General features: G+C 54.4%; 454 protein-coding genes, 4 tRNA genes, 10 pseudogenes and 1 riboswitch (2 of these 469 running past the window's edge). Of the genes and pseudogenes, 278 read left to right on the forward strand and 190 right to left on the reverse strand.

Annotated features, from left to right (window positions below):
• Positions 1-628: the start of an aspartate:alanine antiporter gene (locus AAER43_RS07110; RefSeq protein WP_014169303.1), read on the reverse strand. 1,058 nt of this gene lie to the left of the window's left edge; the window shows 628 of its 1,686 coding nt (coding positions 1-628); it begins with the start codon at positions 626-628; its stop codon lies off the left edge, out of view.
• A gap of 279 nt (positions 629-907) precedes the next feature.
• Between AAER43_RS07110 and AAER43_RS07115 the strand changes: the two genes are divergently transcribed.
• The gene (locus AAER43_RS07115) at positions 908-1,276 is read left to right on the forward strand and encodes an inner membrane protein YbjM (protein WP_014883148.1); all 369 of its coding nucleotides are present in this window, start codon (positions 908-910) and stop codon (positions 1,274-1,276) included.
• Between the two features lie 30 nt (positions 1,277-1,306).
• Here the strand turns inward: AAER43_RS07115 and AAER43_RS07120 are convergent, their stop codons facing one another.
• Positions 1,307-1,576, reverse strand: coding sequence for a GrxA family glutaredoxin (locus tag AAER43_RS07120; protein ID WP_014883149.1), 270 nt, complete (start codon positions 1,574-1,576; stop codon positions 1,307-1,309).
• Between the two features lie 183 nt (positions 1,577-1,759).
• On the opposite strand from AAER43_RS07120, the gene nfsA reads away from it, so the two are divergent.
• From nfsA to AAER43_RS07175, 11 genes are all read left to right on the forward strand, one after another.
• Positions 1,760-2,482 (forward strand): nitroreductase NfsA, encoded by a 723-nt coding sequence (nfsA, locus tag AAER43_RS07125; RefSeq protein ID WP_014883150.1) that lies wholly within the window; start codon positions 1,760-1,762, stop codon positions 2,480-2,482.
• A gap of 51 nt (positions 2,483-2,533) precedes the next feature.
• Positions 2,534-3,436, forward strand: coding sequence for a 30S ribosomal protein S6--L-glutamate ligase (gene rimK / locus AAER43_RS07130; RefSeq protein WP_032628797.1), 903 nt, complete (start codon positions 2,534-2,536; stop codon positions 3,434-3,436).
• Between the two features lie 63 nt (positions 3,437-3,499).
• Complete coding sequence (locus AAER43_RS07135) at positions 3,500-3,976, forward strand: YbjN domain-containing protein (protein WP_050861588.1); 477 nt, start codon at positions 3,500-3,502, stop codon at positions 3,974-3,976.
• A 351-nt stretch (positions 3,977-4,327) separates the two neighbouring features.
• The gene (gene potF / locus AAER43_RS07140; protein ID WP_050861589.1) at positions 4,328-5,440 is read left to right on the forward strand and encodes a spermidine/putrescine ABC transporter substrate-binding protein PotF; all 1,113 of its coding nucleotides are present in this window, start codon (positions 4,328-4,330) and stop codon (positions 5,438-5,440) included.
• Between the two features lie 98 nt (positions 5,441-5,538).
• Positions 5,539-6,672 (forward strand): putrescine ABC transporter ATP-binding subunit PotG, encoded by a 1,134-nt coding sequence (gene potG / locus AAER43_RS07145; protein WP_023332502.1) that lies wholly within the window; start codon positions 5,539-5,541, stop codon positions 6,670-6,672.
• Positions 6,673-6,682: 10 nt separating this feature from the next.
• Positions 6,683-7,618, forward strand: coding sequence for a putrescine ABC transporter permease PotH (gene potH / locus AAER43_RS07150; protein ID WP_014883154.1), 936 nt, complete (start codon positions 6,683-6,685; stop codon positions 7,616-7,618).
• Entirely contained in the window at positions 7,615-8,460 is an 846-nt protein-coding gene (gene potI, locus AAER43_RS07155; protein WP_014883155.1) for a putrescine ABC transporter permease PotI, read from the forward strand. Before potH ends, potI begins: the two co-directional genes overlap by 4 nt.
• A gap of 20 nt (positions 8,461-8,480) precedes the next feature.
• Positions 8,481-8,999, forward strand: a complete 519-nt coding sequence (locus AAER43_RS07160; protein ID WP_045134203.1) for a YbjO family protein — start codon at positions 8,481-8,483, stop codon at positions 8,997-8,999.
• A 40-nt stretch (positions 9,000-9,039) separates the two neighbouring features.
• Entirely contained in the window at positions 9,040-10,179 is a 1,140-nt protein-coding gene (gene rlmC, locus AAER43_RS07165; protein WP_050861590.1) for a 23S rRNA (uracil(747)-C(5))-methyltransferase RlmC, read from the forward strand.
• 105 nt (positions 10,180-10,284) lie between these two features.
• Entirely contained in the window at positions 10,285-10,992 is a 708-nt protein-coding gene (locus AAER43_RS07170) for a response regulator transcription factor (protein ID WP_014883158.1), read from the forward strand.
• On the forward strand, positions 10,976-12,445 hold the full coding sequence (locus AAER43_RS07175; protein ID WP_045281115.1) for a HAMP domain-containing sensor histidine kinase: 1,470 nt from the start codon (positions 10,976-10,978) through the stop codon (positions 12,443-12,445). The genes AAER43_RS07170 and AAER43_RS07175 overlap by 17 nt, the downstream gene beginning before the upstream one ends.
• A gap of 87 nt (positions 12,446-12,532) precedes the next feature.
• Here AAER43_RS07175 and artJ read toward each other — a convergent pair whose 3' ends face one another.
• The 6 genes from artJ to AAER43_RS07205 form a co-directional block, all read right to left on the reverse strand.
• Positions 12,533-13,264, reverse strand: coding sequence for an arginine ABC transporter substrate-binding protein ArtJ (gene artJ / locus AAER43_RS07180; protein WP_014883160.1), 732 nt, complete (start codon positions 13,262-13,264; stop codon positions 12,533-12,535).
• 195 nt (positions 13,265-13,459) lie between these two features.
• Positions 13,460-14,128, reverse strand: a complete 669-nt coding sequence (gene artM / locus AAER43_RS07185; protein ID WP_014883161.1) for an arginine ABC transporter permease ArtM — start codon at positions 14,126-14,128, stop codon at positions 13,460-13,462.
• Positions 14,128-14,844: an arginine ABC transporter permease ArtQ gene (gene artQ, locus AAER43_RS07190; RefSeq protein ID WP_014883162.1), complete on the reverse strand. Its 717-nt coding sequence runs from the start codon at positions 14,842-14,844 to the stop codon at positions 14,128-14,130. The genes artM and artQ overlap by 1 nt, the downstream gene beginning before the upstream one ends.
• Before the next feature lie 6 nt (positions 14,845-14,850).
• Positions 14,851-15,582 carry an arginine ABC transporter substrate-binding protein ArtI gene (gene artI / locus AAER43_RS07195; RefSeq protein ID WP_008500032.1) on the reverse strand — a complete coding sequence of 244 codons (732 nt, stop codon included), beginning with the start codon at positions 15,580-15,582 and terminating at the stop codon, positions 14,851-14,853.
• A 19-nt stretch (positions 15,583-15,601) separates the two neighbouring features.
• A complete protein-coding gene (gene artP / locus AAER43_RS07200; protein WP_014883163.1) occupies positions 15,602-16,330 on the reverse strand; it encodes an arginine ABC transporter ATP-binding protein ArtP in 729 nt (242 codons plus the stop codon).
• A gap of 226 nt (positions 16,331-16,556) precedes the next feature.
• Entirely contained in the window at positions 16,557-17,075 is a 519-nt protein-coding gene (locus AAER43_RS07205; RefSeq protein ID WP_014883164.1) for a lipoprotein, read from the reverse strand.
• Positions 17,076-17,172: 97 nt separating this feature from the next.
• Here AAER43_RS07205 and AAER43_RS07210 point away from each other — a divergent pair, with 97 nt between their 5' ends.
• From AAER43_RS07210 to AAER43_RS07220, 3 genes are all read left to right on the forward strand, one after another.
• The gene (locus AAER43_RS07210; protein ID WP_023332507.1) at positions 17,173-17,496 is read left to right on the forward strand and encodes a heavy metal-binding domain-containing protein; all 324 of its coding nucleotides are present in this window, start codon (positions 17,173-17,175) and stop codon (positions 17,494-17,496) included.
• Positions 17,493-18,323, forward strand: coding sequence for an N-acetylmuramoyl-L-alanine amidase (locus AAER43_RS07215; protein WP_023338189.1), 831 nt, complete (start codon positions 17,493-17,495; stop codon positions 18,321-18,323). The genes AAER43_RS07210 and AAER43_RS07215 overlap by 4 nt, the downstream gene beginning before the upstream one ends.
• Before the next feature lie 269 nt (positions 18,324-18,592).
• The gene (locus AAER43_RS07220; RefSeq protein WP_014883167.1) at positions 18,593-19,216 is read left to right on the forward strand and encodes a helix-turn-helix domain-containing protein; all 624 of its coding nucleotides are present in this window, start codon (positions 18,593-18,595) and stop codon (positions 19,214-19,216) included.
• Here the strand turns inward: AAER43_RS07220 and AAER43_RS07225 are convergent, their stop codons facing one another.
• Complete coding sequence (locus tag AAER43_RS07225; RefSeq protein ID WP_050861591.1) at positions 19,217-19,855, reverse strand: hypothetical protein; 639 nt, start codon at positions 19,853-19,855, stop codon at positions 19,217-19,219.
• Positions 19,855-21,420, reverse strand: coding sequence for an ExeA family protein (locus AAER43_RS07230; RefSeq protein WP_050861592.1), 1,566 nt, complete (start codon positions 21,418-21,420; stop codon positions 19,855-19,857). The genes AAER43_RS07225 and AAER43_RS07230 overlap by 1 nt, the downstream gene beginning before the upstream one ends.
• Positions 21,421-21,720: 300 nt before the next feature.
• Between AAER43_RS07230 and gspC the strand changes: the two genes are divergently transcribed.
• From gspC to AAER43_RS07305, 15 genes are all read left to right on the forward strand, one after another.
• Positions 21,721-22,452, forward strand: a complete 732-nt coding sequence (gene gspC / locus AAER43_RS07235; protein WP_050861593.1) for a type II secretion system protein GspC — start codon at positions 21,721-21,723, stop codon at positions 22,450-22,452.
• A 13-nt stretch (positions 22,453-22,465) separates the two neighbouring features.
• Positions 22,466-24,397 carry a type II secretion system secretin GspD gene (gene gspD, locus AAER43_RS07240; protein WP_014883171.1) on the forward strand — a complete coding sequence of 644 codons (1,932 nt, stop codon included), beginning with the start codon at positions 22,466-22,468 and terminating at the stop codon, positions 24,395-24,397.
• Positions 24,398-24,410: 13 nt separating this feature from the next.
• A complete protein-coding gene (gene gspE, locus AAER43_RS07245; protein WP_050861594.1) occupies positions 24,411-25,889 on the forward strand; it encodes a type II secretion system ATPase GspE in 1,479 nt (492 codons plus the stop codon).
• Positions 25,889-27,097: a type II secretion system inner membrane protein GspF gene (gene gspF / locus AAER43_RS07250; RefSeq protein WP_050861595.1), complete on the forward strand. Its 1,209-nt coding sequence runs from the start codon at positions 25,889-25,891 to the stop codon at positions 27,095-27,097. The genes gspE and gspF overlap by 1 nt, the downstream gene beginning before the upstream one ends.
• Before the next feature lie 3 nt (positions 27,098-27,100).
• On the forward strand, positions 27,101-27,550 hold the full coding sequence (gspG, locus tag AAER43_RS07255; protein WP_014883174.1) for a type II secretion system major pseudopilin GspG: 450 nt from the start codon (positions 27,101-27,103) through the stop codon (positions 27,548-27,550).
• On the forward strand, positions 27,550-28,035 hold the full coding sequence (gene gspH, locus AAER43_RS07260; RefSeq protein WP_050861596.1) for a type II secretion system minor pseudopilin GspH: 486 nt from the start codon (positions 27,550-27,552) through the stop codon (positions 28,033-28,035). Before gspG ends, gspH begins: the two co-directional genes overlap by 1 nt.
• Positions 28,028-28,408, forward strand: coding sequence for a type II secretion system minor pseudopilin GspI (gspI, locus tag AAER43_RS07265; RefSeq protein WP_023332514.1), 381 nt, complete (start codon positions 28,028-28,030; stop codon positions 28,406-28,408). Before gspH ends, gspI begins: the two co-directional genes overlap by 8 nt.
• Positions 28,405-29,064 carry a type II secretion system minor pseudopilin GspJ gene (gspJ, locus tag AAER43_RS07270; RefSeq protein WP_050861597.1) on the forward strand — a complete coding sequence of 220 codons (660 nt, stop codon included), beginning with the start codon at positions 28,405-28,407 and terminating at the stop codon, positions 29,062-29,064. The genes gspI and gspJ overlap by 4 nt, the downstream gene beginning before the upstream one ends.
• The gene (gene gspK / locus AAER43_RS07275) at positions 29,061-30,071 is read left to right on the forward strand and encodes a type II secretion system minor pseudopilin GspK (RefSeq protein ID WP_023338196.1); all 1,011 of its coding nucleotides are present in this window, start codon (positions 29,061-29,063) and stop codon (positions 30,069-30,071) included. Before gspJ ends, gspK begins: the two co-directional genes overlap by 4 nt.
• A 15-nt stretch (positions 30,072-30,086) precedes the next feature.
• Entirely contained in the window at positions 30,087-31,220 is a 1,134-nt protein-coding gene (gspL, locus tag AAER43_RS07280; protein WP_050861598.1) for a type II secretion system protein GspL, read from the forward strand.
• A complete protein-coding gene (locus AAER43_RS07285) occupies positions 31,217-31,702 on the forward strand; it encodes a type II secretion system protein M (RefSeq protein ID WP_014883180.1) in 486 nt (161 codons plus the stop codon). The genes gspL and AAER43_RS07285 overlap by 4 nt, the downstream gene beginning before the upstream one ends.
• Positions 31,699-32,496, forward strand: coding sequence for an A24 family peptidase (locus AAER43_RS07290; RefSeq protein ID WP_057057798.1), 798 nt, complete (start codon positions 31,699-31,701; stop codon positions 32,494-32,496). The genes AAER43_RS07285 and AAER43_RS07290 overlap by 4 nt, the downstream gene beginning before the upstream one ends.
• A gap of 253 nt (positions 32,497-32,749) precedes the next feature.
• Positions 32,750-35,464 carry a glycosyl hydrolase family 18 protein gene (locus tag AAER43_RS07295; RefSeq protein WP_050861600.1) on the forward strand — a complete coding sequence of 905 codons (2,715 nt, stop codon included), beginning with the start codon at positions 32,750-32,752 and terminating at the stop codon, positions 35,462-35,464.
• Between the two features lie 103 nt (positions 35,465-35,567).
• Positions 35,568-36,008 carry a type III secretion system invasion protein IagB gene (gene iagB, locus AAER43_RS07300; protein WP_014883183.1) on the forward strand — a complete coding sequence of 147 codons (441 nt, stop codon included), beginning with the start codon at positions 35,568-35,570 and terminating at the stop codon, positions 36,006-36,008.
• A 133-nt stretch (positions 36,009-36,141) separates the two neighbouring features.
• Positions 36,142-37,965, forward strand: coding sequence for a glycoside hydrolase family 19 protein (locus tag AAER43_RS07305; protein WP_023336996.1), 1,824 nt, complete (start codon positions 36,142-36,144; stop codon positions 37,963-37,965).
• 104 nt (positions 37,966-38,069) lie between these two features.
• On the opposite strand, the gene AAER43_RS07310 is transcribed toward AAER43_RS07305, so the two are convergent.
• The 4 genes from AAER43_RS07310 to poxB all read right to left on the reverse strand — a co-directional run bounded on the left by AAER43_RS07310 (position 38,070) and on the right by poxB (position 43,381).
• Positions 38,070-39,083 carry an NAD(P)-dependent oxidoreductase gene (locus AAER43_RS07310; protein ID WP_023336997.1) on the reverse strand — a complete coding sequence of 338 codons (1,014 nt, stop codon included), beginning with the start codon at positions 39,081-39,083 and terminating at the stop codon, positions 38,070-38,072.
• An 89-nt stretch (positions 39,084-39,172) separates the two neighbouring features.
• A complete protein-coding gene (locus AAER43_RS07315) occupies positions 39,173-40,612 on the reverse strand; it encodes an SDR family oxidoreductase (protein WP_050861601.1) in 1,440 nt (479 codons plus the stop codon).
• A gap of 10 nt (positions 40,613-40,622) precedes the next feature.
• On the reverse strand, positions 40,623-41,624 hold the full coding sequence (gene ltaE / locus AAER43_RS07320) for a low-specificity L-threonine aldolase (protein ID WP_045268543.1): 1,002 nt from the start codon (positions 41,622-41,624) through the stop codon (positions 40,623-40,625).
• Positions 41,625-41,662: 38 nt separating this feature from the next.
• Positions 41,663-43,381 carry a ubiquinone-dependent pyruvate dehydrogenase gene (gene poxB, locus AAER43_RS07325; RefSeq protein WP_050861602.1) on the reverse strand — a complete coding sequence of 573 codons (1,719 nt, stop codon included), beginning with the start codon at positions 43,379-43,381 and terminating at the stop codon, positions 41,663-41,665.
• A gap of 151 nt (positions 43,382-43,532) precedes the next feature.
• Between poxB and AAER43_RS07330 the strand changes: the two genes are divergently transcribed.
• A complete protein-coding gene (locus AAER43_RS07330) occupies positions 43,533-43,967 on the forward strand; it encodes a DoxX family protein (RefSeq protein WP_023338201.1) in 435 nt (144 codons plus the stop codon).
• A 146-nt stretch (positions 43,968-44,113) separates the two neighbouring features.
• Here the strand turns inward: AAER43_RS07330 and hcr are convergent, their stop codons facing one another.
• The 4 genes from hcr to aqpZ form a co-directional block, all read right to left on the reverse strand.
• Positions 44,114-45,082, reverse strand: coding sequence for an NADH oxidoreductase (hcr, locus tag AAER43_RS07335; RefSeq protein WP_050861603.1), 969 nt, complete (start codon positions 45,080-45,082; stop codon positions 44,114-44,116).
• 10 nt (positions 45,083-45,092) lie between these two features.
• Complete coding sequence (gene hcp / locus AAER43_RS07340; RefSeq protein ID WP_050861604.1) at positions 45,093-46,745, reverse strand: hydroxylamine reductase; 1,653 nt, start codon at positions 46,743-46,745, stop codon at positions 45,093-45,095.
• Between the two features lie 144 nt (positions 46,746-46,889).
• On the reverse strand, positions 46,890-47,789 hold the full coding sequence (locus AAER43_RS07345; RefSeq protein ID WP_032637084.1) for a lysine exporter LysO family protein: 900 nt from the start codon (positions 47,787-47,789) through the stop codon (positions 46,890-46,892).
• A gap of 170 nt (positions 47,790-47,959) precedes the next feature.
• Positions 47,960-48,655 carry an aquaporin Z gene (gene aqpZ, locus AAER43_RS07350; RefSeq protein ID WP_014883193.1) on the reverse strand — a complete coding sequence of 232 codons (696 nt, stop codon included), beginning with the start codon at positions 48,653-48,655 and terminating at the stop codon, positions 47,960-47,962.
• 289 nt (positions 48,656-48,944) lie between these two features.
• Here aqpZ and AAER43_RS07355 point away from each other — a divergent pair, with 289 nt between their 5' ends.
• The gene (locus tag AAER43_RS07355; protein WP_050861605.1) at positions 48,945-50,603 is read left to right on the forward strand and encodes an ATP-dependent endonuclease; all 1,659 of its coding nucleotides are present in this window, start codon (positions 48,945-48,947) and stop codon (positions 50,601-50,603) included.
• Here the strand turns inward: AAER43_RS07355 and AAER43_RS07360 are convergent.
• Positions 50,600-51,556, reverse strand: a complete 957-nt coding sequence (locus AAER43_RS07360; RefSeq protein WP_050861606.1) for a VirK/YbjX family protein — start codon at positions 51,554-51,556, stop codon at positions 50,600-50,602. The two genes, AAER43_RS07355 and AAER43_RS07360, sit on opposite strands and share 4 nt — an antisense overlap.
• 159 nt (positions 51,557-51,715) lie before the next feature.
• On the opposite strand from AAER43_RS07360, the gene macA reads away from it, so the two are divergent.
• Both macA and macB read left to right on the forward strand, forming a co-directional pair.
• The gene (gene macA / locus AAER43_RS07365) at positions 51,716-52,831 is read left to right on the forward strand and encodes a macrolide transporter subunit MacA (RefSeq protein WP_050861607.1); all 1,116 of its coding nucleotides are present in this window, start codon (positions 51,716-51,718) and stop codon (positions 52,829-52,831) included.
• Positions 52,828-54,768, forward strand: coding sequence for a macrolide ABC transporter ATP-binding protein/permease MacB (macB, locus tag AAER43_RS07370; RefSeq protein ID WP_023332529.1), 1,941 nt, complete (start codon positions 52,828-52,830; stop codon positions 54,766-54,768). Before macA ends, macB begins: the two co-directional genes overlap by 4 nt.
• 70 nt (positions 54,769-54,838) lie before the next feature.
• Here macB and cspD read toward each other — a convergent pair whose 3' ends face one another.
• Positions 54,839-55,060: a cold shock-like protein CspD gene (cspD, locus tag AAER43_RS07375; RefSeq protein WP_008499993.1), complete on the reverse strand. Its 222-nt coding sequence runs from the start codon at positions 55,058-55,060 to the stop codon at positions 54,839-54,841.
• A gap of 267 nt (positions 55,061-55,327) precedes the next feature.
• On the opposite strand from cspD, the gene clpS reads away from it, so the two are divergent.
• The 3 genes from clpS to AAER43_RS07390 all read left to right on the forward strand — a co-directional run bounded on the left by clpS (position 55,328) and on the right by AAER43_RS07390 (position 58,837).
• Entirely contained in the window at positions 55,328-55,648 is a 321-nt protein-coding gene (gene clpS / locus AAER43_RS07380; RefSeq protein ID WP_006174393.1) for an ATP-dependent Clp protease adapter ClpS, read from the forward strand.
• Between the two features lie 27 nt (positions 55,649-55,675).
• A complete protein-coding gene (gene clpA / locus AAER43_RS07385; protein WP_014831269.1) occupies positions 55,676-57,955 on the forward strand; it encodes an ATP-dependent Clp protease ATP-binding subunit ClpA in 2,280 nt (759 codons plus the stop codon).
• A gap of 435 nt (positions 57,956-58,390) precedes the next feature.
• On the forward strand, positions 58,391-58,837 hold the full coding sequence (locus tag AAER43_RS07390; RefSeq protein WP_050861608.1) for a hypothetical protein: 447 nt from the start codon (positions 58,391-58,393) through the stop codon (positions 58,835-58,837).
• A gap of 71 nt (positions 58,838-58,908) precedes the next feature.
• On the opposite strand, the gene infA is transcribed toward AAER43_RS07390, so the two are convergent.
• From infA to trxB, 5 genes are all read right to left on the reverse strand, one after another.
• Positions 58,909-59,127: a translation initiation factor IF-1 gene (infA, locus tag AAER43_RS07395; protein WP_002211347.1), complete on the reverse strand. Its 219-nt coding sequence runs from the start codon at positions 59,125-59,127 to the stop codon at positions 58,909-58,911.
• Positions 59,128-59,411: 284 nt separating this feature from the next.
• Positions 59,412-60,116, reverse strand: a complete 705-nt coding sequence (gene aat, locus AAER43_RS07400; protein ID WP_032637078.1) for a leucyl/phenylalanyl-tRNA--protein transferase — start codon at positions 60,114-60,116, stop codon at positions 59,412-59,414.
• Positions 60,117-60,161: 45 nt separating this feature from the next.
• Positions 60,162-61,883 carry a cysteine/glutathione ABC transporter ATP-binding protein/permease CydC gene (cydC, locus tag AAER43_RS07405; RefSeq protein WP_050861609.1) on the reverse strand — a complete coding sequence of 574 codons (1,722 nt, stop codon included), beginning with the start codon at positions 61,881-61,883 and terminating at the stop codon, positions 60,162-60,164.
• Entirely contained in the window at positions 61,883-63,649 is a 1,767-nt protein-coding gene (gene cydD, locus AAER43_RS07410) for a cysteine/glutathione ABC transporter permease/ATP-binding protein CydD (RefSeq protein WP_050861610.1), read from the reverse strand. Before cydD ends, cydC begins: the two co-directional genes overlap by 1 nt.
• A 114-nt stretch (positions 63,650-63,763) precedes the next feature.
• On the reverse strand, positions 63,764-64,732 hold the full coding sequence (trxB, locus tag AAER43_RS07415) for a thioredoxin-disulfide reductase (protein ID WP_023332535.1): 969 nt from the start codon (positions 64,730-64,732) through the stop codon (positions 63,764-63,766).
• 544 nt (positions 64,733-65,276) lie between these two features.
• Between trxB and lrp the strand changes: the two genes are divergently transcribed.
• The 10 genes from lrp (at position 65,277) to AAER43_RS07465 (ending at position 79,295) form a co-directional block, all read left to right on the forward strand.
• Complete coding sequence (gene lrp / locus AAER43_RS07420; protein WP_000228469.1) at positions 65,277-65,771, forward strand: leucine-responsive transcriptional regulator Lrp; 495 nt, start codon at positions 65,277-65,279, stop codon at positions 65,769-65,771.
• A 135-nt stretch (positions 65,772-65,906) separates the two neighbouring features.
• On the forward strand, positions 65,907-69,596 hold the full coding sequence (locus AAER43_RS07425; RefSeq protein WP_023338206.1) for a DNA translocase FtsK 4TM domain-containing protein: 3,690 nt from the start codon (positions 65,907-65,909) through the stop codon (positions 69,594-69,596).
• 128 nt (positions 69,597-69,724) lie between these two features.
• Positions 69,725-70,339: an outer membrane lipoprotein chaperone LolA gene (lolA, locus tag AAER43_RS07430; protein ID WP_014883204.1), complete on the forward strand. Its 615-nt coding sequence runs from the start codon at positions 69,725-69,727 to the stop codon at positions 70,337-70,339.
• Between the two features lie 9 nt (positions 70,340-70,348).
• Entirely contained in the window at positions 70,349-71,692 is a 1,344-nt protein-coding gene (gene rarA, locus AAER43_RS07435) for a replication-associated recombination protein RarA (protein WP_023338207.1), read from the forward strand.
• Between the two features lie 92 nt (positions 71,693-71,784).
• Positions 71,785-73,077 carry a serine--tRNA ligase gene (gene serS, locus AAER43_RS07440; protein ID WP_023332538.1) on the forward strand — a complete coding sequence of 431 codons (1,293 nt, stop codon included), beginning with the start codon at positions 71,785-71,787 and terminating at the stop codon, positions 73,075-73,077.
• Between the two features lie 212 nt (positions 73,078-73,289).
• On the forward strand, positions 73,290-75,734 hold the full coding sequence (dmsA, locus tag AAER43_RS07445; RefSeq protein WP_023338208.1) for a dimethylsulfoxide reductase subunit A: 2,445 nt from the start codon (positions 73,290-73,292) through the stop codon (positions 75,732-75,734).
• A 10-nt stretch (positions 75,735-75,744) separates the two neighbouring features.
• Positions 75,745-76,362 carry a DMSO/selenate family reductase complex B subunit gene (locus AAER43_RS07450; protein ID WP_057057795.1) on the forward strand — a complete coding sequence of 206 codons (618 nt, stop codon included), beginning with the start codon at positions 75,745-75,747 and terminating at the stop codon, positions 76,360-76,362.
• Between the two features lies 1 nt (position 76,363).
• The gene (locus AAER43_RS07455; protein ID WP_014883209.1) at positions 76,364-77,227 is read left to right on the forward strand and encodes a dimethyl sulfoxide reductase anchor subunit family protein; all 864 of its coding nucleotides are present in this window, start codon (positions 76,364-76,366) and stop codon (positions 77,225-77,227) included.
• Positions 77,228-77,501: 274 nt separating this feature from the next.
• Complete coding sequence (locus AAER43_RS07460) at positions 77,502-78,650, forward strand: MFS transporter (RefSeq protein WP_047343753.1); 1,149 nt, start codon at positions 77,502-77,504, stop codon at positions 78,648-78,650.
• Between the two features lie 123 nt (positions 78,651-78,773).
• Positions 78,774-79,295, forward strand: a complete 522-nt coding sequence (locus AAER43_RS07465) for an anti-virulence regulator CigR family protein (protein ID WP_050861611.1) — start codon at positions 78,774-78,776, stop codon at positions 79,293-79,295.
• Positions 79,296-79,331: 36 nt separating this feature from the next.
• Here AAER43_RS07465 and pflA read toward each other — a convergent pair whose 3' ends face one another.
• The 4 genes from pflA to ycaO form a co-directional block, all read right to left on the reverse strand.
• On the reverse strand, positions 79,332-80,072 hold the full coding sequence (gene pflA, locus AAER43_RS07470) for a pyruvate formate lyase 1-activating protein (protein ID WP_014883212.1): 741 nt from the start codon (positions 80,070-80,072) through the stop codon (positions 79,332-79,334).
• Positions 80,073-80,275: 203 nt separating this feature from the next.
• Positions 80,276-82,558, reverse strand: coding sequence for a formate C-acetyltransferase (gene pflB, locus AAER43_RS07475; RefSeq protein ID WP_023332542.1), 2,283 nt, complete (start codon positions 82,556-82,558; stop codon positions 80,276-80,278).
• Between the two features lie 51 nt (positions 82,559-82,609).
• Complete coding sequence (gene focA / locus AAER43_RS07480) at positions 82,610-83,467, reverse strand: formate transporter FocA (protein WP_032637072.1); 858 nt, start codon at positions 83,465-83,467, stop codon at positions 82,610-82,612.
• A 406-nt stretch (positions 83,468-83,873) separates the two neighbouring features.
• The gene (ycaO, locus tag AAER43_RS07485) at positions 83,874-85,634 is read right to left on the reverse strand and encodes a 30S ribosomal protein S12 methylthiotransferase accessory factor YcaO (protein ID WP_050861612.1); all 1,761 of its coding nucleotides are present in this window, start codon (positions 85,632-85,634) and stop codon (positions 83,874-83,876) included.
• 127 nt (positions 85,635-85,761) lie between these two features.
• Between ycaO and AAER43_RS07490 the strand changes: the two genes are divergently transcribed.
• From AAER43_RS07490 to AAER43_RS07550, 13 genes are all read left to right on the forward strand, one after another.
• Positions 85,762-86,454, forward strand: a complete 693-nt coding sequence (locus tag AAER43_RS07490; protein ID WP_023332544.1) for a DUF421 domain-containing protein — start codon at positions 85,762-85,764, stop codon at positions 86,452-86,454.
• Positions 86,455-86,616: 162 nt separating this feature from the next.
• Complete coding sequence (serC, locus tag AAER43_RS07495) at positions 86,617-87,705, forward strand: 3-phosphoserine/phosphohydroxythreonine transaminase (protein WP_023332545.1); 1,089 nt, start codon at positions 86,617-86,619, stop codon at positions 87,703-87,705.
• 68 nt (positions 87,706-87,773) lie between these two features.
• Positions 87,774-89,057: a 3-phosphoshikimate 1-carboxyvinyltransferase gene (aroA, locus tag AAER43_RS07500; RefSeq protein ID WP_050861613.1), complete on the forward strand. Its 1,284-nt coding sequence runs from the start codon at positions 87,774-87,776 to the stop codon at positions 89,055-89,057.
• A 185-nt stretch (positions 89,058-89,242) separates the two neighbouring features.
• Positions 89,243-89,926 (forward strand): (d)CMP kinase, encoded by a 684-nt coding sequence (gene cmk / locus AAER43_RS07505; RefSeq protein WP_013097305.1) that lies wholly within the window; start codon positions 89,243-89,245, stop codon positions 89,924-89,926.
• Positions 89,927-90,038: 112 nt separating this feature from the next.
• Complete coding sequence (rpsA, locus tag AAER43_RS07510) at positions 90,039-91,712, forward strand: 30S ribosomal protein S1 (protein ID WP_008499966.1); 1,674 nt, start codon at positions 90,039-90,041, stop codon at positions 91,710-91,712.
• Between the two features lie 170 nt (positions 91,713-91,882).
• Positions 91,883-92,170 (forward strand): integration host factor subunit beta, encoded by a 288-nt coding sequence (gene ihfB, locus AAER43_RS07515; protein ID WP_008499965.1) that lies wholly within the window; start codon positions 91,883-91,885, stop codon positions 92,168-92,170.
• A gap of 214 nt (positions 92,171-92,384) precedes the next feature.
• A complete protein-coding gene (locus tag AAER43_RS07520) occupies positions 92,385-94,649 on the forward strand; it encodes a ComEC family protein (RefSeq protein ID WP_050861614.1) in 2,265 nt (754 codons plus the stop codon).
• Between the two features lie 36 nt (positions 94,650-94,685).
• Positions 94,686-96,434, forward strand: a complete 1,749-nt coding sequence (gene msbA / locus AAER43_RS07525; protein WP_014883220.1) for a lipid A ABC transporter ATP-binding protein/permease MsbA — start codon at positions 94,686-94,688, stop codon at positions 96,432-96,434.
• Complete coding sequence (lpxK, locus tag AAER43_RS07530; RefSeq protein WP_050861615.1) at positions 96,431-97,408, forward strand: tetraacyldisaccharide 4'-kinase; 978 nt, start codon at positions 96,431-96,433, stop codon at positions 97,406-97,408. Before msbA ends, lpxK begins: the two co-directional genes overlap by 4 nt.
• A 44-nt stretch (positions 97,409-97,452) precedes the next feature.
• Positions 97,453-98,682, forward strand: a complete 1,230-nt coding sequence (locus AAER43_RS07535) for a winged helix-turn-helix domain-containing protein (protein WP_050861616.1) — start codon at positions 97,453-97,455, stop codon at positions 98,680-98,682.
• Positions 98,683-98,727: 45 nt separating this feature from the next.
• A complete protein-coding gene (ycaR, locus tag AAER43_RS07540; protein WP_006174474.1) occupies positions 98,728-98,910 on the forward strand; it encodes a protein YcaR in 183 nt (60 codons plus the stop codon).
• Entirely contained in the window at positions 98,907-99,653 is a 747-nt protein-coding gene (gene kdsB, locus AAER43_RS07545) for a 3-deoxy-manno-octulosonate cytidylyltransferase (RefSeq protein ID WP_050861617.1), read from the forward strand. The genes ycaR and kdsB overlap by 4 nt, the downstream gene beginning before the upstream one ends.
• 142 nt (positions 99,654-99,795) lie before the next feature.
• A complete protein-coding gene (locus AAER43_RS07550; protein WP_032637067.1) occupies positions 99,796-100,689 on the forward strand; it encodes a YcbJ family phosphotransferase in 894 nt (297 codons plus the stop codon).
• Here AAER43_RS07550 and elyC read toward each other — a convergent pair.
• Positions 100,666-101,445, reverse strand: coding sequence for an envelope biogenesis factor ElyC (elyC, locus tag AAER43_RS07555; RefSeq protein ID WP_014883225.1), 780 nt, complete (start codon positions 101,443-101,445; stop codon positions 100,666-100,668). The genes AAER43_RS07550 and elyC overlap by 24 nt on opposite strands.
• 124 nt (positions 101,446-101,569) lie before the next feature.
• Here elyC and cmoM point away from each other — a divergent pair, with 124 nt between their 5' ends.
• The 7 genes from cmoM (at position 101,570) to AAER43_RS07590 (ending at position 112,208) form a co-directional block, all read left to right on the forward strand.
• A complete protein-coding gene (cmoM, locus tag AAER43_RS07560; RefSeq protein WP_014883226.1) occupies positions 101,570-102,349 on the forward strand; it encodes a tRNA uridine 5-oxyacetic acid(34) methyltransferase CmoM in 780 nt (259 codons plus the stop codon).
• Positions 102,350-102,352: 3 nt separating this feature from the next.
• A complete protein-coding gene (gene mukF / locus AAER43_RS07565) occupies positions 102,353-103,675 on the forward strand; it encodes a chromosome partition protein MukF (protein ID WP_014883227.1) in 1,323 nt (440 codons plus the stop codon).
• Positions 103,656-104,360 (forward strand): chromosome partition protein MukE, encoded by a 705-nt coding sequence (gene mukE, locus AAER43_RS07570; protein WP_008499954.1) that lies wholly within the window; start codon positions 103,656-103,658, stop codon positions 104,358-104,360. The genes mukF and mukE overlap by 20 nt, the downstream gene beginning before the upstream one ends.
• Positions 104,360-108,811: a chromosome partition protein MukB gene (mukB, locus tag AAER43_RS07575; RefSeq protein ID WP_057057635.1), complete on the forward strand. Its 4,452-nt coding sequence runs from the start codon at positions 104,360-104,362 to the stop codon at positions 108,809-108,811. The genes mukE and mukB overlap by 1 nt, the downstream gene beginning before the upstream one ends.
• Before the next feature lie 178 nt (positions 108,812-108,989).
• The gene (gene ldtD, locus AAER43_RS07580; RefSeq protein WP_057057636.1) at positions 108,990-110,813 is read left to right on the forward strand and encodes a L,D-transpeptidase; all 1,824 of its coding nucleotides are present in this window, start codon (positions 108,990-108,992) and stop codon (positions 110,811-110,813) included.
• 175 nt (positions 110,814-110,988) lie between these two features.
• Positions 110,989-111,540 (forward strand): YcbK family protein, encoded by a 552-nt coding sequence (locus tag AAER43_RS07585; protein WP_014883230.1) that lies wholly within the window; start codon positions 110,989-110,991, stop codon positions 111,538-111,540.
• Between the two features lie 20 nt (positions 111,541-111,560).
• Positions 111,561-112,208 carry an MBL fold metallo-hydrolase gene (locus AAER43_RS07590; RefSeq protein WP_047027823.1) on the forward strand — a complete coding sequence of 216 codons (648 nt, stop codon included), beginning with the start codon at positions 111,561-111,563 and terminating at the stop codon, positions 112,206-112,208.
• A 52-nt stretch (positions 112,209-112,260) separates the two neighbouring features.
• On the opposite strand, the gene aspC is transcribed toward AAER43_RS07590, so the two are convergent.
• From aspC to pncB, 4 genes and pseudogenes are all read right to left on the reverse strand, one after another.
• Positions 112,261-113,451: an aspartate transaminase gene (aspC, locus tag AAER43_RS07595; protein ID WP_014883232.1), complete on the reverse strand. Its 1,191-nt coding sequence runs from the start codon at positions 113,449-113,451 to the stop codon at positions 112,261-112,263.
• A gap of 184 nt (positions 113,452-113,635) precedes the next feature.
• Positions 113,636-114,743: pseudogene (locus tag AAER43_RS07600) on the reverse strand (porin).
• 607 nt (positions 114,744-115,350) lie between these two features.
• Positions 115,351-116,751, reverse strand: coding sequence for an asparagine--tRNA ligase (asnS, locus tag AAER43_RS07605; protein WP_014883234.1), 1,401 nt, complete (start codon positions 116,749-116,751; stop codon positions 115,351-115,353).
• A 165-nt stretch (positions 116,752-116,916) separates the two neighbouring features.
• Positions 116,917-118,119: a nicotinate phosphoribosyltransferase gene (pncB, locus tag AAER43_RS07610; protein ID WP_050861621.1), complete on the reverse strand. Its 1,203-nt coding sequence runs from the start codon at positions 118,117-118,119 to the stop codon at positions 116,917-116,919.
• Between the two features lie 254 nt (positions 118,120-118,373).
• On the opposite strand from pncB, the gene pepN reads away from it, so the two are divergent.
• A complete protein-coding gene (gene pepN, locus AAER43_RS07615; protein WP_045134656.1) occupies positions 118,374-120,986 on the forward strand; it encodes an aminopeptidase N in 2,613 nt (870 codons plus the stop codon).
• 102 nt (positions 120,987-121,088) lie between these two features.
• Here the strand turns inward: pepN and ssuB are convergent, their stop codons facing one another.
• Genes ssuB through ssuE form a run of 5 tightly spaced genes read right to left on the reverse strand, consistent with a single transcriptional unit; the run spans position 121,089 to position 125,329 of the window.
• Entirely contained in the window at positions 121,089-121,859 is a 771-nt protein-coding gene (gene ssuB, locus AAER43_RS07620; RefSeq protein ID WP_014883237.1) for an aliphatic sulfonates ABC transporter ATP-binding protein, read from the reverse strand.
• The gene (gene ssuC, locus AAER43_RS07625; protein ID WP_032637062.1) at positions 121,856-122,647 is read right to left on the reverse strand and encodes an aliphatic sulfonate ABC transporter permease SsuC; all 792 of its coding nucleotides are present in this window, start codon (positions 122,645-122,647) and stop codon (positions 121,856-121,858) included. The genes ssuB and ssuC overlap by 4 nt, the downstream gene beginning before the upstream one ends.
• Before the next feature lie 9 nt (positions 122,648-122,656).
• Positions 122,657-123,802, reverse strand: coding sequence for an FMNH2-dependent alkanesulfonate monooxygenase (gene ssuD / locus AAER43_RS07630; RefSeq protein ID WP_050862061.1), 1,146 nt, complete (start codon positions 123,800-123,802; stop codon positions 122,657-122,659).
• Positions 123,799-124,761: a sulfonate ABC transporter substrate-binding protein gene (locus AAER43_RS07635; protein ID WP_014883240.1), complete on the reverse strand. Its 963-nt coding sequence runs from the start codon at positions 124,759-124,761 to the stop codon at positions 123,799-123,801. The genes ssuD and AAER43_RS07635 overlap by 4 nt, the downstream gene beginning before the upstream one ends.
• Positions 124,754-125,329 carry an NADPH-dependent FMN reductase gene (ssuE, locus tag AAER43_RS07640; RefSeq protein WP_014883241.1) on the reverse strand — a complete coding sequence of 192 codons (576 nt, stop codon included), beginning with the start codon at positions 125,327-125,329 and terminating at the stop codon, positions 124,754-124,756. Before ssuE ends, AAER43_RS07635 begins: the two co-directional genes overlap by 8 nt.
• Positions 125,330-125,578: 249 nt before the next feature.
• Here ssuE and pyrD point away from each other — a divergent pair, with 249 nt between their 5' ends.
• Together pyrD and zapC are read left to right on the forward strand one after the other, a co-directional pair.
• Positions 125,579-126,589 (forward strand): quinone-dependent dihydroorotate dehydrogenase, encoded by a 1,011-nt coding sequence (pyrD, locus tag AAER43_RS07645; RefSeq protein WP_014883242.1) that lies wholly within the window; start codon positions 125,579-125,581, stop codon positions 126,587-126,589.
• A 165-nt stretch (positions 126,590-126,754) separates the two neighbouring features.
• Complete coding sequence (gene zapC / locus AAER43_RS07650; RefSeq protein WP_050862060.1) at positions 126,755-127,297, forward strand: cell division protein ZapC; 543 nt, start codon at positions 126,755-126,757, stop codon at positions 127,295-127,297.
• On the opposite strand, the gene AAER43_RS07655 is transcribed toward zapC, so the two are convergent.
• Entirely contained in the window at positions 127,294-128,403 is a 1,110-nt protein-coding gene (locus tag AAER43_RS07655; protein WP_050862059.1) for a YcbX family protein, read from the reverse strand. The genes zapC and AAER43_RS07655 overlap by 4 nt on opposite strands.
• 98 nt (positions 128,404-128,501) lie before the next feature.
• Between AAER43_RS07655 and rlmKL the strand changes: the two genes are divergently transcribed.
• The 6 genes from rlmKL to rmf all read left to right on the forward strand — a co-directional run bounded on the left by rlmKL (position 128,502) and on the right by rmf (position 136,428).
• Positions 128,502-130,610, forward strand: a complete 2,109-nt coding sequence (gene rlmKL / locus AAER43_RS07660) for a bifunctional 23S rRNA (guanine(2069)-N(7))-methyltransferase RlmK/23S rRNA (guanine(2445)-N(2))-methyltransferase RlmL (RefSeq protein WP_023332608.1) — start codon at positions 128,502-128,504, stop codon at positions 130,608-130,610.
• 12 nt (positions 130,611-130,622) lie between these two features.
• Complete coding sequence (locus AAER43_RS07665) at positions 130,623-132,530, forward strand: ABC transporter ATP-binding protein (protein WP_014883246.1); 1,908 nt, start codon at positions 130,623-130,625, stop codon at positions 132,528-132,530.
• A 13-nt stretch (positions 132,531-132,543) separates the two neighbouring features.
• Entirely contained in the window at positions 132,544-133,797 is a 1,254-nt protein-coding gene (gene pqiA / locus AAER43_RS07670) for a membrane integrity-associated transporter subunit PqiA (RefSeq protein ID WP_014883247.1), read from the forward strand.
• Positions 133,798-133,801: 4 nt separating this feature from the next.
• On the forward strand, positions 133,802-135,442 hold the full coding sequence (pqiB, locus tag AAER43_RS07675; RefSeq protein ID WP_014883248.1) for an intermembrane transport protein PqiB: 1,641 nt from the start codon (positions 133,802-133,804) through the stop codon (positions 135,440-135,442).
• The gene (gene pqiC / locus AAER43_RS07680) at positions 135,439-136,005 is read left to right on the forward strand and encodes a membrane integrity-associated transporter subunit PqiC (protein WP_014883249.1); all 567 of its coding nucleotides are present in this window, start codon (positions 135,439-135,441) and stop codon (positions 136,003-136,005) included. The genes pqiB and pqiC overlap by 4 nt, the downstream gene beginning before the upstream one ends.
• 255 nt (positions 136,006-136,260) lie before the next feature.
• Positions 136,261-136,428 (forward strand): ribosome modulation factor, encoded by a 168-nt coding sequence (gene rmf, locus AAER43_RS07685; RefSeq protein WP_013097261.1) that lies wholly within the window; start codon positions 136,261-136,263, stop codon positions 136,426-136,428.
• Positions 136,429-136,499: 71 nt separating this feature from the next.
• On the opposite strand, the gene fabA is transcribed toward rmf, so the two are convergent.
• Positions 136,500-137,018 (reverse strand): bifunctional 3-hydroxydecanoyl-ACP dehydratase/trans-2-decenoyl-ACP isomerase, encoded by a 519-nt coding sequence (gene fabA / locus AAER43_RS07690; RefSeq protein WP_000227926.1) that lies wholly within the window; start codon positions 137,016-137,018, stop codon positions 136,500-136,502.
• 68 nt (positions 137,019-137,086) lie between these two features.
• Positions 137,087-138,847 (reverse strand): Lon protease family protein, encoded by a 1,761-nt coding sequence (locus tag AAER43_RS07695; protein ID WP_014883250.1) that lies wholly within the window; start codon positions 138,845-138,847, stop codon positions 137,087-137,089.
• Between the two features lie 186 nt (positions 138,848-139,033).
• Here AAER43_RS07695 and matP point away from each other — a divergent pair, with 186 nt between their 5' ends.
• Positions 139,034-139,486 carry a macrodomain Ter protein MatP gene (gene matP / locus AAER43_RS07700; RefSeq protein WP_023332611.1) on the forward strand — a complete coding sequence of 151 codons (453 nt, stop codon included), beginning with the start codon at positions 139,034-139,036 and terminating at the stop codon, positions 139,484-139,486.
• Positions 139,487-139,550: 64 nt separating this feature from the next.
• Here matP and ompA read toward each other — a convergent pair whose 3' ends face one another.
• The gene (ompA, locus tag AAER43_RS07705; RefSeq protein WP_014883252.1) at positions 139,551-140,606 is read right to left on the reverse strand and encodes a porin OmpA; all 1,056 of its coding nucleotides are present in this window, start codon (positions 140,604-140,606) and stop codon (positions 139,551-139,553) included.
• Positions 140,607-140,961: 355 nt separating this feature from the next.
• Positions 140,962-141,471 carry an SOS-induced cell division inhibitor SulA gene (gene sulA, locus AAER43_RS07710; protein ID WP_014883253.1) on the reverse strand — a complete coding sequence of 170 codons (510 nt, stop codon included), beginning with the start codon at positions 141,469-141,471 and terminating at the stop codon, positions 140,962-140,964.
• 217 nt (positions 141,472-141,688) lie between these two features.
• Between sulA and AAER43_RS07715 the strand changes: the two genes are divergently transcribed.
• Positions 141,689-142,315: a TfoX/Sxy family DNA transformation protein gene (locus AAER43_RS07715; RefSeq protein ID WP_014883254.1), complete on the forward strand. Its 627-nt coding sequence runs from the start codon at positions 141,689-141,691 to the stop codon at positions 142,313-142,315.
• Here AAER43_RS07715 and yccS read toward each other — a convergent pair.
• Together yccS and AAER43_RS07725 are read right to left on the reverse strand one after the other, a co-directional pair.
• Positions 142,272-144,434, reverse strand: a complete 2,163-nt coding sequence (gene yccS / locus AAER43_RS07720; protein ID WP_050862058.1) for a YccS family putative transporter — start codon at positions 144,432-144,434, stop codon at positions 142,272-142,274. The genes AAER43_RS07715 and yccS overlap by 44 nt on opposite strands.
• A 19-nt stretch (positions 144,435-144,453) precedes the next feature.
• Positions 144,454-144,900 (reverse strand): YccF domain-containing protein, encoded by a 447-nt coding sequence (locus tag AAER43_RS07725; protein ID WP_014883256.1) that lies wholly within the window; start codon positions 144,898-144,900, stop codon positions 144,454-144,456.
• A 123-nt stretch (positions 144,901-145,023) separates the two neighbouring features.
• On the opposite strand from AAER43_RS07725, the gene helD reads away from it, so the two are divergent.
• Entirely contained in the window at positions 145,024-147,078 is a 2,055-nt protein-coding gene (gene helD / locus AAER43_RS07730) for a DNA helicase IV (protein WP_050862057.1), read from the forward strand.
• Between the two features lie 58 nt (positions 147,079-147,136).
• Here the strand turns inward: helD and mgsA are convergent, their stop codons facing one another.
• Both mgsA and AAER43_RS07740 read right to left on the reverse strand, forming a co-directional pair.
• A complete protein-coding gene (gene mgsA / locus AAER43_RS07735) occupies positions 147,137-147,595 on the reverse strand; it encodes a methylglyoxal synthase (protein ID WP_050862070.1) in 459 nt (152 codons plus the stop codon).
• Between the two features lie 80 nt (positions 147,596-147,675).
• Complete coding sequence (locus tag AAER43_RS07740) at positions 147,676-148,338, reverse strand: DUF2057 family protein (protein WP_023332617.1); 663 nt, start codon at positions 148,336-148,338, stop codon at positions 147,676-147,678.
• A gap of 173 nt (positions 148,339-148,511) precedes the next feature.
• On the opposite strand from AAER43_RS07740, the gene AAER43_RS07745 reads away from it, so the two are divergent.
• Positions 148,512-148,925 (forward strand): CoA-binding protein, encoded by a 414-nt coding sequence (locus tag AAER43_RS07745; protein ID WP_014883259.1) that lies wholly within the window; start codon positions 148,512-148,514, stop codon positions 148,923-148,925.
• A gap of 36 nt (positions 148,926-148,961) precedes the next feature.
• Here AAER43_RS07745 and hspQ read toward each other — a convergent pair whose 3' ends face one another.
• Both hspQ and rlmI read right to left on the reverse strand, forming a co-directional pair.
• The gene (gene hspQ / locus AAER43_RS07750; RefSeq protein WP_008499919.1) at positions 148,962-149,279 is read right to left on the reverse strand and encodes a heat shock protein HspQ; all 318 of its coding nucleotides are present in this window, start codon (positions 149,277-149,279) and stop codon (positions 148,962-148,964) included.
• 60 nt (positions 149,280-149,339) lie between these two features.
• Entirely contained in the window at positions 149,340-150,530 is a 1,191-nt protein-coding gene (rlmI, locus tag AAER43_RS07755; RefSeq protein WP_050862056.1) for a 23S rRNA (cytosine(1962)-C(5))-methyltransferase RlmI, read from the reverse strand.
• 174 nt (positions 150,531-150,704) lie between these two features.
• Here rlmI and AAER43_RS07760 point away from each other — a divergent pair, with 174 nt between their 5' ends.
• The 3 genes from AAER43_RS07760 to yccX are packed head-to-tail and all read left to right on the forward strand — an operon-like array spanning position 150,705 to position 152,354.
• Entirely contained in the window at positions 150,705-151,262 is a 558-nt protein-coding gene (locus AAER43_RS07760) for a kinase inhibitor (RefSeq protein ID WP_050862055.1), read from the forward strand.
• 10 nt (positions 151,263-151,272) lie between these two features.
• Positions 151,273-152,061 carry an AraC family transcriptional regulator gene (locus AAER43_RS07765; protein WP_032637047.1) on the forward strand — a complete coding sequence of 263 codons (789 nt, stop codon included), beginning with the start codon at positions 151,273-151,275 and terminating at the stop codon, positions 152,059-152,061.
• Between the two features lie 11 nt (positions 152,062-152,072).
• Positions 152,073-152,354: an acylphosphatase gene (gene yccX / locus AAER43_RS07770; RefSeq protein WP_023332620.1), complete on the forward strand. Its 282-nt coding sequence runs from the start codon at positions 152,073-152,075 to the stop codon at positions 152,352-152,354.
• Here yccX and tusE read toward each other — a convergent pair.
• From tusE to AAER43_RS07800, 6 genes are all read right to left on the reverse strand, one after another.
• The gene (tusE, locus tag AAER43_RS07775) at positions 152,351-152,680 is read right to left on the reverse strand and encodes a sulfurtransferase TusE (RefSeq protein WP_008499913.1); all 330 of its coding nucleotides are present in this window, start codon (positions 152,678-152,680) and stop codon (positions 152,351-152,353) included. The two genes, yccX and tusE, sit on opposite strands and share 4 nt — an antisense overlap.
• A 69-nt stretch (positions 152,681-152,749) precedes the next feature.
• Positions 152,750-153,301 (reverse strand): LuxR C-terminal-related transcriptional regulator, encoded by a 552-nt coding sequence (locus AAER43_RS07780; RefSeq protein ID WP_023332622.1) that lies wholly within the window; start codon positions 153,299-153,301, stop codon positions 152,750-152,752.
• A 10-nt stretch (positions 153,302-153,311) separates the two neighbouring features.
• On the reverse strand, positions 153,312-154,469 hold the full coding sequence (locus AAER43_RS07785; RefSeq protein ID WP_032637046.1) for a CfaE/CblD family pilus tip adhesin: 1,158 nt from the start codon (positions 154,467-154,469) through the stop codon (positions 153,312-153,314).
• A gap of 1 nt (position 154,470) precedes the next feature.
• Complete coding sequence (locus AAER43_RS07790; RefSeq protein WP_050862054.1) at positions 154,471-157,188, reverse strand: TcfC E-set like domain-containing protein; 2,718 nt, start codon at positions 157,186-157,188, stop codon at positions 154,471-154,473.
• 72 nt (positions 157,189-157,260) lie between these two features.
• On the reverse strand, positions 157,261-157,767 hold the full coding sequence (locus AAER43_RS07795) for a CS1 type fimbrial major subunit (protein WP_050862053.1): 507 nt from the start codon (positions 157,765-157,767) through the stop codon (positions 157,261-157,263).
• 75 nt (positions 157,768-157,842) lie between these two features.
• Positions 157,843-158,586, reverse strand: coding sequence for a fimbrial protein (locus AAER43_RS07800; RefSeq protein ID WP_032637044.1), 744 nt, complete (start codon positions 158,584-158,586; stop codon positions 157,843-157,845).
• Positions 158,587-158,894: 308 nt separating this feature from the next.
• Here AAER43_RS07800 and AAER43_RS07805 point away from each other — a divergent pair, with 308 nt between their 5' ends.
• Positions 158,895-159,650, forward strand: coding sequence for a winged helix-turn-helix domain-containing protein (locus tag AAER43_RS07805; RefSeq protein WP_032637043.1), 756 nt, complete (start codon positions 158,895-158,897; stop codon positions 159,648-159,650).
• Entirely contained in the window at positions 159,647-160,123 is a 477-nt protein-coding gene (locus AAER43_RS07810; RefSeq protein WP_032637041.1) for a hypothetical protein, read from the forward strand. Before AAER43_RS07805 ends, AAER43_RS07810 begins: the two co-directional genes overlap by 4 nt.
• Positions 160,124-160,178: 55 nt before the next feature.
• Here AAER43_RS07810 and yccA read toward each other — a convergent pair whose 3' ends face one another.
• The gene (gene yccA, locus AAER43_RS07815; RefSeq protein WP_013097244.1) at positions 160,179-160,838 is read right to left on the reverse strand and encodes an FtsH protease modulator YccA; all 660 of its coding nucleotides are present in this window, start codon (positions 160,836-160,838) and stop codon (positions 160,179-160,181) included.
• Between the two features lie 269 nt (positions 160,839-161,107).
• On the opposite strand from yccA, the gene AAER43_RS07820 reads away from it, so the two are divergent.
• Both AAER43_RS07820 and AAER43_RS07825 read left to right on the forward strand, forming a co-directional pair.
• On the forward strand, positions 161,108-162,736 hold the full coding sequence (locus AAER43_RS07820) for an ABC transporter substrate-binding protein (RefSeq protein ID WP_014883267.1): 1,629 nt from the start codon (positions 161,108-161,110) through the stop codon (positions 162,734-162,736).
• Between the two features lie 144 nt (positions 162,737-162,880).
• Positions 162,881-162,968 (forward strand) — tRNA-Ser (locus tag AAER43_RS07825).
• A 66-nt stretch (positions 162,969-163,034) separates the two neighbouring features.
• Here the strand turns inward: AAER43_RS07825 and AAER43_RS07830 are convergent.
• The 5 genes from AAER43_RS07830 to AAER43_RS07850 form a co-directional block, all read right to left on the reverse strand.
• Entirely contained in the window at positions 163,035-163,871 is an 837-nt protein-coding gene (locus AAER43_RS07830; protein ID WP_014883268.1) for an alpha/beta hydrolase, read from the reverse strand.
• A 154-nt stretch (positions 163,872-164,025) separates the two neighbouring features.
• Complete coding sequence (locus tag AAER43_RS07835; protein WP_023332630.1) at positions 164,026-164,244, reverse strand: acyl carrier protein; 219 nt, start codon at positions 164,242-164,244, stop codon at positions 164,026-164,028.
• A gap of 17 nt (positions 164,245-164,261) precedes the next feature.
• Positions 164,262-165,695, reverse strand: a complete 1,434-nt coding sequence (locus AAER43_RS07840) for an AMP-binding protein (RefSeq protein ID WP_045134642.1) — start codon at positions 165,693-165,695, stop codon at positions 164,262-164,264.
• Positions 165,692-166,810, reverse strand: a complete 1,119-nt coding sequence (locus tag AAER43_RS07845) for an MBOAT family O-acyltransferase (RefSeq protein ID WP_023332632.1) — start codon at positions 166,808-166,810, stop codon at positions 165,692-165,694. Before AAER43_RS07845 ends, AAER43_RS07840 begins: the two co-directional genes overlap by 4 nt.
• Positions 166,811-166,938: 128 nt before the next feature.
• Entirely contained in the window at positions 166,939-168,075 is a 1,137-nt protein-coding gene (locus AAER43_RS07850) for a D-alanyl-lipoteichoic acid biosynthesis protein DltD (protein WP_057057640.1), read from the reverse strand.
• A gap of 278 nt (positions 168,076-168,353) precedes the next feature.
• On the opposite strand from AAER43_RS07850, the gene AAER43_RS07855 reads away from it, so the two are divergent.
• Positions 168,354-168,441: transfer RNA gene (locus tag AAER43_RS07855), tRNA-Ser, on the forward strand.
• Between the two features lie 54 nt (positions 168,442-168,495).
• Here AAER43_RS07855 and AAER43_RS07860 read toward each other — a convergent pair.
• Entirely contained in the window at positions 168,496-169,353 is an 858-nt protein-coding gene (locus tag AAER43_RS07860) for an AraC family transcriptional regulator (protein ID WP_050862051.1), read from the reverse strand.
• Between the two features lie 228 nt (positions 169,354-169,581).
• On the opposite strand from AAER43_RS07860, the gene AAER43_RS07865 reads away from it, so the two are divergent.
• The 4 genes from AAER43_RS07865 to AAER43_RS07880 are packed head-to-tail and all read left to right on the forward strand — an operon-like array spanning position 169,582 to position 174,499.
• Entirely contained in the window at positions 169,582-171,420 is a 1,839-nt protein-coding gene (locus AAER43_RS07865) for a DUF2264 domain-containing protein (protein ID WP_050862050.1), read from the forward strand.
• On the forward strand, positions 171,417-172,697 hold the full coding sequence (locus AAER43_RS07870; RefSeq protein ID WP_050862049.1) for an oligosaccharide MFS transporter: 1,281 nt from the start codon (positions 171,417-171,419) through the stop codon (positions 172,695-172,697). Before AAER43_RS07865 ends, AAER43_RS07870 begins: the two co-directional genes overlap by 4 nt.
• Positions 172,698-172,710: 13 nt before the next feature.
• A complete protein-coding gene (locus tag AAER43_RS07875; protein ID WP_023332637.1) occupies positions 172,711-173,901 on the forward strand; it encodes a glycoside hydrolase family 88 protein in 1,191 nt (396 codons plus the stop codon).
• Between the two features lie 22 nt (positions 173,902-173,923).
• Entirely contained in the window at positions 173,924-174,499 is a 576-nt protein-coding gene (locus tag AAER43_RS07880) for a DJ-1/PfpI family protein (protein ID WP_050862048.1), read from the forward strand.
• Positions 174,500-174,631: 132 nt separating this feature from the next.
• Here AAER43_RS07880 and AAER43_RS07885 read toward each other — a convergent pair whose 3' ends face one another.
• From AAER43_RS07885 to hpxO, 3 genes are read right to left on the reverse strand one after another with little or no spacing between them, the layout of a single operon-like run.
• Positions 174,632-175,567, reverse strand: a complete 936-nt coding sequence (locus AAER43_RS07885; RefSeq protein WP_047028029.1) for a PDR/VanB family oxidoreductase — start codon at positions 175,565-175,567, stop codon at positions 174,632-174,634.
• A gap of 11 nt (positions 175,568-175,578) precedes the next feature.
• The gene (gene hpxD / locus AAER43_RS07890) at positions 175,579-176,613 is read right to left on the reverse strand and encodes a molybdenum cofactor-independent xanthine hydroxylase subunit HpxD (RefSeq protein WP_014883280.1); all 1,035 of its coding nucleotides are present in this window, start codon (positions 176,611-176,613) and stop codon (positions 175,579-175,581) included.
• 15 nt (positions 176,614-176,628) lie between these two features.
• A complete protein-coding gene (gene hpxO, locus AAER43_RS07895; RefSeq protein WP_023332640.1) occupies positions 176,629-177,783 on the reverse strand; it encodes an FAD-dependent urate hydroxylase HpxO in 1,155 nt (384 codons plus the stop codon).
• 240 nt (positions 177,784-178,023) lie between these two features.
• Between hpxO and uraD the strand changes: the two genes are divergently transcribed.
• Both uraD and uraH read left to right on the forward strand, forming a co-directional pair.
• Positions 178,024-178,524 (forward strand): 2-oxo-4-hydroxy-4-carboxy-5-ureidoimidazoline decarboxylase, encoded by a 501-nt coding sequence (gene uraD, locus AAER43_RS07900; protein WP_050862047.1) that lies wholly within the window; start codon positions 178,024-178,026, stop codon positions 178,522-178,524.
• Positions 178,521-178,844, forward strand: a complete 324-nt coding sequence (gene uraH, locus AAER43_RS07905; RefSeq protein ID WP_050862046.1) for a hydroxyisourate hydrolase — start codon at positions 178,521-178,523, stop codon at positions 178,842-178,844. Before uraD ends, uraH begins: the two co-directional genes overlap by 4 nt.
• On the opposite strand, the gene guaD is transcribed toward uraH, so the two are convergent.
• Positions 178,824-180,140: a guanine deaminase gene (gene guaD / locus AAER43_RS07910; protein ID WP_050862045.1), complete on the reverse strand. Its 1,317-nt coding sequence runs from the start codon at positions 180,138-180,140 to the stop codon at positions 178,824-178,826. The genes uraH and guaD overlap by 21 nt on opposite strands.
• Positions 180,141-180,247: 107 nt before the next feature.
• Entirely contained in the window at positions 180,248-181,744 is a 1,497-nt protein-coding gene (locus AAER43_RS07915) for an NCS1 family nucleobase:cation symporter-1 (RefSeq protein ID WP_023332644.1), read from the reverse strand.
• A 144-nt stretch (positions 181,745-181,888) separates the two neighbouring features.
• On the opposite strand from AAER43_RS07915, the gene AAER43_RS07920 reads away from it, so the two are divergent.
• The 3 genes and pseudogenes from AAER43_RS07920 (at position 181,889) to puuE (ending at position 184,296) form a co-directional block, all read left to right on the forward strand.
• Positions 181,889-182,605 carry a GntR family transcriptional regulator gene (locus tag AAER43_RS07920; RefSeq protein WP_014883286.1) on the forward strand — a complete coding sequence of 239 codons (717 nt, stop codon included), beginning with the start codon at positions 181,889-181,891 and terminating at the stop codon, positions 182,603-182,605.
• Positions 182,605-183,476 (forward strand): annotated as a pseudogene (locus AAER43_RS07925) (aspartate/glutamate racemase family protein); the annotation flags it as partial. The gene AAER43_RS07920 and the pseudogene AAER43_RS07925, both read left to right, overlap by 1 nt.
• Positions 183,397-184,296, forward strand: a complete 900-nt coding sequence (gene puuE, locus AAER43_RS07930; RefSeq protein ID WP_224955212.1) for an allantoinase PuuE — start codon at positions 183,397-183,399, stop codon at positions 184,294-184,296. The pseudogene AAER43_RS07925 and the gene puuE, both read left to right, overlap by 80 nt.
• Before the next feature lie 69 nt (positions 184,297-184,365).
• Here puuE and hpxZ read toward each other — a convergent pair whose 3' ends face one another.
• From hpxZ to hpxW, 4 genes are read right to left on the reverse strand one after another with little or no spacing between them, the layout of a single operon-like run.
• Positions 184,366-184,752 carry an oxalurate catabolism protein HpxZ gene (gene hpxZ, locus AAER43_RS07935; RefSeq protein WP_032637027.1) on the reverse strand — a complete coding sequence of 129 codons (387 nt, stop codon included), beginning with the start codon at positions 184,750-184,752 and terminating at the stop codon, positions 184,366-184,368.
• On the reverse strand, positions 184,749-186,146 hold the full coding sequence (locus AAER43_RS07940) for an AtzE family amidohydrolase (protein WP_047366069.1): 1,398 nt from the start codon (positions 186,144-186,146) through the stop codon (positions 184,749-184,751). The genes hpxZ and AAER43_RS07940 overlap by 4 nt, the downstream gene beginning before the upstream one ends.
• The gene (hpxX, locus tag AAER43_RS07945; RefSeq protein WP_023332649.1) at positions 186,143-186,331 is read right to left on the reverse strand and encodes an oxalurate catabolism protein HpxX; all 189 of its coding nucleotides are present in this window, start codon (positions 186,329-186,331) and stop codon (positions 186,143-186,145) included. The genes AAER43_RS07940 and hpxX overlap by 4 nt, the downstream gene beginning before the upstream one ends.
• 10 nt (positions 186,332-186,341) lie before the next feature.
• On the reverse strand, positions 186,342-187,925 hold the full coding sequence (gene hpxW, locus AAER43_RS07950) for an oxamate amidohydrolase (RefSeq protein WP_057057641.1): 1,584 nt from the start codon (positions 187,923-187,925) through the stop codon (positions 186,342-186,344).
• 144 nt (positions 187,926-188,069) lie between these two features.
• Between hpxW and hpxU the strand changes: the two genes are divergently transcribed.
• From hpxU to hpxK, 7 genes are all read left to right on the forward strand, one after another.
• Positions 188,070-188,909 carry a MurR/RpiR family transcriptional regulator HpxU gene (hpxU, locus tag AAER43_RS07955; RefSeq protein ID WP_014883293.1) on the forward strand — a complete coding sequence of 280 codons (840 nt, stop codon included), beginning with the start codon at positions 188,070-188,072 and terminating at the stop codon, positions 188,907-188,909.
• Between the two features lie 192 nt (positions 188,910-189,101).
• Positions 189,102-189,884, forward strand: coding sequence for a transporter substrate-binding domain-containing protein (locus AAER43_RS07960; RefSeq protein ID WP_057057642.1), 783 nt, complete (start codon positions 189,102-189,104; stop codon positions 189,882-189,884).
• 4 nt (positions 189,885-189,888) lie between these two features.
• A complete protein-coding gene (locus AAER43_RS07965) occupies positions 189,889-190,554 on the forward strand; it encodes an amino acid ABC transporter permease (RefSeq protein WP_342701867.1) in 666 nt (221 codons plus the stop codon).
• The gene (locus AAER43_RS07970; RefSeq protein ID WP_014883296.1) at positions 190,554-191,210 is read left to right on the forward strand and encodes an amino acid ABC transporter permease; all 657 of its coding nucleotides are present in this window, start codon (positions 190,554-190,556) and stop codon (positions 191,208-191,210) included. The genes AAER43_RS07965 and AAER43_RS07970 overlap by 1 nt, the downstream gene beginning before the upstream one ends.
• Positions 191,191-191,928, forward strand: coding sequence for an amino acid ABC transporter ATP-binding protein (locus AAER43_RS07975; RefSeq protein WP_008499843.1), 738 nt, complete (start codon positions 191,191-191,193; stop codon positions 191,926-191,928). The genes AAER43_RS07970 and AAER43_RS07975 overlap by 20 nt, the downstream gene beginning before the upstream one ends.
• A gap of 13 nt (positions 191,929-191,941) precedes the next feature.
• On the forward strand, positions 191,942-193,183 hold the full coding sequence (locus AAER43_RS07980; RefSeq protein ID WP_032637023.1) for an alanine--glyoxylate aminotransferase family protein: 1,242 nt from the start codon (positions 191,942-191,944) through the stop codon (positions 193,181-193,183).
• Positions 193,180-194,442 (forward strand): allantoate amidohydrolase, encoded by a 1,263-nt coding sequence (gene hpxK, locus AAER43_RS07985; RefSeq protein WP_050862043.1) that lies wholly within the window; start codon positions 193,180-193,182, stop codon positions 194,440-194,442. The genes AAER43_RS07980 and hpxK overlap by 4 nt, the downstream gene beginning before the upstream one ends.
• Here the strand turns inward: hpxK and AAER43_RS07990 are convergent.
• On the reverse strand, positions 194,408-195,409 hold the full coding sequence (locus tag AAER43_RS07990) for a magnesium transporter (RefSeq protein WP_050862042.1): 1,002 nt from the start codon (positions 195,407-195,409) through the stop codon (positions 194,408-194,410). The two genes, hpxK and AAER43_RS07990, sit on opposite strands and share 35 nt — an antisense overlap.
• A 60-nt stretch (positions 195,410-195,469) precedes the next feature.
• Positions 195,470-195,639: riboswitch (M-box (ykoK) riboswitch) on the reverse strand.
• Positions 195,640-195,797: 158 nt separating this feature from the next.
• On the opposite strand from AAER43_RS07990, the gene AAER43_RS07995 reads away from it, so the two are divergent.
• Both AAER43_RS07995 and agp read left to right on the forward strand, forming a co-directional pair.
• Positions 195,798-196,298, forward strand: a complete 501-nt coding sequence (locus tag AAER43_RS07995) for a DedA family protein (RefSeq protein WP_014883299.1) — start codon at positions 195,798-195,800, stop codon at positions 196,296-196,298.
• A 103-nt stretch (positions 196,299-196,401) separates the two neighbouring features.
• Positions 196,402-197,643 (forward strand): bifunctional glucose-1-phosphatase/inositol phosphatase, encoded by a 1,242-nt coding sequence (agp, locus tag AAER43_RS08000; RefSeq protein WP_023337066.1) that lies wholly within the window; start codon positions 196,402-196,404, stop codon positions 197,641-197,643.
• A gap of 34 nt (positions 197,644-197,677) precedes the next feature.
• Here the strand turns inward: agp and AAER43_RS08005 are convergent, their stop codons facing one another.
• Together AAER43_RS08005 and wrbA are read right to left on the reverse strand one after the other, a co-directional pair.
• Positions 197,678-197,905 (reverse strand): YccJ family protein, encoded by a 228-nt coding sequence (locus AAER43_RS08005; protein ID WP_014883300.1) that lies wholly within the window; start codon positions 197,903-197,905, stop codon positions 197,678-197,680.
• A gap of 18 nt (positions 197,906-197,923) precedes the next feature.
• Complete coding sequence (wrbA, locus tag AAER43_RS08010) at positions 197,924-198,520, reverse strand: NAD(P)H:quinone oxidoreductase (RefSeq protein ID WP_014883301.1); 597 nt, start codon at positions 198,518-198,520, stop codon at positions 197,924-197,926.
• Between the two features lie 391 nt (positions 198,521-198,911).
• Here wrbA and AAER43_RS08015 point away from each other — a divergent pair, with 391 nt between their 5' ends.
• The 4 genes from AAER43_RS08015 to AAER43_RS08030 all read left to right on the forward strand — a co-directional run bounded on the left by AAER43_RS08015 (position 198,912) and on the right by AAER43_RS08030 (position 200,975).
• Entirely contained in the window at positions 198,912-199,082 is a 171-nt protein-coding gene (locus tag AAER43_RS08015; RefSeq protein WP_023332656.1) for a general stress protein, read from the forward strand.
• A gap of 116 nt (positions 199,083-199,198) precedes the next feature.
• Positions 199,199-200,116 carry a DMT family transporter gene (locus AAER43_RS08020; RefSeq protein ID WP_047028038.1) on the forward strand — a complete coding sequence of 306 codons (918 nt, stop codon included), beginning with the start codon at positions 199,199-199,201 and terminating at the stop codon, positions 200,114-200,116.
• A 61-nt stretch (positions 200,117-200,177) separates the two neighbouring features.
• A complete protein-coding gene (locus AAER43_RS08025) occupies positions 200,178-200,447 on the forward strand; it encodes a DUF1778 domain-containing protein (RefSeq protein ID WP_014883303.1) in 270 nt (89 codons plus the stop codon).
• Positions 200,448-200,450: 3 nt separating this feature from the next.
• Complete coding sequence (locus AAER43_RS08030) at positions 200,451-200,975, forward strand: GNAT family N-acetyltransferase (protein WP_173674980.1); 525 nt, start codon at positions 200,451-200,453, stop codon at positions 200,973-200,975.
• Between the two features lie 73 nt (positions 200,976-201,048).
• Here AAER43_RS08030 and rutG read toward each other — a convergent pair whose 3' ends face one another.
• Genes rutG through rutA form a run of 7 tightly spaced genes read right to left on the reverse strand, consistent with a single transcriptional unit; the run spans position 201,049 to position 206,483 of the window.
• Positions 201,049-202,371 carry a pyrimidine utilization transport protein G gene (rutG, locus tag AAER43_RS08035; RefSeq protein WP_014883305.1) on the reverse strand — a complete coding sequence of 441 codons (1,323 nt, stop codon included), beginning with the start codon at positions 202,369-202,371 and terminating at the stop codon, positions 201,049-201,051.
• Between the two features lie 21 nt (positions 202,372-202,392).
• Entirely contained in the window at positions 202,393-202,887 is a 495-nt protein-coding gene (gene rutF / locus AAER43_RS08040; RefSeq protein WP_023332659.1) for an NADH-dependent FMN reductase RutF, read from the reverse strand.
• 9 nt (positions 202,888-202,896) lie between these two features.
• Entirely contained in the window at positions 202,897-203,487 is a 591-nt protein-coding gene (locus AAER43_RS08045; RefSeq protein ID WP_014883307.1) for a malonic semialdehyde reductase, read from the reverse strand.
• Between the two features lie 9 nt (positions 203,488-203,496).
• Positions 203,497-204,297 (reverse strand): pyrimidine utilization protein D, encoded by an 801-nt coding sequence (rutD, locus tag AAER43_RS08050; protein ID WP_014883308.1) that lies wholly within the window; start codon positions 204,295-204,297, stop codon positions 203,497-203,499.
• A gap of 7 nt (positions 204,298-204,304) precedes the next feature.
• Positions 204,305-204,691, reverse strand: coding sequence for a pyrimidine utilization protein C (gene rutC / locus AAER43_RS08055; protein ID WP_014883309.1), 387 nt, complete (start codon positions 204,689-204,691; stop codon positions 204,305-204,307).
• Positions 204,692-204,702: 11 nt separating this feature from the next.
• Positions 204,703-205,392 carry a pyrimidine utilization protein B gene (rutB, locus tag AAER43_RS08060; protein ID WP_057057643.1) on the reverse strand — a complete coding sequence of 230 codons (690 nt, stop codon included), beginning with the start codon at positions 205,390-205,392 and terminating at the stop codon, positions 204,703-204,705.
• Entirely contained in the window at positions 205,392-206,483 is a 1,092-nt protein-coding gene (rutA, locus tag AAER43_RS08065) for a pyrimidine utilization protein A (protein ID WP_014883311.1), read from the reverse strand. The genes rutB and rutA overlap by 1 nt, the downstream gene beginning before the upstream one ends.
• Before the next feature lie 243 nt (positions 206,484-206,726).
• On the opposite strand from rutA, the gene rutR reads away from it, so the two are divergent.
• Complete coding sequence (gene rutR, locus AAER43_RS08070; protein ID WP_014883312.1) at positions 206,727-207,365, forward strand: HTH-type transcriptional regulator RutR; 639 nt, start codon at positions 206,727-206,729, stop codon at positions 207,363-207,365.
• On the opposite strand, the gene AAER43_RS08075 is transcribed toward rutR, so the two are convergent.
• Together AAER43_RS08075 and putA are read right to left on the reverse strand one after the other, a co-directional pair.
• Complete coding sequence (locus AAER43_RS08075; protein ID WP_014883313.1) at positions 207,362-207,757, reverse strand: lysozyme inhibitor LprI family protein; 396 nt, start codon at positions 207,755-207,757, stop codon at positions 207,362-207,364. The genes rutR and AAER43_RS08075 overlap by 4 nt on opposite strands.
• Positions 207,758-207,859: 102 nt before the next feature.
• On the reverse strand, positions 207,860-211,822 hold the full coding sequence (gene putA, locus AAER43_RS08080; RefSeq protein WP_014883314.1) for a trifunctional transcriptional regulator/proline dehydrogenase/L-glutamate gamma-semialdehyde dehydrogenase: 3,963 nt from the start codon (positions 211,820-211,822) through the stop codon (positions 207,860-207,862).
• A gap of 422 nt (positions 211,823-212,244) precedes the next feature.
• Between putA and putP the strand changes: the two genes are divergently transcribed.
• Both putP and AAER43_RS08090 read left to right on the forward strand, forming a co-directional pair.
• Positions 212,245-213,753, forward strand: a complete 1,509-nt coding sequence (putP, locus tag AAER43_RS08085) for a sodium/proline symporter PutP (protein WP_057057644.1) — start codon at positions 212,245-212,247, stop codon at positions 213,751-213,753.
• A 117-nt stretch (positions 213,754-213,870) separates the two neighbouring features.
• The gene (locus AAER43_RS08090; protein ID WP_014883316.1) at positions 213,871-214,290 is read left to right on the forward strand and encodes a DUF3574 domain-containing protein; all 420 of its coding nucleotides are present in this window, start codon (positions 213,871-213,873) and stop codon (positions 214,288-214,290) included.
• A 69-nt stretch (positions 214,291-214,359) separates the two neighbouring features.
• Here the strand turns inward: AAER43_RS08090 and AAER43_RS08095 are convergent, their stop codons facing one another.
• Positions 214,360-215,544 carry a nucleoside transporter C-terminal domain-containing protein gene (locus tag AAER43_RS08095; protein WP_014883317.1) on the reverse strand — a complete coding sequence of 395 codons (1,185 nt, stop codon included), beginning with the start codon at positions 215,542-215,544 and terminating at the stop codon, positions 214,360-214,362.
• Between the two features lie 251 nt (positions 215,545-215,795).
• On the opposite strand from AAER43_RS08095, the gene efeU reads away from it, so the two are divergent.
• From efeU to AAER43_RS08120, 5 genes are all read left to right on the forward strand, one after another.
• Positions 215,796-216,629, forward strand: coding sequence for an iron uptake transporter permease EfeU (efeU, locus tag AAER43_RS08100; protein WP_014883318.1), 834 nt, complete (start codon positions 215,796-215,798; stop codon positions 216,627-216,629).
• A gap of 40 nt (positions 216,630-216,669) precedes the next feature.
• The gene (gene efeO, locus AAER43_RS08105; RefSeq protein ID WP_057057645.1) at positions 216,670-217,797 is read left to right on the forward strand and encodes an iron uptake system protein EfeO; all 1,128 of its coding nucleotides are present in this window, start codon (positions 216,670-216,672) and stop codon (positions 217,795-217,797) included.
• A 5-nt stretch (positions 217,798-217,802) separates the two neighbouring features.
• Positions 217,803-219,086, forward strand: coding sequence for an iron uptake transporter deferrochelatase/peroxidase subunit (gene efeB, locus AAER43_RS08110; protein WP_050862543.1), 1,284 nt, complete (start codon positions 217,803-217,805; stop codon positions 219,084-219,086).
• 499 nt (positions 219,087-219,585) lie between these two features.
• Positions 219,586-220,377 carry a phosphate starvation-inducible protein PhoH gene (gene phoH, locus AAER43_RS08115; protein ID WP_057057646.1) on the forward strand — a complete coding sequence of 264 codons (792 nt, stop codon included), beginning with the start codon at positions 219,586-219,588 and terminating at the stop codon, positions 220,375-220,377.
• Between the two features lie 406 nt (positions 220,378-220,783).
• Positions 220,784-222,289: an alanine/glycine:cation symporter family protein gene (locus tag AAER43_RS08120; RefSeq protein WP_014883323.1), complete on the forward strand. Its 1,506-nt coding sequence runs from the start codon at positions 220,784-220,786 to the stop codon at positions 222,287-222,289.
• Positions 222,290-222,467: 178 nt separating this feature from the next.
• Here the strand turns inward: AAER43_RS08120 and AAER43_RS08125 are convergent.
• The 3 genes from AAER43_RS08125 to AAER43_RS08135 all read right to left on the reverse strand — a co-directional run bounded on the left by AAER43_RS08125 (position 222,468) and on the right by AAER43_RS08135 (position 224,250).
• Positions 222,468-222,555: transfer RNA gene (locus AAER43_RS08125), tRNA-Ser, on the reverse strand.
• Between the two features lie 137 nt (positions 222,556-222,692).
• Positions 222,693-223,370 (reverse strand): isochorismatase family protein, encoded by a 678-nt coding sequence (locus AAER43_RS08130; RefSeq protein ID WP_014883324.1) that lies wholly within the window; start codon positions 223,368-223,370, stop codon positions 222,693-222,695.
• Positions 223,371-223,389: 19 nt separating this feature from the next.
• A complete protein-coding gene (locus tag AAER43_RS08135) occupies positions 223,390-224,250 on the reverse strand; it encodes a pirin family protein (RefSeq protein WP_014883325.1) in 861 nt (286 codons plus the stop codon).
• A 109-nt stretch (positions 224,251-224,359) separates the two neighbouring features.
• Here AAER43_RS08135 and AAER43_RS08140 point away from each other — a divergent pair, with 109 nt between their 5' ends.
• Entirely contained in the window at positions 224,360-225,265 is a 906-nt protein-coding gene (locus AAER43_RS08140) for a LysR family transcriptional regulator (RefSeq protein ID WP_014883326.1), read from the forward strand.
• A 132-nt stretch (positions 225,266-225,397) separates the two neighbouring features.
• Here the strand turns inward: AAER43_RS08140 and AAER43_RS08145 are convergent.
• Positions 225,398-225,485 (reverse strand) — tRNA-Ser (locus AAER43_RS08145).
• Positions 225,486-225,717: 232 nt separating this feature from the next.
• On the opposite strand from AAER43_RS08145, the gene ghrA reads away from it, so the two are divergent.
• The 4 genes from ghrA to AAER43_RS08165 all read left to right on the forward strand — a co-directional run bounded on the left by ghrA (position 225,718) and on the right by AAER43_RS08165 (position 228,632).
• Positions 225,718-226,656 (forward strand): glyoxylate/hydroxypyruvate reductase GhrA, encoded by a 939-nt coding sequence (ghrA, locus tag AAER43_RS08150; RefSeq protein WP_023332669.1) that lies wholly within the window; start codon positions 225,718-225,720, stop codon positions 226,654-226,656.
• Between the two features lie 84 nt (positions 226,657-226,740).
• Positions 226,741-227,478: a phosphatase gene (locus tag AAER43_RS08155; RefSeq protein ID WP_014883328.1), complete on the forward strand. Its 738-nt coding sequence runs from the start codon at positions 226,741-226,743 to the stop codon at positions 227,476-227,478.
• Positions 227,479-227,498: 20 nt separating this feature from the next.
• Positions 227,499-228,053 carry a molecular chaperone gene (locus AAER43_RS08160; RefSeq protein ID WP_047624973.1) on the forward strand — a complete coding sequence of 185 codons (555 nt, stop codon included), beginning with the start codon at positions 227,499-227,501 and terminating at the stop codon, positions 228,051-228,053.
• A gap of 96 nt (positions 228,054-228,149) precedes the next feature.
• Positions 228,150-228,632 carry a DUF1097 domain-containing protein gene (locus AAER43_RS08165; RefSeq protein ID WP_072093713.1) on the forward strand — a complete coding sequence of 161 codons (483 nt, stop codon included), beginning with the start codon at positions 228,150-228,152 and terminating at the stop codon, positions 228,630-228,632.
• Positions 228,633-228,675: 43 nt separating this feature from the next.
• Here AAER43_RS08165 and csgG read toward each other — a convergent pair whose 3' ends face one another.
• From csgG to csgD, 4 genes are read right to left on the reverse strand one after another with little or no spacing between them, the layout of a single operon-like run.
• Entirely contained in the window at positions 228,676-229,509 is an 834-nt protein-coding gene (gene csgG / locus AAER43_RS08170; protein WP_014883331.1) for a curli production assembly/transport protein CsgG, read from the reverse strand.
• A 26-nt stretch (positions 229,510-229,535) separates the two neighbouring features.
• Entirely contained in the window at positions 229,536-229,949 is a 414-nt protein-coding gene (gene csgF, locus AAER43_RS08175; protein WP_014883332.1) for a curli production assembly/transport protein CsgF, read from the reverse strand.
• A 23-nt stretch (positions 229,950-229,972) separates the two neighbouring features.
• Complete coding sequence (csgE, locus tag AAER43_RS08180) at positions 229,973-230,362, reverse strand: curli production assembly/transport protein CsgE (protein WP_014883333.1); 390 nt, start codon at positions 230,360-230,362, stop codon at positions 229,973-229,975.
• Positions 230,363-230,366: 4 nt separating this feature from the next.
• A complete protein-coding gene (gene csgD, locus AAER43_RS08185) occupies positions 230,367-231,017 on the reverse strand; it encodes a biofilm master transcriptional regulator CsgD (protein WP_014883334.1) in 651 nt (216 codons plus the stop codon).
• 756 nt (positions 231,018-231,773) lie between these two features.
• On the opposite strand from csgD, the gene csgB reads away from it, so the two are divergent.
• The 5 genes from csgB to ymdB all read left to right on the forward strand — a co-directional run bounded on the left by csgB (position 231,774) and on the right by ymdB (position 234,220).
• Entirely contained in the window at positions 231,774-232,229 is a 456-nt protein-coding gene (gene csgB / locus AAER43_RS08190; RefSeq protein ID WP_014883335.1) for a curli minor subunit CsgB, read from the forward strand.
• A gap of 41 nt (positions 232,230-232,270) precedes the next feature.
• Complete coding sequence (gene csgA, locus AAER43_RS08195) at positions 232,271-232,723, forward strand: curli major subunit CsgA (RefSeq protein WP_014883336.1); 453 nt, start codon at positions 232,271-232,273, stop codon at positions 232,721-232,723.
• A 60-nt stretch (positions 232,724-232,783) separates the two neighbouring features.
• Entirely contained in the window at positions 232,784-233,116 is a 333-nt protein-coding gene (gene csgC / locus AAER43_RS08200; RefSeq protein ID WP_023337081.1) for a curli assembly chaperone CsgC, read from the forward strand.
• Positions 233,117-233,275: 159 nt separating this feature from the next.
• Entirely contained in the window at positions 233,276-233,596 is a 321-nt protein-coding gene (locus AAER43_RS08205; RefSeq protein WP_014883338.1) for a hypothetical protein, read from the forward strand.
• Positions 233,597-233,677: 81 nt separating this feature from the next.
• A complete protein-coding gene (ymdB, locus tag AAER43_RS08210) occupies positions 233,678-234,220 on the forward strand; it encodes an O-acetyl-ADP-ribose deacetylase (RefSeq protein ID WP_014883339.1) in 543 nt (180 codons plus the stop codon).
• A gap of 35 nt (positions 234,221-234,255) precedes the next feature.
• Here ymdB and mdoC read toward each other — a convergent pair whose 3' ends face one another.
• On the reverse strand, positions 234,256-235,395 hold the full coding sequence (mdoC, locus tag AAER43_RS08215; RefSeq protein WP_023337083.1) for a glucans biosynthesis protein MdoC: 1,140 nt from the start codon (positions 235,393-235,395) through the stop codon (positions 234,256-234,258).
• Positions 235,396-235,649: 254 nt separating this feature from the next.
• On the opposite strand from mdoC, the gene mdoG reads away from it, so the two are divergent.
• The 3 genes from mdoG (at position 235,650) to AAER43_RS08230 (ending at position 240,037) form a co-directional block, all read left to right on the forward strand.
• The gene (gene mdoG, locus AAER43_RS08220; protein WP_032628846.1) at positions 235,650-237,203 is read left to right on the forward strand and encodes a glucans biosynthesis protein MdoG; all 1,554 of its coding nucleotides are present in this window, start codon (positions 235,650-235,652) and stop codon (positions 237,201-237,203) included.
• Positions 237,196-239,724, forward strand: a complete 2,529-nt coding sequence (gene mdoH / locus AAER43_RS08225; RefSeq protein ID WP_023338244.1) for a glucans biosynthesis glucosyltransferase MdoH — start codon at positions 237,196-237,198, stop codon at positions 239,722-239,724. Before mdoG ends, mdoH begins: the two co-directional genes overlap by 8 nt.
• Before the next feature lie 85 nt (positions 239,725-239,809).
• Positions 239,810-240,037, forward strand: a complete 228-nt coding sequence (locus AAER43_RS08230; RefSeq protein WP_014883343.1) for a YceK/YidQ family lipoprotein — start codon at positions 239,810-239,812, stop codon at positions 240,035-240,037.
• Positions 240,038-240,043: 6 nt separating this feature from the next.
• Here AAER43_RS08230 and AAER43_RS08235 read toward each other — a convergent pair whose 3' ends face one another.
• From AAER43_RS08235 to AAER43_RS08245, 3 genes are all read right to left on the reverse strand, one after another.
• Positions 240,044-240,418 (reverse strand): MysB family protein, encoded by a 375-nt coding sequence (locus AAER43_RS08235; protein ID WP_008500834.1) that lies wholly within the window; start codon positions 240,416-240,418, stop codon positions 240,044-240,046.
• A gap of 97 nt (positions 240,419-240,515) precedes the next feature.
• Positions 240,516-241,733, reverse strand: a complete 1,218-nt coding sequence (mdtG, locus tag AAER43_RS08240) for a multidrug efflux MFS transporter MdtG (protein ID WP_050862544.1) — start codon at positions 241,731-241,733, stop codon at positions 240,516-240,518.
• A gap of 142 nt (positions 241,734-241,875) precedes the next feature.
• On the reverse strand, positions 241,876-242,802 hold the full coding sequence (locus AAER43_RS08245) for a Kdo(2)-lipid IV(A) acyltransferase (protein WP_023332678.1): 927 nt from the start codon (positions 242,800-242,802) through the stop codon (positions 241,876-241,878).
• A gap of 221 nt (positions 242,803-243,023) precedes the next feature.
• Between AAER43_RS08245 and AAER43_RS08250 the strand changes: the two genes are divergently transcribed.
• The gene (locus AAER43_RS08250; RefSeq protein WP_014883346.1) at positions 243,024-244,073 is read left to right on the forward strand and encodes a rhodanese-related sulfurtransferase; all 1,050 of its coding nucleotides are present in this window, start codon (positions 243,024-243,026) and stop codon (positions 244,071-244,073) included.
• A 40-nt stretch (positions 244,074-244,113) separates the two neighbouring features.
• Here the strand turns inward: AAER43_RS08250 and AAER43_RS08255 are convergent, their stop codons facing one another.
• From AAER43_RS08255 to mdtH, 9 genes are all read right to left on the reverse strand, one after another.
• Complete coding sequence (locus AAER43_RS08255; protein WP_014883347.1) at positions 244,114-244,692, reverse strand: YceI family protein; 579 nt, start codon at positions 244,690-244,692, stop codon at positions 244,114-244,116.
• A 1-nt stretch (position 244,693) separates the two neighbouring features.
• Positions 244,694-245,260, reverse strand: coding sequence for a cytochrome b (locus tag AAER43_RS08260; RefSeq protein ID WP_045135501.1), 567 nt, complete (start codon positions 245,258-245,260; stop codon positions 244,694-244,696).
• A gap of 218 nt (positions 245,261-245,478) precedes the next feature.
• Positions 245,479-245,592, reverse strand: coding sequence for a YceO family protein (locus AAER43_RS08265; protein ID WP_014883349.1), 114 nt, complete (start codon positions 245,590-245,592; stop codon positions 245,479-245,481).
• Positions 245,593-245,651: 59 nt separating this feature from the next.
• Positions 245,652-246,770 (reverse strand): N-methyl-L-tryptophan oxidase, encoded by a 1,119-nt coding sequence (solA, locus tag AAER43_RS08270; RefSeq protein ID WP_342701868.1) that lies wholly within the window; start codon positions 246,768-246,770, stop codon positions 245,652-245,654.
• A gap of 116 nt (positions 246,771-246,886) precedes the next feature.
• The gene (bssS, locus tag AAER43_RS08275) at positions 246,887-247,141 is read right to left on the reverse strand and encodes a biofilm formation regulator BssS (RefSeq protein WP_008500827.1); all 255 of its coding nucleotides are present in this window, start codon (positions 247,139-247,141) and stop codon (positions 246,887-246,889) included.
• A gap of 272 nt (positions 247,142-247,413) precedes the next feature.
• Complete coding sequence (gene dinI / locus AAER43_RS08280; protein ID WP_014883351.1) at positions 247,414-247,659, reverse strand: DNA damage-inducible protein I; 246 nt, start codon at positions 247,657-247,659, stop codon at positions 247,414-247,416.
• A 74-nt stretch (positions 247,660-247,733) separates the two neighbouring features.
• Positions 247,734-248,780: a dihydroorotase gene (pyrC, locus tag AAER43_RS08285; protein WP_047027497.1), complete on the reverse strand. Its 1,047-nt coding sequence runs from the start codon at positions 248,778-248,780 to the stop codon at positions 247,734-247,736.
• Between the two features lie 126 nt (positions 248,781-248,906).
• Positions 248,907-249,467 (reverse strand): lipoprotein, encoded by a 561-nt coding sequence (locus AAER43_RS08290; protein ID WP_014883353.1) that lies wholly within the window; start codon positions 249,465-249,467, stop codon positions 248,907-248,909.
• 124 nt (positions 249,468-249,591) lie between these two features.
• A complete protein-coding gene (mdtH, locus tag AAER43_RS08295) occupies positions 249,592-250,800 on the reverse strand; it encodes a multidrug efflux MFS transporter MdtH (protein WP_014883354.1) in 1,209 nt (402 codons plus the stop codon).
• Positions 250,801-251,036: 236 nt separating this feature from the next.
• Here mdtH and rimJ point away from each other — a divergent pair, with 236 nt between their 5' ends.
• The 4 genes from rimJ to murJ all read left to right on the forward strand — a co-directional run bounded on the left by rimJ (position 251,037) and on the right by murJ (position 254,872).
• Complete coding sequence (gene rimJ, locus AAER43_RS08300) at positions 251,037-251,621, forward strand: ribosomal protein S5-alanine N-acetyltransferase (protein ID WP_014883355.1); 585 nt, start codon at positions 251,037-251,039, stop codon at positions 251,619-251,621.
• Positions 251,622-251,630: 9 nt separating this feature from the next.
• On the forward strand, positions 251,631-252,281 hold the full coding sequence (locus AAER43_RS08305; RefSeq protein ID WP_050862950.1) for a YceH family protein: 651 nt from the start codon (positions 251,631-251,633) through the stop codon (positions 252,279-252,281).
• A gap of 2 nt (positions 252,282-252,283) precedes the next feature.
• Positions 252,284-253,207, forward strand: a complete 924-nt coding sequence (locus tag AAER43_RS08310; protein WP_047626778.1) for a Gfo/Idh/MocA family oxidoreductase — start codon at positions 252,284-252,286, stop codon at positions 253,205-253,207.
• A gap of 129 nt (positions 253,208-253,336) precedes the next feature.
• Positions 253,337-254,872, forward strand: coding sequence for a murein biosynthesis integral membrane protein MurJ (gene murJ / locus AAER43_RS08315; RefSeq protein ID WP_045269404.1), 1,536 nt, complete (start codon positions 253,337-253,339; stop codon positions 254,870-254,872).
• A 59-nt stretch (positions 254,873-254,931) separates the two neighbouring features.
• On the opposite strand, the gene flgN is transcribed toward murJ, so the two are convergent.
• The 3 genes from flgN to flgA form a co-directional block, all read right to left on the reverse strand.
• Positions 254,932-255,357 carry a flagella biosynthesis chaperone FlgN gene (gene flgN / locus AAER43_RS08320; protein WP_050862952.1) on the reverse strand — a complete coding sequence of 142 codons (426 nt, stop codon included), beginning with the start codon at positions 255,355-255,357 and terminating at the stop codon, positions 254,932-254,934.
• Between the two features lie 4 nt (positions 255,358-255,361).
• Positions 255,362-255,655 (reverse strand): flagellar biosynthesis anti-sigma factor FlgM, encoded by a 294-nt coding sequence (gene flgM, locus AAER43_RS08325; protein WP_014883360.1) that lies wholly within the window; start codon positions 255,653-255,655, stop codon positions 255,362-255,364.
• A 93-nt stretch (positions 255,656-255,748) separates the two neighbouring features.
• A complete protein-coding gene (gene flgA / locus AAER43_RS08330) occupies positions 255,749-256,408 on the reverse strand; it encodes a flagellar basal body P-ring formation chaperone FlgA (RefSeq protein ID WP_045269405.1) in 660 nt (219 codons plus the stop codon).
• 157 nt (positions 256,409-256,565) lie between these two features.
• Between flgA and flgB the strand changes: the two genes are divergently transcribed.
• The 11 genes from flgB to flgL all read left to right on the forward strand — a co-directional run bounded on the left by flgB (position 256,566) and on the right by flgL (position 266,422).
• Complete coding sequence (gene flgB, locus AAER43_RS08335; protein ID WP_014883362.1) at positions 256,566-256,982, forward strand: flagellar basal body rod protein FlgB; 417 nt, start codon at positions 256,566-256,568, stop codon at positions 256,980-256,982.
• A gap of 3 nt (positions 256,983-256,985) precedes the next feature.
• Positions 256,986-257,390, forward strand: coding sequence for a flagellar basal body rod protein FlgC (flgC, locus tag AAER43_RS08340; RefSeq protein ID WP_013097138.1), 405 nt, complete (start codon positions 256,986-256,988; stop codon positions 257,388-257,390).
• Between the two features lie 11 nt (positions 257,391-257,401).
• Positions 257,402-258,112, forward strand: a complete 711-nt coding sequence (flgD, locus tag AAER43_RS08345) for a flagellar hook assembly protein FlgD (RefSeq protein WP_014883363.1) — start codon at positions 257,402-257,404, stop codon at positions 258,110-258,112.
• 26 nt (positions 258,113-258,138) lie between these two features.
• The gene (flgE, locus tag AAER43_RS08350; RefSeq protein ID WP_047027495.1) at positions 258,139-259,347 is read left to right on the forward strand and encodes a flagellar hook protein FlgE; all 1,209 of its coding nucleotides are present in this window, start codon (positions 258,139-258,141) and stop codon (positions 259,345-259,347) included.
• Between the two features lie 20 nt (positions 259,348-259,367).
• Entirely contained in the window at positions 259,368-260,123 is a 756-nt protein-coding gene (locus tag AAER43_RS08355) for a flagellar basal body rod protein FlgF (RefSeq protein ID WP_050862953.1), read from the forward strand.
• Positions 260,124-260,134: 11 nt separating this feature from the next.
• Positions 260,135-260,917, forward strand: coding sequence for a flagellar basal-body rod protein FlgG (gene flgG, locus AAER43_RS08360; protein ID WP_008500810.1), 783 nt, complete (start codon positions 260,135-260,137; stop codon positions 260,915-260,917).
• Positions 260,918-260,974: 57 nt separating this feature from the next.
• Positions 260,975-261,673: a flagellar basal body L-ring protein FlgH gene (gene flgH, locus AAER43_RS08365; protein WP_057057647.1), complete on the forward strand. Its 699-nt coding sequence runs from the start codon at positions 260,975-260,977 to the stop codon at positions 261,671-261,673.
• Positions 261,674-261,685: 12 nt separating this feature from the next.
• The gene (locus AAER43_RS08370) at positions 261,686-262,783 is read left to right on the forward strand and encodes a flagellar basal body P-ring protein FlgI (protein WP_014883366.1); all 1,098 of its coding nucleotides are present in this window, start codon (positions 261,686-261,688) and stop codon (positions 262,781-262,783) included.
• Positions 262,783-263,736: a flagellar assembly peptidoglycan hydrolase FlgJ gene (flgJ, locus tag AAER43_RS08375; RefSeq protein WP_045135545.1), complete on the forward strand. Its 954-nt coding sequence runs from the start codon at positions 262,783-262,785 to the stop codon at positions 263,734-263,736. Before AAER43_RS08370 ends, flgJ begins: the two co-directional genes overlap by 1 nt.
• A 75-nt stretch (positions 263,737-263,811) precedes the next feature.
• On the forward strand, positions 263,812-265,452 hold the full coding sequence (gene flgK, locus AAER43_RS08380) for a flagellar hook-associated protein FlgK (RefSeq protein ID WP_050862955.1): 1,641 nt from the start codon (positions 263,812-263,814) through the stop codon (positions 265,450-265,452).
• A gap of 16 nt (positions 265,453-265,468) precedes the next feature.
• The gene (gene flgL, locus AAER43_RS08385; RefSeq protein ID WP_014883369.1) at positions 265,469-266,422 is read left to right on the forward strand and encodes a flagellar hook-associated protein FlgL; all 954 of its coding nucleotides are present in this window, start codon (positions 265,469-265,471) and stop codon (positions 266,420-266,422) included.
• Between the two features lie 74 nt (positions 266,423-266,496).
• Here the strand turns inward: flgL and AAER43_RS08390 are convergent, their stop codons facing one another.
• Positions 266,497-267,711: an MFS transporter gene (locus AAER43_RS08390; RefSeq protein WP_050862956.1), complete on the reverse strand. Its 1,215-nt coding sequence runs from the start codon at positions 267,709-267,711 to the stop codon at positions 266,497-266,499.
• Between the two features lie 109 nt (positions 267,712-267,820).
• Here AAER43_RS08390 and AAER43_RS08395 point away from each other — a divergent pair, with 109 nt between their 5' ends.
• Positions 267,821-268,759, forward strand: a complete 939-nt coding sequence (locus tag AAER43_RS08395; RefSeq protein WP_057057648.1) for a LysR family transcriptional regulator — start codon at positions 267,821-267,823, stop codon at positions 268,757-268,759.
• Positions 268,760-268,799: 40 nt separating this feature from the next.
• Here the strand turns inward: AAER43_RS08395 and rne are convergent, their stop codons facing one another.
• Positions 268,800-271,916 carry a ribonuclease E gene (gene rne / locus AAER43_RS08400; RefSeq protein WP_050862958.1) on the reverse strand — a complete coding sequence of 1,039 codons (3,117 nt, stop codon included), beginning with the start codon at positions 271,914-271,916 and terminating at the stop codon, positions 268,800-268,802.
• Between the two features lie 572 nt (positions 271,917-272,488).
• Between rne and rluC the strand changes: the two genes are divergently transcribed.
• On the forward strand, positions 272,489-273,436 hold the full coding sequence (gene rluC / locus AAER43_RS08405) for a 23S rRNA pseudouridine(955/2504/2580) synthase RluC (protein ID WP_050862959.1): 948 nt from the start codon (positions 272,489-272,491) through the stop codon (positions 273,434-273,436).
• Between the two features lie 79 nt (positions 273,437-273,515).
• Here the strand turns inward: rluC and AAER43_RS08410 are convergent, their stop codons facing one another.
• Complete coding sequence (locus AAER43_RS08410) at positions 273,516-274,100, reverse strand: nucleoside triphosphate pyrophosphatase (protein WP_057057649.1); 585 nt, start codon at positions 274,098-274,100, stop codon at positions 273,516-273,518.
• A 140-nt stretch (positions 274,101-274,240) separates the two neighbouring features.
• Between AAER43_RS08410 and yceD the strand changes: the two genes are divergently transcribed.
• The 8 genes from yceD (at position 274,241) to fabF (ending at position 280,444) form a co-directional block, all read left to right on the forward strand.
• Positions 274,241-274,762 (forward strand): 23S rRNA accumulation protein YceD, encoded by a 522-nt coding sequence (gene yceD / locus AAER43_RS08415; RefSeq protein ID WP_014883375.1) that lies wholly within the window; start codon positions 274,241-274,243, stop codon positions 274,760-274,762.
• A 16-nt stretch (positions 274,763-274,778) separates the two neighbouring features.
• A complete protein-coding gene (rpmF, locus tag AAER43_RS08420; RefSeq protein ID WP_003857964.1) occupies positions 274,779-274,952 on the forward strand; it encodes a 50S ribosomal protein L32 in 174 nt (57 codons plus the stop codon).
• Positions 274,953-275,032: 80 nt separating this feature from the next.
• Positions 275,033-276,067 carry a phosphate acyltransferase PlsX gene (gene plsX, locus AAER43_RS08425; protein WP_069683670.1) on the forward strand — a complete coding sequence of 345 codons (1,035 nt, stop codon included), beginning with the start codon at positions 275,033-275,035 and terminating at the stop codon, positions 276,065-276,067.
• 6 nt (positions 276,068-276,073) lie between these two features.
• The gene (locus tag AAER43_RS08430; RefSeq protein ID WP_023332696.1) at positions 276,074-277,027 is read left to right on the forward strand and encodes a beta-ketoacyl-ACP synthase III; all 954 of its coding nucleotides are present in this window, start codon (positions 276,074-276,076) and stop codon (positions 277,025-277,027) included.
• Positions 277,028-277,043: 16 nt separating this feature from the next.
• Positions 277,044-277,973 carry an ACP S-malonyltransferase gene (gene fabD / locus AAER43_RS08435; RefSeq protein WP_014883378.1) on the forward strand — a complete coding sequence of 310 codons (930 nt, stop codon included), beginning with the start codon at positions 277,044-277,046 and terminating at the stop codon, positions 277,971-277,973.
• Positions 277,974-277,985: 12 nt separating this feature from the next.
• The gene (gene fabG / locus AAER43_RS08440; protein WP_008500795.1) at positions 277,986-278,720 is read left to right on the forward strand and encodes a 3-oxoacyl-ACP reductase FabG; all 735 of its coding nucleotides are present in this window, start codon (positions 277,986-277,988) and stop codon (positions 278,718-278,720) included.
• Positions 278,721-278,874: 154 nt separating this feature from the next.
• Positions 278,875-279,111, forward strand: coding sequence for an acyl carrier protein (gene acpP / locus AAER43_RS08445; RefSeq protein WP_003857954.1), 237 nt, complete (start codon positions 278,875-278,877; stop codon positions 279,109-279,111).
• A 91-nt stretch (positions 279,112-279,202) separates the two neighbouring features.
• Positions 279,203-280,444: a beta-ketoacyl-ACP synthase II gene (fabF, locus tag AAER43_RS08450; RefSeq protein ID WP_014883379.1), complete on the forward strand. Its 1,242-nt coding sequence runs from the start codon at positions 279,203-279,205 to the stop codon at positions 280,442-280,444.
• 61 nt (positions 280,445-280,505) lie between these two features.
• On the opposite strand, the gene AAER43_RS08455 is transcribed toward fabF, so the two are convergent.
• The 6 genes from AAER43_RS08455 to AAER43_RS08480 all read right to left on the reverse strand — a co-directional run bounded on the left by AAER43_RS08455 (position 280,506) and on the right by AAER43_RS08480 (position 286,441).
• Positions 280,506-281,027 (reverse strand): fimbrial protein, encoded by a 522-nt coding sequence (locus AAER43_RS08455; RefSeq protein ID WP_045135023.1) that lies wholly within the window; start codon positions 281,025-281,027, stop codon positions 280,506-280,508.
• Between the two features lie 6 nt (positions 281,028-281,033).
• A complete protein-coding gene (locus AAER43_RS08460) occupies positions 281,034-281,561 on the reverse strand; it encodes a fimbrial protein (protein ID WP_023332699.1) in 528 nt (175 codons plus the stop codon).
• A gap of 16 nt (positions 281,562-281,577) precedes the next feature.
• A complete protein-coding gene (locus AAER43_RS08465) occupies positions 281,578-282,579 on the reverse strand; it encodes a fimbrial protein (RefSeq protein ID WP_100246805.1) in 1,002 nt (333 codons plus the stop codon).
• The gene (locus AAER43_RS08470) at positions 282,570-285,113 is read right to left on the reverse strand and encodes a fimbria/pilus outer membrane usher protein (protein WP_057057650.1); all 2,544 of its coding nucleotides are present in this window, start codon (positions 285,111-285,113) and stop codon (positions 282,570-282,572) included. Before AAER43_RS08470 ends, AAER43_RS08465 begins: the two co-directional genes overlap by 10 nt.
• Positions 285,114-285,151: 38 nt before the next feature.
• Positions 285,152-285,823: a molecular chaperone gene (locus AAER43_RS08475; protein ID WP_014883384.1), complete on the reverse strand. Its 672-nt coding sequence runs from the start codon at positions 285,821-285,823 to the stop codon at positions 285,152-285,154.
• A gap of 78 nt (positions 285,824-285,901) precedes the next feature.
• Positions 285,902-286,441: a fimbrial protein gene (locus tag AAER43_RS08480; protein ID WP_014883385.1), complete on the reverse strand. Its 540-nt coding sequence runs from the start codon at positions 286,439-286,441 to the stop codon at positions 285,902-285,904.
• A gap of 392 nt (positions 286,442-286,833) precedes the next feature.
• On the opposite strand from AAER43_RS08480, the gene pabC reads away from it, so the two are divergent.
• The 6 genes from pabC (at position 286,834) to ptsG (ending at position 292,836) form a co-directional block, all read left to right on the forward strand.
• Positions 286,834-287,643, forward strand: a complete 810-nt coding sequence (gene pabC, locus AAER43_RS08485) for an aminodeoxychorismate lyase (protein WP_014883386.1) — start codon at positions 286,834-286,836, stop codon at positions 287,641-287,643.
• A 1-nt stretch (position 287,644) separates the two neighbouring features.
• Positions 287,645-288,667: a cell division protein YceG gene (gene yceG / locus AAER43_RS08490; protein ID WP_023332704.1), complete on the forward strand. Its 1,023-nt coding sequence runs from the start codon at positions 287,645-287,647 to the stop codon at positions 288,665-288,667.
• The gene (gene tmk / locus AAER43_RS08495; protein ID WP_014883388.1) at positions 288,657-289,298 is read left to right on the forward strand and encodes a dTMP kinase; all 642 of its coding nucleotides are present in this window, start codon (positions 288,657-288,659) and stop codon (positions 289,296-289,298) included. The genes yceG and tmk overlap by 11 nt, the downstream gene beginning before the upstream one ends.
• Positions 289,295-290,299, forward strand: a complete 1,005-nt coding sequence (holB, locus tag AAER43_RS08500) for a DNA polymerase III subunit delta' (RefSeq protein WP_014883389.1) — start codon at positions 289,295-289,297, stop codon at positions 290,297-290,299. Before tmk ends, holB begins: the two co-directional genes overlap by 4 nt.
• 10 nt (positions 290,300-290,309) lie before the next feature.
• Positions 290,310-291,104 (forward strand): metal-dependent hydrolase, encoded by a 795-nt coding sequence (locus tag AAER43_RS08505; protein WP_023332705.1) that lies wholly within the window; start codon positions 290,310-290,312, stop codon positions 291,102-291,104.
• A 298-nt stretch (positions 291,105-291,402) separates the two neighbouring features.
• On the forward strand, positions 291,403-292,836 hold the full coding sequence (ptsG, locus tag AAER43_RS08510) for a PTS glucose transporter subunit IIBC (RefSeq protein ID WP_014883391.1): 1,434 nt from the start codon (positions 291,403-291,405) through the stop codon (positions 292,834-292,836).
• A gap of 98 nt (positions 292,837-292,934) precedes the next feature.
• On the opposite strand, the gene fhuE is transcribed toward ptsG, so the two are convergent.
• Positions 292,935-295,124: a ferric-rhodotorulic acid/ferric-coprogen receptor FhuE gene (gene fhuE / locus AAER43_RS08515; protein WP_023337093.1), complete on the reverse strand. Its 2,190-nt coding sequence runs from the start codon at positions 295,122-295,124 to the stop codon at positions 292,935-292,937.
• 350 nt (positions 295,125-295,474) lie between these two features.
• Between fhuE and hinT the strand changes: the two genes are divergently transcribed.
• The 8 genes from hinT (at position 295,475) to AAER43_RS08555 (ending at position 301,562) form a co-directional block, all read left to right on the forward strand.
• A complete protein-coding gene (hinT, locus tag AAER43_RS08520; protein WP_008500786.1) occupies positions 295,475-295,834 on the forward strand; it encodes a purine nucleoside phosphoramidase in 360 nt (119 codons plus the stop codon).
• A gap of 1 nt (position 295,835) precedes the next feature.
• On the forward strand, positions 295,836-296,210 hold the full coding sequence (locus AAER43_RS08525; protein WP_023332707.1) for a YcfL family protein: 375 nt from the start codon (positions 295,836-295,838) through the stop codon (positions 296,208-296,210).
• Positions 296,211-296,220: 10 nt separating this feature from the next.
• Positions 296,221-296,868, forward strand: coding sequence for a penicillin-binding protein activator LpoB (lpoB, locus tag AAER43_RS08530; protein WP_023337094.1), 648 nt, complete (start codon positions 296,221-296,223; stop codon positions 296,866-296,868).
• The gene (gene thiK, locus AAER43_RS08535; protein ID WP_050862962.1) at positions 296,849-297,673 is read left to right on the forward strand and encodes a thiamine kinase; all 825 of its coding nucleotides are present in this window, start codon (positions 296,849-296,851) and stop codon (positions 297,671-297,673) included. Before lpoB ends, thiK begins: the two co-directional genes overlap by 20 nt.
• Positions 297,674-297,684: 11 nt before the next feature.
• Complete coding sequence (nagZ, locus tag AAER43_RS08540; RefSeq protein ID WP_045282245.1) at positions 297,685-298,710, forward strand: beta-N-acetylhexosaminidase; 1,026 nt, start codon at positions 297,685-297,687, stop codon at positions 298,708-298,710.
• A 34-nt stretch (positions 298,711-298,744) separates the two neighbouring features.
• Positions 298,745-299,287 (forward strand): alpha/beta hydrolase YcfP, encoded by a 543-nt coding sequence (ycfP, locus tag AAER43_RS08545; RefSeq protein ID WP_014883398.1) that lies wholly within the window; start codon positions 298,745-298,747, stop codon positions 299,285-299,287.
• 237 nt (positions 299,288-299,524) lie between these two features.
• Complete coding sequence (locus AAER43_RS08550; RefSeq protein ID WP_023337096.1) at positions 299,525-300,829, forward strand: NAD(P)/FAD-dependent oxidoreductase; 1,305 nt, start codon at positions 299,525-299,527, stop codon at positions 300,827-300,829.
• Between the two features lie 193 nt (positions 300,830-301,022).
• Positions 301,023-301,562, forward strand: coding sequence for a glycine zipper 2TM domain-containing protein (locus AAER43_RS08555; protein WP_008500779.1), 540 nt, complete (start codon positions 301,023-301,025; stop codon positions 301,560-301,562).
• Between the two features lie 59 nt (positions 301,563-301,621).
• Here AAER43_RS08555 and comR read toward each other — a convergent pair whose 3' ends face one another.
• On the reverse strand, positions 301,622-302,257 hold the full coding sequence (gene comR, locus AAER43_RS08560; protein WP_014883400.1) for a TetR family copper-responsive transcriptional repressor ComR: 636 nt from the start codon (positions 302,255-302,257) through the stop codon (positions 301,622-301,624).
• Positions 302,258-302,501: 244 nt separating this feature from the next.
• Between comR and bhsA the strand changes: the two genes are divergently transcribed.
• Positions 302,502-302,759 carry a multiple stress resistance protein BhsA gene (gene bhsA / locus AAER43_RS08565; protein WP_014883401.1) on the forward strand — a complete coding sequence of 86 codons (258 nt, stop codon included), beginning with the start codon at positions 302,502-302,504 and terminating at the stop codon, positions 302,757-302,759.
• A 75-nt stretch (positions 302,760-302,834) separates the two neighbouring features.
• On the opposite strand, the gene AAER43_RS08570 is transcribed toward bhsA, so the two are convergent.
• The 3 genes from AAER43_RS08570 to AAER43_RS08580 all read right to left on the reverse strand — a co-directional run bounded on the left by AAER43_RS08570 (position 302,835) and on the right by AAER43_RS08580 (position 308,618).
• Positions 302,835-303,800 carry a L,D-transpeptidase family protein gene (locus tag AAER43_RS08570; protein ID WP_023332712.1) on the reverse strand — a complete coding sequence of 322 codons (966 nt, stop codon included), beginning with the start codon at positions 303,798-303,800 and terminating at the stop codon, positions 302,835-302,837.
• A 148-nt stretch (positions 303,801-303,948) separates the two neighbouring features.
• Positions 303,949-307,395 carry a transcription-repair coupling factor gene (mfd, locus tag AAER43_RS08575; RefSeq protein WP_050862963.1) on the reverse strand — a complete coding sequence of 1,149 codons (3,447 nt, stop codon included), beginning with the start codon at positions 307,393-307,395 and terminating at the stop codon, positions 303,949-303,951.
• A gap of 149 nt (positions 307,396-307,544) precedes the next feature.
• Positions 307,545-308,618, reverse strand: a complete 1,074-nt coding sequence (locus AAER43_RS08580) for an acyltransferase family protein (protein ID WP_050862964.1) — start codon at positions 308,616-308,618, stop codon at positions 307,545-307,547.
• Positions 308,619-308,876: 258 nt separating this feature from the next.
• Here AAER43_RS08580 and lolC point away from each other — a divergent pair, with 258 nt between their 5' ends.
• Genes lolC through cobB form a run of 5 tightly spaced genes read left to right on the forward strand, consistent with a single transcriptional unit; the run spans position 308,877 to position 313,815 of the window.
• A complete protein-coding gene (gene lolC, locus AAER43_RS08585; RefSeq protein ID WP_014883405.1) occupies positions 308,877-310,076 on the forward strand; it encodes a lipoprotein-releasing ABC transporter permease subunit LolC in 1,200 nt (399 codons plus the stop codon).
• Positions 310,069-310,770, forward strand: coding sequence for a lipoprotein-releasing ABC transporter ATP-binding protein LolD (gene lolD, locus AAER43_RS08590; RefSeq protein WP_023332716.1), 702 nt, complete (start codon positions 310,069-310,071; stop codon positions 310,768-310,770). Before lolC ends, lolD begins: the two co-directional genes overlap by 8 nt.
• On the forward strand, positions 310,770-312,014 hold the full coding sequence (gene lolE, locus AAER43_RS08595; protein ID WP_050862965.1) for a lipoprotein-releasing ABC transporter permease subunit LolE: 1,245 nt from the start codon (positions 310,770-310,772) through the stop codon (positions 312,012-312,014). The genes lolD and lolE overlap by 1 nt, the downstream gene beginning before the upstream one ends.
• A 53-nt stretch (positions 312,015-312,067) precedes the next feature.
• Positions 312,068-312,979, forward strand: a complete 912-nt coding sequence (nagK, locus tag AAER43_RS08600; protein ID WP_023332717.1) for an N-acetylglucosamine kinase — start codon at positions 312,068-312,070, stop codon at positions 312,977-312,979.
• A gap of 14 nt (positions 312,980-312,993) precedes the next feature.
• Positions 312,994-313,815 carry a Sir2 family NAD+-dependent deacetylase gene (gene cobB / locus AAER43_RS08605; protein WP_032636980.1) on the forward strand — a complete coding sequence of 274 codons (822 nt, stop codon included), beginning with the start codon at positions 312,994-312,996 and terminating at the stop codon, positions 313,813-313,815.
• A gap of 45 nt (positions 313,816-313,860) precedes the next feature.
• On the opposite strand, the gene AAER43_RS08610 is transcribed toward cobB, so the two are convergent.
• The gene (locus AAER43_RS08610; RefSeq protein WP_050862966.1) at positions 313,861-315,792 is read right to left on the reverse strand and encodes a methyl-accepting chemotaxis protein; all 1,932 of its coding nucleotides are present in this window, start codon (positions 315,790-315,792) and stop codon (positions 313,861-313,863) included.
• A gap of 237 nt (positions 315,793-316,029) precedes the next feature.
• On the opposite strand from AAER43_RS08610, the gene AAER43_RS08615 reads away from it, so the two are divergent.
• Positions 316,030-317,259: an HDOD domain-containing protein gene (locus AAER43_RS08615; protein ID WP_050862967.1), complete on the forward strand. Its 1,230-nt coding sequence runs from the start codon at positions 316,030-316,032 to the stop codon at positions 317,257-317,259.
• 47 nt (positions 317,260-317,306) lie between these two features.
• Here the strand turns inward: AAER43_RS08615 and potD are convergent, their stop codons facing one another.
• From potD to AAER43_RS08640, 5 genes are all read right to left on the reverse strand, one after another.
• Positions 317,307-318,341, reverse strand: coding sequence for a spermidine/putrescine ABC transporter substrate-binding protein PotD (gene potD, locus AAER43_RS08620; protein WP_050862968.1), 1,035 nt, complete (start codon positions 318,339-318,341; stop codon positions 317,307-317,309).
• Entirely contained in the window at positions 318,338-319,129 is a 792-nt protein-coding gene (potC, locus tag AAER43_RS08625) for a spermidine/putrescine ABC transporter permease PotC (protein WP_014883413.1), read from the reverse strand. The genes potD and potC overlap by 4 nt, the downstream gene beginning before the upstream one ends.
• Positions 319,126-319,983 carry a spermidine/putrescine ABC transporter permease PotB gene (potB, locus tag AAER43_RS08630; protein ID WP_014883414.1) on the reverse strand — a complete coding sequence of 286 codons (858 nt, stop codon included), beginning with the start codon at positions 319,981-319,983 and terminating at the stop codon, positions 319,126-319,128. The genes potC and potB overlap by 4 nt, the downstream gene beginning before the upstream one ends.
• The gene (gene potA, locus AAER43_RS08635) at positions 319,967-321,094 is read right to left on the reverse strand and encodes a spermidine/putrescine ABC transporter ATP-binding protein PotA (protein ID WP_342701875.1); all 1,128 of its coding nucleotides are present in this window, start codon (positions 321,092-321,094) and stop codon (positions 319,967-319,969) included. Before potA ends, potB begins: the two co-directional genes overlap by 17 nt.
• A gap of 420 nt (positions 321,095-321,514) precedes the next feature.
• Positions 321,515-322,519, reverse strand: a complete 1,005-nt coding sequence (locus AAER43_RS08640) for an IS110-like element IS4321 family transposase (protein WP_000427620.1) — start codon at positions 322,517-322,519, stop codon at positions 321,515-321,517.
• A 160-nt stretch (positions 322,520-322,679) separates the two neighbouring features.
• On the opposite strand from AAER43_RS08640, the gene pepT reads away from it, so the two are divergent.
• On the forward strand, positions 322,680-323,903 hold the full coding sequence (gene pepT, locus AAER43_RS08645; RefSeq protein ID WP_023337108.1) for a peptidase T: 1,224 nt from the start codon (positions 322,680-322,682) through the stop codon (positions 323,901-323,903).
• A gap of 117 nt (positions 323,904-324,020) precedes the next feature.
• Entirely contained in the window at positions 324,021-324,488 is a 468-nt protein-coding gene (locus AAER43_RS08650) for a transposase (protein ID WP_032645233.1), read from the forward strand.
• 87 nt (positions 324,489-324,575) lie between these two features.
• Here AAER43_RS08650 and AAER43_RS08655 read toward each other — a convergent pair whose 3' ends face one another.
• The 8 genes from AAER43_RS08655 to rluE form a co-directional block, all read right to left on the reverse strand.
• Complete coding sequence (locus AAER43_RS08655) at positions 324,576-325,697, reverse strand: cupin domain-containing protein (protein WP_014883418.1); 1,122 nt, start codon at positions 325,695-325,697, stop codon at positions 324,576-324,578.
• Positions 325,698-325,788: 91 nt separating this feature from the next.
• A complete protein-coding gene (gene phoQ, locus AAER43_RS08660; RefSeq protein ID WP_014883419.1) occupies positions 325,789-327,252 on the reverse strand; it encodes a two-component system sensor histidine kinase PhoQ in 1,464 nt (487 codons plus the stop codon).
• Positions 327,253-327,924, reverse strand: a complete 672-nt coding sequence (phoP, locus tag AAER43_RS08665; RefSeq protein WP_014883420.1) for a two-component system response regulator PhoP — start codon at positions 327,922-327,924, stop codon at positions 327,253-327,255.
• A 123-nt stretch (positions 327,925-328,047) separates the two neighbouring features.
• Complete coding sequence (gene purB, locus AAER43_RS08670) at positions 328,048-329,418, reverse strand: adenylosuccinate lyase (protein WP_014883421.1); 1,371 nt, start codon at positions 329,416-329,418, stop codon at positions 328,048-328,050.
• 19 nt (positions 329,419-329,437) lie between these two features.
• Entirely contained in the window at positions 329,438-330,067 is a 630-nt protein-coding gene (hflD, locus tag AAER43_RS08675) for a high frequency lysogenization protein HflD (RefSeq protein WP_014883422.1), read from the reverse strand.
• A 26-nt stretch (positions 330,068-330,093) separates the two neighbouring features.
• Positions 330,094-331,206: a tRNA 2-thiouridine(34) synthase MnmA gene (mnmA, locus tag AAER43_RS08680; protein ID WP_014883423.1), complete on the reverse strand. Its 1,113-nt coding sequence runs from the start codon at positions 331,204-331,206 to the stop codon at positions 330,094-330,096.
• Positions 331,207-331,246: 40 nt separating this feature from the next.
• A complete protein-coding gene (locus AAER43_RS08685; protein ID WP_014883424.1) occupies positions 331,247-331,720 on the reverse strand; it encodes an NUDIX hydrolase in 474 nt (157 codons plus the stop codon).
• 9 nt (positions 331,721-331,729) lie between these two features.
• The gene (gene rluE / locus AAER43_RS08690) at positions 331,730-332,383 is read right to left on the reverse strand and encodes a 23S rRNA pseudouridine(2457) synthase RluE (protein ID WP_023337110.1); all 654 of its coding nucleotides are present in this window, start codon (positions 332,381-332,383) and stop codon (positions 331,730-331,732) included.
• Positions 332,384-332,500: 117 nt separating this feature from the next.
• Here rluE and icd point away from each other — a divergent pair, with 117 nt between their 5' ends.
• A complete protein-coding gene (icd, locus tag AAER43_RS08695; protein ID WP_047027466.1) occupies positions 332,501-333,751 on the forward strand; it encodes an NADP-dependent isocitrate dehydrogenase in 1,251 nt (416 codons plus the stop codon).
• Positions 333,752-333,908: 157 nt separating this feature from the next.
• Positions 333,909-334,373, forward strand: a complete 465-nt coding sequence (locus tag AAER43_RS08700; protein WP_231070129.1) for a DUF6650 family protein — start codon at positions 333,909-333,911, stop codon at positions 334,371-334,373.
• A 21-nt stretch (positions 334,374-334,394) separates the two neighbouring features.
• Here the strand turns inward: AAER43_RS08700 and AAER43_RS08705 are convergent, their stop codons facing one another.
• The 7 genes and pseudogenes from AAER43_RS08705 to AAER43_RS08735 all read right to left on the reverse strand — a co-directional run bounded on the left by AAER43_RS08705 (position 334,395) and on the right by AAER43_RS08735 (position 339,426).
• A complete protein-coding gene (locus AAER43_RS08705) occupies positions 334,395-335,522 on the reverse strand; it encodes a site-specific integrase (RefSeq protein ID WP_057058025.1) in 1,128 nt (375 codons plus the stop codon).
• Complete coding sequence (locus AAER43_RS08710) at positions 335,503-335,748, reverse strand: excisionase (protein WP_071785721.1); 246 nt, start codon at positions 335,746-335,748, stop codon at positions 335,503-335,505. The genes AAER43_RS08705 and AAER43_RS08710 overlap by 20 nt, the downstream gene beginning before the upstream one ends.
• Before the next feature lie 52 nt (positions 335,749-335,800).
• Positions 335,801-336,520, reverse strand: a complete 720-nt coding sequence (locus tag AAER43_RS08715) for a 3'-5' exonuclease (protein WP_192856928.1) — start codon at positions 336,518-336,520, stop codon at positions 335,801-335,803.
• Positions 336,515-338,284: pseudogene (locus tag AAER43_RS08720) on the reverse strand (RecE family exodeoxyribonuclease); the annotation flags it as partial. The gene AAER43_RS08715 and the pseudogene AAER43_RS08720, both read right to left, overlap by 6 nt.
• 176 nt (positions 338,285-338,460) lie before the next feature.
• Entirely contained in the window at positions 338,461-338,625 is a 165-nt protein-coding gene (locus AAER43_RS08725; RefSeq protein WP_231070136.1) for a DUF1482 family protein, read from the reverse strand.
• Positions 338,626-338,639: 14 nt separating this feature from the next.
• Positions 338,640-338,762 (reverse strand): hypothetical protein, encoded by a 123-nt coding sequence (locus tag AAER43_RS08730; protein WP_257393914.1) that lies wholly within the window; start codon positions 338,760-338,762, stop codon positions 338,640-338,642.
• A 253-nt stretch (positions 338,763-339,015) separates the two neighbouring features.
• The gene (locus AAER43_RS08735; protein WP_057058024.1) at positions 339,016-339,426 is read right to left on the reverse strand and encodes a helix-turn-helix transcriptional regulator; all 411 of its coding nucleotides are present in this window, start codon (positions 339,424-339,426) and stop codon (positions 339,016-339,018) included.
• A gap of 131 nt (positions 339,427-339,557) precedes the next feature.
• Here AAER43_RS08735 and AAER43_RS08740 point away from each other — a divergent pair, with 131 nt between their 5' ends.
• The 4 genes from AAER43_RS08740 to AAER43_RS08755 are packed head-to-tail and all read left to right on the forward strand — an operon-like array spanning position 339,558 to position 341,936.
• A complete protein-coding gene (locus AAER43_RS08740) occupies positions 339,558-339,785 on the forward strand; it encodes a YdaS family helix-turn-helix protein (RefSeq protein WP_029485136.1) in 228 nt (75 codons plus the stop codon).
• Positions 339,786-339,787: 2 nt separating this feature from the next.
• Complete coding sequence (locus tag AAER43_RS08745) at positions 339,788-340,342, forward strand: toxin YdaT family protein (RefSeq protein WP_057058023.1); 555 nt, start codon at positions 339,788-339,790, stop codon at positions 340,340-340,342.
• A gap of 54 nt (positions 340,343-340,396) precedes the next feature.
• The gene (locus AAER43_RS08750) at positions 340,397-341,455 is read left to right on the forward strand and encodes a DUF1376 domain-containing protein (RefSeq protein WP_342701876.1); all 1,059 of its coding nucleotides are present in this window, start codon (positions 340,397-340,399) and stop codon (positions 341,453-341,455) included.
• A gap of 19 nt (positions 341,456-341,474) precedes the next feature.
• Entirely contained in the window at positions 341,475-341,936 is a 462-nt protein-coding gene (locus AAER43_RS08755; RefSeq protein ID WP_057058020.1) for a PerC family transcriptional regulator, read from the forward strand.
• A gap of 209 nt (positions 341,937-342,145) precedes the next feature.
• Here AAER43_RS08755 and AAER43_RS08760 read toward each other — a convergent pair whose 3' ends face one another.
• The 4 genes from AAER43_RS08760 to AAER43_RS08775 form a co-directional block, all read right to left on the reverse strand.
• On the reverse strand, positions 342,146-344,269 hold the full coding sequence (locus AAER43_RS08760; RefSeq protein WP_231070133.1) for a P-loop NTPase fold protein: 2,124 nt from the start codon (positions 344,267-344,269) through the stop codon (positions 342,146-342,148).
• Between the two features lie 206 nt (positions 344,270-344,475).
• The gene (locus AAER43_RS08765) at positions 344,476-344,622 is read right to left on the reverse strand and encodes a hypothetical protein (protein ID WP_157845156.1); all 147 of its coding nucleotides are present in this window, start codon (positions 344,620-344,622) and stop codon (positions 344,476-344,478) included.
• A gap of 27 nt (positions 344,623-344,649) precedes the next feature.
• A complete protein-coding gene (locus AAER43_RS08770) occupies positions 344,650-344,790 on the reverse strand; it encodes a hypothetical protein (protein WP_157845155.1) in 141 nt (46 codons plus the stop codon).
• On the reverse strand, positions 344,783-345,412 hold the full coding sequence (locus tag AAER43_RS08775; protein ID WP_048962517.1) for a DUF6338 family protein: 630 nt from the start codon (positions 345,410-345,412) through the stop codon (positions 344,783-344,785). Before AAER43_RS08775 ends, AAER43_RS08770 begins: the two co-directional genes overlap by 8 nt.
• 224 nt (positions 345,413-345,636) lie before the next feature.
• On the opposite strand from AAER43_RS08775, the gene AAER43_RS08780 reads away from it, so the two are divergent.
• From AAER43_RS08780 to AAER43_RS08845, 14 genes and pseudogenes are all read left to right on the forward strand, one after another.
• Positions 345,637-345,870: a DinI-like family protein gene (locus AAER43_RS08780; protein ID WP_050863256.1), complete on the forward strand. Its 234-nt coding sequence runs from the start codon at positions 345,637-345,639 to the stop codon at positions 345,868-345,870.
• 6 nt (positions 345,871-345,876) lie between these two features.
• Positions 345,877-346,155: a hypothetical protein gene (locus AAER43_RS08785; RefSeq protein ID WP_071978108.1), complete on the forward strand. Its 279-nt coding sequence runs from the start codon at positions 345,877-345,879 to the stop codon at positions 346,153-346,155.
• 130 nt (positions 346,156-346,285) lie between these two features.
• Positions 346,286-346,486 (forward strand): hypothetical protein, encoded by a 201-nt coding sequence (locus tag AAER43_RS08790; RefSeq protein ID WP_050863255.1) that lies wholly within the window; start codon positions 346,286-346,288, stop codon positions 346,484-346,486.
• Positions 346,477-346,845: a RusA family crossover junction endodeoxyribonuclease gene (locus tag AAER43_RS08795; RefSeq protein WP_050863254.1), complete on the forward strand. Its 369-nt coding sequence runs from the start codon at positions 346,477-346,479 to the stop codon at positions 346,843-346,845. The genes AAER43_RS08790 and AAER43_RS08795 overlap by 10 nt, the downstream gene beginning before the upstream one ends.
• Positions 346,845-347,864, forward strand: a complete 1,020-nt coding sequence (locus AAER43_RS08800; RefSeq protein ID WP_231070134.1) for a DUF968 domain-containing protein — start codon at positions 346,845-346,847, stop codon at positions 347,862-347,864. The genes AAER43_RS08795 and AAER43_RS08800 overlap by 1 nt, the downstream gene beginning before the upstream one ends.
• A gap of 12 nt (positions 347,865-347,876) precedes the next feature.
• Positions 347,877-348,482, forward strand: a complete 606-nt coding sequence (locus AAER43_RS08805) for a hypothetical protein (RefSeq protein WP_050863253.1) — start codon at positions 347,877-347,879, stop codon at positions 348,480-348,482.
• Between the two features lie 308 nt (positions 348,483-348,790).
• On the forward strand, positions 348,791-348,979 hold the full coding sequence (locus tag AAER43_RS08810) for a hypothetical protein (protein WP_050863252.1): 189 nt from the start codon (positions 348,791-348,793) through the stop codon (positions 348,977-348,979).
• A gap of 83 nt (positions 348,980-349,062) precedes the next feature.
• Positions 349,063-349,278 (forward strand): class II holin family protein, encoded by a 216-nt coding sequence (locus tag AAER43_RS08815; RefSeq protein ID WP_032634292.1) that lies wholly within the window; start codon positions 349,063-349,065, stop codon positions 349,276-349,278.
• Complete coding sequence (locus AAER43_RS08820) at positions 349,278-349,814, forward strand: lysozyme (RefSeq protein ID WP_050863251.1); 537 nt, start codon at positions 349,278-349,280, stop codon at positions 349,812-349,814. The genes AAER43_RS08815 and AAER43_RS08820 overlap by 1 nt, the downstream gene beginning before the upstream one ends.
• The gene (locus AAER43_RS08825; RefSeq protein WP_057058045.1) at positions 349,811-350,332 is read left to right on the forward strand and encodes a hypothetical protein; all 522 of its coding nucleotides are present in this window, start codon (positions 349,811-349,813) and stop codon (positions 350,330-350,332) included. Before AAER43_RS08820 ends, AAER43_RS08825 begins: the two co-directional genes overlap by 4 nt.
• Before the next feature lie 273 nt (positions 350,333-350,605).
• Positions 350,606-351,469 carry a DUF6236 family protein gene (locus AAER43_RS08830; protein ID WP_128450465.1) on the forward strand — a complete coding sequence of 288 codons (864 nt, stop codon included), beginning with the start codon at positions 350,606-350,608 and terminating at the stop codon, positions 351,467-351,469.
• Positions 351,470-351,953: 484 nt separating this feature from the next.
• Positions 351,954-352,499, forward strand: coding sequence for a terminase small subunit (locus AAER43_RS08835; RefSeq protein WP_050863247.1), 546 nt, complete (start codon positions 351,954-351,956; stop codon positions 352,497-352,499).
• Positions 352,474-353,049: pseudogene (locus AAER43_RS08840) on the forward strand (phage terminase large subunit family protein); the annotation flags it as partial. The gene AAER43_RS08835 and the pseudogene AAER43_RS08840, both read left to right, overlap by 26 nt.
• Positions 353,046-354,320: pseudogene (locus tag AAER43_RS08845) on the forward strand (DUF1983 domain-containing protein); the annotation flags it as partial. The pseudogenes AAER43_RS08840 and AAER43_RS08845, both read left to right, overlap by 4 nt.
• Positions 354,321-354,354: 34 nt before the next feature.
• On the opposite strand, the gene AAER43_RS08850 reads toward AAER43_RS08845, so the two are convergent.
• Positions 354,355-354,624, reverse strand: coding sequence for a hypothetical protein (locus tag AAER43_RS08850; protein ID WP_127353130.1), 270 nt, complete (start codon positions 354,622-354,624; stop codon positions 354,355-354,357).
• Between the two features lie 128 nt (positions 354,625-354,752).
• Between AAER43_RS08850 and AAER43_RS08855 the strand changes: the two genes are divergently transcribed.
• Positions 354,753-355,859, forward strand: coding sequence for a tail fiber domain-containing protein (locus AAER43_RS08855; RefSeq protein ID WP_231082187.1), 1,107 nt, complete (start codon positions 354,753-354,755; stop codon positions 355,857-355,859).
• Here AAER43_RS08855 and AAER43_RS08860 read toward each other — a convergent pair.
• Positions 355,825-356,505, reverse strand: a complete 681-nt coding sequence (locus tag AAER43_RS08860; protein WP_231082188.1) for a phage tail protein — start codon at positions 356,503-356,505, stop codon at positions 355,825-355,827. The genes AAER43_RS08855 and AAER43_RS08860 overlap by 35 nt on opposite strands.
• A gap of 190 nt (positions 356,506-356,695) precedes the next feature.
• Between AAER43_RS08860 and AAER43_RS08865 the strand changes: the two genes are divergently transcribed.
• The 6 genes and pseudogenes from AAER43_RS08865 (at position 356,696) to AAER43_RS08890 (ending at position 361,893) form a co-directional block, all read left to right on the forward strand.
• On the forward strand, positions 356,696-357,253 hold the full coding sequence (locus AAER43_RS08865) for a recombinase family protein (RefSeq protein WP_050862229.1): 558 nt from the start codon (positions 356,696-356,698) through the stop codon (positions 357,251-357,253).
• A gap of 202 nt (positions 357,254-357,455) precedes the next feature.
• A complete protein-coding gene (betT, locus tag AAER43_RS08870; RefSeq protein WP_057057772.1) occupies positions 357,456-359,453 on the forward strand; it encodes a choline BCCT transporter BetT in 1,998 nt (665 codons plus the stop codon).
• Positions 359,454-359,518: 65 nt separating this feature from the next.
• Positions 359,519-360,817, forward strand: a complete 1,299-nt coding sequence (locus AAER43_RS08875) for a DUF2254 domain-containing protein (protein WP_050862228.1) — start codon at positions 359,519-359,521, stop codon at positions 360,815-360,817.
• Positions 360,818-360,982: 165 nt separating this feature from the next.
• Positions 360,983-361,153: pseudogene (locus tag AAER43_RS08880) on the forward strand (NADP-dependent isocitrate dehydrogenase); the annotation flags it as partial.
• A 77-nt stretch (positions 361,154-361,230) separates the two neighbouring features.
• Complete coding sequence (locus tag AAER43_RS08885; RefSeq protein WP_014883427.1) at positions 361,231-361,578, forward strand: DUF1304 domain-containing protein; 348 nt, start codon at positions 361,231-361,233, stop codon at positions 361,576-361,578.
• A 69-nt stretch (positions 361,579-361,647) separates the two neighbouring features.
• The gene (locus AAER43_RS08890) at positions 361,648-361,893 is read left to right on the forward strand and encodes a DUF2543 family protein (RefSeq protein WP_014883428.1); all 246 of its coding nucleotides are present in this window, start codon (positions 361,648-361,650) and stop codon (positions 361,891-361,893) included.
• A gap of 1 nt (position 361,894) precedes the next feature.
• On the opposite strand, the pseudogene AAER43_RS08895 reads toward AAER43_RS08890, so the two are convergent.
• Positions 361,895-363,394, reverse strand: a pseudogene (locus AAER43_RS08895) (EAL domain-containing protein).
• A 192-nt stretch (positions 363,395-363,586) separates the two neighbouring features.
• Here AAER43_RS08895 and AAER43_RS08900 point away from each other — a divergent pair.
• Both AAER43_RS08900 and AAER43_RS08905 read left to right on the forward strand, forming a co-directional pair.
• Positions 363,587-365,071, forward strand: coding sequence for a sensor domain-containing diguanylate cyclase (locus AAER43_RS08900; protein ID WP_224955213.1), 1,485 nt, complete (start codon positions 363,587-363,589; stop codon positions 365,069-365,071).
• Positions 365,072-365,351: 280 nt separating this feature from the next.
• The gene (locus tag AAER43_RS08905; RefSeq protein ID WP_008500746.1) at positions 365,352-365,600 is read left to right on the forward strand and encodes a GlsB/YeaQ/YmgE family stress response membrane protein; all 249 of its coding nucleotides are present in this window, start codon (positions 365,352-365,354) and stop codon (positions 365,598-365,600) included.
• Positions 365,601-365,727: 127 nt separating this feature from the next.
• Here AAER43_RS08905 and AAER43_RS08910 read toward each other — a convergent pair whose 3' ends face one another.
• Positions 365,728-365,826 carry a YoaK family small membrane protein gene (locus AAER43_RS08910; RefSeq protein WP_014883431.1) on the reverse strand — a complete coding sequence of 33 codons (99 nt, stop codon included), beginning with the start codon at positions 365,824-365,826 and terminating at the stop codon, positions 365,728-365,730.
• A gap of 43 nt (positions 365,827-365,869) precedes the next feature.
• A complete protein-coding gene (locus AAER43_RS08915) occupies positions 365,870-366,889 on the reverse strand; it encodes a sensor domain-containing diguanylate cyclase (RefSeq protein WP_050862230.1) in 1,020 nt (339 codons plus the stop codon).
• Between the two features lie 163 nt (positions 366,890-367,052).
• Between AAER43_RS08915 and AAER43_RS08920 the strand changes: the two genes are divergently transcribed.
• Together AAER43_RS08920 and AAER43_RS08925 are read left to right on the forward strand one after the other, a co-directional pair.
• Positions 367,053-367,307 carry a DUF333 domain-containing protein gene (locus AAER43_RS08920; RefSeq protein WP_014883433.1) on the forward strand — a complete coding sequence of 85 codons (255 nt, stop codon included), beginning with the start codon at positions 367,053-367,055 and terminating at the stop codon, positions 367,305-367,307.
• Positions 367,308-367,387: 80 nt separating this feature from the next.
• Positions 367,388-367,693 (forward strand): hypothetical protein, encoded by a 306-nt coding sequence (locus AAER43_RS08925; RefSeq protein WP_014883434.1) that lies wholly within the window; start codon positions 367,388-367,390, stop codon positions 367,691-367,693.
• Here the strand turns inward: AAER43_RS08925 and AAER43_RS08930 are convergent, their stop codons facing one another.
• Positions 367,694-368,038 carry a DUF488 domain-containing protein gene (locus AAER43_RS08930; RefSeq protein ID WP_014883435.1) on the reverse strand — a complete coding sequence of 115 codons (345 nt, stop codon included), beginning with the start codon at positions 368,036-368,038 and terminating at the stop codon, positions 367,694-367,696.
• A gap of 101 nt (positions 368,039-368,139) precedes the next feature.
• Here AAER43_RS08930 and AAER43_RS08935 point away from each other — a divergent pair, with 101 nt between their 5' ends.
• Entirely contained in the window at positions 368,140-368,847 is a 708-nt protein-coding gene (locus tag AAER43_RS08935) for a CTP synthase (protein ID WP_023332733.1), read from the forward strand.
• Positions 368,848-368,879: 32 nt separating this feature from the next.
• On the opposite strand, the gene AAER43_RS08940 is transcribed toward AAER43_RS08935, so the two are convergent.
• Entirely contained in the window at positions 368,880-370,067 is a 1,188-nt protein-coding gene (locus tag AAER43_RS08940) for a CynX/NimT family MFS transporter (RefSeq protein WP_014883437.1), read from the reverse strand.
• Between the two features lie 99 nt (positions 370,068-370,166).
• On the opposite strand from AAER43_RS08940, the gene AAER43_RS08945 reads away from it, so the two are divergent.
• On the forward strand, positions 370,167-370,958 hold the full coding sequence (locus tag AAER43_RS08945) for a helix-turn-helix transcriptional regulator (protein ID WP_014883438.1): 792 nt from the start codon (positions 370,167-370,169) through the stop codon (positions 370,956-370,958).
• Here AAER43_RS08945 and AAER43_RS08950 read toward each other — a convergent pair.
• Positions 370,942-371,388, reverse strand: coding sequence for a DUF441 domain-containing protein (locus AAER43_RS08950; RefSeq protein WP_014883439.1), 447 nt, complete (start codon positions 371,386-371,388; stop codon positions 370,942-370,944). The two genes, AAER43_RS08945 and AAER43_RS08950, sit on opposite strands and share 17 nt — an antisense overlap.
• A gap of 144 nt (positions 371,389-371,532) precedes the next feature.
• Here AAER43_RS08950 and yoaI point away from each other — a divergent pair, with 144 nt between their 5' ends.
• A complete protein-coding gene (gene yoaI, locus AAER43_RS08955; protein ID WP_014883440.1) occupies positions 371,533-371,637 on the forward strand; it encodes a small membrane protein YoaI in 105 nt (34 codons plus the stop codon).
• A 16-nt stretch (positions 371,638-371,653) separates the two neighbouring features.
• Here yoaI and AAER43_RS08960 read toward each other — a convergent pair whose 3' ends face one another.
• The 3 genes from AAER43_RS08960 to AAER43_RS08970 all read right to left on the reverse strand — a co-directional run bounded on the left by AAER43_RS08960 (position 371,654) and on the right by AAER43_RS08970 (position 373,798).
• Entirely contained in the window at positions 371,654-372,154 is a 501-nt protein-coding gene (locus tag AAER43_RS08960) for a YbaK/prolyl-tRNA synthetase associated domain-containing protein (protein ID WP_023332738.1), read from the reverse strand.
• A 263-nt stretch (positions 372,155-372,417) separates the two neighbouring features.
• Positions 372,418-373,560 carry a phage integrase Arm DNA-binding domain-containing protein gene (locus tag AAER43_RS08965; RefSeq protein WP_049015341.1) on the reverse strand — a complete coding sequence of 381 codons (1,143 nt, stop codon included), beginning with the start codon at positions 373,558-373,560 and terminating at the stop codon, positions 372,418-372,420.
• Positions 373,535-373,798, reverse strand: coding sequence for an excisionase (locus AAER43_RS08970; protein WP_008500733.1), 264 nt, complete (start codon positions 373,796-373,798; stop codon positions 373,535-373,537). Before AAER43_RS08970 ends, AAER43_RS08965 begins: the two co-directional genes overlap by 26 nt.
• A 166-nt stretch (positions 373,799-373,964) precedes the next feature.
• Between AAER43_RS08970 and AAER43_RS08975 the strand changes: the two are divergent.
• The 10 genes and pseudogenes from AAER43_RS08975 to AAER43_RS09020 all read left to right on the forward strand — a co-directional run.
• Positions 373,965-374,483: pseudogene (locus AAER43_RS08975) on the forward strand (antitermination protein); the annotation flags it as partial.
• A 628-nt stretch (positions 374,484-375,111) separates the two neighbouring features.
• Positions 375,112-375,507 carry a phage holin family protein gene (locus tag AAER43_RS08980; protein WP_022648767.1) on the forward strand — a complete coding sequence of 132 codons (396 nt, stop codon included), beginning with the start codon at positions 375,112-375,114 and terminating at the stop codon, positions 375,505-375,507.
• Positions 375,494-375,775: a phage holin family protein gene (locus AAER43_RS08985; protein ID WP_022648766.1), complete on the forward strand. Its 282-nt coding sequence runs from the start codon at positions 375,494-375,496 to the stop codon at positions 375,773-375,775. Before AAER43_RS08980 ends, AAER43_RS08985 begins: the two co-directional genes overlap by 14 nt.
• The gene (locus AAER43_RS08990) at positions 375,775-376,401 is read left to right on the forward strand and encodes a glycoside hydrolase family 19 protein (protein ID WP_049015383.1); all 627 of its coding nucleotides are present in this window, start codon (positions 375,775-375,777) and stop codon (positions 376,399-376,401) included. The genes AAER43_RS08985 and AAER43_RS08990 overlap by 1 nt, the downstream gene beginning before the upstream one ends.
• The gene (locus AAER43_RS08995; RefSeq protein WP_049015387.1) at positions 376,398-376,622 is read left to right on the forward strand and encodes a hypothetical protein; all 225 of its coding nucleotides are present in this window, start codon (positions 376,398-376,400) and stop codon (positions 376,620-376,622) included. The genes AAER43_RS08990 and AAER43_RS08995 overlap by 4 nt, the downstream gene beginning before the upstream one ends.
• Positions 376,619-376,891, forward strand: a complete 273-nt coding sequence (locus AAER43_RS09000) for a hypothetical protein (RefSeq protein WP_049015390.1) — start codon at positions 376,619-376,621, stop codon at positions 376,889-376,891. Before AAER43_RS08995 ends, AAER43_RS09000 begins: the two co-directional genes overlap by 4 nt.
• A 108-nt stretch (positions 376,892-376,999) precedes the next feature.
• Positions 377,000-377,155, forward strand: a complete 156-nt coding sequence (locus tag AAER43_RS09005) for a hypothetical protein (protein ID WP_158002600.1) — start codon at positions 377,000-377,002, stop codon at positions 377,153-377,155.
• Between the two features lie 106 nt (positions 377,156-377,261).
• Entirely contained in the window at positions 377,262-377,489 is a 228-nt protein-coding gene (locus AAER43_RS09010) for a hypothetical protein (RefSeq protein ID WP_045888911.1), read from the forward strand.
• Between the two features lie 176 nt (positions 377,490-377,665).
• Positions 377,666-378,025 carry a cell envelope integrity TolA C-terminal domain-containing protein gene (locus AAER43_RS09015; RefSeq protein WP_045888909.1) on the forward strand — a complete coding sequence of 120 codons (360 nt, stop codon included), beginning with the start codon at positions 377,666-377,668 and terminating at the stop codon, positions 378,023-378,025.
• A gap of 242 nt (positions 378,026-378,267) precedes the next feature.
• Positions 378,268-378,906, forward strand: coding sequence for a hypothetical protein (locus AAER43_RS09020; RefSeq protein WP_045888937.1), 639 nt, complete (start codon positions 378,268-378,270; stop codon positions 378,904-378,906).
• Between the two features lie 10 nt (positions 378,907-378,916).
• Here AAER43_RS09020 and AAER43_RS09025 read toward each other — a convergent pair whose 3' ends face one another.
• Positions 378,917-379,420 carry a hypothetical protein gene (locus tag AAER43_RS09025; protein ID WP_001472855.1) on the reverse strand — a complete coding sequence of 168 codons (504 nt, stop codon included), beginning with the start codon at positions 379,418-379,420 and terminating at the stop codon, positions 378,917-378,919.
• A gap of 290 nt (positions 379,421-379,710) precedes the next feature.
• Between AAER43_RS09025 and AAER43_RS09030 the strand changes: the two genes are divergently transcribed.
• The 24 genes and pseudogenes from AAER43_RS09030 (at position 379,711) to AAER43_RS09145 (ending at position 399,413) form a co-directional block, all read left to right on the forward strand.
• Positions 379,711-380,280, forward strand: a complete 570-nt coding sequence (locus tag AAER43_RS09030; RefSeq protein ID WP_342701878.1) for a hypothetical protein — start codon at positions 379,711-379,713, stop codon at positions 380,278-380,280.
• Positions 380,222-382,345 (forward strand): terminase gpA endonuclease subunit, encoded by a 2,124-nt coding sequence (locus AAER43_RS09035; RefSeq protein ID WP_053087500.1) that lies wholly within the window; start codon positions 380,222-380,224, stop codon positions 382,343-382,345. The genes AAER43_RS09030 and AAER43_RS09035 overlap by 59 nt, the downstream gene beginning before the upstream one ends.
• Before the next feature lie 8 nt (positions 382,346-382,353).
• On the forward strand, positions 382,354-382,617 hold the full coding sequence (gene gpW, locus AAER43_RS09040) for a gpW family head-tail joining protein (RefSeq protein WP_000483309.1): 264 nt from the start codon (positions 382,354-382,356) through the stop codon (positions 382,615-382,617).
• A complete protein-coding gene (locus AAER43_RS09045) occupies positions 382,617-384,254 on the forward strand; it encodes a phage portal protein (protein ID WP_001045359.1) in 1,638 nt (545 codons plus the stop codon). The genes gpW and AAER43_RS09045 overlap by 1 nt, the downstream gene beginning before the upstream one ends.
• Positions 384,251-385,117 (forward strand): S49 family peptidase, encoded by an 867-nt coding sequence (locus AAER43_RS09050; RefSeq protein WP_049015398.1) that lies wholly within the window; start codon positions 384,251-384,253, stop codon positions 385,115-385,117. Before AAER43_RS09045 ends, AAER43_RS09050 begins: the two co-directional genes overlap by 4 nt.
• A gap of 1 nt (position 385,118) precedes the next feature.
• On the forward strand, positions 385,119-385,688 hold the full coding sequence (locus AAER43_RS09055) for a hypothetical protein (protein ID WP_049015400.1): 570 nt from the start codon (positions 385,119-385,121) through the stop codon (positions 385,686-385,688).
• Positions 385,688-386,092 (forward strand): head decoration protein, encoded by a 405-nt coding sequence (locus AAER43_RS09060; protein WP_049015402.1) that lies wholly within the window; start codon positions 385,688-385,690, stop codon positions 386,090-386,092. Before AAER43_RS09055 ends, AAER43_RS09060 begins: the two co-directional genes overlap by 1 nt.
• A 97-nt stretch (positions 386,093-386,189) precedes the next feature.
• The gene (locus AAER43_RS09065; protein WP_023157311.1) at positions 386,190-387,239 is read left to right on the forward strand and encodes a major capsid protein; all 1,050 of its coding nucleotides are present in this window, start codon (positions 386,190-386,192) and stop codon (positions 387,237-387,239) included.
• A 1-nt stretch (position 387,240) separates the two neighbouring features.
• The gene (locus AAER43_RS09070; protein ID WP_223825720.1) at positions 387,241-387,621 is read left to right on the forward strand and encodes a hypothetical protein; all 381 of its coding nucleotides are present in this window, start codon (positions 387,241-387,243) and stop codon (positions 387,619-387,621) included.
• Positions 387,622-387,625: 4 nt separating this feature from the next.
• Positions 387,626-387,985, forward strand: coding sequence for a hypothetical protein (locus tag AAER43_RS09075; protein WP_000537794.1), 360 nt, complete (start codon positions 387,626-387,628; stop codon positions 387,983-387,985).
• The gene (locus tag AAER43_RS09080; protein WP_342701882.1) at positions 387,982-388,536 is read left to right on the forward strand and encodes an ATP-binding protein; all 555 of its coding nucleotides are present in this window, start codon (positions 387,982-387,984) and stop codon (positions 388,534-388,536) included. Before AAER43_RS09075 ends, AAER43_RS09080 begins: the two co-directional genes overlap by 4 nt.
• Positions 388,502-389,665: pseudogene (locus AAER43_RS09085) on the forward strand (phage tail sheath subtilisin-like domain-containing protein); the annotation flags it as partial. The gene AAER43_RS09080 and the pseudogene AAER43_RS09085, both read left to right, overlap by 35 nt.
• A 3-nt stretch (positions 389,666-389,668) precedes the next feature.
• A complete protein-coding gene (locus AAER43_RS09090; RefSeq protein WP_000896638.1) occupies positions 389,669-390,040 on the forward strand; it encodes a phage tail tube protein in 372 nt (123 codons plus the stop codon).
• A gap of 1 nt (position 390,041) precedes the next feature.
• Entirely contained in the window at positions 390,042-390,320 is a 279-nt protein-coding gene (locus AAER43_RS09095; protein ID WP_000807719.1) for a phage tail assembly protein, read from the forward strand.
• Positions 390,321-390,461: 141 nt separating this feature from the next.
• Entirely contained in the window at positions 390,462-392,345 is a 1,884-nt protein-coding gene (locus AAER43_RS09100; protein WP_200922097.1) for a lytic transglycosylase domain-containing protein, read from the forward strand.
• A 47-nt stretch (positions 392,346-392,392) separates the two neighbouring features.
• A complete protein-coding gene (locus tag AAER43_RS09105) occupies positions 392,393-392,959 on the forward strand; it encodes a hypothetical protein (protein ID WP_049015419.1) in 567 nt (188 codons plus the stop codon).
• Positions 392,960-393,030: 71 nt separating this feature from the next.
• On the forward strand, positions 393,031-394,434 hold the full coding sequence (locus AAER43_RS09110) for a DNA circularization N-terminal domain-containing protein (protein ID WP_049015421.1): 1,404 nt from the start codon (positions 393,031-393,033) through the stop codon (positions 394,432-394,434).
• Entirely contained in the window at positions 394,431-395,516 is a 1,086-nt protein-coding gene (locus tag AAER43_RS09115) for a phage baseplate assembly protein (protein WP_001515585.1), read from the forward strand. The genes AAER43_RS09110 and AAER43_RS09115 overlap by 4 nt, the downstream gene beginning before the upstream one ends.
• A complete protein-coding gene (locus AAER43_RS09120; RefSeq protein ID WP_023568807.1) occupies positions 395,513-396,097 on the forward strand; it encodes a phage baseplate assembly protein in 585 nt (194 codons plus the stop codon). The genes AAER43_RS09115 and AAER43_RS09120 overlap by 4 nt, the downstream gene beginning before the upstream one ends.
• Positions 396,094-396,531, forward strand: coding sequence for a phage GP46 family protein (locus tag AAER43_RS09125; protein WP_001279799.1), 438 nt, complete (start codon positions 396,094-396,096; stop codon positions 396,529-396,531). The genes AAER43_RS09120 and AAER43_RS09125 overlap by 4 nt, the downstream gene beginning before the upstream one ends.
• A gap of 1 nt (position 396,532) precedes the next feature.
• Complete coding sequence (locus AAER43_RS09130; protein ID WP_049015430.1) at positions 396,533-397,675, forward strand: baseplate J/gp47 family protein; 1,143 nt, start codon at positions 396,533-396,535, stop codon at positions 397,673-397,675.
• A complete protein-coding gene (locus AAER43_RS09135) occupies positions 397,672-398,265 on the forward strand; it encodes a YmfQ family protein (protein ID WP_000051911.1) in 594 nt (197 codons plus the stop codon). Before AAER43_RS09130 ends, AAER43_RS09135 begins: the two co-directional genes overlap by 4 nt.
• Before the next feature lie 51 nt (positions 398,266-398,316).
• Positions 398,317-398,991: a hypothetical protein gene (locus AAER43_RS09140; RefSeq protein ID WP_236249499.1), complete on the forward strand. Its 675-nt coding sequence runs from the start codon at positions 398,317-398,319 to the stop codon at positions 398,989-398,991.
• Positions 398,992-398,993: 2 nt separating this feature from the next.
• Positions 398,994-399,413, forward strand: coding sequence for a tail fiber assembly protein (locus tag AAER43_RS09145; protein ID WP_049015096.1), 420 nt, complete (start codon positions 398,994-398,996; stop codon positions 399,411-399,413).
• Here the strand turns inward: AAER43_RS09145 and AAER43_RS09150 are convergent.
• Both AAER43_RS09150 and AAER43_RS09155 read right to left on the reverse strand, forming a co-directional pair.
• Entirely contained in the window at positions 399,394-399,852 is a 459-nt protein-coding gene (locus AAER43_RS09150; RefSeq protein WP_233424115.1) for a tail fiber assembly protein, read from the reverse strand. The two genes, AAER43_RS09145 and AAER43_RS09150, sit on opposite strands and share 20 nt — an antisense overlap.
• A complete protein-coding gene (locus tag AAER43_RS09155) occupies positions 399,812-400,198 on the reverse strand; it encodes a hypothetical protein (protein ID WP_053089805.1) in 387 nt (128 codons plus the stop codon). The genes AAER43_RS09150 and AAER43_RS09155 overlap by 41 nt, the downstream gene beginning before the upstream one ends.
• A gap of 47 nt (positions 400,199-400,245) precedes the next feature.
• Here AAER43_RS09155 and AAER43_RS09160 point away from each other — a divergent pair, with 47 nt between their 5' ends.
• A complete protein-coding gene (locus AAER43_RS09160; RefSeq protein ID WP_049015047.1) occupies positions 400,246-400,806 on the forward strand; it encodes a recombinase family protein in 561 nt (186 codons plus the stop codon).
• A 43-nt stretch (positions 400,807-400,849) separates the two neighbouring features.
• Here the strand turns inward: AAER43_RS09160 and AAER43_RS09165 are convergent, their stop codons facing one another.
• Positions 400,850-401,116 carry a DinI family protein gene (locus AAER43_RS09165; protein WP_038977185.1) on the reverse strand — a complete coding sequence of 89 codons (267 nt, stop codon included), beginning with the start codon at positions 401,114-401,116 and terminating at the stop codon, positions 400,850-400,852.
• A 99-nt stretch (positions 401,117-401,215) separates the two neighbouring features.
• On the opposite strand from AAER43_RS09165, the gene AAER43_RS09170 reads away from it, so the two are divergent.
• The 3 genes and pseudogenes from AAER43_RS09170 to AAER43_RS09180 all read left to right on the forward strand — a co-directional run.
• Positions 401,216-401,455 carry a hypothetical protein gene (locus AAER43_RS09170; RefSeq protein ID WP_023325685.1) on the forward strand — a complete coding sequence of 80 codons (240 nt, stop codon included), beginning with the start codon at positions 401,216-401,218 and terminating at the stop codon, positions 401,453-401,455.
• A complete protein-coding gene (locus AAER43_RS09175; protein ID WP_049015053.1) occupies positions 401,455-401,775 on the forward strand; it encodes a hypothetical protein in 321 nt (106 codons plus the stop codon). The genes AAER43_RS09170 and AAER43_RS09175 overlap by 1 nt, the downstream gene beginning before the upstream one ends.
• Before the next feature lie 252 nt (positions 401,776-402,027).
• Positions 402,028-402,144: pseudogene (locus AAER43_RS09180) on the forward strand (S24 family peptidase); the annotation flags it as partial.
• An 80-nt stretch (positions 402,145-402,224) separates the two neighbouring features.
• On the opposite strand, the gene AAER43_RS09185 reads toward AAER43_RS09180, so the two are convergent.
• Both AAER43_RS09185 and AAER43_RS09190 read right to left on the reverse strand, forming a co-directional pair.
• A complete protein-coding gene (locus AAER43_RS09185; RefSeq protein ID WP_045889599.1) occupies positions 402,225-402,827 on the reverse strand; it encodes a hypothetical protein in 603 nt (200 codons plus the stop codon).
• Positions 402,828-402,909: 82 nt separating this feature from the next.
• Positions 402,910-403,209: a DinI-like family protein gene (locus AAER43_RS09190; protein WP_049015967.1), complete on the reverse strand. Its 300-nt coding sequence runs from the start codon at positions 403,207-403,209 to the stop codon at positions 402,910-402,912.
• A 119-nt stretch (positions 403,210-403,328) separates the two neighbouring features.
• On the opposite strand from AAER43_RS09190, the gene AAER43_RS09195 reads away from it, so the two are divergent.
• Positions 403,329-403,649, forward strand: coding sequence for a hypothetical protein (locus AAER43_RS09195; protein WP_045406334.1), 321 nt, complete (start codon positions 403,329-403,331; stop codon positions 403,647-403,649).
• Positions 403,650-403,776: 127 nt separating this feature from the next.
• Here the strand turns inward: AAER43_RS09195 and AAER43_RS09200 are convergent, their stop codons facing one another.
• Complete coding sequence (locus AAER43_RS09200; RefSeq protein WP_214599823.1) at positions 403,777-405,060, reverse strand: YeaH/YhbH family protein; 1,284 nt, start codon at positions 405,058-405,060, stop codon at positions 403,777-403,779.
• Between the two features lie 74 nt (positions 405,061-405,134).
• Complete coding sequence (gene yeaG / locus AAER43_RS09205) at positions 405,135-407,069, reverse strand: protein kinase YeaG (RefSeq protein WP_014883443.1); 1,935 nt, start codon at positions 407,067-407,069, stop codon at positions 405,135-405,137.
• A gap of 431 nt (positions 407,070-407,500) precedes the next feature.
• Between yeaG and AAER43_RS09210 the strand changes: the two genes are divergently transcribed.
• Positions 407,501-408,247, forward strand: a complete 747-nt coding sequence (locus AAER43_RS09210) for a MipA/OmpV family protein (protein ID WP_014883444.1) — start codon at positions 407,501-407,503, stop codon at positions 408,245-408,247.
• 78 nt (positions 408,248-408,325) lie between these two features.
• On the opposite strand, the gene AAER43_RS09215 is transcribed toward AAER43_RS09210, so the two are convergent.
• Both AAER43_RS09215 and gapA read right to left on the reverse strand, forming a co-directional pair.
• Positions 408,326-409,210 carry a D-hexose-6-phosphate mutarotase gene (locus AAER43_RS09215; protein WP_050862227.1) on the reverse strand — a complete coding sequence of 295 codons (885 nt, stop codon included), beginning with the start codon at positions 409,208-409,210 and terminating at the stop codon, positions 408,326-408,328.
• Positions 409,211-409,284: 74 nt separating this feature from the next.
• On the reverse strand, positions 409,285-410,280 hold the full coding sequence (gapA, locus tag AAER43_RS09220) for a glyceraldehyde-3-phosphate dehydrogenase (protein ID WP_014831506.1): 996 nt from the start codon (positions 410,278-410,280) through the stop codon (positions 409,285-409,287).
• Between the two features lie 341 nt (positions 410,281-410,621).
• On the opposite strand from gapA, the gene msrB reads away from it, so the two are divergent.
• Both msrB and AAER43_RS09230 read left to right on the forward strand, forming a co-directional pair.
• Entirely contained in the window at positions 410,622-411,035 is a 414-nt protein-coding gene (gene msrB, locus AAER43_RS09225) for a peptide-methionine (R)-S-oxide reductase MsrB (protein WP_023332742.1), read from the forward strand.
• Between the two features lie 41 nt (positions 411,036-411,076).
• A complete protein-coding gene (locus AAER43_RS09230; protein WP_045135041.1) occupies positions 411,077-411,355 on the forward strand; it encodes a YeaC family protein in 279 nt (92 codons plus the stop codon).
• A gap of 60 nt (positions 411,356-411,415) precedes the next feature.
• Here AAER43_RS09230 and AAER43_RS09235 read toward each other — a convergent pair whose 3' ends face one another.
• The 4 genes from AAER43_RS09235 to sppA form a co-directional block, all read right to left on the reverse strand.
• The gene (locus AAER43_RS09235) at positions 411,416-412,672 is read right to left on the reverse strand and encodes a glycoside hydrolase family 18 protein (RefSeq protein WP_050862226.1); all 1,257 of its coding nucleotides are present in this window, start codon (positions 412,670-412,672) and stop codon (positions 411,416-411,418) included.
• A gap of 202 nt (positions 412,673-412,874) precedes the next feature.
• Positions 412,875-413,516, reverse strand: a complete 642-nt coding sequence (gene pncA / locus AAER43_RS09240; RefSeq protein ID WP_050862225.1) for a bifunctional nicotinamidase/pyrazinamidase — start codon at positions 413,514-413,516, stop codon at positions 412,875-412,877.
• A 9-nt stretch (positions 413,517-413,525) separates the two neighbouring features.
• On the reverse strand, positions 413,526-414,542 hold the full coding sequence (gene ansA, locus AAER43_RS09245; protein WP_057057773.1) for an asparaginase: 1,017 nt from the start codon (positions 414,540-414,542) through the stop codon (positions 413,526-413,528).
• A 63-nt stretch (positions 414,543-414,605) separates the two neighbouring features.
• Positions 414,606-416,462, reverse strand: a complete 1,857-nt coding sequence (sppA, locus tag AAER43_RS09250) for a signal peptide peptidase SppA (RefSeq protein WP_023332746.1) — start codon at positions 416,460-416,462, stop codon at positions 414,606-414,608.
• A gap of 167 nt (positions 416,463-416,629) precedes the next feature.
• Here sppA and AAER43_RS09255 point away from each other — a divergent pair, with 167 nt between their 5' ends.
• From AAER43_RS09255 to AAER43_RS09265, 3 genes are all read left to right on the forward strand, one after another.
• Complete coding sequence (locus AAER43_RS09255) at positions 416,630-417,181, forward strand: NAD(P)H nitroreductase (RefSeq protein ID WP_050862224.1); 552 nt, start codon at positions 416,630-416,632, stop codon at positions 417,179-417,181.
• 116 nt (positions 417,182-417,297) lie between these two features.
• Positions 417,298-418,341, forward strand: a complete 1,044-nt coding sequence (gene selD / locus AAER43_RS09260) for a selenide, water dikinase SelD (protein ID WP_014883453.1) — start codon at positions 417,298-417,300, stop codon at positions 418,339-418,341.
• Between the two features lie 4 nt (positions 418,342-418,345).
• The gene (locus AAER43_RS09265; RefSeq protein WP_014883454.1) at positions 418,346-420,259 is read left to right on the forward strand and encodes a DNA topoisomerase III; all 1,914 of its coding nucleotides are present in this window, start codon (positions 418,346-418,348) and stop codon (positions 420,257-420,259) included.
• 117 nt (positions 420,260-420,376) lie between these two features.
• Here AAER43_RS09265 and gdhA read toward each other — a convergent pair whose 3' ends face one another.
• The gene (gdhA, locus tag AAER43_RS09270; RefSeq protein ID WP_014883455.1) at positions 420,377-421,720 is read right to left on the reverse strand and encodes an NADP-specific glutamate dehydrogenase; all 1,344 of its coding nucleotides are present in this window, start codon (positions 421,718-421,720) and stop codon (positions 420,377-420,379) included.
• Between the two features lie 227 nt (positions 421,721-421,947).
• Here gdhA and AAER43_RS09275 point away from each other — a divergent pair, with 227 nt between their 5' ends.
• The gene (locus AAER43_RS09275) at positions 421,948-422,220 is read left to right on the forward strand and encodes a YnjH family protein (RefSeq protein ID WP_014883456.1); all 273 of its coding nucleotides are present in this window, start codon (positions 421,948-421,950) and stop codon (positions 422,218-422,220) included.
• On the opposite strand, the gene AAER43_RS09280 is transcribed toward AAER43_RS09275, so the two are convergent.
• On the reverse strand, positions 422,180-422,596 hold the full coding sequence (locus AAER43_RS09280; RefSeq protein ID WP_014883457.1) for a pyrimidine (deoxy)nucleoside triphosphate diphosphatase: 417 nt from the start codon (positions 422,594-422,596) through the stop codon (positions 422,180-422,182). The two genes, AAER43_RS09275 and AAER43_RS09280, sit on opposite strands and share 41 nt — an antisense overlap.
• Positions 422,597-422,671: 75 nt before the next feature.
• On the opposite strand from AAER43_RS09280, the gene AAER43_RS09285 reads away from it, so the two are divergent.
• Positions 422,672-423,241, forward strand: a complete 570-nt coding sequence (locus AAER43_RS09285; RefSeq protein ID WP_014883458.1) for a carboxymuconolactone decarboxylase family protein — start codon at positions 422,672-422,674, stop codon at positions 423,239-423,241.
• On the forward strand, positions 423,234-423,851 hold the full coding sequence (locus AAER43_RS09290) for a CDP-alcohol phosphatidyltransferase family protein (protein WP_050862223.1): 618 nt from the start codon (positions 423,234-423,236) through the stop codon (positions 423,849-423,851). Before AAER43_RS09285 ends, AAER43_RS09290 begins: the two co-directional genes overlap by 8 nt.
• On the opposite strand, the gene AAER43_RS09295 is transcribed toward AAER43_RS09290, so the two are convergent.
• The 6 genes from AAER43_RS09295 to xthA form a co-directional block, all read right to left on the reverse strand.
• Positions 423,848-425,155 carry a sulfurtransferase gene (locus AAER43_RS09295; protein WP_045135048.1) on the reverse strand — a complete coding sequence of 436 codons (1,308 nt, stop codon included), beginning with the start codon at positions 425,153-425,155 and terminating at the stop codon, positions 423,848-423,850. The genes AAER43_RS09290 and AAER43_RS09295 overlap by 4 nt on opposite strands.
• Positions 425,156-425,228: 73 nt before the next feature.
• Positions 425,229-425,849, reverse strand: coding sequence for an ATP-binding cassette domain-containing protein (locus AAER43_RS09300; protein WP_023332753.1), 621 nt, complete (start codon positions 425,847-425,849; stop codon positions 425,229-425,231).
• Positions 425,849-427,378, reverse strand: coding sequence for a thiamine ABC transporter permease (locus AAER43_RS09305; protein ID WP_050862222.1), 1,530 nt, complete (start codon positions 427,376-427,378; stop codon positions 425,849-425,851). The genes AAER43_RS09300 and AAER43_RS09305 overlap by 1 nt, the downstream gene beginning before the upstream one ends.
• Complete coding sequence (locus tag AAER43_RS09310; RefSeq protein WP_100246816.1) at positions 427,351-428,511, reverse strand: ABC transporter substrate-binding protein; 1,161 nt, start codon at positions 428,509-428,511, stop codon at positions 427,351-427,353. The genes AAER43_RS09305 and AAER43_RS09310 overlap by 28 nt, the downstream gene beginning before the upstream one ends.
• Positions 428,512-428,526: 15 nt before the next feature.
• Positions 428,527-429,210: a TVP38/TMEM64 family protein gene (locus tag AAER43_RS09315; RefSeq protein WP_050862220.1), complete on the reverse strand. Its 684-nt coding sequence runs from the start codon at positions 429,208-429,210 to the stop codon at positions 428,527-428,529.
• Positions 429,211-429,216: 6 nt separating this feature from the next.
• Complete coding sequence (gene xthA / locus AAER43_RS09320; protein WP_014883464.1) at positions 429,217-430,023, reverse strand: exodeoxyribonuclease III; 807 nt, start codon at positions 430,021-430,023, stop codon at positions 429,217-429,219.
• Between the two features lie 433 nt (positions 430,024-430,456).
• Here xthA and AAER43_RS09325 point away from each other — a divergent pair, with 433 nt between their 5' ends.
• The 7 genes from AAER43_RS09325 to ves all read left to right on the forward strand — a co-directional run bounded on the left by AAER43_RS09325 (position 430,457) and on the right by ves (position 438,164).
• A complete protein-coding gene (locus AAER43_RS09325; protein ID WP_023332757.1) occupies positions 430,457-431,677 on the forward strand; it encodes an aspartate aminotransferase family protein in 1,221 nt (406 codons plus the stop codon).
• Positions 431,674-432,708, forward strand: a complete 1,035-nt coding sequence (gene astA, locus AAER43_RS09330) for an arginine N-succinyltransferase (RefSeq protein ID WP_023332758.1) — start codon at positions 431,674-431,676, stop codon at positions 432,706-432,708. The genes AAER43_RS09325 and astA overlap by 4 nt, the downstream gene beginning before the upstream one ends.
• Positions 432,705-434,192, forward strand: coding sequence for a succinylglutamate-semialdehyde dehydrogenase (astD, locus tag AAER43_RS09335; protein WP_050862219.1), 1,488 nt, complete (start codon positions 432,705-432,707; stop codon positions 434,190-434,192). Before astA ends, astD begins: the two co-directional genes overlap by 4 nt.
• Positions 434,179-435,504 (forward strand): N-succinylarginine dihydrolase, encoded by a 1,326-nt coding sequence (gene astB / locus AAER43_RS09340; RefSeq protein ID WP_050862218.1) that lies wholly within the window; start codon positions 434,179-434,181, stop codon positions 435,502-435,504. Before astD ends, astB begins: the two co-directional genes overlap by 14 nt.
• Positions 435,505-435,514: 10 nt before the next feature.
• Positions 435,515-436,480 carry a succinylglutamate desuccinylase gene (gene astE, locus AAER43_RS09345; protein WP_032636902.1) on the forward strand — a complete coding sequence of 322 codons (966 nt, stop codon included), beginning with the start codon at positions 435,515-435,517 and terminating at the stop codon, positions 436,478-436,480.
• A gap of 337 nt (positions 436,481-436,817) precedes the next feature.
• Positions 436,818-437,309 (forward strand): ATP-independent periplasmic protein-refolding chaperone Spy, encoded by a 492-nt coding sequence (gene spy, locus AAER43_RS09350; protein WP_014883470.1) that lies wholly within the window; start codon positions 436,818-436,820, stop codon positions 437,307-437,309.
• 297 nt (positions 437,310-437,606) lie between these two features.
• Positions 437,607-438,164, forward strand: coding sequence for an environmental stress-induced protein Ves (ves, locus tag AAER43_RS09355; RefSeq protein ID WP_014883471.1), 558 nt, complete (start codon positions 437,607-437,609; stop codon positions 438,162-438,164).
• On the opposite strand, the gene cho is transcribed toward ves, so the two are convergent.
• Both cho and nadE read right to left on the reverse strand, forming a co-directional pair.
• Complete coding sequence (cho, locus tag AAER43_RS09360; protein WP_014883472.1) at positions 438,142-439,020, reverse strand: excinuclease Cho; 879 nt, start codon at positions 439,018-439,020, stop codon at positions 438,142-438,144. The two genes, ves and cho, sit on opposite strands and share 23 nt — an antisense overlap.
• A 179-nt stretch (positions 439,021-439,199) precedes the next feature.
• Entirely contained in the window at positions 439,200-440,024 is an 825-nt protein-coding gene (nadE, locus tag AAER43_RS09365) for an ammonia-dependent NAD(+) synthetase (protein ID WP_023332763.1), read from the reverse strand.
• 232 nt (positions 440,025-440,256) lie between these two features.
• Between nadE and osmE the strand changes: the two genes are divergently transcribed.
• The 7 genes from osmE (at position 440,257) to chbG (ending at position 446,108) form a co-directional block, all read left to right on the forward strand.
• Entirely contained in the window at positions 440,257-440,601 is a 345-nt protein-coding gene (osmE, locus tag AAER43_RS09370; protein ID WP_010430142.1) for an osmotically-inducible lipoprotein OsmE, read from the forward strand.
• A gap of 281 nt (positions 440,602-440,882) precedes the next feature.
• Positions 440,883-441,200 (forward strand): PTS N,N'-diacetylchitobiose transporter subunit IIB, encoded by a 318-nt coding sequence (chbB, locus tag AAER43_RS09375; RefSeq protein ID WP_014883474.1) that lies wholly within the window; start codon positions 440,883-440,885, stop codon positions 441,198-441,200.
• A gap of 79 nt (positions 441,201-441,279) precedes the next feature.
• Positions 441,280-442,638 (forward strand): PTS N,N'-diacetylchitobiose transporter subunit IIC, encoded by a 1,359-nt coding sequence (gene chbC / locus AAER43_RS09380; RefSeq protein ID WP_014883475.1) that lies wholly within the window; start codon positions 441,280-441,282, stop codon positions 442,636-442,638.
• 47 nt (positions 442,639-442,685) lie between these two features.
• Positions 442,686-443,033 (forward strand): PTS N,N'-diacetylchitobiose transporter subunit IIA, encoded by a 348-nt coding sequence (gene chbA / locus AAER43_RS09385; protein ID WP_014883476.1) that lies wholly within the window; start codon positions 442,686-442,688, stop codon positions 443,031-443,033.
• A gap of 5 nt (positions 443,034-443,038) precedes the next feature.
• Positions 443,039-443,881 carry a transcriptional regulator ChbR gene (gene chbR / locus AAER43_RS09390; protein ID WP_071819744.1) on the forward strand — a complete coding sequence of 281 codons (843 nt, stop codon included), beginning with the start codon at positions 443,039-443,041 and terminating at the stop codon, positions 443,879-443,881.
• Positions 443,882-443,991: 110 nt separating this feature from the next.
• On the forward strand, positions 443,992-445,347 hold the full coding sequence (locus tag AAER43_RS09395; protein WP_050863153.1) for a 6-phospho-beta-glucosidase: 1,356 nt from the start codon (positions 443,992-443,994) through the stop codon (positions 445,345-445,347).
• An 11-nt stretch (positions 445,348-445,358) separates the two neighbouring features.
• Positions 445,359-446,108: a chitin disaccharide deacetylase gene (chbG, locus tag AAER43_RS09400; protein WP_050863154.1), complete on the forward strand. Its 750-nt coding sequence runs from the start codon at positions 445,359-445,361 to the stop codon at positions 446,106-446,108.
• A gap of 92 nt (positions 446,109-446,200) precedes the next feature.
• Here chbG and katE read toward each other — a convergent pair whose 3' ends face one another.
• Positions 446,201-448,450, reverse strand: coding sequence for a catalase HPII (gene katE / locus AAER43_RS09405; protein ID WP_023332767.1), 2,250 nt, complete (start codon positions 448,448-448,450; stop codon positions 446,201-446,203).
• Between the two features lie 203 nt (positions 448,451-448,653).
• On the opposite strand from katE, the gene cedA reads away from it, so the two are divergent.
• Complete coding sequence (gene cedA / locus AAER43_RS09410) at positions 448,654-448,893, forward strand: cell division activator CedA (protein WP_014883481.1); 240 nt, start codon at positions 448,654-448,656, stop codon at positions 448,891-448,893.
• Between the two features lie 47 nt (positions 448,894-448,940).
• Here the strand turns inward: cedA and tcyP are convergent, their stop codons facing one another.
• The 3 genes from tcyP to hxpB all read right to left on the reverse strand — a co-directional run bounded on the left by tcyP (position 448,941) and on the right by hxpB (position 451,822).
• Positions 448,941-450,332: a cystine/sulfocysteine:cation symporter gene (gene tcyP, locus AAER43_RS09415; protein ID WP_014883482.1), complete on the reverse strand. Its 1,392-nt coding sequence runs from the start codon at positions 450,330-450,332 to the stop codon at positions 448,941-448,943.
• 127 nt (positions 450,333-450,459) lie between these two features.
• Positions 450,460-451,050 carry a metal-dependent hydrolase gene (locus tag AAER43_RS09420; RefSeq protein WP_014883483.1) on the reverse strand — a complete coding sequence of 197 codons (591 nt, stop codon included), beginning with the start codon at positions 451,048-451,050 and terminating at the stop codon, positions 450,460-450,462.
• A 100-nt stretch (positions 451,051-451,150) separates the two neighbouring features.
• Complete coding sequence (gene hxpB, locus AAER43_RS09425) at positions 451,151-451,822, reverse strand: hexitol phosphatase HxpB (RefSeq protein ID WP_023332770.1); 672 nt, start codon at positions 451,820-451,822, stop codon at positions 451,151-451,153.
• Positions 451,823-451,970: 148 nt separating this feature from the next.
• Between hxpB and AAER43_RS09430 the strand changes: the two genes are divergently transcribed.
• Positions 451,971-452,507: a YniB family protein gene (locus AAER43_RS09430; RefSeq protein ID WP_023332771.1), complete on the forward strand. Its 537-nt coding sequence runs from the start codon at positions 451,971-451,973 to the stop codon at positions 452,505-452,507.
• Positions 452,508-452,543: 36 nt separating this feature from the next.
• On the opposite strand, the gene AAER43_RS09435 is transcribed toward AAER43_RS09430, so the two are convergent.
• From AAER43_RS09435 to pfkB, 3 genes are all read right to left on the reverse strand, one after another.
• Positions 452,544-453,404, reverse strand: coding sequence for a fructosamine kinase family protein (locus tag AAER43_RS09435; protein ID WP_014883486.1), 861 nt, complete (start codon positions 453,402-453,404; stop codon positions 452,544-452,546).
• Positions 453,405-453,509: 105 nt separating this feature from the next.
• Positions 453,510-453,800: a type V toxin-antitoxin system endoribonuclease antitoxin GhoS gene (ghoS, locus tag AAER43_RS09440; protein WP_014883487.1), complete on the reverse strand. Its 291-nt coding sequence runs from the start codon at positions 453,798-453,800 to the stop codon at positions 453,510-453,512.
• 103 nt (positions 453,801-453,903) lie between these two features.
• Positions 453,904-454,734, reverse strand: the 3' portion of a protein-coding gene (gene pfkB, locus AAER43_RS09445) for a 6-phosphofructokinase II (RefSeq protein WP_050863155.1). Its footprint extends 102 nt past the window's final position; 831 of the gene's 933 nt are visible here — the last part of the coding sequence; the start codon falls outside the window, past its right edge; the stop codon is at positions 453,904-453,906.

Here is a 454,734-nt window from a genome sequence, read left to right on the forward strand (position 1 = left end):
CTTTACGTTTGCTGTCGGTATCCAGCCCGCGCTCACGGGCGATTTGCTGGGCACTGGTCTGCAGATCCTGATGCTGCAGTTTTGGCAGATAGCGCGCCCCGACAATCAGGCTCACCAGACCAATCAGATAGGTCAGGGCATAGCCCAGGCTCAGGTGGTCGAGCGCGGTCGAAAGCTGTGCGCCAGCCATGCCCGAATGGCGCAGGGTATCGCCTGCACCCACCAGCACTGGCGTAGAGGTCATGGAGCCTGCCAGCATACCGGCCGTTAACCCGATATCCCAGCCAAACAGCTTACCCAGTCCTAAGGCGATCAGCAGTGCGCTGCCGACCATCACCAGCGCCAGCATCAGATAATTTTTGCCGTCGCGGAAGAAAATCGAAAAAAAGTTCGGTCCTGCTTCCACGCCAACACAAAAAATAAACAACATAAAACCTAAGTTGAGCGCATCCGTGTTAATGCTGAAGTGCTGCTGGCCTAATAATAAGGAGACGACTAAAACGCCAATGGAATTACCAAGTTGAACCGATCCCAGGCGCAATTTACCCAGGCAAAGACCCAGCGCCAGTACCACAAATAATAACAGGATGTAATTCCCATTTAACAAGTCTGCGACGTTTATATTCACGGAGGCTAACTTCTTGTTTACCAGTAAGTTGTTGAATGAAAGGACTTTTTGGGCTACTGTTTTCTGGGGCAGGGAAAGGCGTTAACGCTCCCTGTTTCCTGCTTTATTCCCTAAAACATTAGCTGGCGTGTAGTTTAATCGCATTAGCTACTGACAGCTACTGATTATCGCATCACCCTGTGCGTACTTTGGCAAGGATTGCCGCATTGCTTTATCTGACTGGGCGTCTACCCGACGAAAGTGTATTTGATAGAGATAAGTCAGGAGGATTGTTTGAATATGAAACGAAACTGGGCGGGGGTGATCAGCTGCTTTTTGCTGTTCACGGTCGTATGCATGTCGCTCGCATTTAATGTGAAGGGCGCATTCAGGGCGTCCGGGCATCCGGAGCTGGGGTTGCTCTTCTTCACGCTACCGGGAGCCGCCGCCAGTTTTCTCTCCCGTAAAGGGGAAGTGGTGAAACCGTTACTGGGGGCGATACTTGCAGCGCCATTATGTCTGCTGCTAATGCGCCTGCTGTATGTTTCAACGCGAAGTTTCTGGCAGGAGCTGGCGTGGTTGCTAAGTGCCATATTCTGGTGCGCCCTTGGCGCGCTCTGCTACCTATTTGTGCGCAGCCTGATTCAGCACCGACGGCACCACAAATAAAAACGCCCTCAGGGTGAGGGCGTCCTTTCATTACTGCTCGGCAAACAGGCCAAGATGTTCTTTGGCGTAGGCTTCAAAGTCGGTGCAACCGCCGATGTGTTTCTGATCGAGGAAGATCTGTGGGACGGTTTCAACCGGCTTACCGACTGTTTTTTCCAGATCGGCTTTGGTGATGCCTTCCGCGTGGATGTCCACATAGCGGAAATTGAAGTCATCGCGTTCTGCGGTCAGTTTCTCTGCCAGCTCTTTTGCGCGCACACAGTAAGGGCACCCTGGACGACCAAAAATTACTGCAAACATTTCTCTCTCCTCAAAAAACAAGCCTGACGGCGAATGAGACGTATAGTGCCCCATAACCTGTCGTCATTAAAGAAGGTTTCGCCTGTCGTTATAATACCTATGAGCTATGTTTCGCCAATTACACCGCGCAGATCATTGCCTATACTGGCTGCCATACGTTTTAAGCAAGCAAAGAGAGAGAAGATGACACCCACGATTGACCTGCTCCTTTCCCATCGTTCCATTCGCCACTTCACCGATGAGCCGATCACCGAGGCGCAGCGTACCGCCATTATTAACAGCGCAAGGGCGACCTCCAGCTCCAGTTTCCTGCAGTGCAGCTCCATTATTCGCATTACCGACCCGGCGATGCGTGAACAGCTGGTGACGCTGACCGGCGGGCAGAAGCATGTGGCCCAGGCCGCCGAGTTCTGGGTATTTTGTGCCGACTTTAACCGCCATCTGCAGATTTGCCCTGAAGCGCAACTGGGGCTCGCCGAACAGCTGCTGCTGGGTGTCGTGGATACCGCGCTGATGGCGCAAAACGCCTTTACGGCGGCGGAATCGTTGGGACTAGGCGGGGTCTATATCGGCGGGTTGCGTAACAACATTGAAAGCGTCACCGAACTGCTGAAGCTGCCAAAACATGTACTGCCGCTGTTTGGCCTCTGCCTCGGCTGGCCGGCGGATAATCCGGACCTGAAACCGCGTATTCCTGCGGCAATGCTGGTGCACGAGAACCACTACCAGCCGGTCGATCGTGACGTCCTGAATCACTATGATGAAGAGCTGGCGAATTACTATCTGACGCGTGACAGCAATAACCGCCGCGATACCTGGAGCGACCACATTCGCCGCACCATCATTAAAGAAAATCGCCCGTTTATTCTCGATTATCTGCATAAACAGGGCTGGGCGACGCGATAGTCCATTCTGTATGATATGAAGGCTTTTTCCATGTCTTCAGAGAGGTGCAGGGTGAAAATTGCCATATTGTCCCGGGATGGAACGCTCTATTCATGTAAACGCCTGCGAGAAGCGGCGGCAAAACGCGGACATCAGGTTGAGATCCTTGACCCGATGTCCTGCTATATGAACATCGACCCCGCCGCTTCATCTATACACTACAAAGGCCGCAAGCTGCCGCATTTTGATGCGGTGATCCCGCGTATCGGCTCCCAGATCACCTATTACGGCACCGCCGCGCTGCGCCAGTTTGAGATGCTGGGCAGCTATCCGCTCAATGAATCCGTGGCCATTTCCCGCGCCCGCGACAAGTTGCGCTCGCTGCAGCTGCTCGCCCGTCAGGGGATCGATCTCCCCGTCACCGGAATAGCCCATTCGCCGGACGACACCAGCGATCTGATCGACATGGTGGGCGGCGCGCCTTTAGTGATCAAGCTGGTAGAAGGCACGCAGGGTATCGGCGTGGTGCTGGCGGAGACGCGTCAGGCTGCAGAAAGTGTGGTCGACGCCTTTCGGGGACTGAATGCGCACATTCTGGTGCAGGAGTATATCGAAGAGGCGAAAGGGCGTGATATTCGCTGCTTCGTGGTCGGAAATGAAGTGGTGGCGGCCATTGAGCGTCAGGCCAAAGAGGGCGATTTCCGCTCTAATCTTCACCGCGGCGGCATAGCGAGAGTCGCTGATATTAGCGATCGCGAGCGGGACATTGCCGTAAAAGCCGCGCAAACGTTGGGGCTGGACGTGGCGGGCGTTGATCTCCTGCGGGCGACGCGCGGGCCGCTGGTCATGGAGGTGAATGCCTCACCGGGGCTGGAAGGCGTGGAAAAAACCACGGGGGTCGATATTGCAGGTAAAATGATCACATGGATCGAGCGTCATGCCACGCCGGGCTACTGTCTGAAAACGGGCGGTTAAATGGCATTGAACGCACTTTTTGCGTAATCTATGCGAAGTTTTTATTAGAGAGGCTGCACCGCGATGGATTTACAGCTCGTACCAACACTGGATACGTTACGTCAATGGCTCGATGATGCCGGTATTACGTTCTTTGAATGTGATTCCTGCCAGGCGCTGCATCTGCCTCATATGCAAAATTTCGACGGTATTTTTGATGCCAAAATCGATCTGATTAACGACGTGATCCTTTTCTCCGCGCTGGCCGAAGTGAAGCCGTCTGCGCTACTGGCGCTGGCCTCCGACCTGTCGGCCATCAATGCCAGTTCTTTGACGGTGAAAGCATTTCTCGATATACAGGATGATAATCTGCCAAAACTGGTCGTTTGCCAGTCTTTATTCTCCGGGGCAGGGCTCTCCTTCAAGCAGTTCGCCTGGTTTATGCGCTTGAGTGAAGAGCAAATTTCCATGGTCATGATGGAAGCCAATGCACACCATCTGCTGTATAGCGCGGAAGATGATGCAGAGAATAATGATGCATCTCCCAATTTTCTTCACTAAGGCTGCCTGACTTTTGCGCAGTCGCTGCCATGGCGGCTGCATTAGGCCATTTTTTCTGCTGCTTTTAACCTTTCTTTAAAGAATTTTTCACCTCCCCAAAGGCCGTTTCGGCTTATCACGTAGACTAAACCTGCATAAAAAATTGATAAAAGGCGTTTTTTCGTCTGGGCTATAGCCGGAGACACGGGCTACAGTTATTCTTGCGATGCTTCAAAAAGCGAGCGGATCCTGCCGGGTAAAGAGGTTTCTTTTTATTTTGAGCAGAGCGACAAACTATGCATGATTTTTGCATATATCCAGATTGCACAGTTTTAGTTCGTTTGTTAACGAGCTTTCAGAAGGAATAACACTATGATCGCCTTGAATAAAAAATGGTTATCGGGTCTGGTTGCGGGTGCTCTGATGGCCGTCTCTGCCGGCACGCTCGCTGCGGAACAAAAAACGCTGCACGTTTATAACTGGTCTGACTATATTGCGCCGGACACCGTGGCCAATTTTGAGAAAGAGACCGGCATTAAAGTAGTCTACGACGTTTTCGATTCCAACGAAGTGCTGGAAGGAAAACTGATGGCAGGCAGCACCGGGTTTGACCTGGTCGTGCCTTCCGCGAGCTTCCTGGAGCGTCAGCTGACGGCGGGTGTCTTCCAGCCACTGGACAAGAGCAAATTACCGAACTGGAAAAACCTCGATCCAGAAGTCCTGAAGCTGGTGGCTAAGCATGACCCGGATAACAAATACGCCATGCCTTACCTGTGGGCGACCACCGGTATCGGCTACAACGTGGATAAAGTTAAAGCGGCGCTGGGCCCGGACGTCAAGCTGGACAGCTGGGACGTGGTGCTGAAGCCGGAAAACCTTGAGAAGCTGAAAAGCTGTGGCGTCTCTTTCCTGGACGCGCCAGAAGAGATTTTTGCCACCGTGCTGAACTACCTGGGCAAAGATCCGAACAGCAACAAGGCGGATGACTACACCGGTCCGGCTACCGATCTGCTGATGAAGCTGCGTCCAAACATTCGCTATTTCCACTCTTCCCAGTACATCAACGACCTGGCGAACGGTGACATCTGCGTTGCGATTGGCTGGGCAGGGGACGTGTGGCAGGCGGCGAACCGCGCGAAAGAGGCGAAAAACGGCGTGAATGTGTCCTACTACATCCCGAAAGAGGGGGCGCTGGCCTTCTTCGACGTCTTCGCGATGCCAGCTGATGCGAAAAACAAAGACGAAGCGTATCAGTTCCTTAACTACCTGATGCGTCCGGACGTGATCGCACACATCAGTGACCACGTTTATTATGCCAACGGTAACAAGGCTTCCGTGCCGCTGGTGAGTGAAGCGATCCGCAGTAATCCGGCAATTTATCCGCCAGCGGACGTGTTCGCCAAGCTCTTCACCCTGAAAGTACAGGATCCAAAAATTGACCGCGTACGTACCCGTGCGTGGACCAAGGTGAAAAGCGGTAAGTAACCCTTTGTCACAGGCCGGGCAAGCGAAGCGCCCCCGGCAACAGGCGCACCGTGCTGGTGCGCCTGCACCATGATTTGATTTCTGCCGGAGAGCACCCCGTGAATGACGCGATCCCCCGCCCGCAGGCGAAAGTCCGTAAAGCGCTGACCCCGCTTCTTGAAATTCGTAACCTCACCAAATCTTTCGATGGCCAGCATGCCGTGGACGACGTCAGCCTGACTATCTATAAAGGCGAAATATTCGCGCTACTGGGCGCATCGGGCTGTGGCAAATCAACCCTGCTGCGTATGTTAGCCGGTTTTGAACAACCCACGGCCGGGCAAATCATGCTTGATGGCGTGGATCTCTCCAGCGTGCCGCCGTACCAGCGCCCGATTAACATGATGTTCCAGTCCTACGCACTGTTCCCGCACATGACGGTGGAGCAGAACATCGCCTTTGGCCTGAAGCAGGATAAATTGCCAAAAGCCGAAATCACCGCGCGCGTGGCCGAGATGCTGAGTCTGGTCCACATGCAGGAGTTCGCGAAGCGTAAACCGCACCAGCTTTCAGGCGGCCAGCGCCAGCGCGTGGCGCTCGCCAGAAGCCTGGCAAAACGCCCGAAACTGCTGCTGCTCGACGAGCCGATGGGGGCCCTGGATAAAAAACTGCGTGACCGTATGCAGCTGGAAGTGGTGGATATTCTTGAGCGCGTCGGCGTGACCTGCGTGATGGTGACCCACGACCAGGAAGAAGCCATGACCATGGCCGGACGTATTGCGATCATGAACCGCGGGAAGTTTGTGCAAATTGGCGAGCCGGAGGAGATTTATGAGCATCCAACCACCCGCTACAGCGCCGAGTTCATCGGTTCGGTCAACGTCTTCGAAGGGCTACTGAAAGATCGTCAGGAGGATGGCCTGGTCATTGAATCGCCGGGTCTGCAGCATCCGCTCAAGGTCGATCCTGACAGCGCCGTGGTGGACAACGTGCCGGTCTACGTCGCGCTGCGTCCGGAGAAGATCATGCTCTGTGACGATCCGCCAGCCGATGGCTATAACTTCGCCGTGGGTGAAGTGGTGCACATTGCTTACCTGGGCGATCTGTCTATCTATCATGTGCGTCTGAAAAGCGGTCAGATGCTGAGCGCCCAGCTGCAAAACGAACATCGCTACCGCAAAGGTCAGCCGACCTGGGGCGACGAAGTGCGCCTGTGCTGGGATGCTGACAGTTGTGTCGTGCTGACGGTATAAGGAGCGGCCAATGAGTACACTTGAACCTCCAGCCCGCGCAGCCAGCTGGCTGACGCGCCTTAAGATGAAGCACGGCCGCAAGCTGGTGATTGCCATGCCTTACGTGTGGCTGATCCTGCTGTTCCTGCTGCCATTCCTGATCGTTTTCAAGATCAGCCTGGCGGAGATGGCGCGGGCGATCCCGCCGTATACCGACCTGTGGGAGTGGGCAGACGGGCAGCTGACGCTGACCTTAAACCTCGGTAACTACCTGCAGCTCACCGAGGACCCGCTCTATATTGAAGCCTATCTGCAGTCGCTGCAGGTGGCGGCGATCTCGACGCTCTGCTGTCTGGTGATGGGCTATCCGCTGGCGTGGGCCGTGGCGCACAGTAAACCCTCGACGCGTAATATCCTCCTGCTGCTGGTGATTTTGCCGTCGTGGACCTCATTCCTGATCCGCGTTTACGCCTGGATGGGGATCCTGAAAAACAACGGCGTGCTGAATAACGTCCTGATGTGGCTTGGGGTTATCGATCAGCCGCTGACGATCCTGCACACCAACCTCGCGGTCTATATTGGCATTGTGTATGCCTATCTGCCGTTTATGGTTCTGCCGATCTATACGGCGCTGACGCGGATAGATTACTCGCTGGTGGAAGCCTCGCTTGACCTCGGTGCGCGTCCGCTGAAAACCTTCTTCAGCGTCATTGTCCCGTTGACCAAAGGCGGGATTATCGCCGGGTCGATGCTGGTCTTTATTCCGGCGGTAGGGGAGTTTGTGATCCCGGAACTGCTCGGCGGGCCGGACAGCATTATGATTGGCCGCGTGCTGTGGCAGGAGTTCTTCAATAACCGCGACTGGCCGGTGGCGTCTGCGGTGGCGATTATAATGCTGCTGCTGTTGATCGTGCCGATCATGTGGTTCCACAAACATCAGCAGAAACAGATGGGAGACCACGGATGAATAACTTACCGGTAGTGCGCTCCCCGTGGCGAATTGCGATCCTGGCGATCGGCTTTACCTTCCTGTATGCGCCGATGCTGATGCTGGTGATCTACTCGTTCAACAGTTCCAAACTGGTGACGGTCTGGGCGGGCTGGTCGACGCGCTGGTACAGTGAGCTGTTCCACGACGATGCAATGATGAGCGCGGTAGGGCTGAGCCTGACCATCGCCGCACTGGCGGCAACGATGGCCTCTGTTCTGGGCACCATCGCCGCGCTGGTGATGGTGCGTTTCGGCCGTTTTCGCGGTTCGAACGGCTTCGCCTTTATGATCACCGCGCCGTTGGTCATGCCGGACGTGATTACCGGCCTTGCGCTGCTGCTGCTGTTCGTGGCGCTGGCGCATGCCATTGGCTGGCCGGCGGATCGCGGCATGCTCACCATCTGGCTGGCGCACGTCACGTTCTGTACCGCCTATGTCGCCGTGGTGATCTCCTCGCGTCTGCGCGAGCTGGATCGCTCGATAGAAGAGGCGGCGATGGATCTCGGCGCGACCCCGCTGAAGGTCTTTTTCATCATTACCCTGCCGATGATCATGCCGGCGGTGATCTCCGGCTGGCTGCTGGCATTTACCCTGTCGCTCGACGATCTGGTGATCGCCAGCTTTGTCTCCGGCCCGGGGGCGACAACGCTGCCGATGCTGGTCTTCTCCAGCGTGCGCATGGGGGTTAACCCGGAGATCAACGCCCTGGCCTCTATCATCCTCGGCGTGGTCGGAATTGTCGGATTTATCGCCTGGTATTTGATGGCGCGCGCGGAAAAACAGCGCGTGCGTGATATCCAGCGTGCAAGACGCGGCTGAAGCATTTAAAATTTCCAGTGATGTGCCGCGTATCACGCGGCACTGTTTTTCAGGGAAGTAAAACATTGGGATTATTAAAAAAATCACGGCTTACGCACGCTCGTCCTAACGTTCCTGCGCTGGTACAGGTGGCGGCGCTCGCCATTATTATGATCCGCTGCCTGGACGTGCTGATGATTCTGAATACCCTGGGCGTGCGCGGTATCGGTGAATTCATTCACCGCAGCGTGCAGACGTGGAATCTGACGCTGGTTTTTCTGAGCAGCCTGGTGCTGGTGTTCATTGAGATCTACTGTGCGTTTTCGCTGGTCAAAGGGCGCAACTGGGCGCGCTGGGTCTATCTGCTGACGCAGGTGACCGCCGCCAGCTACCTGTGGGCCGCCTCGCTGGGGTATGGCTATCCCGAACTGTTCAGCATTGCGGGCGGATCAAAACGCGAGATTTTGCACGCGCTGTTTTTGCAAAAACTGCCGGATATGCTGGTGCTGTTCTTCCTGTTCGTGCCTGCGTCCAGTCGACGGTTCTTCCAGTTGCAATAATGTGTATAATCGCAGCCCCCGTTATTCTTAAGGTTTTCATATGCAGTGCGCACTCTATGACGCCGGACGCTGCCGCTCCTGTCAGTGGATAGAACAGCCGGTCTCTCAACAACTCACCGCCAAAATGGCCGACCTGCAACAGCTGCTGGCTGGACACGCGGTGGGGGAGTGGTGCGCACCCATCAGCGGACCGGAGCAGGGCTTTCGCAACAAAGCCAAAATGGTGGTCAGCGGCAGCGTCGAAAAACCGCTGCTGGGGATGCTGCACCGCGACGGCACGCCGGAAGATTTAACCGACTGCCCGCTGTATCCCGCGTCGTTTGAACCCGTCTTTGCCGCACTCAAACCGTTTATTGCGCGGGCAGGGTTAACGCCCTACCACGTCGCCCGCAAGCGCGGCGAGCTGAAATATCTCCTGCTGACGGAAAGCCAGATAGACGGCGGCATGATGCTGCGTTTTGTGCTGCGCTCGGAAGCGAAGCTGGCGCAGCTTCGTGCGGCGCTGCCGTGGCTGCAGGCGCAACTGCCGCAGCTTAAGGTCATTACGGCAAACATACAGCCGGTGCACATGGCGATTATGGAAGGGGAGAAAGAGGTCTTCTTCACCGAACAGCCTGCGCTGGCCGAAAATTTCAACGGCGTACCGCTGTGGATCCGCCCGCAAAGCTTCTTCCAGACCAACCCGACCGTGGCGAGTGCGTTGTATGCCACCGCCCGTGACTGGGTTCGGGCGTTAAACATTCATCATATGTGGGATCTGTTCTGCGGCGTGGGCGGTTTCGGCCTGCACTGCGCCACGCCTGAAATGCAGCTGACCGGGATTGAGATCTCGGCCGAAGCGATTGCCTGCGCGAAACAGTCCGCCGCCGGGCTGGGGTTAACGAATCTCCACTTCCAGGCGCTTGACTCTACCCAGTTCGCCACCGGCCAGGGCAATGTGCCGGAACTGGTGCTGGTCAACCCGCCGCGACGGGGCATCGGAAACGCACTCTGCGATTACCTGAGCCAGATGGCACCGGATTACATCGTCTACTCCAGCTGCAATGCGCAGACCATGGCTAAAGATATCGCCAGCCTGCCGGGCTACCGCATTGAACGCGTTCAGCTTTTCGATATGTTCCCGCATACCGCGCATTACGAAGTGTTGACGTTGTTAACCCGTAGGCCGGGTAAGGCGTAGCCGCCACCCGGCATGAACCCCGCACAATGTTCAACAAAATGTGAACTCTTCCCCCGCTCGAAATCAGGTAAGCTTACGTCATAAGAAATGATTGAAGGCTGACCCATGAAGCACATCCTGCTGGTGGAAGACGACCACGATATCGCGGCGCTTCTGCGACTCAATTTAGAAGACGAAGGCTACGCCATCACCCACGAGCCCGACGGGGGCAGCGCCCTGCAGCGCCTGGAAAAACAGCCGTGGGATGCGGTGATCCTCGACCTGATGCTCCCGAACGTTGACGGGCTGGAGATTTGCCGACGCATCCGTCAGATGACGCGCTACCTGCCGGTCATCATCATCAGCGCCCGCAGCAGCGAAACCGACCGCATTACCGGGCTGGAAACCGGTGCCGATGACTATCTGGCTAAGCCGTTTTCGGTGCAGGAGCTGATTGCCCGCATCAAAGCGCTGTTCCGCCGTCAGCAGGCGATGGGGCAGGCACAAACGGACGGGCAAATTCAGGCGCACGGTTTGACGATCGACCCGCTGGCGCGCAGCGTCCTGCTCCACGGACAGGTGGTGGATCTCACCCCGCGCGAATTCGAACTGCTTTACTTCTTTGCCCGCCATCCTGGCGAGGTGTTTTCCCGTCTGGCGCTGCTGGAGCAGGTCTGGGGTTATCAGCACGAAGGCTATGAGCATACCGTCAACACCCATATCAACCGCCTGCGCATCAAGATTGAGAAGGACGCTGCCGAGCCGGAAATCGTTCGCACCGTCTGGGGTAAGGGATACAAATTTGCGGAGCCAACGCCTGATGCGTCGCTTTAGCCTCAGCCAGCGCCTGACGCTGCTGTTCATTCTGCTGATGATGCTCTGCGCCACCGTCGCCTGCGCGGTACAGCTCTACACCAGTACGCAATACGGCAACGCGATGGTGCAGCGGTTGTCGGGCGGACTGGCGCAGCAGATCGTCCAGCGGGAACCGATTCTCGACGCGCAGGGCAGGGTTGACCGCAGTTCGCTGAAACCGCTCTTTGACCGTCTGATGACCTTTAATCCGAGCGTGGAGCTCTATGTTGTCTCACCCGACGGCGACATCCTGGCCGATGCTGCCCCGCCGGGCCATATTCAGCGGCAAAAAATCGATCTGGCACCGGTTCAGACCTTCCTGAGCGGCACCGCCATCCCGGTACTGGGCGACGATCCGCGCAGCCAGAACAAAAAAGTCTTCAGCGCCACGCCGCTGCGTCAGGACGGCGAGCTTAAGGGCTACCTGTACATTATTTTGCAGGGCGAGGAGTCGAATGCGCTGGCGGACATGGCCTGGCATAAGGCGCTGTGGAGCACGGTGCTCTGGTCATTGCTGTGGGTTGCACTGTTCGGCCTGCTGGCGGGATTACTGGTCTGGTACTGGGTCACGCGTCCGGTTAAACGCCTGACGGAAGAGGTCACCGGGCTTGAGCAGGACAGCATTAGCGCAATCAGGCTGCTGGCAGCAGAGCCGCCGGACGTCGCGGCCAATGACGAAGTGGCACGCCTGCGCAACAGTTTTATCGAGCTGGCGCGCAAAATCACCCGCCAGTGGGATCAGCTGGCCGACAGCGATCGCCAGCGCCGGGAGTTTATCGCCAATATTTCGCACGATCTCCGCACGCCGCTGACCTCTCTGCTGGGTTATCTGGAAACGCTGTCGCTGAAATCCACCACGCTGACGCCTCAGGAGCACCAGCAATATCTCGCAACCGCTCTGCGTCAGGGGCAAAAGGTACGCCATCTTTCCCAGCAGTTGTTTGAGCTGGCGCGTCTTGAACATGGCGGCATTAAACCGCAGCGCGAGCGTTTCGCGATGGCGGAGCTGATTTCCGACGTGGCGCAGAAGTTTGAGCTCACTGCCCGCACGCGAGAGGTCAATCTGCATATTGACGTGCCTGGGCCGTTGCCGCTGGTCAATGCCGATGTATCAATGATCGAGCGCGTGGTGACCAATTTGCTGGATAACGCAATGCGTCATACGCCGACCGGCGGGGAAATTCGTCTGGCGGTCTGGCAGGAGAATGAACAGCTTCAGGTCGAAGTGGCTGACAGCGGTACGGGCGTGGATGCGTCGCTGCGCGACGATCTGTTCCAGCGGCCTTCGGCGTTGAACACTCAGGCCTCGCGGGAGAACCGCGGCGGGTTAGGGCTGTTAATCGTCAAACGGATGCTGGAGCTGCACGGCGGTGGAATACGGCTGATGGAGTCGGTGAGTGGGGCACGATTCAGGTTCTTTGTGCCGTTGTGAGAATTGCCGGGTGGCGCTGTGCTTACCCGGCCTACAAAACCCCCCTCGTAGGCCGGGTAAGGCGAAGCCGTCACCCGGCAAAACACCTTACTGCGGGAACCACTGCTCGCTGATTTTCTGGTACGTACCGTCAGCTTTAATCGCTTTCAGCGCGCCGTTCAGTTTTGCAAGCAAGGCTTTGTTATCCGGACGTACCGCGATGCCGAGGCCGGTACCGAAGTACTGTGGATCGGTCACTTTCTCGGTCGCCGTGCCCAGCTGCGGGTTGGTTTTCAGCCACTCGTTGACCACGGCGGTATCGCCGAAGACGCCATCAATACGGCCATTTTTCAGGTCGATAATCGCATTCTGATAGCTGTCATAGGCCACGGTTTTCACTTCAGGATGTTTGTCCTGCAGGTATTTCTGGTGCGTGGTGCCGTTTTCCATCCCGATGCGTTTGCCTTTCAGCTCGTCGAAGGACTTATACGCCCCTTTCTTCGCAATCACTACCGCCGAGTTGGCGTAGTACGGGTCGGTGAACGCTACCTGCTTGCTGCGCTCTGGGGTGATGTCCATTCCGGAGATTACCGCATCGTATTTTTTGAACTTCAGCGACGGGATCAGGCTGTCAAAGGCGTGGTTGGTAAAGGTGCAGTCGGCCTGCATCTGTTTGCACAGCGCTTTCGCCAGGTCGATATCGAAACCGACGATCTGGTTGCTGGCATCCAGCGATTCAAACGGCGGATAGGTGGCGGACACGCCAAAATTGATTTTATCCGCTGCGGATGCGCCTGCGGCGAACGTTGCCAGTAATGCGGCCAGAACTAACTTTTTCATGGTAATGCTCCCGTCTGTCTTATTGATGCGCCGTGTCTGCGGCCTGGATGTACAATGCCAGTTAATGAATTTATATGCAATAAAAATGATTAAATATTATCTTTATGGCAAAAAAAAGCGGATAACCAGAAAGTTATCCGCATTGATTAATCACATTTATGCACTTCTTGCCGGGTGGCGCTGCGCTTACCTGGCCTACGATCTGCGCTCAAACGCTAAAGCTTTACGCTCAATCAGGCGCATCATCAGCGTCAACAGGCCGTTCACGACCAGATACACCACGCCCGCCGCGCCGAAGACCATCACGTCATAGGTGCGTCCATACAGCAGCTGTCCGTGGCCCATCACTTCCATCAGGGTGATGGTATAGGCCAGAGAGGTACTCTTGAACACCAGCACCACTTCGTTGGAGTAAGAGGAGAGCGCACGCTTAAAGGCATACGGCAGCAGGATCGCCAGCGTGTCTTTCTTGCTCATGCCGAGCGCCCCACAGGACTGCCATTGCCCTTCCGGGATTGCACGAATCGCGCCGTAGAACAGCTGGGTGGTATAGGCCGCGCTGTTCAGGGAAAGGGCTATCAGGGCGCACAGCCACGGCTCAGAGAGCAGATGCCAGATAACAGGATATTCCTGCAGCGACGGGAACTGTCCCGGGCCGTAGTAAATCAGGAAGATCTGCACCAGCAGCGGCGTACCGGTAAACAGGGTGATGTAGCCGCGCACAATCCATACCAGTACCGGCGTTTTCAGCGTCAGGACGATGGTGAAGATGAGCGCCAGGATCAGCGCCACGATAATGGACGCCACGGTCAGCGTCAGGCTGGTGTGCAGCCCTTTCATGAGCTCCGGGAAATATTCAAGCATCAGCCTGGTCTCCGTTCAAAGCGCGTCGCCCGCAGGTCAATACGCTTGAGGATGTACTGACTGAGCAACGTGATCACCAGGTAGATCGCCGCCGCCACAATGTACCAGGTAAAGGGCTCCTGAGTACGGGTGGCGATGCTTTTGGTTTGCAGCATCAAATCGTTAACGCTGATCAGGCTCACCAGCGCGGTATCTTTCAGCAGCACCAGCCACTGGTTACCAAGGCCCGGCAGGGCATGGCGCCACATCTGCGGCATGACCAGACGGAAGAAGATCGCTGATTTCGACATACCCAACGCCTGACCCGACTCCCACTGCCCCTGCGGCACGGCTTTCAGCGCACCACGCAGGGTTTGCGACGCGTACGCCGAGTAGAGCAGGGAGAGGGCTATCACGCCGCACAGGAACGGGCTGACGTCGAAGTTTTCAATCTGCATCTGCACCGGGATCTGCGCAAAGCCAAGATTGACAGTGAAGCCATCCGACAGCGTAAGCAGCAGCTGCGAGGAGCCGAAATAGATAAACAGGACCACCAGAATTTCCGGTAGTCCACGCAGCACAGTGACCAGCGCGGAGCCTGTCCAGGCGACGGGGAACCATTTCGCGGACTCCCACACCGCAAAGAACATCGCCAGCACCAGGCCGATAATCAGTGCGCAAACGGCAAGGCCGACGGTCATCCCGGCGGCGCTTGCTAAAGGAAAAATTTCATTCATCAGGAATTACTTCTGGAACCATTTTTTGTAGATGGTTTCGTAGGTGCCGTCTTTCTTCACTTTTTCCAGCGCAGCGTTGAACTTCTGCTGCAGCTCAGTGTTGCCCTGACGAACGGCAATCCCCAGACCGGTACCGAAGTAGTCCTTATCGGTCACTTTGTCGCCTACTGGCGCCAGTTTATCGTTCGCTTTCAGCCACTCGGTCACGACCGCGGTGTCGCCAAAGACGCCGTCAATACGACCATTTTGCAGATCCAGCTTCGCGTTCTGGTAGCTGTCATACGGAACGGTGGTGATTTCCGGATGCTTATCCATGATGAATTTCTGGTGCGTGGTGCCGTTCTGCACGCCCACTTTTTTGCCTTTCAGCTGATCAACAGAGGTGAATTTCCCTTTCTGACCAATGAACAGCGCCGAGTTGTCGTAGTAAGGGGTCGTAAACAGCACCTGCTTTTCACGCTCAGGGGTGATGTCCATACCGGCCATGACGGCATCGATACGGCGGAACTTCAGGCTTGGGATCAGGCTGTCAAACGCCTGGTTACTGAAAGTGCAGGTCGCATCGATCTCTTTACACAGGGCGTTTGCCAGGTCTACGTCAAAGCCAACAATTTTATTGTTTGCATCAATGGACTCAAACGGAGGGTAAGACGCTTCCGTGGCAAAACGAATGGTCTGGGCTGCGGTAGCGGAAAGGGTAACGCCAGCAAGCAGCACGGCAAGTAATACTTTTTTCATTATATTTCCCCTGACACAATCAATGAGATAAATAGTTTTTGAAGGCATCGGTTTGCGGGTTAGCGAAGCAGCTCGCATCACCTTGCTCAACGATATACCCATTTTCCATGTAGACCACACGGCTGGCGGTTTTACGCGCCACTTCCACTTCGTGGGTAACGATGACTTGCGTGATATTGGTTTCCGCCAGCTCACGAATAATGCTGACGATCTGAGCGGTGATTTCCGGGTCCAGCGCCGCGGTCGGTTCATCAAACAGCAAAACCGCCGGTTCCATCATCAACGCACGGGCAATCGCCACACGCTGCTGCTGACCACCCGAAAGATGCAGCGGATAACGGTCACTGTAAGGCTTAAGGCGCAGACGCTCGAGCAGCTTTTCGGCACGGCCGATGGCCTGATCCTTACTTAACCCCAGCACGCGGCACGGGGCTTCAATCAGGTTTTGCAGCACCGTCAGATGCGGCCAGAGATTGTATTGCTGGAAGACCATGCCGACGTTTTGACGCAGCTCGCGAATCGCTTTATCAGACGGCGTTTTCGCGAAATCAAAATGGTTACCGGCAATCGCCAGCGTACCTGAACGGGGCATTTCAAGCAGATTAAGGACACGCAGAAGGGAGCTTTTACCTGCACCGCTTGGGCCAAGCAAAACCAGCGTTTCGCCTTCCGGGCAGTTCAGCGTGATGTCAAACAGCGCCTGGTGTGCGCCGTAGAAGCAGTTAATGCCGTTTAGTTTAATACTCATCGGGGCAGTCTTTACTCATCCAGGCAATCTATAGCAATTGAGGCCGCAGATAGTACCGTTGACAGAATAGTTATGCAATATTTCTGCGTTAAAAGTTAAATATAACCCGTATTTCCTCTTAAACATAGCACAAAATAGCGAAGGGCAAAGGCGGCGAGTATAAATGTCGGCATTCCGCGAGAAATGCCGGACATTTTACGGGGGTAACATTTTTATAACTGATGGTTTAGCGGTTCTCAATCGACTGGCGCAGCGTGCCTGCCGGGGCATGAACGCTGCCGCCAATGTAGCGTACGTCGTCGACAGCCCAGCACTGACCTTCACGGATCATCAGTACCTCATCCTGCCAAGACTGGGTCCCTTGGGTCAGCTTGACGCGCAGCGGAATGTTTCGCGCATCGGTGTTGGGAATGGTAGAAGCGCTGGCCACTTCCGCACTGTCCGGCAGCGTGGTACGGCTGGAGAACGGATCGGATTTAAGCAGGGTATTATGCTGCGGATCGCGGGTGGCGTCGTTGAGCAGTTTTGCCAGACCGTCGCTCAGGTAAGGGCGCAGGCCGGTGAGATCGTTGCTGCGGTGCTGAATGCGGTAATCATAGAACTGCTGCGCCACGGTGTCCGGGCCGCCGTCAATGCAGGGGCCGCTGCGGGTACCAATATCCTTAAAGGCTGGCGTGACCGTGGTGGTACAGGCGCTGAGCACCAGCGCGCAGGGCACCAAAAGTGTTAAAGCAGAGTAGCGCATGTTGATTTCCTTATTTATTAACTATCCTTTCAATCATAGCGTAACGAACCGATAATGCTGTGCCTAAGGCATTGAACGCTAAAGAAGGAGAGAAACTATGCAGTTTTCAACAACGCCAACCCTGGAAGGGCAAACAATAACCGAGTATTGCGGCGTGGTGACCGGGGAAGCAATTCTCGGTGCCAATATCTTCCGCGACTTTTTTGCTGGCATCCGTGACATCGTGGGTGGACGATCCGGTGCCTACGAAAAAGAGCTGCGTAAAGCGCGAGAAATTGCTTTTAAGGAGCTGGGTGAGCAGGCCAAGGCGCTGGGTGCGGATGCGGTAGTCGGCATTGATATCGACTACGAAACGGTCGGGAAAGATGCCAGCATGCTGATGGTGAGCGTCAGTGGAACGGCGGTGAAAACCCGTCGATGAAGCGTTCGCTCTCCACTCTCCTGCTGGCGCTGTTGCTGGCAGGATGTACCTCGGAAAAGGGCATTGTTGATAAAGGCGCGTACGAGCTGGATACCCGTCATCAGGCGCAGGCGGCCTACCCGCGAATAAAGGTGCTGGTGATCCACTACACCGCCGATGATTTTGACACGTCGCTGGCGACCCTAACCGATAAAAACGTCAGCTCTCATTATTTGATCCCCGCAAAGCCGCCAGCACCGGACGGCAAGCCGCGTATCTGGCAACTGGTACCCGAGAGCGAACTGGCCTGGCATGCAGGTATCAGCTTCTGGCGCGGTACCAACCGAATTAATGATACGTCTGTGGGCATTGAACTTGAAAATCGTGGCTGGCAAACGTCTGCTGGCGTAAAGCGTTTTACACCTTTCGAACCCGCGCAGATTGCGGCGCTGGTGCCACTCGCCAAAGACATCATTGCCCGCTACAACATCAGACCTGAGAACGTGGTGGCCCATTCGGACATTGCGCCGCAGCGCAAAGACGATCCCGGTCCGTTGTTCCCATGGCGACAGTTGGCTCAGCAGGGGATAGGCGCATGGCCCGATCCCGCGCGCGTCGCATTTTATATCAACGGACGACCACGCTTTCAGGCGGTGGATACCGCAGCGTTACTCGATTTGCTTGCGCGCTACGGCTATGACGTGCCGGCCAACAGCACCCCAGCGCAGCAAAAACGTATCATCATGGTATTCCAGATGCACTTCAGGCCTGACCTGTGGAACGGCGTCGCAGATGTCGAAACGATGGCCATTGCTGAAGCGCTTTTAGAGAAATACGGGCAGGGGTAATCCTTCGGATACCCCCGAAAGCGCCAATTACTCCTGATTTACTTGAGATTAATCTTAGGTACAAACTCAATTCATTTTTAGTTAATTGACTTAAAATTATCCGCATTTAAGATAGACACATAGCTTGCTAATTAATGCAGCAAATAAATATATCTCATTCATCTTTTATTTTTCTCCTTGAGCGTATCATCAGGAAAAATATTCTTAGGCTAAGGTTTTTGTACTTTGGTCTGCATACTAAAAATTAACATCTTAAATCGGGTATAACAATGTTAAGTATTTACGGTAAAAAGTTACGTCCACAGGACGAAATGAATAGTATTATTTCTGCAACCTCAGGTTTTGAAGAGAAAACCTTAAAGAAATGGCAGAAAATATCCACCTCTGATTCACAATATATTCATATTATCGTCAGCGGCGAAGTTGAATTCCGACGTGAATCCGACGAACTGTGTATGTTCACGGTTACCGGCCAGTGCATTTTTGGTCTCTCTTCGATGTACTACGACGCGACCCATATGTACGGCCTCGTTCGGGCCAATACCGTGGTGCGCTCAATTAAAAAAGAGACCTTCGCGCAGCTCATGACGGATAACAATTTGTGGCCTCAACTGACCAAAGTTCTCTCCTGGTATATTTGTATGTTGAGCAAACGTGACGATGTTCTGGTTGCCCGCAGTGCGTATTCAGTCGTACGTGAGTTTTTATACGAGATCAATGACCTGATTGTTCATCAGCAACGCGATATTAACGTTTATGATTATATTCAGGAGTACACCAACCTGGCTCGTAGCACCATCATTAAAATTCTTTCCGATCTGAAAAAAGGTCAATATATTGTTGTGGAAAAGGGAAGACTCCTTAACCTGACAGCCTTGCCTGAAAAATATTAACTACTCCAGCCGGTCTCCTTTCTCACTCAAAGGGGACCGGGCATCCACTTTATGATTCACATCCCTCTGCGAATTATCCTGCGTTTCGTCAACCGGCGGCTCGGGAATTTTGCCTTGCGAATAATCTTGCTCTTGTTCTTTTAACGCCTGCTTAAGTAACTCGCTTATAGAGGCGTCATCACTGCCTGTGCTGGCGGAGGCGGCTTCGTGTGCTTCGGTTCCGGGTAACGTATCCCGGGAAGTATCATGGGGCACGTCACCATCAGGTGCCTGCTGCCAGTCGGCATCATCGCTGTTGATGGGCAGATCCTGCATGGCAGGAACATCCGACTGCACCGGAGCCGGTTTTGGCTGCGGATGCGGATGGGGATGCGGGAACGGCTTGCTCACATACACATAGTGCATATCTGAAAGCTGCGTTTCCGGTTTCGCGGCGCTTGCTTTGACCGGTTCCGGCGCCGGATGGCGCAGGTTCCAGTAAACATGCGCGTACAGCCCTGCCATGATCATGGCGCACAGAGCCACCATCCCTAAAAAGGCATGGCTAACGATGTTTCTCAGACGGGGGAGGCGGTATGAAAACCAGACCGCCTCGCCGGTGGTGTAACTGCGCTGAGCCGCAAGACAGATGGTAGACATTAGGAATGCTTCTCCTGCGTGTTGGCGTCGGGTGTGGCATGCGTGGTCTGGAGCAGTACGCTCGGCGCGGTATGGGTTTCACGCATCAACTGCATCAACGTATCTTCGCCAGGAATGCCATCCACATGCAGATGCATTTTTTGCTGGAATTCGCGGGTGCGTTTCATCATCTCCGCCGTCCAGATCTGCGAATGGGTTTCTGGCTGGCCAAGCGCCAGGCTCAACTGCTGGTCAAGCCAGCCCATGTCTTTCGTGTCGCTGGCGGCACTGATAGCGTCTTTACCTTCCGGCGTCAGGCGGTGCAACTGGGTAAAGTTGCCGGTCGCATGCTGGTTAAACCAGCGGCGGCTTACCTGCCAGGTACGGTTATTCATCAGCAGGTCGAGTGACGTATCTCCGACGCGGGCGACCACGGCATAGTTAAGATGATCGCCGGTTTTCAGCTCGCTCACCCACGGATACCCCTCCTGTGCCAGCGCATCAGGTGAGGCATTCCCCTGTTTACACATCAGGTTCACCTTCGCGGCGTTCTGGCACAGGGCATCATCCGCCGAGGCGTCATACCCCCACATCAGGTAGAGCTGATGCATGGCATCCGGCTGATTAACCATTTCGTTGTCGATGACCGGCACCACCGGTGCCTCAACTTTTGGCGCCTGCTGTTTCCAACTGACGGGTACCGGGAGTTGAACCGGAAGTTTTCCGGCGATCGACGACGTTAAATACCAGCCGCAGGCGGCGAACAGCACTGAGGCAAAAAGCCCCACGGTTGCCAGGCGCTTACCGTGTTTTTTCGCCGGGAGGATCTCACCTGCCGCCAGCCGTAAATGACGCGGGCTGACCTGGGCTGCACGTTCGGTCCAGGCAGCCAGCATCGACAGATGCGACAGTTCATTCAGTTTGCTGATATTCCCTTTGGTCAGCGCATGCATTTTACGCACGCGTGCCGGGGATAACGGTGCGCTCTCGCACCCGTGTTCTTCACACTGCGCCTGTACATAGCTGAGATATTCCCGGCAGGTAAGGGGACGCAAAGTGTGGCGGGTGTGCGCATATTCACGCAGCTCAGATTGCTGCATCAGAACAACGTCCCGATCCGCCGCGCCCGTCAGCACCACCGACAGGCGAAACGCCAGCTCCTGGGCACGGGTGAGTAGCATCGCCAGCACCTCGTGACAGCTCTCTTTCATCGCCTCGCAATGGCTAACGATCAGTATCTTCGCCCGGTTTTTTTCCGCCTGCCACTGGTGCAGTACGGCATCCACCGCCTGAATCCGGTTCTTGTTCTCTTTGGTTCCCGGGCTGAGCTTGTACAGCAGGCTACTGGCACTCAGTTTTGGAAACGCATTAATAGCAAGCACGTCGGGGTGGGCAGATTTGAGGGCGTCACTGAACTGCCCCAGCAGAGGGGCATCGTCGGAAAAGAGCCCGATAATTCCCGCCTGTTGGGTTTTCTCCTTCAGCAGGTTGAAAACATCCTGATGATAAGGCACCAGAAAATCGCCGTTTGAGCGGACGATCTTCCGAAAGGGCGGATTTTTAAAATTAAAGTGCTTCTGATACATAACGACTTACCGTCTCTGATTGGGAATAGCAACAGGACGAGAAAGTAAAGCAACGCCAGGGTGTGGTCAATTTACACACAGGGTAAAAATATCCACTGGACGATGCCTAACATCTGGATTTTATACGGTCAATAGTTTTCTGTATGAAAGTTAGTGGCAAAGTCAGTGGTCGAATTTACAGCAGCTCATTACTATTTCCTCACATGTTAGCGCAGCACGACGCTGCTTATTTTCGCTTTGCTATAGGCCAGATGAAAAATGAGGTTCTCATTTCTGTCACGGTGGATAACCCCCTGTATTATGTTTGCGCTGTTGCTATTTTGCGGCCAACAAGGGTATCTGACGTTTAAAGATTATAAAAAAGTTACAAATAAGTTGGCTAATTCTGATGTGCAGCCGCTGAAAAAACGTCGCGAAGAAAAAGCCTTCACGCTTTTCACGGCTGCTGTTCGCCAGGATAACGTCGAGATAGCGGCAAAAGCGCCGCTGGCAGCGGAGATCGAAGGTATCGTGCGCAGTGATGATGCCTGGCTCTCCTTCGCCGTCATTAAAACCCCCGGAGGGGCGAGAAGCTACCGCGAGGGCGAGCCGTTGACCGGTTTTACCGACGCGTTTGTTCAGGAAATTAATAAAGATAATGTGGTGGTTAATTATGAAGGTGCTACGCAGGTACTTGCATTAAATAAGCCGGATTATTTTAAGGGCGGCGTTGACAGCGGCCCGGTGACGAAATCGACGAAGGATGCAGGCGCGGAAAGCGTGCATCTGGATGATTATCTGGTGTTAAAACCTCTGATCGAAAAAGGCCAGCTGGAAGGCTACAACATTAATCCAAGGAACTCCTCCGCCTTCTTCAGTCATTCAGGACTGGAAAAGGGGGATGTGGCGGTAAAAGTAAACTCTGTCGATATGACCGATGAAGCAAAGGCAAAAAATATTATTGCCAACTGGTCGAAAATGAAAGAAGCGGAGGTCGTCGTCAGACGTCACGCTCACCTTGAAAATATTCGGATTAATGTTCTAAACAATTAACAAGTTTACAGCCATGAAGAAATTTCCTTGGGCGTGCGTGGCGCTGACCGCATTGTCGTTATATTCAGGTTCGCTGTTCGCGGCGAATTTTAGCGCGAGCTTTAAAAATACCGATATTCGGGAGTTTATCGATACGGTAGGCCGCAATCTTAATAAAACCATTCTTGTCGATCCGTCCGTTCAGGGCACGGTATCCGTAAGAACCTATAACGTGCTGACGGAAGATGAGTATTACCAGTTCTTCCTGAGCGTGCTGGACCTGTACGGCCTGTCGGTGATCCCGATGGACAACGGCATGGTCAAAGTGGTGCGTTCAAGCGTCGCCCGCACCGCCGGGGCGCCGCTGGCGGACAGCAGCAACCCGGGCAAAGGGGATGAAATCATCACCCGCGTCGTGCGCATGGAAAATGTGCCAGTACGCGAGCTTGCTCCGCTGTTGCGCCAGCTCAACGACGCAACCGGCATCGGTAACGTGGTTCACTTTGAGCCGTCCAACGTACTGCTGTTAACCGGTAAAGCCTCGGTGGTGAACCGCCTGGTGGATCTGGTTCAGCGCGTGGATAAAGACGGTGTTCAGCGCCGTGAAATTGTGCCGCTGCGCTTTGCCTCTGCCAAAGAGCTCTCAGACATGTTGAACAACCTCAACAACGAAGAGCAGAAAGGGCAGAACGCACCGCAGCTGGCCACGAAAGTGGTTGCGGATGACGAGACCAACAGCCTGGTGATCAGCGGCTCGGAAGCGGCGCGCACCCGCACCCGCTCTCTGATTCATGAGCTGGATCGCGAGCAGAACAACGAAGGGAATACCCGCGTGTTCTATCTCAAATACGCCAGCGCCACCAAGGTGGTGCCGGTGCTGACCGGGATTGGCGAACAGCTGAAAGACAAAGCGGGCGCGCCAAAGGCGAAAACCGCCGCCGCGTCCAGCGATCTGAATATTACCGCCGACGAGTCAACCAACTCTCTGGTGATCACCGCGCAGCCTAACGTGATGAACTCCCTGGAGAAGGTCATCGATAAGCTCGATATCCGCCGTCCGCAGGTGCTGGTGGAAGCCATCATTGCGGAAGTACAGGATGGTAACGGCATGGATCTGGGCGTGCAGTGGACCAGCAAGCACGGCGGCGTCCAGTTCGGATCCACCGGCCTGCCAATCGGGCAGGTCAAAAATGGCACGATGAAAGGGTTGTCGTATACCGGTCTGGCAACCGGCTTCTTTAACGGTGATTTTGGTGCGCTGATGACTGCGCTCTCCACCGGGTCCAAGAACGACATTCTTTCTACGCCAAGCGTGGTGACGCTGGATAACAAAGAAGCGTCGTTCAACGTCGGTCAGGATGTGCCGGTACTGTCCGGTTCGCAAACGACCAGTGGCGACAACGTCTTTAACTCCGTTGAGCGTAAGACGGTGGGGACCAAGCTGAAAATCGTGCCGCAGATTAACGACGGCGACATGATTCATCTGAAGATTGAACAGGAAGTCTCCAGCGTTGACGCTAACGCGACTGAAGACGCCAGCCTCGGCCCAACCTTCAACACCCGTACCATCAACAACGAAGTGATGGTACACAGCGGCCAGACCGTGGTGTTGGGCGGTCTGATGGAAAACGTCACCAAAGAGACCGTCTCCAAGGTGCCGCTGCTGGGCGATATTCCGCTGGTGGGCCAGCTGTTCCGCTACACCTCTGAGGATACCTCTAAACGTAACCTGATGGTGTTCATCCACACCACGGTGCTGCGCGACGACGACAACTACAGTGCGGCGTCGAAAGAGAAATATGACCAGATCCGTGCTCGCCAGCAGCAGCGCATGGAGGAGAAAAAGCTGGGCATCGTAACGAACAGCAATAACCCGGTGATGCCAGCATATCCGTCCGCGCCTTCTGCCGACGCGGTGCCGGTGAAAACCAGCGCAGCCGCAACGCGCAACCCGTTTAAACAGTAAGGCGGAGGGCAACGTGGACGAACTGAGTAAAACCCTGTGTAGCAGCAGCTATGCAAAAGATAATGGCGTTTTATTTTACAACAATGACGTCTATATCCGTGAAGACACCCCGGCATTTGCGCTGCTGGAAGTGCGCCGGGTGCTGGGACGCACGTTCGTCCCGGTGACTCTGACGCCAGAGGCCTTTGACGAGCTGCTGGCGAAAATCTGGCAGCAGAGCAGCGGCGTCTCTCAGCAGCTGGTGGACGATATGGACGCGGATATCGATTTGATGGCGTTAACTGAGGAGATCCCGGATAACGAGGATTTGCTCGACAACGACGAAAACTCGCCGGTGATCCGCCTGATTAACGCCATTCTTGGCGAGGCGGTCAAAGATGGCGCGTCGGATATTCATATCGAAACCTTTGAGCGCACGCTGAGCATTCGTTTTCGCGTCGACGGCGTGCTGCGCCCGGTGCTCCAGCCAGCGCGCAAGCTCGCGCCGCTGCTGGTGTCGCGCATCAAGGTGATGTCAAAACTCGACATCGCCGAGAAGCGTTTGCCACAGGATGGACGTATCTCCCTGCGCATCGGCCGTAAGGCAATCGACGTGCGTGTATCGACCATTCCTTCACAGTACGGCGAGCGTGTGGTAATGCGTCTGCTCGATAAAAGCAATCTGAAGCCCGACATCAACAAGCTTGGCCTGATTGATGAAGAGCTGGAAAAGTTGAAAGGGCTGATTGACCGCCCGCACGGCATCATCCTGGTCACCGGGCCGACTGGCTCCGGTAAAAGTACCACCCTGTACGCCATTCTTTCGGCGCTGAACGGTCACGAACGCAACATTCTGACCGTAGAAGACCCGATTGAATACGAACTGGAAGGGGTGGGGCAGACGCAGGTTAACCCGCGCGTGGACATGACCTTTGCCCGCGGACTGCGCGCCATTCTGCGTCAGGATCCGGATGTGGTGATGATCGGGGAAATTCGTGACGGTGAAACCGCGCAAATTGCGGTGCAGGCGTCGCTCACCGGTCACCTGGTCATGTCTACGCTGCACACCAACAGCGCCGCGGGGGCGATCACCCGTCTGCGGGATATGGGGCTGGAGTCCTTTTTAATTGGTTCATCGTTGCTCGGTGTCATTGCCCAGCGTCTGGTGCGTCGGCTGTGTACGCACTGCCGGACCACCAGTCCGCTGGACGACAATGAGAAAGCGCTGTTCAGCTTTATGGATACGCCGCCGAAGGCGATCTACCGCGCGGTGGGCTGCGAGCACTGCCGCCAGAGCGGCTACCAGGGGCGCGCCGGTATTCATGAGTTTCTGGTGGTGGACAGCACCATGCGCCGCGCCATTCATGAAGATAAAGACGAAATGTCCATTGAAACGCAGCTCTTTAAGCAGGCCTACAGCCTGCGTGAGAACGGCCTGCTGAAGGTCATTAGCGGCGTGACCTCTCTCGAAGAGGTGATGCGCGTTACCGCTGAGCGTGGAGGAGATGCGTAATGGCCTTCTACGCCTGGACGGCAACGGATGCGGCGGGGAAAACCCAGCGCGGTACGCTGCAGGCCGAGGGGCAAAAGCAGGTTCGCCAGATGTTGCGCGAGCAAAAGCTGATGCCCGTCAGCATCAACGAAACCCGTGAGACTGCATCTGCCGGAAAAGCGAAAACCGGTGCAAAACTTTCTACCCCGGTGCTGTCGATGTTTACCCGCCAGCTTTCCACGCTGGTCAACGCGGCGCTGCCGCTGGAGAGCGCGCTCAAAGCGATATCCAAACAGACGGAAGATAAAAAGCTGGCGGCGATGGTGGTAGAAATTCGCGAGAAAGTGGTGGAAGGGCACACGCTGTTTGACGCCTTCAGCCAGTTTCCGCGCACCTTCGACAAGCTCTACTGCACGCTGGTGATGGCCGGTGAAAAGACCGGCCACCTGGGCGACGTGCTGGAGAAGCTGGCCGAGTACAACGAGCAGCGTCAGAAGATGAAAAGCAAGCTGACGCAGGCGATGGTCTACCCGATTACCCTGACGGTGGTGGCCATTGCGGTCATCAGCATTCTGCTGGTCGCGGTGGTGCCGCAGGTGATCGAACAGTTCACCCACATGAAGCAGCAACTGCCGATCACCACCCGCACGCTGATTGCAGTGAGTGATTTCCTGCAGGCTTACGGGATTTATATCGCGGGCGGCATCGGCGGGGGGATTGTCGGTTTCAAAGCCTGGGTCAGAAACGTCAAAAACCGCTTTCGCTGGCACAGCTGGCTGGTGAACGGTTCGCCGATAAAAAAACTGGTGTGCGCCATCAACAGCGCCCGCTATATCCGCACCCTGAGTATTCTGCAGGCCAGTAGCGTGCCGCTGCTGGAGGGGATGTATATCGCGATGGACGGTATCGAAAACCTCTACGCCCGGCAGGTGCTGGAGCAGGCGGCGGATACCGTCCGCCAGGGGGCATCGCTGTATGCCGCACTGGAGCAGGCGAGACTCTTCCCGCCGACCATGCTGTATATGATTGCCTCCGGGGAAGAGAGCGGCGAATTAGGTAATTTAATGGACCGCGCGGCGGAAAACCAGGAATCGGCATTACAGCATCGCATTACGTTAACGCTGTCGGTATTTGAACCGGCGCTGGTGGTATCCATGGCAACGATTGTTTTATTCATCGTGCTGTCAATATTACAACCGCTTCTGCAACTTAATAATATGGTAGGTTAAATCATGGCTTTAAAACGTAAAAACCTGGCTCGCCAGGCGGGCTTCACATTGCTCGAATTAATGGTGGTCATTGTTATTCTCGGCGTACTGGCGAGCATGGTAGTGCCCAATTTAATGGGTAATAAAGAAAAAGCGGATGCCCAAAAGGCGACCAGCGATATTGTCGCGCTCGAAGGTTCGCTGGATATGTATAAGCTGGATAACCACCGTTATCCGACAACCGAACAAGGCCTGCAGGCGCTGGTGACCAAGCCGGAAATCGCGCCAATCCCGAACGGCTACCGCGCGGATGGCTATATTCGCCGTCTGCCGCAGGACCCATGGGGCAATGATTATCTCCTCGTAAGCCCGGGTGAGCACGGTGCGGTTGACGTCTTCTCGTCTGGCCCGGACGGTGAAGCCAATACCGCCGATGATATTACGAACTGGTCTCTGGATAAGAAAGAGAAATAATGAAAAATCAACGCGGCTTTACGTTGCTGGAAATTATTCTGGCGCTGGTGATATTTGCCAGCTGCGCCATGATGGTGGTGTCAACAATACCTTCGCGCAGCGGTGCGGATATATTTGGCCAGCAATTAAAAGCCCTCGTTGATTATGGTTCAGACCGTGCGGTGATGGACGGAAATATCGTCGGACTGGTGATCACCACGGATAACTATCAGCTGGTGACTCTTGAAGATAAAGGGGGCGAGCGTCGCTGGGTACCATTATCTGCGGGCCGTATCTCCACCAAAGGTGATTTCCCGGAGGAGATGCACGTATCGCTCTCGCCGCAGCGCCTGGCCGCGACGCTGACGTCCGATCCGCAGGTGCTTTTTTTGCCGGACGGCGAAATCAGCCGCTTCACGCTGACGCTGCAAAGCTATGACAAAGAGCACCATTTCCGCGTGGTGTCGCAAGGCGCGGCGCCCGTATCGGTAGAAAACGATGGCTAACGGTAAGAAAAAGCAAACGGGGATGACGCTGCTGGAGGTCATGGTGGCGCTGGTCATCTTCTCCACCGCCGCGCTGGCGCTGATGAACTCGGTGTCTCTGAACGTGCGTTTCACCCACGGCCTGGCCGATACGCTGCAGGCCAGCTGGGTGGCGGAAAACCAGCTGGCGGAAGTGCAACTGACTAAAAGCGACTTTCCCGATGCCGAAGAACGGGGAAGCGAAACCATGGGCGGGCGCGGCTGGACGTGGCGTAAACAGCGCATCAAAACGGCGGACAACCGCTGGGCAAACGCCATCAGCGTTTATGCGGAAGGCGACGACAGCCAGCCCGTGATATCGCTGCAGATTGTGCCGCCGGGAGAGATCAAGTGAACAAAGCCCGACGCCAGCGCGGATTTACCCTGCTGGAGATCATGATTGCGCTGACCATTTTTGCGGTGATCAGCACCCTGGCCTGGCAGATTCTGGACGGCGCGATGCGCACCAGTTCGGCAACCGACGCCAGCGCGGCGAAGCTCAATCAGCTTCAGCGCGCCTGGAGCCTGATGGAGCGCGATTTTTACCAGCTTCAGGCGCGCGCGCCGCGCAACGAGCCGGACCTGTTCCGTCAGGTCGATGATGCGCTGGAACTGACCACGCTCAACGGCGTGAGCGGTACGGTGCAACTCGAACGCGTGCGCTGGCGGCTGGAAGAGGGGCGTCTTTACCGCGATGTCTGGCCGGTCATTGACAGCCCGGCGGACGTTAAACCGGACGAAGTGCCGATCGTCAGCGAGGTGAAATCCCTGGCGTGGCGTTTTTACCGTCAGGGCTGGCAGAAAAGCTGGAGCGACCCAGCGCACCTGCCGGACGGGGTTGAGCTGACGCTGACGATGGAAAACGGTGATACCTGGCGCTGGGTCTTCACGACCCCGGGCGATCTGCCTGCTGTGGCTGCACCGGCACCTGCCACCGGGGCAGACGCCGCGCCAGAGGCAGGGACTGCGCCGCAACCCGCGCCACAACCTGCACCGGAGGCGAAACTATGAGTGCCTTACGCAAACAGAAAGGGGTGGCGCTGCTGGTGGTGTTGATCCTGCTAGTGATGATGTCGGCCCTTGCCGCCAAAATCAGCCAGCAGTTCTGCCGCAACCTGCAGAAAACGCATTACCAGGTCAGCCAGCAGCAGCTGCGCTGGGCGATGCAGGCCCAGGAAAAAGTGGTCAAAGACCGTCTGCAGAGTGACGCCAGCGGCGAGAGCAACGCGCTGTCACCGGAAGGGGACTGGCAGCAGCCGCTGGAAACGCAGGGGGAAGATTACACGGTGGTAAGCCAGGTCGAAGATGCCCAGGACTGCTTCAACGTTAATAACCTGCTGGCAGCAGAAAAGCCTGCCCAGGGGCAAGCGCAGACTGCCGTGCCGGAAAAGCCGCGCAACGAGCGAATTGTTGAGCAGATCCTGACGCAGAGCGGGCTAAGCCAGTCCACGGCGGAAGAGGTTTACCTCCAGCTGGTGGACTACCTCGATGGCGACACGACGACGGCCAAAGAAGGCGCCGAGAGTGATGCCTGGGCAGGCGTCGTGCCTGCCCGTCAGCCGGCTAACCAGATGATGCGCACCATTGCGGAGATCAAACTGCTGCCTGCGTTCCCGGCGGCGGCATATCCGAAGGTAAGCAAACTGCTGTGCGCGTTACCGGACACCGCCAGCAAGGTGGATGTGAATACCCTGAAACCGGAGCAGGCCGCCTTACTGGCCGCCCTGTTCCCGGAGAAATTAACTGAAGATGACGCCCTTCGCCTGATTGAATCGCGTCCTGAAAGCGGCTGGGAAAATATGGAGACCTTCAGCAAAGCGCTGGAGCAAACTTTCCCGCAGCTGAAAGATGACCTTCCGCAGGTGGCAGAGCTTCTCTCAATAAATAGCCGGTATTTCCGCGTTAACTACACCGGCAATACCGATGAATTAACGCTTCGTGTGGTAAGCCAGCTTCAGGTTAATAACGAAGCCGGTGAGATCGTGACGTGGCAGCGTCGTTACCGAATGATTGAATAAGAAAAGTAGATCGCTATGAAACAGGTACTTTTTGTTCGTCCCGACAGCTTCGAGGGCGGGAAAATAATGTGGTGTGTCTCCGGCACTCAGCAGGTGGAAACCGTGGCTAGCCTGGAGGCACTGGCGGATCATCCGCTGGCGACGCGCGTATGTCTGCTGTTGCCGGCCAGCAGCATGATCTTCCGCCATTTTACGTTGCCGAAAAAGGTCGCTTCTCTGGCGACGGCGTTCTCGTGGATGGCCGAAGAGACGCTGATTGGTGACGTGGACTCGCTTCACTGGACCGTACTTAGCAAAAAGGGCGCAGAGGTCGACGCGGTGGCGATCGATGCCGACAGTCTTCAGGCGTGGTTAACCCGCTGTCAGGAGGCGGGTCTGACGGTGGTGCAGGCGCTACCGGATGCCTGGCTGCTGCCCGTGACGGCGGGCGGCAGCACGCTGGTTGCCGAAGGTGAAACCTGGTGGCTGCGGTTATCCCCGCACGTCGCGGGTGAAATGGAGGCCAACCTGCTGCCGCTGCTGATGCAGAAAGCCGGAGAGGGTGAGATCTGCTGCTACGGTGATGCACCTGCCGGTGTGGATGTCGATGTTGTGCTGCCCTGGCAGCATCCGCTGGTGCTAATTCAGCCCCAGTGGCAGGCCTGCCGCGTCACGCTTCTGCACGGGGCGTTCAGCGCCAAAGCCAGCAATGGCAAAGCCGCCAGACGGTTAAATGTGGCGATGGCCGCCGTAGGGTTGCTCTCCCTTAGCCTGCTACTGGGGCCGCGCATTGCGATGGCCTGGATGCTGGTACAGCAGGAAAATCAGATCCAGCAGGAGATCCAGCAGGTCTACGAACACCATTTCCCGAGCATGCGTCACAAGACCAATATTAAGTACCACTTTGGTCAAAACATGAAGAAGCAGGGTAAAGGGATCTTTCTTCAGTTTGACGATCTGGAGAAAGCCCGACAGGCCGTTCCGGCAATGGAAATCGACCTGCTGGAATACGATGCGCGGCAGAATACGTTGACGCTGAGCGTCAGCGCACAAAACCAGACCGCATTACAGACGTTTGTGAACCAGGCCAGTGAGAAATTTGATTTCACCCTGCAGCCCGTGTCCACGTCAGCACCTTATACCGCCATGATCGCAGGGAAATATAAATGAAACAGCGAATTGCGCAGCTTAAGTCTCGTTACCAGAATTACAGCGCCAGGGAAAAAGTCATTTTAAAAATATGTGCCGCCGCCCTGCTGGGGGCCGCGGTCTATTACGCCGGGGTTATGCCGCTGGATAATATGATTCAAAATAGTGCTTCGACCCTGGCCAGACAAAAAGAAACCCTGAACTGGATGCGCAGTGAAATAGATAAAAACCATTTGCAGGTTCAGGTAACCAAAACAAATAACCCGCGTGCGCTGGTGGAAAATAGCGCCCAGGAGATCCATCTTCCCCTGACGGATGTGCATCAGGATGGACAAACGTTATCGTTCGTGGTCAGCCGCGTGAACGTTTATGAATTAAAGAACTGGCTGCGGGAAATTAACCAGACCTCCGGCGTCAGGCTGCAGAAAATGAACCTTACGCCGGTGGATCATCTCAGCGACGTGAAGGCTGAAGTGCAACTCACGTGGGGTAAAACCGCATGAACAGCGTTGCGCTGATGCGGGACGTCTACCCGGTGGGGTTCGCGATCGCGAGCGCGGTGTTAGGCGGCATGGTGGGCAGTTTTCTCGGCGTTGTCGCCGAACGCGTGCCGGCCATGGTAAGGGAAGAGGAGGGATGCGGAAACCTGCTCTTTCCGTCCTCGCACTGCCCGGTGTGCCAGCACGCGCTGGCGGCCTGGGAGAATATTCCGCTGGTGAGCTGGCTGCTTCTGCGCGGGCGATGCAGCCAGTGCAAAACCGCTATCCCGCTGCGAATCTTTCTGGTTGAGCTGGTTTCCGCCCTGTTTTTTGGCCTGACGGCGTGGTGTATGCCCGACGTTCAGGCGCTGTTTTCTCTGTGGCTGCTGGCCGGCTTTTTACTCCCGCTGACGATGATCGACTGGCGGCATCAATTGCTTCCGGATTGCCTGACCCAGCCGCTGCTCTGGGCGGGACTGTTGCTTCATGCGTTCGATCACCAACTGCCGCTACGCGACGCGCTGCTCGGCGCGGTGGCGGGCTATATGTCTCTTTGGTTGCTTTACTGGGCGTTTCGTCTGGTTACCGGGCGGGAAGGTCTGGGATACGGTGATTTCAAGCTGCTGGCGGCATTAGGTGCCTGGTACGGCTGGCAGGCTCTGCCCACGATTGAACTCGCAGCCGCACTGAGCGGTATCGTTGGGTATTTTGCTTTAAATAATTCAAATAAAAATAACCTCACTATTTCTTTCGGACCTTACCTTTCTTTTGCTGGAATAGTTGTGTTTATTGGGCAGCAGTTTGCTTTCATATTTTAAATATACAGGTCAAGCTTTTTTATAAATTTTTTCAGCGGTGGAAGAGAAGGACGTCTCTTTGCGCTCAGTGTATCGTAAAGGATATAAGCTACACGGAATTTGGGCTTGTATCTTTTTATGGAGGAATACAAAGCAGCAAAACGTTTTTTGTCTCGGTTGTCAGGTTAGTTAAATACGCATTACGCGAAACACGCCATGTTCTCAAGGAAGGCATGGGTATTAACGTTACGAATAAATTTATCAGGAAATAAAAATGAATTTTATGAAGCCTAAATATCTGGCGCTCTTTATTGCGGCGGCAACCAGCTCCGCATTCGCAGCGGCACCAGGCGCACCGTCCATTGGTTCCGGCAATGACAAATTTGCCCTGGTTGAAGTGGATCAGGCCGCTCAGGATTATAACAGTCTGGTTAAAGTCCATAATGACGGCGTAGATGTCAAAGTCGAGTGGAACGTCTGGAGCGGCGATGCGCCAACTTCAGCCAAAGTGCTGTTGGACGGTAAAACCGTGTGGACCGGTGCCGGCGGCGCGGCGGGCTCTGCAACGTTCAAAGTGAAAAAAGGCGGACGTTATCAGGAGCAGGTTGAAGTCTGTAACAACAGCGGCTGTACGAAAAGCGCCAGCAAGCTGATCATCGTTGCGGATACCGACGGTAGCCACCTGCTGCCGCTGAACACGACAATGCACGAGAACAACAAATCCTTCGCGCAGCATACCGATAAAGTGGTTGCGGCCTACTTCCCTGAGTGGGGCGTTTATGACCGTAACTTCCCGGTTGACAAAATTCCTGCTGCGAACCTCAACCACATTCTGTATGGCTTCATTCCAATCTGTGGCGGTGACGGCATCAACGACGGCCTGAAAACCGTAGAAGGCGGCAACAGCTACGGCGTTCTGCAGCGCGACTGCCAGGGACGTCCTGACTTTACCGTGGCGATCCACGACCCGTGGGCTGCCCTGCAAAAACCGCAGGCTGGCGTGTCCAACTGGGACGACCCGTACAAAGGTAACTTTGGTCAGCTGATGGCGCTGAAAAAAGCGCATCCGGACCTGAAAGTACTGCCATCTATCGGTGGCTGGACCCTGTCCGATCCGTTCTTCCACATGGGCGATCCGGCTATCCGCGCACGCTTTGTCTCCTCTGTTAAAGATTTCCTGCAGACCTGGAAATTCTTCGACGGTGTGGATATCGACTGGGAATTCCCGGGCGGCGGCGGTGTGACCGAGACGAAAGGCAACCCGCAGCAGGATAAAGCGACCTATACGGCGCTGATGCACGATCTGCGCGCGATGCTGAACGAGCTGTCTGCCCAGACTGGCCGTACCTATGAGCTGACCAGCGCAATCGGTGCGGGTAAAGATAAGATTGAAGACGTGGACTACACCACTGCTCAGCAGTACCTCGACCACATCTTCCTGATGAGCTACGACTTCTACGGCGGCTGGAGCAACACCGAGCTGGGCCACCAGGCTGCGCTGCATGCGCCAGCATGGCGACCAGACACCAACTACACCACGGAAAACGGAGTTGATGCCCTGCTGCAGCAAGGCGTACAGCCTGGCAAGATCGTGGTCGGTGCGGGCATGTATGGCCGTGGCTGGACGGGTGTACACGGCTACACCGGTAACAATCCATTCACCGGTACCGCGACCGGTATGGTGAGAGGAACCTGGGAACCGGGCGTGGTTGACTATCGTCAGATCGTTAACGAGTACAAAGGCAAACCAGGCTGGGAATACGGCTACGACGCGGATGCAGAAGCGCCATACGTGTTCAACAAAACGACGGGTGACCTGATCACCTATGAAGACGCGCGTTCTACTGCTGCAAAAGGCAAATACGTGCTTCAGAAAAACCTGGGTGGTCTGTTCGCATGGTCTATTGACTCCGATACCGGCGACATCCTGAACGCCATGAACGAAAGCCTGCTGGGTGGCGGCTTTACGCCGGTTGATCCTGTTGTGACCAACCATGCGCCAATCGCCTCTTCTGCAGACCAGAACGTTTCTGGCCCGGCAACCGTTACGCTCGATGGTTCCGCGTCCAGCGATCCAGACGGCGATGCAATTACCTACAAATGGACTCAGGTTTCTGGCCCATCGGTCACCCTGACCAACAGCACCAAAGCGAAAGCGACCTTCAACGTCGCAGCTGCGACCAGCGATCAGACCATGGTGTTCCGCCTGACGGTTACCGACGCCAAAGGCCTGAGCAACGCGATTGACGTGCAGGTTGTTAACAAGGCGCCGAAGGCTAACCAGGCACCGGTTGTGAACCCAATGGAAGCGGTGACGCTGCAGGCGGGTGAAACCTATGTTGTGCATGCGCAGGCTGCGGATCCAGACGGTGATAACCTGACCTATACCTGGAGCGTTCCGGCAGATATGCACGCGACCGGTACTGACACCGCGAACGTGACCATCACTGCGCCAGAAGTGGCTTCTACCTCTTCCTACACCCTGAGTGTGGTGGTAGGCGATGGTAAAACCAGCGTGCAGTCTAACGTCCAGGTAACGGTTAATCCGAAACCAGCCGACGTGACGCCGCCAGCTGATGACGTGACTCCGCCGTCTGACGAAGTTACACCACCTGCTGATGACGTGACTCCGCCATCTGACGAAGGCACTGCAACCGGCAGCTGCGACGCACCGGTTGACGCCAACGCCGGCAACTACGCCGCGTGGGATTCCAGCAAAATCTACAACACTGGCGATACCGTAAGCTTCGACCATCTGGTGTGGAAAGCGAAGTACTGGACTCAGGGCAACCAGCCTGGCTTCGGCGTGGACGCATGGGAACTTGCGAGCAACGTGAAGATGAACTGGCGTTCTGATCTGGTGTACAACGGCGGCGAAACCACTACTTACCAGGGCAACGTTTACCGTGCCAAATGGTGGACCCGTGGTGACAACCCAGCGAACAGCGATGTATGGGTCAAAGAAGGCCCAGCGACAGATTGCCAATAATCTGAGCTGATAAAGACTCCCCCCGTATAAGGGGGGAGTAAATCAAAAATGATTTTACAGGATGTTGTTAAGGAGAAATAAACGAAACGGTCAGCAGGTAAAAATGAAAAAGTTAATTTTTTTATTATTGATTATCAGCCAAAGCGCGCTGGCAAACTGTTGGGATAAAGCGGCACATTATTATCACGTCGATCCTTATTTACTGTACGCCATTGCCAATGTGGAGTCGGGAATGAATCCGTATGCGGTCGGCAGAAACCATGACGGTACGCGTGACGTGGGGTTGATGCAAATTAACAGCTCACATTTTTCGGCACTGGAGAGCAGGGGGATAGATGAATATCGGCTAATAACCGAACCCTGTACCTCGATTATGGTTGGCGCATCGATTTTATCCAGCATGATTAAAGTGTATGGCTATAACTGGGAGGCGGTCGGCGCCTATAACGCCGGATTAAAGAAAGAAAATTATCCGCAACGCATGATATACGCCCACAAAGTGTGGAAAAAATATCAGGAACTGAAAGCGACAGCAAACGAATGAGTTTTTTGTTTTTGAAGAATTCCTGAGGGTGTTCTTCGAAAAGAGAAAACAGCTGTCTGCGGTTTATTTATTAACGGATTAATACATAAGCCTGGATTGTTATTATTTAACTTAAATAAACAGGAATAGTGAAATGAACAAAAGGACGTTACTGAGTGTTCTCGTTGCCGGCGCATGCGTAGCACCGTTTATGGCGCAGGCTGCCTCGCTGCAAGCGACCACCAGTGAACCATACACCATGAACGCCAGCGATCTGGCGAAGAAAGAGAAAGAGCTGACCAGCTTCCCGCTGATGGATGCCGTAAAGGAAACCATTAAGACGCTGGACAACGCCCAGGTTGAACTGATTGAACCTGGTCGTGCGGCGAACCCGGAGAACGTGAAACGCGTGGAAGGGATCGTGAAAGCCAGCGACTGGGAATATCTCTTCCCGCTGCGCGCGCAGGCGTACACCTACAGCAACTTCCTGAAAGCGGTTGGTAAATTCCCGGCGCTGTGTAAGACCTACAATGACGGTCGCGACAGTGACGCTATCTGCCGTAAAGAGCTGGCAACCATGTTTGCGCACTTTGCTCAGGAAACGGGCGGTCACGAAAGCTGGCGTCCGGAAGCCGAATGGCGTCAGGCCCTGGTTCACGTGCGTGAGATGGGCTGGAGCGAAGGCCAGAAGGGCGGCTATAACGGCGAATGTAACCCGGACGTCTGGCAGGGTCAGACCTGGCCGTGCGGTAAAGATAAAGACGGCGACTTCCTGAGCTACTTCGGTCGCGGTGCGAAGCAGTTGTCCTACAACTACAACTACGGCCCGTTCTCTGAAGCGATGTACGGTGACGTGCGTACGCTGCTCGACAAACCTGAGCTGGTGGCGGATACCTGGCTGAACCTGGCAAGCGCGATCTTCTTCTTCGCCTATCCACAGCCGCCTAAACCAAGCATGCTGCAGGTTATCGACGGTACATGGCAGCCGAACGATCACGATAAAGCCAACGGTCTGGTCCCTGGCTTCGGCGTGACCACCCAGATCATCAACGGTGGTGTTGAGTGCGGCGGTCCAACTGAAATTGCACAGTCTGAAAACCGTATCAAGTACTACAAAGAGTTCGCGAACTACCTGAAGGTCCCTGTTCCGGCGAACGAAGTGCTGGGCTGCGCGAACATGAAGCAGTTCGACGAAGGCGGTGCTGGCGCGCTGAAGATTTACTGGGAGCAGGACTGGGGATGGAGCGCGGATACGCCAAGCGGCGAAACCTACTCTTGCCAGCTCGTCGGCTACCAGACGCCGTTCAGCGCGTTCAAAGAGGGTGATTACAGCAAGTGCGTGCAGAAGTTCTTTAACGTGAACATCGTTAACGACGACGGTTCCGTTACGCCGGATGAAACCCCGGTAACGCCAACGCCTACGCCGTCAGAAGACGAAACGCCGGCGCCAGCGCCAGTTCCGGATGAAACCCCGGCTGAACCTGCTGTGGTGAATCACGCGCCGGTGGCGCATATCGCGGGTCCAATCGGCGCCGTTGAGGCGGGTGCACATGTCTCTCTGAGCGCGGAAGGTTCTACCGATGCAGACGGCAACGCGCTGACCTACACCTGGCGTTCACAGGACGGTCAGACCGTAACCGGTCAGGATAAAGCGGTTGTCACCTTTACTGCTCCAGAGTCTGCAACGGCTCAGCAGATTGAAATCAGCCTGACCGTGAGCGACGGTGAGTTGAGCAGCACGACCTCTTATCTGCTGAACGTGAAAGCCAAAGCGGCACCGTCTCAGGACGAAGGCACGTCTGGCGATTACGCGGCGTGGAGCGCGAACAGCAAGTACAAGGCAGGCGATATCGTGAACAACCACGGTAAACTGTTCCAGTGCAAACCGTTCCCGTACAGCGGCTGGTGTAACAACGCCCCGGCATACTATGAACCGGGCGCTGGTCTGGCATGGTCTGATGCCTGGACCGCTCTGTAAAAGCAAACGGCAACCGAAAGGTTGCCGTTTTAGTTTTTGCACCCTTTCCAGCGGTACGGTGCAGTTGTAGACCCGGTAAGGCGAAGCCGCCACCGGGCAACAGGCTAGCGGTGCAGTTTCCCGTGATCCCGTAACCACGCCGCCGTGCGCACAATCCCTTCATCCAGCGTCACCACTGGCCGATACCCCAGTTCGTTCTCTGCGCGTGAAATATCCAGCGTGAAATCAAAGTTGAGTTTTGAGACACCGTAATGCGTCAGCGCAGGTTCTTTGGCCGCTTTACTGCCAAATCGCTCCATGCTGCGGGCAATCATGTCAAGCATGGGGTAGGGGACAGAACGGATGCGGCAGTCGATCTGCAGTTCATCAATCAGCCGCTGCACAATGCTGCGTAGCGTACAGGGTTCGCCGTTGGTGATGTTATAGGCGCGACCAGAGATCAGCTTATCGCAGTCCGACTGGCTGGCCAGCCACATGGCGTGGACGGCGTTTTCGTAATAGGTCATATCCACCAGCGCATCGCCACCGCGTGGCAGCAGCACGCTGCCGTAGTGATGCATCATCTGCGCCAGGCGCGGAATAAACACTTTGTCGTGCGGTCCGAACAGGCTCTGCGGACGCAGTACCGTAAAACGGGTGTGCGGGTTCGACTGCGCCAGCAGGTCGATCACCTCTTCACTGGCCGCCTTGCTGCGCGCAAATTCACAGGCAAAGCGTGCCGGACGGAAATCTTCCTGCACATCGCGATGGTGGTGATAGTCGAAATAGAGCGATGGGGAGGAGATATGAATAAAGTTACGTACCCCCCAGGCAACGGCCCATTCGCCCAGACGGCGGGTGGCCCGCACGTTGGCGAGATCGAAGGCTTCCTGGGTCCCCCACGGAGAGGTAAAACTGGAGCAGTGCCACAGCGTATCGATTCCGGCGAGCATCACCTTCGCCTGCGAGGAGACCAGCTCCGTCAGGTCGGCATGGACGAACTCTGCGCCCATTTTTTGCAGCAGTTTTCCCATCGCCTCGTTGCGACCGGTAGCCCTGACGCTAATGCCCTTGTTGCGCAGAAATTCGACCGCATTTCGGCCTAAGCCGCTGGTCGCCCCGGTAACCAGTACCTTCATATCAATCCACTGTGTTGAAAAAGAATTTCGTGCGCATTCTTTCGTGAATTACGGCGCTATGCAATGGGAAAGGTGAAAGAAAAAGCGTTTTAATGAGTTATTTTCGTTTTTTGTTCTGCCAGTTGCGCAATTCGTTTCGCCATTCCCCGGAAGATAAAAAGATGGGCGGGGATCATGAACAGCCAGTAAAAAAGGCCCGGCATCCCGTGCGGGTGCCACCAGGCGCGGACGTCCAGTTCCCGGCGATCGCCTTTATCCTTGAGGGTGAAGCAGAGTCGCCCCAGCCCCGGCGCTTTCATACCGAACAACAACGCCAGCTGCTTTTCCGGCTCGACGATGATCACTTTCCAGCTGTCCACCGCGTCGCCCACCTCAAGATACGGGCGCGCCGGTCGACCTTTCGCCAGCCTGTGCCCCACCAGCAGATCCATTGTCCCCCGCGTTTGCCAGAGGAGATTGCCGAAGAAATAACGTTCTTTGCCGCCAATTTGGTTCACCACTTCCCACAGCGCCTCAAGGCTGGCAGAGGTTTTTACCGTGCAGCCCGCCTGTTTAGGGTAATAACCGTACTCCGGCCGCCAGCGGGCAAAGGCCTGCGCGTCATAACCCCAGTCGCTGGAGTTCACCAGCTGCTCTTCTTCTTTCAGCGTATTGCGTACCGCGTCGTCAAACCGGATCAGATCCTGAGGGATTAAGGCGCGCAGCTCGCGATCGTCCGCCAGCAGATCGTGTTTCAGCCCCTGAATCAGCGCTTTGGCGGTGGTCGGCGGCACGGAGGTGATCACATTTAAAAACCAGACTGAGATCCAGCGGGTCGGGAAGGGGATGGGGATCAGCCAGCGGCGGCGTCCGCTGACGCGCATGAAATGTTCGAACTGCTGCTGATAGCTCAGCACTTCAGGGCCTGCTGCTTCAAGCACCCGGTGTTGCTCCGCCGGGTGATCGAGCAATGCCACCAGATAGTGGAGCAAGTTCTCCAGCGCAATCGGCGTGGTGCGCGAGCGGACCCAGCGCGGCGGCGTCAGTACCGGCAGGTTGTAGACCATATCGCGCATCACTTCAAAAGCGGCTGAGCCCGCGCCGACGATGATCCCTGCGCGCAGTTCGGTGACGGGGATATTCGCCCCGCGCAGGGTGTCCGCCGTCAGCTGGCGCGCGCGCAGGTGATCGGACTGCTCGCTCTCAGGCGCCTGGAGCGAACTTAAAAAAATCACCTGCTTCACCGGCGTTTGCAGCAGGGCATCGCGGACGTTCATCGCCACCTGTCGCTCGTGGGCGATAAAATCGCCGCCTTCGCCCATGCTGTGGACCAGGTAGTAAAGCGTGTCGACCCCTTCCAGCAGCGCGGGAAGCGTCTTCGGCCAGTTGAGGTCAACGTTGTGGCAGGTGACGCCCGGCAACGCCAGCTTTTGCAGGCGGTCGGTGTTGCGTGCCGCTGCCAGCACCTGATGTCCCCGCTGGCTCAACGCCGTGGTGAGATGCTGACCGATATACCCGCTGGCGCCAAGCACCAGAATGCGTTGCGGCACGTGAGGCTCCTTAGCGCTGTAAAAACGCCTGCCAGTGTTTCACCACCTCTGCCAGCTGTTCGCGGTTCACGTCGAGGTGCATGACCAGACGCACCACCGGAGAGGCGTTGATCAGCACGCCGCGCGCTTTCATAAATTCGCCCAGCGCAGCGGCATGCTCATCGCCCACGCGAATGAACAGCATGTTGGTGTCGTGGCGCATCACGTCTGCTCCGATCTCGCGTAGCTGTGTGGCCATCCATGCGGCGTTATCGTGATCGTCTTTCAGGCGCGCAACGTTATTTTTGAGAGCATACAGACCCGCCGCCGCCAGAATACCGGCCTGGCGCATGCCGCCGCCGGTCATCTTACGCCAGCGGTTGGCGCGCTTGATGTAATCCGCATTGCCGACCAGCAGGGAACCCACCGGCGTACCCAGCCCTTTGGAGAGGCAAATGGTGAACGAGTCGCAATATTGCGTAATCTCTTTCAGCTCGCAGCCGTACGCCACTACGGCGTTAAAAATGCGCGCACCGTCAACGTGCAGGCCGAGCTTGCGCTCGCGGGTGAAGTCCCATGCCGCTTTCAGGTACTCGCGCGGCAGCACTTTACCGTTGTGGGTATTTTCCAGACTGAGCAGTTTCGTGCGGGCGAAATGAATATCGTCGGCTTTGATTTTTGCCGCGACCTTATCGAGCGGGAGTGTACCGTCCGGCGCGGCGTCAATCGGCTGCGGCTGGATGCTGCCGAGCACCGCCGCACCGCCGGCTTCGTAGAGATAGTTATGCGCGCCCTGGCCGACAATATACTCTTCGCCGCGCTCGCAGTGGCTGAGCAGCGCCACGAGGTTCGCCTGCGTGCCGGTCGGCAGGAACAGCGCGGCCTCCTTGCCACTCAGCTCTGCCGCATAGCGCTGTAACGCGTTGACCGTCGGGTCATCGCCGTAGACGTCGTCCCCGACCGGGGCGGCCATCATCTCTTCGAGCATGGCACGGCTCGGGCGGGTAACGGTATCACTACGCAAATCAATCATTTCACATCCCTTTATTTTAAGAGGTCACGTGAAATGTTTTACCTGAGCCAGTTGGTTTTTGCCAGTTCGATCACTTCATCACCGCGGCCGCTGATGATGGCGCGCAGCATATAGAGGCTAAAACCTTTCGCCTGTTCCAGCTTGATTTGCGGTGGAATAGCCAGCTCTTCTTTGGCGACTACCACATCCACCAGCACCGGACCGTCGATAGAGAAGGCGCGCTGCAGGGCTTCATCCACGTCAGACGCTTTTTCCACGCGAATACCGGTGATGCCGCACGCCTCGGCAATGCGCGCGAAGTTGGTGTCATGCAGTTCGGTACCGTCCGTCAGATAACCACCGGCCTTCATCTCCATCGCCACAAAGCCCAGTACGCTGTTGTTGAAGACCACGATTTTGAGCGGCAGCTTCATCTGTACCACGGAGAGGAAATCACCCATGAGCATGCTAAACCCGCCGTCGCCGCACATGGCCACCACCTGACGTTCCGGTGCCGTCGCTTTTGCGCCCAGCGCCTGCGGCATGGCGTTGGCCATCGAGCCGTGGTTGAACGAACCCAGCAGGCGGCGTTTGCCGTTCATCTTCAGGTAGCGTGCTGCCCAGACGGTTGGCGTGCCGACGTCGCAGGTAAAAATGGCGTCGTCGTCAGCGAAATGACTGATCTGCTGTGCCAGGTACTGCGGGTGGATGGCTTTGTCGCTTGGTTTGGCGAGATCGTCCAGCCCCTTACGGGCATCGCGGTAGTCACTGAGGGCTTTATCAAGAAACGCGCGATCCGTTTTCTCCTCGAGCAGCGGCAGCAGGGCGGCCAGGGTGGATTTGATATCGCCCACCAGCGCCATATCCACCTTGCTGTGCGCGCCGATGCTGGCCGGATTGATATCGATCTGAATGATTTTGGCATCCGTCGGGTAAAACGCGCGGTAAGGGAACTGGGTACCGAGTAAAATCAGCGTGTCGGCGTTCATCATGGTGTGGAACCCGCTGGAGAAACCGATCAGCCCGGTCATTCCCACATCGTAGGGGTTGTCGTACTCGACGTGCTCTTTGCCGCGCAGGGCGTGAACAATGGGGGCTTTTAGCTTACCCGCGAATTCAAGTAGCTCCTTGTGCGCGCCCGCGCAGCCGCTACCGCACATCAGGGCAATATTGCTGGAGTAACGCAGCAGCTGCGCCAGCTTTTTCAGCTCTTCTTCCGCAGGCGTCACCACAGGCTGCGGGGCGTGATACCAGTGGGTGCTGGCCCCTTCTGGTGCGGCCTTGAGGGCCACATCACCCGGGATAACGACCACCGACACGCCGCGGTTCAGCACCGCCTTGCGCATGGCGATTGCCAGAACCTGTGGGATCTGCTCCGGGGATGAAACCAGTTCGCAATAGTGGCTGCATTCACGGAACAGCTCCTGCGGATGCGTCTCCTGAAAATAGCCGCTACCGATTTCGGAAGAGGGGATATGGGCGGCAATCGCCAGCACCGGCACGTGGTTACGGTGGCAGTCAAACAGACCGTTGATCAGATGCAGGTTACCTGGCCCGCACGAGCCTGCACACACGGCCAGTTCACCGGTGAGCTGCGCTTCGGCTCCCGCGGCAAATGCAGCGACCTCTTCATGGCGGGTCGGCATCCATTCAATGGTTTTCATTTTGTTAAGGCTGTCGCTCAATCCGTTCAGGGAATCGCCGGTTACGCCCCAGATACGTTTCACGCCAGCCTGTTCCAGGGTTTTCGCTATATATGCAGCCACGGTTTGTTTCATGGGTGTCCTTCTCCTTTTTGTGATATCGCTTACAAGCTTAGAAGAAAGTCGCTGTATTGCCTGCTCAATCCCCCTCAATTAACAGGGTTTCCTTGCGCGATAATTCGGCATAATCTGGTGCTGACTCAGGTGAAAACAGGAATCATTTCAAATGGTTAAATCATTGTTAATTGCTGTTAATGAAAAGCTATCGTGCGACGATCTTGGCAAACTCTTGTTACGACTTGCCGTCGGTGGGTTGATGCTCTTTCACGGTTTGCACAAGTTATTCGGCGGCGTGGGCTTTATCAGCGGCATGCTGGTGGAAAAAGGGTTGCCGGGGTTTATCGCTTATGGCGTGTTGATTGGCGAAGTGGTGGCACCGATGTTGATTATTGTCGGGCTCTTTACGCGCCCGGCCGCGCTGATGCTGGCGTTTACGATGATTGTGGCATGGCTTATGGTAGGAATGGGTGAAACGTTCGCCCTCGATAAGGTTGGAGCATGGGCGATTGAAAGCCTGGTGTACTTCTTTATTGGCTCGCTGGCGGTGGCATTTTTAGGGGCAGGGCGGTTTGCGCTGGGGAAAGCACCGGCGTGGCGTTGAGGCTGTTGTCGATCGGGTAAACGCAGTGCCGCCCGACAAAAAGCCCGGTGGCGCTAGCGCTTACCGGGCCTACAAAGATCCAGCCCCTACAGGGTAGGCCGGGTAAACGCAGTGCCACCCGGCAAAAACGGGGGCACCGCGTCAGATTATGCGAGGACCAGATCCCTCTGCGGATGGCATGAGCACGCCAGCACGTAACCCTCAGCAATTTCCGCGTCGGAGAGCGTCATGGTGCTGGTGACAGTGTACTCACCTGAAACCACTTTCGTCTTACAGCAACCGCATACGCCCGCACGGCAGGCGGCCACTACCGGCACCTTATTGCTTTCGAGTGCCTCCAGCAACGTCGTTCCTACCCGGCCAAAGAAGGTCTGCGCAGGCTGTAGCTTAGTAAACTGAATCCCGCTGGTTGCCGCCTCCGCTACCGGCGTGAAGAACTGCTCCTTGAAGAAGCGGGTCACACCAAGTGCCTTCACTTCTTCTTCCACGATAGCCATATACGGCGCCGGGCCGCAGGTCATCACGGTACGGTGCGCAATATCCGGCACGCTTTGCAGCAGCTCGCGGCTCAGACGACCGGGCACAAAACCGTGGACCGCATTGTGTTCTGCCACCAGTGTTACCGGATAATTACGCCACTCCTCGGCAAAAATGACATCTTCCGGAGAGCGAACGCTAAAGATCACCTGCACGTCGGCATGCGGACGGTTTTTCGCCAGCCAGCGGCGCATGGACATAATCGGCGTGACGCCACAGCCCGCCGCCAGCAGGAGGAATTTATCTTCCGCCTTGTCGTCACAGGTGAAATCGCCCTGGGCGTCTGACAGCCAGATATAGTCTCCGCGCTTCACGTCACGGGTCAGCCACTGCGAGCCGGCACCGTCATCAATACGGCGAATGGTAAGCGTGATGTATTCGCTCACGCCCGGCGTTGAGGAGATCGTGTAGGCACGCAGGGTGTCCGCCGAATGGCGGACACTGACCAGCGCATACTGACCGGCACGGTACGGATAGTAATCGTGGCAAATCAGTGAGAGCGTCCACACATCCGGCGTCTCCTGGTGGATGTGATGAACCTGCATCCGCCACGGACATTGTGAGGTTGGCATGGTCATGAATAACTCCTTACGCGCTCAGCAGCTGCTTCATATCATCTTCAACGTTGGTGACGGAGCGCAGGCCGAATTTTTCGTTCAGCACGGCCAGCAGGTCCGGCGTCAGGAAGCCTGGCGCGGTCGGGCCGGTCACGATGTTAGTCACGCCCAGAGAGAGCAGGGTCAGCAGGATGACGATCGCTTTCTGCTCAAACCACGAAAGCACCAGCGACAGCGGCAGGTCGTTCACGCCACAGCCCAGTTTCTCCGCCAGGGTAACCGCCAGAATAATGGCCGAGTAAGCATCGTTACACTGGCCCGCATCGATCAGGCGCGGCAGACCTTCGATATTGCCGAAGTCCAGCTTGTTGAAACGGTATTTACCGCACGCCAGGGTCAGGATCAGGCAATCGTCCGGTACGCTGGTGGCGAAATCGGTGAAGTAGTTACGCTCACCGCGCGCGCCGTCGCAGCCGCCGACGAGGAAGATGTGGCGCAGCTTTTCACGGCTGACGAGATCGATCAGCGAATCTGCGGCGCCGAGCAGGGTTTCTCGGCCGAAGCCGACGGTGATCAGATGCGGAATTTCGCTGTACGGGAAGCCCGCCATTTGCTGCGCCTGGGCAATAACCGGACCGAAATCGTCGCCTTCGAGGTGGCTCACGCCCGGCCAGCCGACGATGCTGCGGGTCCAGATGCGGTCGTCATACGCGCCCACGGTAGGGTCGATGATGCAGTTAGAGGTCATCACGATAGGGCCAGGGAAGCGGGCGAACTCCACCTGCTGGTTCTGCCAGCCGCTGCCGTAGTTACCGATCAGATGTTTGAATTTACGCAGCTCCGGGTAGCCGTGCGCAGGCAGCATTTCGCCGTGGGTATAAACGTTGACGCCAGTGCCTTCAGTCTGCTTCAGCAGGTTGTAAAGATCTTTCAGGTCATGACCGGAGATCAGGATACATTTACCCTCGGTCGCCTTCACGTTGACCTGCGTTGGCGTCGGGTGGCCGTAGGTGCTGGTTTCACCGGCATCCAGAATGCTCATCACGCGGAAGTTCATCTGGCCGATTTCCATTGAGCACTCAAGCAGGGCGTTCATATCGGCAGGCCAGGTACCCAGCCACGCCATGATTTTGTGGTACTGCGCGTAGATATCGTTGTCGTACTGACCGAGAACGTGCGCGTGCTCCATATACGCCGCTGCGCCTTTCAGACCGTACAGGCACAGCAGGCGCAGGCCGAGAATGTTCTCGCCAATCGCCGCTTTGTCTTTATTCGGGGTAAAGTCTGCCGCCTGACGCTGGAGGTCGCCCAGGTCATCACTCGCCAGCTGGAGTTCTGACATCGGATTGTTCACGCGAGCGTTAGCATCAGCGTTCAGGCACTGCGTTTTCAGCGCTTCACGCAGGGCGATAGCTTCACGGGCATAGCCGACGATGCGAGGGGAATCAAAGTTAACGTTGGTCAGCGTAGAAAAGAATGCGCGCGGCGCGAAGCTGTCGACGTAGTGGTCGACGATGCCGTATTCGCGGGCTTTGAATGCCCATGCGGAAAGGCCTTGCAGGGCAGCAATCAGCAGGTCCTGCAGGTCTGATGTTTCTGCGGTTTTGCCGCACATACCCTGCGCGTAAGAACAGCCATTGCCTGCCGGGGTACGGATGGTTTGTTCACATTGCACACAAAACATAATCACACCTGTTAAAGTTATATTTGATATACATGTTTAAGGTTATGCCTGTGCCAGAACGGTGAAAAGCGCTTTCTGCTACAAAATAGAGGGAGATTGATTTAGCGCAATTTTGGCGGCAGGCACCCTACCGCCAAAGAAGTATCAGGCAGAAAAGAACGCCATCAGAATGGGAACCAGCAAACTCAAAATAAAGCCGTGCACGATGGCTGCCGGCACCATTTCCAGCCCGCCTGAGCGCTGAAGTACCGGCAGGGTAAAGTCCATCGACGTCGCGCCGCACAGACCCAGTGCGGTAGAGCGACTGCGGCGAACCAGCCCCGGGATCAGCATAATGGCAATCAGCTCACGCGCCAGATCGTTAAAGAAGGCGGCGCTGCCGATCACCGGGCCGAATGATTCAGTCAGCAGAATACCGGAAAGGGAGTACCAGCCAAATCCGGAGGCCATTGCCAGGCCGGTTTTCAGCGGCAGATCGAGAATAAAAGCATTAATCACACCCGCCACCATTGAGCTGGCGACAACCATTACGGCAATAATCATTCCCCGACGGTTGAGGACAATCTGTTTCAGGGTCATGCCGTTATTTCGCAGCTGGATACCAATCAGGAACAGCAGGAAGATCAGGGTATATTCACTGGCTTCTGTCGCGTGCTGTAAAAATGCCCATCCGGTGAGACCCAGAAGAAAACCGAGCACCACGACGCCGCAGAGTTTTAATGACTCAAGTGCCATCGCAATACGGGAGGGCAGCTTTTCCTGGTGGTGATGATTTTTCCAGGGAATGGTGCGTTCCAGCCACAGCAGTGCGGCAATATTGCACAGCAAAATAACCGTAACCGTGACGGCTGAATAATGCAAAATGGAGAGTAAATTCGCGGACAGGTTATCCAGGAAGGCCAGGCTGATCCCCATAAAGAAAAGAATGAGGTAAACAATCCCGCTGAGAAAACGGTTGATAAGCCGTAATGCAGATTCCTGACGCAGCGGAATAAGGTAGCCCGCAATCAGGGGCAGCAGAATAATGAGGAGTCCTGAAAACATGAACAGCCGGTCCTTTTGAGTGTCTGTTGAGCGCCAGAGACACTACCCAATAAAGGCTATTCAGTAAAGCGGCAAAAGAAAGCCGGGGGGCGGCTACGCCTTACCCGGCTTGTATGTGCGGCCTGTTGCCCTCACCCCGGCCCTCTCCCACGGGGAGAGGGAGGGAAAGATTAATCGCGTTTTTCCAGCAGGGTGCGATACAGCACACCGCCCAGAATACCGCCGATAATTGGCATCACCCAGAACAGCCACAGCTGCTCAAGCGCCCAGCCGCCCTGGAAGATGGCGACGGCGGTACTGCGTGCCGGGTTAACGGAGGTGTTGGTGACCGGAATTGAAATCAGGTGGATAAGCGTCAGCGCCAGACCAATAGCAATCGGGGCAAAGCCAGCAGGCGCGTGTTTGTCGGTGGCGCCGTGGATCACCAGCAGGAAGCCCGCGGTCAGCACAATTTCAATCACGATGGCAGACAGCATGGAGTAACCGCCCGGCGAGTGTTCGCCAAAGCCGTTTGAGGCGAAGCCGCTGGCGGCCGCGTCAAAGCCGGCCTTACCGCTGGCAATAACGTACAGAACGCCAGCCGCAATAATACCGCCCACCACCTGCGCCACGATGTAGCCAATGACGTCTTTAGCAGGGAAACGACCGCCCGCCCATAAACCTAACGTCACAGCCGGGTTAAAATGACCACCGGAAATATGCCCCACGGCGAAGGCCATGGTTAATACGGTTAAGCCAAACGCCAGCGCGACGCCGACAAAACCAATGCCTAATTCCGGGAACGCTGCTGCCAGAACGGCGCTACCGCAGCCACCAAATACCAGCCAGAATGTACCAAAACATTCTGCAGCCAATTTTCTAAACATAACCACCTCAAATAATTTCCGCGCGCTTTCCCGCGGGCGGGATATATCGCCATAAAGGGATGACGACTCAAAGAGCCCGTATTTTAGAAACCAACAACATCCCTTCGCCACTTAAATAAATTCGATAAATTTGATTTAAGGCAATGTGATGTCATTCCTTGTTCAAATGAGCGGTAAATAGAGCATAGACCAATTCTTGTCAGCGTGAATGTTGTGCTGTCGTGACAAGATTCCTCCCGCTATACTGCTGATAACTTAAAGGAAAAAGTGTTCATTTCGCGGGGGATTTATGCTTCTCGAACGTGTGGAAATTGTCGGGTTTCGCGGTATTAACCGCCTGTCGCTGCAGCTTGAGCAGAACAACGTCCTGATCGGCGAGAACGCGTGGGGTAAGTCCAGCCTGCTCGATGCGCTGACGTTACTGCTATCCCCCGAAGACAATCTGTATCACTTTGTCCACGACGATTTCTGGTTCCCGCCCGGGGACGTGACGGGACGCGAGAAGCACCTGCATATTATCCTGACGTTCCGTGAATCCGAGCCAGGCCGTCACCGCGTGCGTCGCTTCCGACCGCTGTCACCCTGTTGGGTGCCCTGTGACGATGATTTCCACCGGATTTTCTATCGCCTGGAAGGCGAGATGGCGGAAAACGAAGGGGTCCTGACCCTGCGCGAGTTTCTTGATGAAAAAGCCAACCCGATCCCACTGGACAACATCGACGATTTGGCTCGCCACCTGACCCGCCTGACGCCGGTATTACGGTTGCGTGATGCGCGATTTATGCGGCGTATCCGTAACGGCACGGTACCGAATATGCCGGAGGTGGAAGTCACCGCCCGCGAGCTGGATTTTCTGGCGCGTGAGCTGGTGTCGCGTCCGCAAAACCTGACCGATGGTCAGATTCGCCAGGGGTTATCCGCGATGGTACAACTGCTGGAGCACTATTTTTCCGAGCAGGGGACATCGGAGTCGCGCCACCGGCTGATGCGCCGTCGCTCTCATGATGAACAACGCAGCTGGCGCTATCTCGACATCATCAACCGGATGATCGACCGGCCCGGCGGTCGTACCCATCGGGTGATTCTGCTGGGGCTGTTTTCAACACTTTTGCAGGCTAAAGGCACCGTGCGTCTTGACCGGGATGCCCGCCCGTTGCTGCTGGTGGAAGACCCTGAAACACGCCTTCACCCCATCATGCTCTCGGTCGCGTGGCATCTGCTGAATTTGCTGCCGCTCCAGCGGATTACGACCACCAATTCTGGTGAGCTATTATCCATGACGCCGGTTGAGCATATCTGCCGTCTGGTGCGCGAGTCTTCGCGGGTCTCCGCGTACCGTCTCGGGCCTGGCGGTTTAAATGCTGAAGACGGGCGGCGCATCGCGTTTCATATTCGTTTTAATCGCGCGTCGTCACTTTTTGCCCGCTGTTGGCTGCTGGTGGAAGGGGAAACGGAGACCTGGGTCATCAACGAACTGGCGCGTCAGTGTGGGCACCATTTTGATGCGGAAGGCATTAAGGTGATCGAATTTGCCCAGTCGGGATTAAAACCGCTGATAAAATTTGCCCGCCGGATGGGTATTGAATGGCATGTGCTGGTGGACGGTGACGAGGCGGGTAAAAAGTATGCCTCGACCGTGCGTAGCCTGCTGAATAATGAACGGGAAGAAGAGCGCGACCATTTAACCATGCTCCCCGCGATGGACATGGAGCACTTTATGTATCGTCAGGGGTTTGACGATGTGTTCCACCGCATTGCGATGGTGCCGGTCGATGTTCCGATGAACATGCGCCGCGTGATCGCCAAAGCGATACACCGTTCGTCAAAACCGGATCTCGCCATTGAAGTGGCGACGGAAGCGGGAAGGCGGGGCGTGGAGGCGGTGCCCACTCTGCTGAGGAAGATGTTCTCCCGCGTGCTGTGGCTGGCACGCGGGAGGGCGGATTAACCCCGGGTCGCCTGATTCACCTGCTGAATCAGGCTGTCCAGCAGTTCGTAGCGACGGCGATATTCGGAACGTTTTTTGCTCGCGATCTCTTCCATCGGTTTACGCGGCATGACAAGCGGCAGCATAAAGTTACCGCTTTCCTGCTTTTCACCGCCGAGGGAGAGCCAGAAGCTGTCATAATCAGCCAGCAGTTTTCCCTCTTTTTTCTTGCGGTAGCGCCAGCTGCGATAAATATGGGTGTCGTTACTGACGGCAACAATCTGTTCGACCGGGAAAGCGGCGCCGAGCGTCATGGCGGTTTCAACCAGCAGACGTTTCGGGAACAGCCCATGACAGGCCTTCGTCGCTTTCTGGATCCGCTCATGGGGAACATGCGCTTTTGCGCCTTGCAAACCGCCAATGAACAGCGTCGATTGTCCGGCAAACGGGCAGAGCGTGAAGGTCATCTCCGCCAGGACTGTATTTTGATCGTCACAGAAGACGAGGGTGGCTTCTCCCTCTTTATCCATAAACGCATCAGCACACAGGCGAACGGTAAAGTGCTGTTCATCTTTACCGGTTAAGGTCAGCAGCGTGGCACCCTGCTTCGAAAGATAGCCCTGCAGCAGCGTCGCCGGAAGCTGGCGGATCATGGTCTGATAGTGCCAGTTAAGAGACTCCAGCGCGTGCTGACGTTCCATATTCACCGTCAGCCACGGGCGATGCATCCGGCAGGGCAGCCCCGGCTGAGCTTGTAATAACTGCATCAGACACGGCTGCTTTGCCAGGTGCGTCAACAGGCGAGAGGTGGTGACGGGAGCTGCAAGCGACCGTAACACGAACTTGCGCCGATAAGCCGGATTCTGCCATGCCAGTCCTGGGGTAAGCTTACCCAAAGCCAGGTTTTTGAAAAGCTGCCAGCCGGAGGTAGGCTGTGTAAGGGTGGAATAAGGCGTATCGACGATGGAAGACATGATAAATCCTGAATCTTTTGGAATATCGCTATTTCAGCAGGAGGAATATCAACATCTCGTCAACAAATTAGGACGATTTCGGAGAACAGGGGTTTCGTTAAGGAGTCGTTTAGATAGAATCAACATTTATTATTGCCAGAACATTTATTTGGAATATTTATGAACCTCAAGGGAAAACGCAGAACGCTATTTCTGCTGCTGGCGGTCGTGATTTTAGTCGGTGGATTCTGGTTATGGCAGGTGCTTAACGCACCGGTGCCGCAGTACCGGACACTGATCGTTCGCCCCGGCGAACTGCAGCAAAACGTCCTGGCGACGGGCAAGCTTGATGCGTTGCGCAAGGTTGACGTTGGCGCTCAGGTCAGCGGCCAGCTGAAAACGCTGTCGGTAGAGATCGGTGATAAGGTAAAAAAAGGCCAGCTGCTGGGTGTTATCGATCCTGAACAGGCCGAGAACCAGATCCGCGAGGTGGAAGCCACGCTGATGGAGCTGCGCGCCCAGCGTGCTCAGGCGCTGGCTGAACGTAATCTGGCCCAGGTCACGCTCACCCGTCAGCAGGCGCTGGCAAAAACCCAGGCCATTTCGAAGCAGGATTTAGATACTGCCACGACGGAGCTGGCGGTCAAGCAGGCGCAGATTGGCACCATCGACGCACAAATCAAACGCAATCAGGCCTCGCTGGACACGGCGAAAACCAACCTCGACTACACGCAAATCGTTGCGCCGATGGCCGGTGAAGTCACCCAGATCACTACGCTGCAGGGGCAGACGGTAATTGCCGCCCAGCAGGCGCCTAACATTCTGACGCTGGCGGATATGAGCACTATGCTGGTCAAAGCGCAGGTTTCCGAGGCGGATGTGATCCATCTGAAACCGGGGCAGAACGCCTGGTTTACCGTGCTTGGCGACCCGCAGACGCGCTATGAAGGCGTGCTGAAAGACATTCTGCCGACGCCGGAAAAGGTTAACGACGCTATCTTTTACTACGCCCGTTTTGAGGTGCCAAACCCACAGGGCGTGCTGCGTCTGGATATGACTGCCCAGGTGCATATCCAGTTGACCGGCGTGAAGAACGTGCTGACCATTCCGCTCTCCGCGCTGGGCGAATCCGCCGGGGACAATCGCTATAAAGTGAAAGTGCTGCGCAACGGCGAGACGCGCGATCGCGAAGTGGTGATTGGCGCGCGTAATGATACCGATGTGGTGGTGGTGAAAGGGCTGGAAGAGGGTGAGGAGGTGGTTGTCAGTGAAAGCCTGCCCGGAGCCGTGAAATGACCGCGTTGCTTGAGCTGAAGGATATCCGTCGCAGCTATCCGTCGGGCGACGGTCCGGTGGAGGTGCTGAAAGGCATCTCCCTGCGCGTGGAAGCGGGCGAGATGGTGGCGATTGTCGGCGCGTCAGGCTCCGGTAAATCGACGCTGATGAACATTCTCGGCTGCCTGGATAAACCCACCAGCGGGACCTATCGCGTGGCCGGGACGGATGTCTCCACGCTCGACGGCGACGCGCTGGCGAAGCTGCGCCGGGAACACTTTGGTTTTATCTTCCAGCGTTACCATCTGCTCTCACACCTGAACGCGGCGCAAAACGTCGAAGTGCCAGCCGTCTATGCAGGCGTGGAGCGGAAGAAACGTCTTGAGCGTGCGAAGACGCTGTTAACGCGTCTCGGGCTGGCTGAACGCGTGGAGTACCAGCCGTCGCAGCTGTCCGGTGGCCAGCAGCAGCGCGTGAGTATTGCCCGCGCGCTGATGAATGGCGGGCAGGTGATCCTCGCGGATGAACCCACCGGGGCGCTCGACAGCCATTCCGGTGAAGAGGTGATGGCGATCCTCCACCAGCTTCGCGATCAGGGGCATACGGTGATCATCGTTACCCACGATCCGCAGGTGGCGGCGCAGGCGGAACGCATTATTGAGATCCACGACGGCGAGCTGGTCAGCAACCCGCCGCCGCGTGCGTCCAGAGCGGCAGCTCCGAAAGAAGCGCTGCCGGCCTCAACCGGCTGGGGACAATTTTCCAGCGGCTTTCGTGAAGCGCTGAACATGGCCTGGCTGGCGATGGCGGCCAACAAAATGCGCACCCTGCTGACCATGCTCGGGATTATCATCGGTATTGCTTCGGTGGTCTCGATTGTGGTGGTGGGCGACGCCGCCAAGCAGCTGGTGCTGGCCGATATTCGCGCCATCGGTACCAATACCATTGATGTCTATCCCGGCAAGGACTTTGGCGACGACGAACCGCAGTATCAGCAGGCGCTAAAGTATGACGATCTGGCAGCGATTCAGAAGCAGCCGTGGGTAAACTCCGCCACGCCAGCCGTTTCGCAAAACCTGCGTCTGCGGGTAGGGAATGTTGACGTTGCCGCCAGCGCCAACGGCGTCAGCGGGGACTACTTCAACGTCTACGGCATGACCTTCAGCGAAGGGGCGACCTTTAATGCCGAACAGCTGGCGGGCAGGGCGCAGGTGGTGGTGCTGGACGCGAACTCGCGCAGGCAACTCTTCCCTAATAAAGCCAGTGTGGTCGGTGAAGTGATCCTGGTCGGCAACATGCCTGCCACGGTCATTGGTGTGGCGGAAGAGAAACAGTCGATGTTTGGCAGCAGCAAGATCCTGCGCGTCTGGTTGCCCTACACAACGATTTCCGGGCGGATCATGGGGCAGTCATGGCTCAACTCCATCACCGTGCGTGTGAAGGAGGGCTACGACAGCGCGCTGGCCGAACAGCAGCTTGAGCGGTTGCTCACGTTGCGCCACGGGAAGAAGGATTTCTTCACCTGGAACATGGACGGCCTCTTGAAAACGGCGGAAAAGACCACACGTACTCTTCAGCTGTTCCTCACGCTGGTGGCGGTGATCTCGCTGGTCGTCGGCGGTATCGGGGTGATGAATATCATGCTGGTGTCGGTCACGGAACGTACCCGGGAGATTGGCATCCGCATGGCGGTCGGGGCCAGAGCCAGCGACGTGCTGCAACAGTTTCTGATTGAGGCTGTGCTGGTGTGCCTGGTCGGCGGGGCGATGGGGATTGCGCTCTCGATGATGATTGCGTTCGCGCTCCAGCTCTTTTTACCCGGGTGGGAGATTGGTTTCTCGCCGGTCGCCATTATTACCGCATTTTTATGTTCGACCTTTACCGGCATTTTGTTTGGCTGGCTCCCCGCCCGCAACGCGGCGCGGCTGGATCCGGTGGATGCGCTGGCTCGGGAATAACCCGAAAATAAAAATGCCAGCCGATCGGGCTGGCATTTTGACTGCGGGATGTACACAATAAAACAGAGCGCTATGCAACCGTCTCTGCTTCAATGGGTACGATAAGGCTTGCATGATTGCCTTTTGGTCCCTGGTGTACATCGAACCGGACGGACTGCCCGGCTTTGAGCGTTCTGTAACCATCCATCTGAATGGTGGAATAGTGAGCGAAGATATCCTCGCCGCCGCCTTCGGGGCAGATGAAGCCAAACCCTTTGGCGTTGTTGAACCACTTAACAGTACCCATTTCCATGCTTCGACATCCTTCGTAAATCTTATAAGTTAAGATGGAATGAACCGGTGGTGGAGTGGGGGCTGTTCAAAACCTCGCCATCTCACGCTTGTACAATTTAGAGAAACGAAAGACGTCGTCAAGCGTTTGGCGCTGGAGATGGGACAATAATCAACCAAAGTTTGAAGCAGTTAACGCTATTGCAACGGTTTGTGACAGACATCGCGGATGACAGTAATAGATGATTGTTATCTAACATCTGAGGTAGATTCAAAGTGGTTATGCAAAATGGGTAAGACCAACGACTGGCTGGATTTTGACCAGCTGGCGGAAGATAAAGTGCGTGACGCGCTAAAACCGCCATCTATGTATAAAGTTATGTTAATGAACGATGATTACACGCCGATGGAATTTGTTATTGACGTGCTACAAAAGTTCTTTTCTTATGATGTAGAACGTGCAACGCAACTGATGCTTACCGTTCATTATCGAGGCAAAGCCATCTGCGGCATCTTTACGGCAGAAGTGGCGGAAACCAAAGTGGCGATGGTGAACGACTATGCGAGGGAGAACGAGCATCCGTTGCTGTGTACGCTGGAAAAGGCCTGATAAGGCATAAAATTGGGGGAGGTGCCTATGCTCAATCAAGAACTGGAACTCAGTTTAAACATGGCTTTCGCCAGAGCGCGTGAGCACCGACATGAGTTTATGACCGTCGAGCATTTACTGCTCGCACTGCTTAGCAACCCATCTGCCCGCGAAGCGCTGGAAGCCTGCTCCGTGGATCTGGTGGCGCTACGTCAGGAACTCGAAGCCTTCATCGAACAAACCACACCGGTGCTGCCAGCCAGTGAAGAGGAGCGCGACACGCAGCCGACGCTCAGCTTCCAGCGCGTGTTGCAGCGCGCGGTATTCCACGTCCAGTCTTCCGGACGTAGCGAAGTGACTGGTGCAAACGTCCTGGTCGCCATCTTCAGCGAGCAGGAGTCACAGGCGGCCTACCTGCTGCGCAAACACGAAGTCAGCCGACTCGACGTGGTGAACTTTATTTCTCACGGAACGCGCAAAGACGAGCCTAACCAGGCATCGGATTCCAGCAATCAGGTCAATAACAATGAAGAGCAAGCAGGCGGGGAGGATCGTATGGAAAACTTCACCACCAATCTTAACCAGCTTGCTCGCGTTGGCGGTATCGACCCGCTGATTGGTCGCGATAAAGAGCTGGAGCGCGCGATCCAGGTGCTGTGCCGTCGCCGCAAAAACAACCCGCTGCTGGTGGGTGAGTCAGGCGTGGGGAAAACCGCGATTGCGGAAGGTCTGGCCTGGCGCATTGTGCAGGGCGACGTGCCGGAAGTGATTGCCGATTGCACCATCTACTCGCTGGATATTGGCTCGCTGCTGGCGGGCACCAAATACCGCGGCGATTTTGAAAAACGCTTCAAGGCGCTGTTAAAACAGCTGGAGCAGGACACCAACAGCATTCTGTTTATCGATGAGATCCACACCATCATCGGCGCAGGTGCGGCGTCCGGTGGCCAGGTGGATGCCGCTAACCTGATCAAACCGCTGCTCTCCAGCGGCAAGATCCGCGTGATTGGCTCCACTACCTACCAGGAGTTCAGCAACATCTTCGAAAAAGACCGTGCGCTGGCGCGCCGCTTCCAGAAAATTGACGTGACCGAACCGTCCGTTGAGGAAACGGTGCAGATCATCAACGGTCTGAAGCCGAAGTATGAAGCGCACCACGACGTGCGTTACACCGCGAAAGCGGTCCGTGCGGCGGTGGAGCTGGCGGTGAAATACATCAACGATCGTCATCTGCCGGATAAGGCGATTGACGTGATTGATGAGGCAGGGGCGCGAGCGCGCCTGATGCCGGCCAGCAAGCGTAAGAAAACGGTTAACGTGGCGGACATTGAGTCCGTGGTGGCCCGCATCGCACGTATTCCTGAGAAGAGCGTCTCTCAGAGTGACCGCGACACGCTGCGCACCCTCGGCAATCGCCTGAAAATGCTGGTCTTTGGTCAGGATAAAGCCATTGAGGCCTTAACCGAAGCGATCAAGATGGCCCGCGCCGGGCTGGGGCATGAGCACAAGCCTGTCGGGTCCTTCCTGTTCGCTGGCCCAACCGGCGTCGGGAAAACCGAGGTGACGGTTCAGCTCTCCAAAGCGCTGGGCATTGAGCTGCTGCGCTTTGATATGTCCGAGTATATGGAGCGCCACACCGTCAGCCGTTTGATTGGTGCGCCTCCGGGCTACGTCGGCTTTGACCAGGGCGGCCTGCTCACCGACGCGGTGATCAAGCATCCGCACGCTGTACTGCTGCTCGATGAAATCGAGAAAGCGCACCCGGATGTGTTCAACATCCTGCTGCAGGTGATGGACAACGGGACGCTGACCGACAACAACGGGCGCAAGGCGGACTTCCGCAACGTGGTGCTGGTGATGACCACTAACGCCGGGGTACGTGAAACCGAGCGTAAATCCATCGGCCTGATCCATCAGGACAACAGCACCGATGCGATGGAAGAGATCAAGAAGATCTTTACGCCGGAGTTTCGTAACCGTCTGGACAACATTATCTGGTTCGATCACCTGTCTACCGAGGTGATCCATCAGGTGGTGGACAAGTTCATCGTCGAGTTGCAGGTACAGCTTGACCAGAAAGGCGTATCGCTGGAAGTGAGCCAGGAGGCCCGCAACTGGCTGGCTGAAAAAGGCTACGACCGTGCGATGGGTGCCCGTCCGATGGCGCGTGTGATTCAGGACAACCTGAAAAAACCGCTGGCGAACGAGCTGCTGTTTGGCTCGCTGGTGGACGGCGGTCAGGTGACCGTGGCGCTGGATCAGGCGAAGAACGAGCTGACGTACGACTTCCAGAGTGCGGCGAAGCACAAGCCGGAAGCGGCTCACTGAGTAGTAAGGTAAAAGCAAAACGGCAACTTCGGTTGCCGTTTTTTATTGTTTGCTCCCTCTCCCTGTGGGAGAGGGCCGGGGTGAGGGCAACAGGCAGCAGAGGAATTTTGCGAGGCGCTTTCCAGTTTCTTTCGATGTCTGTTGCTGGATGAATCCACAGTAATAAAATGGCGGCGCACCTGCAAAATCAGGTGTCGGGATTGGCGTCCTGATTACACACGAGAAATGATGTTGATACGTCAATTATCATCAGGTTCGTTCACACTTTTGAAAGCTAGCGATATAATCCGCAGATTCAATTATGGTGGGCTGAACCGGGGCTTCTTTTGAAGCGCCGATTTTCCCGTGTGGGTCGGTACGCCAAACCGGTTCAGTCTGCCACCTGAGTTGGCGTTCGGGTGGAGATCTCATAATTTCACACGGAGTCATAATCAAATGGAACATAACAATCTTTCACTGCTTTATAGCGAACTCTCCCTCAATCCCGATCTCCCAACCCTTGCCGAGCGCTGCAAACTGCTCTCCGAAATCCTCCTTGACTGCAAATCACTCCCTCAAACGCAGCCCGTATGCCGTTGCCTTGGTGCATACCTTGAAGAAATGAAAACCGGCCTCACAGAATCAATGCGTGACTTTCAGGTGGTGGAATTTGAGAACGAAGCGGAAGAACCGCGACAAAAAGAGTGGTTGCTGGAAGATACCGAGACGAAATGCGACTACTGGCGGGCATTAAACCATGTGCTGCTGGTATCGCATTTTGACCGCGATATGTTGCCGTACCTGACGGGATTACTGCATGATATGGTTCATTCTATGGCGGTGGATTTAATCTCTACTGTACAGCCGTGGATGACAATACATCTTCCGGTACAGCAACACTAGAGCCATAAATAAAAAAGGCCGGGATGATCCCGACCTTTTAAATATTCATCTGCCATTACAGGCGAAAACAATTAGCGACTACGGAAGACAATGCGGCCTTTGCTCAGGTCGTACGGGGTCAGTTCAACAGTCACTTTGTCGCCCGTTAAAATGCGGATATAGTTTTTGCGCATTTTACCGGAGATGTGCGCAGTTACCACGTGACCGTTTTCCAGCTCTACGCGAAACATGGTGTTAGGCAACGTATCAAGTACGGTACCCTGCATTTCAATATTGTCTTCTTTGGCCATCTAATCCTCTGGGGTATCACTACCAAGTTTTGAACCGGCAAGATAATGCCGAAATTCATCAATTAAGTAAAGAATTGCGCGTTTAAAACGCAGCAAAACAGTTTCGGCGCATTGCCCAAGCGTCACGGTTCAACCGAACGGAAAGCGCATTCGTAAAGGGGATACAACAGGATTAACGTCAGGACGTTATCTGAAGCGAAGGTCCCAAACGGCGGCGGGGCAACAGGCAGAAGCTACTCTGCGGCATAATTATAACACCCTCACAAAAAATATGCGGAAAACATTTAGGCATTGGGCATAAAGAGCGTTCTCGGTATCCAGAAGTCGCGCGGGAGCTTCTGCTGGCGGCTGGCATCCAGATGTTCGATGTACTGGCGTCGCGGGATCTCAACGGCGCCGAGGGAGGCCGTATGCTCATTGAGGACCTGACAATCGATCAGGTTTCCGCCGCGTTGCGCGAATTCCTGGCAGAAAATGAGCAGCGCGGTTTTCGAGGCGTTCACCGCGCAAGAGAACATCGACTCGCCGCAAAACAGCGTCCCTTGCGCCACGCCGTACATGCCGCCGACGAGTATGCCGTCTTCCCATACTTCGATGGAGTGAGCGTAGCCAAGCTCATGAAGCTGGTGGTAGGCGGTAATAATATCGCGGGTTATCCACGTCCCTTCATGGCGGTCTTGCGCACAGCCTTCAATGACCTGACCAAACGCGTGATTGAGGGTGACGCGGTATGGAGATTTGGCATGGAAACGCTTCATGCTGCGGCTGAGGTGAAACTGCGCTGGCCACAGCACGGCGCGCGGATCGGGCGACCACCATAAAATCGGGTCGCCGGGCGAAAACCACGGGAAGATGCCGCGCTGGTAAGCCATCAAGAGCCGTGCAGGGCTGAGGTCCCCACCCAGGGCCAGCAGCCCATTGGGCTCACGTAGCGCTCCCTCCGGCGACGGGAACGCAATGTTATGACGAGAAAGCTGGACCAGGCGCATGACAGCAAAACTCCAGTACGCGAGTGAGGACGCTACAAATATAGTCTACAGACGCTGTTTAAACTGGTAGTAGCGACCCTGTTTCGTCAACAGCTCTACGTGACTACCTTGCTCAATAATGTGTCCGTTGTCCATCACAATTATCCGATCAAAACTTGCCAGTCCACGCAGGCGGTGTGTGACCATCAGCACGGTTTTCCCTGCCATCACATTCGCAAGTAAATCAAGGATTTGACTCTCAGTCGTCGCATCCAGTCCTTCAGTCGGTTCGTCGAGCAGCATCAGCGGTGCATCATGCAGCAGCGCACGCGCAATCGCCAGACGACGCAGTTCTCCACCGGAGAGCTGACGACCGCCTTCACCCAGCCAGCTGTTCAGCCCGTCGTCCTCAAGCAGTTTTTGCAGCCCGACCTGTTCCAGCGTGGCGCGAAGCGCGTCGTCCGAAGCCTCCGGCGCGGCCAGTAACAGGTTATCGCGCAGGGTGGCGCTAAACAGATGCACACGCTGTGGAACGACGCTGACGGTCTTACGTAGCGCCTGCTCGCTGAAATCTGTCAGCAACGTATTATTGAAGCGAATCTGGCCGCGCTGCGGATCCCAGGCGCGGGTCAACAACTGTAGCAGCGTCGATTTACCGCAGCCGGTGCGGCCAAGGATCGCAATCCGCTGCCCCGCATCAACTGACAGAGTGATACCTTCCAGCGCATTCTGCGCCTGTTTGTCATAGGCGAAGGTCACGTCATCAAGCGTCAGCGTCACCTGCTCAGGCACCGCGGTCTGCGCTGCGCTGAACGTTACCTCAGGCTCCTGCTCGGCAATCTGGGTGATGCGCAGGGCAGAGGCGATCACCTGACCAAGATGCTGGAAAGCGCCCGTTACCGGTGCCAGCGCTTCAAAAGCGGCCAGTGCGCAGAAAACGAAGAGGGCAATAAGCGGACCTGGCTGAGGATTACCGCCAACTCCGCCGGAAGCCAGCCACAGCATGGCGATCACCGCCACGCCGCCGATCAACATCATTAGCGCCTGAGAGAAGGCCGTCAGTTCCGACTGACGGCGCTGGGCTTCGTGCCAGTTCAGCTCCGTACTTTCCATCCGGGCGCGATAGCGCTTGCTTGCGCCAAAAATGGTCAGCTCTGCCTGCCCCTGAAGCCAGGAGGTCAGCTGCTGGCGGTAATCGCCGCGCAGACGCGTCAGGTTTTCCCCCGTGGATTTTCCGGCGCGGTAAAACAGCGGCGGCAGAATAATGAGCGTTAACAGCATGATCCCGCCGAGCGTTAGCGCAACGGGAACATCCAGAATAGCCAGTCCCAGCGTGACCACCACAATCACCACAAACGCGCCCACGATCGGGGAGATCACGCGCAGGTAAAGGTGATCCAGCGTATCGACATCCGCAACGACACGGTTCAGTAATTCACCCTGACGAAAACGCGCCAGCCCGGCAGGGGAGAGGGGCAGCAGTTTGCTGAAGGTGTAGATACGCAGATGCTGCAGGACGCGGAACGTGGCGTCGTGGCTGACTAAGCGCTCGAAATAGCGTCCGGCCGTGCGGGTAATGGCGGTACCGCGAACACCTGCCGCCGGAAGCATATAGTTGAAGCTGTATAATCCGGCGAACCCCGCCACGGCCGAGGCCGACAGGAACCAGCCGGAAAGCGTGAGCAGGCCGATACTGGCGAGCAGCGTCACAATGGCCAGCACAATCCCCAGCGTCAGCATCCATTTATGGCGTTTATAGAGTGCAAGATAAGGCAGCAGAGCACGCATCAGATGTCCTCCTGACGGTTTGCCAGCAGGGCGGCAAACGGCCCCTGCGCGGCAATGAGTGAGGCGTAATCGCCTTGTTCAACAATACGTCCGTTTTCCATCACCCAGATCTCGTCCCAGTCAGCAATTCCTTCCAGCTGATGGGTAACCATCAGCGTGGTTTGTTGCAAGGAGGCGGCGTTCAGCGCCGCCATAACGCGCTGCTCACTGTGTGCGTCCAGACTGGCTGCGGGTTCATCCAGCAGCATCAGCTGGCACGGGTTAAGCAGTGCGCGGGCGACGGCCACGCGCTGCGCCTGTCCAACCGACAGTCCGGCAGACTGGTCGCCAACCACGGTATCTACACCTTGCGGGAGCATCGGCAGAAACTCGCTGACCCAGGCGCGGTCGAGAACCGATTGCAGTTCATCTTCACGCGCATCCGGGCGCGCCAGCAGAACGTTTTCACGCAGCGTAGAGGCAGGCAGTTGCGGATTTTGCCCCACCCAACTGAGCTGTTGACGCCAGGCGTCAGGATCGAGATGACGCAGTTCGGTTTTGTTGATCCGCAGTGAACCGGTGTAGGCCATAAAACCGGATAACGCATTCAGCAGAGAACTTTTCCCGGAACCGCTGGTGCCAACCAGCACCACGCGCTTTCCGGCCGGCAGGGTGAAGTTCAGCGGGCCTGCCAGCACTTTCCCTTCCGGCGAGAGGATGCAGAAATCGCTCGCGTCGAGGGTTACCGACTCTTTGCTGTTCAGCGTCACGTCACCCCGATCCGGATGCGCCAGCGGCGTCTCCAGGAATGTTTTCAGGCTATCAGCTGCGCCAACTGCCTGCGCTTTGGCGTGATAGAACGTCCCCAGGTCGCGAAGCGGCTGGAAAAATTCCGGGGCCAGGATCAGCGCCAGGAAACCGGCGGAAAGGGTCACTGCCGTGCCGTAATGACCGAAATCCAGCGCGCCCAGATAGGAGAAGCCAAAGTAGACCGCCACGAGGGCAATAGACAGCGAGGTAAAGAACTCCAGTACGCCGGACGACAGGAATGCCAGGCGTAACACCTCCATGGTGCGCTGACGGAAGTCCTGCGATGCCCGACGAATGTTTTCGGTTTCCGCTTCACCACGACCAAAAATGCGCAATGTTTCCATGCCGCGAAGACGGTCCAGGAAATGGCCGCTTAAGCGCCCCAATGCCAGGAAGTTACGGCGGTTGGCATCCGCAGCACCCATTCCGACCAGCGCCATAAAGAGGGGAATCAGCGGCGCGGTGCCCATCAGGATCAGCGCAGCCATCCAGTTCACCGGGAAGATGGCGATCACAATCAGCAGCGGAACGAAGACGGCAAGCGCCATTTGTGGCAGATAGCGTGCGTAGTAGTCGTGCATATCGTCAATCTGTTCAAGGATCAACGTCGCCCAGCTTCCGGCCGGTTTACCCTGGATCCACGCGGGCCCGGCTTCCTGCAGACGATCGAGCACCTGACGGCGGATCTCGTAGCGGATATGCTGTCCGGCATGGAAACCGACGCGCTCGCGCAGCCACACCACCCATGCGCGCAGGATAAAAATCAGGACCAGGACGATAAAAGGCATCAGGAGCGCTTCGCGCGGAATGTTCTCCATGATCATGTGGTTAAGAATGCGGGCCAGCAGCCATGCCTGGGCAACAATCAACAGACCACTGACAAACCCCAGAACACGGGAGATCGTAAGCCAGCGGCGGGAAATAACGCTTTGCTGTTTCAGCCAGCGTGTTAACTCTTGTTGACGGGTTTTTTCCATTGCGTATTTTGCAGGTGACGTTATAAGAAATTAGACATCTGCATGTTACACGCGAGCAAAAATAAAGGCGACCTGTGGCCGCCTTTATTTACGTTTGTTACTGACTTGTAAAGATTATTTACCTTGTTCAGCCAGTCCATCAAGATAGCGTTCTGCGTCCAGCGCGGCCATACAGCCGGTGCCCGCAGAGGTGATCGCCTGACGGTAAATATGGTCCATCACGTCACCAGCAGCGAACACGCCAGGGACGCTGGTTTGAGTTGCATTACCGTGAATACCAGACTGCACCTTGATGTAGCCGTTTTCCAGTTCCAGCTGACCTTCGAAGATAGCGGTATTCGGGCTGTGACCGATTGCCACAAACAGGCCAGCCACGTCCAGCGTTTCGACGTTATCGGTGTTCTGGGTGTCACGAATGCGCAGTCCGGCAACGCCCATCTGATCGCCCGTTACTTCTTCCAGGGTGCGATTGGTGTGCAGCACGATGTTGCCGCTCGCCACTTTATCCATCAGACGTTTGATCAGGATCTTCTCGGCGCGGAAAGTGTCACGACGGTGGATCAGGTGCACTTCAGAGGCGATGTTTGCCAGGTAGAGCGCTTCTTCCACCGCGGTGTTGCCGCCGCCGATAACCGCGACTTTCTGGTTGCGATAGAAGAAACCATCGCAGGTTGCGCAGGCAGAGACGCCGCGGCCTTTAAACGCTTCTTCAGACGGCAGACCGAGGTAGCGGGCAGAGGCGCCGGTGGCGATAATCAGCGCGTCACAGGTGTACTCGCCGCTGTCACCCGTCAGGCGGAACGGACGGTTCTGCAGATCGACCTTGTTGATATGGTCGAACAGGATTTCAGTTTCGAATTTCGCGGCATGCTCGTGCATGCGCTCCATCAGCAGCGGCCCGGTCAGGTCGTTCGGGTCGCCCGGCCAGTTTTCCACTTCTGTGGTGGTGGTCAGCTGACCGCCTTTTTCCATACCGGTGATCAGTACCGGTTGCAGGTTAGCGCGTGCAGCATAGACCGCCGCGGTATATCCCGCAGGTCCGGAACCAAGGATTAGCAACTTACTGTGTTTGGTCGTGCCCATGAGATCCCCATTGTTGTTGGCAGGCAATGGGCTGGATTGTAGGGAATTTGTTGCCGTAAAAAAAGAGCACTGGAGTTTTGCTTTCGATATATGCAATAGCTACGCCCGATGGATATGACGCAGTGTTATCACGTCTGCTTCTGAAAATCGCGCGTTTATAAGGCAGTAAAATGAGGATTAATACCCCTCCGTAATGAATATCCGGCATCTTGTACTAAAAATCGATGTTTTGCTTTGACAATCCCCTGCGCTTTTGCGAAAACATTCAAGGAAGAAAAAAAACCGCGTTAACCGTATGCCGCATAGGCATGCACGTAAATGCCATTTTTACCGTGTCAGTGAAATCTACGCATGGCGTGGACAGACGCCATACGTGATGTCGGTGACGGCCTTCGGGCAACGGTCTTCTTACCAATAGAACCCGAATCCGCATCGCGTCAAATACATAACCAGGCGATGTGATGACTAACGGGTACAGGCTCTGAACAGTGATGTGCACAGGGTCCAGGCAGGAGTAGGGAAGGAATACAGAGAGACAATAATAATGGTAGATAGCAAGAAGCGCCCTGGCAAAGATCTCGACCGTATCGATCGTAACATTCTTAATGAATTGCAAAAGGATGGGCGTATTTCCAACGTCGAGCTTTCAAAACGTGTGGGTCTTTCCCCGACGCCGTGCCTTGAGCGTGTGCGCCGACTGGAAAGACAGGGTTTTATTCAGGGCTATACGGCTCTGCTGAACCCGCATTATCTGGATGCCTCACTTCTGGTATTTGTTGAGATTACTCTGAATCGTGGTGCACCGGATGTGTTTGAGCAATTTAACGCCGCTGTACAAAAACTTGAAGAAATTCAAGAGTGTCACCTGGTGTCCGGTGATTTCGACTACCTGTTGAAAACCCGTGTGCCTGATATGTCCGCCTACCGTAAGCTGCTGGGGGAAACTCTGCTGCGTCTGCCAGGCGTGAACGACACCCGTACTTATGTGGTGATGGAAGAGGTCAAACAGAGCAATCGTCTGGTTATTAAGACGCGCTAACACGGAACAGGTGCAAAATCAGCGTAGTTTGATTACACTCCTGTTAATCCATACAGCAACAGTGCCGGGGAGTCCCGGCGCTGTTGTCCGTTTTAGCAAACAGGCAGGATATGCCTGATACCTGGAGAGCCTTTCTTGAGCCAGGAATACACTGAAGACAAAGAAGTCACACTATCGAAGCTAAGCAGCGGACGTCGTCTCCTCGAGGCTTTGCTGATTGTTATTGCCCTTTTTGCCGTCTGGCTGATGGCAGCCTTACTCAGTTTCAACCCTTCCGATCCCAGCTGGTCACAAACCGCATGGCATGAACCTATCCATAATTTAGGTGGTGTACCCGGTGCCTGGCTTGCGGACACGCTCTTTTTCATATTCGGTGTGATGGCCTACACCATTCCCGTCATTATCATCGGCGGATGCTGGTTTGCATGGCGTCATCGTCAGAACGATGATTACATCGACTATTTTGCGGTTTCCCTGCGCCTGATTGGCGCGCTGGCACTGATCCTCACCTCCTGCGGGCTGGCGGCGATTAACGCCGATGACATCTGGTACTTCGCCTCCGGCGGGGTCATTGGTAGCCTGCTCAGTTCTGCGTTACAGCCCATGCTGCACAGCAGCGGTGGCACGCTGGCGCTGCTGTGCATCTGGGCGGCAGGATTGACGCTGTTTACCGGCTGGTCATGGGTGAGCATTGCCGAAAAAATCGGCAGCTTTATTCTCACGATCCTGACGTTCGCCAGCAACCGGACCCGCCGCGACGATACGTGGGTCGATGATGACGACTATGAAGAAGAGTACGAAGAGGAAGACGAGGCCCCGGTACAGCGTCGTGAATCTCGTCGTGCCCGTATTCTGCGCGGTGCCCTGGCGCGTCGCCAGCGCGTCGCGGAAAAATTTGCCAACCCGCTTGGACGCAAAACGGATGCCGCGCTCTTCTCCGGTAAACGTATGGATGAAGATGAGCAGGTTGAGTACCGTGCCGCGGGTGCCGCTGTCGATCCTGATGATGTGCTGTTCTCCGGCAGCCGTGCTACCCCGGGTGAATTTGACGAATACGATCCGCTGCTGAACGGCCATTCGGTCACCGCACCGGTTGCGGCAGCCGCAGCCGCCACGACGGCCGCGCAGGCGTATGCCGCGCCTGTCGAAGCCGTGATGCCCTCCGCGCCGGTTCCACCACCAGAATCCGTTATTCAGCAGCCACACGTTGCGTGGCAGACCGCGCCCGGTGTTCATACGCCGGAGCCCGTTATCGCGCCTGAACCTGAAAGCTATATTCCTGTGCAGCAGGAGCCGTGGCAGCAGCCTTACCAGCCGCCGCAGCCTGAGTATGAACCGCAGCACTATGAGCAGCCTGTGGCCCAGCCGTATCAGGAATATGTGCCTGAACCGGTTGAACCTGCGCAGCCATATGCAGAGCCTCAGCCTGAACCTGAGGTGATGGAAGAGGTGAAACCGTCTCGTCCGCCAATGTACTATTTTGAAGAAGTTGAAGAACGCCGCGCCCGTGAACGCGAGCAGCTGGCGGCCTGGTATCAGCCTGTGCCTGAACCCGCGCAGGAGCCCGTTACGAAGGCACCTTCAGTTTCGGTTCCGCCGGTCGACGCGACGCCTGCGGTTGCACCTGTCGCCGAAAGCGTGAAGCAGGCCACCGTGGCCGCTGCTGCTGCCGCACCTGTCTTCAGCCTGGCTACGGGTGGCGCACCGCGTCCTCAGGTGAAAGAGGGGATTGGTCCACAGTTGCCACGCCCTAACCGCGTTCGCGTTCCTACCCGTCGTGAACTTGCCTCTTACGGCATCAAGCTGCCATCCCAGCGTATGGCCGAAGAAAAAGCACGTGAGTCGGACTACGAAGATGACGCAGATGACATGCAGCAGGACGAACTGGCTCGCCAGTTCGCGGCACAGCAGAATCAACGCTACGGTGAAGAATACCAGCACGATGAGCCCGCTCTGGACGATGAAGATGAAGCTGCAGAGGCAGAGTTAGCGCGTCAGTTCGCGGCAACGCAACAGCAGCGCTACTCCGGGGAACAGCCAACGGGTGCCAACCCGTTCTCATTGTCTGATTTCGAGTTCTCACCAATGAAAGACCTGGTGGATGATGGTCCGAGTGAGCCTTTATTTACCCCGAGCGTGATGCCTGAAGCTGAACCTGTGCGTCAGCAGCCTGCCCCGCAGGCCTATGCGCAGCCGCAACAACCGGTTCAGCAGCCGTATGCTCAACCGCAGCAGCCACAACACCAGCCGCCGCAGTTCCAGCAGCCAGCGCCACAGCCGCAGGAGAGCCTGATTCACCCGCTGCTGATGCGTAACGGTGACAGCCGTCCGCTGCAGCGTCCAAGCACGCCGCTGCCGTCACTGGATCTGCTGACGCCACCTCCTGCTGAAGTCGAGCCGGTTGATACTTTTGCTCTGGAGCAGATGGCCCGTCTGGTGGAAGCCCGTCTGGCTGACTTCCGCATTAAGGCGGATGTGGTGAACTACTCCCCGGGTCCGGTCATCACCCGTTTCGAACTGAACCTGGCGCCGGGCGTAAAAGCCGCGCGTATTTCTAACCTGTCTCGTGACCTGGCGCGTTCTCTGTCGACCGTGGCGGTGCGTGTGGTGGAAGTGATTCCGGGTAAACCGTACGTGGGTCTTGAACTGCCGAACAAAAAACGTCAGACCGTCTACCTGCGTGAAGTGCTGGACAACACCAAGTTCCGTGATAACCCCTCTCCGCTGACCGTGGTGCTGGGTAAAGATATCGCTGGCGATCCGGTGGTGGCAGACCTCGCGAAAATGCCTCACCTGCTGGTGGCCGGTACGACCGGTTCCGGTAAGTCCGTCGGCGTGAACGCCATGATCCTCAGCATGCTCTACAAAGCGCAGCCGGAAGATGTGCGTTTCATCATGATCGACCCGAAAATGCTCGAACTGTCCGTCTACGAAGGTATCCCGCATCTGCTGACGGAAGTGGTCACCGACATGAAAGACGCTGCCAACGCCCTGCGCTGGAGCGTCAACGAGATGGAACGCCGCTACAAGTTGATGTCTGCATTGGGCGTGCGTAACCTGGCCGGTTATAACGAGAAAATCGCCCAGGCGATGCGCATGGGGCGTCCGATTCCGGATCCTTACTGGAAGCCGGGCGATAGCATGGATGCCCAGCATCCGGTGCTGGAAAAACTGCCTTATATCGTCGTGCTGGTGGATGAGTTTGCTGACCTGATGATGACCGTCGGTAAGAAGGTAGAAGAGTTGATTGCTCGTCTGGCGCAGAAAGCGCGTGCGGCCGGTATTCACCTCGTGCTGGCCACCCAGCGTCCTTCGGTGGACGTTATTACGGGTCTTATCAAAGCGAACATTCCGACGCGTATCGCCTTTACCGTATCAAGTAAAATCGACTCCCGTACCATTCTTGACCAGGGCGGCGCAGAGTCGCTGCTGGGTATGGGTGACATGCTTTATTCCGGCCCGAACTCCACCTCTCCGGTGCGTGTCCACGGTGCGTTCGTCCGCGATGAAGAAGTTCACGCCGTCGTGCAGGACTGGAAAGCACGCGGTCGCCCACAATATGTGGACGGTATTACCAGCGATACGGAAAGCGAAGGCGGCGGCGGTGGCTTTGACGGCGGCGAAGAGCTGGATCCGTTATTCGATCAGGCGGTTAATTTCGTCACCGAAAAACGTAAAGCCTCGATCTCTGGCGTCCAGCGTCAGTTCCGCATTGGCTATAACCGCGCGGCGCGTATCATCGAACAGATGGAAGCCCAGGGCATCGTGAGCGAGCAGGGGCATAACGGTAACCGCGAGGTGCTGGCGCCGCCGCCGTTTGATTAACCTTCAGCGATTGCAAAGAAGGGTAAATCAGCCAAAATTAAGCATTTTCTTCTGTCGCCTGCCTTCGGGCAGGTCCAGAATAGATGACGGAAACCCCATTTCGGGAAGACGTATTTTAAGGAATAACAATGAAAAAAATCGCCATTGCCTGTGCATTACTCACCAGTTTTGTAGCCAGCAGCGTCTGGGCTGATGCGGCCAGCGACCTTAAAAGCCGACTGGATAAAGTGAGCAGCTTCCACGCCAGCTTCACGCAGAAAGTGACTGACGGCAGCGGCAACGCGGTGCAGGAAGGTCAGGGAGATTTGTGGGTAAAACGCCCGAATCTGTTTAACTGGCACATGACTCAGCCGGATGAGAGCATCCTGGTCTCTGACGGTAAAACACTGTGGTTCTTCAACCCGTTCGTTGAGCAGGCCACGGCAACCTGGTTGAAAGATGCCACCAGCAATACGCCCTTTATGCTGATCGCCCGCAACCAGGCCAGCGACTGGCAGCAGTACAATATTAAGCAGAACGGTGATGAGTTTGTCCTGACGCCGAAAGGCAGCAACGGCAACCTGAAGCAGTTCACCATTAACGTCAGCACCAACGGGACCATCAATCAGTTCGGCGCGGTTGAGCAGGACGATCAGCGCAGCAGCTACCAGCTCAAGTCTCAGCAGAACGGCGCCGTGGATGCATCGAAATTCACCTTTACCCCGCCGCAGGGCGTAACGGTGGACGACCAACGCAATAAATAAGAGGCATGGGTGAGCAATCTGTCGCTCGATTTTTCAGATAATGCGTTTCAACCTCTGGCCGCTCGTATGCGGCCAGAAAATTTAGCGCAGTACATCGGCCAGCAGCACTTGCTGGCTGCGGGGAAACCCTTGCCGCGGGCCATTGAGGCCGGGCATTTGCACTCCATGATCCTCTGGGGACCACCCGGGACCGGTAAAACGACCCTCGCTGAAGTGATTGCCCGCTATGCCAACGCTGACGTAGAACGTATCTCGGCGGTCACGTCCGGCGTGAAGGAGATCCGCGAGGCAATCGAGCGCGCGCGTCAGAACCGTAATGCCGGGCGCCGCACCATCCTCTTTGTCGACGAAGTTCACCGCTTCAACAAGAGCCAGCAGGATGCTTTTCTGCCGCATATTGAAGACGGCACAATTTTCTTCATCGGCGCGACCACCGAAAACCCCTCGTTTGAACTGAATTCGGCGCTGCTCTCTCGCGCCCGCGTTTACCTGCTCAAATCCCTGACCACCGAGGATATCGAAAAGGTTCTGACCCAGGCGATGGACGACAAAGCACGCGGCTACGGCGGGCAGGATATCGTTCTGCCTGACGAAACGCGCAGGGCGATTGCGGAGCTGGTTAATGGCGATGCGCGCCGCGCGCTGAACACCCTGGAAATGATGGCCGATATGGCCGAAGTGGATGATGCCGGAAAGCGGGTGCTGAAGCCGGAACTCCTGACCGAAATTGCCGGTGAGCGCAGCGCGCGTTTTGATAATAAAGGCGATCGTTTCTACGACCTGATCTCGGCGTTGCATAAGTCCGTCCGCGGCAGCGCCCCGGATGCGGCGCTTTACTGGTACGCACGCATAATCACCGCGGGTGGCGATCCGCTGTACGTGGCGCGCCGCTGTCTGGCCATTGCCTCAGAAGATGTCGGCAATGCTGACCCGCGCGCCATGCAGGTTGCCCTTTCTGCCTGGGACTGCTTTACCCGCGTGGGCCCAGCAGAAGGCGAGCGTGCGATTGCGCAGGCGATTGTCTATCTGGCCTGCGCGCCGAAAAGCAATGCTGTCTATACCGCGTTTAAGGCCGCGATGTCGGACGCACGTGAACGCCCGGATTACGATGTGCCGGTTCATCTGCGCAACGCGCCAACCAAACTGATGAAGGAGATGGGCTACGGGCAGGAGTATCGCTATGCGCATGACGAGCCCAACGCCTATGCCGCCGGGGAGGAGTATTTCCCGCAGGAAATGGCACAAACCCGCTATTATCACCCTACAAACAGAGGTCTTGAGGGCAAGATTGGTGAAAAGCTCACCTGGCTCGCCGGACAGGATCAAAATAGCCCTATAAAACGCTACCGTTAGTTCGATCGTTGCGGTAATGTTGGCATAGTATCCTTGTGACCGCAGGCTGTGGTCACATTTTCCTATTTTAATTCGATAAGCACAGGATAAGCATGCTCGATCCCAATCTGCTGCGTAATGAGCCAGACGCAGTCGCTGAAAAACTGGCACGCCGGGGCTTTAAGCTGGATGTAGATAAGCTGCGCGCTCTTGAAGAGCGTCGTAAAGTTCTGCAGGTACAAACTGAAAATCTGCAGGCAGAGCGTAATTCTCGATCGAAATCCATTGGCCAGGCGAAAGCGCGCGGGGAAGATATTGAGCCATTACGCCTGGAAGTGAACAAACTGGGTGAAGAGCTGGATCAGGCGAAAGCCGAGCTGGACGTTCTTCAGGCCGAAATTCGCGATATTGCGCTGGCGATCCCGAACATTCCTGACGACAGCGTGCCTGTCGGCAAAGACGAGAACGATAACGTTGAAGTGAAACGCTGGGGTACGCCTCGCGAGTTCGACTTCGAGGTGCGCGATCACGTCACGCTGGGCGAAATGCACGCGGGTCTGGACTTTGCGGCCGCGGTTAAGCTGACCGGTTCTCGCTTCGTGGTGATGAAAGGCCAGATTGCCCATCTGCACCGTGCGCTGGCCCAGTTCATGTTGGATCTGCACACCGAGCAGCACGGTTACAGCGAAACCTACGTCCCGTATCTGGTCAACCACGATACGCTGTACGGTACGGGTCAGCTGCCGAAATTTGCCGGCGACCTGTTCCATACCCGTCCGCTGGATGAAGAAGCAGACAGCAGCAACTATGCGCTGATCCCTACCGCAGAAGTGCCGCTGACTAACCTCGTGCGTGATGAGATCATCGACGAAGACGAACTGCCGATCAAACTGACCGCACACTCTCCGTGCTTCCGTTCTGAAGCGGGATCTTATGGCCGCGACACCCGTGGTCTGATCCGTATGCACCAGTTCGATAAAGTCGAGATGGTGCAGATTGTTCGTCCGGAAGACTCCATGGACGCGCTGGAAGAGATGACGGGTCACGCCGAGAAAGTCCTCGAGCTGCTGGGCCTGCCGTATCGTCGTATGGCGCTGTGTACCGGTGATATGGGCTTTGGTGCCTGCAAAACCTTCGACCTGGAAGTGTGGGTACCTGCGCAGAACACCTACCGTGAAATCTCCTCCTGCTCTAACGTCTGGGATTTCCAGGCGCGCCGCATGCAGGCACGCTGCCGCAGTAAATCTGACAAGAAAACCCGTCTGGTGCATACCCTGAACGGCTCTGGTCTGGCTGTGGGTCGTACGCTGGTTGCCGTGCTGGAAAACTATCAGCAGGCAGATGGCCGTATTGAGATCCCTGAAGTGCTGCGCCCATACATGAAAGGTCAGCAGTACATCGGCTAAATATGTGCCTCAAAACAAAAAAAGCGCCTTCGGGCGCTTTTTTTATGCCTGTGAATTGATACGACGCAATACCCCCTGCCTCTAAAGTAGTAATACTCCTCCGAATGAAAGTCAGCAGAAAAAGCTGATAACGAATAATTTCGTTATATATAAAACTACATAGCGGTTTGTGCCGCCTCTCTTTTCTTTGTGAGCAACCAAAGTGAGTCTCTATGAAAATCAACGCGCCTGAAGAATTGCTGGCTGCCGAGGTCACTCGCCGTGGTTTGATGAAAACCACGGCAATAGGCGGCCTGGCTGTAGCCAGCAGCGCTTTCACGCTCCCTTTTACCCGACTGGCGTCAGCGGCGGATGCACTATCCCCGGCCTCAGTCCCGGAAAAAGTGGTGTGGAGTGCCTGTACGGTAAACTGCGGTAGCCGTTGCCCGCTGCGTATGCACGTAGTGGATGGCGAAATAAAATATGTCGAAACCGACAATACCGGGGACGATAACTACGAAGGGTTACACCAGGTTCGCGCCTGTCTGCGTGGCCGCTCCATGCGTCGTCGCGTCTATAATCCGGATCGTCTTAAGTACCCAATGAAGCGCGTGGGTAAACGTGGGGAAGGGAAGTTCGAGCGCATTAGCTGGGATGAAGCCTACGATATTATCGCCACCAATATGCAGCGGCTGATCAAAGAGTATGGCAACGAATCCATCTACCTGAACTACGGTACCGGCACGCTGGGCGGCACGCTAACCCGCTCCTGGCCACCAGGAAAAACGCTGGTGGCGCGTCTGATGAACTGCTGCGGCGGTTATCTTAACCACTATGGTGACTACTCCTCTGCACAAATCGCCGCAGGACTGAATTACACCTACGGTGGCTGGGCAGACGGCAACAGCCCGTCTGATATCGAAAACAGCAAGCTGGTCGTTCTGTTCGGGAACAATCCGGGTGAAACGCGTATGAGCGGCGGCGGGGTGACCTACTACCTCGAACAGGCGCGTGCTAAATCCAATGCCCGCATGATCATTATCGATCCGCGCTATACCGACACCGGTGCAGGACGCGAAGATGAGTGGATCCCAATCCGCCCAGGTACCGATGCCGCGCTGGTCTCCGCGCTGGCGTGGGTGATGATCACTGAAAATCTCGTCGATCAGCCGTTCCTGGATAAATACTGCGTCGGTTATGACGAGAAAACCCTGCCAGCCAGTGCCCCAGCTAATGGCCACTACAAGGCGTATATTCTCGGTCAGGGCAGCGACGGCGTGGCGAAAACGCCGGAGTGGGCGTCCACCATCACCGGTATTCCGGTCGAGCGTATTGTTCAACTGGCGCGTGAGATTGGCTCAGCCAAACCGGCCTATATCAGCCAGGGGTGGGGACCGCAGCGTCATGCGAACGGTGAAATTGCCACCCGCGCAATCTCCATGCTCTCCATTCTGACCGGCAACGTGGGTATTCATGGCGGTAACACTGGTGCGCGTGAAGGCTCATATGAAGTCCCGTTTGAACGTATGCCAACGCTGGACAACCCGGTGCAAACCAGCATTTCCATGTTTATGTGGACCGATGCGATTGAACGTGGCCCGGAAATGACCGCCTTGCGCGACGGCGTGCGCGGTAAGGACAAGCTGGACGTGCCGATCAAGATGATCTGGAACTACGCCGGTAACTGTCTTATCAACCAGCATTCGGAAATCAACCGCACTCATGAAATCCTGCAGGACGACAAGAAGTGCGAGATGATTGTGGTGATCGACTGCCACATGACCTCCTCGGCAAAATACGCCGACATTCTGCTGCCGGACTGCACCGCGTCTGAGCAGATGGACTTCGCGCTGGATGCCTCCTGCGGCAACATGTCTTACGTGATCTTCACCGATCAGGCGATCAAACCGCGCTTCGAGTGCAAAACCATCTATGAGATGACCTCCGAGCTGGCGAAGCGTCTGGGCGTTGAGCAGCAGTTTACCGAGGGACGTACTCAGGAAGGCTGGATGCGCCATCTGCATGAACTCTCCCGCAAAGCCATCCCAGACCTGCCGGATTTCGATACCTTCCGCAAGCAGGGCATGTACAAACAGCGCGATCCTGAAGGGCATCACGTTGCCTACAAAGCGTTCCGCGAAGATCCGCAGGCGAACCCGCTGACTACGCCGTCGGGCAAAATTGAAATCTACTCCGAAGAACTGGCAAAAATTGCGTCTACCTGGGAGCTGCCGGAGGGGGACGTTATCGATCCGCTGCCGATCTATACGCCAGGATTCGAAAACTATAACGATCCGCTCACGGCGAAATTCCCGCTGCAGTTGACCGGTTTCCACTATAAAGCGCGCGTTCACTCCACCTACGGTAACGTCGACGTACTGAAAGCCGCCTGCCGCCAGGAGATGTGGATCAACCCGATGGATGCGAAAGCGCGTGGCATTAACAATGGCGATCGCGTGCGCATCTTCAACGGCCGCGGTGAGGTACACATTGAAGCCAAAGTCACGCCACGCATGATGCCAGGCGTCGTGGCGCTGGGAGAAGGGGCATGGTACAGCCCTGATGCCAACCGCATCGATCAGGCAGGCAGCATTAACGTACTGACCACGCAGCGTCCGTCACCGCTGGCGAAAGGCAACCCGTCTCACACAAACCTTGTTCAGGTTGAAAAGGTTTAAGGAGTAACCGATGACAACCCAGTATGGATTTTTCATTGATTCCAGCCGTTGCACCGGGTGCAAAACCTGCGAGCTGGCCTGTAAAGATTACAAAGATCTCACCCCAGACGTGAGTTTCCGTCGCATCTACGAATACGCCGGAGGCGACTGGCAGGAAGATAACGGTGTCTGGCATCAGAACGTGTTTGCCTATTACCTGTCGATTGCCTGTAACCACTGCGAAGACCCGGCCTGTACGAAGGTCTGTCCGAGCGGGGCGATGCACAAGCGTGAAGACGGTTTCGTGGTCGTGGATGAAGATGTTTGTATCGGCTGCCGCTACTGCCATATGGCCTGCCCGTACGGCGCGCCTCAGTACAATGCCGCCAAAGGGCATATGACCAAGTGCGACGGCTGCCACTCTCGCGTCGCGGATGGCAAAAAACCGATCTACGTCGAGTCCTGTCCGCTGCGCGCGCTGGACTTTGGCCCTATTGAAGAACTGCGTCAAAAACATGGTCAGCTTGCTGCGGTAGCACCGCTGCCGTCTGCGCACTTCACGAAGCCAAGTATTGTGATTAAACCTAACGCCAACAGCCGTCCTACAGGTGATACCACCGGCTACCTGGCAAACCCGAAGGAGGTGTGAGATGGGAAGTGGATGGCATGAATGGCCGCTGATGATCTTCACGGTCTTTGGTCAGTGCGTGGCGGGTGGCTTCATCGTGCTCGCGCTGGCACTGCTGAAAGGTCAACTCACTGCTGAACAGCAGCAGCGTTTAGTATTGAGCATGTTTGGCCTGTGGGTGCTGATGGGGATTGGTTTTATCGCCTCTACGCTGCACCTGGGCTCACCGATGCGCGCGTTTAACTCGCTTAACCGCGTGGGGGCATCGTCCCTCAGTAACGAGATTGCCAGCGGGGCGATTTTCTTCGCCATCGGCGGGCTGGGCTGGTTGCTGGCAGCGCTTAAAAAATTGCCTGCAGGTCTGCGTAGCCTCTGGCTGATCGTGACCATGGTGCTGGGCGTGGTATTTGTATGGATGATGGTGCGTGTCTATAACACCATTGATACCGTCCCTACCTGGTACAGCGTCTGGACGCCAATGAGCTTCTTCCTGACGATGTTTATCGGCGGGCCGCTGCTCGGCTATCTGCTTTTGCGCGTGGCGGGGGTAGACGGCTGGGCAATGCGTTTGCTGCCAGCCGTATCGCTGCTGGCGCTGGTAGTGAGTGCAATCGTTGCTCTGATGCAGGGTGCTGAGCTGGCCACCATTCATAGCTCCATTCAGCAGGCCTCTGCGCTGGTGCCGGATTACGGTTCTCTGATGGCCTGGCGTATCGTGCTGCTGGTAGCGGCGTTGGTATTCTGGATCGCGCCTCAGCTAAAAGGCTACCAGCCTGCTCTGCCGTTGTTATCACTGGCCTTTGTGCTGGTGCTGGCAGGGGAGTTGATTGGTCGTGGCGTCTTTTATGGTCTGCATATGACGGTCGGTATGGCCATCGCCAGCTAATCTTATTTTTTGTTATAAAAAGCCGGGACATAGCGCCCGGCTTTTCTTTTTTCATTCATGAAATTTTTCGACTGTCGTTTTGTTTTAATTTCTACCATTAATAAATAAAAACAGAGACATAATTAATATCTATAGCAGGCACTGCATTAGCAGGATAAGTTTTTTAAATCGACAGAGAACATATCGTGCGAGCCGGCTAAATCAGTGGATTGACTTTGCTTTTGCCAGTGGCATGATGCGCACGAAATCTGAACTTCCTCACGGTTTTTAATCCATGACCACCTATACCCGGCCAGTGCTACTGTTGCTCTGTGGCCTGCTTCTGCTGACCCTGGCGATCGCAGTGTTGAATACGCTCGTCCCGCTGTGGCTCGCCCATGAAAACTTACCGACCTGGCAGGTGGGTATGGTTAGCTCGTCCTTTTTCACCGGGAACCTGCTGGGCACATTATTAACCGGTAGCCTGATTAAACGCTTTGGCTTTAATCGCAGCTATTATCTGGCTTCGCTGATTTTCGCCGCCGGGTGTGCCGGGTTGGGCCTGATGGTCGGCTTCTGGAGCTGGATGGCGTGGCGCTTTATCGCCGGTGTCGGTTGCGCGATGATTTGGGTGGTTGTTGAAAGTGCGCTGATGTGCAGCGGCACGTCACGTAACCGCGGGCGCCTGCTGGCAGCCTATATGATGGTTTACTATGTGGGCACCGTGCTGGGACAACTGATGGTCAGCAAACTGCCAACGGACCTGATGAGCGTGCTGCCATGGGTAACCGGTATGGTGCTGGCGGCGATCCTGCCGCTGCTCTTTACGCGTATCGTTAACCAGAAAAGTGAGCATCAGGAAGCGACCCACATCTGGCCGATGCTGAGGCTGCGCCAGGCGCGTCTGGGAGTTAATGGCTGTATTATCTCGGGGATTGTTCTGGGCTCGCTCTATGGTCTTATGCCGCTCTACCTGAACCATCAGGGCGTCAGCGATGCCGGGATTGGTTTCTGGATGGCGGTCATGGTGAGCGCGGGGATTGTCGGACAGTGGCCGATTGGCCGCCTGGCCGATCGCTTCGGTCGCCTGCTGGTGCTGCGCGTTCAGGTCTTTGTGGTGATCATGGGCTGTCTTGCTATGCTCAGCAACGCCGCGATGGCCCCAGCGCTGTTTATCCTTGGGGCAGCGGGGTTCACGCTTTATCCGGTCGCGATGGCGTGGGCCTGTGAGAAAGTTGAACATCACCAGCTGGTGGCGATGAACCAGGCGCTGTTATTAAGCTATACCATCGGCAGCCTGCTGGGACCAACATTTACCGCGATGCTGATGCAGAATTATTCTGACAATTTGCTGTTTATCATGATCGCCAGCGTGTCGTTTATTTATCTCTTAATGCTGCTGCGCAAAGCAGGCGAGCATCCAACGCCGGTGGCTCACGCCTGATTAAATAAAAGCCTGTCAATGACAGGCTTTTTTGTCCCTGTCATATATAAGACTTTTACGTATTGTTTGTTTTCCCCGCCCGGCGATAATTCAAATGAGTTCTACCACTAAAAGGCAACAATCATGTCTAAACGTCGTTTTTCCACTACCGCACTTGCCGTAGTGTTGTCTTTAACGTTTGCAGCGGCTCCGGTCATGGCTAATCCAGGAAACGGGAATGGCGGTGGTCACGGCAACGGTGGCGGACAAGATAATGGCGGCAATCATGGTAACGGGAACTCTGGTAACCATGGTAATAAGCAAAATAGCGGTCAGGATAACCCAGGGAAATCAGATAAGAGCTTTAAAAGCAGCAAAGATGTCGGCAATGATGTTGACGCTCGCGTAAGCTTCGATCATGCCCGTCACCTGGCACTGAATTACGGCTTAACGGGCTATGAGTCTCTGCCTCCGGGTATTGCGAAAAACCTGGCCCGCGGTAAACCGCTTCCTCCGGGTATTGCGAAGAAAACCGTGCCAGCCTCTATGCTCGGCCAGCTTCCATCCTACCCAGGTTATGAATGGCGCGTGGTGGGTGACGATCTGGTCTTAATTGCGCTGAGTACGGCGATTGTGACTTCCGTTATTAACGGCGTCTTTAAATAGAATTTAAAAAGGCCCGGTTCTCACCGGGCCTTTTCTTTAATACATGACCTTGTGGCCATACTGCTCAAGAATACCTTTCACGCGCTCCATCGTCTCTTTTTTCGGTGGCTTCACGCCATCAAGTTTGTACTCTTCACCCATCGCCACCCATTTGTGTTTGCCAAGTTCGTGATAGGGCAGAAGCTCAATTTTCTCGACGTTGCCCATGTCGCGGGTAAATTCCCCCAGGCGGTGCGCAGAGTCGTCGTCATCTGACCAGCCGGGAACAACAACATAGCGGATCCAGGTTTTGATGCCTTTGTCGGCAATATACTTCGCAAATTCCAGCGTACGGTGGTTGGAAACGCCAACCAGATTCTGGTGGATCTCATCATTCATCTGTTTGAGATCGAGCATCACCAGATCGGTCACTTCGAGCAGTTCATCAATAACCGGATCGTAGCGGCGCACGAAGCCGTTGGTATCGAGACAGGTGTGAATGCCTTCCTTGCGGCAGGCGCGGAACCAGTCGCGGACAAATTCAGCCTGAAGAATGGCTTCGCCGCCGGATGCGGTCACGCCGCCGCCGGACGCGTTCATAAAGTGGCGATAGGTCACCACCTCTTTCATCAGATCTTCCACGGTGACTTCTTTCCCACCATGAGTGTCCCACGTGTCGCGGTTGTGGCAGTACAGGCAGCGCATCAGGCAGCCCTGGAAGAAGGTAATAAAGCGGATACCCGGGCCATCGACGGTGCCACAGGATTCAAAGGAGTGAATGCGACCAATAGTTGACATTGCGGTGAGATCTCCGAATTTGGCCCATCCGGGGGCCTATGTAGTTGCACAGCTCAAAGGCTATGTCGAGTCTGTTTTGGCTGTTATCCATTCAGTATAGATAGCGGACAAAAGAGACTGATGAAGCGAGGGTGTTAAAAAGGCCCCACTTGCGTGGAGCCTTTATTGTACGCCTTTTAACGCGTGATTTCAGTCAATTCCACTTACATGGACTGAGTGAAAGTACGGGTGATAACGTCCTGCTGCTGTTCTTTAGTCAGGGAGTTAAAACGTACTGCGTAGCCAGATACACGGATGGTCAGCTGAGGATATTTCTCAGGGTGTTCCATCGCATCGAGCAGCATTTCACGGTTCATTACGTTCACGTTCAGGTGCTGACCACCTTCGATGGACGCTTCGTGGTGGAAGTAACCATCCATCAGACCCGCGAGGTTAGTTTTACGCACTTCGTCGTCTTTACCCAGCGCGTTTGGCACGATGGAGAAGGTATAAGAGATACCATCTTTCGCGTAGGCAAACGGCAGTTTAGCAACGGAGGTCAGAGAGGCTACTGCACCTTTCTGGTCACGACCGTGCATTGGGTTAGCCCCTGGTCCGAATGGCGCGCCAGCACGACGACCGTCTGGGGTGTTACCTGTTTTCTTACCATACACAACGTTAGAAGTGATGGTCAGAACAGACTGAGTCGGGATAGCGTTACGGTAGGTAGTCAGTTTCTGAATTTTCTTCATGAAACGTTCTACCAGGTCAACCGCCATGTCATCAACGCGAGAGTCGTTGTTACCAAACTGCGGATACTCGCCTTCGATTTCGAAGTCTACAGCCAGGCCGTCTTCGTCACGAATTGGTTTAACTTTCGCGTATTTGATTGCAGACAGGGAGTCAGCAGCAACGGACAGACCTGCGATACCACACGCCATGGTGCGGATAACGTCACGGTCGTGCAGCGCCATCAGAGAGGCTTCGTAGCTGTACTTGTCGTGCATGTAGTGGATAACGTTCAGTGCAGTCACGTACTGCTTCGCCAGCCAGTCCATGAAGTGGTCCATGCGCTCCATGACTTCGTCATAGTTCAGCACGTCGCCTTTGATAGGTTCAGACTTAGGACCCACCTGCATTTTCAGTTTTTCATCAACGCCGCCGTTGATGGCGTACAGCATGGTTTTCGCCAGGTTTGCACGCGCACCGAAGAACTGCATTTGCTTACCAACAACCATTGGGCTTACGCAGCAAGCGATAGCGTAATCGTCGTTGTTGAAGTCCGGACGCATCAGGTCATCGTTCTCGTACTGCAGAGAAGAGGTGTCGATGGACACTTTAGCGGCGAATTTCTTGAAGTTCAGAGGCAGTTTTTCAGACCACAGAACGGTGATGTTCGGCTCCGGAGAAGGACCCATGGTGTACAGGGTGTTCAGGAAGCGGAAGCTGTTTTTGGTGACCAGCGTACGGCCGTCAACGCCCATACCACCGATAGATTCGGTTGCCCAGATTGGGTCACCAGAGAACAGTTCATCGTATTCTGGGGTACGCAGGAAGCGAACCATACGCAGTTTCATGACCAGGTGGTCAATCATTTCCTGAGCGTCTTGCTCGGTGATTTTACCTGCTTTCAGGTCACGTTCGATGTACGCATCCAGGAAGGTGGATACGCGGCCGAAGGACATTGCTGCACCATTCTGAGACTTAACAGCGGCCAGGTAGCCGAAGTAGGTCCACTGGATAGCTTCCTGGGCGTTGGTTGCAGGACCAGAGATATCGCAGCCGTATTTAGCCGCCATCTCTTTGATCTGACCCAGCGCACGGTGCTGTTCAGCAATCTCTTCACGCAGACGGATAGTTGCTTCCAGGTTTACGCCGTTTTCCAGGTCAGACTGCAGGGAAACAAACTGCGCGTATTTGTCTTTCATCAGGAAGTCGATACCGTACAGCGCAACGCGACGGTAGTCACCAATGATACGGCCACGGCCATACGCATCTGGCAGACCAGTCAGAACGCCAGATTTACGGCAGTTCAGAATGTCTTTGGTGTAAACATCGAATACACCCTGGTTGTGGGTTTTACGGTATTCGGTGAAGATTTTTTTCAGCATTGGGTCCAGCTCGCGGTTATACGCTTTGCAGGAACCTTCAACCATTTTGATACCACCGAACGGGATGATTGCGCGTTTCAGTGGTGCTTCAGTCTGCAGACCAACGATTTTCTCAAGGGCTTTGTTGATATAGCCAGCATCGTGAGAAGTGATGGTGGAAGCAACGGAGGTGTCAAAATCAACTGGCGCGTGAGTGCGGTTTTCCAGTTTAACGCCTTCCATTACGCTGTCCCACAGCTTGGTGGTCGCGTCAGTTGCGCCAGCCAGGAAGGATTCGTCACCTTCATACGGGGTATAGTTTTTCTGAATGAAGTCACGGACGTTGACTTCATTCTGCCAGTCACCTTTCGCAAAACCTTCCCAGGCTGTGGCTAACTTTTCATTAAGCTCGGACATGTAACACCTACCTTCTTAAGTGGATTTTTTATTTACTGCCTGAGATAACCATCAATGATGGTCGTCGCCACGCAGGTAAATGACCCAGTATGTCAACCCAACTAACAGACCCCCACCGATAATGTTCCCGATAGTGACGGGGATCAGGTTATCAGTAATGAAATTCATAATAGTCAGGTGAGAGAAACTTTCCGGGGATGAACCAATTGCGGTCCAGAACTCCGGGCTTGCAAAGTTGCGGATAACAATCCCCATCGGGATCATGAACATATTCGCAATACTGTGCTCAAAGCCGCTGGCAACAAACATCGCAACCGGCAGAACCATAATCATGGCTTTATCCATCAGGCTACGACCAGAATAGCTCATCCAGACCGCCAGGCAGACCATCAGGTTTGCAAGGATGCCGAGAGCAACGGCTTCGATAAATGTGTGGTGCATTTTGTGGTCGGCGGTTTGCAGGACGTTAAGCCCCCAGCCGCCGTTGGCGGTCATGTACTCGCCAGAAAGCCACATCAACAGAACAAAGAGCAGACAGCCAATCAGGTTGCCAACGTAGACGTTAAGCCAGTTGCGCGCCAGTTGACCCCAGGTAATTCTTCCGCTGGCTTTTGCCACGACAATCAGCACCGTTGAGGTGAAGAGGTCGGCACCACAGATGACGCAAAGAATCAGACCCAGTGAGAAGCAAATGCCGCCAATCAGTTTGGCCATGCCGAAAGGCATTCCGGCAGTACCGGTGGTTGCGGTGATGTAGAAGACGAAAGCGATTGAGATGAACACACCAGCAGTAATCGCCAGATAGAACGTCTTCATCGGGTGTTTCGTTGCTTTATAGACACCCGCTTCTTCGGCAACTTTTGCCATCGCGGCGGGGAGTAAAAGATCAAAAGGGTTGTCAGCTTTCACACTAACTCTCTCTTTATTAAGTCGGCGACGAGATACTAACAAAGCATTATAGAAGAGAAATTGATATAGATCATATCTCGCCTGGCTTATAGGCCCGCAGTGTGTATGGTTTTACAGCAATTGCGGAGTAAGTAATTGATTATCCGTATAAAAATAAATTTTAAAAGTTATGAAAAGAGTTGAATTATTTCGTTCGGCCCCCTCCGAAACAGTTAATTAATATGGAGTATTTACCATAAAAAGTAACAATAAAGCCCGGGTAAAGATTATTATATTTACCCATGTTTAACTTTATTATTACAATCAGCAATCATTACCGAAAAAAATAAAAAACGGGGCAATGAAATTGCCCCGTAATATAGCCCAGACGATTGAATACGCCTACTGCTGCTAATGTTATATGCGCTTATTTTGACCAGTAAGCGGCTTTTGCTTTCTGCAGCTTTTCATAGGCCTTGAGCAGCGACTGATGCGCCGGGAAGGCTTTCAGATCGCTGTCCACGGCCTGCAGACCGTAGAATGGCTCTTCACCGCTGAGCGCCGCGCTGGCGGCTTCAACCGCTTCAGCACCGTACATACGCACGAAAGCGTTCAGGTACTGCAGTGGCTCGCGATCCTCTTCCTGCGAAAGCAGTAGCAGGGTTTGCAGGCAACGGTAATAGTTGGTGCGCTCGGCAGAGAAGACCGACTGGTTGAATTCCATCGTCCATTCCGTCCAGGCCAGGGCCTGATCCAGATCGCCGCCAGCCAGCGCCAGCATCGCTTTCAGCTCCCCGATACGCAGGGTATACCAGCCGTTGTCTTTACCCGTCGCCAGGCCCAGCAGTTCACGCACGCGAGTGAAATCATCGTGACCTTCTTCGTCCAGTTGGGCGATCAGGTTCAGATAATCTTCTTTTTCCCACTCGCTGCCTGGCAGAGCAAGCAGGGTTTCGCGCAGGTGCGCGCCCATGCTGTTGTTCGCCAGCCACAGATCTTCAGCAGGGTAGATGTCGGACATGCCCGGCACAATGATGCGGCATGCGTAAACGCCCAGGTGTTCGTAGTCGGCAATGTAGACTTCCTGATCTTCGGCGTTAAAGATGGCCATCAGCGTGGTGAACTCTTCTTCCGTGGTGCCGGCAAAGCTCCAGTCTACGAACGGATAGTCTGCGTCCTGCTTAAACATATCCCAGGAGATCAGGCCGCTGGAATCGATGAAGTGGGTTTCGAGGTTGGTATGCTCCGCCACTTCTTCATCGTCAAAGGTTGGCGGTGTGAAGACGTCGAGATCTTTCAGGCTACGGCCCTGCAGCAGTTCGGTGACGGTACGCTCCAGCGCCACGCCGAAGTCAGGGTGCGCGCCGAAGGAGGCGAAGCAGGTGCCGTTTTCTGGGTTAAACAGCACCACGCAGATCACCGGATATTTACCGCCCAGTGAGCCATCGTAGGCGAAGATTGGGAAACCTTCCGCTTCGAGTTTGGCGATGGACTCCACCACGCCCGGATAACGCGCCAGCACGTCGGCCGGAATTTCAGGCAGGCTGATAGATTCGGCAATAATGCGGTTTTTAATGTGACGCTCGAACACTTCTGACAAGCCCTGAACGCGCGCTTCGTTGCGGGTGTTACCGGCGGACATGCCGTTAGACACATACAGGTTGCCGACGATGTTCATCGGAATATACACGGTCTGCTCGTCAGACTGGCGGGTGAACGGCAGGGCGCAGATACCACGATCTTCGTTACCAGACTGCAGATCGATCAGCATGCTGGCGGTCAGTTCGTTTTCTGGATCGTAGAACGCACGCAGGCGGGCGTCGAGAATACCTTCCGGCAGTTCATCGTCTTCGGTCAGCGGGAACCATTTTTCGTTCGGATAGTGAACGAATGGGCCGTTAGCGATGGTTTCGCCCAACCAGAAGTCAGCGAAGAAATAGTTGGTGGACAGACGCTCAAAATACTCACCCAGCGCGGAGGCCAGTGCCGCTTTTTTAGTCGCGCCTTTCCCGTTGGTAAAGCACAGGGCACACTCTTTGTCGCGAATATGGACGGACCAGACATGGGGCACCGGATTGAGCCAGGAGGCTTCTTCGATGTTAAAACCCAGGTCGGTCAGTTTCTGCTGGAAGCGAGCGATGGAATCTTCCAGAGCGGCGTCTTTGCCGGGGATAAACGTTTGAGTCATGGCGTTCACTTTTATCGTACGTAAAGCGCGCAATGATACGGGTTTTGCGTGACGGGTGCTATCTTCGGCGAAAATAAAAGGCTGGGCTATGCTTAGTGGCAGTAACTGACTGTTAAGGCATAGAAAAATGAAAGCATTTGATCTCCAGCGGATGGCGTTTGACAAAGTTCCCCCCGAGTTTTTAGGCGAAGTGGCTTTGCGGAGCCTGTATACCTTCGTTCTTGTCTTTCTGTTTCTCAAGATTACGGGCCGTCGCGGTGTGCGGCAGATGTCGCTTTTTGAGGTGTTAATCATCCTCACGCTGGGGTCAGCGGCGGGGGATGTCGCCTTTTATGACGATGTGCCGATGGTGCCGGTCTTTATCGTCTTTGTCTCGCTGGCGCTGCTGTACCGCCTTGTGATGTGGCTGATGTCGAAGAGCGAAAAGCTGGAAGATCTGCTGGAAGGGAAGCCTGTGGTGATTGTCGAAGACGGACAGTTGGCCTGGGAAAATGTGCAAAGTGCCAATATGACCGAGTTCGAATTTTTTATGGAATTGCGTCTGAACAGCGTCGAACAACTCGGACAGGTGCGTCTGGCCATTATGGAAACGAACGGTCAAATCAGCGTGTATTACTATCATGATGACGAGGTGAAGCCGGGGTTATGCATCCTGCCGGATATGCTCATTGAGCGATACAAAACCGTCCCCGATACGGGCGAGTATGCCTGTATAAAATGCAGCCATGTGGTGGTTATGAAGGCAGGCGATCATCAATTATGCCCTCGCTGTACGAATCCAGAATGGACGAAGGTTAGCCGGGCTAAACGGATCACCTGACAGCCATTTTGTCGGTTTTGTCCTGGCGAGGCGGCAGATTGTTTTGTGTGATGTGAGCCACATTTCACGTGTCATAAGTTTTAGACATTGCGGCGCGTGTCACTGAATGATAAAACCGATATCCACAGTTATAACTTATGGCTTTTAGCGTGGTGAGGGGAAATGGCTCAAGTCTTTAATTTCAGTTCAGGTCCGGCGATGTTACCGGCAGACGTGCTTAAACAGGCTCAACAGGAACTTTGTGACTGGAACGGTCTCGGTACGTCGGTGATGGAAATCAGCCACCGTGGTAAAGAGTTTATTCAGGTGGCGGAAGAGGCAGAAAAGGATTTTCGCGATCTGCTGAATATTCCCTCGAACTACAAAGTATTGTTCTGTCACGGCGGCGGACGCGGCCAGTTTGCTGGCGTACCGCTGAATATCCTTGGCGATAAAACGACGGCTGACTACGTTGATGCGGGCTACTGGGCGGCAAGTGCCGTTAAAGAAGCGCACAAATACTGCACGCCGAACGTTATCGACGCCAAAGTGACCGTTGACGGTCTGCGCGCCGTGAAGCCCATGAGCGAATGGCAGCTTTCTGATAACGCAGCCTATCTCCACTACTGCCCGAACGAAACTATCGACGGGATTGCCATCGACGAGACGCCAAACTTCGCCAGCGATGTTGTGGTTGCCGCCGACTTCTCCTCCACCATTCTTTCTGCCCCGATTGATGTCAGCCGCTACGGCGTTATCTATGCAGGCGCACAGAAAAATATCGGTCCTGCGGGCCTGACAATCGTCATTGTACGTGAAGATCTGCTGGGTAAAGCGCATAAGTCTTGCCCGTCGATTCTCGACTACACCGTGCTGAACGATAACGACTCCATGTTCAACACGCCACCGACGTTTGCCTGGTACCTCTCGGGCCTGGTCTTCAAATGGCTGAAGCAAAACGGCGGTGTGGCGCAGATGGACAAGGTCAATCAGCAAAAAGCTGAACTGCTGTACGGCGTGATCGACAAAAGCGATTTCTACCGTAACGATGTGGCGAAAGCTAACCGCTCCCGCATGAACGTGCCGTTCCAGCTGGCAGACAGCAACCTGGACAACGTGTTCCTGAAAGAGTCCTTCGCGGCAGGTCTGCATGCGCTGAAAGGCCACCGTGTGGTGGGGGGGATGCGCGCCTCTATTTATAACGCGATGCCGCTGGAAGGGGTTAAAGCTCTGACCGATTTCATGATCGACTTCGAACGTCGCCACGGTTAATCGCGCTGTTTCCACCCCCGTAGCCCTGCTGCGGGGTTTTTATTATGTTGAGTTGAGAGTTAAGTTTCATGGAATCCCTGACGTTACAACCTATCGCGCGGGTAGATGGCACCATCAATCTGCCTGGTTCAAAAAGTGTCTCGAACCGCGCTCTGCTGCTGGCAGCTCTGGCAAACGGCACCACCGTCCTTACAAACCTGCTGGACAGCGATGACGTACGCCACATGCTCAATGCGCTGAAAGCGTTGGGTGTTCATTACACTCTCTCTGACGATCGTACCCGCTGTGAAATGACCGGCAACGGCGGCGCGCTGCGTTCGGGTGAAGAGCTCGAGCTATTTCTGGGCAACGCGGGTACCGCGATGCGTCCATTGGCGGCGGCGCTGTGTCTGGGCAGCAATAACATCGTGCTGACCGGCGAGCCGCGCATGAAAGAGCGTCCGATCGGCCATCTGGTCGATGCCCTGCGTCAGGGTGGCGCGCAGATTGAGTATCTTGAGCAGGAAAATTATCCGCCACTGCGTCTGCGCGGGGGCTTTAGCGGCGGTGACGTCGAGGTGGACGGTAGCGTTTCCAGCCAGTTCCTGACGGCCCTGCTGATGACCGCGCCGCTGGCACCGCAGGATACGGTTATCTCGATTAAAGGTGAGCTGGTCTCCAGACCGTACATTGATATCACGCTGCACCTGATGAAAACCTTCGGCGTCGAGGTGGAAAACCAGTCTTATCAGCGTTTTGTGGTGCGTGGGGCGCAGCAGTATCAGTCTCCGGGCAATTACCTGGTTGAAGGCGATGCATCATCGGCCTCTTACTTCCTGGCTGCGGGCGCGATCAAAGGCGGCACCGTGAAGGTGACCGGGATTGGCCGCAACAGCGTGCAGGGCGACATCCGTTTTGCCGACGTGCTGGAGAAAATGGGCGCCACTGTCACATGGGGCGATGATTTCATCTCCTGTACCCGCGGCGAGCTGAATGCCATTGATATGGACATGAACCACATTCCGGATGCGGCGATGACCATTGCCACGGCTGCGCTGTTTGCCAAAGGCACCACCACGCTGCGTAACATCTACAACTGGCGCGTGAAAGAGACTGACCGTCTGTACGCGATGGCGACCGAGCTGCGTAAAGTGGGCGCTGAGGTGGAAGAGGGCGAAGACTACATTCGCGTCACCCCTCCGGCAAAACTGCAGTTCGCAGAAATTGGCACCTACAACGATCACCGTATGGCGATGTGCTTCTCGCTGGTGGCGCTGTCCGACACGCCTGTGACCATTCTTGACCCGAAATGTACGGCGAAAACCTTCCCGGACTACTTCGAGCAGCTGGCGCGCATCAGTACGCTGGCCTGATAGCGTTATGCCGCATCCTTCGATGCGGCATTTCCTTACGCTTCCTGACGAACACTTCCGCTCATTTCTTCTACACTCTGCTTCAATCATTCCGTAATTTGCACGCAAAGGTAACAGTTGCGCACGTTGGCGCGTATAATGCGCGGCGTTTATGTTAACGGTATGCCTTATTTAAGGAGAAAAAGATGACGGCAGTTGCCCCGGTAATCACCATTGATGGGCCGAGTGGCGCAGGGAAAGGTACCCTGTGCAAAGCGATGGCGGAAGCATTGCAATGGCATCTTTTAGATTCGGGCGCAATCTATCGCGTGCTGGCGCTGGCTGCGCTGCATCATCATGTCGATGTCGCCTCTGAAGAAGCGCTGGTACCGCTGGCTGCGCACCTGGATGTCCGTTTTGTGTCTACCGATGGCAACCTGGAAGTGATCCTTGAAGGGGAAGACGTGAGCGGTGAAATCCGTACGCAGGAAGTGGCGAATGCGGCCTCCCAGGTTGCGGCCTTCCCGCGTGTGCGCGAGGCGCTGTTACGTCGCCAGCGTGCGTTCCGCGAAGCCCCGGGGTTGATCGCCGACGGACGCGATATGGGCACCGTGGTATTCCCTGATGCGCCTGTAAAAATTTTCCTTGACGCCTCTTCAGAAGAACGTGCTCAACGCCGCATGCTTCAGTTGCAGGAGAAGGGGTTTAGTGTTAACTTTGATCGCCTTTTATCCGAGATAAAAGAGCGCGATGATCGCGATCGTAACCGCGCTGTCGCGCCACTTGTTCCTGCAGAAGATGCATTAGTTCTGGATTCAACCAGTTTAACTATTGAGCAAGTGATTGAAAAAGCGCTACAATATGCGCGCCAAAAACTGGCACTCGCGTAAACGCGACCGATTTAGCAGTACCCCCCGCTGCAATGGATTGACGGCGGGTATGTGAAACAACCCCATCCGGCACGGAGCCAGGTGGACGTTAATATTAACCTGAAGATTAAACATGACTGAATCTTTTGCTCAACTGTTTGAAGAATCCTTAAAAGAAATCGAAACCCGTCCGGGTTCCATCGTTCGTGGTGTTGTTGTTGCTATCGACAAAGACGTAGTACTGGTTGACGCCGGTCTGAAATCTGAGTCCGCCATCCCGGCAGAGCAGTTCAAAAACGCCCAGGGCGAGCTGGAAATCCAGGTTGGTGACGAAGTTGACGTTGCGCTGGACGCAGTAGAAGACGGCTTCGGTGAAACCCTGCTTTCTCGTGAGAAAGCTAAACGTCACGAAGCATGGATCACCCTGGAAAAAGCTTACGAAGAAGCTGAAACTGTGGTCGGTGTTATCAACGGCAAAGTTAAAGGTGGCTTCACTGTTGAGCTGAATGGTATTCGTGCGTTCCTGCCAGGTTCTCTGGTAGACGTTCGTCCAGTCCGTGACACCCTGCACCTGGAAGGCAAAGAGCTTGAGTTCAAAGTCATCAAGCTGGACCAGAAGCGTAACAACGTTGTTGTATCCCGTCGTGCCGTTATCGAATCCGAAAACAGCGCAGAACGCGATCAGCTGCTGGAAAACCTGCAGGAAGGCATGGAAGTCAAAGGTATCGTTAAGAACCTCACTGACTACGGCGCATTCGTTGACCTGGGCGGCGTTGATGGCCTGCTGCACATCACCGACATGGCGTGGAAACGCGTTAAGCACCCAAGCGAAATCGTGAACGTGGGCGACGAAATCACTGTTAAAGTGCTGAAGTTCGACCGCGAGCGTACTCGTGTATCCCTCGGCCTGAAACAGCTGGGCGAAGATCCATGGGTAGCTATCGCTAAGCGTTACCCAGAAGGTACTAAACTGACTGGTCGCGTAACCAACCTGACCGACTACGGCTGCTTCGTTGAAATCGAAGAAGGCGTTGAAGGCCTGGTGCACGTTTCCGAAATGGACTGGACCAACAAAAACATCCACCCATCCAAAGTTGTTAACGTTGGTGATGTAGTGGAAGTGATGGTTCTGGATATCGACGAAGAACGTCGTCGTATCTCCTTGGGCCTGAAACAGTGCAAAAACAACCCATGGCAGCAGTTCGCGGAAACCCACAACAAGGGCGACCGTGTTGAAGGTAAAATCAAGTCTATCACTGACTTCGGTATCTTCATCGGCCTGGACGGCGGCATCGATGGCCTGGTTCACCTGTCTGACATCTCCTGGAACGTTGCAGGCGAAGAAGCAGTTCGTGAATACAAAAAAGGCGACGAAATCGCTGCAGTTGTTCTGCAGGTTGACGCAGAGCGTGAGCGTATCTCTCTGGGCGTTAAACAGCTCGCAGAAGATCCGTTCAACAACTGGGTTGCACTGAACAAGAAAGGCGCAATCGTAAACGGTAAAGTAACTGCAGTTGACGCTAAAGGCGCAACCGTAGAGCTGGCTGACGGCGTTGAAGGTTACCTGCGCGCTTCTGAAGCTTCCCGTGACCGCGTTGAAGATGCCACTCTGGTTCTGAACGTAGGCGACGACGTTGAAGCTAAGTTCACCGGTGTTGACCGTAAGAACCGTGCAATCAGCCTGTCTGTTCGTGCTAAAGACGAAGCTGATGAGAAAGATGCAATCGCAACTGTTAACAAACAGGAAGATGCAAACTTCTCTAACAACGCAATGGCTGAAGCTTTCAAAGCAGCTAAAGGCGAGTAATATCAGGTTCTCAGCATCATTTGAGCTGTAACGCATTTACAGCGCGAAGGATGAAGAGCAAACTTGACAGATTACAGGATCCGTCCTGTAATCAATAACAAAGGGCGGCTACGGCCGCCCTTGTTTAATGAGCTGTTCAGCTAATTGGTTTGAAAGGAACCGGAGGAATCATGACCAAGTCAGAATTGATTGAAAGACTTGCCAGTCAGCAACCGCATATCCCTGCCAAGGCAGTGGAAGATGCCGTAAAAGAGATGCTGGAGCATATGGCCTCCACTCTTGCCCAGGGCGAGCGCATTGAAATCCGCGGTTTCGGTAGTTTTTCTCTGCACTATCGTGCTCCACGCACCGGGCGTAACCCGAAAACGGGTGATAAAGTCGAGCTGGAAGGTAAGTACGTTCCACACTTTAAACCGGGTAAAGAACTGCGCGATCGCGCCAATATTTACGGCAACTGAGTTTAGCCAGCCGGTTAAACTGGGTTCGAAAGAAAGCACCTGCGGGTGCTTTTTTTGTTCCTGTCGTTTTCTTCTGGAAGGCATCCCTCATTTCCCGCTGCGTTTTCTGCAACCTGTTAAAAACCTTGCTGCGCTTGCTGTAAATCCAATTCTTCACAACTGACGAGCCGCATCACTCACGAGCATACTGCCACCCTGAAACAGGGAGGTAGCAATGGGAATTCCCGCTTTATGTATCTGCGCCATTCTGGCGATAGCCCCGTTACTCTGGTTACCTGAACTGCCATCACGCTATACCGTCTGGATAATGCTGGCGGGCGGGGTGGTGCTGGGCACATGCCAAAACGTGCGCCTGAAGTATGTGGGGACCGCGCTGTTATTTTGCGCGTGGGGCCTTCTGGCCGCGCAGGAGAGCGTCTGGCCGATGCAGCATTTAACCACGAGAGCCGTGCAGGCCGAGGTAGAGATCACCGCCACTGATGGTGCAACTCAGCATCAGGGAAAGATTCGTACCGTAAACGGCCGGCGCTGGTGGGCGTCCACCGGCGTAACGCTGTATGGCAATTATTTGCCACAGAGAGCATGTGCTGGCCAGCGTTGGGCGATGATGCTCAGGCTAAGACCTGCACACGGCGAGCTGAACGACGGAGGCTATGATCCCCAACGCAGCGCCATTGCCCGACACCAAACGCTGAGCGGGCGCTTCACCCATGCGGAACTTGTTGATGGACACTGCAGCCTGCGAGCGCAATACCTGATGTCGCTGCAAAACCGACTTTCTGATTATCGCTGGGGAGCGGTTATCCTCGGGCTGGGGATGGGAGAGCGTCTGGATGTCCCCCGAGAAATAAAAGACCTGATGCGTGAAACCGGCACACTGCATCTGATGGCGATTTCGGGCCTGCATATCACGCTGGCGGCATCCCTCGTCTGGTTACTCGCGCGTGCGATCCAGTTTATATTCCCCAGCCACCGGGTCCACTGGCAAATGCCACTCCTGGCCGGGTTGTTCTTCGCCGCTTTCTATGCCTGGCTTACCGGTCTGCAACCTCCTGCACTACGAACGGTCATCGCACTTGCCGTGCTGGCGGCGCTGCGAATCGGTTCCCGCCAATGGTCGCCGTGGCAGGTATGGTGTTGCTGTGTCGCGGTAATCCTGATAAGCGATCCCTTAGCCATACTTTCTGAGAGTCTGCTCCTGTCCGCATTTGCCGTCGCGGCGCTGATTTTCTGGTTTCAGTGGCTGCCTCTTCCTCGCTGGCAGTGGGCCCGACGCATACGGCCACTACTTAATCTGATCTATCTGCAGGTCGGCATGCTGGTGTTGCTCATGCCGTTACAGGTGCTGATTTTCCACGGCTTCAGTATCTCCTCTCTGGTCGCTAATCTCTTTGCCGTGCCGATAGTGACGTTTGTCAGCGTACCGCTGATTTTACTCGGTATGTTGCTCCATCTGTTACCGCTGGGAGGAATGGAAAGTGCCATCTGGTTTGCAGCCGATAAGTCCCTTGCCGGGTTGTTCTGGCTACTGATGCGCTTGCCAGACGGCTGGCAGAGTGTGGATCAGCGCTGGCAGTACATGACGCTACTGCCCTGGCTTATCATCATCGGCTGGCGTTTGCGAGCCTGGAAAACCGTTCCAGCCGTGTGTCTGGCTGGGAGTCTGTTACTGGCATTTCCCCTCTGGCGAACGGCTAAAAGTGATGCCTGGACGCTACATATGCTGGATGTGGGGCAGGGGCTGGCCATGGTCATCGAACGGCAGGGAAAAGCGATTCTCTATGATACCGGGCTCGCCTGGCCAGGGGGCGATAGCGCACAGCGGTTAATTATCCCCTGGCTGCGCTGGCACCATCTGCGGCCAGATGGCGTGATTCTCAGCCATGAACATCTTGACCATGCAGGAGGTCTCGCATCGCTGCAAAAAGCATGGCCGAAGATGTGGGTAAGAAGTCCATTACGTCTGGCGGGGCACCGGCCCTGCTTTCGAGGGCAGAGCTGGAGATGGCAGGGATTAACCTTCACCGTCCACTGGCCCCTGGAAAATGACCCGGCTCGGGGAAACAACCGCTCCTGCGTGGTGAAAGTGGACGATGGTGAGCAGAGTATTCTGCTGACGGGAGACATTGAAGCGCCAGCAGAACAGGCTATGCTTAGCCATTACTGGCAACATCTGACGTCGACGTTAATCCAGGTTCCCCATCATGGCAGCAATACCTCATCGTCAGTGGCGCTGGTACAACGGGTGGAGGGAAAGATTGCGCTGGATTCAGCAGCCCGCTATAACGCCTGGCGGTTTCCGTCGGCGAATGTGGTCCGACGTTATCGAAAAGAGGGGTATATCTGGCAAGATACCCCCCATTCCGGGCAAATATCGGTGACATTCTCGCAACATCGCTGGCAAATCCGGCGCTTGCGGGATCAATTTTTACCACGTTGGTATCATCAGTGGTTTGGCGCGCCCGTAGATAACGGGTAGAATATGCGGCTATTTCAACAAATGCTGGTTTTTTGAATGCATAACGACAAAGATCTCTCCACGTGGCAAACCTTCCGCCGACTCTGGCCGATGATTGCACCTTTTAAAGCAGGCTTGATCGTGGCGGGTGTAGCGTTAATCCTCAACGCAGCCAGCGATACTTTTATGTTATCGCTCCTTAAACCGTTACTGGACGACGGTTTTGGTAAAACGGATCGCTCAGTGTTGCTATGGATGCCGCTGGTGGTTATCGGGCTGATGATCTTACGTGGTATCACCAGCTATATCTCCAGCTACTGCATCTCCTGGGTATCCGGGAAAGTGGTTATGACCATGCGCCGTCGTCTGTTCAGCCACATGATGGGCATGCCGGTCTCATTCTTTGACAAGCAGTCTACGGGGACACTGCTGTCCCGTATTACCTACGATTCAGAGCAGGTTGCGTCCTCCTCCTCAAGCGCGTTGATTACCGTCGTGCGTGAAGGGGCGTCGATCATCGGCCTGTTTATCATGATGTTCTATTACAGCTGGCAGCTGTCGCTCATCCTGATCGTTTTGGCTCCGGTTGTCTCCATTGCCATCCGCGTTGTGTCCAAGCGTTTCCGCAATATCAGTAAAAATATGCAGAATACGATGGGGCAGGTAACAACCAGCGCCGAACAGATGCTGAAAGGACACAAAGAGGTGTTAATTTTCGGTGGCCAGGACGTCGAAACCAAACGCTTTGACAAAGTCAGCAACAAAATGCGTCTGCAGGGGATGAAAATGGTCTCGGCCTCTTCCATCTCTGACCCGATCATTCAGCTGATTGCCTCGCTGGCGCTGGCGTTTGTCCTTTATGCGGCAAGCTTCCCAAGCGTGATGGAGACGCTGACGGCGGGTACCATCACCGTGGTCTTCTCCTCGATGATCGCCCTGATGCGTCCCCTGAAATCTCTGACTAACGTGAATGCCCAGTTCCAGCGCGGGATGGCGGCTTGTCAGACATTGTTTAGCATTCTGGATTCCGAGCAGGAAAAAGACGAAGGTACACGCGAGATTGAGCGCGCCCGTGGCGATGTTGAATTCCACAACGTGACCTTCACCTATCCGGGCCGCGATACGCCCGCTCTGCGCAATATCAACCTGACGATTCCGGCGGGTAAAACGGTGGCGCTGGTAGGCCGTTCTGGCTCAGGTAAATCCACCATTGCCAGCCTCATCACCCGTTTCTACGACATCAACGAAGGTGAAATTCTCCTGGACGGTCACGACCTGCGGGAGTACACCCTGCAGTCGCTGCGTAACCAGGTTGCGCTGGTTTCTCAGAACGTGCATCTGTTTAACGATACGGTCGCCAACAACATCGCTTATGCGCGCACTGACGAGTACAGCCGCGAGCAGATCGAGAATGCCGCACGCATGGCCTATGCGATGGACTTTATCAACAAGATGGATAACGGTCTGGATACCATCATTGGTGAAAATGGCGTGCTCCTGTCCGGTGGTCAGCGTCAGCGTATTGCGATTGCGCGCGCGCTGCTGCGTGACAGCCCAATCCTGATTCTGGATGAAGCGACGTCCGCACTGGATACCGAATCTGAACGCGCTATTCAGTCGGCGCTGGACGAACTGCAAAAGAACCGTACCTCACTGGTGATTGCACACCGTCTGTCGACTATCGAGCAGGCGGATGAGATCGTGGTGGTTGAGGATGGCGTCATTGTTGAACGCGGAAGCCACGCAGCTTTGCTGGAACACCGCGGCGTATACGCCCAGCTTCATAAGATGCAGTTCGGCGAATGATTGCACGCATCTGGTCCGGTGAATCCCCGCTGTGGCTGCTGCTTTTGCCGCTCTCCTGGCTTTACGGCCTAGTGAGCGGCATCATTCGTCTGCTTTACCGTCTGGGGATCAAGCGGGCCTGGCGTGCGCCAGTGCCGGTTGTGGTTGTGGGCAATCTTACGGCGGGCGGCAACGGTAAAACGCCGGTGGTGATCTGGCTCGTGGAACAGCTGCAAAAACGCGGTATCCGCTCGGGTGTGGTCTCGCGTGGGTATGGCGGTAAAGCGGCGCAGTACCCACTGCTGCTGGCAGAGAAAACCACCACTGCCGAAGCGGGTGATGAACCGGTATTGATTTTCCAGCGTACTGGCGCGCCGGTGGCAGTCTCCCCGGTTCGCAGCGACGCCGTGCAGGCGCTGCTTGCCGAACACGCGGTACAAATTATCATCACTGACGATGGTCTGCAGCATTACGCGCTGGCGCGTGATAAAGAGATTGTGGTCATCGACGGGGTTCGCCGTTTCGGTAACGGATGGTGGCTGCCAGCCGGCCCTATGCGTGAACGCGCTTCACGTCTGAAGTCCGTTGATGCGGTGATTGTAAACGGTGGTGAGGCAAAAGCGGGTGAAATCCCTATGCACCTGTTGCCGGGACTGGCGGTAAACCTGGTGACAGGTGAACGCCGGGCGGTTGCTGAGCTGCCTTCGCTGGTGGCAATGGCAGGGATTGGTCATCCTCCGCGCTTCTTCGCAACGCTTGAGCAGTGTGGTGCCAGGCTTGAAAAACGCATTCCACTGGCTGACCATCAGGCGCTGGTGGCAGAGCAGGTTGATGCGCTCACGGCGTCGGGACAGACGCTCATTATGACCGAAAAAGATGCGGTGAAATGCCGTGCCTTTGCGAAAGAAAACTGGTGGTATCTGCCGGTTGACGCTGAACTCAGCGGCGAGCAGCCGGAACACTTGCTCAAGGAACTGATTGCGTTAGTGCAGTGAGGGCTTACGCGGTTCTGGTGGCGCTTTGACTGACAGGAAAACGCATGTCTTTACCGCAACTCTCGCTTACAGCTGCACGTCATTTACACCTCGCCGCGCAGGGGCTGCTCAAAAAGCCCCGTCGCCGCGCACAGCCTGCCGATATCCTCTCTGCCATCCAGCGCATGTCGCTGCTGCAAATCGACACCATTAATATTGTTGCCCGTAGCCCTTACCTGGTGCTGTTCAGCCGCCTGGGCCACTATCCCTCTCACTGGCTTGATGAGGCGCTCAGCAAAGGGGAGCTCATGGAGTACTGGGCGCACGAAGCCTGTTTCCTGCCCCGCAGCGATTTTGCCCTGGTGCGTCACCGCATGCTTGCCCCAGAAAAGATGGGCTGGAAATACCGACAGGCGTGGATGCAGGAGCACGCGGCCGAAATAGAGCAACTGATCGGCCATATTCAGGAAAAGGGGCCAGTGCGTTCCGCTGATTTTGAACATCCGCGAAAAGGCACAAGCGGCTGGTGGGAGTGGAAACCGCACAAACGTCATCTTGAAGGGTTATTCACCTCCGGCCAGGTCATGGTGATTGAACGGCGTAATTTTCAGCGCGTCTATGACCTGACCCAGCGCGTGATGCCACACTGGGACGACGAACGTGACCTGCTTACCCAGGAGGCTGCCGAGGCCATCATGCTGGAAAACAGCGCCCGCAGTCTGGGCATTTTCCGGCCGCAATGGCTGGCAGATTATTACCGCCTGCGCCAGCCCGCGCTGAAGCCGCTGCTGGAGATGTGGCAACGCGAACAGTGCGTCATTCCCGTCACGGTAGAAACGCTGGGAGAGATGTGGCTGCATGCGGATCTCCTTCCTTTGCTGCCCAAGGCGCTGGACGGAAATCTCCAGGCAACCCACAGCGCAGTGTTGTCGCCTTTCGACCCGGTGGTCTGGGACCGAAAACGCGCCGAACAGTTGTTCGATTTCAGCTACCGGCTGGAGTGTTATACCCCGGCACCAAAGCGTCAGTACGGCTATTTTGTTTTACCCCTGCTGCATAAGGGGCGGCTGGTCGGGCGCATGGATGCCAAAATGCACCGCAAAACCGGCACGCTTGAAGTCATTGCGCTCTATCTGGAAGAGGGGGTCAGGGTGACGGCGAGTCTGGAGAAGGGCTTAACGTCCGCCATTAGCGAGTTCGCCCTCTGGCAGGGGGCTCACGACGTCACGCTGGGACGCGTTCCCGAAGGGTTATTTATATCCTGTCGAAGTGGCTGGGAAACAGACACGCCCTGAAAAAGGAATGTGTTAAGCTTTAGCGATTACCCATACGGAGGAACTATGGATCACCGTTTACTTGAAATTATTGCCTGCCCGGTGTGCAACGGCAAACTCTACTACAGCCAGGACAAACAGGAGCTGATTTGCAAGCTGGACAGTCTGGCTTTCCCGCTGCGTGACGGCATTCCGGTGTTGCTGGAAAACGAAGCCCGTTCCCTGGTGGCAGAAGAGAGCAAACCATGAGTTTTGTTGTCATTATTCCTGCGCGTTATGCCTCAACGCGTCTGCCGGGTAAACCGCTGGTGGATATCAACGGCAAGCCAATGATTGTGCACGTCCTTGAACGCGCCCGTGAATCCGGTGCCGATCGCGTGATTGTTGCCACCGATCATCCGGACGTCGCCCGTGCGGTTGAAGCCGCAGGTGGTGAAGTGTGCATGACCCGCGTCGATCACCAGTCCGGCACCGAGCGTCTCGCCGAAGTCGTTGAGAAATGTGGTTTCAGCGATGATACGATCATTGTGAACGTGCAGGGCGACGAGCCGATGATCCCGGCCGTTATTATCCGTCAGGTGGCAGAAAACCTGGCGCAGCGTCAGGTGGGTATGGCGACGCTTGCGGTGCCTGTTCACCACGCTGAAGAGGCATTTAACCCGAATGCGGTGAAAGTGGTGATGGATGCCGAAGGCTATGCGCTCTATTTCTCCCGCGCCACCATTCCATGGGATCGCGACCGCTTTGCACTCTCGAAAGAGACCATCGGGGATTCCTTCCTGCGCCACCTGGGGATTTACGGCTATCGTGCCGGTTTCATTCGCCGCTATGTCACCTGGGCACCCAGCCCGCTGGAGCATATCGAAATGCTGGAGCAGCTTCGTGTGCTCTGGTATGGCGAGAAAATTCACGTTGCTGTTGCCAAAGAAGTACCAGGAACGGGCGTTGATACGCCGGAAGATCTTGAGCGCGTTCGCGCCGAATTACGTTAATACCGTCTGCATCCCTCCTTTCGGAGGGATGTCCTCTCGCCACAATTTTCGCTTTTCTTTTCCCTGATTGATCTCTACCGGGTGACATCTTCATTCTGCGCGCTCATTATAAAAGCAGTAGCATTAATGAGGGTAATCTCATATGGAACAGCTGCGTGCCGAACTTAGCCATCTGCTGGGTGAGAAATTAAGCCGGGTCGAGTGTGTGAGTGAAAAGGCCGATACCGCGCTCTGGTCGTTGTATGACAGTCAGGGAAACCCAATGCCGCTGATGGCGCGAAGTTTCACGTCGCCGGGTGTTGCCAGGCAGCTCGCCTGGAAAATGTCGATGCTAGCGCGGGAGGGTACCGTCCGAATGCCGACCGTGTACGGCGTCATGACGCACGAGGAACACCCCGGCCCCGATGTCCTGTTGATAGAGCGTTTACGCGGCGTGCCTGTTGAAGCACCCGCGCGCACGCCGGAACGCTGGGAGCAGCTGAAAGACCAGATTGTCGAGGCGCTGCTGGCCTGGCATCGCCAGGATAGCCGTGGGCTCGTGGGGCCGGTCGACAGCACCCAGGAGAACCTGTGGCCGCTGTGGTATCGCCAGCGGGTGGAAGTGCTGTGGGGAACGCTCAACCAGTTCAATAACACCGGTTTGACCATGCAGGACAAACGTATTCTTTTTCGCACTCGTGAATGCTTGCCAGCGCTGTTCGACGGTTTTAATGATAACTGCGTGCTGATCCACGGCAATTTTACCCTGCGGAGTATGCTGAAAGACTCCCGCAGCGATCAGCTGCTGGCGATGTTGGGGCCTGGAATAATGCTGTGGGCCCCACGTGAATATGAGTTGTTCAGGCTCAGCGACAGCGCGGCGGCAGAAGGGTTACTGTGGCACTACCTTCAGCGTGCGCCCGTTGCCGAAGCGTTTCTCTGGCGGCGCTGGTTGTACCTGCTCTGGGATGAAGTCGCGCAACTGGTCAATACCGGGCGTTTCAATCGCGCAAACTTCGATCTCGCGGCTAAGTCACTCTTGCCCTGGCTCGTCTGAGGAACCTTTCAGCCACTGCCAGAGACGGCCGAGCGTCTCGTAGCCGACGCGATCGCTATGCATCAGCCACATCGGGGAGGGGATCACGCGTTCCCATGGGTTAAGTGGCGCGTTGATTGCCATCTGGTTTGCCGGTGCGGGAAGCGGGTGCAGGCCCTGCTTTTCAAAGAAAATCATCGCCCGTGGCAGGTGTGAGGCGGAGGTGACCAGCAAGAATGGAACATCGCCAATCGCCTGCTTCACCGCAGCGGCTTCTTCTTCGGTATCTTTTGGACTGTCCAGGGTGATGATAGCGGAACGCGGTACGCCGAGGGATTCCGCAACTCTGGCACCCGCTTCAGCCGTACTCACCGGGTTCGTTTTTGCTGCGGCGCCGGTGAAGATCATTTTTGATCCCGGATTCGCCAGCCACAGGCGAATCCCTTCGTTTAGCCGTGGCAGGCTGTTGTTGATCAGATTCGAGCTGGGGGCCCAGTCAGGATCCCAGGTATATCCACCGCCCAGCACCACGATGTATTCCACTTTCTGATTTCCCTGCCATGTCGGGTACTTATCTTCAATGGGGCGTAACAGGCCATCCGCGACCGGCTGCAGGCTCAGCAGCAGTAAGACAAGCCAGCCGAACGTGATGAGCGTTTTGCCACTTTTCTGAAAGCGGCTGAACCACACCAGCGCCAGCCCCAGCGCGATGATGATGAGCAGCAGCGGAAGGGGAAGCATCATCCCTCCAATGTATTTCTTAAGGGTAAAAAGCATCCTTTTTGGTTCCTTTTTTGACCATATAGCAGGTGATTACCGGTGATATTACACCAGAGAGGTTCATTCTCCGCGCGGGTGTGACAAAATAGCGGTTTTGCAGTTAGCGAGTGGAACTCTCCCAATGCGGGATCGCAATTTTGATGACATCGCGGAAAAGTTTTCGCGCAACATTTATGGCACCACAAAGGGGCAGCTCCGTCAGACGATCCTCTGGCAGGATCTGGACACCATTCTGGCCACTTTTGGCGACCAGACGTTGCGCGTGCTGGACGCCGGTGGCGGCGAAGGACAAACAGCGATAAAAATGGCCGAGCGCGGTCATCACGTCACGCTTTGCGATCTTTCGGCTGAAATGGTCGCCCGTGCGACGCGTGCTGCAGATGAGAAAGGTGTGAGCGACAACATGCATTTTATACAATGCGCCGCTCAGGACATCGCACAGCATTTGGAAACCCAGGTTGATCTGATATTGTTTCATGCGGTGCTGGAGTGGGTGGCCGATCCGCAAAGCGTGTTACAAACCCTGTGGTCGATGTTGCGCCCGGGCGGCACGCTGTCGCTGATGTTCTACAATGCTAACGGCTTCCTGATGCACAACATGGTTGCAGGTAACTTTGACTATGTGCAGGTCGGGATGCCTAAAAAGAAAAAGCGCACGCTTTCCCCGGACTATCCGCGCGATCCGCAGCAGGTTTACGGCTGGCTGGAAGAGATTGGCTGGCAGATTGTCGGGAAAACGGGCGTCAGGGTGTTTCATGATTATCTGCGTGAAAAACACAAACAGCGTGACTGTTTTGACACCTTAACAGAATTAGAAACGCGGTATTGCCGTCAGGAGCCATTTGTCAGCCTTGGCCGCTATATTCACGTCACCGCGCACAAGCCGCAGATGCAAGGATAACCTATGAGTGAATTTTCCCAGACAGTCCCCGAACTGGTTGCCTGGGCCAGGAAAAACGATTTCTCCATCTCGCTGCCGGTAGACAGACTCTCTTTCCTGCTGGCGGTTGCCACGCTGAACGGCGAACGGCTGGATGGCGAAATGAGCGAGGGTGAACTGGTGGATGCGTTCCGCCATGTCAGTGATGCGTTTGAGCAAACCAGCGAAACCATTAGCGTGCGTGCCAACAACGCAATCAACGATATGGTGCGTCAACGTCTGCTGAACCGCTTTACCAGCGAGCAGGCGGAAGGAAACGCCATCTATCGCCTGACGCCGTTGGGTATTGGCATCACCGATTACTACATTCGCCAGCGCGAATTTTCCACGCTGCGTCTTTCCATGCAGCTCTCGATCGTGGCGGGTGAGCTTAAGCGTGCCGCCGATGCTGCAGATGAAAACGGTGATGAATTCCACTGGCACCGCAACGTTTACGCGCCGCTGAAATATTCGGTGGCCGAGATTTTCGACAGCATCGATCTTACCCAGCGTTTGATGGACGAACAGCAGCAGCAGGTCAAAGACGACATCGCGCAGCTGCTGAATAAAGACTGGCGTGCGGCCATCTCCAGCTGCGAACTTTTACTGTCAGAAACCTCCGGTACACTGCGTGAACTGCAGGATACGCTGGAGGCGGCAGGGGATAAGCTGCAAGCCAACCTGCTGCGCATCCAGGACGCGACGCTGGCGCATGACGATCTGCATTTTATCGACCGTCTGGTGTTCGATCTGCAGAGCAAGCTCGACCGCATCATTAGCTGGGGACAGCAGTCGATCGACCTGTGGATCGGCTACGACCGACACGTGCATAAGTTTATCCGCACCGCGATTGATATGGATAAAAATCGCGTCTTTGCTCAGCGTCTGCGCCAGTCGGTTCAGACCTACTTCGATGCGCCATGGGCGCTGACCTACGCCAATGCCGATCGTCTGCTGGATATGCGCGACGAAGAGATGGCATTGCGCGATGAAGAGGTGACCGGTGAACTGCCGCCGGATCTGGAGTTCGAAGAATTCAACGAAATTCGTGAGCAACTTGCGGCGATGATCGAAGAACAGCTCGCTGTCTACAAAACCAGACAAGCTCCGCTGGATCTTGGACTCGTGGTGCGCGACTATCTGGCGCAATATCCGCGAGCGCGCCACTTCGACGTTGCCCGCATTGTGGTAGACCAGGCGGTGCGCCTGGGTATCGCGCAAGCAGATTTCACCGGACTGCCGCCGAAGTGGCAGCCAATTAACGATTACGGAGCCAAGGTACAGGCGCATGTCATTGACAAATATTGAACAAGTGATGCCGGTTAAGCTGGCACAGGCGCTGGCGAATCCGTTATTTCCGGCGCTGGACAGCCAGCTGCGTGCCGGTCGTCACATTGGCTTAGACGAGCTGGATAATCACGCCTTTTTGATGGACTTCCAGGAGTACCTGGAAGAGTTTTACGCCCGCTACAACGTGGAGCTGATTCGCGCGCCGGAAGGTTTTTTCTACCTGCGCCCGCGCTCCACGACGCTGATCCCGCGCTCCGTGCTCTCCGAGCTGGATATGATGGTCGGCAAAATTCTTTGCTATCTCTATCTCAGCCCGGAACGTCTGGCGAATGAAGGCATCTTCACCCAGCAGGAACTCTACGATGAGCTACTGACGCTGGCGGATGAGAGCAAGCTGCTCAAGCTGGTGAACAACCGTTCGACCGGATCGGATCTTGACCGTCAGAAATTACAGGAAAAGGTGCGCTCTTCCCTGAACCGTCTGCGTCGTCTGGGGATGGTCTGGTTTATGGGCCACGACAGCAGCAAATTCCGCATTACGGAATCAGTCTTCCGCTTCGGCGCCGATGTGCGTGCGGGGGATGACGCGCGTGAAGCGCAGCTTCGCATGATCCGTGACGGTGAAGCGATGCCGGTGGAAAACCATTTGCAGCTCAATGACGAGCATGAAGAGAATCTGCCGGATAGCGGGGAGGAAGAGTAATGATTGAACGCGGTAAATTTCGCTCACTAACTCTGATTAACTGGAACGGCTTCTTTGCCCGAACCTTCGATCTGGACGAGCTGGTCACGACGCTCTCCGGCGGTAACGGGGCGGGGAAATCCACCACCATGGCGGCGTTTGTGACGGCGCTGATCCCCGACCTGACGTTGCTTCACTTCCGTAACACCACTGAAGCAGGCGCGACAAGCGGCTCCCGCGATAAAGGTCTGCACGGTAAGCTGAAAGCGGGCGTCTGTTATTCCGTTCTGGACGTCATCAACTCTCGTCACCAGCGCGTGGTGGTGGGGGTTCGTTTGCAGCAGGTTGCCGGTCGCGACCGTAAAGTGGATATCAAACCGTTTGCTATCCAGGGGCTGCCAACCTCCGTGCAGCCGACCGCGCTGCTGACGGAAACCCTGAATGAACGCCAGGCGCGCGTGCTGACGTTACAGGAACTGAAAGACAAGCTCGAAGCCATTGAGGGCGTGCAGTTCAAGCAGTTCAACTCCATCACCGACTACCACTCCCTGATGTTCGATCTGGGCGTAGTGGCGCGTCGTCTGCGTACCGCTTCAGACCGTAGCAAATACTACCGTCTGATCGAAGCGTCCCTGTACGGCGGTATCTCCAGCGCCATTACCCGCTCCCTGCGCGACTACCTGTTGCCGGAGAACAGCGGCGTGCGTAAGGCGTTCCAGGATATGGAAGCGGCGCTGCGTGAAAACCGCATGACGCTGGAAGCGATTCGCGTGACCCAGTCAGACCGTGACCTGTTTAAACACCTGATCAGCGAAGCCACCAACTACGTGGCGGCGGACTACATGCGTCACGCCAATGAGCGCCGCGTCCATCTCGATCAGGCATTAGAATACCGCCGCGAACTGTTTACCTCCCGTAAACAGCTGGTGGCAGAGCAGTATAAGCACGTCGAAATGGCGCGCGAGCTGGGCGAGCACAACGGTGCTGAAGGTGATCTGGAAGCCGACTACCAGGCCGCCAGCGATCACCTGAACCTGGTGCAGACCGCGCTGCGCCAGCAGGAGAAAATCGAGCGCTACGAAGCGGATCTCGATGAGCTGCAAATTCGTCTCGAAGAGCAAAATGAAGTGGTGGCCGAAGCCGCCGAGATGCAGGAAGAGAACGAAGCCCGCGCCGAAGCCGCCGAGCTGGAAGTGGATGAGCTGAAAAGCCAGCTTGCTGATTACCAGCAGGCATTGGACGTGCAGCAGACGCGTGCGATTCAGTACACCCAGGCACTGCAGGCGTTACAGCGCGCGAAAGAGCTGTGCCATCTGCCTGACCTGACGCCGGAAAGCGCCGACGAGTGGCTGGATACCTTCCAGGCCAAAGAGCAGGAAGCCACCGAGAAACTGCTCTCTCTTGAACAGAAAATGAGCGTCGCGCAAACGGCGCACAGCCAGTTTGAACAAGCGTATCAGCTGGTGGTCGCCATTAATGGCCCGCTGGCGCGTAACGAAGCCTGGAACGTTGCCCGTGAACTGCTGCGCGACGGCGTCAACCAGCGCCATCTGGCCGAGCAGGTGCAGCCGCTACGTATGCGCCTGAACGAACTGGAACAGCGCTTGCGTGAGCAGCAGGAAGCCGAGCGTTTGCTGGCTGAGTTCTGTAAGCGTCAGGGTAAACATTACGATTTCGACGAGCTTGAGGCGCTGCATCAGGAGCTGGAAGCGCGTATCGCTGCGCTTTCCGATACGGTCTCCAGCGCCAGTGAGCAGCGCATGACCCTGCGCCAGGAGCTGGAACAGCTTCAGTCCCGTTCTAAAAGGCTCCTGGAGCGCGCGCCGGTCTGGCTGGCGGCGCAAAGCAGCCTTAACCAGCTCAGCGAACAGTGCGGCGAACAGTTCGAATCCAGCCAGCAGGTGACCGAATACCTGCAACAGCTGCTGGAGCGTGAGCGCGAAGCCATTGTTGAGCGTGATGAAGTCGGCGCACGTAAGCGTGACGTCGATGAAGAAATTGAGCGCTTAAGCCAGCCGGGCGGGTCAGAAGATCCGCGGCTCAATGCCTTAGCCGAGCGTTTTGGTGGCGTACTGCTGTCTGAGATTTACGACGATGTCGGCCTGGACGATGCGCCATACTTCTCCGCATTGTACGGTCCATCCCGTAACGCGATTGTGGTGCCGGATCTGTCGCTGATTTCTGACCAGCTCGCCGGGCTGGAAGATTGCCCGGAAGATCTCTATCTGATCGAAGGGGATCCGCAGTCGTTCGATGACAGCGTGTTTAGCGTTGACGAGCTGGAAAAAGCGGTGGTGGTGAAAATCGCTGACCGCCAGTGGCGTTACTCCCGCTTCCCGGAACTGCCGCTGTTTGGCCGTGCCGCGCGTGAAAGCCGTATTGAGAGCCTCCATGCCGAGCGTGAAACGCTGTCGGAACGTTTTGCGACCCTGTCGTTTGATGTACAGAAAACCCAGCGTCTGCATCAGGCGTTCAGCCGCTTTATCGGTAGCCATCTGGGTGTGGCGTTTGAAGCCGACCCGGAAGCGGAAATCCGCAAACTCAATACCCGCCGCGGCGAGCTGGAACGCGCCATTGCCAGTCATGAAAGTGACAACCAGCAGAGTCGCGTCCAGTTTGAACAGGCGAAAGAGGGCGTCGCGGCCCTTAACCGCATCCTGCCGCGCCTCAACCTGCTGGCAGATGACACGCTGGCCGATCGCGTGGATGAGATCCAGGAACGTCTGGATGAAGCCCAGGAAGCCGCGCGTTTCGTGCAGCAGCACGGCAATCAACTGGCGAAGCTGGAGCCCGTGGTGTCTGTCCTGCAGAGCGACCCGGAACAGTTCGAGCAGTTAAAAGAAGATTATGCCTGGTCGCAGCAGGTGCAGCGCGAAGCGCGTCAGCAGGCGTTTGCCCTGACGGAAGTCGTGCAGCGTCGCGCACACTTCGGCTATTCCGATTCGGCTGAAATGCTGAACGGTAACAGCGACCTGAATGAAAAGCTGCGTCAACGTCTTGAGCAGGCAGAAGCGGAACGTACCCGCGCACGCGAAGCGATGCGCAGCCACTCCGCTCAGCTTAATCAGTACAACCAGGTGCTGGCCTCGCTGAAAAGCTCCTTCGACACCAAGAAAGAGCTGTTAAACGACCTGCAGAAAGAGTTGCAGGACATTGGCGTCCGTGCCGACAGCGGGGCGGAAGAGCGCGCCCGTCTTCGTCGTGATGAACTGCATAGCCAGCTCAGCAACAACCGTGCGCGTCGTAATCAGCTGGAAAAAGCGCTGACCTTCTGCGAAGCCGAAATGGATAACCTGACCCGTCGCCTGCGCAAGCTGGAACGCGACTATCACGAGATGCGCGAGCAGGTGGTGACGGCGAAAGCGGGCTGGTGTGCGGTCATGCGGATGGTGAAAGACAACAACGTGGAACGTCGCCTGCACCGTCGCGAACTGGCGTACCTCTCAGCCGATGAGCTGCGTTCAATGTCGGATAAGGCGTTGGGTGCGCTGCGCCTGGCGGTGGCGGATAACGAGCACCTGCGCGATGTGCTGCGCATGTCAGAAGATCCGAAACGTCCTGAGCGTAAAATTCAGTTCTTCGTGGCGGTTTATCAGCATCTGCGTGAGCGTATTCGTCAGGATATCATCCGTACCGACGATCCGGTCGAGGCCATCGAACAGATGGAAATCGAGCTGGGGCGTCTGACGGAAGAGCTGACTTCGCGCGAGCAGAAGCTGGCTATCAGCTCCCGCAGCGTGGCGAATATTATTCGCAAGACCATTCAGCGTGAGCAGAACCGTATCCGCCAGCTGAACCAGGGTCTGCAGAGCGTGTCGTTTGGTCAGGTGAACAGCGTGCGTCTCAACGTCAACGTGCGTGAAGCCCACGCGACGCTGCTGGACGTGCTCTCTGAGCAGCACGAGCAGCACCAGGATCTGTTCAACAGCAACCGTCTGACCTTTTCTGAAGCGCTGGCGAAGCTGTACCAGCGTCTGAACCCGCAGATTGATATGGGTCAGCGCACGCCGCAAACCATCGGTGAAGAACTGCTGGATTACCGTAACTACCTGGAAATGGAAGTTGAGGTTAACCGTGGTTCAGACGGCTGGCTGCGTGCGGAATCCGGGGCGCTCTCTACCGGTGAAGCGATCGGTACCGGGATGTCCATTCTGGTGATGGTTGTACAGAGCTGGGAAGATGAAGCGCGCCGTCTGCGCGGTAAAGACATCTCTCCATGCCGCCTGCTGTTCCTGGATGAAGCGGCGCGTCTTGATGCCCGCTCTATTGCCACGCTGTTTGAGCTTTGCGAGCGTCTTGATATGCAGCTCATCATTGCGGCACCGGAAAACATCAGCCCTGAAAAAGGGACCACCTATAAACTGGTGCGTAAAGTGTTCCAGAACAGCGAACACGTTCATGTTGTCGGGTTGCGTGGTTTTGCGCCGCAGCCTCCGGAGTCATTGCCGGAAACCACGGCAGACGCTTCCTGAGGCGTTTTGTTACAAAGAGCGGCGCAAAAGCGCCGCTTTTTTTATTCACTTAACTTGTGCTTAGGGCTGCGTTATCTTTAAACTTCTTTACATAAGGTAAGGCAACAGGTTTGCCGTCTACCTATAATAAAAGAAAGCCCCACCGTGATGGGCATGTCGTGAAAACAGGGGGCAAGGGATGTTGCTAAAGAAAGAATGTGGTCGTCAGCTGTCTGCGCTGAGTTTATGCCTGGCAGTGATGTTTGCTCCACTGTTAACCGCCCAGGCCGACGAGCCTGAAATTGTGCCGACGGACAGCTCCGCAGCGACAGGCGCGCAGCCGACGTCATTGTCTCAGCCGCTGGAACAGTCTCCGGCGACCGCCGTCATGGCCGGCATTAAGCCGTTGCCGGAAGGCATCGATATCGAATCGCTTAGCCAGCAGCTCCTCTCAGGGTTGCCGTCAGGCTACACGCCCGCCTATATCAATCAGCTCACGCTGCTTTATGCTGCCCGGGACATGAAACCCATGTGGGAAGACCGTGATGCCGTGCGCGCGTTCCAGCAGCAGCTGGCAGAAGTGGCGATTGCGGGTTTTCAGCCGCAGTTTACGAAGTGGGTTGAGCTGTTAACCGATCCAGCCGTCACTGGCCAGGCGCGGGACGTGGTGCTTTCCGATGCCATGGTGGGCTATCTGCAGTTTGTGGCGGGTATTCCGGTCAACGGCAACCGCTGGTTATATAGCGATAAGCCCTACAAGCTGGCGACGCCAGCGCTGTCGGTTATCAACCAGTGGCAGCTGGCGCTGGATAATGGCGATCTGCCGCGCTTTATTGCCAGTTTCGCCCCAGCGCACCCGCAGTATGCCACCCTGCATGAGTCGCTCCTCGCGCTGGTGGGCGACTCGCGTCCCTGGCCGCAAATGCGGGGTACCGCGACGCTGCGTCCAGGCCAGTGGAGCAGCGATGTTCCTGCTCTGCGCGAAATCCTGAAACGCTCCGGTATTCTTGAGGGCGGGCCGAAGATTGCCCTGCCGGGCGACGATCCGCAAAGCGCGGTTGTGAGCCCGTCAGCGCCGGTGAAAGAGAAGAAGGCCGCTCTCCTGAGCGATAAACCTGCGGCATACGATCGCGAACTGGTTGCTGCGGTTAAGCAATTCCAGGCTGCGCAGGGGCTGGGTGCCGACGGGGTAATAGGTCCGTCAACGCGCGACTGGCTTAACGTCTCTCCTGCGCAGCGGGCAGGGGTGCTGGCACTGAATATTCAGCGTTTGCGCCTGCTGCCGGGCACCTTGTCCACAGGCATTATGGTGAATATTCCGGCCTATTCCCTGGTCTATTATCAGGATGGCAGCGAAAAACTGGCCTCGCGCGTCATTGTCGGGCGTCCGGATCGTAAAACACCGATGATGAGCAGCGCGTTAAATAACGTGGTGGTTAACCCACCGTGGAACGTGCCGCCGACGCTGGCACGTAAAGACATTCTGCCAAAGGTCTGGAACGATCCGGGTTATCTGGAACGTCATGGCTATACGGTGATGCGCGGCTGGAACAGTAAAGAGGCGATTGATCCTTACATGGTCGACTGGTCGACGATTACGGCTTCCAACCTGCCGTTCCGCTTCCAGCAGGCTCCCGGGGCGCATAACTCCCTGGGGCGTTACAAATTCAATATGCCGAGTTCAGATGCTATCTATCTGCACGATACGCCGAACCACAACTTGTTCCAGAAAGATACCCGCGCCCTCAGTTCAGGCTGCGTGCGCGTAAACAAAGCCTCGGAGCTGGCCAATATGCTGTTGCAGGATGCGGGCTGGAACGATACGCGTATTTCTGACGCCCTGAAACAGGGGGATACGCGCTACGTGAATATTCGACACAACATTCCGGTCAATCTTTACTATCTGACGGCGTTTGTGGGTGAAGACGGGCGCACTCAGTATCGTACAGATATTTACAATTATGATCTCACTGCGCGATCCGGCGCACAAATTTTGCCAAAAGCGGAACAATTAATCAGGTAAATGAAGTAGTTCGGGAAAAATGATTGTCGTAAGTTATGGTGAATAGGGGGCGATATCGCTGTAAGCCGCGTATTCACTGGGGTTGGGCGCCTTGACGTACCCCGTTTTGCCAGTTAAGGTGCCCTTCGTGCGCTAAGCATACTTACGATTTCATTGACCTGTAGACCTGATTATCATGGACAAATTTGACGCTAATCGCCGCAAACTGCTGGCGTTAGGTGGTGTTGCGCTTGGCGCAGCGGCCATCTTGCCGACGCCAGCATTTGCCACCCTCTCGACACCTCGTCCGCGAGTTTTAACGCTCAACAATCTTCATACCGGTGAGTCGCTAAAAGCGGAGTTTTTCGATGGCAGAGGCTATATTCAGGATGAATTAGCAAGACTCAACCATTTTTTCCGTGATTTCCGCGCGAATAAAGTAAAAGCCATCGACCCAGGATTGTTTGATCAGTTGTTCCGCCTTCAGGGCCTGCTGGGCACCAGGAAGCCCGTGCAGCTCATTTCTGGTTATCGCTCACTGGATACCAATAATGAACTACGCGCCCATAGCCGTGGGGTAGCGAAAAAAAGCTATCACACGAAGGGACAGGCAATGGATTTCCATATTGAAGGCGTTTCGTTAGCCAATATTCGCAAAGCTGCGTTATCTATGCGCGCAGGTGGTGTAGGATATTATCCCAGCAGCAACTTTGTGCATATTGATACCGGTCCGGTCCGGCACTGGTAATAACGAAACACAGGAGCAGTATGAACTATCGTATTATTCCGGTTACCGCGTTCTCCCAGAACTGTTCATTGATCTGGTGCGAGCAAACCAAACTGGCCGCGCTTGTTGATCCCGGCGGTGACGCCGAGAAAATCAAGCAGGACGTCGCCGACAGCGGTGTGACGCTGATGCAGATTTTACTGACGCATGGTCATCTCGATCATGTTGGCGCAGCGGCAGAGCTGGCACAGCATTTTGGTGTGCCGATCATCGGTCCGGAAAAAGAAGATGAGTTCTGGCTGCAGGGGTTACCTGCCCAAAGCCGCATGTTTGGCCTTGATGAGTGTCAGCCTCTGACGCCCGATCGCTGGCTGAACGAAGGAGAGCGCGTTAACGTAGGGAATGTGACTTTACAGGTGTTGCATTGTCCTGGGCATACGCCAGGCCATATCGTCTTCTTTGATGACCAGTCTCGTCTGCTGATTTCTGGCGACGTGATTTTCAAAGGCGGCGTAGGACGCAGCGATTTTCCGCGCGGCGATCACGGGCAGCTGATTCAGTCGATCAAACAGAAGTTATTGCCGCTGGGTGATGACGTGACGTTTATCCCTGGACACGGTCCGATGTCGACGCTGGGCTATGAACGGCTCCATAATCCGTTCCTTCAGGATGAGATGCCTGTCTGGTAAACCTGGTTAAATAAAAAAGCCTGCTGAACGCAGGCTTTTTTGTGGGCGTAAATTACAGTACGGCGACAATCGCTTCGCACAGAGGCGCCATGTTGTCAGGCGTCATCCCTGCCACGTTCACGCGACCGGAAGCCACGGCGTATACGCCAAACTCTTCACGCAGACGCAGAACCTGCTCTTTGGTCAGGCCGCTGAAAGAGAACATGCCGTTCTGTTTGATGATGAAGCTGAAGTCACGGTCTGCGCCTTTCTCGGCCAGAGTATTAACAAACAGCAGACGCATACGCTGGATACGCTGGCGCATATCGTTCAGCTCTTGTTCCCAGATCGCGCGCAGCGCATCGTTGCTGAGAATGGTCGCAACAACGGACGCACCGTGTGCCGGTGGGTTAGAGTAGTTCGCGCGGATAACCGATTTCATCTGGCTGAAGGCACGATCGACGGTTTCGTCGTTAGCCGCAACCAGCGTACAGGCACCTACACGCTCATTGTACAGACCGAAGTTCTTGGAGTAGGAGCTGGCAACGATCAATTCCTGGTGCACGGCTGCAAAAGCGCGCAGGCCTTCTGCATCTTCTTCCAGTCCACGGGCGAAGCCCTGATAGGCGAAGTCAAACAGCGGCAGCCAGCCTTTCTCTACGGAGAGTTTAGCCAGCTGTTCCCACTGCTCAAGCGTCGGGTCGATACCGGTTGGGTTATGGCAGCAGCCGTGGAACAGCACCACATCACCCGCCTGCGCTTCGTTCAGGCTTGCCAGCAGGCCATCAAAGTCGAGAGCATGGTTTGCCGCATCGTAGTAAGCGTATTCGCGCACTTCCAGACCTGCAGAGTTAAAGACGCTCTTGTGGTTCGGCCAGCTTGGGTTGCTCACCCAGACACGCTTAACAGAGGTGTTTTTCGCAAGGAAATCCGCCGCCACACGCAGTGCGCCGGTACCGCCTGGTGTCTGTGCTGTACGCGCACGTTTGTCACTCACAATTGCGCTACCTTTACCGAACAGCAGCTCCTGCGTGCAGCGACCAAATTCAGGAATACCATCAATACCGAGGTAGTTTTTGGTGGTTTCATTTTCCAGCAGATACTGCTCAGCTTTCTTTACGCTGGTCAGTACCGGGGTTTTGCCGGTTTCATCTTTATATACACCAATACCCAGGTTGATTTTGCCAGGGCGGTCGTCGGCACGAAACAGATCGGCCAGGCCCAGAATTGGGTCGGCAGGAGCGGCGGTAATGTTCTCAAACATGACGAAGTTCCATTGTGATTACAGAAGTGAAATCCGCTATCAGGTTAACGGTAGATTTACAAAATGCCAACCGTTTGCGACGAAAAGCGTGCGGCTTTTCAAAAGTCGCCATTATTTTCTGTCAGGCATAAAAAAACAGGGCCGAAGCCCTGTTCATTAAGCATATAACAAAGTGGTGTTCTGATTAGAACTGGTAGGTTACACCCACAGCAGCCATATCGTCGTTGCCGTTCAGACCGCCAACCGCTTTCGCGTAGTCGGTGTCTTTGTCCAGCAGGTTGATGTAGTAGTCAGCCCACACGTTGAAGTTTTTGTTGAAGTAGTAAGTGGTACCCACCTGGATGAATTTAGCCAGGTCTGCATCGCCACCGCTGAAGCCGCCGACGGCAGCCAGGTCTTTACCTTTGGTCTGCACGTAGGAGATGGCTGGACGCAGGCCGAAGTCGAACTGGTACTGAGCAACCACTTCGAAGTTCTGCGTTTTGTTAGCAAAACCAGCATCACCGCTAGAACCGGTACGGGTGGTGTTACGGGTTTCTGCATAGGTGGTTGCCAGGTACAGGTTGTTAGCGTCATATTTCAGACCAACACCCCATGCTTCAGCTTTGTCACCCTGACCATCAGCTTTCTGGTTCAGAGTACGGTTAGCGTTGCTGTAAGATGCGATTGCACCGAAGCCTTCGCCGAAGTCGTAACCCAGGGAGTAACCTACGCCGTCACCGTTAGAGGTTTTAACGTCAGCACGGTCGTTTTTACCCTGGTACTGTACGCCCAGGCTCAGGACCGTCAACCAGACCGAAGAAATCGCTGTTACGGTAGGTCAGCAGGCCGGTGCTACGGCTGGTCATAAAGTTATCAACGTAGTTACCGCCCCAGGTCATACCTGAGAAGGACGGTGCCATATCGGTGTATGACTCAACGTCGTAAACGATACCGTAGTTACGACCGTAGTCGATGCTGCCAGCGTCACCCGCTTTCAGACCGGCAAAGGCCAGACGGTTTTTGTTTTTCTGTGCAGTGTTTTCCGCATCATTGGCCATGAAGCGGTATTCCCACTGGCCGTAACCGGTCAGCTGGTCGTTGATCTGAGTTTCGCCTTTGAAACCGATCTGCGCGTAAGTTGCGTCGTTGTTGTTAGTGTTATCACCAGAGGTCACGAAATCGTGCTCGGCGTTAACTTTCCCGTAGAAGTCCAGTTTGTTGCCGTTCTTGTTATAGATTTCTGCAGCGTTAGCTGCACCGGCTACCAGCAGGGCAGGGATTACCACTGCCAGAATATTGCGCTTCATCATTATTTATTACCCTCATTGGTTTTTTTATGACACTCGCCACTGCCGTCAATAAATTCTGTCAATAAATATTTCCGGAACTATTGATGAGAGTTAGGTGTCTTTATGTATCTGACAGGCATCTTTCCATTCACCGAAGCGTTTCGCTAGCCTGAAAGTGCTACAATTCTCAAGATTAAGTTACAAAAAGAAAATATGTGTAACTAAATGTGTATTTTTCGGAACTTTGTGAACCATCTCAAATTTCAGAACGCCCTGGCGAATTAAACAGCAGATTGTTTCCTATATATATGAATTCCTTATGATTAATTTGGATAAAGGCAATTCCTATAAACAGATGTTAAACGACTCGTTTTTTCTTATGACCGAAAAAAGACTTCTGGATGGCTGAAAAAGTGGTTGAAAATTGTGCTATTGCTTGAGGGTGTAATAATCGCAATAAGAATAGGGTTTATTTTTTGTGGCTAGATGTTTCTCGGAAACAAAACGTAACAGGTAGTGGTTGTGACGGGGTGGTGCTTTAAAAACACTGACTTTGCGCTGACGAAAACTGACAGTGCAGAATAAAATAATGGCCAGCAAATGCTGGCCATGGTCTGTTTTTTTGCTCTTAGAAGCTGGCGTTACGTGGCGTACGCGGGAACGGAATCACATCACGCACGTTCTGAACACCGGTAACGTAGGCGATCAGACGCTCGAAGCCCAGGCCGAAACCTGAATGCGGAACGGTGCCGTAACGACGAAGATCGCGATACCAGCTGTAGTCCGCAGGATTGAGACCCATCTCTTCCATGCGCGCGTCCAGCACATCCAGACGTTCTTCACGCTGAGAACCACCGATGATTTCACCGATGCCAGGCGCCAGGACGTCCATCGCTGCGACGGTTTTACCGTCTTCGTTAAGGCGCATATAGAAGGCCTTGATGTCTTTCGGGTAGTTTTTAACGACAACCGGCGCTTTGAAATGTTTCTCGGCCAGATAGCGTTCGTGCTCAGACGCCAGGTCAACGCCCCAGTAAACCGGGTTCTCGAACTTCTCACCGCATTTCTCGAGGATCGCAACCGCGTCGGTATAGTCCACCTGCGCAAAGTCGGCAGAGACAAAACGTTCCAGACGGGCGACCGCATCGCTGTCTACGCGCTCAGCGAAGAACTTCATATCGTCCGGACGCTCTTCCAGCACCGCTTTGAAGACGTACTTCAGCATCGCTTCTGCCAGACCGGCGACATCGTCGAGGTTAGCAAACGCCACTTCCGGCTCCAGCATCCAGAATTCCGCCAGGTGGCGGCTGGTGTTGGAGTTTTCAGCACGGAAGGTTGGGCCGAAGGTATAAATCTTAGACAGTGCACAGGCGTAGGTTTCGCCGTTGAGCTGACCGGATACCGTCAGGAAGGCCTCTTTACCAAAGAAGTCTTTGTCATAGTCCACTTTACCTTCTGGCGTGCGCGGCAGGTTTTCCATGTCCAGCGTCGAGACGCGGAACATTTCACCCGCACCTTCCGTATCGGAAGCGGTGATCAGTGGGGTAGACACCCAGAAGTAACCCTGCTCATCGAAGAAGCGATGCAGCGCCTGAGCCAGCGTATGGCGCACGCGTGCCACCGCGCCGATCAGGTTGGTACGTGGACGCAGGTGCGCCACTTCACGCAGGTACTCGATGCTGTGACGTTTTGCCGCCATCGGGTAGGTGTCCGGATCTTCAACCCAGCCGGTCACTTCAATCGCAGAGGCCTGAATTTCGAAACTCTGGCCCTGACCCGGAGACGCCACAACCACGCCGGTCACAATGACGGAACAGCCGGTTGTCAGGTGCAGAACGTCATCATTGTAATTGGGCAGAGAATTATTAATGACGGCCTGTACAGGATCAAAGCAGGAACCGTCATAGACGGCGAGGAAGGAGATGCCAGCTTTAGAATCTCGGCGGGTACGCACCCATCCGCGCACGGTGACTTCCTGGTCAACGGCGACACGGCCCTGGAGTACGTCGGCTACAGGCACAACGCTCATAATATTCTCTCTGTTAATAGTCGGAAAAAATAAACACTTGTCCACCCTTATGGGGGGATATCTATGTTACCTGCCATCCGCTATCAGACAAGTAAATTTCGCAGTCAAAAGAGAAGAATTGAGAAATAAATAAGGGAAGGGAGCCCTTCAGGCTCCCGTAAGCGCTTAACTGGCTTTTTTGATCTGCGGGAGATCGAAGGCTTTGCGCAATGCGCGGACAAACGCTTTGTCATGGCAGATGGTTTTACCCGGGCTGTCGGAGAGTTTCGCCACCGGCTTGCCGTTACATTCCACCAGCTTTATCACAATATTCAGAGGTTTTACCTGAGGAATGTCGCAGGTCAAACGGGTACCAATCCCGAAGCTCAGGTTCACTCGGGTGTTGAAATGGCGATAAAGTTCAACCGCTTTCGACAGGTCAAGATTATCGGAGAAAACCAGCACCTTACTCATCGGGTCAATGCCGAGTTTTTGGTAATGGGCTATCGCCTTCTCGCCCCATTCAACCGGGTCCCCGGAATCGTGGCGTAACCCCTGATAACGCTCAGCAAACTCGGGTCCGAAGTCACGCAGGAAGGCATCCATCGTAATGCAGTCGGTGAGGGCGATCCCGAGTTGATTCGGGTACTCCTCAAGCCATGCGGCGAGGGCCGCGCGCTGGCTGTTAGCCAGATCCGGGCTGATTTGCTGATGCGCCTGGAACCACTCGTGCGCCTGGGTGCCCATCGGCGTCAGGTTGAGGCGACGCGCCAGGTCGTAGTTACTGGTGCCCACGAACCACGGCTCCTGCTGCAGACGTTTAACGATGGCCTGCTGAACCTCGCGAGAGAAACGGCGACGGGTGCCGAAATCCATCAGGCGGAAGCGGGACATATCCAGCCCTTCGGTCAGCGTGGTGAAGGCTGCAAGTTTATTTTCCAGCGAGGCGACCGCCTGGGTGACACCCATTTCCGGCGAACGGTAGCGGTGAGCCAACTCGCTGATCACTGCCAGCAGCGGCACTTCCCACATGATCACTTCCCGCCACGGACCTTCAAGGCGAATATCCAGCTTGCCGTTCTCGTTGGTCACGGTGACCTGCTCCGGCTTATAGCGGAAATCACGCAGCCAGTTCAGGTAATCGGTTTTAAAGAAAGGCAGGCCAGAAAGCCACTGGTATTCATCGTCCTGCAGCGTCAGATGCTGCATCGCATCGACCTGTTCACGAATGGAGTCTGCGTAGATACCGAGCAAATCGTCACCACGGCAGCGGAATTCCGCCGCGACGTGAACGTCATAGTAATGGTGGAAAACGGCTTGCTGCATATGCAGTTTATACGCGTCGGTATCCAGCAACGTATGCAGAACCGGAGAAGCGAATTGAGTCATAGGTGCGCTGTAGCATCCTCTCACGGGAGCGTTTAGTACAATAAACAACTCCGGAGTATACCTTGTTTAGTGATTTATTGAACCCCGATCACAACATAAGCACACTTTATGGTCGAGGGCATTTTGTGCCCCGTGTTATACAAATGTAGCGAAAAAGGTGTTTCTGCCTGAAAAGATGAACATTCTGCATAGCGCGTTTTGCGCAACAGGAATATATTGAAACGTTACTCGACAAACGATGCATAAGGTTTTCTATGACACAACAGCCACAAGCCAAATACCGCCACGACTACCGTGCGCCGGAATACCTGATTAGCGATATCGACCTGACGTTTGACCTGGATGCCATAAAAACCGTCGTGACGGCGGAGAGTCAGGTGACGCGCCACAGTGCAACTGCCGTGCCGCTGCGTCTCGATGGCGAAGACCTGACGCTGGTCTCCCTGCATATTAATGATGAACCCTGGTCAGACTATAAAGAAGAAGGCAACCAGCTGGTCATCGACAACCTGCCGGAACGCTTTACGCTGCGCATCGTGAATGAAATCAGCCCTTCAGCCAACACGGCGCTGGAAGGGCTTTACCAGTCAGGCGTGGCTCTGTGTACCCAGTGTGAAGCCGAAGGTTTCCGCCATATCACCTGGTACCTGGACCGCCCGGACGTCCTGGCGCGCTTCACGACGAAAATCATCGCCGATAAAACGCTTTATCCGTTCCTGCTCTCCAACGGTAACCGCGTCGGTGAGGGCGAACTGGAAAATGGTCGTCACTGGGTGCAGTGGCAGGATCCGTTCCCTAAACCGTGCTACCTCTTTGCGCTGGTGGCGGGTGATTTTGATGTGCTGCGCGATACGTTCAAAACCCGCTCCGGGCGTGAAGTGGCGCTGGAGCTGTTTGTTGACCGTGGCAACCTTGACCGCGCACCGTGGGCGATGACCTCGCTCATCAACTCCATGAAGTGGGACGAAGAACGTTTCGGCCTCGAATACGACCTCGACATCTATATGATCGTCGCCGTCGATTTCTTCAACATGGGCGCGATGGAGAATAAAGGTCTCAACATCTTTAACTCCAAATACGTACTGGCACGTACCGACACCGCTACCGATAAAGACTACCTTGATATCGAACGCGTCATCGGCCACGAGTATTTCCATAACTGGACCGGTAACCGCGTCACCTGCCGTGACTGGTTCCAGCTGAGCCTGAAAGAGGGACTGACCGTCTTCCGCGATCAGGAATTCAGCTCCGATCTGGGCTCTCGTGCGGTAAACCGTATCAACAACGTCCGCACTATGCGCGGCCTGCAGTTTGCGGAAGATGCCAGCCCAATGGCGCACCCAATCCGTCCGGATAAAGTCATTGAGATGAACAACTTCTACACCCTGACGGTGTATGAGAAGGGCGCTGAAATTATCCGTATGATCCACACCCTGCTGGGCGAAGAGAACTTCCAGAAAGGGATGCAACTCTATTTTGAGCGTCATGACGGCAGCGCGGCGACCTGTGACGATTTTGTGCAGGCGATGGAAGATGCCTCTAACGTGGATCTCTCGCACTTCCGCCGCTGGTACAGCCAGGCCGGGACACCGATTGTCACCGTTAAAGACGACTACAACCCGGAAACCGAGCAATACACCCTGACCATCAGCCAGCGCACGCCGCCAACCGCCGAGCAGGAAGAAAAACATCCGCTGCACATCCCGTTCAGCATTGAGCTGTATGACAACGAAGGCAAAGTGATCCCGCTGCAGAAGGGCGGTCATCCGGTACACCACGTACTGAACGTAACCCAGGCAGAGCAGACCTTTATCTTCGATAACGTCTATTTCCAGCCGGTGCCAGCGCTGCTGTGCGAATTCTCAGCCCCGGTGAAGCTGGAGTACAAGTGGAGCGATCAGCAGCTGACGTTCCTGATGCGTCACGCCCGCAACGATTTCTCCCGCTGGGATGCCGCGCAGAGTCTGCTGGCGACCTACATCAAGCTGAACGTGAACCGTTACCAGCAGGGCCAGCCGCTGACGCTGCCGGTGCATGTAGCAGACGCGTTCCGTGCGATCCTGCTGGATGAATCTATTGATCCGGCGCTGGCGGCTGAAATTCTGACCCTGCCGTCGGCAACTGAAATTGCCGAGCTGTTTGACATCATTGACCCGATTGCCATCGTGGCCGTGCGTGAAGCGCTGACCCGCACGCTGGCTGCTGAACTGGCGGACGAATTCCTCGCCATCTATAACACCAATAAGCTTGATGCTTATCGCGTTGAGCACGCGGACATTGGTAAACGTTCTCTGCGTAACACCTGCCTGCGTTATCTGGCGTTTGGTGAAACCGAGCTGGCGAACACGCTGGTGAGCACGCAGTATCATAAAGCGGACAATATGACCGACGCGCTGGCCGCGCTGGCGGCGAGCGTTGCCGCTGAACTGCCGTGCCGCGATGCGCTGATGCAGGAGTACGACGACAAGTGGCACCAGGATGGTCTGGTGATGGACAAATGGTTCATTCTGCAGGCGACCAGCCCGGCGGCCGATGCGCTCAGCAAAGTCCGCAGCCTGCTGAAGCACCGTTCGTTCACCATGAGTAACCCGAACCGCGTGCGTTCCCTGATTGGTGCGTTTGCCAGCAGCAACCCGGCCGCGTTCCACGCGGAGGACGGCAGCGGTTATCAGTTCATGGTGGAAATGCTGACCGAACTGAACAGCCGTAACCCGCAGGTGGCGTCGCGTCTGATTGAGCCGCTGATCCGTCTGAAACGCTACGATGCGAAGCGTCAGGCGAAAATGCGTGCCGCGCTTGAACAGCTGAAAGGGCTGGAAAACCTGTCCGGCGATTTGTACGAGAAGATCGCGAAAGCCTTAGCGTGATGTAAAAAAGCCCGGTGGGCAGGTAAAAGCAAAACGGCAACCCAGGTTGCCGTTTTTTGTGTTTTCTCCCTCTCCCTGTGGGAGAGGGCCGGGGTGAGGGCATCAGGCATTAGCCTTAACTCGCTGTAACTCCGTTCCCCCGCGCTTCATCACCCGATCCAGCACTTCTGCCTCCAGCTCCGCCAGTCTTGCCGAACCGACACGACGAGGACGTGGAAGATCCACTGTCAGATCCAGACCAATTTTTCCGTCTTCTATTAACAGCACCCGGTCGGCCATCGCCACGGCTTCGCTGACGTCATGCGTGACCAGCAGAACCGTGAATCCATGCGTCTGCCACAGGGATTCAATCAGATCCTGCATTTCGATCCGCGTTAAGGCGTCGAGCGCGCCGAGCGGCTCATCAAGCAACAGCAGGCCCGGACGATGAATCAACGCCCGTGCCAGCGCCACGCGCTGCTTCTGCCCACCCGACAGCGCAGCAGGCCATTCACCGGCGCGGTTTTCCAGTCCGACGGCGGCCAGCGCCTGACGGGCTTCATCCCGCCAGTGTCCTTTGAGCCCCAGCCCGACGTTATCAATCACCGTCTTCCAGGGCAGCAGTCGCGCATCCTGAAACATCATGCGGGTATCGTCCTGAATAGTGGCCAGCGGCGTTGTCCCTGCCAGAATGTCGCCGCCGTTGGGGGATTCCAGTCCGGCCAGAAGGCGCAGCAGCGTACTCTTGCCGCCGCCGCTGCGCCCGACAATGGCCACAAACTGCCCGGCGGGAATATGCAGATCCAGCGCGTTAAGAATGGTGTTTTCGCCGTAGCGTTTGGTCACGCCGTTTAGCAGTAACGGTGTCCCCTGATTCAGTCGTGCCGTATTCATGCTTTCGCCTCCTGAAGGGTATACGCCGGGTTCCAGCGTAGCCAGCTGCGTTCCAGCCACTGGGCGCTGAAGTCGGCCAGTTTGCCGAGCAGGGCATAAAGGATAATGGCAACCACCACGACGTCCGTTTGCAGGAACTCGCGGGCATTCATCGCCAGGTAGCCGATACCAGAGTTAGCCGAAATGGTTTCCGCGACAATCAGCGTCAGCCACATCAGGCCGAGGGCAAAACGCACTCCGACCATGATGGAGGGCAGGGCGCCCGGCAGGATCACGTGTAGAAAGAGCGAAAAACCCGACAAGCCATAGCTTCGCGCCATCTCCACCAGGCCGCGATCGATATTGCGGATGCCGTGCCAGGTATTAATGTAAATCGGGAACAGCGTGCCCAGCGCCACGAGGAAGATCTTCGCGCTCTCATCAATCCCAAACCACAGAATGACCAGCGGGATCAGCGCCAGATGCGGCACGTTACGCAACATCTGAATGGAGGTATCCAGCAGCCGCTCACCCCAGCGGGAAAGACCGCTGATCAACCCCAGCACCAGGCCGATGCTGCCGCCAATAGAAAACCCAATCACCGCGCGCCAGGAACTGATCGCCAGATGCTGCCACAGCTCACCGCTGACGCTCAGCGACCAGAACGCTTCTACAACGCCCTCAGGAGAGGGCAGAATACGGCTCGACAGCCAGCCGGTGGATGATGCGAGCTGCCAGAGAGCCACAATGCCGACGGGTAAAAACCACGGCGCGGCGCGCAGCAGCCATTTTTGTGAGGTGGCAGACATGGTCACTCCTTAGCTTTGCGCGGCTTTTCGAGGGATAAATTCGTTTGCCACCGCTTCTCCCTGCAGCTGAAGCTGCTGTGGCTGCGGTATTTCCGGGATGGCCACATCCAGATGCGGGAATAACAGCTCGCCCACTTTGTAGGCCCCCTCCAGGTGCGGATAACCGGAGAGAATAAAGCTGTCGATACCGAGGTCGGCGTATTCATTAATCCGCGCTGCCACGGTCGGGCCGTCCCCGACCAGCGCCGTGCCCGCACCGCCACGCACCAGGCCAACGCCTGCCCACAGGTTCGGGCTGATCTCCAGCTTCTCGCGCTTGCCGTTGTGCAGGGATGCCATTCGGTGCTGTCCGACGGAGTCGGTTTTGGCAAACGCGGCCTGCGCCTTTGCGATGGTCTCATCGTCCAGATGGGATATCAGACGGTCTGCCGCCCGCCAGGCCTCTTCAGTGGTTTCGCGAACAATCACGTGCAGACGAATACCGAAGCGCACCTTGCGGCCATGGGCGTCCGCTTTTGCGCGCACCTGGGCAATTTTCTCTTTTACCAGCTCAGGCGGTTCGCCCCAGGTCAGATACAGATCGACCTGCTCGGCAGCCAGATCCTGGGCTACATCCGACGACCCGCCGAAATAGAGCGGCGGGCGTGGGCGTTGTACCGGCGGGAAGTAGAGTTTCGCGTCACGAACGTGGATATGCTTGCCTTCGAAGGTGACGGTTTCACCTTCAAGCAGGCGTCGCCAGACGCGGGTGAACTCGGCAGAAGCCTCATAGCGCTCGGTGTGGTCGAGGAACACGCCATCGCCTGCCAGTTCCTGCGGATCGCTGCCCGTCACCAGGTTAAACAGGGCACGACCGTTGGAGAGTCTGTCCAGCGTTGCCGCCTGACGCGCTGCCACGGTGGGGGAAACCACGCCTGGACGTAACGCAACCAGGAACTTCAGACGCTGGGTGACCGGGATCATCGACGCGGCGACCAGCCAGGCATCTTCACATGAGCGCCCGGTTGGGATCAGCACGCCGGTGAAACCGATGCGGTCCGCCGCCTGTGCAATCTGCTGCAGGTAGCCATGGTCAACCGGGCGGGAACCCTCTTCAGTGCCAAGATAGTGGCCATCTCCGTGGGTGGGTAAAAACCAGAAAAGATTCAGACTCATGATTTAGCTCCTTCTTTGCCTGCGGGTTGCCAGATGCGTTCGCGAATATCGACCTGTTTTGGCACCAGGCGGTTTTGATAGAAGAGGTCAGCGGTTTGTTGCTGTAGCGCGGCGACGTGCGCATCCACGGGTGAAATGGTGGTCGGCGGACGGTGGCTGAGGTAGCTCGCAATCACCGGTTCAGGTAAGCCCATGGTTTTCGCCAGCAGCGCTATGCTTTCCTGACGCTGGCTTTGGGTCAGCGTGTCGGCCTGCGTAAAGGTATCCAGTACGCTCTGAATAAATGCGCCATTCTTTTCCGCGTAAGGACGCGCGGCAAGGTAGAACGAGCCGGTCTGCTTCAGCGTCGTGCCATCCTTCAGCACACGCACGCCTCCTTGCAGTAATGCTGCGGAGTAGTACGGATCCCAGATAGCCCAGGCATCAACATTCTTCTGCTGGAACGCGGCACGAGCGTCGGCTGGAGTCAGGTAAACGGGCTGAATGTCCGTGAATTTCAGCCCGGCCTCCTGTAAAGCGCGCAGCAGCAGGTTGTGTGAACTGGAGCCTTTCTGAAAAGCGACCTTATGACCTTTTAGATCGGCAACGCTTTTAATCTCGCTATTTTCAGGCACCAGAATGACTTCGGCCTTCGGTTTAGGCGGTTCAACGCCGACATAAACGAGGTCCGCCCCCGCAGCCTGGGCGAATATCGGCGGAATATCGCCTGTGCTGCCAAGATCGATACTGCCTACGTTTAAGGCTTCCAGCATTTGAGGACCGGCAGGAAACTCGATCCAGGCAAATTTGGTGTCCGGGAAGCGTTTTTCCAGAAGCTGGTGACTTTTTGCCAGCACCATACTGACGCTGCCTTTCTGATAGCCAATGCGTAAACTGTCCGGCGCTGTTTCTGCGGCCTGAGCCAGCCCGGTCAAGGCCATCAGGCCAGCCAGCCCGAGGCGGGTTAAGGTTTTAAACATGTGCGACTCCTTGAGGCTGGCCAAACGCAGGAGCCTGGATATCCCGGCGATGCAGCGCGTGCCAGAAGGTTTCCAGCGCAGCATCGAGGCGCGTTTGCAGATTCGGCGTAAAGTGCGGCTTGTGTTGATAATCAATGACCTGCGAATCGTCCGCGAAAACCCCATGGAGAATCTCTTGTGCTTTCAGGGCATTCAGGACCGGTTTCAGGGCATAATCCACCGCCAGTAAATGGGCAACCGTTCCGCCCGTTGCCAGCGGCAGCACCACTTTGCCGTCCAGCGCGCGCTCCGGCAGTAGATCGAGCAGGGTTTTCAGCGCGCCAGAAAAAGAGGCTTTATAGATCGGTGTCGCCACGATTAAACCGTCTGCCTCTTTCAGTTGCTCTGTGAGGGTTTTCAGCGCAGGGCTGTCGAAACGGGCGTACAGCAAATCTTCGGGTTCGAAGTTATGCAGATTCCAGTGGCACACTTCCACATCCAGCGCATTGAGCTTTTCACGGGCATATTCCAGCAGGGCGCTGGAACGCGAAGGGAATCGTGGACTTCCGGCCAGGGTAATGACGCGCATACTTCCTCCTTATAACCAATTGTTTGCTTTTATCTAACATTCATAACAATTTTCAGGAGTGTGACACCGCGCGGTTATTCCACTAAATGATTTATCTGCAATTAAAATGCGAAAAAGTGCATAAGAAAGAGACCGGGAGGTAAACGTTTGCGTTTTACGCTGATTTTTTTGCCGCAGGTCAATTCCTTTTCGCAGCGGGATCGCCCATAATCCCCTCCCGGTTTGCACACCGGGAATCCAGGAGAGTTCATGTACTACCCCTTCGTTCGTAAAGCCCTTTTCCAGCTCGACCCTGAGCGCGCTCATGAATTGACATTCCAGCAATTACGTCGCATTACCGGAACGCCTCTGGCGGCTCTGGTGCGCCAGAATGTGCCGGAAAAACCTGTGCAGTGCATGGGTCTGACCTTTAAAAACCCGCTGGGTCTGGCGGCCGGTCTGGACAAAAACGGCGAGTGCATTGATGCCCTGGGCGCAATGGGCTTTGGCTCCATTGAAATCGGTACCGTTACCCCTCGCCCACAGCCGGGAAATGATAAGCCGCGTTTGTTCCGCCTGGTGGAAGCCGAAGGTCTGATCAACCGCATGGGCTTTAATAATCTCGGCGTTGATCACCTGGTCGAGAACGTGAAAAAAGCCCATTTCGATGGGGTGCTGGGCATTAATATCGGTAAAAATAAAGACACGCCGGTTGAGCAAGGTAAAGATGACTATCTGATTTGTATGGAAAAAGTCTACGCCTATGCCGGTTACATCGCGGTGAATATTTCGTCGCCGAATACCCCGGGCCTGCGTTCCTTACAATATGGCGAAGCGCTGGACGATCTTCTCAGCGCCATTAAAAATAAACAAAATGAACTGCAGGCGATCCACCATAAATATGTTCCGGTCGCGGTGAAGATCGCGCCGGATCTTTCGCCTGAAGAATTGATCCAGGTTGCCGACAGTTTAGTTCGCCATAATATTGATGGTGTTATTGCGACCAATACGACGCTCGATCGCTCCCTCGTTCAGGGAATGAAAAACTGTGACGAAGCGGGTGGGTTAAGTGGCCGTCCGGTACAATTAAAAAGCACCGAAATTATTCGTGCTCTGTCTGCAGAATTAAAAGGTCGTTTGCCGATTATTGGTGTCGGCGGTATCGATTCTGTCATTGCTGCGCGCGAGAAGATGGCGGCAGGGGCATCGCTGGTGCAAATCTATTCCGGCTTTATTTTTAAAGGACCGCCGCTGATTAAAGAAATCGTTACGCATATCTAATCTTTTCTCTTAATCAGACAACCAGGGCTTTATTTCCAGCCCTGGTTGTTTTATATTCCGTCATTGTTGCTTATTTAGACATTCTGGTCTTTTATTAATGATGTTATAAACGAAGCGACAATCAGGACATTTTTAGTACAGGACGTTTGGGGACGGGAGAGAAACATGCGAATTAAACCTGATGATAACTGGCGCTGGTATTTTTGCGACGAGCACGATCGTATGATGCTCGATTTAGCCAATGGCATGTTGTTTCGTTCTCGTTTTGCCCGCCGAATGTTAACCCCGGACGCGTTTTCACCCTCGGGCTTTTGCGTTGACGATGCTGCACTTTATTTCTCCTTTGAAGAAAAATGTCGCGATCTGGTGCTCTCTAAAGAGCAGCGTGCCGAGCTGGTATTAAATGCGCTGGTGGCGATTCGTTTCCTGAAACCGCAAATGCCGAAAAGCTGGCATTTCCTGCCGCACGACATGAACTGGACGCCAGCAACGGGTGATGCGGCCAGCGTCAATCTGAGCGATACCGCCGAAGAGGTGAGTTTGTTAGTGGTGGAGCCGGGCGAAAATGCTGCGCTTTGTCTGCTGGCGCAACCCGGCGTGACGATTGCCGGGCGCGTAATGCAGTTAGGGGATGCGATCAAAGTCATGAATGACAGGCTGAAGCCACAGCTGCGTGTCGATTCCTTCAGCCTAGAACAGGCGGTTTAAGCTTCCAGCTGTACGGATGTTTTCGGTACGCAGCTACAGCACAGAATTGTGCCGTCGTTTCCAACTGCCGATTTCTTCAGCGCAGTCACCTCTCCCTCTACCAGCTTGATACGACAGCATCCGCAGATTCCCGCACGACAAGAATACGGTACGCGAATACCGGCCTGTTCCAGTTGCTCCAGCAGCACCTGCTGATTGTTGCCACGAATAATTTTGCCCTGCCAGTGAATATCCACGGCAGAGGCGACGTTCGTCTCAACTTCAACGCTTTCTTCTTCCTGACCGGCGCCGTACACTCTCGCAGGCCCGCGGGCGAGGATTTCGACCTCATCGCCCACGCGGATCACACCGCTGGAGCGGGGGATCAGGTTCTGGCCGAAATCGACATCGCCGTTATCCTGGGCGGTGCGGAACGATTGCAGCGTTTTCAGCGGTTCGCCAGAGGGGTGCTTTTGCCCTTTTTCCGGACTCACGGTGGTAAAGATACAGCGGCTGCACGGCTTGACGACATCAAAGATGACGCTACCAATGCGGATCGTTTTCCAGGTGTCTTCTTCCCACGCATCGGCACCGGTTACCACCAGGTTCGGACGGAACTGCTCCATCTGCACGCTGGCCTTACAGCGGTTTTGTAAATCACGCAGCGACGCCTCGTTGGTCAGCAGGAACGGGAAGCCGTCGGCGAAGGAGAGCGGAACGGCATCGTGGCGCTTCACGCGGCGCGTCAGTTCAGGCCCCACCCAGCGCAGCTGCACGTCGCGGGAGAAGAAACCGCTTAGCCAGCGGTTAATCCCTTCCGGGGCGATGCGCGCGGTAAAATGGTTACCCCAGACTTCCGTTGGCGCGTCGACGGGCGCAAAATCAGCAAAACGAATCACCGTGCTGGAACCGTCCGGCGCGGTCAAATGCAATCCGTCATGAAGCGGGGAAGGGGTAAAGCGAACCATCTGCGGGAACTGGCGCGCGGTGATGAACGTACCGTCAGGCTCGGTGACCATAAAAATACGATCGAAGGCAAATCCGCTCATGTCTGCCAGTGCGTGAGAAACGCCAATGCCGCGCATGGATTTCACCGGATGAATAAAAAGCCTGGATAACGTCGCCACTGCATACTCCCGCAAATGAAAATAAGCCTTCAACTTTATGACATACACGCCATATTAGCTATAATGCGCGACAATTTTCTAAGAGTAAAAGTGACGATATGAATTCTCTGTTTGCCAGTACGGCCCGTGGGCTGGAAGAGCTGTTAAAAACTGAACTGGAAGCCTTGGGTGCTCAAGAGTGCCAGGTAGTTCAGGGTGGTGTCCATTTTGAGGGCGACACGCGGCTTATTTACCAGAGCCTGATGTGGAGCCGTCTGGCGTCGCGCATCATGCTGCCGATGAAGGAGTGCAAGGTCTATAGCGACCTTGACCTCTATACCGGCGTACAGATGATCGACTGGACAGAGATCTTCACCCCAAATGCCACCTTTGCGGTGCATTTCAACGGCGTGAACGATGAGATCCGCAACAGTCAGTACGGTGCGCTGCGCGTGAAAGACGCCATTGTGGACTGCTTCACCCGTAAGAATAAGGAACGCCCTAATGTCGATCGCGAAAATCCGGACCTGCGTATCAACGTCTGGCTGAACGGCGACACGGCGAGCATTTCTCTCGATCTGAGCGGCGCGGGTCTGCATTTACGTGGCTATCGCGATCGCACCGGGATGGCGCCGATCAAAGAAACCCTTGCCGCAGCCATTGTGATGCGCTCCGGCTGGCAGCCGGGCACACCGCTGCTCGATCCGATGTGTGGTTCCGGTACGCTGCTGATTGAAGCCGCAATGCTGGCTACCGACCGTGCGCCAGGGCTGCACCGCGGTCACTGGGGCTTTAAAGGCTGGGCGCAGCATGATGAAGCCCTCTGGAAAGAGGTCAAAGATGACGCGCAGAGCCGTGCGCGTAAAGGCCTGGCAGAGTACACCTCGCATTTCTATGGTTCGGACAGCGACCCGCGCGTGATTGAACGTGCGCGAAGCAACGCCCGTCGAGCGGGTATCGGTGAGCTGGTCACCTTCGACGTGAAAGATGTCGCGAACCTGACCAACCCGCTGCCGAAAGGCCCGTACGGTACCGTCATCAGTAACCCGCCATACGGTGAGCGTCTGGACAGCGAACCGGCGCTGATCGCCCTGCACAGCCTGCTGGGCCGCAATATGAAAGACTATTTTGGCGGCTGGAATCTGTCTCTGTTCAGCGCATCGCCGGAGCTGTTGAGCTGTCTGCAACTGCGCGCCGATCGCCAGTTTAAAGCAAAAAACGGTCCGCTGGACTGTGTGCAGAAAAACTACCATCTGGCAGAAAAAGCGGCGGACAGTAAGCCAACCGGCGTGGCGGAAGATTACGCCAACCGTCTGCGCAAGAACCTGAAGAAATTCGAGAAGTGGGCGAAGCAGGAAGGGATTGAATGTTACCGCCTGTACGATGCCGATCTGCCGGAGTACAACGTGGCGGTTGATCGCTACGCCGACTGGGTCGTCATTCAGGAATATGCTCCGCCAAAAACCATTGATGCACAAAAAGCGCGTCAGCGTATGCTGGACGTGATTGCGGCCACCATCGCCGTGCTGGGCATTGCGCCGAACAAGCTGGTGCTGAAAACCCGCGAGCGTCAGAAGGGCAAAAACCAGTACCAGAAGATGGGCGAGAAGGGTGACTACATTGAAGTGGGCGAATATAACGCCCGCCTGTGGGTTAACCTGACCGACTATCTCGATACCGGTCTGTTCCTTGACCACCGTATCGCCCGCCGTATGCTCGGCCAGATGAGCAAGGGGAAAGATTTCCTCAACCTGTTCTCCTATACCGGCAGCGCGAGTGTGCATGCCGGCCTCGGCGGCGCGCGCAGCACCACTACCGTGGATATGTCGCGTACCTACCTGGAGTGGGCCGAGCGTAACCTGCGTCTGAACGGTTTAACCGGGCGCCAGCATCGCCTGATGCAGGCCGACGTGCTGGGCTGGCTGCGTGACACCGATGAACAGTTCGACCTGATCTTTATCGATCCGCCGACCTTCTCCAATTCTAAGCGCATGGAGGATAGCTTTGACGTTCAACGCGACCACCTGCGCCTGATGACCGACCTGAAGCGCCTGTTGCGTAAAGGCGGCACCATTATGTTCTCGAACAACAAACGCGGCTTCCGTATGGATCACGACGGTTTAGCAGCCCTGGGACTGAAAGCACAAGAAATTAGCCAAAAAACGCTGTCTCAGGACTTCGCCCGTAACCGTCAAATCCATAACTGCTGGTTGATTACCGCGGTCTGAAAGGAATAATAAATGTCTTTAATTAGTATGCACGGCGCGTGGCTCTCTTTCAGTGACTCACCGCTTCTCGATAATGCAGAGCTGCATATCGAAGATAACGAACGCGTCTGTCTGGTGGGCCGTAACGGCGCGGGTAAATCCACGCTGATGAAAATCCTCAACCGCGAGCAGGGGCTGGATGACGGCCGCATCGTGTACGAGCAGGATCTGATTGTCTCCCGCCTCCAGCAGGACCCGCCGCGCCATGTCACCGGCAGCGTGTACGACTTCGTGGCGGAGGGGATCTCTGAGCAGGCGGAATACCTGAAGCGCTATCACGAGATTTCGCATCTGGTCATGACCGACCCGAGCGACAAGAATCTCAATGAGCTCGCAAAAGTGCAGGAGATGCTCGATCACCACGGCCTGTGGCAGCTTGAAAACCGCATTAATGAAGTGCTGGCACAGCTTGGTCTGGAAGCGGATATGGAGCTGTCTGCGCTCTCCGGCGGCTGGCTGCGTAAAGCGGCCCTGGGCCGCGCGCTGGTCAGCGGGCCGAAAGTGCTGCTGCTGGACGAACCGACGAACCACCTGGATATCGAAGCCATTGACTGGCTGGAAGGGTTCCTGAAAACCTTCAGCGGCACCATCATCTTTATCTCGCACGACCGTTCGTTTATTCGCAATATGGCGACCCGTATTGTCGATCTCGACCGCGGTAAGCTGGTCACTTATCCTGGCGATTACGATACCTATCTGCTGGAGAAAGAAGAAAACCTGCGCGTGGAAGAGCTGCAGAATGCTGAGTTTGACCGCAAACTGGCGCAGGAAGAGGTCTGGATCCGCCAGGGCATCAAAGCCCGCCGTACCCGTAACGAAGGCCGTGTGCGTGCCCTGAAAGCGATGCGCCGCGAGCGCAGCGAACGCCGCGAAGTGATGGGCAGCGCCAAAATGCAGGTTGAAGAGGCATCCCGCTCCGGCAAGATTGTCTTCGAAATGGAAAACGTTAACTATCAGGTTGACGGCAAAGTGCTGGTAAAAGATTTCTCTGCTCAGGTCCAGCGCGGCGACAAAATTGCGCTGATTGGCCCCAACGGCTGCGGCAAAACCACATTACTGAAGCTGATGCTGAGCCAGTTGCAGGCTGACAGCGGCCGTATTCACTGCGGCACCAAACTTGAAGTCGCCTACTTCGACCAGCACCGCGCGGAGCTGGATCCGGACCGCACGGTAATGGATAACCTCGCTGAAGGTAAGCAGGAGGTCATGGTAAACGGTAAGCCGCGCCATGTGCTGGGCTACCTGCAGGACTTCCTGTTCCATCCGAAACGTGCGATGACGCCGGTTCGCGCCCTGTCCGGCGGGGAACGTAACCGCCTGTTGCTGGCACGTCTGTTCCTGAAGCCAAGCAACCTGCTGATCCTCGATGAACCGACGAACGATCTGGATGTCGAAACGCTGGAATTGCTGGAAGAGCTGATCGACGGGTACCAGGGAACCGTGATGCTAGTCAGCCACGATCGTCAGTTCGTTGATAATACCGTGACCGAGTGCTGGATCTTCGAAGGGGAAGGGCGAATTGGGCAGTATGTGGGCGGGTACCACGATGCAAAAGGGCAGCAGTCACAGTCTCTGGCGCAAAAACAGTCAAAGTCCAAAACAAGTGCTGAACCTGCTGTAACAAAAGCAGAAACAGTCAAGAAAAGCTCGGCTAAACTAAGCTATAACCTGCAGCGCGAACTGGAGGGGCTTCCTCAGCGTCTGGAAGAGCTGGAGGCGGCGCTTGAAGATCTTCAGGCACAGGTTGCTGATGCCTCATTCTTTACCCAGTCGCATGACTATACTCAGAAAGTATTGGCTGAACTGTCCGCGGCTGAAAAAGCCCTGGAAGAAGCATTTGAGCGCTGGGAGTACCTTGAGTCTCTGAAGAACGGCGCATAAACAGGGATAACATATGTGTGACCAGCACCATGCCGACAGGCATATTTTATGCTCGCAATGCGATATGCTCGTGGCGTTGCCAGAGCTGGGTCACGGACATAAAGCCCTGTGTCCACGTTGCGGCGCAACGCTGACGACCGAGTGGGACGCGCCAAGGCAGCGTCCCACTGCTTACGCACTGGCGGCATTATTTATGCTGCTGCTCTCCAATCTCTTCCCCTTCATCTATATGAAGGTGGGGGGGATGACAAGCCAGGTGGATCTGCTTGAAATCCCGGGCGTGATGTTCTCGGAAGATTACGCCAGCCTCGGCACCTTTTTTCTGCTGTTTGTCCAGATAGTCCCGGCGTTTTGCCTGGTGGTCATTCTTCTGCTGGTCAACCGCGTCAGGATGCCGACATCACTGAAAATCCGGCTCGCGCGTGTCCTTTTCCAGCTCAAAAGCTGGGGGATGGCTGAGATCTTTCTGGCCGGGATACTGGTCAGTTTCGTGAAGCTGATGGCGTATGGCGATGTCGGGATTGGCAGTAGCTTTGTGCCCTGGTGCCTGTATTGCGTCCTGCAGCTGCGCGCCTTCCAGTGCGTGGACAGGCGCTGGGCGTGGGACGATATCGCCCCGGCACCGACGCTTGCACAGACGGTGAAGGTCGGTGTGCCGGGTATCCGCCAGGGGCTGCGTTCCTGTCCGTGCTGTACCGCCGTGCTGCCCGCCGATCTCGACGTGTGTCCGCGCTGCGAAACGAAAGGCCACGTCCGTCGCAAGAATAGCCTGCAGTGGACAATGGCGCTGCTGGTGACATCCGTCATGCTGTATCTGCCCGCCAATATTCTGCCGATTATGATCACCGACTTGCTCGGCGACAAAATGCCCTCGACGATCCTCGCGGGGGTGATCCTGCTCTGGGGCGAAGGATCCTATCCGGTCGCCGGCGTGATTTTCATCGCCAGTATTATGGTACCCACCTTAAAAATGATCGCCATTGCCTGGCTCTGTTGGGATGCAAAAGGTCACGGAAAGCGCGACAGCGAACGCATGCATCTGATTTATGAGGTGGTCGAGTTTGTTGGTCGCTGGTCAATGATCGACGTGTTTGTAATTGCCGTTCTCTCTGCGCTGGTGCGGATGGGCGGTTTGATGAGTATTTATCCCGCGATGGGGGCTTTAATGTTTGCGCTGGTCGTGATTATGACCATGTTTGCGGCCATGACCTTCGACCCTCGTTTATCGTGGGATCGTGAGCCTGAATCAAGCCATGAGGAAGAGTAAGAGCATGGAAAATAAGAGTGGAGAGGCGAAAGTGCAGAAGGTCAAAAACTGGTCACCGGTGTGGATTTTCCCCATCGTGACGGCGCTGATCGGTGCCTGGATCCTGTTTTATCATTATAGCCATCAGGGACCGGAAGTGACGCTGATTACCACCAATGCCGAGGGGATTGAGGGCGGTAAAACGACCATCAAAAGCCGCAGCGTGGATGTGGGCGTGGTGGAAAGCGCAACCCTGACCGACGATTTAACCCATGTGGAGATCAAGGCGCGCCTGAATGCCGGCATGGAAAAACTGCTGCATGGCGATTCTGTTTTCTGGGTGGTTAAACCGCAGGTGGGGCGCGAAGGGATCAGCGGCTTAGGGACGTTGCTGTCAGGTGCCTATATTGAACTCCAGCCGGGTACAAAAGGTAACCAGCCGGGGCAATATCAGCTTCTGGATTCACCGCCGCTTGCTCCGCCGGATGCAAAAGGTATTCGCGTGATTTTAGACAGTAAAAAAGCGGGCCAGCTCACGGCGGGCGATCCGGTGCTGTTCCGCGGTTATCGTGTGGGTTCGGTTGAGAAAAGCACGTTTGACCCACAGAAAAGGTCCATCAGCTATCAGCTGTTCATCAATGCACCTAACGATCGTCTGGTCACCAGCAATGTCCGTTTCTGGAAAGACAGCGGCATCGCGGTCGATCTGACCTCGGCAGGCATGCGTGTTGAAATGGGCTCCCTGACAACGCTGTTTGGCGGTGGCGTAAGTTTTGACGTGCCGGAAGGTCTGGATCTGGGGCAGCCGGTTGCGGAGAACACCGCTTTCCGCCTGTTTGACGATCAAAAAAGCATTCAGGATGCGCTCTACACCGATCACGTTGACTTCCTGATGTTCTTTAAAGACTCCGTTCGTGGCCTGCAGCCGGGAGCGCCGGTTGAGTTCCGCGGCATTCGTCTCGGTACGGTTGGGCAAGTACCGTTCTTTGTGCCTGGTCTGCAGCAGGTCCTGGATGATGATTACCGCATTCCGGTGCTGATTCGTATCGAACCAGAACGTCTGATCAACCAGATTGGCGAGAACCAGGATATTGCCACGCATATCTCTCAACTGATGGAACGTGGTCTGCGCGGGTCGTTGAAGACCGGCAACCTGGTGACCGGCGCGCTGTATGTGGATATGGATTTCTATCAGAAAGCACCGCCGATTACCGGCATTCGTGAATTCGGTGGCTATAAAATCATCCCAACCGTGAGTAGCGGACTGGCTCAGATCCAGCAGCGTCTGATGGAAACGCTGGATAAGATTAACAATCTGCCGCTGAACCCAATGATTGAAGCCGCGACAGGTTCGTTACATCAGAGCCAGGCGACGATGCAACGCCTGCAAACCACGCTGGATAACATCAATAAGCTCACTGCAAGCCAGAGCATGCAGCAGTTGCCGCAGGATATGCAGAAAACGCTGCGCGAGCTGAACCGCAGTATGCAGGGCTTCCAGCCAGGCTCGGCGGCGTACAACAAGATGGTGGCAGATATGCAGCGTCTTGATCAGGTCTTGCGCGAACTGCAGCCGGTTCTGAAAACGCTCAACGAGAAGAGCAACGCGCTGGTGTTTGAAGCGAAAGATAAAAAGGATCCTGAGCCGAAGAGGGCGAAACAATGAAAAAATGGCTAGCGATTGTAGGAGCGATGGTACTCACGGCCTGTAGCTCAGGCAGTGAAACGAAAAGCTACTATCAGCTACCGCTGATGGCGCAGGCAGGTACCCAGAGTACCGCTTCGCAAGGCAACCGTCTGCTGTGGGTTGAGCAAGTTGCCGTGCCGGACTACCTGGCCGGCAACGGGGTGGTCTACCAGACCAGCGATGTACAGTACACCATCGCCAACAATAACCTGTGGGCCAGCCCGCTGGATCAGCAATTGCGCAATACGCTGGTGGCAAATCTGAGCAGCCAGCTTCCGGGCTGGGTTGTCGCTTCCCAGCCACTGGGTAGCGATCAGGATACGCTGAACGTCACGGTAACGGGCTTCCATGGTCGGTATGACGGTGCCGTTATCATCAGCGGAGAGTGGCTGCTGAATCATCAGGGACAGCTGATTAAACGTCCTTTCCATCTGGAACTGAAGCAGCAGAAAGATGGCTATGATGAAATGGTGAAAGTCCTTGCTCAGGGTTGGGCGCAGGAGTCAGCCAGTATCGCCAGGGAGATTTCCCGGCTGCCATAAGTAAAATTCATCATCAAAAACCGCAGTTAGCCTGTCGCTGATTGCGGTTTTTTTTCGTTTTGGCTTCAGGTTGTTACTTGTGCCGGGTCACACTTTTTGTACAAATGATCTTCTGGCTAGCTCACAAATATGACACCCGTATGAATTTTGAACATTGACGCTGCAATGAATTCGGGGTATTCGTTATCTGTGCCTGTACATTTAGTGCAGACACTGTTTTCTTTCCACCAGACAAAAGAATGAGGGAAACGAGGCATGAAGAGACAGAAACGAGATCGCCTGGAACGGGCTCATCAACGTGGTTATCAGGCCGGCATCGCTGGACGTTCTAAAGAAATGTGTCCTTATCAGACGATAAATCAAAGGTCACAATGGCTTGGAGGCTGGCGAGAAGCCATCGGCGACAGGGCACTCATTGCCTGATAACGTCTCTTTAAAGAAAGAAACCTCCGCACTGCGGAGGTTTCGCCTTTCAGGGAGGGCTTAACGCAAAATCAGAATGCGGAAGTGTCCTGGAACAGGCCAACTTTCAGGTCGTTCGCGGTATAGATCAGACGACCATCTACCAGCACTTCGCCATCCGCCAGGCCCATAATCAGGCGACGGTTAACAATGCGCTTGAAGTGAATACGATAGGTCACTTTCTTCGCTGTAGGCAGAACCTGGCCGGTGAATTTCACTTCGCCCACGCCCAGTGCGCGGCCTTTGCCTTCACCACCCAGCCAGCCCAGATAGAAGCCAACCAGCTGCCACATGGCATCCAGGCCCAGGCAGCCAGGCATTACCGGATCGCCAATGAAGTGGCAACCGAAGAACCACAGGTCCGGGTTGATATCGAGTTCTGCTTCTACGTAACCCTTATCGAAGTTGCCGCCGGTTTCGGTCATTTTCACGACACGGTCCATCATCAGCATGTTCGGGGCCGGTAACTGTGGGCCTTTCGCGCCAAACAGTTCACCGCGACCAGAGGCAAGAAGATCTTCTTTTGTATAGGATTCGCGTTTATCTACCATGTTCTCAGTAAGCCTTATTTTAGTGAAGGACGCAGGATAGCTAACACGTGTACGCTGAACAAGTCCGATCAGTTTGAATTAAACCAGCCCAGCCAGCGTAACGGCCATGGATAACGGTGGCGAGCATCCTGCTGTGTCGCCTGAGCAATTCGCTCCTGGATGGTCTGCATCAGGGTCGTCTGCCCCTCGCCATCCCATACCAGGTTTGTCAGTAAGGGTAGTGCATCCTCAATCCCTTCGATGGCCCAGATGGCGAATTGTTCCTGCTCAACCGCGTCCAGAATAGCCTGGCTAAGGCTTAAATGGCGTACATTGGGTGCTGGAATAATCACACCCTGTTTGCCGTTTAAACCACGCTGCTGACAGATAGAGAAGAAGCCTTCAATTTTTTCGTTCAGACCGCCAACAGGCTGAGCACGACCGAACTGATCGACCGAACCGGTGATCGCGAGGTTCTGGTTGATCGGCACGTCTGCCAGGGCGCTGATCAAGGCGCAGAGCTCCGCCATAGAGGCGCTATCGCCATCCACTTCGCTATAGGATTGTTCAAACGTCAGCGAGGCGGAGAAGGGGATTTGCTGCTCAAGCTGCAGCTCAGACATCAAAAACGCCTGCATGATCATCATGCCTTTGGCGTGAATGTTGCCGCCCAGCTCGGCTTTGCGTTCAATATCGGTGAACTCGCCATCGCCAACATGCACAACACAACTGATGCGTGAGGGTTCCCCGAACGCGCGCGGGTGGCCAGGGAATTCAATCACGGAAAGGGCGTTAATCTGGCCGACGCGTTCACCTTCGGTCTCGACCAGAATTTGTTCCAGCAGAATTTCATCCTGCATACGGTCAGCAAGATAGCCTTCGCGCCACTCACGCTGCGCCAGCATCTGCGTGAGCTGTTCGCCAGTAAACGCACCTTTACCGCTGATCACACCCACTTCACGCAGTTGCTTGCCTATCCAGAGTGGACTGAGCGGCAGGGTTTCCTGGTCACCGGTATAACGAACCGCTTCGCGGATCAAACCCGGCCACGCGTCAGCGGCAGGCATTGGCAATGCAAAGCGTTCCGCAACGGCCAGCACCCACTGACACCACTGCGCCATGTCATCAGCATCGGCTACCTGGATGTTGTCTTCGTATTCGCTGTAAACCGCCAGCTCAGCCAGTTCCGGCTCCATTTCCTGGAAGTCAGCCAGCGATTCACGATCGCCCGTCAGCACTACGGTCAGCGACAGCGGCATTGACGGCACGGAGACCGGCAGAGGGCGAGACTCATCGTAACCGACCCAGTCAAAGCGTTGCTGGGTCACAATCGTTTTCAGGCGCATCCACAGCAGCGGCTGCGAGAGCAGGGTGCGCAGAGAGATGATCAGCACGCCGCCGTTTGCGCGATGTACCAGACCCGGTTGCAGTGAAAGCTCACCATTGAACTGACGCAGACAGCCAAAGAGTTGTTCAGCCTCGACCCAGTTAGCGGTAATGACTTCACCTGTCGCTGCAAAACGGTCATCGGCCTGGTCCGCAGGTTCGAAGGCGATCTTATCTCCCGCGATACGATACTGGCCGCCAAAGACCGCGTTCGCTTCCGGGCGCAACTGGCGCATAGCGTCCCCGAGAAGCGTCAGATATTCCGCCTCTTCGGGGGCTTTCAGCAGCATGAAGGGCGATGTCGCCCATGGGCTTAACGCCTGCTCCAGCGCATAATGCAAACGGGGTTGCGTATCGCTAAGGATGAATGGATGTTCTGTTGCGAGTTCGGGCTGTGAAAACAGGTCCTGATAGCTCTCGGTATCCGGAACAAGGTCACGCCATGCAAGTTTCGTAATCGTCAAAGTTGATGTTTTTTAGTCAGATGTAAAAGCGTGGAGTATACCGTAAGCGGGGGGATCTACCCAAGCAGGATTGGGTATTTCGACAGCGGGAATGGCTGCATTGACTCACAGGATATGATTTCTTTTCAGCAGATTGCCAAAAAACTGATATTCTGAACAGAGTTACGTGGTAACACTGAGATCGCAATGAAATATCAACAACTGGAAAATCTCGAAAGCGGCTGGAAATGGAAGTACCTGGTCAAAAAGCACCGTGAAGGGGAGCTGATCACCTGCTACATCGAAGCCAGCGCTGCACAAGAAGCCGTGGATATTTTGCTGACCCTCGAGAATGAACCGGTACAGGTTAACGGCTGGATTGAGAAACACATCAATCCCGCGTTGTTAAACCGGATGAAGCAAACGATCCGCGCGCGACGCAAACGGCATTTTAATGCTGAGCATCAGCACACGCGTAAAAAATCAATCGATCTGGAGTTCGTGGTCTGGCAGCGTCTGGCTGGGCTGGCGCAACGGCGTGGTAAAACGCTGTCGGAAACCATCGTGCAGTTGATTGAGGATGCCGAACATAAAGAGAAGTATGCTAACCAAATGTCGTCGCTAAAAAACGACCTTCAGGCGTTGCTGGGCAAAAAGTAGATTTGTGTTTTTCTTCAGACAATAAAAAACCCCGCATTGCGGGGTTTTTTTATAAGACGATAACTTATGCCGCTGGCTGAGTTACAACGTCTTTAACGCCTTTAACTTCGATCTCTACGCGACGATCTGGAGCCAGGCAGTCGATCAGTGCAGCGCGAGCTTTCACGTTGTCACAGGTGTTGCCAGTAACTGGGTTAGATTCGCCCATACCACGTGGGGAGATCTTGTTAGCTGGGATACCTTTAGAGATCAGGTAATCAACAACAGACTGAGCACGTTTCTCAGACAGTTTCTGGTTGTAAGCGTCAGAACCGATACGGTCGGTGAAGCCCAGAACCACTACGGAACCGTCTTTAGGATCCAGGTTGCTCAGCTGGGTGTACAGCTGATCCAGTGCCTGCTGGCCTTCTGGTTTCAGAGTCGCTTTGTTGAAGTTGAACAGAACGTCAGACTTCAGAGTGAAGTGCTTGGTCTGTACTTCTGGAGCTGGAGCCGGCGCTGGAGCAACAACTGGTGCTGCATCTTCCTGCTGGCCGAAACGGTAGGAAACACCTACGCTCAGCATGCCGTTGTCTGGACGAACGCCAACGGTAGCACCGTCGCCGATGTTGTTAACCCACTGGTATTCCAGACGGGTAGCGATGTCACGGGTCATAGCCCACTCAACGCCACCAGCGAATACTGGGGAAACACCGGTGTCATGGTCGTCGCCAGCGATGCTGTTGCTGGAGTCAGCGCGCCATACCATACCACCCAGACGGGTGTACACGTCCAGATCGTCAGTTACTGGGTAACCCAGTTTAGCGGTCAGCTGTACGCCTTGAGCTTTAAAAGCGCCATTAACGTTGTCGCCTTTGTATGGCATACGACCTAACCAGTCGTAACCCATTTCAAAACCAACATACGGGTTAACCTGATAGCCACCGAACGCACCTGCACCAAGCTGGCTCTCGTGAGTAGGGCCATCATTGTTCAGGCTGCTGTTGTACCAGCCGGTGTCGTGGAACTGAGACCAGCCCAGTTTACCACCTGCATACCAGGTATTATCTTTCGGAGCGGCCTGCGCTACGGTAGCGAAGCCAGCCAGTGCCACTGCAATCGCGATAGCTGTCTTTTTCATTTTTTGCGCCTCGTTATCATCCAAAATTCGCCATGAATGTCTCAAGTAGAGAATCACGGTTAAATCCTTCACCGGGGGGCGTGGTCAAATATAAATCTACCGATATCTTCGGCTTAGGCCGAGCACCCCTGGCGATGTAAAGTCTACAACGTAGCTGAAAACTTACAAGTGTGAAGTCTGTCAGGCATATGAAAAAAAAAGTTCCGTATACCTATTATTTAACATTTTTAGAACGAATTTTGTGCAGTAAAATTAAGGAGAACCGCTCCAGACGCGCCTTGCCGCAATTTTGACGCCGGGAACTAAATCCGTATCTTGCGGTCAAAAAAAATTCCAGGAAAAATCTTAATTTCGCTCAATGATACAAATTTGAGTGAATTTTTAGCCCAGAAAGTTGTCCTCTGCGATAAGAATCTGGACGAACCGGGCGCATGATGAACCCGATCGCATTCCCTTCTTCAGCCGCTTCAGTCAGACGAAAATGTTCCTCTTCCGTCAGTTCTTCGGGTAACCAGCCGATCACCACGCTGTAATTTCCAGTGCGCAACGCGCGAACCATAGACTCAACGGTATCGCAGGGAGAGAGTTGGTTAATCTGCATCACCTTAGCCAGCGGCAGGCCTGCGGACTGAACCCATTCACGGCTCAATTTTTGCTGTGGCGTCAGCCAGAGCTGCCAGCGCGATTGCTGACCAAGCTGCTGTAATAAAGGCAGTAGCAGGAGTTGGGTCAACAGAGGCTGGTCTTCACGATAAACCACTTCACTAATAAGCCCCGTCGAAACACCCCCAACGGTGTTGTGCGCGACAGTGCCCGCGGTAGAGGAGAGAGAAGTTGAGCGATTTGCATAGCCTGAAGTGTACATATTCATTCCAGCCCTGTAGTTACTGTATGGATATACAGTAACCCCTGTATGCATAAAGATCAACCTCATTTTCGGAAAGCGACTCGCAAAATTCGTTCAATGTTGATGCCCCTCGAAAAATCATCTTGCTCAACGGCGCTAAGTTGCCTATTTTCCTGCTAACGGATCCGCTAGTAAGAAATTTCGCTGTTACCTTATGATTTAGAAGGGAAATATCATGAAAAAGATATCTTATGAACGGATTTATCAATCCCAGGAATACCTCTCACCGCTAGGAGAAATTCATCATCGCGCCCTGTTCGGTGGCTATACCCTGGCGGTAGATGACGCGGTTTTTGCCATGGTGTCAGATGGCGAGCTGTACCTTCGCGCGTGTGAAGAAAGCGCAAAATACTGTGTAAAAAATGCCGCCTCTTTTTTGACGTTGATGAAACGAGGCCGCCCGGTACTTCTCAACTATTACCGTGTCGATGATGGACTGTGGCAAGACAGGGAACGGCTGCTTCAGCTCTCCTCTTTCGCGCTCAATGCGGCGAGGAAAGAGCGCTGTCAGCGCCATCAACGAAACCGGCTTAAAGATCTGCCAAACCTGACTTTTCAGCTTGAGGTATTACTTTTCGAAGCGGGCATTACTAACGAAGAGACGCTGCGGGCGCTGGGTGCCAGGGAGTGCTGGTTGAAAATGCGGGCTAAAAATAGGGCACTCGGTATTAAAGTGCTCTTTGCCCTTGAGGGGGCTATTGAGGGTTTGCATGAGGCGGCACTCCCGGCAGGCATTCGCCGGGAGTTGACGGAGTGGTTTAATGCGCTGCCTGAGCCACAGAAGAATCACTCCTCCAGGTAGCGATTTGCTGTTGTAACCGGCAAATTTCTGGCAGCAGAGCGATAAGCAGGCCAATCTGCTGTAGCACCAGCGGCGCTTTGCTGTCGTTTCCAGGCTCAAGACGCGCGATACGTTGAGTCAGTTCATCCAGCGACTGTCTCACTTTCGGTTCATCGGCTGGCCGGTGATGCAGTGCATCATCGACGTAGCAGACCGCGTCATCCAACAGGTTGAGTATGCCCGGGTTGACCAGTTTCTCGCGGTGGGCACCCAGCGTGGAAATATAGCTGGTGAAGGTATGGTTGAGGCAGAGCAACCGGAAAGCCGTCTCACGCATCTCGGCCGTGGCACGAGGCTCCGTTGACATGTTAGAGACAACCGAGGCCAGCTCAGCATCACTGTTGTGCGCATCGCGGCGGGCTATCCGATAAGCCAGACGGTTATCGCGGCCCTGGTGGTACTGCTCAAGGATGGCATCCAGGTATCGGCAGTTGGCGTTCAATGCCCTGTCTAACACCCGCGGTAAATTACGGAAACGCCAGTCCGGCCAGATAAAGCTCACCGCTGCCCAGGCAATCGCACAGCCGATCAGGGTATCGAGCACGCGAGGCAGGGCGACCTCGAACCCTTCACCCAGCAGGTTAAAGCAGAGCAGCACCAGCAGCGTGATGAACATGGTGGCATGAGCGTACTGCACGTTGCGAAACGCGAAAAACAACACGCCGGTAATCACAATCAGCACCAGTTGCCCTTCAACAGAAGGCACGAAGTACAGCACGGGAAGTCCAATCGCGACACCGACCAGCGTACCGATAATACGCAGCGCAAGGCGGTGTCGGGTGGCGTTATAGTTTGGCTGGCAGACAAACAGACTGGTCAGCAGGATCCAGTAGCCATGCTGCAAACCGGTTATCTGGATAAAGGCATAACCGACGCATAGCACCAGAGACATTCTCACCGCGTGGCGAAAGAGCGCCGACTCTGGCGTAAAGTTGCGGCTCAGCCGCAGCCACATATCGCTAAAGCTATGTACGCTGTCATCAGCTAGCTGATTTTCCACATCATTACCCGGTTGCGCCATCGCCTGTTCGGATTCGATGGTCGCCAGCTGAGCATCTATAGCCCGCAGGTTGTTGAGCAGAAAACCCAGCGCTTTGATATGTTCCGGTGAAGTTCCGCTGGCCTGAACGCGATCGAGCGCCGCATCAAGATGGCTAAACACCCGTTCGAAACGGGGGTCATGCTGATAGGGCGTGCGCAGCAGAATGGATCGCGAGAGCTGCTGGCAGGCCAGGGACTGCATGGACAGCAGTCGCTGGAAGCGGAACATCACGTCGCTGTAGCGAAACTTTTCACGCAGGGCGGCATACTGAACATGCGAGGAACTGGCGCGTTCATGAATGTCCTGGGCGGCAAAATAGTAGTGTAAGGTTCTTCGCGTTCCACGCTGACCGCGATCGCCGCGCAGACGGGTAAGCAGCGAGGCTTTCGTCTGGTTAAGGGTAGTGACCAGCTGACCGTTTGCCAGCGCCAGATCGTAAAGCGGCGCCTGGCTTTCTTCTTCAATATCCGGGTCAAACAGCCGGGATTTCAGTTCCAGATAATGGGCCAACAGCTCAAAGCTACGGGCAAGGTTATCCTGCAGCGGGCGAACCGGGAAGATAAGATGGCCGGTTAACGTCAGCAGGTTATACCAGATGGCGCCCAGCAACAGCAGTAGAGGTTGCTGGTACCACTGGTCGTAAAGTGATACGCCCAGCATGGTATAGATGGCGATCAGTAAGGCGCCGAAGGCGATGGTGGCGTAGCGCTGCCCCAGTCCACCCAGCAAAATAAACCCGCTGGTCGAAAGCGTCAGGCCCAGTGCAAACAGCCACGGCCAGGGGAAGAGCAACTCAACGGATGCTGACGCAATAAAAAAGCAGACGAGCGTAATCACCAGATTACGCAAACGACCGGCCAGGCGATCGTCCAGATCCGCAAGCGCCCCGGCCACCACCCCCAGCGTGAGCGGGATGGTGAGTTTGACGTCATTCAACCACCACGGCAGGGCTACCGTGCCGCAAAGCGCGATAAAAATCCTGACGTTGTAAAGCCAGGAACTGTTCCAGGTATAACGGCGAAGCAGTGGGCTTAGCATAAACGCGGCCAGTCCTTATTTACTGAAAACGACGGCGTGCGTTCGCTTCACGCGCCGCCTGGGCCACTTCAACCGGAACAACTCTGCGCCCGACGGGCCAAAGGGCGATGGCGGCGATCTTAAAGTTCGCGAGCCCTACCGGAATCCCAATAATTGAGATGCACTGTGCAATACCGGCAAAAATATGCATGATGCATAGCCACCAGCCAAAGAAAATCAGCCACAGAATGTTCAGCAGGGTTCCCCCCGTGTTCATCAGGGCGTTCTTACTTTCCGGATTCAGTTCGTCAACGTGGATGGCTTCGTTACCGTAGGGGATTAACGAGAGTTTGGTGATTTCCCAGCAGGAGCGGGTCAGGGGGAGTGTGAAAATCAGGACGATGCTCACCAGTGTGGCAAAAAGCCAGGAAAGGGTGGTGGCAAAACCGCCCAGCACAAAATTCAACACATTCAGAACGGTACGCATAAACCCTCACTTCCTTTCGATAAAATTAACGCCCAATGATTGTAACGTTTTTTTAGGCTGGAGCACCTTAAAACTGGCAGTTAAACTGTCAGGTAAATTATCTCTTCGTGGATTTGGCGGGACATGGAACTGAAAGCAACTTCATTAGGCAAACGCCTGGCGCAACACCCTTATGACAGCGTTGTTTTGCTCAACGCCGGGGTGAAAGTCTCCGGAGAACGCCACGAATACCTTATTCCGTTTAATCAGCTTCTGGCCATCCACTGTAAGCGTGGGCTGGTATGGGGTGAGCTGGAGTTTGTTCTGCCAGACGATAAAGTCGTGCGTCTTCACGGCACCGAGTGGGCGGAAACCCAGCGTTTTCATCACCACCTGAACGCCCGCTGGCAGCAGTGGAGTCACGACATGAGCGTGATTGCCGCCCAGGTTCTGCACCAGGTGCTGGACGAGATCGCCCAGAGCAACGCGCAACAAACGTGGTTGACCCGCCAGCAGACTGCCGGGCTGCAGCAAAAGATTCGCCAGGCTCTCTCGGCCCTGCCGATTGCCGTAACGCGTCTTGATGAGTTCGACAACTGTCGCGACGCCTGGCGTCAGTGTCAGGCCTGGCTGAACGATAGGGATAAGAGTCGGCTGGCGCATAACCAGGCCTGGACAGATGCCATGCTGGCCCAGTACGCCGACTTTTTCAGTACGGTGGAATCTTCGCCGCTCAACCCTGCGCAGGCTCGCGCGGTGGTCAATGGCGAGCAGTCGCTGCTGGTGCTCGCGGGGGCAGGAAGCGGCAAAACGTCGGTACTGGTGGCGCGTGCAGGCTGGCTTCTGACGACCGGCGAAGCGGTTGCCGATCAGATTCTGCTGCTGGCTTTTGGCCGTAAGGCTGCCGAGGAGATGGACGAACGCATTCAGCAACGTCTGCATACCCGGGATATTACTGCCAGAACCTTCCATGCCCTTGCGCTGCATATCATTCAGCAGGGCAGTAAAAAAGTGCCTTCTGTCAGTAAACTGGAAAACGACACGCAGGCGCGCCAGGCGCTGTTTATCAAAACGTGGCGTCAGCAGTGCAGTGAGAAAAAAGCGCAGGCGAAAGGGTGGCGTCAGTGGCTGGAAGAGGAGCTCAACTGGGCAGTGCCGGAAGGCAGTTTCTGGCAGGATGATAAACTGGCGCGTCGGCTGGGATCGCGTCTTGACCGTTGGGTCAGCCTGATGCGGATGCACGGTGGCTCACAGGCTGAAATGATTGAAGGTGCGCCAGAGGGGATCCGCGATCTATTTTCGAAGCGGGTCAAACTGATGGCACCGCTCTTAAAAGCCTGGAAAGCCGCGTTGAAGGCGGAAAATGCCGTCGATTTTTCCGGTTTGATCCATCAGGCGATCGTCATTCTTGAGAAAGGACGTTTTGTCAGTCCGTGGAAACATATTCTGGTGGATGAGTTTCAGGATATCTCACCCCAGCGCGCAGCACTGCTCTGTGCGCTACGGGCGCAAAATAAACATACCTCGCTGTTTGCGGTGGGGGATGACTGGCAGGCTATCTATCGCTTCAGCGGCGCACAGCTTTCACTCACGACCGCGTTCCACCACTATTTTGGTGAAGGGGATCGCAGCGATCTGGACACCACGTATCGCTTCAACGCCCGGATTGGTGAAATCGCCAACCGTTTTATCCAGCAAAACCCGCATCAGCTGACCAAGCCGCTTAACAGCCTGCGGCCTGGGGATAAAAAAGCCGTCACCCTGCTGGCGGATGACCAGCTGGAACCGCTGCTGGACAAGCTCAGCGGCTATGCGAAGCCCGATGAGCGTATTCTGGTGCTGGCGCGTTATCATCACCTTAAACCTGCAGCGCTGGAAAAAGCAGCTACCCGCTGGCCGAAACTGCAGCTTGAATTTATGACCATTCACGCCAGCAAAGGGCAGCAGGCCGATTATGTGATTGTGATGGGGCTGAAAGAGGGCAGCGACGGTTTCCCGGCTCCGGCCCGTGAATCGGTGATGGAACAGGCCCTACTGCCGGTGCCGGAAGACTTCCCGGATGCCGAAGAGCGACGTTTGCTATATGTGGCAATGACGCGCGCACGTCACCGCGTCTGGCTGCTGTTCAATAAACCGGAGCCATCCGTGTTTGTCGATATTCTGAAGAGTATTGATGTGCCGGTAGCGAGAAAGCCGTAGCGACGACGGGCAAGGATGGGTAGGCCGGGTAAGGCGAAGCCGCCACCCGGCAAAAAAGCTACTTCAGTCTCTCAGAAAGATAACGCTGATAGTCCGGAATCAGGATATCAACCGGCGAATTGAACTGCGGTGATTCGATGATGAAATCCGCCGTCGAGAGGTTTGTCGCCACCGGAATATTCCACACCGTCGCCAGACGCAGCAGGGCTTTAACATCGGGATCGTGCGGAACCGCGTTCAGCGGATCCCAGAAGAAGATCAGCACGTCAATCTTCCCTTCGGAAATCTGCGCGCCGACCTGCTGATCGCCGCCCATCGGGCCGCTCAGCATCGCATTGACCTCCAGACCCGTTTCGCGCTGGATCAGGTTTCCGGTGGTGCCGGTCGCTGAAAGGGCATGCTTTTCCAGCAAAGACTGATGGCGGTGCACCCAGTTAAGCAGCATTTGTTTACAGTGATCGTGCGCCACCAGTGCAATGTGTTTGCGTTCAGGCAGCGTGCGTGTTGTCAGTTCCATAATCATATCCATCAGGTTAACTGACTACACGATGACGGGAAGCGCCTGACGCTGCAAGCCTCAGGCGAAAAAAATGTGGCTTAGGATGAAGGTTGTTGCTTTGCCCACTGTAAAAATCGGGCCCGCGTGTCGGGATCGGCCTGCTGGAACCAGAATTTCAGGCGCTGTTCCGTCAGCGTCTGGGACTGAGGCGGGATAACATCCAGTTCTGATACGCCGGAAAGCAGCGTACTGTCGTCGGCCATCAGGGTGGCAAACTGCGGAAGGGAGGCGCGTTTACCGGCTTTGTTATAAACCTGCGTAGCCGCCTCGTAATCCGGGCCTTTCGGGGACGTGGTTAATGCCAGAATATCCAGCTTCACCGGGATCGGCATCGCATCGCCGTCCAGCAGTTCAATGCGCGGCGACGCGTCAAAGGCCGCCGATTCCTTTTCTGTTTCAAGGCGAGGCAGGGTAATGTTCACCTGACTGATTTGCCGGGTATTAAAGCTGATAATCAGCGGCGGCGAGATGTACAGTCGTTGCTCATGGTTAGCCAGGCCGATCGATTTTTCTACCCGAAAGACCAGTTGATGGGGGCCGTTATCTAATTCGATGCTGTCAGCACCGCGTAATAATGAGCTGGACACTTTTTTTCCGTCCAGTACCAGAAGATCAATGTCGCCAGAGAGCCGAAGCGTGGTAGCAAATACGCAAACCGGCATCACTAACGCAATCAGAGCCGTGGCAATACCGGTTTTCATAGGAGGCTCCCGTCAGACATACTGTCGCCGCATTAATGTATCTAAATTTTTCGATAATCACGTTTACTAACATATAGACATATTTTGCCGTTTTGCCCTCATGCATCTGTATGGGATGGATGGTTGAGATGTGCGCTTTGGCGTACACTTTTAAAAAAGCCAGGAGAAAAACCATGAAAGAGAATGATGTTGCTGAGATTTTGACATCCACGCGGACCATTGCGCTGGTGGGCGCGAGCGATAAACCCGATCGTCCCAGCTATCGGGTGATGAAATACCTTCTCGATCAGGGTTATCACGTCATCCCGGTCTCGCCAAAAGTGGCGGGGAAAACGTTGCTGGGCCAGCAAGGGTATGCGACGCTCGCTGACGTACCCGAAAAAATTGATATGGTCGATGTCTTCCGTAATTCCGAGGCCGCATGGGGCGTAGCGCAGGATGCTATTGCCGTCGGGGCGAAAACCCTGTGGATGCAGTTGGGTGTGATTAACGAGCAGGCGGCCGTGCTGGCGCGTGAAGCGGGTCTGAAGGTGGTCATGGACCGATGCCCGGCGATTGAGATCCCCCGTTTGGGGCTGGCGAAATAATAAAAAAAAGCCCGTTATCGGGCTTTTTTTACACGCTTAGTTCCGCAGGCGCGGAGCCTGTAGCTGTTTACGGATGGTCTGAGCAAGTTCATCCATCGTAGGTTGCTCCGGATGCTCTTCCTGCAACTCACTACTCAGCTGCGCTTCGGCAAGGTAGGTATGAACGGGTTGTCCGTCGTCACCTTCCATCACCACATGGTACCAGGGCGCAGCGCGAAGCTCGGCGTTAACCGCCAGCTCGTCTGCTGACGGTTCATCAAGGGAATACTCCGGGTCGATATCGACGACCACACCCAAATACCCTAGCAAAGTGTGGCGGACCTGCTGGCCGATACCGAATTTGCTGGCAATCATAGTCACCTCCCGGGAAATACGACTTACACGTTATGTGTGGTCAATATTTCTCTTTTCAAGTTACATGACGCGACAGGCAAACCCTTTCAGATACAGCCCTTCCGGGTAGGTAGCAATCACGGGATGATCGGCTGCCTGACGGAACTGCTCTATAAATTGTACATCACGACCAGCATCTATTGCGGCATCGGCGATGATTTTCTGAAATAAATCTGTGGTCATCAGACCGGAGCAGGAGAACGTCAGCAGAACGCCACCCGGGTTCAGCAGTTGGATGGCCAGCATGTTGATATCTTTGTACCCGCGGCAGGCGCCCATCAGCTGGCTTTTATTCTCCACAAACTTAGGGGGATCCATCACGATAACGTCGAACTTCTCGCCCTGATCGCGATATTTACGCAGCAGCTTGAAAACGTCGTCGCGTACAAACTCCGCTTTGCTCAAATCCAGCTTGTTTAGCTCGACGTTTTGTTTTGCCACGTCAAGCGCTTCCTGCGACGTATCTACGCTGACGACCTGCGCACAGCCGCCCATCATCGCCGAAACGGCGAAACCACCGGTATAGGAGAAGCAGTTAAGCACGCGCTTGTCGGCGACGTACTGGCGGGTCGCCAGACGGCTGTCGCGCTGGTCAAGGTAATAGCCCGTTTTGTGACCGCCCTGAATATCCACCAGCAGCTTCATGCCATGTTCTTCAATGGGCAGCAGGGCTGGCGGCAGTTCGCCCGTTACAGGCCCCTGAGTCAGCTCCATGCCCTCTTTTTTGCGCACTGCCACATCGCTGCGGTCGTAAATGGCACACTGCGGGAACAGCGTTTGCAGCGCGCTAATCAGCGCGGCACGCTGGTATTCCGCTCCGGCGCTCAGGAGTTGCAGCACCAGGAAGTTGCCGAAGCGATCGATGGTCACACCCGGCAGGCCGTCGGACTCACCGGCGATCAGACGATAGCTGTCCAGACCGTCACGCTTTGCCAGCCATTCACGCCACTGTTGCGCCTGCTGCAGGCGGCGAACGAAGAAGTCGATATCAATGGTTTCATCTTTGTCGAAGGTCCAGACGCGAGCGCGGATCTGGGACGCAGGCGAGTATGCGCCTCGCGCTAACCATTTCCCCTGATGGTCAACGATATCAATGGTTTCACCGAGGCTGGCTTTGCCTTCCATGCGGGCAACTGCGCCAGAAAAAACCCAGGGATGACGGCGCAGTAAGGATTTCTCGCGCCCTTTGGCTAACACTAAACGTACACTCATAATTTGCTGTTCTGTCGATTTCAGGGAAATGGCGCGTAGATTATCACATTCAGCAAGTCGCAATCATCTGTGGATGCCTTTGAGCGTTTCGGCACAAAATCAAATCGCTTAAGCACATTACGGTATGGCCGCGTGCCTTACATTGGGGCTTCCCGTTCAGCAAAGGACTCCCCCATGAAAAAGCGCAGTGTAATAGCAACAACCGCTCTGGCGGCGATAAGTTTTCAGGTTTTAGCGGCAACGCCTTTCAGTATCACCAGTCAGGATATCTCCGGGGAGCACCGTTTAGCGCAACAGCAGGTGTTCAACGGTTTTGGCTGCCACGGTGATAATCAGTCTCCGCAGCTTGCATGGAAACATCCGCCAGCCGGTACGAAAAGTTTTGCCATCACGGTATATGACCCCGATGCCCCCACCGGCAGTGGCTGGTGGCACTGGACAGTCGCCAATATTCCTGCGAAAACAAGGGCACTGCCTGCGGGCGCGGGTAACCCAAAGAGTGAGAAATTACCCGCTGGCGCGGTGCAGGGGCGTAATGACTTCGGTTATTCTGGATTTGGCGGCGCATGTCCACCTGAGGGAGACAAACCGCACCGTTACCAGATTACCGTCTGGGCGCTGAACGTGGACACACTGCCCCTTGATAACAATGCCAGCGGCGCGCTGGTCGGTTATATGATAAACAGTCACGTTCTGGGAAAAACGCAGTTAACCGCAACGTACAGCAGATAAGGATGACCCGGTGCAGGAGTTTTACCTTCAACATAAACAGCTGACGGCGGGCGAAGTCAGTGCCAGCAAAATGCATCGCCTGCACCAGGTTAAACTTTTTTTTCCAGCCATTTGTCACATTACTCACGGCAGTAAGGTCATTGTTCAGGATGACAATCGCCTGGTGGCAACGAGGGATGCGCTGATTATTATCCCGGCCAATACGTCAATGGAGATTATTAATCAGCCTGCGAACGGCATGTTTCGATCGGATCTGCTGATGTTGTCGCCAGAGATCCTGGCCGAGTTTAAAGCGCATTACCTGAAATCCTGGCCGGGCACGACGTTACATTCCCTTTGTGTCCCGTTGAGCGAGGGGCTGGCGTTTATGTGGGATAACCTGCTGCACGCCGTGCGTCAGGATTTACCGGAGGCGTTACAAAAACATCAGGCCTTCGGTCTTTTGCTGGCATTGCTGCATGAAGGCGTGGCAGGTCCGCTGCTTATTGAGCGAAGCAGTAACCTGACTGAGCAGGTGCGACAGTTCATCATGCTATCGCCGGCCAGATCCTGGACTGCGCAGGATATTGCAAGCCGTCTGGCCTTAAGCGTGCCGACGCTGCGCAGAAAGTTGCGTGAAGAGTCGCAGAGTTTTCGCCAGATCGTGGAAGAGGTGAGAATGGCCGTTGCGCTGTCACAGCTGCAATCGACCCGATTACCCATTGGCGAAATCGCATTACAATGTGGGTATCTTTCCAGTTCTCGTTTCACCGCCCGCTTTCGGCAGCACTACGGCTGTTTGCCGAAAACGCTACGTTAAGGAGAAGAAAAATGTCAAAAGTTTGCACTATTGCCTGGGTTCACGGCATCGTTCAGGGCGTCGGGTTCCGCTACAGCACCCAGCGTGAGGCTCTTCAGCTCGGGATCACGGGCTATGCGCGAAACATGGATGACGGCAGCGTTGAGGTGGTCGCCTGTGGAGACGCGAAGCAGGTAGAAAAACTGATGGTGTGGCTGAAAGCGGGTGGCCCGCGCAGCGCGCGGGTTGACAGGGTGCTAACAGAACCGCATCAACCCGGCCGGGAATACGAGAACTTCAGTATTCGTTATTAAATGCACTTCACCGGCTTTGGCAGGCCAGCAATTTTGGTGGCCTGTTTAGCCGGGCCTTTCGGAAACAGACGATACAGATAGCGGCTGTTGCCTTTCTCTTCGCCAAACTTATTGGCCATCGCTTTCACCAGCATGCGGATCGCCGGAGAGGTATTAAATTCGAGATAAAATTCGCGCACAAAACGCACGACTTCCCAGTGTTCGGGGGAGAGGGTGATACCTTCGTTTTCGGCGATTTTTTCCGCCAGTGGCTCGCTCCATAGCGTGGTATCTTTCAGATAGCCTTCGCTATCGGTCTCAATTTCCTGGCCTGCAAAAATGAACATAGTGCTCTGTCGATAAAGTAAAAACCGCCCCTAGTCTAGCAAAGAAGGGGCGGCATGAGAAACTTCGGTCTATAGAAGAAGCTGTAGCAGATTGTTGGCATTCAGCTTTTTTAACGCGTTGCATTTGTACGTCGAGACCTGTTTTTCGCTCATCTGCGTCATTGTCGCAACATGTCTTACCGATTGCCCGTTAACCAGCCTGTCGAGAACATTGAACTCCATGCCCGTCAGGCAACAATTCAGGCTGCGGACCCGACGGGGCTCTTTTGCAAGCAGATACGCTGCATCCGCGACGGCAATTCTGTCATCAATAATATATGAGGTCAGCGTGGCAAAACGCTTTCGCAGATGCGTGGCCAGCGCCCAGCCTTTTTCATTGCACACCAGATAAAGCGTTCCTTCCCAGCGGCTGGCCTCCAGCTGAAGCAGAATCTCAACCAGCGCCTGATGCGTCCCGGCGACGGAAAAGCGGCAGCGCACAACGAGGGTGTCGCAGGCCAATAACGAATGGCGCCACGTTACCGCGCCGCTTTCAACCAGCATTTGAGCGTTACGGCGCAGAAGGGCGTAGCGTAAACCTTCGGCATAAAAGCGATTATTATCAAGAATAACGTAATTCACGGCGGCCTCTTTATAACGTACTGGGTGTGTAGATAATGCGTAGCGTGCCGGTGTAATCCCCGGCATTTTTGCTGCTGGCAGTAAATGAAGGGGTTTTCAGGATAATAGGGGCTGGCACGCACAGTACGCTCTCGCGTCCGCCGGGCAGGACGACCTGACGCAGATACTGCGGATCGTTAGTCCCTTGCCAGACCACGGTTTTACCGTTAGCGACGATGTCTGTTGCGCCTGTGATGGGATGGGTGACAAAGACCTGATAGTCAAGACGGTCCCGCGCATCGGTCTGGCTTCCTCCGCGTCGCCTGATAGAAAACGCACCTTCAGTACGGCCCGCTGAGGCGAGTCCGTCGTCCTCAAACCGAAGGTAGGTGCGGGTGCTGGTGCTGTTTTTACCATCGTACAGGCACATATCCAGCGTATTTTCTCCCTGAATCTCACTGCCACCCGGCCGCCCCGGGAAGTTAGTCAGGTTGAGGTTAACGATGGGCGTGGAGTGCGGAAATGCCGGCAGATAAATCTGCTGATTACCCGGATCGACCACCTCAATGCGAATGTTTGCCTGCCACCTGGCGATAGTGAGATAGCCAGGGCATCCGACGTTTACGTCATTGAAGTTCCCGCCACAGTCGGCGCTCCCCCATTGACGCAGGTTCTGCTTCAGCGTTGCGGTCCAGATCCCCGGCAGGGCGAGCTTATCCAGTTCGCTTTTCACAATATAGAAATCGAAGTAGGGCTCTCTGTTCCAGTCAGCAATTGTGGCTGTTCCGCCTGTCACAAAGCTGGCAAAGGTAAACACTTTATTGTTGATAAACATGTAGTGATCGCCATACACCTTGATATCCACCGTCTTGCTGGTGAGGGCATGCGTGAAACGTAAATTGATGGCATAGGGCGCGGCCGGGTTACCCGAGAACCAGACCGGAGAGTTCATGCAGGCCCCGTACGTGGCGTCGGTCCGGGACTGACAGGTCAGGGTATTACGTCCCCACTTTTGCGGGTCGGCGGTGTCAAAGCCGCCCGATTCATGCAACCAGATATCGAAACGTGCAGGCGGTGCCGTGCGATCGAAGCTGATCCCAACGCTGGTGTTTCGTCCCGCAGGGGCGCCCGCCAGCGTCTGGCCTGTCCACAGGCTTAACAACAGTAAAATAAAGAGGTACTTCATCACATCATTTCCCTTTAGTGAGGTTGTCGGCGTTCATGGCAGTTGGCCCGGCAGGTACCGATCGTCCGGCGAGCATCAGCTGTGCCTGCTGCTGGACGGCATCCGGCAGGGCCGAGAAGGTTAATTCCCGACAAGGAATTGAGCCGACATAGCGCACCACGTCGCGCATACTTTTCACGTTGAGTTCGCACTGATAAAACTGCTGCTGACGCACCAGGTAGAGGTTATGCAGCAGTGCATCGCTCTGGGCGCTGAATCCGCCGTTGCCGAGATCGCTCCAGCCGTTAACGTTCAGCGGCACACCACCGATAAACGGCGAATGACGCTCGTCGGTTAACTGGCCGAGCCAGGTGTAGCTTGCGGTGGTTTGCACATCCCGACGCAGCAGTTTGCCTGGCACCATAAACAGCGTTCTGCTGCCTGAACCTTGCGTGATCTCACTGCTGGCTCCCCGGGATACATCCAGCGATTCGTTAATCGTCAACGTGGTCTGCTGGTAGCCCGGTACGGCGAAGAGAGCGCGGCTATTACCCGGAATGTCTGCGCTCCCGCTGTTATCCAGCGACACGGCAACGCTCGGAGCCAGGGTATCAGTCGGTGTGGCAACGTTAACCGCGACGGCGGAAGCAGGGCGTCCGTCGCTCCAGCGGCCCAGCCACAGGCCAGAACGCGACAGCGCAAGTGTCGAGCTGTAGTTGCCGCTGGTGCTCAGCGTATGGCGTCTGTCCTGACGATCCCAGGCGTCGCTGACGGTCAGACTGCCGTTGCCATATCGCCCGCCCTGGCGCGTATAGGCTGAGGTATTCAGCGAGTCGCTGTTAATGCCTGATGCGCTAAGGCCGTACTCGTTTTCACCGCGTGCATCGCTGTACCAGTTATGCGCCACGTTGTAGCTCAGCTGATTTTTTTCACGCTGCTGGTGCTGCCAGGTCGCCCCCAGAGAGGTATAGCTAGACGCATCACCCTGACGGTTATGCGCCATGGACAGGCTCACGCTCAGGTAGCCGCCTTTGTCCCTGCCGTCGCGGGCATCATCGTTGCGCATGAAGAGGTTAACGCTGCTGTTAATGTTCAGACCATGGGTGCTAAAGGCATTGCTCAGACCTCCCTGCCAGGCCCGCGAGCGCGAGCGGGTCATATAGACCGATTCCCACGGCAAACCCGCATCGTGGCGATCGTCGCTATCCGGCAGCTCCCGGCGTGAAACGTACCGTCCTTCGTTGCGGTTATCCGAATAGCCGAGGCTCGCATACCAGGCGCCGACAGGGACGGAAAACATCACCGAGAGGGTGCGATAACAGCCGTTCACGGCGTCAAACCCGGCGCTTCGGTTGTTGCAGTTTTCCGCTGATAGCGCGTTGCGATAGAGGCTCAGTGAAAAACCGTCGTTGTAGCTGATTTGCTGAATATTGCCGCGCTGGCCTTCGCTGCCGTAAAGGTAGCTAAACCGGGTACTCAGCACGCCGTCGATCGGGCCCGCGTTGAAGCCCCGGCTCCAGTCGAGCGCATTTTCCAGGAAGCGCTGGTTTTGCTTTATCGTTGCTCCGCTGGTAAGCGCTAAGGTCTCGGTGACGGGCAGGCGTACGCCCGCCTGCGCAACCGCGCTGGGTTCTTCGTTTTGATCGCTATTGTCGGTTTCACCCGCCTGCAGGAACCACTCGACGCGGTCGAATGGCGTAATGCCGGTTCGGGTAAACGGCACCTGCTCGGAACGCGTTAGCCGGTTATTTTCATAGACCGACAGCGTGACGGTGTAGCTCCCGTCCGGAAACGATCTTGTGTCGAGAGTTTGCGCCCCGGCATTCAGGTAAAAGCTGGCCAGCAGCTGACTGCCACGGCGGGCATCAATACGCGCGTCATGGGAAAGCAGCACGGTGATAGGGGTTCCCTTTGACTGCTGAACCGGATTTATCCACGCCCGTGTTGAGCCTGCGCGCACGCCGCGAATTTTCCCCAGCGGCAGCTGGCTGAGGTTGATATTTCCACCGGCATTACTGAACAGATCGCGGGTATCCATTTCGCCCAGCTGGACATAGTACTGGCGCAAGATATCCTGGCGGAACCAGGCATTGTTAACGGTGATTTCCTGTTGCTGCTGGTGCCTTGAACGCTGTCCCAGCCAGGTCCAGTCGAGGTTAACATAGCCGTCCTGCGTGAGCGCCAGCGCGCCATTGCCCTGCACGGTGGCTGACTGATAATCCCTGTCGGCAACAAAATTAACATTCTGCTGATGGATAAGCGCATTTTCGGTGTCCTGCGTGGGCTGATACCACTGATTTTCCGCGGTGGCTTTAGGCAGGAATTTCTTGTCTAAAAACAGGCTAATACGGGCGTTATTCTCGTCATAGATAATGGCCGCGCGGTCGGTATCAATGTAATCGCAGCCCGCTGCGGAGCTGTTGCTGCTGCAGGCCAGGTTGCCGTTACGGGCAAGCGGAACGGCCAGCGTGGCAGACACGGTGGCAACGAGAGCAGGGTCGTCGTTAAACCGTCGTTTGATGGCTGCTACAACGGTTTCAGGTGCGACAAAACTGACCGTTTCAAGCGTGATATCCGTTTCAAACAGGCCAAGCGACTCGCCATATAGGTTTACCTCTGTCCACAGGCGCTGGGTTTTCGCCAGATCTTCAAAACCTGCCGGGACGGTCATCCCGGCACAGGCGAGTTGGATGGAAGCGGGTAACAAAGCAACAAAGAGGAGAGTATTTCTGTGAAACGCCATGAACGAGCCTCGACATCATCCTGACGTCAGAGGGTGGGCACCCTCTGACGTTATTCCTTAGGTGCTGTGGTGTTACGCACCGCCTTCCGTGGTCGTCGCTTGCGTCAGCATCAGGCTGACAACGCCGCTGTACTGACCGGTTTTCAGAATGCCTTTGGTGGTCTGAGAAATGGTCAGCGGCAGTACCGCTGAACCGTTTTCAATGCTCCCCGGGAACAGTTCGGTACCGGTATATTCAACATCGGCGGTAGAGAGGGTTTTATCGCCCAGCTTCACCGTCATTGGGATGGACTCAGCACCGTCGGCATTTGCCAGCTTCGCGGCACTCACCAGACGGACTTTCAAGTTGCTGGTGGCGGAGTTAGACCATACCTTGGTATTCAGGCGGTAGCTTTCCAGACCGCGGCCTGGCAGGTACTGCATATCGATGCTTGCCGGCAGCGGCGTATTATCGGCCTGGGTCATATCCAGCTGTGAATCAACGCTGGCGTTGACGGTAATATCTTTTTGGATCGCCAGCGCGCTAACGGACGTGGTCATCGCGGCAACAATCATCAGGGGTTTAAAATACTTACGCATTGATATCTCCATATTTACAAATGAGCACCCTGGCTCTTTAAACAAACCCTTTGGGGTCTTTACGGTAACGTCGTGTTATTGCACGACGGGTAAATCAGCTTCTTCAGCGGTTTTATTCACCCAGTTGAAGTAGCGGAATTTATATTTATGGCCTTGTGTCTTTGTGAGCGTTTTTAATTTCCGTTCGGTGTCTGGATAAATCGTCGCGTCTTCTTTAATCCATTTACACGACGAATTTGCGTCACAAATACCGATCTCTCTCAGCGGCACGCGCAGCGTACCGTTGTTTTTTAACGTCCCCCTGCGAGGGTCTATCGAGAGTGAAACCACACTTTTTTCCGGGGCGAGGTGGATCAGGGCGCCCCAGATGACATTGACGCCCAATGTCGCCTTCGCCGCAGCGCTTTCTGCCTGACCTGGAATAATGCTGTCAGGTTGCTTTACCCCTTCAAAATAGACGCGCCAGGTGGTCTCTTTTTCCGGTGGCGTGAGCGATACCAGACGAACGACGCGCATTGCGCCAGCCGCCAGGGCAAATTTTTCTGGCGTCACAACAACGCCACCTTCTTTCCACGAGGCCACATCAATCTCTTTTTCCTCGGCAGTGCCGGGATTAAGAATTTTCTTTTGCCTCACCCGAATGAACTGAATATCATCCGTTTTTGAAGCCACTTTTATTTGCGCCGCCCCGGACTTATCCACGTTAAGTTCCATCGGGTACACGCTCATATTGGCCATTGCCATTTCTGAGAAAAATGGTAATGACAGCGCGGCGACATAAAAGGCGGTTGTCATGTTCACTCTTTTTTTCTGTTTCACATTCTGCCTGCCTGCTCTGAGTTCATCGGTGGCGCGTTAACACCAGGACACCGTCTGCTTTCGTATCGCTTCAGGGCAGGGAAACTTTAACCAGAACAGCGGTTTGTGAAAATTTGTATTAATTAACTCGTTAAATACAGTTTTTTATCCTGCTTTTCTGTCTTTAAGGTTGTATAGTTAAGCGAAAATACCGCGACCAGGGATGGGAAGAAAATTCCTTCTGATTACAAAATAAGCAGATCAGGAGGTGATTTTCATGTCGATGTACCAGGGATTAAAAAGCATGCGGTAACAGCCGAGAATAAAAGATGTTTTTTATATGCAATAATTCGTTGTTATTCGATCCTGAATCACATGCAATAAGTCTTGTTGGACAACCCGAGTCTGTATTAACGCTTTCGGCACCGGCCGTTCGTCTTTTACAGGAGTTTATTAAGCACAGAGGTCGTGACCTTAGCCGGGATGAATTGATCGCTCGCGTGTGGGAAGCGTTCGGCTTTACGCCATCAGGAAATAATCTCAATAAAGCGGTAAGCGAATTACGTAAAAGCTTTCAGTCGCTGGGAGAGGGGCATGAATTTATCGTGACCGTACCCCGCTATGGATTTCGTTTTGAGGCCGATGTGATTTTTCAGCCTCGGGAGAATATTCAACCCGTTGATTCTCAGTCTCCGGTTGAACAGCAAGACGTAAAGCCGCGGCGCACATTCCTGAAAAGGGGGGCGATTACGGCGGTCGCGATCGTCGCTGCACTAGGGGGATGCCTGTACTTTAGCCGCCCGCAGGGGATAACCGTTCCGGCGAAACTCACGCCAGTTAAGGAAAAAATTGCGCGTTGCAGTATCTGGATAATTAACGATCATGGACGGCCGTTAGTGTTATCGAAATTAGCAAAACAGCTGGAGGCGAATAACGTGGCATGCGAGCGAGAAGAGTATAATATTTATTATTTCAGCGCCCGTTTTGCTATTTCCGCCGCGGATGAGGTTTTCATTGGTGCCTGCCCGGGAAGTAAAACCAGACTGTGCAAAACCATTCGTTATAAAAGCGGGGCTGAAAAATGAAAATAAAACTTATTTTTGGGCTGAGCGGTGTACTGGTTGGTGGTGCAATAGCGCTTTTTTACTATTCTGGCGGCCTGGGTAAAAAGGATGTGCTTGCCTGCAGTACAGAATTTAATTTCACGCGCAATGAGGGAAAAGCAAGTGAGGTGAAGGTCAATACCTTTGCTCAGTTCTATTTTCATCAGGATGGAACCGGGTTGACGACTTACAAAGGCGCGGCAAGGGCTGGCGGGCAATGTTTGATCGTTGACAGGGATGTCGACTTTACCTGGGAGCAACGGAAAGATGATAACGTCATTGTATTGAGCTACACCAAAACCTGGCGTCGACACAATGACAATACCCCGGATGCTCAATGGGGAAGCTTCGCCTATCCGACCGCACGTTACTACCTGACGATCTCTGAACTGTCGCCCGCCGTGTGGCTGATTCAGGACCGGCGTTATCCTACCTATATCTGCCGGGGAGAATAAGACAAAAAAAAGAGAATGCCATGGGCATTCTCTTTTTTCGTATCAGTGATGCAAATTAATCCCGGCTGGCGAAGCCCAGAATGCTCAGCAGGCTGACGAAGATGTTATACAGCGATACATACAGGCTCACGGTGGCGCGAATGTAGTTCGTCTCACCGCCGTGAATGATGTTGCTGGTTTCATACAGGATCGCGCCAGATGACAGCAGGATAAACACCGCGCTAATCGCCAGATGCAGGGCAGGCAGCTGCAGGAAGATGTTAGCCACCATACCAATCAGCACCACCACGATACCCGCCATCAGCATACCGCCGAGGAAGGACATGTCCTTACGGGTGGTCAGCACGTAGGCCGAGCAGCAGAAGAACACCAGCGCGGTACCGCCCAGCGCCATGCCAATCACGTCGCCCATACCGGCAGACAGATACGCGTTCAGAATCGGCCCCAGGATATAGCCCAGGAAGCCGGTGAAGGCGAACGCTGACAGAATACCGACCGGTTTATCCGCGGTTTTGTAGGTCAGGAACATCAGCCCATACATCCCCACCAGCGTCAGGATCAGCCCCGGAGACGGCAGCATCAGCACGGTGCTGGCGGTGGCAGTGATCGCCGAAAACGCCAGCGTCAGGCTGAGCATGAAATAGGTATTGCGCAGCACCTTGTGGGTACTGAGTAGCGATGTGCGGTCGCGTGAAGAAGTAATAATACGATCCATGAGTCACTCTCTTATGACAGATGTAATTAGCGGAAAGAATAGGAAACGGCGAGCCAGTCTCAAAGTGGTTTTACCCATCTTTACTCAGCACGTTAGCGAAGGAGATGGTTATTTCTTCTGCAGAAATGCATTTCACCAGAATGAACAGCGGTTTTAGAAAATTTACCAGATCAACCTCTTATAGGTTACTGAAAAATATTGCGTTATTACCCTTAGGGCGCTAAGAGTTATCTCCGGATCGTCATAAAACAGACAATAAGGCGAAGGACATGAAACCACAAACACGCACGCGCTTTACACTCTCTTTACTTACCGCCGGGATCCTGTGCGCCAGTACGGCATCCTGGGCGGCTAACGTCCCGGCAGGAACCGCGCTGGCAGAGAAACAGGAACTGGTCAGAAATAATGGCAGTGAACCGGCTTCGCTCGATCCGCATAAAGTCGAAAGCGATGTCGAATTCAATATTATCAGCGATTTATTCGAAGGTCTGGTGAGCGTCTCCCCGACGGGTGAAATTCAGCCCCGGCTGGCGGAAAAGTGGGAGAACAAAGACAATACCGTCTGGACGTTCCATTTGCGGCCGGGCATCACCTGGAGCGACGGGACAGCGATTACCGCAGAAGATGTGGTCTGGAGCTGGCAGCGCCTGATCGATCCTAAAACGGCGTCACCGTATGCCAGCTATCCGGGCAACATGCATATTGCCAACGCGGCCGATATCGCCCAGGGGAAAAAAGCCCCCGATACGCTGGGGGTAAAAGCGATTAACGACACCACCCTGGAAGTGACGCTCACGCAGCCAAACGCGGCTTTCCTTGCGATGCTTGCGCACCCGTCGCTGGTACCGGTGGACAAAGTGCTGATTGGGCGTTTTGGCGATAAGTGGACCAAGCCGGAGCATTTCGTCAGCAGCGGGGCGTATAAACTTTCTCAGTGGGTGGTCAACGAACGCATTGTGGCGGAGCGTAACGCGCGCTACTGGGATAATGCGCATACCGTTATCAACAAAGTGACGTATTTGCCCATCACCTCTGAAGCTTCAGATGTGAACCGCTATAAAGCGGGTGAAATTGATATTGTCTACACGGTCCCCATTAACCAGTTTGCCCAGCTGAAGAAAACCCTTGGCAGCGAGCTGGACGTTTCACCGCAGCTCGCGACCTATTACTACGAGTTCAACACCACGCGCCCGCCGTTCAACGACGCGCGCGTGCGTAAGGCGCTGAATATGGCGCTGGATAAAGACATCATTGCCGGGAAAGTGTTAGGGCAGGGGCAGCGTCCGGCGTGGCTGATTAGCCAGCCGGACATCGGTGGGGTCAAGCTGCAGAACCCGGATTACGCCAGCTGGCCGCTGGACAAGCGCATCACGGAGGCGAAAAAACTGCTCAGCGAAGCGGGGTATAACGAAAGCCATCCTCTGCGCTTCAACCTGCTTTATAACACCTCTGAATCGCACCAGCGTATCGCGATTGCCGCCAGCTCCATGTGGAAGAAAAACCTCGGCGTGGACGCGAAGCTGCAAAATCAGGAGTGGAAAACCATGCTGGATACCATGCACACCCACAACTTTGACGCGGTGCGTTACGCATGGATTGCGGACTACGACGATGCAGCAACCTTCCTGAACAACTTCCGTACCGGCGACAGCGAAAATACCAGCCAGTACAGCAATCCGGAGTACGACCAGGCCCTGATCAACGCCGCGAAAGCGAAAACAGCCGGGGAACGGGGTAAGTTCTACCAGCAGGCGGAGGATCTGCTTGGCCGTGATGTGCCAGCCATTCCGGTTTATCACTACGTTCGTACCCACCTGGTCAAACCGTGGGTAGGGGGATTCACACCGGATAAGCTCGGGTACTATTTCACAAAAGACATGTACATCAAAAAGCATTAAGAGGGCGGGCTGAATGTTATGCTGTTAAAATCGCCGATATGTCGTCAGTTCAACCGATTAAACGCGTTTTGGCTATTTTTACAGCGAACGATTGCAGCCACTCTTTACAGCACGCGGTGAGGTGTTTATAGTTCGCCTCACTTAGGAAGTGTGGCCGAGCGGTTGAAGGCACCGGTCTTGAAAACCGGCGACCCGAAAGGGTTCCAGAGTTCGAATCTCTGCGCTTCCGCCAGATATAAACCCCAGCTTACTCGTTAAGCTGGGGTTTTTCTTTTGGCGTGAATTTAAAACCTGACGTTTATGAACGGATAAACGCCAGAATGTCCGCGTTGATGGTCTCCGCATGCGTGGTGTGCATCCCGTGCGGGAAGCCTGGATAAATTTTCAGCACGCTGTTCGCCAGCAGCTTGTCCTGCAGAAGGGCGGCATTCTTATACGGTACGACCTGATCGTCATCGCCCTGCATTACCAGAACGGGAACCGTGATGGCTTTTAAGTCCTCCGTCTGGTCAGTCTCTGAAAACGCCTTAATCCCCTCATAGTGCGCTTTGGCACTGCCAATCATTCCCTGACGCCACCAGTTCTGAATCGTACCCTGTGAAACCTCCGCGCCATCCCGGTTAAAACCGTAAAAAGGGCCGCTGGCTACGTCGAGGTAAAACTGCGCGCGATTGGCTGCCAGCGCACTACGGAAGCCGTCAAACACCTCGATGGGTGTCCCGCCGGGGTTATTCTCTGTTTTGACCATCAGCGGGGGAACGGCGCTGACGAGCACCGCTTTGGCGACGCGCCCCTGCGGCTGGCCGTATTTCGCTACATAGCGGGCGACCTGGCCGCCGCCGGTAGAGTGACCGACATGCACGGCATTGTGCAGATCCAGGCTTTCAACCACGGCCGACGCGTCGGCCGCATAATGATCCATATCGTGACCTTCACTGACCTGATCCGAACGTCCATGACCACGACGATCGATAGCGATAACGCGATAGCCCTCTGCAAGGAAGAAGAGCATCTGGTTATCCCAGTCATCGGCACTCAATGGCCAGCCGTGATGGAAAACAATGGGTTGAGCTTCTTTCGGACCCCAGTCTTTGTAGTAAATGTTGACGCCGTCTTTCGTTGTTACGAATGCCATACCGCAGACTCCTCTGTTAAAAACAACACGACCCCTAAAGTGTAGGAGAAATCATATCAGCGGTGGGTTTCATTCCCGTGAAAGGTATTCATTTTGCATTCAGGGCTCTGGCGCGGTGCGCCAGAGCCCCCAGGGCGGGGTCATACAGTGGGGCTTAGCGGTTCTCTTCAATATAGCGGGCGAGATCTGCCGGGGTCTTCAACACCGTCGCTACGTCAGTTGGCGGGATCATACAGCCGTAAACGTCCTGCACTTCCAGCACCATATCGACTGCCAGAATAGAGTCGAGAATATCAGATTCAATCAGCTCATCGTGAAAGCCTACTTTACGGGATAATACTTTTTCGAACAGGGCGAGAATTTCGTTTTCCATTATGTTTCCTGGGATAATTAATGAGTGCGGGCGTAAGCGTCCAGCAATTTGCGGTCAATTTTGCCGTTAGGGTTCAGCGGCAACGCGTCTTTTACGATAATTTGTGAAGGCACCATATAGTGGGGAACCACTTTCGACAGCGAGGTTTTGATCGTGTCCGGTGCCATTTCCGTCACGCAGAACGCGGCAATACGCAGCACGCTGCCGCAGGGTTTCATCAGCGGCATCACTACCGCTTCATTAATGCCGGACATGGCCAGCAGACGGTTTTCGATCTCGTTGATTTCAATACGGTAGCCATTCAGTTTGACCTGACTATCGTTGCGACCCTGGCAATAGATCATCCCCGCTTCATAACCCAGATCGCCGGTCCGGTAGCCGCGACACGCGTCATCTTCCCGATGCAGTAATTTTGCCGCGTTCTCCTGCGGCAGGCCGAGGTAGCCGCGCATGACGTTTTTACCCCAGATAATCAGCTCGCCCTCGGCGGAAATGTCCATTCTGCTCTCCGGCATCATGACCCCCACTGGCAGCACGGCGCTGTCCTGGTTAAGGATCTCATCCGTAATTTCAACCACCGTCGTCGCGATGGTCGCTTCCGTTGGGCCATAGGAGTTGATGATTTTGGCCTGCGGGAAACGGCGGCGCAGCTGTTTAACCAGCGCTTTATTCAGCACTTCACCAATGAAGATAAAGACGCCGAGTTCAGGCAAATACTCGCTGTTAAACTGCGGGGACAGCAGCTGCTGGTAGGCAAAAGAGGGCGTGGACACCCAGGCGGAGACCGCGTTGCTTTTGAGTCGCGCCAGCCAGTTCTCTTTCTGAATATCCTCTTTGGCGTTGAGCACGATGTGTCCGCCCATCGCCAGGTTCGCCAGCAAAGGGATCAGGGAGAGGTCAAAGCTGAACACCGCGTGGTTCATCAGCACCGGTTTTGCCGGCAGGGAAAAGTCCTGGCTGACCCATTTCATGAAGTGCCAGACGCTCTCACGTCCAATCTGCACGCCTTTCGGTTTGCCGGTGCTGCCTGAGGTAAACATGATATAGGCCAGATCCTGCTCTTCCAGGACCTTGCCCGCTTCACCGGTGGCAATAAACTGCCGGGTTGCAACGTCGTAATAGTAAGGGACACTGGCCAGGCTACAAATCTCCCGGAGCCGCTCCTGCGGGTAGATGCAATCCACCGGGATGTACGGAATGTTGTGCAACAGGCAGCTATAAATCGCCACGGCGAACTCGGCCTGCTGATGACCATATAATACGACCGGTGTGCCTTCGATAGGCTTGCAGCGTTGATAGCGTTCCGCCCAGTCCATCACGGCGGCGGAAAGCTGTAGCCAGCTGAGGGTTTCGTCGCTACCCGTGATGGCCAGCTGCTGCGGGGAGGCGGGATCGCGCAATGCCGCACGTAAGAAATCCTGCAGTTCCTGTAGATCGGTGTGATATTTCATAGAGGAGACATTCCACTAAAGATGTAAAGGGATCCTGCGGCGCTGCCCAGCGTCAGAATTCGCCCCAAAAACGCAACTGCCGGATACTGCAAACCGCGGTGTAATGCCGGGCTGCGTTTGGCTGACCACAGCAGCATGTTGTGTGCGACAGAAATGGCGCCAAACAGCGCGCCGCTGATGACATAATGGCGTTCCAGGCCATTCCATGCCCCCATGCAGAACAGGGTGCAAAAAATACCGATATTTTGCGCCAGCGTTTTGTTCTGACGGAAAAAGTTGAACTTCATCAGGTTCATATAGACGGGCATAAACACCACATCGCGCAGCCATTCAGACAGGCTGATGTGGAAGCGCCGCCAGAAGTCCTGAGGGTTCTTTGCAAGCAGCGGCATATTGAAGTTTGCCGGAATATTCAGCCCGAATAAGCGCCCGGCACCGATGGCCATATTGCTGTAACCTGCAAAATCAAAGTACAGATAGGCGCTGTAAGCAATCGACATCACCACGCCGACGGTCAGCGAAAACGGCTTATGGCTCCAGGGCTGCACCACAAGCGAATCGATCAGCATGGCAAACAGGAACTTCTGGATGATACCGGTGACGATCTGCTCTAACGCTGTTAAACATTGTTCACGGTTAAGGGTGAATGCGGGTTTATTCACATCGCTCATCCATGTCCGCCAGCGATACATCGGCCCGGCCAGAATAATAAAGGGCATAAAGAGGTAGCAGAAATAGTGCAGAATATTCTGGCCCTCTTTTTTACTGCGATACAACAGCACATCCACCGCGCGAAAGGTCATAAAAGAGAGACCGATCATGCCGAGATGGTGATTAAAATGTAATTTCACCAAAAACAGTGGCAGCAGCGTTAACACGATCGCCTGCCAGGTTTTTAACCATCCTTTTTCTTTTAACGTGGCGAAAAGATAAAAACAGCCAAAAACGATCGCCGGAATACGATAATCGCCCTGAAAAATATAGCCCCAGCCCAATGCTGTCAGGACGGCCAAGGACGATAACCAGGTCAGGCGATGGCGCAGCAGGCGATTAATCAGCGCAAATACCAGTGCCGATGAAAATAAACAGACAAAAAACAGTCCTGAGCTGTACATCATTCGGCCTCAGAATTTCTGATATTCAAAATGCAGTTGCATACTCATGCTGTCATCGACAGCGGTCCACGCGACGATGGTGATCCCAAGCAGGAGATAAAGGAAAAACAGACGGATCGCGATTTTCATTATTTAAAACTCTGTGCAATAAAGCGAAGCATAGGCACCCAGGCCAGTTCAGTCGGGTGCAGTCGGTCCCAGTTCCAGCCATTCTGATAAGGCATAGCGTACATATCTAAATAAGGGATCTGGTTCTCTTTCAGAATGGATTGAATTTGCTTATCGTACGGGCGGAAAGTATCGGTATGGTAAAGCGCCCACGGGTTAACCGGGTCGACGATAGCAATGACCTGCACGTGATGTGCCTTCAGCAGCTGGACGGTTTTCCTGAACGCAGCGAATTGGCCGGGCACCACCGGCGTGTCATCCCACTGCTGCGGCTTACCGTCCTCTTCGTAAATCGTTTTGTCCATCCACAGGGTCGCCGCGCTTTGCTGGCGAACTTTATTTAATTCACGGGCATTCGCCAGCTCTTTATTCCAGTCCGGAGTCATGTGGGTGGTTGGCTGTTGCGGCCAGGGTTGCGCCGTCTCAGGCCTGATATTGAGCAGCGACAGCCAGTCGTTTTTTATCAGGGTACAAAAATTAGCGAACTGGAAACCGATCTCATCCCAAATCAGATCGGGGTGCCAGCCGAAGACACGCATTTGCCCAAAGGTTAAATGGCTTATCTCTTTAGCATCAATATGTTTTAAATAATTCACGAGGATCGGACGTGCCTGCGGATCCTTCATCAGGGGATCAAAAACAGAGCCCGGAAAATTATCCGCATAGATAGCGGGTGGCAGACCTTTTGAGTAAAAGCTGTCAGGTGCCAACAATAAAACCACTTTACTGTTTGCGTTAAGGCTATTTTTAAAACGTGAAAACAGTAAAAATTGTGTTTCATCATCGACAAACGCATCGCCATACGCCACGACGGGTTGGTGTAATTGCTGATTAAAATAATGATAGACCGCGTAATGTTCATCTTCGGAGGTGGCAACTTCAGAGGCACCAATGAAGAAAATGGCATTCCCCTCCAGGGTATGGGAAATGGTGGCAATTTTTTCCGCTTGTTCTTTCGTTGTGCCCGCCATGGATTTGATCAGCGGCTGGAATTTAAGCGGCGGATCAAAGCTGGTCACCAGCGGGTGAATGCTGAGGAATAAAATGGCCAGGGCTGCCATCAGGATATGTAAGCAAAACGTATTTTTGATTTTCATCATTAACCAGTAAGACTACATGGCGGCAATTTTCTAAAATCCGTTAATAACCGGCTTTATAACAATTACACAACAAATGGCCGTCTATTTTGGGGCATTCTATACCAGAGCGATTTAGAAGGATGAGCGTTGCCGTGTAACGGTATGTACAAGTGGGAGAGAGCGACGCGGGGATCGGGGAATGAGCGATTTTTTGTGCAGTTAAACGCCAGGGCGTAGAAATAGAAAAATTCCTGCTTTACAAGGCGCTAATAGATGTTTATAGTGCGCCTCACTTTGGAAGCGTGGCCGAGCGGTTGAAGGCACCGGTCTTGAAAACCGGCGACCCGAAAGGGTTCTAGAGTTCGAATCTCTACGCTTCCGCCAAATTCGAAACCCAGGTCGTTATGCGACCTGGGTTTTTTGTTTGTTAAAACCGCCTTAACCGGGAATTCTGGTGCCGGAGTTACTCCGTCGATACTGCAGCGGCGTCTGACGCATCATCTTTTTAAAGCAGGTAATGAAATAGGTCACCTCGCTAAACCCCACTGCCAGTGCAATGGCGTCAACAGGCTCACCGCTGTACCGTAAGAGATCGCAGCTGCTTTTAATCCGCCGGGTCAGCAAATATTCGTGGATGCTACCGCCGGTCTGCTGGCGGAAAATGCGTGAGGTATAGCTTCGCGAGAGCCCCAGGTCGTGCGCTAACCGATCGAGCGAAAACTTGCTGGCATAGTGGGCTTCGACCCAGCTCATTATCCGCGAGGCGACGGTCTGCTGGCGCGGCGGGTAGGGCTGCGGCTGCTCGGGCAGACATGTCATCAACTGCATCACCAGAAATGCCACCTCGCAGGCTTCGGTCTGCGCGTTGTCCTCCAGGCGCTGAAACTGTTCAAGTATTCTCTCAATAAACGCCGCGTGCGTGCTGAGATCGTAAATTTGTGCCGGGAGATTGCTGGCGGCCAGCGAGGCGAAGCGAGCCTGATGGCGCGGAAAGGTGCTGAGCGCACTTTCGACGACCGATTGCGCAATGTGCATGGTGGTGCGGTGATAGGGGTTCTTATCGCTATGATCGACCTGCACTTTGTGCAAACGGAAGGGCGGGAAGACAAATAAACGCCCCGGACGGGCGGTGTAGTGCTGATTGTCCACCACCACGATGCCATAACCGCTGGAAATATAGAGCAATTCAACGCACTGATGCCAGTGGTAGTAAACCGCGCTGGTGGTGTACATGCGGTTAAATGAAATGGCCTGCCGATCGAGCGTAATGCGTTCCAGCAGTTGCGTTTCACCCATTTTCCCTCCAGGACAACAGATTTAAATTTTTAGACCATCATTTGTAATTTATCCCTCTCTCGAACGACAAAATCCAGCAAAAATGAAATGCCGGTTTAATTTTGTGAGTCTGCTCACTCAGCACCGGGAATAAAAGCGGTTACTCTTCATTCAGACGTCGCACTCGTGGCTTTAATAAGCCAAATAACAATAACTTATCTCTACCCTCGTGTTATGCGGGAGGACCCTGTGCAACCTGAAAATATTCATGTGGATAACCCACTGACGAGCCGTGATGAGGTACTGCGGCTGGTTAACGATATGCTGAACGCGGTGACGCCTTATTTTAAAAAAGACGCCAGCCGCATTGATTTAGCGAACTTTACCGCTCACTACGGCCAGCAGGTCGCGAGCATGGAAACCTTTTCCCGTCTGCTGTGGGGCATCACGCCATTGTTGGCTGGCGGCAGCGAGCCGCAACACTTCTCTTTCTATTTACAGGCGATAAAAAACGGCACCAATCCGCAGCATGCTGATTACTGGGGCGATGTCGGTCCTTTCGATCAGCGAATCGTCGAAATGGCGGCTTACGGGTTACTGCTGGCGCTGGCGGGCGAAACCGTACTGGCACATTTCACTGAGACGGAGAAAGAGAATCTATGGCGCTGGCTAAAGCAGTGCGAGACCCAGGATATCCCCGATAACAACTGGCACTTCTTTCCGATTCTGGTGCAGGTTGGCTTCCATTATTGTGGCATGCCGACCCATCCGCAGGCGCTGGAAAATCATTTCGCTGCCATGGAGCACTACTATCTTGGCGATGGCTGGTACTCCGATGGACCGGGCCGGCCGCGCGACTATTACATCTCGATGGGCTTCCATTTCTATGGACTGATTTACGCGAAGCTAATGGCCGATGTCGATCCAACGCGGTGCGCAACCCTGCGCGATCGCGCCGCGCGTTTCTCCTCTGACTTCATTCATTTCTTTGCCGAAGACGGCGCGGCGATCCCGTTTGGCCGTAGCCTGACCTACCGCTTTGCCGAGGCGGCGTTCTGGAGTGCGGCGGCTTTCGCCGGGCTGGAGGTCTTTTCGCCGGGCGTGATTAAGGGCATCGTGCTGCGCCATCTGCGCTGGTGGCTGAAGCAGCCGATATTCGACCGTGACGGCATACTGAGCGTCGGCTACAGCTACCCGAATCTGGTGATGGCGGAAGACTACAACGCGCCGGGTTCACCGTACTGGGGCCTAAAGACCCTGCTGGTACTGGCATTAGATGAGGGCGACGCCTTCTGGCAGGCGGCCGAGCTGCCGCTGCCGCCATTACCCGCGCAGCACACGATAGCCCACGCGGATCAGGTGGTGGTGCATCAGGCCGATCACCTGTGGATGCTGACGTCCGGCCAGCTGGAGCTGAACAACTTCGTGAATACCGAAGCGAAATACTGCAAATTTGCCTATTCCACCCGCTTTGGCTTCACCCTCGAACGCGGGCGCTATGGCCTGAACCATGCCGCACCCGATTCGATGCTGCTGCTGGCCGAAAAAGATAACTACTGGCGTGGCCGCCGTGCATGCCAGCACGTGGTCACCGCCGACGGTACCATATACAGCCGCTGGCTGCCGTGGCGCGACGTGGTGATTGAGAGCTGGCTGCTGGCGCTGGGCGACTGGCAACTGCGCGTCCATCGTATCAATACTCAACGCGAGCTGGATTGCGCGGAAGGGGGCTTTAGCCTCGCGAACCGCCCACAGCCGCAGGCGCAGGAGATGGAAAGCGCCTGCTGGTTACGCAATGCCCAGGATGCCTCAGCCATTTTCTGTTTACATCCGCACGCCCGCCGCGGCGAAACGGTGGTGACGCCACCAAACAGTAATCTGTTGTTTGCCGAGCGCGCGGCAGTGCCGCTGCTGCGCGGCGAACTCGATCCCGGCACGCATTTGCTGATAAGCGCGGTGTGGGCGGGAAATGCCGCAGGCTTCGATCCGCAACACTGCCCGCAGGCCTTCATTAGCGATGACGCGGTACGCTTCGTGATGGCACGACAAGAAACGACGCTCGTTCTGGCCCCGGAGACATCGCTATGAGCACATCATCGTCCGTACGCGCCGCACAGTACAAAATGAGTACCTTTATTTTTCTCTACTTCTTCACCTGGTCATCCAGCTTTGGCCTGTACGCCTTGTGGCTGAGCCAGAAAGTGGGCCTCGATAGCATCACTATCGGCAGCGTGTTCGCCATCAATGGCGTCTTTGCGGTGGTCCTGAAGCCGGTGTATGGCTACATCATGGACAAAATCGGCATGAGCAAGTGGCTGCTCTATTTTGTCTGCACCATTTCTGCGCTGATGGCACCGTTTTTTGCGCTGGTATACCAGCCGCTGCTGGAAAGCCATGCGATGGCCGGGATTATCATCGGCGCGCTGTATCTGAGCCTGGGCTGGTACGCTGGCGTGGCGGCGTCTGAATCTTACGCTGACCGCTTTAGCCGCCTGTACGGGCTGGAGTTTGGCCGCATCAGAATGTGGGGTTCGCTGGGCTGGGCGATGGCGGCTTCGGTCTCCGGGCTGTTGTTTAACGTCACGCCGCTGGCCAACTTTCTGCTCAGCAGCGGTACCTCGGTACTGATGCTGCTGGTGCTGATTAGCCTCAAAATCGGCGATGAGCAGCTGCGTAATAACAGCGTTATTTCCGCCAATAAGATTGTCTTCGCCGATGTGCTGATGCTCCTGAAAAACCGCAAATTCTGGATGTTCAGCCTCTACGTCGCCGGGGTGGCGTGGATGATGTTTATCGCCGAACAGCAATTCCCGCGCTACTTCGTATCATTCTTCGCCACCAAAGAGCAGGGAAATGCCTGGTACGGCTACCTGAGCACCGTCCAGTCGGGTATGGAATTCCTGATGATGATGTGTATCCCGTGGCTGGTGAATCACTACGGCGCCAAGCGCGGCCTGGTGTTCTGCGGCTGCGTGGTAGGGGCTCGTCTGATCGCCTCCGGACTCACCAGTGACCCGATAGTGATCTCTATCATCAAACCGTTTTATGGCGTCGAGATCGCGCTGCTGCTGATCTCGGTCTTCAAATACATCGCCGAACATTTCCATCGTCGGGTTAACGCCACGATGTACCTGCTGGGCTACCAGGCGATGATTTACGTGGGGTCGATTGTGGTCGCCCCACCTGCTGGCTATCTGTACGACAGGATAGGCTTTGAGCATACCTATCTGCTGATGGGCTGCTGCGCCCTGATATTTACGCTGATTTCCGCCTTTACGCTGTCGCGCTGCCAGTCTAAGTGCGATGTCTCACGCCCCTTTGCTCCGGCATTAGATTCCGCCCCGGTTGAACCGGCCAAACATTAATTCAGGAGTTGTTATGACCAAATCTGTTATCACCGAAGCGCTGCGGCCGATCGAACTGCATCAGGTCGATCGCCTGGCCTTGAGCCAGAAGCTGGAAGCGGCGTTAACCCGCGTAACGCGCAAGCTCGACAAAAATATTGTTGCCTTCGGCGATAAATTCCCTGGCGAAGCCTGTGAGAAGGGCGTCTGGCCGCGCACCGATAACGTGGAATGGACCACCAGTTTTTGGCCAGGCCAGCTGTGGCTGGCGTGGGAGATGACGGGCAAAGCGCATTATCGTGACGCCGCCGAGCGCTATTTACCGTCGTTCGCCCGGCGTATTGAGCAGCGTATCGACACGGCAACGCACGATCTTGGTTTTCTCTATTCGCTCTCCTGCATCAGCGCCTGGCGCCTAACCGGCAACGAAGCCGCTCGCCGGTCGGCGCTGCTGGCAGCCGAGCGCCTGATGGAGCGTTTTAACCCAACGGCCAGGATTATCCAGGCATGGGGTGATTTAAACGACCCGGAGCAGCAGGGGCGAATGATCATCGACTGCAACATGAACCTGCCGCTGCTGTACTGGGCCAGCGAACAGACCGGGGATCCGCGCTATGCACAAGCGGCGACGGCTCACGCCGGACAGGCTGCGAACTATATCGTGCGGGAAGATGCCTCGACGTATCACACATACTATATGGATGTCCAGACGGGTGAGCCGCGCTTTGGTAATACCCATCAGGGCTACAGCGACACCTCGTGCTGGTCGCGCGGGCAGGCATGGGGCATTTACGGCTTCCTGCTCAGCTATCAGCACACTGGCGATAAGCAGATGGTTGAGCTGTCACGCAGCCTGGCACATTACTTCCTCAACCGTTTGCCGGAAGATGATGTGTGCCACTGGGATCTGGCGCTGCTCGGCACTGACGCCGTGCGCGACAGTTCAGCGGCGGCGATTGCCGCTTGTGGTCTGCTGGAGCTGGTCAAGGCGCTGCCGACGCTCGACGCAAACCGTGCGTATTACGAAGAGATGGCGCTGCGTATTGCGCTGTCGCTGACCGATAACTACCTTGCCCACGACGACGATCCGACCGAAGGGCTGCTGCAACACTCGGTTTATCATATGGGCAGCGGCAAGGGGGTCGATCAGTGCTGTAGCTGGGGAGACTATTTCTATCTCGAGCTGCTGGCGCGGCTGCGACAGATTTGGCACCCGTACTGGTAACCCTGAAGCAATGGAGAGCAAAATGAAAAGCGTAGCCGTGCTATTGGCCCCCGGTTTTGAAGAGGGGGAAGCGATCGTCACCATCGATATCCTGCGTCGCCTGAATATTACGGTGCAGACGATTGCCTGCGGCGAGAGCCGCGAAGTGGTGAGCTATCACGCCATCTCAATGGTGGCGGACAGCACCCTGAAAGCCAGTTTCGATTGCACCTTTGACGCCGTAGTGTTACCGGGCGGCCCGGAGGGCAGCGTTAACCTGGCGAAAAGCGCGGAGGTCATCGCCTTCGTCCGCCGCCACGATGAAATGGGCAAATATATCTGCCCGATTTGTTCCGCCGCCGCCCGTGTGCTGGGCGGTAACGGGCTGCTGAAGGGGCGCCGCTACGTCTGTTCCGGCGATCTGTGGAAAACAGTCGGCGAGGGCAGGTACGTCGATGCCGAGGTGGTGGAAGACGGCAATCTGCTGAGCGGTCGCGGCCTGGGTAACGTATTTGATTTCGCCTTTACCCTGGCGGCGCGATTACAGGGCGATGATGCCCTGGCGCGCGAGCAGGCCAGCCATATTGAGTACGCGTGGCAGGGTAACGGCGATGTGTGAGTTTCGCCCGGCGGCGCTACGCTTGCACGGGCCTACAATGAATAGTGCAATATATTGATATTGTTACGGATTGTAGGCCGGGTAAGCACAGCGCCACCCGGCAAGAAGGGCCGCTAAAATGTTGATGTCGTTTTACAGCCCAATCACCAGCTCCCCCGAATGGCTCCGCGAGCAGCACAGCGCCACCTGCTGGTTTGTTGCGCCTTTTTCCGCCTCCGACTGCACGCTGTCCCGGTGATCCACCACGCCGTCAATCACCGGCGTCAGGCAGGCGCCGCAGATCCCCATTTCACAGGACAGCGGTACGTCTACGCCGTTTGCCTGTAAGACCTGGGCAATGGTCTTATCCGCAGGCACCGGCCAGCGCTCCCCGGTGGAGGCCAGTTTAACGGTAAAGATCTCGCCGGTTTCATGACCAGCGGCAGGCGCAGCAGGCTGAAACGCCTCGCTGTGAATGTGGACGTTATCCCATCCCTTCGTCGTTGCCACATTGCGGACTTTCTCCATAAAACCCGCAGGTCCGCACACCCAGGCATGCAGTCCCGCTTCCGGTATGGGGAGATGTTCTGCCAGCGCTGAGCGGGGGCTGAGGGTATGAATGATGCACTCACCGTACTTTGAGAGTTCCCGAACAAACGCCGCGCTTTCGCGATTTTTAACGTAATAATGCAGCGTAAACGGCGTTCCGGCCGCCTTCAGCTGCAGGGCCATCGCAAACAGCGGCGTAATGCCAATGCCCGCAGCCAGGAGTAAAACCCGCTCTGCCTGAACGAGCGGGAACAGATTGCGTGGGGCGGAGATCGTGAGTTTCTGTCCAGGCCGCAGCGTCTCGTGAACGTAGCGCGACCCGCCGCGCGAGGCGGTTTCGCGCCCCACGCAGATAAGATACCCCTCGTCCTCACAGGCTCCGGTCAGGGAATACTGGCGCACCAGGCCGCAGGGCAGGTGCACATCAATATGCGCGCCGGGCTGCCACGCCGGTAGCGCGGCGCCGTTTTCCGCCACCAGCCTGACGGCGAGGCTTTTATCCCCCTCACGCCACAGCCCATCAACGATAACGCTCAACATATTGGCCTCCGTCATACCAGGAAAAATTCGCCGAATCCCATCTTTTTCAGTCCCCGACGGTAGGCAATCGAGCTTTTATCCGCCGGGATATGGGCTTCGAGCGTCAGATCCAGCGGCAGGCTTTCCGGGCGCTGGGTTTCGACCATCAGACGGTCTTCTTCAAAAATGCGCAGATTGAAGGCATGCACATCTTCCACCGGAATATGCAGATCGAAGTTGCGCGCGATAGGGGCGAACATCCGGGTCACCCGCGATGATACTGGCGACGCGGCGTTCATAATCACCAGTCGGGATTCCCCCGGGAAATGGATCGTCAGCGTGGCGGTAAACGGCAGATGCATTTCAAAATGACGCAGCCACTGGAAGCCCTCCGGAGCCTGGACGTCTGAACTGGCGGGATAGTTGCTCACGGAACTCCAGTAATCGGCCACGAAACCGAACGGCGTCTCCTGCGGCTGATAGGTGGGAACCAGTTGATTATTGGGATCGGCAAAGGTATCGGTGTGGATCCAGGCAAAGTGCGCCACGTCCAGAAATCCTTCCACCTGGCGGCCGGCGAAGCCATTCACCTCGAACGCCGGGCAGTTAATCTGCTGGAATCCGTCGTCATCCCAGTGCGGCATGGCGGGCAGCGGTACCGGATTGTCCGGGTCAAAGGCCAGACAGGTCCAGATCAGGCCAAAGCGCTCCTCCACGGCGTAGTTAATCAGGTTCAGCTTCGCCGGAACGGGCTGGTCGGGGCTGGACGGGATACGGTTGCAGCGCCCGTCCTCTCCGAAGCGTAAGCCGTGGTACGGACAAATAATGCCGTGCTCATCGTGAAAGCCGAGCGTCAGCGGTACGCCGCGGTGCGGACAGACATCCCGGGCGACCACGACCTGGTCGTTAATCCGGTAAATGACCAGCTGTTCATCCAGCAGGGTTGCTTTAACCGGTGCCGGGCCGATGTCGCAGGCGCGTGCAACCGGATGCCAGCATTTCGCCAGGCGCAGCCAGTCCTCTGGCTCAAAGGTGCAGTGGGCGGGTGGAGTCGGTTCTCTTTTCATCGTTGTCCCTCTTGTTCAGCCTAACGGGCCGCCCTGAATGGTTTCGCACAGACCGTTGATGATGCGCTCCCCGGTCTCCTCTTTCAGCTCCTGATACCAGGCCTGCGTCAACGTCATGTCTTTGCCGTGGGTGACGTCGCAGCGTTTGCGCGCCTTCAGCACCAGGTCACGCACCCGGTCGCAGCGCAGCGCTTCGTACTGTCGCAGCGCGAGCGTAATGTGATGGTTCTCTCGCAGGCATTCGCCCAGCACCACGGCATCTTCCATCGCCGCACAGCCGCCCTGGCCGATATCCGGCGTGGTGCTGTGCCCGGCATCACCAAGCAGCGCGACGTTGCCGCGCACCAGGGTATCGAACGGTTCGATGTCGTGGATTTCAATCCGGTTAGTGGTGTCAGGATCGAGCGCGGCGATAAGCTTTTGCACCGGCGGCGCCCAGCCGCGGAAGTAGCCCGTGAGATCGGCACGCAGGGTGGTGCGATCTTCTGCCAGACCCGCAGGGAGCGGCACGTCAAAGAAGAAGTAGAAGCGTCCGCCGGAGACGGGCATCAGCGATACGCGTTTGCCCTCACCAACGAAGGTGGTCCACTGGTGCGCCGGGGCAATCTCTTCATCAATCTTCACCAGCCCGTTCCAGTTCACGTAACCGGCGTAGCGGCGCTCCGGCGTATACCCCAGCACATACGGACGAACCGCCGAGTGGCTGCCGTCGGCGGCAATCAGAAAATCCCCGGTTGCCGCGGTGCCATCGGTGAAGGTGACGCTCACGCCCGCGTCATCTTCCCGGACACGTTCGACGCGCTTGCCAAACTGCACGTTATCGCGCCCCCAGAAGTCCAGCATTTCGCGCTGAAGTTCCGCGCGCGAGACGGGGCAGGGACGCCCGCCGGTGCGCTCGACCAGCGGCGCGAGGCTAAAGCGGGTCAGGGTATCGCCGCGCCGGTAATCTTTGTAGGCCATAAAACGCATCGGCCCGCCGTACGTCTCGATGATGTCGCCCATGCCGAGGTGCTGCATGCATTTCACGCCGTTAGGCCAGATGGATATGGCCGCCCCGACGGGCTTGATCGCTTTGACGGCTTCAAACACGGTACAGTCGATGCCCGCTTTCTTCAGCGCAACAGCGGCGCTCAGGCCGCCAATTCCCGCACCAATAACGATTGCTTTCATGCTTCTCTCCTTTTGCAGGGTGTAAAGCCATTCAGCAATTTGCGTACCAGGCTGCAAAGGGATGAAAACGGCGTTGAGAAGGGCAGGTTTGCACTGCTAAGGTGCGCAGACGCGGTGAGCTTGCCTTTTTTTGAATCAAAAATTTCCAGTTGAGCTATACGGAATCAACTGTTTCACGCTCAGGCAAAGGAGTGGCGTGGTTTGTGCAATGACCTGAAAGAGGATAATCAAGGAGATACTATGATCGCACTGCACGACTTTAATCGGCTTCCTGAGAAAGAGGCTCTCGCGCGGCTCCACCCCTGCGTGGCGATCCCCGGCTGGGCTGAAGCCCTGGTGCGCGGGCGGCCCTATTCCCGCCGGGAAGACGTGTTCAGTACGGCACTGGCGCTGACGCAACGCTGGGATGAGACGGCGTTAACGCAAGCCCTGAGCGCCCATCCGCGTATCGGGGAAAAGCCAGCGGGTTCCCAGGCGGAGGCAGCACTGTCGCGGCAGGAACAGGGCGCGGTGAATGACCGCGATGCTGCCCTGACGCAGGCGTTACGGGAAGGAAACGCCCGCTATGAAGCCCGTTTCGGACGGGTCTTTCTTATCCGCGCGAAGGGCCGCAGCGGAGAAGAGATCTTACAGGCGCTGAACGCGCGGCTGGAAAACAACGATACGCAGGAAGTATTGACCGCGCTGGAACAGCTGCGGGAAATTACGCTGCTGCGGCTGGAAGGAGTCATTAGCGAATGAGCACACTCAGCACCCATATTCTCGATATTTCAACGGGGAAACCCGCCGAGGGCGTGATGGTTCATCTTGAGCGGGACGGGGAGATCATGGCGACTGGCGTCACGAACGCCAGTGGGCGCATCACAGAATTCGTCCCGAACCTGGCAAAAGGCCGCTACCGGCTGGTGGCCGAAATCGGTAAGTGGTTTAGCGACACAGGCCGCGAGACGATCTATCCCTGCGCGCAGATTGAGTTTGTGACGGGAGAATCGGCAGACGAGCATTTCCATCTGCCGTTTGTGATTGCGCCCGGCGGCTGGTCAACCTACCGGGGCAGCTGACCACACCTGCACGCCGTTGACCCAGGTTTCGCTGATGTTGCGCTCATCGCCCAGGGTCATCAGCACAAAGAGCTGCTCGTAAATGTCCTGGCAGCGGCGATTGCGCAGGCGCTGCAGCGGCGTTACGTCCGGGTCGATGACGACGAAATCCGCCTCTTTGCCGGGCGTGAAGTTGCCAATCTTCTCGTCAAGCCGGAGGGCGTGCGCGCCGCCCAGCGTGGCGTGGTAAAACGCCTCGCTGGCGCGGAGACGGTAGCTCTGGAGCTGACCCACCTTGTACGCTTCCCCCAGGGTACGCAGCATGCTGAAGGTGGTGCCCGCGCCCACGTCAGTGCCGATGCCCATCCGCACTCTGTGCTGCCAGCAGGCGGGCAGGCGAAACAGCCCGCTACCGAGAAACAGGTTCGATGTGGGGCAAAACGCCACCGCCGAACCGGTGTCATGCAGGCATTGCCACTCGCTGTGGTGCAGGTGGATGGCGTGGGCAAACACGCTGCGCTCGCCGGTCAGGCCGTAGTGGTGATACACGTCCAGATAGAGTTCATGCTCCGGCCAGAGGTCGTTCACCCAGGCCACTTCGTTTGGGTTTTCGCTCAGATGGGTTTGCAGCCAGGTATCCGGAAACTCCTCTCTCAGCAGGCTGACCGCGGCGAGCAACTCGGGGGATGACGTCGGGGCAAAGCGTGGCGTAATGGCATAGCCCAGCCGCCCCCGGTGATGCCAGCGCTGGATCAGCTCGCGCGTCTGCCGGTAGCTCTGTTTCGCATCCTCGCTCAGGTAGTCAGGCGCGTGTCTGTCCATCATCACCTTCCCGGCGATAAGGCGCATGTTGAGGCGCAGCGCCTCAGTAAACAGCGCCTCGACCGATTCCGGATGCAGCGTGCAGAACACCAGCGCGGTGGTGGTGCCATTGCTCACCAACTGGTTAATGAAAAATTCGGCGATCTCTTTCGCGTAGGCTTCATCGGCAAACTGGCTCTCCACCGGGAAGGTATAGGTGGTCAGCCACTCCAGCAGCTGCTCGCCAAAGGCGCCGATCATCTCCGTTTGCGGATAATGCACATGGGTATCGATAAAACCGGGCAGCAGCAGCTTGCCGCGCAGGTCAGTGTAGCCTTTGTGCGGGTCAAGATACTGCTCGCCCTCCTGCCACGCCATGTGCGCCAGAATGTGGCCATTCTGAATAAACAGCAGCCCGTCCTCAAGGTAGCGCGCGTGTTCGGCAATGGTGTCTGCGCTGTCGCAGACCTGGGCAATGTCAAAAAATGTACCGCGTATCGCAGTCTGGTATTCCATCATGGTTCCTGCCTTCGTGTTTGCGTAGCGGGGTGAGAAAGCGCAGCAAGAACAGTGCCAGAATGAACGGGCCGCAGTTACGCTGCGGCCAGAGGAGGAGGGAAGGGTTACTCTTTTTGCGTTGCCACGCGGGAGCTGAACGTCGTCGCGCCTGCTGTCTCGCGATCTTCCCGCGCCAGCCAGCGGTAGGTCACGCCGCCGAGGAAGACGCCGATGAACCAGCTGAAGTTCGCCACCTCATGCAGGGCCGGGATAAAGCTAATCACCAGGCCCACGGCAACGGACGGGATCAGCGCGCCGATGGCTTTCGGGTTAAAGCCGTTGCGATACCAGTATTTGCCCTTTGGCGTGTCATCGAACAGGTCGTCAACCGACACCTTGCCGCGTTTAATCAGGTAGAAATCGGCAATCAGTATGCCGAACAGCGGGCCGATAAACGCCCCGAGCACGTCCAGGGTGTAGTGGATTAACTCCGGTGAGTTGAACAGGTTCCACGGGGTGAGCAGGATCGAGCCGACGGCAGCAATCATTCCCCCGGTGCGGAAGCTGATCTTCTGCGGCGAGCAGTTAGAGAAATCAAAGGCTGGCGAGACAAAGTTCGCCACAATGTTAATCCCGATGGTGGCGGTGATCATCGTCAGCAGGCCAATCGCCACGGCCAGATCGTTACCCACACGGCTGACGGTTTCAATCGGGTCGGTGATCATGCGGCCAAACAGCGACTGGGTACCGGAGACAATCACCACGGTGACGATGGAGAACAGCAGGAAGTTAAACGGCAGACCCCAGCGGTTACCGCGGCGGATCTCCCCCATGCTTTTCCCGTAGCGGGAGAAGTCACCAAAGTTGAGCAGCGGGCCGGAGAAGTAGGAGACCACCAGCGCGGTCGCGGTGATCATCTGCCAGGTTTGCTCGCCCGCGGTCAGGGATTTGCTGGCGAGGGTAAAGGAGATCCCGTCAAAACCGGTCTTGTATACAATCCAGCCCGCAAGGGCCAGCATCACTACGTAGACCGCCGGACCGGCGATATCAATGAAGCGCTTGATGGCGCTCATCCCGTGCCAGAAAACCATCGCCTGCAATACCCACATGATGGCGAAGCAGATCCAGCCCAGATGTGACAGGCCGAGGAACGCGCCGGTGGTGAGTGAAGAGAGCGACGGCCAGAACTTCAGTGCCACCAGCATCAGGGCGTTGGCGGCCAGGTAGGTCTGGATGCCATACCACGCAAAGGCGATAAGCCCGCGGATCACCGCCGGAATGTTCGCCCCAAAGACGCCGAACGCCTGACGGCTGATCACGGCATAGGGCACGCCCGCCATCTGGCTCGGTTTTGCGACCAGGTTGGCGCACAGTTGCACAATACAAATCCCCACCAGCAGGCAGAGTAACACCTGCCAGCTTGCCAGCCCGAGCGTAAAGAAGCTCGCGGCGACCACATATCCCCCCATGCTGTGAACGTCCGACATCCAGAATGAAAAGATGTTGTACCAGCTCCAGTTCTGGTCACGCGTGGGTGCCAGATCCTCATTGCAAAGACGTGGGCTGTAAACCGCACCGGAATCAGCGGCCGTACCCTGCTGCGCGTTTTGACTGTTTGGCATGAAACCTGCTCCTGTGAATGAAAACCCGTTGAGTGGGAGTGCAAACGGTGTTGCAGGATCCAGGCCAAAATAATAAATCTTGTATGCAATATTTTATTTTTATGTATACGATTCGATAACGAAAGGTAAAGCACGGAGTGGTGAATGAACAACGTAAATGGCCTGCAGACCGCGCCAGACCTGCATGACAAAGACGAATCCATCTTTCAGGCGCTGATGACCGCAATTGTCGAACATCAGTTGCTGCCGGGGAGCAAATTGCCGGAAGAGGCGCTGGCCGAGGTGTTTGGCGTGAGCCGTACCGGCATCCGAAAGGTGCTGCAACGACTCGCCGCTGTGCAAATGGTCACCTTAACGCCCAAACGTGGTGCACACGTCGCCAGCCCGACGGTAGAAGAGGCGCGGCACATCTTCCGCACCCGCGCGCTGCTGGAGGTCGCTAATCTGCCGGACGTGCTGGCCCACTGCCAGCCGCCGCATCTGGCAGCACTGGAGGCCATTATTCGTCAGGAGCAGCAGGCGCACGAGGCCTATGACGGCCCGGCGGCGATACGCCACTCCGCCAATTTTCACATTCAGCTACAGGCCATCTCCGGCAACCAGGTGCTGACGGAGATGGTGACCGGCCTGAGCCAGCGTTCATCGCTGGTGATTGCCACCTGGGGCGCGCCGTGGCGGCAGGGCTGTCGCTGCAACGATCACGAACAGCTGGTGGATCTGCTGCGCCAGAAGGCGCTCCAGCCGCTCAGCGAGGCCTTAATGCACCATTTTGAACATATCGTCGCCAGCCTCTGCTTCGAGCGGGCGGGCGAGTGTCTGCCTGATTTTGCCCGGCTGTTTGCCGGACACAAGGAGTCGTAATGTCGTCTGTCTGTATACAAGTGATCAACCCCAACACTAGCCTTGCCATGACGGAAACCATCGGTGCGGCAGCCCGTGCGGTGGCTGCACCGGGAACGGAAATCCTCGCGGTCTGCCCGACCGCAGGCGTGCCGTCCATCGAAGGCCACTTTGACGAGGCCATTGCTGCCGTGGGCGTTCTCGAACAGGTCAAACTCGGCAGACAGCAGGGCGTGGATGGTCACGTTATTGCCTGCTTTGGCGACCCGGGTCTGCTGGCGGCGCGCGAGCTGGCCCAGGGGCCGGTGGTAGGGATTGCTGAAGCCGCCATGCATATGGCGACGCTGGTGGCGACGCGCTTTTCGGTGGTCACCACGCTGCCGCGCACGTTGATTATCGCCCGCCATCTGCTGCATCAGTATGGCTTTCAGGACCACTGCGCGGCGCTGCATGCCATCGATCTCCCGGTGCTGGCGCTGGAAGACGGCAGCGGTCTGGCGCAGGAAAAGGTGCGCGCGCGCTGTATACAGGCGCTGAAAGAGGATGGCTGCGGGGCCATCGTGCTGGGCTGCGGCGGCATGGCGACGCTGGCGCAGGAGCTGACGCGCGAACTGCGCGTGCCGGTTATCGACGGCGTCAGCGCGGCGGTGAAGATGGTGGAGTCGCTGGTGGCGCTGGGGCTGTCGACCAGCAAGCACGGGGATCTGGCCTTCCCGGAAAATAAAGCGTTAAGCGGACAATTTCAGGCACTGAATCCATTTTAATTTTTGGGGGTGGCAATGGGGACTTTTGAACAGGATTACCCGCGCGATCTGCGCGGTTACGCAGGCAACCCACCGCACGCACGGTGGCCGAATCAGGCGCGCATCGCCGTGCAGTTTGTACTCAATTACGAGGAAGGAGCGGAAAACCACGTTCTGCACGGCGATGCCGGATCCGAGCAGTTCCTGTCGGACATCATCGGTGCCGCAAGCTATCCGGACAGGCACATGTCGATGGACTCGCTCTACGAATACGGCAGCCGCGCCGGGTTCTGGCGCATCCACACTGAATTTCAAAAACGCGGTCTGCCGCTGACGGTCTTTGGCGTAGCGATGGCGCTGGCGCGTCATCCGGAAATCGTCGAAGCGATTAAAGCGGCGGATTATGACGTGGTCAGCCACGGCTGGCGCTGGATCCACTATCAGCACATGGACATCGCCCGGGAGCGCGAGCATCTGCATAAAGCGGTGCACGTGCTGACCGATCTGTTTGGCAAACCGCCCACAGGCTGGTACACCGGGCGCGATAGCCCCAACACGCGCCAGCTGGTCGTGGAGCATGGCGGCTTCGACTACGACAGCGACTACTATGGCGATGACTTACCCTTCTGGACGGAAGTGGCCTGTAGCGACGGGACCCGTAAACCGCACCTGATTGTGCCCTATACGCTGGATGCTAACGATATGCGCTTTGCCACCGCGCAGGGGTTTAACACCGCCGAGCAGTTTTATACGTATCTGAAGGACAGTTTTGACGTGCTGTACGAGGAGGGGGAACGCGCGCCGAAAATGATGTCTATCGGCATGCACTGCCGCCTGCTGGGGCGGCCGGGGCGTTTTCGCGCGCTGCAGCGGTTCCTGGATTACGTGCAGCAGCATGAGCAGGTGTGGGTCTGTACCCGCCAGCAGATTGCCGACCACTGGCGGAAGGTGCATCCGTTTCTGAAATAATTGTGCGATGTTTTGCCGGGTGGCGGCTGCGCCTTACCCGGCCTACAGGACGTCGCCTGCCCGGTCGCGTTATGACATCAAACTCACCTGCGCCGCCACGATCCGCCACCCACAGGCAAACCGCACCCATGTCTGCTGCTGGCGGCCGATGCGTTCGCTACCTTCACGGGTAAACTCGGTGCTGCACACGGCATAATTCTCCCCGAAGGTGGTGATGACGGTGTGACGCAACATTCGCGCCAGCCCGGCTGACGGGCGCGCCGCACGAAAGGCGCGGATTTCATCAATGCCGTACAGGTTTTCACCTGCCCCCAGACGCACCGTGTTTTTGTCGTGCCAGAACAGTTCATCCAGCACGGTAATGTTGTTGCTCACCAGCGCATCTTCATAGCGGTAAAACGCCGCCGTCACTTCGGCTACCACCCACGGCAGGTTAATGTCATCGTGATTGATCATGCCGCCACCTCCGCCGGGCGGGCATCGGTGATGCCACTCTCTTCCAGCACGCGCGCGACGCGCAGGCAGGCCTGCTCGTTAAACGGCGCGGCAATCAGCTGCAGGCCAATCGGCATACCCCGGGCGGTGCGTAGCGGAACGGTGGTCACCGGCAAACCCAGGAACGAAATCGGTTGAGTGAGCATGCCCATGCTGGCGCGAATGGGCAGCGGCTGACCGTTAATCTCCATGGTTTGCTCACCGATCCGCGTGGCGCTACGCGGCGTTGCGGGGGCGATCAGGACATCGGCTTGTTCAAACAAGGCGTTGAACGCCTGACGCGCCTGAGCGCGAAACCGCTGGGCCTGAATATACCAGGCGGAAGGGATCATCGCGCCTGCCAGAAGCCGTTCGCGGGAATGGGGTTCAAAACGCTCAGGCTCGCGGCGAAGCGCGGGCAGGTACTGGTTACCCCCTTCCGAGGCGCTGGTGATAAACGCCGCGGAGCGCGCCAGCCCGGCGTCGGGGAACTGCAGCTCCTCCTGCACGTCGAGGGCCTTCGCCACCCGCGCTACGGCGTCCCGGGCCTCCGTGTCGCACCAGGTGGTGAAGTAGCCGCCAAGCGCCGCACAGCGCAGGCCGTCCAGACCGCGTTCGAGCAGGGGACGCGTCTCCTCGCGCGAGCGTTCTGCCTGAAAACCGTCGCGGGTATCGCGCCCCTGCAGCGCGTCGTACACCGACGCCAGATCGCACACGCGGCGGGCAAAGGGCCCGATATGATCCAGACTCGCCACAAACGGATGGCTACCGGATCGCGACAGGCGGCCAAAGGTGGGTTTCAGGCCATAAATCCCGCACAGGGATGCCGGAACGCGAATGGAGCCGTTGGTGTCGGTGCCGAGCGAAAAATGCACCAGCCCGGCGGCCACGGCTGCGGCTGAACCGCCTGACGAACCGCCCGCGATGCGCGTCAGGTCGTGCGGGTTATGCGTCGCGCCGTAGTGGCTGTTTTCGGTGGTAAAGCCGTAGGCGTAGGCATCCATATTCACCATCCCGGTCAGTAACCCGCCCGCGCTACGCAGCTGACGTACGGCAAAACTGTCAGTGGCCGCGGGAGGGCGCTGGCTGAACAGCTCGGCCCCGGCGAGGGTAGTATGCCCGGCAACGTCAAACAGGTTTTTCACCGCATAGGGCACGCCCGCCAGCGGTGGCAGGGGGCGCTTTTCGCGGCGCAGGGTGTCGATATTCGCGGCCTCGGCGAGCATGCGCGCTTTCGTCACAGTGGTCCAGGCGTTGATCTGCGGGTTCACGCGCGCAATCGCCTCCAGCGTCTGACGGGCAATCTCATGGGCGCTCAGCTCGCCCGCACTCAGCGCCTGCTGGATTGCGCTGATACTCATCTCGTGTAGAGTCATGCTTTATACACTCCTGCGATCTCCAGACGGTCATCGAGCGGCAGCGCCATCAATGGAGCGGCCATGCTGGCAATGCGGCTGAACTGTACCTGTAGCTCGGCGCGGCGGGCATCATCCAGCGTCACGCCAAGAACGGTCTCCATTTGCGCGAGATAGGCATGCCAGTCGGGTTGTTGTGTCGTCATTATTCTCTCCTCAAAATCCGGCGGCCGCGCCGTTGCTGCGCGGATCAAACGCCCCTTCAAACAGCCCGTTGGGGTGGCGCACAATCGCCCCCGCGTGGCCCATGGCTTCACTGAAGTCCGGGAAGATCTCCACGTCGTGTCCACGCGCCCTGAGCTCTGACACGGTCTCACCCGAAAAGCGTCCTTCCAGTTTTAACGTGTCCGACGTTTGTCCCCAGGTACGCCCCAGCAGCCAGCGCGGGCGAGCGATGCTCTCCTGCAGGGGCGCACCCTGGACCACATAGCGGGTAAACAGAGTGGCCTGGGTTTGCGGCTGTCCGTCGCCGCCCATCGAGCCATAGACCATCACGCGCCCGTCCTTAAGGCGCGCCGCCGCCGGGTTCAGGGTGTGGAAAGGCTGTTTGCCCGGCGCGAGGGCCAGAAGATGACTGGGGTCGAGACTGAACGATGCGCCCCGGTTCTGCCAGACGATGCCGGTATCGGGAAGTACCACGCCGCTGCCAAATTCGTGATAAATACTCTGGATAAACGACACGGCAAGCCCGCTGTTATCCATCACGCCCATCCACACCGTATCGCCGGGACCTTTGCCGGTGCCCCACGATGCGGCACGGCTGTCGTCAACCCTGTCGGCAAGCGCCTGAAGGGCGGTGGGTGCCAGCAGTGCCTGAATATCCGTTTTCAGCTCGCGCGGATCGGTAATGTGCGCATCGCGCAGGCCAAAGGCCAGCTTGGTGGCTTCAACAATACGGTGAATCGTTCCCGCATCGTCAGCCTCCGCCATATTCAGGCGGTCTGTGATGCCGAGTATCGCCAGCGACACCAGCCCCTGCGTCGGCGGGGCGTGGTTATAAATTTCTCCCTGCTGATGCTGCAACTTCAGCGGCGTGGTGCGCCGGGCGACGTGGGCGTGTAGATCGGCCAGCGTGACCGGCAGGCCCAGCGTCTCCATACCCTGCGCCAGCACCTCCGCCAGCGGGCCGCGATAAAAACTGTCCAGACCGTCTTCCACCAGGCGCGAAAGGGTCGTGGCCATGGCGGGCTGGTAAAAACGGCTCCCGACCGGCGGTGGCTTGCCGTCCACCAGCCAGGTTTCGGCAAAGCCGGGAACGTCCTTTAGCTCGTCAAATTTACTGGCGGTGGCATGCGCCTGTGACGCCGTGACCGGGGTACCGTTTTGCGCGTACTCAATGGCGTCGGCCAGCAGGCGGGACAGCGGCAGCGCCTTGCCCGTCATCTCGCGCGAGACCTTCAGCGCCTCGTCCCAGCCGCTCACCGTGCCGGCAACGGTCAACGCCGCCTGAGGGCCGCGATGGGGGATATGCGGGAGCCCGTCGTAGGCCGCGAGCGTCGCGCGCGATCCCGCCGCACCGCTGGCATCAATGGCGATCGGATCCCCTTCCGGCGGCACGATAAGCCAGAAGCCATCGCCACCCAGCCCGTTCATGTGCGGGTAAACTACGGCAATGGTGGCCGCCGCCGCGACCATGGCTTCTATCGCGCTGCCGCCTTCGCGCAGGACGGCCAGCGCACTCTGGCTGGCAAGGTGGTGGGGGGCAACAGCCATCCCGTGTGTGGAGACATTACTTTGCATGAAGCGTCCTCATAACCCTGAAAGTCACAAGGTGCTGCAAAAGCTGTTCCAGTTCTGAATAAAAAGTTTCATGCCAGTTGCCGCAGAAGCTGGCATGCTTAATGAATAGTGAGTATGAGATGAAACAAACGTTACAGAGGCGTTATGGAACAGCTTGATGAACGACTGAAAGCGCAATACCCGTCACTGTCGCCGCAGGAGCAGCGGGTGGCGGATTTTATTTTCGATCATTTTGACGACCTTATTAGCTATAACAGTGCCGAGCTGGCGCAGCTGAGCGGGGTATCGAAAGCCACGGTGAGCCGTCTGTTCAAGCGTCTGGGCTATGAGAAGTATAAAGAGATGCGTGACGAGCTGCGCACCCTGCGTCAGAGCGGGATGCCGCTTACCGATAACCGCGACGCGGTGCAGGGCAACACGCTACTGGCGCGCCATTATAAGCAGGAGATGGCGAACCTGACCCAGTGGGTCAATGCTCTCGATGCTCAGCAGTTTGCCGACGCCATGGCCTGCATGGTGAAGGCGCGGCGCATTGTCATTATTGGCATGCGTAACGCCTATCCCGCGGCGCTCCACCTGCGCCAGCAGCTGCTGCAGGCGCGGGGTCAGGTGCTGGTGCTCCCTCAGCCAGGCCAGAGCCTGAGCGAAGAACTGGTGGATTTAACCCCTGACGATCTGGTGGTGATGATGGCCTTTCGCCGCCGTCCGCGCATTATCCGCCCGCTGATGCAGCAGCTTCAGAGTAGCGGTATTCCGGTGCTGCTGATGTGCGAGCCGCAGGCGCACAGCCTGTTTCCGCTGGCGAGCTGGCAGCTCTGCGCCCCGCTGGACAGCGTCTCGGCCTATGACAGCTATTCCTCGGTCAACAGCCTGATCAACCTGCTGGCGAATGCCTTCCTGCATGACAGTCTCGATAAAGGCCGTCCGCGCATTCACGAGATTGCTTCCCTTTATCAGCAACTGGACGAACTCGAACAACGATAATGGGGCGTCAGACTGGTGCTTTGCATTGAAATGGTGCAACGTGGCGGGGCGTGAACATCCTCAATTTTTCGCTCCGTCCGCGTTTTATAAGGCTTTATAAGAATATTCCCCGTTTCGCCTCACCTGGCACATTAGTTGCAAAATCACATTCAAAGAATCTTTTGTTTCATGTTAACGTTACGGGGAAGCACTATGAAAAAACTGTTGATTGCACTGGCCGGGGCCGCATGCCTCTTCACACAACTGCCTGCAAAGGCTGACCAGCTTCAGGATATCGAGAAGCGCGGCACCCTCCGCATTGCCGTGCCGCAGGACTTCCCGCCGTTTGGCTCGGTGGGGACCGACCTGCAGCCGCAGGGCTACGACATTGACATGGCACGCTATCTGGCGAAACAGATGAAGCTCAAGCTGCAGCTCGTGCCGGTGACCAGCGCCAACCGTGTGCCGTATCTGCAAACCGATAAGGTGGATCTGGTCATCTCCAGCCTCGGGAAAAACCCGGAGCGCGAGAAGGTGATTGATTTTAGCCGCGCCTACGCGCCGTTCTTCCTTGGCGTGTTTGGCCCGAAAGGGGCCGAGCTGAAAGATGCCGCCGGGCTGAGCGGAAAAACTATCGGCGTGACGCGCGGGGCGGTGGAGGACATGGTACTCACCAGCCTGGCGCCGAAAGATGCCAACGTGAAACGTTACGAAGACAATAACACCACGCTCTCTGCATACCTTTCCGGACAGGTGCAGTACGTGGCGACTGGCAACCTCGTGGTGGCGGCGATTTCCCGCCAGAATGCCGATAAGGCCCCGGTGCCGAGCTTTATGCTGAAAGATTCACCGTGCTTTATCGGCCTGAAGAAAAACGAACCGGCTCTGAAGGCAAAAGTGGATGCGCTGATTGAGCAGGGCATTAAGGACGGCACGCTGAACGGTCTGTCTGAGCAATGGCTGAAGGCCCCACTGCCGGCAAACCTTAGCGCCTGAGCCGATGACTGAGCAACTTCATTTCTCTGAACTGTGGCCGCACTGGCCGGCGCTGCTGGCGGGATTGTGGGTCACCATCCAACTGACGGTGATGGCGACCGTCGGCGGGCTGGCGATAGGGATTTTCGGGGCGGCGATCCGCAGCGGACGCCCAACGTGGTACAGCCGGATCTGGGGCGGTTACGTGGAGATTATCCGCAACACGCCGTTTGTGGTGCAGCTATTTTTCATCGTCTTCGGCCTGCCGAATCTGGGCCTGAAGATGACGGCGGGGGAGGCGGCGCTGCTGGCGATGGTGGTGAACCTGGGCGCGTACAGCACCGAAATTATCCGCGCGGGCATTCAGGTCACGCCGAAAGGACAGTGGGAGGCCGGGCGCGTGCTGGGGCTGACCCGTCTGCAGACGTTTATTCGCGTGGTGCTGCCGCCCGCGCTGCAGCGCATTTATCCGGCGCTGGTGAGCCAGTGCAACATCGTGATGCTCGGCTCGTCGGTGGTGTCGCAGGTCTCGTATGAAGAGCTGACCTTCGCCGCCAACCTGATCCAGTCCAGAACGTTTTTGAGCTTTGAGGTCTATCTGGTGACAACCGGTATTTACTTAGCGCTGTCGATTACCCTGCGCCAGCTGATGATGGCGGCTGGACGGAAATGGCTGGGGGTGCAGGCATGATGACCACCTTTACCGACTGGGACATTATTCGCAACCTGCTGCTGGCCGGACGCTGGACGGTACTGCTGTCGCTGGTGGCGTTTGTCGGCGGGGCGGTGGTAACGCTGCCGCTCCTGCTGCTGCGCCTGACGGGCGGGCGCACGGTGAAGCGCATTATCCGCGGCTATATCGAGCTGTTTCAGGGGACGCCCCTGCTGATGCAGCTGTTCCTGGCCTTCTTTGGCGTGGCGCTGTTCGGCATCGACGTTTCGCCGTGGACCGCCGCCTCGCTGGCGTTAACCTTTTACACCAGCGCATTTCTGCTCGATATCTGGTACGGCAGCATTCGCGCCCTGCCGAAGGGGCAGTGGGAAGCCTCGCGCTGTCTGGGACTGACCTTCGGCCAGACCCTGTTTCGCGTGGTCGCCCCGCAGGCATTGCGCATCGGCATCGCCCCGACGGTCGGCTTTGCCGTGCAGGTGATCAAAGGTACCGCACTGGCGTCGATTATCGGCTTTATCGAGCTGACCAAGGCCGGGACCATGCTGACCAACGTGACCTATCAGCCGTTCAAAGTCTTTGCGCTGGTGGCGCTGGGCTACTTCATTCTGTGTTATCCGCTGTCGCGCTACAGCCGCTATCTGGAGACGAAATTCAATGCCTCTCATCACCATTAATCAGGTGCAGAAGTACTACGGTGATAACCACGTGCTCAAGGGTGTCGATCTGGATATCGACATGGGCCAGGTGATCTCCATTATCGGGCGCAGCGGATCGGGAAAAAGCACGCTGCTGCGCTGTATCAACGGCCTGGAGGGCTATCAGGACGGCAGCATTAAGCTGGGCGGCATGACCATTACCGACCGGGATTCCCAGGCGCGTGAAATCAGCCGCTCGGTGGGGATGGTGTTCCAGAGCTTCAACCTGTTCCCGCACATGACGGCGCTGGAAAACGTCATGCTCGCCCCGCGTCGGGTGCTGAAGAAAAGTGCTGCCGAATGCCGGGAGCTGGCGCAGCGCATGCTGGAGAAAGTGGGCTTAGGCGATCGTCTGGATTACTACCCGTCGAGCCTCTCCGGCGGCCAGCAGCAGCGCGTGGCGATTGCCCGCGCGCTGGCGATGTCGCCTAAAGTTTTACTCTGTGACGAGATCACCTCCGCGCTTGACCCGGAGCTGGTGGGCGAAGTGCTCAAGGTACTGGAGCAGCTGGCCGCCGAGGGGATGACCCTGATTCTCGTGACGCACGAAATGAATTTTGCCCGCGAAGTGGGCGACCGCGTGGTGTTTATGCACCAGGGGAAAGTATGGGAGCAGGGCGACAGCAAAACGCTGTTCGCCAACCCGCAGACCACGGAACTGAAGCAGTTCATCTCCTCCGTGCGCGGCCTCAACTGATAAGGACTGACTCATGGATATTGCACATTTTCCGCAAATTAACCCGCCGCAGCGTCTGCTGATGGGGCCGGGGCCGATCAACGCCGACCCGCGCGTGCTGCGCGCTATGTCGAGCCAGCTGATTGGCCAGTACGATCCGGCCATGACCCACTACATGAACGAGGTGATGGCGCTCTATCGCGGCGTATTCCGCACTGAAAATCGCTGGACGATGCTGGTCGACGGTACCTCCCGGGCGGGAATTGAAGCGATACTGGTTTCCGCCATTCGCCCGGGGGATAAAGTGCTGGTTCCGGTCTTTGGCCGCTTTGGTCACCTGCTGTGCGAAATTGCCCGCCGCTGTCGGGCGGAGGTACATACCATCGAGGTGCCGTGGGGCGAGGTGTTCACCCCGGACCAGGTGGAGGATGCAATTAAGCGTATTCGTCCTCGCCTGCTGCTCACCGTACAGGGCGACACCTCCACCACCATGCTGCAGCCGCTCGCGGAGCTTGGCGCTATCTGCCGCCGCTACGACGTGCTGTTTTACACCGACGCCACCGCGTCGCTCGGCGGCAACGCGCTGGAGACCGACGCCTGGGGGCTGGATGCCGTCTCGGCCGGGATGCAGAAGTGTCTCGGCGGGCCATCGGGGACTTCGCCAGTCACCCTGAGTACGCGGATGGAGGAGGCGATTCGCCGTCGCAAGTGCGTTGAGGCGGGCATTCGCACCGACGCCCACCGCGACGGCGACGAGGAGATGATCTACTCCAACTACTTCGATCTTGGCATGGTGATGGACTACTGGGGGCCGGAACGGCTGAATCACCATACCGAAGCCACCACAGCGCTGTTTGGCGCCCGCGAATGCGCGCGGCTGATCCTGCAGGAAGGGCTGGATAACGGCATTGCCCGCCACAAGCTGCACGGCGATGCGCTCCTGAAGGGCATTCAGGCGATGGGGCTGGAGACCTTCGGCGACCTGAAGCACAAGATGAATAACGTGCTGGGCGTGGTGATTCCACAGGGCGTCAACGGCGACGAGGTGCGTAAGCTGATGCTGGAGGATTTCGGGATTGAAATCGGCACCTCGTTTGGCCCGCTGCACGGTAAAGTGTGGCGCATTGGCACCATGGGTTATAACGCGCGTAAGGATTGCGTGATGACCACCCTGAGCGCGCTGGAGTCGGTGCTGAACTACCTGAAATTCACCACCACGCAGGGGGCCGCCATGCAGGCCGCGTGGGATCACTATCGCCGCGAGACGCCGCAATGAGCCCGGCGGCAGAACGGGTGATGGCGCGCGCCGATGCGCTGGCCGCCATCAGCGAAACGCCGGATGCGCTGACCCGGGTCTACCTCTCGGCGCAGCATCTGCAGGCCAACCAGCTGGTCGGGCAGTGGATGAGCCAGGCGGGGATGACCGTCTGGCAGGACAGCGTGGGCAATATCTGTGGACGCTATGAAGGTGCTCAGGAAGGGGCGCAGGCGGTGCTGCTCGGTTCGCATCTGGATACCGTGCGCAATGCGGGGCGCTACGACGGTATGCTCGGGGTGCTCACCGCGATTGAAGTGGTGGACAGCCTGCACCAGCAGGGCCTGCACCTGGCGCAGGCCATTGAGATTGTCGGTTTTTGCGATGAAGAGGGCACCCGTTTCGGCATTACGCTGTTAGGCAGCCGGGGGCTGACGGGCACCTGGCCGCAGGACTGGCTGGAAAAAACCGACGCCAGCGGCATCAGCGTGGCACAGGCAATGGTGCAGGTGGGGCTCGATCCCGGCCGCGTGTCGCATGCTGCACGCCGTCCCGAGGATTTCAGCGCCTACCTGGAGCTGCACATTGAACAGGGGCCGTGCCTTGAGCAGGACGGTCTCGCGCTCGGCGTGGTGGAAGCCATCAACGGCGCGCGTCGCCTGAATTGCCGTTTCACCGGCGAAGCCGGGCACGCGGGAACCGTGCCGATGAACCATCGTAAGGACGCGCTGGCCGCCGCTGCCGAATGGATGGTTCTCATCGAAAATACCACCCGGCAGCAGGGCGGCAATCGGGTGGCGACGGTCGGGGAGCTGCGCTGCCTGCCCGGTGCGGTAAACGTGATCCCCGGCGAGGTGCATCTCTCGCTGGATATCCGCGGTCCGCAGGATGCGCCGCTGGATCGGTTGCTGGCCGAATTGCTGGAAAATGCGCAGGCAATCGCGTCGCGACGCGGACTGCAGTTCAGCGCCGAGGAGTTTTACCGCATCGCGGCCACGCCGTGCGATATCCACCTGCAAAACGTGTTAGGGGAGGCCGTCGAATCGGTGCAGGGGCGTTCACTGTCGCTGCCCAGCGGCGCGGGCCATGATGCGATTGCCATCGCGGAACGCTGGCCGGTAGGGATGCTGTTTGTGCGCTGCAAAGGCGGCGTCAGCCACCACCCGGCAGAGTCGGTGGTGGCTGAGGATGTCGCGCTGGCGATTGAGGCGTTTTCGCGAGCGGTGATCCAGCTGGCGGACCGCGTTACTCCAGCCCCAGCGTATATTGCGCGATCTTGAAGTAGATAATCAGCCCGGTACCGTCGATAAGCGTCGCGATAAACGGCGCGGAGACGACCGCCGGGTCAATGCCGCAGCGTTTGAGCACCATCGGAATCACGGACGACACAATCGCGCTCCACAGCGTTATGCACACCAGCGTCAGGCTGACGATAAGCGTGATTTCCAGCCCAATCCCCATCATCCACGCGCGGATACACCCGGCAATCCCGAGCGTCACGGCAATCATCAGCGAAGTGGACATCTCTTTTCGCAGCACGCGCCCGACGTCGCGAAGATGCACCTCTCCCAGCGCCATGGCGCGCACCAGCGTGGAGGTGATCTGCGTTCCGCTGTTGCCGCCCGTGCCGATCAGCAGCGGAATAAAGAACGCCAGCGCAATGGCGGACTCCAGCGCCTCTTCGAAGTGCTGGATCACCGAACTGGTGTAGGCTTCCGCGACAAACAGCAGCAGCAGCCAGACGGAGCGTTTCTTCCACAAGCTGAAGGCGCTGGTTTCCAGATAGGGCTTCTCCAGCGGCAGCGTCGCCCCCTGAAGCTGAGCGTCTTCGGTGACGTCATCTTCCAGCAGATGGGCGATTTCGCGCTCGGTCAGGCAGCCGACGAGCTTGCCGTGGGTGACCACCGGCACCACGTCCGCGCCGCCGTGCGCCAGCTGGCCGGCAACATCGGCACGTTTATCCTCCGGTTTGACCTGTAAAAACTGCGAGATCATCAGCGATTTCACCGGCTGTAGCGTATCGGCGGTTTGCAGCAATTTACGCACCGCAATCATGCCCGCCAGGCGGCCATTGTCTTCAATAAAAATATGCGATGGAATATCGTCGTCTTTTAATTTTGCGAAGAATTGCTCGCGCGCCAGCGCCACGCATAATGCAATATCAAGGACGATAAAATCGGTATTCATATATTGCGCGATGGCGCTGTCATTGAATGCCGGGTTTTGATTGTGAATAGCGTAAGGCATAGTGAATTCCCTTTGAATAAAAATATCTCTCAGGGGCGAGCAAGACAGGGCATGTCGAAGAGGAGATCCCCACGTCCTGGGTTCAGCACTGTACACCGTATCCCGCAAGGGAAGTTATACTGACAAAGCCTTGATTCGACAGTGCCTGTTTTACCCTGTGTCGGTTCTCTCGAACCCACCAGAGCGATAACGTGTATTTGTACAGGAGCCTCGCCATAACGAGATCGTTGTAAAACGTGAGGGATAATACGCATATTTAATTTTACCGCTCAGGATTTTAAATAATGTTTAAGAACGGTTTAGAAGAATTTTATTAATACGATGTTGAGGGTTTATTTAAGGTTATTCATTTTAAATAAAAGATTAAATCATCACGAGGATGGGGTAAATGGCGTGGTTTGATCATCTGCTTACTCATTTTGCGCTCTATCCGGCACATCTGTTTGCGTTGTTATTCGTGATGGCGCTGGGTAAATCGACGGTACTGATCTCCTCCGTGCTGCCACCCGCCTCGGTGATGCTGCTGGCGGGCATCGGCGTCAGCCAGGGGAGCATGCATCCTGGGCTCGCATGGCTTGCCGTGGTAATGGGGGCAACGGTGGGATCGGTGCTGAATTACCATGTTGGCCAGCTGATGGGACACACCCGGCTGGTCACGCGTTTCACGTCTAAGCATGCCGACAGGTTTTTGAGAGTGCAGCATCAGCTGCAAAAGAACGGTGAAATTGCGCTGTTTACGTCGCGCTTTCTGGCGGTATTGCGTTATATCGTGCCGCTGGCAGCGGGGATGCTCAGGCTAAGCGCCGTGAAGGTCTACGCCGTCAGCCTGCTTTCTGCCTGCGCGTGGGCGGCGCTGTATGTTGGCATCGTCGCTGGCATCAGCGTCTGAATCGGCGAGTAAGGTATTCATCAGATTGAGAAATGCTTCCCGGAAAATTGTCACGAATCTGTCACACTGAATGCGACATTTTAAAACGAGTGAGGAATTAGGGATGAGAAAAGCACTACTCGCGCTGGCAGTCGCCGGTTCCATTTCAGCAACGTTTGGCGTGCAGGCACAAGAGACGCCGGAAGGGTATCAGCTGGAGCAAGTTTTAATCATGAGTCGCCATAACCTACGCGCACCGCTCGCCAACAACGGCAGCGTGCTGGAGCAGTCCACGCCGAAACAGTGGCCAGAGTGGGAGGTACCGGGTGGTCAGCTCACCACCAAAGGCGGCGTGCTGGAAGTCTATATGGGTCATTACATGCGCGAGTGGCTGGCGCAGCAGGGGATGATAAAGACTGGAGAGTGCCCGCCAGCGGACACCGTTTATGCATATGCCAATAGCCTGCAGCGTACCGTTGCGACCGCACAATTCTTCATTACCGGCGCGTTCCCGGGGTGCGATGTGCCTGTGCATCATCAGGAAAAAATGGGCACGATGGATCCCACCTTTAATCCGGTCATTACCGATAACTCGCCTGAGTTCCGCGAAAAAGCGCTGAAGGCGATGGAGACCGAGCGGCAGAAAATGCAGCTTTCAGAAAGCTATAAGCTGCTGGAGCAGATGACGAACTACGCCGATTCGCCGTCCTGCAAAGAGAAAAAAGTCTGCTCGCTGGCGGACGCGAAAGATACGTTCAGTGCCGACTATGAAAAAGAGCCAGGCGTGTCAGGTCCGCTGAAAGTGGGTAACTCGCTGGTGGATGCGTTCACGCTGCAATATTACGAAGGTTTCCCGGCTGACCAGGTGGCCTGGGGTGAGATCAAGACTGACCAGCAGTGGCGTGTGCTGTCGAAGCTGAAAAACGGCTATCAGGACTCGCTGTTTACCTCCACCGAGGTGGCGCAAAACGTCGCCAAACCCCTGGTGAAATATATTGATAAAGCGCTGGTCACCGATCAGGCGAAAGCGCCTAAAATCACCCTGCTGGTGGGGCATGATTCAAACATTGCTTCGCTGCTGACCGCGCTGGATTTCAAACCGTATCAACTCCACGATCAGCACGAGCGCACGCCAATTGGCGGCAAAATAGTCTTCCAGCGCTGGCATGACAAAAACGCTAACCAGGAACTGATGAAAATTGAGTATGTCTACCAGAGCTCAGAGCAGCTGCGAAACGCCAGCGTGCTGTCGCTGGAATCCCCCGCGCAGCGTGTGACGCTGGAGCTGAAAGGCTGCCCGGTGGATGCTAACGGCTTCTGCCCGGTTGATAAGTTTAATGCGGTGATGAACAGCGCGGCAAAATAGAGGATACCCCCCCGCAAAGGCGGGGGGGAAACGCTTAGACGTTTTTACGTTCGATGGTCTGTTCGCCCCAGAAGAGCGAGTCTTTGTCCGTCTTTTCGAAGGCGCGAACCAGCACTTCGTCGCTACCTTCTTCCCAAATCTGCTCTGCCAGTTTCTCGTCATATTTCGCGACTTCAAAAATGGCTTCGGCAATCTCCGGAGAGGTATTGCGTAAACTTGCCCATTCACCCACGCGGTGGGCTTTTGATTCCTGAGTTGGCATGCTTGTCCTCCTGTTGAGTTAGCCGTTCAGTTTTTTGGCGAGGCCCGCGACATGCTCACCCTGATAACGGGCGATGGCGAGCTCTTCGTCGCTCGGCTGTCGGGAACCATCGCCGCCGGCAATGGTGGTTGCACCGTAGGGAGTACCGCCACGTACCTGAGAAACATCAAAGAGTTCCTGCGCGCCGTAGCCAATCGGCACAATCACCATCCCATGATGAGCAAGGGTAGTCCAGGTTGAGGTAATCGTCTGCTCCTGACCGCCACCGGTGCCGGTAGAGCTGAAGACGCTGGCGAGTTTGCCGTATAAAGCGCCTGAGGCCCATAGCCCGCCCGTCTGATCGAGGAAGGTTCGCATCTGGCCGGACATATTGCCGAAACGGGTTGGCGTCCCGAAAATAATCGCATCGTAATCTGCCAGCTCCTGAGGCGTGGCGACCGGGGCATTCTGTGTTTTTCCCCCGGCTTTGGCGAAGGCTTCCGCCTGCATGGTTTCCGGTACGCGCTTCACCACAACCTCAACGCCGTCCACCCTGTTTGCACCTTCTGCGACTGCGTGAGCCATGGTTTCAATGTGTCCATACATGGAATAATAGAGCACCAGAACTTTTGCCATTTTGCATCACTCCTCGTTTGTGTTTTCTGACAGCGGATCGCTGCGTTCATTTAAAGATATGCCATCACGGCCAGACTGCAAAAATGAACACCATTTCTTTGATTTATAACAATATGATTGGGGAAGCGTGCTGTAGCAAAATGAAACAACTTTCTCGCCTCCGTTTTTTGAAATGATAAGAAAGAGTTATGAATCTCCGCCGCGTTATCTCACCCGAAAGACTGAGATCCTGTTGCAGGATATTACCAGCGGCTTGCCGGACAGCCTTAGTTCACTAAGCTTAGTTTCACGCGGCACAGATAAAGGCACTGTCCTCATGCCGCGAGGTGAAAGAATCCTCTTTTACTGAATGCAATATGATGTCTAATGTTTCACACTCTGGAGGTTAGAGATGGCAAACCATCGTGGTGGTTCAGGTAATTTCGCTGAAGACCGTGAAAGAGCATCAGAAGCAGGTCGTAAAGGTGGCCAGCATAGCGGGGGCAACTTCAAAAATGACCCTCAGCGCGCATCAGAGGCTGGCAAGAAAGGGGGTAAAAACAGCCACGGCAGCAATAAGTAACGCGCCAGGCTGAACCCTGCCGCCGGGCGTTCCCGGCGGTTTTTTTATTTCTGCAACATTGAACTGTAACCAAAGGCGACGCACACTACAGAATTGTTCTCATTTGCTGGTGTCGCATGTCTGTCTCACGCTTTAAATTCTCCGTAAAACCTCAGGAAGCCATCCTTATTCTCATCACCATGTTCTGGGGCGGGACGTTTCTGGCCGTCCAGTACGCGGTAACGCTGAGCGATCCGTTCTTTTTTGTTGGTCTGCGCTTTGCGACGGCGGCGATAGCCGTGGCGCTCGTATCGCTAAAATCCCTGCGCGGATTAACCCTTAAAGAGCTGAAGGCCGGGGTGGCGATCGGGGTGGCGATTGCAATGGGCTACAGCCTGCAGACATGGGGATTACAGACTATCTCCAGCAGCAAATCGGCATTTATCACCGCCATGTATGTGCCGCTGGTACCGCTCCTACAGTGGCTTTGCCTGGGACGGCTGCCGGGGATGATGTCCTGCATCGGCATCGTGCTGGCGTTTATCGGCCTGATTTTGCTGGCCGGGCCGGAAAATAACCTGCTGGCACTGGGACCGGGCGAGATCATTACCCTCGTCGGGGCGATTGCCATTGCGGCGGAAATTATTCTGATTAGCGCCTGGGCGGGCAAGGTGGACGTCAAGCGCGTGACGGTGGTCCAGCTCGCCACGGCCTCGCTGGTGGCGTTTGCGACGATGGTACCGGCCGGGGAGTCCGTGCCGCCGATGTCTACCGGTCTGATCGTGGTCGCGTTGGGGCTGGGCATCTTCAGCGCCATTATTCAGGTCACCATGAACTGGGCGCAGCGCAGCGTCTCCCCGACGCGGGCAACGGTGATCTACACCGGCGAACCGGTATGGGCGGGGATTTTTGGTCGCCTCGCCGGAGAGCGCTTGCCGCTGCTGGCCCTGGTCGGTGCGGCATTTATTGTCGCCGGGGTGCTGGTGAGCGAGCTGAAGCTCAGAAAACGCCGGATTGAGGTGAGCGATCTGACGACAGAAAAAGGTTGTGATTGAAAAACGGAGCGGATTAGTCCAGGATATGTACGGATAAATACCGTACACGGTGATGTAAACCATGCCAGCACTTAAAAAACAGCGTATCGATCTTCGCTTAACGGACGAAGACAAAACAATGATTGAAGAAGCGGCGGCGATGACGAACCAGACAATCACCCAGTTTATGGTGAACAGTGCGTCAGAACGCGCTGCTGAAGTCATCGAACAACATCGGCGTCTCGTATTAAACGAGTCATCATGGAATGCGGTGATGGACGCCATCGACAATCCGCCAGAGCCAAATGAACGCCTGAAGCGAGCGGCAAAACGTCTTCGAAACATGGAGTGAAGCATCGTGGCAAATCTCACGATCGAAATGTTTTCAGAGGGAAGTGATTACGATTTCAGGGGCTTCGATTGTGGTGAACCCTCGCTAAATGCCTTCCTGACGGAACATCTGGTGCGTCAGCACAAGGGACGGATATTGCGAGGTTACCTGCTTAAAGATCGTGACCATCCGCGTGTGCTGGGCTATTACACGTTGTCCGGAAGCTGCTTTGAAAAAGCGATGCTTCCTTCTACGACCCAGCAGCGTCGGATCCCCTATGTCAACGTACCCAGTGTGACGCTGGGGCGTCTGGCTGTGCATAAAGATCTACAGGGAAAGGAGTGGGGAACAACGCTCGTCGCACATGCTATGCGCGTTGTGTATCTGGCATCGCAGGCGGTAGGGGTACACGGAATCTTTGTTGATGCTCTCAATGAACAGGCAAAACGATTCTATCTGAAGCAGGGTTTTATTCCGCTGACAGGTGAAAACAGCCATTCTCTTTTCTTCCCCACAAAATCTATCGAACAACTCTTTGAGCAGGCGTGATCGTTGTACTGCCTTTTGATAGTACGCAAGATTATGGTCGGGTAAGGTGTGACTATTACCCGACGTCAAGATTTTACGAATCCTGATGCACCACCTCACCCTGCGGTGCTGCGCCCATACGGCGGCTCAGCAGGGCGTTAAGCAGAATTGCCCCGAACGTTGCCGTGCCGATCCCACCAATCGTAAATCCGCCCAGCGTCAGGGCGAAATCACCCGCGCCCAGCACCAGCGTGACCGCCACCATAATCAGGTTGCTGTTCTGGCTCAGATCGACCCGATGCTGCACCCAGATTCGCGCGCCAGCCACGGCGATCAGCCCAAATACCACAATCGATGCTCCGCCGATGACCGGCGACGGAATGGTGTGGATCAGCGCGCCGAACTTCGGAGAGAAACCAAGCAGTATCGCCATCGCCGCTGCCGCGACGAAGACCAGCGTCGAGTAGACTTTGGTCACCGCCATCACGCCGATATTTTCGGCATAGGTGGTGACGCCGCTGCCGCCCACGGAGCCGGAGATCATGGTTGCCAGACCGTCACCGACAAATGCCCGGCCCATGTACGGGTCCATACTGCGGCCGGTCATTCCCGCGACCGCCTTCAGGTGACCTAAGTTCTCCGCCACCAGGATCACCGCCACCGGTGCGATAAGCATCATTGCCTGGGTGTTAAAGGTGGGGGAAGTGACCTGCGGCAGGCCAAACCAGGCAGCCTGATGGAGCAGGGTAAAATCGACCGGCTTGCCGAGACCGAAAACGTTCGCCAGCAGAGCGTAAACCAGACAGGCGACAATCAGCCCGACCAGAATCAGCAGACGCTGGATCATCCCGCGCGTAAACACCGCCACCAGGCCGATACACAGCACGGTGATCACCGCCATCCAGCTTTCAAACGGCGAGCCGGAGACGCTTTTCACTGCGATCGGCGCCAGGTTCAGGCCAATCGCCATGACGACGGCACCGGTCACCACGGGAGGCATCATGCGTTCGATCCAGCGCGTGCCGATCTTCATCACCACCAGACCAATCAGGGTATAGACCAGGCCGCAGGCGATGATGCCGCCGAGCGCCACGCTCAGGTTAGGGTTGATCCCCTGGCCGTTAAATCCGGTTGTGGCGATAACCACCCCGACAAACGCGGCGCTGGAGCCCAGATAGCTGGGCACGCGCCCACCGGTGACAAAAAAGAACAGCAGGGTGCCGATACCCGACATCAGAATCGACAGGTTGGGATCAAGCCCCATCAGCATCGGCATGAGTACGGTCGCACCAAACATCGCGACTGCATGCTGGACGCCCATCACCATCGTTTGTCCGAGCGGGAGTCGTTCATCCGGCGCGACCACGCCTGCTTCTGTGGAGGTCGATTTCAACTGCCAGTGGGGAAATCCGAACATGGTCTGTCTCCTTAAAGCGCCTTAGCAGGCGGGTCGCATAAGCGCGTGGTAGCCGCGGTCAAACCACACCAGCCCTTGCGGCGCGGGGTGGCGAACAATCGAAACAATGTCGCAAAACAGAATGTCGTGGGTACCGACGCTCACCACCTGGCTGATGCGGCAGTCAAACGAGGCCAGCGCATCCTCCAGACGCGGACACCCCGTATCGCCCGTTTGCCAGCGGGCGGCGGCAAAGCGCGTCTCCATTGGCGTTTTGCCGCCAAACAGGTTGGATAGCGGCTCTTGTCCGGCGCTCAGGGTGTTCACGCACAGCGTGCGGTTTTCGCTAAACGTCGGCCAGACGGACGCGCCGCGGTTCAGGCATACCAGCAGGGTGGGAGGCGAATCCGTGACGCTGCACACCGCGCTGGCAGTGAATCCCGCCATTCCCGCCGGGCCGTCGGTGGTGATGATGTTGACTGCCGCGCCGACGCAGGCCATGGCGTCGCGAAAGGTTTGTTTATCCGGTGTCGTCATGATTGCTCCTTACGCCAGCCCGCAGGCATCTTCGAACGCCAGACGCGGCAGGCGTCCGTAAAGTTTGTTCGTATCACCATAGCCAATGTTGATCAGCAGATTGCTTTTAAGCAGCGTGCCGGTGAAAAAGGCCTCGTCGACCTTTTGTCGGTCAAAGCCTGACATCGGGCCGGTGTCCAGCCCGAGGGCGCGACAGGCGAAAATCAGGTAAGCAGCCTGCATGGAGCTGTTGCGAAATGCCGTCTCTTCGGCGAGCGCCGGGCTGGTGGTAAACCAGCTTCTGGCATCGCCGTGCGGGAACAGTTCCGGCAGGCGCTCATAAAACTCGCTGTCCCAGGCAACAATCGCCGTGACCGGCGCGGTGAGCGTTTTTTCCAGATTGCCGCTGGAGAGCGCCGGGCGCAGCTTCTCTTTTCCCTCTGCGCTGCGCACAAACACGATTCGCGCCGGGGAGCAGTTGGCGGAGGTTGGGCCCCATTTCATCAGGTCGTAGATTTCGCGCAGCGTCTCGTCGCTGACGGGCAGATTCTGCCAGCCGTTGTGGGTACGGGCGCCGGTGAATAGCGTTTCGCGCGCCGCAGGATTAATGGCTTCGCTCATTAAAGCTCCTTATAAAGCGGGTTCAGAACTGTGCAGCAGGCTGGCAAGCCCGTTCAGCAGCAGGGTGTTAAAGGTGTTCGGTTCGGTGACGTTGCAGGCATGCCCGCCCTGGCGCATGACCACGCTGTGGCTGCGTGGGAGAGCCGCCTGTAGCTCAGTCGAGCAGACACAGGGCACCAGCATGTCGTCGGCGGAACAGATGAGGTGTACCGGACAATGAATACGCGCGGCGTGGCGGCTGAAATCCGCTTTCTTCAGGGCGCTGAGCCTGTGCAGCAGGTTGCTTTTGCCCTGGAAATGGGCCAGCGCCAGCGCTTCTTCGGCCTCCAGGCGGGGCGCACGAGCAGCCATCCAGTCTGCCGGGTAGAGAAACAGCGGCTGCGCCTCTACCCACGCCTGCGCGCCGCCGGAATGCAGCAAACGCTCGCGGATCTGAAAACAGCGTCGGGTATGGGCGTTGAGGGTTAGCCAGCCGTTGACGCACACCAGCGCGGTGAGCGCATCAGGTCTGTCGAGGGCCAGCTGTAGCCCGATCAGCGCGCCCAGCGCATGCCCTACCACGCAGTAGCGGGCAATTCCGGCTTCAGCCAGCGCTATGGCCAGTTCGTCCGCCATTTGCGCCAGGCTATAGCCTTCCGGCAGGGTATCGCGGTTATTACCCGTCCCCCGCTGGTCATAGCACACCACCTGATACTCCGGCTCCAGCGCGGCCAGCTGGGGCAGCCAGTAGCTGCCGCTGCCGCCGAGACCGGCAATGAGGACTACCACGGGTGCCCCCTCATACGGGGGCGGTGAGACGGAGAGTTTCATGGCTGCCTCACTTCGCAATGTGCGCAACGGTGGCAATTTCAACCAGCGCGTCAGGCTTCACCAGCCCGCACTGTATACAGAACCGGGCCGGCTTATCGCCGGGGAAGAACTCGGCGTAGATCTCGTTAATCGCGGCGTAGTTTTTCCAGTCGGTGATAAAGATGCTGTTGAAGGTCACATCCTCCATCGTGCCACCCGCCGTTTCGATCACGCTTTTGATCGTCTCCAGCACGTGGCGGGTTTGTGCCTTTGGGTCGTTGATAAACACCACGTTGTTGTCTTTATCAAACGGCAGCGTACCGGAGACATACACCACGCCGTCGGCGAGCGTTCCGGGGACAAACGGGGCAATCGGTGTGCTGGTGCCCGGCGGAATAATCACGGATTTCGGCATCGTCGTTCTCCTCAGGCGATACGGGCGAGCGGCGGATTCAGGGCATCGCAGAACGCTGCGACGTTACTCACCCAGCCAAAAAAGGTTTCGATATTGAACAGGGCCGCTTTCTGCGCGAATTGCGGCCCGGCCTGATGGGTCGCGTCTTCCAGCACCACGCCAAAATACTCAAGGAAAAAGCCGTCGCGCAGGGTCGACTCCACACAAACGTTGGTGGCGATGCCGGTAAAGACCAGGTGACGAATGCCCCGGCTGCGCAGCAGGCTGTCGAGCGGGGTGTTGAAAAAGCCGCTGTAGCGCGGTTTGGGCAAGACAATATCACCTGCCTGCGGGACCAGCTCGTCCACCAGCTGATAATCCCAGCCGCCTTTTGCCAGCAGCTTGCCCTGCAGTTCAGGGTTTTTGCGCATCGTTTTCAGGGCGTTGGACTTGTGGAAGTTGGGCGAGCCGGGGCCACCGGCCTCCACGTACTGGTCGTCCCAGCCGTTCTGGAACCAGACGATGAGCATGCCGGCTTCCCGTGCGGCGCTGACGGCGGTGTTGATGTTCGCAATGACCGGCTGCGTGGCGGAGACGTCGAACCCCGCCAGATCCAGATAACCCCCTTTACTGGCGTAGGCGTTTTGCATGTCCACCACGATCAGCGCGCTCTGCTGCGGCGCAAAGGTGATGGCTTCCGGGCGAGCGTTTAAGGTCGTCATTACGCAACCTCCTTCGTGACGGCAGGAATGTGGGCGCGGCATTGCATCAGCGGCTGGATGCGCTCGCCGAAGGTTTCCACACCGGTGAGGAAATCATCGAAGGTCAGCAGAACGCCCTCTGCGCCGGGTACGGCGGCGACTTCGTCGAGCATTCTGGCAACGCTGGCATAGGATCCAACCAGCGTGCCCATATTGATATTGACGGCGGAGGTGGGGTCAGCCATCTGGCGGACGTTGGTGTCTGCGCCGGAACGGGTATCTTTCTGGCTCTGCTCGGTAAGCCAGCTCAGGGCCTCCTCGTCAGCACCGTCCTTGTAACACTCCCATTTCGCGCGTGCGGCCTCGTCGGTTTCGTCGGCAATCACCATAAACAGCACGTAGGAGCCCACGTCGCGCCCGGTTTTGTCGGCAGCCTCTTTCATGCGCGCCGCGGTGGGGGCGAAAGCGGCAGGGGTGTTAACGCCTTTCCCGAAGCAGAAGTTAAAGTCGGCGTATTTGGCGGAGAATTCCATCCCCGCGTCGCTCTGCCCGGCGCAGATCACCTTCATCGGCACCGACGGTTGCGGGCTGACGCGGCAGTCGTTCATGGTGAAGAAGTCACCTTTGAAATCGCTTTTGCCGGTGCCCCAGAGATCGCGCAGGACCTGCACGTATTCGGTCAGGTAGTCGTAGCGACGCGAGAAGTAATCGTCACCCGGCCAGAGCCCCATCTGCTCGTACTCCGGCTTTTGCCAGCCGGTCACCAGGTTCACGCCAAAGCGTCCTCCGGAGATCGAGTCGATGGTTGAGGCCATGCGCGCGACGATCGCCGGTGGCAGGGTGAGCGTGGCGGCGGTAGCGTAGATCTGAATCCGCGAGGTGACCGCGGCCAGTCCTGCCATCAGGGTGAAGGACTCCAGGTTGTGATCCCAGAATTCGGTTTTGCCGCCAAAGCCGCGCAGCTTGATCATCGAAAGCGCAAAGTCGAAATGGTAGTGCTCCGCTTTTTGCACGATGGCCTTATTCAGCTCAAAGGTCGGCATGTATTGCGGGGCAGTGGTCGAGATAAGCCAGCCGTTGTTGCCGATAGGTACAAATACGCCAATTTTCATCACGAACCTCTCTTCACTACGTTGCAGATACTGGCGTTTTTGCAAAGGGAGTGCCAGTTTTGAAAATGACTTTGTTATTAATGTGTTAATCGAAGGTTGGCGTATTGATGCGGTCAAAAGTGGACTAACTGGTCAAAAACATTGCACAGAAAACAGGCATTCATGCGCGATGGGAGTGCAGAATGTCGTGGCGAGACGGGGGTTTTGCTATGCTGAGGGCAACGCAGAATAAGGAGAGCGGGAATGACACAAGGCGCAGTGAAAACACCAGGTAAACGGTCACAGGCAGTCAGCGCCAAGAAGCAGGCTATTCTCAGCGCGGCGCTGGAGACGTTTTCACAGTTTGGCATTCACGGCACGCGGCTGGAGCAGGTGGCGGAGCAGTCCGGGGTTTCCAAAACCAATCTACTCTACTACTACCCGTCGAAAGAGGCGCTCTATGTGGCGGTGATGCAGCAGATCCTCGATATCTGGCTGGCGCCCCTGAAAGCGTTCCGCGCAGAGCTGGCCCCGCTGGTGGCGATCAAAGAGTACATCCGCCTGAAGCTGGAGGTGTCACGCGATTACCCGCAGGCGTCGCGCCTGTTTTGTCTTGAGATGCTGCAGGGCGCGCCGCTATTGCAGGCTGAGCTGACGGGGGATTTAAAGCAGCTGGTGGACGATAAGTCGGCGATTATTGCCGGCTGGGTCGCCAGCGGCAAGCTGGCGCCGGTCGATCCGCAACATTTGATCTTTATGATTTGGGCCGCCACCCAGCATTACGCTGACTTTGCGGCCCAGGTCGAGGCGGTGACCGGGAAAACGCTCCAGGATGAAGCGTTTTTCCACAGCACCCTGGAAAACGTACAGCGGATGATTATCGAAGGGATCCGCGTGCGTTAGTTTCCCGGCGGGAGAGGGCAGCTTAAATCGCCCTCTTCACATTGCATCAGCGAGGCCAGAAACGCTTCTCGCTCCGCGGTTTTCTCTGCCAGACACTGATTGACAATCATTGGCTGAATGCTTCCACCTTCCGTACCCGAACCGATAAACGTGCAGTCTGCATCCCGCAGGGTAATCCACGCCTGCTGCGCTTTTTTTAGCAGGTCACGCTGGGGGGCTGCCGCACGTTTGATAGCGGCCTGATACGTCGCGTTGAGCTTCTTATCCGCCGCCTGGTACTGCTGCGCGCTACAGGTGTTCAGTTCAAGCTGGGTGGTGGCGTTGTCGCACTCGTTGGCCAGCGCGCTGGTGCTCAACAGCAGTGCGGCACCTGCGAGAAATACTCTTTTCATCATCCCCTCCGTGTAAAAAAAAGCCGGATGCGCTATGCATATCCGGCCTACGATTCTTAGTAGCCCCGGTAAGCGTAGCGCCACCGGGGAGAGTTTACACGATTAACCGATGGTCATCAGGCTGGCGTTACCGCCCGCCGCCGCGGTGTTGACGCTGAGTGAACGCTCCACGTACAGACGCTCCAGCAGCAGGTTGGTTTCCCCACGCGCAAAGCCCTGTACCGAAACAATCGCCCCGCTGCGGGCCGCCACCTGTTCGCACAGTTCGCGCAGCTGGTCGGAATCACCGTGATAAATCACGGCGTCAAACGGCTGCGTCAGCAGCGCATCGGCCTTCGCGAAGCGAATGCGGGCTGAAACGGCTTTTGGCAGCTGTTTTGCCAGGTCGCGATGCAGCGCATCTTCCGGCCACAGCACTTCACATCCGGTTGCCATCGCGGCAGCCAGCTGTACCAGCGCATCCTGCTCGTTATCCGCTACGCAGAGTACGTGCTCGCGCGGCATCAGCGTCCAGGTGTTGCGCTCGCCGGTTGGCCCCGGAAGCAGACGCTGCGTGCCAGCCTGCGCCAGCTCGCCGTACTGCTGCGCAATGGCACGCAGTTCAGGACGTTTTTCCGCCCAGGCGATCAGCGCTTCAAGCGGCTGCGTCAGCACGGTTTTCAGCTGCGCGTCGACCGGATAGTCTGCGTCCTGACGTGCCAGCGTCACGCCCAGCGCGTTCTCTGGACGGTTCGCCAGCAGACGGTACAGGTAAAGCGGACCGCCCGCTTTCGGACCGGTGCCGGACAAACCTTCACCGCCGAACGGCTGCACGCCCACGACCGCGCCGACCATGTTGCGGTTAACGTACAGGTTGCCCACTTTGGCGCTGCCGGTCACCTGCGCGATGGTTTCGTCGATACGGGTGTGTACGCCAAGCGTCAGGCCATAGCCGGAGGCGTTGATCTGATCGATCAGTTCATTAAGGTTGTTACGGTTGTAACGCACCACGTGCAGCACCGGACCGAAGACCTCTTTTTTCAGCTCGTCGAAGCTTGCCAGCTCAATCAGCGTTGGCGGCACGAAGGTGCCGGTCTGCCACTCGCGGGCATCTTCGCTGTTCTCACGCACCGCCTGGAACACCGGACGGCCTTTGGCGCGCATGGTCTGGATGTGGTTTTCGATATTGGCTTTAGCTTCCGCGTCAATCACCGGGCCGATGTCGGTGGTGAGACGCCCCGGGTTGCCCATACGGCATTCGGCCATCGCGCCGCGCAGCATCTTCAGCGTGTGGTCGGCCACGTCATCCTGCAGGCACAGTACGCGCAGGGCGGAGCAGCGTTGACCGGCGCTGTCGAACGCCGAGGCCAGCACGTCAACCACCACCTGTTCGGTGAGGGCAGAGGAGTCAACGATCATGGCGTTCATGCCGCCGGTTTCCGCGATGAGCGGGGTAGGACGACCCTGCGCATCCAGACGGGTAGCAATGTTGCGCTGCAGCAGAGAGGCAACTTCGGTCGAGCCGGTAAACATCACGCCGCGTACGCGGTTATCGGAGGTCAGTTTAGCGCCGACCGTTTCGCCGCGGCCTGGCAGCAGCTGGACCACGCCCGCAGGTACGCCGGCTTCCAGAAGGATGTTGATGCCCTGCGCGGCAATCAGCGGGGTCTGCTCTGCCGGTTTGGCCAGCACGCTGTTACCTGCGGCAAGGGCGGCGGCAATCTGGCCGGTAAAAATAGCCAGCGGGAAGTTCCACGGGCTGATACACACGACCGGTCCGAGCGGACGGTGGGTTTCGTTATCGAAATCATCGCGCACCTGACCCGCGTAGTAGTGCAGGAAGTCCACGGCCTCACGCACTTCGGCGATAGCGTTGCTGAAGGTTTTACCTGCTTCACGCACCAGAATGCCGATAAGCGACTGCATCTGATCTTCCATCAGCACGGCAGCACGCTCCAGAATTGCGGCACGCTCCTGCGGCGGGGTGGCAAACCAGATTGGCGCGTTGTTGACCGCACTGTCCAGCGCCTGATCCACTTCCGCTTCGGTGGCTTCGCGTACATAGCCGACGATATCTTTTGGCTCTGCCGGGTTGATAACCGGCTGCATTTCACCGTCCTCGACGGACTGCTCAAGGATCGGTTTCGCCTGCCATTTCTGCAGCGCGCTGTTGAGCAGGGCAGAGGAGAGGGACGCCAGACGATGTTCGTTCGCCAGGTCCAGACCCGCAGAGTTGACGCGGCCTGCGCCATACAGCTCGCGCGGCAGGGCAATCTTCGGATGCGGCAGACCAATCTGACCTTCCTGGGCCGCCATCTTCTCAACGGCCTGCACCGGATCGGCCACCAGCTCGTCGAGCGGCAGCGTGGTGTCGGCGATGCGGTTTACGAAGGAGGTATTCGCGCCGTTTTCCAGCAGACGACGCACCAGGTACGCCAGCAGCGTTTCGTGCGTACCTACCGGCGCATAAATGCGGCATGGGCGGTTCAGCTTGCCATCCGCTACCTTACCGGTCACCTGCTCGTAAAGCGGTTCACCCATGCCGTGCAGGCACTGGAACTCGTACTGGCCAGGATAATAGTTTTGACCCGCCAGGCTGTAGATTGCCGCCAGGGTGTGGGCGTTATGGGTAGCGAACTGCGGGTAGATCAGGTTCGGCACGCCGAGCAGTTTTTTCGCACAGGCGAGGTAAGAGACGTCGGTGTAGACCTTACGGGTATAGACCGGATAGCCTTCCAGACCTTCCATCTGGGCGCGTTTGATTTCGCTGTCCCAGTAGGCACCTTTCACGAGGCGGATCATCAGGCGGCGACGGCTGCGGCTTGCCAGGTCAATCAGATAATCAATGACGAACGGGCAGCGCTTCTGGTACGCCTGGATAACGAAGCCAATGCCGTTCCAGCCCGCCAGCTCTGGCTCGAAGCACAGTTTTTCCAGCAGATCGAGGGAGATCTCCAGACGGTCGGCCTCTTCGGCGTCGATATTGATGCCGATGTCATACTGGCGCGCCAGCAGGGTCAGGGACTTCAGGCGCGGGTAAAGCTCCTCCATCACGCGGTCGTACTGCGCGCGGCTGTAGCGCGGGTGCAGGGCGGACAGTTTGATAGAGATACCCGGACCTTCATAAATACCGCGGCCGTTAGAGGCTTTACCGATGGCGTGGATCGCCTGCTGATAAGAGACCATGTAGGCCTGCGCGTCGGCGGCAGTCAGGGCCGCTTCACCGAGCATGTCATACGAGTAGCGGAAACCTTTGTCTTCCAGCTTGCGGGCGTTCGCCAGCGCTTCGGCAATGGTTTCGCCGGTCACGAACTGCTCGCCCATCAGGCGCATCGCCATGTCCACGCCTTTGCGGATCAGCGGCTCGCCGCTCTTACCGATGATGCGGTTCAAAGAGCGTGACAGGTTGGCTTCGTTATGGGTTGAGACCAGTTTGCCGGTAAACAGCAGGCCCCAGGTTGCGGCGTTAACGAACAGGGACGGGCTGCGGCCAATGTGCGAATGCCAGTTGCCGTTGCTGATCTTGTCGCGGATTAACGCGTCGCGGGTGGCTTTATCCGGAATACGCAGCAGCGCTTCCGCCAGACACATCAGCGCCACGCCTTCCTGTGAAGAGAGGGAAAACTCCTGCAGCAGACCCTGCACCATGCCGGCGCGGCCGGTGGCGGTTTTTTGGTTGCGCAGCTTGTCGGCCAGCTGATACGCCAGGCTGTGCGCCTGGGCGGCAATGGCTTCCGGCAGGCGGGCCTGCTCCAGCAGCATCGGCACGGCGTCGGTTTCGGCACGACGGTAAGCGCCGGTAATGGCGGCACGGCTGACGGACTGCGGCAGGATCTGCTCGGCGAATTCGAGGAACGGCTGGTGGCTTTCGTCACCAGCGGCGGGTGCATCCTCGCTTTCATTGGCGGCACCCGCCAGCAGGGCAGGCAGTTCTGGCAGGCCTTCGTCGCTCTCCAGTCTTTCCAGATAGTTAAAAATCGCCTGCTTGATTAACCAGTGCGGTGTGCGGTCAATGCGGGTCGCTGCGGTTTTAATCCGTTCGCGGGTAGCGTCATCCAGCTTAACCCCCATGGTGGTCATCCCCATGCCAAAACTCCTGTTGTTCTGTAATCGCGTTTTGTAGATGGCATGAAATATCCACCATGTTGCAACTTTGTGCAACCGTGTTAAATGTGACCTGGTTTGCAACCCAGAAAATGAATGGATTGTTAATGATTGGTTAGCTGGAAAAAAGCACTGGCTTCTGCATGAGAAGCCTGTTTTTATGCGGTACTTAACACTTTTAAAAGGTGCAACCCGTATAAGTGTGAGCGAGTGCAACCTATAGGAAACTCGTATCAAACCGGGGATGAATTTGATGTAAATGCAGTGTTAAATCGTTTGTCAGCGGGATGCGCATACGGCAGGATAGCGCGCCCAATGGAAACACATACACACATCACTACGTTCCGGTGATGACATAACAAGGCAACCCGGACGGTTGTCGCTCGACATTTTGGAGAATTTGAATGGCTATTAGCACACCGATGCTGGTGACATTTCTCGTTTATATTTTTGGCATGATCCTGATAGGGTTTTTGGCATGGCGTTCAACAAAGAACTTTGACGACTACATTCTCGGCGGCCGCAGTTTAGGCCCGATGGTGACCGCGCTGTCTGCGGGCGCATCCGATATGAGCGGCTGGCTGCTGATGGGGTTACCGGGCGCGATTTTCATCTCCGGTATCTCTGAAAGCTGGATTGCCATCGGCCTGACCCTTGGGGCGTGGATCAACTGGAAGCTGGTAGCAGGCCGTCTGCGCGTGCATACCGAAGCGAACAACAATGCCCTGACGCTGCCGGATTACTTCACCGGACGTTTTGAAGATAACAGCCGCATTCTGCGCATTATCTCCGCGGTGGTGATTCTGCTGTTCTTCACCATCTACTGTGCTTCCGGCATCGTGGCGGGCGCGCGTCTGTTTGAGAGCACCTTCGGCATGAGCTATGAAACCGCGCTGTGGGCAGGTGCCGCGGCGACCATTCTCTATACCTTCGTGGGCGGATTCCTGGCGGTAAGCTGGACCGACACCGTGCAGGCGAGCCTGATGATCTTCGCCCTGATCCTGACCCCGGTGATTGTGATTTTCACCGTTGGCGGCTTCGGTGAATCGCTGGAAGTGATCAAGCAGAAGAGCATTGAAAACGTCGACATGCTGAAAGGGCTGAACTTCGTGGCCATCGTCTCTCTGATGGGCTGGGGTCTGGGCTACTTTGGTCAGCCGCACATTCTGGCGCGCTTTATGGCCGCTGACTCTCACCACACGATTGTTCATGCCCGTCGTATCAGTATGACGTGGATGATCCTCTGTCTGGCGGGTGCCTGTGCGGTTGGCTTCTTCGGCATCGCTTACTTCAACAATAACCCGGCGCAGGCAGGTGCAGTAAACCAGAATGCCGAGCGTGTGTTCATCGAACTGGCGGGCATTCTGTTCAACCCGTGGATTGCCGGTATTCTGCTCTCCGCAATTCTGGCGGCGGTGATGTCGACTCTGAGCTGCCAGCTGCTGGTCTGCTCCAGTGCGATTACCGAAGATCTCTACAAAGCTTTCCTGCGTAAAGGTGCGAGCCAGAAAGAGCTGGTATGGGTCGGGCGCTTTATGGTGCTGTTAGTGGCGCTGATTGCCATCGCGCTGGCGGCCAATCCTGATAACAGCGTTCTGGGTCTTGTGAGCTATGCGTGGGCGGGCTTTGGTGCGGCGTTTGGTCCGGTGGTTCTGTTCTCCGTTCTGTGGTCACGCATGACCCGCAACGGCGCGCTGGCGGGGATGATCATCGGAGCGGTGACCGTTATCGTCTGGAAGCAGTTCGCGTGGCTGGGTCTGTACGAAATCATCCCGGGCTTCATCTTCGGCAGCATCGGTATTGTGGTGTTCAGCCTGCTGGGTAAAGCACCGTCTGCCTCCATGCAGAAACGCTTTGCGGAAGCGGACGCGCACTACCACACTGCACCACCGACGAAGCTTCAGGCTGAGTAAAAAAACCTATTCCCTCCTGTAAGCCGGGTAAGCGCTAGCGCGACCCGGCTTTTTTCTTGCCAAAATGCGTAAATTACGTTGATATCGCTGCACTTATAACAATGAGGATAGCGAACAATGACCATCAAAACAGGGCTTATGGCGGCGGCATTATTGATGCTCGCAGGCTGCAACGCACCCGCGCAACACGCGGCAATGGAGACCTGCAAAGCAGATAACCAGATGCAGCAAACCACGCTTTATTTCGGACTGAATCGTCCGGCCGGAGCGCAGATCACCGGCAACGAGTGGCAGCAGTTTGTTGACCAGGACGTGACGCCGCGCTTTCGGGACGGCTTAACGGTGTTTGATGCACGTGGCCAGTGGCTGGGGAATGACGGGAAAGTGGCGCGCGAGCCGAGCAAAGCGTTGATGCTGATCCACGGTAAAGACGCGCAGAGCGAGAAGAATATCGAAGCGTTGCGCGGGATTTATAAATCTCGCTTCGCGCAGGAGTCGGTGATGCGGGTCGATCAGCCGGTGTGCGTGCAGTTTTAAGCAAAATGGCGGGATAGTTTTGTAGGCCCGGTAAGGCGTAGCCGCCACCGGGCACAAACCGCACAAAACTTACAACACTAATCCCGCAAAGCTCGCCGACAGCAGGCTCACCAGCGTCGCGCCGTACACCAGGCGCAGACCAAACCGCGAAACCACGTTCCCCTGCCGCTCGTTCAGGCCCTTGATGGCGCCTGCGACGATACCAATAGACGCGAAGTTAGCGAACGACACCAGGAAGACGGATAAAATGCCCAGCCCGCGCGGTGACATCTGATGGGCAATTTTTTGCAGCTCAATCATCGCCACAAATTCATTTGCCACCAGCTTGGTTGCCATAATACTGCCGGCGTTGAGCGCATCACTCAGCGGAATACCGATGAGCCACGCCAGCGGATAAAACACATAACCTAAAATCTGCTGGAAGCTCATGCCGAATACGCTGGAGAAGAGGGCGTTAACGGCGCTAATAAGCGCGATAAAGCCAATCAGCATCGCCAGAATAATCATCGCTACCTTAAAACCGGCCAGAATATACTCCCCGAGCATTTCGAAGAAGCTCTGGGATTCATGCAGTTTTTCCAGCTTGATATCCGGCTCCGCTTCCGGACGCACCGGATTGATGACGGAGAGAATAATGAAGGTGCTGAACATGTTCAGGATCAGCGCCGCAACGACAAATTTGGCGTCGAGCATGGTCATATAAGCGCCGACAATCGACAGGGAAACGGTCGACATGGCGGTCGCAGCCATGGTGAACAGACGGCGCGAGGAGAGATCCCCCAGCACGCCTTTGTAGGCAATGAAGTTTTCCGACTGGCCGAGGATCAGCGAGCTCACCGCGTTAAACGATTCCAGCTTGCCCATACCGTTCAGTTTTGACAGCAGCGTCCCGATAACCCGAATAAAAATCGGCAGGATCCGCCAGTGCTGGAGAATACCAATCAATGCGGAAATAAAAATAATCGGGCAAAGCACGCCAAGGAAAATGAACGCCAGCCCTTTTTCACCCATTCCGCCAAAGACAAAATTGGTACCTTCGCCAGCAAATTTCAGCAGGGATTCAAAGAAGCCGGAAACGTATTTAATCAGGAATAACCCGCTTTCGGCGTGCAGGAAAAAGAACGCCAGGGCAATTTCAATAACAATCAGCTGTAAAACATAACGAATGCGAATTTTTCGGCGGTCGAAACTCACCAGCCAGGCGAGCGCAAGAATAATCACCAGCGCCAGCAGGAAATGGATAATCTTAAACATGGTTTATTTTCACTTGGTTTTCGAGGCAGATATTTAGCCACAGCGCTGATTAACCGTAAACGGGCATTTTCGTTATAACTTATAAACGTAATGATTACGTTGACAACTATTATCAGGCTTCGCTTTTACAACTCGTCATCAAAACATCCCACATTTCGCTTGTTTTTCTTCTCGGCGTAATGATAATCACTATCACAAGAATTTACCTTTCTTTGCATCAGTTGACCGCGATAAACATTTAAGGTGTCGGCATGTTTGTTCCATTTCTCATTATGTTACGTGAAGGGCTCGAAGCGGCTCTGATTGTCAGCCTTATCGCCAGTTATCTGAAGCGAACCCAGCGCGGACGCTGGATTGGCGTCATGTGGATTGGCGTGTTCCTCGCCGCGGCGCTCTGCCTGGGCCTGGGTATCCTGATCAACGAAACCACCGGCGAGTTCCCGCAGAAAGAGCAAGAGCTGTTTGAGGGAATCGTCGCCGTCATTGCGGTGGTGATCCTGACCTGGATGGTGTTCTGGATGCGTAAGGTCTCCCGCAATGTGAAAGTCCAGCTGGAGCAGGCGGTGGATAACGCCCTTCAAAAAGGCAACCATCACGGCTGGGCGCTGATCATGATGGTCTTTTTTGCGGTGGCGCGTGAAGGGCTGGAATCGGTCTTCTTCCTGCTGGCCGCCTTCCAGCAGGACGTAGGCATCTGGCCGCCGCTGGGGGCAGTGCTGGGGCTGGCAACGGCCGTCGTGCTGGGTTTCCTGCTCTACTGGGGCGGTATTCGCCTTAACCTGGGGGCGTTCTTCAAATGGACCAGCCTGTTTATTCTGCTGGTCGCCGCGGGGCTGGCGGCTGGGGCGATCCGCGCCTTTCATGAAGCGGGCCTGTGGAACCACTTCCAGGACGTGGCGTTTGATCTCAGCAATGTCCTCTCCACACACTCTCTGACCGGCACTCTGCTCGAAGGTATCTTCGGTTACCAGGAGACACCGAGCGTGAGCGAAGTGGCGATGTACTTTATTTATCTGGTGCCGGCGCTGGTGTTGTTTGCGATGCCGCCGCGTACCGGCACACAGGCGACGCGCGTCGCGCCGTAATAGTTGATTTAGTTACAACATACTTTTAAAGGGAAGAGTCATGGCAATTCAGTTCCGTCGTAGTGCGTTATGCGCAGGCATTGCCGCGCTGTTCGCTTCCGCATTTTCCGCCTGGGGGGCCGATGTTCCTCAGGTCAAAGTGACCGTCAATGACAAGCAGTGCGAGCCGATGACCCTCACGGTGAACAGCGGTAAAACCCAGTTCATTATTCAGAACCACAGCCAGAAGGCGCTGGAGTGGGAGATCCTGAAAGGGGTACTGGTCGTCGAAGAGCGTGAAAATATCGCCCCTGGCTTTAGCCAGAAGATGACTGCCAACCTGCAGCCGGGCGAGTATGAAATGACCTGCGGTCTGCTGACCAATCCTAAGGGTAAGCTGATCGTTAAAGGTGAAGCGACGGCGGATGCGGCGAAAGGCGCTGCGGTGCTGAGCCTGGGTGACGCGATTACCGCTTATAAAGCATACGTTACCAAAGAGACGGCAGATCTGGTGGCGGGCACGAAAGCCTTTACCGATGCGGTGAAAGCCGGTGATATCGAAAAAGCCAAATCCCTTTATGCACCAGCTCGTCAGCACTACGAGCGCATCGAGCCGATTGCCGAGCTGTTCTCAGACCTTGATGGCAGCATTGACGCCCGCGAAGACGACTACGAGCAAAAGGCCGCCGATCCGAAATGCACCGGCTTCCACCGTCTGGAAAAAGCCGTGTTTGGCGATAACACCACCAAAGGGATGGAAAAATACGCCGCACAGCTGAACGGTGACGTGCTGGAACTGCAAAAGCGCATCAGCGAGCTGGCCTTCCCGCCTTCAAAAGTGGTGGGCGGCGCGGCGGGTCTGATTGAAGAAGTGGCCGCAAGCAAAATCAGCGGTGAAGAAGATCGCTACAGCCACACCGACCTCTGGGACTTCCAGGCCAACGTCGACGGTGCGCAGAAAATTGTCGATCTGCTGCGTCCTCAGCTGCAGAAAGAGAACAGCGAACTGCTGGCAAAAGTGGATGCCAACTTCAAAAAAGTCGACACCATTCTGGCGAAATACCGTACCAAAGACGGATTTGAAACATACGATAAGCTGACCGACGCCGACCGTAATGCGCTGAAAGGCCCGATTACCGCTCTGGCGGAAGATCTCTCTCTGCTGCGCGGCGTACTGGGTCTGGACTAAGCACGATGAACAAGAATGGTAAGTTCGACGAGGTAGAACCTTCCCGTCGTCGGTTGTTAAAAGGGGTAGGGGCGCTGGGCGGCGCGCTTGCCCTTGCAGGCGGCTGCCCGGTGGCGCATGCGGCGAAACCGCAAAGCGCACCCGGCACGCTGTCCCCCAATGCCCGCATGGAGACGCAGCCTTTTTACGGCGATCATCAGTCGGGCATTCTGACGCCGCAGCAGGCCTCCATGATGCTGGTAGCCTTTGATTCGCTGGCCAGCGATAAAGCCGATCTGGAACGTCTGTTCCGCCTGCTGACGGCACGCATTGCGTTTCTGACCGCAGGTGGACCGGCGCCGAACACGCCGAATCCGCGCCTGCCGCCAATGGACTCCGGTATTCTCGGGGCGTTTATCGCGCCCGATAACCTGACCATTACCGTGTCGGTCGGAGAGTCGCTGTTTGATGGCCGCTACGGCCTGACAAAGCAGAAGCCGAAAGCGCTGCAAAAAATGACGCGTTTTCCAAACGATTCCCTCGACGCGGGGTTGTGTCATGGCGACCTGCTCCTGCAGATTTGCGCCAATACCCAGGACACGGTGATCCACGCCCTGCGCGATATCATCAAGCACACCCCGGATCTGCTCAGCGTGCGCTGGAAGCGGGAAGGGTTTATCTCTGACCACGCTGCGCGCAGTAAAGGGAAAGAGACGCCGGTTAACCTGCTGGGCTTTAAGGACGGCACGGCCAACCCGGACAGCAGCAATGCTGCGCTCATGAAAGAGGTGGTGTGGGTGACGGCGGATCAGGACGAACCGGCGTGGGCCGTCGGCGGCAGCTACCAGGCGGTGCGCATTATCCAGTTCCATGTGGAGTTCTGGGACCGCACGCCGCTGAAAGAGCAGCAGACCATTTTCGGCCGCGACAAGCAGAGCGGGGCGCCGCTCGGTATGACGCATGAGCATGATGTGCCCGACTATGCCCGCGATCCCAATGGCGATGTGATTGCGCTAGACAGCCATATTCGCCTCGCCAATCCGCGCACCAAAGAGACGCAGTCCAGCCTGATGATGCGTCGTGGCTACAGCTACTCCCTCGGCGTGACCAACGCAGGCCAGCTCGATATGGGGCTGCTGTTCGTCTGCTATCAGCATGACCTTGAAAAGGGCTTCCTGACCGTGCAGAAGCGCTTAAACGGCGAAGCGCTGGAAGAGTATGTAAAACCCATCGGCGGCGGCTACTTCTTTGCCCTGCCGGGCGTGCGCGACCGGAACGCGTATCTCGCGCAAGATCTGATTGAAGCCTGATAATTGTCCCTGCGAGAGTTCGCGGGGACATTATTTTTTCCTATGACAAACATATTGTTATATTTCTGTAATATTTCTATATAAGACTGAATCCGCTGCAGGAGCAGTCTGAAAAGTTGCAATCAGGTAAAATAAATGTTGCATTTATGATAACTCCTGATGTACTTAAGATAAGACAGCGGTAGTTCCCGGCAGTGATGCTGAATCACTATGGAGATCGCGAATGGTTGCGTCCTGTACTGGACAAGGTAAACATAACAACCGCAGCACCCGGCGCGGAGGCTCAGACTCCGGCAGCGATTTCCTCACCACTAAATTCTCCCCCTCTCCTCAAGAATCTGATTCGACCGACGTGCAGACTGGTGCGCGTAGCCGTTCTGTATCGTCATCTGATAAAGCAAGCAATGGCTTACAAGGAAGCCAACCCTCTGATGTTCGTGCGCATAATCGTGCCGACGCTGGCACGTGTGATGAATACCAACAACTCAAGGTGCTATCCATGGGAAGACAAAAAGCAGTGATCAAAGCTCGTCGCGAGGCAAAACGTGTGCTGAGACGGGACTCACGTAGCCATAAACAGCGTGAAGAAGAATCGGTCACCTCGCTTGTGCAGATGAGTGGCGTAGAAGCAATTGGCATGGCCCGAGACAGCCGTGATCATTCTCCAATTGTGGCGCGCAATGAGGCTCAGGCGCACTACCTGAATGCTATCGAGAGTAAACAGCTCATCTTTGCAACCGGTGAAGCCGGATGCGGGAAAACCTGGATCAGTGCAGCCAAAGCGGCGGAAGCGCTCATCCATAAGGACGTGGAGCGTATTATTGTTACCCGTCCGGTACTGCAAGCGGATGAAGATCTCGGCTTCCTGCCCGGCGATATTTCGGAGAAGTTTGCCCCGTACTTCAGACCCGTCTATGACGTGCTGGTGAAGCGTTTGGGTGCATCCTTTATGCAGTACTGCCTGCGACCAGAGATTGGCAAGGTGGAAATCGCGCCGTTCGCCTATATGCGCGGACGTACATTTGAAAATGCGGTCGTCATTCTTGACGAGGCTCAGAACGTGACCGCTGCGCAAATGAAGATGTTCTTAACGCGCCTCGGGGAGAACGTGACGGTCATCGTTAACGGCGACATTACCCAGTGTGACCTGCCATCCGGCGTGAAATCCGGGCTGAGCGACGCGATGTCACGTTTTGAGGAAGATGAGATGATTGGGGTGGTACGCTTCTCGAAAGAGGATTGCGTGCGTTCGGCACTGTGTCAGCGGACGTTGCAAGTCTATTCCGACTGAAGGTAAAACATTACCGTTTTGCCCTTCTTAAGTAATCCCTTCCCGGCATCCTGCCGGGAAGCTTCTTTTATTCCTGTGCTCTACTCGCGCCTGGTTATCTTTTAATAGATAGCCTGTCGTGCGGAATTCATCATTTCGGTATTCATTTCAGCGGTGGGTTTTTATCACGCCTGGCGAAATGTGATGCGTATTTATAATATCCACAAAATACCCATGAATATCATGATCGCGCTAATTGTTCGTTCAAATTTAAACGTGAATGTTGTCACATAATGTTACTAAGTTGTAAAAATTAAGTTGGTGTATTGAGGGTAATTATCTATGTTTCGTACTGATTCAAACAACATTCTAACAAGAAAATCCCATGGGGAACCGTTTCCCTGGAACATCACGTTGAGGGTCATACATGAACGAACTGGTTGGTGCAATTAACGGTGTTATCTGGAGCCCGGCGTTAATATTCTTATGTCTGGGTGTCGGTCTCTATTTCTCATTACGTAGTCGTTTTTTGCAGTTACGTCATATAAAACATATGATTACCTTGATGTTCCAGGGGCGTCCTACCGATGCAGGGGTATCGTCTTTCCAGGCACTGACGATGACGCTGGCAGGACGAGTAGGGACCGGAAACATTGCTGGTGTCGCCACCGCAATCACCTTCGGTGGACCGGGCGCACTTTTCTGGATGTGGATGGTGGCGTTTTTGGGTGCCAGCTCAGCGTTTGTGGAATCTACGTTGGGCCAGGTTTATAAAGAAAAAATCAATGGTGAATATCGTGGCGGTCCTGCCTTTTATATCGAAAAAGGATTAGGGGTCAAATGGTATGCATGGTTATTTGCAGTCGTCACCATTTTCTCCTGCGGTTTATTAATGCCAGGGGTTCAAGCAAACTCGATTGGCGCCAGCCTGGAGATAGCTTTTGGGCTTGATCCCAATGTCACGGCGGCGTTACTTGCCGTACTGTTAAGCTTTATTATTTTCGGTGGTGTGAAAAGGATCGCCAGTTTTAGCAGTATGGTCGTTCCGTTTATGGCACTCGGCTATATTATTGTGGCTTGCGTTATTATCGCGATTAATATTTCCGAGCTTCCTGGTGTTATTCTGCTGATCTGGAAAAGTGCTTTTGGCTTTGAAGCGGGCTTTGGCGCGATTCTGGGTCAGGCGATTATGTGGGGCGTTAAGCGCGGCGTCTATTCCAACGAAGCGGCACAGGGGACCGGACCGCATGCTTCATCTGCGGCAGCGGTGAGCCATCCGGTGAAACAGGGGCTGGTGCAGGCCTTCTCAGTTTATATCGATACGCTGTTTGTCTGCTCGGCGACCGGGTTTATGCTGCTGATCACCGGGCTGTATAATGTTCAGGGCGTCGACGGCGCTGCACTCTATACGGGGATTGCAGGCGTGGCCGCAGGTCCTGGCTATGTTCAGACGGCGATGGAAAGTATGATGCCGGGCTTTGGTAATTACTTTGTTGCCATTGCGCTGTTCTTCTTCGCCTTTACCACCATTATTGCGTACTACTATATTGCCGAAACCAACATCGCCTACATCAACCGTAAAATTCACCGTCCCTGGCTGACATTCCTGCTCAAATTATGTTTGATGGCTTCCACCGTGTACGGGACCGTCCGCACCGCGGATCTGGCGTGGGGACTGGGGGATATTGGGGTTGGGATGATGGCATGGCTTAACATTATTGCCATTGTGCTTTTACATAAAAAAGCCTTTGTCAGCCTTAAGGATTATGAAACCCAGAATGCACAGGGACTGGATCCACAGTTTGATCCGGTTCGACTGGGAATTAAAAATGCCGATTACTGGCTGGGAGAGCGTAAGGATGAACCGGCTGCGAATCCGGGGCAGACGACTTCTGTCGTGAGAGAGCAAAGCGCAGGGAAACTGAACAATTAATCGTGACAGCCCGTATCGCAATACGGGCTCAGACTGCTGACAACGTTTCGCCCGGCGGCGCTACGCTTGCACGGGCCTACGGGTTTTGTCGAACCCCGGTCGGGGATTCTCATCCCCCCCTGTTGGAGAATATAAAAGAAAAAAGCCCGTACTTTCGTACGAGCTCTCATCTTGAATATGGCGGTGAGGGGGGGATTCGAACCCCCGATACGTTGCCGTATACACACTTTCCAGGCGTGCTCCTTCAGCCACTCGGACACCTCACCATATTGTTTTGCTGCCTGACCGCGTGGGGGGCAACGGGGCGCTACTATAGGGAGTTGCGCTTACACGGTCAAGCAGATTTTCTGTATTCGTGCTTGTTCGGTTAAGCCTTAATCAGCACATGCCGCTGAGGGCTGAATTAACGCTGTGAATCGAGCACTTCGCTGTTTTTAACCACTTCCTGAGCTTTGCTATAGCTTTCGATCAGCAGCTGGTACGCCGGGAAGATATGGGTGTACACCTCAGCCCACTCCGCAGCATCTTCGCGGTTCCAGGTTCGCTGGATCTCAGACGCCACCGCCGCGGTGTCCATCGGTACCACACCGGCCTGCATCACACGCGCGAGGGTGATCTCCTGCGCCATTTTGCTGTAGGTCCCGGAGGCGTCAATTACCGCAAAGACTTTATACCCATCCGCAACCGCGCTGATCGACGGGAAGGCCATGCAGACGCTGGTGATCGTGCCCGCAATGATCAACGTGTTGCGTCCGGTAGCGTTTACCGCCGCCACAAACTCCGGGTTATCCCAGGCGTTGATCTCACCTTTGCGGGCCACGTACTGAGCATGCGGCGCATTGGCGTGGATCTCCGGGATAAGCGGGCCGTTCGGTCCTTGTGGGACGGAAGCGGTGGTGATCACCGGGATCTTCGCCAGGGTGGCGATTTTTGCCAGCGCCGCCGCACGGGCGCGCAGTTCTGGCATCGGCATATCGCCGACGGTCTGGAACAGCCCGCTCTGGTGGTCGATAAGCAGCATGACTGCATCGTTTACGTCAATGACGGGACGTGTACCGTTGAAGTTTGCAGGGGTAGACATTTTGCGCTCCTTATTACGTTTAGATCTGGCCGAAGCGGCCGGAGTTGAAATCACGAATGGCTTCCGCGATTTCGGTTTTACTGTTCATCACAAATGGGCCATAGCCCACAATCGGTTCATTCAGCGGCTCGCCGGCCATCAGCAGTACTTTTGCGTCGCCGTTTGCTTCCAGATGAAGCTTGTCGCCTTGCTGACTGAATACGATCAGCTGTGCCTCACCCGCTGGCGTGGTGCCGTTCACCGTTACGCTGCCCTCAAGTACCACCAGTGCCGTGCTCCAGCCTTCAGGCTGATTGAGCGTCAGGTGGCTGCCCTGGCGTAGTGTCAGATCCCACACATTCAGCGGTGAGAAGGTATGAGCCGGGCCAGTCACCTCGTCAAAGCGGCCGGCGATGACGCGCAACGTTCCGCTGCTATCCGGCAGCGTGACGACAGGGATATCCGCCTTCGTGATGCTCTGGTAACCGGGCGCTGCCATCTTGTCTTTGGCGGGCAGGTTGACCCACAGCTGCATCATTTTCAGTTCGCCGCCTTTCTGCGAGAACGCGCTGGAGTGGAACTCCTCGTGCAAAATGCCTGCGCCCGCCGTCATCCACTGCACGTCGCCCGGTCCTATGACCCCGCCTTTGCCGCTGGAGTCACGATGTTCCACTTCGCCGGAGTAGACGATGGTGACCGTTTCAAAGCCACGGTGAGGGTGCTCGCCCACGCCACGCTTCGCGCCATCCGCCGGGAAGGTGTAGGGACCGGCATAGTCCAGCAGCAGGAACGGACTGAGTGATTCACCGTGCGTCTGATAGGAAAACATCGAACGAACCGGGAAACCGTCTCCGACCCAATGGGGACGAGGTGCGGTATAGACGCCTGTTACGGTTTTCATGATTAACTCCTGATGTGCTGTCGATGTAATTAGCTTATATTCAGAGCTAATATCCCGGTAGAGAGTGAAAATGACATTCACTGTTCTTAAAATGGAACAATGAGGGCGTATGCAGGATCTCAATGATTTCGTGTGGTTTGTGAAAGTGGTGGACCACGGTGGGTTTGCAGCGGCAGGTCGGGCGCTCGATCAGCCTAAATCGAAACTGAGTCGCCGGATTGCGCAGCTGGAAGAGCGGCTGGGTGTGCGGTTGATACAGCGTACCACGCGGCAGTTTACGGTGACGGAGGTGGGGCAAACGTTCTATCAGCACTGTAAAGCCATGCTGGTCGAGGCTGAAGCGGCGGAGGAGGCGGTGGCTGCCTTACAGGCTGAACCGCGCGGTGTTGTCAGGATAACGTGTCCTGTCACGTTGCTGCACGTTCATGTGGGGCCCATGCTGGCGCGGTTTATGGCGCGCTACCCGGGGATCAATCTTCAGCTGGAGGCCACCAACCGGCGGGTTGACCTGGTAGGTGAAGGCATTGACGTGGCGATCCGCGTTCGTCCGCGTCCGTTTGATGACAGCGATCTGGTGTTAAGGGTGCTGGCTGACAGAGGACACTGCCTGGTGGCGAGCCCGGCGTTGATTGAGCGGATGGGCAACCCGATGATGCCTGCTGAACTCAGCGACTGGCCGGGTTTAAGTATGGGGGCGGGCAAGCAACTGCATAAATGGGATCTGAGCGGTCCGGAGGGAGCGAAAGCCGAAATCCACTACACGCCGCGCTTTATAACTACCGATATGCTGGCGCTGCGGGAAGCGGCGATGGCGGGCGTAGGCGTGGTGCAGTTGCCGATTTTAATGGTTAAAGATCAGTTGGCGAAAGGGGAATTGGTGCGGGTTCTGGATGCCTGGGAGCCCAGACGGGAAGTGATCCACGCGGTGTATCCTTCGCGGCGCGGTCTACTGCCATCGGTCAGGGCGCTGGTCGATTTTCTAACCGAAGAGTATGCACGGATGGTGGAGGAGTAAATTCTTTGTAGGTCGGGTAAGCGAAGCGCCACCCGACACCATCACCGCAGAGGAAGCAAAGTTCGAATCCCCCCAGCTGGAGAATATAAAAGAAAAAAGCCCGTACTTTCGTACGAGCTCTCATCTTGAATATGGCGGTGAGGGGGGGATTCGAACCCCCGATACGTTGCCGTATACACACTTTCCAGGCGTGCTCCTTCAGCCACTCGGACACCTCACCATATTGTCATCCCGTTGTTGCCGGGACGGGCGCTAATGTAAGGAAAAGCCGAACTGCCGTCAACTCACTTTTTCAGTAATTTAGCGTGTTTAGACAAACTTCAGGCAACCTGATTCCGAAATGTGCGAAAAGCGCCTTTTTTATCAGCAATAACATAGCGCCATAAATTTGTTATGCTGACAATCCATTTGAAAATGAAAACAAAACAGCGCGAAAAAAGGCAGGAATGACTATGGATATACTCTTCTATCACCCCACTTTTGATACGGCTTATTGGATTAAAGCACTGTCGGCAGCACTGCCGGGCGCGCGCGTTCGTGAGTGGAAGCGGGGCGATAACGAACATGCTGACTATGCGCTGGTCTGGCATCCACCCGTTGAGATGCTTCAGGGCCGTAAACTGAAGGCCGTGTTTGCGCTTGGCGCTGGCGTGGATTCCATTCTGAGCAAACTGAAGGCACACCCGGAGATGCTGCCGGAAGATATCCCCCTGTTCCGCCTGGAAGATACCGGTATGGGCCAGCAAATGCAGGAATATGCCGTCAGCCAGGTCCTGCACTGGTTCCGTCGCTTTGATGATTATCAGGCCTTTAAGCAGCAATCCCACTGGGAGCCACTGCCGGAATATCAACGTGAAGACTTTACCATCGGTATCCTCGGGGCGGGCGTGCTGGGCTCAAAGGTGGCTGAAGCCCTTGCCCCGTGGGGCTTCCCGTTACGCTGCTGGAGCCGTAGCCGTAAAGCGTATCCGGGCGTTGAGAGTTTTGCCGGAACGGATGAACTCCCGGCGTTTCTGAAAGGCACACGCGTGCTGATCAACCTGCTGCCGAATACGGCGGAAACGGTGGGGATTATCAACGAAGCCTTGCTCAATCAGCTGGCCGATCGGAGCTACCTGATGAACCTGGCGCGCGGGGTGCATCTGGTGGAGCCGGATCTGCTGAAGGCGCTGGATAGCGGAAAGCTTAAAGGTGCCATGCTGGATGTTTACAGCCGTGAGCCGCTGCCTGAAGAAAGCCCTCTATGGCGACACCCTCGCGTGGCAATGACCCCGCATGTCGCCGCCGTGACGCGACCGGCTGAGGCGGTGGCTTATATCTCGCATACTATCGGTGAAATAGAGAAGGGGAACGCGGTTACCGGTCAGGTCGACCGACAGCGCGGCTACTGAGAGAAACCCGGCGTTGGCCGGGTTTTTGCTAATATTCGCCGCTGATAACTGCTATCCTTTGGAAAAACCGCAGAGGAGAGAAAGATGTATCCCGTTGACCTGCATATGCACACCGTCGCCAGCACCCACGCGTATAGCAACCTCCATGATTATATCGCCCAGGCAAAGCTAAAAGGTATTAAGCTCTTTGCGATAACCGATCACGGCCCGGATATGGCGGATGCGCCGCACTACTGGCATTTTGTGAATATGCGGATCTGGCCACGTCTGGTGGATGGCATTGGGATACTGCGCGGCATTGAGGCGAACATCAAAAACACCGACGGTGAAATCGACTGCACCGGCCCGATGCTGACCTCCTTAGATCTGATCCTTGCTGGTTTCCATGAGCCGGTTTTCCCGCCGCAGGATAAAGAGACCAATACCGCGGCGATGATTGCCACCATTGCCAGCGGCAATGTGCATATCATCAGCCATCCGGGTAATCCTAAATACCCTATTGATATTCAGGCCGTGGCGCAGGCCGCCGCGAAACACCGTGTGGCGCTGGAGATTAACAACTCCTCGTTCGTGCACTCGCGTAAAGGCAGTGAAGCCAACTGTCGCGAAGTGGCAGCCGCCGTGCGTGATGCCGGAGGGATGGTGGCGCTGGGCTCTGATTCGCACACGGCCTTCACGCTGGGGGATTTTGGCGAGTGCATGAAAGTGCTGCAGGACGTCAATTTCCCGGAAGCACAGATCCTGAACGTCACGCCACGCCGTATGCTCGACTTCCTGGAGTCGCGCGGCATGACGCCCGTTGATGAATTTGCCGACCTTTAATTGAATAACGGAATAACACAATGAATGAATTCTCCATCCTTTGCCGCGTGCTGGGCTCCCTGTATTATCGCCAGCCGCAGGACCCGCTGTTGGTTCCGCTGTTTACGCTCATTCGCGAGGGTAAGCTGGCGCAGAACTGGCCGCTGGAACAGGATGAGTTACTGGAACGTCTGCAGAAAAACTGTGATATGCAGCAGATCTCAACGGATTACAACGCATTGTTCGTGGGTGAAGAGTGCCGCGTTTCGCCCTACCGTTCTGCCTGGCAGGAAGGGGCGACCGAAGCGGAAGTGCGGGCATTCCTCTCTGAGCGCGGTATGCCGCTGAGCGATACGCCAGCCGATCATATTGGTACTCTGCTGCTGGCGGCCTCCTGGATCGAAGACAACGCGGGTGATGATGAAAATGAAGCCATCGAAATTCTCTTCGAGACGTATCTGCTGCCGTGGGTTGGAACCTTCCTGGGGAAAGTTGAAGCCCACGCCACCTCTCCGTTCTGGAGAACGCTGGCTCCGCTGACGCGCGACGCCATCGCAGCAATGTGGGATGAGCTGGAAGAAGAGAGTGAAGAGTGATTTACATCACAAAAATTCTGCAACGATACATTTCAACTTGCACGTAATGTGCTTCTGATCTCATTTCCATGGTGCGCATCTGCTAAGATGCGCACCATGAACATATTACTTAGTATTGCAATCACGACGGGCATTCTCTCCGGTATCTGGGGATGGGTGGCGGTGTCTCTTGGTTTATTAAGCTGGGCTGGCTTCCTTGGCTGCACGGCCTATTTCGCCTGCCCGCAGGGAGGGCTGAAAGGGCTCTTTATCTCTGGTTGCACGCTGATGAGCGGCGTTATATGGGCGCTGGTTATCATCAAAGGCAGCGCGCTGGCGCCGCATCTGGAGATCCTGGGCTACGTCATGACGGGGGTCGTTGCCTTCCTGATGTGTATTCAGGCGAAGCATCTGCTGCTGTCGTTTGTACCGGGCACCTTTATGGGGGCGTGCGCGACCTTTGCCGGACAGGGGGAGTGGAAGCTGGTCGTCCCTTCACTGGCGCTGGGGTTGCTGTTTGGCTATGCCATGAAGAACAGCGGTCTCTGGCTGGCGGCGCGACGGGAAAAAACGCAAAACATCACCGCGGTGAGTGAATAAAAAAAGGCGAGATAATCATCTCGCCTTTTTTATGCGCTTCCTGTCAGGATTCCGGAGGCACGGACATATCACGGTATTTCACCAGGATCGGGTTCTGCACGTCTGATTTGTTTTGCAGATCCCACAGCCCGCGATCGATACCATCGTTAATCAGGAAGATCACGCCGGTTTCAATGGCTGACATCAGACACATCATGACCGGTTCATTCGAGGTATAACCAATTTCACCTTCCAGTAAACGCTGGTAGTCGATGAAGCGGAATACCCCCGCCTGGACTTCATAAGACAATATCGTTTTGCTGGTGTTTACCGAGGAGAGCACTTCACCGGTACTGACGTTGACGACACGCAGGTTAACGGCAATTTGGTCGAGCTGATACTGGGTATCCGCGCCAATCCCAAAGTAACGTGCTCCCACACCACCCGATTTAACGTTGCTCTCATATCCGATAATCGAGCCTTCGATCATGACGTTTGCCGCAGCCAGAGACTGCAGAGGCATTCGGTTATTGTCCGCGACGGTGCCATTCTCCTGTGCAGCACGAATAATTTTTCGTTCATTTAACAGGTTCTGTAGCCCCTGGCGTTCCAGCGGTATAAACCAGTGCGAATCCTTGAGTGCGGTAACCAGCATGGCGGTGGCGCTTTGCGGCACTGCCGTGGAGAAGTTACTGGCCGGGTAGGGCTTAAATTGCCCTGTTTCATCCTGAATGTTGTATACCGAGACAAATATTTTGCCCGTTGGAGAAGGCAAATGGGTTAAATCACGATAACTCTGAGCCCGAGGCATTAATGTTGGTTTTGCAGCTTCTTTAGGCGGAGCAGTTAAACAACCGCTCAATAAGCACACTGCAACAAATATCAGGAAGCGCTGCATGATCGTTGTCCTTATTTAGCTATTGTTTAAAAATCAGTTGAATTGCTTTGTAGGCCAGAAACCTCAATGGTGGAGGTTTTTCCGGTTTTACGATCGGTTACGTTCAACTGAAGTTGTCCGTCTCTGTTGGCGATATCGACAATAAAATCGTTGGTCACCATTCGGCCGGGCTTGCCGGTGTTAATGTTTGTCAGCAATCCCCCTAAAATTTGCGACTGGATAGCCTGGGTGAAGTTATCCAGTGCGGAAGGGGTATCAACGGTAAAGTCCTTATAACTGGGATCTTTATAGGAGTTTTGCGCCTGAGCTTCATTCAGCAGGAACGCACCGTTGTTAGGGTTACCGCCAAAGTTAGGGTTACGGAACTGGAACGTCATATTTCCGCCCCAGCAAAGAGGGGTAATAAGCATTATCGAAACAACTGCATATGCAATACGCATGACAGCCTCCGCATATCGGTTCGCTAGAACTCATCTTTTGCTAAATCGCTGGTGCTTAATAGCGCTTTGTCTATTTGCAGGCGATTAATAGCGTCTTCAGTTTGAGCCAGTGCTAAGGCCACGTTTTTATCGAAGTCTGTTTTCGAGGGGAATAAAAACGTTTGATAAATAACGTCCTGATTAGCCGTGATGGTTATCCAGCTTCCCCAACGTGCACTGGGCCGCTCGTTGATTGTTAAATTACCCGTGTAGGTACTGTCCCATTTATCACTGAAGGCCCGGTAAAAACTGTGCCCGATCGATGAGACTGTGTGGTCAGTTAACAATCCGGGAACTTCGACCTCGACGGCCTGCAGGTTCCCTGCAGCGAGCAAGAAACTCGCTGCGGCGATCCAACTCAACGTGCGCTTCATGTGATTAACGCCTGAGGTTATCGTTTGCCCATGAAACAGCCTGAGTTCGATTTTTAACAGCTATCTTCTTGAAAAGATTATAAAGGTGCGTCTTTACCGTATTTTCGCTGATAAATAACGAACGGGCGATTTCAATATTTGAAGCACCAATGCGTAGTTTGTTCAGGATCTCTTTTTCACGGTGCGTGAGCAGCGCTGATTCCGAACTGTTATAGCGGTAGTTACCGGAGTGCGTGATGAGGTAGCTGGCCAGCTTTTGCGAGAAATAACACTCTCCGCGCAATATGCCCTGCAGACCCTCTACCACCCGGCCTTCTTCTTCAGTGACGTAGAACACGCCATTGATATGCGGCCAGCTTTCAATATCTCTGAAAGGGTATTCATCAGGAGTGTTCAATAATAACACGCGGATATTATTGTTTTTCCTGCTTAAGTTATCTTGCCAGTAATGGATAAGCTTCTTATCAGCTTCCATCATATCAAACAGAATGATGCTGCCAGGCGCAATATCATCAAAAGAACGTTGAATATTATGCAATTTCCCGTTCAATGATAAAGATTGCTTTAAATGTTGTAATAAAGCTGTCGCTTGCAGAGAAGGTTTTGTGATCAACAGTAATGTATGACCATGTAAACTATGGACTTCATTATACATGATGAAACCCCACTTATTTTTGGCACCTGACAGCTGCCCTCCTGAAAAGAGGAAGGCACCAGAAGTACTGACAGATGTTGCACTGCTGTGTGTAGAATCAGAACATAACCTCCACAGGGAGGTAAATATAAAACCAATTTCGTACAGCTAATTTCAATCTAGCTTTTACGAAGTTTAAAGCAAGTGTTAATCATGTAACAATATGTAAAAATCAATATTAATTTGTGAGTATTGGCTGTTTTGAATGTTGTTATTTGATATGAAAGTTGTACATATAAATAGGTGTGCACAGATTTTAAAAATCATACAAATTTTATTAACTGATTGATTTTATGTCTTAATTTTTATTTTGGAGACGTTAAGCTTTGGTATGAGTAACTGATACTTTCTAAGCCATTATGTTCTCCTCTCTCTGGCTTAAGAAAACACGTCCTGTGACACGTGATGAACAAAATGCCATCCTGCCGTTACGCTTAAACAACGCGGAGGGAAGCGTGGGCAGGCTTGTCGTCGTTGTACGACACAACGCGCATAAATATTCTATAAAAAATTAAACCAGCCTGTGTAATGTGTATTTTTTCTGCAAATTACGACTTTGTGGTGACCTGATAAATAAAAATAAGCCACGCGGGTGAGATATTTAAAATGTTTCAGCGGACATACTCTTCACCGTAACGACGCGTTAACAAAAAAACGAGTCGTTTAACACGAAATACGAACAGGGTGTTTTCAGGTAGCCGGGTCCAGGGTGACAACATGAAAAACACATCGTTATTTTTGATGTTTACATTACTGGGTGTGCCTGGATTTGTAACCGCGGCTAATACTGATTTGGCGAATGCTGAATATAATTTTGCGGTTAATGAATTAAGTCGTTCATCATTAAATCAGGCAGCCATTATTGGTCAACAGGGCGTATTTAATGACGCTCAGATTCGCCAGGAAGGGTCGAAACTCTTGTCAGTCGTTTCCCAGGATGGTGCAGGCAACAGAGCGAGAGTTGATCAATCAGGGACTTACAATATTGCCTGGATCGATCAGAGCGGTAACGGGAACGATGCAGGTATTACGCAAGATGGATATGGTAACAGTGCAAAAATTATCCAGAAAGGGTCGGGTAATAGAGCAAATATTACGCAGTACGGTACGCAGAAAACCGCAGTTGTAGTGCAGAAACAGTCGCAGATGGCAATTCGCGTTATTCAACGCTAGTTATTTCGCGACGACTTTAATCAATCCGATGGGGGTTTACCATGAAATTTATCAAAGTGGCAGCACTTGCAGCAATCGTAGTTTCTGGTAGTGCTATGGCTGGTATGATTAACCAGGGCGGATGGGGTCATGGACATGGTCATGGCGGATACGGTGGCCCAAATTCAACCCTGAATATTTACCAGAATGGTGGCGGTAACTCCGCGCTGGCCCTGCAGACTGATGCCAGAAATTCAGTTCTGAATATTAGCCAGACCGGTGGTGGTAACGGCGCTGACGTTGGCCAGGGGTCTGACGACAGTAGCATTAACCTGACCCAGAACGGATTTGGCAACAGTGCGACACTTGATCAGTGGAACAGTAAAGATTCCGTGATGAATGTCAGCCAGTACGGTGGCCTTAACGGCGCACTGGTAGACCAGACGGCGTCTAACTCCACCGTCAACGTTACCCAGATTGGCTTTGGTAACCACGCGACAGCTCATCAGTACTGATACTGACATCTGTGCTACAAAAAACAGGGCTGATGCCCTGTTTTTTTTCGGGAGTTAATTATGAATACCTTAATTCTCCTCGCCGCGCTGTCGAGCCAGATAACCTTTCAAACCTCACAGCAGGGCAATATGACCACCATTATTCCGCAGGTCACGTTGACGGAATCGTGTGATTGTCAGGTCCAGATTGTTTCTTTGCGCGAAGGGCAGAGTGGACAAAGTTCATCCCGCCAGCAAAACACACTTTTTATCCCCGCTAATCAGGCGATTGATTTAATGCGCTTGAGTTTAAATATCTCTGCGGGAGACACGGTAACGATCGTGGTAACCGTCACTGATGGAAAAGCACTTCATTTATCACAACAGTGGTCGCCTGGAGGGCGCGCGCTCTAATCATTCATAATATCAATATGTTGCGAAGGTGGCGGGTCTGTGCCGTTGAGCTATGCTGTTATCAGGAACTGTGTCGTAATGTTCCGTAACGTGACACTTCGTTAACATAATGAAGCGCGTTTGCCCCTCATGGACGATTTTCATTGAGGAGTACCTATCGTGACCCACAATTTTGCACATCTTATTTCAGGTTTGGGCCTGCTCGTTTCTGCCTTTATCGTTCCTGCACATTCGGCCACTTTTGCGGAAGGGGGCGTCATTCACTTTCGCGGTGCAATCGTTGCTGACCCGTGTGAAGTTACGCAGCAACATCGGCAGCTGGCGGTATCGTGCCCGGATAAAAACCGTATGCAAACCCGTATGGTCAGTTACGACGATGCGCTGAACGGCATGACGACACCTTCCAGCCTGGCGACAGTGGATATGAAATACCTTAATCCTGAAAAAACGCTCGCAGTGGTTCAGATCCAGTACCGCTAATTCGTGTTTTACCGCCGATCGTTTTTCTCAATAACCCCTCTGCGATACACTTAAGAAAAAGGCGGGTAGCAGAGGGCTTTTATGAAACCGCAAATTGAAGTGATTCATGGCGATATTACGACCCAGCATGTCGATGTCATCGTCAATGCGGCCAATCCTTCCCTGATGGGGGGAGGCGGGGTTGACGGTGCTATTCACCGCGCTGCCGGACCGCAGCTGCTGGAAGCCTGTAAAATCGTGCGTCAGCAACAGGGCGAATGCCCGCCGGGCCATGCGGTGATTACGCTTGCGGGCAACCTTCCGGCCAAAGCGGTGATTCACGCCGTTGGCCCAGTATGGCAGGGCGGCGACCACCATGAAGCGAGTCTGCTGGAAGAGGCATACCGAAACTGCCTACGGCTTGCCGCCGACAACGGATACAAAACGATGGCGTTTCCGGCAATTAGTACCGGCGTGTATGGTTATCCTAAGGCGGCAGCGGCGACCATCGCGGTAGAAACCGTTTACCGCTACCTGTCGCTGAAACCGCTGCCAGAGAAGGTGACCTTTGTCTGTTTTGATGAAGACACCCTGCATCTGTATCAGCGGTTGTTGGCGCAGCGCAGACAAGCGTTGGAGAGTTGAAACAAACGTGGCGCACCGTCAGTGCGCCACGCTGCTCAGGCAGTTTTCGTCTGGGGCTTGCCTGAAAACAGGAAACGCAGGAGAGGGATCCGCAGATGGATCTCGTAGAGCACGATCGCCACGCCCACTACAAACACCAGTCCGGTAAAGAAGCCCAGCGTGTTAGAGGCGATATGCGGCGTGATGTAAGCCCCGAAGAACAGCGTCAACGGGTGATGCACCAGATAGATAAACAGTGAAGCATTGACGAAGTAGGTCACGCGGCTGGACTTAAAGTTCAGCAAGCGGTGGCCGAGTGCGAACACCACATTCACCATCCACAAGCCCAGCAGCATAGTGATCACGCTTTCCGTTTCATACATCCAGGCGTCGCCGCTACCGTAGCGCTGGTTCAGCAGATAGGCCGCAAACGCGAAGGCGGCACCCACTGCGCACCACGGTGACGGTGTGGTAAACAAGGCTTTAAGCTTCGGATAAATAAACGCCAGTGCGCCAATTAAAAAGAACGGAATGTAGAACAGCGACTGCATCACCACAAAATTAAACAACCCGTCGCTCAGTATCGGTGGGTAGACGATAAACAGAGTGCGTCTCACGGCGGCATAAGCAACGCCAAGCAGCAAAAAGAGCACCGACAGTTTGCCCAGCGTGACGTTGGCGAAGAAGGCGTCAGCGGTCGTGCTTAAATGACGGCGCAGACGGCTAAAGATCACCAGGCTGACCGTGGTCAGTACCACCAGTACCAGCAGGAACCAGAGGTGAGACACCAGTTCCCAGACCAGCGTATTGTATTTTTCATACAGCGTAAGATTCGGCCAGTTCTCTGCTTTGCCTTTAACATACTGCAGCATAATGAACTGCGGCAGCGTCAGCAGCGGGATGGCGGTCAACATAGGAATACCCACGCGCTCTACGCGGACTTTCCACCAGCGCTTCAGCGGATAGCGTAAAAAAAGCATGTAGGAGAAATAGCCTGAAATGACAAAAAACACCTGCATACGGAAGGCGTGAATAAAGTCATTAAACAGCGTGAGCCACCAGGACGGCATCTGGCTATTAACATGCCACGTGTGGCTGGAGTAAATCAGTGAAATGTGAAAGGGGATCCCCAATAGCATCAGCCATGCCCGGATCGAGTCGAGGAAATATTCACGTTCTGTTGGTGATGTGCTCATATAACTTTGTGCATTCTCAGACTTTTCGTCTTATCCCTAAGACTCATAATGGTTACATTCGACGCCAACCCTACACCAAGACCGACACACTGTCTCCAGGATAAGCACGCAAAGTGAATCGCGGGTTCTTTCATTTGCTTAATCCATGAGCCAGTAGCTGAACAAAGCAGTGATTATGTTGTCGGATTGCCTGAGTTTCCATTAAAATGGATCGGATCGATATAAGCACACAAAGGGGGAAGTGCTTACTTATTATGAAACATAAACCACAGATGATGAAAATGCGTTGGGTGGGTGCTGCAGTCGTGTTATCACTGTATACCTCATCGGCACTGGCCTTTAACATCGACGATGTCGCAAAACAGGCAAAATCGATGGCAGGCAAGAGCTACGAAGCGCCGAAAAGTAACTTGCCCTCCGTTTTCCGCGACATGAAGTATGCGGACTATCAGCAGATTCAGTTCAATCACGATAAAGCGTACTGGAACAACATTAAAACCCCGTTCAAGCTTGAATTTTATCATCAGGGTATGTACTTCGACACGCCTGTTGCCATCAATGAAGTGACGGCGACCGCGGTACGTAAGATCAAGTACAGCCCGGATTACTTCAATTTTGGCAATGTGCAACACGACAAAGATACGGTGAAAGACCTGGGCTTCGCAGGATTCAAGGTGCTTTACCCGATTAACAGCAAAGATAAAAACGACGAAATCGTCAGCATGCTTGGCGCCAGCTACTTCCGCGTGATTGGCGCGGGGCAGGTGTACGGGCTTTCTGCGCGTGGTCTGGCCATTGATACCGCGCTGCCATCAGGGGAAGAGTTTCCGCGTTTCCGCGAGTTCTGGATTGAACGTCCAAAACCAACGGACAAACGTCTGACTATTTATGCGCTGCTGGACTCTCCGCGCGCAACCGGTGCCTATCGCTTTGTGATTATGCCGGGTCGTGACACGGTCGTTGACGTGCAGTCTAAAGTCTATCTGCGTGACAAAGTGGGCAAACTGGGCGTTGCGCCGCTGACCAGTATGTTCCTGTTTGGGCCAAACCAGCCGTCGCCGGCAACCAACTTCCGCCCGGAACTGCATGACTCCAATGGTCTGTCTATTCATGCCGGTAACGGTGAGTGGATCTGGCGTCCGCTGAATAATCCGAAACATCTGGCAGTAAGCAGCTTTGCGATGGAAAACCCGCAGGGCTTTGGCCTGCTGCAGCGTGGCCGTCAGTTCTCTCGCTTTGAAGATTTGGACGATCGTTATGACCTGCGTCCAAGCGCCTGGGTTACGCCGAAAGGCGACTGGGGTAAAGGCAAGGTAGAGCTGGTTGAAATTCCAACCAACGATGAAACCAACGATAACATCGTCGCTTACTGGACGCCGGATCAACTCCCGGAAGCCGGGAAAGAGATGAACTTCAAGTACACCATTACCTTCAGCCGCGACGAAGATAAGCTGCATGCGCCGGATAACGCGTATGTGATGCAGACTCGCCGCTCAACAGGTGATGTGAAGCAGTCTAACCTTATCCGTCAGCCTGACGGTACCGTGGCGTTTGTCGTGGACTTCACAGGCCAGGATATGAAGAAACTGTCTCCGGATACGGCGGTGTCGGCTCAGGCCAGCATTGGTGATAACGGTGAAATCGTTGAAAACACGGTGCGTTACAATCCGGTAACCAAAGGCTGGCGTCTGACCCTGCGCGTGAAAGTGAAAGATCCGAAACAGACCACTGAAATGCGTGCTGCGCTGGTCAGTGACGATCAGCCGCTGAGTGAAACCTGGAGCTATCAGCTACCTGCCAATGAATAATACATCTGAATATATTGATGCCATGCCGCTGACGGATATCGAAAAAGCGGCGCTGCCTAAGAGCGACATCCGCGCGGTTCACACCGCGCTGGATGGTGAACATCGTCAGTTTTCCCGTGATGATGATACGCCGCTGGGGTCAGTAAAAGCGCGTCTGGAGCAGGCATGGCCAGACTCGCTGGCAGAAGGGCAGTTGATTAAAGACGACGAAGGACGCGATCAGCTTCAGGCGATGCCGAAGGCGACGCGTTCCTCTATGTTCCCCGATCCATGGCGCACCAACCCGGTTGGCCGCTTCTGGGATCGCCTGCGTGGGCGTGATGTGACGCCGCGCTATCTGTCACGCCTGACGAAAGAAGAGCAGGCCTCTGAGCAGAAATGGCGTACCGTGGGGACTATTCGCCGTTACATCCTGCTGCTTCTGACGCTGGCACAAACGGTTGTCGCGACCTGGTACATGAAAACCATTCTGCCTTACCAGGGCTGGGCGTTTATTAACCCAACGGACATGATGGGCCAGGATCTCTGGGTCTCCTTCATGCAGCTACTGCCTTATATCCTGCAAAGCGGCATCCTCCTGCTGTTTGCGGTTCTGTTCTGCTGGGTTTCGGCCGGTTTCTGGACCGCGCTAATGGGCTTCCTGCAATTGCTGATGGGGCGGGACAAATACAGCATTTCAGCGTCAACGGTCGGGGATGAACCCCTCAATCCTGAGCATCGTACCGCGCTGATCATGCCTATTTGTAACGAAGACGTTGACCGCGTATTTGCGGGCCTGCGTGCGACCTGGGAGTCCGTCAAGGCGACCGGCAACGCGGCGCATTTCGACGTCTATATTCTGAGCGACAGTTACAACCCGGATATCTGCGTTGCAGAACAAAAAGCGTGGATGGAGCTGATTGCAGAAGTACAGGGCGAAGGTCAGATCTTCTACCGTCGTCGTCGCCGTCGTGTGAAGCGTAAAAGCGGTAACATCGATGACTTCTGCCGTCGCTGGGGTAACCAGTACAGCTACATGGTGGTGCTGGATGCGGACTCCGTCATGAGCGGTGACTGCCTGAGCGGTCTGGTGCGTCTGATGGAAGCCAACCCGAACGCGGGGATCATTCAGTCTTCGCCAAAAGCGTCCGGTATGGACACGCTTTATGCGCGCTGCCAGCAGTTTGCCACCCGTGTTTACGGGCCGCTGTTTACTGCCGGTCTGCACTTCTGGCAGTTGGGTGAATCGCACTACTGGGGTCACAACGCCATTATTCGCGTGAAGCCGTTCATTGAACACTGTGCGCTGGCGCCGCTGCCGGGTGAGGGTTCGTTTGCCGGTTCTATTCTGTCGCATGACTTCGTGGAAGCTGCGCTGATGCGTCGTGCGGGCTGGGGCGTCTGGATTGCCTACGACCTCCCGGGATCGTACGAAGAGCTGCCGCCGAACCTGCTGGATGAGCTCAAGCGTGACCGCCGCTGGTGTCACGGCAACCTGATGAACTTCCGCCTGTTCCTTGTCAAAGGGATGCACCCGGTTCACCGCGCGGTGTTCCTGACGGGCGTGATGTCTTATCTCTCTGCACCGCTGTGGTTCATGTTCCTTGCGCTCTCTACTGCATTGCAGGTCGTCCATGCTTTGACGGAGCCGCAATACTTCCTGCAACCGCGCCAGCTGTTCCCGGTGTGGCCGCAGTGGCGTCCGGAGCTGGCAATTGCGCTGTTTGCGTCTACCATGGTGCTGCTGTTCCTGCCTAAGCTGCTCAGTATCATCCTGATCTGGTGCAAAGGTTCGAAAGAGTACGGCGGTTTCTTCCGCGTGACCCTTTCACTGCTGCTGGAAGTGCTGTTCTCCGTGCTGCTGGCACCGGTGCGTATGCTGTTCCACACCGTGTTTGTGGTCAGTGCGTTCCTGGGCTGGGAAGTGGTCTGGAACTCACCGCAGCGTGATGACGACTCCACGCCGTGGGGCGAAGCCTTCATGCGTCACGGTTCTCAGTTGCTGCTGGGTCTGGTGTGGGCGGCGGGCATGGCCTGGCTGGATCTGCGCTTCCTGTTCTGGCTGGCGCCGATTGTCTTCTCGCTGATCCTGTCGCCGTTCGTCTCTGTGATCTCCAGCCGTTCAACGGTGGGACTGCGGACTAAACGCTGGAAACTGTTCCTGATCCCGGAAGAGTACTCCCCGCCGAAGGTGCTGGTGGATACCGATACCTATCTGGAGCAGAACCGCAATCGCACGCTGGATGATGGCTTTATGCACGCCGTGTTTAACCCGTCATTTAACGCCCTGGCAACAGCCATGGCGACGGCGCGTCACCGTGCAAGTCATGTGCTGGAGATTGCCCGCGATCGTCACGTTGAGCAGGCGCTTAACGAGACGCCGGAAAAACTCAACCGCGACCGTCGCCTGGTGCTGCTGAGCGATCCGGTCACGATGGCAAGGCTTCACTATCGCGTATGGTCCGCTCCGGAAAAGTATTCTTCGTGGGTGAACTACTACAAAGACGTGAAGCTGAATCCGCTTGCACTGAAGGCGAAGTAAGTTGTTAACCAGGGCGGGTAAGCGTAGCGCCACCCGCCAGATAAAAATACCGGCTTAATCGCCGGTATTTTTTTAGAGGTAACTTATGAGAATAATCATCGTCGTCCTGATGGCATGCCTGCTTAGCGGCTGCGGCAGCATCATCAGCCGCACTATTCCAGGGCAGGGCCATGGGAATCAGTATTACCCGGGTGTGAAATGGGATGTGCGTGATTCCGCGTGGCGCTACCTGACCGTGCTCGATCTGCCGTTTTCGCTGATTTTCGACACGCTGTTGCTGCCCATCGATGCCAGCCATGGCCCGTACGAGTAGCGTAAATCAACGCTCGTCCCACTCATCGGCTGCGGTTTGACCTTCTTCCGTATCCAGCGGGGGTTCGAGCTGAAATTCGCCCTCATCCCACTCGTGCAGGGTGTTCTCTTCCAGCCACTCCTGCCGTAACTCGATTTCGTCATAATCACCATCAAAGACGGCCTGCGCGCCTTCACCGCTCAGGACCGGCAAACATTCCCCTTCTTCACCTTCATCAGCAAAGAATTCGGCCTGCCACATAATATCCCCGTCCTGCAGAACGTATTTTTGGATATTAAGTTGTTGCACGTCAGCATCTTCTTCCTCAACACCGGGATTGTCGGCGAGGAACTCTTCGCGAGCGGCATCAATAGCTTCTTCCAGCGTGGCGTACATGGTCATTGGTGTCTCCCTGTTTTCCAGAAGGTTTCAGGGAAAGAATAGCTGAAGATCGGATTCTGCAAGTATGAATGCGAAAATAAGCCGTCAGGCTTTCGCCTTATTCTGTCGTGGGGCGTAACGCGCGGGATAAACTCAACCACGAATACATCGCGTTGAACAACACCACGCCCGCCGTCACGATAAAGACGGCGCGAAAACCAAAGCTGGCGGATATAGCTGCACCGAGAAGCAGTCCGGTCACGTTACCAATATCGCGAAATGACTGGTTATAGCTAAAAATACGCCCCGCAATCTGGTTCGTGGAGTTGTAAACCAGCAGGGTCTGTACGGCGGGCAGTAACGCCCCGTCGGCGGCGCCCAGTAAAAAGCGCAGAACCCCCAGTTGCCACGGAGAGTGCACCATCGACATGGGGACAAGCAGCAGGACGGAGATCACCAGCGCGCAGATCAGAATTTTTTCCGGGCCTACCCGATCCCCCAGCTTGCCCAGCCTCGGGGCGCTAAGCAGCGCCGCCACGCCGGGCACGGAGGCAATGAGCCCGCTGATAAAGGCGATGTTACTGACATCACCCGCCAGATCACGCACGTAGAGCGTCAGAATTGGCGCAATCGAGCCGGTAGCGACCTGAATAATCATTGTCGTGACGAACAGGCTCAGCAGCAGTCTGGGATTCTTAAGCGAGGTCAGCACGTCTCTGGCATGGAGCATCTCTTTTTTGGCGACAGGCGTGAAGTTCTCACGGATACAGAGCAGAGTGACGATAAAGCACAGGAACAGCACGCTGGCGGTGATGAAAAAGACCGGGCGCAGGCCGTAATTATCCGCCAGCAGTCCTCCGGCCAGTGGCCCCAGCAAGGCGCCACTTACGCCACCGGTGGAGAGCGTCCCAAGCGCCCAGCCGCTCTTATGGCGCGGAATTTGCGTGGCAATCAGGGCATTCGCATTGGGAATAAATCCGCCCAGTAAACCCAGCAATGCCCGCAATACCAGGAACTGCCAGACGTTTTGCGCGACCCCCATCAGCGCCATGATGATGGCCATCCCCAGCGCAGAACGTAGGAGCATAATTTTTCGGCCCTTGCGATCGGCAAGGCCACCCCAGAATGGTGAGGCAATCGCGGAGAAGAGAAACGTAATGCTGAAGACCAGTCCAGACCATATATTGAGCGCGCTGTGGCCCGTCACGCCCAGTTGTTCGACGTAGAGCGGCAGGAAAGGCATAACCAGGCTGAACGCCGCACCGGTAAGAAAACAGCCAAGCCACGCAACCGTGAGGTTACGTTTCCAGTTTATGGGGGAATCTGAGGGTGACATAACATTCCGCATAATGAGGTGCTGAGCACCTGAGGCATAAAGTAATAAGCCTGCTAATTATGCGCCTGGGTTATGATTGCCGCAATGCGGAAGCGCTTTTAAAGCTAAAACAGGAGGCGGCCCGAATGGGGCCGCATGAGGATCAATAGCGGGACGGTGTGCCCTGTGGTCGCGTTTTAAAGCGGCGATGCAGCCACATATACTGCTCAGGGGCCAGCATGATGCACTTCTCTACAACGCTGTTCATCCAGCGCGCGGTGGTTTCTGCATCGTCTAACGGCGGCGCGAGCTCCGGTTCGAGCATCATCAGCTCGTAGCCTGAGCCATCCGGCATACGGCGGGGCACAAAGGGGACGATGGCGGCTTTGGACATCCGTGCCAGCATCCAGGTGCCGGTGGTGGTGGCCGCCTCTTCAACGGCGAAGAACGGCACAAATACGCTCGACTGCGGACCGTAGTCGTGGTCGGGAGCATACCAGACCACTTCACCGGATTTAAGGGCGCGGATCATGCCCTTCAGATCCTTACGGTCGATCATGCTTTTATTGGAGCGCATACGGCCGTTGGTCTGGATGAGATCGATAACCGGGTTGTCGTTTGGACGATAAACACCGATGCCGGGCGCCTGCATGCCAAACATCCGCGCCCCGATCTCCAGCGTCAGAAAATGAACCCCGATCAGCAGAACGCCGGTCTGGTTAGCCTGAAGCGTATGCACGGGCTCCATGCCGGTTCCCGTCACTTTGCTCCAGCGCGCCATGCGCTTATCTGACCAGAACCACGCCATACCGGTTTCCATGAGCCCCATACCGACGGATTCGAAATTCTTCGTGACCATATCGTGGCGCTCTGCCTCGCTCATCTGCGGGAAGCACAGCTCAAGATTTCGGTACGCGATGCGCGCCCGACGCTTCATGAACGTTAGCGCGATTCGGCCTAACGATTTACCTAACCGGAAGATAACAGGGTAGGGAAGCTGTACCAGTAGCCATAAAAAGCCAATGCCAAGCCAGGTCATCCAATAGCGAGGGTGCAAAAGGGCGACGGTAAATTTGGGTAACTGGGTCATGTCTTTCCTGTGTTCAAACGTCCTGTTTCGCTATTGTCGCATTTTTTGAGACGTTGCCAAAATATCTGCCAACGAAACCTGTACGACGAGAGCAATTGTTAAACCTGATTAATCAGGGTGTGTGAAATGTAGCGTAAATTGTGTGGATGTAAATTGGTTTTGTTTGCTATATGATGCCGACCGATTTTTCATTCTCTCTAACGATTCCAGGACTGTACACCATGCCAGTGTTACACAACCGCGTGTCGAATGAGATGTTAAGAGCGCGTATGTTGGCTGAAACCGAACCGCGCACAACCATCTCTTTCTATAAATACTTCACGATCGACGATCCGCAGGCGACCCGCGATGCGCTTTATCAGGCTTTCACAGCCCTGAACGTTTTCGGGCGCGTCTACCTTGCCCGCGAAGGCATCAACGCGCAGATTAGCGTACCGGAAAGCAAAGTCAGCGCTTTCCGCGAGTGTCTTTATCGCTTCGACCCCGCTCTCGACGGCTTACGCCTGAACATTGCCCTGGACGATGACGGGAAATCCTTCTGGGTGCTGCGCATGAAGGTGCGTGAACGCATAGTGGCGGACGGTATTGACGATCCTGAATTTAACCCGGCGAACGTCGGTGAATATCTGAAGGCCGCGGAAGTGAATGCGATGCTGGACGATCCGGATGCCGTGTTCATTGATATGCGTAACCACTATGAATACGAAGTGGGGCATTTCGAGAACGCGATGGAAATCCCGGCCGATACCTTCCGCGAGCAACTGCCCAAAGCGGTTGAGATGATGCAGGAGCATAAAGATAAAAAAATCGTTATGTACTGCACCGGCGGCATCCGCTGTGAGAAAGCCAGTGCCTGGATGAAGCATAACGGCTTTAATAAGGTCTGGCATATTGAAGGCGGCATTATCGAGTACGCCCGCCGCGCGCGCGAGCAGGGTTTACCGGTGCGTTTTATCGGGAAAAACTTTGTCTTTGACGAGCGTATGGGTGAGCGTATCTCGGAAGACGTTATTGCCCAGTGCCACCAGTGCGGTGCGCCGTGCGATACCCATACCAACTGTAAAAACGACGGTTGCCATCTGCTGTTCATCCAGTGCCCTGCCTGTGCCGAGAAGTTTAACGGTTGCTGCAGTGAACTGTGCAGTGAAGAGAGTATTCTGCCGGAAGAAGAGCAGCGTCGGCGTCGTGCGGGACGAGAAAACGGCAATAAGATTTTTAATAAATCACGCGGCCGTCTGAATACCAAACTGGGTATTCCCGACCCGGAATGATAATAACGCCCGGCAGGCGAGATCCTGCCGGGCGAATCTATTATGACTTCTGCTGCACACCTTCAACAGAAATAACCAGCTCAACATCCTGAGACGCCGGACCCAAATCCGTTGTGATATTAAAATCTTTCAGGTGAATTTTTCCTGCCGCTTCAAAACCTGCGCGTTTACCCCCCCACGGATCGTCACCCTGGCCGATCAATTTTGCATCAAGAGTCACGGGTTTCGTAACGCCATTCAGGGTAAGATTACCGGTAATATTCAACTTATCACCGTCTTTTTTCACGTCCGTAGAGGTGAAAGTCGCTTTCGGGAATTTAGTGACGTTCAGGAACTCTGCGCTGCGCAGGTGTTTATCGCGCTCAGCATGATTGGTGTCAACGCTGTTGGTATTAATGGTCACATTGACTTTATCCGCCGCAGGATTTTTCTCGTCAAAGGTGAATGTGCCGTCAAAATCTTTAAAGGTGCCGTACAGCCAGCTGTATCCCAGATGCTGGATACGAAAATTGACGAACGCGTGCTGGCCCTCTTTATCAATTTTATAATCCGCCGCCACGGCGGAACCGGTGGTGAATAACAGAGAGCCCAGTGCGATACCCAGCAGGTGTTTTTTCATTTTATACTCCAGAGTCAATTGACGAGCGGCCAAGCATGCGCTTGAGCGTATCGTCTTTATCAATAAAGTGGTGTTTAAGGGCGGCAAGCCCGTGCAGCACGGACAGGATCACCACGCTCCAGGCAAGCCAGAGGTGGACCACCCCCGCCGTGTCGGCCTGAACCCCAGCATCACTGAGCGTTGCTGGCACCTCGAATAGACCAAAAACGCTGATCGGCTTGCCGTCTGCCGTCGAAATGAGATAGCCGCTGATCAGAATGGCGAAGAGCAGCGCATAAAGCGCAATATGCGCGGCGACAGCACTGAAACGGGTCAATTTACTGTGGGTCTTCGGTGCTGCAGGGGGCGGAGAGATATGTCGCCATATCACGCGGAAAATCAGCCCCAGCATCAGCAAAACGCCGATGCTTTTATGCAACTCCGGCGCCTGGTGATACCAGCCGTCGTAATAGCTGAGCGTGACCATCCAGAGTCCAAGTCCGAACATGCCATAGACGGCAATGGCAAATATCCAGTGCAAACTTATGGATATTATTCCGTAGCGCCGGGAGGAGTTACGCAATTGCATCAGAATGTCCATTTTCAAATTAACCGAAACGTAAAAATGAACGGGAAGGCAAGATATTGCAACTGAAATAAGAGTATATGGATTTTTATTTTATTTATTTCAGCAATTTTGAAAAGGAACCGCAAAGGTAATTCAAAGGCTTCGTGCAAGGCGCAATAAGCAGGGGGAAAGAGATTAAATAAACATAAAGTAACGTCAATAAATGTCAGTCAACGCTTTCAATAAAATACAATGTAAATAAAATCAACGATCGCAAGTAGTGCCCACAGTAAGATATAGAGCATAAAATGTTCGCGAATATTATTGACGAGAAAACTCACGATCCTGCGCATAATGCCCCATGATTCACCGTAAAGAAAACGGGCCCCGAACTGTCCGGAGCCCATAGCGATTATCCGTTAAAACGCGCGAGTGAGAAGGGCGTCAGATCAAACTGAGGCGTGATACCCTGAGCAAATTGCGCGGCGATTTCACCCAGCACGGAAGCGAACTTAAATCCGTGTCCGCTCAGCCCGGTAATGAGCAGGGTGTTGTCATGTCCTGGCAGCGTATCAATGATAAAGTCTTCATCCGGCGTGTTGTCGTAGGTGCAGGCCGCGCCGTAGAGCAGGCCACCCACGCCCGGGAGAATATGGCGCAGGAACGAGAAGGCTTCTGAACCATCCTGCGGACAAGCACCAAACGGTTTACGCTCGTCAGGTGAGGAGATAACTTCCCCCCCGTTGTGTTTTCCAATCTTGAGCGCGTCTTTTTCGGAAGGGAAACCGTAGAACTGATCGCCATTGGGCAACTCGCCGGTGAACGCCGGGAATTTATTCTGGGCACTGTAGCGACCATCCGACTGGAACCACGAAAAGACCTTACGCACGGGCTGGATCGGCAGGTCTGGCAGCAGGCGGGTGACCCAGGTTCCTGCGCTGATAAGCAAACGAGACGCCGAATATTCACCATCCAGAGTCGTTACCGTCACGCCATCTGCGTTATGCGTGATGGCCTCCACCGGACAGTTAAACAGCTGCGCACAGCCCGCTTTGGCGGCAAGGTCGATCCAGGTTTTGATGGCGGTTTCACAGTGCAACACCCCGGAGTTGGCTTCAAAGAGGCCAATATAATCGTCCGGGACGGTAATTTCTGGCCAGCGCGCGGTGATAGCCGGCGCGTCCAGCTTCTCAACCTCCAGATTAAAGGCCTTTGCGCTGCGTTCCACATTAGCCAGAAATTCCGAACGGGCCGGGCCAAGATTGATGACGCCCGTACGTTCGAAAATGCGCTCTTCAGTCTCTTTAGCCAGCGCGTCCCACAGCGTCTGGGCACGAAGCACCAGCGGAACATAGCGTTCCCCCTCTCCATAGGCATGGCGAATGAGACGCGTGTCGCCGTGGTGGCTACCTTCGCTATGGGGCGGCAGGTGAGAGTCAATCATCAGGACATTGAGTCCTGCCTGTGTCGCGTAATACCCGGCGGCCGATCCTACGGAGCCACTGCCAATAATGATTAGGTCATATCTCATATGCATCTCGTCACGTACGTTTTTTTTAGCAGAGTAATTAACAAAGCGGGTGCAAACAAGCGGGAAATAAATAAGGCACCGCGTGGGTGCCTGTTGAAAGAAAAGTGAGCATTCGGTTAGTGCCGTTTATACTCATTTTCCTGATAGTCGCCAGATTCTATTTTTGCAATTCCTGCCTCTAAAATAGAAATAAACTGACGGGCGACGTCTGTCGTAAGCCACAGCGTCTGTCCAACTTCCGCTTCTTCACGGTTCAGCTGATTTGGGGTCTGGTAGTGCAAACGCAGCATCAGTGCATCGTAGCTGTCTACGGTACTGATATCCCAGCCAACGAGTGGGTGGGTCTGGATGACTTCGCTATTCTTTTCCATTATAACCCCCATAATGCGTGTTAGAAGACAACGACTTCGAGGTTCAATGCATGTTTTTCTGAAAGCAACTTCAGTATACAAGTAATAAGGGTTCCTAAGGGAAAAATAAACAGCTAGCAACACATTTTTCTGCTTTTTAGGATTGTTCGAGCAATAAAACACCATCTTGTTCACGATTTTTAAAGAAGTTGCCGAATTATTTTGAACTTTCTGGAATTTCAGGCAAAAAAAAGCCGGGGCGACCCGGCAAAAAACACAATGAGGGAGCAGTGTTAATCTGTGATGAACCAGTCGTCAGCGCTCTCCCACGTTTCCTGCAGGATTTCGCTGATGCGATCTTTATCTTCTTTTGCACCGCCAATGACGGAAAGGTTGTTCGCCGCGGCGTAACGAACAGTGACGGCGCCTGCATTGTCGGGGAAGGTGTTATGAATACGACGGGATAATTCGCCTGCCAGTGCGTCAAGCGCGCCAGCAGGCAGAACGGTAGTTTTGGCTATGGTGACTTCAATACGCATAAATGCCCCCTGTGTAATATACTGTTTATTTATACAGGCATATTGTCCATTTGACAACAAGGGGCGTTGATTATTTAGCGTTTTACCGTCCAGTTGACGGTTTCGCCTGCCAGGAAGGGGATCAGCGTATCATCCGTCAGCGCAATGGACGCCTCCACCTGGCTCGCTTTGCGCTCGAGTTCAATGAAAGTGTCATTGACCGGCAGGCCGTAAAAACGCGGGCCGTTGAGGGAGCAGAACGCTTCGAAATGTTCCAGCGCGTCCATCTCTTCAAATACCGTTGCATAGCTGGCAAGGGCCGTAGGGGCGTTGAAACAGCCAGCGCAGCCGCAGCTCGCCTCTTTACGATGGCGGGCGTGAGGCGCGGAGTCTGTGCCGAGGAAAGCGCGTGAGAAACCGCTGGCAACCAGTTCGCGCAGCGCCTGCTGGTGAACGTTGCGCTTAAGGATCGGCAGGCAGTACAGGTGAGGGCGTACCCCGCCTACCAGCATGTGGTTACGGTTAAACATCAGATGCTGTGGGGTGATGGTGGCGGCAATCAACTCGTTGCCGTCACGCACATACTCTGCGGCGTCTTTGGTGGTGATATGTTCAAAGACCACTTTAAGCGCAGGCAGGCGCTGACGCAGCGGTTCCATCACGGTCTCGATAAAGCGGGCTTCACGGTCGAAGATATCAATCTCGGCATGCGTGACTTCGCCGTGTACCAGCAACGGCATGCCCAGTTTCTGCATGCGTTCCAGCACCGGCATGATGGCATCAATGCTGGTGACGCCGTGGCTGGAGTTGGTGGTGGCGTTTGCAGGATAGAGTTTCGCCGCCGTAAAAACGCCTTCGTTAAAGCCGCGCTCAACTTCGTCCGGATCGAGAGAATCGGTCAGATAGCAGGTCATCAGCGGGGTGAAATTATGTCCAGCCGGGACGGCATCCAGAATGCGCTGGCGGTAGGCAATCGCGGCATCGACGGTGGTGACTGGCGGAACCAGGTTTGGCATGACAATCGCGCGGCCATAAATTTCACTGGTATAAGGCACGACGGTTTTCAGCATATCGCCATCGCGCAGATGGATATGCCAGTCGTCAGGGCGGCGGATTTTAAGAACCTGGGGTTGTGCAGTCATGGAAGCTCCGGCTTGTCAGGAATCAGTCATAAGGATGGCTGTTTTTGCCGGACACAAATCATAAGCGGAAACGTTTTCGTTTGCACACTTTTCCGTAAAAAAAAGGGCGCCGCAGCGCCCTTCAGGTTAATCGGTGAAAGGAATGATGATTTCTCCCGGTTTCACCTCTATCCCTTTTGCGTATTTTTTCGCAAGGGCTTCACCCTTACTTTTGTCTTCGCTTAAGACATACGCCGGTTGCTGATTGAAATAGTTACGCAGCGACTGGTTCAGATAGGGCATCAGGGTTTGCAGAACCGGTGCCATCTTGTCCGGTGAAACCTGCGCATCGACCACTTCCATCTCCTGCAGGAAAATCGCGCCCTTCTCTTTGTTGAAAACCGGAAGTGCCTTCAGCTTGAGCTTGATGTTGGCTTTCTGGTTGCCAAAAAGGGAGGTCATATCAAGGCTGGCATCCCCGGCGAGGGTGACTTTATTGGGCTCTTCACGACCAATCTGACTGGTGAGATTGGTGAGAATGATATGCGCATCGGCAAGGCCTGGCACACCAATGTCTTTGGAGAAATTGTTATGTTTTTCCAGCGCCTGATTAATTTCCTGTTCACTGACGGTGTATTGCGTAAGCTGATTGCAGCCCACCAGCAGGCCGCTAACGATAAATGCGGCGGCAATGACAATTTTCTTCATGGTGTTCCTCAACGAAAAATCGGCGCTTCTGTCCTGTAGCGTCAGTATGTCAGTGTGAAATGGCAGAAACCAGCAGAAAATACTGAGAAGTGAGGCGGGAGAGTTCTCCCGCCAACGAGAAGGATTATGCGCCGGGCTCGAGCATACCGCTCGCGCTGCGCTTCTGGCTGAACTGCCACCAGAGGGCCAGTAACGTCATAAAGCCCACTGCGCCGAGCATCATCCACGGCAGTTCCGGTTGATTCAGCGCTTTACCGGCATCGAACAGCCAGCCGCCGCCGGTGTAGCCTAACGCGCCACCAAAGGCCAGACCGAGTCGGCTGAAGCCCATATAGCTGCCGCGGGCACGCGCGTCCGCAAGCGAGGCGCTCAGCGTTTCCCGGGCGGGCTCGGCGATGATGGAGCCGATATAGAAGGTGCAAATCAGCGTAAACAGCTGCTGGAGCGAGCTCACCAGACCGATCGGCATCATGCTCAGCGTCATCAGAAACAGCCCGGCCATCAGGCGATGTTCCAGGCGAAAACGCCGTTCGCTCCAGCGGGCGATGGGGTAGAGCAGCGTCAGTGACAGGCAGGCTTCAATGGCGTACATCCATTTAACGGCAGCAGGCGTGCCCGCAATATCGTTTACCATGATCGGCAGCATCAGCATCACCTGCACGGCCAGCATGTAATACCCGGTCAGGGTCAATACGTAGGTGACAAAACGCTTGTCGCGAAGCACGCGACCTAGCCCTTCGCGCACCGGCGCTTTTACCGTCGACAGTTTCCAGGCGGGAAGATAGAGACCGTTAAACAGCGCGCACAGAATAAAGAGTACCGCCCCGGCCGCACAGACCAGACGGAAATCGTACTGCAGCAGCCAGCTTCCCAGCAATGCGCCAACCACCGCGCCGGCACTGTCCTGCATCATCAGAATGGAGAAGAAACGCCCCCGGTGCTGCGGGCGAATCAGCTTCACCACCAGCGCGGTACGGGGCGGGTCAAACAGCGTGCCGCCGATACCTGAGAGGAAGCAGGAGAACCAGAGCAGCCAGGGCTCGTGGGCAACGGCCATCGTGGCAAAGCCTGCCGCGCGGAGCAGCATACCGGTCACGATCATCGGTTTAGCGCCAAAGCGGTCAGCGATCGCGCCGCCAAAGACGCCCAGACCCTGCTGGACAAACTGACGCAGTCCCAGGGCAATACCGACCATTACCGCCGCCCAGCCCATTTGATCGACAAAGCGGATCGAGATGAGAGGGAATACGACAAAAAAGCCGAGCACGACCAGCATGTTATCGACTAACAGGAAATATTTACCCAGGCTCCTCGCCTGTGATACGCGGGACATTTTCCCTCCAGGGAAAATAAGAAGGTGAGCACGCTAACATTCTGCGGTGTCGCCACTTTTTTTCCCACCCCTGGACGCGACAATATTTTTTTATCAAAAGGGTGCTTTGATAGAGAGTTTTCATTGAAAAAGGTGAAAAGAGGTGAAAATGGTATGTCACTGTTTTCACAGACGGCACGGGCGCAGGTATAGTAAAGCTAATGGGCAAGCTGAAGTGACGGGAAGGAGTGGTATTGATGTTTGGCTATCGCAGTAATGTGCCAAAAGTGCGTCTGACAACGGACCGGCTGGTCGTTCGTCTGGTGCATGAGCGTGATGCCTGGCGTCTGGCGGATTATTACGCCGAGAATCGCCAGTTTTTGAAACCCTGGGAACCCGTTCGGGATGAGAGCCATTGTTACCCCTCCGGCTGGCAGGCGCGCCTCAGCATGATTGCGGAATTTCATAAGCAGGGTAGCGCGTTTTATTTTGCGTTGCTGGATCCAGAAGAGAAAGAAATTATCGGGATCGCTAATTTCTCGAATGTGGTGCGCGGGTCGTTTCACGCCTGTTACCTTGGCTACTCTATCGGTCAGAAATGGCAGGGGCAGGGGCTGATGTACGAGGCGTTAACGGCGGCAATCCGCTATATGCAACGTACGCAACACATTCATCGCATTATGGCGAACTATATGCCGCATAATCAGCGCAGCGGAAATTTACTGGCGCGCTTAGGGTTCGAGAAAGAAGGTTACGCCAAAGACTATTTGTTGATAGACGGCGAGTGGCGTGACCACGTGCTGACGGCGTTAACCACCCGTGACTGGACTGCAGGTCGTTAAGGAGAAAAGATGAAGTATCAGCTAAACGGTACAGAAGCGCGCGTGATTGGGTGCTTACTCGAAAAACAGGTCACCACGCCGGAACAGTATCCGCTTTCTGTTAACGCCGTGACCATGGCCTGTAACCAAAAAACGAACCGTGAGCCGGTGATGAACCTCAGCGAGCATGACGTTCAGGAGGTGCTGGCTGCGCTGGTAAAACGCCACTATCTGCGCACCGTCAGCGGCTTCGGTAACCGCGTGACCAAATACGAACAGCGTTTCTGTAACTCCGAATTTGGCGACCTGAAGCTGAGCAGCGCCGAAGTGGCGGTCATAACTACGCTGCTGTTGCGCGGGGCGCAGACGCCGGGAGAGCTGCGCACGCGTGCTTCCCGTATGCATGAGTTTAGCGACATGCAGGAAGTTGAGCAGACGCTGGAGGGGCTGGCCGCACGTGAAGATGGCCCGTACGTTGTCCGTCTGGCCCGCGAGCCGGGTAAACGTGAAAGCCGCTATATGCATCTCTTCTGCGGTGACGTTGATATTTCAGTTACGTCTCCTGTAACCGATATAACCGCTGGCGATGACGATTTGGTTGCCCGTGTGGAGGCTCTGGAAGGTGAGGTTGCCGGGTTGAAACAACGTCTGGATGCATTACTGGCACATTTGGGAGACTGACGGTGAAAAAATTACGCATTGGCGTCGTGGGGCTGGGCGGAATAGCGCAAAAAGCCTGGCTACCGGTTTTAGGGGCTGCGACCGACTGGACGCTGCAAGGCGCATGGTCTCCTGGCCGTGAAAAAGCAGAGCGTATCTGCTCAACCTGGCGTATTCCGTATGCCGCCTCGCTGCAGGATCTGGCCCGCGAGTGTGACGCCGTCTTTGTGCATACCTCTACGGCCACCCACTATCAGGTGGTAAGCGAGCTGCTCAATGCGGGCGTCCACGTCTGCGTGGATAAACCGCTGGCGGAAAACGTGCAGGACGCCGAACGCCTGATTGATCTGGCGGCGCGTAAAAACCTGACCCTGATGGTGGGGTTTAACCGCCGCTTTGCGCCGCTTTACCAGCAACTGAAAGCGCAGTCCGGCAATATGGCTTCGCTGCGTATGGATAAGCATCGTACCGACAGCGTAGGGCCGAACGATCTGCGTTTTACCCTTCTTGATGATTATCTTCACGTGGTGGATACCGCGCTGTGGCTGAGCAACGGTAATGCACAGCTGAAAAGCGGCACCCTGGTCACTAACGAACGAGGGGAGATGGTGTACGCGGAACACCATTTTGCCGTTGAGCATCTTCAGATTACCACCAGTATGCACCGTCGTGCGGGCAGCCAGCGTGAGTTCGTTCAGGCCGTCACCGACGGTGCGCTGTATGACATTACCGATATGCGCGAGTGGCGCGAAGAGAAGGGCAATGGCGTTGTTACGCCTCCTGCACCCGGGTGGCAAAGTACGCTTGAGCAGCGTGGTTTCGCAGGATGTGCCCGTCATTTCATCACCTGTGTGCAAAATCAGACGGTTCCTGAAACGTCCGGCGAGCAGGCCATTCTGGCTCAGCGCATTGTGGAAAGGCTCTGGCGCGATGCCATGAGTGAATAATTCGCTGTAACATCTGCCGATAGTAATTCGATGAAATCCGGTTAGACTAAGCGCCGCTTGTTGGCTTTGCCGGGTGGCGCTTATGCTAACCCGGCCTACAAATCCGTATGGTTCTGGAAATTCACGTTAATGAACTTATTAAAATCGCTGGCCGCAGTCAGCTCGATGACCATGTTTTCTCGCGTGCTGGGCTTTGCACGTGACGCGATTGTGGCAAGGGTTTTTGGTGCAGGAATGGCGACGGACGCCTTTTTCGTCGCGTTCAAATTGCCAAATCTGTTGCGTCGTATTTTTGCGGAAGGGGCATTTTCGCAGGCATTTGTGCCTATTCTCGCGGAATATAAAAGCAAGCAGGGCGAGGATGCGACCCGCGTCTTTGTCTCTTACGTCTCTGGGCTACTGACCCTGGCGCTGGCCGTGGTGACCGTTATCGGGATGCTGGCCGCGCCGTGGGTGATTCTGGTGACCGCCCCCGGTTTTGCCGATACGGCTGATAAATTTGCACTGACCTCGCAGCTGCTGCGCATTACCTTCCCCTATATTCTGCTGATCTCGCTGGCCTCGCTGGTGGGGGCGATACTGAACACCTGGAACCGTTTCTCCGTTCCGGCGTTTGCGCCGACGTTCCTTAACGTCAGCATGATCGGTTTTGCCCTGTTCGCCGCGCCGCATTTCAACCCACCGGTACTGGCGCTGGCCTGGGCGGTAACCGTGGGCGGCGTGCTGCAGCTGGCGTATCAGCTGCCGCACCTGAAGAAAATCGGCATGCTGGTGCTGCCGCGCATTAATCTCAAAGATGCCGGCGCGATGCGCGTGATTAAGCAGATGGGGCCCGCCATTCTTGGCGTCTCCGTCAGCCAGATCTCGCTTATCATCAACACCATCTTTGCCTCTTTCCTGGTGTCGGGCTCTGTGTCGTGGATGTACTACGCGGACCGTCTGATGGAGTTTCCATCCGGTGTGCTGGGCGTGGCGCTGGGGACCATCCTGCTGCCGTCGCTGTCAAAAAGCTTTGCCAGCGGCAACCATGATGAATACTGCCGCCTGATGGACTGGGGGTTACGTCTCTGCTTCCTGCTGGCATTGCCAAGTGCGGTGGCGCTGGGGATTCTGGCCAAGCCGCTGACGGTGTCCCTGTTCCAGTACGGTAAATTTACTGCCTTTGACGCCGCGATGACCCAGCGGGCGCTGATTGCCTACTCCGTCGGCTTGATGGGGCTGATTGTCGTCAAGGTGCTGGCACCAGGGTTCTACTCGCGTCAGGACATTAAAACGCCGGTGAAAATTGCCATTGTGACGCTGATTATGACGCAGCTGATGAACCTGGCGTTTATCGGCCCGCTGAAGCATGCCGGTCTGTCGCTGTCTATTGGTCTGGCGGCCTGTCTGAATGCCGGGCTGTTGTACTGGCAACTGCGCAAGCAGGATATCTTTACGCCGCAGCCGGGCTGGGCGAGCTTCCTTGTGCGGTTGATTATTGCAGTACTGGTGATGTCTGCGGCATTACTTGGGATGATGCATGTTATGCCAGAGTGGTCCCAGGGCACGATGCCTTATCGTCTGATGCGGCTGATGGCCGTGGTGGGCGTCGGGGTGGTAGCTTACTTTGCCACGCTCGCCGTACTGGGCTTCAAAGTGAAAGAGTTTGCCCGCCGTACGGCATAAACGCCAAAAGGGGAGTTCACCTTAGGGTGCTCCCCACTGCATGATTTGCCGCATATGCGTCAAATCGAAATCTTTTTCACACCCGCAATGCGCGCCGTCGCTGTCTGACCATCCGCACCGTACAGTCCGGTTTCTTTATGCGGCTTCAACACCTCAAGCGCCTGCTGATTACGCTCTATCTGGCCTTCAAGCAGCCAGCCGTTATGCTGGTTGAGGTCGCGCAGGTGCTTGGTTTTTTCCGTTATGGTCTGCCAGCGCTCAACAATATCGTCATTGGCGCTGCGCTTAGGATCCTGCTCAGCGCGTCGTTGCTGCTCCAGATAATCCAGCGTCGCCAGAAGCGAACTCTTATCCTCAGTAATCCGCTGCAGCGCACTGCCGTTGATGTTACCGGAAGAGAGGTGCTGCTGTTCAGCGTCCATTACCGTTTTCAGGTCGTTCAGGACAACCGTCATGTGATCCAGTATTTCTGACAGTCGACTCATACGGTTAGTTACTCTGTAAGAAACTCTGTGCTTCCTGAATCAGGGCGTCAGCGATTTTGCTGGTGTCCATTTTCAGCTCGCCGTTACGAATTGCCGTTTTCAGCGCTTCCACACGTTCCATATTGATATCGTTGCTGCCGGGCTGCATCAGTTTTGCCTGGGCATCGCTCAGCGTCACGCTGGTGCTGTTAGACGTTGACGGTTTTTCCAGACGCGTTTTCTGAGGGGTAGCGTCATTCGTTTCGCGAGGCTGTACAGCGCTTACCGGCTTCAGGGCTGATGTACGATCAATGCTCATAGTGTTGTCCTCATCGAGGGTTCGCGGCGTTTGCGCCTGACATCATCATTAGTAGAATATTTATCGGCACGCGCCGCGAAATCTTTAAAAAGATTATAGGTTAATCAGAATATTCCCATCAGAATCGACGGTTCCGCTCACCACCTGGCCTGAGGACATTCTGACGCGGGCGTTTTGCGCGACCGCGGCATTGTTTAACGCTTTCCCTTCACTGTTGATGCTAAAGCCGTCTCCGTTGGCCACAACCATCACCTGCTGTCCCGCTTTGACACGCCATGCCTGGCGCAGCATTGAAAGCTGAATCGGCTGGCCTGGCGCAACATCGCGCAGGCTGACGGCATCCTGTGCCTGGTTCATTTCCAGCATTGTCCGTGGCGGGAGCTGATCCAGGCGCCCGCGCTTCAACGTCACGCTGTTTGCCTGCAGCAGGCTGCCACGCGCAATAGGCACGGCGGCAACAACATAATTGCCCGTCGCCTGAACGGCAACCTGTAAATAGCGTTTTTCGTTGGCGCAGCGAGCCAGCACGTTCACATTGCCCCACAGCTTCGTGGTTCCCGTGACGCTGAATGACGGTTGCTCACAGGTGGGGTACAGATTCGGGGGCGTACGTACGGTAACGGTAACGTCATCGCTAAAGCCTGCCAGCTTTTGGGCAAAGAAAGCCGTTAACTGATCCTGTAAACCTTCAGCCTGCACCAGAGGGCTAAACAGCAAGAAAGCCGCCACCAGACCACGTTTTAACGTTTGCATCGCAAGTTCCACCGTTTCCAGAGTTGACTGAATTCTACCTGCAGTGGTTTTGCATCAACGGAATAAATAGCGACGCATTTTGCGCTTATTCCGTCGATAGGGGAGACCGGGTGAGATTTAAGCTGTGAACTGAAATTTTGCCATCAGCGGAGGAGACATGCTCGATAAACTCGACGCCGCGTTACGTTTTCAGCAGGAAGCGCTCAATTTACGCGCCCAGCGGCAGGAGATTTTAGCCGCCAACATCGCTAACGCCGATACGCCCGGGTATCAGGCGCGCGATATTGATTTTTCCAGTGAACTCAAAAAGGTGATGGAGCGTGGACGTGCCGAAGGAACGGGTGTTGCACTTGCCATGACATCCTCTCGCCATATTCCTGCTCAGGCGATGACCGCGCCAGCGACCGATTTACTTTATCGCATCCCCGACCAGCCATCACTCGACGGTAACACCGTGGATATGGACCGGGAGCGTACACAGTTCGCCGATAACAGCCTGAAATACCAGACGGGCCTGACCCTACTCGGCGGACAAATCAAAGGCATGATGAACGTCCTGCAGGGGGGCAACTGATAAATGGCCTTGCTGAACATTTTTGATATCGCCGGTTCGGCGTTAACCGCTCAGTCCAAACGTCTGAACGTGGCGGCCAGTAACCTGGCGAACGCCGACAGCGTGACCGGACCTGACGGACAGCCTTACCGTGCCAAACAGGTCGTCTTTCAGGTCGATGCGGCGCCCGGTGCGGCCACGGGCGGCGTGAAGGTGTCTGACGTGGTAGAGAGCCAGGCGCCGGACAAGCTGGTGTATGAGCCCGGTAACCCGCTTGCGGACGCTAACGGATACGTGAAGATGCCAAACGTGGATGTGGTAGGTGAGATGGTGAACTCCATGTCGGCCTCTCGTAGCTACCAGGCGAACGTCGAAGTGCTTAATACCGTGAAGAGCATGATGCTCAAAACACTCACTCTCGGCCAGTAAAGGAGACACGCATGTCCATCGCCGTCAATGTGAATGATCCCACGAACACGGGTGTTAATAACACCCAAAGTTCGACAAGCTCCAGCTCCCTGACGGGAAGTAACGCCTCCGACTTGCAGAGCAGCTTTCTGACGCTGCTGGTGGCTCAGCTGAAGAACCAGGATCCCACGAACCCAATGCAGAACAACGAACTGACGACGCAGCTTGCGCAGATCAGTACCGTGAGCGGCATTGAGAAACTTAACACGACCCTGGGTTCCGTCTCCGGCCAGATTAACAGCAGCCAGTCTCTGCAGGCGGCCAGCCTGATTGGTCACGGGGTAATGATCCCGGGCACCACTATTCTTGCCGGCACCAGCACCACAGACGGTACCTCGACCACGACGACGACCCCGTTTGGCGTTGAATTGCAGCAGGCCGCTGACAAAGTGACTGCGACGATCACCGACTCGACCGGCGCGGTGGTTCGCACCATCGACATTGGTGAGCTGAAGGCGGGCGTTCATACCTTTACCTGGGATGGCAGCCTGGCGGACGGCACCAAAGCACCAAATGGCTCCTACAAAGTCGCGATTAGCGCCAGCAACGGGACAACCCAGCTGGTGGCGCAGCCGCTGCAGTTCGCGCTGGTTCAGGGCGTGATTAGAGGGGGCGACGGCAACAAACTGGATTTGGGTACCTCAGGTACCACCACACTCGACGAAGTTCGGCAGATTATCTAAGCCTTAACACTTATCAGGAGTAAGTCATGGCCTTTTCTCAAGCGGTCAGCGGCCTGAATGCTGCGGCCACCAACCTGGATGTCATTGGCAACAACATCGCCAACTCCGCGACCTATGGTTTTAAATCCGGTTCTGCTTCCTTTGCAGACATGTTTGCCGGTTCCAAAGTGGGTCTTGGCGTCAAAGTTGCGGGTATCACTCAGGACTTTACCGACGGCACCACCACCAATACCGGGCGCGGCCTGGACGTTGCCATCAGCCAGAACGGTTTCTTCCGTATGGTCGATGCAAACGGCTCGGTGTTCTACAGCCGTAACGGTCAGTTTAAGCTGGACGAGAACCGTAACCTGGTGAACATGCAGGGGATGCAATTAACCGGTTATCCGGTTGCCGGCACGCCATCAACGGTTCAGACCGGTGCGAATCCACAGGCGATTAATATCCCGACCACGCTGATGGCCGCGAAGTCCACCACCACGGCTTCCCAGCAGATTAACCTCAATTCCACCGACACCGCACCGACCACCGCCTTTGATCCGGCTAACCCGGATACTTACAACAAAAAAGGCACGGTAACCGTCTTTGATAGCCAGGGTAATGCGCACAACATGAACCTGTTTTACGTCAAAGATGCGACTCCGGCCAACTCCTGGAAAGTGTATGCCCAGGACGGTAGCGTGGCCGGCAGCACGGCGGCACTGGCCACCACGCTGACCTTCGATAATAACGGGACGCTGACCGGTGGTGGAAACGTCACCCTGATGACAGAGATCATCCCGGGTGCGACCCGTGCGACCTTCGCCATGAGTTTTGCTAACTCTATGCAGCAGAACACCGGCGCAAACAATATCGTGGCGACCAGCCAGAACGGCTTCAAGCCGGGCGATCTGGTGAGCTATCAGATCAACGATGACGGTACCGTGGTGGGGAACTATTCCAACGAACAGACTCAGGTGCTGGGTCAGATCGTGCTGGCAAACTTCGCCAACAACGAAGGCCTGAAGTCTGAAGGCGATAACGTCTGGTCGGCTACCCAGTCCTCCGGCGTGGCACTGCTGGGTACGGCGGGAAGCGGTAACTTCGGTACGCTGACCAATGGTGCGCTGGAAGCCTCAAACGTCGATCTGAGTAAAGAGCTGGTGAACATGATTGTCGCGCAACGTAACTATCAGTCGAACGCGCAGACCATCAAGACCCAGGATCAGATCCTCAACACGCTGGTTAACCTGCGTTAAGCGGCTAACAGGAAAGCGCAATGGATCACGCAATATATACCGCGATGGGCGCGGCAAGTCAGACGCTCAATCAGCAGGCCGTTACTGCCAGCAACCTGGCAAACGCCTCGACGCCGGGCTTTCGCGCGCAGCTGAATGCGTTGCGCGCGGTGCCGGTAGAAGGTCTTTCCCTGCCGACCCGTACGCTGGTCGCCGCCTCTACCCCTGGCGCAGATATGACGCAAGGGCAGATGGATTACACCTCACGCCCGCTGGACGTTGCGCTGCAGCAGGACGGCTGGCTGGCGGTGCAGACCGCTGATGGCAGCGAAGGCTATACCCGTAACGGGAATATCCAGGTTAGTGCAACCGGCCAGTTGACGATTCAGGGTCATCCGGTGATGGGGGAAGCGGGTCCGCTGACGGTGCCTGAAGGCTCTGAGTTGACCATCGCGGCTGACGGTACCATCTCCGCGCTGAACCCGGGCGATCCGGCCAATACCGTTGCCCCTGTCGGACGACTGAAACTGGTGAAAGCGGAAGGCAAAGAGGTGCAGCGTGGTGACGACGGGATGTTCCGTCTGACCCAGGCTGCTCAGGCTACCCGTGGTGCTACGTTACAGGCCGATCCGAGCATCCGCGTGATGTCCGGCGTTCTGGAAGGCAGTAACGTCAAGCCGGTAGCCGCCATGAGCGACATGATCGCCAGCGCCCGTCGTTTCGAAATGCAGATGAAAATTATCAGCAGCGTGGATGAAAACGCGGGCAAGGCTAACCAACTTCTGTCTATGAGTTAACAGGAATCTTTATGATCAGTTCTTTATGGATCGCGAAAACTGGCCTGGACGCGCAGCAAACCAACATGGATGTGATTGCCAACAACCTGGCAAACGTCAGCACCAATGGTTTCAAGCGTCAGCGCGCCGTTTTCGAAGATTTGCTTTATCAAACCATCCGTCAGCCGGGCGCGCAGTCTTCTGAACAGACGACGTTGCCGTCAGGTCTGCAGATCGGTACCGGTGTTCGCCCGGTGGCCACCGAGCGTCTGCACAGCCAGGGCAACCTGTCTCAGACCAACAACAGTAAAGACGTGGCAATCAAAGGTCAGGGCTTCTTCCAGGTGCAGTTGCCTGACGGTACTTCTGCCTATACCCGTGACGGCTCGTTCCAGGTCGATCAGAACGGCCAGCTGGTGACGGCGGGCGGTTTCCAGGTTCAACCTGCGATCACCATTCCGGCGAACGCCCTGAGCATTACTATCGGCCGCGACGGTGTGGTCAGCGTGACCCAGCAGGGCCAGGCTGCGCCGGTCCAGGTCGGACAGCTCAACCTGACCACCTTCATGAACGATACCGGTCTGGAAAGCATTGGTGAGAACCTCTACACCGAAACGCAATCCTCCGGTACGCCAAATGAAAGCACGCCTGGCCTGAACGGTGCGGGTTTGCTGTATCAGGGGTATGTAGAAACCTCCAACGTGAACGTGGCGGAAGAGCTGGTGAATATGATCCAGGTTCAGCGCGCGTATGAAATTAACAGTAAAGCAGTCTCGACGACCGATCAGATGCTGCAAAAACTGACGCAACTCTAAGGTGTAGCCCGGTGCGGTAAACGCCGCACCGGCTCCCTGTTTTCGAAGATGAAGGCAATGCAAAAAAACGCGGCGTTTCGTTATCCGATACTGACTGTCCTGGCCGTCACCCTCAGCGGGTGTGCCTGGATCCCGTCTAAACCATTGGTCCAGGGTGCGACGACTGCCAAACCCGTTCCTGGCCCTGCGCCAGTGGTAAACGGCTCTATTTTCCAGACCGCGCAGCCGATTAATTACGGTTATCAGCCGCTGTTTGAAGATCGCCGCCCGCGTAACGTCGGCGATACATTGACCATTGTTCTGCAGGAAAACGTCAGCGCGAGCAAGAGCTCGTCGGCGAATGCCAGCCGCGATGGCAAAACCAATTTTGGCTTTGACACCGTACCGCGTTATCTGCAAGGGCTCTTCGGCAATGCGCGAGCGGACGTTGAGGCTTCCGGCGGCAATACCTTTAACGGTAAAGGTGGCGCGAACGCCAGCAATACCTTTAGCGGTACGCTGACGGTCACGGTTGACCAGGTGCTGGTCAACGGCAACTTACACGTTGTGGGTGAAAAACAGATCGCCATTAACCAGGGCACTGAATTCATTCGCTTCTCGGGCGTGGTGAATCCACGCACCATCAGCGGCACCAACACCGTTCCGTCCACTCAGGTGGCGGATGCGCGCATTGAGTACGTCGGTAACGGCTACATTAATGAAGCGCAAAATATGGGTTGGCTGCAGCGCTTCTTCCTTAATTTATCGCCGATGTAAGCGAGGTGACCCATGTTTAAATCGATCTTCGCCGTGGCGCTGGTTCTGGTGGCTACCTTTGCCCAGGCTGACCGTATTCGCGATCTCACCAGCGTTCAGGGCGTACGCGAGAACTCGCTGATTGGCTATGGCCTGGTGGTGGGGCTGGACGGTACGGGTGACCAGACAACCCAGACGCCATTCACGACGCAGAGCCTGAACAACATGCTTTCCCAGCTCGGTATTACCGTTCCGGCGGGAACCAACATGCAGCTGAAAAACGTGGCTGCGGTCATGGTCACGGCCTCTTACCCGGCGTTTGCACGCCAGGGGCAGACCATTGATGTGGTGGTCTCCTCTATGGGGAACGCCAAAAGCCTGCGCGGCGGTACGCTGCTGATGACGCCCCTGAAAGGCGTCGACAGCCAGGTCTATGCCCTGGCGCAGGGTAACATTCTGGTCGGCGGTGCGGGGGCCTCTGCTGGCGGTAGCAGCGTGCAGGTGAACCAGCTGAACGGCGGACGCATTACCAACGGCGCGATCATTGAGCGTGAACTGCCGACCCAGTTCGGCGCCGGGAATACCATCAACCTGCAGCTGAACAACGAAGATTTCACCATGGCGCAGCAGATCGCCGACACCATCAACCGCAGCCGCGGCTATGGCAGTGCGACGGCGCTGGATGCCCGTACCGTGCAGATCCGTACCTCCACGGGCAGCAGCAACCAGGTGCGCATGCTGGCCGATATCCAGAATATGGAAGTGAACGTCCCTGTTCAGGATGCCAAAGTGATCATCAACTCCCGTACGGGCTCCGTGGTGATGAACCGGGAAGTCTCGCTGGATAGCTGCGCCGTGGCGCAGGGTAACCTCTCCGTGACGGTTAACCGTTCTGCCAACGTCAGCCAGCCGGATACCCCATTTGGTGGCGGCCAGACGGTGGTGACGCCACAAACGCAGATTGATTTACGTCAGAGCGGTGGTTCTCTGCAGAGCGTACGCTCCAGCGCCAACCTGAACAGCGTCGTGCGTGCTCTGAATGCGCTGGGTGCCACGCCGATGGATCTGATGTCCATTCTGCAGTCCATGCAAAGTGCAGGCTGTCTGCGCGCCAAACTGGAAATCATCTGATGCTGACCGATAGCAAACTGTTGACCAGTGCCGCCTGGGATGCGCAGTCGCTCAACGAACTGAAAACCAAAGCAGGTAAAGACCCGGCGGCGAATATCCGCCCGGTCGCCCGCCAGGTGGAAGGGATGTTTGTACAGATGATGCTGAAAAGCATGCGTGAAACCCTGCCGAAAGACGGGATGTTCAGCAGCGATTCAACGCGTCTTTACACCAGCATGTATGACCAGCAGATTGCGCAGCAGATGACCGCCGGTAAAGGCCTCGGTCTGGCTGACATGATAGTCAAACAGACCGAAGCCGCGCAGGGGATCCAGCCGAAAGATGAGCCGCAGCAGGTACCGATGAAGTTTGACCTGCAAACGGTGACCAGCTATCAGAACCAGGCCCTTACGCAAATGGTGCGTAAAGCGATACCGAAGGCGACGGTGAGCAGCGACGAGCCGCTCTCCGGTGACAGCAAAGACTTTCTGGCACAGCTTTCGCTGCCGGCCCGCCTTGCCAGTGAGCAGAGCGGTGTGCCACACCATCTGATACTGGCTCAGGCCGCGCTGGAATCCGGGTGGGGCCAGCGCCAGATCCGTAAGGAAAATGGCGACCCGAGCTTTAACATCTTCGGCGTGAAGGCCACCTCCAGCTGGAAGGGACCGACAACGGAGATCACCACCACCGAATACGAGAACGGTGCGGCGCTGAAGGTGAAAGCGAAATTCCGTGTTTACAGCTCCTATCTGGAAGCATTGTCCGACTATGTCGGTCTGCTGAGCCGAAATCCACGTTATACCGCCGTTACGCAGGCGGCGACGGCGGAGCAGGGCGCTCAGGCCTTGCAAAACGCAGGCTACGCGACCGACCCGAACTACGCTCGTAAGCTTACCAGCATGATCCAGCAGCTGAAATCCATGGGCGAGAAGGTCAGTAAAGCCTATAGCACAGATATTGAAAATCTGTTCTGAAAGTTCTCAAGTCCCGGTGGAGGTTGCCGATAACCTTCATCAGGACTCGTGTCTGAACGTATAAAAGGAACCCCCATGTCCAGTTTGATTAACAGCGCCATGAGTGGCCTCAGTGCCGCGCAGTCGGCACTCAATACCGTCAGTAATAATATTTCAAGCTATAACGTGGCAGGTTACACCCGCCAGACCACGGTACTGGGTGCCTCTAACAGCACGCTGACCGGCGGTGGCTGGGTGGGTAACGGGGTGTATGTCTCCGGTGTCCAGCGTGAGTATGACGCTTTCATCACCAACCAGCTGCGCGCCGCGCAGACCCAGAGCAGCGGCCTGACGACGCGCTATCAGCAGATGTCAAAAATTGACGATGTGCTCTCCGATACCACGAACTCGCTTTCGACCACCCTGCAGGATTTCTTCAAGAGTCTGCAAACGCTGGTGAGCAACGCCGAAGACCCGGCTGCACGTCAAACGGTGCTGGGTAAAGCGGACGGTCTGGTGAATCAGTTCAAAACGAACGATCAGTATCTCCGTGACCAGGATTCACAGGTTAATACGGCGATTTCTACCAGCGTCGATCAGATCAATAACTATGCGAAGCAGATTGCCAATCTGAACGATCAGATTTCCCGTCTTACCGGTGTTGGCGCGGGTGCATCGCCTAACGAACTGCTCGACCAGCGCGATCAGCTGGTGAGTGAACTGAATAAGATTGTCGGTGTTGACGTCACCATACAGGACAGTGGCACCTACAACATCTCTATCGCCAACGGCTACAGCCTGGTACAGGGCAGCAACGCAAGCCAGCTGGCGGCGGTGAAATCCAGCGCGGATCCTGCGCGTACAACCATTGCTTATGTGGATGCCGTAGCGGGTAGCGTGGAGATCAAGGAAAAACAGATCACCACGGGGTCGCTTGGGGGGCTGTTAACGTTTCGTTCTCAGGATCTGGATCAGGCGCGAAATACGCTTAACCAGATGGCGCTGGCGTTTGCTGATGCCATGAATACCCAGCATCAGGCTGGCTTTGATGCAAACGGGGACCCAGGCGGAAAACTGTTCGACTTTGGATCTCCGGCGGTACTGAGTAATGGCAAAAATACCGGAAGTGCGTCTGTTACGGCCACGATGACGGACAGTACTAAGGTCCCGGCGACAAACTATAAAGTTGAGTACAACGGTACTGACTGGACAATCACGCGTCTTTCAGACAACACCAGCTTCACGGCCCAGCCTGATACCAGTGGTAATCTGTCGTTTGATGGTCTCAACGTCAATATTAGTGGCTCAGCCAATACTAAAGACAGTTTCATCGTCAAACCGGTGAATGACGTTATCATCAATATGGACGTTACGATCAGCGACGAGTCCAAACTGGCGATGGCTTCAGCGAATGGAAGCGGAGCAAGCGACAATACCAATGGCCAAAAGCTCCTGGATTTGCAGAGCGCCAGGCTGGTGGGCGGGAATAAAACCTTTAACGATGCTTATGCCTCACTGGTCAGTACGGTGGGTAGCACCACGGCGTCGCTGAAAACCAGCAGTGAAACCAAAGTTAACGTGGTGACGCAGCTTACCAAACAACAGCAGTCAATCTCCGGGGTTAACCTGGATGAAGAGTATGGCAACCTCCAGCGCTATCAGCAGTACTATCTGGCGAATGCGCAGGTGCTTCAAACGGCGAGTACGCTGTTTGATGCATTGATCAATATCCGCTAAGGCTGAGGCATAAAAAATGCGTATTAGTACTCAAATGATGTATGAGCAAAGCATGCGCGGCGTGACGAACTCCCAAAGCCTCTGGCTAAGCTACGGCGAGCAGATGTCTACGGGTAAGCGTGTCAACCGTCCTTCTGACGACCCGATTGCCGCCTCGCAGGCCGTTGTGCTCTCTCAGGCTCAAACACAAAACAGCCAGTATGCGCTGGCGCGCTCCTTCGCTACGACAAAAGTTTCGCTGGAAGAGAACGTGTTATCGCAAGTGACAACCGCTATCCAGGCTGCTCAGGAAAAGATTGTCAATGCGGGCAACGGCACGTTAAGTGATGATGACCGCGCTTCGCTGGCAACGAACCTGCAAGGTATTCGCGATCAGCTAATGAACCTGGCTAACAGCACGGACGGTAACGGTCGCTATATCTTTTCAGGATACAAAACCGAAGCGGCGGCTTTTGACCAGACTACGGGTGACTATAAGGGCGGCGGGACGCCAATCAGCCAGCAGGTTGACTCCGCGCGCACGATGCAAATAAGCCATACGGGCGCAGAAGTTTTCGACAGCTTCACCAGCAATGCGAAACCAGAGCCGGCGGGGAGTACGCAGGAAACGAATTTGTTCAAGATCCTCGACACCGCTATCGGGGCGCTGAATACGCCGATTGGTGATGACGAAACGAAAGCCGAGGCGTTTACTGCGGCTATTGATAAAGCCAACCGTGGCCTGAGCAACTCTCTCAACAACGTTCTGACCGTGCGCGCCGATCTCGGCATTAAGCTGGATGAGCTAGGGAAGCTGGATTCTCTGGGTGAAGACCGTGCTCTGGGCCAGACCCAACAGATGAGTGACCTGGTTGACGTGGACTGGAACTCGGTAATTTCATCCTACACCATGCAGCAGGCGGCCTTGCAGGCCTCGTATAAAGCGTTTAGCGATATGCAGGGCATGTCTCTGTTCCAGCTGAACAAATAACATCTTGACCTCTTAGAACATGTCTTGAAACTGGGCATGTTTTGCTGCCCAATCTGTCTGGATTGGGCATTTTTTTATGCCATTTCCGCCGGCGCTGAGGCGAGGCGGGCGCTTTCAACCAGACGGATTGCCAGCGCAATGATGCCGCATACCGTTGCCAGAGCGACCACGCCCGTCCAGCCCGCCAGCGTATAAATATTGCTGCCTAATGCGGAGCCCAATGCCATGCCGATAAAGATCACGGTAAAGAGCAGGGCGTTAAGACGACCGCGCGCCTGCGGTTCAAGGCTATAGACCAGATTCTGGTGTGCAACCAGGCTGGACTGCAGACCCAGATCGAACCCGACGGCAGAGAGGGCAATCAGAACCAGCTGTCCGTGCATCCCCAGCGCGGGCATCAGGAACATCAGGGCAAACGAGATGGTCACGAGGATTGCACCGAGCTGCGTGACTTTCCCGGCACCCAGTTTGTCTGCCAGACCACCCGCCAGCGGCGCGGCTAACGCACCGGCCGCACCGGCGATACCAAAACCACCCGCGACTGCACTCCCGAGGTGATAGCGTTCCAGCAGCATGACCGCCAGCGTAGACCAGAAGGCACTAAAGGCAATCGACAGAAAACCCTGAGCCAGCGCCGCACGGCGCAGAGCGGGGTAACGACGCCACAAATGCGCCATTGAGTGCATAAGCGCGGGATAGCTCAGCGTGGAGTGAATGGCAAAACGAGGAAGTACCGCCCACATCACCACGCCGATAAATGCGATGCTTGCCGCAGCCAGCTGATACATCACGCGCCAGCCGAACGCTTCGCCCACGACACCGCTGACGGTTCGGGAGAGCAAAATCCCCAGCAGCAGACCGGTCATCACCGTACCCACGGTTTTCCCCTGTTTACCTTCCGGCGCAAGAATAGCCGCTGCCGGGACAATATCCTGCGCCATGGTGGCGGCCATGCCGATGAGCAGACTCGTCAGCAGCAGGGAGTGGATCTGTCCGGTCAGACTACAGCCCAGAAGAAACAGCGCCAGCGCAGCACTTTTTATCAGTATTAACGTCCTGCGGTCGTGGCGGTCGCCGAGCGGTAACAGGAACAGGATCCCTAAGGCATAGCCGGCCTGGGTGAGAGTCGGGACCATGCCCATTCCTTCGATACTCAGGTGAAGGTCTGCGCCCATCAGGGGCAGCAGAGGCTGGGCATAATAGATAGATGCCACGCTAAAGCCAGCCCCGAGTGCCAGCATTAAAATGACCCAGCGGCTTACGGCATGGGCGGCAGTGGTTGTGTTCATAAGACATTCCTCATTCATGGTGTACGGCTATTTTTTACCAGGACGCCTTGCGACGGTAGCGGGCCCGGTGGTAAAACGCTTATACGTTGAGCGTATAAGTGGAAAGGCAATGAAAAGAGTTGAGCGTATAGACAGGGTGGAGTTAATGCGAACGTTTGTCCGTATTGTTGAGGCTGGTTCACTCTCTGCTGCGGCACGCCAGCTGGCAACAACCCAGGCCACGGTGAGTCGACGGCTGCAATCGCTTGAGACGATGCTGGGCGTACGCCTGATGTTGCGCACCACCCATACGACACGGCTGACGGATGACGGTGAACGCTGCTATCAGCACGCTCGTCGGGTGATTGACAGCTGGCTGGCACTGGAAGATGAGGTGGGGCATACGGAAGATGAACCGGTAGGTGTGCTGAGGGTGCGTGCACCGCACGCGTTTGGTCAGGATCAACTCCTGCAACCGTTAACCGAGTTTTTGCAGCGTTATCCGCAGCTTTCCATTGAGTGGTTGCTCAACGATCGGTCGGCTGATTTTCTCGGTGACAACCTTGATTGTGCTATTCGGGTGGGGGCAGAAGTCGATCCGGCGACCGTATCCGTGCTGCTGGCGGAAGTGCCGCGCTCGGTGGTGGCATCTCCGGCATTACTGGCCCGTTTCCCGGCGGTTAACACGCCTGAGGATTTGCAACCGTTTCCGTGGATTGCCATTAACTCTTTCTACCAGCGTCATGTAGAGCTTTTTCATGATGCTTCGTCAGCCACCGCGCGAATTGACATTACTCCGCGCCTCAGCACTGACAGCCTGTATGTTGCACGTAAAACGGCACTCACCGGGCTGGGTGTGGCGGTAGTGTCAAGCTGGACGGTACATGACGATATTCGGGAAGGGCGGCTGGTGCATGTGCTGCCAGAGTGGCAACCGGCGGCATTACCGGTGCATCTGGTTTATCCCTGGTCTCGTTATTATCCTGCGCGTTTGCGGCGTTTTCTGGAGTTGATGCGGCAGGTCATGCCGGAGGTAACGGGAATGAGAAAGCCCGTGCAGCAGCCATAAAAAAGCCGACCCGAAGGTCGGCTTTCAGCGCTAGCGTCCGTTATTCAACAGACTGCGGACGGGTGGCTGGTGCAGTAGCCTTGTGCGTAGCACTGTGACCACCGGCTGCACCTTTACCTTCGAAGTTGAATTCCGGGCGAACCCAGTCGCTGTGACGCGGTGCTTCAGGCACATAATCCGGTGCCGGAGCACGTGTCATCGGCGCTGTTGCAACGTGAACTGGCGCAGGCGCGGCGACAATCTTAACCGGCTCTGGCTCCACTTCAGGCGCTTTCACGTCTTCGACAACCGGTTCAACCTGAATCTCAACGTCCTGAACAACGTCTTCAGCGGTGGTTTCGACGATGGCTTCAGCGGTCTTTTCCACTGCGGCTACAGGTTCAGCCTCTTCAGCGACGTCCTTAGCGACCACGACATCTTCTTCAGCAATCAGCTGTGGAGCGGCTTCAACCGGCGCGGCAATCACTTCAGGGTGCGTGGTTTCGACTTCTACAGCCTGAGGTTCTGCTGTTTCAACAGCCTGAGGCTCAACCACGGTTGCGGCTTCAGTCACGACCTCTTCAACCGCGGCGACAGGTGCAATCACCTCTTCGGTCACAGCCTGTTCTTCAACAGCCTGCTCCGGGCGAGCAACCGGGTAACGGATCCAGACTTTGCCGGATGCCATTTCAGGTGACGCGCACGCGACGGTCAACGGCATTGGAGACTGAGTCGGGTAACGCTCGTCACGGTAACGACGACGACGCTGGCCGCTGACGCGCAGATGACGCGGAGAACGACGTGAACGGCGCGGCATGCCTGCGTTGTCACGGTTTTCCCCATTCTCATCCTGCTCAACGTGATTTTCCACAACGGCTGGCAGATCAACTTTTGCAATCTGCGTACCCGTTGCGGCTTCCGGTACTTCAGCCACTACAGCTGCGGTTTCTTCTGCCTGAGGAGCACCAATGCGCACTTTCTGCGTCAGCTGGCGCTGCTTACGACGTGGCATAACCTGAGTACGTTCTTCCTGCTCGCTGTCCTGCTGCTCTACAGGCTCTTCGCGGTTCAGATTTTTGACTTCCTGCTGCGCCTGACGTTTCTCGTCGTTACGACGACGGCTACGTTCGCGACGTGGCTGCTGGTCGTCACGCTGTTTGCCCTTCTCAGACTCATCGCCCGCCTGCTGGCGAATTTCACGATCTTCAACGTTCTGCTGTTGTTTCTCGCGACGGTTGCGACGGTTGTCTTCGCGTTGCTCGCGGCCTTCGCTGTTGTCTGAACGGTTGTCACGACGGTCGTTACGATCGTTACGGTCGTTGCGGTCATTACGATCGCGGCGGTTGTTCTGACGTTTACGACGATCCTGCTGACGCTCAGGTTTAGCCGCTTTTGGTTCTTCTTTCGGCTGCTCTGGCTGGACTTCTTCACCCGCAAACATCTTTTTCAGCGCGCCGAAGAAGCGGCTCAGCAGACCCGGTTGCGCCGGCTGGGCTTTCGGTGCAGCGGCTTCTGGTTTCTGCACGACAGGTTTAGTGACCGGTTTTTCCAGGGCCGCTTCTGGCGGTGCTTCTGGCATGATGAAAGTGGCTAACGCAGGCTGCTCTGGCAGTTTGCGCTCGGCGGGTTCCTCATCGGAAGGCAGCGCCATCTCTTCTTCGTGCAGTTTCGGCAGCAGATAGCTGAGCGTGCTGGTCTCTTCACCTTTACGGACACGCAGCACGTGGTAGTGCGGGGTTTCCATCTGGTCGTTTGGCACGATGATGCAGCGAACGCCGCCCTGACGTGCTTCGATAGCACTCACCGCAGCACGTTTTTCGTTCAGCAGGTAGGAGGCAATTGGCACAGGGACAATGGCGTGAACCTCTTTGGTGTTCTCTTTCAGCGCTTCTTCTTCAATCAGACGCAGGATAGAGAGGGAGAGAGATTCGTTATCACGTACGGTACCGGTGCCGGAGCAACGCGGGCAGACGTGATGGCTGGATTCACCCAGCGACGGGCTCAGGCGCTGGCGGGACATCTCCAGCAGGCCGAAGCGCGAGATATGGCTAATCTGGATACGTGCACGATCCTGACGTACCGCTTCACGCAGGCGGTTCTCGACCGCACGCTGGTGGCGGACCGGCGTCATGTCGATGAAGTCGATAACAATCAGACCACCCAGGTCGCGCAGGCGGAGCTGGCGGGCGATTTCATCTGCGGCTTCAAGGTTGGTGTTGAAGGCGGTCTCTTCGATGTCACCGCCGCGTGTGGCACGTGCGGAGTTGATGTCGATTGCGGTCAGCGCTTCTGTTGTATCGATTACGATAGAACCGCCAGAGGGCAGGCGCACTTCACGCTGGAAGGCGGACTCAATCTGGGATTCAATCTGATAGTGGCTGAACAGCGGGATTTCGCCGGTGTACAGTTTGATTTTGCTGGTGAAATCCGGACGACCCAGTGCGGCGATGTGCTGGCGAGCCAGTTCAAGCACTTTTGGGTTGTCGATCAGGATTTCACCGATGTCCTGACGCAGGTAGTCACGGAAGGCACGCACGATAACGTTGCTTTCCTGGTGGATCAGGAACGGAGCAGGGCGGCTTTCTGCAGCTTTCTGGATAGCTTCCCAGTGCTTCAGACGGAAGCTTAAGTCCCACTGCAGCGCTTCGGCAGATTTGCCCACGCCTGCGGTACGCACGATAAGCCCCATGCCATCCGGCAGCTCAAGGCTTGCCAGCGCTTCTTTCAGCTCGGTACGGTCATCACCTTCGATACGGCGAGAGATGCCACCCGCACGCGGGTTGTTTGGCATCAGCACCAGATAGCTCCCTGCCAGGCTAATAAAGGTCGTCAGTGCGGCACCTTTGTTGCCACGCTCTTCTTTATCAATCTGGACGATAACTTCCTGACCTTCACGCAGAACATCTTTGATGTTTGGGCGGCCATGGGCGTTGTAGTTGGCAGGGAAATATTCGCGGGCGATTTCTTTCAGAGGGAGGAAACCATGACGCTCAGCACCGTAATCAACAAATGCAGCTTCAAGGCTGGGTTCAATGCGGGTGATTTTACCTTTGTAAATGTTCGCTTTTTTCTGTTCGTGTCCAGGACTTTCGATATCCAGATCGTACAGGCGCTGCCCATCCACAAGGGCGACACGCAACTCTTCTTGCTGAGTTGCGTTGATTAACATTCTTTTCATCGTAACTTACTCGTTATTCTTACATTGACGACAAAGCTGCGGGCAAGGTGACGCTTTCCGGGGTATGAACCGATGGCCTCGTGTCTGTTCACGTCGCCAACCTCACGGTTGTCGCTCGCTTAAGAGGCGCAGAGTGTCGGTTGCCTGTATTTCATACGGAAACACAGCGCAATTATCAGGGGAATTGCCTGGGTAGAACTCTCCAGAGAACAATCCTTATACCGGGAAGTACTGCAACCCGCAGCCCGCTAACTGCCTGAAAGATCAATACGTCTTACGCCATTGCTGCGTGGATGATCGGTCAGGCAAAATTGGTCATTCCGTCAACATCCTTACGTAACCAGGATTTAACACGGAAAACGGCTTCATTATTCCACTGCTCGCCGGGTTATAGCAAGATGACTTTTACCAATTATCACCCGGTTACTCACAGTTTCTTCACTTCAAAACGGTGATTGGTTTAATAACCACCAAATCGATTGCGTGAAACGGGGTGCAGGCCGGACAAAAGTAAATATAAGCATAGAAAAATGAGTGGCGCTAATGGCTGACGATATTTAGAATCGCCAACCATGAAAACAGAGATTCCAGCCGTAAAAATGGTTGCTATCGCGGATGATGACGCGGGGCAACGTATCGACAACTTTTTGCGTACCCAACTGAAAGGGGTGCCAAAGAGCATGATTTACCGCATCCTGCGTAAGGGCGAGGTGCGGGTTAACAAAAAACGCGTGAAGCCCGAGTACAAACTCGAGGCGGGTGATGAAGTGCGCATTCCGCCGGTGCGCGTTGCCGAGCGTGAAGAAGAGACCGTTTCACCTAAATTACAGAAAGTGGCGGCTCTGAGTGATGTGATCCTGTATGAAGACGACCACATTCTGGTGCTGAACAAGCCGTCAGGGACCGCAGTCCACGGCGGTAGTGGCCTGAGCTTCGGCGTGATTGAAGGGTTACGCGCTCTGCGTCCGGAAGCCCGTTTCCTCGAGCTGGTTCACCGTCTTGACCGCGATACCTCCGGCGTGCTGCTGGTGGCGAAAAAGCGTTCCGCGCTGCGTTCCCTGCATGAGCAACTGCGTGAGAAAGGCATGCAGAAAGATTATCTCGCGCTGGTGCGCGGTCAGTGGCAGTCCCATGTGAAAGTGGTGCAGGCGCCGTTGCTGAAGAACATTCTGCAAAGCGGTGAGCGCATCGTTCGCGTAAACCAGGAAGGGAAACCGTCTGAGACGCGCTTTAAAGTTGAAGAGCGCTATGAGTTTGCCACGCTGGTACGCTGCAGCCCGGTGACGGGGCGTACCCATCAGATTCGCGTGCATACGCAGTTTGCGGGCCATCCGATTGCGTTTGATGACCGCTATGGCGATCGCGAATTTGATAAGCAGCTAGCGGGAACCGGCTTGTCTCGTCTGTTCCTGCATGCGGCTGCGCTGAAGTTTACCCATCCGAATACCGGGGAAGTCATTCGTATTGAAGCGCCGCTGGATGAGCAGTTGAAACGCTGCCTGAAGGTTTTGCGCGGCTGATTATGTGCCGGGTGGCGCTGCGCTTACCCGGCCTACGAAACCTGTAGGCCCATGCAAGCGAAGCGCCGCTGGGCAAACGTCACAGGGTCAGCGGATTACACGCTTCTCTGCGTAACATCTGGCACAGCGCTATCAACGGTAACCCCACCAGCGTATTCGGATCGCGTCCGTCCAGCTTGTCGAATAGCGCAATCCCCAACCCTTCACTTTTAAAACTTCCCGCACAGTTCAGCGGACGCTCCCGGCGTACATAATCCATGATCTCCTGCTCGCTGAGATGGCGAAAGTGCACGTCAAAAGGCTCACACTCCGTTTGCAGATGACCAGAGGCGGAGTTATAGAGCGCCAGACCCGTATAAAAGGTCACAATGTTGCCACGCGCCTGCATAAGCTGTTTGAACGCGTTCTCTTCAGTGTGCGGTTTACCTGTTGTTTCTCCGTCCAGCACACAAACCTGATCGGAGCCTATAATCAAGTGTGAAGGATAGCGCGCTGCGAGCGACTGCGCCTTCTCCTTAGCGAGACGGCTCACCAGATGTCGTGGTGATTCACCAGGCTGTGGCGTTTCATCAACATCCGGTGCGGCACATTCAAACGGGATCCCTAGCTTTTCCAGCAACATTCGGCGGTAAGGAGAAGTGGAAGCAAGGACGAGATTTGGCATATTTTTATCACCAGATATAGCGTATCGATGCCAGCCATTTTAAACTACAGGCCGCAATGTGTGCGAATAATTGGCAAAAGGCAGCTCTGGTTGCCTTTTTCTTTGACTCTATGACGTTACAAAGTTAATATGCGCGCCCTATGCAAAAGGTAAAATTACCCCTGACTCTTGATCCGGTTCGTACGGCTCAAAAACGCCTCGATTACGAAGGTATTTATACTTCCGATCAGGCTGAGCGTATTGCCGAATCCGTAGTCAGTGTGGACAGTGATGTAGAATGCTCCATGTCGTTCGCTATCGACAACCAGCGTCTCGCCGTTTTAACCGGTGATGCAAAGGTGACGGTAACCCTCGAGTGTCAGCGTTGCGGGAAACCGTTTGTACAGCATGTTCACACAACGTATTGTTTTAGTCCGGTTCGTTCTGACGAACAGGCTGAAGCACTCCCGGAAGCGTATGAGCCGATTGAGGTAAACGAATTCGGTGAAATCGATCTTCTGGCTCTGGTTGAAGATGAAATCATCCTCACCTTGCCAGTGGTTCCGGTGCATGATTCTGAACACTGTGAAGTGTCCGAGGCGGACATGGTCTTTGGGGAATTGCCTGATGAAGCGCAAAAACCAAACCCATTTGCCGTATTAGCCAGCTTAAAGCGTAAGTAATTGAGGAGTAAGGTCCATGGCCGTACAACAGAATAAACCAACCCGTTCCAAACGTGGCATGCGTCGTTCCCATGACGCGCTGACTGCAGTTACCAGCCTGTCTGTAGACAAGACTTCTGGTGAGAAACACCTGCGTCACCACATCACCGCTGACGGTTTCTACCGCGGCCGCAAGGTTATCACTAAGTAATCACGCGTCAGCGTGATTAGGCTTAGTGAGGATTTCCCCGTGCAAACGGGGAAGTTACCGAACCAGGCTGCGACGATACCTTGACACGTCTAACCCTGGCGTTAGATGTCATGGGGGGAGATTTTGGCCCTTCCGTGACAGTGCCTGCAGCATTGCAGGCACTGAATTCTAATTCGCAACTCACACTTCTTTTAGTCGGCAATCCCGACACAATCACGCCATTACTTGCAAAAGCTGACTTTGAACAACGTTCACGTCTGCAGATTATTCCTGCGCAGTCAGTTATTACCAGTGATGCCCGGCCTTCGCAGGCGATTCGCAACAGCCGTGGGAGCTCAATGCGGATCGCGCTGGAGCTGGTGAAAGAAGGGCGAGCGCAGGCTTGCGTCAGTGCGGGAAATACCGGCGCGCTGATGGGGCTGTCGAAATTATTGCTCAAGCCGATTGAGGGTATTGAGCGCCCGGCGCTGGTGACGGTATTACCGCATCAACAAAAGGGCAAAACGGTGGTGCTGGATCTCGGTGCTAACGTGGATTGTGATAGTACCATGCTGGCTCAGTTCGCCGTGATGGGATCGGTGCTGGCAGAAGACGTGGTCGGGATTAAGAATCCCCGCGTGGCGTTATTAAATATTGGTGAAGAAGAGACCAAAGGCCTGGACAGCATTCGCGAAGCTGCTGAAATGCTCAAACAGGTTCCCTCCATCAACTATATTGGTTATCTCGAAGCCAATGAGTTGCTGACGGGGAAAACGGACGTTCTGGTGTGCGATGGCTTCACCGGGAACGTCACGTTGAAGACCATGGAAGGGGTCGTGCGCATGTTCCTTTCTCTGCTGAAATCTCAGGGAGAGGGCAAAAAAAGTGCCTGGTGGCTAATTTTATTGAAGCGTTGGTTACAAAAAAGCCTGACGCGGCGATTCAGTCACCTCAACCCCGACCAGTATAATGGCGCCTGTCTGTTAGGATTGCGCGGCATTGTGATTAAGAGTCACGGAGCCGCCAATCAGCGAGCATTTTCTGTCGCCATTGAACAGGCAGTGCAGGCGGTGCAGCGACAAGTCCCTCAGCGGATTGCCGCTCGCCTGGAATCTGTATTAGCTAAAAGTGACTGAGCGTACATGTATACGAAGATTTTAGGTACCGGCAGCTACCTGCCAAAACAAGTGCGTACCAACGCCGATCTGGAAAAAATGGTAGATACGTCTGACGAGTGGATTGTCACGCGCACAGGTATCCGTGAACGTCGTATCGCCGCGCCAGACGAAACCGTGTCCACCATGGGTTACGAAGCCGCACAGCGTGCTATCGAAATGGCGGGCATTGATAAAGAACAGATTGGCTTGATCGTGGTCGCTACGACGTCTGCCACGCATGCTTTCCCTAGCGCAGCGTGCCAGGTGCAAAACATGCTCGGTATTAAAGGCTGCCCGGCGTTTGACGTTGCCGCCGCGTGTGCAGGCTTTACCTATGCGCTGAGCATTGCCGATCAGTATGTTAAATCGGGTTCCGTCAAATATGCGCTGGTGATCGGTGCTGACGTACTGGCGCGTACCTGCGATCCAACCGATCGCGGGACGATCATTATTTTTGGTGATGGTGCAGGCGCGGTGCTGCTGGGGCAGTCCGAAGAGCCGGGTATCATCTCTACGCATTTGCATGCCGATGGTCGCTACGGTGAACTGTTAACGCTGCCTAACGCCGATCGCGTTAATCCGGATAACGCTATTTACCTGACCATGGCGGGTAATGAGGTGTTCAAGGTGGCGGTGACTGAGCTTGCGCACATTGTCGATGAGACGCTGGAAGCGAACAACCTTGAACGTACCGCACTCGACTGGCTGGTACCGCATCAGGCGAACCTGCGTATCATCAGCGCGACCGCTAAAAAGCTGGGCATGTCGATGGATAACGTTGTGGTGACGCTGGACCGTCACGGCAACACCTCTGCGGCGTCAGTACCGTGCGCATTTGATGAAGCGGTACGCGACGGACGAATCAAACGGGGCCAGTTGGTCTTGCTTGAAGCCTTCGGTGGCGGGTTCACCTGGGGTTCCGCGCTGGTTCGTTTCTAGGATAAGGAATAAAAAAATGACGCAATTTGCTTTCGTGTTCCCGGGCCAGGGTTCTCAAACCGTTGGGATGTTGTCTGAAATGGCAGCAAACTACCCGGTCATTGAAGAGACTTTTCGTGAAGCTTCTGACGCGCTGGGTTATGATCTGTGGGCGCTGACTCAACAGGGTCCGGCCGAAGAGCTGAACAAAACCTGGCAGACCCAGCCAGCATTGCTGACCGCCTCCGTTGCACTGTGGCGCGTCTGGCAGCAGCAGGGTGGTAAAGCCCCCGCGCTGCTCGCGGGTCATAGCCTGGGAGAATACTCTGCGCTGGTCTGCGCCGGTGTGATCGCGTTTGCTGACGCGGTGCGTCTGGTAGAACTGCGCGGTAAATTCATGCAGGAAGCGGTGCCGGAAGGCACGGGTGGCATGTCTGCCATTATCGGCCTGGATGATGCCGCGATTGCAAAAGCGTGTGAAGAGTCTGCTGAAGGTCAGGTGGTTTCTCCGGTTAACTTCAACTCGCCAGGCCAGGTTGTTATCGCCGGTCATAAAGAAGCGGTTGAACGTGCCGGTGCTGCCTGTAAAGCTGCAGGCGCGAAACGTGCACTGCCGCTGCCGGTGAGCGTGCCGTCTCACTGTGCATTGATGAAGCCCGCTGCCGAGAAACTGGCGGTTGAGCTGGAAAAAATCACCTTTAACGCACCGACGATTTCCGTCGTGAACAACGTCGATGTGAAATGCGAAACCGCGCCGGAAGCCATCCGCGACGCGCTGGTTCGCCAGCTCTACAGCCCGGTACAGTGGACCAAAACCGTTGAGTTTATGGCCGCTCAGGGCGTTGAGCAACTGTATGAAGTCGGCCCAGGCAAGGTCCTCACCGGTCTGACAAAACGTATTGTTGACACCCTGACAGCGTCCGCGATTAACGAGCCGGAAGCGATGTCAGCGGCACTCTCGCAATAAAAGAGGAATACCATGAGTTTTGAAGGAAAAATTGCCCTGGTCACTGGCGCAAGCCGTGGTATCGGGCGCGCAATTGCTGAAACACTGGTTGCGCGCGGCGCGAAAGTGATTGGTACAGCAACCAGCGAGAATGGCGCTCAGGCCATCAGCGAATATCTGGGGGCAAACGGTAAAGGTCTGGTACTGAATGTGACCGAACCTGCATCTATCGAATCTGTTCTGGAAAATATTCGTGCAGAGTTTGGCGAAGTGGATATTCTGGTAAACAATGCCGGGATCACTCGCGACAACCTTCTGATGCGAATGAAAGATGATGAGTGGAACGATATTATCGAAACCAACCTGTCATCTGTATTCCGTCTGTCAAAAGCGGTAATGCGCGCTATGATGAAAAAGCGTCATGGTCGTATTATCACTGTTGGTTCTGTGGTTGGTACCATGGGAAATGCTGGTCAGGCTAACTACGCTGCGGCGAAAGCGGGTCTGATTGGTTTCAGTAAGTCGCTGGCGCGTGAAGTCGCGTCCCGCGGGATTACTGTAAACGTTGTTGCTCCGGGCTTTATTGAAACGGACATGACGCGTGCGCTGACCGATGAGCAGCGTGCGGGTACACTGGCGGCAGTTCCGGCGGGTCGTCTTGGCGACCCTAAAGAAATCGCCAGTGCGGTTGCATTTTTAGCCTCTGACGAAGCGGGTTACATCACTGGTGAAACCCTCCACGTCAACGGCGGGATGTACATGGTTTAATCACGATCGAAAATATTTGCGTTATTAGGGCAAATGGCCTCAAAATAACGTAAAATCGTGGTAAGACCTGCCGGGATTTAGTTGCAAATTTTTCAACATTTTATACACTACGAAAACCATCGCGAAAGCGAGTTTTGATAGGAAATTTAAGAGTATGAGCACTATCGAAGAACGCGTTAAGAAAATTATCGGCGAACAGCTGGGCGTTAAGCAGGAAGAAGTTGTGAACTCCGCTTCCTTCGTTGAAGACCTGGGCGCAGATTCTCTTGACACCGTTGAGCTGGTAATGGCTCTGGAAGAAGAGTTTGATACTGAGATTCCGGACGAAGAAGCTGAGAAGATCACCACCGTTCAGGCTGCCATTGATTACATCAACGGCCACCAGGCGTAAGTGAACATCTCCAGGCGGTCATTCGACCGCCTGAGTTTTATCTTTTTTAGTCCCACGAATCTCTTTTTTTATCCCTCCCTGGAGGACAAACGTGTCTAAGCGTCGTGTAGTTGTGACCGGACTTGGCATGTTGTCTCCTGTCGGCAATACCGTAGAGTCCACCTGGAAAGCTCTCCTTGCCGGTCAGAGCGGCATCAGCCTAATCGACCATTTCGATACTAGCGCCTATGCAACGAAATTTGCTGGCTTAGTAAAGGATTTTAACTGTGAAGAGATCATCTCGCGCAAAGAACAGCGCAAGATGGATGCCTTCATTCAATATGGAATTGTCGCTGGCGTTCAGGCCATGCAGGATTCTGGCCTTGAAATTACGGAAGAGAACGCAACCCGTATCGGTGCCGCTATCGGCTCCGGGATTGGCGGTCTTGGCCTGATCGAGGAAAACCATACATCCCTGATGAATGGCGGCCCGCGTAAAATCAGCCCGTTCTTCGTTCCGTCCACGATTGTTAATATGGTGGCGGGTCACCTGACCATCATGTTTGGCCTGCGTGGTCCAAGCATTTCAATCGCGACTGCTTGTACGTCTGGCGTACATAACATCGGCCAGGCCGCGCGCATGATTGCGTACGGCGATGCAGATGCTATGGTTGCGGGTGGTGCAGAAAAAGCCAGTACCCCTCTGGGTGTCGGTGGTTTTGGTGCAGCGCGTGCGCTCTCTACCCGTAACGATAATCCTCAGGCGGCAAGCCGTCCGTGGGATAAAGACCGTGACGGTTTCGTACTGGGTGACGGTGCGGGCATGCTCGTGCTGGAAGAGTACGAACACGCGAAAAAACGCGGCGCGAAAATTTATGCTGAAGTCGTTGGCTTTGGTATGAGTAGCGATGCTTATCACATGACGTCTCCTCCGGAGAATGGCGCAGGTGCTGCGCTGGCAATGGAAAACGCGATCCGTGATGCGGGCATTACGCCAGCTCAGATTGGCTACGTTAACGCGCACGGTACCTCTACACCTGCAGGCGATAAAGCGGAAGCTCAGGCTGTTAAGTCTATCTTCGGCGAGTCTGCCAGCCGCGTACTGGTCAGCTCCACAAAATCCATGACCGGTCACCTGTTGGGTGCGGCGGGTGCAGTAGAGTCAATCTACTCTATCCTTGCGCTGCGCGATCAGGCGGTTCCACCAACCATCAACCTGGATAACCCGGATGAAGGTTGCGATCTGGACTTCGTGCCTCACGAAGCGCGTCAGGTTAGCGGTATGGAGTACACCCTGTGTAACTCCTTCGGCTTCGGCGGTACCAATGGCTCGCTGATTTTCAAACGCGTGTAATGGTTTCTTGCCCATAAAAAACGGAGCGCATAGCGCTCCGTTTTTTTAGTTCACATTTTCGTTACTGATAGGTGAAAGTGAACTGGACGGTGGTGTTAAATTCGCCTGCCGTGACGGTTCCCGTAGGGGTATAGAGGCGGGCCGCGAGAGGGAACTGCGCATAGTGCGTTGTTCTGTCTACATCGACGGTAATCGAGCCCGCGGGTGAGATCTCGGTGAGATGATCGCGGGTCATGATCTGCATCGCCATGCCTGTTGCATCCCCGCTGCTATTAGCAAATTTTGTCTGATCATCACTGTCTGAATCGCCGGTCAAGGTAGCCTTAACACGTGTCGTTGAGCTGGGGCAGGATGAAAGCGTGAGTGAAAAATCCTGCCATTCTCCGGTTGCCCCAACGCGACTAAAGTTTACCGCTCGTGCTTGATCGAACCTTACTGTCTGATTTTTGGATCCCGCATCCACGGTACAGGCAGACGCCACGACCGTGCCGCTCAGATCGATAGTGGTTGCCTGCGCGGAGCTACAAAGTGCAAACACCAGGCATGCGAGAGTAGATTTTACCCGTTCTATCATCATCCCCATCCTGCATTACTGATAGGTAAAGGTGGCCTGTGCCTGGCCGATAATGGTGCCTGGCATCACGTTGCCGTTGGAAACTGCTCGGGCGCGCATTTTCAAATCATAGGCGTGCGTACTGCTGCTGATGGCGACATTTTGCAACGTGGCGCCACTCTTGTAAGCCGTGTTAGTCGTTTCGTCGGTCAACTCCAGCTTCAGGTTAGTGGCCGTTCCGGTATTTTTATAATAGTTAGTATCGGTATCCGCTGTACCGCCAAAAGTAACGCTAAAGCTGGACGTTGAAGCAGGGCAGTTTGTTAATGCAAGCGTAAAGTTAGTCCAGTTTGTTGCACTTCCGGCAGTGGCCAGACTATCAGCCTGTATATTGTCACCTAATTTTACCGCCAGCGAGGGGCTATCTCCATTGACCACACAGGGTGAGGCAACAACCGTGCCTGTAATGTCAATATTGACCGAGTTGGCTGAACACGCGCCAGAAAACAGACCTCCGCAGAGCGTTGCCAGAATCGCTATTTTTTTTCCATTCGCGATATTCATTTTCATTCCTTATGTATTAGTTGTAGGTTACTTTAAGTTCAATGGCCGATTTCACATTGCCAGCAGTAACGGTTGCAGCGTCATCAATATAATAAGCGACCTTAAAATCGGGCAGGGTGTAGTCGCCTGAGCCGTCATAAAGGCCCAGATTGATCTCACTGTTGATCTTATGTGCAGAACCATCGGCGTTCTGTACCTGAATATAGACATTGCTGGCGTAACCATCGCCAGTGACCGTATTTAATACCCCATTATTGGCATTGTGTGCGCCGTATACCGCGAATAAGTTATAGGTGATCCCATTAATCGCGCCAGGGCAGTTTTTCAACTCAACTTTGGGTACGTCGGTAATGTTTGATGCGCCACTTGCCAGGCTTGCGCCATACAGTGGGGATAATTTTATTTCCTTTGGTGCGTTAATAGTACAGGCAGTTACAATTGGCTGACTGACTACGCCGGACAGAATCAGGCCCGAATCTAACGCAACACCATCACCATCAGGGTTATGTACGTTCATGGTTACGTCGGGGACAGAAATAATAGTACCTGCTGGTATTTTTTCACTTAATCTGACCAGGCGATACCATACATGGTAGTATCCGTCACGCGCGCTACCATCGACAATTGGCAGATTGATGCGGTAATTGGGAGTTGTGGGATTATCTTGCGGTGAATATCCCGGTACAGATGAAACATGGACCTGATATTGAATGCCAATACCTGGATTGCTTGTTGCCCAGGTCACATTGTCGGCAAGTAATTGTCCGTTAACAGACAAATCAATATAGGAGTTTTTTCCTTCGCCGGGGATAGTCTCGGTATAAATGGAATCATTATCATACCAGTCTGTCGTGCCGCCCACGACATTCGGTATAGATAATGTAGAAAATCCATGGTGCATGACATGGAAAGATTGAACTTCAATATAATTTGCGTAGGCGCAATTTATGCCTGACAGACCACATGGAATAAAAATAACAGGGGTTAGCCATTTTTTAAGCATTATATTTAACGACATGATGCGTTGACCTCTACAATTGCGCTTGATGATGTGCTCTCTGGTAATTGCCAGCGGGTATGACACTGCTTATTTGCACCCCATTTAACGGTTGCACTTCCCTGAAGTGACATACCAGCCAGATAAACCTGTCCACCATCACCGACAATCGAGGTGGTTTTTGCGTTCTTGTCGTCAGTCACGATTGCACCAAACGGAACAGGGTGCCCGTCACGACGGGTTAACGTCATCAAAACGCGTTTACCCACACGTGTGTCAAAATGTGCCCGGACAATAGCCCCTCGGGTTGGCGTAACCGCTTTCGCAGAAAGCTCAACGTCGGCATCATCCGGCAGTTGTTCGGTATTCAGCGACAGCGTGTTTTCACGGTATGGGCTGATAAACGGCACAACGGTATAGCCGCGGAAATCGGTGCTGACGCCCGTCTGGTTCGTGATATCAACACCGCTTGCTCCCGGCGCTTCAACCAGAGCGACGGTCTCACCTAATTCCTGACTCAGCGTAATGCCATTTGCATGCGCAACCACACCGCCGCTGATACCATAATTTACCCCGCGCTGATCGTGGTCGTAACTGTAGGCGCTGTTCATTCTGGCATAGGTACCCTGGTAGTCCAGGCTGGCGCTACCGCCGTTACCCCCATCGTGGTTCGTCTCGCTTTCCTGCACGCTCCAGTTGAGGTTCTGATCTTGCAGCGCGGTGCCATTCAGCCCGACCGTATGGCTGGTGCTGCCATGTTTACTGGTATTGAGGTTGTAGGTGGCGCGACTGCTGCTGAGCCAGCGATCCAGCGGCACGCTGATACTCATTGAGAACACCTGGTCCTCGCTGTAAACGGTGTCGCTGTCGCGGGCATCAGTGGTGTTACGGTTAAAGCTGTAGTTCAGGCTCCAGGTGATGCCGTTCCAGCTGTTGCTGTAACCCGCGCCGATTGAGCGCATTGTTCGGTCGCTGTTCCAGTAATCCTCGCTGATGGCGTTTAACGAGATGGACCCCGCGCCTTCCCAGAGATTCTGGTTAAGCAATATCTCGGCACGATTACGCCGGCGTTCGGTATTGTCCTGCCAGTTACTGTCCCGCCAGGTGTCGAGTACTTCCTGAAGGGTGTAATAGCCTGAAGTTGAGTAGCGATAACCCGAAATGGCGATATTGGTCCCCGTTTCGAGAATGTTTTTACTGTAACGAACACGCATTGACTGGCCGATCGCTTTTTCCTGATCCTGTTGGGTTGACCAGGCCTGCGTGCCATCGACGGATACGGCTCCCAGCCCACCAAAGTTTTTACCGATCCCCACAAGTAGCGACTGATAATGTTGCGATAGCTGTCCGCCGCCGTAGGCGGTAAATCCTGCTGGCAGGCCGTAGATCGCCGAGCCCTGAGTAAAGAATGTCTTATCGACGGCGCTGTCGTAAGGACGGTACTGACCGCTGGTCAGGCTGTACTTTAAACGACCTTCACGCTGTAGAACCGGCAGTGAGGCGAAGGGGACCAACTGGTGCTGTTCGCTGCCGTCAGCTTCTTTAATCGTCACGTCCAGATCGCCGCTACTGCCCGTGGGATACATGTCAGTGATCTCAAATGCCCCCGGCGAAACATAGCTTTGGTAAATGGTGTAGCCGTTTTGTTTAATGATGACCTGGGCGTTGGTCCGGGCAATTCCGCGAACCACCGGTGCGTAGCCGCGCAGGCTGTCAGGCAGCATGTCGTCATCGGAGGCCAGTTGCGCACCCCGAAAAGGTACGCTGTCAAACAGATCGGAAGGGGAGTTGCTTTCGCCAAGCGTCAGCTGACTTTTGAGCGCGATAATATTTCGCTGAGCGTAGGTATATGCCGAATCCCAGTTATTCTGGGTACTGTTGCCGCTGGTGTTGCGTGACCAGGTGCTGTAGTTACGTACGCGCCATGGGCCGATATTTAGCCCTGGGCGCAGGTTCAGGTAATAGCTGTCTGAATCGGTCATATCAGAGTGACGAGCCTGGGTGTTGCCGCCTGTAAAGCTGTAATTAAGCAGCAGCGCATTGATGCCTTCATCCAGGCGTTCTGGAGCAACATATCCACGCGCCTGGTTATTCATCGCCGCCTGAGGGATGCTCAATAAAAGTTGCTGTTTATTGAAGACGAACTGAGTAGCAGCGTTGGGAATAGCGGCCAGGTTTGCGCAATGGTTCTCTCCGGTCAGTTGCGGAAATTGCTCGGTTCGGACGCCAAAGTCACGCAGCATCTCCACGCTTATGCACGGTTGCAATGATGTCTGGCCGTGACTGTCCTTTTGCATGCTAAATTCAATGTCATGTGTGCCAGTCAATGTCTGATTGACCAGCACGTCAACGCGATAAGTACCCGGCATTTGGCCAACACCTTCTTCAAAGGCACTCAGGTCAGAAATGTCTTTACCTGGACCGTCAATACCCAGTAGCGCGGGGTTAAAATATTCCCGGGCACAGGCAGGGTGCGACAACGAGAACGTACACTGCAATGCGATGAAGCAGGCCAGCCTGGTTGGCGAGATCTTATTTTTTTTAGCTCTGATCATTCCGTGATCCTTTCGGAGTCCGAGTATCTAATGAGTGATTACTGCGTCTGGTGTTCCGCGCCAGCTGCGCCGAAGTCACTGATAATTTTCCAGCGAATATTGCCTTTGGCATTTGCCGGAAGGCTGAAGGTCGCGCTGGACATGGGCGCAACGTATGTCGCATCCGTAACCGTACTGGCACCGACTTTGACTTCGCTAAAGTTCATGTAATAGGGGGTTGGGTTACTGACCGTAAGCTGTTGATCGCTGCGTTTCCAGCTAAGCTTGCTGGCAAACTTTTCCGGCATTTCAGTAAGCGATGCGGGGCGATAAATGAGTTTGATACGTGTCTTAATCGCAATCTGTAGGGTATTTACGTTGTCTAACTTTTCTGTTGCCGGAATGGTTTTAATGTTCATCCAGAACAGTGACTCACGATCCTGTGGCAGATTCCCGCCCGTATTAATAATACGCAGTTTGTTTTCTTCATTGCCAGCTAAGCGGAACAGGGGCGGCGTGACGATAAACGGTGTTTTACTGGTGTCGTTTTCATCTTTATCAACCCATGACTGAATTAAATAGGAGTATGGGTCTGGGTTTTTGACGTCCAGGGAAGATTCTTTTTTGTCTGCATGGTATATAATGCGAGTGCCTCCAATAATAACACCCGCTTGCGCTGTTGCCATTGAAAAAACAAATGCAGCGGCGATTAATGAATTCACTAATTTCATCTGGTTAACCTCAAAATAGCAATGCCGGGAAGCCCCGGCATTGCTTATAGCCAAAGGCGGAAATTTATCGCGCGATGATTAATTGTATGCCAGCGTAAAGTTAGCGGTACCGTTAGCGGAACCCGCCTCAACGGTAGCGGCAGTTGCGATATACTGTGCGCTGAAATTCATGGTAGCGGTGCCAGCAGTCGCATCGATGGTCGCTGCTTTAGATGCGGTTGCCAGCGGTAACGCGGTGCCGTCGCCGTTCAGCAACTGAATAGCAACGCCTTTGGCAACGCCAGTGGTGCCTGCGCCGGTGACTTCCAGATAGTCATTATTAGTGGCGTCTGGTTTGCCGGTGTATTTCACAACAACAGCTTTGCCTTTCAGGTCTGCCGGGCACTCAGACAGTTTCAGAGTAAAGCGAGTATTCGCGGCAACGGAACCAGCCTCTGGCAGAGCAGTTTTAGCGATATCACCTAACTTGACGGTCTGAGGCGCGGTCATGGTGGTGTCAATTTTACAACCTTGCTCGATGATATTACCGGTGAAATTTACCTGTCCATCATCGGCCTGCGCGGCAGAAACCATTCCGAGTGTAGTGATTAAGGCAACAGCCGCTACTTTTCCTTTCATTGATAATGTCCTTGAAGAGTGTGATTGATATAAAACACAGGTGAGTACTCATGGCACACGATGTGATGATGCTCGATAGTTTTCAGCAAGAAACATTGTCTTGTGTTTTTAAAACTATCTTGCGCACTTGGGTATTCACATGGGGGATTATATCTATGTGCTAAAATATGAACTATAAACTATATCTAATGAGTGTTTTTAATTTAACTTTAATAATCCTCTCCGTGAATAATATTTCATTTATTCATTAATGGGTGAATAGCATTTCTCTCATGTATACATGCGTAGGCGCGCCCAACCTTCCTGTGCTTTTTTACATTTATTCGAAGATAACAGACTTGCGATATCCTCTTTCACCTGCCACCCTAGTCAGGTATTTATATGGAGGGTGAATGTATCTAATTAATGGTGAGTTACAAAAAAAGTTAGATGTGAACGATCGTAGCGTTCAGTTTGGGGATGGTTGTTTTACCACTGCTCGAATTAGCGGCGGCGTTGTTTCACTTTTCAGCCACCATCTGACACGTTTGCAGACGGCCTGCACAAGGTTGGCTATCCCGTTTGATGCATGGGAAACCCTTGCTGCGGAAATGCGGGATATGGCGCAAAAACAGGGTGACGGCGTGTTAAAGGTCGTTATCACGCGTGGAGCTGGCGGTCGCGGCTATAGCCCCGCAGGCTGTCAGCAACCGGTGCGCATCCTGAGCGTTTCTGAATATCCTACGCATTACGCACGCTGGAAAGAAACCGGCGTAACGCTTGCTCTCAGCCCGATCCCCTTGGGTCGCAACCCTTATCTTGCAGGAATGAAGCACCTCAACCGCCTTGAGCAGGTGCTGATTCGTTCTCATCTTGAGCAGACGGATGCCGATGAAGCCCTTGTCCTTGACAGCGATGGGTGGCTTACGGAATGCTGTGCCGCAAATCTGTTCTGGCGCTGTGGGCAGGATGTCTTTACCCCACGCCTCGATCAGGCGGGCGTAAACGGCATTATGCGGCAGTTTATTATCGCCCAACTGGCACTGACCGCGTATCGCGTTGTCGAAGTGAATGCGCCGCTAACGGCGCTCGCGCAGGCTGATGAAGTGCTTATCTGTAACGCGCTAATGCCGGTTGTCCCCGTACAGCGCTACGCAGAGCGAGAGTGGCCCGCGCGCGAACTTTACCACTATTTAGCCCCAATTTGTGAGTCGTCCGATTAGCATGATGAAACTGTTACGCCTTGTTCTGTTACTGTTGGTTGTCCTCGGCGCTGCCGCCGGCGTCGGTGTATGGAAAGTTTTCCAGCTGGCGGACAGTAAGATCCTCATTAAAGACGAGACGATTTTTACCCTTAAAGCCGGTACCGGGCGGATGGCGCTGGGCGAACAGCTTTACAGCGATAAAATCATCAACCGCCCGCGCGTGTTCCAGTGGTTACTGCGTATCGAGCCGGAACTGTCTCACTTCAAGGCTGGTACCTATCGTTTTACGCCCGGCATGACTGTCAGGGAGATGCTGCAGCTGCTGGAAAGTGGCAAAGAAGCGCAGTTCCCGCTGCGTTTTGTCGAAGGAATGCGACTGAGCGATTACCTGAAACAGCTGCGTGATGCACCCTATATCAAGCACACTCTGAAAGATGATCGTTACGAGACGGTCGCCGGGGTGCTGAAATTTGAGCATCCTGAGTGGGTGGAAGGCTGGTTCTGGCCGGACACCTGGATGTACACCGCGGGCACGACGGATGTCGCGATTCTTAAACGGGCGCACAAAAAGATGGTCGCGGCAGTCGATTCCGCCTGGGAAGGGCGTATGGAAGGGCTGCCCTATAAAGACCAAAACCAGTTCGTGACCATGGCTTCGATCATCGAGAAAGAGACTGCCGTTGCTGCCGAGCGCGATCGGGTCGCGTCGGTATTTATCAACCGTCTTCGCATTGGCATGCGTCTGCAAACCGACCCTACAGTTATTTACGGCATGGGCGAGCGCTACAGCGGAAAGATTTCGAGGAAAGATCTCGAGACGCCAACGGCGTATAATACCTACGTCATTAACGGCCTGCCGCCGGGCCCGATTGCAACGCCGAGCGAGGCGTCGCTTAAAGCCGCCGCGCATCCGGCCAAAACACCGTATCTCTATTTTGTGGCTGACGGAAAAGGGGGGCACACCTTTAACACCAACCTTGTCAGTCATAATCGCTCTGTTCAGGACTATCTGAAGGCACTTAAGGAAAAAAATGCGCAGTAAATACATCGTCATTGAGGGACTCGAAGGCGCGGGGAAAACCACCGCTCGCGACGTAGTGGTGGAAACGCTGAACGCGCTTGGCGTCACTGACATGGTCTTCACCCGAGAGCCAGGCGGCACTCAGCTGGCTGAGAAACTGCGCAGCCTGGTGCTGGATATCAAATCTGTTGGCGACGAAGTTATCACTGACAAAGCCGAAGTGCTGATGTTCTATGCGGCCCGCGTCCAGCTGGTTGAGACAGTGATAAAACCCGCTCTGGCCGATGGCAAGTGGGTGATCGGCGACCGTCACGATCTGTCCACTCAGGCGTATCAGGGCGGGGGACGCGGTATTGACCAGACAATGCTGGCAACGCTGCGTAATGCCGTACTGGGTGATTTTCGCCCGGACCTGACGCTCTATCTGGATGTCACTCCGGAAGTGGGCCTCAAACGCGCCCGCGCGCGCGGCGAGCTGGATCGCATTGAACAAGAGTCCTTTGATTTCTTTAACCGCACCCGCGCACGCTATCTTGAGCTGGCCGCGCAGGACAGCTCAATTCGTACCATCGATGCGACGCAATCGCTGGAAGACGTCACGCAAGACATCCAGCAGACCGTTACGCAGTGGCTACAGGAGCAGCAGGCATGAAATGGTATCCATGGTTGCGCCCGCACTTTGAACAGCTGATCAACAGCTATCAGGCCGGTCGGGGGCATCATGCGTTACTGATTCAGGCATTGCCGGGGATGGGGGATGATGCGCTAATTTACGCCATTACCCGTTTTCTGATGTGCCAGCAGCCTGAAGGGCACAAAAGCTGCGGGAAATGCCGTGGCTGCCAGCTGATGCAGGCGGGCACGCATCCTGACTATTACACGCTGGCGCCTGAGAAGGGCAAAAGCGCGCTCGGTATTGATGCCGTGCGTGAAGTTAGTGAAAAACTGTACGAACATGCGCGACTGGGCGGGGCGAAAGTCGTCTGGCTCAACGACGCTGCATTACTGACCGAGGCGGCGGCTAACGCGCTGCTCAAAACGCTGGAAGAGCCGCCGGAGAAAACATGGTTCTTCCTCTCATGCCGCGATCCGGGCCGATTGCTGGCAACGTTGCGCAGCCGCTGTCGTCTTCATCACCTTGCGGTGCCCCAGGAATCATGGTCATTGAGCTGGTTAGAACGCGAGGTGACAACGTCACAGGAAAGTGCGCTCTCTGCGCTTCGCCTGAGCAGCGGCGCGCCCGCAGCGGCGCTGGCATTACTGCAACCCGACGTCTGGTCGCAGCGAGAAACGCTCTGTAAGGCTGTCGAGGCTTCGCTCAACAGCCAGGACTGGTTGAGCTTGCTGCCTGCACTGAATAGCGATCGGGCCGTTGAGCGTTTGCACTGGCTGGCGTCCTTACTTTTGGATGCGCTAAAGCTCCAGCAGCGGGCAACGCTACTGACAAACCCGGACGCGTGGCCACTGGTGAACCTGCTGGCGAGCCGCCTTTCAGGAACGTCCTTGCACGCTATCCTTCATGATATCTGCGAAAGCCGGGAACAGCTTTTAACCGTAACGGGTCTTAATCGCGAGCTGTTACTGACCGACCAGTTACTGCGTATTGAACATTACCTGCAACCAGGCGTTACGCCGCCTGTTTCCCATCTCTGAGAGAGACATTATGTTTTTAGTCGACTCACACTGCCATCTTGATGGCCTGGATTATCAATCCCTTCACAATGACGTGGATGACGTGCTGGCAAAAGCCGCTGCCCGCGATGTGAAATTTTGTCTTGCCGTGGCGACGACGTTGCCGGGGTACCGCGCCATGCGTGAGCTGGTGGGCGTTCGCGATAACGTGGTGTTCTCCTGCGGCGTGCATCCGCTGAACCAGGATGAAGCGTACGATGTTGATGAGTTACGCCGACTGGCTGCGGAAGAGGGCGTCGTGGCGATGGGTGAAACCGGGCTGGACTATTTTTACACGCCGGAAACGAAACCGCGCCAGCAGGAATCCTTCCGCAACCATATCCGCATTGGCCGCGAGCTGAACAAACCGGTCATCGTGCATACCCGTGATGCACGCGCCGATACGCTGGCGATCCTCCAGGAAGAAAAGGTGACGGATTGCGGTGGCGTACTACACTGTTTCACAGAAGACAGAGAAACGGCGGGTAAACTGCTTGATCTAGGGTTTTATATTTCGTTTTCCGGGATCGTGACGTTCCGTAATGCAGAGCAGCTGCGTGATGCTGCGCGTTATGTTCCGCTCGACCGCATTCTGGTAGAAACAGACTCTCCGTATCTGGCACCGGTACCGCATCGCGGGAAAGAGAACCAGCCAGCCATGACGCGAGACGTTGCGGAATACATGGCCGTGCTTAAAGGCGTCAGCATCGAAGAGCTGGCCCGCGTCACGACGGAAAACTTCTCTGCGCTTTTCCATATCGACCCCGCCCGCCTGCAATCTGTCTGATACACCTGTTTTTTTTAGGCTCGTAATTAATAAACAAAACGAGTAAAGTTCACCGCCTCATTTGGGGCGGTGAGGATGTATTTAGACACATCCAGACATGCTTTTTGTAAATAACTGCAAGTTTTTCGTCCGTCTTAAGCTGAAACGTGATAGCCGTCAAACAATCCCAGAGGGAATTATTTTACTCTGTGTAATAAATAAAGGGCGCTTAGATGTCCTGTCCACGGCACGGTACTCCCCCCGGGCCAATGCGTGAAAGCGTAAAAAAAAGCACAAATACTCAGGAGCACTCTCAATTATGTTTAAGAATGCATTTGCTAACCTGCAAAAGGTCGGTAAATCGCTGATGCTGCCAGTATCCGTACTGCCTATCGCAGGTATCCTGCTGGGTGTCGGTTCTGCAAACTTCAGCTGGCTGCCAGCCGTAGTTTCCCATGTGATGGCCGAAGCAGGCGGTTCCGTCTTTGCTAACATGCCTCTGATCTTCGCGATCGGTGTGGCGCTGGGCTTCACCAATAACGACGGCGTTTCTGCGCTGGCTGCAGTGGTTGCCTACGGCATCATGGTGAAAACCATGGCTGTGGTTGCGCCTCTGGTTCTGCATTTACCGGCAGAAGAGATTGCCGCGAAACACCTGGCAGACACCGGTGTTCTGGGCGGTATCATCTCCGGTGCGATTGCAGCGTATATGTTTAACCGCTTCTATCGCATCAAGCTGCCTGAGTATCTGGGCTTCTTCGCGGGCAAGCGTTTCGTTCCGATCATCTCTGGTCTGGCAGCGATTTTCACTGGCGTGATCCTGTCCTTCATCTGGCCACCAATCGGTTCCGCGATCCAGACCTTCTCTCAGTGGGCTGCTTACCAGAACCCGGTTGTTGCGTTTGGTATCTACGGCTTCATCGAGCGTTGCCTGGTGCCATTCGGTCTGCACCACATCTGGAACGTTCCATTCCAGATGCAAATTGGTGAATTCACCAACGCAGCGGGCCAGGTATTCCACGGTGATATCCCACGTTACATGGCAGGTGATCCAACTGCAGGCAAACTGTCTGGTGGCTTCCTGTTCAAAATGTACGGCCTGCCGGCTGCTGCGATTGCAATCTGGCACTCTGCTAAACCAGAGAACCGTGCAAAAGTGGGCGGTATCATGATCTCCGCAGCGCTGACCTCGTTCCTGACCGGTATCACCGAGCCGATCGAGTTCTCCTTCATGTTCGTTGCGCCGATTCTGTACGTTATCCACGCGATTCTGGCGGGTCTGGCGTTCCCAATCTGTATCCTGCTGGGTATGCGTGACGGTACGTCCTTCTCTCACGGTCTGATCGACTTTATCGTTCTGTCCGGTAACAGCAGCAAACTGTGGCTGTTCCCAATCGTGGGTGCGTGCTATGCCGTTGTCTACTACACCATCTTCCGCGTGCTGATCAAAGCACTGGACCTGAAAACCCCAGGCCGTGAAGATGCAACTGAAGACAGCAAAGCAGGTGTGACCAGCGAAATGGCTCCGGCCCTGGTTGCAGCGTTCGGTGGCAAAGAGAACATCACTAACCTGGACGCGTGTATCACTCGTCTGCGTGTGAGCGTTGCCGATGTTGCGAAAGTAGACCAGCCGGGTCTGAAAAAACTGGGCGCAGCGGGCGTGGTTGTTGCAGGTTCTGGTGTTCAGGCAATCTTCGGTACTAAATCCGATAACCTGAAAACCGAAATGGATGAGTACATCCGCAACAGCTAAGCTGTGAGCAGGGGAGACTAAGGCAGCCGAATGGCTGCCTTTTTTATTGCTGCGGTTTGTTGTGCCGGGTAAGGCGCAGCCGCCACCCGGCTAAACACTCAGAAGTCGTAGCTCGCGCTCACCGAGACGTTCAACGGTGCGCCATAAACCACATAAGAGCCGACGTAATCGTAATACTCTTTGTCAAACAGGTTGTTGACGTTAGCCTGGACGGCAAACTCTTTGGTGACCTGATAACGGCTGAACAGGTTAACCAGCCCGTAACTGCCTTGCTCTGCACGTGATTGTCCCGCCGGGCCGCCGTCCACATCCGTCCACACCTTATTCTGCCAGTTTACGCCACCGCCCACGGTTAGTTCTGGCAGCATTGGCAGTTGATAACGGGTAAACAGCTTCATGGTTGTGCGCGGCTGATCGGAGCTGACTGCGTTGCCGTTTTTATCTTCAGCAATGTAGCGGGTTGCGCCGAACGTTAGCTGCCAGTTATCCGTCAGCGCGCCGTTAAGCTCGAACTCAATCCCTTTACTCACCACACCGTCCAGCGATTCATAAATGGATTCACCGCTCGGCATGTAGGTATAAGTGTTGCTCGCCACGTTATCCTGTTCAATGCGGAAAATTGCCAGCGAGGTGGTCAGGCGGGTATTGAACCAGTCCGCTTTCACACCGGCTTCATAGCTTTTACCCGTGGTTGGGTCGAGGTAACGACCACTGGCATTACGCTTGTCCTGAGGCTGGAAGATTGAGGTATAGCTGACGTAAGTCGACCAGTCTTCATTAATGTCGTAGACCAGGCCCGCGTAAGGCGTGACGTCATCTTTGGTACTTTCCAGACGGGTGTCCGGAGAGCCCGCCGGGTTATAGCGAATGTTATAGTTGGTATAGCGCGCCCCGAGGATCAGGTGCAGCGGATCGGCAAGCGAGAAGCGGGCGGAAGTATAGGCCGATGACTGACGGATGTCGTCCTGGCTATAGAGCTTCCATGGCGTCCACTGAGGATCGGCAATATCCCCGTTCCAGTTTTTGAAATTACCCACGTCGACCATGCCGTATAACGCATCCGGCATCCTATTGTCATAATGGTTGCGCTGGCGGCTTAAGCTGCCGCCAAACATCATTTCGTGCTGACGGCCAAAGAGATCGAATCCGCCCCGCAGGAAGGCATCAACCGCATCCTGTTTGCGCTCGCCTTTGTTCCAGCCACCATAGCCCACCATGCCTGCACCGGTCGCTTGATCGGGATAGCCGGACATATACATCAGTTTGCTGTCGAAATTCGTATCAGCATGCATGCCGTTGATGTGGGCTTCCCAGCCGTTGTCAAAGCGCTGAGTCAGGTTGGCGAAAATGCGGGTGTTATCTTTATCCGAATATGCCCACTTTGGCGCTACGGTCTGGCTATGATCGTAATGGGTTTTACTCCCGTCGCTGTTCCAGGTTGGCAATCCGCCCCAGGTCGGATCCTCGGTGTTGCTTTCCTGGTATTCATAGCCGACAGAAAGGGTCGTGCTGTCGGTCACATCTGCATCCACCACGCCGTAGAGGAATTTTTTACGGTAGTGGTAGTTATCAACAAAGCTGTCGTTATCCTGATAGCCCGTAATCAGGCGGCCGCGTATCTTGCCGGACTCCACCAGCGGCGCCTGCAGATCCAGCACGTAGCGCTGTTTATCCCAGCTGCCGTAGCTGGCACTGACATTACCTTTGAATTCATTGCTGTCTGCATGTTTGCGCACCATATTGACATAGGCCGCCGGGTTTCCCGTCCCGGACATCAGGCCGGTTGCGCCGCGTACCACTTCGATACGGTCATAAATCGCGGTATCGGCGGCAGTATCGCCGAAGTTCCACACTTCGCTGATGGAGGTCGGCAGGTCATCGTACGCATAGTTACTCACGAAGAATCCGCGTGAGTAAAATACGGTACGGTCGCTGTCCTGAACCTGCGCCGTCACGCCAGTGGTATTGGTTAACACCTGACCGATAGACTGCAGGTTTTGATCCGCCATGCGCTGCTGGCTGATGACGCTGACGGACTGCGGAATATCGCGAGGCACGAGGAGCAGTTTGGTCCCGGTGGTGGTGGTCTTGACGCTGTAGTCCCGATCCTGCCCGTCGGACAAGGCTGGCGCGTTATCGAAACCGCCATCAACCACAACGGTATCTTCGTCTGTGGAGGCGGCAAAACTCACGGCTGGCATCAATGCCATAGCAATACAGGCTGCCAGCAACGAAGGCGTTGCGACAGGCTGACGTTGCCCATCCCTGGTATGATGATTGAAAGACATGATCAAACCCTTAAGAACGGTGAAGGTTGGTAGCATCAGTCCCGCGATCGCGGTCTGACGTCGTTTTCTATGTTAAAAATGCGCATGAAAATGCAAATGCGAAATATACGCATTGCCATTAATGCTGTAAACAGATGTGTCGAGCGGAACTGAAATAATGTTTCAGCCAGTGAATACGCCTGAGCGGTCACTCTTCATTCAGCTGATGAAGATTCAGGAAAGAATTCGGGGGAGAAGGTTGAAAGGACAGGAGAAACTCGCTCATACTCTTGGATTGTGTCACACAGTCTTCCCGAGAGTGTGTTATCAGCGGACGCACCACGCCAGATTTAACAAAAAAGGAAAAGGTCATGGCTGAAGAAACGATTTTCAGTAAAATTATCCGTCGCGAAATCCCCTCGGATATCGTCTATCAGGATGAACTGGTGACGGCTTTCCGGGACATTTCCCCCCAGGCACCGACACACGTCCTTATCATTCCCAATATTCTGATTCCGACCGTAAATGACGTAAAAACCGAGCACGAAGTGGCGTTAGGTCGTATGCTGACGGTGGCGGCGAAAATTGCCGAGCAGGAAGGCATAGCGGAAGACGGTTACCGTCTGATCATGAACTGTAATCGTCATGGCGGCCAGGAAGTTTATCATATTCACATGCATCTGCTGGGTGGACGTCCTCTGGGGCCGATGCTGGCACACAAAGGTCTTTGACATGTTTAAAGGGCGTATTGCAGCGCTGGTAATGACGATGATGATTGTGGGATGCAGCACGCGCCCGGCGATCCCCGTGAGCGATGAACAGACGCTGGTGATGGAGTCCTCCGTGCTGGCGGCGGGTATTACGGCGCAACAGCCCGCGTTAACCGTCAGTGAAATTAAGTCTTCAGCCTCCTCTGCGCTCTTTAACGAACGAAATGAACCCGTGACGGTCCACTACCGTTTTTTCTGGTATGACGTAAGAGGTCTTGAAATGCATCCGCTGGAGGCGCCGCGCAGCGTCACCCTCCCGGCGAGGTCGTCGGTAACGATCTATGACAGCGCCAGCTATTTGGGTGCACATAAGGTAAGACTTTATCTTTATCTGTAAGGGGTGAACTTTGATTAAAAATTTGAGCCGTTATGCGCTCGTGACCGCTTTCGCTCTGTTTCTGGCAGGGTGTGTGACCCGTACTGAACAGCCTGCACCTGTAGAAGAGGCTAAACCGGGTACTGAGCAGCCGACAAAGCCAACGGAGCCACAGCCAACCGTGCCGTCTGTACCGTCCATTCCGTCACAGCCTGGTCCAATTGAGCACCCGGACCAGACGTCACAGCCTACGCCGCGCGTGCGCCATTATGACTGGAACGGTGCAATGCAACCGATGGTCGGTAAAATGCTGCAGGCACAGGGCGTGACGGCAGGCGGCGTGCTGCTGGTCGACAGCGTGAACAACCGTACTAACGGTTCGCTGAACGCGGGCGAAGCGACGGAAACCCTGCGCAATGCCCTGGCGAACAACGGCAAGTTTACGCTGGTCTCTGCTCAGCAGCTCGCGGTGGCCAAACAGCAACTCGGCCTGTCGCCGCAGGATAGCCTCGGCACCCGCAGCAAGGCGATTGGGATTGCCCGCAACGTTGGCGCCCAGTATGTGCTGTACTCTAATGCGACCGGCAACGTGAATACCCCAGCCCTGCAGATGCAGCTGATGCTGGTTCAGACAGGCGAAATTATCTGGTCAGGTAAAGGTGCGGTTACGCAACAATGACAGCACGCGTGATGCGATCCTGACGCGCTATTTTCCGCAGTACCGCCTTATCGCGCCGCAGGCCCACTCCGGGCTTGGCGGCGCGAGTTGTATTCTGGAGCAGGGCGCGCACCGTCTGGTCTTACGACATAATCACGATCCCTTCGCGCCCGCTTTCCATTTTCGTCGTCAGTTTCGTGCCCTCAGACGTCTTCCGTCGGATCTCGTGCCGGAACCCCGTTTTTTCCGACAGGGCTGGATGGCCGTCGACTATCTTGAGGGCGAGGTGAAAAGCGCGCTGCCGGACACCCCGGAGCTCGCGGCGATGCTGTATCATCTGCACCAGCAACAGCGTCTGGGGTGGCGAATCGCGTTACTTCCGCTGCTTGAGCACTACTGGCAGCAAGCCTCCCCGAAAAGACGTACCCCAGTCTGGCTTGCGCATCTCAAACGGCTGCGTAAAGCGGGCGAGCCGCAACCGATTCGGCTCTCACCGTTACATATGGATGTACACGCCGGGAACATTGTGCATACGTCAGGAGGAGCCAGACTTATTGACTGGGAATATGCCGGAGACGGCGATGTGGCGCTGGAGCTGGCCGCGGTCTGGACGGAAAGTGACGCCGCGCGGCTGACGCTCATCAGAGAGTATGCCAGAGTAGCGCATATTGACGCCGACGCGCTGGCTCGGCAGGTGAGACGCTGGCGACCCTGGGTCATTATGCTGATGGCGGGCTGGTTTGAAATTCGCCTTCAGCAGTCCAGAGATAAACAATTTATTGCGCTGGCAAACGATGCCTGGCGTCAGTTACAAACGAAAGGATAAGAGAGGTGAGTGTGGGTCCAGTCATGTTGAATGTTGAAGGTTTTGAGCTGGATGCGGAGGAGCGTGACATTCTGGCGCATCCGCTGGTTGGCGGCCTGATCCTGTTTACCCGCAACTATCACGATCCGGCGCAGTTGCGTGAACTGGTGCGTCAGATCCGCGCGGCATCGCGCAATCATCTGGTGGTGGCCGTCGATCAGGAAGGTGGACGCGTGCAGCGTTTTCGCGACGGTTTTACCCGTTTGCCGGCTGCCCAGTCTTTTGCCGCGCTGCTCGGTACGGAAGAGGGGGGCAAACTGGCGCAGGAAGCGGGCTGGCTGATGGCCTGCGAGATGATAGCCATGGATATCGATATCAGTTTTGCCCCGGTACTTGATGTGGGCCATATCAGCGCCGCTATTGGCGAGCGCTCATACCATGAAGATCCGCGTATTGCGCTGGCAATGGCGACCCGATTTATCGACGGGATGCACGATGCAGGTATGAAAACCACCGGCAAACACTTCCCGGGCCACGGGGCCGTGACGGCGGATTCCCACAAAGAGACCCCGCGCGATCCGCGCCCGGAAGCGGAAATTCGTGCCAAAGATATGTCGGTGTTCCGTTCACTTATCACCGATAACAAACTTGACGCTATCATGCCTGCCCACGTGATTTACAGCGACGTCGACCCGCGGCCGGCCAGTGGCTCTCCGCACTGGCTGAAAACCGTATTGCGCCAGGAGCTGGGTTTCAATGGCGTGATTTTCTCCGACGATTTGTCGATGGAAGGGGCGGCAATTATGGGCAGCTATGCAGAACGCGGTCAGGCGTCGCTGGACGCAGGTTGCGATATGATCCTGGTCTGCAATAATCGTAAAGGGGCTGTTAGCGTGCTGGATAACCTGTCGCCGATCAATGCAGAGCGTGTTACACAATTGTATCATAAAGGTTCATTTAGCCGTCAGGATCTGATGGATTCGGCGCGCTGGAAGACGGTCAACGCCCGGCTTGAAGACCTGAATGAGCGCTGGCAGGCGCACAAAGCCAGCCTGTAATCCCTCCCGGAAGGCGTAGCATGGTGAGAAGACAATGATCATCTATTTACACGGTTTTGACTCAAACAGTCCAGGTAATCATGAGAAGGTGTTGCAGCTGCAGTTTATCGATCCCGATGTCCGGTTGATCAGCTACAGCACGCGCCATCCGAAGCATGATATGCAGCATCTGCTCAAAGAAGTGGACAAGATGCTGCAGCTTAATATCGACGATCGCCCGCTGATTTGCGGCGTGGGCCTGGGTGGCTACTGGGCAGAGCGGATTGGTTTTCTGTGCGACATTCGCCAGGTTGTATTTAATCCTAACCTTTTCCCGAATGAGAACATGGAAGGCAAAATTGACCGCCCTGAAGAGTACGTCGATATTGCCACCAAGTGCGTCAGTAATTTCCGCGATAAAAACCGCGACCGGTGTCTGGTGATCCTTTCGCGTAATGATGAGGCGCTCAACAGCCACCGGGCTGCGGAGCTTCTGCATCATTACTATGAGATTGTCTGGGATGAAGAACAGACCCATAAGTTCAAGAACATCTCCCCACATCTGCAGCGCATAAAAGCCTTTAAAACGCTGGGCTAAGCCACAGTCAGTCACCTCCGGAACCCGGTCGCTAATGCGTACCGGGTTTCTTTTTGTCCAGAATTGTCTACTTTTAAGCCATCAAAACTTGATGCATATCAATTTTGGTATGACCAATGCGCCTGACGTGGTATTCTCAATTCACCTGAATGGTTTCAGTGCTGTAACCTGTTGTTAATTAAGGGTTATTTTTATAACTTTTAATTAACAATTGGTTAATAATTTGAGGGGGTCACGTTGACTACGCCATTGAAAAAGATAGTGATTGTAGGCGGTGGTGCTGGCGGGCTGGAGCTGGCCACACAGTTGGGTAAGAAGCTGGGTCGCGGTAAAAAAGCCAAAATCACGCTGGTGGATCGTAACCACAGTCACCTGTGGAAACCGTTGCTGCACGAAGTGGCGACCGGATCGCTGGATGAGGGCGTGGACGCGCTGAGCTATCTGGCGCACGCACGCAATCACCATTTCCAGTTTCAGCTGGGTTCCGTGGTGGATATCAACCGTGAAAGCAAAACCATCACCCTGGCAGAGCTGCGTGATGAAAAAGGCGAGCTGCTGGTTCCTGAACGCAAACTGGCGTATGACACGCTGGTAATGGCGCTGGGCAGTACCTCTAACGATTTCAACACGCCGGGCGTGAAAGAGCACTGTATCTTCCTTGATAACCCGCACCAGGCACGTCGTTTCCATCAGGAGATGCTGAACCTGTTCCTGAAGTACACCAATAACATGGGTGCGAATGGCAAGGTTAACATTGCGATTGTCGGCGGCGGGGCAACGGGGGTAGAGCTCTCTGCTGAGCTGCACAATGCGGTGAAACAGCTGCACAGCTACGGGTATAAAGGGTTAACAAACGACGCGCTGAACGTCACGCTGGTCGAAGCCGGTGAACGCATCCTCCCGGCGCTGCCTCCGCGTATCTCCGGTGCGGCGCACAATGAACTCACCAAACTGGGTGTGCGGGTGCTGACACAGACGATGGTGACCAGCGCCGACGAAGGCGGTCTGCACACCAAAGACGGCGAGTACATCAAAGCGGATCTGATGGTCTGGGCGGCAGGTATCAAAGCGCCTGATTTTATGAAAGATATCGGTGGTCTGGAAACGAACCGCATTAACCAGCTGGTGACGGAGCCAACGCTGCAAACCACGCGCGACCCGGAAATCTTTGCGATTGGCGACTGTGCTTCCTGCGCGCGCCCTGAAGGTGGCTTCGTGCCGCCGCGTGCTCAGGCTGCGCACCAGATGGCAAGCCTGGTGCTGCATAATATTCTGGCGCAGTACAAAGGCAAACCGATGAAGACGTATGTCTATAAAGACCACGGCTCTCTGGTATCGCTGTCCAACTTCTCTACCGTCGGTAGCCTGATGGGTAACCTGATGCGTGGCTCGATGATGGTAGAAGGGCGCATAGCACGCTTTGTCTATATTTCACTGTACCGTATGCACCAGATCGCATTGCACGGCTACTTCAAAACGGGTCTGATGATGCTGGTGGGCAGAATCAACCGCGTCATCCGTCCGCGTCTTAAACTCCACTAATCTTTCACTCCCTCCGGGCCCTCCGGAGGGAGTTTTTAGCATATCATGCTGCCCGTCATGGATTAGGTGCTTAAGAGTTCTCCTAAACATGATATATCCCTCTCCAGTGTCCACTTTTTGATCCTTTGTCTTATTGGCGAAGCCGTGGCTTCATTGCAAAATTGTTACCAATAGCAACAAAGGAGGAAGTCCCGTGAATAAATCTATGTTGGCGGGTATAGGGATTGGTGTCGCAGCGGCGTTAGGTGTGGCTGCTGTTGCCAGTCTCAACGTATTAGATCGCGGCCCGCAGTATGCGCAGGTGGTTTCTGCTACTCCCATTAAAGAAACCGTAAAAACCCCTCGTCAGGAGTGCCGTAACGTCTCCGTGACCCACCGTCGTCCGGTACAGGATGAAAACCGTATTGCCGGCTCTGTTCTGGGTGCGGTAGCGGGTGGGGTAATTGGTCACCAGTTTGGCGGTGGCCGGGGTAAAGATGTCGCGACCGTCGTTGGTGCGCTGGGTGGCGGCTATGCCGGCAACCAGGTGCAGGGTGCGATGCAGGATAACGATACTTACACCACGACTCAGCAGCGTTGTAAAACCGTCTATGACAAGTCGGAAAAAATGCTGGGTTATGACGTCACCTACAAAATTGGCGATCAGCAGGGCAAAATCCGTATGGATAAAGACCCAGGAACGCAAATCCCACTGGATGGAAATGGCCAGCTGGTACTGAATAACAAAGTGTAAAAAAGATGTTCTCTGAACTTAGCTCCTCAAGCGCTCAGGCTGAGGAGCTTTTTTTTACCTCAAATTTTGAGGAGTTCAGGCCACAAGCGTAGTGTGGTTTCGGTTATATTCTGCAGTTTTTCCAGCGTCGCGCCTTCACGCGCGCTGATCGACATACCCTGCAAAATACAGCTCAGGTACTGCGCCAGCATCTGCGGCTGACAATGCGCGGGAATTTCACCGCGCTGCTGGCGTTGAGCCAAAAATGCGCTGAGCGTCTCTTCCTGCATGGCATGACGCGATTTCACCGTATTGGCGATCTCTTTCGACGCTGCCGCCAGGGTGGCGGAGGTGTTAATCATAAAGCAGCCCGCGGGCGTATCTTTGCTGGTGAAGCAGGTGGCAACGGCGGTGAAGTAATCCCGTAGCGCCTGTTCAACGCTTTTCTCTTCACAAAACAGCTGGGCTTCGTGTTTCGCTGCAAAGCGCGAAATGTATCTGTCCAGCACTGCCCTGAACAGCCCCTCTTTGTTGGTAAATTCAGCATAGAGCGTCGGTGCTTTGGCGCCGGTGGCTTCTACCAGATCGGAAAGCGAGGTCGCTTCATACCCATGTTGCCAGAAGAGAGTCATGGCCTTATCAAGCGCTGCATCCCTGTCAAACACTTTTGGTCGGCCACGGCTTTTCTTCGCACAACTCGTGACGTCGGTTGTCATTTGCCGTTGGTCCTCTGTTGATTTGTTGAATAACCATTATAAAAATAAACGCAACCCACCACCAGTGCAGAATGCTTAAAAATAAATTAATCATATATGTATGAAAATTAACGACTTTAAAAATTAATTAATGCTCGTTATAAAATTGTGTTGACGCGTGAGCTGGATCACATTTATGATTTACCTATCGATCGTTAACTAAATATCTAACGACCTCCAAATTCATCTGCCAAAGGTAAACATCATGAAAAACGTAAAAACCCTCATCGCTGCAGCCGTACTGAGTTCACTTTCTTTCGCAAGCGTTGCTGCTGTACAAGTTCAGTCAACGCCAGCCGATCAGCATAAAGTCGGGACGATCTCTGCGTCTGCCGGGACTAACCTGGGTTCACTGGAAGATCAGCTGGCACAAAAAGCGGAAGCAATGGGTGCAAAATCCTACCGCATCACCTCTGTGACCGGTCCTAACACGCTGCACGGCACTGCTGTTATTTACAAATAAGCCGGGCATAAACACCCTCATTTATGCCACTGCAATAAAAAACGCCCTGCTAAGCAGGGCGTTTTACGTTCTGTTTTACATCGACTGCTGAACGATATCGTGATGCCGGGTGACATCGGTCGGCATGCCTGACCGGGCCTCCATCGCACGTTCCATCACCTGGCTCTCGGTATTCGCATTCGTTTTAAAGCTCACCATCGCAGCATTCAGGTTAATGGGTAACGTCTGCGGATCGTCGTCGATATTTTTTGAGAGCGGCTGGTGAATTTCGACCAGCCGTACGCCGCCCGGCTCCTCAGAGACTTTAATCGGCGTGTTGATAATATTCACTTTAGTCCCTGGCGTAACGACATTGAACAGCGTTTTGATATCGTCATCGCGCAGACGAATACAGCCGGAGCTGACGCGCATGCCGATGCCAAAGTCGGCATTCGTTCCGTGCAGCAGGTAAACCCCACCGTATGCCGCCAGGCGGATCGCGTGGTGCCCCATAGGGTTATCCGGGCCAGCCGGAACAACCGCGGGAAGATCGATGCCCTGGGCTTTATAACGGGCACGAATGTTGGCCGTTGGCGTCCAGGTTGGATTCGCCCGTTTATCCGAGACGGTCGTCACCATCGTCGGTGTCAGGGTGTCGCCGCCCAGTTGACCGATACCGATAGGGTAGACGGTCACTTCATTTTTACCCGGCGGATAATAATAGAGACGTAACTCAGCCAGGTTTATGACGATCCCCTCGCGCGGGGCATCCGGCAGGAGAGTTTGTAACGGGATCGTCAGTACGCTGCCCGCTCGCGGGACATACGGATCGACGCCGGGGTTCGCCTGCAGCAGAGCCAGAAAACCGACGTTATATTTTTTGGCAATCGCTTCCAGTGAACCGCCATTATTTTCAACCACATGAAAGCGGTTTTCCCCGACCAGCTTGCTGCCAGGCGGTGGAAGAGGCCAGGTGTTTGCGCGAGCGGGAAGTGCAACCGCGACGGCGGCAGCCAGCGTAAACAGGGTTATCCAGCGGGTAAAACGCGAAGAGGTCATCATCACCATAATCCATATAAATGATAAGGTTATTGTTTTATAGGGTGTTAATGATAATTATGGCGAAAGGGTGTGTCGGGAAGATCGGGTGAAGTGCAAAGAGTTTGTAAATTGTCCCCCCGGCAGCACTGGCTAACGGGGGGAGGTCAGATTACGCGACCGCGTTCTCTTCGAGCTGCCGCATAAAGTTACGCACCCAGTCCATACGGGTTTTGCGATCCGCCAGCTCCTGGGTAAATTTCAGACGGGTTGGCCCATCCAGGCGGAAATACTGCGGCTGTTTTTGCAGCAGGCCAATCAGCCACATCGGGTTGACGTGGTTCTTCTCGGCGAATTCAATGACGCCGCCTTTTTCATTACCTTCAAGTTTGCGGATCCCCAGCTTCTGCGCCTGCTGGCGCAGCCGCGCGATATCCAGCAGATTTCTCGCCGCATCGGGCAGCAGGCCAAAGCGGTCAATCAGTTCCACTTTGATCTCTTCCAGCTCATTTTCATTCTTCGCGCTGGCAATGCGTTTGTAGAATGACAGGCGGGTATTCACATCAGGAATGAAATCATCCGGCAGCAGGGACGGCATACGCAACTCGACCTCGGTCTGCTGGCTGGTGAGATCTTCCAGCGACGGCTCGCGTCCGGCCTTCAGGGCATCAACCGCGTTTTCCAGCAGCTCCATATAGAGCGAGAAGCCGATGGTTTCCATGGAGCCGCTCTGATCCTCGCCCAGCAGTTCGCCGGCACCACGGATCTCAAGATCGTGCGTGGCCAGCGCAAAGCCTGCACCGAGGTCTTCCAGCGAGGCGATGGCTTCCAGACGCTTTTGCGCGTCGGTGGTCATCGCTTTCGGATGCGGGGTCAACAGCCAGGCGTAAGCCTGATGATGCGAACGGCCGACGCGACCGCGCAGCTGATGAAGCTGCGCCAGACCAAAGTGATCCGCACGCTCAATAATGATGGTATTCGCCGTCGGGATATCAATGCCGGTCTCAATGATGGTGGTACACACCAGTACGTTAAAGCGCTGGTGGTGGAAGTCGTTCATCACCCGCTCCAGCTCCCGCTCGCGCATCTGCCCGTGGCCGATGGCAATACGCGCTTCAGGTACCAGTTCGGCCAGCCTGTCCGCGGCTTTCTGGATATTTTCAACGTCGTTATAAAGATAATAAACCTGGCCCCCGCGCAGTACCTCACGCAGGATCGCCTCGCGTACCACCAGATTATCGTACTCGCGGACAAAGGTTTTCACCGCCAGACGACGCGCCGGTGGTGTGGCGATAATCGACAGATCGCGCATGCCGCTCATCGCCATGTTCAGCGTACGCGGAATTGGCGTTGCGGTCAGGGTCAGAATATCGACGTCGGCGCGCATCGCTTTGATGCGTTCTTTATGGCGCACCCCGAAGCGGTGCTCTTCATCGACGATCAGCAGCCCCAGATCTTTCCACTTCACGTCGCTTTGCAGCAGCTTGTGCGTACCTATCAGAATATCGATTTTGCCTTCGCTTGCCTGTTCGAGGATCTGCGTCTGCTCTTTGGCGCTGCGAAAACGTGACAGCATCTCAATGCGCACCGGCCAGTTGGCGAAACGGTCGCGGAAGTTGTCGAAGTGCTGCTGGGCGAGCAGGGTGGTCGGCACCAGCACCGCCACCTGCTTGTTGTTTTCAACCGCCAGGAAGGCGGCGCGCATCGCCACTTCGGTTTTGCCGAAGCCGACGTCGCCGCAGACTAAGCGGTCCATCGCCAGCGGCTGGCACATGTCGCTCAGTACGGCGTTGATGGCCTGTGCCTGGTCCGGCGTGGTTTCAAACGGGAAGCTGTCGCAGAACAGCTGGTACTGCTCTTTATCATGCTTAAAGGCGAAGCCCTCTTTGGCCGCGCGCTGGGCGTAGATATCCAGCAGCTCGGCCGCCACGTCGCGTACTTTCTCCGCCGCTTTCTGGCGCGCGCGAGCCCAGGCATCGCCGCCCAGTTTGTGCAGCGGGGCGTTATCCTCCGCGCCACCCGCGTATCGGCTGATCAGATGCAGGGACGACACCGGAACATACAGTTTGGCGTCGTTGGCGTAGGTCAGCATCAGATATTCACCTTTGATGCCGCCGGCTTCCAGCGTGGTCATTCCCTGATAGCGCCCAACGCCATGTTCCAGGTGAACAATGGGCTGGCCCGGATGCAGTTCGGCCAGGTTACGGATCAGCGTGTCCGGGTTAATGGTTCGACGGCTGTCCTGACGGCGCCGCGCGACGCGCTCACCCAGCAGATCGCTTTCGCAAATCAGCGCCAGGTTGTTGAGCGTATCAATAAACCCGTGTTCGGCGGCACCAATCATCAGATAACGGCCGTTTCCGGCCGCGTCGCTCAGGCGCTGAATGCGTTTCGGCGCAACTTTTATTCGACCCAGCAGCTCGCCGAGTGCTTCGCGGCGGCCTTCACTCTCAACGGAGAACACCACCGGGCCGGTAAAGGACTCCAGGAACTTGCGCAGATTATCCAGCGGCGATTTCTGCTGCGCCTGTACGGCCAGGTCCGGCAGCGTCCGGAAGGCGAGGTTGGTGTTGGCGGCCTTATCGGCAAGCGAATCGGTTTTGAGCTGGATCCGCGGCCAGCGCTTCAGCTCCGCATTGAGTTCGTCGGTACGCAGCCACAGCGCTTCCGGCGGCAGCAGCGGACGCATCGGGTCAACGCCCCGGTTTTCGAAGCGGGCGTGGGTTTCGCTTTCGAAACGGCTGGCGCTGGCGTCGATATCGCCGGTGTTCACAATCAGCGTATTTGTCGGGAAGTAGCTGAACAGGGCAGGCAGCGGCTCGTTAAAGAACAACGGCTGCCAGTATTCGATCCCGGCCGGGAGCGTGCCTTTGCTGACCTGCTGATAGATGTGCTCGGCATCACGCTTGACGTCGAACTTATCGCGCCACTGGCTGCGGAACAGTTCGATGGCAGTTTTGTCCGTCGGGAATTCATGCGCGGGCAGTAAGTTAATGGACTCTACTTCCTCCAGCGTGCGCTGGGTGTCGGCGTCGAACACGCGCAGGCTGTCGATTTCATCATCGAAGAAATCGAGACGATACGGCTGGTCGCTGCCCATGGGATAAAGGTCAAGCAACGCGCCGCGGGTTGCGTATTCCCCGTGCTCCATCACCTGATCGACATGGCGATAGCCGGCACCGTCAAGCTGCTCGCGCAGGGCATCACGGGACAGGCGCTGGCCTTTTTTCATCACCAGCGCATGACCATGCAGATAGCTGTGCGGACAGACGCGCTGCATCAGGGTATTTACCGGCACAATCAGCACACCGCGCTGCATGGTCGGCAACTGGTAGAGCGTCGACAGGCGCGAGGAGATGATCTCCTGATGCGGAGAGAAGCTGTCATACGGCAGCGTTTCCCAGTCGGCCAGGCTGAACACCAGGCTATCGGTGAACTGGCGGATTTCGTCGTGCAGGCGCAGGGCATTTTGCATATCCGGGGCAACAAGCACCACCGGGCCGGGGTGTCGCTCAGCAATTTCTGCCACCAGCGTGGCGCACGCCGCGCCCGTAAGTTCACCCAACTGGCGCTGGTCGCCCGCTTTGACAGGCAAGGAATAACGATAGTGTTCAGGCATGGCTATGTCAGAGTCTCTTATGGATATACCAACAGTATTGGGGCATATCACTGATACGCAATGTCTTTATTATCCTCGATCGTTTTACATAAGCAAATTGTAACCGCACGGGGTGACTTTCCGCCCCCAAAACGGGGGCGGAGAGGGCATTAGCGGGGGGACGGTGACAGGGAGAGCGTTGACGGAGGAGAGAAGAAAAGATCGCCAAACAGCGCGGTGGAGAGTTTGCGCACCCCGAGCCCGGCAAGGGTGCAGATAAGCAGGCTGGCAAACGGATAGACCAGAATTAAGCCCAGCTCTGCCCAGACCGGCCAGTATGCGGCATTCATCTCGCCAATCAGGAACAGGCTGAAGGCCTCAATGAGGATGCGGTGGGTGGTATAGATCGCAATGGTGTTGGAGCCAATCACGTTCAGCAGATTGTTGGGATGCACGGCGTAACGCTGCTCAATACTGTAGAAAAGCTTCATGATCAACACAATCGACAGCAGGGAAAGCAGGAGAGGAACGTTAGCAAACCACAGCACCACGGAGACGGCGGAGAACGCGCCTGTCGCCAGCCACGTACGGCGCAGGTTAAAACTTTTCATCCACGCCATCAGCTCTGCGCCATACCACGCTCCGAGGCTGTAGTAGATCATGTTGCGAACTACGCTGTTCATTCCCCACCACGGCAACGGCAGGAAGTTGATCGCGACGCTCGCCAGTGCCAGCAGCCCGAGAACCGGTAGCTTCCAGCGGCTCAGCAGTTTACACAGCGTGAAGTAGACGACCAGAGCATACAGATACCACAGGCTGGTGCTGGCGGTGAGCATACCGCGTACAAATCCTGAGAGGGAATCGGCGTAGGCCGCGTTCGAGGAGGTGGCAAGCTCACGGTCGGGCGCCAGCCAGGCATTCAGGTGGGTCAATGCCTGCCATTGCAGAACCCCCCACAGGACCAGAACCCAGACAATGCTCCAGATCCGTTTGTCGAGACTGGTTCGCCAGTTCACCTCATCGATATAACGACGGATCAGATAGCCGGAGATAAAGAAGAATACCGGCATGCGGAATGGGGCGAGGTAGAGATTAAAATAGACCCAACATTTCGCGAGAAGGCCGGATAGCGGGTGTTGCAGCCCGCTCAGGTGCGGATAAAAGGTGATGACCGAATGATAGATAACCACCAGGCAGATACACAGCCCTTTTATCTGGTTAATCCATAATGCTTTTTGCTTCATTGTTCGCGACTACCTTAAATTGCCATAAACGAACGAGCAATTGTTGTGAAATGAAACCGGGATGTAACGGGTAACAGTCTGTATCAGGAGGTTTTTCGGAAAAGGTGGAGGTTGCGAGGCGACAATTCAGACAATAGCACGCTGATTTATCTGAATTTTTCAGAAAAATGATTACCAAAGCTTACGGTTTCAGTCATTTACGCTTAACGGATTCGCTTATATACTCGTGGGTCTGCTATCAGCAAACAGACGGATTTCATGTATCAACCTGTCGCACTCTTCATAGGCTTACGTTACATGCGTGGGCGCGCCGCGGACCGCTTCGGTCGCTTTGTCTCCTGGCTTTCGACTATTGGCATTACGCTCGGCGTGATGGCACTGGTGACGGTCCTTTCCGTCATGAATGGCTTCGAGCGCGAGCTGCAAAACAACATCCTGGGGCTGATGCCGCAGGCCGTTCTCTCCTCCACCAACGGTTCGCTGAACCCGCAACAGCTGCCGGAAAGTGCGGCGAAGTTACAGGGTGTCACGCGCGTTGCGCCGTTAACAACCGGCGACGTGGTGCTGCAAAGCGCCCGCAGCGTGGCGGTCGGCGTCATGCTGGGTATTGACCCTGCACAAAACGATCCGCTGACCCCGTACCTGGTTAACGTGAAGCAGACCGATCTGGCCGCCGGAAAATACAACGTTATTCTGGGTGAGCAGCTTGCCGGCCAGCTTGGCGTCAACCGTGGCGACCAGCTGCGTGTGATGGTGCCCTCTGCCAGTCAGTTTACGCCGATGGGGCGCCTGCCAAGCCAGCGCCTGTTTAACGTAATTGGTACCTTTGCCGCCAACAGCGAAGTCGATGGTTATCAGATGCTGGTTAACATTCAGGATGCTTCGCGCCTGATGCGTTACCCGGCAGGGAACATCACGGGCTGGCGCCTGTGGCTCGACGCGCCGCTGAAGGTTGATACCCTCAGCCAGCAAAAACTGCCGGACGGCACCAAATGGCAGGACTGGCGCGAACGTAAAGGCGAACTGTTCCAGGCCGTGCGTATGGAAAAAAACATGATGGGGCTGCTGTTGAGCCTGATCGTGGCCGTGGCCGCTTTTAACATCATCACCTCTCTGGGTCTGATGGTGATGGAAAAGCAGGGCGAGGTCGCCATCCTGCAAACCCAGGGGCTCACGCCGCGCCAGATCATGGCGGTCTTTATGGTGCAGGGTGCCAGCGCCGGCATTATCGGCGCGCTGCTGGGGGCGGGGCTCGGCGCTCTGCTTGCCAGCCAGCTTAATAATTTAATGCCGATCATCGGCGCGCTGCTTGATGGCGCGGCGCTGCCGGTGGCTATCGAGCCGCTGCAGGTTATCGGTATTGCGCTGGCCGCGATGGCCATTGCGCTGCTTTCGACGCTTTATCCTTCCTGGCGCGCTGCCGCCACTCAACCCGCTGAGGCTTTACGTTATGAATAAGATCCTGTTGCAATGCGACAACCTGTCCAAACGCTATCAGGAAGGCGCTGTGCAGACCGACGTGCTGCACAATGTGAGCTTCAGCGTGGGCGAAGGCGAGATGATGGCGATTGTCGGCAGCTCCGGCTCGGGCAAAAGTACGCTGCTGCACCTGCTGGGCGGGCTGGATACCCCAACCAGCGGCGACGTGATTTTTTCCGGCCAGCCGATGAGCAAAATGTCCTCAGCGGCGAAGGCCGAGCTGCGTAATCGCGAGCTGGGCTTTATCTACCAGTTCCACCACCTGCTGCCGGACTTCACGGCGCTGGAAAACGTGGCGATGCCGTTGCTGATTGGCAAAAAGAAACCGGCAGAAATTAACGCCCGCGCCAGCGACATGCTGAACGCAGTAGGGCTGGGTCACCGTGGCAATCACCGTCCATCGGAGCTTTCCGGCGGCGAACGTCAGCGCGTGGCCATTGCCCGTGCGTTGGTCAACAACCCGCGTCTGGTGCTGGCGGATGAACCGACCGGTAACCTGGATGCGCGTAATGCGGACAGTATTTTCCAGCTTTTGGGTGAACTTAACGCCTCGCAGGGCACCGCGTTTCTGGTGGTCACCCACGATCTGCAGCTGGCAAAACGCATGGGGCGCCAGCTTGAAATGCGTGACGGTCATCTGAATGCAGAACTGACCCTGATGGGAGCGGAGTAATGGCTTCACCGTTATCGTTACTCATCGGGTTACGCTTTAGCCGCGGTCGCCGTCGCGGCGGCATGGTGTCGCTCATCTCCGTCATCTCGACCATCGGAATTGCGCTGGGCGTGGCGGTGTTGATTGTCGGCCTGAGCGCCATGAACGGCTTCGAGCGCGAACTGAATAACCGCATTCTGGCGGTGGTACCGCACGGGGAAATCGAGCCGGTTAACCAGCCCTGGACCCACTGGAGCGATGCGCTCAACAAAGTAGAGAAAGTCCCGGGCATCGCTGCTGCCGCGCCCTATATCAACTTTACCGGGCTGGTGGAGAGCGGGGTAAACCTGCGTGCCATCAAGGTGAAAGGGGTGAACCCCGCCCAGGAAGAACGCCTGAGCGCGTTGCCGAAATATGTGCAGAACGGCGCGTGGGCAAACTTTAAGGCCGGCGAGCAGCAGATCATCATGGGCAAAGGCGTTGCAGATGCCCTGAAGGTGAAGCAGGGCGACTGGGTGTCGATCATGATCCCGAACGCCAGCGCCGATCACAAATTGCAGCAGCCGAAACGCGTGCGCCTGCACGTCACCGGTATTCTTCAGCTGAGCGGTCAGCTTGACCATAGCTTTGCGATGGTGCCGATGGAAGATGCGCGGCAGTATCTCGACATGGGCGACAGCGTGACGGGCATTGCAATTAAGGTGAACGACGTCTTTAATGCCAACAAACTGGTACGCGACGCGGGCAGCGTGACCAATAACTATGTTTACATCAAAAGCTGGATCGGCACTTACGGGTATATGTACCGTGATATCCAGATGATCCGCGCGATTATGTATCTGGCGATGGTGCTGGTGATTGGCGTCGCGTGCTTTAATATCGTCTCGACGCTGGTGATGGCAGTCAAGGACAAGAGCGGTGACATTGCCGTGCTGAGAACGCTCGGGGCGAAAGACGGTCTTATTCGCGCCATCTTCGTCTGGTACGGTTTGCTGGCAGGATTGTTCGGCAGCCTGTGTGGCGTGGTGATTGGCGTGGTAGTTTCCCTGCAGTTGACGCCAATTATCAACGGCATTGAAAAGCTTATTGGTCACCAGTTCCTGTCGGGTGATATCTATTTTATTGACTTCCTGCCGTCTGAATTGCACTGGCTGGACGTTTTTTATGTGCTGGTTACAGCACTTTTACTGAGTCTGCTGGCAAGCTGGTATCCGGCGCGTCGCGCAAGCCGAATTGATCCGGCGAGGGTATTAAGTGGCCAGTAATTACGTCATGATCTAGCGGCTTTTGGGCCGCCAGGTCAAAAGAGGAATGCACTATGTATTATGGATTTGATATTGGCGGCACCAAGATTGCGCTCGGCGTATTTGATAAAGACCTCAGGCTGCAGTGGGAAACGCGCGTTCCCACGCCGCGCGAGAGCTACGACGAATTTTTAACCGCCATTGCCGCGCTGGTGGCGCAAGCAGATGAACGCTTTGGCGTCAAAGGCAGCGTCGGCATTGGTATTCCGGGCATGCCCGAAACCGACGACGGCACGCTGTATGCCGCCAACGTACCTGCTGCCAGCGGCAAAGCGCTGCGCGCCGATCTCTCTGCCCGCCTTGAACGCGACGTGCGTTTAGATAACGATGCCAACTGTTTTGCGCTCTCTGAAGCCTGGGATGATGAATTCCGTCAGTATCCATTGGTCATGGGACTGATCCTCGGCACGGGCGTCGGCGGAGGGATCGTGATCAACGGTAAGCCCATCACCGGGCGTAGCTATATCACCGGTGAGTTCGGCCATATCCGCTTGCCGGTGGATGCCCTGGACGTTGTCGGGCGTGAGTTTCCGCTGACCCGCTGCGGCTGCGGCCAGCACGGCTGTATTGAGAACTACCTCTCCGGCCGCGGGTTTGCATGGCTTTACGAACACTTCTATCATCAGAAACTTGAGGCCCCTCAAATCATTACCTTGTGGGAGCAAGGGGATGCGCAGGCGCGTGAGCACGTTGAGCGCTATCTGGATCTGCTGGCGGTATGTCTGGGAAATATTCTCACTATCGTCGACCCGGATCTGCTGGTGATTGGGGGAGGGTTGTCAAACTTCACTGCGATTACGGAACAGTTGTCCGGGCGTTTGCCCCGACATTTATTGCCGGTTGCACGCGTGCCGCGTATTGAACGTGCGCGACACGGGGACGCAGGAGGCATGCGCGGAGCCGCATTCCTTCATCTCACCGATTAGTTTACGAGGTTTCTATGCTGTCGCGTCGCCAGGGTCGACTCAGCCGTTTTCGCAAAAACAAACGCCGCTTACGTGAGCGCTTGCGTCAGCGGATCTTTTTCAGAGACAGAATGATGCCAGAAGCGATGGATAAACCCAGAGTGGTGGTGCTGACCGGGGCGGGGATCTCCGCTGAGTCAGGAATTCGAACCTTCCGCGCGGCGGACGGACTGTGGGAAGAACACCGCGTGGAGGATGTCGCCACGCCGGAAGGTTTTGCCCGCGATCCGGAACTCGTGCAGGCGTTTTACAACGCCCGCCGTCGCCAGCTGCAGCAGCCTGAGATTGCGCCCAATCCGGCGCATCTGGCGCTGGCGAAGCTGGAAGAGGCGCTGGGGGATCGTTTCCTGCTGGTGACGCAGAATATCGACAACCTGCATGAGCGAGCCGGTAACAAGAACATCATCCACATGCACGGTGAGTTGCTCAAAGTTCGCTGTGCCTGGAGCGGCCAGGTGCTGGACTGGAAAGAGGACGTGCTGCCAGAAGACAAATGCCACTGCTGTCAGTTCCCCGCACGCCTGCGCCCGCACGTGGTGTGGTTCGGGGAGATGCCCCTGGGGATGGATGATATCTACAGCGCGCTGGCGATGGCGGACGTGTTCATCGCCATTGGTACATCCGGCCATGTTTACCCGGCGGCGGGGTTTGTTCACGAAGCGCGACTGCACGGCGCCCATACGGTTGAGCTCAATCTGGAGCCAAGCCAGGTGGGCAGCGAGTTTGAAGAGAAACACTACGGTCTGGCAAGCGCGGTCGTCCCGGAATTTGTCGACAAGCTGCTGAAAGGGCTGTAGCGGCAATGGTGTAAAAAGGCACCCGTCCTGCGGGTGCCTGACGATTTACGAATGAAAGAACGCCAGCGTCTTCTCCAGCGATTTAGCCTGCTCGTCCAGTGAGAGCGCCGCGGCTGAGATCTGCTGCACCAGAGCGGCGTTCTGCTGGGTTGTGCTGTCCATCTGATTCACGGCGGTGCTGACCTGGCTAATCCCCCGATTTTGCTCGTCCAGCGCCTGAACGATATCGTTGATCACCAGATGCACATGCGACACCGCCTCGATAACCTGTTTCATCATCACGCCGGTTTCATTGACCAGCTCAACGCCTTTGTTGACGCGGCCAGACGATTCGGCAATGAGCTGAGAAATCTCTTTTGCTGCGTTAGCGCTCCGCTGGGCCAGGTTACGGACTTCACCGGCCACCACCGCAAAACCGCGTCCCTGCTCACCCGCCCGTGCGGCTTCTACGGCAGCGTTTAGCGCCAGGATATTGGTCTGGAAGGCAATGCCATCGACAATGCTGTTGATCTCACCGATCTTACGCGCGCTGTCATCAATCTCGCCGATCACCGTGACGACGTCGTTCACCAGCGTTTCGCCATGTCCGGCGAGGCTGGCGGCGCGGTCGGTCAGCGTGGTTGCTTTGTGCGCATTGTCGGCATTATTCTTCACCGTGGCCGAAATCTCTTCCATGCTGGCCGCGGTTTCCACAATCGCTGCTGCCTGCTCCTCGGTTCGCGAGGCAAGGTCAAGGTTACCTGCCGAAATCTCGCTGGTGCCACCCCGCACGGAATGGCTGGCATCGCTGATGTTGTCGACGATGCGTTTGAGCTGCATCTGCATGGTGTGCAGGGCGTAAAAAATACTGCGAGTATCTCCCGCGCGCACCGGAATTGTATTGTTCAGCTCCCCGCGGGCGACGGCCAGGGCAATCCCGGCGGCGTCAGAAGGTTCGCCACCCACCGGTCGGTCAACTTTACGCGTAAAGATTTGCGCCATGACCAGGCTCACCACTACGATACTGAGCACCATAAGGACAATGGCTTTCAGCAAAAATGCACGCGCCTCGGCCATCACCTCACTGACCGGAGTGACGATGGCCAGCTTCCACGGCGTCTGGCTGTTACCAATTGCAATATCCTGCCAGGTAATAAATGCCTCCTCATTCAGCAGTGGATCGTTTTCCCGGATGACATCATGGCCCGTTATCTTCCCCGCGTAAGGCTTTCCGGTGGCCTGTTTGTCCGGGCTGAATACCACTTTATTTTCCGCTGAGAGGAGCAGGGCATAGCCAGTCCCGTTCCACGGTTTTATTGCCCCAGTCATGGCTTGCAGCGTGGCGAGTGAAAAGTCAGAGGTGACCGATCCCAGAAACTTGCCGTCAGCCATAATGGGGGCGGCAATGGAGGTAAGCATGACGTCTACGCCATTGTACGGGTAGATATAGGGTTCGATGATCACCTCTTTTTGCCGTTGCTTCGGCAGCAGGTAATAATCGCCGCTGCCGGGTGTTTCCAGGTCCGTCAGCAGGTGCAGTGCGGGTTTGCCAGAGGCATCGCGGTCGACATAGCGGGCAAAGCGTCCGGCAGGATCCTCTCCGCTCTGTCCGGCAAAGGCGGCATCCTGATGGTCAAACGCGTTGGGCTCAAAAGCCATCGACATGGAGAGAAACTGCGGGTGGGCCGCAAGATAATGGATCAGCAGCTGGTTGAGACTTTGGCGATCGGAGATGCCCGCATCCCTCAGCGCCAGGGCACTGTTGCCCATATCCCTGGCGGCAGCCAGCGCGGAATCCATCTCCTTACTTACCTGCAAAGACTGCACCTCAGCAATCTGGCGGATATGTTTTTTGGCCAGACTGTCCTGCTGCGCCATCCACTGCCACATCATAAAACCAATCGTGGCGGTAAAGCCTACCGTCACGGTGAGAAAAATGGACAATAGCATTAACGTTTTGACGCTCATTTTTGATCTTCGGACCTTGGCGTTTTGCATTCTTATCTCCCGTAATCGTGTGCGTGTCGGTCAGGCACATATTACTTATCGGATATATCACTCTCTTTCTGTAGAGTACCGGGAGTATTTAATTTAAATTCTGAGAATATAAACCCTGTTAATTAGTGTGGATGCTTTTATTTTGTGCATTCAATCAAAATAGTGCTCGATAATGCTCGTTATCGTCGTGTAGAAAGAGGATGCTAATAAATATTAAGTGGTAGAGGAGGATGGGATATGTACGGATTTATCGCCAGACAACCCATTTTTAACCCGGAGATGAAGACGGTCGCCTATGAACTGCTCTTCAGAGAGGGAATGACAAACCGTTTTCCGGATGTCTCGGCGGAATATGCGACATCCAGAATGATATCAGATCAGTTTTTATGTGTACCCGCGCAACGGATCGCCGGGGAGCACACGTCGTTTATTAATTTTCCCTCCCGGATGGTCATCGACCGGAGCGGAGAAGCGCTCGATAAAGAGAGCGTGGTCATTGAGATACTGGAAGATGCGGTTCCGGGGGCTGAGCTTTTGCAGGCCGTCAGAGAGATGAATGCGCACGGCTACCACTTTGCACTCGATGATTTCACCCTCGCTCCGGAATGGGATGCGTTTTTACCTTATATTTCGGTTCTGAAATTCGATGTCAGAAATTATACCTTAGCGCAAATTAAACAGTATCTGGCATCGCGTAAAAAAGAGACCGCACATATAAAATATCTCGCTGAAAAAATTGAGACTAAAGAGGAATTTATTCGATTCAGAGATGAAGGATTTTCTCTGTTTCAGGGTTATTTTTTCTGCCGTCCGGAGATGATTAAATATAAACGCTTATCGCAAAATCAGCTTGCGATTTTCCGCCTGCAAATGGAAATCGGACGTAATAAACCTGATTATCGCATTATCGAGTCGCTGATAAAAAGTGATCTCACCCTCTCCTGGAAAATTATGCGCTACATGAAGCACACGGCATTTAAACATGTTGGTGCCTGTAATTTCAGCAAGTTAACCCTGAGTGAGGTACTCCGCTATCTTGGGGAGAATCAGCTGAGACGGTTCGTTGCCGTCGTGGTCCTGGCGAGTGCGGACAATGACACCGTCAGCGAGCTTTATCCGTTGAGCATGATGCGTGGGAAATTCTGCGAATTGATCGCAGAGGCGATAAACGAACCGACGCTGGCTGAAAATGCCTTTCTGTGCGGCCTGTTCTCGCTGCTGGATACTCTCCTTGAACTACCGATGACCGAGTTGATGAAGCAGATTGCGGTACCGCAGAGCGTGAGCAACGCACTATGCCATCAGGAGGGGCAGCTAGCTGATATGATCGCACTCTGTCGTTACTACGAGCAACAGCAGTGGGAGGAGGCGACAAGACTGAGTCACGCACTGGGGCTGTCGGATGATGATGTGGTCGAGGCGATGAGAAGGGCGACGATTTGGGCTGGCGAGAATGCGGCCAGTTAATGCTTCCTCACGCCGTTCGCACGGCGTGAGGAATCGCGCGATGCCGTTTATCGGCCCGCTTTAAGTTTCTGGTAATACTCTTCGTAGAGGCGGCTGGCGTCACCAACGTCGTTCTGCCATTCCCCTTTACTGATGGTGTCGGCATCCGGATAGAGTGACTTATCGTTAGCCACTTCAGGCTTCAGCAGCTTGCGTGCCGCGAGGTTCGGTGTCGGGTAGCCAATCGTTTCGGCAACCTGCTTCGCCACGTCCGGGCGCAGCAGGAAGTTAATCAGCTTCAGCGCACCCTCCACGTTTTTGGCATTGGCAGGGATCGCGAGGCTATCCATCCAGAAGATCCCGCCTTCTTTCGGCCACACTACCTCCAGCGGCGTACCGGCCTGACGGGCAACATACGCGGAGCCGTTCCACACCATGCCCAGATTCACTTCGCCTTCCATATACGGGTTTGCCGGGTTATCAGAGTTAAATGCCGCCACGTTAGGCATCAGCTTTTTCAGCTCGTTATAGGCCGCTTCAATCTCTTTTGGGTCCGTTGTATTGCCGGAGTAGCCGAGCTTACGCAGCGCTACCTGGAACACTTCGCGCGCGTCGTCGGTTAACAGCAGGCTGCCTTTGTATTCCGGTTTCCACAGATCGGCCCAGCTTGTAACGGTTTTCGGATCGATAGCCTCGCTGTTGACACCAATTGCGGTTGCGCCCCAGATGTAAGGAATGGAGTAGTCGTTATTCGGGTCAAACGGCTTATTGAGCATCTCCGGATCGAGATTGTTGAAGTGAGTGAGCTTCGTTTTATCGATCTTCTGAATCATGCCCTCTTTGCGCATTTTGTCGACAAAGTAGGTAGACGGCACCACCAGATCATATGCGCCGTCCTTGTAGGTTTTGAGCTTGGCATACATGGTTTCATTCGACTCGTAGGTCGAGTAGATGACCTTGATGCCCGTCTCTTTCGTAAACTGTTCCAGCAGGCCCGGTGGCACATACTCGGTCCAGTTATAGAAGTAGAGCGTTTTACCGTCATCAGCGTGCGCGGCACCCATGCCAAGTATCAGTGCCGCAGCGGCGAGCATTTTTTTCATTTCATTGTCCCCTGAGATTTTGTTTTATCACGAGCAATAATCTGGCTGGCAATCACCAGAACCAGCGAAAACACCAACAGAATGGTCGCCAGCGCGTTCACTTCAGGTGAGACGCCGACTTTGACCATCGAATAGATCTTCAGTGGCAGGATTTCGTAACTCGGCCCGGTCACGAACGAAGAAACAACCACGTCATCCATCGACAGCGTAAAGCTGAGTAGCCATCCTGCGGCTACCGCGGGCATCGCAAGCGGCAGAATGATTTTGCGCAGGATGGTCATCTCGCTGGCCCCCAGATCTTTCGCCGCCTCAAGCATACGCACGTCAAACCCTTTCAGACGTGCAAAGACGGTAACCACCACAAACGGAAGGCAGAAGGTGATGTGGGAAAACAGCAGCGACCAGAAGCCAAGCTGAATGCCCAGCAGCATAAACAGCACCAGCAGCGAAATCGCCATCACGATATCCGGCGACATCATTACCACAAACAGCATGCCGCTGACGAACGGCTTACCGCGAAAGCGATAGCGATACAATGCCACCGCGGTGAGGGAACCGATCAGCGTGGCGAAGGTGGCGGAGAAAATCGCCATCGTCAGCGAGTGCTGAGCGGCCTGCAGCAGACTGTCATTATTCATCAGCAGGCTGTACCAGTTGGTGGTAAAGCCCTGCCAGTTGATGCCGAAGCGTGAACTGTTAAACGAATTCACGATCAAAATGATAATCGGAATATAAAGGTAAGCGTAAATGGCGGTCATAAAACCGCCGCGAAGCAGTCGACCGATCATTCGAGTTCCACCTTTTTATTCAGCAACCGTGAGGCACGCCAGTAGACCAGCAGCATCAGCCCCATTACCACCGTCAGCGTAATGCTGGTCGCGGATCCGAACGGCCAGTCGCGGATGTTCAGGAACTGGCTCTTGATCACGTTACCAATCAGCAGGTTTTTTGCCCCGCCCATGAGATCTGACACGTAGAACAGCCCCATTGCCGGGAGCATCACCAGCAGACAACCGGCGATAATGCCCGGCATGGTCAATGGAATGATAATGCGGATAAAGGTTTGCAGCTTGTTAGCACCCAGATCTTTTGCCGCTTCCAGCAGCGGTTTATCGAGCTTCTCGATGCTGGAGTAGAGCGGCATCACCATAAACGGCAGCAGAATATAGACAAGGCCAATAATCACCGCACCCGGAGTAAACATGATGCGTACAGGGGTATCAATCACCCCCAGCCACAGCAGAAACGCGTTGAGGTAGCCTTTGGTGCTCAGGAAGATTTTTAACCCGTAGATGCGAATCAGCGAGTTGGTCCAGAACGGCACAATCAACAGAAACAGCAAAAGCGGGCGCACCTTTTGTGGCAGCCCGGCCAGGAACCATGCGAAAGGATACCCCAGTAGCAGGCAGGCGACGGTAGCAATCAGCGCCATATTCAGCGAGTGCAGAAGCACGTCAAAATAGAGCGGGTCGAGCAGGCGCGCGTAGTTATCCAGCGTAAAGACCAGCTTAACGAAGTGGGCATCGTCGCGGGTCAGAAAGCTGGTGGCGATGATCATCAGGTTGGGTAAAAAGACAAATAACACAAGCCAACCGACGATAGTGGTAATCACCACCTTCTGGAATTTACTTGTGTTCTTCATCAGCCAGTACAACCTCCCAGCTTTCTACCCAGTTGATAACCATTTTCTGGTCGAGAGAGTGGTCGAAGTCAGGATCGTCCTCGTTAAAGAATTCGCTGACCATTACCATTTTGCCATTTTCCAGTTCGACGACGGACTCCAGCGTCATCCCTTTGTAATTGCGCTCGCGGATATAGCCGATAAGCCCTTCGGCTTCGGTATTACCGTGAATTTCATCGACACGCAGATCTTCAGGACGCAGCAGGACGTTGAGTTTTTGTCCCTTCTCGACGGCGAAGTTCACGGTGATATTGCATTCACGTCCTTCCACGTTCGCGCGCACGCGCCGATCGTCCAGACGTTCAATCACCGTGGCATTAAAGATATTGATTTCGCCAATGAAGCTGGCGACAAACAGGTTTTTCGGCTCTTCGTAAATTTCACGCGGCGTGCCGTCCTGCTCTATTTTGCCATCGCGCATCACCACAATACGGTCTGACATGGTCAGCGCCTCTTCCTGGTCGTGGGTGACGAAGACGAAGGTGATGCCAAGCTTGCGCTGTAGCGACTTCAGCTCGTTCTGCATCTGCTTGCGCAGTTTGTAGTCCAGCGCGGAAAGCGACTCATCTAAAAGAAGCAGGCGCGGTTTATTGACCACGGCGCGGGCAATGGCCACGCGCTGCTGCTGACCGCCGGAGAGCTGGTGGGGTTTTCGCTGAGCAAACTCGTCCAGCTGCACCATCCGCAGGGCTTCCGTGACGCGCGGGGGGATCTCGCTGGCCGGCGTTTTTTGCATCCGCAGGCCAAACGCCACGTTCTCAAACACGGTCATGTGAGGGAACAGGGCATAGCTCTGAAAGACGGTATTGACGTGGCGATCTTCGGCAGGAACCTGGGTTATGTCCTGGTTCTCAAGATGGATGTTGCCATTATCGACGCTTTCCAGCCCGGCGATAAGGCGCAGTACGGTTGTCTTGCCGCAGCCGGAGGGGCCAAGCAGCGTAAGAAACTCGCCGTCATTGATGGTCAGATTGAGGTCGGAAATGACCTCTTTGCCATCAAAACTTTTACGAATTCGTTCAAGTTGCACCAGCGGTGAACGAGAACGGGGTTGTGTATTCAATTTTTGCACTGTCCCATATAGACGCCTCAGGCAGCAGGCCGAAGCGGGGTTTGTGTGTAACCACCTTGGTGACTCGTAATGAGGGCGGACATTCTACGGCAAACCTCGGGAATCGCCAATCCTTGTCACTGATTCATAAGCTACATTTACTAACGCAGAACGATATAAACGGAATCTATGGTCACTCCCGTTTTTGCAACACCGATTTTGACGATAAATTGGCTTGCTTGAATCTATCCGGCGTCTGAATGGGATTTTATTCCCGCGCCTCGATGAGTTCCGCGCCTGATGAACCTCCAGAAAATATACGGCTTCAATGAGCCTTTCCGTTTTACAGGTTCCTCAACAGGCCGGTGGGCCGTTAGTATCATCAATATCAGTATTCGCAAAACCAGATCAGTGATTCTTTAAACCGGTGTATTTCTGCCGTTATGCTACATAAGTTTGCTGTCGTGCCGTTAGGGCCCAGGCTATTCTGGCCAGCTTGTTTGCCAGAGCACAAGTGACGACAAAGTTGCTTTTCCTACACAGTAGATCCCTGACCCAATCGGCCAATTTGCCAGACTGGTGTTCCAGTTTTTGTATGAATACCCTGGCACATTGAACCAACAAAGTTCGGATCTTTTTGTTACCTCGCTTACTAATTCCCAGCAATGTCGTCCGACCTCCCGTGCTGTACTGTCGAGGCACTAGCCCTGTTGCCGCCGCAAAGTCACGACTGCTGGCGTACTGCTTCCCGTCGCCAATCTCAGTTGAAATAGTACTCGCTGTCAGTGTTCCGACGCAGGGAATGCTCAGCAAGCGCTGTCCAATCTCATCTTCGTCCAACTTTCGTTTCAACTGGGATTCCAAATCTTTAATCTGCTCAACAAGATAGTGATAATGCTGTTGTAATTTCAGCAATAACTGGCTGAGGTATAGAGGCAAACTATTGTCCTCAAGAAGGGTACTCAGTCGGCTAATAACGGCAGCTCCTCGTGGAACGCTGATGCCAAATTCCAGCAGAAAAGCATGCATCTGATTGGTTGTTTTTACCTTATCCTGAACCAGGGATTCACGGACACGATGCAGCGCACGCATTGCCTGCTGAGATTCAGTTCTGGGCTGTACAAAACGCATAGACGGACGCGATGCAGCTTCACAAATAGCTTCGGCGTCGACAAAGTCGTTTTTGTTACTTTTAACGAATGGACGGACAAATTGTGGTGATATCAGCTTAGGAAAATGCCCCAACTCTTCCAACTTGCGTGCCATAAAGTGAGAGCCACCACAGGCTTCCATTGCGATGGTTGTAGCGGGGCATGTCGCCAAAAATTCGATTAACTTTGGCCGTGTAAATTTTTTACGGTAAACAGCCTTGCCGCGACGATCCTGGCAATGAATATGGAAAGAGTTTTTACCCAGATCGATACCAATGAGCGCAATGTTTTCCATGATAGTTCTCCGAATGAAAGCCTGTCCTCAGCATAGTACCGGGAAGGAGGGAGTGACCATCTCATTAAATATTCTCGTTTGCGGGATAAAAGTGACCTGACGCAATATTTGCGTTTTGATGCTTATTGATAATGTTGTCACAAAAAGTGAGGGTGACTGCATGGATAAATTACTTGAGCGTTTTTTACAGTACGTTTCGCTGGATACCCAATCTAAACCGGGTGTCCGCCAGGTGCCAAGCACCGAAGGCCAGTGGAAGTTATTAAACCTGCTTAAAGAGCAGCTCGACGCCATGGGGCTGGTTAACGTCACGTTAAGCGAAAAGGGCACTGTGATGGGCACGCTGCCGGCGAATGTCCCGGGTAATATCCCGGCGATTGGCTTTATCTCCCATGTCGACACCTCTCCGGATTTTAGCGGTAAACATGTGAACCCGCAGATTGTTGAAAACTACCGCGGCGGTGATATTGCGCTGGGCATTGGCGACGAAGTGCTCTCTCCCGTGATGTTCCCGGTACTGCACCAGCTGCTCGGTCAGACGCTCATCACCACCGACGGGAAAACGCTGCTGGGTGCAGATGATAAGGCGGGGATCGCGGAGATCATGACGGCGCTGGCGGTGCTGAAAGGCAAAAACATTCCGCACGGGGATATCCGGGTTGCTTTCACGCCGGACGAAGAGGTGGGGAAAGGCGCGAAACATTTCGATGTGGAGGCTTTTAACGCGCAGTGGGCCTACACCGTCGATGGCGGTGGCGTGGGCGAGCTGGAGTATGAAAACTTTAACGCCGCTTCGGTGACCATTAAAATTGTCGGGAACAACGTTCACCCCGGCTCAGCCAAAGGGGTGATGGTGAATGCGCTGTCGCTGGCGTCGCGTATTCATGCTGAAGTCCCGGCGCAAGAGAGCCCGGAGATGACAGACGGGTATGAAGGTTTCTATCACCTGACCAGCATTAAGGGCACCGTGGATAGCGCCCAGATGCACTACATCGTGCGCGATTTTGACCGTAAAGCCTTTGAAGCGCGCAAGCGTAAGATGATGGAGATCGCCAAAAAGGTAGGCAAAGGGCTGCATCCTGACTGCTACATTGAACTCATCATCGAAGACAGCTATTACAATATGCGTGAGAAGGTGATGGCGCATCCGCACATCATTGATATCGCCCGGCAGGCAATGCGCGACTGCGATATTGAACCGATCTTAAAACCGATTCGTGGCGGTACCGACGGTTCGCAGCTGTCATTTATGGGATTGCCGTGCCCGAACCTGTTTACCGGTGGCTACAACTACCACGGCAAGCATGAGTTTGTGACGCTGGAAGGAATGGAAAAAGCGGTGAAGGTGATTGTGCGCATAGCGGAGTTAACCGCGAAGCGGTGAGACATTGCCCGGTGGCGCTGCGCTTACCGGGCCTACGATCGAAATGTAGGCCGGGTAAGGCGAAGCCGCCACCCGGTATTCAGGCAAGGAGCCCCATCAAACTATCGTCGCCACTATATTCCCGGCGGCACCTGGTTTTTCACCGTTAACCTTCAAAACCGCCAGAGTGATTTGCTTACCCGCCATATCGACAGCTTACGTGCTGCAACCTTAACGGTTAAACGTGCGAAACCCTTCACCATTAACGCCTGGGTTATTCTCCCTGAACATATGCACTGTATCTGGACCTTACCGGAAGGAGACAGTGACTTTTCGGCACGCTGGCGTGATATCAAAAAAACGTTCAGTCGTAACATCGACATGCGTCATATCTGGCAGCCGCGTTTCTGGGAGCACACCATTCGAAACGAAGAGGATTACCGGCGGCATTTGGATTACATCTACATCAATCCGATGAAGCATGGGTATGTCAGAAAGGTTATCGACTGGCCGTTTTCAACGTTTCATCGCGATATTCACGAGGGATTATATCCTGCCGATTGGGCAGGTGAGATCGAGGAGTTTGCGGCGGGGGAGCGGAAGTGACATTGCCCGGTGGCGCTGCGCTTACCGGGTCTACGATCGGAATGTAGGCCGGGTAAGGCGAAGCCGCCACCCGGCACATCTCAAGACTCAATCCTCAAAAAACCAATACCCGCTGTTAACCAGCGCGGCCAGCATGGCGAGGAATGAGGGATCTTCCAGCGCATCGCCAAAGGTTTCAGCAGTCAGAACCATATGGCTGGCAATCGCTTCCAGTGCAGGACGGTGCGGGGAATCCAGCTTCTCGCCATTGACGAAGACCTCTTCACCGATGCGCAGCACGCGCAACCCGCCCAGACGAACCAGCTTGTCGCCCTGCTGAAGGGCATCATAAATCTCGTCAGCCTGATAAGGCGGCTCCGGAGGCGCCACGTCCAGCTCGTGGCGGGACTGGCTAATAAACTCGCCAAACCACTGTCTGAAATGTTCCGGCTCGTTGATCAGATCCAGCATCATACCGCGCAGCTTGTCCAGCTCTGCTGGCAGAATATCTGCCGGATGTTCGCGCGCAGGCACATCCGGATCGCTGTAGCGATAGCTGCCCAGCTCGCGTTGCAGAACATAGTCGGCAAAGCCGCTGATCATCTCGCGACCGCTCGGTGCGCGGAACCCAACCGAGTAGTTGAGCGAGTTTTCCAGGGAGTAACCCTCATGCGGGAACCCAGGCGGAATGTAGAGAATATCGCCTGGCTCCAGCTCTTCATCAATAATCCCTTCGAACGGATCCACCTGAAGCAGGTCCGGATGCGGACAGTGCTGTTTCATCGGCACTTTCTCGCCCACGCGCCAGCGGCGGCGACCCGTACCCTGAATAATAAACACGTCGTACTGGTCCAGGTGCGGACCCACGCCGCCACCCGGAACGGAGAAGGAGATCATCAGATCGTCCATCCGCCAGTCGGGCAGGGCGCGGAACGGGCGCATTAGCGCGGCAGTAGGTTCGTGCCAGTGGTTGACGGCCTGCACCAGCAGGGACCAGTTGTTTTCTCCGAGATGATCATAGCTTTCGAAAGGACCGTGACTGACCTGCCATTTCCCGTCCTGGTGACTGACCAGGCGGCTGTCGACTTCGTTTTCCATGGCCAGACCGGCCAGTTCGTCAGGCGAAATAGGGTCGACAAAGTTGCTGAACCCACGTTTCAGAACCACCGGGCGTTTTTGCCAGTAACGTTCAATAAACTCGGGCCAGTTAAGCGTTAAGTGATAATCCATATTTTTTTATTCCGCAGGTTCTTACTGACACGGATTATAACGGAAGCTCAGCCCCCCGGCTGCGAGATCCTCGCATTTTTCACATAACGGGTTAACTATCGTTCGATGTGGGCTGCTGGCGACCAAAAATCACTTCCATTCTGGCGCCGCCCAGCAAACTTTCGCTGGTTTCAATTTTTCCATCGTACTGGTCGACAATTTCACGTGCGACGGCTAACCCCACCCCCTGGCCGGGGCGCAGCGTATCGGCGCGCTGGCCGCGATCGAACACCACATCACGTTTATTGCGCGGGATCCCCGGGCCATCATCTTCAACGATAATATGTAACTCGTTATCCGTCTGACGCGCAGACACTTCCACAAACTCCAGGCAGTATTTACAGGCGTTATCCAGCAGGTTGCCCATGACTTCCATGAAGTCATTCTTTTCGCCGACAAAGCTTATCTCAGGCGAGATATCGAGGCTGATGTTCACCCCTTTACGCTGGTACACCTTGTTGAGGGCGGACGTAAGATTATCCAGCAGCGGTGCCACCGGGTGCAGCTCGCGGCTCAGAAGCGCGCTGCCGGAACGCATACTGGCGCGGTGCAGGTAATAGCCAATTTGCTGTGAGATTCGACTGATCTGCTCCAGCATCACCGGCTCGGCATCATCAACGCTCAGCTTTGAACTGCGCATTGAACGCAGGGTACTTTGCATCACGGCCAGCGGTGTTTTCAGGCTGTGAGTGAGGTCAGTCAGGGTTGTACGGTACTTATCATAGCGTTCGCGTTCACTTTTCAGCAGGCGATTGAGATTACGTACCAGACTTGTCAGCTCACGGGTGGTTTCCGGATTGAGTTTTTCGCGATGGTGTTCCTCAAGCTCGCGCACCTCTCGCGCCAGGGATTCAATGGGGCGCAAGCTCCACCACGCCGCCACCCAAAGCAGCGGGATTACCAGCAGCAGGTTAGCGGCCAGAACATATACGAACCAGCTCCAGACCCTGTAGGAGCGCTTGAGCTCGACAGGAATGGTGTCGATCACCACAATGGTCAGCTGCGGCATGTTCATCGTCGCCGGGTAGATATTAATCGCCACGGAGTGCGTCATCTCCGTTTCGGCATCATCCTCGCGGATTTCATTGAGTTTCTGCTGCATAGAGCGATCTTCGCGAATCAGCGAGCTGGTGGTGTTAAGATCGGCTTCTATCTCATGAAAACCATTGGTTTTAAGCCACTCCGGACGAATGCTTTTAACCAGCCACGGGATATCTCTTTGCGCCCACAGCAACTTCCCTTTTTCGTTGTAAATCAGGGCCAAAGTAGGGCTCTGTTGATTCAGGTTCTCGGGCATTTCAACGCTGATACGGTTGTTTTCCCATTTCGCCAGAGTGTAAAACAGATTACTTTCGCCACGTAACAGTCGAAAAGTCGTTTTATCGAAGCTGACGCTGTAACCCACCAGGGCGACCATACCGTAGGAGAGCGACAGCACCAGCACCACTGCGGCCGTTGCCAGCAAAAAACGAACCCGCAGTGAGAGGGGCAGAATATGGCGCAAAATCTGTCTCATTTAGCGTAATTCAAACAGGTAGCCCTGGCCGCGGACGGTCGTGATCACATCCTGCGGGTACTGCGCCTGAATTTTCTTACGCAAACGCCCCATCAGCACATCAATAGTATGGCTCTCGCGCAGCTCCGCGTCCGGGTAGAGCTGGAGCATTAAGGAGTCTTTGCTCACAACCTTGCCACTGTTACGAATCAGCGTTTCCATGATGGTGTATTCGAATGCAGTCAGCTTGATCACTTCATTGTTAATCGAGAGCTCGCGTCGGGAGAGATCCACCTGGAAAGGCGGAATGGAGATAACCTGTGAAGCCAGCCCGCTGTTGCGGCGTAATAGCGCCTGCATGCGCGCAGCCACTTCTTCAATATGGAACGGCTTGGTGACGTAATCATCCGCACCGGCGCTGAGCACTTCAACTTTGTCCTGCCAGCCCTCGCGGGCGGTCAGAACCAGCACCGGGAGAGAAACATCATGGCTGCGCCAGCGACGAATTAACGACAGACCGTCTTCATCAGGCAAGCCTAAATCGACAATGGCGATATCCGGCAGATGTTCATTGAGATAATAATCGGCTTCTTTTGCATCTTCAGCATCGTCCACCTGATGTCCCATCTCCTGAAGCTGAACCTTCAGGTGGTGGCGTAGCAATGCGTTATCCTCAACAACCAGTACGCGCATCATCTTTTCTCCCAGAATATGTAGTACGAATAGTTTAACGCTGATTATGTTGCCGTGGGGATAAACATTCAGTAAACCGGGGAAAAGCAACCCCCTTTCCGGGCGGAAAGGGGGGAAGGGGTGTTACTTCAGCTCGTCGACCATGGTAATGGCGCGGCCAATGTAGTTCGCCGGCGTCATGGCTTTCAGGCGCGTTTTCTCTTCTTCTGGCAGTGCCAGACCGTCAATAAACTGTTTCATGCCTTCAGCATCTACACGCTTGCCGCGAGTCAGCTCTTTCAGTTTTTCATACGGCTTTTCGATGCCGTAGCGACGCATCACGGTCTGAATCGGCTCCGCCAGCACTTCCCAGTTGTGATCCAGTTCGTCCAGCAGACGATCGCGATTCACTTCCAGTTTGCTCACGCCTTTCAGGGTGGACTGGTAAGCGATCAGCGCGTAGCCAATGCCCACGCCCAGGTTACGCAGCACGGTGGAATCGGTCAGGTCACGCTGCCAGCGGGATACCGGCAGTTTGCTCGCCATATGCTGCAGCACCGCATTCGCCAGGCCCAGGTTGCCTTCGGAGTTTTCGAAGTCGATTGGGTTCACTTTATGCGGCATAGTGGAAGAACCAATTTCACCGGCGATGGTTTTCTGCTTGAAGTGGTTGAGCGCAATGTAGCCCCACACGTCACGATCGAAGTCGATCAGAATGGTGTTGAAGCGCGCGATGCAGTCAAACAGCTCAGCGATATAGTCGTGCGGTTCAATCTGCGTGGTATACGGGTTCCACTGAATACCCAGGGAGGTGACAAACTCTTCGCTGAACTGGTGCCAGTCCACTTCCGGGTAAGCGGCGATGTGGGCATTGTAGTTACCGACTGCACCGTTGATTTTGCCAAGAATTTCAACCTGTTCCAGTTGGCGGTACTGGCGCTCCATGCGGTACGCCACGTTCGCCATCTCTTTACCCATGGTGGAAGGGGTGGCTGGCTGGCCGTGAGTACGGGAAAGCAGCGGAATGTCGCGGTATTCCACGGAGAGCGCTTTCACCGCGTCGATGATCTTACGCCAGTAAGGCAGCACAACCTCTTTACGCGCGGTAGAGAGCATCAGCGCGTGAGACAGGTTGTTGATATCTTCAGAGGTACAGGCGAAGTGAATGAACTCTGACACCGCGTGCAGGGCAGGGACGCTTTCCACTTTCTCTTTCAGGAAGTACTCAACCGCTTTCACGTCGTGGTTGGTGGTGCGTTCAATGGTCTTAATGCGCGCGGCATCTTCTTCGCTAAACTCAGCAACGATTTTATCAAGGTAATCGTTTGCCTTTTCGTCAAAAGCAGGAACTTCCTTGATTGCTGCCTGGGCGGCCAGCTTCTGCAGCCAGCGTACTTCAACCTGAACACGGAACTTCAGCAAACCATATTCGCTGAAGATCCCGCGCAGCGCGCTGACTTTATCGCCGTAGCGTCCATCGACAGGGGATACGGCGGTCAGTGAGGATAATTCCATAATTCGCAACTCCGGGAGGTTAACAATGAGCAAGAATTTGTTTTGCCTGAGTGGTCAGGCGATTACGAGAAAACATTAACTGCAGACGGCCACCGCCAACCTGATGCCACAGCACGGCGGCGCGGATCCCTGCCAGCAGGGACGCACGTACTTTTGCCTGCACCTGTGGGCTTTGCAGCACGGCAGGGGATCCGGTGACCTGAATACGTGGGCCCAGCGGGCTGATGACATCAACGTAAATACCGGCCATCGCGCTCAGCAGCGTTTCGGATTGCAGATCAAAATGGTCGAGTTGACGCTGGAGCCCGCCGATACGATCGCCCAGGGTATTGAGCGCGCCTTTCGCCGCGCTCAACTTACGCTCAAGTACCATCAGGCTTAAGGTGTAGCGGGTCAGTTCTGCGTTTAACCCTTGACGACTACTGGCGTTAAGTACGCCAAGTAGGGTTTCAAGACCGAGACGAAGATTGGTTTCACTCCCACCAAATACACCCAGAGTTGAACCGGGGTTAAGGTCGATAACGCTGTTGAGTGAAACGTGCAGGGCATCGGCATCGCAATGACCCTGATGCGCCAGCTGTTGCACCAGACGGGCAGACTGGCAAATTCCTGCCAGCGCCAGGGTGATGTCGTAGTAGTTCTTCGCCACATGGTCTCCTTTATGTGTGCACTCTGTTAAACAGCGGGCAGCGGCAGGCGCTGTTCAATGATCCCGCCGCCCAGGCAGATTTCGCCGCTGTAGAAGACAGCAGACTGACCTGGGGTGACGGCGGCAACCGGCTCGTCAAAACGCACGTCAATGCGATCGTCATCGAGCGCGGTAACGGTGCAAGGAATATCGGTCTGACGGTAGCGCGTTTTCACCGTGCAGCGCAGCGTGCCTTTCAGCGGCTCGCGATCGACCCAGTGCAGCTGTTGCGCGATAAGGCCAACGGACATCAGACGCGGATGGTCGTGCCCCTGGGCGACAACCAGAATATTGTTTTCGACATCTTTGTCGACCACATACCACGGATCTTCGCTGCCATCTTTGGTTCCACCGATACCCAGACCTTTGCGCTGGCCTAAAGTATGGTACATCAGCCCCTGGTGCTGGCCGATCTCATCGCCATCAACGGTGACAATTTTACCCGGCTGTGCAGGCAGGTAGCGGCCAAGGAAATCACGGAATTTGCGCTCACCGATGAAGCAGATGCCGGTAGAGTCCTTTTTCTTCGCGGTGATCAGGTCCAGCTCTTCCGCGATTTTACGTACCTGCGGCTTTTCCAGCTCGCCAACCGGGAACAGGCTCTGGGCGATCTGTTCGTGGCTCAGGGTATAAAGGAAGTAGCTCTGATCTTTGTTGCCGTCCAGACCGCGCAGCAGCTGGCTTTTGCCATTCACATCTGCACGACGCACGTAGTGGCCGGTCGCAATGTAGTCTGCGCCCAGATCTTCCGCAGCGAATTCCAGGAAGGCTTTAAATTTGATCTCTTTGTTGCACAGAATATCCGGGTTCGGGGTGCGCCCCGCTTTGTACTCTTCCAGGAACAGTTCAAAGACGTTATCCCAGTATTCTGCAGCAAAGTTAACGGTGTGCAGTTCAATGCCGAGCTTATCGCACACGGCTTGCGCATCGGCGAGATCCGCAGCGGCAGTGCAGTATTCCTCGCCATCATCTTCCTCCCAGTTCTTCATGAACAGGCCCTCCACCTTATAGCCCTGTTGCTGTAACAGGTAGGCGGAAACGGAGGAATCGACACCGCCGGACATGCCGACGATCACTTTTTTCTGGCTGTTATCTGACATGGAATACTCACGACATTGAACTTCAAGGCGGCGTATTCTATCACGCCCCCCCACCATTGGCACCCTCTGTAAACGGCCAGTTAAATGCGCCGATGACTTCCAGCGGTAAGCGGCCAGCAGACTGCCAGCAGCGAATGCTTTCCGCAACCAGCGGCGAGCGCAGGTTTGGCGCGTTAAGGATCTCCTCGGCAGTCACCCACAGGCAGCGGTCGATATCGTCATCCTGCGGCTCTGTGGCGCACATTTCGCTAAGCTCGACGGCAAACAAGAAGCGCAGGAACGGGGTGCTATCGGGCGCAATCCACTGATGCAGTCGGATAAAGTGCTGGGGTTCGGCGTGTATGCCGGTCTCTTCCCACAGCTCGCGTTTTGCTGCCTGCAGTAAGGTCTCATTGGCTTCAAGGTGCCCGGCTGGCTGGTTCCACAGCGCTTTACCGTTAATGCTCTCTTCGACCACAAGGAATTTACCCTGGGCGTGGACCACGCAGGCGACCGTAACATGAGGTTTAAACATAGTGACTCCTTAAGCGGTAACGTCTCGCCATTCACCGTTTGCCAGCGTTTCCAGGGTGTAGCTGCCCATGGCGTAGCGAATCAGACGCAGAGTAGGGAAGCCGACGTGAGCGGTCATGCGCCGGACCTGACGGTTGCGGCCTTCATAAAGGGTAATTTTGAGCCAGCTTGTCGGAATGGATTTGCGTTCGCGGATGGGCGGATTGCGCGGCCATAGCCACTCCGGTTCATTCACGCGTTCAATACCTGCAGGCAGGGTTGGGCCATCGTTCAGCGTTACGCCACGGCGTAATTTCTCCAGCGTTTCTTTGTCCGGTTCGCCTTCGACCTGCACGAAGTAAATTTTGCCCGTGCGTTTTCCCGGCTGTGTGAGCTTTGCCTGCAGAGCGCCGTCGTTGGTTAAAACTAAAAGTCCTTCGCTGTCCCGGTCCAGACGCCCGGCGGCGTAAACGCCCTGGACGGGAATGTAATCCTTCAGCGTGCTGCGTCCGGCCTCATCGGTGAACTGCGGCAAAACATCGTAGGGTTTATTGAACAAAATAACCCGCTTCGGCTGGGTTTCTTGCGGTCTTCTGGCGGCTTGTCGCGAGCTGAATCGCTCAACCCGGTGTTTTGTAAAAGAAGTTTTCTTCATGGTATTTTCAGGCGTTATCAATTGCCGCATTATAGCCTAATAACGAAGACCTTTCATGGCGCAGGACATTCAGGTACTATCGAAGGGCTCATTACAATTTATTAACATAAGATCAGTAACAACCAGAAGCGCTCGAAGGAGAGGTTAATGGAAAGCAAAGTAGTTGTTCCGGCGGAAGGTAAAAAGATCACCCTGCAAAACGGCAAGATTAACGTTCCTCACAATCCGATTATCCCGTTCATTGAAGGTGACGGTATCGGTGTAGACGTTACCCCGGCAATGCTGAAAGTGGTTGATGCCGCTGTTGAGAAAGCCTACAAAGGCGAGCGTAAAATTTCCTGGATGGAAATTTACACCGGTGAGAAATCGACTCAAGTTTATGGCCAGGACGTCTGGCTGCCAGCAGAAACGCTGGACCTGATCCGCGACTACCGCGTTGCTATCAAAGGCCCATTGACCACCCCAGTCGGCGGCGGTATCCGCTCCCTGAACGTGGCACTGCGTCAGGAGCTGGACCTGTACGTCTGTCTGCGTCCGGTGCGTTACTATCAGGGCACCCCGAGCCCGGTTAAGCACCCTGAACTGACCGATATGGTTATCTTCCGCGAAAACTCAGAAGACATCTACGCGGGCATCGAGTGGAAAGCAGACTCTGCAGACGCAGAAAAAGTGATTAAATTCCTGCGCGAAGAGATGGGCGTGAAGAAAATTCGCTTCCCTGAACATTGCGGTATCGGCATCAAGCCATGCTCCGAAGAAGGGACTAAACGTCTGGTGCGCGCGGCTATCGAATACGCGATCACCAACGACCGTGACTCTGTGACTCTGGTTCACAAAGGCAACATCATGAAGTTCACCGAAGGTGCCTTCAAAGACTGGGGTTACCAGTTGGCGAAAGAAGAGTTTGGCGGTGAGCTGATCGACGGTGGCCCGTGGCAGAAGATTAAGAACCCGAACACCGGCAAAGAGATCATCGTTAAAGATGTGATCGCCGATGCGTTCCTGCAGCAGATCCTGCTGCGTCCTGCTGAATACGACGTGATTGCCTGTATGAACCTGAACGGTGACTACATCTCTGACGCCCTGGCAGCACAGGTTGGCGGTATCGGTATCGCCCCTGGTGCAAACATCGGTGACGAGTGCGCTCTGTTCGAAGCGACCCACGGTACTGCTCCTAAATATGCAGGTCAGGACAAAGTGAACCCAGGCTCTATCATCCTGTCCGCAGAGATGATGCTGCGTCATATGGAATGGTTCGAAGCTGCAGACCTGATCGTCAAAGGTATGGAAGGCGCGATCAACGCGAAAACCGTCACCTATGACTTTGAACGTCTGATGGACGGCGCTAAGCTGCTGAAATGTTCAGAGTTTGGTGACGCGATTATCGCGAACATGTAATCCAGACTCTGGGTTAATCAAGAACGGGAGCCGATTGGTTCCCGTTTTTATTATTAGTTTTTGAACGGTTATCAAAAAATTATCAAAATAAATTAACAAAATGGAGCTGGTCGCATAGCATTGATTGTTAGCGATTGAACTAAAAGGAGAGATACAAATGCAATATAAAGATATATTGAAACATATTACTGGGATTAGCTGCCCTTTATTTGGTATTCAATGGAACCCACCAGTTTACTCGTCCGATATTGCCAGAGAAATTGTATTATTTTTAGAAAATAAACGAGTGTTGTTCAGTTTGCCTCAGAATGAAGTAATTAATTTATGCATATTAAGTGCAAATGAAATTAGAACCGAGTTAGTGAATCAGCAAAAAAAATCCAATGATGAAAAATTAAATAATTTGATTCAAAAGATGTTGCGCTCTACACGTGATTTTTTGAGCAAAACTGAACTGATATCTCCCAGCACAAATGCGGTAGTTATGCAGTCGATGCTAGAAAGAGAACTACTTGAATATAGACGTAAGATGGGGAATTTAATAGCGATACTCAGCATCAGCTATGGCGTTGATGTAGGCGACGAGTTAGCTGTTATTCTACCTTTGGCGGTATTTGAATAAGAAAAAGGAGCTATTGCTCCTTTATAAACACACTTTAATCCAGTCTTTTCCTCGGTCATCATGGTACCTAGCTGTCTGATTGGGGGATTTGTGTCCCAATAATTTCTGTGTATCAACGCCTTGAGTCTCGTACAGGCGTTCAGCTAAAGATCGTTGTTCGTGGAACGTTGCTGGCGTACCGTCCCCCCAATTTATTTCTGCTTTATCACGGGCCTTGCTGAAATTCATTGTTATAGTATTCGACTTCACCTGTGCACCTCGTTCTGCCATTGAGGTCGCCCGGAAGAAATGGATAAGGTATGGACTCACGGCATAGTCACGGCAACGCGCAACTACATCCCTCAAACTCCAGTCAATCGCATTAAGTCTCAGGGATAGAGGGATCGCTAGCTTGCTTCCCGTCTTCTCCTGTACGACATGCAGATGGTCATCCCAAATATCGCTAAACTTCATGTTGGAAATATCCCCGAGCCGCTGACCCGTAACGAGCGCCAATAGCATTGCATTGCCCATGTATTGATGGCGGGCATCTGCGATCGCGAAAATCTTTTGCCATTCGTCGAGGTTTAGACGTTGTCGGCTAATCCGCCGGCGCGGTTGTTTTGTAGCCAGAGCCGGGTTATAACCCGGCGGTACCTCGCCATAATGTTGGGCTTCCTTGAAAACATCGATCAAAACAGAGCGGATTACCTGGGCCATCCTCGGTTGACCTTCTGCAACATAGGACTCCAGTATCTGGGCAACATCCCGAACATCGACGGATGAAATCAATTTCATTCCTACGCTCTCACGAAGTAGGGCTACTGGTTTAGCCTTTTGCTTATGAGTGTTCGGCTTGATATCACCATTCTCCAGTCTTTCATCCTGAATTTTCCAATAACGATCCAGCCATGTATTCGTTGATATCGCTTTTCCTTTGCTGGTGGCGATCTTGTCACTTATTGCCAAAACCTGCCTGGTGCGCTGTTCAGCTAGTCGCGCATTAGCTTCTATTGCTATTGCTGTTGCTTCAGCCTCGTCAGTTCCGAGGCTGTGAAATTTACCAGTAACAGGATGCTTATAGCGCCAGTAGATTTTATTTACCTTACGACTGTAGAGCGGATAAAGGTTAGGTATCTTGACGTTGTTTTTACGTGGTCGGGCAGCCATCAGACAGTATCCTTTGAAGCATAGGCGAATCAGATTTTTTAATTACGGGCTGGGTTAAATTACCTGTAATCTCGGCATCTTCTCTTACCCGCCAATATCTCCCTTCTTTGGTGGCCGGGGGAGTGAACATGCTCTCTTTAGCGTATCGGCGTAAAGTATTCAGACTTGGAGGATTACTCCGGTATTTTTCCGCAGCCCATTCTTCTAAAGTCAGCATTTGAAGCATGTGATTTACCTCATAATGGCCCATATTCGGGCCATATTCTGAAATTAAAAAATCAGTGTTCTGTCAGACGCTGCCAGATTGCTGACACGTATTTGACCTGATGCAGCGCATCCGAAATAGCCTTGTGAGGTTCTCCCTCAAATGGGATCTCATAGCGAGGCTTGCAGCCTACGGCTTTACCCAACTCGACAATGGTTCTTACATCCCGGTTATTCCAGAACTTCCATGGGCAGGGGATCCCCACCCGGTCATAAGATGCTTCAAGCAGGACATTGTCATAGGTGGCACCATTCCCCCATACCTGTACAGAATCAGGGCCGTTAGCCGCATTCTCGGCTATAAACTCATTTAGCTGCAGTAAGGCATCATCGAGCGGAATAGCATCATCCATCACTAACTCAGAACGAGCCTCAGGCGAAGCTTTAAGCCAGAATATTATGGTAGATGCATCCGGTACCCCGCCGCTGGCCATTGAAGATTCCAGGCTAATAACTTTATAAAATTCCGATCCGGTATTACCTGTTGATGGATCAAAGAACACGGCCCCGATAGATACGACTGGTGAATCAGCCTTTTTACCAAACGCTTCAATGTCGACCATAAGGTGTGTATAGAGCATTTCAGGCTCGGCATAATTATGATGACCGGCATCATTATTTATGGCAGCTGTGCTGCTATAAGTTTCAATAGCGCTTGCGCCTGAGATAGTTTCTTCCGCGCCTTTTGATAACGCAGCACCGTTCGAGGTTTCATCATTGCCAGTTTCTTCCATCGGCACATTATCAACGTACTCCGCTGCGGTATCTTGTTGGTCGATTTCAGCGTTGCTGGTGGCCAACCCTTCAATAGAAAAAAGACCATTACCAACTTTTTCGAGAACCGGCAGCGTGCCGCCGTCGACTTGTGCCCCTTCATTCTGGCCGCCAGTTTCAACAGCAGAGTCATTAGTTACCTCGTTTGTCCAGCTCACCTCAGGGTTATGGCGCGCAGCCGCAAGAGTTTCGTCTGATGGAGCAGAATGATCGCTTTCAGTCAGGTTCGCGTTAATGAATCCGCTGAGACGTGCCGGATACAGGTAATGCTCTGGATGAGCGCTGCGGATAAGTGCAAAGATAGCTGCACGCGAGTAATCCAAAACCCCCGGAGTTGCACGAAGAGCTCTAGACCATTCTTTGAATGGACTTTCTTTTTTACTAACGATCTCTTTTGCCCGACGGAAAACACCACCAGGGATATCATAAATGTTGAAATCCATTGGTAACGTGGCCAGCGCAATTTCTAAATCGAGAGTGTCGAGATCATGTTTAAGGTCAGGGTTTCTGTCGGTCTTGTAGCCTCCGCCAGCGTTTGTACCGGTTTCAGTACGCTGTATCTCAGCAATGCGATTGCCTTTGGCCCATTCTTTTACCAGCAGGCCGCGGTCAATGTAATCAGTCGCCGCCCAGATTCTGGTGAATCGGAGAACCAAAGCGAGTTCGTGACGCTTTTCCTGGCTGAACACTTTGCGAATGGCGTCGGTATAGCGCCACAGGTCTTTGGTGTCGTAACACTTAACCTGTTCGCAGTTTTCTGCCGCCAGCAGCAGGTTCTGGACATAGCTATTGTCAGTGTCCATCTCCAGCGCGCTGATACCTTCGTATTCATCGCGTGTAATGTGGTGGCGCAGTTCGTCGGAGGTGAACTGGGCGAGTACCTGCTTACGGAAGGGCATGCGAAAGACTGGATAACGTGTGGTCTCGTCATCATTCTCGTCAATCTGGATACCGTTATCAGGTTCAAGACCCTGATCTGCTATAACACCGGTGTCGCTGGTGCTTTCAGATTTCACATGGGTAAATTTGCCGCTGCGCCAGGCTTCCACTAATTGGTTGCGATCGCTGGCATCTGCTTTAGCCCAGTCAGCCATGAATGCAGCGATATTTTCAGTTTCGTGTGCTTCATCTGGCGCGAATACCAGCTTAATCGCCTGAACAAGTTTCCACTCAGCGTTCAGTCTGAGTTCGGCAACTTCAGGGATGTCGCTCTTCGCCAGCAGCAGGTTCTTAAGATAGGTATTGCCTTCATCCAGTGACATTTCGCTGGCAGCCAGCTGCTGCTCTTTTGTGATGTGTGATTGATACTTGTCGCTGGTCAGGTGAACGGCAAAACGTACTGCTGGAGTGCGGTTTTCAAGCGGGACACTCTCGACGATGGTTTCAACTGTAGTGGTCGCTTCCGGAGCGGCAGTGTTGTTGTCCACGGCTCCAGTAGACTCAGTACCAGCCTTTGGCAGCCAGGTGCGTCCATCGTCCTGGAGTTCGTAGCGTTTGCACCAGGTGTAATCCACTGTGCATTCTTCCGGTAGGTCGTTGTAAACAGGGAAATCGGTACGGACAGGCTTGCTATAATCCTTGCCTCGGCCGGTTTCAATGCCAGCATCTTCCAGCTCAACATCCAGCTGCAAATTGGCTCGTGCTTCTGATTTAGCCGTGAACCAGATAACGGCATCTTCTTTGCCGGATTTCTGCGTTGCCTTGATTAAATGAAAGAATTCCATATCGGGTCCTTAATTTTGGTTGTAAGATACCCGAAGCTAGTGATTGCCGCCTTGGGTAGTGGTCATTGGTCAAAACTCGATTCCGGAAAGCTTTGGTCGGCTGACCGGGTACTTAACCCGCCTTGCGCGGGTTTTGTGCTTCTAGGGGCTGGTAACAGCCATTGGTCATAACTCGATTAAAACTTGAAAGCAGGCTGTTGGTCTCCAGCCGGTTTATATGGGTAACACACTCCTTTAATGTGCTGCTCTTTGGCAGCTGCATCACAGCCAGATTCGGTTTGGTATACACCGAGCATGATGTCTGAGCATTCCCCGGTGAGGGCACAGACGGTTACGATCAGAGCAAATAACTAGCTCATACTTTTAGCTCTGGATTGCCTTTTTGGGCCAGTAAGTAGCAAAGCTTACGAACCAGAACTTCAAACAGATTTAAGCGTACGGCTTGGCAGCCAGCTCTTTTGCGTGCGAAATCGATCATGGTTATCTCCTGTGTGCCTTTAACGCCAGGCTGGCGGAACGGTAAACCTGCTGCGCGATTGTCTTGCCATCTCATCCGGTGTTTCGTATGCCGCCGGCAGCTACTTCGTGGGCGTCCTGCCTCGATGGCTCGTTGCGATAGAGATATTATTATCAATTCAATCGATATGTGTCAAATTAAATCGATAGCTTGGGGCGAGAAAAACCTAGGGTCATTGATGACCCGAGCACAAGAGGGTGAATTAAAAGAAAGGCTATTTGGTTGGCGGGATCAGATTACGTTTCTGCAGATAAGTCTTTGCAAAATTATCGAGCTCTTCAAGTCTAAGGTCTATTATCTTGATAATTCGTTCTTTTTCATCATCTGTTGGCAATTGTTCGAATGCTTCCAGAAGTCTTTCTTGAAGTTCTGTTGACGGCTTAACTTTTGGTTTTGGTGCCCAAGGATCGTGCTCTTCGAGGGTCTCACCATCCTCCATAAAGAACCATGAGAGTGGATACCCAGTCGCAGCGGGAAGAAGATTCAGTATTTCAGATCTGGGTAAAATGTCAGAATTGCACCAGCCATTAACAGATTGAGCCTTGACTCCCAGTCTGCGTGCCAGCTCAGATTGTGATATTTCGAGATCTTTTAACGCCTTTTGCAATCTCTTACCGAAGTTCATCTCTTCATCCAATTCATCTAGTTATTAGCAATTATACAGATTTTTTCTGTAGCTCTTACTATCGAAATAATTTGACGATATCGATTTAATTTGTTTTATTGTCACTCATCGTTAACTACTGAGAACAACTGATGAAGACATCAATTCAAAAAAAGCTCTTATCGATTTGCAGTCAGGCTGAGCTAGGACGCCGGATGAAAAGGAGAGCCCAAACTGTAAATGGCTGGTTTAAAAACAAAATTCCCGGAGAGCTGGTGCTCAAAGTGAGTAAGGCCGTCGATTGGCAAGTTACTCCTAATGAATTACGTCCTGATCTTTATCCCAATCCAAAAGATGGTTTACCTCAGAAGGAGGCTTAATCATGCAGTCAGCTACATATCAACATCATAACCAACGCCTGGCCGGACCGCTGAAAACTCAAAATCAATTTATGGCGCATCGGCGAGATAGCTTTAAGCACCGTTCAATACAGGTTGCAGTTCGAGAGTGGGAATCCACTTTGCCCGGCCAGGCGCAGGAAAAAATCGCTCAGCTGGTGGCTGAGCAGTGGGCGAAGGAAGGGGGCCGCGGCATCGCGGTCAATAAGCAGAATTTATTCCGCTATTTGAAAAATGAAGGGGGATCGGAGAAATACACTGCTTACGTTATGCAGTTGTCGGGCGCAATCCTCGCAGCTATGCCTGTTGAGATAGCCAGAAAGCATGGACTCAGTAACGCCAGAACGGAAGCCGAGCTGGTGGCGAGTGCAATCAAAGAATGCAGTGAGGCGCATCAGGCTAAGTTGCTGGGCGTCCCCCTTCAAAAGCTTGAAAAAGAAATTCGTGAAGCGGCAATCGCTTTATTCAACATGTTACCTGCTGACGCGGCGGGACCACTACTGGCGAGCATCAGCGCCGTAGCGCCGCAATTTTTTTAATCGAGTTTTGAGCAGTAACCATTACGTACCGGGAAACCGGACAAGGGAGTAACCATGGCAGCTCTGCCTTACATGCAACTTTACATTGCTGATTACCTGGCGGACACCATGCATCTGTCTACAGAAGAGCATGGCGCATACCTGCTGCTGATGTTCAATTATTGGCAAACAGGCCGCCCGATCCCCAAAAACCGCCTCTCGAAAATAGCACGGCTAAGCAACGACCGTTGGGATGCCGTTGAACCATCGTTGAAAGAATTTTTTAACGATACTGGCACCGAATGGGTGCAGGAGAGAATTGAGCGGGATCTGGAGGCTGTGAAAAATTCAATCAGTCAAAAGTCGGCCGCAGGTAAAGCGTCCGCTCAGGCCAGAAAGGCCAAAAAAGGAGCAAACACCCAACAAAACAGTAACGAGCGTTCAACGGGTGTTAATGCTCCGTTTGAACAGAACAGCAACGGAAACTCAACTAATAAAGATACAGATACAGATACAGATCTAAAAGAAAAACAAGAGAGAGAGTTAAGTGCGCAAGAGTCATTTTTGCCACCAATCGGCAAATTCCCGATTACCGATGACTGGATGCCGAGTGATGACTTTGTCGGGCAAGCCGCACAGTGGGGAATTAATCTCGGTGATCGCCCTGGTTATAACTTCGGGTCTGGTTTCACTAGTTTCATTTTCAGCGGGAGCTGCGGGACCGGGAAAAATCATCTTGCTGCAGCAATTGGTAATTACCTGTTGCAACGTGATCACTCCGTTCTGGTGGTTACAGTACCTGACCTGATGTTGCGCGCTCGTAAGTGCTATGACGAGGGGCAATCAGAGTCCGCGCTGCTGGATGACCTTTGCAAAGTGGATTTACTGGTTCTTGATGAAGTCGGCGTCCAAAGAGAAACGCGAAACGAATGGGTTCTACTCAATCAAATTATTGATCGTCGTATAGCGGCGATGAAGCCAGTGGGCGTCCTGACTAACCTAAATTTTGATGAATTATCGAAGACTCTTGGTGAGCGGGTAATGGACCGCTTAACCATGGATAACGGTATCTGGGTGAACTTTGTTTGGGGAAGTTATCGCAAAAACGTAACCCATTTACGGGTTGTTAAGTAATCAAATCGAGTATTGACCAATGACCAAAACATTAACCCAAAAAGAGCAGGTGGCGGTGTTTGTGCACTACCAACCGAACTGCGCCGTTGGCGATGTATCCGGAGCGCTGGATATGGCTGGCGGGACAGCGGGCAGACTTCTGCGTGAGCTGAGTGACGAAGGCGTGATTATTCGCTTACGTGACAGCGTTCAGTGCACATACCGGGCGGTACCGCACGCAGATTTTCCAGACGTAATCCTCCTGCGCAGGGTTGAAAAAAGTGATCCGGTCAGGATGCAGGCTGCCGAGCAGAAAGCGAAGGAGCTAGAGGAGAGGGGGCTTTGGCGAAGGGCAGCAGCAGTATATTCGGACATGTTTGGTATCGCCGGTAGTGTTGTTGAAGTAGCCCGTATTGCCAAGCGTTGTAAATACTGCCTGCGCCAGGCGGGTAGGATGCGGGAATGGCGGGTCAAGATCAGATGCGGGAATGGCCAACGATAAGGTCATGCATACACTACCCCATTACACGCAGCACGAATGTGAGTCTACATAAGGCCACACCAAAAAAGACATAGCTATAGAAAAGGCGTATTTTGCGATAATGCACTATTGTTGCAGTTAATATAATAGTCAAGCCAACCAAGTATCATTGGTTGGCTTGATGTGAGAAATATTTTTAGCATATCCCAATATGCCATTAGTGCTCATCGTTACCAGTTATCAGACTTTGTAGCATCACGAAGATAATATTTACCCCCATCAAGAATGTTCTTTAGTGCAGCCTGTACTGGGTAACTATAATCGGTAATATCTAACAACCCAACCTTATTTTTTAGTTTTTCTAAATCGATAATATCACCGAAATTGCTTTCATCAATTTGCGCATAAGGCCCGTTAACTGAATCACTGCCTGCACGCTTAAGTACCTCAGCAATTCTAATAATTCCATTTTTTTTATTTATTAAATTATCTATAAATTGAGCTGCCAAATGTTTAGATGATCTCCTTAACTCCAAAAATATATGCGATTCAAGATGGTTTTTAATAAATCTTTTTGTTGTAAGTGCGTCAAGAGCGTTATGTTGATATGTTATTTCTAATTTATCAAGTAACTCTTGAGTGATCCATGGATTACTTTCATCAGTACCGTTGAGTTGACGTCTAACTTTGTATAATACATCAGCCCCCAGAGGGGTATTTTCTTTTCTAGATATTATGCTTTTGATTAGTTCGTTTTTGTTGGTACTTTCTGAAATGACTTTATTTGTCAGCCAATTCATTTTTCGATATAAATCTGAAGATAGAAATCCGTAATTAGACTCCTGTGATATGATAAGTTTTTCTGAGAATAGAAATTTATCATATATACATTTCAAAATATCAAAGGCATCATCATCGATAATGTTGGAATAGTTAGTCATCATTTCAAAAAAACGATCTTCAGAGTTGCTTGATTCAACGTCAATTAGGAACTCAGATCTAGATATTTCACCTCGAATAAATTTAATGATGTCCTGATCTGATAAATATCCAATAGGAGTTTCATAATGAAAAGCAACATGTAAGCGTTGAGGCGCAGACACTCTTCCTGCATAATCAGGGTTTGTAACCCCATAATGCGAGTAGCCTCCAGAGGCAAGCAAAGGGAACACTTCACCTAGAAGATTAATCATTAATCTCCGATCTTTATCATTGAAAATTTGAAGATGATGATTTCTTTCATTATCGAATGTTTTGACGATTTCTTCCGGCTTTTCTAACAAAAGTCCATCATTGGTAAATCTCTTTCCAATATATGCTTCAGGATTGTTTTTTATGTGTTCATATAGGCTGTTTGATTTTATTGCTATTAATGATAAAGCAAACAGATCTGAAAAACATACCTGACCTTCTACTTGTGCTAAAATAAATCTCAAATGGTTAAAAAGTTTTTTTATTTCCCTTGGGTTCTTAATTAAGTGTTTGAAGTAATTGTGAAATATCCAACTTAAGCGCTCTTGAACATTTTCAAAATTTTCTGTGAGTTTATTTTCGCTAAGGTTAGAGAATTCAATTTCTGCAAGCTCGGTTATACTACTCTCTGAAATAACTGGAAGTGGTACCCGTAACTGCACAATCTTATTGATGTATTGTGCGGAGTTTTCTATGCCATTTTTTTTAAGTACTTCAGTTAGATAATTGGGATCAAATGCAAGCAGGAATGAAGTGCCAGGGAAGTCCGCTACTGCTTTAACCAATCGTAATACCTGAAATGTCTCAGTCGGTGTTAATCTATCAATGTCATCGATAATTATTATGATTGGATAAGGAAGTTTTTGTATTTCTTTAGATACTTTATTTTTTTTACTTAAAAGATCTAACTCTTTTAAGTCTTCGGTTTTTTTTGTAGCGCTTGAAAATTTTGAAAATACTTTTTCTAGGATAGATGCCCATGGTTCAGTTCCAGGGACAAGTTTTGCAATATTAAATAAACTTGCATATTTTACCAACTCTTTCGAGACTTTAAGTGCTAAGGATGTTTTATCCTTAAGGTTTAACTGTGCTGAGAAGCTGACCAGAAAATCTTGTATTAAAGATTCGGGATTGCCCGCTAACCAAGGGTTATATTCAATGATAGCGGGGTAAGTCTCCTTTTCCTGTAAGGCACCTTTAATTAAATTTATTACTGATGTTTTGCCATTTCCCCATTCACCCTCTAATGAGACAGTAAGACATTCATCTTCACAATTAAGTAGAAGTACATTTGCTAGTCCGTTTGCAAAACTGAGTCTATTTAGAAGGTCGGGATCATCAATTCCGCCATAAATGGGTTGATCGTTATGATATTTGCTCATGTTTGTCTCTTCGAACAGGAATATAATGTTGAATTTTTGTGATAATTGATAAATCAAATCGTAATTCAAGTCAAGAGAAATTCAAAGCAGGAAGTATTTCAGACATCTGTTTCACTCGCATGATGAAAAAAGTTCCTAAAGCAAACATCTCATTGTTTGCTGTTACCAACCCCAGAAGATAAAAAGCCCCAAAAGGGGCTTGGCAGTTATGGCTTCTTAGGTGGTGGCGCTGGTTGCGTAACTTGCTTAGGTGGCTTGTAACCTTCGTTAATAGGCTGAGATTTAGGTTGGTAACCGTAGTCATTTTCTTTCGGACGGTAACCTTCATTTTTGAATTTTCCGTTATTTGTCATGTGATTTCCTTTTTTAAATATGATAGTTCAAGGTTTCTTCGGTGGAGGGGCTGGTTGTGATGTCTGCTTAAGCGGTTTGTATCCACTATTTACATCTTGTTTTGGTTGGTAGCCTTTATTGTTAGGCTGATAACCATCTTGAGCTATAGGTTTCTTAGTTTCACTCACTATTATCTCCTTCTTGACTATTTTCACTAGGGTTAGTGAATCTGAAAAATTCAATGTGCTCAATATCTTTTGAAAGAATCAAAATGCCAAGCGTATCTGTTCTTGCCCTTTCAAACCCCCCATCTGCGTTGATCACCCAATTTTCTTCAAGGTATAGCTGCTCTGGATTAGGAGAACTTGATGAAAATGAGTCAGCAGAATATTTGCCAGCTATTTTATTTCCATCTTTAAGAGTAACTATAACCCATGATGACATTCTTAGCCCGAAATAATAATCCCAAGCCCGCCCTGTAGGATGTGGAAGCAAATTACATAGCCACTTCCACGATCGCATCCATACAAATAATAAAGTCAAGATGATAGGGCTAACAAAGAGAACACACAAATAGAAAAGCATGTATGTGATTAAATGAGTGGCACCATATTGCGATTTTTCAAATAAATATATAGGTATTAGCCATATTGCATAATTGATGCAGCTATATGTTACAACCTCAATAACTGTCTTAGACGTATCAAGTTGAACATTGGGATGTAGTACACTGTACAGCTTCATACTTAGAAAACCCGGAATAACGAAGGCTATGAAAATGACCAATTTATTTGTATCCCAAATATCCATGTATTTCTTTCCTTACACAATAATTCCGTAAATGGATTATGCCACTTATCACTTGCCAGAAGCATGGAGATTATCACCATCTTGAAAGAATTTTTACTCTTGCGGAGTCCCAAGGGTGATGTAGTCTCTACTCGTTTGTTTAACAATTCGTGCTGTTAAGCCGTTGATCAAACTTCTCCATAAGTGTACTGTATAAATATACAGACTTTGCGGTGGAGGCGTTTATGAAAGTTGATTTAACCATTGATCGTACTAAAGAACTTCCGGAGGGTGCAGTCCCGGCACTTGAGAGAGAATTATTAAAACGGCTCCAGAGTCAGTTCGAAGAGTGCTGTCTGATTGTGCGTCGCGCAGGTTCCGATGGGTTAAGTGTTTACGGTGGCGAAAAAGAAGATAAAAAGAAGGTTGAGGAAATCCTCCAGCAGACCTGGGAAAGTGCAGACGACTGGTTTTATTGAAACAGCATGCAGAAATTTTCCAGTTTGGAGGGGAGATTGGTGGAACAAAAAGAAGAATTACCAAACAAGGGCTATGCGGTTATCAGATGCAACGATGGGGTTATCGTTGCGCGACTGCACTCATTTCCTGATAGTGGTCGCGCGCTCATGTACAGACGTGGGGATGAAGTATCATTTATGCCGTTAAAGGATGATGAGATAGTAGGAACACCGACACTATTTACGCAGATGCTTGAACGGGCTGGTTATCGTGTTTCCAAGAATTCTGTTACACTCCCGTCATAGGCCTGAACACCCTATACCTGCTGCGCCACTGGAGAGATACCATGGCGCAAACACCAAACCAGAATAAATCCTTACTGACCCCTCAAAGGGCCAGCAATTTTCTTTTGATGTCACTCCTGCAGGAGGCGGCATGAAGAAAAGCTGGTTCACTCACACCGGACTGACAACCGAAGAAGCCAATGAGCTGGTGGTGCGCTATAAGTCTAAAGGCGTTCCCGTTGAGAAAAGCCTCGATATTGACCCTCGTCTTTGGATAGTCAGCGCATTATTACCGCAGCAAAAATCCGCACCTAAGACGCAGCAAAGTATGCGTTCACGGACATGGGGGTGATTGTGACAGTCTACAACATCCTCCCTATGGGAAAGCCGCGCATGACGCGTGCAGACAAGTGGAAGAAGCGCCCGGAAGTTATGCGTTATCGGGCTTTCTGCGACCATGTCAGGCTCCTGGGTGTCACTATGCCCGAATCTAATTCACACATTACCTTCATCATTCCAATGCCAAAAAGCTGGAGTAAGAAGAAGCGCCAGCAGTTTGATGGTAAGCCACACAAGAGTAAACCTGACTTCGATAACCTGGTTAAAGCACTTTCCGATGCAATTTATGAAGATGATGCTCATATCTGGGATGCGCGGATTACAAAGCTCTGGGGGGAAACGGGTCAGATCATAATCAAGGAGATCGCCTGATGCGCGCGCTGCTTCAACCAGTTCTTGCACGGGAACTGGGTGTCGTACTGTTGAAGCCGGGCAGAGATCTGATGGAGCTGTTCACCACAGGAAGAGTGCTGATCGAGCGTCAGCCAGAAAGTATGGCCGGTTATCAGACTGGTCGTGTTTCGGATGCGCGGCAGCCACTAGCTGATAATAAGCAGCTACGAAGCTTCTTTTTGAATGAAAAGGTTCTGACTGCCGCTGGAGGTAAAAGCGGGCTTGATTACTGGTTGCTGAAATACGGTGGCGGGAATTGCCAGTACGCTCATAGCGATTACCACTATCACGAACTAACCATCATGCGCCATGAGCCGGGTTCCATTTTACTGTGTGGTTATTGCGATAATCAGCTGCGGGAACAACATACTGAGGCGCTGGCAGAGCTGGCACACATAAACGTAATTGCCTTTGTTCTGGATTCTGTCCGCATTTATCTTTGCCTGGACAAAAGCCGTGAGATCTCACTTGCAGAGCTCTGCTGGTGGGCAGTTCGTAAGGGCGTTACGGACGCGCTTCCAGAATCATGCGTTCGTGAAGCGCTTCGCTTACCTCAAGAAAGCAAGATTGGTCGCGAAAGCGATATTACGCCTGCAGTTCCGGCCACCAGCATCCTTGGGGAATTAGTGTCAGCTGTTGAGCTGCCGGATACTCTGACAGAACCGCTGGTGGGTGTAGTGGTGGATCAAGCGCCGCCTCAGTCTTTCATGCGGCGCCCAAAGCGTCTGCGCTGGGAAAGTCGCGATTATCTGAATTGGGTGAAAACACAGCCCTGCGAATGCTGCCAGCAGCAATCAGACGACCCGCATCACTTAATCGGATGGGGGCAGGGTGGCATGGCAACAAAAGCGCACGACATCTTCTCCATTCCACTTTGCCGAAAACATCATACCGAACTGCATCACGACCGCCTGGCATTCGAGCGCAAATATGGCTCGCAGCTGGAAATGATCATTAGAGTGCTGGACCGGGCCTACGCGCTCGGCGTTCTGGCGTAAGGAGCGAACAGGATGACACCACGTCAACGCCGTAATCATATCGAAGCGCTGGGTAAAGCAGCGACTGCGCCGCGTAAAAGCTGGCTGGGTAAAAGCATGCTCCTGACCGATATTCAGGCGGCCTGGATTAAGTCATTGCTTACAACATGGGGAGAAGGTGTACGCGGTGGAACTGCTCCACGTCTACCCCGTGCACATGCCTGCTGGGATGTCCTCAAGGGCGGGCGATGGTCCGACAAGGCATTGTCTCGCTTTACAGTTGCACTCGAGCAAGCTCGGGGTGAAGGATTCAGAGGACCGCAGGCGCTTAATCGTGCCCACGCTATCCTTTGGCCACAGCCAACCACAAGCATCATTGATGAAGCCATGCATGCTGATGACGTCGATTTTGTCGAGCAGTCAGTTCTGCAGGCGCTTGATGTAAATGATCCGGTTTATATCGTCGGCCTGCAGTACTACACCACACGCAGAAAAATCTCTGACATTACGCGGGAATTACAGTTGATCGCACCGTGGTTAACGGACTGGGAGGCGCGAAAACGTGTACGCTGGTGCCTCGAAATATTCAGGGCGAAGGTATTTCTGTCAGCGAGGAAGAGCCTGAAAGAAAACTCATGATCAAACGGTTGTTAGCAAAAAGTGCTATTTATTTGGAATGATGTTGAAAATGGGCCAGAAAATCAGATAATCCATTCATGCTTGGCAGAGCTGCGCCGCGATGGCAGCGAACTTAAGCGACAATTTAAAAATAACGAGAGCCCCGCCAGTCGGGGCTTTTGCTTTACGGCGATACGACAGGGGTATTCGCGAGGTGCATAGCATCAATACCCCTGTCATATCGTCGTGTTTCATTCATTTTTAAGTTTATCTAACGCCAGCCGGCCATAAAAATATCTACACTTCCATAAAACGTTGGGGGAGTGGATATGAAAGAGGGTTATTACTGGATTCAGCATAACGGCAAAACTCAGGTTGCCTACTACAGTGATGGCGTGACTGAAGACCTGGAAACAGGCCAGACATATTTTGGAGTCTGGCATCTCACCATTGGCGATGATATTTGCAATAACGGCGAGGCAGAAATTCTTGCCGGCCCGTTAGAATCTCCAATCTGAACACTTATTCTTTTCATTGAAGCTGCCAATAGGCGGCTTTTTTTATTCCCTAAAAACGCACCCGCGTACAGCGAGGTGAGAGCATGTATCGAATGGACAAAATAACTACTGGCATTTCCTACGGCGCCTCGGGAGGTAGTGCCATTTACTGGGTAAGAAGGCTTCTCGATGGCTACACACCTGAACAGTGGGCAGCGATAGGGGTGATCGGTAGTTTACTGTTCGGTTTGCTTACCTTTCTTACCAATCTCTATTTCCAAATCAAAGCGGATCGCCGCAAAGCTGCCCGGGGTGAATGATGTCGAATAAAGCAAAGCTCAGCGCAGCAGTGCTGGCGCTAATCGCATCAGGTGCGTCTGCTCCACTCATTTTCGACCAATTCATCAGTGAGAAAGAAGGCAATGCGCTGGTGGCCGTTGTTGATCCGGGTGGGGTCTGGTCTTTATGTCACGGCGTGACCGTTATCGATGGCAGGCGTGTTGTTAAAGGCATGACGGCCACTGAGGAACAATGCCGGAAGGTTAACGCTATTGAACGCGATAAGGCATTAGCCTGGGTTGATCGTAATATCAAAGTGCCTCTGACAGAGCCGCAGAAGGTAGGCATCGCATCTTTTTGCCCGTACAACATCGGGCCGGGTAAATGCTTCCCGTCCACGTTCTATAAGCGCATCAATTCTGGTGACCGGAAAGGGGCCTGTGAAGCTATCCGCTGGTGGATTAAAGACGGTGGCCGTGATTGCCGTCTAACCAAAGGCCAGAAGAATGGCTGCTATGGTCAGGTTGAGCGACGGGACCAGGAAAGCGCGCTGGCGTGCTGGGGGTTAGACCAATGAAAATTAATCCGGGTCTTATAGGCGTTGTTGTTATTGCTGTCCTTTCGGTCGCTCTCGTTAAGAGTTGCTCCGACGCAAGTAGCCTTCAGAGCGATAACGACGTTCTGCGAAGCGACAATTCTATGCAGGGGCAGGTGATCGCCACCCAGGCATTCAACTTCAATCGATTCAATCAGGTTGCCGAACATGCCATCAGGCTTAACTCCCTGATCGACACCAGCACTGAAGAAACAGTTATCGAATACCGGGAGATTCTCCGCCGTGAAAAAACCTGTGATCTGCCTGTTCCTGCTGACATTGCTGGTGGGCTGCTCGAATACGCGTACCGTTTACGTGCCAGCGCCATGCACACCGATACCGACAAACCTAACTCAGCCGATGATCGTGCCGTTACCACCAGCCCAATGACATATTGTCAGGCAGTGCTTTGGATAAAACCATTACTGTCACTTATCGAAAAGGGCAACAAGCGCTTTGCAGGGATTCGAGAGATAGAAAATGTTCGAGCCTCTCATTAACTAGGAAAAATAAATTTTATAAAGTCAGTCAAACTGTTCTATGTACTAGTTTATGAAAAAGACGTTCCGAAAAATGCTAGTAGATTTCATTTTTGAGATGATTTTTTATTCGGTATTCCGATGTTGTCGATTATTTTTATTATTGCCACAAGCGTGACTGATAGAGTTTCATAATCCAAATCAAGTATACAGTATTTTTCGTTTACTTTTTTTTGTAGGTGTGATAGTTACTTTCTCCTAAGCTTTTGAGTGAAAACTACTAAGGGGAATATTGTGGAAAGATGTGTTGTTGCTTCACCTGTTATGACGGAAGTTTTGCCCACTGGTGGATTCCAGACAGCGCGAGGGTTGAATGAAGAAGATTTGAATTATTACACTCTTTTTTGGGATAGATTAGTAATTCCAGGCTCAAGAGAAATATATTTTCAATTACCCCGAGAAGATATATTGATTGGTTTGGACTTTTTGTCTAGACCAGTAGTGTCTATCGGATTCAATAGCGATCAGTACCCGATAGAGTTCCCAAAACGTCAGGTTGAGATACTTAGTAAGTTAAGGAAGGATGAGCCTCAGCGTGACTGGAATTTACATCAGATAGGAGAGGAATTTATAGGGGGGAATGGGACAAGTGATAGAAATACGAACTTAAAACTTGAACTCTTTGATGCACTTCCTGTTCCCGGACCACATATCCATCCGGAGCAGATACTTGAGTTTAAGCATAAATATAAAGTTGATTATGATGCGTTCCATAATTATCTGGATGACTTATACCAAGATGTTGCTTATGCTCCCGATGAGCCGCTTTTTCAAAAAAAAGCTTATGAACGCTTCCGTAATTCCTTGGAAGATATAAACAGAATTAGTGAAATTAATAAAGGTTGGTTCTTAAATCGCTACAATTTAAGTTTTGAAATGCCAGGTTCTGACGATATGGTTAATATTGTTTTAGGAGCGATTATTAGTGTTAGCGACACGGAAAATCCGTTGGTGACAGGTTTGGGGCTTCTGCAGGCTGCGAAGGGATTCATTAAAGTAAGTGATAAGCATGCTGAGATTTTACATAGTGATGATAAGGAAAGTAACCTACTTTATCTTGCTAGGGCTTATAAGAAAGGGATTTTAGATAGGGATTAAGTGTTTAACGTGTAAGTTTGTTGATAAGGTTTAGTGGGGTGACATATAAGTTGCGACGATATTTATTTTCTTGGCTATGTGTCAGTTGCTACACACAACAGTTTGGAACTAAGTGGAAGTGTTAATTACATAGGTTTATTTTAAAGCATGATGAACAGGTTAATTTCAATAGTTTGCTTTGGTAGATGCTATTGGGATTTTACGACCATATACAAGTTATTTGCTTGAGTGTGGGCCCATAATATATGCGGATGTATGCATTATTCGGGTCCTTTCCGGCTATCTGACATGTTACGGGGCGGCGACCTCGCAGGTTCTCGCTATTTATAAAAATTTTCAGGATTTTGCCGTTTCCGTTCTTCTTCTTTATAAGTCATTGTATTTTCTGGGTATAACCAACAAAAAGAAAGGAAGTGTTAAAGCCTGGTAATAGTCATTTTACCCGGCATGGTTTCCTTACCCTGTTTTTCGCCTGGAGTTCGTCATGGAGGTCAATAAAAAACGCCTTTCAGAGATTTTTGGTGTCAGCATCCGCACGATCCAGAACTGGCAGGATCAGGGAATGCCAGTTGTGCGAGGTGGCGGTAAAGGGAATGAAGTGCTTTATGACTCTGCCGCCGCAATTGAATGGTATTCCGCCAGGGACGCAGCGATAGAAAACGAAAAACTGCGCAAAGAGGTTGAACAGCTGAGAGTTGATTCAGAATCAGACCTCCAGCCTGGCACGATTGATTATGAGCGCCATCGGCTTACCCGAGCCCAGGCTGATGCTCAGGAACTAAAAAATGCAAAAGAGTCCGCTGAGGTGGTGGAGACCGCATTCTGCACGTTCGTGCTGTCGCGGATAGCCGGAGAAATTGCCAGTATCCTTGATGGAATACCTCTGTCGGTTCAGCGGCGCTTTCCGGAACTGGAAAATCGACATATTGATTTCCTCAAGAAGGACATCATAAAAGCCATGAACAAAGCAGCTGCGCTGGATGAAATGATACCGGGGTTGCTGAGTGAATATATCGAACAGTCAGGTTAAGGGGCTACAGCACTCCGCGCGCTCGGGGCTCCGTTCGCTGTACCGGCCAGAGCCGCAAACGGCGGTAGAGTGGGCAGACGAAAATTATTACCTCCCGAAAGAGTCTGCTTATCAGGAAGGGCGCTGGGAAACGCTGCCGTTTCAGCGTGCGATAATGAATGCGATGGGTAATGATTATATCCGTGAGGTTAATGTCGTTAAGTCTGCCCGTGTAGGCTATTCAAAAATGCTGCTCGGGGTGTATGCGTATTTCATCCAGCATAAACAACGTAACTCACTTATCTGGTTACCTACCGACGGTGATGCAGAGAACTTCATGAAGTCCCATGTCGAACCGACAATCAGGGATATCCCCACGCTATTGGCGCTGGCACCCTGGTACGGTAAAAAACACCGGGACAACACGTTGAGCATGAAACGTTTCTCGAATGGGCGCGGTTTCTGGTGCCTCGGTGGTAAAGCTGCAAAAAACTACCGTGAAAAATCGGTTGATGTGGCGGGTTATGACGAGCTGGCGGCATTTGACGAGGATATCGAGAAAGAGGGCTCTCGGAGCTTGAGCAGACCGTGGCGACGGCTGATACCGCGCTGGGCCAGCGAATCGACAGCATCAGTGTGTCTATGGACGGCATGACGGGCGGGGTCAAGAACTCAGCCATTGCCATTATCCAGAACGGGCTGGCGCAGGTGGCCACACGTAAAAGGCTATCCGCAACGGTCGCCGGTAACAGCGCGCAGCTGGATCGTATTGATGAGGTAATCGTTAACGAGAAGGAGGCAACGGCACGTTCGCTGCTGAGCCTGCAGACGGACGTTAACGGCAACAAAGCATCCATCAATAGCCTGAATCAGACGTTCTCTGATTACCAGCAGGCCACGGCCACGCAGATAAACGGCATAACGGCGACGGTGAACGGGCATACCTCAGCCATCACAACTAACGCTCAGGCGATAGCGAACGTAAACGGCGACCTCAGCGCGATGTATAACATCAAGGTTGGCGTCTCCAGCAACGGGCAGTATTACGCCGCGGGGATGGGGATCGGCGTTGAGAATACGCCATCCGGCATGCAGTCGCTGGTTATCTTCCTGGCTGACCGTTTTGCTGTCATGACCCAGGCAGGCGGTAATGTTACGCTCCCGTTCGTTATCCAGAATGGCCAAACCATTATCAGGGATACGGTCATCGGTGACGGGACAATCGGCAACCTTAAACTCGGTAACTATATCCAGTCCTCAACATGGGACGGAACCGGTAATGTTGGCTGGCATATCAACAAGTCGGGTTATGCCGTTTTCAATAACGTAACCGTGAGAGGAACGGTTTACGCCACGACCGGTGAGTTCACCGGGAAGGTAACTGCAACGAGTGGTTCGTTCAAAGGCACAGTGGAGGCTGATAGCTTTGTAGGGGATGTGGTTAACGCTGGCGTTGGTGTGGATAAATCCAAATTAGGGGCAGGTGGTGTAACTACCAGTCTGACCTATACGGATACAACCGGAACAAGCAAACCCAAGACTGCAATAGTGTCGGCTGTAGTGATGATATATGGCGTCTCAGCAGGCGATGCTACTGCACGGATATCTGTGACCATTGACGGCACAACAAAAGATTATCAGTGGGTAACTTGTCCAAGTAGAAACACCACCAATGCTAATGCGGTCCCGGTATTTTTTGCGAAAAGTGGAATTACAAAGCAAGTAGTCACCGCATCAATAAGTGTTAATGATATGTCGGGAGGAACAAATGCCTCAAGGAAAGATATTCTTTCACCTGTATTGCAGATAGCTCGAGGGTCGGGTTCGTTTTCTTCCTCATAAAAATAAAGCCCCTGAAGGGGCCTTATTTGCTTGCTTATTTAAAAGGAGCTTTATATTTTTGGTCCGGGAGTTTTTGGCTCTTGTAAGATGCGCCGCCTACGCATGGCTTAACATGAGAGCCATTGTCGTAAGAAGTCACACTGGACGTATTTGCATTTACGCAGGCATCAATCTGACGCTTTTGCGCGGTTCCGCCATTGCCATAACCAGGATCTGATTTTTGCCCCTGTTCAGAAGCAATAGATACAGAAGATATAGTCAAGAAAGTCACGCCAAGTAACACCGATAAATAATTCTTTTTCATTCTATATATTCCATTGGTTAGTGGGATATCCATATTTACAAATAAACTCCCATTGTTCAGATCGTTTATACGAATCAATATTCATTTATTGATCGTTTCTAGCGATCGATAAATTCATGGAGCGCAAAATGCTTTATAACACTGGCACTATCGCGATTAACGGAAATACAGCAACCGGCACCGGCACGAACTGGACGGCACCCGCCAGCCTGGTTCGCGCTGGCCAGACGATTATTGTCATGTCTAACCCGGTGCAGCTGTTCCAGATCTCATCCGTGAACAGCGCCACGTCAATGACGGTTACGCCAGCTGCTTCCCCGGCGCTGAGCGGCCAGAAGTACGGCATTCTGGTATCTGACAATATCTCGGTCGATGGCCTGGCGCAGGCCATGTCTCAGCTCATCAAAGAGTATGACGAGAATATCGGTGCGTGGGAGACATTCGCCACCACATCGGCAAATCAGAGCATCAGTGTAACCATCAACGGCACCGCCGTAACCATCCCCGGCATCGGTAAACTGGCGCAGAAAGGGAGTAACGGTGCGCTGGCTGTTGCTGACGGCGGTACCGGTGCAACGAAGGCAGAAGACGCTCGCACAAACCTCGGTTTGGGAAGTAGCGCGACAAAGGACGTCGGAACGGCTGCCGGGAACATCATGCAAGTGGGGGCTTTTGGGGTTGGAACATACCAGGCTCCAAGGCCAAATGATGCAAACTCATCGTTTATCAGTGATGCTGACGGTAACACCAGTTGGGCTCCTGCCAATGGCTGTGGCTACCAAAGCTCTTATAACACTCAGCGCATAGCGCAAATGTGGGTTACCACTGGCGGAGCTGGCTATTGCCGTTTTCTGTTAAACACGAATCCTCAAACTGCAAAAACAGATGCTCCGTGGACTGTATTTCAGTCAGCAGGAACATCGGACATTAACTTTAAGAAAGTGACCGGGGATCTGGATCTAAACGAATCGCTGTCAAACATCGAGGCAATGGATTTTAAGACCTTCTACTACCTTGCTGATGAAGAGAAAGCCATTCGGCGCGGCGTTATTGCTCAGGAGTTGGAAAAGATAGATCCGCAATATGTTCACTCGGCTGAGGAGTCGGGAAAAATGACACTCGACCTCAATCCTCTGGTGCTCGATGCGCTGGCGGCAATCAAAGCGCTGGCAATCCGCGTAAGCGCATTAGAGGGAGACGCTAAGCCTCCTGTTCCTGGCTCATTCGCTGGTTAAAAAGTGAATCTGCGGGCATATCTAGGCGAACATCGATCCAGCTGTTCGCCGGGACATCTATCAGCTCTCCTTTCGTTTTGATTATCTCTCCGTCATCGTTCAGCATGAATTTGCGCTTAAACAGTCGGATTATTAGCTCGCCATTGTCGGTTTGCTCTGCCTCAACCACCCCCAGCTCTCCCATGCCGCCCGGGTCCATTGGCGGCAGCAAATGCCAGCCTTCTGATGCCAGGCCTGTCGAACCGGCGAGCACGTAAACACCGACGTCGAGACGAAAAAGAGTGATTCCCTCCGCCTCAGAGTTCGCCGTTCCACAGCCACACCATGAGAAACCATCTTCCTCTATATCGGCGCGCTGGCACGCTTCCTGGCTCGCTACGATACGGGCAACAGGAGACGCTGCCTTTAGTGTGCCATCGCTGGACTTTGTGGTATTACCCGTGGTGTAAGCCTCCTGATATGACCAGGACGAGCCACCGTAATACGAAAACCACGTCCGCCGTAGAATGTAGGCCTGATGAATACGGGTTGGTCGGCTGCCCCGATTGACGACTATAGACGTAATGCCGGTATTTGCAGTCAACCCCAGTTGGGTCTGTCCGTCATTTTGATGGGAGGAGAAACAGGTCGGTGTAAATGCGTCCATAGCGTCCAACAGTGGGCCGTCTCCGTTGATAGTTCCAAGCCCAAATGCTCCCACTTGCATGATGTTCCCGGCAGTCGTTCCGACGTCCTTCGTCGCGCTACTTCCCAAACCGACGTTTTATAGATTGCTCTTGAGCAGCCTGGCCGATAACTTCACCTGATTTTTTTGCAGAAATAACTGGGTGAAAAATATGCAAATTGGCTATGTAAGGGTGTCAACAAATGACCAAAATACTGATCTTCAGCGGCAAGCACTCGAACGCGCAGGATGTGAACAGATTTACGAAGAAAAAATGAGCGGAACGGTAGCGAACAGGCCAGCACTAAAAAAGCTTCTCAAGGCATTAAACGAGGGGGATACGCTGGTGGTCTGGAAGCTGGATCGCCTTGGGCGCAGCATGCGTAATCTGGTGCTGTTGGTGGACGAGCTTCGGCAGCGCGGTATCCACTTTAAGAGCCTCACCGACAGTATAGATACATCAAGTCCGATGGGGCGTTTCATTTTTCATATTATGTCAGCTCTAGCAGAAATGGAGAGGGAGTTGATAGTGGAACGCACTCTGGCGGGTTTGGCGGTTGCGAGGGAAAAGGGGCGGATAGGCGGCAGGCGTCCGAAGTTAACTGCTGAACAATGGGCGCAGGCCGGGCGGCTCATTTCAAATGGTGTTGAAAGAAAGCAGGTAGCAATAATTTATGACGTGGCAGTTTGCACGCTATATAAAAAATTTCCTGTATCTAAGCTGATTTAAGTCTTTCTACGTGCCTCAGTCTTGTGACTTTCAACAATTATGATGAGAGAGTATTACAGCAGACCAAATCGGAGAAAGCATATGAGAATATAACCACAACATGACTTCTGATTATATGCCCCATTTACTGCTAGTTTTTGCTACTCTATGAGAGGCAATGCCTGTCATCTTAAGTGGATCTAAGTTAATGGAATGAATAATTATGAGTGAAAATGATACAATCCCAAAGCAGTCCAAAAGCCAGATTAACAAAGCGGTATTCTTTACATCTGCTTTGTTAATTTTCCTTCTTGTCGCCTTTGCCGCTGTATTCCCGGATATTGCCGACAAAAATTTTAAACTTCTACAGCAGCAAATCTTCACGAATGCCAGCTGGTTCTACATCCTTGCGGTGGCCCTCATTTTACTGAGCGTCACCTTCCTGGGACTCTCACACTACGGTGATATTAAGCTGGGCCCGGACCATGCGCAGCCTGATTTCAGCTATCACTCCTGGTTTGCGATGCTTTTCTCGGCAGGGATGGGGATCGGCCTGATGTTCTTTGGCGTTGCTGAACCGGTGATGCATTATCTTTCACCTCCCGTTGGCACCCCAGAGACAGTTGCTGCAGCGAAGGAAGCAATGCGCCTGACGTTCTTCCACTGGGGCCTGCATGCATGGGCAATCTATGCCATCGTGGCGTTGATCCTGGCCTTCTTCAGTTACCGTCACGGTCTGCCATTAACGCTGCGTTCCGCACTCTATCCCATTATTGGCGATCGCATATATGGGCCTATAGGCCATGCGGTAGATATTTTCGCCGTTATCGGCACGGTCTTTGGCGTTGCGACATCGCTGGGGTACGGTGTTTTGCAGGTGAATGCTGGTTTGAATCATCTTTTCGGGGTGCCCATCAATGAAACGGTGCAGGTCATTCTGATCGTTGTCATCACGGGGCTAGCGACGATTTCGGTGGTGTCCGGCCTGGACAAGGGAATACGCATCCTGTCCGAGCTCAACCTGGGCCTGGCGGTGCTGCTGCTGGCTTTGGTCCTGTGTCTGGGACCAACCGTGCTTCTGCTGAAGTCATTTGTGGAAAATACGGGCGGTTATCTTTCGGAACTGGTGAGTAAAACGTTCAACCTTTACGCGTATGAACCTAAGTCGAGCAACTGGCTGGGGGGCTGGACATTATTGTACTGGGGATGGTGGCTTTCGTGGTCGCCGTTTGTGGGGATGTTCATCGCAAGGGTCTCTCGCGGTCGAACCATTCGCGAGTTTGTTACCGGCGTGCTGTTTGTTCCCGCCGGCTTTACGCTCATGTGGATGACGGTGTTTGGTAACAGCGCAATCTATCTCATTATGAACCAGGGGGCGACTGACCTCGCCAATACCGTTCAGCAGGATGTCGCGCTGGCCCTGTTTAATTTCCTGGAGCATTTCCCGTTCTCCTCCGTGCTGTCATTCATTGCAATGGCGATGGTCATCGTCTTCTTCGTAACGTCTGCTGACTCGGGGGCAATGGTTGTGGATACGCTGGCATCAGGTGGGGTGGCAAACACCCCTGTCTGGCAGCGTATCTTCTGGGCGTCGCTCATGGGCATTGTAGCAATTGCACTTCTGATTGCGGGTGGGCTAAGCGCGCTGCAAACGGTGACAATAGCGAGTGCATTACCCTTCTCAGTGATCTTACTGGTATCCATATACGGACTGTTAAAAGCCCTGAGACGGGATTTGACGAAGCGTGAAAGCCTGAGCATGGCAACTATTGCGCCGACGGCTGCACGTAACCCGATTCCTTGGCAGAGAAGGTTGCGTAATATCGCCTATCTGCCTAAGCGTTCTCTTGTGAAACGCTTTATGGACGACGTTATCCAGCCCGCCATGACGCTGGTTCAGGAAGAGCTCAACAAGCAGGGAACGATTAGCCACATTAATGACGCTGCCGACGATCGTATTCGCCTTGAAGTCGATCTGGGTAACGAACTGAACTATATTTATGAAGTGAGGCTTCGCGGGTATAACTCGCCAACCTTCGCCCTTGCTGCTATGGATAATGATGAGCAGCAGGCTGAGCAACATCGATATTATCGCGCAGAGGTTTATCTCAAAGAAGGCGGTCAAAATTATGATGTGATGGGCTGGAACCAGGAACAGTTGATTAATGACATACTGGACCAGTACGAAAAACATCTGCACTTCCTGCACCTGGTTCGTTAATACAATCAAATGCCGCCCTCCAGGGCGGCATTAATTTATCTTGGCCATAATACGAGGGAATGCAAATGATCTCACGCTGGCAATGGATTCTTAAGCAGGTATTTAAAAAGTTATGGTTCAGGGCTGCATTATTCGCAATTGTAGCGATAATGACGGCTCTTTTATCAATTCTGTTTAAATCAATGATCCCTGAGTCGGTATCGGTGAAGGTTGGCGCAGAGGCTGTGGATAACATATTAAATATACTGGCATCGAGTATGCTAGCAGTTACCACATTTTCGCTTAGTATCATGGTCACAGCGTACGGTTCAGCTACAACTAATGTGACACCAAGAGCTACACGATTAGTTGTTGAAGACGTAACCACACAAAATGTACTGGCCACATTCATCGGTTCATTTCTCTTCAGCCTGGTAGGGATCATTGCTCTTAATATGGGAGCCTACGGAGAAAGGGGGAGAGTCATTTTATTCGTCGTCACACTGGTGGTCATTGGTTTAATTCTCATCACATTGCTTCGTTGGATACAGCATTTGACCTCCCTGGGAAGGGTTGGTGAGACGACAGCAAAGGTGGAACAGGCAGCAATCGAAACATTTGTTGAAAGAGCTAAAAGTCCATATCTGGGCGGATATCCATGGCTTGAGAACAATGAACAACCAAACGGAACGGTTGCAGTTTATCCGGAGATAATTGGCTATGTTGAATATATTGATATGCTGAAACTCAGCAGGTTGCTAACTGAGGATCCTCGACATGTATATCTTGTAGCACAGCCAGGCAGCTTCATACACCCCTCGATGCCAGTTTTGTATCTGAGTCAGGGGCAGGGGCCATTAATCAGTAAAGACCTGCTTGATACAATCATCGTCTCAGATGTACGTTCATTTTCTCAGGATCCCCGATTTTGTCTTAGCGTTATGGCTGAAATAGCCTGCAGGGCCCTTTCACCGGCAGTGAACGATCCTGGCACCGCAATTGATGTCATTGGCAGAGGTGTACGAGTACTATCCGCTTATGCGCAGAATAAATCTGATGAAACTGAAGTGATATATCCTTCAATACATGTTGCGCCACTTCAAAACAGGGAACTACTGGAAGACTTTTTCTTACCTATTGCCCGTGATGGTGCCGGTATGAGTGAGATCCAAAGGAGAGTGCTCAAAGGGCTATCAATGTTAGGAAGTAGTTGGCCGCGCGAGTTTGAAGATGCTGCACATATTTTGGCACGTGAAATTTTAGAGTATGTAAATCGTGCAGCTCACACCGATTCCGATAAGGCTCGGATTCAATTAGTCTATGAACGTTTATTTTCCGACATACAATCAAAAACTATCAATGTTAAAACTGGCAAGAAGAACTAATGGGTTTGGGATGCGTTTCATAATTGAGGATAGCTAAAAAGAGGTTATCAAAACCCAAACTTCATCGAAATTAATCAATGGGTTAGGTAAAGGTTTAAAATGCTTGACTAGAACTCCAATTATGATAGATTCCTCTAAAATTCAATGAATTACTTTCGCCTTGTTGAAATACTGCTGCGTCATATGGAATGGTTCGAAGCCGCAGACCTGATCGTGAAAGGTATGGAAGGCGCGATCAACGCCAAAACCGTAACTTACGATTTCGAACGTCTGATGGAAGGCGCTAAACTGCTGAAATGCTCAGAGTTTGGCGACGCGATCATCGCGAACATGTAATCCAGACTTTGGGTTAAACAAGAGCGGGGGCCTGAGGGTTCCCGTTTTTTTTGCCTCTGCCTGCAGGAAATAACACGATGCTAGCCACTGTTCTTATCGCTGTCGTTGCATTTATCCATCTTTACATCCTTGTGCTGGAAATGTTCCTGTGGGACACCAGAACCGGGCATAAGGCGTTTAATCTCAGCCCGGAATTTGCGCGTGAAACCCGCGTGCTGGCCGCGAATCAGGGGCTATACAACGGTTTTCTTGCGGCGGGTTTGCTCTGGAGCCTCTGGCTCGGTGAAGAGGGTGTTCATGTGGCCATCTTCTTCCTGGCCTGCGTGCTGATTGCCGGTCTCTTTGGCGCAGTGACCGCCAGCCGGAAGATTCTGTATGTTCAGGCTTTACCTGCGCTTGCCGCCCTGCTTGCGCTGCTTATCTGAAGCAACGCGTTGGTCAACCGTGCGTCGTCCGATATACTTGTGGCTTCATCCTGAGAGGTTTAGACAGTTATGAATAACGACATCCCATTGAAGTACTATGACATCGTCGAAGAATACGCGACGGAAGCCGCAAAGCCTGTCAGTGAGTCAGAGCAGGACCCACTGGCGCATTATTTCCAGCTGCTGCTCACGCGGTTATCAAATAATGAGGAGATTGATGAGGAAGCTCAGCAAGAGATGGCGCGTGAAGCCGGGGTTCATGCTGAACGTATTGATGATATTGCGAACTTCCTTAATCAGTGGGGAAATGAATAGCCTACCGCGCCAGACCCAGGAGCCGCTTCGCAAGCTCACGGCGGGAAACAGATTTTGAAAAATACCATCCCTGAACCAGAGCCTCAGGATATCGTTCAGCAATAAAGCGGAATTGTATTTCGTTCTCAACGCCTTCGAAAACCAGCGTTTTATTCAGTTTTGCGAGGGCGTCGCTAAAGATCACAAAAATGTTCTGCTTATAATGCTCACTGATGCCATCGACCAGCGACTTGTCGATTTTGATCTCATCATATTCAAGAAGCGAAAGCCTGGCCAGGTTGGAGTTTTGCACACCGAAGTCATCAATGGATATTCTGACACCAAAGGATTTTAACTTCTGACAGAAGCCCTCCAGAATATTCGCGGTGGAAACGGCTTTTTCAGAGAGTTCGACTTTTATCATAGACAGCGGAATGTTGTTGGCTAAACATCCACGGCGCAAAATGCTGATAAATTGTCCATCTTCAATTTCCGTTCGACCAACATTGAGCGAAACGACCAGTTGATGCTTAAGCACCAGCGGTGCGATGTCCTTAAGGGATTTCTCAAGAATATGGGTATAATATTTTTTATACAAACCAATTTTCTGGATTAATGGAATAAACAATTCCGGCGAGACGTCACCGTGTTTTGCGTCGCGCCATCTCGATAAAACCTCCACGCCCACTATTTTGCTATCCTGAATGCGAATTATGGGCTGGTAGTGAACGCCAATAGTGTTGGTTAAGACGGCTTTAACCAACGTCCGTTCCAGTGAAAAGCGGTCTTCATTGAGTCGAAAGAAAAATAACGTTATCGCAATCCAGATAAAACATAAAATAGCCACGAGAAAGGCAAACACCGCGGGAGATAACGAGGCCAGTCCTGCATGGTGATGCTTCACAATGACGCACAAATCTCAGGAAGTGCTGCACTGTGTGAGGGTGAGGGTAAATAACGTGGAATGTACCCCATCCTGTTCTTTTACCTCATGGGTTGCTGAAAAAAATATTCTGGCAAAGTCTTTGGTGGTTGCGCTGAGTGAGTAATTGTTAGTAACCGGGGTGAATTTATCGTAAGCGTAGCGGGAGGAGAAGATAATAAGATTATTGTAGATGGCCGCATTGCCCGTGAAAAAATCTTTTCTGGAAAATTGCGCGAGCAGGAATCCTCTGGGTGTTTTATGGAGCTCTGCTGGCAGGGGGACAGGGTTAGCGAGTTTTCCCCAAAAAGCGGTACAGATTATTTTTCCCTGCTCTATAAAACCGATGTCTGCAAAATAAAGGCTGTCGAGCTTAATCTGTCTGTAGCGATCAAGGCTGGCTTTGTCGCATCCCTGAGTGGTCAGGCCTTTAAGTGTCTGCGCCACGCTCTGAGACAGGCCTTCTGAATACTGTAAAAGGGTCTGGGAAATCTCACGCAGTTTGCTTTTCTGCTGGCCCATGATAACCGCATTGACCGTATAGAGAGACAGAAAGACCAGAAACGCTGAAACGATAGTAACGGCAACGATCTTTTTCATTTTCCAGATACCTTGTCCGCTCCCTGATTTTTCAAATCTTATCACAGGCTGGGCTTGCTACAAGCCTGATAATATGGGTAGTCAGCCTAATCCAGGCGGATGAACTATGCTTAAGTGCAATTCATTTTCCTCTTAACCTGAGCTTTGTTACAGTGACAAGAGTTGTCAGCCAGGGATGTCAGGCGTGATAAGGTGGAAAAGCTCGTGCATGTCAAAAATACTTTTTACACAACAACCATAACCGTCATCATTGTCTCGTTGATCATTTCATTGTCGCTTGCCGTGCAGATTGCAACGTCCCGACAGCAGTCAATCCAGCAGATCAATACCAGCGTTGCCAACCTGAGCCATACCCTGAATGTCTATACAGAAGGCATCATACGCCAAAGTGAAATGTTGATTACCACAGTTTCCGACACCCTTGAAATTTATGGCATGACCCCGCAACAGGCGATCAATATTCAGCGAATGATAAGCAATCAGGATAACCTTCTTACCCAGATTAATAATGTGGTTGTCTATGATGCGCAGGGGGATATCTTCACCGCCTTGCACGAAACTTTAGCAGGTCCCCGTAAAGGCGCGGACCGGTCATTCTTTGTCTATCACAAGGAAAATAAAAGCCAGCAGATATTTATTGGCGAGCCAGTGATAAGCAGAACCAATGGTAAATGGGTTATTACCATAAGCCGACGCCTTGAGACTCACACGGGGGCATTTAACGGCGTCGTGGTGGTGACGCTGGGTATCGAAAACTTTCTGACCCTTTATGGACAGATCAATATCGGACACGCGGGCGTTATTGGCTTAACGACACAAACAGGCGTTTTACTGATTCGCTACCCCTTTAAGAATACCTATATCGGTACGATTTTTTCAGATTCTCCTCTCTTCAGGAAATACCTAAAAGTACAAAATACAGGGATAGCCAGCTCCGTTTCCCGGTTTGATAAAATCGAACGCATTTATGCCTATGAGAAAAACAGCCGCTACGGACTGGTCACGACGGTGGCGGTCAGCGCGGATGAAGCCCTTTCCCCCTGGCGCAAGCAGGCGATTCAGCTTGCCTTACTTATTTTCGTTTTTACCGCGATACTCATCGTGGCGTCTTATTTCCTGTATTCCGACTTATCCAGAAAAACACGGGATAACAAAGCGCTAAAGATTATTGCCTCGGAGGATGCCCTGACCGGGCTTTATAACCGACGTATTTTCGATGAAAAAATTCTCTCCGACATCGCGATGTGCGCGGCAGAGGACGCGCCGATTTCGCTCCTCCTCGTGGATGTGGACTACTTCAAAAAGTACAACGATAACTATGGTCACCCGGAAGGGGACAGGTGTCTGGCATTACTGGGAAACTGCCTCAGGGAAAGCCTCACTCGCGACAACCAGCTTGTGGCGCGATATGGCGGGGAGGAGTTTGCATTGATATTGCCTGAATCGGATATCCAGGAGGCGCTCCGCCTTGCACAGACGATTATTCGCAATGTCTTCTCTCTCCACATTGAACACGCGTTCAGTCCTTTCGGGCGGGTCACGGTGAGCGTAGGCATCTCCACTGCGCGTGCTGTCGACATCGCGGGCAGTCAGCAGAATATTATTATTGCCGCGGACCAGGCGCTCTATCAGGCAAAACGCGGAGGCCGTAACCGGCACGCTTTTGTTGGGGTATAACCCAAAAAAAAGCCCACGAAAGCGTGGGCAAGAAATACTGGAAGCAATGTGAGCAATGTCGTACTGAATACCTGAGTATTTCTCTCAACTATTCAGCGTTGAGAAAGATAATCTTTCTCAATAAAAGATGCAACCCCACATTTCCTGGGGAAGGGCATTTTGATGGCAAAATGCGCATCCGCTCAGTGTGAGGCTTATCACAAATTTCCTTTCTCAAATCCTGTGCTATCCTTTTTTGTGTCGTTGATTTAATGACAAAAACCATACAGAGAGGAAAGTTATGGGAATTTTATCCTGGATTATCTTTGGGCTTATTGCGGGTATTCTGGCGAAGTGGATCATGCCGGGCAAAGATGGCGGTGGGTTTATCGTCACCGTAATACTGGGTATTGTCGGCGCGGTAGTCGGCGGCTGGATCAGTACGCTGTTCGGCTTCGGGAAAGTAGATGGCTTTAACTTCGGCAGCTTTGCGGTTGCGGTGATCGGCGCGCTGGTTGTGCTGTTTATCTACAGAAAGATCAAAAGCTAAAACTGAAGCGTTAAAAAAGGCTGCCGGATGGCGGCCTTTTTACATCACGGGTTCACCACCAGCCAAGCTCCGTGCCTGCAAAGGCCACAATGGCGATGATTAACATAATGAGCGTGGTTTTTCTCATTTATGCCCCCGGTGCAGCGTAACCACCGACAAAAAACCACGCCAGAAACACGACCGCCGTAATAAAAATAACGACAGGGAAGAGGATCCCTATTCTCATATCATCACCTTTTTCTTTTTATAACGCCGTAGAGTGTACGGGGTTAATCCATCGCGAGAAAGCGTGTTTTGCTTTTTCCTTTCTTATCCTGATACATCGCCACATCAGCAGCACGTAATGCGCTGTCCGGATCGGTTACGTCTGGGTCCACTTCGATAACGCCGAGGCTGGCTCCCGGATAAATAAGGTTAATGTTACCCAGCCAGTATTCCCCTGAAATGCGTGCGCTGAAGCGCGCTTTGAGCTGATTCATGTGCTCCTCATTGTCGACATGACTCAGAGAGGCCACCAGAAACTCATCGCCGCCCAGCCGACCAATGATATCGTCCTGCTGTTTTTCTGCGGTCAAACGCTTGCCCACTTCAATCAGGAACTGGTCGCCTGCTTCATGCCCATACCGATCGTTAATCAATTTAAAATCGTCCAGGTCGATAAACGCAATGATGGCGTTACGTTTCAGGTGTCGAGCCAGGGAAAACAGAGTAGTCAGATCCTCAAAGATGGCGCGACGGTTGGGCAGGCCGGTAAGGGCATCGGTATAAGAGTGTGCGATGAGCGCCGCGTTGGCTTCCCGAAGCTGGTTCACCAGAGATTCTTTCTGAATGTACTGACCAATCAACCCGGCGAATAATTTTAACATCTGTTCACCGCGCTCGCTGAGCGGCTTTTTAGCCGTGCTGGTGGCGCAAAGCGTACCGTAAAGCGAGCCATCGGCGAGATGAACCGGAATGCTCATGTAAGTGGTAATACCGAGAGCTTTCGCCGCTTCGCACTCCGGCCAGCGCTCGGGGACATCGTTACTGAAGATGGTGTCGCTATCCAGCGCGCGCTTACACAGCGTTTCATCCCAGGGCACGCTCAGCCCCTCCGGGATCGTCATCTGCTTACTGTTTCGGGCATAAAGGATATGCTGCAGCCGCGCCTGGATATCCACCTTCGTCAGGTAAGTCGACTCCATATCGGTGACGATTTCCAGCATCTCCAGCAGCTGACGAACGAGACTTTTAAGGGATTGCTCAGTAACGAGGGTTTCTGAAACACGGGCAAGGATAATATCCGACATGACGTAGAAAGACTCCCAGGCAGAAGACGTCTGCATCTGCATGTTATGCTGAATTCTTAGGCTTCAGGCATAGTAAAACATGAATGCAGAAAATTTTATATATGGAGAAAGCGGCGCTGAGCCGTTACCCTTAGGCAAAGATGATGTCACAAGGATCGATGCGATGAGATTTCTGCTTCTGGCGCTGACGCTTCCCCTGGTCGCCTGTACCGCAAAAACAACCCCACCCGATGCGCCCAAACCGCCACAGGCCGTAGGTATGGCGAACCCGGCTTCCGTTTACTGTCTGGAAAAGGGCGGGGAACAGATCCCGATTCAAAGCCCGCAGGGTGTTCGTACCGAGTGCAAGCTGCCGGGTGGTGAAGTGATCGACGAATGGACGCTCTATCGTCGCGATCATCCGCAACCCACCAGGTGACAGAAGGGCAGATGCTGCGATACACTTCTCTTTAGGATTATTCTTAGCCAGTATCTGGCTACTGTTACCGCGAGAGAAGTATGTTTCAGCTTAAACCGGGCTGCATGGCGATGATCATCGGTGCCCGCACGGCGTCTGGCCGTCGCAATATTGGTAAATCTGTTGAGTTGTTTGGTCTTTGCCAGCCTGGCCTGCGTTTTGTAAACCCGGTTAACGGCGTGATGACGCAATTACCCGCAAGTGCGGACCGCGCGCTTTGGCTGGTCACCGGAGACGTCTACGCCTTTGACAATCAGCACGGCTTTGCGTTTGTTCGCGCCGAACATCTGATGCCGCTCACCCCTGATCAAGCCCCGCAAATGCTGGATGAGCTGACAATCAGCTGATCACAAATGACGTAGCCAGTCGGCTAAAACCAGGGCGTGATTCTGTTCCGTGTTTTTCGCGCCATAGAGGAGGGTGAGAGTCTGCTTGTGTGCCACCGCCGCAAGACGCCTTCCCTCGTCCTTGTGCTGCGCCAGTTCTTCCTGATAGGCTTTACTGAAAGTCGCAAAATCAATAGCTTCGCTATGATACTCCTGACGTAATGCGTTCGATGGCGTGAGTGTTTTACACCATTCGTCATGGGCGAGGTCCGTTTTTTTAACCCCGCGCGGCCAGAGTCTGTCCACCAGCACCCGATAGCCATCGTCCTGGCTTGCCTGCTCATAGACGCGTTTGCACTGAATCATAATTCCACCCTCCCAATTTAAGGTATTGTGATAATTGCAGAAGATCGGTAGTCTGAGGTTCCTTATGTTATCTGATAATACTCTGGCATAAGGAAACTTTCATGGAACACCTCCCGGTTAAAACGACGCTCCGCATTGCGCTGGTTGGCGATTACAATCCTGATGTTATTGCACACAAGGCGATCCCGCTGGCCATTGACGATGCTGCGGCCGTTCTTGACCTCACCGCCGATTACGACTGGCTTGCTACCCCGGAATTAACCAGTTCTGAGGATCTGGTGGGCTACGATGCCATCTGGCTGGTTCCTGCGAGCCCCTATAAAAACACAGAGGCCGCCTTTATCGCCGCACGCTACGCCCGTGAAAACAGTATTCCGTTCCTGGGGACCTGCGGTGGGTTCCAGCATGCGCTGATTGAGTATGCCCGTAACGTGCTGGGCTGGCACGATGCGGCACATGCTGAGACGGATACCGAAGGCACTATGGTGATCGCGCCGCTGACCTGCTCGCTGGTGGAAATATCCGATGCCATTGAACTGCGCAGCAATACGCTGATCGCCAAAGCCTACGGCAAACCCGAAATTGAAGAGGGATATCACTGCAACTATGGTGTGTCGCCGGAATTTGCTCAGGCGCTGGAGAGCGGTGATATGCGCGTGACGGGCTGGGACGAACAGGGGGAAATCCGTGCGGCGGAGCTGATAACCCACCCGTTCTTTGTGATCACTTTGTTCCAGCACGAGCGTGCTGCGCTGGAAGGACGTCCGGTGGTTCTCGTACAGGCAATGCTTCGCGCGGCGCGGGGCTAAAACAGGGCAGACCCGATGGTCTGCCTTCGTGTTTAGCGGGGCGCGATTTCCCGGTCGCGCCCGGCAAGTATCCCGCAGACGGCCATGACGATCGCGGCCAGCGCACAGGCGAGAAGGGGGATGCGCCAGTCTCCTACCGAATCGTGGATTTTACCCATCAACGGCGGTCCGCAGGCAGCGAGCAGGTAGCCGATAGACTGTGCCATACCGGACAATGCCGCCGCCTGATGCGCAGAGCTCGCGCGCAGACCGATGAACGTCAGGCCGAGGATCATCGTTGCCCCGGAGCCAAAGCCAAACACCAGCGTCCACATCACCGCCATATCCGGTATAAACCACAATCCCGCTGCGCTTACCGCGCACATCAGCGCCACTGCACCGGCGATCGTCCGCTGATCTTTCAGCCGATGGAGGATCAGCGGAACGGCAAGTCCCGGCACGGCTGTCGCCAGCTGTAAAAGACCATGCACCGAACCTGCCTGCGCCTCGCTGTAGCCGTGGCTAAGCAGTATCGCCGGCAGCCAGCCGATGATGACGTAATAGATAAGGGAGTTAATCCCCAGAAAGAGCGTCACCTGCCAGGCGAGAGCTGAACGCCAGATTGCGCGGTTATGTAACGCGCCTGCGCCTGTTACCGTCGCAACATGTTTCTGACGCCACTGCGGCAGCCAGAGCAGCAAGGCGAGCAGCGGAAACACCATCAGCATCAGCAGCGCGCCCTGCCAGCCCGCATGACCCTGGGCCAGCGGCACGATTAGCGCCGATCCTAACGCGGCGGCTGCCCCCATAGTCAGGGAATAGGCACCGGTGAGTTTCGCCACCTGGCCCGGAAAGTCACGTTTAATTAAACCTGGTAACAGCACGTTCCCAAGCGCGATCCCGCAGCCAATCACTGCCGTGCCGATGAAAAGCAGGGCAGCGGAAGGCAGGGAGCGAATGGCTATCCCGGCGCAAATCAGCAACAGGGCGATAAACAGGCTACGCTCCATGCCAATACGTCGGGCCAGACCTGCGGCGAGCGGGGAGATCAGGGCAAAAGCCAACAGGGGCAGGGTGGTCAGCAGACCGGTTTGCGCCGTGCTTAAGCCATAATCAAGGCGAAGGGTATCCAGCAGCGGGGCTGCGCCGGTAAAGGTGACGCGAAGCGTGGTGGCGATCATCAGGATGCCTGCAATCAACAGCGCGCCGTGTTTTCCTGAGGTGCGAATAGCAGTAGTCATTATGTTCTCATACGTTCAAGCGAGCGCACACAATACCGATTTTCCCGGCGGTTGAAATCAGGCTAAAATGACAGTTTATCGCTAAAATCGGACAACATGATGATTGGACTGGGACTGGACGGCTACGATCCTGATAGCCAGCATGATGCGGCCGTCGCCTTTCGCATCCGTGTGGTGGCGGAGGAACAATATATACCCCTGCATCATCACCGCAAGGGACAGCTGATTCTGGCACTTGGCGGCGCGATTACCTGTGAAGTGGAAAATGCCATGTTGATGGTACCGCCCCAGTACGCGGTCTGGATCCCCGGGCAGATGCCGCACAGTAACAGGGCCACGCCGGGGGCGCAGCTCTGCTTTTTGTTCATTGAGCCCGGCGCCGCCAGTCTGCCCGACCGCTGTTGTACGCTGAAAATGACCCCTCTGGTGCGGGAGCTGATTTTATCGCTGGCAGAAAAATCGCAGGCACAGCTTCAGCTTGCGGCCACATCCCGACTGGTCGATGTCCTGTTTGATGAACTGCCGCTCCAGCGTCAGGAGCATTTACAGTTACCCGTCTCACCCCATCCAAAAATCCGGCTGATGAGCGAGAAGATGGCGGAAGAGCCCGCGGCCTGGCAGACGCTGGCACAATGGGCAAGCCACTTCGCCATGAGCGAACGCAACCTGGCGCGACTGGTGGTAAAAGAGACCGGTCTAAGCTTTCGTCGCTGGCGTCACCAGCTGCAGCTTATTGTGGCGTTACAGCATTTGATAAGCGGGAAATCAGTACAGCAGGTGGCACAGTCACTGGGTTATGACTCGACCACCGCGTTTATTACCATGTTTAAGAAGGGGCTGGGCCAGACGCCTGCACGTTACATGGCCAGCCTGACTACGACTTCCCGATAAACAGGGAGACCAGACCGGCTGCAATCAGCGGGCCCACCGGCACGCCGCGAAAGAGCGCTACGCCCAGCACCGTGCCCACCAGCAGACCCGCAACCAGTGAAGGCTGGCTGCTCATCAGCGTAACGCCGCGCCCACCGAGCCATGAGACAAATACACCTACCGCGATAGCCACCAGCGATTTCCAGTTGACAAACGAGTGCAGCAGCGTTGAGGCGGGAAGCGTACCGCTGGCGATGGGCGCCATCACCCCGATGGTTAAAATGATTATCCCGATGGTGAGGCCTTGCTTTTCTATCCACGGGAAAAAGGTATTTAACGGCGTGACGCGAACGATAATCAGCACCAGAATCGAGATGGCGACGGTGGTGTTATGACTGATTAAACCCAGCGCGGCGAGTGCCAGGAGAATGAGCAGAGTAGGGTCAAACATAGGGAATCCTTGCCAAAATAATCGTCCTGCTTACTGTACGCGGAAAAAGGGCGGAGAACAGTTTTAAAAAGATTTTACCGCTGTCATAACCTTGTCATTTACGCGTTTTAAAACGAAGGCAGATATCGCAAAGGGGTCGCTATCATGAACGATCACATGTTTGTTGAAACGCTGATTATCTCCTCATCGTTTTTCGTCATTGCCGCGATTCTCGTCGCCTCCGTGCTGTTGCTGGAGAGAAAAGGCTGACAGTCAGCCTTCACGGTTAGACTTTATGGAAAGTCACCAGCTCAGGACGGGCGATGCGCAGGTAATCCTGGGTATCCATGATCACGGATTTTTCCAGCAGGCCGGCGTTAAATGCGATTTCGTCGAAACGCTCGAACAGCAGCGGGTCGGCGACCAGCGTCAGATCGGGGTGGAAACTAAAAGGCGGGATAGCGCCGAATACGCAGGCGGTAAGGGTACTTACCTCGGCCGGGCTGGCGAGGGAGGCTTTAAGCCCGCCGAAATGGCTGGCAAGCCGGCTCAGGTCGGCCTGCAGATCGGCAGCCAGGATCGCCAGAACATGCTTTTTAACACCGTTCCCCTTCACTTTGCAGACCAGGGCTTTTGCGCCCTGACGCAGATCGGTCCCGCGTATTTCACTTACCGCTTCACATTTCCCGACCGCCTCGTGCTCCATAACCCGAAAACGTGCGCCTTGCCCGGTGAGTAAGGTTATCAGTTGCTGGTGGGTTCCTGTCCCCATAACGTCGTCAGTCATCGCGATTTTCCCGGTGATAATCCAGTATGCAGATGGCTACATTAGCACGAGAAGAACGGCGTCGAAAGAAAACAGCCAGCGCGTTCGCTGGCTGTGAGATTATGCGTTGCTGTTAGCAGACTGCTTGTGGAACAATTCGATGATTTTTATTTTATTGTTTTATAAGGTTAATTTTTCTTCCCCAAATCATCCCCAAAACAAATCCCCAAAACTCATGTAGCACCAGCTTTTCCTTTGGGGCTATCTAAAGGTTATCTATCTCGCTAAATAACAAGTTTGTTCCATTCCAGACCACGATCATCTCCATACATTGTGCTCATCGCTTCAGTTTTATGCCCAAGCAGAGTTTTGACATCAATACCCTGCGCTTTATAGGTTCTAGATGAAAGCGAACGCTGTTCGTGAAATGGGGGCAGGGCAATACAATCCTTTGGCCATGCAATATTTGCTTTATCTCTTGCTTCCTTGAAATACTTCGATATTGTTTTCTCTGGAACGTGGGAACCAGCTTTACCGTAAGCATGATGTTTCACATGGTGTATCAGATATGGGCTCACAACTCTGTCTCGACACTTGCTTATTACTTCCGAAAGCGTCACGCCAATAGCATCACACCGTAAATTTAAAGGAATAGCTAACTTCATTCCTGTTTTACTCTGGGTTATATGAAGATGGTTATCCCATATATCACTGAACTTCATCGCTACAATGTCCCCAATACGTTGACCAGTCACCAAAGCCAAAAGCATGGAGTTCTGAGCGCATGGTGGCAATGTTCCCGCGCTTTCATAGATTAGCTTCCATTGTTCGATACTGAGCCTGCTTCGCTTTACCTTTGCTATCGGATTTTTAACTGCTAAAGCAGGATTGTAGCCGGGTTCAACCTCACCAGCATGTTGAGCCTCTTTAAATACGTCGTTAAGCACGCTCCTAATCAGCTGACCCATTCGATGTTTACCTTCAGACTTATATTCATCAATAATTTTTGCGATTAACTTCGTGTCAACATCTTTTAGGCGAACGTTAGGAGCTCTGTCAGCCAGAACTTGAGCACATAACCTCCTAGATTTTACGGTCGGTTTTTTTATTTCTCCGTCACGCATCCTTTCCATCTGAATATCTACGTACCTTTTTATCCAGTCTGCGACTCGAATTCCTTTCTCTTTCTTATCTGTCTTCTTAATGGCCATATCGATAAGAGCGAAGGATTGACGTGTTTCCTGCTCAGATGTTATCCGATTTAACTCCGTAGCAGCAGCTTTGGCTGCCTCTTCATCTGTTCCAAAACCAACAAATGTTCCAGTGACAGGGTGGCGATATTGCCAGTAGATTTTTGATGTACGTTTATCCAACTTGCAATACAGGTTAGGTATTTTAACGTTATGCTTTCTGGGGCGAGCTGCCATTTATTGCTTTCTCCACTAACTGGCGAGCCTTGTCTGATAATGATGATGAAATATCAACATTGCTTACCATGCCAATAAAACGAGCGTCCTCATCTATAACCCAGCGGCGACCTTGCTTTAAAGCTGGTGGGAAAGTTTGCTTGGTCTTGGCTATTTTGTTTAGTGCTGAGTTGCTTAATGGATATTTGAACCCATTAGGACCCGAAGCCCACTCATGTAGTGTTACTAACTGCCCCATATGTTGCTCTCCACTTAACCGGCTGCACCCGGCTATCTCTTATAGAAAATGCAAGATGAACAACCACCACGAAGCCCATCATTGCAGGTACGACATCTTTTTGTTTCGGTGTAATAGAGCTGGTGGACCATCTCCTTCGGCATGAGAACCGGCATCGGCACGCGGATATGCATCGTCAGCCGCTGATTTATCCGATTGCCCAAAATGCAACGGTAAAGGTCTTATTGAAAAAGTCGGTACGGTCACCAAAAGCCATTACACAATGAGAATTCCTCAGTGGGCAAAAGACCTTGGACAGTCGCCATCTTCTTTCGAAAAGAAGCGGGAGGTGAAGAACGTGGAGCAATCACTCTGCGCAAAATGCAACGGTATCGGGAAAATAAGTAAGCGCTGCCAGTGTGGAGGAACAGGAAAGACACTGGACCGTAAAGCAACGGAGCTGCAAGGCGTACCTGTTTATAAGGAATGCAAGCGCTGTGAAGGGCGCGGTTACAGCAGGCCAAAGTCATCTGTTGCTTACCGGGGAATATTCTCTGAGCTGCCAAGTCTTCCTGATCGCACCTGGCGTTACAGCTGGAAGCCATTCTACGAAATGCTTGTTTCTCGCTGCTTTCAGGAAGAGAGCTATTCAAACACCCAACTGAAAAAAGTAACAAGAAACGATAATTTGACGGATATCGCGTAATTTAACGTCACGTTTCTTGCAATGTTGCCGTTTTTGATGTAATTTGACACTAACGATGGCTTTGTATGTCCACGGTTAGAAAGAAAATATAAAAAAAACCTCGCTACGGCGGGGTTTTGTTGTTTCTAAGGGCTGCCAAATGGCGGCCTTTTTTGTTTCCCCTCGTTCTGAGAGGACTCACGGCGATGATGTATTGACCGCTAGAATGGATTAGTTGTAACTTATTATTGTGGTGAATCCTTTCTAAGCGAAAGGGCGTTCCAGTCAACTGCTATCTGCAGGTATGCGCGCGGCTTTGCTGGCTGGGGTAGAGTCACCGGGAGGCACCCGGCACCATGACAACAACAATACAGTTTCAAATTCCTTGAGAGCCTGCCGTAAAAAGCAGGCCTTTTTTTATGAATTTGCAAACTGCTGCTACGCTTGAAATGTGTGTTGAAGGTAATTGCCTGATGGTTCTCCTGAACCGTTGTGAACCAGCCCGATACTGTCTCACTCAGGTCAGTTAGCAAGACTCACGACTACCTACCTTACTTACTAATAGTCACTCATTAGCCCGCCTTCAAAAGCGGGCTTTTTTTATTCCCCTCATCACTGAGAGGATTCACGGCAATAAGAGGGGGACTAGATGTCCGATCCTGTTTCTGGCACGACAGTAGCGGCTGGTGGTCTGATGGGGGCCAGCATGTTCGGCCTGGCAACCGGCATAGATTACGGTGTGGTGTTTGGCGCATTCGCTGGTGCGGTGTTCTACGTCGCTACGGCGGTTAATATCAGTCGCCTTAAGCTGGTGGGCTACTTCATCACCTCATTCATCTTCGGCGTTATCGGCGCTCCACTGCTTGGCTCTTACTTCTCCAAATGGACGGGGTATAGCGACAGGCCACTTGATGCGCTGGGCGCGGTAATCGTAGCCGCTATTGCTATTAAGCTGCTGACGTTCGTCAACAGTCAGGATTTGGGTAGCCTGTTTGGAATTCTCTCGCGTTTACGTGGTGGAGGGGCCAGCAATGGTAACAAGTGATCCGAGTGCGATGGCAAACGCAATTATCTCTGCTGTGATCGTTATTGCACTGATGTTCTACCAGCGCGGCGGGGCGAGACATCGCCCTCTGATATCGCTGATGGCTTATTTCACGGTGCTGGTATACGCCAGCGTCCCTTTCCGTTACCTGTTCGGCCTGTACCATGAATCGCACTGGTTCGTGGTGCTGGTGAACGTCCTGATATGCGCCGCCGTTCTATGGGCTCGGGGAAACGTTGCGCGCTTGGTTGACGCACTGAGGCACTAATGAACCAATCACAATTTCAAAAGGCGGCTGGGCTAAGCGCCGAGTTAGCTGCGCGCTGGTTTCAGCCAGTGAGCGATGCGATGAAAGAGTTCGGCATCACCAAGCCGGTAGACCAGGCGATGTTCATTGCTCAGGCTGGGCATGAGTCGCTAGGTTTCACCCGACTACAGGAAAACTTCAACTACAGCGTAGTGGGGTTGGCAAACTTCATTCGAGCAGGACGCATCACACAAGACCAGGCTAATGAGCTTGGCCGTCGACCTGAAGAACGAGCATTACCGATTGAGCGCCAGCGTGCCATTGCAAACCTGGTCTACAGCAAACGCTACGGTAACAATGCGCCTGGTGATGGATGGAAATACCGAGGGCGTGGACTCATCGGCATCACGTTCCTTGATAACTATCGTGACTGCGGAAATGCCCTGAAGGTAGATTTGGTTCAACAGCCTGAGCTGTTAGCTGAGCCCATTTATGCAGCCAGAAGCGCAGCGTGGTTCTTTGCTACTAAGGGATGCCTGAAGTATTCCGGCGACCTGATACAGGTGACGAAGATTATTAACGGCGGCACGAACGGACTTGAAGATCGTCGCGCACGCTTCGGGCAAGCGAAAACGGTGCTGGTATGAAAAAGTGGCTGCGCATCTTACTCCCGCGATGGGAGACAGATACGGTTGTTCTTCAGGCACAAGGTAATGAGCTTCATATCGTCTGCAGCTACGAAGATATCGATCCCGGCGAGATGTTTGACGGTATGTGTGAGCTCAAGACCTTCACCTGGCTGAACTGGTCTTTCCCGTCAGGGGAACCCATGAACGTTCGATCCTTTGAACCGAAGGTGGAAGCATGAGCACAGTGCAGTTAATCATCACGGTAGCAGTAGCCATTCTTGGCGCTATCGCCGCAGCTTTTGGCATTGGTCATTCACGCGGTGCCAGTAAAGCGGAAGCCAAAGCAGACCAGCAGCGCACTGAAGACAAGGCCGCTGCCACTGAAGCAGCAGCAGAACGCCGGGTACAAGCCACCAAAGAGGCCAGCAATGTACAACAAACTGTTAACCGTATGCCTGATGACGATGTTGATCGCGAGCTGCGCGGAAACTGGACCCGCAAAGGTTGAAGTCATCGACACCAGCTGTGACTGGGTAAAGCCAGTCTACCTGACTGATCACGACATCAACGTTATGGACCGCCAGACGAAGAAAGACATCCTGGCGCATAACAAAGCGTGGCAGGCGAATTGTCAGAAACAAAAAGAAGTGAGGTCAAAGTGATCGCAACCATCGGAACAATTCTGGTCTGGTTGATAATGGGCATTGCGGGTATTGGTGCTATTTTCTGTGCCTTCATTGGCTTGCTGTTTCTCATCAACTGGCCTAAATGAACTCTCCGCCATAAACCTCGTGACAACCCGCGCTGCCCCATCGAACAGGGTAACCAATAGCCTCGCAATAGCGGGGCTTTTTATTAGCAGAAGAAGGAGAAGAAGCGTGTTAACAGTAAAAGTGATGTCGCCGGGCGGCGGCGAAGAGATTCATTGCGGCCTGAGCGTTGGCTTTAATCCCAAACAGCAGAGCATCGCGGTATCTGGAATGGACAAAAATGTTTTCCTTAAACCCGGTGAGGTCGCCTACGTGATGAACCAGAACGGGAAGACGGTATCTCGTTACGAGCATATTTACCGTCAGGAAGTGCTGCATAACGCGGTGGAATCGTAGCCATTACAAAGCTCGCCTGCTGGTGGGCATGTCGTGCTGTAGAGCGTCTAGTTGCCGACTGTTAAGCATTACATCAGGCCCTGTGTAGATGCCTGCAATACAAAGCAAGAATAGCTCGTTCATTCTTCGTTTGTATATATGTTATAACTTCGGAAACATTTAGTAAGGAGCGCAGAATGAGTAAGTTTTTATGTTTCCTCGTATTATTCCTGGTGGGATGTCAGGGGCCAAAACAACAAACATTAACACCAAAGCAGAGACAGGAGTTCCCCATAATCAATCAATGGGCTGTAAAATTTAAAGAGGCAGTTGAAAGTAGATTTCCATATGCCAGTAGATATGTCGGAGATACATGCACTATCCGTGTTCATCAGCCGAAAGGAACAAATAAAATCAACAATATGCATGTAGTAGAAGGGAACCCGGAATTGTGTAAAGCGGCAGTTAAAGCTATACAGACCGCCAGTGATGATGGTTTATTACCCCTTACGCCGGACCTTATCGGTGAGGAGTTTCCGTTGGATTTCAAACCATAGACGCGTCTCAGAACCACTATAACTTTTGTATTGCCTTCACCATCGCATTACAGCAGGCATTCACTGAGTGCCTGCGATAATGACGAATTGTGGTGTACGTGTTAATCGTCAAATAAGAAGGAAAAGGCGAGCGCACCTTTACGATGGCTATCCGGTTAAAGATCGGCACACCCGAGCTAATACGTACATCACAGTCCCATCAAGTAGTGGGCTTGATAATGGCAATACTTACGGAGACTGTTATGGCGACGCTTAAAGACCTTTCCAGTCAGTTAAGACAGCTGCAGAAGCAGATACCGTTTGCGACTGCCCAGGCGATGACTAAAGTGGTTCGCCAGATAGAGGTAGCCCAAAAAACAGCATTTGAGCGGCATCTGGATAATCCAACACCTTTTACAGTTAAATCGGTAGGGTCAGTTGGTGCCAGGAAAAACAGCCTTCGTGCAAAGGTGTTTGTTCGTGATACTGCTGCTGGCTACCTAGAACCTTTCGAGTTCGGCGGAGAGCATAAGCTCAATGGTAGTGCTTTGCTTAACCCGAAAGACATAAAGCTTAATAAATACGGCAACCTGCCGCGTAATAAGCTCTCTCAGCTCAAAGCAAAGGAAAATGTATTCGTAGGTGAGGTGGATGGCGTTAACGCTGTCTGGCAGCGTAAGAAACCGATGAAAGCTAAGAAGCGACGGGCCAAGCGCTCCGCTAATGGGACGCGAAGACCGAAACGTAAACAGCGTTCTCCAAAGCTTTTGATCCGGTTTGGTGATGCGCTACCTGTGACTCCAGTGCTGGGGTATATGGATAGGGCCCGTACCATGGCGAACGCACTGCTACCGTCTGCTTTAAATCAGGCGATAGCAGAAGCCATCAGGACGGCAAAATAAAAGCAGTAACTTATAAGTTAATTTCGCAAGCTTTTATGAAGCTGTTTACTGCAGTTGTCGATCCAGAAACATTGGCTGACATGGAATGCTGGTTTCCGCCATCCTTTGTTTGCACACCAACTAACACTTTGGATTTCGCCCCCTGAAGCTGCTTAAGCACTGTTTTTAGTTGGTCCGCGTCATCCGATTGAATCTGGAGGCTCTGAACATTACGTCTTGAAAGGGTAGCATCGAGCTTCACTGCGGTATTCCCGTCGACCTTCATTATCAGGTCCATTGGTACCTCTGATAGTGATTCGGTGCTTTTATCCATTTCAACGTATGCCGCCGATAGCTTTTCTTTAGTGCAGTCAAACACAATGGCGCCATTGTCGGATGAAACCTCGCCAAGCATCATTGCTTTCTTACCACCAGAGAAAAGGTCATCTTCAGTATTAGTTACCCACTGGGCATGAGCAATTGGTGATGCCAGCACTGCGGCTACGAAAGTTATTTTGATTATATTGTTACCCATTACATTCTCCTTGTATTGAATAGGAATAATCATAGTCGGAGCGAATGGTCGAAGCCATTAAAAAAATGGGTCCTTCCTGAGACTTTTGTAAGGTACGGGCATTGCGCGCCGCGGTGTTTTCCTAGCTACAACTTTCAGATTTGTGTCCCATGTCCCACCTCTGGCGATCATTACGGACACCTCGCCAGCTCTGGCTATTCCAGTTTATTCCAGTGGGACATTCTGGTGGGACATGGCAAAAATGTCCCAGGCGAATGTCCCACCCCAGAAAATGTCCCAGGTGATGTCCCATGACAACGATGAACCAGAGTCAGTACGCACAACATTCAGGTGTGGATCGCAAAACAATTGGCCGGTGGATTAAAGCCGGGCGCTTCATTGTGATGGACGGAGACCTGATTGACGTAGAGGCCAGCGATGCGGCATTGAAGAAAAACCGCGATGGCAAAGACCCGCGCGCCTCGAACGCGAAGAAAAAGAAAACTCCCGTCGTTAGCGATAACGATGATGACGGTGATGAAATCAATAAAACTGTCCGCCAGATAATGCTCACTGAAGGGGCAGATCTTTCGAGAGAGGAAGCGGGACGTATCCGCGAGAATTACATGGCCCTGCAGGCAAAGCTGCAGTATGAAAAAGACAGCGGCCAGCTTATTGAGCTGACAGCAGCCGAGGAGGTTTTATTCAACACCTTTCGCCAACAGCGTGATGCCTGGCTTAACTGGCCGTCCAGGGTGGCGCCGCTAATGGCTGCTGATCTGGATGTACCGGCGGACAGGATGACAGAGGTGCTGATTGAACATGTCCACAAACACATCTCAGTCCTCGGAGAGCCAGAGTTTAACCCGGCAGAAGATTGAGCGTCTTGAATTAAGCGTCCGCAAAGGCTGGACACCCCCGCCGCGTATCAGTGTGCCGCAGTGGGCAGATGACTATCGTAAGCTGGCAAAAGAGGCTGGGAGCACTTCGGGAAACTGGGAAACATCGACGGTAGAAATTGCCCGCGGACCGATGCTTGCCGCGACGGAGTCCGGGGTTCATATCATCACTGTAATGTGCTGCACCCAGTTGATGAAGACAGCACTGCTGGAAAACCTTTTTGGCTATTTTGCCCACCTCGATCCTTGTCCGATACTGCTGCTGCAGCCGAAAGAAGAAGCCGCTGAACAGTTTTCGAAAGAGCGTATTAGCCCGCTGGTAAGGGTGACGCCGGTACTGCGTAAAATCATCGGTGATTCGAAACAGAAAAGCTCGAAAGAAACCATTCTTTACAAGGCATTCACTGGCGGATTTCTGGCGCTGGCGGGTGCTGGTAGCCCTGATAACCTTGCGCGTCGTCCGATTCGTGTCCTGCTGGCGGATGAAGTGGACAAGTACCCGATAACCCGCGAAGGCGATCCTATTACGCTGGCCGAAGAGCGTACAGCGACATTTGGCCTGACCTGGCTGTCTGTGCGCGCCTGTTCGCCGACGGTGGAGGATGAGAGCCGCATTGCTGACAGCTACGCCGACTCCGATCAGCGCCGGGCATCTGTAGTTTGCCCGCACTGTGGCCACCGCCAGTTCCCCGACTTTTTCAAACACGTTCAGTGGCCGAAAGAGGGGGATAAACACCTGACTAAATCGGCGATGCTCTATTGCGAATGCTGTGGTAGTGGCTGGTCCGAAGGACAGCGCCTCAGAGCTCTGCACACTATCCGATGGCATCAGACGCGCCCATTTGAGTGCTGCGGGGAGCGGCATTCACCGCTGATGGATTATGACCTTGCCTGGCGGGCGGCAGACGAGGGCAGCGTTGAAAAGGTCTGGCAATGGTCAGAGTCGGAACGGCATGCGGTCTATCGGGCAATCTGCCCCTCCTGTGGAAAGGAGGCAGTCGATAACCACCACGCGGGGTACCAGGCATCCAAGCTTTTCAGCCCCTGGCAAAAAGATAAGCCGTCGGATATTGCGAAAAAATATATCGATGCGAAGGGCGATCCGGATAAGGAACAGGCGTGGTGGAATACCCAGATGGGGCTTCCGCACCGGCCTAACCATGGGAAACAGCTCCCTGTTGATGTTCTGCTGGCGCGCCGGGAAATATTTCCGGCCGTCGTTCCGGACGGAGTGGCATTGTTAACAGCTGGAGTTGATACCCAGGACGATCGCTTCGAAATTACGATCACCGGCTGGGGGAGAGATGAAGAATCGTGGTCGGTCGCGCATGACGTTATTTATGGTGACCTTGAGACGGAAGAACCCTGGAAGCGACTGGATGCATACCTGAAACAGATCAGGCGACGTGGTGACGGGCGCGGCCTGAATATCATGGCAACGTGCATGGACTCCGGCGGCCACCATACGCAGAAGGTATACGAATTCGCCAAAGAGCGCCTTGGCCGTCGTGTCTGGGCAATTAAGGGGGAGTCTGCGCAGGGGGGCAAACGCAATCCTGTCTGGCCGACCAAACGACCATCATCGAAAAGCAAAGCCAGTTTCCGCCCTGTCATTCTGGGTGTTAACTCAGCAAAAGACGTGATACGCGGTCGCCTGCATCTTGAGCCACCCAAACCTGGTGCCGCCGCTGCGGGTTATATGCATTTCCCTGATGATCGCGATCTCGGGTACTTCAATCAGCTGCTGGCGGAGCGACTGGTTTACAAAGTCATTTCCGGGCAGCGGTACAGTATCTGGGAAGCAATACCAGGACGTGCTAACGAGGCGCTTGACTGCCTCGTTTACAGCTATGCCGCGCTGTGCGGTCTCAAACATATGGGGTTAAAACTCAACGTCCGGGCCGCCAACCTCGAAGCCGATCCGGATAAGTTCCTGCCAGCGCCAGTTGGACAGGAAGAAAAAATCAATTACGAGCTGCCGGGTGCGGTTATTGAAGAACCAACGCCGGTCAAACGTAAGCGAATATCGCAACTCCTGCCGAAATAAGGAAAATCATGTTCAACCGGAACACCAGCCTGCTTGCTGGCGCAATGACTGACGATCAGCTCAGAGATGCACTTGCGAAAGCTCAGCAGGCGTACATTGATTTAGCAACCGGGAGCCACGGTGTTTCGTTTTCCTATACGCAGGGAGACGGGACACGATCAGTGTCCTATCAGCAAAGCACCCTGGCTGATCTGCTGGCTCTGATTCAACTTCTGCAGGCGCAACTGGGGATTATCTCTCGTCCCCGGAAACCAGCGAGGTTTAGATTCTGATGAATAAAGTACAGATACTGGGCTCTGATGGGCAGCCGTTGCGACAGCAGCGTCCCTCTATGCTGGTGGGGGGGAGCCGCGTACCTTATGACGCGGCTGACTCTTTCAGCGATCAACTGGCTAACTGGCAACCCGCGCTGTGGTCGCCGGACAATGAAATTAATATCTACCGGGATCGCATCGTGTCCCGCGCACGCGATCTGGTCCGTAATGACGGCTGGGCAAACGGTGCGGTAACGCGTCTGCTGGATAATGCGGTTGGTGCCAACTTCCGGCCCATCATGAAACCCGATTACCGTGTTCTCAGAATGATCACCGGAAACAAAGCGTTTGATGCGTCCTGGGCGGAAGAGTACGGAAAAGCGCTGGACGGGCACTGGCGGACCTGGAGTAACGATCCTGGCCGGTATTGTGATGTTGAACGAAAACTCACCGTGTCGCAGATGTTACGCCTGGGGTTTCGTCACAAGCTTATTGACGGGGATGCTCTGGCCATTCTCCAGTACAGAACTGACAGGCTTGGTCCCGGAAGAGGCCGTTACGCCACCACGGTACAGATTGTCGATCCTGACCGCCTCAGTAACCCTCAGCAGAATTTCGATATGCCAAATGTCCGTGGTGGCGTTGAAATTGATGCGGACGGTGCGCCGGTTGCTTACCACATCAGGGAGGCCCATATCGGTGACTGGTGGAGCGGGGCTAAAACCATGACGTGGCAGCGCATCCCGCGTGAAACTGACTGGGGCCGCCCGCATGTGGTTCACGATTTTGATCATGAGCGTGGCGCGCAGCACCGCGGTAACGGCATCCTGACTCCGGTTATTCAGCGTCTGAAAATGCTGGTGAAGTATGACCAGAGCGAGCTTGAGGCAGCAATTCTTAATGCCATATTCGCCGCATACATTGAGTCACCCTATGACCCTGCGATGGTTCAGTCTGCCCTGGGTGAGACCTATGACGAATCAGAGTTAGGCACTTATCAGGACGGGCGTGTTGAGTTCCATAACGATCGGCGTCTGACACTTCAGAATGGTGCCCGAATGCCCATTCTTTATCCTGGTGAGAAAATCACGACGGTTAACGCGGCGCGGCCCTACAGCAATTTTGAAGTCTTCGAATCTGCTGTTCTCCGTAATTTTTCTTCAGGAACAGGGTTGTCCCCACAGCAGGTCACCCAGGACTGGTCTGACGTTAACTACAGTTCTGCACGCTCCTCGTTGCTGGAGGCATGGAAAACACTGACTCGCCGCCGGGACGATTTTTCTACCGGCTTCGCTCAGCCCATTCTCACCGCCTTTGTTGAAGAAGTTCACGACAATGAGGATTTACCCCTGCCCGCAGGCGCACCTGATTTTGTTGACGCCAGAGCCGCGTATTCCCGTGCGCGCTGGATGGGGCCTGGGCGCGGCTGGGTGGATCCGGTTGCAGAGAAAAAAGGCGCCATTCTTGGTCTGGATGCCGGACTTTCCACCCTCGAGATTGAGGTGGGTGAAAACGTCGGTGAAGACTGGGAAGAAGTGCTTGATCAGCGCCAGAGAGAAATTGAGTCATGTCTTAAACGCGGATTACCGCTTCCGAGCTGGGCACAGGCTGACCAGTTTGCGAGCCAGACCATTACCGACCCGGAGGAAAAGTGAATCTACCCCATCTGGCCCAGCGATTATTTAATACCCCGCTGGCGCTGCACCCGAGTAAAGCCGAAGTCATCATGGCATCCGTAATGGACCGATTTGGTATCAGTAAAATCGAATCTTCTCTTGCCATGGAGGATGACTGGTACGGATATGACGATAACCAGGGGCGGGAATCCCGTCGTGATCCGGGTTATGACAATGTGCTGGGCGTCGCCGTAATCCCGATATGCGGAACGCTGGTACAAAAACTGGGCAGTCTGCGTCCGTACAGTGGCATGACAGGATATGACGGCATTCGTCAGGCCTTTCTTACTGCGATGGAAGATCCCGACATTTCGGGCATTTGCCTGGATATCGACTCACCCGGCGGCGAGGTCGCCGGCTGCTTCGATCTGGTTGATGTCATTTACGGATCCCGGGGGAAAAAGCCTATCCATGCCATTCTGACGGAAAGCGCCTATTCCGCTGCGTATGCCATTGCCAGCGCAGCGGACCGGATTTCTGTTCCGCGCACCGGCGGCGTGGGTTCTGTGGGTGTGATTACCATGCACCTTGACTGGACGCAGCGGATTAAAGATGACGGTCTTAAAGTTACGATCATCACCTATGGATCCCGCAAGGCTGAAGGTTCGCCGCTGAGAGAGCTGTCAGATGAAGCGCTGGCCGCCATTCAGCAGGACATTAACACCATGGGCGAATTGTTTGTGAACACCGTCGCCAGAAACCGGGGGATTAGCGCAAAGGTTATAAAAAGTACCCAGGCCGCCTGTTTTATGGCTGCTGATGGCGTTGAAATTGGACTGGCTGATGAGGTGTGTCCTCCTGACGCTGCGTTCAAAAACTTACTTGAAAAAACAGGAGCCTGAAATGGCAAAGAAAAAACCGTTTAGTTTTGCTCACCTTATGGGTCTTGGCGCTTCCGCTTCAGAGGAAGAAGAGGATAAAAAAGCCAAAAAAGCGAAAGCCCGTCGTGCTGAAGAAGAAGAGGAAGAGGAGACCGCAGAAGAGGAAGAAGAGGAAACTGCGGAAGAAGAGGAGGAAGAGACAGCCTCCGAAGAAGACGACGATCCTGAAGCAGAAGAAGATGAAGACGGTGATGACCCAAAAGAAAGTAAGTCAGCCCGACAGGCGCGTAGTGCAGAGCGTAAGCGCTGCGCCCGTATCTTCGGTAGTAAGCATGCAGCCGCGAATCCTTCACTGGCCGCGTCACTGGCGTTCAATACCGGGATGAGTTCTGCAGCAGCAATTAACGTCCTGGCCTCTTCGGCTCCGGCAGCAGCATCAGTGCAGCCACCCCGCAAACGCTCTCTCGATCAGCGTATGCAGGAAAGCCACCAGGTTCGGCTTAACCCGGATAGTGGACGGAAAGAGACCGGAAAGTCTGCGCTGGTAAGTAAAATGACCGGCCTCTACAACTCCACAAGAGGAGAGAAATAATGGATCAGTTTGGTCAGAATGCGTTTGCGCCTGGCATGAAGAGCGCGCTGTTTATTCCGGATCAGCTTGTCGCTGGCACGCTCCAGCTGGTGACTGACACCGGGATCATTACGGGCGGTACCTTTAAGCGTGGTACGGTCCTGGGCCTGGTGGCTGCCAGCGGGAAATACACGCAATGTGTGAAAACGGCTGAAGATGGCAGTCAGGTACCCGTTGCTATTCTGGTTGATGATGTTGATGCATCGTCTTCCGATCAGAACGGCGGCCTGTATCTGATGGGGGAATTCAACCAGCACCGAATTATTTTTGATAACTCCTGGACGACAGCTGACCTGAAAAAAGCGCTCCGACCGCTGGCTATCTTCCTGAAAGACAGTGACCAGGCACCTGTAACCACCTCCTGATTTCCCCCACGGCTCTCCTGACGAATGCTTTAACCGGCAGGGGCTGGCTCGTTTAAAATTTTTGCCAGCTACGGCTGGCACTATCAAGAGACTGAATATGGAAAATATTTTTGATACCAGCGTGCTGGTGCAGGTTGTTCCTAACCTGAAAACCAGCCAGAACTGGCTGCTCGATCGCTTCTTCCCGAATGTCGTGACTTACGAGACTGAAGAAGTGGCGATTGATGTTGATGTCGGCCTGCGTCGTATGGCGCCGTTCGTCTCCCCGCTGGTGGAAGGTAAGCTGGTCGAATCCCGTAAATACCAGACCAATACCTTTAAACCGGCATACATCAAAGATAAGCGCGCGCCGGACCTGCGCAAACCTATCCGTCGCCAGATTGGTGAGCGTATTGGCGGGGAATATACCGCTGCCGAGCGCGAAATGCTGAACCTTCAGTTTGAAATGGCTGACCAGATTGACATGATCAACCGTCGTCTGGAATGGATGGCGGCCAGTGCGCTGGTGTCCGGGACCGTAACCGTCGCCGGGGAGGGCTATGAAACTAAGGTGGTGGATTTCGGTCGTGCTTCGGATCTGACCATCACTCTTAGCGGCTCGGATAAATGGCCACTGACCGTTGCAGCTGGCGCTACCAATACCCAGCCATCAGATGACATTGAAATCTGGCAGACTACTTTCCTGAAAGAGTCCGGCTCTGTCGCCACGGATCTGGTCTTTACGAATAAGTCATGGCGTGCATTCCGACTGGATACCACCATCAAGGATAACGCCATTACATTCCCGGCGCTGAGCCCGTTTGGTAACCAAATTAACGCCGGCCCACAGGCGATGAAGGGCGCAATTTATAAAGGGCGTTGGGGTAACTTTGACCTCTGGTTATATAACGACTGGTTTATTGACCCGCTGGACAACGTCGAGAAGCCTATGATCCCCGATGGCGCTGTCATTATGAGTGGGGCCGATCTGATGGGGACCCGCGCATTTGGCGTTATCCTGGACCCGGCTTTCAACTACGGTCCGCTGGCCTATGCGCCAAAATCCTGGGTGAAAGAAGATCCAGCCCAGCGTCTTATCCTGATGCAATCCTCCCCGCTGGTTATTCCGAGCCGGGTAAATGCATCCCTCTGCGCAACGGTGGTCTGATATGGCAAAACAACCTAATACCGGGCTGGCTGATGATCTGAATGCAGAAGGATCTGCCAAAGATGGCCTGAGCGTTGACGACCTGAATGCGGGCGATAACACCCAGGTAAAACAGCCTTTGAGCAAAACAGATGATGCCGAATCGTCTGTTGATGACGATGGTGGTGACGAAAAATCCGAAGACACTGAATCGCAGGAGTATGTGGTGTTGAAAGGGAATTGCATTCGTCATGACGGGGAGATGTACCGCGAAAATATGCGCATCCCTGTAACCGGCAAAGATGCTGAGCGTCTTCTGCAGTCCGGCGTTATTGCTGATGTTGATGTGCTTCGTAAGCGAGTTCTTGCTTCTCAGCCATCAGTTTCAGTTACGACAGGGTAATGACATGGGCGTGGACTGGGATTCTCATCTTCTGAGTCCGCTGCATGATGTCTTTGGCGATGAGCACGAGTACCGTCCACGTAACGGTACTCCTTTTACAATTAACGGGATTTTTGACCGTGGTTATGCGCAGGTTGCTGAAAACCTTGATGGCGATTCAGAAATTAACACCTCCAGCCCGATGCTGGGTGTGCGCGATGCTGAATTTCGCAAGCTGGGTAAATCGCAACCTGCTGTATCTGACCGGGTATTTATAAAGACGGTCGGTGGTCACATCATCAATCAGTTATTTGTTGTGTCAAACGTCGAACCCGACAGTCATGGCGGATCTCGTCTTGTCCTCAATGTGGTAAAACCGCGATGAATGCAGCAGCGATACGGCAAATGGTTGTCACTGCACTAACCGGGACAACCAGCGCGGACGACCGCGTATTCTCACCACGCGACTGGTCAACTTCACCTGATATGTATCCTGTGTTGTTGGTTCAGACGCCTTTTGAACAGAAAAAATCACAGGGGCGTAATACCCCTGCTTTTACTACCCTCACCACTGTCAGGATCACCGGGCGCGTTCAGGAGTATGACGGCGATACAGTGGATGATGGAGCCATGCGGGCAGAGCTGGCGCTTGAAAGCCTTCGCGAGCAGGTGGAGCGCGCGGTGATCAACAGCTACGAACTGACGCGGAACATTCAGAAATACGCGGAAGTTCGTTCAACCATCAATGTTGATTCAGACGGAGAGGCCCATATGGGGCAGCTTCTTTTTGAGATCGACATAGAGCATTACCAGGGGCCGGAAGATTTTTATCCTGTCCAGTCGGTTCCCCTTGAGGGCATGGATATTGCGGTCGACATGCCAGACGGCACAGTTAAACCGGGCAACCGGAGTGATCTCCCTTTATATTGCTGGTGAGCGCATTCAGTTGACCGTTGTAGCAACAGATACGGTGACAGCGATCGCCACCTCTCTGGCCGCGGCGATTAACGCAAAAACCACGCTACCTGTAACCGCCAGCGCGGCTACGGATACCGTAACCCTGACCGCGAAGAACCTTGGTGCTACGGGTAACGGGATCGACATTCGCCTGAACTTCCTCGGCTTACCGGGAGGCGAGTCGACACCTGCAGGCCTAGAACTGACGATTACTGCTATGTCTAACGGAGTCGGGGCTCCGGATATTACCGGCGCGCTGGCTAACCTGCAGGATCGGACATTCGATTTCATCATCAACCCTTACGACGATACAACCTCGTTGAATGTGATGAAGGAGTTCCTGTCAGACACTGGCGGTCGCTGGGCATGGGACAAGCAGCTTTATGGCCATTCCTTTGGTACCACCACCGGGACTTACGCCCAGCTCGGTACTAAAGGTGAGCTGCGCAATAACCAGCATGAGACCCTGCTGGGCGTAAATAAATCGCCGTCTCCTTCCTGGGCATGGTCTGCAGCTTACACCGGCGCAGCTGCGGTGAGTCTGCGTAATGACCCCGGCCGCCCGCTACAGTCGCTCGCTGTTCAGGGGGTACTTGCGCCAGAACTGCAGGATCGCTTTGAGCTGACCGAGCGTAACAATCTGCTGTACAGCGGCATTTCGACATTTACGGTCGATGACGATGGCACGGTGCGCATTGAAAACCTGATCACCACCTATCAGAAAAACAGCTATGGCGATGCAGATGACAGTTATCTGGAAGTTGAGACGCTGTTCAGCCTGATGTTTGTGACCCGCTACCTGCGCACGGCGGTGACCAGCAAGTTTGGCCGCATGAAGCTTGCTGCGGACGGGACCCGATTTGCACCTGGCGCGGCGATCGTCACGCCAAACATTATCAAGGCCGATCAGATTGCCGAGTACCAGACTCTGGTATGGAACGGTTATGCGCAGGATGCGGAGGCATTCGCAAAAAACATCATCGTCGAGCAGAACGCCAAAAATCCGAACCGCGTCGATGTGCTGTGGCCGGGAACCCTCATGAACCAGTTGCGCATTTTCGCGCTGCTCAATCAGTTCCGCACGCGGGCTGAATCAACAGGAGCTTAAACGATGGCAGGTGATACTACTAACCGCCTGGCGGGAACCGCCTATGTCACTGTTAACGGTGTGACGGTAATGGTGGAGGGCTCGTTTAAATACCAGGCTGCCACCGTAAACCGTACCACCCTGACAGGGATGGATGGTGTGCACGGATATAAGGAAAAACCTGTGGCGCCATACATTTCTGCCCGACTGCGTGACAGTGGCGGAACGAATGTGCAGGGCTTTAACCAGCAGACGAACGTCAACGTGATCGCCGAGCTGGCTAACGGGAAAACTATCATTGGCCGTTCACTCTGGACGGTCAACGTCCAGGAAGTGGAAAGCGAAGATGCAGTATTTGATGTTCGCTGGGAAGGTCGCGACGTAACGGAGAACTAAGATGGCTGAGATTGAACGCGTTAAAACCATTCCCTTAACCGTAGCGCTGGATGATGCTGCGGAGAAGACTACTTATACACAGCTGGAGCTGAAAGCACCCACGCTGAGCCAGGCGGAGCAGTTTTATGAGAAACAGGCTGCGTCAACGTCACTCGCGGCGATGCGCCTGCTTATTGCGCTGGTTTCCGGTACGCGTGAAAGCGTGCTGCAGCCGATGGACTTTCTCGACTTCCGTAAGTGTGAGGAGTATCTGCTCAGTTTTTTGACCTGGAAGCCCTGACAACCTGGCAGGAAATGGCCGCTGACGTCACCTTCTATTTTCGCTGGTCTGAGGACAGGGCGTGGGGAATGACCCGCGCCCGGCTGAAATGGTGGGTGGCGCAGGCATCCCGGATAAATAAGCTTAGGAAACCTGAAGACGATGAGTAATTCTTTTGATTTTGAGCTGGTGGCCAGCGACCAGGTTAGCGAGGCTATAGACCGCATTAATGAGGCTGTCCGTGACCTGGAGCCGAAGCTAGATAAAACTAAAGAAGGGCTCAAGTTAGGCGGCCAGGAAACAGCCGACGGACTGAATGGTTTCATTTCGCGCCTCGAAAATATGTCGAAGAGCGCGCGGGATAACGTGCAGTACATCGGCGATATGGTTCCCCCACTGAAAATGGTGGGGGAGCTCGCGGGCAAGATGGGTACACTGGGGCTGGTTGGTGCTGCCGGCTACGGGCTGAAACAGGTTGCTTATGGTTTTCGGGAGGCATCGCGAGAGGCCTACAATCTTGATGTGTCTGCAAAAAATGCAGGAATGCGAGTTGCAGAGTTTTCAAGACTGGCAGGGGCTATGCAGATCAATGGAGCAGATAGTGAGAGCGCCAGGGCTTCAATTGAGGGATTCGCAAAGGCGTTGAAGGAAGCAAATAGCGGCAGTAATCAAGGAATGATGGGGGCTTTTGCGATGATTGGCGTGGAGATACAGAAAAATAAGGATGGCTCTGTTGATACGCTTAAAACACTGCAGGAAATTGCGAAGATATTCCCGACTCTGCGACCAGAACAACAAAAGTCCTTTGCTGATGCGGTGGGTTTTACTCCCGAAATGCTGGCATTAATGCGCGAAGGGGGCAGACTCACTGAACTTCTGACAAAATCCGATAAATTTGGTTTGACCGTAGATCCGGCACTGAACCAGCAGTTGAGTGAAGTGAACGTCACGATGAATGAGCTTAGTGCATCCTGGGATGGGCTGTGGCAACGTTCAAAAAACAAGGCACTCAAGACCATTCTGTCGGATGGTTCAGTCAAAGACGGTCTTGAAGGTGTTACCGATCTGTTCACCAACGGTGACTTTACCGGGCTGTCTCATGCTCTCGGTTTTATCAACAGCAATGATGCTCAGAAACTACGGCGCATTCAGAACGATAAGGCACTTTATGACAGTTTACCCCGCAGTGAACGTGGACAGGTTGATGCGGGTTTCATGACTGATGCCGTAAGAAAGCGGTACGATGCAAATTACCGCGCGACCGATTCTGCGATTCAATTGCAGAATGATATGGCTGCAGTAACGGGCCCACGTGCTGCCGGAAGCAAATATGTGCCTTACCGCCAGAATGGTCAGTATGATGACTTGCTGAATGAAGCAGGACAGCAATACGGTGTTGATCCTCGTCTGCTGAAAGCCATTATGACTCAGGAATCGGGTGGAAATCCCAATGCTATCAGTAGTGCTGGTGCGAAAGGATTGATGCAAATTATGCCGTCCAATTTCCGTTCGACCGGCGTAACAGACTGGACTGACCCTCGGCAGAATATTATGGCCGGGGCACAAATCATGGCCGAAAATCTGAAAAGTTCTGGTGGTAATATCCCGCTGGCGCTTCGTTATTACAACGGGGGTTATGATACGAGCCGCTGGGGGCCGCAGAACCGGGCTTATCCTGGGGCGGTTCTTGGGCACTATCAGAATATCATTAATGAAGAAGCTCTGACCCGCGATTCTATCCCTGAAAATCATGCTAATGAGCAATCAACAGCTATGGGTATGAACCTACCAGTACAACCTGGTGGTGAATCGGCTTCTCCCGACGGCGAGGTTAAAAGTAAATCGACAGGTACGGGAATTATCCTGCCCCCACAGCCTGGCACAGAACAAAATCAGGCTTTGGCTGATAAACTCACCAGCTCATTTAAAAGCGCTGTCGAAGATCAAAAGCTGAAGCTTGAAATCACCATGGTTGACAGTAAGGGTGGCAGAAAGGAATACAGTACACAGAACGGAGGGAGGATAACGCTTCCAATGCCCTACTAAGGCGGTATTATAGAGTATGATAATATTTCATACTGGATGGGTTATATATGTCAAAGCTATCTGTTTTTATTTTTACTCTGTTATTTTGTTCATTGCCTTTTCGCTCATACTCGGATGATTTTAGCAATAAGGCCGTTAAATCCTATCAGGCTGGTGATTGGGTTGTTGTTGAGTTCGCGGCTGACAAACAGCTTGTTTATAAGATGGCGACAGAGGCCATAAATAAAAACCTCAAAGAAACATATCTTAGCTTTTATTTTACTCCTCCACAGAGTTGTAAGCCTACAACCGCTGAGATAGTTATGCTTATGGGTGGGTATAATGACGCTCTTGATGGAGGTAAGGTTCCTATGGCATTCAAAATCCCTGGAGGGAAAGAGGATGTGGAGGTGGTCGACACGAGTATGCAAAAAAATGATCAATTTGCATTTTTCAAATTCAATCAGTTAACAGTTCAGAAATTAATGAGTTCGCCAGGCAATGGGAATCTTGCTGTCTGGATCCCTTCTAGTGGTGACAAAAGAGTGAAAGGTTCATCTAACATGTATTTTTCATTGAACGGTTTCAAACAAGCTTATGCAATAGCGAATAAATTGTGTACTGATAACCTTTAACCTAAACGACAAGAGAAAATTTCAATATAAGCCCGCGTTTTATACGTGGGCTTATTCTTTCTGGAGGCGCGATGCCGTCAATTATTCAGGATGCAATAACTTCTCTTTTGGGGGGGGATGCCAGCGATGACTGGCAGGGGCAGTTACGGCCCAGCTCATTCAGAGGTGTGCCATTTGCAATTGTTGCTGAGGAAGGGAGCCACGGTCGACGCCAGGCGGTACATGAATATCCCTACCGTGACACAGCCTGGATAGAAGATATCGGGCGGGCAACGCGGCGATTCGTTATTCGCGGTTTCTTGATCCAGAACAGTCAGGTTTACGGCGGTGGCGATGCCATCACACAGCGCCAGTCGCTGATTGAAGCCTGTGAACAAAAAGGTAGCGGTACGCTTGTCCATCCGACACTGGGCGAATTAACAGTTTCCATCCCTGAGAATGGTTTGCGTATTTCCGGGGCGATGGAGAACGGGCGAGTATTTGAATTCACCCTGATGGCAATAGAATCAGGGCTTAAAGTGTTTGCGGTCACGGGCAGTACCGTTGCAGGTGCCACGGTGAAAACCAACTACCTGAAACTGGTCAGCACTGCTGTGCTGAGTACGATTGCCAGGGTTAAAAGTGAAATCCGCGGTGTCACACAGGCTATAAACACCATCAGAGGCACGGTCACGTTCTGGACCAACATGGTTGACAGTACTATCAGCCAGGTAACGAATCTCAGCAATGTCCTGAACTCCACGTTCGGGAATACCCGGTACGGACGTTACAGTAAAGGCTCTGTGGGTGGTAGTTCCTCTGCTGTTGCTGGCAAATCGTCAGTTGCTGATGTGGATGATGAGAGAGCACTGGCTGAAAAGGTAACAGCCCAGTCGGTAATGGACCGGAAAAATGTTACCGACAGGTCGAGCCAGCTTAGCAGCTCCAACACACCTGATGAGTTTGTCCAGGGTGTCGCCGACGTGGTAAACGCAATTCTTAACAGCGCCGGCAGCGTTAATGACCGAATCACAGCGCTGGAAAAACTGGCTAATTCAATCAGCACGGAGTACCAGCAGTCCGACAGCAGCAAAGCGATTTCGGCGACCATAAATACGCTGATTGTTGTGCTATGTACTGGCGCCATGACCAGTGCCGCTGCGGACTCCAGACCTGCCAGTACAGACGAGGCAGAAGAGTTAACTCAACGAGTTTCTGTGCAACTGGATACGGCGCTGGTTCAGGCTGGAGACCGCGCTGACGATGATATGTATAACGCGCTTCTCGCCGTCAGATCGGCATTCCTTTCCACGATGAGTGAGCGCGCTTCTGGTCTGAGCGAGCTTCTTCAGGTTACTACCGCTCAGCCGCTTCCGGCGCTGACGCTGGCAAACCGATTATACCAGGATGCCACCCGTGCAGATGAACTGGTGCAGGAAGCGCGCGTACCGCATCCGGCGTTTATGCCGACAACCATGAAGGTACCGAGGCAATGAATGCAGACAGCGATCTGGATGTTGTTTCTTTGACGGTCGACGGCAAAATCATCGAGGGGTGGGATTCTGTCCGGGTAACGCGGGGTATTGAGCGTTTTCCCTCTGATTTCGATCTTGGGCTAATGGATTACTTCCCTGGCAACGAAGATCGTCAACTCGTTGAAGAGGGAATGTCCTGTGAAGTTCGTATCGGAGATGATTTGACACTGACGGGATATGTTGATGACTGGGAACCCGCACTATCGCGCTCCCGCCATGAGGTCCGCGCGACGGGCAGGAGCAAATGTCAGGACCTGGTGGATTGCTCAGCTGAGTGGCCTAACAACGTCATTAATGCCAGTAATGCGCTTGAAATTGCTTCTCGCCTGGCATCCTACTATGGAATCACCGTAACCACGGATGTTGATGAACTTGTGAAGGTACCCCAGTTCACTCTGAACTGGGGTGAGTCTCCGCAAGAAGTTATCGATCGGGTGGCCAGATGGTCTGCTCTGCTTTACTACGATCAGCCCGATGGAAACCTGTTACTGACCCGGGTGGGAACACGCCGTGCAGCGAGCGGAATAGCCGAAGGGGTAAATGTCGAACAGGCGTACTACCGCAAATCGATGGCCGACAGGTTTTCAGACTATGTCGGTGTATCAATGAGCGTTTCTCCAATTGCAGGGTATTCGCCTGATACGGCCTATGACGCTGTGACTCTGGCAACGGCGAGAGATCCGGAGGCCGCCCGCATGCGGTACCGGAAACATATATCGATTGTGGAAAGTACCCTGATGGCTACTCAACAGGCACAAAGTGCGATCGACTGGGAAATGAACCGGCGGTACGGACGTTCAAAACAGCTCTCGGTAACCATCGATTCCTGGCGGGATAAAGACGGGAAACTGTGGGAACCAAACACATTGATCCCCGTTGATCTTCCCACCTTACGGTTGCCGGAGACTGAATTGCTACTGGCAGAAGTCACCTATATGCGCGATGACTACGGCACCCATGCACGCATGACGCTGATGCCGCCTGAAGCATTCGCCGTTCAGCCATATGCCTTCTACCAGAACCTGGCGGGATTCAATACATGAAGCAACTATTTAAACATGCAGCGACCAGGATCGCCGGCATGCTGGGGATTGGCCGGATCACGGCTATGAAAGATGGTGGGGTGGTGCAGTCAATCCAGTACCAGACTCCGCTGGAGGTGGCCAGCGCACCGCGGATGGCAGAATTTGGCTTTTCATCCGGCCTGCCGTCAGGGACTGACGTGGTTCTGGCTTTTATTGGCGGTGATCGTTCCAGCGCGGTGGTAATTGCGTCCAACCATCAGGGGTTCCGTCATACAGGCCTGAAAGCGGGCGAAACGGTCATGTATAACCAGTGGGGCCTTAATATTCTCCTGACGGAGAAGGGGATCTTCCTGGATGCAAAGGGCCAGAATGTTGAGGTCAATAACGCCACTAACGTGACCATCAATGCCAGCCAGGGGATCCTTGCAAATACCCCGATCCTGAGGTGCACGGGTGACATTGTGGATAACTGTGAAACCAATACCCGAACACTGAAAGAGCTGCGGGATGCACATAATGACCATGATCATGTGGTTAAAAATGCCCAGAGTGGCAATGACAATATCCGCAGCCAAAAAACAGAGGATCAGGTGACATGAGTGACATCGCTTCATTCTGGAATGTGGATGAGATGTTTGCTGACTGGCAGAAAGGGCTGGGTGAACTCACCACGGGGAACGATTTACAGACTGCAATACTGGACAGCCTGTTTACCGACAGGCTGGCGCGCGCTGACGATGATTATGAGGATAGCGATCGCCGCGGCTGGTGGGGGGATTCCGGGGAGGAATCCCAACTGGGATCCCGGCTGTGGCTGCTACGGCGGAAAAAACTGACCCCGGATGTAGCAAAAAAAGCGGAGGAATACTCGAGTGAAGCGCTCAACTGGTTAAAGGTTGATGGCGTTGTCAGCGAGGTTATTCCTGTTGCAAGGATCGTCCTGCCTGACCGGCTCAATCTCATTATCCGCTATCAGGCACCGGGGAAGGACTGGCAGGAATTCAGGTTTTACTGGATATGGGAGCAACGTTAATATGCCGTTTAAACGACCGACGCTGAGCGAACTCCGCGACGGAAACCGGAAATTTATGCAGGCGGAGCTTGAGGATGTTGGTGCGCTCCTGCGCTTCGCGAACCTGAAGGTACTGGCTGACATGGATGCGGGGATGGGGCATCTGCATTACGCCTACCTTGACTATATTGCCCTGCAGACAAACCCGTTTACCTCTACCGATGAGTATCTCGCCGGGTGGATGGCCCTTAAGCAGGTATTCAGAAAACCAGCTGCAGCGGCGAAGTCGCCTGCGGTACAGGCTAGTGGCAGTGTTGACTGTATTATCCCTGCTGGATCGATCATTAACCGCGGGGACGGATACCAGTACCGGACGGATGCAGATCTTAAAATTCAGGCAGATGGATTTGGTATCGTCGCGGTGACGGCCATACTGCCGGATATTACCAGTGATGTAACGGGTGGAGGCGCGCGCGGTAACGCTGATGCCGGGACCATAATGACCCTGGACGCGAATATTGCTGGCGTGGATCCACAGGTAACGTTACTGTCCGCTGCGACCGGCGGAGCCGATATTGAAACGGAAGAGGATTTTCGCAGTCGTGGCTTGCTGGCATGGCAGAATCCGCCTCAGGGTGGAAGCGACGCCGATTATAAAAAATGGGCGCTTGAGGTTTCGGGCGTCACCCGCGCGTGGGTAAAGCGGCGTCTGAACGGGGCCGGGACCGTTGGCGTGTATATCATGTGTGATCGGAATGACAATGGTGGGTTTCCGGTCGGTACCGACGGAATATCCCAACTTGAGGACTGGGGGGCTGTTAAAGCCACCGGAGACCAGCTCGCTGTCGCCGACCACATCTATCCGCAGCAGACAGACACTGCCATTGTTTTCGTATGTTCCCCGATCAAGAAAGTCATCAATATTGAAATCTCTGGGATCAAAAATGCCGATAGCACCACAGTTCAGGGGATAAAAGACGCGCTGACGGCGCTGTTTTTTGATGAAGCTAACCCTGATGGTTCTGGGAAAGTTTACCTCTCTGATATTAACGGGAGTATCGGCGGTGTTAGCGGCACGACGGGCTATATTCTTAACTCTCCGACGGCCAATATCACCTTTGCTGTTGGCGAAATTCCGGTGCTTGGCGGGGTGAATTTTGTATGAGCCTCTTTTCAAAAAATGATTATGCCGGTGCGCTTGGTGCGCTGCTACCGACGGGCAGGGCGTGGCCCCGGTCGCAAAGAACGGTACAGGCTGCGGTATTACGGGCACTGGGCAGCGCGTTTCAGCGTTCTGACAACGATGCGCAAAGCCTGATTACTGGTGCTTTTCCCCCTACAGCGACGGTAATGTTGTCAGAATGGGAAAGCTCTCTGGGGTTACCAGATGATTGTGCGATTGGTGAATCCGGTGGCGTCAGCGATCGCCAGCGCGCCGTGGTGGCAAAGTTAATCAGCACCGGCGGCCTGAACCGCGATTATTACATCCGGGTGGCTGCAGCTCTTGGTTATACCATCACTATCACACAGTTCCGGCCCGCTATGAGTGGCATGTCAGTATGCGGTGATGCGCTCAACGGTGACGAGTGGCCATTTACCTGGCGGATAAATGCGCCACAAACAACGATCAAGTATTCGCTTGCTGGCGCGTCCTACTGCGGAGATCCGCTCGCATCGTGGGGCAATAAACAACTGGAGTGTTCAATCAACAAAATTGCCCCATCCCATCTGAACATCATTTTTAATTATTCATAACTGATATTTCCCCCTCTGATTTTATCGCTTAACACTAAGTGAGGATTAACTATGCTCCGAATCGGGCAAGTCGAAGCTACTGCAACGCAGGATGGCAAATATACTGATGGAAGTGTTGCTGGTGGTATTGCCGCAACGAGGCTGCGGGCCGCAGCGTTTAACGCCATGCAGGAAGAGTTAGCGCATATTGTAGAGTCGGCAGGATTGGCGCTCGACATTAACGATATGACGCAGGTTTTAAAAGCAATTCAAAAACTGACACTGAGCCGTATAAACCCATTCGCTGATATCAAATCAGATGGTGCAGCGGCGATTTCTACGGCTCTCGCAAACCTTGGTTTAGGGGAAATCGCCAGTGCTGCCGATATTACCGCTGGCACGCAAAAAAAACTTGTTGATGCGGCAGGGTTAAATTCGTATTTCCCCGCCCGGGGATTTAACTCGGCAGGTTACATCAGAATTCCTAATCAGCCCGGTGGGTTAATACTGCAATGGGGGCCTGTTCCTGCAATCCCGGCTGGAGGTTCAATCGTAATGACCTATGGCTTTGCTTACCCAGGTGGTTTTTTAGCGACTATTCCCATCGCGGGCTCGTCAGCAGCATGTGCAAACTCAATTCTGGCAGGTGGTGGTGGTAACAACAGAGCATCATTTCAGGTGTATAACAACCTTCCTGGAGTGACTACGGCCACGGGCGCAGGTGTTTACATATCATTGGGATATTAATCATGTATTACAGCAAATCAGTGAACGGGTTTATTCCTGATCAATGGATGGAAGATGGTACTTATAACCCGGTGCCAACGGATGCCATCAAACTTACAGAACAGGAAGTTAAAGAGTTTCATGGAGTCAGCACCCCAGGGAAAATGGTTGACGTGATCAATGGTCATCTCGCATGGGTTGATCTTCCGCCACCAACACATGGCGAACAGGTGGCAGCAGCTGAAGCTGAGAAGAACAGGCGGGTTAATGATGCAAATGATTACATCAGCAGAAAACAGTGGCCTGGCAAAGCCGCCATTGGTCGACTAAAGGGTGATGAGCTGGCGCAGTACAATCTGTGGCTGGATTATCTTGATGGACTGGAGGCCGTTGATACCTCCAGCGCACCTGATATCGAGTGGCCTACTCCCCCGGAGGTGTAGGCCATACGGGTTTTGCTGTATCAACACGCATCAGCAAGACCCGGTATTTTTTCCATGCCGCAAGGCCTGCGGTTTCCTCTTCTGTGGCTATTCCCGCATCAACAGCATCCTGGCGCCAGTTAATTTCATTATTGGCAACGGTACGCCTTGCCGTCCTTTCATTTTCAGCCATAGCAATCAGCTGCTCTTCAGAAGGCGGCGGCATATCAACCCATTGAGGACGCCCATCGAGCGTATCGATAAACTTCCCCGGCGGCGCAGGAAACAATGCACCGTACTCTTCACCTGTAACGTCCACACCATCCTCAGGCCATTCCCCGGCAGCAATCAGACGCTCTTTTTCAATAATGGGATAAAACCCCGCTGTTGACGGGCTCCAGACATATTCAATTGTCATTTCATGATACTCCAATAGCAATCCAGTCAACGTTGAAGCCACCAGAGCCACCCTGCCACAACCCAAACCGCGTCGTGGTTTTTGACCCTGTTCCAAGACCAATATCCGCCGCTGCCTGTGCCGCACTTCCCCCTTGCGATACCCCAACATCATTCCAGACCGTAGCGACCCTGAAATTTGCAGAGGAAAATGCTCGCGGGAGTGTGACGTACTGGTTATTCACGCCAATTGCGAAGCCAGCACTACCCTGCTGTATTGTTGTTCCATCCGGGAAGCGAACCCACCCCGGCCCCGAAGTGAAAGACGACATATCGGGTATTTGCCCCGGTCCCGTTCCTACCTCACGCTTTGCAGCTTCTTTCAAACCAACATTTTTGAGAATGACCATCTAGCTCACCAGTGGCATGCTTTCTGCCTTTTGCAGGGGATAAAACCATGCTTATTGGGTATGTCAGGGTGTCAACAAATGACCAGAACACCGCATTACAGAGAAATGCGCTCGATAGCGCAGGATGTGAACTGATTTTTGAAGATAAAATAAGCGGCAAGACATCCGAGAGGCCGGGGCTCAAAAAGGTACTCCGTATCTTGTCGGAGGGAGACACGCTGGTGGTCTGGAAACTCGATCGGCTCGGTAGAAGCATGCGGCATCTTGTCGTTCTGGTGGAGGAGCTGCGAGAGCGGGGCATTAATTTTCGCAGCCTGACCGACAGCATAGACACGTCTACGCCGATGGGCCGATTCTTCTTTCATGTTATGGGGGCTTTAGCAGAAATGGAAAGAGAGCTCATTGTTGAACGCACCCGGGCGGGTTTAGCAGCTGCGCGAGCAAAAGGGCGGATCGGCGGTCGCAGGCCCAAATTAACGGATGAGCAATGGGCGCAGGCAGGGAGATTGATCGCAGCAGGGGAATCTCGTCAGCGTGTGGCAATAATTTACGACGTAGGGGTTTCAACACTCTACCGAAAATTTCCGGTAGGTAGTGGTAAGAAATAATGCAGGCCGCCAGTGAATATTGAAGCTGGCAGCCTGAACCATTTTACAGCCCAGCCTGGCGAACCGTCGGGAATTCAGACACCAGCCACATATCGGCCTCTTCAAACATTTCCTCCAGCATGCGATTCAACTTTTCCCGATCGCTTTTGCTGGCATCACTATTCAAGCCGTTCGCCTGCATCGGCTTTACCTTCACTTCGGCATCAGGAAAAATTTTGTGCACCCGCTTTGTTAGTTCAGCCAGGATGATCTCTCCGGCCCCCTGGAGCCCCTCAACATTTCGCTTGTCATAAACCAGTTCAACAAACATAACGATCCTCTTAAAAGTGAAAATTGCCTGTGCTTGATCTGTTTTTATAAAAATACTACTGTATATGTATACAGTCAATGAGCGAGTGAGGGTGCGTTTATGCCTCGTCAACCGGATATTCGTGCTGCTTTTATTGCGGCCATACAGCAAAACCCGAAGGGCTATCTCTGCCTGCATACAGACAAATTCATCGCTGAACTGCAGGAAAGGAACTGGCATTTCAGCCAGGCAGATGCAAATTCATGGATCGAGCGATACCAGCCGGACTTCGCCGATAAGACGACAAACGGAAGCGAGAACCGATACTGGATCCTGCGTAACATGGGGAGGGTTTTCTAATGGGATTTCCATCGCCAGCCATGGATTACCAAGAGCAGCGCATGACGATAGATGTTATCTGTGGTGTAGATAACAACTGCCGGGTTATTGAAACTTCATGCGGCTGGGCCGTTATTAACGTCAGTCTGAAGCCAGAAGGAGGGGATACGTTGCTGGTTAGCATGGACGGGAGAAACCAGTTTGTGAAGCTAATGGGTCAGGCACTGATAACGGAAGAGGGTGAGGCGATCGAAGGAGAAGCCTTGAATGATGTTACGGTGCACGGCGTTCTTACACATACACTTAACCAAGTTAAAGACGATAAATCGCCTGTAATGTAGCGTGTAAATGTCGGGGGTTATTCCCCCATTTTTCCCCAATGATTCCCCGCACAAATTTTAAACATGAAAAAACCAACCATAAGAGGCTGGTTTTCAATGTGTTTTTGGTCGGCACGAGAGGATTTGAACCTCCGACCCCCGACACCCCATGACAGCACGCTACCATGATAATCAAGGCGCTGCGGACCCTAAAATAATTTTCCATAGTCCACGATATCCATCTACAGACCATCCGCCATACATAACTATCCCTACACGCTGCGTGTGTCCGGTGATTCCATGATCGGCGCCGGTATTCTCGATGGCTCTTTTCTTCTTGTCGACTTCAGCCTTATGCCCCAGCATAACGATATTGTCGTCTTTAACATCGTGGGCGTGTCTGGTTTCTACAAAGATTCCCGCACAACGGGCGGGAATCGGGTAAGCTTGAACGGCATGACATTGCCGCGCTAGTTTAAAAAGGGATAAACTTCAAAAGAAGCCCATAAGTCATTGTTAAGTGCCAGCAAACCTACGGAGATATAGGATAATATCGCAAGTGCTCCTGTAAAATAAAGTATGGTTTTCTTTAACTTTTTCCACAGAATTAGAGCTGGAATCGAAATTACGGCTATCACACCCATCTGGTAAAAAAATTGTTTGGCAATGTCACCATCACTCCAAGGGTATATAAAAACATAAGGGGCAAAAAGTATTAAATGGACAACTCTAAGTATAAACCCTATACCTGCCCCAGGTATTGCAAAAAAACCTCCGGCGCTTTGTAATAAAAAACTTGCCCTCAGGCCGGGAATAAGAATAAAAAAATTAAGAATAGCCCAGAATGTTAATATTATCGTGGCATAGCCAAAAAGAGTGCTTAACCCAGATTGACCGGCAACTGCTGTAAACTGTGGCGTCTGGTAAGACTGGCTCGGCTGACTAACTGATTTGCTGGCATCACATGCATTTTGCCAGCTCTCTGCATTTTGTGCCTGCCATCCATGATCATACTGTTTAAACGGCCTGTCACTGGTAACATACTTGCCTTCATCATCTTGCCTAACACCCATATTTAAGCCCCATTATTTTTATTCATGCCGATATGTGTAGTTGTACGACTTATACTTAACGGAATGTCCGATCCCGTAGCTGTTACACTTGATATGATAACGCAATATGGCCTATACGGAAGAGAACAATTACAGCAACAATTTCCTCCAGCATACGGTTCAGCTTCTCCCGATCGCTTTTACTTGCATCGCTATTCAAGCCGTTCGCCTGCATCGGCTTCACCTTCACTTCGGCATCAGGGAAAATCTGATGCACCCGCTTCGTCAGCTCGGCCAGAATGATCTCTCTGGCCCCTTCGAGCCCCGCAACATTACGCTTGTCATATACCAGTGTTTGAACACTGACAAATTCATTACTGAATTGCGCGTTAGGAATTGGCATTTCAGCCAAGCAGATGCCAATGCATGGATTAAGAGATACCAACCAGACTTTGCTGATAAGACGACGGATGGAAGCGATAACCGTTACTGGATCTTGCGTAATATGGGGAGGGTTTTCTGATGGGCTTTCCTTCACCGGCTATGGATTACCAGGAACAGCGGTTAACCATAGATCTGTTATGCGGAATTGATGGGAACTGCAGGGTAATAGAAACGTCTTGCGGTTGGGCTGTCATTAACGTTGCCATGAGGCCAGAGCAGGGAGATACCCTACTGGTAAGAATGGATAACAGGAACGAGTTTGCAAAGCTATACGGGGCGGCATTGATAACAGAAGATGGTGAAGCGATAGAAGGCGACGCGCTGGATGATGTAACTGTGTACGGCGTACTGACTCACACCCTTAACATTATAGGGGAGGACAAGTTACCCACTATCTAACCGGATAATCACTAAACTGCCTTCCCCAAAATAAAAACTAAGGCAATGAAAATTATGGAGAATTTTAAACGTGAAAACTATAGTTAATCAGCCAGTAAAACAAAGTTAACTGGCTGATTAACAAGGTTTAATTTGAAGTTGTTGAGCTTTGCTTGTGGAAGAGCTCCCTGAACACCGGATAAATATCATCCTGGTCACGGATATGTTGCATGGCAAAATTATCAAACATCGATTGCAGATGTTCATATTCCCGCCACAGGGTCTGATGCGCGCGACGGGTAATTTCGATATAGCTGTAGTAACGCACCACCGGCAGAATTTTCTTCGCCAGGATGTCGTGACACAGCGGTGAGTCGTCGGCCCAGTTATCACCATCGGACGCCTGCGCGGCATAGATATTCCATTGCGCCGGGTCGTAACGCTCTTTCACGACTTCATCCATCAGCTTCAGCGCGCTGGAGACGATGGTGCCGCCGGTCTCCTGCGAGTAGAAGAACTCATGCTCGTCGACCTCTTTAGCCTGCGTATGGTGGCGAATATAGACCACTTCCACATTCTTATAGGTTCTGCTCAGGAACAGGTAGAGCAGGATATAAAAACGCTTCGCCATATCCTTGGTGGCCTGGTCCATGGAGCCGGAGACGTCCATCAGACAGAACATCACTGCCTGGCTTGAGGGCTCTGGGCGTTTTTCATAATTCTTGTAACGCAGGTCGAACGTGTCGATAAACGGAACGCGATCGATCTTCGCTCTTAGCTCGGCAATCTCTTTGCGCAGGCGCTCCTCTTCCAGCAGTTGCGCCGGCTCCGTGTTTTCCACGACCTTCAGGCTACTCTCAAGTTCGCGCAGTTCACGACGTTTGCCTGCCGTCATGGCCGTGCGCCGCGCCAGCGAATTCTGCAACGAACGCACGACGCTGATGTTGGCGGGGACGCCGTTGGCGGTATAGCCCGCGCGATGGGTTTTGTACTCGTTAAGCTGACGATGCTGATTCTTTTTCAGATTCGGCAGCGCCAGGTCCTCAAACAGCAGGTCGAGGTATTCATCTTTTGAAATCTGGAAAACGAACTCATCCTGACCTTCACCGTCCTGGCTGGCCTGTCCCTGACCGCTTCCTGAACCACCGCCGCCGCCCTGAGGACGCTCAATTCTGTCGTTCTGAACGAAGTGGTCATTACCTGGGTGTACGCGATGGCGCAGACCGCCTCGCCCCTGATGAAACATCGGTTCGCTGATGTCATCGGTGGGGATGGAAACAGACTCGCCGCTATCGACGTCGGTCACCGAGCGTTTGTTGATGGCCTCGGAGATCGACTGTTTAATTTGCGCTTTGTAACGGCGCAAGAAGCGCTGGCGGTTCACCGTGCTCTTGTTTTTGCCGTTAAGACGCCGGTCAATAAACCAGGTCATATACCCCCCGTACTGCATTTGCCAACTTGCGTTTTTGTTGGCCCGGCAGGCGCTAGCGCTGCCGGGCACTTGTTTTAGGACGATTTACGCACGCGCAGATACCATTCGCAGAGCAGGCGAACCTGTTTGCGGGTGTAGCCTTTTTCCATCATACGGTCGACAAAATCGTCGTGTTTCTTCTGCTCATCGGTTGAGGTTTTGGTGTTGAACGAGATAACCGGCAGCAGCTCTTCGGTATTGGAGAACATTTTCTTCTCAATCACGGTGCGCAGTTTCTCGTAGCTGGTCCAGTTCGGATTGCGTCCGTTGTTATGCGCTCTGGCGCGCAGGACGAAGTTCACAATCTCATTACGGAAGTCTTTCGGGTTGCTGATCCCGGCAGGCTTCTCGATTTTTTCCAGTTCCGCGTTCAGGGATTCACGGTCAAACAGCTGGCCGGTATCCGGGTCGCGGTACTCCTGATCCTGGATCCAGAAGTCAGCGTAGGTGACATAACGGTCGAAAATATTTTGTCCGTACTCTGAATAGGATTCCAGGTAGGCTGTCTGGATCTCTTTGCCAATGAACTCGGCGTATTTCGGAATCAGGTAGCCTTTCAGGAACTCAAGATAGCGTTCAGCCTGCTCCTGCGGGAACTGCTCGCGTTCAATCTGCTGCTCCAGCACGTAGAACAAGTGAACCGGGTTGGCCGCCACTTCCGCATGGTCGAAGTTAAAGACGCGGGAGAGGATCTTAAACGCGAAACGGGTGGACAGGCCGTTCATCCCTTCATCGACCCCGGCGTAATCACGATACTCCTGATAGGATTTCGCTTTCGGGTCGGTGTCTTTCAGGCTTTCGCCATCATAGACGCGCATTTTTGAGTAGATGCTGGAGTTTTCCGGCTCTTTCAAACGCGAAAGGATAGAGAAGCGCGACAACGTTTCCAGCGTGCCTGGCGCGCAGGGAGCGTGCACCAGCTCACTGTGGTTGAGCAGTTTCTCGTAAATCTTGATCTCTTCGGAGATCCGCAGGCAATAAGGCACCTTGACGATGTACACGCGGTCAAGGAAAGCCTCATTGTTTTTATTATTACGGAAGGTCACCCATTCGGATTCGTTCGAGTGGGCGAGGATTATCCCGTTAAACGGCAGGGCGGAGATACCTTCCGTCCCGTTATAGTTCCCTTCCTGGGTCGCCGTCAGCAGAGGATGCAGCACTTTGATTGGTGCTTTAAACATCTCCACGAATTCCATAATCCCCTGGTTGGCGCGGCACAGCGCACCGGAATAGCCGTAGGCATCCGGGTCATTTTGTGCGAAGTTTTCCAGCTTACGGATATCAACTTTACCCACCAGCGCCGAGATATCCTGGTTGTTCTCATCACCCGGTTCCGTTTTGGCGATGGCGATCTGCTCAAGGATAGACGGCCACACTTTCACCACGCGGAATTTAGTGATATCGCCCCCAAACTCATGCAGGCGTTTTGCCGCCCACGGCGACATGATGGTGCCGAGGTAGCGGCGCGGAATACCAAACTCTTTATCCAGAATTTGCGCATCTTCCTGTGGATTAAACAGGCACAGCGGATGGTCGTTCACCGGGCTGCGTTCGCCATTAGCGCTCAACACATAAATCGGCACGCGCTGCATCAGCGACTTCAGGCGTTCAGCCAGCGAGGATTTACCGCCACCGACTGGGCCGAGTAAATAGAGGATCTGTTTCTTCTCTTCCAGACCCTGAGCGGCATGCTTCAGATAGGAGACAATCTGTTCAATGGCATCTTCCATGCCGTAGAACTCTTCGAACGCCGGATATCGGGCGACCACCCGATTCGAAAATAGACGGGAAAGCCGTGGCTCCAGGGCAGTATCAACCATGTTTGGCTCACCAATAGCCATCAATAGCCGTTCTGCCGCATTGGCATAGGCACTGCGATCTTGCCGACAAATGGTAAGAAACTCCTGCAGTGTGAACTCTTCGTCCTTGGCAGCTTCATAGCGCTGGCGATAGTGATCGAATATATTCATGGCATGCCGTCCTTTCGTTTTTTAGCACAGGATAAGAGCCGTTCGTATGAGTAGTGGAGGCTCCCGGAAGAGAATCTCTCGCACCTCACTGCCAGAGCAGCAACCTGTGTGCCAGGTCAGAGGCTAAGAACCGCAGGGCGTTCAGGAAAACTCTTCTTAAAATTAAGCGTAGATGGCATTTGCCAAACTTGCATGCTGAGAAAATCTAATTTCAATGACATATCAATAACTCATCCAAAAATTTCCACCTGGGTTCTAAGGCTTAAGCACGTTTTTCATTCAGTGGTCATATAAATGAAAGCGTGCTGTCATCTGAAAAGTGAAAAATAACGGGTTAATCAGACTGATTAGCAGGCAAAAAATTTTGGGTTGTACGGGAATGGCGGTTACACTTCTCCCGCTGATTATTTGACTACAGGAAAGAATGGATTGTGACCAAACTCAAACTTCTGGCATTGGGCATCCTTGCCGCGACCGCAGTTAGCACCGCTCAGGCGGAAAGTCAGTGGACGGTTGGCGCGGGTGTTGGCGTCATTAACAGCCCATACAAACAGTATGATCGTGACGTATATCCTGTTCCCGTTATCACCTATGAAGGCGAGAACGTCTGGTTCCGCGGTCTCGGCGGCGGCTACTATCTCTGGAACGACACGGCCGACAAGCTCTCGATCATGGCCTACTACGATCCAACGCACTTCAAGCCGGGAGACAGCGACAGCCACGCGCTTCGCCAGCTCGATAAGCGCAAAAGTAGCATGATGGCCGGGCTTTCATACGTGCATAACACCGAGTATGGCTTCCTGCGTACTGCTCTGGCAGGTGATACGCTGGACAACAGCAACGGCTTTATCTGGGATCTGGCATGGCTGTACCGTTATACCAACGGCGGGCTTACCCTGACGCCGGGCATCGGTGTGCAGTACAACAGTGAAAACTACAATGACTACTATTACGGCGTCTCTAAAAACGAGTCTCGCCGCAGTGGTCTGAAAAGCTACAGCGCAGATGATGGCTGGGATCCCTACCTGGAGCTGACCGCGAGCTATAACTTCCTTGGCGACTGGAGCGTCTACGGTACTGGCCGTTATGAGCGTCTGAGCGATGAAGTGAAAGATAGCCCGATGGTCGATAAGTCATGGGCGGGTATCTTCTCTGTGGGTGTGACCTACAAGTTCTGATTGTGCATTAATTCAGTGCAATTATTGCATCAAAACGGGGCGCTTGCGCCCCGTTTGCTTTTTTGTGGTGCAGGGCGATTATCGCTTAACAATACGGATCGTCTGCCCTAAACGAGACGGTTTTTCTTCGCTCGCTTTCTGCGGCGTGGTCACGCAGGCTGTTTCTACACAAACGAATGTTTTGTAACCGTCATCAGGAATATCGGCCATGCTGACAGACAATGCCGGACCTGGGTTCCAGCCCACCACATTGCAGTGATGATGATGAACGACCTCAATGCCGCGGTTCAGGGCACCATCGTGGATCACGCTGCAGGCTTCCGGGTGGAGATAGACGCGGTCGGTACGATCGGGGAAAGCCTGAACGCCGTCGCTCAGCTTGCCCTCTTTCGCATTATCAACTTTGTCGATAAAGGTATCGCCGAGGCCGCTCACCTTCACTGCGTTGATGTCACCCACGTTGAAGTAGGTGTGCAGGGCAGACGTGGTTTCGAACTCGCCGTGCGCTTCCAGCTCAATTTCGCAGGTTTTACCCAGCTTGAAACGGGCGTACAGGGTGAAATCATGCGGCCACAGGGCGCGGGTTTCATCATTCGCCTGCAGCTCAAAGGTCAGCACGGCACCGTTGTCATCTTCATTGTGCGCTTTCAGCGTCCACTGCTGGTTACGGGCAAAACCGTGAGACGGCAAACCCTGCTGTGTGGACGGGCCGAACCATGGCCAGCAGATGGGGACGCCGCCACGGATAGCAGCCCCTTTTTTGAACGAGGTGGCCTCGCTCAGCCACAGTCCTTCCTCTTCGCCCTCAGGCTTCCAGGAGAGCAGGTGGGCGCCATTCAGCGCCACGGAGGCTTTCACGCGCGGGTGGTCAACGACGATAACATCAGCGCCGTCAATCTGGCGGCGGGAGAGCACAGGGGTAAGTTGTTCGACTACCGGAAGTGCAAATATTTTATTAATCATTAAGCAATCCTCTGTCTAAAAACAATAAAAAAGGCGACCGAAGTCGCCTTTTTGGATCAAACACTCATCTCAACTTATTTGGAGATGTGAGCGATCAGGTCCAGTACTTTGTTAGAGTAGCCAGTTTCGTTGTCGTACCAGGAAACCAGTTTCACGAAGTTGTCGTTCAGTGCGATACCAGCTTTAGCATCGAACACGGAAGTGCACACTTCGCCGTTGAAATCAGTAGATACAACGTCGTCTTCGGTGTAACCCAGAACGCCTTTCATTGCGCCTTCGGAAGCAGCTTTGATTGCTTTCTTAATTTCTTCATAAGAAGCAGCTTTTTCCAGACGAACGGTCAGGTCAACAACGGATACGTTAGGCGTTGGAACGCGGAACGCCATACCAGTCAGTTTGCCATTCAGTTCTGGCAGTACTTTACCTACAGCTTTAGCAGCACCGGTAGAGGATGGGATGATGTTCTGAGCCGCGCCACGGCCGCCGCGCCAGTCTTTGTGAGACGGGCCGTCAACGGTTTTCTGAGTAGCGGTGGTAGCGTGAACGGTAGTCATCAGACCTTCGATGATGCCGAAGTTGTCGTTGATAACTTTAGCCAGCGGTGCCAGGCAGTTGGTGGTGCAGGATGCGTTGGAAACGATGTCCTGGCCAGCGTAAGTTTCGAAGTTTGCACCACGAACGAACATTGGGGTGTTGTCTTTAGAAGGACCAGTCAGAACAACTTTCTTCGCGCCTGCAGTGATGTGTTTACGTGCAGTTTCGTCGGTCAGGAAGATACCGGTAGCTTCAGCTACAACATCAACACCGATTTCGTTCCATTTCAGGTTAGCTGGGTCTTTCTCAGCAGTAACGCGGATGGTTTTGCCGTTAACAACCAGGTGGCCGTCTTTCACTTCAACGGTGCCGTCGAAACGACCGTGAGTTGAGTCGTACTTCAGCATGTACGCCATGTATTCAGCGTCCAGGAGATCGTTGATACCAACGATTTCGATGTCAGAACGTTTCTGAGCAGCACGGAAAACAATACGGCCGATACGGCCAAAACCGTTGATACCTACTTTGATAGTCATATATTCCACCAGCTATTTGTTAGTGAATAAAAGGTTGCCTGTAAAATTACAAAAACCTTACGCAGCGTCAAGCGGAATCGTGTCAATCATTGCGACAAATCAATCCTGTGACTAACGTTTGTGCGACTGACTCGCCTCACTTTCCCTTTGAGCTTGCAACCACATGGGGGCTGCGCCCGGAATTTTAAAGTCCTCGCAGGATAAAAATGTGAACATGATCACAATTGCCTGACCGCCTTTTCGCGACACATAAGTTTAGAACAAAAGTGCACGCAAGGGTGTTAATGTTTTGTTAGAATCCGGGTTAAAAGATGTCTGTTTCTACAGCGAGATGTAAGCATATGTCGAACCAACGTAACCCTGACGATTTGAAAAAAAACCTCACAGAAATGCAGTTTTACGTGACGCAGAACCACGGCACGGAACCGCCATTCACCGGGCGTTTACTGCACAACAAGCGAGACGGCGTCTATCACTGTCTGGTCTGTGATGCTCCGCTGTTTAACTCACAAACGAAATTCGATTCCGGCTGCGGCTGGCCGAGCTTTTACGAGCCGGTGAGCGATGAGGCCATCCGCTATCTGACTGACACCTCGCACGGCATGGTGCGCACGGAAATCCGTTGCGGGACCTGCGATGCACACCTGGGGCACGTCTTCCCGGATGGTCCACAGCCAACGGGGGAGCGTTTCTGCGTCAATTCGGCATCCATGAGCTTCACGGATGACGAAAACGGCGACCAGATCAAGGGTTGAAAAAACGATTCAGCAAATTATTCCTTTGAAAGGGAGAGATCGTGAATATTGATGACATGATTAACGGGATGACCCAGGACGTTTATCAGCGTCTGGTCACCGCCGTTGAACTGGGAAAATGGCCGGATGGCGTGGCGCTTACCCCTGAGCAAAAAGAGAACAGTTTGCAGCTGGTGATGCTGTGGCAGGCGCGCAATAATACTGACGCGCAGCACATGACGATCGATACCAACGGCCAGATGGTGATGAAAAGCAAGCGAGAGCTGAAAGAAGATTTTGGCATCACGCCGAAGCCAATTGCGACGCTGAAAATGCAATAACCCTGCGGGCTGATGCCTTCATCCAACCCTCTCCCACGGGGAGAGGGTTTGAATGCGTCGCTACTTTTGCGGGATCCCTAATGACTCTGCCAGCTGCTTCGCTAACTGGTTGTTATCGTCCGCGCCATACTCCCAGAACATCGCCCCGGCGAGACCTTTCTGTTTAATGTAGTCCGCTTTGATCGCCACGGAACGCGGGTTCTCATACGAAATCGCAAAGAGCGCCTTGCCGTCGGCTGCTTCCACGGAGAGCCACGGCACTTTCGACTGGTCGTCCCAGTGCTCGGTAAAACGCTTCTGCGGATCGTTCAGCAGCTTTTTCACGATATCGTTGTACTTCACGTAGGTATCTTTGGACAGGTCATAGCCGAGCGACCTGAACAAGCCGAGCTCCTGCGGTCCAAAGTAGGGCTGGGTGACCGGATTTTTTTGTGCGTCCGGCTTGCTCCAGTCGATACCCGGCTCAACGGCGCGTTTCGGTACGCGACCGTAAAACCCGATCCCGAGGTTCATCTGCTGTGGTTTCAGTCCCGCGGCCAGATAGTTATTTACCACAAAGTCCACGCTGTATTTATCGGCAGCAGCCACCGTCGGCCAGGCGCTGGAATCATAGAGGTTGGCGTTAAAATACTGGGTACCATACGCCATGTCGTAGGTCATCAGGTTGATGTAGTCGAGCAGGGGAGCGATGGCTTTGACATCCACCCAGCTTTTCGGACTTTCCGCATTGGCACCTACCGCAATGGTCACCAGCTTTTTCTGCCCGAATGCGTCGCGCATCTCTTTCAGCAGCGCGGTGAAGTTGTCCCTGTCGGCTGGCGTGCTGGCAACCAGTCCCCACGCGCCGTTGACCGGGTACTCCCAGTCGAGATCAATCCCGTCCAGACTGTATTTGTCGACAACCTCCTGGGCGGATCGGATAAACACCGCACGACTCTCTTTGGTGGCCGCTGCGCCAGAGAAACCACGCGCACCCCAGCCGCCAACAGAGAGCAGCACTTTAAGGTGCGGGTTTTGTTTACGCAGAGTGGGGATTAAGGCCAGATCGGATGCCACTTTGGGCGAAAGCCAGATCTGATGCAGTTTCGTCGGATCTTTCAGCGCGGCGTTGGTTTCGTCTTTCTCGTCGTTGTAGACCATACCAAACGAATAGTTCAGGTGGGTGATCTGGCGGACATCCAGTTTATTAATGTCGCCACCCGGTCCGGCGGTGACATCGCCACCCCCGTTGAAATAGCCGACGGACATCAGGGGCGCAGCGGAAGCCAGTGACGCGCAAAGCAAGGGTAATGCTGCCAGCAAGGGCAAACGTTTCATATAATTTCCTCTTTGACTTAATAAAAATAACCACGCCACAGAAAAGGCGTGGCGAAAAAACAACCTGACGAGAATAGCATTGCCGCTTCGCTGAGGATGCGAGGGAGTTCACTTTATGGGGATTGGAGAAGAAATGCCGGGTGGCGCTGCGCTCCAGAGAAAGTAGGCCGGGTAAGGCGAAGCCGCCACCCGGCTTAAAAAACTACGCCTGCGTTTCCAGCCAGTCTGCCAGGGTATACAGCGTCGCGCCTTCGGCAGCCATCTCCATAAACGCCTGAGCGCTGTCCTGAGGGTGAATGTTGACCCCGCGGCAGCCGTCGGTGATCACGCTGACGGTGTAGCCTGACTGGAGCGCGTCCAGTACGGTAAACTTCACGCAGTAATCTGTCGCCAGCCCCAGCACAATCAGCTCCGTGATTTCATGGTGGCGTAACCACGCGTCCAGCGCGGTCTTCTGACGATGACCGTTATCAAAAAACGCGCTGTAGCTGTCTATTGTCGGGTTTTCACCCTTATGGAACACCGCGTCGATGACTTTCTGATTCAGGAGCGGATGCAGCGCCGCGCCTTCCGTTTGCTGCACGCAATGATCCGGCCAGAAGGTTTGCGCCAGCCCGTCGAGTTCACCCTGAGTGAACGGTTCGACATTGTGCTGGCTGGCAAAACTGCCGTGGTTAGCCGGGTGCCAGTCCTGGCTGGCGACCACCGCTTCACCGCGGGCTTTACACCAGTCAATCAGCCTATTCGCCACGTCAACGCTGCTGTCACCTTCGGCGACGGCCAGCGCGCCGCCTGCGCAGAAATCATTTTGCAAATCGACCAGTAGCAGGGCGCGTTGCGTCATGAGGCCTCCTTATTCGTCCGGGGTCAGTTCACCGCGCAGATTTTGCATCATGGCGTTGCGAATGGACTGAATGTCCAGATCCTGACTCAGTAAATAGTGAAGTTTAGTCAGCGTCGCCTCAACGGTCATATCGAAACCGCTGATAACACCCGCATGTGCCAGCGCGTTGCCGGTGGCATAGCCACCCATATTCACTTTGCCGGACATACACTGGGTCAGGTTCACCACCACAATTCCGCGTTCGCTGGCTTCCTGAAGCTCTTTTAGAAACTCACCGTTCTGCGGGGCGTTGCCCACGCCGTAGGAGCGCAGGATCAGCGCTTTCACTGGCTGGCGCAGGAAGTTGCGGACCACGTCGGCGGAAATACCCGGGTAAATGGTAACCACACCGATGGGCTGCGGGGTAATCGGATGCACAATCAGCTCGCCAGCGGTATTCGGTGCAGGCGGCGTGCCCAGACGACGGATATGAATCCCCGCTTCCAGCAGCGGCTGCAGGTTCGGTGAGGCGAAGGCTTCAAAACCATCGGCATGGGCTTTCGTCGTGCGGTTGCCGCGATACAGACGGTTGTTAAAGAACAGCGAGACTTCGTTAATCGGGTAATTTGCCGCCACGTACAGGGAGTTCAGCAGGTTGATCTGCCCGTCGGAGCGTAACTCCGCCAGCGGAATTTGCGACCCGGTGACGATAACCGGCTTGCTCAGGTTCTCCAGCATGAAGGAGAGCGCCGAGGCCGTGAACGCCATGGTGTCGGTACCATGCAGGATCACGAAGCCGTCGTACTGGTCGTAATGCGCTTTAATGTCATCCGCGATGTGCTGCCAGTCTTCTGGCGTCATGTCGGAGGAGTCCATCAGCGGCTCGTATTCATGGATGGTAAAGTCAGGCATTTCCGGACGGTGGAACTCAGGCATCAACGCAAGCTGACGCTGAAGGTGGCCGGAGACAGGAATATAGCCATTTTCAGAGCGCTGCATACCGATGGTACCGCCAGTGTAGGCTACATAAATCGATTTCTTCTGCATGGTAGTGAGTTCTTGTTCTTCAAAAGAAAAAAATCCCCTCGTCGCGAGAAGAGGGGACGGTTTTTAACGGACGTTCGCGCAGGTCAGGCAAAACGCGTAACGACTTTGTGGATCGTTAAAGGCCGCGAGCTTATCGCTTTCCGTCTTCATCGCTTTCGCTGCCGTGGCAACCGGCGCAGGCAGGTAAGCCTGCAGCGCCTCCGGCAGCATGGCGCGAACGGAGACAGACATGCTGTCCATCACCATATCGAAGAAAGACGGCTCATCCTGATAATACTCAATGTGCCATTGCTTGAGCTTCGCCAGGTCGGCCGCTTTCTTCACGGCGTCGTCAAAGTCACCCAGACTGTCCACCAGTCCGTTGTTCTTCGCGTCCTGACCTGTCCAGACGTGGCCCTGAGCAATCTGGTCAATCTGTTCTGGCGTCTTTTTACGCGAGTCAGCCACCAGCGTAATAAAGCGCTTATACCCGTTCTCAATGCTCAGCTGCATCATCTCCGACACTTCCGGCGGCAGGGATTTTGTTATCGACACATCTGCCAGCGGCGACGTAGAAACACCGTCGGTGTGCACGCCCAGATAATCCAGACTGTTTTCCACAGTGTTAATCACCCCGAAGATGCCGATAGAGCCGGTCAGCGTGCTTGGGTTAGCCACAATGTAGTTGGCTGGCGTGGAGATCCAGTACCCACCTGATGCCGCCATTCCGCCCATGGAGACGACGACCGGTTTGCCCGCAGCGCGGGCCGCGGCCAGCTCAGCGCGGATCACTTCGGAGGCGCTCACGCTGCCGCCCGGGCTGTTTACGCGCAGAACAATGGCTTTCACTTTCGGGTCAAGGCGCGCGTCACGGATTTGCGACGCGGTGGTGTCACCGCCGACATTACCCGGGGTTTCCTGACCGTCCATGATGGCGCCGTTGGCAAACACCACGGCTACGCTGTCACCGCTCTCGTCCGGTTTTTTCGCAGCGTAGTCATACATACTGATCGCGCTGTAGTTTTTGTCCTCTTTGCTCCAGCCAAACTGTTTGGTCAGGGCTTTTTCGATATCCGCACTGGTACCCAGCGCATCAACGAGTTTATTGTCGAGGGCATATTTCGCGGTATCGCCGTCAACCTTACGCAGACCCTCCAGCACGCCACGTGCGCCCGGGAAGACCTGCTCAGCGGTAATTTGGCGGTTAGCGGCCACGGTGCCCAGATAGTTCTGCCACAGCTCGCCAATCCAGCGGCTGTCCGCTTCACGGGCAGCAGGGGACATATCGTCGCGAATAAACGGCTCCACGGCTGATTTATAGGTGCCGACGCGGAAGACGTGGGTCGTCACTTTCAGCTTGTCGAGCAGCGATTTGTAGTACAGGCCGTTGGTGGCAAAGCCGTGCAGATCGACCGTCCCCTGTGGAGAGAGCCAAATCTTGTTGGCGAAGCTTGCCAGATAATATTGCCCCTGGCTGTAGCTGTCGCCCACGGCGATCACTGGCTTACCGCTGTCGCGGAATTCACGCAGCGCTTTACCGATGTACTGCATTGAAGGCTGGTCGCCTCCGGCAAAATCTTTCAGATCCAGTACGATCCCGGTGATATTTCGGTCGTCTTTGGCCTGACGGATAGTATCGACAATATCGAACAGGGAGTTTTCCTGCAGGCGGTCGGACGTCGCGCCAAACAGCTGACGGCCAATGACCCCCAGACGGTTGCTGGTGGACGGTTTATCCACGATGACGCCGGTGATATCGAGTAACAGCGCCCCGCGAGTTGAATGCTGCGCCTGATTTGCGTTGCTGATATGCATCCAGATGCCTGCGCAAACCAGAACCAGCAGGATGAAGAAGATGTTCATCACCAGGTTGCGGACGAAGTTGAGCAGTCGCCACGTCCATTTAAAGAAACCGGCAAAGATTCGCCAAAGGGTTCGCATGTATTCTCCCTAACCAGAAAATGACTGTTTCCGTCGCCACTGGACGGTAATGTTGGGTTATCGTAATGACCCAACCGCCACTTGTCAGCAGGAATCGCCTGCCAGGCTGTAACAAAATCTGCGGCCGTGTTAATTTTGTGAGTAAATTTCAATAAAGGAGTTAACCAATGGACGCACTTGAACTGCTTGTTAACCGCCGCAGCGCGTCACGTCTGGCCGAACCTGCCCCGGCGGGCGAGCAGCTGGAAAACATTCTGCGTGCCGGGATGCGTGCCCCCGATCACGGCACGCTGCAGCCGTGGCACTTCTTTGTGATTGAAGGTGAAGGCCGCGATCGTTTCAGCCAGCTGCTGGAGCAGGGCGCGGTTGCCGTCGGGCAGGATGAGAAAGGTATCGATAAAGCGCGCAATGCGCCGTTCCGTGCGCCGATGATCATCGCCGTCGTGGCGAAATGTCAGGCTGGCCACAAAGTCCCGGTCTGGGAGCAGGAAATGTCTGCTGGCTGCGCGGTAATGGCGATGCAAATGGCCGCTGTCGCACAGGGGTTTAACGGTATCTGGCGTACCGGTCCGCTGACCGGGAGCCCGGTAGTCCGTGACGGTTTTGGCTGCGGTGAGCACGATAAAATTGTCGGTTTCCTCTACCTCGGTACGCCGCAGCTTAAAGCCTCCAGCACCATCAGCGTGCCGGACACTACGCCTTTCGTCAGCCGTTTCTGATAACCCACGCTAAACTGTCTGGATTCTGAGCATCTGCCGCAGAATTCAGACAGTCATACTTACCTCTTTATGGAATGAGCGCTACCATAGCGCGATTGAGATGACAGGAGACGTCCATGAGCGAGCAAACCATTCGTTTAACGCAGTACAGCCACGGAGCCGGTTGCGGTTGTAAAATTTCCCCGAAAGTGCTGGAGACCATTCTGCACAGTGAACAGGCGAAGTTTGTCGACCCGAACCTGCTTGTCGGCAATGAAACGCGTGACGATGCTGCAGTTTATGACTTAGGTAACGGCACCAGCATTATCAGCACCACTGACTTCTTTATGCCGATTGTCGATAACCCCTTCGATTTCGGGCGCATTGCGGCCACCAACGCCATCAGTGATATCTTCGCGATGGGCGGTAAGCCGATTATGGCCATCGCCATTCTGGGCTGGCCAATTAATACCCTCGCGCCGGAAATTGCCCGCGACGTCATTGATGGCGGCCGTTTCGCCTGTCAGCAGGCGGGAATTGCGCTGGCCGGTGGTCACTCGATTGACGCGCCTGAACCTATTTTTGGCCTGGCCGTCACGGGCGTGGTGCCGACCGAGCGCGTGAAGCGCAACAGCACCGCGCAGGCGGGCTGCAAGCTGTTCCTCACCAAGCCGCTCGGCATTGGCGTACTCACGACAGCCGAGAAAAAATCCCTGCTGAAGCCGGAACACAAAGGTCTGGCAACGGAAGTGATGTGCCAGATGAACCTTGCGGGCGCGGCATTCGCCAATATCGACGGCGTGAAGGCGATGACCGATGTGACCGGTTTTGGTCTGCTGGGACACCTCTCCGAAGTGTGTCAGGGCGCGGGCGTGCAGGCACAGGTGTGGTATCAGGACGTGCCGAAACTGCCGGGCGTGGAAGAGTACATTGCGCAGGGCGCGGTGCCGGGCGGTACTCAGCGCAACTTTGCCAGCTACGGTCACCTGATGGGCGAGATGCCTGAAGAGTGGCGCAACCTGCTGTGCGATCCACAAACTTCCGGCGGCCTGCTGCTGGCGGTCACACCCGAAGCCGAAGCTGACGTTCAGGCAACGGCCGCCGAGTTTGGCATTACCCTTACGGCGATCGGCGAGCTGGTGACCGCACGCGGTGGCCGACCGATGATTGAGATCCGTTAATTCGATGCGGTTGTTTATTGCCGAAAAGCCGAGCCTGGCGCGCGCCATCGCCGACGTGTTGCCGAAGCCGCACCGCAAGGGCGACGGCTTTATCGAATGCGGTAACGGGCAGGTGGTGACCTGGTGTATTGGTCACCTGCTTGAGCAGGCGCAGCCGGACGTCTACGACAGCCGCTACGCCCGCTGGAACCTCAACGATCTGCCCATCGTGCCGGAAAAATGGCGCCTGCAGCCCCGGCCTTCGGTGACCAAACAGCTGAACGTGATCAAGCGTTTCCTGCACGAAGCCTCTGAAGTGGTTCACGCAGGTGACCCGGACAGGGAAGGGCAACTGCTGGTAGATGAAGTGCTGGACTACCTCGAGCTGGCGCCGGAAAAACGCCAGCAGGTACAGCGCTGCCTGATAAACGACCTCAACCCGCAGGCGGTAGAGCGTGCGATCTCGCGTCTGCGTGCCAACAGCGAGTTTATCCCGCTGTGCGTCTCGGCGCTTGCGCGCGCGCGCGCTGACTGGCTGTACGGGATCAACATGACCCGCGCCTACACCATCCTCGGGCGTAATGCGGGCTATCAGGGGGTACTCTCCGTGGGCCGCGTGCAGACGCCGGTGCTGGGGCTGGTGGTGCGTCGTGATGAAGAGATTGAGAACTTCGTCGCCAAAGATTTCTTTGAAGTGAAAGCGCATATCGTTACGCCTAAGGACGAACGCTTTACCGCCGTCTGGCAGCCGAGCGATGCCTGTGAATCGTACCAGGATGAAGAGGGGCGCTTGCTGCACCGTCCGCTGGCGGAGCATGTGGTTAACCGTATTACCGGTCAGCCTGCCATCGTCACCAGCTATAACGATAAACGGGAATCAGAACCCGCACCGCTGCCATTTTCGCTCTCGGCCTTGCAGATTGAGGCGGCGAAGCGCTTTGGCCTCAGCGCACAAAACGTGCTGGATATCTGCCAGAAGCTCTATGAAACCCACAAGCTGATCACCTATCCGCGTTCGGATAGCCGTTATCTGCCGGAAGAACATTTTGCCGGTCGCCACGCGGTACTGAACGCGATAAGCGTACACGCCGCCGATCTCCTGCCGCAGCCGGTGGTGAACCCGGACACCCATAACCGCTGCTGGGATGATAAAAAGGTGGACGCCCACCATGCAATTATCCCGACGGCACGCGCCAGCCACGTTAACCTGACGGATAACGAAGCGAAGGTCTATAACCTCATCGCCCGTCAGTATCTGATGCAGTTCTGCCCGGACGCGGTGTTCCGCAAATGCGTCATTGAGCTTGAGATTGCCAAAGGTAAGTTTATCGCCAAAGCGCGTTTCCTCGCGGAAGCGGGCTGGCGCACGCTGCTCGGCAACAAAGAGCGTGACGAGGAGAACGACGGTACGCCGCTGCCGGTAGTCGCGAAAGATGACGAGTTATTGTGCGAGAAAGGTGAAGTGGTTGAACGTCAGACCCAGCCGCCACGCCATTTCACCGATGCGACGCTGCTGTCGGCCATGACCGGGATCGCCCGATTTGTGCAGGATAAAGATCTGAAGAAAATCCTGCGCGCCACCGACGGTCTGGGTACGGAAGCGACGCGAGCGGGGATCATCGAACTGTTGTTCAAGCGCGGCTTCCTGGAGAAAAAAGGACGCTATATCCACTCCACGGAGCCGGGCCGGGCGCTCATCCACTCCCTTCCGGAGCTGGCCGCGAGGCCGGACATGACCGCGCACTGGGAATCTGTGCTGACGCAAATCAGTGAAAAGCAGTGCCGCTACCAGGACTTTATGCAGCCGCTGGTGGGGACGCTGTATCAGTTGATCGATCAGGCACGCAGTACACCGGTGAAGCGGTTCAGAGGGATGGTTGCGCCGGGTAGCGGCGCGAAGAAGCCCTTTAAAAAGAAAAAGAGCGCGGCAGCTTCTTAAACCGTAGGCCGGGTAAGGCGAAGCCGCCACCCGGCGAAAAGCAGCTCTGCGGCCTGAAAAAAAGCCCGGTGGCGGCTACGCCTTACCGGGCCTACAGGGCGAGAACACAGTGAAAGCTTAAATCACACCCTGCCCAATCATCGCATCCGCCACCTTCACGAATCCGGCGATATTCGCTCCGCGCACGTAGTTAGTTTGCGACGCTTCACCGCCGTACTCCACGCAGGCGTGGTGAATATCCAGCATGATATGGTGCAAACGGGCATCCACTTTCTCCGCCTTCCAGCCAAGACGCGCGGCGTTTTGCGCCATCTCAAGGCCGGAGGTTGCCACGCCGCCCGCATTGGCGGCCTTGCCTGGGGCAAACAGCACGCCCGCTTCGAGGAACAGATCCGTCGCATCGATGGTGGTCGGCATATTCGCCCCTTCGGCCACCGCCTTCACGCCGTTGCCGATCAGCGTGCGCGCGGCGTCCACGTCCAGTTCGTTTTGCGTGGCGCACGGAAGGGCAATATCCACCGGAACACCCCACGGCTGCTTGCCTTCCAGATACGTCAACCCAAATTCCTGGGCATAGTCTGCGAGCCGCCCGTCGCGGCTGGCTTTAATTTCGCACAGGCGCGCCAGTTTTTCTGCCGTAAAGCCCGCTTCATCCACCACCGTGCCACGGGAGTCCGAGGCCGTCACCACGCGGGCGCCAAACTGCATCGCTTTTTCGATAGCGTATTGCGCCACGTTACCGGAGCCGGACACCGCCACGCGCATCCCTTCAAACCCTAACCCGTGACGTTTGAGCATCGCCTCGGTGAAGTAGACCAGACCATATCCGGTCGCCTCCGGGCGAATCAAACTCCCGCCAAACGACAATCCTTTGCCGGTAAAGACGCAGGCGCTGTTGTTGGAAAGCTTTTTCATCATCCCGGCCATAAAGCCCACTTCGCGGGCCCCCACGCCGATATCTCCCGCCGGTACGTCGGTGTCCGGACCAAGGTGGCGCCAGAGCTCGGTCATCAGCGCCTGACAGAAACGCATCACTTCACCTTCGCTTTTCCCCTTAGGATCGAAGTCACTCCCGCCTTTCCCGCCGCCCATCGGCAGGGTGGTGAGCGCGTTTTTAAACGTCTGCTCAAAGCCGAGGAATTTCAGGATCGACAGGTTCACGGAAGGGTGGAAACGCATGCCGCCCTTAAACGGGCCGATGGCGGAGTTAAATTGCACGCGCCAGGCGCGGTTGACCTGGACCTGATTGCGGTCATCCACCCAGGTCACGCGGAACTGGATCACCCGTTCTGGCTCAACCAGACGTTCCAGCAGCGACAGTTGACGATAACGCGGGTTTTCTTCAAGGAAAGGCCACAGGGTGGTCATCACTTCACGAACGGCCTGAGCGAACTCGCTCTGATGCGGGTCGCGCTGCTGAACATGGGCAAGAAAGCTTTCCAGAGAGCGTGTCTGATCCATAGATATAAGAACCCCTTATAGTCATTTATGTATATTGCTTATGCGATTTGTGTTGTTTTTTTGACTATACCACCCGTACTGCTTTGTGAAGCAAGCAGAAATGTAGGGTGAAAGGGAAATTAATGACCCGCGCTGCGTCATAACAAAAAGCGATGATGTGTGAAATTAAAGATTCTGCCCGATTAACCGTTATAGTCATTATCAGGACATAACAGGAAGACAAGTCTATGAATCGTTACGTGATGGCTGCATTTTCGTTGATGTTGACCGCTGGCGCGCAGGCTGACCGCATTCGCCCGGACGTGGAGGTGAATGTCCCGCCGGAGGTCTTTAGCTCCGGCGGCCAGCGTGCGCAACCCTGTAACCAGTGCTGTATCTATCAGGATCAAAATTATTCTGAAGGAGCAGTGGTAAAAGCGGACGGGGTTTTGCTGCAATGCCAGCGTGATGAACGCGCGATCAGCACGAACCCGCTGGTCTGGCGGCGCGTAAAAGAATAAACGCCTCCAGCAGCGGAATATCCGCCGGGGCCAGGTCGTAGCTCAACGCCTCTTCCGGCGTGCACCACGCCAGCGCGCTGTGGTAGTGTGCGGTTAACGCTCCGCTAAAGGCAGGAACATGCCAGGCGTGCAGGTTGATTAACCGCTGCGACACTTCGCGCTGGTGGCTTGCCACATACTGCACGGGCTGCGCCTCAATACCCAACTCTTCACGCAGCTCGCGGATTAGCGCCTGAGGCTGGGTTTCACCGGCCTCGACTTTTCCGCCAGCGAATTCCCACATTCCCGGTTGATCGGCGTGAGCAGGGCGCTGCGCCAGTAAAATTTTGTCGTCTTTTTCGATGATGGCCGCAACGACATCGACTGTTTTTAGCATGGTCGTCAATACTTGATAGCGAAAAACGACATATTATCGTGCCCTTTCAAAGAGTCCAGTCATCAGGAGAAACAGGTGAAAGAGTCGTCCACCTGGGTAGAACCCATCCCAACCCTTCCGGCGAGCGTAAAACCGATTGCCGCCATGCAGCGAAAACACTTTGGTGCAGTCCTGAATCCCACACGCTGGTGGGGGCGCATGCCGCGTCTGTTCTGGCTGGTCGCATTGTTTGTCGGTTTTCTGGAGCGAAGAAACGCGCGCCTGACGCCGCAACTCCGCTCGCTGCTGATGACGCGGGTATCGCAGCTGTGCCACTGTGCTTTTTGCATTGATGCTAACAGCCTGCGTCTGGCCGAGCGCAGCGGGGCGCTGGATAAAGTCCAGGCCGTGAGCGACTGGCCAGACTCTGACCTATTCAGTGAACAAGAGCGCGCGGCGCTGGCCTATGCTGAGGCGGTCACCGCCACGCCGCCCAGGGTGGATGAAGCAATCAAAACGGCGCTGAAACGCCACTTTACCGATGAGGTTATTACTGAAATGACGGCGCTCATCGCCTTTCAGAATCTCTCCGCCCGCTTTAACGCCGCGCTGGATATCCCGGCGCAGGGGCTGTGCGCCACGTTTAAAGGGAAGCCTGATGCTTGACCGTCACCTGCACCCACGGATAAAACCCGGGCTGAATCGTCTGGTCTCTGTGCTGGATAAGCCGGGCATCACGCCCGACGGACTTACCCTGGCGGGGTTTGCCATCGGCCTGCTGACGTTGCCATTTCTGGCCCTCGGCTGGTACCCGGCAGCACTGGTCGCCATCGTCCTGAACCGCCTGCTGGATGGTCTGGACGGTGCGCTGGCGCGCCGGAGAGGGCTCACGGATGCGGGAGGGTTTCTGGATATCGCGCTCGATTTCCTGTTCTATGCGCTGGTGCCGTTTGGCTTTGCGCTGGCGGCACCTGAGCAGAATACGCTGGCTGCCGCCTGGCTGCTGTTCGCATTTATTGGCACCGGGAGCAGCTTTCTGGCCTTTGCGGCACTGGCGGCGAAGCACAATATCGACAACCCCGGCTATGCGCACAAGTCGTTTTACTACATCGGCGGGTTAACGGAGGGGACGGAGACCATCGTGCTGTTCGTGCTCTGCTGCCTGTTTCCGGCCCATTTTGCCGTGTTCGCGTGGATATTTGGCGCGTTGTGCTGGCTGACCACCACAACGCGCATCTGGAGCGGTTATGTGACGCTAAAGTCACTCAAACCTTAACGCGTACTCTCGGGCCCGCGCTCACCGCGGGAGACCGGGTTCTGCGGGTGACTGCTCCACTCATACCAGCCGCCGTCATAGACGGCGACGTTCTTCCAGCCCATCGCCCGGGCGTACATAAAGGTTTCAGCCGCTCGCCAGCCGGTGCCGCAGTAAAAGGCGACGTGCTGCTCCGGCAGGATATCCCACGTTTTCCACATGGCGGTGATGTCGTCGGCGCTGCGCATGGTGCCGTCCGGGTTGTGGAAATCTTCCATGTGGGTGGCATCGCTTCCCGCGTGGCCCCAGCGGGCGCCGGCAATGTCACCTTTTGGTTTGATGTAGCTGTAGCCGCTGGTTTCGCCGATAAATTCTGGCCACGAACGAATACTGACGAGAGACGCATCCTGGCGGTGCAGCATACCGCGCGCCTGTTCCATATCCACCATCAGTTGCGGCTGACCAGGAATCGGTGCGCCAAAATCAGGGGCGGGTTTCACTTTCCCTGGCGTACCGCGTTCAACCGGCAGACCCGCATCTGACCACGCCTTCCAGCCGCCATCGAGTATGCGCACATCCTTCACGCCTGCATACAGCATAATCTGCGCCACGCGCGCGGCGGCGTAAACGTCACGACCATACAAAATGACGGTGGTATCGTGACGGATCCCGTGCTTCGCCAGCATCGCTTTCAGCTTTTCGTCGGAGACTTTATTCCACAGCGGCTCGCTTTCCACTTCGTTGGTGTCGATGTATCCCGCGCCGGGAATATGGTTCAGCAGATAAAACTTCGGCGCGCCCCAGGCCGCTTCTATGACTTTCCATTCACCCGCGGGCGCGGCTGTCACCGGTTTACCCTGCTGGAGCTGGTGGATCCACTGCGGATAGACCAGCTGTTCAAAGTGCGGCAGACGCTGCAGGCGGTCCGGGGTTTGCAGCGCATCGCTGAGCAGCGAGATAGCGTGATATCCGGCTTTCTCCAGGCGCGCTTTCACCGCCTGGTTGGCGCTATCGTCGCCGTACAGCGCGACAGGCGTCGCAGGCGAAAGCTGATGCTGTTTAGCCCAGCGCGCCAGCTGTTCGTCGCTCATTGCGTCAAGCCAGCTGGCCGCAAGGTTGAGCGCTGCGGGTTCATGCCCGGAAGGACCGCTGAGGGTCTGCGGCCAGCCGTTGTAGAACGCGCTGGCGCGAGTGTCGACAGGCGTACCGTGCTGCGCCTGAAGCTGGGACAGCGTGAGTGAATTGGCCATTTCAGCCGCCTGAGAGGAAAACGAAGCGAGGCCGCAGAGCAGGGCCAGCGCGGTCAGTTGAGAAACACGTTTCATCGAATAACCTGACGTCAGTAAAAGAGGGGGGCATTGTCGTCTCTCCCGAAACGGAAAACATTGCGTTAGCACATTATTGCCAGCGAGAAATCTCAATCACCTCGCCGGCGGGCGGAATATCGTCCTCATCATGGGTGACCAGCACCACCGGAATATTGCGCGCCCGGACGGTGTCAAACACCCAGGCCCGAAACGTCGTGCGTAACGCTTTATCGAGGCGACTGAAGGGCTCATCCAGCAGCAGTGCCTGCGGTTCAGCGAGCAGGGCGCGCAGCAGACTCACCCGGGCGCGCTCACCGCCGGAAAGGGTTGCCGGGTCGCTGGCGTAACGGTCGCCAAGCCCGGCGGAATTCAGCGCCAGTTCGACGGCTTCCCGACGTGCGCGTCCGGCGATCCGCTCAGGCAACGCCAGCAGCAAATTTTGCCCGACGCTGAACGCGTCAAACAGCAGCGCGTCCTGAAAGAGAATGCCCAGCCCGCGAGATTCGACGGGAAGGCCGTCGCAGCGACGCTCATCGAGCCACAGCTCGCCCCGTGCCTGAAAATCATCTGACAGCGCGCCGACCATCCAGGAAAAAAGGGTCGATTTTCCGCTGCCGGAGGGGCCCATCAGGGTGACGATCTCCCCGCGGGGAACGCAAAAATTGACCTCGCGGAAAAGCGGTTCGATGGTGAGATCCTTTACCTTCAACATTAACGTAATCCCTGACGATAGCGGCCCGCAAGCCGGGAGAAGAGTGAGGCCAGACCGAACACCGTGCCCGTGACCAGCAGTAAACCCAGCGCCCGGTTAGCGAGAACCGGGATGCTGCCCCCGCTGCTGAGCGCGACGGTCTCGGTGGTCAGCGTGGCGAAACGACCTGCGCCCAGCCACAGCGTCGGCATATATTGCGCCATGCTGACTGAAAAACCGGTGGCAAAGGCCAGCAGCGCAGGGCGCACCAGCAGAGGGCATTTCAGCAGGCAGAAGATTTTTGCCCGCCGCCAGCCGAGCGTCCTGGCGGTAAGAATAAGCCGGGGATCGAGCCTTTGCCAGGCCGGTTGCAGCACCAGCAGCATCCAGGGGAGTACCCAGAGCAGATGGCTCCAGAGCACGGCGGCATAGTGGCCGTCGAGGCCCAGATGTAACGCAATGGCATATTGCCCCGTGACCAGCGGTAGCGCCGGGAGCGCGAGCGGTAACCACACCCACGGAGCGCCTCGCTGCGGCCCCCATTCCAGCCAGAGAAAAATGACGATCAGGGCGACAAGGCTCGACAGCAGACCGAAAGAAAGGCTGGTACTCACCGGGCCAACATCGTCCCGTTGGGCCAGCATCGACAGCACCGCGGCGCAAAGTATCCCGCACGCGGGCAGAAAGCCGCTGAATACACGCTCTGGCAGGGCGAGATGAGACATGTGGCGTGCGCCCGTCGGATTTGCAAACGTGCGACGCCACACCTTCCACAGCCCGTAGCCCAGCGCAGCAAGCGCGGCCAGCAGCAGAAGGAGAAGCAGGCACAGCAGCGTCCCTTTTGCCTGCTGCTGTACGTCGCCCTGGCTCAGCCACTGCCAGGCCAGCACGGCCAGCGTCGGCGGGTTACCGGGCCCGAGAACGATCGCCACGTCCACGACGGACAGCGACCACGCCAGCACCGCCAGCATCACCGCGCCGAGTACCGGCGCGATCGCCGGAAGGAGCAGCCAGTTAAGCGTCTGAAAACGCCCGTAGCCGAAGGTCTGCAGGACAATCTTCTGCGGTGCGAGCCGTTTTTCCGGCAGCACGGCGTAAATCGCCCACAGTACAAACGCGCTCTCTTTGACCGCGAGCGTCAGACCCAGCCCGATGCCGTAGCGGTCATACGGAGGTGAACAGACGGTGCAGACCTGATAAAACAGACCGCCTTCGGCAAACAGCAGCAACGCGCTGGAGGCGAAAGCCACATGGGGCACGGCCAGCAGCCACGGCAGGCGCGTACTGAGACGCCGCCAGCGTTTGCCGGGCCAGAAAAGGGCCACGAGAGAAAGGGCGATAAACAACGCCCCCAGCGTGGCGATAAGCGTTGAAACCAGGGTGGCGATGGCTGCCTGAGGCAATTGTGGGTCGTTCAGCAGCCGCTGCCAGTTAACGACAGAAAATGCCGGAGCAAGCAGCATGGCACCGGCGGGCAGGAGCGGCAGATAAATAATCGCCATCGCCAGCCAGACAAGCCAGCTTAACGGGTGCCGTAACGACGCAGCCATTCCTGCTCCAGCGCGTTAACCCAGGCGGACTGCGGCTCTGCCAGTACCTTCGGCAGCCCCTGCGGCGTATGAGCCAGCAGCTGTTTTGCTTCATCTTCGGGCAGCGTTTTCACATCCAGCACGCTCGGGTCACCCCAGATGGCCGGGTCGGCCTTGCGGATTTGCGCCCGCGGTGACAGCAGGAAGTTGGCGACGACTTTTGCGCCAGCGCTTGCGCTGGCATTGGCCGGAATCGCCACAAAATGGACGTTGCCGAGCATCCCGTTTCTAAAACCAAAGCTGTAGCTGTCGGCAGGCAGTTCGCCGCTCGCCACTTTCTGCTGCCCATGCGCCGGGTTAAAGGTCAGCGACAGATTCAGGCTCCCGCTGGCAAGCAGGGTATCCATCCGGGCGGGCGAGGGAGGGAAGTCTTTCCCTTCACGCCACAGCAGCGGGTGCAGTTTATCGAGATACGCCCAGAGCGGGGCGGTCACCAGGGCAAAGGTGTCATCGGGTGCTTTTTGCAACGCATCCGGATGAGCCGTGAGCGTCATCAGCAGCTGCTCAAGGAACGCGGTACCGGTAAAATCGGGCGGGCGGGGATAGCTGAGCTTGCCGGGGTTCTGCCTTGCGTAATCCAGCAACGCCTGCGGATCTTCTGGCGGCGTCGGCATGCTGGTTTTGCGGGCGATAAAGGTCAGCTGCGCGCCGCCCCACGGCGATTCCGCACCGTCTGTGGGAATGGCGAAATCTTCGGTGACAGGTTTGCGGGTATCGACATAGCGCCAGTTGGGCAACCTCTGCGCCCACCCGGTTTGCAGGAGATTAGCCTCTTTTAGCGTGCGGAAGTTTTCGCCGTTGACCCACAGCAGGTCGACCGAGCCATTCGTTTTGCGTCCCGCGGCGTCTTCGGTCTGGATCCGTTTTACCGCATCGGCAGCGTCGGCCAGCGGGACGATTTTAAGGGTAATGGCGTAGTGCGTTTGCATCTCGCCGCTCACCCACTCAAGGTAGCGGTTGACCGCCGGATCGCCTCCCCAGGCGTTAAACCAGACAGTCTGCCCGTTGGCTTGTTGCTGGATACTTTGCCAGCTGTCGGCGGCAGACAGGGGGGCGGCCAGCAGCAGGCCTGTCAGAAACGTGCAAAAACGCACACGGCGCATAATGCCTCACTTTTTGAACGAAGAGGTGTAACGGGAATACAGCCAGCGGGTAGCCAGCGGCAATAACCCCAATAGTGTAAAGGCGAAGACCATACCCGGCGATACAATATCGTGCAGCGATGTCACTTTTCCCAGCTCGCGCCCGGCGTTGAGGAAGACAACCGTGGCGGGCAGCATGGCGACCTGGCTAACCCACCAGTATCGCCTCACCGTGATGCGGGTCACCCCCATCAGCAAATTCACCACAAAAAACGGGAACAGCGGCATCAGGCGCAGGGCAAAAAGATAGGCCGTACCCTCGCGTGCCATACCGGTATTCACCTTATTCATCTGTCGGGCAAAGCGCTGCTGAACCCAGTCGCGAAGGAGATAACGGCTGGCAAGCATGGCCAGCGTAGCCCCGAGCGTAGAGGCAAACGAGACCAGCACGGTGCCTTCCCACAGCGAAAACAGTGCCCCGCCCAGCAGGGTCAGGATCGCCGCGCCGGGAAGCGACAGGGCGGAGACCGCTACGTAGAGTGCAAAAAAGATCATAGCGCTCTGCAGCGGCGCGCGGTCGACATGGGAAAGTAACGTCTGCTGGTGAGTTTTAATCCCTTCCAGAGAGAGCGTGCCCGGTGGCAACATGACAAACGTCAGAATAAATGCGCCCAGAAGGGCGCACAGGAAGAGTAGTTTTCGACTGTTCACGCGCGATCAGAGCTTGAATTTAGCCCACACCGGCGCATGGTCCGATGGCTTTTCCATGCTGCGGATATCGTAGTCGATCCCGGTTTCGATGCAGCGCTCAGCCAGCGGCGAGCTGGCCAGCAGCAGGTCGATACGCAGGCCACGGTTGTCGTCAAAGCCTTTTGAGCGGTAGTCAAACCACGAGAAGCGATCCTGGGTTTCAGGGTTCGCATGGCGGAAGGTATCCACCAGGCCCCAGCCCAGCAGGCGTTCCATCCACTCGCGCTCTTCCGGCAGGAAGGAACATTTGCCGGTACGTAGCCAGCGCTTGCGGTTCTCTTCGCCTATGCCGATATCCCGATCCGTCGGGCTGATATTCATGTCGCCCATGATCAGCACCGGATTCTCTTTTTTCAGTTCGGTTGTCAGGTAGTTCTGCAGATCCTGATAAAACTTCGCTTTGGCGGGGAATTTTGTCTCGTGGTCACGGCTCTCACCCTGTGGGAAATAGCCGTTAATGACCGTGATATTGCCAAGTGCAGAGGGCACTTCCGCCATGATGATACGGCGCTGCGCTTCTTCATTGTCCCCGGGGAAGCCGCGACGCACGGAAACCGGGGTTTCTTTGGTGAGCAGCGCGACGCCATAGTGACCTTTCTGACCGTGGTAGAAGACGTTGTAACCCAGTTTCGCGACTTCTTCGAGGGGGAACATGTCGTCGTGAACCTTGGTCTCCTGCAGGCCGATAACATCGGGCTGATGTTGCTCAACAATGGCTTCCAGTTGATGAGGACGGGCGCGCAGGCCGTTGATATTAAAAGAGACAAATTTCATAGTCGCTGCCAGTGCAAGGTGAATAGTGCATGGATGGTAGCAGAATTTGCATCAACTGTTACCGGGTTCGACCAATAACTGCGACAGATAATGCCGGTGGTGCAATATTTGCACCATCCTGACGCGTTTTGCCCCCGGACAGGGCGTAAATGGCCGGGAAATTTCGCGAGCGATCACAATTCCAGAATTATATTTGGCCTTTGCATACTCTTTCTTATTTTCATGCGGCAAAGCGCCGCTTATCGTAAAAATATTCACTTTTTATGCAGTAACAGTGAATAACTCCATATCATAACTCATTGATATTCTGTTACCTCAACCCGTTTATGCATTTTTATCGCTGGCTGGCACGAAGGCTGCAATCTACATTCACAGTGCAAACACTCAATTATTTAACATTCAAATAACCTTTTATTTACCGGATGAGGTCGCTATGTCTCTGTCAATTACGCGTGAAAATTTCGATGAATGGATGATGCCGGTATACGCGCCGGCGGCGTTTATTCCGGTTCGCGGGGAAGGCTCACGCCTGTGGGATCAGCAGGGGAAAGAGTACATCGACTTTGCCGGGGGGATTGCGGTGAATGCGCTGGGTCATGCGCATCCGGCGCTGCGTCAGGCGCTGAACGATCAGGCCGCGAAGTTCTGGCATACCGGTAACGGTTTTACCAACGAGCCTGCGCTTCGTCTGGCGAAAAAGCTCATTGACGCGACGTTTGCCGAAAAAGTCTTTTTCTGTAACTCCGGGGCGGAAGCCAACGAAGCGGCGCTGAAGCTGGCACGTAAATATGCCCACGACAAGTTCGGTACCCACAAGAGCGGGATTGTGGCATTTAAAAATGCCTTCCACGGACGCACGCTGTTTACCGTGAGCGCGGGCGGTCAGCCCTCTTATTCGCAGGATTTCGCACCGCTGCCGCCGGATATTCGCCACGGCATCTATAACGATCTGCAGTCTGCCAGCGAGCTGATTAACGACACCACCTGCGCGGTGATCGTCGAACCGATGCAGGGCGAGGGCGGCGTGCTTCCGGCGCAAAAAGCATTCCTTCAGGGGCTGCGCGAATTGTGCGATCGCCATAATGCGCTGCTGATTTTCGACGAAGTACAGACCGGCGTCGGCCGCACCGGCGAGCTGTATGCGTATATGCACTACGGCGTGACGCCGGATATTCTCTCAACCGCCAAAGCGCTGGGCGGCGGCTTCCCGATTGGGGCCACGTTGACGACCGATAAATTCGCCAGCGTGATGACCGTGGGCACCCATGGCACCACCTACGGCGGCAACCCGCTGGCGACCGCTGTGGCCGGACAGGTTCTCGACATCATTAACACCCCTGAGGTGCTGAAGGGCGTTAAGCAGCGTCACGACTGGTTTGTTGAACGCCTGAACGCCATCAATGGCAAGACCGGACTGTTCAAGGAAATTCGCGGCCTGGGGCTGTTAATTGGCTGCGAGCTCACCCCAGAGTTTGCCGGAAAAGCTAAACTTATTTCACAGGAAGCGGCAAAAATGGGCGTGATGGTGCTGATTGCCGGTGCCAACGTGGTGCGTTTTGCTCCCGCGCTGATTGTCAGCGAGGAAGAGGTGCAAACCGGTCTGGATCGATTTGCACTGGCGTGTGAAAAAGTGAAGTCCGGGGTGTCATCATGATGGTCATCCGTCCCGTTGAGCGCGGCGATATCGCCGGGCTCATGCAGCTTGCCGGTAAGACGGGAGGCGGGCTGACCTCGCTTCCTGCCGATGAAAAAACGCTGTCGGCGCGCATTGAGCGCGCCCTGCAAACCTGGCAGGGGACGTTGCCAAAAAGCGAACAGGGCTATGTGTTCGTGCTGGAAGATACCGAGACGGGGACGGTGGCCGGGATCTGCGCCATTGAAGTGGCCGTCGGTCTTAACGACCCGTGGTATAACTACCGCGTCGGCACCATGGTTCACGCGTCGAAAGAGCTGAACGTCTATAACGCGCTGCCGACGCTGTTTCTCTGTAATGACCACACGGGTGCCAGCGAACTCTGCACGCTGTTCCTCGACCCGGCGTGGCGCAAAGAGGGCAACGGTTATCTGCTCTCCAAATCGCGCTTTATGTTTATGGCTGCCTTCCGCGATCGCTTTAACGAAAAGGTGGTCGCCGAGATGCGCGGCGTGATCGATGACACCGGCTACTCGCCGTTCTGGGAGAGCCTGGGCGAGCGCTTCTTCTCTATGGAGTTCAGCCGTGCAGACTATCTCTGCGGCACAGGCCAGAAAGCCTTTATTGCCGAGCTGATGCCGAAGCATCCTATCTATACCCATTTCCTTAGCCCGGAAGCGCAGGCGGTGATCGGCGAAGTGCATCCGCAAACCGCGCCAGCTCGCGCAGTGCTGGAGAAAGAGGGCTTCCGCTACCGTAACTATGTCGACATCTTTGACGGCGGACCGACGCTTGAGTGCGATATCGACCGCGTTCGCGCGATCCGTAAAAGCCGCCTGGTAGAGGTCTCTGAAGGTCAGCCCGCGCCAGGCGACTGGCCGGCATGTCTGGTGGCGAACGAAAATTACACCCACTTCCGCGCCATGCTGGTGCGGACTAACCCGAAATGTGAACGTCTGGTGCTGACGGCTGCAGAACTGGATGCCCTGAAATGTAACGCCGGCGATACGGTTCGTCTGGTGCGTCTCTGCCCTGAGGAGAAAACAGCATGACATTATGGATTAACGGTGACTGGGTAACGGGCGAAGGCGAGCTGCGCGTAAAGACCAATCCGGTAGGTAATGAGGTGCTCTGGAAGGGAAATGACGCCAGCCCCAGCCAGGTGGAACAAGCCTGTCATGCCGCGCGTCGTGCGTTTCCGGCGTGGGCCAAACAGCCTTTCGCCACGCGCCAGACCATTGTTGAAACGTTTGCCGGGCTGCTGGAGGCGAATAAAGCTGAGCTCACGCGCATTATTGCTTCCGAAACCAGTAAGCCACGCTGGGAAGCAGCAACGGAAGTGACGGCGATGATCAACAAAATCGCCATTTCGGTGAAGGCATACCATACCCGCACCGGCGAGCAACACACCGAGATGCCGGACGGCGCGGCGACGCTGCGCCATCGTCCGCACGGCGTGCTGGCGGTATTTGGTCCGTACAACTTCCCGGGACATCTGCCGAACGGCCACATTGTTCCCGCACTACTGGCGGGCAATACCGTTATTTTCAAGCCGAGCGAGTTAACCCCCTTAACCGGCGAGGCGGTGGTGAAGCTGTGGGAACAGGCCGGGTTGCCGCCGGGCGTGCTGAACCTGGTGCAGGGCGGTCGCGAAACCGGTCAGGCGCTCAGTGCGCTGAGCGATATTGACGGCCTGCTGTTCACCGGCAGCGCCGGAACGGGCTATCAGCTGCATCGCCAGCTGGCGGGACAGCCGGAAAAAATTCTGGCGCTGGAGATGGGGGGCAACAACCCGCTGATTGTTGAAGACCCCGATGATATTGACGCCGCGGTGCACCTGACGATCCAGTCCGCCTTTATCACCGCCGGACAGCGTTGCACCTGTGCCCGCCGCCTGCTGGTGAAACGAGGCGCACAAGGGGATGCCTTCCTGAAACGCCTGGTCGACGTGAGCGCACGTCTGGTCCCCGCCGCGTGGGATGCCGATCCGCAGCCGTTTATGGGGGGACTGATTTCCGAACAGGCCGCGCTGAATGTGCTTAACGCCTGGCAAAACCACGTTGCGCGCGGCGCGAAAACCCTGCTGGAACCCAGGCAGGTACAGCCGGGAACCTCGCTGCTGATGCCGGGTATTGTTGAGATGAGCGGCGCGAGCAACGTGCCGGATGAAGAGGTCTTTGGCCCGCTGCTGTGCGTCTGGCGTTACGACGATTTTGATGCGGCGATTGCGATGGCAAACAACACCCGCTATGGCCTGTCGAGCGGACTCATTTCGCCGCATCGCGAGAAGTTTGATCAACTGCTGCTGGAAGCGCGCGCCGGGATTGTGAACTGGAATAAACCGCTGACCGGTGCGGCGAGCACCGCGCCATTCGGCGGCGTGGGTGCGTCGGGTAACCATCGCGCCAGCGCGTGGTATGCCGCGGATTACTGTGCATGGCCGATGGCGAGCCTGGAAACCCCGGCGCTGACGCTGCCGGAGACGCTCAGTCCGGGGCTGGATTTTAGCGAAGGGGATCGTCATGAAAGCGCGTGAAGTCAACTTTGACGGGCTGGTGGGGCTGACCCACCACTATGCCGGTCTCTCCTTTGGTAATGAAGCCTCGACGAAGCATCAGTTTCAGGTCTCCAACCCGAAACTGGCGGCGAAGCAGGGCCTGCAGAAAATGAAAGCGCTGGCAGATGCCGGGTTTCCGCAGGCGGTGATCCCGCCGCAGGAACGGCCGAACGTGGCGGTGCTGCGCCAGCTCGGCTTTACCGGGAGTGATGAGCAGGTGGTCGAAAAAGCGGGCACGCAAACGCCGCATCTGCTCTCGGCGGCGAGCTCCGCCTCCTCTATGTGGGTGGCGAACGCGGCGACCGTCGCACCGTCAGCCGATACGCTGGATGGCAAAGTCCATCTGACGGTGGCTAACCTGAACAACAAATTCCACCGCGCCACCGAAGCGGAAACCACCGAGCGCGTGCTGCGCGCTATTTTCAACCATGACGCCCATTTTGAGGTGCATCAGGCTCTGCCGCAGGTGGCGATGTTCGGCGACGAAGGCGCGGCCAACCATAACCGTCTCGGAGGCGACTATGGCGAGCCTGGCGTACAGGTGTTTATCTACGGGCGCGAGGAGGGCGGTCATTCTGCCCCCGTTCGCTATCCTGCCCGCCAGACGCTGGCCGCCAGCCAGGCGGTCGCTCGCCTGAACCAGGTCAATCCTTCACAGGTGATTTTTGCCCAGCAGAACCCGCAGGTGATTGACCAGGGCGTGTTCCATAACGACGTGATTGCCGTTTCCAACCGTCAGGTGCTGTTCTGCCATGAGCAGGCGTTTGCGCATCAGGAGAAGCTGCTCGCGACACTGCGCGAACGCGTACCCGGCTTTATGCCCATTCAGGTGCCCACGCAGGCCGTCAGCGTGCAGGACGCGGTTGAAACGTATCTGTTCAACAGCCAGCTGCTGAGCCGCGATGACGGCAGCATGATGCTGGTGCTACCACAGGAGTCACAGGATCATAAAGGCGTCTGGCAATACCTGACGCAACTGATTAAGGCCGATAACCCCATTGACGAACTGCGCGTGTTTGATCTGCGTGAAAGCATGGCTAACGGCGGCGGTCCTGCCTGCCTGCGTCTGCGCGTGGTATTAACGCCGAATGAAATGCAGGCCGTTAACCCGGCAGTCATGATGAACGAAGCGCTGTTTACCACCCTTAATGACTGGGTGGATCGCTACTATCGCGACCGGTTAACGCAGGCGGATCTGATTGACCCGCAGCTTCTGCGTGAAGGGCGCGAGGCGCTGGACGCGTTGACATCAATCCTGCAACTGGGATCGGTTTATCCGTTCCAGCGCTAAAGGAGTGGGTATGGAAAATTTACTGGCGCTGACCCTGGCCGATGAAACGCCGGAACAGAAAGAGGGGGACGGCCCCTCATTCCGCTGGCGGTGGCTGGGGCGCGGGGTGCTTGAGCTGACGCCGACTACCGACAGCGAGCTGTCGCTGCTGCTCTCAACGGGCATTCACGGCAATGAAACGGCGCCCGTTGAGATTGTCGATTTGCTACTGCGTGCGTTATATCGCGGAGATATCACCCTTACGTGTCGCGTACTGGTGGTGCTGGGCAATCCGCCTGCGCTGGCGCAAAACAAACGTTACCTGGTGAGTGACATTAACCGCATGTTTGGCGGTCGCTGGTCGCAGTTTCCGCAAAGTGAAGAAACGGCAAGGGCCGCGTGGCTTGAGAATGTCGTGACCGCGTTTTTCTCCACGGCGGGGCCAGTGCGCTGGCATCTTGATCTCCATACCGCGATCCGCGCGTCTTACCATGTGCGCTTTGGCGTGTTACCGCAGCGGAATCAGCCCTGGGATGAAGCTTTTCTGCGCTGGCTGGGGGACGCCGGGCTGGAGGCGCTGGTCTTTCATCAGTCGCCGGGCGGAACGTTTACCCATTTTACCTGCGAACATTTTGCTGCCCTGGCCTGTACGCTGGAACTGGGAAAAGCGCTTCCTTTCGGTGAGAACGATCTGACGCGTTTTGCTCCCACGCATCTCGCGCTGCGGGCTCTGCTCGGGGGAGAGGCTCCCGACCATGAGCATCAGCCCGTTGAGCGGTATCGCGTCGTACAGCAGATCACCCGCCGCAGCGATGCTTTCCAGCTTCATATGGCCGCGCACACCCTGAACTTCACGCCGTTTCGCAAAGGAGCGCTGCTGGCGGAAGATGGGGAAGAACGTTACGAAGTGCAGAAAACAACGGAATATGTGTTGTTCCCTAACCCTACCGTCGCGTTTGGCCTGCGAGCTGGTCTGATGCTGGAAAAAATATCCTGAACCATTCCCCTCTCAACATCCGGGAGGGGAAAGTAAAAACGTTTCTTAACGTTTAAAGCGCTGGTCCTTGTTTTGCGGAATATTCCTGGTGAATTGCTTTATTATTCATCTTCACTTCGCTATACTTTTTAGAAATTGCTTTAAATTCATCGTTTTGAATATTTTTTGTTGCAACTCTCCACGCTTTATCCTTATTTCCTCCACATTTGGCGAAAAATTGTTTTTTACACTTTCATTGTTTTACTGTTGCTCTGACTAATTGACGATAAACCCCGTAAAGTTAATCTCGTCAACACGGCATAGCGCCGAAGAATAACTGAAAGAAAGGAAATAAATTATGCGTAAGTTTACTGCACTGTTTGTTGCTTCTACCCTGGCTCTGGGCGCTACCAGCATGGCGTTCGCCGCAGATACCGCAACCACGACTGCCGCACCGGCCGAAGGCAAAATGATGATGCATCATAAAGGCCCGGGTATGCACAACGAGATGATGATGTTTAAGGGGCTCAACCTGACGGATGCGCAGAAGCAGCAGATCCGCGACATCATGAAAAGCCAGCGCGACCAGATGAAGCGTCCTCCGCTGGAAGAGCGCCGCGCAATGCATGACATCATTGCCAGTGACACGTTCGATAAGGCGAAAGCCGAAGCGCAGATCGACAAAATGGCCGAGCAGCATAAAGCCCGCATGCTGGCCCACATGGAAACCCAGAACAAGATCTACAACATTCTGACCCCGGAACAGAAAAAACAGTTTAATGCCAATTTTGAGAAGCGTCTGACAGAACGTCCGGCGATGGAAGGTAAAATGCCAGCACCGACCGAATAATCGGTTCAACATCTTAAGACCGCCGGGATCCTGTCCACAAAAGCGCAACCGCTGTGGACAGGACCGGCGGTTTTTCTTTCCTGCCCTCTTGTCTGCCGCTGCCAGCGCGGTATTCTCCTGTAGTCGCTTCAGAGAATGTTTGTAGAGTCATGGCGTTAGCAATTTTATTGACGTTCCGCTAAGGCCTGCCCGCTTTGCTGCCGATACTGTGTCTGTGAATACCTAACGATAACAAACAAGACTGCAAGGGTAGCGATATCCTTGCCCTGGCACGGGTTGTGCCATTCAGGAGTGGTGATGGAGTTCTTTGATATCCGTAAAATGCCGGTCAGCCTCTGGCGTAATGGTGCTGGCGAAACGCGAGAAATTTGTTGTATCCCTCCCGCAACGCGCGATTTTTGCTGGCGAGCCAGTATTGCGACGATCGCCAGCAACGGCGAATTCTCCGCTTTTCCCGGAGTTGACCGGGTCATTACCTTGCTGGAGGGCGGGGAGGTGACGCTGGATGCCGGACAGGCGTTCCGCCATACTCTTAAACCGCATCAACCTTACCATTTTGCCGGCGATTTGCCGGTAAAGGCATTGCTTTCCGATGGCAGGATGGCGATGGACTTCAACATCATGACCCGGCGTGACTGCTGCAAGGCGAAAGTGCGCGTTGCCGACCGTACCTTTACTACGTTTGGCTCGCGTGGCGGCGTGGTGTTTGTGCTAAGCGGGGCGTGGCAGCTGGGTGATAAACTGCTGACGGCCGATCAGGGCGCCAGCTGGGAGGAGGGGACCCATACTCTGCGTTTGCTGGAGTCTCAGGGTACCCTGCTGTTCAGTGAAATTAACTGGCTGCCGGGTCACTGAGCATAATGACCTCAAATTTGCCGGTTAAGACGGGCTTGCAGAGGATTTTATAGCCATCCTGATCGAACCCGGCGGGGGTGCGTAACAGGGTTGCCGCGTCGCTTAAATCATCGACAGCCCCCAGCCAGAGCCAGTTATTGACGATGTGATACTGCGTCATCGTTTCACCCACTTCTTTTAGCGCCACGGCGCCCTCCCACGGCCAGCAGTTGATGCTGATGGCCGCAAGACCGCTCAGGAGGCGGGCGTGATGCGCCTCAACGCTCTCTTTGCCGCAGCAGGCGCCTGCGCAGCGCTTCAGCGCGGAGCGAAAACAGGCGCGGCCACGCGTGGTGCCTTCTAAACCTAAAAGGCTGTAGCAAAGCTGTAGCTCGTCGGCCAGTGTTTGCAGAGCCTGAAGGGCCGCGCGTTTGTTGGCAAATAATCCAAAAAGGTTTGGCGCATGAGAAAAATCGACGTCGCGGGCGTAAACCACCTGCGGCTTACCGTCGCTGATCTGCAGGGAACAAAGCTGACGGTTGCGGCGCAGGCGCTTATTAAAGAGCGGTTGTTGCTCTTTTATCAGCCGGGCCTCCAGCAGCAGCGCACCCATTTCTCCCGCTGTCTGAAACCAGGTGATGCGCCGCGACTGGCGCAGCATGGCGGCCTCATCCGGGGTACGCAGGTGGGATAACACCCGGCTGCGAATATTAACGCTTTTGCCGATATAAAGCGGCAAGGTGTCGCTTTCACCGTGAAAAATGTACACGCCAGGCTGTTTTGGCAGCGCCTCAAGCCAGGGGCGAAGGTGCTCGGGATATTCGTAGATAGCCGCCGCTTCAAACTCAAGACGCGGGGCGGATTGACGCCTGCTCACATATTACTCCGTATACTGTTCAGGTATACAGTGTAGCAGGTGCGCTGTGGTTAAAAAAGAGCCGGGTGGCGGCTACGCCTTACCCGGCCACATCGTGCGGTCTGTTGCCCTCACCCCAACCCTCTCCCACGGGAGAGGGGGCAAACACTAAAAACGGCAACGGGGTTGCCGTTTTGCGTTTATTTCCAGAAGTCGTCAAACACCGTAATCGGCGTGTGGCGCTTGTGTTCGGTTTTCAGATACCAGCTTTCAATGATCTTCGCGGTACCTTCATCCAGCTGTTTGCCTTCCAGATAATCATCAATATTGTCATAGGTGACGCCAAGGGCCGCTTCATCCGGCAGGGAAGGGCGATCGTCTTCCAGATCCGCCGTCGGTGCCTTTTTATACAAGTGCTCAGGACAGCCCAGCGCGGCAAGCAGCTGTTTACCCTGACGCTTGTTCAGACGGAAAATCGGGTTAATGTCGGTGCCGCCATCGCCATATTTGGTGAAGAAACCGGTGATGGCTTCTGCCGCATGGTCGGTGCCGACAACCACGCCTTTGGTCATTCCGGCGATGCTGTACTGGGCTTTCATACGCTCGCGAGCTTTCTCGTTGCCGCGAACAAAATCGCTCAGCTCAATGCCCGCTTCGCGCAGTGCCTGCTCGCTTGCCAGCACCGCCCCTTTAATATTGACGGTGAGTACGCGATCGGGCTGAATGAACGCGATGGCATCCTGGCAATCCTGTTCATCGGCCTGCACGCCATAGGGAAGACGCACGGCGATAAACTGCAATTTCTCATCGCCCGTTTCTTCGCGAAGCTCTGAAATCGCCATCTGACAGAGTTTACCGGTCAGGGTGGAGTCCTGCCCGCCGCTGATGCCCAGCACCAGGGATTTCAGGAAAGCGTTCTTTCTTAAGTACGATTTTAAAAAATCCACGCTACGGCGGATCTCTTCATGTGCATCTACCGCGGGCTTCGCGCCCAGTGCCTGAATAATCTCGTGTTGCAGAGCCATCACGCCCTCCATATGCAGAACATAAACAGAATGTGTTAACTGTTAAAACTAACCCTTTGGACGAGAAACGACAAGGATCGCAGTTTCGAGTGCGCTAATTTGCGCCGATTTAGCAGGTTATCGTTGTTTTATTAGAATTTTCCGAAATTCGTCTGGCGTAATTCACAAAGTTGAACAATAGTACTTTTTATTCCATGCTTAGATAACACGCTGATAAACAAGAGGACGGAATATGAACAAGAACGTAGCAGGAATTCTTAGCGCAGCGGCAGTACTGACGATGCTGGCAGGGTGTACGGCTTACGATCGCACCAAGGATCAGTTTACACAGCCCGTGGTTAAAGACGTTAAAAAAGGGATGACCCGTTCGCAGGTCGCTGCGATCGCCGGTAAACCTTCTTCTGAAGTGACAATGATTCATGCGAAAGGGACCTGCCAGACCTATATCCTGGGTCAACGTGATGGTAAGGCAGAGACCTACTTTGTCGCCCTGGATGACACCGGTCATGTTATTAACTCCGGTTATCAGACCTGTGCTGAATACGACACCGATCCCCAGGCTCCAAAGGCTCAGTAACCCAGCTTGTCTGAAGATGTTAACGAACCGGCCCATGGGCCGGTTTTTTTGTGTATACGTAAATCTTATTTCTTTGCGCGAATTATTTGCCCGAAATGTGAAGGTAGTCAACAAGCCAGGTCAATGAGAGACAATTTTAACCTGTTCAGAATTATCCCCTGTCTGTACCATTGCGTATACTCACTCCAACGACAAACAACAGTATGCAAACTACCTGTCTGCCGGGACAGCAAGTCGAGTGATAGCGCGATGGCAGGTAGACCTACAAGAGGGAAATTACGATGGAAAAGAAACATATCTACCTGTTCTGCTCAGCGGGCATGTCAACCTCACTGCTGGTGTCAAAGATGCGTGCGCAGGCTGAAAAGTATGAAGTCCCTGTGGTGATTGAAGCGTTTCCAGAAACGCTGGCGGGCGAGAAAGGCCAGAAAGCCGATGTTGTTTTACTGGGGCCGCAAATCGCCTATATGTTGCCCGAAATACAACGACTGCTACCCAACAAACCGGTCGAAGTGATCGACTCGGGGCTGTATGGCAAGATTGATGGTTTAGGTGTTCTGAAAGCTGCTGTGGCAGCCATTAAAAAAGCTGCTAATTAATTTTTATTTTTCCCGTCAAAGAGTTATTTCACACACAATACGCCGTAACACGAGTTACGGCATTTAAGGGTATTTACCTATGAGTAAAGTCATCGCTTCACTTGAAAAGGTACTCCTTCCTTTTGCTGTTAAAATAGGAAAGCAGCCTCACGTTAATGCCATTAAAAACGGCTTTATTAAATTAATGCCGTTAACGCTGGCCGGGGCCATGTTCGTTTTAATTAACAACGTTTTTCTGAGCTTTGGTGAAGGTTCCTTCTTTTATTCATTAGGCATTCGGTTAGACGCTTCCACAATTGAAACCCTTAATGGTTTTAAAGCCATCGGCGGCAACGTATATAACGGTACGTTAGGTATTATGTCGCTGATGGCGCCTTTCTTTATTGGCATGGCACTGGCAGAAGAGCGAAAAGTGGATCCGCTGGCTGCCGGGTTATTATCCGTTGCTGCATTTATGACCGTCACGCCTTACAGCGTAGGGGAGGCGTATGCCGTCGGCGCCAACTGGTTGGGTGGGGCGAACATCATCTCCGGTATTGTTATCGGTCTGGTGGTGGCGGAAATGTTCACCTTTATTATTCGTCGCAACTGGGTTATCCGCTTGCCGGATAGCGTACCGACGTCCGTTTCTCGTTCATTTTCCGCGTTGATTCCGGGCTTTATTATTCTCTCCATTATGGGGATTATTGCCTGGGCGCTCTCTCACTGGGGCACGAACTTCCACCAGATCATCATGGATTCTATCTCCACGCCGCTGGCGTCGATGGGTGGTGTGGTCGGTTGGGCGTATGTGATTTTCACCTCTCTGCTGTGGTTCTTCGGCGTACATGGTTCACTGGCACTGGCTGCGCTGGATAGCGGAATTATGACCCCGTGGGCACTGGAAAACGTGGCACTTTACCAGCAGTACGGCTCCGTTGACGCGGCGCTGGCAGCAGGTAAAACCTTCCATGTGTGGGCGAAGCCGATGCTTGACTCCTATATCTTCCTGGGTGGTACCGGGGCGACCTTGGGTCTGATCATCGCGGTCTTTATTGTCTCTCGTCGTGCTGACTATCGTCAGGTAGCTAAACTGGCGCTGCCATCAGGTATCTTCCAGATTAACGAACCGATTCTGTTTGGCCTGCCAATCATCATGAACCCGGTCATGTTCATTCCGTTCATCCTGGTTCAACCACTGCTGGCAGCCATCACCCTGACGGCTTACTACATGGGCATTATTCCGCCGGTGACCAACATTGCACCGTGGACCATGCCAGCGGGGCTGGGCGCGTTCTTCAATACCAACGGTAGCGTCGCGGCCTTCCTGCTGGCGATATTCAACCTCGGGATTGCGACCCTGCTCTACATGCCATTCGTGGCGATTGCGAACAAAGCTGCCACCATCATTGATGAAGAAGAGAGCGAAGAGGACATTGCCCTCTCACTGAAATTCTAAGATTGACCGACGCGGGGAAACCCGCGTCAGCCACAAGGAGCTTAAACATGTTAGATTTGGATAGTATCGTCGCAGACGACGCCGCAGAGAACGATCTTGAAGAAGTGGTTATGGGGCTTATCATCAACTCCGGGCAGGCCCGCAGCCTGGCGTATGCCGCACTGAAGCAGGCCAAGCAGGGTGATTTTGCCGCCGCGAAAACCATGATGGAACAGTCCCGTACCGCGCTGAACGAAGCGCACCTGGTGCAGACAAAGCTTATTGAAAGCGATCAGGGTGAAGGGAAGATGAAGGTCAGCCTGGTGCTGGTACACGCGCAGGATCACCTGATGACCTCCATGCTGGCGCGCGAGCTGGTGGCGGAGTTGATTGAGCTTCACGAGAAAATGCACTAAGTCGGATGTTGCAGCAGGAGGTCAGCACGATGGAAATTAAAACCGCACTTGAACAGCAGCTGTTTAATGGCAAAAATTTTCACGTGGTTATCTACAACAAGACGGAGAGCGCCAGTGGTCTGCACCAGCATGACTACTACGAGTTCACGATTGTTCTGACCGGCCGCTACTACCAGGAGATCAACGGTAAGCGCGTCCTGCTTGAGCGAGGGGATTTTGTCTTCCTGCCGATGGGGTCCTATCACCAGAGCTTTTACGAATTCGGTGCAACCCGCATTCTGAATGTCGGCGTCAGCAGGCGCTTCTTTGAAAAGCACTATCTGCCGCTGGTACCGTTCTGCTTTGTGGCGTCTCAGGTTTATCGCGTGAAAAACGAGTTCATGACCTGGATTGAAACGGTTATTGCCTCGCTTAACTTCCGTGAAAATGAATTTGACGAGTTTATTGAAACGGTGACTTTCTATGTGATGAACCGGCTGCGTCATCATCGTGAAGAGCAGCAGGTGACGGATGATATTCCACAGTGGCTGCGCAGCACTGTTGAACTGATGCACGATAAAGCCCAGTTCAGTGACAATGCGCTGGAGAATATGGTTTCCCTGTCGGGGAAATCCCAGGAATATCTGACCCGCGCGACGCAGCGGTATTATCGTAAAACACCCGTGCAAATTATTAATGACATTCGCATTAACTTTGCCAAAAAACAGCTGGAAATTACTAACTACTCGGTCACCGATATTGCTTACGAATCGGGATACAGTAGCCCCAGCCTGTTTATTAAAACGTTTAAGAAATTAACGTCATTCACCCCGAACAGTTACCGCAAAAGTTTGACGGTAATGAATTAACTTTCGGCGGTTTTATCCGCCACGAATATTGCTTTAATGGCTTGCCCAAATAGCGGGAAGAGTACGCTATACCTTGCAGGCGATTAACCTGATACGCAAAGGGAGATATTATGCAAAAGAAATTAAAAGTCGTAACCATTGGTGGCGGCAGCAGCTATACCCCGGAATTACTTGAAGGTTTTCTGAAACGTTATCATGAATTACCGGTCAGCGAATTATGGCTGGTGGACGTGGAGGAAGGTCAGGAGAAGCTGAATATTATTTTCGACCTGTGCCAACGCATGGTTGAGAAAGCGGGCGTACCTCTGACCGTGCATAAAACGCTGGATCGTCGACTGGCGCTGAAAGATGCAGATTTCGTAACCACCCAGCTGCGCGTTGGCCAGTTGAAAGCGCGTGAACTGGACGAGCGTATTCCGTTGAGCCACGGTTATCTCGGTCAGGAAACTAACGGTGCCGGTGGCCTGTTCAAAGGCCTGCGTACCATTCCGGTTATTTTCGACATCGTTAAAGACGTGGAGGAAATCTGTCCAGACGCGTGGGTGATTAACTTCACTAACCCGGCAGGGATGGTGACCGAAGCGGTTTATCGTCATACCGGTTTCAGGCGCTTTATTGGCGTCTGTAATATTCCAGTCGGCATGAAAATGTTTATCCGTGACGTGCTGGAACTGACTGATAATGACGATCTCTCTATCGATCTGTTCGGTTTGAACCATATGGTGTTCATTAAAGATGTCATCGTGAACGGAACATCGCGTTTTGCTGAACTGCTGGACGGGGTCGCCTCGGGTCGTCTGACCGCTGCGTCTGTGAAAAACATCTTTGACCTGCCGTTCAGCGAAGGGCTGATCCGCTCGTTGAATCTGCTGCCGTGCTCCTACCTGCTTTATTACTTCAAGCAGAAAGAGATGCTGGCCATCGAAATGGGCGAGTATTACAAGGGGGGCGCGCGGGCGCAAATCGTTCAGAAAGTTGAGAAGCAGCTGTTCGACTTGTATAAAGATCCGAACCTGAACGTCAAGCCGAAAGAGCTTGAGCAGCGCGGCGGGGCCTATTATTCCGATGCGGCGTGTGAAGTGATCAACGCCATCTACAACGACAAGCAGGCGGAGCACTACGTTAACGTGCCGCACCACGGCCACATCGACAATATCCCGGCTGACTGGGCCGTTGAGATGACCTGCATTCTGGGACGCGATGGCGCTAAACCGCATCCGCGCATTACTCATTTTGATGACAAAGTTATGGGTCTGATCCACACCATTAAAGGCTTTGAAGTGGCGGCAAGTCAGGCGGCGCTGAGCGGCGAGCTGAATGACGTGCTTCTGGCACTGAACCTCAGCCCGCTGGTGCATTCCGACCGCGATGCGGAGCAGCTTGCAGCAGAGATGATCCTGGCGCATGAAAAATGGTTGCCGAACTTTGCCACCACGATCGAGAAGCTGAAGTTCAAACACCACTGAGAGGACGCACAATGGAAAACCTGCTGATCGTTAATGCTGATGACTTTGGCCTCTCGAAAGGTCAGAACTACGGCATTATTGAAGCCTGTCGCCGGGGGGTTGTGACATCCACTACGGCACTGGTTAATGGTGAAGCGGTTGAACATGCGGCGCAGCTAAGCCGCGACGTGCCTGAGCTGGGCGTCGGGATGCATTTTGTGCTGACGCTCGGTATGCCGCTTACGCCAATGCCGGGCCTGACCCGTGACGGACAGTTAGGTAAATGGATTTGGGAACAGGCGGAGCAGGTCGCTCTGCCGCTGGAAGAGATTGCCCGCGAGCTGGACTGTCAGTTCAACCGCTTTGCTGATCTGTTTGGTGATCTGCCAACACACATCGACAGCCATCACCACGTGCATATGATCCCGGCAATTTTCCCGATCGTTGCGGCGTTTGCTCAACGCAAAGGCGTAGCGATGCGCGTGGATCGTGAGGTGCAAGGGTTGCCGGACAGTGCAGTGACAACCACCGCAGGGTTCAGCAGCGCGTTTTACGGCGAGGCGATCGACGAAGCGCTGTTCCTGAAGGTGCTGGATGATTCTGCAGCCCGGGGAGAAAAGTCACTGGAGGTCATGGCGCACCCCGCATTTGTCGATAATATCGTGCGCAAGAGCGCGTACTGCTGGCCGCGCCTGGCGGAGTTGGATGTGCTGACATCGTCGTCGCTGAAATACGCGATTGCCGAACGTGGGTATCGGTTGGGGACCTTCCGGGATCTGTGAGAAGTGCCGGGGGGCGGCTTCGCCTTACCCGGCCTACGAACGACCTGCAAACTGTTGTAGGCCGGGTAAGCGCAAGCGCCACCCGGCTTTTTTTACGCCGGGATCTGGTCAATCTTGCTGCTGCGTGACCAGACGCGGTGCGCGGCGAGCAGGTCAAACAGCTTCGTCATAAAGGCGTCGTCCACGTTATCGCCCTCGACAATGCCGTCCTCACCTTGCTCGGCAACCTTCAGCTGGGATTTAAACTGACGCGCATCGCCGGACAACGCGATCGGTTTCAGGTGCTTATAAGCTTCCAGCAGGTAATAGACGGCGTCACCGTTGGTCAACAGGCTGGCAATATCCCCGCACGGCACAATCACCGCATCGACGGTCAGCGAGGGTGCCCCGGCAAAGGTCGCAGCCACCGGCAGCACGGAACCGTCATCAGCTGTCACTTCACCCATTCGGGAATAAAGCAGTTTGGCGTGTACGCCCTGGGTTTTCAGCGCCTGCATAATGCCCAGTACGTCACTGGCCCGGGTTTTATCGTTCAGCAGGATGGCGACCACGCGGCCTTTAATTGAGCCACCTGGCACCGCATACAGACTCAGCGACGGATCTTTCTTCACGCCGTTGACCTCTTTTGGCGGAGCAAGGTTGCGCTGCTCGTCGGTGAGGGTAATACCCAGGTTATCCGCCACGCTCTGGGCGAGCTGAATATCAATGTGCGCAAGCTGATCGACCACGCGCTCGCGGATGTAGGTGCGCACCACCTTACTTAACTCGAAGCTAAAGCCGCCGATGATGTGCTGCTGCTCAATCGGCGTCTGGCTGTTCCAGAACAGGCGAGGATGGGCGTAATACTCGCCGAAGGAAGGGCTGCGCTCGCGAATTTTGTTGCCATCGATACGCTCCTGGTACGACTCAAAACCTCCGCGTTTCGGGCCTGGCGGTGTTTCGCGCGGCCAGTTATCGTTGATCGAGTTAGGCTCGTAGTTAGCCGGATTGGTATCAATATCCTGACGATGCATCCCGTCGCGCTGGAAATTGTGGTACGGGCAGGTCGGACGGTTAATTGGAATTTCGTGGAAGTTCGGCCCGCCAAGGCGGCTGATCTGCGTATCGGTGTACGAGAACAAACGTCCCTGTAAGAGCGGATCGTTGGTGAAATCCAGTCCCGGCACGATATGCCCCGGGTGGAACGCGGCCTGCTCGTTCTCGGCAAAGAAATTATCCGGGTTGCGGTTGAGCACCATTTTCCCCACCAGTTGAACCGGCACCAGCTCCTCGGGGATCAGTTTGGTCGGGTCAAGAAGGTCGAAATCAAACTTAAATTCGTCCTCTTCCGGAATGAGCTGCAGGCCCAGTTCATATTCAGGGAAATCGCCGGCTTCAATGGACTCCCACAGCTCACGACGATGGAAGTCTGGATCGCGCCCGGTCAGCTTCTGCGCCTCATCCCACACCAGCGAGGCTTTGCCCGCCACCGGCTTCCAGTGGAACCGGACGAACGTGGCTTTTCCTTCCGCGTTAATCATACGGAAGGTGTGAATACCAAACCCCTCCATCGTGCGATAGCTGCGCGGAATACCCCGGTCAGACATCGCCCACATCACGTTGTGTAACGTTTCAGGTTGCAGAGAGATATAGTCCCAGAAGGTGTCGTGCGCACTTTGTCCCTGCGGTATGGCCCAGTGGGGCTCCGGTTTTACCGCATGGACAAAGTCAGGAAATTTATGCGCATCCTGAATGAAAAACACCGGGGTGTTATTGCCCACCAGATCAAAAATACCCTCTTCGGTATAAAACTTGGTGGCGAAACCGCGAATATCACGCACCGTGTCTGCCGAACCCGCGCCCCCCTGTACGGTGGAGAATCGGACAAACACCGGGGTAATTTTATCCGGGTCGGAGAGGAAATCTGCTTTGGTGATCGCTTTCAGGCTCTTGTACGGCTGGAAGTAGCCATGCGCAGCCGAGCCGCGCGCGTGAACGATACGTTCCGGAATTCGCTCGTGGTCGAAATGGGTAATTTTTTCCCGCAGGATAAAGTCTTCCAGCAGAGTGGGGCCGCGCGAGCCGGCGCGAAGAGAGTTTTGATCGTCAGCAATGCGCACGCCCTGATTGGTCGTGAGTGCAAAACCTTCACCACCTTTACGGTGTGGCTCAAGCGATTTCAGCTTCTCGTTCCCGGTGTCCGGCGATTTCATGCTTCCCGGTGCGGTAGGCTGTTCGCCGGGGGCGGAAGGGCCTGGCGAGGGGCGGTGAGAGCCGTCAGCAGGGGCGAGAGAGTCCATACCCGGTTGAGATTCTTCAGTGCCATGAATCGGTGATTGATGTGTATTATCTTTGTTCGACATTGCACGCTTCTCCTTTATCCATTGCTAAAAACCCTATTAAGGATAGAACAATGTCGTGAGATAGCTCGCGAACTAAGAGTTTTCACATGCCGCCATTAACGAAAGGAGCCCTCTCAGCCATTCGGAGCGCGACGGAAGGGAGCAGAATCGGCTATCATAGAATTTTCCTGCTTCAAGAATTTGCTTTAGTGAACCCGTCGCTTATGAAACCTCTTCGTCAACAAAACCGCCAGGTTATTAGCTATGTGCCCCGCGTGGAACCCGCGCCGCCTGACCATGCCCTGAAAGTGGAGGGTTTTCGTGATGTCTGGCAGCTTCGTGGTAAATATGTGGCGTTTGTCCTGATGGGGGAGCATTTCCGTCGTTCGCCGACGTTTTCCGTGCCGGAGTCTGCCCAGCGATGGGCGGTGCAAATCCGCCAGGATGAAGAGGTTGAAGAATAACAGCCATAAAAAAACCGCCATCAGGCGGTTTTTTTATTTCCCGGCAATTACCGGTGCGCCAGTTCGGCGTCGTCTTCACTTTCCAGAATGGCTTTGTCGGTCTGCTTCAGCCACTGGCTGGTCAGCGTACCGGCGGTCATGGAGCCGCTCACGTTCAGCGCGGTACGACCCATGTCGATCAGCGGTTCAACGGAGATCAGCAGCGCGACCAGCGTTACTGGCAGACCCAGTGCAGGCAGCACAATCAGCGCAGCGAAGGTCGCGCCGCCACCAACACCGGCAACACCGGCGGAACTGATGGTCACAATGCCGACCAGCGTGGCGATCCAGACCGGATCCAGCGGGTTGATACCCACGGTCGGGGCAACCATCACCGCCAGCATCGCCGGGTAGAGACCCGCACAGCCGTTCTGGCCGATGGTGGCACCAAAGGACGCAGAGAAGCTGGCGATAGATTCTGGCACGCCCAGGCGACGGGTCTGCGCTTCAACGTTCAGTGGAATAGACGCGGCGCTGGAGCGGCTGGTGAAGGCAAAGGTCAGTACCGGCCAGACTTTGCGGAAATATTTCAGCGGGCTGACGCCGTTCACGCCCAGCAGGATACCGTGTACGACGAACATGATGCCCAGGCCCAGATAAGAGGCGACGACAAAACTGCCCAGCTTAATGATGTCCTGCAGGTTAGAACCCGCAACCACTTTGGTCATCAGCGCCAGCACGCCGTATGGCGTCAGCTGCATGACCAGACGCACCAGCTTCATCACCCAGCTTTGCAGGGTATCAATCGCCGTCAGCACACGCTCGCCTTTCGGCGCATCGTCTTTCAGCAGTTTCAGTGCGGCCACACCGAGGAATGCCGCGAAGATCACCACGCTGATGATGGACGTTGGGCTGGCGCCGGTCAGGTCAGCAAACGGGTTCTTCGGAATGAAGGAGAGCACCATCTGCGGAACCGTCAGATCGGCCACTTTACCCACGTAGTTGGTTTGAATCGCGGTCAGGCGTGCCGTTTCAGCCGTGCCCTGCACCAGACCTTCGGCCGTCAGGCCAAACAGGTTGGTTACCAGCACACCCACCAGCGCGGCGATCAGCGTGGTAAACAGCAGGGTACCAATGGTCAGAAAACTGATTTTACCCAGTTGAGTGGCGTTATGCAGGCGGGCAACGGCACTCAGAATAGAGGCGAACACCAGCGGCATCACGATCATCTGCAGCAGCTGGACATAGCCGTTGCCGACAATGTTGAACCACTGAATAGAGTCTTTCAGAACTGGATTATCGGAGCCATAAATCGCCTGCAACGCCAGACCAAATACGACACCCATGGCCAGACCAACCAGCACTTTTTTCGCCAGGCTCCACTGTTTGTGGCGCGTCTGCGCGAGAAGCAATAGCAATACAACGAACACAACAACGTTCGCGATGAGTGGAAAATTCATCCCCGTTCTCCTGATTTATTATGGGATCGGTTTTTCCCGATCCTGTTGGCGGAAGGTTAGCAGAAGTGTGATGTCGCGCTTATATCCAAATGGAATGGTTTATGACAAACGGAATGATTTTGTTGGTTTACTGTTCAATCTGGTGATGAATAAAGCGATTGAACTGAAATTGCAGCGAATTGATCATCTGCGAAGACCAGCGCACTGCACTGTTTTCGGGCAATGTCTGTGGCATCCAGACGGCGTAAGCGAAGAGCGCCATGCACAATACGCGCTCAAGCTGGTTCCCTTTCTGTGGCGCAAGGATGGGAAAACGAAAGCGCCAGCGACACGGCCAGAGAAGTGGAACGCCAGCGGGCGTCAGCATATCGGCAAGAATATGGCTTAAGTAGCCGAGCACCATCCCCTGAATGGCATCAGCAGGGACGATCCAGCTTTCGGGCACTTTTAAATAAAAAAGGGTAAGCAGCCCAAAAACGGCCAGCAGGCTGTGCGTAAACCCCCGGTGGCCGAACGCGCGGGCGATGGGTTTCGAGACCCACTTCAGGCGTTGCCCAAGAAATGATTTGGGATGATCAATATCGGGCAGCAGACAGGTCAATACGGCGGAAGGGACAATATGCCACCAGTCCCCCTGTGCGAGCACGGGAGTGAGTTCAGCGTTTTTGGCAAATACTGCGCACGCTATGGAAAAAAGGAGGTGGCCTTCCGCCGTCATGATAAAACCCACGAAACTGTCAATTCATACAGTATAGGGTTTTTATACAGTAGGCGGAAGAGGTGACGGTGTAACTATTTGTCACAAATGGAGCATGTTGTTAGCCGCCCTTAAGGTGATGCGCCGTGAGTTCTGTCAGCGAATTAAGCTTCACATCGGCAAGGGCAAAACGGGGATCGTGGCGGCCTTCTTCTGCCGGAACCACAATGGAGCGCATACGTGCGGCTTTGGACGCGATCATGCCGTTAACGGAATCTTCCAGCGCGACACAGGTAAGCGGATCAAGACCCAGCTTAGCGGCACAGTCCATATAGACCTGCGGATGCGGTTTGCTGTAGGGCAACTTTTCAGCTGACGCCAGGGCGTCAAAACTGTCGCGCAGCTCAAACATAATGAGCACTTTTTCCAGCATATGCAGCGGTGAAGCGGAGGCCAGGCCCACCTTCAGCCCCTGAGCCTTACACAACGCGACCGCTTCACGCACGCCAGGCAATAGCGGCTTGTTCTCCTCCACCAGCGCGATGGCGCGGCTGATAATGCGCGCGGTGACTTCGTCGCGATCTGGGCCACTCCACGGCTGGTGGGCGTACCAGAGGTCTACGACCATATCAATGCGCAGGCCCAGCGTGTCGGGAAGTTCATTACGGCGGCTGATATCAACGCCCAGGCTGGCCATCACGTCCAGCTCGGCGCGATCCCACAACGGCTCGGAATCAATCAGTAATCCATCCATGTCAAAAATAGCGGCAAGTATCTGGCGCGGTGTCGACATCACAACGTCTCCTTATCCAGGGTGTTCGACAGACGATAAGTGCTAAGCACACTTAGCAATTTAGCATATTGCTTTCAAAGATCGGGCGAAAATGCTGTCCAGCAGGTAGACTTAGCCACAAATAACGCGTCTTTATGAAGAGGAACTGATGACGTATCAACAAGCTGGACGCATTGCTGTCTTAAAACGTATTGCTGGCTGGGTGATTTTTATTCCCGCCGTCATCTCTACGCTGATTTCTGTGCTCAAATTTATGTACGATCACAGCGAAAAACAGCCAGGCATTAATGCCGTCATGCTTGATTTTGCGCATGTCATGATTGAGATGATGCGGTTCAACACCCCGTTCCTGAATGTCTTCTGGTTCAACTCGCCAACGCCGGATTTTCACCAGCAGCTTAATATTGGATTCTGGGTCATCTATGCGTTGATTTTTATTGCCATGGCGTTACAGGCATCCGGTGCGCGAATGAGTCGCCAGACCCGTTTTCTGCGCGAAGGCGTTGAGGATCAGTTAATTCTGGAACAGGCGAAAGGCCCGGAAGGAATGAGCCGGGAGCAGATTGAATCCCGCATTGTGGTACCGCGTCACACCATTTTCCTGCAAATTTTCCCGCTCTATATTCTCCCCATTATCATCATTGTGGCGGGATACTTCTTCTTCTCTCTGCTGGGTTTTCTCTGACAGATGAGGGTGGCGGCACGGCCACCCGATTTGTCCCTATGCCGCAAGTACGCGTTCAAGCGCACGCTGGGCGTTGACCAGATGCTGCCCGCCAAAAAGGATAGCGCGGTTCATCAGCGTATAAAGCTGATACACCGGTTGGCGCTCGAGAAAATCGGACGGCAGAGGGGAGACTGACTGATAGCCATCATATATTTGCGGGGGCTGCTCTGGATGCAGGGGCAGCATGGCCAGATCGCACTCTCTGTCACCCCAGTAGCAGGCCGGGTCGAAGATATAGGGGCCGTTGGGACCCAGCGCGCAGTTGTCGGACCATAAATCGCCGTGCAGTAGAGATGCCTGCGGCTGATGGGAGGCCAGGCGCTGTTGTACATGCTCAACGATGGCATCAATATTGCCAAATTCCAGCCCTTTTTCGGCGGCCAGTTCAAGCTGCCATCCGATGCGCTGTTCGGCAAAAAACGTCGACCACCGACGCTGCCAGGCGTTGGGCTGTGGGGTAGTGGAAAGGTCGTTGTCAAAATCGAGCCCAAACTGGGGCTGGTCGCTCCACTGGTGCAGGCGCGCGAGCTGTTGTCCAAGAATGAAGGCGTTATGGGCATCCAGCGGGCGGGGAGGGAGATAGTCCATGACCAGGAAACTGTAGTCCCGGTCGCTGCCCAGAGCCAGCACCTGCGGTACTGTCACCGTTTTACTACGAGACAACAGTTCCAGCTGGTCGGCTTCAGCGGTGAATATCGGGAGCAGTTCTCGCTCATCACACTTCACGAAAAGATCGCGTCCTGCGTAGCGTAAATGCCACGCGGCGTGGATCTCTCCGCCTGGCAGTTCGTTACGCAGTTCAATTTCACCTTCACCCAGTTGCTCACTTAAAAGATGACTGATAGCCTGCCACATGTTGACTCTCCCATGTTGTCTGCCAGATCATAAAGTTAGCGCATAATTGCGGTAAAAAAATACGAACTAACGCACACCTGAGCGGTTTAAATTCATGCAGCGCACTTATTGTTCTTTTTTGTGCCAGCTTTCCCACGTTTCCACGGTGATGTCGGCGGGCTTGTCGGTCACACTTTCCACCAGACTGGCGGCCAGGGCGTGAACGTCTTCTTCACTCAGGGCCGCGATCAAACCAAATGTCAGCGTGCCTAAATCATGAATATGGCCGTCATCGTCCGTCAGCGTGAGCAGAAAATTCGCGCGAGTAAAGGCGTTATTGAGCTCGTTCAGCTCGGTCAGTGACGCTTCACGAAGATTGATGGTTGCGACATAGCGGGTGATATCACCACTGCTCATAATTCACCTCGTTGTTATTCTGAAAGTTTTTTTAGCATAGTCGATATGCCATATTTGGCGACTTTAAGGTAAATTCCCCTTCGATTGGGAAGGGGAATAGAGGTCAGTCTTTTGAAAGGTAATCGACGATTTTTTGCGTATCGGCAAGCGAACACAGCCGCGTCCCCTGATTAATGGTGGCGGCACTCCCCGCCGCGACGCCATAACGCGTCATTTCCAGAAGAGAAGCACCCTGCGCCAGTTTTAGCGCCATCGCGCCGACCATGCTGTCGCCCGCACCCACGGTACTCTGGCTTTTCATGGGCGGCGGCACAACCTGCACAAAGCCCGTCTTGTCGACAGCCAGCGCCCCCTGAGGACCGAGAGAGACGACCACGCGGTGCGCTTTGCCGCTGCGAACCAGTTCTTCTGCGGCGGTGCGCACGTCATCAGGCTGGTTAAGTTCGCGATTCACCAGCGCGCTAAGCTCTTTCTGGTTAGGTTTAACGAGTTCAAGCTGCCCGGGGACTAACGCTGCCTGCAGGGCTTCACCTGAGCTGTCGACGATGCAGCGGATACCACGCTGAAGCACTGCCTTAACCAGCGCCGTCAGCTTTTCCGTTTTGACGCCTGGCGGTAGACTACCGCTGATAACCAGCAGTGAGCCGCTTTCAATGGTCAGTACCTTCTCTTCAAGTTGACGAAACTCATCATCGCTCAGTCTGGCGCCCGGCATCACGAAACGATACTGTTCCCCGCTGGATTCGACGTGGACATGCAGATTCTGCCGGGTCCAGTCCTGGGCCGCTACGGTGTCTACGGTAACCTGTTCATCCGCCAGCAAAGAGACCAGATGTTCCCCCGTGGCACCCCCGGCAGGGAATATGGCGGTGGCTTTACCGCCAAGATGGGTAATGGCGCGCGCCACGTTAATGCCGCCGCCGCCCGGCTCAAA

The organism is Enterobacter sp. FUJ80071, assembly GCF_038739915.1.
In the GTDB taxonomy this organism is placed as follows: domain Bacteria; phylum Pseudomonadota; class Gammaproteobacteria; order Enterobacterales; family Enterobacteriaceae; genus Enterobacter; species Enterobacter kobei.

Excerpts from the sequence above, each read along its gene's own strand:
- AAER43_RS07115 (WP_014883148.1), top strand. The coding sequence starts at position 908 with ATGAAACGAAACTGGGCGGGGGTGATCAGCTGCTTTTTGCTGTTCACG.
- AAER43_RS07120 (WP_014883149.1), bottom strand. The coding sequence starts at position 1,576 with ATGTTTGCAGTAATTTTTGGTCGTCCAGGGTGCCCTTACTGTGTGCGC.
- nfsA (WP_014883150.1), top strand. The coding sequence starts at position 1,760 with ATGACACCCACGATTGACCTGCTCCTTTCCCATCGTTCCATTCGCCAC.
- AAER43_RS07135 (WP_050861588.1), top strand. The coding sequence starts at position 3,500 with ATGGATTTACAGCTCGTACCAACACTGGATACGTTACGTCAATGGCTC.
- potF (WP_050861589.1), top strand. The coding sequence starts at position 4,328 with ATGATCGCCTTGAATAAAAAATGGTTATCGGGTCTGGTTGCGGGTGCT.
- potH (WP_014883154.1), top strand. The coding sequence starts at position 6,683 with ATGAGTACACTTGAACCTCCAGCCCGCGCAGCCAGCTGGCTGACGCGC.
- potI (WP_014883155.1), top strand. The coding sequence starts at position 7,615 with ATGAATAACTTACCGGTAGTGCGCTCCCCGTGGCGAATTGCGATCCTG.
- AAER43_RS07160 (WP_045134203.1), top strand. The coding sequence starts at position 8,481 with ATGTGCCGCGTATCACGCGGCACTGTTTTTCAGGGAAGTAAAACATTG.
- rlmC (WP_050861590.1), top strand. The coding sequence starts at position 9,040 with ATGCAGTGCGCACTCTATGACGCCGGACGCTGCCGCTCCTGTCAGTGG.
- AAER43_RS07170 (WP_014883158.1), top strand. The coding sequence starts at position 10,285 with ATGAAGCACATCCTGCTGGTGGAAGACGACCACGATATCGCGGCGCTT.
- artJ (WP_014883160.1), bottom strand. The coding sequence starts at position 13,264 with ATGAAAAAGTTAGTTCTGGCCGCATTACTGGCAACGTTCGCCGCAGGC.
- artM (WP_014883161.1), bottom strand. The coding sequence starts at position 14,128 with ATGCTTGAATATTTCCCGGAGCTCATGAAAGGGCTGCACACCAGCCTG.
- artQ (WP_014883162.1), bottom strand. The coding sequence starts at position 14,844 with ATGAATGAAATTTTTCCTTTAGCAAGCGCCGCCGGGATGACCGTCGGC.
- artI (WP_008500032.1), bottom strand. The coding sequence starts at position 15,582 with ATGAAAAAAGTATTACTTGCCGTGCTGCTTGCTGGCGTTACCCTTTCC.
- artP (WP_014883163.1), bottom strand. The coding sequence starts at position 16,330 with ATGAGTATTAAACTAAACGGCATTAACTGCTTCTACGGCGCACACCAG.
- AAER43_RS07205 (WP_014883164.1), bottom strand. The coding sequence starts at position 17,075 with ATGCGCTACTCTGCTTTAACACTTTTGGTGCCCTGCGCGCTGGTGCTC.
- AAER43_RS07210 (WP_023332507.1), top strand. The coding sequence starts at position 17,173 with ATGCAGTTTTCAACAACGCCAACCCTGGAAGGGCAAACAATAACCGAG.
- AAER43_RS07215 (WP_023338189.1), top strand. The coding sequence starts at position 17,493 with ATGAAGCGTTCGCTCTCCACTCTCCTGCTGGCGCTGTTGCTGGCAGGA.
- AAER43_RS07220 (WP_014883167.1), top strand. The coding sequence starts at position 18,593 with ATGTTAAGTATTTACGGTAAAAAGTTACGTCCACAGGACGAAATGAAT.
- AAER43_RS07225 (WP_050861591.1), bottom strand. The coding sequence starts at position 19,855 with ATGTCTACCATCTGTCTTGCGGCTCAGCGCAGTTACACCACCGGCGAG.
- AAER43_RS07230 (WP_050861592.1), bottom strand. The coding sequence starts at position 21,420 with ATGTATCAGAAGCACTTTAATTTTAAAAATCCGCCCTTTCGGAAGATC.
- gspC (WP_050861593.1), top strand. The coding sequence starts at position 21,721 with ATGTTTGCGCTGTTGCTATTTTGCGGCCAACAAGGGTATCTGACGTTT.
- gspD (WP_014883171.1), top strand. The coding sequence starts at position 22,466 with ATGAAGAAATTTCCTTGGGCGTGCGTGGCGCTGACCGCATTGTCGTTA.
- gspF (WP_050861595.1), top strand. The coding sequence starts at position 25,889 with ATGGCCTTCTACGCCTGGACGGCAACGGATGCGGCGGGGAAAACCCAG.
- gspG (WP_014883174.1), top strand. The coding sequence starts at position 27,101 with ATGGCTTTAAAACGTAAAAACCTGGCTCGCCAGGCGGGCTTCACATTG.
- gspH (WP_050861596.1), top strand. The coding sequence starts at position 27,550 with ATGAAAAATCAACGCGGCTTTACGTTGCTGGAAATTATTCTGGCGCTG.
- gspI (WP_023332514.1), top strand. The coding sequence starts at position 28,028 with ATGGCTAACGGTAAGAAAAAGCAAACGGGGATGACGCTGCTGGAGGTC.
- gspK (WP_023338196.1), top strand. The coding sequence starts at position 29,061 with ATGAGTGCCTTACGCAAACAGAAAGGGGTGGCGCTGCTGGTGGTGTTG.
- gspL (WP_050861598.1), top strand. The coding sequence starts at position 30,087 with ATGAAACAGGTACTTTTTGTTCGTCCCGACAGCTTCGAGGGCGGGAAA.
- AAER43_RS07285 (WP_014883180.1), top strand. The coding sequence starts at position 31,217 with ATGAAACAGCGAATTGCGCAGCTTAAGTCTCGTTACCAGAATTACAGC.
- AAER43_RS07290 (WP_057057798.1), top strand. The coding sequence starts at position 31,699 with ATGAACAGCGTTGCGCTGATGCGGGACGTCTACCCGGTGGGGTTCGCG.
- AAER43_RS07295 (WP_050861600.1), top strand. The coding sequence starts at position 32,750 with ATGAATTTTATGAAGCCTAAATATCTGGCGCTCTTTATTGCGGCGGCA.
- iagB (WP_014883183.1), top strand. The coding sequence starts at position 35,568 with ATGAAAAAGTTAATTTTTTTATTATTGATTATCAGCCAAAGCGCGCTG.
- AAER43_RS07305 (WP_023336996.1), top strand. The coding sequence starts at position 36,142 with ATGAACAAAAGGACGTTACTGAGTGTTCTCGTTGCCGGCGCATGCGTA.
- AAER43_RS07310 (WP_023336997.1), bottom strand. The coding sequence starts at position 39,083 with ATGAAGGTACTGGTTACCGGGGCGACCAGCGGCTTAGGCCGAAATGCG.
- ltaE (WP_045268543.1), bottom strand. The coding sequence starts at position 41,624 with ATGATTGATTTGCGTAGTGATACCGTTACCCGCCCGAGCCGTGCCATG.
- poxB (WP_050861602.1), bottom strand. The coding sequence starts at position 43,381 with ATGAAACAAACCGTGGCTGCATATATAGCGAAAACCCTGGAACAGGCT.
- AAER43_RS07330 (WP_023338201.1), top strand. The coding sequence starts at position 43,533 with ATGGTTAAATCATTGTTAATTGCTGTTAATGAAAAGCTATCGTGCGAC.
- hcr (WP_050861603.1), bottom strand. The coding sequence starts at position 45,082 with ATGACCATGCCAACCTCACAATGTCCGTGGCGGATGCAGGTTCATCAC.
- hcp (WP_050861604.1), bottom strand. The coding sequence starts at position 46,745 with ATGTTTTGTGTGCAATGTGAACAAACCATCCGTACCCCGGCAGGCAAT.
- AAER43_RS07345 (WP_032637084.1), bottom strand. The coding sequence starts at position 47,789 with ATGTTTTCAGGACTCCTCATTATTCTGCTGCCCCTGATTGCGGGCTAC.
- aqpZ (WP_014883193.1), bottom strand. The coding sequence starts at position 48,655 with ATGTTTAGAAAATTGGCTGCAGAATGTTTTGGTACATTCTGGCTGGTA.
- AAER43_RS07355 (WP_050861605.1), top strand. The coding sequence starts at position 48,945 with ATGCTTCTCGAACGTGTGGAAATTGTCGGGTTTCGCGGTATTAACCGC.
- AAER43_RS07360 (WP_050861606.1), bottom strand. The coding sequence starts at position 51,556 with ATGTCTTCCATCGTCGATACGCCTTATTCCACCCTTACACAGCCTACC.
- macA (WP_050861607.1), top strand. The coding sequence starts at position 51,716 with ATGAACCTCAAGGGAAAACGCAGAACGCTATTTCTGCTGCTGGCGGTC.
- macB (WP_023332529.1), top strand. The coding sequence starts at position 52,828 with ATGACCGCGTTGCTTGAGCTGAAGGATATCCGTCGCAGCTATCCGTCG.
- cspD (WP_008499993.1), bottom strand. The coding sequence starts at position 55,060 with ATGGAAATGGGTACTGTTAAGTGGTTCAACAACGCCAAAGGGTTTGGC.
- clpS (WP_006174393.1), top strand. The coding sequence starts at position 55,328 with ATGGGTAAGACCAACGACTGGCTGGATTTTGACCAGCTGGCGGAAGAT.
- clpA (WP_014831269.1), top strand. The coding sequence starts at position 55,676 with ATGCTCAATCAAGAACTGGAACTCAGTTTAAACATGGCTTTCGCCAGA.
- AAER43_RS07390 (WP_050861608.1), top strand. The coding sequence starts at position 58,391 with ATGGAACATAACAATCTTTCACTGCTTTATAGCGAACTCTCCCTCAAT.
- infA (WP_002211347.1), bottom strand. The coding sequence starts at position 59,127 with ATGGCCAAAGAAGACAATATTGAAATGCAGGGTACCGTACTTGATACG.
- aat (WP_032637078.1), bottom strand. The coding sequence starts at position 60,116 with ATGCGCCTGGTCCAGCTTTCTCGTCATAACATTGCGTTCCCGTCGCCG.
- cydC (WP_050861609.1), bottom strand. The coding sequence starts at position 61,883 with ATGCGTGCTCTGCTGCCTTATCTTGCACTCTATAAACGCCATAAATGG.
- cydD (WP_050861610.1), bottom strand. The coding sequence starts at position 63,649 with ATGGAAAAAACCCGTCAACAAGAGTTAACACGCTGGCTGAAACAGCAA.
- trxB (WP_023332535.1), bottom strand. The coding sequence starts at position 64,732 with ATGGGCACGACCAAACACAGTAAGTTGCTAATCCTTGGTTCCGGACCT.
- lrp (WP_000228469.1), top strand. The coding sequence starts at position 65,277 with ATGGTAGATAGCAAGAAGCGCCCTGGCAAAGATCTCGACCGTATCGAT.
- lolA (WP_014883204.1), top strand. The coding sequence starts at position 69,725 with ATGAAAAAAATCGCCATTGCCTGTGCATTACTCACCAGTTTTGTAGCC.
- serS (WP_023332538.1), top strand. The coding sequence starts at position 71,785 with ATGCTCGATCCCAATCTGCTGCGTAATGAGCCAGACGCAGTCGCTGAA.
- dmsA (WP_023338208.1), top strand. The coding sequence starts at position 73,290 with ATGAAAATCAACGCGCCTGAAGAATTGCTGGCTGCCGAGGTCACTCGC.
- AAER43_RS07450 (WP_057057795.1), top strand. The coding sequence starts at position 75,745 with ATGACAACCCAGTATGGATTTTTCATTGATTCCAGCCGTTGCACCGGG.
- AAER43_RS07455 (WP_014883209.1), top strand. The coding sequence starts at position 76,364 with ATGGGAAGTGGATGGCATGAATGGCCGCTGATGATCTTCACGGTCTTT.
- AAER43_RS07460 (WP_047343753.1), top strand. The coding sequence starts at position 77,502 with ATGACCACCTATACCCGGCCAGTGCTACTGTTGCTCTGTGGCCTGCTT.
- AAER43_RS07465 (WP_050861611.1), top strand. The coding sequence starts at position 78,774 with ATGTCTAAACGTCGTTTTTCCACTACCGCACTTGCCGTAGTGTTGTCT.
- pflA (WP_014883212.1), bottom strand. The coding sequence starts at position 80,072 with ATGTCAACTATTGGTCGCATTCACTCCTTTGAATCCTGTGGCACCGTC.
- pflB (WP_023332542.1), bottom strand. The coding sequence starts at position 82,558 with ATGTCCGAGCTTAATGAAAAGTTAGCCACAGCCTGGGAAGGTTTTGCG.
- ycaO (WP_050861612.1), bottom strand. The coding sequence starts at position 85,634 with ATGACTCAAACGTTTATCCCCGGCAAAGACGCCGCTCTGGAAGATTCC.
- AAER43_RS07490 (WP_023332544.1), top strand. The coding sequence starts at position 85,762 with ATGAAAGCATTTGATCTCCAGCGGATGGCGTTTGACAAAGTTCCCCCC.
- serC (WP_023332545.1), top strand. The coding sequence starts at position 86,617 with ATGGCTCAAGTCTTTAATTTCAGTTCAGGTCCGGCGATGTTACCGGCA.
- aroA (WP_050861613.1), top strand. The coding sequence starts at position 87,774 with ATGGAATCCCTGACGTTACAACCTATCGCGCGGGTAGATGGCACCATC.
- cmk (WP_013097305.1), top strand. The coding sequence starts at position 89,243 with ATGACGGCAGTTGCCCCGGTAATCACCATTGATGGGCCGAGTGGCGCA.
- rpsA (WP_008499966.1), top strand. The coding sequence starts at position 90,039 with ATGACTGAATCTTTTGCTCAACTGTTTGAAGAATCCTTAAAAGAAATC.
- ihfB (WP_008499965.1), top strand. The coding sequence starts at position 91,883 with ATGACCAAGTCAGAATTGATTGAAAGACTTGCCAGTCAGCAACCGCAT.
- AAER43_RS07520 (WP_050861614.1), top strand. The coding sequence starts at position 92,385 with ATGGGAATTCCCGCTTTATGTATCTGCGCCATTCTGGCGATAGCCCCG.
- msbA (WP_014883220.1), top strand. The coding sequence starts at position 94,686 with ATGCATAACGACAAAGATCTCTCCACGTGGCAAACCTTCCGCCGACTC.
- lpxK (WP_050861615.1), top strand. The coding sequence starts at position 96,431 with ATGATTGCACGCATCTGGTCCGGTGAATCCCCGCTGTGGCTGCTGCTT.
- AAER43_RS07535 (WP_050861616.1), top strand. The coding sequence starts at position 97,453 with ATGTCTTTACCGCAACTCTCGCTTACAGCTGCACGTCATTTACACCTC.
- ycaR (WP_006174474.1), top strand. The coding sequence starts at position 98,728 with ATGGATCACCGTTTACTTGAAATTATTGCCTGCCCGGTGTGCAACGGC.
- kdsB (WP_050861617.1), top strand. The coding sequence starts at position 98,907 with ATGAGTTTTGTTGTCATTATTCCTGCGCGTTATGCCTCAACGCGTCTG.
- AAER43_RS07550 (WP_032637067.1), top strand. The coding sequence starts at position 99,796 with ATGGAACAGCTGCGTGCCGAACTTAGCCATCTGCTGGGTGAGAAATTA.
- elyC (WP_014883225.1), bottom strand. The coding sequence starts at position 101,445 with ATGCTTTTTACCCTTAAGAAATACATTGGAGGGATGATGCTTCCCCTT.
- cmoM (WP_014883226.1), top strand. The coding sequence starts at position 101,570 with ATGCGGGATCGCAATTTTGATGACATCGCGGAAAAGTTTTCGCGCAAC.
- mukF (WP_014883227.1), top strand. The coding sequence starts at position 102,353 with ATGAGTGAATTTTCCCAGACAGTCCCCGAACTGGTTGCCTGGGCCAGG.
- mukE (WP_008499954.1), top strand. The coding sequence starts at position 103,656 with ATGTCATTGACAAATATTGAACAAGTGATGCCGGTTAAGCTGGCACAG.
- mukB (WP_057057635.1), top strand. The coding sequence starts at position 104,360 with ATGATTGAACGCGGTAAATTTCGCTCACTAACTCTGATTAACTGGAAC.
- ldtD (WP_057057636.1), top strand. The coding sequence starts at position 108,990 with ATGTTGCTAAAGAAAGAATGTGGTCGTCAGCTGTCTGCGCTGAGTTTA.
- AAER43_RS07585 (WP_014883230.1), top strand. The coding sequence starts at position 110,989 with ATGGACAAATTTGACGCTAATCGCCGCAAACTGCTGGCGTTAGGTGGT.
- AAER43_RS07590 (WP_047027823.1), top strand. The coding sequence starts at position 111,561 with ATGAACTATCGTATTATTCCGGTTACCGCGTTCTCCCAGAACTGTTCA.
- aspC (WP_014883232.1), bottom strand. The coding sequence starts at position 113,451 with ATGTTTGAGAACATTACCGCCGCTCCTGCCGACCCAATTCTGGGCCTG.
- asnS (WP_014883234.1), bottom strand. The coding sequence starts at position 116,751 with ATGAGCGTTGTGCCTGTAGCCGACGTACTCCAGGGCCGTGTCGCCGTT.
- pncB (WP_050861621.1), bottom strand. The coding sequence starts at position 118,119 with ATGACTCAATTCGCTTCTCCGGTTCTGCATACGTTGCTGGATACCGAC.
- pepN (WP_045134656.1), top strand. The coding sequence starts at position 118,374 with ATGACACAACAGCCACAAGCCAAATACCGCCACGACTACCGTGCGCCG.
- ssuB (WP_014883237.1), bottom strand. The coding sequence starts at position 121,859 with ATGAATACGGCACGACTGAATCAGGGGACACCGTTACTGCTAAACGGC.
- ssuC (WP_032637062.1), bottom strand. The coding sequence starts at position 122,647 with ATGTCTGCCACCTCACAAAAATGGCTGCTGCGCGCCGCGCCGTGGTTT.
- ssuD (WP_050862061.1), bottom strand. The coding sequence starts at position 123,802 with ATGAGTCTGAATCTTTTCTGGTTTTTACCCACCCACGGAGATGGCCAC.
- AAER43_RS07635 (WP_014883240.1), bottom strand. The coding sequence starts at position 124,761 with ATGTTTAAAACCTTAACCCGCCTCGGGCTGGCTGGCCTGATGGCCTTG.
- ssuE (WP_014883241.1), bottom strand. The coding sequence starts at position 125,329 with ATGCGCGTCATTACCCTGGCCGGAAGTCCACGATTCCCTTCGCGTTCC.
- pyrD (WP_014883242.1), top strand. The coding sequence starts at position 125,579 with ATGTACTACCCCTTCGTTCGTAAAGCCCTTTTCCAGCTCGACCCTGAG.
- zapC (WP_050862060.1), top strand. The coding sequence starts at position 126,755 with ATGCGAATTAAACCTGATGATAACTGGCGCTGGTATTTTTGCGACGAG.
- rlmKL (WP_023332608.1), top strand. The coding sequence starts at position 128,502 with ATGAATTCTCTGTTTGCCAGTACGGCCCGTGGGCTGGAAGAGCTGTTA.
- AAER43_RS07665 (WP_014883246.1), top strand. The coding sequence starts at position 130,623 with ATGTCTTTAATTAGTATGCACGGCGCGTGGCTCTCTTTCAGTGACTCA.
- pqiA (WP_014883247.1), top strand. The coding sequence starts at position 132,544 with ATGTGTGACCAGCACCATGCCGACAGGCATATTTTATGCTCGCAATGC.
- pqiB (WP_014883248.1), top strand. The coding sequence starts at position 133,802 with ATGGAAAATAAGAGTGGAGAGGCGAAAGTGCAGAAGGTCAAAAACTGG.
- pqiC (WP_014883249.1), top strand. The coding sequence starts at position 135,439 with ATGAAAAAATGGCTAGCGATTGTAGGAGCGATGGTACTCACGGCCTGT.
- rmf (WP_013097261.1), top strand. The coding sequence starts at position 136,261 with ATGAAGAGACAGAAACGAGATCGCCTGGAACGGGCTCATCAACGTGGT.
- fabA (WP_000227926.1), bottom strand. The coding sequence starts at position 137,018 with ATGGTAGATAAACGCGAATCCTATACAAAAGAAGATCTTCTTGCCTCT.
- matP (WP_023332611.1), top strand. The coding sequence starts at position 139,034 with ATGAAATATCAACAACTGGAAAATCTCGAAAGCGGCTGGAAATGGAAG.
- ompA (WP_014883252.1), bottom strand. The coding sequence starts at position 140,606 with ATGAAAAAGACAGCTATCGCGATTGCAGTGGCACTGGCTGGCTTCGCT.
- sulA (WP_014883253.1), bottom strand. The coding sequence starts at position 141,471 with ATGTACACTTCAGGCTATGCAAATCGCTCAACTTCTCTCTCCTCTACC.
- AAER43_RS07715 (WP_014883254.1), top strand. The coding sequence starts at position 141,689 with ATGAAAAAGATATCTTATGAACGGATTTATCAATCCCAGGAATACCTC.
- yccS (WP_050862058.1), bottom strand. The coding sequence starts at position 144,434 with ATGCTAAGCCCACTGCTTCGCCGTTATACCTGGAACAGTTCCTGGCTT.
- AAER43_RS07725 (WP_014883256.1), bottom strand. The coding sequence starts at position 144,900 with ATGCGTACCGTTCTGAATGTGTTGAATTTTGTGCTGGGCGGTTTTGCC.
- helD (WP_050862057.1), top strand. The coding sequence starts at position 145,024 with ATGGAACTGAAAGCAACTTCATTAGGCAAACGCCTGGCGCAACACCCT.
- mgsA (WP_050862070.1), bottom strand. The coding sequence starts at position 147,595 with ATGGAACTGACAACACGCACGCTGCCTGAACGCAAACACATTGCACTG.
- AAER43_RS07740 (WP_023332617.1), bottom strand. The coding sequence starts at position 148,338 with ATGAAAACCGGTATTGCCACGGCTCTGATTGCGTTAGTGATGCCGGTT.
- AAER43_RS07745 (WP_014883259.1), top strand. The coding sequence starts at position 148,512 with ATGAAAGAGAATGATGTTGCTGAGATTTTGACATCCACGCGGACCATT.
- hspQ (WP_008499919.1), bottom strand. The coding sequence starts at position 149,279 with ATGATTGCCAGCAAATTCGGTATCGGCCAGCAGGTCCGCCACACTTTG.
- rlmI (WP_050862056.1), bottom strand. The coding sequence starts at position 150,530 with ATGAGTGTACGTTTAGTGTTAGCCAAAGGGCGCGAGAAATCCTTACTG.
- AAER43_RS07760 (WP_050862055.1), top strand. The coding sequence starts at position 150,705 with ATGAAAAAGCGCAGTGTAATAGCAACAACCGCTCTGGCGGCGATAAGT.
- yccX (WP_023332620.1), top strand. The coding sequence starts at position 152,073 with ATGTCAAAAGTTTGCACTATTGCCTGGGTTCACGGCATCGTTCAGGGC.
- tusE (WP_008499913.1), bottom strand. The coding sequence starts at position 152,680 with ATGTTCATTTTTGCAGGCCAGGAAATTGAGACCGATAGCGAAGGCTAT.
- AAER43_RS07790 (WP_050862054.1), bottom strand. The coding sequence starts at position 157,188 with ATGGCGTTTCACAGAAATACTCTCCTCTTTGTTGCTTTGTTACCCGCT.
- AAER43_RS07795 (WP_050862053.1), bottom strand. The coding sequence starts at position 157,767 with ATGCGTAAGTATTTTAAACCCCTGATGATTGTTGCCGCGATGACCACG.
- AAER43_RS07805 (WP_032637043.1), top strand. The coding sequence starts at position 158,895 with ATGTTTTTTATATGCAATAATTCGTTGTTATTCGATCCTGAATCACAT.
- AAER43_RS07810 (WP_032637041.1), top strand. The coding sequence starts at position 159,647 with ATGAAAATAAAACTTATTTTTGGGCTGAGCGGTGTACTGGTTGGTGGT.
- yccA (WP_013097244.1), bottom strand. The coding sequence starts at position 160,838 with ATGGATCGTATTATTACTTCTTCACGCGACCGCACATCGCTACTCAGT.
- AAER43_RS07820 (WP_014883267.1), top strand. The coding sequence starts at position 161,108 with ATGAAACCACAAACACGCACGCGCTTTACACTCTCTTTACTTACCGCC.
- AAER43_RS07830 (WP_014883268.1), bottom strand. The coding sequence starts at position 163,871 with ATGGCATTCGTAACAACGAAAGACGGCGTCAACATTTACTACAAAGAC.
- AAER43_RS07835 (WP_023332630.1), bottom strand. The coding sequence starts at position 164,244 with ATGGAAAACGAAATTCTCGCCCTGTTCGAAAAAGTATTATCCCGTAAA.
- AAER43_RS07840 (WP_045134642.1), bottom strand. The coding sequence starts at position 165,695 with ATGAAATATCACACCGATCTACAGGAACTGCAGGATTTCTTACGTGCG.
- AAER43_RS07845 (WP_023332632.1), bottom strand. The coding sequence starts at position 166,810 with ATGTACAGCTCAGGACTGTTTTTTGTCTGTTTATTTTCATCGGCACTG.
- AAER43_RS07850 (WP_057057640.1), bottom strand. The coding sequence starts at position 168,075 with ATGAAAATCAAAAATACGTTTTGCTTACATATCCTGATGGCAGCCCTG.
- AAER43_RS07860 (WP_050862051.1), bottom strand. The coding sequence starts at position 169,353 with ATGGGTGAAACGCAACTGCTGGAACGCATTACGCTCGATCGGCAGGCC.
- AAER43_RS07870 (WP_050862049.1), top strand. The coding sequence starts at position 171,417 with ATGAGCACATCATCGTCCGTACGCGCCGCACAGTACAAAATGAGTACC.
- AAER43_RS07875 (WP_023332637.1), top strand. The coding sequence starts at position 172,711 with ATGACCAAATCTGTTATCACCGAAGCGCTGCGGCCGATCGAACTGCAT.
- AAER43_RS07880 (WP_050862048.1), top strand. The coding sequence starts at position 173,924 with ATGAAAAGCGTAGCCGTGCTATTGGCCCCCGGTTTTGAAGAGGGGGAA.
- AAER43_RS07885 (WP_047028029.1), bottom strand. The coding sequence starts at position 175,567 with ATGTTGAGCGTTATCGTTGATGGGCTGTGGCGTGAGGGGGATAAAAGC.
- hpxD (WP_014883280.1), bottom strand. The coding sequence starts at position 176,613 with ATGAAAAGAGAACCGACTCCACCCGCCCACTGCACCTTTGAGCCAGAG.
- hpxO (WP_023332640.1), bottom strand. The coding sequence starts at position 177,783 with ATGAAAGCAATCGTTATTGGTGCGGGAATTGGCGGCCTGAGCGCCGCT.
- uraD (WP_050862047.1), top strand. The coding sequence starts at position 178,024 with ATGATCGCACTGCACGACTTTAATCGGCTTCCTGAGAAAGAGGCTCTC.
- uraH (WP_050862046.1), top strand. The coding sequence starts at position 178,521 with ATGAGCACACTCAGCACCCATATTCTCGATATTTCAACGGGGAAACCC.
- guaD (WP_050862045.1), bottom strand. The coding sequence starts at position 180,140 with ATGGAATACCAGACTGCGATACGCGGTACATTTTTTGACATTGCCCAG.
- AAER43_RS07915 (WP_023332644.1), bottom strand. The coding sequence starts at position 181,744 with ATGCCAAACAGTCAAAACGCGCAGCAGGGTACGGCCGCTGATTCCGGT.
- AAER43_RS07920 (WP_014883286.1), top strand. The coding sequence starts at position 181,889 with ATGAACAACGTAAATGGCCTGCAGACCGCGCCAGACCTGCATGACAAA.
- hpxZ (WP_032637027.1), bottom strand. The coding sequence starts at position 184,752 with ATGATCAATCACGATGACATTAACCTGCCGTGGGTGGTAGCCGAAGTG.
- AAER43_RS07940 (WP_047366069.1), bottom strand. The coding sequence starts at position 186,146 with ATGACTCTACACGAGATGAGTATCAGCGCAATCCAGCAGGCGCTGAGT.
- hpxX (WP_023332649.1), bottom strand. The coding sequence starts at position 186,331 with ATGACGACACAACAACCCGACTGGCATGCCTATCTCGCGCAAATGGAG.
- hpxW (WP_057057641.1), bottom strand. The coding sequence starts at position 187,925 with ATGCAAAGTAATGTCTCCACACACGGGATGGCTGTTGCCCCCCACCAC.
- hpxU (WP_014883293.1), top strand. The coding sequence starts at position 188,070 with ATGGAACAGCTTGATGAACGACTGAAAGCGCAATACCCGTCACTGTCG.
- AAER43_RS07960 (WP_057057642.1), top strand. The coding sequence starts at position 189,102 with ATGAAAAAACTGTTGATTGCACTGGCCGGGGCCGCATGCCTCTTCACA.
- AAER43_RS07965 (WP_342701867.1), top strand. The coding sequence starts at position 189,889 with ATGACTGAGCAACTTCATTTCTCTGAACTGTGGCCGCACTGGCCGGCG.
- AAER43_RS07970 (WP_014883296.1), top strand. The coding sequence starts at position 190,554 with ATGACCACCTTTACCGACTGGGACATTATTCGCAACCTGCTGCTGGCC.
- AAER43_RS07975 (WP_008499843.1), top strand. The coding sequence starts at position 191,191 with ATGCCTCTCATCACCATTAATCAGGTGCAGAAGTACTACGGTGATAAC.
- AAER43_RS07980 (WP_032637023.1), top strand. The coding sequence starts at position 191,942 with ATGGATATTGCACATTTTCCGCAAATTAACCCGCCGCAGCGTCTGCTG.
- hpxK (WP_050862043.1), top strand. The coding sequence starts at position 193,180 with ATGAGCCCGGCGGCAGAACGGGTGATGGCGCGCGCCGATGCGCTGGCC.
- AAER43_RS07990 (WP_050862042.1), bottom strand. The coding sequence starts at position 195,409 with ATGCCTTACGCTATTCACAATCAAAACCCGGCATTCAATGACAGCGCC.
- AAER43_RS07995 (WP_014883299.1), top strand. The coding sequence starts at position 195,798 with ATGGCGTGGTTTGATCATCTGCTTACTCATTTTGCGCTCTATCCGGCA.
- agp (WP_023337066.1), top strand. The coding sequence starts at position 196,402 with ATGAGAAAAGCACTACTCGCGCTGGCAGTCGCCGGTTCCATTTCAGCA.
- AAER43_RS08005 (WP_014883300.1), bottom strand. The coding sequence starts at position 197,905 with ATGCCAACTCAGGAATCAAAAGCCCACCGCGTGGGTGAATGGGCAAGT.
- wrbA (WP_014883301.1), bottom strand. The coding sequence starts at position 198,520 with ATGGCAAAAGTTCTGGTGCTCTATTATTCCATGTATGGACACATTGAA.
- AAER43_RS08015 (WP_023332656.1), top strand. The coding sequence starts at position 198,912 with ATGGCAAACCATCGTGGTGGTTCAGGTAATTTCGCTGAAGACCGTGAA.
- AAER43_RS08020 (WP_047028038.1), top strand. The coding sequence starts at position 199,199 with ATGTCTGTCTCACGCTTTAAATTCTCCGTAAAACCTCAGGAAGCCATC.
- AAER43_RS08025 (WP_014883303.1), top strand. The coding sequence starts at position 200,178 with ATGCCAGCACTTAAAAAACAGCGTATCGATCTTCGCTTAACGGACGAA.
- rutG (WP_014883305.1), bottom strand. The coding sequence starts at position 202,371 with ATGTTCGGATTTCCCCACTGGCAGTTGAAATCGACCTCCACAGAAGCA.
- rutF (WP_023332659.1), bottom strand. The coding sequence starts at position 202,887 with ATGACGACACCGGATAAACAAACCTTTCGCGACGCCATGGCCTGCGTC.
- AAER43_RS08045 (WP_014883307.1), bottom strand. The coding sequence starts at position 203,487 with ATGAGCGAAGCCATTAATCCTGCGGCGCGCGAAACGCTATTCACCGGC.
- rutD (WP_014883308.1), bottom strand. The coding sequence starts at position 204,297 with ATGAAACTCTCCGTCTCACCGCCCCCGTATGAGGGGGCACCCGTGGTA.
- rutC (WP_014883309.1), bottom strand. The coding sequence starts at position 204,691 with ATGCCGAAATCCGTGATTATTCCGCCGGGCACCAGCACACCGATTGCC.
- rutB (WP_057057643.1), bottom strand. The coding sequence starts at position 205,392 with ATGACGACCTTAAACGCTCGCCCGGAAGCCATCACCTTTGCGCCGCAG.
- rutA (WP_014883311.1), bottom strand. The coding sequence starts at position 206,483 with ATGAAAATTGGCGTATTTGTACCTATCGGCAACAACGGCTGGCTTATC.
- rutR (WP_014883312.1), top strand. The coding sequence starts at position 206,727 with ATGACACAAGGCGCAGTGAAAACACCAGGTAAACGGTCACAGGCAGTC.
- AAER43_RS08075 (WP_014883313.1), bottom strand. The coding sequence starts at position 207,757 with ATGAAAAGAGTATTTCTCGCAGGTGCCGCACTGCTGTTGAGCACCAGC.
- putA (WP_014883314.1), bottom strand. The coding sequence starts at position 211,822 with ATGGGGATGACCACCATGGGGGTTAAGCTGGATGACGCTACCCGCGAA.
- putP (WP_057057644.1), top strand. The coding sequence starts at position 212,245 with ATGGCTATTAGCACACCGATGCTGGTGACATTTCTCGTTTATATTTTT.
- AAER43_RS08090 (WP_014883316.1), top strand. The coding sequence starts at position 213,871 with ATGACCATCAAAACAGGGCTTATGGCGGCGGCATTATTGATGCTCGCA.
- AAER43_RS08095 (WP_014883317.1), bottom strand. The coding sequence starts at position 215,544 with ATGTTTAAGATTATCCATTTCCTGCTGGCGCTGGTGATTATTCTTGCG.
- efeU (WP_014883318.1), top strand. The coding sequence starts at position 215,796 with ATGTTTGTTCCATTTCTCATTATGTTACGTGAAGGGCTCGAAGCGGCT.
- efeO (WP_057057645.1), top strand. The coding sequence starts at position 216,670 with ATGGCAATTCAGTTCCGTCGTAGTGCGTTATGCGCAGGCATTGCCGCG.
- efeB (WP_050862543.1), top strand. The coding sequence starts at position 217,803 with ATGAACAAGAATGGTAAGTTCGACGAGGTAGAACCTTCCCGTCGTCGG.
- phoH (WP_057057646.1), top strand. The coding sequence starts at position 219,586 with ATGGGAAGACAAAAAGCAGTGATCAAAGCTCGTCGCGAGGCAAAACGT.
- AAER43_RS08120 (WP_014883323.1), top strand. The coding sequence starts at position 220,784 with ATGAACGAACTGGTTGGTGCAATTAACGGTGTTATCTGGAGCCCGGCG.
- AAER43_RS08130 (WP_014883324.1), bottom strand. The coding sequence starts at position 223,370 with ATGTCTACCCCTGCAAACTTCAACGGTACACGTCCCGTCATTGACGTA.
- AAER43_RS08135 (WP_014883325.1), bottom strand. The coding sequence starts at position 224,250 with ATGAAAACCGTAACAGGCGTCTATACCGCACCTCGTCCCCATTGGGTC.
- AAER43_RS08140 (WP_014883326.1), top strand. The coding sequence starts at position 224,360 with ATGCAGGATCTCAATGATTTCGTGTGGTTTGTGAAAGTGGTGGACCAC.
- ghrA (WP_023332669.1), top strand. The coding sequence starts at position 225,718 with ATGGATATACTCTTCTATCACCCCACTTTTGATACGGCTTATTGGATT.
- AAER43_RS08155 (WP_014883328.1), top strand. The coding sequence starts at position 226,741 with ATGTATCCCGTTGACCTGCATATGCACACCGTCGCCAGCACCCACGCG.
- AAER43_RS08160 (WP_047624973.1), top strand. The coding sequence starts at position 227,499 with ATGAATGAATTCTCCATCCTTTGCCGCGTGCTGGGCTCCCTGTATTAT.
- AAER43_RS08165 (WP_072093713.1), top strand. The coding sequence starts at position 228,150 with ATGAACATATTACTTAGTATTGCAATCACGACGGGCATTCTCTCCGGT.
- csgG (WP_014883331.1), bottom strand. The coding sequence starts at position 229,509 with ATGCAGCGCTTCCTGATATTTGTTGCAGTGTGCTTATTGAGCGGTTGT.
- csgF (WP_014883332.1), bottom strand. The coding sequence starts at position 229,949 with ATGCGTATTGCATATGCAGTTGTTTCGATAATGCTTATTACCCCTCTT.
- csgE (WP_014883333.1), bottom strand. The coding sequence starts at position 230,362 with ATGAAGCGCACGTTGAGTTGGATCGCCGCAGCGAGTTTCTTGCTCGCT.
- csgD (WP_014883334.1), bottom strand. The coding sequence starts at position 231,017 with ATGTATAATGAAGTCCATAGTTTACATGGTCATACATTACTGTTGATC.
- csgB (WP_014883335.1), top strand. The coding sequence starts at position 231,774 with ATGAAAAACACATCGTTATTTTTGATGTTTACATTACTGGGTGTGCCT.
- csgA (WP_014883336.1), top strand. The coding sequence starts at position 232,271 with ATGAAATTTATCAAAGTGGCAGCACTTGCAGCAATCGTAGTTTCTGGT.
- csgC (WP_023337081.1), top strand. The coding sequence starts at position 232,784 with ATGAATACCTTAATTCTCCTCGCCGCGCTGTCGAGCCAGATAACCTTT.
- ymdB (WP_014883339.1), top strand. The coding sequence starts at position 233,678 with ATGAAACCGCAAATTGAAGTGATTCATGGCGATATTACGACCCAGCAT.
- mdoC (WP_023337083.1), bottom strand. The coding sequence starts at position 235,395 with ATGAGCACATCACCAACAGAACGTGAATATTTCCTCGACTCGATCCGG.
- mdoG (WP_032628846.1), top strand. The coding sequence starts at position 235,650 with ATGAAACATAAACCACAGATGATGAAAATGCGTTGGGTGGGTGCTGCA.
- mdoH (WP_023338244.1), top strand. The coding sequence starts at position 237,196 with ATGAATAATACATCTGAATATATTGATGCCATGCCGCTGACGGATATC.
- AAER43_RS08230 (WP_014883343.1), top strand. The coding sequence starts at position 239,810 with ATGAGAATAATCATCGTCGTCCTGATGGCATGCCTGCTTAGCGGCTGC.
- AAER43_RS08235 (WP_008500834.1), bottom strand. The coding sequence starts at position 240,418 with ATGACCATGTACGCCACGCTGGAAGAAGCTATTGATGCCGCTCGCGAA.
- mdtG (WP_050862544.1), bottom strand. The coding sequence starts at position 241,733 with ATGTCACCCTCAGATTCCCCCATAAACTGGAAACGTAACCTCACGGTT.
- AAER43_RS08245 (WP_023332678.1), bottom strand. The coding sequence starts at position 242,802 with ATGACCCAGTTACCCAAATTTACCGTCGCCCTTTTGCACCCTCGCTAT.
- AAER43_RS08250 (WP_014883346.1), top strand. The coding sequence starts at position 243,024 with ATGCCAGTGTTACACAACCGCGTGTCGAATGAGATGTTAAGAGCGCGT.
- AAER43_RS08255 (WP_014883347.1), bottom strand. The coding sequence starts at position 244,692 with ATGAAAAAACACCTGCTGGGTATCGCACTGGGCTCTCTGTTATTCACC.
- AAER43_RS08260 (WP_045135501.1), bottom strand. The coding sequence starts at position 245,260 with ATGCAATTGCGTAACTCCTCCCGGCGCTACGGAATAATATCCATAAGT.
- AAER43_RS08265 (WP_014883349.1), bottom strand. The coding sequence starts at position 245,592 with ATGCGCAGGATCGTGAGTTTTCTCGTCAATAATATTCGCGAACATTTT.
- solA (WP_342701868.1), bottom strand. The coding sequence starts at position 246,770 with ATGAGATATGACCTAATCATTATTGGCAGTGGCTCCGTAGGATCGGCC.
- bssS (WP_008500827.1), bottom strand. The coding sequence starts at position 247,141 with ATGGAAAAGAATAGCGAAGTCATCCAGACCCACCCACTCGTTGGCTGG.
- dinI (WP_014883351.1), bottom strand. The coding sequence starts at position 247,659 with ATGCGTATTGAAGTCACCATAGCCAAAACTACCGTTCTGCCTGCTGGC.
- pyrC (WP_047027497.1), bottom strand. The coding sequence starts at position 248,780 with ATGACTGCACAACCCCAGGTTCTTAAAATCCGCCGCCCTGACGACTGG.
- AAER43_RS08290 (WP_014883353.1), bottom strand. The coding sequence starts at position 249,467 with ATGAAGAAAATTGTCATTGCCGCCGCATTTATCGTTAGCGGCCTGCTG.
- mdtH (WP_014883354.1), bottom strand. The coding sequence starts at position 250,800 with ATGTCCCGCGTATCACAGGCGAGGAGCCTGGGTAAATATTTCCTGTTA.
- rimJ (WP_014883355.1), top strand. The coding sequence starts at position 251,037 with ATGTTTGGCTATCGCAGTAATGTGCCAAAAGTGCGTCTGACAACGGAC.
- AAER43_RS08305 (WP_050862950.1), top strand. The coding sequence starts at position 251,631 with ATGAAGTATCAGCTAAACGGTACAGAAGCGCGCGTGATTGGGTGCTTA.
- murJ (WP_045269404.1), top strand. The coding sequence starts at position 253,337 with ATGAACTTATTAAAATCGCTGGCCGCAGTCAGCTCGATGACCATGTTT.
- flgN (WP_050862952.1), bottom strand. The coding sequence starts at position 255,357 with ATGAGTCGACTGTCAGAAATACTGGATCACATGACGGTTGTCCTGAAC.
- flgM (WP_014883360.1), bottom strand. The coding sequence starts at position 255,655 with ATGAGCATTGATCGTACATCAGCCCTGAAGCCGGTAAGCGCTGTACAG.
- flgA (WP_045269405.1), bottom strand. The coding sequence starts at position 256,408 with ATGCAAACGTTAAAACGTGGTCTGGTGGCGGCTTTCTTGCTGTTTAGC.
- flgB (WP_014883362.1), top strand. The coding sequence starts at position 256,566 with ATGCTCGATAAACTCGACGCCGCGTTACGTTTTCAGCAGGAAGCGCTC.
- flgC (WP_013097138.1), top strand. The coding sequence starts at position 256,986 with ATGGCCTTGCTGAACATTTTTGATATCGCCGGTTCGGCGTTAACCGCT.
- flgD (WP_014883363.1), top strand. The coding sequence starts at position 257,402 with ATGTCCATCGCCGTCAATGTGAATGATCCCACGAACACGGGTGTTAAT.
- flgE (WP_047027495.1), top strand. The coding sequence starts at position 258,139 with ATGGCCTTTTCTCAAGCGGTCAGCGGCCTGAATGCTGCGGCCACCAAC.
- AAER43_RS08355 (WP_050862953.1), top strand. The coding sequence starts at position 259,368 with ATGGATCACGCAATATATACCGCGATGGGCGCGGCAAGTCAGACGCTC.
- flgG (WP_008500810.1), top strand. The coding sequence starts at position 260,135 with ATGATCAGTTCTTTATGGATCGCGAAAACTGGCCTGGACGCGCAGCAA.
- flgH (WP_057057647.1), top strand. The coding sequence starts at position 260,975 with ATGCAAAAAAACGCGGCGTTTCGTTATCCGATACTGACTGTCCTGGCC.
- AAER43_RS08370 (WP_014883366.1), top strand. The coding sequence starts at position 261,686 with ATGTTTAAATCGATCTTCGCCGTGGCGCTGGTTCTGGTGGCTACCTTT.
- flgJ (WP_045135545.1), top strand. The coding sequence starts at position 262,783 with ATGCTGACCGATAGCAAACTGTTGACCAGTGCCGCCTGGGATGCGCAG.
- flgK (WP_050862955.1), top strand. The coding sequence starts at position 263,812 with ATGTCCAGTTTGATTAACAGCGCCATGAGTGGCCTCAGTGCCGCGCAG.
- flgL (WP_014883369.1), top strand. The coding sequence starts at position 265,469 with ATGCGTATTAGTACTCAAATGATGTATGAGCAAAGCATGCGCGGCGTG.
- AAER43_RS08390 (WP_050862956.1), bottom strand. The coding sequence starts at position 267,711 with ATGAACACAACCACTGCCGCCCATGCCGTAAGCCGCTGGGTCATTTTA.
- AAER43_RS08395 (WP_057057648.1), top strand. The coding sequence starts at position 267,821 with ATGAAAAGAGTTGAGCGTATAGACAGGGTGGAGTTAATGCGAACGTTT.
- rne (WP_050862958.1), bottom strand. The coding sequence starts at position 271,916 with ATGAAAAGAATGTTAATCAACGCAACTCAGCAAGAAGAGTTGCGTGTC.
- rluC (WP_050862959.1), top strand. The coding sequence starts at position 272,489 with ATGAAAACAGAGATTCCAGCCGTAAAAATGGTTGCTATCGCGGATGAT.
- AAER43_RS08410 (WP_057057649.1), bottom strand. The coding sequence starts at position 274,100 with ATGCCAAATCTCGTCCTTGCTTCCACTTCTCCTTACCGCCGAATGTTG.
- yceD (WP_014883375.1), top strand. The coding sequence starts at position 274,241 with ATGCAAAAGGTAAAATTACCCCTGACTCTTGATCCGGTTCGTACGGCT.
- rpmF (WP_003857964.1), top strand. The coding sequence starts at position 274,779 with ATGGCCGTACAACAGAATAAACCAACCCGTTCCAAACGTGGCATGCGT.
- AAER43_RS08430 (WP_023332696.1), top strand. The coding sequence starts at position 276,074 with ATGTATACGAAGATTTTAGGTACCGGCAGCTACCTGCCAAAACAAGTG.
- fabD (WP_014883378.1), top strand. The coding sequence starts at position 277,044 with ATGACGCAATTTGCTTTCGTGTTCCCGGGCCAGGGTTCTCAAACCGTT.
- fabG (WP_008500795.1), top strand. The coding sequence starts at position 277,986 with ATGAGTTTTGAAGGAAAAATTGCCCTGGTCACTGGCGCAAGCCGTGGT.
- acpP (WP_003857954.1), top strand. The coding sequence starts at position 278,875 with ATGAGCACTATCGAAGAACGCGTTAAGAAAATTATCGGCGAACAGCTG.
- AAER43_RS08455 (WP_045135023.1), bottom strand. The coding sequence starts at position 281,027 with ATGGGGATGATGATAGAACGGGTAAAATCTACTCTCGCATGCCTGGTG.
- AAER43_RS08460 (WP_023332699.1), bottom strand. The coding sequence starts at position 281,561 with ATGAATATCGCGAATGGAAAAAAAATAGCGATTCTGGCAACGCTCTGC.
- AAER43_RS08465 (WP_100246805.1), bottom strand. The coding sequence starts at position 282,579 with ATGTCGTTAAATATAATGCTTAAAAAATGGCTAACCCCTGTTATTTTT.
- AAER43_RS08470 (WP_057057650.1), bottom strand. The coding sequence starts at position 285,113 with ATGATCAGAGCTAAAAAAAATAAGATCTCGCCAACCAGGCTGGCCTGC.
- AAER43_RS08475 (WP_014883384.1), bottom strand. The coding sequence starts at position 285,823 with ATGAAATTAGTGAATTCATTAATCGCCGCTGCATTTGTTTTTTCAATG.
- AAER43_RS08480 (WP_014883385.1), bottom strand. The coding sequence starts at position 286,441 with ATGAAAGGAAAAGTAGCGGCTGTTGCCTTAATCACTACACTCGGAATG.
- pabC (WP_014883386.1), top strand. The coding sequence starts at position 286,834 with ATGTATCTAATTAATGGTGAGTTACAAAAAAAGTTAGATGTGAACGAT.
- yceG (WP_023332704.1), top strand. The coding sequence starts at position 287,645 with ATGATGAAACTGTTACGCCTTGTTCTGTTACTGTTGGTTGTCCTCGGC.
- tmk (WP_014883388.1), top strand. The coding sequence starts at position 288,657 with ATGCGCAGTAAATACATCGTCATTGAGGGACTCGAAGGCGCGGGGAAA.
- holB (WP_014883389.1), top strand. The coding sequence starts at position 289,295 with ATGAAATGGTATCCATGGTTGCGCCCGCACTTTGAACAGCTGATCAAC.
- AAER43_RS08505 (WP_023332705.1), top strand. The coding sequence starts at position 290,310 with ATGTTTTTAGTCGACTCACACTGCCATCTTGATGGCCTGGATTATCAA.
- ptsG (WP_014883391.1), top strand. The coding sequence starts at position 291,403 with ATGTTTAAGAATGCATTTGCTAACCTGCAAAAGGTCGGTAAATCGCTG.
- fhuE (WP_023337093.1), bottom strand. The coding sequence starts at position 295,124 with ATGTCTTTCAATCATCATACCAGGGATGGGCAACGTCAGCCTGTCGCA.
- hinT (WP_008500786.1), top strand. The coding sequence starts at position 295,475 with ATGGCTGAAGAAACGATTTTCAGTAAAATTATCCGTCGCGAAATCCCC.
- AAER43_RS08525 (WP_023332707.1), top strand. The coding sequence starts at position 295,836 with ATGTTTAAAGGGCGTATTGCAGCGCTGGTAATGACGATGATGATTGTG.
- ycfP (WP_014883398.1), top strand. The coding sequence starts at position 298,745 with ATGATCATCTATTTACACGGTTTTGACTCAAACAGTCCAGGTAATCAT.
- comR (WP_014883400.1), bottom strand. The coding sequence starts at position 302,257 with ATGACAACCGACGTCACGAGTTGTGCGAAGAAAAGCCGTGGCCGACCA.
- bhsA (WP_014883401.1), top strand. The coding sequence starts at position 302,502 with ATGAAAAACGTAAAAACCCTCATCGCTGCAGCCGTACTGAGTTCACTT.
- AAER43_RS08570 (WP_023332712.1), bottom strand. The coding sequence starts at position 303,800 with ATGATGACCTCTTCGCGTTTTACCCGCTGGATAACCCTGTTTACGCTG.
- mfd (WP_050862963.1), bottom strand. The coding sequence starts at position 307,395 with ATGCCTGAACACTATCGTTATTCCTTGCCTGTCAAAGCGGGCGACCAG.
- AAER43_RS08580 (WP_050862964.1), bottom strand. The coding sequence starts at position 308,618 with ATGAAGCAAAAAGCATTATGGATTAACCAGATAAAAGGGCTGTGTATC.
- lolC (WP_014883405.1), top strand. The coding sequence starts at position 308,877 with ATGTATCAACCTGTCGCACTCTTCATAGGCTTACGTTACATGCGTGGG.
- lolD (WP_023332716.1), top strand. The coding sequence starts at position 310,069 with ATGAATAAGATCCTGTTGCAATGCGACAACCTGTCCAAACGCTATCAG.
- lolE (WP_050862965.1), top strand. The coding sequence starts at position 310,770 with ATGGCTTCACCGTTATCGTTACTCATCGGGTTACGCTTTAGCCGCGGT.
- nagK (WP_023332717.1), top strand. The coding sequence starts at position 312,068 with ATGTATTATGGATTTGATATTGGCGGCACCAAGATTGCGCTCGGCGTA.
- cobB (WP_032636980.1), top strand. The coding sequence starts at position 312,994 with ATGCTGTCGCGTCGCCAGGGTCGACTCAGCCGTTTTCGCAAAAACAAA.
- AAER43_RS08610 (WP_050862966.1), bottom strand. The coding sequence starts at position 315,792 with ATGCAAAACGCCAAGGTCCGAAGATCAAAAATGAGCGTCAAAACGTTA.
- AAER43_RS08615 (WP_050862967.1), top strand. The coding sequence starts at position 316,030 with ATGTACGGATTTATCGCCAGACAACCCATTTTTAACCCGGAGATGAAG.
- potD (WP_050862968.1), bottom strand. The coding sequence starts at position 318,341 with ATGAAAAAAATGCTCGCCGCTGCGGCACTGATACTTGGCATGGGTGCC.
- potC (WP_014883413.1), bottom strand. The coding sequence starts at position 319,129 with ATGATCGGTCGACTGCTTCGCGGCGGTTTTATGACCGCCATTTACGCT.
- potB (WP_014883414.1), bottom strand. The coding sequence starts at position 319,983 with ATGAAGAACACAAGTAAATTCCAGAAGGTGGTGATTACCACTATCGTC.
- AAER43_RS08640 (WP_000427620.1), bottom strand. The coding sequence starts at position 322,519 with ATGGAAAACATTGCGCTCATTGGTATCGATCTGGGTAAAAACTCTTTC.
- pepT (WP_023337108.1), top strand. The coding sequence starts at position 322,680 with ATGGATAAATTACTTGAGCGTTTTTTACAGTACGTTTCGCTGGATACC.
- AAER43_RS08655 (WP_014883418.1), bottom strand. The coding sequence starts at position 325,697 with ATGGATTATCACTTAACGCTTAACTGGCCCGAGTTTATTGAACGTTAC.
- phoQ (WP_014883419.1), bottom strand. The coding sequence starts at position 327,252 with ATGAGACAGATTTTGCGCCATATTCTGCCCCTCTCACTGCGGGTTCGT.
- phoP (WP_014883420.1), bottom strand. The coding sequence starts at position 327,924 with ATGCGCGTACTGGTTGTTGAGGATAACGCATTGCTACGCCACCACCTG.
- purB (WP_014883421.1), bottom strand. The coding sequence starts at position 329,418 with ATGGAATTATCCTCACTGACCGCCGTATCCCCTGTCGATGGACGCTAC.
- mnmA (WP_014883423.1), bottom strand. The coding sequence starts at position 331,206 with ATGTCAGATAACAGCCAGAAAAAAGTGATCGTCGGCATGTCCGGCGGT.
- AAER43_RS08685 (WP_014883424.1), bottom strand. The coding sequence starts at position 331,720 with ATGTTTAAACCTCATGTTACGGTCGCCTGCGTGGTCCACGCCCAGGGT.
- rluE (WP_023337110.1), bottom strand. The coding sequence starts at position 332,383 with ATGCGGCAATTGATAACGCCTGAAAATACCATGAAGAAAACTTCTTTT.
- icd (WP_047027466.1), top strand. The coding sequence starts at position 332,501 with ATGGAAAGCAAAGTAGTTGTTCCGGCGGAAGGTAAAAAGATCACCCTG.
- AAER43_RS08700 (WP_231070129.1), top strand. The coding sequence starts at position 333,909 with ATGCAATATAAAGATATATTGAAACATATTACTGGGATTAGCTGCCCT.
- AAER43_RS08705 (WP_057058025.1), bottom strand. The coding sequence starts at position 335,522 with ATGGCTGCCCGACCACGTAAAAACAACGTCAAGATACCTAACCTTTAT.
- AAER43_RS08710 (WP_071785721.1), bottom strand. The coding sequence starts at position 335,748 with ATGCTTCAAATGCTGACTTTAGAAGAATGGGCTGCGGAAAAATACCGG.
- AAER43_RS08715 (WP_192856928.1), bottom strand. The coding sequence starts at position 336,520 with ATGGAAGAAACTGGCAATGATGAAACCTCGAACGGTGCTGCGTTATCA.
- AAER43_RS08730 (WP_257393914.1), bottom strand. The coding sequence starts at position 338,762 with ATGATCGATTTCGCACGCAAAAGAGCTGGCTGCCAAGCCGTACGCTTA.
- AAER43_RS08735 (WP_057058024.1), bottom strand. The coding sequence starts at position 339,426 with ATGAACTTCGGTAAGAGATTGCAAAAGGCGTTAAAAGATCTCGAAATA.
- AAER43_RS08740 (WP_029485136.1), top strand. The coding sequence starts at position 339,558 with ATGAAGACATCAATTCAAAAAAAGCTCTTATCGATTTGCAGTCAGGCT.
- AAER43_RS08745 (WP_057058023.1), top strand. The coding sequence starts at position 339,788 with ATGCAGTCAGCTACATATCAACATCATAACCAACGCCTGGCCGGACCG.
- AAER43_RS08750 (WP_342701876.1), top strand. The coding sequence starts at position 340,397 with ATGGCAGCTCTGCCTTACATGCAACTTTACATTGCTGATTACCTGGCG.
- AAER43_RS08755 (WP_057058020.1), top strand. The coding sequence starts at position 341,475 with ATGACCAAAACATTAACCCAAAAAGAGCAGGTGGCGGTGTTTGTGCAC.
- AAER43_RS08760 (WP_231070133.1), bottom strand. The coding sequence starts at position 344,269 with ATGAGCAAATATCATAACGATCAACCCATTTATGGCGGAATTGATGAT.
- AAER43_RS08765 (WP_157845156.1), bottom strand. The coding sequence starts at position 344,622 with ATGACAAATAACGGAAAATTCAAAAATGAAGGTTACCGTCCGAAAGAA.
- AAER43_RS08775 (WP_048962517.1), bottom strand. The coding sequence starts at position 345,412 with ATGGATATTTGGGATACAAATAAATTGGTCATTTTCATAGCCTTCGTT.
- AAER43_RS08780 (WP_050863256.1), top strand. The coding sequence starts at position 345,637 with ATGAAAGTTGATTTAACCATTGATCGTACTAAAGAACTTCCGGAGGGT.
- AAER43_RS08785 (WP_071978108.1), top strand. The coding sequence starts at position 345,877 with ATGCAGAAATTTTCCAGTTTGGAGGGGAGATTGGTGGAACAAAAAGAA.
- AAER43_RS08790 (WP_050863255.1), top strand. The coding sequence starts at position 346,286 with ATGAAGAAAAGCTGGTTCACTCACACCGGACTGACAACCGAAGAAGCC.
- AAER43_RS08795 (WP_050863254.1), top strand. The coding sequence starts at position 346,477 with ATGGGGGTGATTGTGACAGTCTACAACATCCTCCCTATGGGAAAGCCG.
- AAER43_RS08800 (WP_231070134.1), top strand. The coding sequence starts at position 346,845 with ATGCGCGCGCTGCTTCAACCAGTTCTTGCACGGGAACTGGGTGTCGTA.
- AAER43_RS08805 (WP_050863253.1), top strand. The coding sequence starts at position 347,877 with ATGACACCACGTCAACGCCGTAATCATATCGAAGCGCTGGGTAAAGCA.
- AAER43_RS08810 (WP_050863252.1), top strand. The coding sequence starts at position 348,791 with ATGAAAGAGGGTTATTACTGGATTCAGCATAACGGCAAAACTCAGGTT.
- AAER43_RS08815 (WP_032634292.1), top strand. The coding sequence starts at position 349,063 with ATGTATCGAATGGACAAAATAACTACTGGCATTTCCTACGGCGCCTCG.
- AAER43_RS08820 (WP_050863251.1), top strand. The coding sequence starts at position 349,278 with ATGTCGAATAAAGCAAAGCTCAGCGCAGCAGTGCTGGCGCTAATCGCA.
- AAER43_RS08825 (WP_057058045.1), top strand. The coding sequence starts at position 349,811 with ATGAAAATTAATCCGGGTCTTATAGGCGTTGTTGTTATTGCTGTCCTT.
- AAER43_RS08835 (WP_050863247.1), top strand. The coding sequence starts at position 351,954 with ATGGAGGTCAATAAAAAACGCCTTTCAGAGATTTTTGGTGTCAGCATC.
- AAER43_RS08850 (WP_127353130.1), bottom strand. The coding sequence starts at position 354,624 with ATGAAAAAGAATTATTTATCGGTGTTACTTGGCGTGACTTTCTTGACT.
- AAER43_RS08855 (WP_231082187.1), top strand. The coding sequence starts at position 354,753 with ATGCTTTATAACACTGGCACTATCGCGATTAACGGAAATACAGCAACC.
- AAER43_RS08860 (WP_231082188.1), bottom strand. The coding sequence starts at position 356,505 with ATGGACGCATTTACACCGACCTGTTTCTCCTCCCATCAAAATGACGGA.
- AAER43_RS08865 (WP_050862229.1), top strand. The coding sequence starts at position 356,696 with ATGCAAATTGGCTATGTAAGGGTGTCAACAAATGACCAAAATACTGAT.
- betT (WP_057057772.1), top strand. The coding sequence starts at position 357,456 with ATGAGTGAAAATGATACAATCCCAAAGCAGTCCAAAAGCCAGATTAAC.
- AAER43_RS08875 (WP_050862228.1), top strand. The coding sequence starts at position 359,519 with ATGATCTCACGCTGGCAATGGATTCTTAAGCAGGTATTTAAAAAGTTA.
- AAER43_RS08885 (WP_014883427.1), top strand. The coding sequence starts at position 361,231 with ATGCTAGCCACTGTTCTTATCGCTGTCGTTGCATTTATCCATCTTTAC.
- AAER43_RS08890 (WP_014883428.1), top strand. The coding sequence starts at position 361,648 with ATGAATAACGACATCCCATTGAAGTACTATGACATCGTCGAAGAATAC.
- AAER43_RS08905 (WP_008500746.1), top strand. The coding sequence starts at position 365,352 with ATGGGAATTTTATCCTGGATTATCTTTGGGCTTATTGCGGGTATTCTG.
- AAER43_RS08910 (WP_014883431.1), bottom strand. The coding sequence starts at position 365,826 with ATGAGAATAGGGATCCTCTTCCCTGTCGTTATTTTTATTACGGCGGTC.
- AAER43_RS08915 (WP_050862230.1), bottom strand. The coding sequence starts at position 366,889 with ATGTCGGATATTATCCTTGCCCGTGTTTCAGAAACCCTCGTTACTGAG.
- AAER43_RS08920 (WP_014883433.1), top strand. The coding sequence starts at position 367,053 with ATGAGATTTCTGCTTCTGGCGCTGACGCTTCCCCTGGTCGCCTGTACC.
- AAER43_RS08925 (WP_014883434.1), top strand. The coding sequence starts at position 367,388 with ATGTTTCAGCTTAAACCGGGCTGCATGGCGATGATCATCGGTGCCCGC.
- AAER43_RS08930 (WP_014883435.1), bottom strand. The coding sequence starts at position 368,038 with ATGATTCAGTGCAAACGCGTCTATGAGCAGGCAAGCCAGGACGATGGC.
- AAER43_RS08935 (WP_023332733.1), top strand. The coding sequence starts at position 368,140 with ATGGAACACCTCCCGGTTAAAACGACGCTCCGCATTGCGCTGGTTGGC.
- AAER43_RS08940 (WP_014883437.1), bottom strand. The coding sequence starts at position 370,067 with ATGACTACTGCTATTCGCACCTCAGGAAAACACGGCGCGCTGTTGATT.
- AAER43_RS08945 (WP_014883438.1), top strand. The coding sequence starts at position 370,167 with ATGATTGGACTGGGACTGGACGGCTACGATCCTGATAGCCAGCATGAT.
- AAER43_RS08950 (WP_014883439.1), bottom strand. The coding sequence starts at position 371,388 with ATGTTTGACCCTACTCTGCTCATTCTCCTGGCACTCGCCGCGCTGGGT.
- yoaI (WP_014883440.1), top strand. The coding sequence starts at position 371,533 with ATGAACGATCACATGTTTGTTGAAACGCTGATTATCTCCTCATCGTTT.
- AAER43_RS08960 (WP_023332738.1), bottom strand. The coding sequence starts at position 372,154 with ATGACTGACGACGTTATGGGGACAGGAACCCACCAGCAACTGATAACC.
- AAER43_RS08965 (WP_049015341.1), bottom strand. The coding sequence starts at position 373,560 with ATGGCAGCTCGCCCCAGAAAGCATAACGTTAAAATACCTAACCTGTAT.
- AAER43_RS08970 (WP_008500733.1), bottom strand. The coding sequence starts at position 373,798 with ATGGGGCAGTTAGTAACACTACATGAGTGGGCTTCGGGTCCTAATGGG.
- AAER43_RS08980 (WP_022648767.1), top strand. The coding sequence starts at position 375,112 with ATGTCCGATCCTGTTTCTGGCACGACAGTAGCGGCTGGTGGTCTGATG.
- AAER43_RS08985 (WP_022648766.1), top strand. The coding sequence starts at position 375,494 with ATGGTAACAAGTGATCCGAGTGCGATGGCAAACGCAATTATCTCTGCT.
- AAER43_RS08990 (WP_049015383.1), top strand. The coding sequence starts at position 375,775 with ATGAACCAATCACAATTTCAAAAGGCGGCTGGGCTAAGCGCCGAGTTA.
- AAER43_RS08995 (WP_049015387.1), top strand. The coding sequence starts at position 376,398 with ATGAAAAAGTGGCTGCGCATCTTACTCCCGCGATGGGAGACAGATACG.
- AAER43_RS09000 (WP_049015390.1), top strand. The coding sequence starts at position 376,619 with ATGAGCACAGTGCAGTTAATCATCACGGTAGCAGTAGCCATTCTTGGC.
- AAER43_RS09015 (WP_045888909.1), top strand. The coding sequence starts at position 377,666 with ATGAGTAAGTTTTTATGTTTCCTCGTATTATTCCTGGTGGGATGTCAG.
- AAER43_RS09020 (WP_045888937.1), top strand. The coding sequence starts at position 378,268 with ATGGCGACGCTTAAAGACCTTTCCAGTCAGTTAAGACAGCTGCAGAAG.
- AAER43_RS09025 (WP_001472855.1), bottom strand. The coding sequence starts at position 379,420 with ATGGGTAACAATATAATCAAAATAACTTTCGTAGCCGCAGTGCTGGCA.
- AAER43_RS09030 (WP_342701878.1), top strand. The coding sequence starts at position 379,711 with ATGACAACGATGAACCAGAGTCAGTACGCACAACATTCAGGTGTGGAT.
- AAER43_RS09035 (WP_053087500.1), top strand. The coding sequence starts at position 380,222 with ATGTCCACAAACACATCTCAGTCCTCGGAGAGCCAGAGTTTAACCCGG.
- gpW (WP_000483309.1), top strand. The coding sequence starts at position 382,354 with ATGTTCAACCGGAACACCAGCCTGCTTGCTGGCGCAATGACTGACGAT.
- AAER43_RS09045 (WP_001045359.1), top strand. The coding sequence starts at position 382,617 with ATGAATAAAGTACAGATACTGGGCTCTGATGGGCAGCCGTTGCGACAG.
- AAER43_RS09055 (WP_049015400.1), top strand. The coding sequence starts at position 385,119 with ATGGCAAAGAAAAAACCGTTTAGTTTTGCTCACCTTATGGGTCTTGGC.
- AAER43_RS09060 (WP_049015402.1), top strand. The coding sequence starts at position 385,688 with ATGGATCAGTTTGGTCAGAATGCGTTTGCGCCTGGCATGAAGAGCGCG.
- AAER43_RS09065 (WP_023157311.1), top strand. The coding sequence starts at position 386,190 with ATGGAAAATATTTTTGATACCAGCGTGCTGGTGCAGGTTGTTCCTAAC.
- AAER43_RS09070 (WP_223825720.1), top strand. The coding sequence starts at position 387,241 with ATGGCAAAACAACCTAATACCGGGCTGGCTGATGATCTGAATGCAGAA.
- AAER43_RS09075 (WP_000537794.1), top strand. The coding sequence starts at position 387,626 with ATGGGCGTGGACTGGGATTCTCATCTTCTGAGTCCGCTGCATGATGTC.
- AAER43_RS09080 (WP_342701882.1), top strand. The coding sequence starts at position 387,982 with ATGAATGCAGCAGCGATACGGCAAATGGTTGTCACTGCACTAACCGGG.
- AAER43_RS09090 (WP_000896638.1), top strand. The coding sequence starts at position 389,669 with ATGGCAGGTGATACTACTAACCGCCTGGCGGGAACCGCCTATGTCACT.
- AAER43_RS09095 (WP_000807719.1), top strand. The coding sequence starts at position 390,042 with ATGGCTGAGATTGAACGCGTTAAAACCATTCCCTTAACCGTAGCGCTG.
- AAER43_RS09100 (WP_200922097.1), top strand. The coding sequence starts at position 390,462 with ATGAGTAATTCTTTTGATTTTGAGCTGGTGGCCAGCGACCAGGTTAGC.
- AAER43_RS09105 (WP_049015419.1), top strand. The coding sequence starts at position 392,393 with ATGTCAAAGCTATCTGTTTTTATTTTTACTCTGTTATTTTGTTCATTG.
- AAER43_RS09110 (WP_049015421.1), top strand. The coding sequence starts at position 393,031 with ATGCCGTCAATTATTCAGGATGCAATAACTTCTCTTTTGGGGGGGGAT.
- AAER43_RS09115 (WP_001515585.1), top strand. The coding sequence starts at position 394,431 with ATGAATGCAGACAGCGATCTGGATGTTGTTTCTTTGACGGTCGACGGC.
- AAER43_RS09120 (WP_023568807.1), top strand. The coding sequence starts at position 395,513 with ATGAAGCAACTATTTAAACATGCAGCGACCAGGATCGCCGGCATGCTG.
- AAER43_RS09125 (WP_001279799.1), top strand. The coding sequence starts at position 396,094 with ATGAGTGACATCGCTTCATTCTGGAATGTGGATGAGATGTTTGCTGAC.
- AAER43_RS09130 (WP_049015430.1), top strand. The coding sequence starts at position 396,533 with ATGCCGTTTAAACGACCGACGCTGAGCGAACTCCGCGACGGAAACCGG.
- AAER43_RS09135 (WP_000051911.1), top strand. The coding sequence starts at position 397,672 with ATGAGCCTCTTTTCAAAAAATGATTATGCCGGTGCGCTTGGTGCGCTG.
- AAER43_RS09140 (WP_236249499.1), top strand. The coding sequence starts at position 398,317 with ATGCTCCGAATCGGGCAAGTCGAAGCTACTGCAACGCAGGATGGCAAA.
- AAER43_RS09145 (WP_049015096.1), top strand. The coding sequence starts at position 398,994 with ATGTATTACAGCAAATCAGTGAACGGGTTTATTCCTGATCAATGGATG.
- AAER43_RS09155 (WP_053089805.1), bottom strand. The coding sequence starts at position 400,198 with ATGGTCATTCTCAAAAATGTTGGTTTGAAAGAAGCTGCAAAGCGTGAG.
- AAER43_RS09160 (WP_049015047.1), top strand. The coding sequence starts at position 400,246 with ATGCTTATTGGGTATGTCAGGGTGTCAACAAATGACCAGAACACCGCA.
- AAER43_RS09165 (WP_038977185.1), bottom strand. The coding sequence starts at position 401,116 with ATGTTTGTTGAACTGGTTTATGACAAGCGAAATGTTGAGGGGCTCCAG.
- AAER43_RS09170 (WP_023325685.1), top strand. The coding sequence starts at position 401,216 with ATGCCTCGTCAACCGGATATTCGTGCTGCTTTTATTGCGGCCATACAG.
- AAER43_RS09175 (WP_049015053.1), top strand. The coding sequence starts at position 401,455 with ATGGGATTTCCATCGCCAGCCATGGATTACCAAGAGCAGCGCATGACG.
- AAER43_RS09185 (WP_045889599.1), bottom strand. The coding sequence starts at position 402,827 with ATGGGTGTTAGGCAAGATGATGAAGGCAAGTATGTTACCAGTGACAGG.
- AAER43_RS09190 (WP_049015967.1), bottom strand. The coding sequence starts at position 403,209 with ATGCCAATTCCTAACGCGCAATTCAGTAATGAATTTGTCAGTGTTCAA.
- AAER43_RS09195 (WP_045406334.1), top strand. The coding sequence starts at position 403,329 with ATGGGCTTTCCTTCACCGGCTATGGATTACCAGGAACAGCGGTTAACC.
- AAER43_RS09200 (WP_214599823.1), bottom strand. The coding sequence starts at position 405,060 with ATGACCTGGTTTATTGACCGGCGTCTTAACGGCAAAAACAAGAGCACG.
- yeaG (WP_014883443.1), bottom strand. The coding sequence starts at position 407,069 with ATGAATATATTCGATCACTATCGCCAGCGCTATGAAGCTGCCAAGGAC.
- AAER43_RS09215 (WP_050862227.1), bottom strand. The coding sequence starts at position 409,210 with ATGATTAATAAAATATTTGCACTTCCGGTAGTCGAACAACTTACCCCT.
- gapA (WP_014831506.1), bottom strand. The coding sequence starts at position 410,280 with ATGACTATCAAAGTAGGTATCAACGGTTTTGGCCGTATCGGCCGTATT.
- msrB (WP_023332742.1), top strand. The coding sequence starts at position 410,622 with ATGTCGAACCAACGTAACCCTGACGATTTGAAAAAAAACCTCACAGAA.
- AAER43_RS09235 (WP_050862226.1), bottom strand. The coding sequence starts at position 412,672 with ATGAAACGTTTGCCCTTGCTGGCAGCATTACCCTTGCTTTGCGCGTCA.
- pncA (WP_050862225.1), bottom strand. The coding sequence starts at position 413,516 with ATGACGCAACGCGCCCTGCTACTGGTCGATTTGCAAAATGATTTCTGC.
- ansA (WP_057057773.1), bottom strand. The coding sequence starts at position 414,542 with ATGCAGAAGAAATCGATTTATGTAGCCTACACTGGCGGTACCATCGGT.
- sppA (WP_023332746.1), bottom strand. The coding sequence starts at position 416,462 with ATGCGAACCCTTTGGCGAATCTTTGCCGGTTTCTTTAAATGGACGTGG.
- AAER43_RS09255 (WP_050862224.1), top strand. The coding sequence starts at position 416,630 with ATGGACGCACTTGAACTGCTTGTTAACCGCCGCAGCGCGTCACGTCTG.
- selD (WP_014883453.1), top strand. The coding sequence starts at position 417,298 with ATGAGCGAGCAAACCATTCGTTTAACGCAGTACAGCCACGGAGCCGGT.
- AAER43_RS09265 (WP_014883454.1), top strand. The coding sequence starts at position 418,346 with ATGCGGTTGTTTATTGCCGAAAAGCCGAGCCTGGCGCGCGCCATCGCC.
- gdhA (WP_014883455.1), bottom strand. The coding sequence starts at position 421,720 with ATGGATCAGACACGCTCTCTGGAAAGCTTTCTTGCCCATGTTCAGCAG.
- AAER43_RS09275 (WP_014883456.1), top strand. The coding sequence starts at position 421,948 with ATGAATCGTTACGTGATGGCTGCATTTTCGTTGATGTTGACCGCTGGC.
- AAER43_RS09280 (WP_014883457.1), bottom strand. The coding sequence starts at position 422,596 with ATGCTAAAAACAGTCGATGTCGTTGCGGCCATCATCGAAAAAGACGAC.
- AAER43_RS09290 (WP_050862223.1), top strand. The coding sequence starts at position 423,234 with ATGCTTGACCGTCACCTGCACCCACGGATAAAACCCGGGCTGAATCGT.
- AAER43_RS09295 (WP_045135048.1), bottom strand. The coding sequence starts at position 425,155 with ATGAAACGTGTTTCTCAACTGACCGCGCTGGCCCTGCTCTGCGGCCTC.
- AAER43_RS09300 (WP_023332753.1), bottom strand. The coding sequence starts at position 425,849 with ATGTTGAAGGTAAAGGATCTCACCATCGAACCGCTTTTCCGCGAGGTC.
- AAER43_RS09305 (WP_050862222.1), bottom strand. The coding sequence starts at position 427,378 with ATGGCTGCGTCGTTACGGCACCCGTTAAGCTGGCTTGTCTGGCTGGCG.
- xthA (WP_014883464.1), bottom strand. The coding sequence starts at position 430,023 with ATGAAATTTGTCTCTTTTAATATCAACGGCCTGCGCGCCCGTCCTCAT.
- AAER43_RS09325 (WP_023332757.1), top strand. The coding sequence starts at position 430,457 with ATGTCTCTGTCAATTACGCGTGAAAATTTCGATGAATGGATGATGCCG.
- astA (WP_023332758.1), top strand. The coding sequence starts at position 431,674 with ATGATGGTCATCCGTCCCGTTGAGCGCGGCGATATCGCCGGGCTCATG.
- astD (WP_050862219.1), top strand. The coding sequence starts at position 432,705 with ATGACATTATGGATTAACGGTGACTGGGTAACGGGCGAAGGCGAGCTG.
- astB (WP_050862218.1), top strand. The coding sequence starts at position 434,179 with ATGAAAGCGCGTGAAGTCAACTTTGACGGGCTGGTGGGGCTGACCCAC.
- astE (WP_032636902.1), top strand. The coding sequence starts at position 435,515 with ATGGAAAATTTACTGGCGCTGACCCTGGCCGATGAAACGCCGGAACAG.
- spy (WP_014883470.1), top strand. The coding sequence starts at position 436,818 with ATGCGTAAGTTTACTGCACTGTTTGTTGCTTCTACCCTGGCTCTGGGC.
- ves (WP_014883471.1), top strand. The coding sequence starts at position 437,607 with ATGGAGTTCTTTGATATCCGTAAAATGCCGGTCAGCCTCTGGCGTAAT.
- nadE (WP_023332763.1), bottom strand. The coding sequence starts at position 440,024 with ATGGCTCTGCAACACGAGATTATTCAGGCACTGGGCGCGAAGCCCGCG.
- osmE (WP_010430142.1), top strand. The coding sequence starts at position 440,257 with ATGAACAAGAACGTAGCAGGAATTCTTAGCGCAGCGGCAGTACTGACG.
- chbB (WP_014883474.1), top strand. The coding sequence starts at position 440,883 with ATGGAAAAGAAACATATCTACCTGTTCTGCTCAGCGGGCATGTCAACC.
- chbC (WP_014883475.1), top strand. The coding sequence starts at position 441,280 with ATGAGTAAAGTCATCGCTTCACTTGAAAAGGTACTCCTTCCTTTTGCT.
- chbA (WP_014883476.1), top strand. The coding sequence starts at position 442,686 with ATGTTAGATTTGGATAGTATCGTCGCAGACGACGCCGCAGAGAACGAT.
- chbR (WP_071819744.1), top strand. The coding sequence starts at position 443,039 with ATGTTGCAGCAGGAGGTCAGCACGATGGAAATTAAAACCGCACTTGAA.
- AAER43_RS09395 (WP_050863153.1), top strand. The coding sequence starts at position 443,992 with ATGCAAAAGAAATTAAAAGTCGTAACCATTGGTGGCGGCAGCAGCTAT.
- chbG (WP_050863154.1), top strand. The coding sequence starts at position 445,359 with ATGGAAAACCTGCTGATCGTTAATGCTGATGACTTTGGCCTCTCGAAA.
- katE (WP_023332767.1), bottom strand. The coding sequence starts at position 448,450 with ATGTCGAACAAAGATAATACACATCAATCACCGATTCATGGCACTGAA.
- cedA (WP_014883481.1), top strand. The coding sequence starts at position 448,654 with ATGAAACCTCTTCGTCAACAAAACCGCCAGGTTATTAGCTATGTGCCC.
- tcyP (WP_014883482.1), bottom strand. The coding sequence starts at position 450,332 with ATGAATTTTCCACTCATCGCGAACGTTGTTGTGTTCGTTGTATTGCTA.
- AAER43_RS09420 (WP_014883483.1), bottom strand. The coding sequence starts at position 451,050 with ATGACGGCGGAAGGCCACCTCCTTTTTTCCATAGCGTGCGCAGTATTT.
- hxpB (WP_023332770.1), bottom strand. The coding sequence starts at position 451,822 with ATGTCGACACCGCGCCAGATACTTGCCGCTATTTTTGACATGGATGGA.
- AAER43_RS09430 (WP_023332771.1), top strand. The coding sequence starts at position 451,971 with ATGACGTATCAACAAGCTGGACGCATTGCTGTCTTAAAACGTATTGCT.
- AAER43_RS09435 (WP_014883486.1), bottom strand. The coding sequence starts at position 453,404 with ATGTGGCAGGCTATCAGTCATCTTTTAAGTGAGCAACTGGGTGAAGGT.
- ghoS (WP_014883487.1), bottom strand. The coding sequence starts at position 453,800 with ATGAGCAGTGGTGATATCACCCGCTATGTCGCAACCATCAATCTTCGT.